Genomic DNA, 461,373 nt, shown 5'->3' on the forward strand with positions numbered 1-461,373 from the left:
CAGGCCCGCGCCGCCGGTCGTGTAGAGATCGGTCAAACGTGCCTGGGCGGATTCATTCCAGACGTTTCCGCCATCAGCGAAGAGAATCGCACTGACGGGTCCCCAGATATCGCGTTGAACTTCGACTGTAGCGAAGGCGGAGTAGTTGCCGCCGACGACGACGGATTGATCTTCTTCCGCGCGCGGTCCGATTTTGTTGCGGCCCCAGCCGCGAATGTTGGAAACTCCGCCGAGTTTCAAGCGCTCCTGAATGGGAGTCGTGGGGGAGTCGTATAACGTGCCCATGAACCCGACCTCACTGCGAAGGGCGAAGACTGTGAAGCGATTCGCAGGAATCAACACGCGGCCTGCGACGACAGCGCGCCACCAGCGATCCGGCAAATCCCAGAGCAGACCGGATTCAGCCAACGTCAGGCTGAGCACCTGTCCGCGGCGCGGGACAAGCGGATTGTCACGTGTGTCCCACCCGACGGCGAAGGTCTCGATGGAAATGGAGCTCACGTTGGTGACTGTTCCGGCAGAATCCACGCGCACTTCCTGGCGTCCGAATTCGTTGGCGACGGACAGGGCAACTTTGGGCAGCGGCGCTGCCGACAGGCGGGTGGTGGCGGAGGTGGTGCGAATGATCGTTCCGACATCGAACTCATATTCCCACGACGGGGTGATGGTGACGTCGGTGCTATTGAGCGGAGTGTGCGGCCAGAAGAGCGAGAAGCCGACTTTGCGATCAATTTTTTTCGTTTCGTTGAAGACGTCGCTGGCTTTGGTCTCCATTTTGAAACGACGGGCGCGGCCGAAGAAATTCAGATCGCTCAGTTCACCGGAGACGTGCACGCCTTCTTCGGTGTCGTAGCCGGAGCCTGTACGAACGATGTAGCGGTTGCCCTCTTCGGTGCGAATCAGGACGTCGAGAGTGTCGGACTCTTGTTCGAGATTGACATCGGCGCGCACCATGCGAAAGGTTTCGAGTCGCAGGAGTCGTTTGCGGGTTTCGTCGAGCCGCGTGGGGGAATACGGATCAAACTCGCGGTAGGCGAGTTCACGGCGGGCTGTGCCCTCGGCGACTTGTTTCAATCCAGTAATGTGTGTCTGGCCAAAGCGGCAGAAGGGTCCGGCGTTCAGATGGAAGATAACATCGGCGGAGTCGGCCGTGACGAGGAGCGTATCGAAGGTGACGTCAGCGCGGGCATGACCGATCAGGCGGAGTCGGTAGCGGAGCGTGTCAGCGGCGATATGCAGGTCGGTCTGCGACAGCCGTTTACCTTCGCGAATGGGCAGTTTCGCGGCCCAACGGGCTGAATCCACGCCAGCGGCTGAGCCTTGGGCGAGCTGCAAGCTCCAGTGGCGGAGGACGAGGGGGATGCCTTCTTCGATTTGCACGAGGGCGCGCAGTTCTTCTTTGCGCTCGTCGGGGAGAATTCTCCCGGTCACCCGCGCGGCGGGGAAGCCTTCACGCTGGTAGAAATTGCGGACGCGGAGCAGGTCGGCGGCGAAATCTTCGGCATAGAAGGTGGTGCGACTGCCGAGGGCAACGTAGCGACGCAGCCAGGTTGGCTTCTCGGTGGCCATGATGTCGAGCAGGTCGGCCCGGGCGAAGGCATGGATGCCGGGAAACTCGATGACGCGGATGGGCCAGCCGGTGTAGCGCTGCCACGCTTCGTAGTCATCGAGCGTGAACTGCGCCACGGCGGTGGTGGTCCACAGCAGCAGGGCGGCGAGGAGGTTGAATTTATAGAAAAGGCGGCGCATACAACCAAGAAATAAGGGGAAAAAGGAGCGGAAAAGCAACAGCGGGCAAGCGGGCGAAGATGGGGAGATCGGTGGAGAATGATGAACGATGAAGGATGGATGAGCGACGGAATGAACGCGGCCCGCTTGCGCGGGCCGGGAATCAGGTAGCGGTAGTGAAGCGCCGGAACCAGCGTCGCTGGGACCATCCTTTGAGGATTTGGGCGGCGACTTTGGGGGGATCGTCGCGCAATCCGTCGCGATTGGTTTCGAGCATCTCGGTGAGCCGGTCAATGCCCGTGAGCCCGGCGCGGAGCGCCTCGACGTCGGGCAGACCCTGGTTGGCTTGAGCGGCGGAGATTTGCACGCGGACGCGTTGTTCGACGGCATGCATGACGCGGTCGCACCAATGGAGGAAGTCCTGTTCGATGATCTGCTGCACGATTTTGTTGGCGCGGGCGAGTTGAGCGCGGCGGGCCGAGGCAATCTCTTCATTTTTGCCCATGAGCGATCCGACCAGTCCGGCGCGCTGGCCGCCGCCTTCGCTGAAGATGCGCTTGGCATCGAGCTCTTCTTCAATTTGGGCGCCGAGGCCGCTCTGACTCCAGCGCATTTCGATTTCTTTGAGGGAAATCGTGCGCAATTCGACACGCACCGCGAGGGCACCGAGCCCTTGCACGAATTCGGCCATGCGGTCGGTGAATAGTTCGGTGAGCCGCTTGGCCAGCGCGGGCACGGCCAGGGCCTGCAAGTAAGTGCTGGACTGCGGACCGGGTTGGCGTGGGTCTAGCAAAGCAGCCATCGCCGGGCCGGTCGTTTTCTTGCTGAAGAAATCGTCGAGCTCGTTGCGCAATCCACCGCTCCAATTGCGGCGGTATTCCCCAAGAGTCTGCCGGGTGATTTGCAGGCGGCGATTCTGCCGGTCAATTTCCAACGAATATTGCTGGCGCAGGCTGTCGAGCTGATCCACGAGCCTCGGCAAGACAAAGTGCCAGGTAGCGGCGTGCACGGCCTGGACCTCTTCATAGCTGATTTCGCGCAGAGTGCAGAGTTGACTGAAGAGCAGCGGGCGAACATCTTCGCGGACGATTTCGGTGGCGGCGAATTGCTTGACGATCATGCCGGGGCGTGTCATCCACGACTGGAAGGGCGGTGGCATTTCATCGCCGACGGCGACCAGGACATGCGCGCCGACGAGTGCTTCGAGGACCGCGGGCCAACCGGCGTGCAATGCGAGTGCTTCGGCGTCGGGCAGCCAGGCCAAGCGCCACGGGGACGCGCAGGCCACCTCGCGATGCAAGACCGTGACGCGGTCAGGCGGGAGCGGGCTGCTGAGCAAAGCGTGCAGAGCGGCGTCGGAGATTTCGCGTTCGGTGCTGCCGACGTGAATGCGCGTGACCTTTTCGTCGCCGGGTTCAATCCACCAGAGCAGGGGTGTTTCGCTGACGTCTTGAATTTCAGCGGGCAGCCCGACGCAGCGGGCCAGGTCGGTGACGAGCTGGCTGTCGCCACCGATGACGGTGAGGACCGGGGCTTCATCCACGACTTTGGCAAAGACCTCAAGCAGCGGCACGCGCAGACCGGTTTCGCGGCAAAGCGTTAGCAGTTCGAGCAGTTGCGGCGCGGCGATTCTACCGCTGTCCTGACCGGCCTGTTCGAAGAGCCGGGCCAGCAGCTGCGCGGCATGCCCCGCAGAATGTGAGAATTTATGATTCATCAATAGAAGTTAGAACTTCAGCAGCGACAGCAGATTTGTATTCAGGACAATCTGGAGCAGGACGCCGACTCCGACGAGCGTGGCGAGGAGCTTAAAGCTCTTGCGGTTCAGCTCTTGCTGCTGGTCGAGCTTCAGCGAGAGTTCGGCACGCGAGGCGATTTGGCGTTCGGCCTGTGTGCTTTCGATGAACTCGAACTTGGACTGGACGAGCTGCAAGACGTCGCGGCGAAAGGCGGGCAGGTCGTTGCGCTGCAGTTTTTCCAGTTCGGCGATGGTGGTATCGAGCATTTGGCTGAGTTCTGAGAGCTTTGTCTGCTCGGCGCCTTCGACGCGGCGCAGTTCGCCGCGCAAATCAATCAGGAAGCGTGTCAGTTCGTCGCGCGTCTCGCCGAGCGTCTTGCCGTGGGCGGCCAGTCCGCGTTCGTATTCGGATTGCGAGCGGCGCATGGCGTCAAGCATTTGTTCGTGCTTGTCGAGCGACTTATTGAGCAGCGGATAAAACTTCTTTTGGGCCTCGAACTCGGTCTTCATTTCCGAGGTCATGGTCACGAGATTCTGGGCGTCGCCGGCGAGGCCTTGCAGCGCGAGCTGATTGCTCTGGTTCATCGTTTCGAGGAACTTCGAGTAGCGTTCAATGGCCTGCGGGACGGTGCGGATCTGTTCGAGGAAGCGGTCGTACCCGCCGTCAATGACTTCCTTGAGGCGGGCGGCGTTGTCGTCGTAGTTGGCGCGGATGGATTCCTTGAGAATTTCCAGCGACTCTTGATTTCGCGAGCGCAGCGCCGACACTTCGGAGGCGACGACTTTGACGTGGGTTTCGATGGCGCGGGTGAAGCGCTCATTTTCTTCACTGCGGGACTGGAAGCTCGACAGTTTGTCGTCAATCAGCGAGGCGGTGCGGCTCACATCGGCGCTGAGCTCGCGGGATTGCGCTTCCTGTTGTTTGCTCTGCTCGCGAATGAAGGCGTCGTAGCGCGCGAGATCGGAGCGCAGCGTTTCGGTAATCGAGGCGAGCTGGTGCTCGACATCCTGTTTAAGGGTACCAAGATGCGCGGCGAACTCGGCGGCCATGCGCGCGGACAGCTCGTCGGTCTTCTGGGTGATTAACTCGAAGCGGCCGTCCCAGCGGCTGCGCAGCTCGGCCAGACCGGAGTCAATACGTTCGCGGGTGGTGCGTGCTTCGGCGTTGAGCTGTTCGGTGACTTTGCCGCTCTGGTCTTCCAGGCGGGTGATCAGTTGGCGGAGTTGTGAGTGCCGCTGCTCTTCGTTGTCGGAGAGTCCGTTGACGGATTGGCTGACGGCCTGGGCCTGATTATGCAGGTAGTCTTGCAGGCCATTGAGCTGTTGGACGATCTGCGCGGATGCGGAGAGCGTTCCTGTACGGATACCGTCAATCTGCTGCTTTTGCTCGTTGACATGGCGGCCGACGGCCTGCAGCGCTTGCGTGCGCTCTTTGCTCATGCGGTCGAGGCGGACGAGCAGCTCTTTGACGTTTTGTTGTTCGCGTTCGATGCGGTCGGTCTGCTTTTCGGTCATCTCGGAGAGATCGAGCGCGAAGTTGGCGAGACCTTTTTGGATTTCGGAGAGGTCGTTGACGTTTGACTTGCGAATGTCATCGAACTCGCGAAGCAGGCGGTTTTCGGTACCGGAGAGGGCGGCCGTGAATTCGCCGCTGTCGAAGGCGACGGGTACGCCGACGACGGGTTGTTCTTCGGACTGGACTCGGGGTCGTTCGCGCTCGACGCGCACCATGGCGTCCATCTGATCACGCAGACGGGCCAGCGCGCTGTCAAGTTCCGCCTGAACTTTGGGCGCGACCAAGCGGAGCGCCTCATCAATCGTCTTGTCGAGCTTGGCGATCCGTTCACTCTGATCGCGCGTGTTGTTGGACAGCAGTTCGCGCAGTTCGGCGGAATAGCGGGCCAGCTCTTCGGTCACGGTGGACTCGGTGCGGGCCAGCAATTGGCCGATCTCGTCGGTATTGGGTGCGTAGACTATCGGGGCGGCGGGTGCTTCAACGGCCGGGGCGGTAGCAACATAGGCCGGCTGGTCGCTGACGCGGGCCGACAGTTGGCTAATCTGCTGAATTTCCTGCTCGGCCTTGCGGCAGAGACCGTCGAGCCGGGAGGAGAAGGCCTGCAGGCGCTCCTCGATATCGCTGGAGAGGCGCTGGAGGGCTTCGCGGCTGGCAGACGACTGTTCGCCGACGATACCGGCCTCTGCACGGAGGGCCTGTTCCAATTCGCGCTGAGTGGCGGCGAGCTGCAGCAGGACTTCTTCGGCCCGGACGCGCATTTGCTCGGAGCCTTGGCGCATCTGGGTCTCGATTTCCTTGACCCCTTCGAGCATTCTGGTGCCAGCGGGTGCAAAAACCTCCTTGAGGCGGTCCACACCGCGGGCGATTTGTTGCAGGGACTCGCCGGACTGTTGTATATTGTCGAGCCCCTCGGAGAGCTTCCCGAGCTGCTCCCGGAAGGCAGGTATAAACTGTTGTTCTGTAAGCTCTTGGGTGAAAGATTCGAGGAATTGCCGTAGGGGTTCAACGAGTTCAGCACCGGGTGTAGGCTTGGCAGGGGTCATGCGAAACGCTCCTAAGTCACGAAAATGGTCAAAATCCGATTACTCCAGAGCAAGGTTGGTACCAACGGGGGAAGCGGAAATGCAACATTTCAACACAAGTGTCACTCCGTATAGACAGAGCCGCCGGGGCGGTTCGCTTGGCACCTGCATAGGTGCAGCAGTTCTGCAACTTGATGAGTATTTAGGCACAACATGTCAAAGAAAGCCAAACGCATTATCTGGATTGTCGTCGGGCTCCTCGTGGTGGGGGGTGGCGCGGTGGCTTACCAGCAACAGCAAGGCAAAGAGAAGCCGGCGGCGACGGTAACCGTCGAGACGGCGGCGCGTCGTCAATTAGTGGCGACCGTTTCAGCGGAAGGCCGGATAGATCCGGTGACCCAAGTGAAGTTATCAGCGGAAATTCCGGGCCGGATCACGAAGCTCGCGGTGAAAGAGGGCGATGTGGTGAAGCAGGGGGATTTTCTGGTCGAGCTTGACCCGGAGATGTATATCACGGCTCTCGACGCGACGAAATCTGCCTTGAAATCGGCCCAGGCGAGCAAGCTGAAAGCGGACTCGGACTATCGTCGCGTGTCTGAGCTTGTGTCGCGGGGGATGTCCTCGCAGGCCGATATGGACGCGATGCTGGCGCAGTCCCAGTTAGCGGAAGCGGATCTTGAGCGGGCTCAGGCCGAAGAGCGGCGGGCGCGCGAGAATATGGGCAAGACGCGGCTGTCGGCCCCGATGTCCGGCACGGTGTCGGCGTTGAACAAAGAGGTGGGCGAGCTGACGCTCGGGTCGCAGTTTCAAGAGGACGTGATTCTGATCGTAGCCGACTTAAGCAAAATGGAAGTGAAGGCGAACGTGGACGAGAACGACATCGTCAATGTCAGTCTTTACGATACGGCACGGATCGAGATAGACGCGTTTCCGGACACGACCTTTCGCGGGTTGGTGATGGAGATTGCGCAATCGGCGAGTAATGCATCGGGATCAGGTGATTTCGGGGCGGAAGTCTCGGCGACGAATTTTGAAGTCAGCGTTGTCTTGATAGACACCGTCCCGGGTGTGCGGCCGGGTATGTCTTCGACGGTGGACATTGAGACGGATTACCGTAACGACGCGCTGTCCGTTCCGATTCAATCGGTGGCGGTGCGCAAGAAGGGGGAAGGCGAGGCGGTGACGTTGACGCGAGAAGCCGAGGAGCTATCGTCGCGGCAGATCACGGAGCAGGTCAAGTCAGGCACGCTCGACACGGCCAAGATTGCCAAGAAGGATGAGCTGGAGACGGGCATCTTCCGCTATGTGAATGGCGAGGCGGTGTGGACGATGATCAAAGCCGGAATCGCCGCGGACCGTTACATGGAAGTTATGGACGGCGTGGCGGTGGGTGACTCGATTATTACGGGCCCGTACCGGGCGCTGGCGCGTGACTTGAAGGATAAGGACAAGGTCGCGCTGGAAGAAGAGAAGAAGAAGGACGGCGACGAGAAAGACAAGGACAAGGGTTAGCGCGCAGAGGAGCTGAACGCGTTACGCCGCCGCCGGGTGGTTGGCGACTTGGTCTTGGGTTGACGGAATGGACACGCAGTGCAGGAATGACAGAGAGAGTTTGCGAAATCAAATCGGTGTCATCACATATTATGACTTCTGAACGCCGCACGATGATTGACATTCAGAACATGAGCAAGGTGTACGACCTGGGGACGATTCAGGTTGAAGCGCTGCGCGGAGTGAATGTCAAGATACTCGAAAACGACTATGTAGCCATTATGGGGCCGTCGGGTTCGGGTAAATCCACGCTGATGAATCTGATTGGCTGTCTGGACACTCCGACGTCTGGCGAGTACTATCTTGCCGGAGAGCGGGTTGCCGGATTGGCGGATCGGCAATTGGCGGAGATTCGGAATCGTCGGATCGGTTTTGTGTTTCAAACCTTCAACCTCCTCCCTCGCGCGTCTGCGCTGCAAAACGTGGAACTCCCTCTCGTCTATGCAGGTGAATCCCCCTCGGAGCGGCGCAGGCGCGCGAAGGAGGCGTTGGAGGCTGTTGGTCTGGGCGACCGCATGAAACACAAGCCGAATGAGATGTCGGGCGGTCAGCGGCAGCGTGTGGCGATTGCGCGCGCGCTGGTGACGAATCCTGCGATCATATTGGCGGACGAACCGACGGGAAACCTCGATTCGAAGACCGGTGAAGAGATCATGCAGTTGCTGGAGAATATCTATGAGAACGGTAATACGATTATTCTGGTGACGCACGAAGAGGAAATTGCGCGGCACGCGCGCCGGATTGTGCGTTTACGTGACGGATTGATCGAGTCTGATCAGGCGATGCCGCGCGCGGCGTAATCCAATCATGCGATTTCTGATAGACGTCATTAACGGATTGCGGATAGCTTTCGGGGCGCTGCGCGCCAACAAGCTGCGCGCGAGTCTGACCACTTTGGGCATCGTCATCGGCGTGATGACGGTGATCATGATGGTCGTGATCGTTATGGGTCTTAACAAGGCGCTGCGGAGCCAACTTGAATTTTTGGGCGCGGAGACGGTCTATATTTCGCGCTGGGATTGGAACGGCAACGACTGGCGGGACATGATCAAGCGGCGCGACATGGAACTGCGGTACGTGGATGCGCTGCGCAAAGAGTCGCGGGAGATTGAAGCGATTTCGCCGTTCTACGACCAGCAGATGAACGTGTCGTTTCGCGGGGCGACGCTGTCGCGGGTGAATATTCAGGGGGTGTCGGAAGAGTTCTTTTTGACCAATCCCAAGGACCTGGCCGAGGGGCGGGTGTTCACCGGGCAGGAGGTCAGCCGGAACGCGAACGTGACGGTTATCGGTCAGGACGTCGCGGCGCAGTTGTTCCCGGATCAATCGGCGATCGGCAAAGAGCTTAAAATCGGCGCGTGGAATTTTGAAGTAATCGGCGTGACGACGAAGTACGGCAAGGTGTTCGGGCAGAGCTGGGATAATTTCTGCGTGATACCGTACGGCGTATTTGAGAAGCGCTTCGCGGGCCGCAATTTTGACGGTCTAACGATCGTTGCGAAGGGTCGCAGCGCGGATCGAATCGAGGATTTGCAGTGGGAAGTCACGGGTATCATGCGGCGGCTGCGGCATCTTGATCCGCGCGAAGTCAACGATTTCGGGTTGAACACGCAGTCGGCGATTCTGGATCAATTCAATCAGATGACCGCCGCGGTGTACGCGGGTGGAATTATCATCGGGCTGATCTCGCTGATAGTAGGTGGTATCGGGATCATGAATATCATGCTGGTTTCGGTAACGGAACGAACGTCGGAGATCGGTTTGCGCAAGGCCTTGGGGGCGAAGCGTTGGAATATCGCATGGCAATTCTTGACGGAATCGGCGGTGATCTGCGCGGTCGGCGGCATCGTGGGGGTAGGTTTGGCCGCGTTGGTGTCGCAGGCCCTGAACAACGTTCTGCCAACCTACATGCCGATGTGGATCGTCTTGGTGGGCGTGCTGTTTTCGGCGGTGGTGGGCATATTCTTCGGATTGTATCCAAGCGTAAAGGCGGCGTCATTGTCACCGATCGAAGCGCTGAGGGCGGATTAGCATGATGCGCAAGTTGGCACGATCGCTGGGGGCATTCTGGGAGTCGTTTCGCATGGCGCTGGAAGCAATGCGGGCGCATAAGCTGCGCGCGTTTTTGACTCTCATCGGCGTCGTGATCGGCGTGGCCACAATCATCTCGATGATGACGGTGCTCGGCGGGATGAAATACAAGATTGACGATGCGATGCTGAACTCGCTGGGTGCGAACGTGTTTCAGGTGCAGCGTTATGACGGTGACGGGGGGATTCACTTCGGTCCGCGGCGCCGGAAATGGCGGCCAAAGATCGAGGCTTCGTATGCCAAGGAGATCCGCGAGCGTTGTCCATCTGTGCGCTCGGTCGGCATTGAGTCGTGGAGCTTCGGGCGGCGCTTGACGCGGGGCGGTCTGGAGACAAACGGTGATCATTCTATTGCGGGCGGTTCGGTCGAATTCGGCACGAACAATTCGCGTTATACTGTGCTTGGTCGGCCTATATCGCAGCAGGACGTTTCGTCTGCGCGTCGCGTGATCGTGCTGGGTTTTGACGCGTACAAGAAGCTCTATGCGGGCGGTGATCCGCTGGGGACGTTTGTGCGTGTGGACGGTCAGAAGTTTGAAGTGATCGGCGTGTTTGAAGAGCGCGGCGAGATGTTTGGCGAATCGCAGGACCGTGAGAATTGGATACCGTTCTCGACGTTTGAGAGAATCTACGGGGACAAGTCCGTCAACCTGACGGTTCAGGCGTGGGATCCGTCCGCGTACCGCAAGTCGCAATACGAAGTCGTTGAGGCGATGCGGGTGCTGCGCGGATTGCGGCCAGGGGAAGAGAATAACTTCGCGATGTGGACGCCGGACCTGATGCAGAAGCAGTTCACAGAGCAGACGGCCTGGATCGGCGTGGCCACGTTCGGCATCTGCGGCATATCGCTGCTGGTCGCGGGCATCGGGATCATGAATATCATGCTTGTTTCGGTGACGGAGCGCACCCGCGAGATTGGTGTGCGCAAGGCGCTGGGCGGAACACGCGGTTCGATATTGCGGCAGTTCCTGATTGAAGCGACGACGCTTTCCCTCGTGGGCGGCGCGATCGGCATCATGTTGGGTTACGGCGTGGCGGTGCTGCTCAATACGCGCTGGGATTTTCCGGCGCCGGTTCCAGTCTGGGCGGTCATGCTCGCGACGATTTTCTGTACGGTGGTGGGAGTGGGGTTCGGAATGTGGCCGGCAATCAAGGCGTCGCGGCTCGATCCGATTGAAGCATTGCGCTACGAATAGAGTGTTATAATCACAGGTGTCATGATGCGCACTCCGTTTCTGCGGGGAAAGAAGGTTGTATTGGGGGCGATCGCTGACGGAGATGTTCCGACGATTGCCGGTTGGATCAACGATCCCGAAATCTACGTCAACTTACTGATCACCAAACCGAATCGCGAGCAGGATTCGCGGACGCGGCTCGAGGCTTTTTGCACGGCGGCGGATACGCAGATGTTCGCGATCTGCCTGCACGACGGCAAGCTGATCGGGGTTATGGGGCTGCATGAGATTGACTGGGTACACCGCAACGCCACATCGGGCGCGTTTATCGGCTCGGCGGAGCATCGCGGCCAAGGCTACGGTCTGGACGCGAAGATGCTCGTGTGCTATCACGCGTTCTGCACGCTGAATTTGCATAAACTCTATACCCATGCTTATGAATTCAATGCCGTGAGCCTGCGTTACAATGCGAAGTGCGGCTACCGTGAAGAGGGTCGGCGGCGTGAGCACTATTTTCGGGCGGGGCGTTATTGGGACGTGGTTGAGACGGGGCTTTTGCGGCCGGAGTGGCTGCCGTTGTGGGAAGCGTATCGCGCGGGCGACGCCTCGATTCGCGTGCCCGAACCGAAATTGGCGTGATGATTGGTGTCAACTGATTTGAGAATGGTCACATGTTTCGAAAACTCTGGAGCGCCCTCGCGGCGCTCGTGCTTATGATGGGCTTGGCCAACGCGAATCCCGCCGCGGATTTGCCGCTTGAGGAATTCTTCAAGACGTACAAAGTCGCCAGCATGTCGTTTTCACCGGATGAAACGAAGTTGGCGTTTGTGTCGGATAAGTACGGTCTGTTTCAGCCGTATACGATGCCGGTGCGGGGCGGGGCGTGGACGCCGCTGGTGACCACGGGCGATGCGATCATGGCCGTATTCTGGTGTCCGACGGACGCCGACAAGATCTTCTTTTCGATGGACAGCGGCGGCGATGAGAATTTCCGGCTGCATTTATACTCCGTGAAGAGCGGGACGTACGAAGCGGTGACGCCGGCGGGTGTGCGCGCCGACATGCTGGGCTGGTCGCACAATGGATACTATCTGTACTTCAGTACGAATGAGCGCGACAAGCACTACATGGACACGTACCGGCTTGACGTGCGGACCATGGCGCGTGAGCGCGTCTTTGAGAACAACTCGACGCTGGCGGTCGCGGGGATATCGCAAGACGACCGGACGTTCATCCTGTCGGAGTTCGTCAGCATAACGTCCTCGAATTTGTACGTGTACGACGTAGCCTCCGGCATCACGACACCGTTGACATCGCAGGAGGAGGGCGAGGCCAACTACGAGTTTGCGGATTTTTCGCCGGATGGCAAGCTGCTCTACATTCTCACGGATTCGGAGTCCGAGGTCATGCGGTTGGTGACGTATGACACGGAGAACGAGGAGTGGGACGTGGCGTACGAAGACGAGTGGGATGTGGTGAGCGCGTCGTTCAGTCATCAGAACAAGTTCTTTCTCGTGCGGGTAAACGAGGACGGCGTCTCGCGGGTGGAGATTGAGAATGTTGAGACGGGCGAGGAACTGGAATTGCCGCCCTTGCCGAACGCGGAAATCGTTCCCTTAGGTTTTTCGCGGAGTGAACGATACTTGCGTATCTGGGTGAGCGCGGACAATATTCCGGGCGACCAGTACATCTACGATCTGGAGACGTTCGAACTGATCAAGCTGACAAATCTGTTTGATCAGAGTCAGTTGAAGCCGGACATGCTGGTCAAGTCGGAGTTGGTGCGCTACGAGTCGTTTGACGGTACGGAGATTCCGGCGTGGGTTTATCGTCCGGCGCATTTAGGCTGGGGCAAGAAGGCGCCGGTGGTGATCGAGGTCCACGGCGGGCCGATGGCGCAGCAAAAGGCGGGCTATTCGCCGTGGATTCAGTTCTTGGTGAGCCGCGGGTTCATCGTGGCGGCGCCGAATGTGCGCGGTTCGACGGGTTATGGCAAGTCGTACTATCTGGCCGACGATCGGAAGTGGGGCGAGGATCCGCTGCAGGATGTGATCTATCTCAAGCACTTCCTGGCCGACGCCTATCCCGAAGCGGACACGTCGCGCACTGCGATTTGGGGCGGATCATACGGCGGTTACATGGTTTTGGCGGCGTTGACGTTTGCTCCGGAAGAATTTGCATTGGGGCTTGATTGGGTGGGGCCGTCGAGCCTGTTTACGCTATTGGAATCGGTGCCGCCGTACTGGGAGCCGTACAAGCAGTACTTTTACCGTGAGATCGGCAATCCGTCGGTGCCCGCAGACAGCGCGCGGATGTATCAGCAGTCGCCGCTGTATTTTGCGGACCGGATCGTGCGGCCATTGCTGATTGTGCAGGGGCGGAACGATCCGCGTGTGAAGGTAGCCGAGTCAGAGCAGATTGTCGCAGCGGCGCGCAAGAACGGTAAGCAGGTCGAGTACATGCTGTTTGAAGACGAAGGACACGGTCTGCGCAAGCGTGACAACAAGCTGAAGGCCTACAACGCGATGTATGATTTCATGCGCGCGAACTTGGGGATGAAGAAGACGGACTGACCTCCGTCACTGTCGGCCAATAGAAAACGCAAAAGCCCGCTCGCGAGAGTGGGCTTTCTAATTGGGTGCATGCTCGATTTAGCTATTTCAGCAGCAGCAGGCGTGCCACGCGCGATGCGTTGGCCGTTTCGAGGCGGGCGAAATAGAGTCCGCTTGGCAGCGACGATCCGTCGAAGTGAGTGTCATGCGATCCAGCTTCGCGAGTCTCGTTTAGCAAGACCCCGGTCTCCCGACCCAACAGATCGAATACCGTGATCTTCACATGTCCGCGGCTCGTGAGGGTGAAGCGGATTTGCGTCTGCGCGTTAAAGGGGTTGGGATAGGCGGCGAGCGTCAGTTCGCGCGGAAGTTCGAAACGGTTTTCGGCTTCATCGGTCGAGTCAATCAGCCACGGCACGAACGGGACTTCGCCCGTGATGGTATCGCCTTGTCCTTCAGGATTGTAGGCGGCATGATACGGTCCGCTGTTATGTCCCCAGTAGTTTTCGCGCGCATCCGCGGCGGCACTTAAGTCCACCGCGTAACCGCAGTTCTCCCATCGGTTGTTGATTAGGGTAAGCGGCGCCATTTGCCAAGACGGATTTCCAGCGTAGATGGAGGGTAAGGAGTTCAACGAGTCGTTGCGAAAGGTATTGTCGCGGATCCGCGAGATTGACGACCAGTCCGCCATTATATCATCGGCCGTGCTGATGCCCGAACAATTTGAGAATAAGTTCCCTTCGATTAGCGGTCCTGTTTCGATAGCATTGAGAGAAATATAGGCAATAGCCCCCAATGCCGAAGGAAGGTCGGCAAGGCCATGACATGACGCAAAGGTATTGCCGATGATCTCGACAGAATCTGCGGAGTTTGAGTATATCTCCAGAGCCGCATAACCGTAGATGCAACTAGAGAAGACATTGTTCTCAAATCGTATCGCGCTGTTTTCGGCCCGCACTGCCGAGCTGAAAGCCCGAGTCGTCACTGGACCAAAAGTGCATCCGCTCACGACGTGTGGACCACCTCCGAGGATAAGCAAGCTGATTCGGCTTGAAGACGAGAATTGGCAGGAGCGAAGCCGCGAGCGGTGTGCGTCCACAAGCGGCAGGTCGCCGCTTCCGCCGGAGAAGATGCAAAGTTCAGCATCCACAAAGTTCCCTGGGCGTCCACTAAGGCACCGTTGAAGGTTGTTCCGAAACGTGCAACGGTGAAGTTCAATATGAGCGCCTGTGTTTGCTTCCATTTGCCTAAGACCCTCAACAACAGAATCGACGCGGCTGCCCTGCATAATGATGCTGTCGGCCCAGCTCCGGATACCCCTGCCGCTAATGTTTCGAAAATCGACCTCTTCGATCCTCACCGAGGCATTCGGCGGAAGCAGCAGTGCAGCGGTCGTGTCGGCGTCGCTAACTTCAGTTGCGTCAATTTGCGTACGAGTCGTACCGGTACTGTCGTTCACAATACTGCCAATAATCCAGAAGCGCAATGCCGGCGCGATGAGAACTTCTTCATACACACCTGCCTGCAATAGCAACGTATCGTTTGCGGCAACTCGGTCCAAGCCCGCCTGAACGGTAGCAACATCTTCCGGGACGCGTATTATGTTCGCCGCGGTTTGGTGCGCGGCAAGTAAGACCAGTGTGAAACTTCCGAACCAGTGCCACCTCATGGACAACTTAGTCTGGCGTAGGAGAATGTTCCATAGGCCGTGCACTGATTACTACAACAGGCCGAAGGATCGCCGCTCAAACACGGTTCAAGTCCCACCTTAAGGATGAAGCTATCTACCGACAGGTATTGTGTGCTTGCAACAACGCAGCACACTTCCGATCCGCAAAGACCGCTTGTAGAAACGGTTTGAATCAGCGCTCCGTCTCCGGCATCGCAGAGTTTTACACAGGCAACACAATTGCTACAGTCGCCTGCGTTGCAAGTGGTCCACGCCTTGATGTAGTAGACTCCGGCGCAGTTAATGGAGAACTCATTTGACGATGTGTACCCGGTTGTTCCACCGCAGGCCGAAGTTTGTCCTGTGACACACGAGGCGTCAGAAACGGTAACGGCGATACTACATCCCGGATTATCCGTCTGCGCGAATAACGCGGCGCAGAACAGAAGGTGCGTGGCGAGCAGCAAGACACGTTTCATCATTGCAACTTCCACAAAGGAAAAATGGATAAGTTGGGCCGCGCCTTGTGCCCGGCCCGGTTGCTGATATTATATCAAAAAGAAAAGCACTTTGTCAAGAGCGAAATCACTTTCACGGGCCGGGTGTTGGTCGGTGCAGTGCATTGCGCGTCATTGAACTGCAACGGGCGGCATCACTGCCGCCCGTACGCGATCTGTCAGTCCAACTAGCAGTTCAAATTTTCAACCTGCGGTCGAGGAAGCTAAGGGTGGCGCGGAACGCTTCGGCGGTGGCCATGCCGCTATATGCAGCGCCGTTCGCAGGCTCGGCGAAACCGATGTCGCCGCGGATCAAGAGTGACTCGGCGCGGACGCCTTGTTGAATGAGTCGCTTGGCCATCATCTCCGCTTGCGGTGTGGGTACGTCGGCAGCGGGTGCGGCATGGAGGAGCAAGAGGGGCGCGGCAATGCGCATCAGCAGCGAATCGTTGGGCACGGACTGCGGATACCAGGCGACGGCCACCCGGAGGCCGGGGTCTGCCGCGACGGCTTCAACCGCCATTTCTCCGCCGAAGCCGATTCCGACCACCGCGATCTTATTGGCATTCACGGAGGAGTCGGCGATCAGAAACCGCCATCCGGCACCGACGGCGGCCAGTGCATCTTGCGGGTTCACGAGATTGGCGAAGTCGCGAGCCTGGGCGACGTCCGAAGTGCGGTCGCCGCGAAACATGTCCACGGCCAGCACGCGATAGCCGCGCAAGGCCAGCGAATCGGCCATGTCGCGCACGGTTTTGGTCAGGCCGAAGCGATCGTGCAGCAGTAAGACGGCAGGATACGGATTCTGATTGGCCGGGCCGGTGAAGTACGAGTTCGCGCGGTTGTTGAGGAACTGCTTCAGATAGTGCAGGCGAACCTCCCAAAGCCTGCCGGCAGCTTCAGTGGCGGTGAAAGCACGCACGCCCGTCACGGGAATGGTATTGATCAGGTGAATTTCGGTACCACTGCCTTTGGGCGTGAACTCGAAGCGGACCGACTCGACGCCGTGGTTACCGAAGCGGGAGTATTCGAGGACTTTGCCGGGTTCCATGACTCGCATGATGCCCTCCTCGATGTGGTCCACGTCGTACGCAACGCGCCACGTGAGCTCGGGGGCGCCGCCAAAACTGGCGGACTGAGCTTCATTCCACTGTAAAAAGAGCCAGTCCTCGCAGAGCGCGCGCCAGCACTGGAGGGGTGCCGCGGTGGTCTCGATGGTGCGGATGATCTGCTCGTCGGCACGGGCCGATGCGATGCTGAGCAACACGGCGGCAATCAGGAAACGAATCGTCATAGTGAAACCTCAGTTTGAACCGTTCAATATAGTCAGAATTGGGGGAATTCTCCAGCGGTTAGGATGGTCAGTTTGTGGCAGAATGATGCACGGGGATGCGGGTTTGTAAAATCTCAAATGACAGTTAGTTACTTGCAACTGGGGCAGGGAATTCGTAAGTTTACGGACTGTAAGCGGATGCATACATTGTTGGTAAGTTATTGTTTTCTTGGTCCCTTTGATTCAGAACGAGGAGTTTTGACAGATGAAACGACCCAGCACCGCCTCTTGGGAGAGGTACATCGCACTGCTGCTTGGCACGGTCGGATTGCTGTGGAGTACGGCGAGCTTCGCGGTAGACCCGCGCAACTGGGGTCCGCCGGGACAGCCCATCCGCCAGGGCCATCACATCGAGTGGCAGCGAGCGGCAATCCGCTCGGACAACGGCTATACGCTTGTTGTGTGGTCGGACACGCGCACGGGCGATCGTGATGTTTACGCGCAATTGATCGAGCCGGACGGTGATTTTGCACCGGGCTGGCCGGTTCAGGTAGTACACTATCCGTACCGTCAAGAGGATCCGGAGCCGATTCCCGTGGACGGTGGTTTCATCGTGACGTGGATTGACTTCCGCTTCGACAGTACGGGTGACGTGTTTGCACAGAAGCTGGACTATGCCGGCAATTTGCTTTGGAATCCGGTTGGCGCGATCGTGGATACGTTCGTGAGTACGGATCAGAATTCGATGGTGAACGAAACGACGCTGCGCGGAGCGCACGACGGTTCGGGCGGTGCGGTCATCGCCTGGGAGTCGAACTTGCGCGGCGACGTCGCGGATATCTACGCAATGCGGATCAACTCAAACGGGCAGCGCGCCTGGAACGAGGTCTTGGGCGTGACGGAGAGCGTCGGTGTCCAGACCGGCATCACGGCGGACACGGATGGCCAGGGCGGGCTAATCGTCGGTTGGAATGACAACCGCGACGGCGGCAATGTCTACGCGGCGAAAATCACGAACGCGGGGACGCTGCCGTGGGGTGGCGTGGGCGGCCGCGTGGTGTGTGATTTTACGGCCCGGCAGTTGGGCTTGAAACTTTGTCCGGATTTTACCACGGGCGGCGCGTTTTTCGCGTGGCAGGATGAGCGCAACGGCTCCTCGAATGATCTATATATCCAGCGCTTCAACGGCGCGGGCGCGGCGCAATGGGCCGAAGATGGTATTCCGCTGTGCACAGCGGCGGACGATCAGCGCGGTGTGCGCGTGACGCCGAGTTTTAACGGCGGCGTACAGGACGGTTGGCTGACATGTTGGCAGGATGTGCGAGTCAACGGTTCAGTGGAAGAAGTCTTTGCGCAAAAGCTGAATCTTTCCGGCGTGCCGCAGTGGACAGAGAATGGCGTGCGGATCTGCGGTGACGCGGCGGGCGGCGGTCTGGGCGCCACGCGCGACAACAGCCGTTTGACGTCGGATTTGCAGGGTGGCGGCTTGTACGTCTGGGACGACACGCGGCTTGATCCGGGTAACATATTGCAGTACGATACGTACATGGCGCACCTGAACGCAAGTGGATCGCATGTTTGCAATGAATGCGGCGTGGCGATCCGTACGGCTGAGAATCAGCAGCAGGAAGCTCTCTTGCGCATGAGCGGCGACGGCTCGGACGTGTTCGTGATTTACGCGGACTTCTATCGCGGATCGCGTACGTTAAGCGTGGCGCAGGCGAGCATCGCCAACTGTGCGATTGAGCGGACGCAAGAGGCGATTTTCGGTTTGGATGGCGACGCGACGAATCCGACGAACATCCACATGTTTTGGGGCAATGTAGCGTTCGTGTGGGAAGACAATCGCGGCGTGAACTTCGGCAAGCAGGTGTACTACCAGGTGCTGGACACGACGTACGCCCCGACGTTTGCGCATATTCCCGCTAATGGCGCGCCGATCGCTCCCGTGAGCGCGGGCGGTTCGCGGTTTGATCAGAGCCGTCCTTACGTCTGCACGGACGGCAACAACGGCTTCTACTGCTCGTTTGAGAACTTGACGGAAGGCGTGAAGCAGATCCGCATTCAGCAGGTGGGCTGGAACGGCCAGCTCCAATGCGACCTCGCGGGCACGGTGGTGTCGGCGGCGGCCGTGGATCAGCAGGATGCACAGGTTGCGCCGGATGGTCAAGGCGGCGTGTACGTGGTGTGGTCGGGTTTTGATCCGAGCTTCCAGTTGGACGTTTATGCGATGCGGATGGGCCCGAACTGCGAGGCGCTGTGGACGGAGCCGGTGCTGCTTTCGAGTAGTACGGAATTCGACGACGCTCTGCAGGGGATCGTGGCGGACGGAAACGGCTGCGTGGTAGCGGTTTGGCAGACGGGTGATTTCGGCAACTACAATCTGCGCGGCGCGAAGGTGTGCGGCGACGGATCGGTGGCGTGGTCGGGCGACGTGTCGGCCTCACCGCGTGAGCAGACGGAAGCCTCGATTGTGGCCGACGGTCAGGGCGGCGTGTACGTCGCGTGGTCCGATTCGCGCAACCAGTTGGATGAGAAAGACGTTTACGGTCAGCATTTCAACGCGGCGGGTGAGCCGCAGTGGACGAACAACGGTTCGTTAATTGTGAACCACGATCAGGATCAGAAGATACCGCGCATGGCGGTGGACAGTCAGGGGAACGTGTTCGTGATGTGGCAGGATTTCCGCAATGGCAACAATTTGGACCTCTACGGTCAGAAGCTCTCGTCTGCCGGAACTCGTCTTTGGACGCCGTTGTCCGGCAAGCCGTTCTGCACTCGCCCGGGTGACCAGGCCGACCAGCAGTTGCTGGTGGAGTGGAGCGACGGTTTGTATATGGCGTGGGAAGACGGGCGCGCCAATCCGTTCATGGACCTGTACGGCGTGCATATCAGCCCGCAGACTCAGGTCAGCGATGCGCATTGGGGCACGCTGTCGGAGACTGAGGGCACGGGCGGCGTGATCAACAACGAGTATCAGAATCAGACACAGCCAGCGTTGGCGCATGACTATCATGGCGGCACGGTGGCCGTGTGGGTGGATTGGCGTTCGTCGGGCAAGGAACCGCTGCAGAACATCTGGGGTAACTGGATCAACGATTACACGGTGAGCGTGCGCGAACTTCCGGCGCCGCTGCCGCGTGAATACATGCTGACGCAGAACTATCCCAACCCGTTCAATCCGACGACGGAGTTCCAGTTCACGGTTCCGGCGACGGAGGCGGTGAAGATTCGCGTATTCAACACGCTGGGTCAGGAAGTTCAGACGCTGATTGATGAAGTCATGCACGCGGGCACGTACGAGGTGCGGTTTGACGCTTCGGCGTTGTCCTCGGGCGTATACTTCTATCGGATGGAGACGCCGAGTTTCCAGACGGTAAAGACGATGCAATTGGTGAAGTGATTTGACAACGATTCCCCCGCCGGGCACGCCCGGCGGGGGAACTTTTGAGTTTGAGAAAAGTGAGGTTCCGCAACATGCGCAGCATCCTGAGTAGCATTTTGGTTTTGGTGTTCGCCGGCAGTTTGTGGGCGCAGGGTTTGGATACCTGCTATCACACGTTGGACGAGGTGCACGCTTTCATCTTCGACTTGGAGAATGATTTTCCGCAGTTCGTGCAAGTGGACTCGATCGGTCATTCGCGCGGGGAGATGTTGAATCATCAGTTTCCGGTTTATGCGGTAAAGATATCGGACAACGTGGCGACGTTTGAAGACGAGCCGGTAATGCTGATCGTAGCGCATATTCACGCCGAAGAGGTTGCGGGGCTGGAGGCGACGATAAAGCTGATGCAGAAAATGGTCACGAACCAGGAACCTTATCGAACTATTCGCAATCAATCACAGCTCTATGTGATTCCGACAATGAATCCGGACGGGCTGGAGGTGATCTCGCTCGGTTTGGACAACTACTGGCGCAAGAACGGGTATATACCACCGGAACTGCATCTGGACTCATGTGTGGTTGTGCAGGGCATGGGTGAGGATTCTTGTGGTGTCGACCTTAACCGCAATTTCGATATCAATTGGATCTACGGCGACACGTTGTTTGTGCGCGAGAATGTGGAACCGTTTGACTATTTCCGCGGGCCTGCTCCGTTTTCCGAACCCGAGTCGCGCGCCGTTCGAGATTTTGCGATGCAGATCAAACCGACGACATCCATCGTTTGGCACTCGTCCCGTTCGGGCAACGTTTCGGAACGCTGTATCGTGGCGTGGCAATGGGGTGTGGACGGCAATGCGAAGTTCGCGCCGGACTGCACCGCGATCGGCATCGTCAATCGCACGTATGTTTCTAAGACGATAAAGTACCCGGGAAATCAGCCATATCTTGAGGTTATCGGCGGGACTCGCAATGGGGCGCTTCACGATTGGTTCTACCGCAACCTCGGAACGATTCAGATTCTGACGGAGACGAGTCCGCGCATTGACATTCAGCCGACGTGCGATACGCTGGCGGAACCGCCTCATCTTCCGGGATTGGCGCAGACGCTGCTGCCTCCGATGGAGTGGCTGGCGCGGCGCATGATCAACTATCCGCACACGCAGAATGACATGCTGGAGCAGGGCGCGCCGGTGCGCATCTACACGAAGAACGCCGCGACGCAGGCGGCGATATCGGCGGAGTATCGGCTGCTGGACACTTGGACGGCCATTCTGAATCCGTGGTACACGAACGACGCGTGGGGTGCCGCGACGGTTCTGCCGCCGCCGGGACAGGCGACGATTTTGGCTCGCAAAGAAGGTTTCGTCAACGATACGACCGTTGTGACGGTCAGTCCGGGCGGCGAGACGGTCTTCACGGACTTGCTCTTGCAGCCGTTGCCGTGGTATGATTTGCAGATCAGCGCGGTGAACGAGAGTGGTCAGGTGACGCCGGCCACGGTGCTGGTGGACAACGGCTTTCCGTCGGTGTACGATGTGAACGGGACACTGCAATTGTCGAAGCCGCTGGGCGTGACACATGTGCAGGTGCAGCCGCAGTCGGCCAATCAGATTGCGCGCTGGTTTCAGTTCTATCACGACCACGACACGTCGTACACGTTCCACCTGCCTGCGGGAACCGTGCGGTTCAGCGAAGATTTCAGTCAGGGTACCGGCAATTGGACGGGTGCGGGCTATAACACCGGTTGGCGGCTGGCGCAGGATACGTCCTCGACGAACTACGGCAACTGCGTACACACGAACGGCGCGAGCTATCGCGAGAACTATCCCAACAATCTGAACGCGACGTTTGCGTACAACAATACGATTAACCTGACCAACGGTAACGCGTTTCACTTGCAGTTTGACATGCGCGGCCGACTCGACATGCCGGGGGACAGTTTCCTGGTGGAAGCATCATTCAACGGCAACGATTGGCAGACGGTCCGCGGGTTCAGCTATTTAGAGCAGCCGTGGCACCGCGTCTGGTGTGATTTGAGTCCGTGGTCGGGGTACAATGTGCATCTTCGCTTCCGCTTGAAGTCGGACGCGGTACTGGGCGATTTAGGAATTCACTTTGACAACATTGCGGTGTTGGGCGGCATTGATCTGGATGCGCCGCACCAGCCGCTGCCCTATCCGTGGGAGTACGACTTGGGTTTAGCTTACCCCAATCCGTTCAATCCGACGACGACGATCACGTACGAGACGCCGAGCGCGGGGGCGGTGCAGTTTACGATCCACAATGTCCTGGGGCAGATGGTTTGGTCGTCGGTGGAGTATCCGCAGGCGCCGGGCCACTACGAATTGCGCTGGAACGGGACGACGAATAGCGGGGCGCCGCTGAGTTCCGGGCAGTACTTTGTGCAGATGCGGGTGGGTGATCGTCAGGTCGGCTCGCAGAAGTTGATGTTTTTGAAGTAATTGTCATTGGGGCTTCGAGCCCCAATTGCTCATTTCACCTTTTAGAAATTACCATGCGACAACATCGCGATTTTCTTTCCGTCACCGATTTCAGCCGTGACGAGATCATTGAAACCATCGCTCTGGCCTGCGAGTTAAAAGAACGCCGGAGCCGCAACGAACACGTGCGGCCGCTGGCGGGGCAGGTTTGGGGATTGATTTTTCACAAGCCGAGCCTGCGGACGCGGATATCGTTTGAAGTGGGTATCCACGACCTGGGCGGCAGCGTGATCTATATCACGGATAAAGAGATTGAGCTTGGCAAGCGCGAGACGATCGCCGACGCGGCGCGCGTGCTGTCGCGCTATCTGGGCGGTATCATGATCCGTACGTTCAGCCATAAGGACGTTGAAGAGCTGGCGCAGTATGCCGATATTCCGGTGATCAATGGCTTGACGGACTATTCGCATCCATGTCAGATCATGGCCGATATTCAGACGATCTATGAGAAGCTGGGCCGTTACGATGATTTCAAGATCACGTATGTGGGCGACGGGAACAACATCACGAACAGCATCATCGAACTGGCGCAGCGGTTGAATTTTGAATTGGTGATCGGGACGGCGGACGATACGCTGCCGGACGTCGCGCTGATTGAAGCGACGAATAAGCTGGGCAATTCGGTGGTGAGGATCGAGCATGATCCGGCGCGGGCCGTGCAGGGGGCGCACGTGATCTACACGGATGTGTGGGCCTCGATGGGGCAAAAGGATCAGGCCGACGAAAAGGCGCGCAAATTGCGTCCGTTCCAGGTGAATGAGCAACTGGTGTCGCATGCCGACAAGAATTGCGTCGTTCTGCACTGTTTACCAGCCGAGCGGGGCAAGGAAATCACGGATGGCGTGATGGACGGTCCGCACAGTGTGGTGTTTGATCAGGCGGAGAATCGTCTGCACGCGCAGAAGGCCGTGATGACGATTCTGATGGAGAAGAAATAGTTCGCAATGGGCGCGGGGCACGTGCAGATACGTGCGGTCGCGCCAGAGTGAATCAGGCCCAAGTGCCGCGTTTGTTTGACCGCATTCCCCCCGGATGACGGGGCGACTGAGATAGCAAGGACAGATTATGAAAGCCCGTACTCTACTACTGCTGTGCGCCTTAGGACTGGTGATTGTGTCCACAGGCTGCTATACGAAACTTTACCGCCAGGGGATGGAGGACATGGGACCGTATTCGTCGAATTCGCTGTACAATCGCTATGACTCGACGGCGATTGACACGACATTGACGAAGCCGGAAATCGTGGACGTCTATCCGAATAACGGATACTACGACAATAACGGCTGGTCTTATTGGGGCCGTCCGCGCGGCTATACGCGCTGGGGTTTTGATTTTGACCGCTTTTCGCCGAACTACTACTGGTCGTACTACGGCTACTACGATTACTACTCTCGTCCGTGGTGGCAAGACTGGAATCGCAACCCGTGGTGGGGACCGAGCGTGCCGGGCGCGCCAGGTGAGCCGCCGTCACAGCGACCGGGCCGTCGCTCCAACGACGCAACCCCGCCGCCGGCGAATTTGGGCGGCTATGGTGGTGGCGGTGCGATCTATGCTCCGAATCCAACGCCGACGACGCCGGGCAATCCGCCGCCGCCGGAAGTGAAACAGCCGATTGGACCGGCGGTGAAGAATCCGCCCGCACCGACTCCGCCTGTGGAAGACAATACGCAGAAGCGCAACGGCCGTCGTCGCAAATAGCACGCGGACGGGTGGCAGGCAGACGGCAGAGCGCCGCCGGGCAAGATTCCGGACGGCTTGTGTGCGATTCCAATAACAGAGTTGCGAGTTTAGAAATACCATGAAGCGCATTTACATACTACTCCTCACGCTCGTGACGACGGCGGCCTTCGCTCAGGATGAAATTCCCGAGCGGCTGCTCTTGACGAGCGGTCAGCACCTCGGGACCGGCGCACGGGCGTTGGGCATGGGCGGCACCTACACGGGCGTCGCCGACGATTACGCGGCGATTTGGTGGAATCCGGCGGGTCTTGCGCAGATCAAGAGAATTGAAGTTCAGGGCACGTTGCTGCGCACGGGTTACAGCAACGACGCGAGCTACTTTGGCCGCGCGGTCGAAGGCTCGACTGATGCCATGCGGCTCAACAATATCGGCGTGGTCTTTCCTGTGCCGGTGTATCAGGGGGCACTCAGCTTCGCGTTCGGCTATTCACAAGTCGTGGATTTCGAGCGGCGGGCGCAGGTGTCCAGCGGTGCCTCGGGTCAAGCGTGGGACGATTTTGACGAACTCGAAAGCGGTCGGCTTGGCCAGTGGGCTTTTGCGACGGCAGTGGATGTTTCGCCTAATCTGTCCGTCGGCGCAGCGCTGAACTACTGGACGGGCTCGGATGACTACTCGCTGTTGGGTGACTATGTGGAAGCGGGCACTCCAATCTCGACTGAGCAGACGCTGTTCACGGAGCTGTCGGGCTGGAATTTCAACCTGGGCGGTATGTACCGTCCGGGCCAGATGGTGCGCATCGGCGCAGCGGCCTCGACACCGTTCTCGATGAAGCTGGAGGAAGATTGGAATTTCGACGGCGACAACGGCTACTATGACTATCGCATGACGTTTCCGTGGATTTGGCGGCTGGGCGCAAGCGTTGCTCCGGGACGTTGGATGGTCGCGGCGGATCTGGAATACCGGGATTGGAAGTCGCTGGAGTTTCGCGACAGCACGCCGTTCAGCGGTTTGACGCGCGCCGAGGCGAATCGTCAGATTCGTGATACATACAAGAGTACGACGCGGTTGTCATTAGGCGGGGAGTATCTGTTTCCGGCCTACGGTCTGCGTGGCCGCGCGGGCTACAGCATGGATCCGTCGAATTTCAAAGATGCGGGTAGCGACGCCGACAAGGGCGTGATCTCGCTGGGCATGGGCGTGCTGATTGACCGTTCAATGATGCTCGACGTGACGTGGCGTACGGCGTCGTACACGGAAAACGTGACCGACGGACTGACGGAAGATATCCGCAGTTCACAGGCCCTGTTCACGCTCAGTTATCGCATGTAACTTTGGGAGGTCGGCGCGGCATGATGGCTGTGTTCACGACGGTTCTGCTGCTCTGCACTGCGGCTTGGGCGACTCGACCGGAAGGAGTGCTCACGGGCCATCCGTGGGCCAAGGCTGCACAAGAGGCAATTGACGGCGAGCGCTTCGATGAAGCGCTCGTTTTGTTGCGGGTGGATTTGAAGACTCCACAGGATTTCATTTGGAATGACTATCTGCGCGGCCAGGCGATGATTGGTCTGGGTAAACTCGACTCGGCGGACGCACTGTTCGGCGCGGCACGCACGAAGTGTCTTGAGATTGCCGATGCGGCGGAGCGCGGGCGTTTGGAGTCGCGTGTCATGCGCAAGCAGGGATTGGCGCTGCGGGAACGGCTCGACTACGACGGATCTCGCAAACTGCACTTTGAAGCCCTGGATTTGGCGCAGCGCTACGGTTCACTGGAAGAAGAACACGACTGTCTAATCAGCATAGACGTGGACTGCTGGCACATGCAGGATTGGGCGGAGTCGGAACGCATTCTCCGGCAGAGTTTGGAGACAGCCGCGCAAATTACAGAGCCGATGGCGCGGACGCGGGCGCAGGCGACGAGTCAGAATAATCTGGCGGGAACGCTGGCCAAGCTGCACAACTTTGAGGAGGCGGTCGAGCGCGGCCAGACGGCGTTGACGCTGTGGGGTGAATGGGAAGCGATGACGGGTAATCACGGTGATTTTCGTGTGGGGTGGGCGCACTACGGTTTGGCGGATATTTACATCACGTGGGCCGGCACGATGCAAGACGCTCTGGAAGCCTCCAACAAACGCGGTATGGCGAAATACGAGCTTATGATTGCGCACGTTATCGGGCGCGACACAGGCCAGCCGCAGAAGATATTTGACGAGATTGACCGGCGCATGGTGGAGTGCCAATGACGGTGACGCTGGCGACGACGCCGGAATTGCGGGTGGTGCGCGACTACGCGGCGAACGATCAACTGCAGGGGTTTTACCTGCTTTCGCGAATTGAGACGCGGCCCAAGAAGAACGGCGAGCTGTTTCTTCTGGTCGAGCTGATGGACAGCACGGGCAAGCTTGACGGCAAGATGTGGGAGAATTTTGAGGACGCGGCGGCGGGGCTGCGGGCTGGCGACGCCGTGTTTGCGGACGGGCGGATAGATTTTTTCAACAAGCAGCAGAGCGTGACGCTGCACACACTGCGCAAGGCGAGCGAACAGGAAGTGCCTGACCGCCGGGCGTTTCTGCCGCACTCGGCGCTGTCGGCGACGCAGGCGAACGAGCGCTTAATGGGCTGGATCGAATCCGTGCAGGAGCCGCACCTGCGGGCGCTGCTCGATGCGATTTTTGACGACCCCACGCTGCGCCGACGATTCCTCGATGCGCCGGGCGGAAAGAGCTGGCATCACGCCACGGTAGGCGGCTTGGCGGAGCACACGCTTTCGATGGTGGCGCTGGCGGACGGGATTGCCGGGCACTATCCGCTCGTGCATCGCGATCTCTTGGTGACAGGCACGCTGCTGCATGATATCGGCAAGACGGCCGAGCTTTCGTGGGACCTGATGCTGGACTACACGAGCGAAGGGCGGCTGATCGGTCACATCACGCAAGGCGTGTTGTTAGTGGAGGACAAGCTGCGCGGCCTGGCCGAGTTCCCGGCGGAGATGCGGCGGCAATTGCTGCATTTGATTCTGTCCCATCAGGGTGACGGTGAAAAGGGCTCGCCTGTAAAGCCGATGACGCTCGAGGCGCTGGCTTTACACTATCTTGACGAGTTAGACAGCAGGCTGAACGCTTTTGGGCAGGTGCGCGCACGGACGCCCGAGGGGCAGGCTCTCTCGGACTATCAGCGGTTGATGGAGCGTTATTTCTATTTTAGATCTCCGGACGAACCTACGGACGAGGAGGGGCAATGAGTGACGCAGTGAAATCGTATTCCGAATGGGTGTCGCTGCCGCCGTTGAACGGCGGGGTATGGGTGGCCATGGTGACGGAGGTTTTGGATGGGGAAGGGATTCCGAATCTTGTGAAGACGGACCTTTCGAGCGGCGGTCTGGGCGTGGTGACCGGGACGGATACGCTGGGGAAGTCATGGCGGATTCAGGTGCCGCTGGAGTTCCTGGCCCGGGCGCTGGAGATTCACGAGTCAATTCTGGGCGGGGACAATGCGACGGAACCGGCGGAGGAGACCGACGATCCGGCCGAATAGGGTGTCTTGCGCATGCGACCGCGAGTTTGTATATTGGTTTGATTCCGCTAACATTTTACCGATAAGAACATGTCAGAAATAGCCAGTATTTACGCGCGCGAGGTGCTTGATTCTCGCGGCAATCCGACGGTAGAAGTAGAAGTCATGTTGGAAGACGGCGCATTCGGCCGGGCGATTGTGCCATCAGGCGCTTCGACGGGCGAGCATGAGGCGCTGGAGTTGCGCGACGGTGACGAGAACCGGTATCTGGGCAAAGGCGTGCTGGATGCGGTGGCGAACGTCAATGAGAAGATCGCTGAAGAGCTGATCGGCATGGACGCGGTCTACCAGCAGGAAGTGGACGCGGTAATGCTTGAGATGGACGGCACGGAGAACAAGAGCAAGTTGGGCGCGAACGCGATATTGGCCGTGAGCCTGGCGACGGCGCGGGCGGCGGCGGACTCCGTGAACCTGCCTCTGTACATGTATCTGGGCGGCGTGGGTGCGAAGATTCTGCCGGTGCCGTTCATGAACGTCATCAACGGCGGTGCGCACGCGGACAACCCGTTGGACTTTCAGGAATTCATGATCGTGCCGCGCGGCTTCGAGACGTTCAGCGAGTCGCTGCGCGCGGGAGTCGAGACGTTTCACCACCTGAAGAAGGTACTGAAGAAGAAGGGTCATTCAACGAACGTGGGCGACGAGGGCGGCTTCGCGCCGAACTTGCAGTCGCACCGTGAAGCGCTCGACGCGATATTGTCGGCGATAGAATCCGCAGGTTACAAGCCCGGCGAGCATATTTTCGTGGCCTTGGATTGCGCGGCTTCGGAGTTTCATGATCGTAAGACGGGCAAGTACAATCTTGCCTGCGAAGGCAAGCTGCTCGGCGCTCAGGAAATGACGGATTACTATTCGCAACTGTGCCGCGACTATCCGATCATCTCGATTGAAGACGGTCTGGGCGAAAGCGACTGGGACGGCTGGAAGCACCTGACGAAGACGCTGGGCAAGCAGGTTCAGCTCGTGGGCGACGATCTGTTTGTGACGCAAGTGGCGACACTGCAGAAGGGTATTCAGCAGGGCGTGGCCAACTCGATTCTGATCAAGCTCAATCAAGTGGGTTCGCTGTCGGAAACGTTGGACACGATTGATCTGGCGCGCCGCCATGCATACACGCAGATGGTTTCCCACCGTTCAGGCGAGAGCGAAGACACGACGATAGCGGATCTGGCCGTGGCGTGCGGCTGCGGGATGATCAAGACGGGCAGCGCATCGCGCACGGACCGGATGGCAAAATACAATCAACTTCTGCGCATTGAGGACGATCTCGGCGACGAGGCGTTGTTCTTCGGCGCAATGTGGAAGTAAACGATCATGGCCGATTGGCGCAAGATCGGGCGCGTTGGTCTTTACTCGGTAACGGGCGCGAGTCTGCTTGCGTTTGGGGTGTGGTACTACTTCGGCACGGGCGGAGTCCGGGACGCGAACGCGCTGCGGGCCACGTTTGCGCGGCAGCAATTGGTGCTTCAGCAGCGGGAATTGCAGAAGCATGAGCTGAACACCTATCTTACGGCGGTGCAGCGTGAAGACGAGGCGGCGCTGGAATTGGCGGCGCGGCGTTACGGGCTGGTTGGTGAGAACGAATTTCTGTGGAAGGTTGTGCCTGAGCCTGCCGACACCACATTGAAACCATAACGTAAACCGCCCGCTTGCCGCGGGCGGTTTTGGTTCACAATGACAACAATTACCAACGCACCGAAACCGAGCGCGGCCGCGCGCTTCAGACGGGCCTTCTTCACGGGGCTGCTTGTGCTTGCTCCGTTGTGGTTGACGGGTTACATTCTTCTGATCGTCGTGCGATTGCTGGGCGGCATGCTATCGCCGCTCGTGCAGCGGGTACTGGAAACGAGTTTGCAGCTCGATCCCGAGTCCGCGGCGGTGAAGTTCATTTCGGACCTCACGGCGTTTGTGGCGACTGTTCTGTTCATCGCGTTGATCGGCGTGATCGTCAACCGCGTGGTAGGCAAGCGGCTGTTTAAGGTGCTCGATCTTATGCTCAGCCGCGTGCCCGTTGTCCGCGAGATTTATGACGCAGTGCGCAAGTTCATTCAGGTGTTTTTCGGCGATAAGTCGAGCTTTCGCGGTGTGGTGGCCGTGCGCTACCCGAGCGATCAGTCATATGTGATCGGATTCGTGACGTCGGAGAGCAGTCTTGTGAATGGCGAGCGCATGCTGCACGTGTTTGTGCCGCTGGCTCCCGCGCCGACGCAGGGGATTCTGTTTATCCTGGCGGAGTCGAGCACGATCAGGCTCGATATGACCGTGGACGAAGCGATCAAGATGATCGTCTCGGGCGGTGCGATAACGCCGGAGCGGTTCGCGGTTTAGCACGATATGCATTCAGCAAGAACGCCCGGGCACTGCCGGGCGTTTTCTTTTTGGGAACCTCACGAAACACTGGAACCCGGCGATTGTCGCGGCGGTAAAAAGAGCGTCGCGTCACAAATAAGCAGGAGGTTTCATGAGGATTGGGGAAAAGCTGTTTGGGGTTGGCTTGACGGGAATTCTGTTGTTGTGGGGGTGCGCGGAAACACCGCGCCCGCCGATTGCGGAGAATCGGCCCATGAGCTTCGTTGATCGGCAGGGTGGCCAGGAGAGTGCAAGAAGAGACACAGTGAACAACCCGTTTCCGTACATGCGCATGGCGGACGGACAGATGACGCTGAACGACCGCTGTCCAGTGCGGCAGGTTCCGCTCAACTTACGGTTGCCCGCGGTGTACGTCAATGGGAGACCGGTGGGATTCTGTTGAACGCCGTGTCAGAAGGTCTTCGTTGGAGACCCTTCCGAGTACTTGACCGCTCTAAACATTTCGGTTGATTGTCCGGTGCGAACAGGCATACCGGCGCTTGTGGACGATTCGCACCGCATTTCAATCGGCTATGAGACATTCTTCGTATCGTCTGACGATGCGAAGCGGCGCTTCATGCAAGACGTGCCGAAATACTGCGGGGTGCTGACCGATCCGGTGACGAAGACGCGCTTCTATCCGGATGACGAATCGCCTCACCGATTCCATCGTGATCGCGAATACTATTTCCAATCGGATTCAACGGAGCAGGTGTTCGCGATGATGCCGATGGAGTATGAGGATCCGGCGTACAAAATGCTGCCGAAGAGCGATTCGACAGCGACCGTCCAAGGCTAAACAGAAACGCCCGGTGCAAGCCGGGCGTTTTCATATTCACTCCGCTGCGGTAGCGGGCGGCGGCGCATTGGACTCAATATAAAACTCGACCAACGCTTTGAGCAAACCGGCGATGACCGGGCCGACCAAGAATCCCCAGAAGCCGAAGACAGCGATACCTCCAAGCGTCGTCAAGAACACCACGAGCTCGTGCAATTGCGCAGCGCGGCCCACGAGATAGGGACGCATCAGATTGTCCACGTTGGCGATGACGATCCAACTCCACAGCAGCAGCCCGACGCCCCACCAAACCTTTCCCGCGATAATCAGGAACAATGCGGCGGGGATCATGATAATTTGCGCGCCGACGACCGGAATGACCGTCGAGAAGACCAGCAACACGGTCCAGAAAAACGGCGAGGGAATGCCGCAGAGCCACATGCCCAGACCGCCGAGAATGCCTTGCACAGTGCCGATAATGCCGAGCGCTTTTAGCGACGTGATCGAAGTGACAAAGAAGTTGTTAAACAGCTTGTCGGTCTCGTGATCGTCGAGCGGCAGGACGCGCTTGATCCAGTCAAAAAAGCGCGGGCCGTCAATGTAGCAGAAGAAAAGCGTGTAGAGCATGATGAAGACTTGCAGGATCGCGCTGGCGATTCCGCCGGCGGTCTTCTGCATGACTTCGACCATGTACTCAGCGGCCGTCCCCGAAAATTCCTCGAGCTTTATCAAGAGCAACGAAGGATCGAACTCATAGCCGAACAGACTGGGGTTCTCGCCGGACGTGAAGCGCGTGACGATGCGCTCGATGTTGGGTTTGAGATGTTCGAAGAACTGATAGCCCTGCTGAGTGAGGTTGACCGCGTCGTTAACCATCAGCGAGAGGATGGTGGCGACAGGTGCAACGACAACGATCAGCAGCGCCAGCACCGAGAGCACGGCGGCGACGTTGGCACGGCCCCGCGTGAGTTTCAGCAGGCGTTCGAAGAGGCCGCGCGACATGGCCCACAGGATGAAGCCGCCAATAACGCCGAGCAGGAGCGACGAGACGACATACACGAACACAGCCATTAGCGCGAGCATGGTGATCGTGATGAAGCGCTTGCGCACGATGGCGGCGTGTTGTGCGGCGGTAGGTTCGGTCATAGGTAGAGGGTTCGTGAGCAATTCGCCCCGTCTCTTTCGGAGACGGGGCGAAGTAGATCAAGCGGTGCGGCGATCAGCGGCCCATTTCATTCAGGCGCTGCTGGGCAACCTTGGCCTCTTCGCTATTGGGGAAGTCACGCACGAGCTGATTCCAGACGGTGCGGGCTTCCTGTACGCGCGAGAGTTGCCGATAGGCGAGTCCGAGTTTGAGCATGGCGGCGGGGGCCTTCCAGCCCATCGGGTCCATGTCAATCACGCGCGTGTATTCGGCGGCGGCCTCTTCGTAGCGCTTGCGCGCATAGAAGGTTTCAGCTAAACCATAGCGCGCATCATCGGCCAGTTCGGACCGCGGATTTTTCGACAGGAACGACAGAAAGCCGACTTCGGCCAGATCGTAATTGCCGAGACTCAGGTCCTGCATGGCCGCGTCGTAAACATCCACGCCCATGGCGGGTTCGGGTCCGGTTCCTGCGCCGTTGTTCCCGCCGCCGCGCAGGAACTCTTCAAGCGGCGCGAGCGAACGGTCGAGCCGCGTCAGAATTTCATCCAGCCGTGCGGCCAGCGTTTCGACACGCTCCTGCATTTCGGTCGAGCCGTATTCGGTGTTGGCGCGCAGGTCGCGGACATCGGCGGCGAGCAAGTCCACCTGGGACTTCACATCAAACTGCGAATGAGCGATGGAGTCTACGCGAATGCGCAGGTAGCGCGTGTCATCCTGAAAGCGGACGATCTCTTTGCGCGTGGCGCATCCGGTGAGCGCCAGCAACGAGGCCAGCGCAAGGCCTAACGTGAGGCGATATAACACGGTTGCTTCGCTTAGTTTGCGGCGATGCGGAATTCAGCGCGGCGATTGCGTGACCACGAGTTCTCAGCATGGCCGGGATCGGACGGGCGCTCTTCGCCGTAGCTAATGGTGCGAATGCGCGAGGACGCGATGCCTTCAGCTTCGAGGGCGCGCTGCGCGGCGCGGGCGCGACGTTCACCAAGCGCGAGGTTATACTCGTTGGTGCCGCGTTCGTCGCAATGACCTTCGATGGTGACGGTCCAGTTTTCCCATTTGCGGAGCAGGTCGGCGTTGTTGCGCACGGCTTCGCGGCCGTCGGCGCGCAATTCGGCCCTGTCGTAGTCGAAATAGACGATCTTGACCAGCGCGAGATCGCGTTCCATTTCGTTGAGCTGATCTTCAGTAGTGCCCGTACCGTCTTCCGTGCCGGTGATTTCGTCAATCTTCTTGCCGGTCTCTTCAGTGCGATCGGCTTCTTTGGGCATCTTTTTCTTGCAACCGGGCGCGACGGCCAGTACCAGTGCGAGCATCGTGAGCAGGGCCAACAGGCCGAGTTTCTGCGACTTCATGTTCTCTCCTGAGAGCGAAAAAGTTATGAGTAGATAGATTATGGTGATGAAAAAGGAACAGCGGGTCCCCATTGAGGCTGCGAAGCTTCCAGACCGAATGTGAGTTGGCGCGCGCCGCTGCCGTCCCAGTTCATGGTCCAGATTGAGGTGCGTCCGTCCTGGGACGCGGTGTAGACAATCTTCATGCCGTCACTCGACCACGAGCAGTCGAACTTGTTGCCGCCTTCGGTCAGGCGCCGTTCGCGTCCGCCGTTAGGGAGCACGGTGAAGATTTGAAACTTGGGATAAAGATCACTTTCGCGGCTGCACCAAGCGATGAGATCTCCGCGCGGGGACCAGCGGGCGGTTTCGTTGTAGACGCCGTCGTAGGTCAAGCGGCGCACATTGACGCCGTCGAAATCCATGATGTAGATTTGCGGCTGACCGGTGCGGTCGGAGGTGAAGACCAATTCACGTGACGTAGATGACCACGAGGGCGACGTATCGTCGCGGCCGCTGAAGGTCAATTGCGTTTTTTCCGATCCGTCCGGACGCACGCGATAGATTTCAAAATTCCCCGACTCGCTCGAACCGTAGGCCACCCATTGTCCGTCAGGAGAAACGCTGGGGGCGCTGTCAGTGCGCGGAGTCTGCACGAAAGGGCGGACCCGGTCGCCGGCCAGATCATAACGATAGATGTCAGCATCGCCGTTGCGGAACGACGTGAAGTAGAGCGATTTGCCGTCGGGCGACCACGTGGGCGACATGTTGAGCGTTTGATCGCGCGTGAGACTGCGTGCATTGGCGCCGTCCCAGTCCATGAGCCACAGGTCTTTGTTTTGTCCGGTCTTAACGACGAAGGCGATCTGGGAGGTGAAAGCGCCCTCTTCGCCGGTCAGCATGCGGGTAATCCACGCGGCGATTTCGTGGGCGGCGTCGCGCGCCTTATCGCCCTTGAAGGAGAACTCCGACTGATGCACGGGGTCGCGCAGCGGCGGTTGGTAGATCGCAATCGAGGCGCGGGCCTGGTCCCAACCCAGGGCGACGGAACCGCGAATGCGCGCGGCGGTCGAGCCGCTGAAGGTCATCAGCGTGTCGAACTTACTGCCAACGCGCTTGACCTCAATGGAAGTATCAGGCGGCAGGTCTTCGGGATCAATGAGATTGAAGTAACCCGAGTAGATCAGATCACCTTTGATCAGCTCGGAGAGCTGCGCGGGCAGTTCGCCGATAAAGGCCGCATCGCCGTCGGGGGTGAAGGGATGTACGACCAGATCGAGGCGGCCGACGGAAGCGGTTTCTGTGCGCAGCGTAATCTGACCGAACGCGGCAAAGGCCAAAGCCAAGAGCAGCAGGACGAAACTAAGAACGCGTACTCGGGTTGACGACAAACTCAAAATTGATTCCCAGTTGTCCCTGCTCATATTGCGCGGGCAGCGGCGGGAATTTTCCCGCAGCGCGCACGGCGCGCTCGGCTGCCTGATCAATCAGAAGATTATTGGAGGATTGCACCATGGTAATGGCGGAGACCGTGCCGTCCCGCAAGATCACGAAACCAATGGTGGCCATGATTTCTCCGCGCACGCCCGGCGGCGGACGGAAGTTGCGCTCGATTTTGGATTGAATGAGCGCGAGATAAAAATCGTAGTCGAAACCCGTCTGCTGGAGTTTCAGCGTGCCCGCCTCGCCCTTAAGTTCCTTGGGCACCGGTTCAGTCGAGCGCGGCTTCTTGTCCTTCGTCTCCTCGACCTTCTTCTCGGGCTTCTTCTCCTTCGTCTTTTTGGGCTTGGGAGATTCGAGCGGCTTTTGGGTCTCGGGGACCTTGAACTCGTCGGACGGTTTGACCTGCTGCACCGGAACGGGCTTGGGACGAATCAGCTTGACCTTGGTGACTTCCGGCAGCGGGCGCGGCACGTCGGTTTTTGCGTAGCCGACGACGATCATGACAATCACGAACAGCAGGTGCAGCGCCAAAGAGCCGATGAACGACTTACGCATGCGCGTGTTCCGCTATTGCCGGCGGCCCGTGCGCGACTGCATCGGATCGGCGATCAATCCGAGATCGGTCACGCCGACCTGCCGCAGCACGTCAATGACATGAAGCACTTTCTGATAGGGCACTTCCGCATCGGCTTGCAGGAAGACAGGTTCTTTGGAGCTGCCGTACGTTTGCTCGAAGGCCATATCAAAGCTCGAATCGTCCACTTTTGTCTGGTCAATCAGGATCGAGCCGTCTTTCTTAATGGTGACGGTGATACCTTCATCGCTGGTGGATTCGGCGGTGGAAGCCTGCGGCACGGCCACATCCACGGAATTCTTCAGCATCGGCGCGGCGACCATGAAGATGATCAGCAGAACGAGCGTGACGTCCACGAGCGCGGTGATGTTGATATCGGCCAGCGGCTGGTAGTTGACCTTCACCAGCTTGCGTTTGTGACCGCCGCGATGTTCCTGCGGAATGCTGCCTGCGCCGACGCCCATGGATCAGGCGACCGCCGGACGACCGGTGACCGCGTTGCGTTTGACGAGCTGACGATCCACGGCGAAGGCCAAGTCCTCCCCGAAGGCCTCGGCCTTTTCAGCCTCTTTGCGCAGCCAGTTGGAAAAGAAGTTATAGGCAATCAGCGCGGGAATGGCTACGAACAGGCCCAAAGCGGTGGCCACAAGGGCTTCCGCTATACCCGGCGCGACGACCGCTATAGAGGCGTTGCCCCAGATTCCGATGCGCTGGAAGGCCGAGATAATGCCCCAGACGGTACCCAAAAGTCCCAAAAACGGAGCGGCAGCGGAGCAGGTCGCGAGGAAGGGCAGGAAACGCTCGGCGCGATTCAGGAAATGCACAGCGGCGCGGGAATACTCGCGGATAACCAGTTCGCCGTCCAGATCGTCTGGCGTGCCGCGTTCAAACAGCTCGCGATGCGCGTACATATAGGCGCGGGCGGAAAATGACTGGCCGTAGCGGCGTGCATCGGAGAACAGCGAGCGTGGTTCAAACTGCTTCCAATTGTAGCCCGCAAAGCCTTTTGAATCATTGCGGACCCTCCACCACATGATGAACTTGTCGAGGATGACGGTCCACGACAGCAATGACATGACCAGCAGGATCATGAGAATGAATTTGGCGAACGGCGATGCCGCTGCCAGTAATTGCCAGATACTCTCAGTGCCCGTGGTCATAGTGCAACTCGTTGTTCATCCTGAAGCTAATTTCCTCTTGGGAGGCGGGCCCTGTTATGGCCTAATTCATAAATTACAAAGATATGAAAATCCGTGGGGATTGTCAAGAAACTCACTCTGTCGGGCCGTCTGTGCGGCGTTTCTGGGTCAGCACAACGGGACTGCAAGGTTCGCCAAAGGACAGTCCGCCGGCGACGGGTGTCAGGTGGGCAACGGCCATGAGATAGACCCAAATCGGCAGTTCGCGGCCATGAATCCATGGAATCATGACGGCCTGATTGCTGTACGGGGCCAGATCGAGACCGTTCAAGGCTTGGCGGTAGTCGGACTCGCGGACGATGCCGTCGCCGAGCAGATCTTCGAGGGGAAATCTGATAAGTTCCAAGATGCTTCGATTAGTTTTGGCGAATGAGGCTCAGATGGAACTCCTGCGGGGACAGGCGTTCAATGCGGATAATGTCACCGGGCGCGAGGGCGTGTTCGGTGGTGAAGCGCATCCAGCCGTGGAGTTTAGAGCGGTTGCGGAGCTGCATCTTTGCGCGGTCAATATCCGACTCTAATATGAACCCCAAGTCAGTTTGGAGTTTAACCGGTTGACCGGGGGAGCCGTCTGAATTAGAGACGGTTTCCAGCGGAAAAAGTTCCAAAAAATCGAACACATTCAGATAGCGTTCGAGAAACCAGAGGTTTTCCGACGTAACCTGAATGTCGTGTTGGGATTTGGGCGGCATGTGAAGAGACAGCAATCCCCTCCAAGCGGACTGGGAGGGGAAGCTACAGGCGATTTTACGGAATCAGGACGAGAAGCTCTGGCCGCAACCGCAGGAGCGCTTGGCATTGGGGTTCTTGAAGACGAAGCCCGAACCATTGAGACCGTCTTCGTAGTCAATCTCGGTGCCGTTGAGGTAGAGATAGCTCTTCATGTCGCAGACGAGCTTAATGCCGTCCTGCTCAAAGACCTGATCGTCTTCCGAGACCTGGTTGTCGAACCCGAGGACGTAGTTCATGCCGCTGCAGCCGCCGCCGCGCACGCCCATGCGCAAATTCCAGTCGCTCTTCTGCTCCGAATCCATGATGGTCTTGACCTTCGTGTGGGCCGTACCGGACAGTGTGATCATGTTGTGACTCCGAAAGGGGTAGTTTATGAAATTAGAAATGTGACGATTAGAATTCCATGTCACGCGACAGCCAGCGTGCCCTGCCGCAGCAGCTCTTCCTGCGTTTCGGCTTTGTAGCTCGATCTGACGAGCGGGCCGCTCTCAACGTGTTTGAGACCGAGCGCCTGGCCCTGCTCTTTGTAGGCCAGAAACTGCTCGGGATGAACGTACTCGATCACGGGCAGATGCCGGCGCGAGGGCTGCATGTACTGCCCGATGGTCAGCAGGTCACAGCCAACGTCGGCCAGATCGCGCATGACCTGTTTCACTTCGTGCGGCGATTCGCCCAAACCGACCATGATACCGGACTTGACGACCATGCCGTGACGCTTGGCGCGGGCCAGCGTGTCGAGCGAGCGCCAATACTTGGCCTGCGGGCGCACTTGCAAGTGCAGGCGGGCGACCGTTTCCATGTTGTGCGCGTACACGGCGGGCGCGGCTTCACAGACGGTCTTGACGCACTCAGGCTTGCCTTTGAAATCGGGGACGAGCACTTCCAGCCGTGTAGAGGGAGATAACTCCTTGCACTGGCGGATGGTTTCCGCGATGTGTCCGGCTCCGCAGTCGTCGAGCTCGTCGCGGTCCACGGACGTGATAACGATGTATTTCAGAGCGAATTCACGCAACGCTTCGGCGACGCGGCGCGGCTCGTGCGGATCGAGCGGCAGCGGCTTGCCGGTTTTGACATTGCAGAAGCCGCACGAGCGGGTGCAGACGTCGCCCATAATCATGATCGTGGCCGTGCCGCGCGACCAGCACTCGGCCATGTTCGGGCAGGCAGCCTCTTCGCACACGGTGAAGAGCTTTTGTCCGTGCAGCAAATCGCGCACGCCGTGAAACTGTTTGGTGTGGCCGATTTTGATCTTCAGCCACTCCGGCTTGCGCGGCGACGCGGGAGTCGTATCGGTCAGTATGGGTAAGGCTTGCATGTATGTCTATTCCGCCACGGCCTTCACGATATAGAATCTCTGTTCGTCAGTCGTGACGGCATTTGTATCAAAGAAAAATGTATCGGCTGTTACGCCCGCGAGGGTTGCGAATGCGCCTTGCGGGTCGGTGGTGTACCAGATCTGATAGGTCGCGGCTTCGACGGGATTCCAATCGAGGCGCGCGTCATTACCCGCAGTCGCGACCACGAGACCTTGCGGCGCGGGCGGATTCAAGCGAAACCATGCGCTGTAGGCGTCTCCGTGTCGTTGCGCGTGTCCACCCAGCCGTAATAGAAGCTGTTGCCATGTCGGAATGTCGCGCCGTTGTAGTCGCCCAGGAAATTGGTGACCGTGGGATTACTCTGCACGGTCGAGCGGAAAGCTGGGGGGCGAAAGTAACGCCGTCGGTGGATACGCTGGCATATGGCAGATAGAGACAGCCGTTGGGGTCGTCGCGGCGGTCCAGCCAGCCGACGCCGACATCGCCGCTTTCGGATGTACCGCAAGCCATTGCCACCACTGCCATGTACCGACCGGGCCGTCATCCACACGGGCCGCCGCGCTCCACGTTGTGCCACCGTCGGTCGAATGGGAAATCATCACGTCGGGATCGGTGCCGTTAAACGTCACCCAGCACACGTAGATCCAGCCATGACGCGGGCCCCGGTATTGTCGCAGGCGATCATCGGATAGGCAGGCGTGCGGAACGTGCCGCAGGGATTGGCCTGTCCCCAAAGGTCCCACATCTGCGAGACGGTGACATCGGTGCCCCGTGTTACCGCCATCGAGCGACTTGTCAAACTTGATGCGCGCCGTCCAGTAGTCAATGAACACGGCGTAAACTTCGCCATTCGGTCCAGTGGCCGGACAGGAAAATTGGCAGGCGTCTGATTCCGAGACCCGCACGGGCGTCGAATACGGCGGTTCGCCGCCGGTTGTGTGCGAAACGAAAATGGGCGATCCGCCCGCAGCTTGAAAGCGTGTCCACGTGACGTAGTGCGTATTCACAAAGGGCGATACGGGCGAAACATCGCAGCACGTGTAGGGCTTGTCTTCGAAATCCGCGCCGGGCTCGTCAATGTGCTCGGCAATCGGGAGCGGGCCGGACCACGTCTGACCGAAGTCATCGGAGGTCTGCGAGTACAGACCGCCGTCATCGGTCGTACGATCAAAGGAAATGTGAGTCGCATAGAGTCGTCCGTTGCGATCAATGGCCGCGACCGGATCGCCCGCGGCTTCGAAGACTCCGGCGGGTCCGCGCGTCACCAGCACGTCGCCAAAGGAAGAGCCGCCATCAGTACTCACATAGAATCCGCCCGAGGCGTCGCCATTGCGATAGTCGTTGGAACCGCCCATGACCACGCGCGGATCGAGTATCCAGGCGGCCATAGTAATCTCGTTTTGGCGGCGGCCGAACGTATCCTGATTCATGCGCGCGTTCGGGCCGGCATCATCAAGCGCATTCCACGGACTACGACTCAGTTCGGGGCCGAAGGAGACCACACTCGAGCGCGGCACAAACGGCCTCTCAGCGGCATACAAAGCAGTCACAAAGAACAATAGTACACTCAAGCGGAACATAGCACACCTCAGCATCAAAACACGGTCAATCGTACATCATCTATTCTCACCGCGGTTGCGAATGATAAGCCGCTCACGCAGCTTATCCAAGGGAAAGGCCGGGCCGGGATCAACCTTGCGGCCCGGAGAAATTTCTTCGTGGCCGACAATCGTTGTGATCGGATAGGTCTGTATCAACAGGTCGCACAGGTCGAAGACCGTGCTGATCTGTTTCTCGGTATAGCGGTGCCAGAAGCGCGGTGTTGTCTCGTTGCGGTGCACCGCCTCAATCACTTCCGAGACGGGATAGAGTCTGCCGAACCACGCCTGAAATTTTTCACCCGCTCGCACCAGAAGTCCGGCGTTCACGATCTCGATACCGATGGCGAACTTGTTTAGTCCTGTGCGCGATTTCCATTTGCTCGGCCCGGCGTGCCACGCGACGGTATCGAATGGGACCATTTGCACAATTTTGACGGCCGCACCATCTTCGGGATCGCGGCTGACGACCAGATGCGCGCTGGCCTTGCGCTCCGGGTTCAGGAAGCTATCCACCGCCGACGAGAGCGTCGGTCCGGCGGTGTAGTGAATGACAATCGTGTCCAGTCGCGCCGCAGCGAAGTTCGCGCCGTGGTTAGGCGAGAGTTTGTGGCTGCAATTTGCGCCAACGAGTTTGTGCTGCGTGATCTTCATGTGGTTTCAATGGTGCATTGCGTTACGGGCAAGCGCGGAGACGCCGCGGGGACGACTCAATTACAATTGCAGTCGTCCTTTTCCATGTCTTCGAGTTCACGCTGCTGCTGCTGCGACTCCCAGTCGGACGTGTCGCGCAGCACGTCCGCTCCGGTGCGCTCGCCGATCAAATCGCGGACTTTTTCGAGCAGCCAATGCGGCGTTGAAGCTGAGCCTGTAACCCCGATGGTGTCACCGTCGCGGAACCACGCGTAGTCCATGTCGTTTTCGTCCACGATAAGGTGGGCGCGGTCGTTCATGCGTTTACAGACGCCGTAGAGGGCCTTGGTGTTGGAACTCTTGGTGCCACCCACCATGACAATGACATCCACCTGCGTCGCGAACTCTTCGAGATCGCGGTCGCGGCCCACGACGAACCGGCAGAGCGTGTTCTCGACCTGCACTTCGACGTTGTGCGCGTACTCTTTGATCCAAGCGATGCGCTCTTCAAACCACTCTTTGGACACCGTGGTCTGCGCGAGAATGAATACTTTCCGATCGGGGTCAAGCTGCTTGCAGTCCTCGCGTTCATAGACGACGAACGCCTTGTTGTCGCAATGCCCCTTGATGCCAATGGTCTCGGGATGATAGGGTTTGCCGATGATGACGACCTGCTCGCCCGCTTCGTAGTGTTTGCGCGCAATGTTCTGCGAGCGCGTCACGACGGGGCAGGTGCCGTCAATCAGCTCGACGCCAAGCTCTTTGGCCTTCAAATACGTTTCGGGCGGCTCGCCATGCGCCCGGATCAGCACCTGGCGCGGCCCGCTCGGTTGCGCCATGCCGGTATGGTCAATCGAGGACAAGCCGCTTTTTTCGAGTCGCGCGATTTCCACTTCGTTGTGAATGATGTCGCCCAGCGACACCAGCGGCAAGCCCGTGTCACCCATGACTTTTTCGGCCATCTTGACGACGCGGCGCACGCCGCCGCAAAAGCCCGCACGCGGGTCCACGAGAACTTTCATGCTCATGAGATAACGGACTGTTGTTTCAGGCGCAGGGCCAGCGTGGGCGGAAGGTCGGCCTTCAGAAGGCCGGTGATGGCTTCGGAAATATGGCGGGGCGAGAGTCCGGCCAGTTCAAGCAATTGCGTGCGCGTGCCGTGTTCGATAAACGCGTCGGGCAGATGCAGCGCATGAAAAATCTGCTCGTGACCATTGGACTTCAGATACATGGCGACTTCGGTGCCGAGTCCGCCGTGGCCTGTGCCCTCTTCGAGCGTCAGCACGGCTTCGTGTGTGTCGAGCAATTGGGCCAGCAACATGTCGTCAAGCGGCTTGACGAAGCGCGCGTTGACCAGCGTGACGTTAAACTCCTCGGCGGCGATGACTTTGCGCGCGGCCTCGACCATCGTGCCGCAGGCGAGTACCGCAACGCGGCGGCCTTCGCGGAGAACCTCCCAACTTCCAACCTTGATCAGACCGGGATTTTCTTCCCAGTCGAGATGGTCGGGCGCCTTGTCGCGCGGATAGCGAATGCCGAATGGGCCATCGGGCCAATGCAGGCCGGTGTGAATCAGGTTGCGCAACTCTTGACCATCGCGGCGCGGCGACGACCATGCCGGGAATCGTGGTGAGATAGCCCAGGTCATAACAGCCGTGATGCGTAGGGCCGTCTTCGCCGACCAGACCTCCGCGATCCATACAGAACAGCACGGGCAGATGCTGCGTCGCACAGTCGTGCAGGATGTGATCGTAGGCGCGCTGTAAGAAGGTTGAATAGACGGCGACGACGGGTTTCATACCTTCGGCGGCCAGTCCCGCGGCGAAGGTAACGGCGTGTCCTTCGGCGATACCGACGTCGAAGAACTGTTCAGAGCACTCTTGCGCGAACTCAACTAAGCCAGTGCCTTCTTTCATGGCTGCGGTGATGACGCACACACGCTTGTCACGTTGCGCTTCCTGAATCATCGCTTTGCCGAAGATGTTCATGTAGGCTTCAGTTTCCGGCTCGTTCTTGGCGTCGATTTTCGGCTCGACTTTCGCGGGAGCCTTGACGGCATGCCATGTGACGGAATCGGCTTCGGCGACGTCGTAACCTTTGCCCTTTCGCGTAAGGAAGTGCACAATCGCGGGATGCTTGTGATGCGCCTTGATGTTCTTCAGAATCTCAACCATCTCGCGCACATTGTGGCCGTCGAACGGCCCGAAGTACTGAAAGCCGAATTCTTCAAAGAGCATACCGGGCGAAACGAGCGTCTTGAGCGAGGCTTCGAAGCGGCCAGCCATGCTCCGCATGGTGTCTTTGCCGACGGGCGACTTGCCCATCATCTCCCACAGCTCGTCTTTGATCTTGCCGAGCAGCGGATTGGTTTCCATCTTGGCCAGAAACTTCGGCACCGCGCCGACGTTGGGCGAAATGGACATGCGGTTGTCGTTCAGAATGATCGTGTAATCCCGGCCCGAGTGCCCGGCGTTGTTGAGCGCTTCGAAGGCCAAACCGCCGGTCATGCCGCCGTCGCCGATGACGGAGACGACACTGTGTTTTTCGCTTTTGAGATCACGCGCCACGGCCAAACCGTAGGCTGCGGAGAGCGCGGTCGAGGCGTGTCCTGCGCCGAAGATATCGTACTCGCTTTCGCTGCGTTTCAGAAAGCCCGAGAGTCCGCCCTTGCGGCGAATGGTGGGCAATTGATCGCGGCGGCCCGTAAGGATTTTGTGAATGTAACCCTGATGACCGACGTCCCAGACGATACGATCCTGCGGCGTCTGATAGACGTAGTGCAGTGCGGCGGTGAGTTCCACGACGCCGAGCGATGCGGCCAGATGGCCTCCGACGGCGTTGATCGTGTCCCACAGATAGCGGCGCAATTCGGCGCAGACCAGGTCGAGTTCATCGAGACTGAGTTTGCGCAGGTCTTCGGGAGAATCCACTTTAGCGAGCAGGGGATACTCTTCGCGCGAGATACTCATTAGCCGTTTACTCCAGCGGGTGTGTTCAGCGAAGCGCCGCCGCGCATATTGGAGGCGGTAGGCGTTCCCTGCTTGGGGCCGGTGTTGCCCCACTTACCTTTGAGCTGCATGGCGATCCAGCCAAGAAAGACGCCTTCGGCAATCAGATAAGCAAAGGCTTCCCACGGAATGCCCGGCGACGATCCTGCGCCGTAGCTATGCAGGCCGGACAGATAGAAGTTGACACCGTAGTAGGTCATCACGACGACCGGGAAGGCCGCGACGGAGACGAACGCGAGGCTCTTCCAGTTGAGCCAGCCTGCGCTGCGGCCGTGCAGGAAGGCGATATAGACGAACCACGTGATAAGCGCCCACGTCTCTTTGGGATCCCAGCCCCAGAAGCGGCCCCAGCTTGAATCGGCCCAGACTGCTCCAAGCAGAATGCCGAAGATCAACAGCACGCAGCCGACTTGAATGACGTGCAGATTCGCTCCGGCCATGCGCGCCAGCGGCGGGTTGATCTCGCCTTTGTTCTTGGCGGCACCGACCAACAGGATATGTCCGATGACCATGGCGATGGCAAAGCAGGCGTAGCTGGAGAGGACAATGATCACATGATAAACCAGCCAGTAGCTTTGCAGGGCGGGCACGAGCGGATTGATGCCGCGGTCGAGATTGGCGTAGTGCGCGAGCCAGAGGACGACGCCGCCCATAATCGAGCCGGCCATGCCGAAGATGCGGTCGCGCTTAACGAGTTCGTAGATGAAGGCGATAATGACGAGCGTCCAGCCAATGGCCAGCAGCGACTCATACATATTGGACCACGGCGCGCGGCCGCCGACCATCCAGCGCAGAATCATGCCGGCGGAATAGCCCGCCAGGCCCAGGAACATCGCGATGGCGCCGTAGCCGCGCCACGTTGCGAATTTCTGCTTATAGCTCAAGGCGAAGATCACCGCACCGAGCAGCAGGAGGACACGCGCCCAGAAGAACGGTTGCAGCGTGTTGTAGAGCAGCTCTTTGTCGAGCGTGCTGAAGATCGCCGGCTGCTGCGCGAGAATGCGATGCTGTGCTTCGATGAACAGGTCCACCGACGTGTTGAACATGTCGGGGCGGTTGTCAAGAATCGAGTGGTACATTCCGGCGAAGGACAGACCGAGCGTGGCCAGCTCTTCCGGCGTCTTGACGGCGTTCATGGAGTCGCGTTCGATGGCCGCCAGCGCTTCGGGCATCGAGGCCCACGTGGTGGTCGTTGCGTCGCCTGCAAGCGGCGGCGCATACAGCGGCAACTCATGGCTGAAGACCATGGAAAGCGTGTTGACGCGGTGCAGAATCTCATTGGCTTTGGACTGCGTGAACGAGGGCTTGTCGCCGGCCTTCTGCGCTTCCTGCGCTTCCATGACGATCTGCATCAGGCGCGGCTTGCCATGCAGCTCTGCGATCGAATAGAGACTGCCGTGGCCCGTGGGCAGGCCGAGTTCGCGGTGCAGATCACCCTTGGGCAGATAGATGATGGGCATTTCGGACCATCGGCTGCCATCTGACATCCACCGGAAATAGGTCTCGACGGGGTGTTGTCCTTCGTACTCGTCCTTGCCGACAATATCACCGACGAGTTCCCGCGCGAAGGTATCGAGGGGTTTCAACCGGCCGCCGTCCTGCACGATAATCTGTCCGGCGCGGCTCCAGTTAAAATCGTCTGCGGCCAAGGCAGCGGACAGGTTCAGAAGCAGCGCAGTGAGGATGATAGACAGAGTTTTCATGCGGAAACGTTCTCCTTTTCGTCGGACGATTGAGCCATGAGCTCGGCGGTCATTTCGGTGTTTTCGGCCAGCGGCATGCGATCGCCGCGCGGCACGGGCGGCCATTTACTTTTCAGCCACGGTTTGAGGAAAATGATGCCGACCATGGAGAGCACGAGCAGAATTCCCCCGGCGTACATGTAGGGGATGCCGGGATCGTAGGAGACGCCTAACACGGTGGCTTGCCGTCCGTCGGGGAGGTCAATCCAAGACGCCTGACTGATTTTGTAGCCTTTGTATGAGAGCGGGTGATTCAGAATCACGTCCCACTCGATGCGTTCGGGATTGCCGGGGTCGTCCACGATGACGTGCGATTTGAACAGCGAGGTCATGCCCGTTCCGGGGTACATGACCTGTTCAAACGAGACGCAATGCACGCCGAAGGGCAGCGTGCGCTCTTCGCCGATCATGGTGTCCCAGTTTTCCAGGTCGAGCTGTTCGAGCCCGAAGCGGTTTTCGGTGTCGCCTTCGAGGATGACCATCTGCCCCTGCATGCCAAAGCGATTGGTGATCATTGACGCGGTCATAATCAGCAGCAGCGACACGTGCGTCAGCAGCCAGGGGTACTGGTGCGGCGAATACGGAGCCCGGCGGAGCGTGCAGCCGATGAGATTGAGCGCGAGAATAACCGTGAGCAGGTCGAACCACCAGGTGCGGTAGATCAGGATGCGCGCGGCACCGTTGGAATAGACCGTTTCGATCCACGTGCCGTAACCCATGGCCACTGCGAAGATCAGCAGCAGCACAATGGTCAGTTTCACCGAGGAGAAGAACAGCCAAATCCGGTCGAGAATATTTGTCAAGCTAAATTCCTTGTTTGATGAACTCATCGTTCATCATTCAGCCTTCATCATTGAACAATGACGACTTCCTTCAGTCCGGGTACCTTTTCGAGGAGCGTGCGTTGGACGCCGCCTTCCATGGCGGACAGTGAGCCGCCGCAGCCCTGGCATCCGCCGCCCATGGAGACGGTGGCGATGCCCTCTTTCAGCGAGAGCAATTGCGCGTCGCCGCCTTCGGCCTGGAAGATGGGGCGGAACATGTCGAGCAGCTTCGTGACTTTCTGCGCGAGTTCAATGTCGAGGTCGGTCAGTGTTTCGGGCATTTCGAGAATCTCTCTGAGTATCTTTGTCAATTCCAAATTCGTGATGTGTTCAGCGTCAGCGCAACGGGTCCAGCGGCTACGCTGGGTGGTTAGTCGTACAGCTCGATTTTGACGTCCTTGCGGTCGTAACCCATTTCGGTGAGATGCTTACGGGCTTCGTCGAGCATGGCGCGCCAGCCGCACAGGTAAAACAGGGCGGGCCGCTGGTTGGCGAAGTGTTCCATGTAGTGCTTGTGTACGTGGCCGTGCGGGCCGTGCCAATCCGTTTGGCGCGACAGCACCGGGAAGAATTTCAAATCATGTTCGCGGGCCATGCGCTCGAAGTCGTCGCGGTAGAGAATATCCGCTTCGGAGCGGTTGCCGAAAAAGAGGCTCACCGGAACATTGATGATACCTTTGGCATAACCGTCAAGCAGCATCGAGCGAAACGGCGCGATGCCGACGCCGGTCGAGATGAAACACAGCTCTTTGTCGAGCACCGGCGGCAGAATGAAATGGCCAATCGCGTCGGCGCCTTTAAGAACCGATCCGGGCTTAACCTCTTCAAACAGATAGCGCGTGGCCAGTCCGTCGGGCACGCGGCCCACGCACAGTTGGAACTCGTTTGTCCCTTCGGGCGCGCTGGCGATAGAATAGCTGCGGCGCGTGATTTTCGAGGGAATCGGAAAGTCGAGTTGAATGAATTGTCCGGCCTTGAACGGATAGACATCGCGGCCCGGCACGCGCATGTTGAAGAGCTTGACGGTCGGCGTGGCGTCCATAACGCTCGTCACTTCGACTTCAAAAAAACTATACTTCGGCCCCTTGCGCGGCTCGACTTGAATGTTTTCGACTAAGGTGCTCATGCTCATTATTTCCGCCCGGTATTCCGGGGGGATTAAGGGGGTCAATCGTTACAGCGTATCCACCGTTACACGCGTCTTCTCGTTCACCACATTGCCCGTGTTGATGGTGGCGGCGCGTTCAAACAAAATCAGGTGTACTTCTTCGGCGGCGATCGGGCAATGCTCGACGCCGTGCGGAATCAGGATCATCTCGCCCGCGTTGACGGTCACATCGCCGTCGCGCAGTTTCATTAAAAGCGAGCCTTGCACGACGTAAAAGAGTTCATCCTCTTCGTCGTGATGATGCCAGACAAATTCGCCTTTCAGCTTAACGAACTTCACCGCGCATTCGTTGACCATCGCCGCGACGCGCGGATGCTCATAGTCGTCAATGCGGGAGAAGATGTCGGTGATGGAGATGACGGAAGGCATGCTACGCGCTCGCCACAAACCTAACCTTACCGCTCGGTCTTTGCGACACATCATACGCATCGGCTTCGCGCAACAGCGCGGGGATGAGTTCGTCTTCGGGCAGCGTGGCGATGACTTTGCCGTCCTTCATCAGGAGGCCTTTGCCTTTGCCGCCCACGACGGCGAGGTCAGCTTCGCGGGCTTCGCCGGGGCCGTTGACGACGCAGCCCATCACGGCGATATGCAGCGGCTTGTCAATCTTCGCGACGGCTTTTTCGACGCGGGCACACAGGTCGAGCAAATCCACTTCGCAGCGGCCACACGAGGGACAGGCGACGAGATTAACCCCCTTCGTGCGCAGGCCCAGGGCTTTCAGAATTTCCCATGCGACTTTAACCTCTTCGACCGGATCAGCGGTCAACGACACGCGCAGCGTTTCCCCAATGCCGTTCTGCAGCAGATAGCCGATACCGAGCGCCGACTTAATCGAGCCTGTGAACATCGGACCGGCTTCCGTCACACCCAGATGCAAGGGATAGTCGCTGCGCTCCCGGAAGAGGGTGTAGGCTTCGATCATGCGCGGCACATTCGACGCCTTAAGCGACACGGTCAGGTTCGTGAAGCCCTCGTCCTCAAGCCACGCGACATGCCGCAGTGCCGATTCAACCATTCCCTGCGGCGTCGGGCCGCTGTACTTATCAATCAGGTCTTTTTCGAGCGATCCGGAGTTGACGCCGACGCGCATGGCGATTCCGGCGTCAAGCGCGGCCTTGGTCACAACTTTAGCACGACCTTCGCCGCCCAAGTTGCCGGGGTTGATGCGGATCTTGTCCACGCCGGCGTCAATGGCTTTGAGCGCCAGCTTGTAATGGAAGTGAATGTCAGCCACCAGCGGCACGCGCATGTTGCGCTTGATCTCAAAGAGCGCGGCGGCGGCTTCGTCATCAGGCACAGCCACGCGAATGATCTCGCAGCCCGCTTCTTCGAGACGGTGAATCTGCTCGAGCGTGGCCTGTGCGTCGCGGGTATCGGTCAAGGTCATGGATTGGATGGCAACCGGATAATCGCCGCCAATCGTCACCGAACCGATTTTACATTCGCGGACGCGTTTATGCCGAAAGGACTGCGCGGTGAATTCGCCCAACACAGGCAAAGCCAGCCCATTGGCTGGTTTTTCGGTACACGTTCCCTTCAGCGGCAGCAGCTCCATCAGCATCCAATTCCTAATATGACGTTACTTGTCATCTTTCCAAACCCTTTAATCCGTCAATATACGCTCCCGGGGCCGAAATGTCAAACCGAACCCCCTACTCGACTCCTTGTTTTTTCAACGATTTGGGTTGTGGAAAGTTTCACAATTTCGGGGCGTTGGGGCCTCCTCTGCCACGATTTTTCAGGAGTCAGCAAGAAGGGATTGCAAGTTGGCAGATGATTTCGTAAACTAATAGGAATCAGAACTTAGGAGAATCCGTGCAAGTAGTCTGGTTAGGATTGATTCTAATTGGTGTGATCACCGCAATGTTCACCGGCAAGATGGCCGACGTGACGAAAGCGACAGTGGATGCGGCCAAGACCTCCGTGGAGCTGTGCATTGGACTGATCGGGATTATGGCTTTGTGGCTGGGTTTTATGAGGTTAGCCGAAGGGGCCGGGTTGGTGCAGGGGCTGGCCAAGTTGATGCGCCCAGTTATGAAACGGCTTTTCCCCGACGTGCCTCCTGACCATCCGGCGATGGGTTCCATGCTCTCGAACATTGCGGCAAACATGTTGGGTCTCGGCAACTCGGCCACGGCGCTTGGTCTGAAAGCGATGCAGGACCTCAAGAGCCTTAGCAAACTGGGGGACACTGCGACGAATGCCATGGCGACGTTTCTGGCCATGAACTCGGCGGCGATCACGCTGATTCCGGCAACCGTGATTGCCATGCGCGCATCGGCGGGTTCGCAGAATCCAACAGGGATCATCGGTCCCACGCTGATTGCCAGCGTGATCGCGCTCGTCGTCAGCATGGTAGCGGTGAAGCTGCTCGAGAAGCTCAAGCGCTTTCGCGTGGAGGAACCTAAGCCATGAGAGAGGCCTTTGTTGCCTTCGTGCAGGCGGCCTCGGACTGGGCCGTACCGGTGCTGTTTCTGGTGATTGCCGGCGCCGCGCTCTACAAAAAGGTGCGAGTGTATGAGGAATTCATCGAGGGGGCTAAAGAGGGGTTCAACGTCGGCGTGCGGATTATTCCGTACGTCGTGGCGATCCTCTGTGCGATCGCGATTTTTCGCGCGTCAGGAGCGCTCGACGCGACGGTGAATCTGTTAAGCGGCGTGCTTGAACCGCTGGCCATTCCGCCGGAGATCTTGCCAATGGCGATCATCCGGCCGATGTCGGGTTCCGGCGCGATGGGTGTGCTGTCGGAGGGGCTGAAAAGTTATGGCCCCGATTCGCTGATCGGCAACATGATGTCCGTCATGATGGGTTCAACCGAAACGACGTTTTACGTGTTGGCCGTCTATTTCGGCTCGATCTCTGTGCGCACGACGCGGCATACGCTCGCCGCGTGCCTGATCGGTGACGCGGCAGGAATTCTCGCGGCGATCTATGTAAGTCAGTGGTTCTTCAACTAAACGGGCATTTGCCATGCGTCAATTGATTCTACTTCTGTGTTGGGTCTCAGCGACGATGGCCGCTGAGACGGCACTTGCACCTTGGCGCGTGGCGCCAGTGATGCCGCTTCCGCCGGTTGCGTTTGGCGATTCGACGCAGAAGACAGGTGACCTCTTGGACGAGATTGCGTTGGATTGGGATAGCCTAAGCGTATGGAGCGACGCTGCGCGCGTGCAGAACGATCTGACGTTCAGCACGACTGCGGCGCGCGCCTGTGCGCTGGCGGGGACCTATCTGCGCGCCGATGCCTATGGCAAAGTGACCATTGAAGTCACGGGCACGCGGCCTCTGAAGCTGTTCGCGGACGGCCAACAGATCGCGCAAGCCGTCTCGGCGGATAGCGGCGAATTCAAGGCGAGTGCGGAGCTAACGCTCAACCGGATGCGTACTGCGATTGTGGTGGCCAGCGCGTCCCAGGCTTCGGACAGCGGCGCGTGGACATTTCAGGCCAAGCTCATCCAGGATTCCGCTTCGACGATAGTGATTGAGCAAGGCGGCGCTTTGCAGATTCGCCCAGCGAGCTTCACACTGGACGCACAGATTCATGATTTTCCGTCGCTGGTCATCTCGCCGAACGGCAAGTTGTTGGTCGTCAAACGGGCGGTGCGCGAAGGAGATCACTACGAACAGCGCGTGTGGCACGAAATCTATGAGCTTGACGGCCTCAAACTCGTGCACTCGACGAAGCTCGCGGGCGTTTCGGATGTCGCGTTTTCTCACGACAGCAAACGGCTTTACTACAAGCTCAGCACCGACGACGGACCCGAGCTCTGGGAACAGACGCTCGCCACCAAGGCGACTCGCCGCTTGTTAAAGGCCGTTGAGCGCATGGAGAAGTTTGCAGTGCTGCCCGACGGCGCGGGAGTGATTTATGCCGTATCGAAGGAGCAGCCGGAGAACACGTCGGGGTACGACCTATTCCGGGACTTGGGCGATCGTCCGACGGGCTACAACGACCGCCGCGAGCTGTTCTACGCGGATTTGCGCACGGGCCTGACACGGCCGTTAACCAAAGCCGGTGAGTTTGACCTGCATAAATGGTCGCTCTCCCCAAACGCCGAGCGGCTGCTGCTGATTCGCAATCTCCTGCGCCACGAGCGTCCCTTTGCGACGCAGGAGTTCTGGACCTATGAGCTGGCCGATGGGGCCCAGGTGCGATTGTCGAACCGGAGCTTGCTCAAGTACCCGCAGGACATCACGTGGCTGGACGACCTGACCGTCGCCTACGCCGCCGGATCGCATGACGCAGCGCCGGAAGACACGGTCTATCACAATGTCTCGCAGTTATGTCTCTATACGCTCGATTTGCGCACGGGTGAGACGCGCAATTTGACGGCGGACGCCCGCTTCTCGCTGAACGATGAAGGCGACCATTCGCGCATTCACTACAACCCGGCGGATCAGAGTTTTCTGCTGCATGTGAGTGACGGTGGCGAGCGACAGTTTGCTCGCGTGGCACGCGACGGCGCGCGGCTGACCTACCGTCCGCTGAAAATTCGCTGGAATTTTACAGACAATCCGGCGATGGCTGAGAACGGCACGCGCATCGCCTATCAGGCCTCGGATTACGACTCGCCGCGCGCCGTGTACGTCTATGACGTGGCCGCGCAGACGGAGCGGCTGCTGCTCGATCCCAATCGTGAACAGGTGCGGAATTGGGAATTCGGAACCATGGAGCCGTGGAATTTCACCAACCGGCTTGGAGAAGAGATTGAAGGCTGGATTTACAAGCCCGCGAATTTCTCAGCCGACCGGCCGTGGCCGACGATCGTTTATTACTACGCTGGCGTCTCGCCGCGCGATTTGCGGTTCTCATTTCAGTATCAGATGTGGTTAGCCAACGGGTACGTGGTGTACGTGCTGAATCCGGTCGGCTCGGCGGCATACGGGCAGAAGTTCGCCGACTATCACGCGGGCGATTGGGGCACCGAAGCGACGCAGGATGTGATCGAAGGGACTGAGAAGATCCTGGCCGCGCATCCGTGGATGGACAAGACCAAGGTGGGCTGCTACGGCGGAAGTTACGGCGGGTTTGTGACGCTCGATTTACTGACGAAGAGCAAGCTCTTCGCCTGCGCGGTTGACATGTACGGTATTTCGAATATTGCGAATTACTTCGGCGGCGGCGTGTGGGGCTACTGGTACAGCGACATTGCGGCGCCGGGACAATACCCATGGAACAACCGCGACCTGTATGTCAACAACTCGCCGATATTCAACGCTGACAAGATTACCACGCCGACGCTGATTTTGCACGGTGGTGCGGACACGAATGTGCCGTGGCTCGAGTCGGACCAGATGTTCGTGGCGCTGACGCTGCTCGACCGCGACGTTGTCTATGCGCGATTCAAAGATGAGACGCACAACATCAACAAGAAGTACGAGAATCTCATCTTGCATCGGCAGATGATGCTTGAGTGGTTCGACAAATATCTGAAGGGGCAGCCTGCAGCCTGGGAAGCACGGATGAAGGCGTGGGGCAAGTAGGGGACAGCCAGTTGCCGGGCCAGCGAGGTCGGGCCGAAAGCGGTCACGGATTTATGAGGCATTAGCACATCAAGCCGGGCAAAAGTCCGGCTTGATGCGTTAAAAGACTATTTTTATTTGTCATACAAGGATGCGGCCCGATGCAGCGGATTGAAATAGCGGGGCGTGTCGCTTGCAAGACCGGGCATGTTTCGTTACTTTAACATGAATTAGCCCGTCCGGCCATGCCGACGGATTCCGCATCCACCAGGAGCCTAATTGGAGGAGTTTGATGGCAAGTAAATCAGGACTGTTTCTTCGCGCGATCGCCTTACTTGCTTGCGTGTGCGCAGCCTTGGCGGCTGACGCACAGCTGGCGCCGGCATATTCGACGTACATGGGTTCGGGAGCCGTGCTGCAAGTGAGCAAGACCGGCCCGGAATTCACGTCTATCCGGTTTGACGGCAGCACGATGGAGCGCCAGACGGTAGTCAAGGACTACCAGGGCTACGACTTCATCGGTATTGACGGCGAGGCCGTTATCACGCAGGACGGGGCGCCGGCACTGCCGCATGTGACGCGGTTCTACCGGATTCCCGCGACCGGCGGCGTGGACCTTGTGGTTCGCTACAGCGATTATGAGCTGGTCGAGAACTACAACGCCCTGCCGTACAGCGAAGAAGGCCATGAATTCCGCCGTGACAATGCCGATCCTCTGATCTACGGGCGTGACGCATGGTTCCCGGAGCAGATTGCCGAAATGTCGGATCCTCAGATCTTGCGCGACTTTCGCGTGGTCACGGTGCGCATCAATCCGGTTCAGGTGAATCCGGTCACACGACAGGCGCGCATCTATCGTGACGTGCAGGTGGAGATCGTGCCGAACGATCAGCCGGGCGTCAACGAGATCCAGCGCGTGCGCCGTCCGTCGGGCTTGTGGGCTCCGGCCTATCAGCAGCTGATTGAGAATCTCGACGAATCAGCGTTGGATGATGCCACGACCACGCCGGGTACGTACATGATTTTCGCCAAGGACAACTCCACGGTCAATCCGTGGACGGACAGTTTGGCACTGTGGAAGAAGCGTTCGGGCCACGACGTGCTCGTCATGCGCCAAGCGAACTGGAGCAATACGCAGATCATCAACGAGATTCGCGACGCTTGGCTGGAAGCTCCCGACGACAGCCCGTTGGAATTCGTCTGTTTGATGGGCGATCCTCAGGCGAGCTTCGGCTTGCCGATTTCGGGCGGCAGCGATTACGATCACGCGTACGCGTTGGCGAACACCGGCGACGATATTGAAGACATCGGTGTGGGCCGCTTCTGCGCGTCCACGGGCCCGGAGCTGGCGACGATTTTTGCGAAGACGGTAGGCTATGAACGCTCGCCGCACATGGGCGATCCGACGTGGTATCGCAAGGCGTTCCTGTACGCGGGCATCGCCAACGAAATCGCCTCGAACTATACGACCTTCCAGTGGATCGGCGACATGATGCGCCGCAACACGGGTCTCGATTCGATCTACCTGTTGACGCACAACAGCTCATCGGTGAATCCTTCGGACATTACGACACAGTTGAACGCCGGCCGCGGCATCTTCCTCTGGCGCGGCAGTTGGGTGGGCGGCATGGGCAACGAAGTCGCGGGCCAGTGCAACAATGGCGCGCGCACGCCGATTACCCTGACCGTGACCTGCGGTACGGGCTCATTTGAGAGCGGCACCTCGGTATCGGAATCGTGGGTCCTGGCAGGTTCAGCGGCATCGCCGAAGGGCGGCGTGACGGGTCTCGGCATGGCGACCTTGGGAACGCACCCCCCGGAAAACCTCTGTGTCACAGGCGGCCTCGGCTACGCGATTGCCGTGACTCAGACGGAGCACATTTCGCATTGCGTGAATCAGGCCAAGGCCTGGCTCGTACCGACGTTTGGCGCGGGCTCCAGTTCGGCAACCAATTTTTCGCGCTGGTTCAACCTGATGGGCGATCCGGGTCTTTCGATCTGGACGGAAACACCGCAGCAGATTGACGTAACGCATCCGGGCTCGCTCAGCGTCGGCGCCCGTTCACTGACGGTGCACATTGAAGATGTCTTGTCGGGCACGGCGATCGAGAACGCGCTCGTCACGGCGTGGAAAGGCACGGAGTGCTACGTTCGGGGCCTGACTGACGCGAACGGTGACGTGACGCTGGCAGTAGACGTTCAGACAGCAGGTACGTTACTGCTGACCGCGAGCAAACGCAACATGATGCCGTATCTCGCGGATGTGCCGTGCGCGGCGGCCAGCGAATTTGTTTCAGTCTTGACCGTCGCGGTGGATGACGACAATGCCGGCGGCACGCAAGGCAACGGCGACGGAATTCCTAATCCGGGCGAGCTGGTGGACCTGGGTGTGGCTCTTCACAACTCCGGTACATCCACGACGGTCACAGGAATCAGCGCAACACTGACGACTCCTTCGCCTAAAGCGACAGTGATCACCGGGACGTCCAGCTACGGCAACTTGGCGCCGGGCGGGCAGGCCATGGGTGCCACACCGTTCCGGGTGCAATTGGACCACAGTTTACAGCAATTTGAAATCGTACCGTTACGGGTTGCCGTGACATCGTCGGGCACTCCGACGGTGAGCAGCTATGACCTGCAGATTCAGGCGGCGCGCACCGAATATGTTAGCCACGCCTTTAGTGGCGGCGCGTTTACCCCGGGCACTGTGCGTAACTTGACGGTTACGGTGCGCAATGCCGGTGTCGTTCCGTTGACAGGCGTTTCGGCGACTTTGACTTCGGGAAGTCCGTTCGTGGCCGCTGAAGTGGCGACGGTGAATTACCCCGACATCGCCGTAGGTGCGAACGGCGTGAATACGGCTACTCCGTTCAGTTTGAATGCTAACACGCTGACCTTCCCCGGGCATCAGGCGCGCATGATGCTGGTTCTGACCGGCAACGGCGGCTTCGCTGACACGACCTACTTCAACGTCGCGGTCGGCACGGCCTCGGCCAACGATCCCTGCGGACCGGATGGTTACGGCTACTACGCCTACGACAACACGGACCTGAACTACGAATTGCATCCGACCTACGAGTGGTTGGACATCAGCACGGGATTGGGCACGAATTTGAATCTTGCCGACCCGGGCGAGAAGACGCAGATTTCGCAGGTTTTCGGCACGGCGCGCGCCCTGCCGTTCACGTTCCGCTACTACGGTGTTGACTACGATACGCTGTCGGTGTTCTCCAACGGCGACTGTGCGTTTGGCGCGCAGGCGTGGGCCGACCATTTCCGTAACTACATGGTTCCGGCGCAGACATCGCCGCGCGCGATGCTGGCCCCGTATTGGGATGACCTGAAGACCAACGGCGCAGGTCAAGGCGTGTGGTGGTATCACGACCCGGTGGAAGATCGTGTGATCGTGCAATGGAAGGCCTCGGGCGGCGGCTTTGGCTACTCAGAAGCCAATCTGAATTTCCAAGTCATTCTGTACGGACAGACGGAAACCCCGACACTGGATGGCAACGGCCGCATTCTGTTCCAGTACAATGACGTGACGATGAACCTTAGTGGCACAGGCGGTGCTGAGATTTCTGGCTCGACGGTCGGCATTCAAGATGAATCGCAGTTGACCGGTTTACAGTTGGCCTACCGCAGCTCGACGTCACCTGGCTGCGCGAGCATCGTGGACGGTCGTGCGATCCTGATCACGACGGATGCCCGCGCCCTTTTCGGAACGATTATCGGTACGGTGAACGACGAAGAGACGGGCGCGCCGATGCCGGATGTGCGTGTTTCAGTGGACGGTTTCAACTACAGTGACCTGACCGACGCCACGGGACAGTTCACGCTGAACAACGTGCTGATCGGCACCTACACGGTGCGCGCGCATAAGGACGATTTCAACGACGCCACAGTGAGCGGCGTGCTGGTTGAATTGGACAGCACCGAGACGGTTGACTTCACGATGCTGCACCCGGAGTTTGCGCTGTCTGCCGAGGAGCTGGGCATTGCGGCGCCGGATCAGTCATCGGCGAGCTTTAACATCATCAACGACGGCAACGGTCCGCTGGACTATACGATTCGCAAGGCGTTCACCGTGGACGGGACAGAGATTGGCGATTGGGACAACATCCAGCGCTTCGAGCTCTCATCGCAAACGGGCGACTTCCAGATGCTGGGTTGCGAATTTGTCCGTGACCATTGGTACGTGACCGGCGCCAGCGGTCCGACGGGAACCAATTGGATCTATCGTTTTGATCGCGACGGCCAGTTCGTTCCGCCGGCGATCGCGCAGCCTTCGGTGTCGGCCTTTGGCTGGTACGATCTGGCCTATGACGGCGAATACCTGTACGGGTCAGAAGACGGCACGGGCACGATCGTCGGCATTGACATGAATGGTGTTGTACGCGAGTCAATCCCGAGCCCGCTGAATCCGACGCGCGCTCTGGCCTACGATCCGGATCTCGATCGCTTCTGGATTGCCGACTTCACGCAGAATCTGTATCAGATTGACCGTGACGGCAATATCTTTGCGCAAGTGGAGAACGAGGGCGCGGGCGAACTTGCGATCACCGGCATGTCCTGGTGGGCACAGGATCCCGAAGGTTACAAGCTCTACATCTTCAGTCGCGACGGTGGCACGAATCAGACCCAAGTTACCCGTATGCATCCGATCACGTATGACCGCGAACCGGTCGCCGTGCTGGAAGGCGCGGAGTTTACGGCGGGTGGCTGTGCGGTGACTGCCGATTGGAATAACATGCTGGTGACGTTCGGCGGCGTGCTGCAGAACAACACAGGCGACCGTTTAGGCGTCTATCAGATGAAGTTCCTCGAGGATTGGGCGAACGTGACGCCGTCGTCGGGTTCGGTGGCGGGCGGCGAGCAGCGCGATATCACGCTGGCCGTAGATATCGCCAATTTCCGTTCGGGCGAATACAACATCTCGCTGTACATCTACAACGATGTGCTCGATACGGAGATTGAACTGCCGGTGACCATAGATGTTGTCAGCGGAGTCGGCGAAGCGCCGGATGCGGGGCTGGTGCCTGTCGAATACGCGCTTGACCAGAACTATCCGAATCCGTTCAACCCGAGCACGCAGATTCAATACAGCTTGAAGGAACCCGGTCACACTCAGCTTGCGATTTACAATATCACAGGCCAGGAAGTGGCGCGGCTGGTGGATGGCCGTCAAGAAGCGGGCATCTACAACGTTACCTTTAGCGCGTCGGCGTTGCCGTCCGGGATGTACTTCTACCGCTTGCAAAGCGGCAGCTTCTCGCAGACGGCCAAGATGGTCCTGCTGAAGTAACCGCAACTGTCGCCGTCGGCGCTTGTCGCCGGGCGGTGGTCAGCAATGCACAAGACAGCGCGGGGCGAATCATCTGGTTCGCCCCGTTGCGTTTCTTGTACGGTTGCGGAAGTGCGGAAATCTGCGTATCATGGCGGCATGCGAATCGGATATGTACACAGCCGGGCGTTTCCGTCCGTGGATGCCAACGTGGTGCAGGTCGTGCAGATGTGCCGCGCATTCCGGGCGCTGGGTCATGCGGTGACGCTGTTTATCCCGCGGCACGCGGACTGCGCGACGGACGAACTTGCGCACCGCCGCGCGCGTGAGCTGTTCGGCGATGAGTTGGGATTTGACGTTGTGTTCGTTCCGCGCCGCAAGATATTGGGGCGCATGGAGGTACTCGGCAGCGTGCGGAGCACGCTGGACGCGCTGAAACAACGTCCACAGGATTTGATATACAGCCGCAATCCGTGGTCGGTGGCGTTTTTGCCGCGCACTGGCGTGCCGTTTATTTGGGAAGCGCATGAAGAGCATGTACATAAGAAATCCAAACTGCTCGGCGCTCTCCTGCGAGAGCTGATCGTGCGCACGTCAAGACGGCGCGAGCTGGTGAAGGTCGTGGCGATTTCCGAAGCGCTGACGGATGTGTGGGCTCGCTATGGTGTGCCGCGCGCGAAACTTCTGGCCGCGCATGACGGAGTGGACTTGCAACTCTTCGGGTCGCCGCCGCCGCAGGAGGCGGCGCGGCGCGCCTTAGGCATTGACGCGGACAAACGAGTGGTCGTCTACACGGGCGCGTTGAAAGACGATCGCGGGATTGACCTGATTCTGGAGAGTGCGCGGAGAATGCCGGATGTTGAGTACTACATCGTCGGCGGCAACGCGCCCGAAATTGAACACTGGCGCAATGCCATTGCCCGGTTGAAACTCGTGAACGCGCACCTGCCCGGACGCGTTGCGCATCAGGATGTGCCGCGCTGGCTGTCAGCGGCGGATGTGCTGCTAATGATGTGGACTTGGCGTGTGCCGACGATTCGCGTCTGTTCGCCGATGAAGCTGTTTGAGTATATGGCGGCGCAGCGCCTGATCGTCGGTCCGGCATTTCCGACGGTGCTGGAAGTCCTGGAAGACGGGCGCGATGCGATTTTGTTTGAGCCGGACGACGCCGACGCCATGGAGCATGCGCTGCGTGAAGGGTTGGCGCGCTGCCGGGAAACTGATTTGCCGTCGCGCGCGTACGAGAAGGTGGCGCGCGATTACACGTGGGAGGCACGCTGTCAGTTGATTCTGGACAGTATAGGGTCATAATTTATGGAACCGCGGGCACAAGTTACATTGCTCGAGCAATTGCGCCACATCACTTCTGAACAGTGGTTAATGGCGCTGGGCGCGTTGGCGGCCGGATGGGTGCTGAAACAGATCGTGATACTGGCGATTCGGCGGCTGATGAAGCTCGCGGAAAAGACTGACAACGATTTCGACGACATCCTGCTGGGTGCCGTGCGGCGTCCGGTCGGTTGGATGTGCTTTCTGCTTGGATTGTGGACGGCTCTGACGATTCTGCCGCTGCCGACCGAGCCGGTTGATCTGGATCGCTTCTTCTTCTCGTTCATGAAGTCCGCGACCATCTTCATCGGCTTCTGGCTGGTGGTGCGCATTGTCAGCGGTTTGATGAAGTCGTCGGAAACGAAGATGCGCGAGAGCAATCCGCAGTTGGCGGGGCTCTTGCCGTTGGGCCGCAAGACGATCGTGGTGGTAATGTGGATTGTGGCCACTCTGATTGCGCTGCAGAATGTCGGCTACTCGGTGACCTCGCTGCTGGCCGGTATCGGCATCGGCGGTGCGGCGCTGGCCTTCGCGGCGAAGGATACGCTGGCGAATTTCTTCGGTTCGATAGTCATCTTTGTGGACAAGCCGTTCGCCATCGGCGATTGGGTGAAGGTCGGCGAGATTGAAGGCGTGGTCGAGGAGGTCAGTCTGCGCGTGACCCGTGTGCGCACATTCGAGCGCAGTCTGATCACGATTCCCAATCAGGATTTGTCCACCAAGCCGATCGAGAATTTCTCGCGCATGGAGAAACGGCGCATAAAATTCGATATCGGTGTGCCGTACGAGACGCCCGTAGACAAGCTCGAAGCGGGAGTCGAGCGGATTCGGCGGTTAATCGCGGACGACGAAGGGCTGCATAACGATCCGCAGTACGTCTATTTTACGAAATTTGAATCGTCGAGCCTGACGATCTCCGTGTTATGTTTCACGATCAGCACCGAGCAAACCGACTTCATGGAGACGCGGCATCGGCTGCTGGTCGGTATCAAGCGCGAGTTCGAGCAGCTTGGCGTCAGCTTCGCGTTCCCAACGCAGCGCATGATCCTCGAGAGCGGAGCGGGTTTGCCGAACTGAGCTTTGAGTCTTCGAGAAATTACGCAAAGCGGGCCGCCTCAATGAGGCGGCCCGCTTTGCATGGTCAAGGCAGTAGCCGCGGCGGCTACTTCATCAGGACGACCTTCTGTACCGCGGCATTGGCGCCGCTCGTCAGACGGGCGAAGTAGACGCCGCTGGCAAGATTGGCGCCGTCGAAGCGGACGCTGTGCGTCCCGGCCTGCATGTCGCGGTCAATCAGCGTGGCCACTTCTCGTCCCAGCGTATCGAACACACGCAGCGTCGTCGCGCCGTTTCTGGCCAAGTCGAAACGCAGTTCGGTGGCCGGGTTAAACGGGTTCGGATAGGCCGCATGCAGCGCGAAGGCGGTGGGCAGCTCACGCGGGTCTTCGCTGCCCAAGAACGGGTCAGGCGGCGTCGTGGTGAAGCGAATGGCTCGCAAGGCGGCCAGCGGCGCCACAGACGGCAGGTAGGTGTTGGCGAACGTCAAGCCCAGTCCGCGCAGATGCTGTGCGTCCTGAATACCGACGGACGCATAGTTGTTGGTCTGGTCCGTATTGGCAATCTGCTTGTACAGCAACAGGACGGAGCCGTCGCCCGCCGCGGGATACTCAAGCACGCACTGGAACGCGCAGTAGTCGCGATTGGGCGTGCCGCCCGAGTTCAATCCGGCGCGATTCAGAGTGCGCCACTGCACGATGAACCGATTACCGTCTGTGCGTGTGAAGATTTCGTGCTGTGCGTTGTCATTCGGATAGATCGAGTCGGTGTTGGCGATCAGGTCGTCCCAGAAGGCGCAGATCATCGCGGGCGGCCCGATGGGCGACGGAATTTCCCAGTTGCGGAATTCCGGCAGCGTGGCCCGACCAAATGAAATCCAGCCATTGGAGCAGACATAGATCGAATCGTAGGCGGCGCCGTAGAAAGAGAAGTCCTGCGGCAACGGGACGCCGACGTAGCTGTCGTCGCGCACCAGATGCTGCGTCGCGCCGCTGCCGCCTGAATCGGGATCAAGCTCGGTCCAGGCGAACGACGGCGTCGCGGTAAAACCTCCGTCAATATCTTCGTACGCGTAGTAGCCGTATTCGTCCGGGCCCGTGGGCACGTTGGGCGTTACGGTGCCGACGGTGAAGACAAATTGTCTCCACGTGATCGGCGCGCCATTCACCGAGAAGACTACGCGCAATGCGATCTGCCGGCCCGGCGTGACGTTACCCGGGAGCGTCGCCGTGAATGACGACGCACTTACGACATCTTGACCGACGCCGACGTTCGTCCAATTCAGCGTATTGTCCGAGAAGCTGATCGCGTTGTCCCAACTATGTACGGTGGCGGTGACTTCCGATGCTCCCGCCAGACCGAGATTGCGAATGTCCATGAAGATATTGGCCGTCTCACCCGGTGAGAGTATGCCGTCGGCATCCTGCACTTCAATCGAGAGAATCTGCGGATCTACGGCGGCAACAGTGAAGCGCACATCGCGGATCAAACTGTTCTGACCGTCATTCAACGTCAGACGCAGCACCGGAACGGCGCCGCCCCACGCGTTATCATTGATCGTCGCACTGATCGCCGACGAAGTGCCGAGCTCGCCCGGAGCCAATGCCGGCAGCGTCGCATTCCCGTTGGTGATGGTCACATTGGTATCGAGCGCAACGGCGGAGATGCTCCACGTCGCGGCCTGCGAACCGACGTTGCGCACTCCAAAGGTCATCTGCACATTTTCGCCGGGATTGGGAAGGCCGTCATCGCCCGCGGTGAAGACAGGCTCAGCGACCATGGGATCAGCCGCGTCGGAAGGCCCGACCGCGACATCCGCCATTTCCATGAAGTAGGTATGCTTCCACACGGTCAACTGCGCCGTCGTGGTTCCGGTCAGATTCACGGGGACGGCGCAATTGCCGCTCGCATCCGTGACCGCCGTCCACGAGCGCTCGCCAGCTCCCGGGCGAATGCCGACGATGGCGCGCGGCACGGGCTGACCGGTGTTGCCGTCGGTAACATGCACATCAACCCACGTTTGGCCGCGGGAGAGGACCTGCGGCACTTGCACGTCAAGGTCGTGCGGCAGGCAGAAGTAGAGCGGAACCTCGGGGTCGCCGAGAATATTGAAGACGTGGAAGCCATAGAACTCAACCAGGCCGCCGGCCGGACGCTCGAGCGGATATTGACGATAGACTTCGAGCTTTCCGGCGAGTGCGAGGCCGCCTGTGCTGCGGTTGCCGTCAACGATCATACCTTCCGCCATCGCTGCGAGCATGGCGTTGTTGTGGCGCGTATTGGTGTGCAGGTCGCTGGCGCCTAAGAAGACGATCGCGCCGTCGGGGTCAGTGGCTGTGCCGAGACCGGTGATCCACGTCTCACCGAAGCACGGGCCGCTGGTGAAACCGAAGTTACCGCTGCCGCACACGATGCCCCATACAGCGGGGAATTTCGTGCCGACGTTTACGCCTGCTTCGATATCTGAATTGAACAGCACCGGGTATTGCCAGCCCGGCGATGCCGCCCAGCCGCGATACCAGACAGCGCAGACGCCCTGGTTAATATCGTCAATGATCTCTTCCGTGTACTCCAAGGGGTCGTCGGTGTTGTCGTGGTAGTAGAACGTATCGGCGTCGGTAATGCATCCGGCGTTCATGACATATTCCCGTGCCCAGTTCATGTTCCAAACGGGCGTGACTGGGAACAGACCGCCCTCGGCGTAGTTACCGGCAGTGCATGTAATGCTGCTGAACCAATCCAAGTTCTCGGTGTACGGATTCGTTTCGTAGATTGCGACCTTGCGGAAATAGGATACGTACTCCGCGGGCGACTGCCCCGAGATACGGCCATTCAACACGTCAGGAATATAGTCGTCGCCGTCCACTGCAAAGAAGTAACCGTCGCCGACGGACGGCAAGTCGCCGCCGATCTCCGGATTCGGTACGCGTTTGGTGGGTACTGAGAACGTGCCGCTCTCGTCACCGATAAACACGGCGTAAACGAGCGGAGCGAGGCTGGCGTCTTCGTATGTGGATTGGACGTAGTTGCGGATCGAATTCTCGCTCGAGTCGCCTTGCGCTGCGGCAATCTGCGCGAGGGTCGTCACCTGCAACTGAAAACCCTTGCGGCGTTTCAGATCGAGCCACGCGTTAAACTGCGCGTTTGCTTGCAGGTGCGTGTTGAAGAGCGGAGTTGAGATGATGACCAGATAACGGGCGGGAGCATCCAGCGATACCAGCGGATCCAGCGCATCGAGGTTATCCACCGTGCGACGCAGGATCGGTTCGAATGCCCAATGCACAGGCTGTGGATAGGCCACAGCGTTAACTCCGCCGGCGCCGCTCGTGGTGACCTCATATTCCACGCTCGTGACGATGCGGACGCCTTCCGGCGTGGCGGTCAGCGGTGCGATCGACACGCCGACTAAGCGCGTGCCATGCAGGATCACCGGTTCATCCAGTGTGACGATCTGCTCGATGGTCGTCGGCAGACCGGTGGCGTCAAGCGCGGTCTGGACAGTTTCGCCCAGAACAACGTTGACAACCCGGGCCGTCGGCGTACCTGTGGGCGCGATCATCAATAATGCGCCGCCGTACGGAAGTTCGAGGATATTTCGGGCAGCAACTGTCGCGTTGGTGACAGATGCGGCATCGAACTCCGCGAGCATCGCCGTACGGTTCAGCGATGCATGGAGGACGTGACTCTGAGCAATGTCAGCCGATGTGGCGGAACGCGCGGACGCGACGCAGCACAAACACAGCAGCAACACCCAAGTACGTGCCAAGCGTGTTCTCAACATGGGGGACCTCACCTTGTTGTGTATCTGAATTAAGTGCAATTCTTGCAAATGACGCATAGCTTGCGCAGGGCCGTGACTTGTAAGTCATTCCCACACAAGTGGTTGAGGGCAATTCGGAGAATGTATTGGCGAGAACCGTGCCGAATGCACGGCCTGCGGAAGCTACAGGATAAATCGGGACAAATCTTCGTCTTCGACGATGTCCTTCAGGCGGCCCTGCACGAACGTCTTCGTGATCTTGACATCTTTCTTGGTCAGCTCGGCGGCTTCAAAGAGAATGTCTTCAAGCAATGTCGTTAGAATCGTATGCAAGCGGCGCGCGCCAATGTCCTCTGTCCGTTCATTGACCTCTTTGGCCGTGCGCGCCAACTCACGCAACGCGTCGCGCGTGAATTCCAGCTTGACGCCTTCGGTGGCCAAGAGTGCTTGATACTGTTTGATCAACGCGTTGCGCGGCTCGGTGAGAATGCGCAGGAACTCCTCTTCACCCAAGCGCTCCATCTCGACGCGAATCGGGAAGCGGCCCTGTAACTCAGGAATCAGGTCGGATGGTTTGACATTGGAGAACGCTCCGGCAGCGATGAAGAGCACGTGGTCTGTTTTTACCGGACCGTATTTCGTGACGACGGTCGTGCCTTCAACCACGGGAAGTATATCGCGCTGCACGCCTGAACGTGAAACGTCGGGGCCGCCGCCTTCGCCGTCGGACGATGAGACGATTTTGTCAATCTCATCAAAGAACACAATGCCCAACTGTTCGGTGCGGCGCACGGCTTCGCGGATGACGCGATCCATGTCAATTTCGCGGTCGAATTCTTCTTCGAACAGCCGTTCACGCGCCTCGACCAACGTCACCTCGACGAGCTTGCGGCGCGATGCTCCTTCACCCATCGCCTCGGGCATATTGAAGCCCATCTCCTCGATTCCCTGCGCCGAAAAGATCTGCATCAGCGGCATCGAGGACTCGGTTATCTCGATTTCGACCATCTCTTCTTCGAGCTTGCCCGCGCGCAATTCGTCGCGCAATTCGTTGCGGCGCTTGAGCCACGCGTCCTGCCGTTCCTGCTTGACCTCGGTCGTCGGCGGATTGCTCTCGTCGTCATCCAATCCCGGCGGCGGCTGAATCAGGTCGAGCAGCTTTTCTTCGATCAGTGCGTCGAGCTTGACGTGTGCAATCTCCATGTATTCCGAGCGGACCCGCGACACGGCCAGATCGGTCAAGTCGCGCACCATGGATTCAACGTCGCGGCCCACATAGCCGACCTCGGTGTATTTCGAGGCTTCGACTTTGATGAACGGCGCCCCGGCGAGCATGGCCAAGCGGCGCGCGAGTTCAGTCTTTCCGACTCCCGTCGGACCGATCAGGATGATGTTGTTAGGATAGATCTCATCGCGGATTTCACCGACGACCTGCTGCCTGCGCCAGCGATTGCGGAGCGCGATTGCGACGGCCTTTTTGGCGGCGTCCTGTCCGATGATGTAGTTATCCAATTCGCCGACGATCTCGCGCGGCGACAGCGTGGGGACTTGTATATTATTAGTCTGTGCAGTCATGTAGAAAGGGAGGTGAAGCGAACGCTATTTCAGCTCTTCGATCGTCAGGTTTGCATTGGTGAAGATGCAGATTTCCGAGGCGATCAGGAGCGCGGCGCGCACGATTTCCGCGGCGGGCATCTCGGTGTGCTGATACAGTGCGCGGCCCGCCGAAAGCGCGAACGATCCACCGGAACCAAGCGCGATGATGTTGTCGTCAGGTTCGATGACTTCACCAAGACCGGAAATCAGGTACATCTTGTGCTTGTCCATCACGACCATGTCGGCTTCGAGGCGGCGCAGGTTGCGATCCATGCGCCACTCTTTGGCCATGTCCATTGCGGACAGTGTCAGATTGCCGTTATGCTGTTTGAGCTTGCCTTCGAAAATATCGAGCAGCGCGAGCGCATCGGCTGCCGCGCCCGCGTAGCCGACCAGCACCTGGTCTTCAAAGGCTTTGCGGACCTTGCGCCCTTTGCTCTTGATAATGGTGTCATCGAGCGTAAGCTGTCCGTCGCCGCCGATTGCCGCGAGACCATTGCGGCGCACCGCGAGTATTGTAGTTCCGTGATAGTTGCTCATGAGAGGGTTGTTAATGAAAAATTCCAGCGCGGTAGGCGATCACTCGGTGCCGGGTGGCGTGGTCGCGGCGGCGCGGAGCGCCTTTTCGCGGGCGATGAGATCCATCAGCGTACGCGAGAGTTCGGAGTTGTCAGGTTCCTGCCGGATACGGGTTTTGATCTGTTCGATTTCCTGGCGCACCGTCTCGACTTGTAGGGCTCGCAGGCAATCGCGCGCGGTTTGCCGGTCAATCTCGGCGCGGCGGTGCTCGTCGGCCTGCTCATCAGCGTCCGCAGCGGCGATGAAGTCACGCTCGGGCGGTTCCGGAAAGCTGTTGAGCAGCAAAATCACATCGGGATAGCGGCCCAGTTGATACTGATCGTAAAGAAACTGCAAGAGCTTGCGCAATCGCTCGTCGCGGATGTCGTTAGGCAGCCACTGCCCGAAGATTTCATCGCGGATTTCCGGCGACCGCATCAGCGCGATGGCCAGCAGCGTATCCACGCCTTTGGGTGGCCAAGTAGGGGCGGCCTGCGTCGTGCGTGCGGCTTGCGGCCGTTTCAATTGCCCAAGCTCGGCGAGCAAGCCCTCCATCGAGAGCCCGGTCTTTTGCGCGATCTGCTGCACAAAAGCCTCGCGCTCGATGACGGATGGAATCAGGGACGCGCTGGTGACCAGCGCCCGGGCAACCTGCGCCGTGCTGGCATTGGCCGCCCGGCCGCGTTCGACCGTAAAATCCACCAGCGACCGCGAGTCGTTGACGAGCGCCCAAACCGCCTCAGCGTCATGCGCGCGGACAAACGAATCCGGGTCTTCCTGACCGGGGACAAGCACGATTCGCGGCTGTGCGCCGCAACCCAGCAGGACGTCAGCGGCCCGGCGCGCGGCACTCAGGCCCGCGTCGTCACCGTCGTAGAGAATATACACATTTCCGCTAAAGCGCAGCAACAGCCGCGCTTGCTGCTCTGTCAGCGCCGTGCCCAGACTGGCACAGACGCAGCGAATCCCCGCCGCGGCCAGTGAAATTGCGTCCGTATAGCCTTCGACGAGGATCACGCGATCCTGCCTGCGGATCTCATTGCGCGCCTCCCACAGGCCGAACAGTTCGCGGCCCTTGGTGTAGGCGGCAGTCTCCGGGGAGTTAATATACTTCGCGGAGGGCTCGCCGGGTTCCGGCTCGCTCAGGCGGCGGCCGCCAAAGGCGATCACACGCCCGGCCAGATTGCGAATGGGAAACATCACGCGATCGCGAAATGCGTCGTAGGGCCGTCCGGCCTGCTGGCCGATTTTCAACAGCCCGGCTTTGACGAACACGTCGGCGGGCAGACTTGTTCCTTGCGCTCGGTTGGCCAACCCGTCCCAACCGTCAGGCGCGTAACCAATCATGTACGCGCGGATAATCTCATCGTCAAACCCGCGACCCAACAGGTAGCTCATGGCCTTCTTCGCGCCGTCGCTATTCTGATTGAGCAGGTTTGTGTGAAAGTAGTCGCGGGCAAGTTGATTGGCCTCGACAATCTGCTCACTCTCCGTCGGCCCGTCGCCGCTTTTGCGGGAAATCGTGGGCAATTCGATATGCGCGCGTTCGGCCAGCATCTTGGCGGCTTCGATGAACGACACGCGCTCGACCTCCATGACGAACCCGAACACGTTGCCGCCTCGCCCGCAGCCGAAGCACCGGAAGGTCCCTCGGCCCGGGTGGACGGAGAAGCTGGGTGTGTTTTCCTCGTGAAACGGGCAGAGGCCGAAGAAGTTCTGGCCGCGTCGTTTCAACGCAACGTATTCTCCCACAACTCCAACAATATCGTTGGCTAAACGCACCTCTTCGAGCTTGTCTTCCGGTATCATCTTGAAATCATAGAGGTTAGGCGCGTGGCATCCGAATTGCCTTAACTGGAGTTAAAGGGGAAAGGTGAAGGTGAGGTTTAAGATGCGATACGATGAAAAGCGGCCCAAGTGGCTGGAATTTGTGGAAACCGCCCCGGAAGACGAGGATTGGTTTCGGTTGATGGTGGAGAACCCGTGTAACGGGCAGATTTCGACTATCTCCACGAATATCATCAACATGGATCCCCCGGTTCGCGAGGAGAGGCCTGCAGCGCCTACGCCTCCTCCATTGCCGTAGGCGTGCAGGCACGCAGTCTCTGCACAGCCAATATAAGTGCTCCAAAAACAAAAAACCGCGCTTCGCACAGCGCGGTTTTCTCGTTTCCCGTGGGGCAGCCTACTTCAGCAGGAGCAGCTTGGCCGTGCTGAGTGGCCGGCTGGCCGAGCGCAATTGCGCGAAATAGAGACCGCTGGGTAAGTTGCGGAGATCAAGTGTGACGTCTTGCGAATGCGCCACAACTCCTTCGAAGGCAGTTTGCACGAGTCGGCCTGTAATGTCGTAAAGCATGATCATGTAGGAGCAGTGGACGGCAACGGTAATGTTTAGCGTCGTCGTGCCATTGAACGGATTGGGAAACGCGCTCAACAGATACTCGTCCGGCCCCAGCGGCGGCAGCTCCACCGCAACCTCGTTCGTGTCGCTGCTGTCCGGCGGAACCAGCAGCCACGGCGAGAAGAGAACATCGTCATCAACCGCCGCGCCGAGTCCGTTAGGATTCGAGGTGAGGTTGAACGGTCCCGTAGCGTCGCCCCACCAGTTTAGGCGCGCGTCCGTGAATTCGTCATCGCTCGCATGCTGGACTCCGAACGCCAGGCTATCAAAGGCATTGCGTCGAAGCAGGAGTATTTCGGGCGGTTCCACTCCAAGAACATACACGGCGCCGCAGGAATCCGGTCCGGCGTTTGCGAAAACGTTGTGTTCAATCATCGCCGCTCCGCGGTGAACTGACATCGCGTTGCCAAAATATCCGAGCGACGTGACATGTGTAAACACATTGTCTTCGTATGATCCGAGAAAGGCCGGGACATCGCCGTCGCACTTGATTCGAAGCGCAACGCCTTCCTGACAGTCGCCCGGCCCGATATGCTCAAAACGGTTCCCGATCACAAGCGGATGCCTGAAGCTCGGGTCCGTGACGGTCTCGCAATCCGCCTGATTGATCTCCAGCACCGCGTCGCCTATTTCAAAATCGTGAAACACGTTTCCGGCGATAACGGAACCGCTCCCTGCCCGGATAAGGATCGCCGGATCACACGCGCCGTAAAACGGCCCGAAGTCACAATCGAGAACTGTGATGCTGTCCTGCCCGGCCGATAGCAGCCACCCATTCAGTAAATTAGTGAAGGAACAACTCGCAAACGTCGAACCGCTCCATGCCGACACCATGATGTTTGTAACCGCTCCGTGGAAACGGCAGTTCGATGCCAAGACCCTTCCCGAATCTCCACGGGAGATGCAACGGCGCTGTGAGTTGAACATAACGACGCTGTCAAGTTCAACAACAACGCCGCGGCGGATGCAGGCATAAACCGAGTCAAACCGGCAATTTGAGAGGGCAAGTCTGAGCAATCCGTGCGAGTTATCAATGCCGCCGGGGTCATCAGTCTGTCTGTCCTCATGCATCGCTTCGCCATTGCGGAACCACAGGTTGCGCAGCTTCACACTGTCACCACCATGGATCTCCAGGCAGGCCAGTTCATTGGCGAGCGGCAGACTCGTCGGATCAATGACCACTCCGATTCCATTCGCCGAGTCCGGCGGCGCAGTTCCCGCCAGCGTCAACGATCTGTCCACAATGACCAGCGCTTCAGGATAGATGGCCGGTTCGATCAGAATCGTGTCGCCGCTCTGCGAGCTATCTATCGCGGTCTGGATGAACGTAAACTGCTCGGGAACCCGCAGTGTTCTCGCGTTGGCCGCAAACATGCAGCATAGAAGCGCCAGAGTAACGCGGGCGATCATGGTGCGCACGGACCGGGAGTTGGACCGACGCAGAGACAACCCCACGCCGAGCATCTTGACGGACACTCCTGGCAATTGGTGTCGTCGCACGGCGACTTACAAACCCACATGCGATAGTTGACGCCTGCTTCCAGGAACACTGAGCAAGTCTCATTGCAGTCCTGATTTGTGCAAATGGTCCGGCACGTAGCGAGAATCGTCCCCGACGGCACTTTCTCAATGATCACGCACGCCTCGCAATCGTGACATCCGGACGCGCAAACAACTTGCGCGCTCAAGGAGTAAGTGCCGCTGCAGGCCGCCGTAAACGCACTTGAAGCGCATTCGCCACTCGCCGTCGTGCAGTTTTCCCAGCTTCCGTAGCAAGTAGGATCTTCAACACAGATTTTTTGCGAGCACGCGAATGCTGCATTTCCGAGGCACAAAAAAACCGCAAGCAGCATGATTGCGGTGCAGGTGGAAGGTGCTGTTCTCATGGCAAGCCTCCTGAACGGGGTGAAACACGGCGACTTGGATGCACCCATGAGGAATGTAGCAACGGAAGCGGATATTGTCAAGGCCTGTCCGCAATAACAATATTGCTGTCCGGCAACGCTGCCGCGGACTATTCCGCCGGGGTGGAGAGCACGGGCTTGGGTTGAACCGAGAAGATCAGCGTGATCAGACTGCCGCTAAACGAGTCGAGAACGCTGTTGTATTGGCGGGCGGCGGAGTTGTACGCTGTGCGGGCGGCCTCCTCGGCAATTTCGTGCTTAAGATAATCGGCTTCCCACTCGCGGTAGTCATCGCCGTCGCGCAGTTGCGGAAAGCGCAGGGCCAGGCCGCGCAATTGTGCGAGCTTCGATCCAACTAATTCGTGCATGTGGGCGCGGGTTTCGACATCGTCCCCATCCGGCGTCTCGGCCCGCAGCACTTCAGCGACTTTGACAATCTGCCCGGCTTCCGGCGAGTATACCTCGGTCATCTCGGCGAGTTCAATCATCAGCGTGCGGCGCGGCGCCAACGCGGCCTCCCAATCGGCGAAGCTGGCCCGGGCGGCCCGATGGTGCACGGCGAGCTGCGAATAGCTGTCGTAAACGGAAAAAGCCAGCACGAAGCCGGCGACAAGCAACACCACGAATCCGATTGCCAGCATGCGCAGGAACTTCATCGGGTCAGCGGGTTAGGTTGCGAACAGAATTGGGAACAAGCGGCATGCGTTGTAACGGCGGTTGAAGTTTTCCGTATAATAGGGGACGATGGCCCAAGCGACCACATTTGACGAGATCTACAGGCGGCTCGCGCCCGAAATCTTCCGCTACGCGCTGGGCCTGACCCGCCAGCGCGCGGTCGCTGAAGATATCACGGCCGAGACGTTTGCCCGCGCCCTCACGACGCACGATCCGACGCGGCTCCCGACCGTGCGCGCCTTCCTGTTTACGATTGCGCATCGGCTGGTCATGGATCACTTTCGCCGACACAAGACGGAACCGCTGCCCGATCCGGATTTGGTCGGTGGCGCAGCAGAGTTCGACCGCGTCAGCGAGCAGCGCGACTTCCTGGACTTTGCACTGCGCTTTCTGGCGAATCTACCCGAGCCGGAGCGCGAAGCACTCCTGCTGCGCGCGGCGGAACTAAGCTATGCGGAAATTGCGGCGACTCTGCGGATCACCGAAGCCAACGCCAAAGTGCGCGTGCACCGCGCGCGCCTCAAACTGGCCCTTTGGCGGGCCGAACAACTCTAATCACACCTCCCACGGAGCACACCGATGCATGTACAGCTGACACGCGCGACGATTCTTGACCTCTTGCCAGGCTATTTATCCGGCGATGCCAGCGCGGAAACGCGGACGCTGGTCGAAGCGTTCGCGCACACCGATCCGCAGGTGGCAAAGATTCTTGCGGCAGGTCAGCAAGGGTTGACCGAATTGTCCGCGCAACCTGTGCCGCTCGGTCTTGAACAGCAGGCTCTGACGCATGCGCGCCGCCGGATTCGCTGGCAGGCCTGGCAGCTTGCTCTGGCCATCGTCTTGACCGTGGCCATCGGAATGCTGGGTTGGCTGGGGACGTTTCTGGCAGCGCTGTTTTGGGTGATTTACTACCGCAGCCGCGAGCGCCTCCACGAGCTGCTCTTTGGCCAGCGCTGAGCAGGCCATCGAGCATCCCTTCCGATCACTTCCTTCCCTGCATCCGATTCCAGCGCCCGCGCCAGCGAGCCTGGAATACCTCGCCGAAAACGACAGTGGCGCGGGCCATTTTCGTCTCCAGCCGTGCCATTCCAATCATAAATATCAACAACGGAACGAACAGCAGCAGCTCATTGGTCCGGGCTGGTGGGGCGCCGCGTGGATCGTAGAGCGCGGGCTGCAGCTTCAGATAACCCGGTACAGTGTACAGTGCCACGCGTTGTTCGAGGCCAATCGCCACTGAAAGTTCGGTGACGGCAAGGAAGTAGGCTGAACCGCGGTCTCCTTGCGCCAAATAGGGCAGCATGACCTGCTGCTGCATGCGCTTGCTCGCCTCCTCACTCAGCATCGCGCTGATCTCCGAACCGTACTCAATGCGCATCTTCTTTTCGGCCAAAGCGTCCACGATCAAAATAGTCCGGGCCTGCACGGCGGGCGATTCTGACCATTTGGCCAACAAGGTGCGGGCGATGTCATTCATCTCCATCCCGCCAAGATAGGGCAGGGTGAGCACCCGGATCCGGACGCCGGTCTTGCGCTCGAGTTCACCCGCGACCTGTGCGAGCTTGCGCTCATCGGCGGGTGCGATAGCCCGGGCGTAGTCGGTGATATACCCAATGGGCTCGGGAATGGCGGGATTCGCCTCGTCAGCGAGCGCGCTACCGGCCAGCAACAGGCTCAAGGCGATCTGCACGAGCCTGTGCAATATACCATTGCGAGCTTTCACTGTCAATGCCCCTTTCCCGTGAAAAACAATAACATAGCGTTCAGAATCCGGTCTGCGGGATAGAACGGTACAAATTCAATGACAACCGGCGGGACGGTTTCGGGCGGCTTGCATATTCGCAAGAATGTCAATAGATTGGAGCTTGCGTAACCCCCCCAGCCGGACACAGCCATGATTCGCGGGATCCTGTTCGATTTAGACAATACCCTGCTGGATTTCATGCGCATGAAGCGGGCGTCGGTGGACGCGGCGGTCACGGCGATGATAGACAGCGGGATGCCGATGCCGCACGATGAGGCGGTCCGGCTGGTCTATACCATCTACGATGAGGTCGGGATCGAGAATCAGGAGATTTTCGACCGCTTTTTGGTGCGCGCCTTCAAGACCGTGGATTACAAGTGGCTGGCGGCCGGGATAGTGGCCTACCGCCGGGCCCGCAACAACTACCTTGTGACCTATCCGCACGTGCGCTCGACGCTGGCGGAACTGCTGCGGCGGGGGCTGCGGCTGGCAGTGATTTCAGACGCACCGCGCCTCGGAGCCTGGCTGCGACTGGCTCAGCTTGACTTGCACCACATGTTTGACCCTGTTGTGACCTTTGATGACACCGGGCACCGCAAACCGTCGCCGGTGCCGTTTGAGCGGGCGCTGTCATTGATGGGTTTCTCGCCGAAAGAGGTGATCATGGTCGGCGATTGGCCTGAGCGTGACATGGTTGGCGCCAAGCAATTGGGGATCGTGACCGTCTTCGCGCGCTATGGTGACGTCAAGAACACGGTCGAGAGCGGTGCGGATTACGATATTGACGATATCAGCCAGCTTGTGCAGGTGCTGAACTTGATGGATGTTGACGAGGACCAAACCTCGCTGTTTTAAGCGCAAGCCCGGCCCCCTGCATGTCAAAAGCGCCTCCTGCTCCCATATTGCCGTCGCTGGGCATTGATCTCGTAGAAGTTGACCGCATCGCGGGACATCTCGATGATCCGGCCTTCCTCGAACGAATTTTCACCGATACCGAGCGTGACGAATGCTTGAGGCGCGCCAAGCCCGAAGAGTGCCTTGCGGCGCGTTGGGCGACCAAAGAGGCGGTGGCCAAGGCGTTGGGTACTGGGATCGGTGAGTATCTGGCGTTTCGGGATGTCGAGGTGATCACGGTCAAGGGCAAAGGTCCGCGCGTACGCATCCACGGCCCCTATGCCCAATACCCGATGCGCATCTCCGTTTCGCTGACGCATACGCGGACGACGGCCGCGGCGGTAGTGATGATTTTCCCCAGTGAAGAGACAGAGTCACAGAGTTGAATTTTCGATAGAACCTATTCTTTTGGCGGCACCGGTGGTCCCGGATGTCCCGCAGCCTTGAAAGGAGCAACAAGATGATCCGTTGGTTTTGTATTGCACTGCTACTCGCCACACTTTCGGTGGGCTATGCGAAGAGCGTGGTGAACATGGTCTCCACGGAGCGGCCGCAGCAAACGCTCGACACGCAGTGGGGTCCCGATCAGTTTGGCTATCGCGCCAAAGATGCCAACGAGCCGGACGGCCCGGACTTCGCTTGGATTGACATCACCGAGTCCGGTACGCTCGTGACGGGCCTTGAAGACGACAACACGGTCGGACCGTTCAACGCGGGCTGGGATTTCCGCTACTACTGGTATGATGTGTCGCAGTTTTGGATTGGTTCGAACGGCTACATCAAGTTCCAGTCGGTCGGCCAGCTTGCCCAGCCGTTCCCGACGTTCCCGAACACGGCGACTCCGAACGATGTCATCGGCGCCTACATTGGTGACTGGCTGTTTGACGACGGCGAGACCAGTGAGTGCTACTGGTGGACGAACAACGCGGACACGCTGATTGTGTCGTGGGTGGACGTCACCGCGTGGGTGCAGGGCGGCAGCTTGGGCAACCATGACTTCCAGATGATTCTTTCCGGCGCCGACTCTTCGATTACCTTGCAATACGGCGTCAGCACGACCGGCGACGTGTCGAACAACGACGTCGCGATTGGCATTGAGAATGTGACCGGTCAGTTGGGTATTTCGTGCTACGATGGCACCTACCCGCCTAACAACTACGCGATCAAGTTCTACTATCCTGACGTGATCACGTTCCAGGTCCACGACCTCGGCATGGCGGGTGTTCAGAACAGCCTGTCGGAGGGCGTGTTCCTGCTGACGGGTGACCCCCTGGACGGCTTCCTGCGCGTGGGGAACACCGGTAATCAGAATGAAACGGCGTTTACGGCCAACTATTCGGTTCGCCAGGTGAACAACACCTTGATTACGCAGGCGAACTACACGGGCACGCCGATCAATGCGGGGGCCACGCAGGATGCGACTTTCCCGGCGATTTGGACCCCTGCCAGCGACGGTCTGTTCCGGCTGGTGGGCACCGTTACGCTGACGGGCGACCTGTTTGCGGGCAACAATTCACTGCGCACGGAATTGCATGCGGTGACGCTGCCGGGCGAACTGTTGTACGATGACGGCACTGGTGAGCAGGATTGGAGCTGGGCCGGTGGCGAAGGCGGTATGGCCATGGAATTTGAGCCGCCGACCTATCCGTGCGAAGTCATTAGCGCGCGCGTCTGGGTGAACACCGCGGACGTGTTCGAATTGCAGATCATGGACGATGATGGTCAGGACGGCTCGCCGGGTACGGTGATCTGGAGTGAGCAGGTAACCGCGCCGACGGCGAACGCTTGGAATAGCGTCACGGTCCCGGCGGGTGATGTGATTGTTGAAGACGGCACGTTCTTCGTCGCTTGGGCCACGGCGGGCGGTTCGACCGCTTCGTTTGGTGTGGACACGACGTCTGCGCAGGGCATTTCGCGTCGTTCGTGGGAATCGGCCGGCGGCGGCTGGGCGGAGAATCGTCTGCTGAACACGGCGGACGTCATGCTGCGGGCCACGATTCGCGTCCCGGGCCAAGTGAACAACCCGCCGGAAATTCAGGCTGCGACGCCGCTGCCGGATACTCTGGATACGGTCTGCTTCAACTCGACGATTCCGTTCACTGTCTTGGCGGAAGACCCGGACGGTCAGACCCTGACCTATTCGTGGTTCCACAATGGCAACGCCGTGGGCACGAACAGCCCGACCTACTCGCACCGTTTCATTTCATTGAATTTGAATACGCTGAAGTGCCGCGTCTGCGACTTCGAGTTCTGTGACTCTGTCACGTGGACTCCGACCGTGCAGATCTGCTCGGCGCTGGGAGATGAACCAAACTTCATCCCGACAGACTATGTCATTGAAGCGTTCCCGAACCCGTTCAACCCCGTGGCAACGATTGACTTTGCGTTGCCGCAGACGAGCGATGTGCGCGTTGTGATTCACAATCTGGCGGGCCAGGAAGTTGCCGTTTTGCAGAACGGTCCGCTGAGCGCCGGTGTGCATCGTGTGCAGTGGAACGCGGCGAATATGGCCTCCGGTACGTACTTTGCAGTGCTTCGCACTCCGACAGCGGAGCGCCTGACGAAATTGCTGCTGCTGAAGTAACCCTGAGGTAGCCTTTGCGCCAGCCCGATAGTGGCACCAGCACGAGCTTCCCTTACCGTCTTGGCACGGTAAGTTGGAAGCTCGTGCTGTTTGTCGGGCTTTTTATTGCGCTGTATCTGCCGTTTGTTCTCCCGTTTCTACTCTATCCCCAGACTGAATACGTTGTCCTAGCCACAGCATCAGCACGGGTTACCATTGAGCTGATCGCCGCGACCTGCGTGATATTGGCAGCGATGGCGATGACGCGTTACGTGGACCGCATGCCGTTGCGTACCCTGGGGCTCGCGTGGCGGCGTTGCGCGGGATTTGTCTGCGGCGGAACCGTGCTGGGCGGCGGGCTGCTTCTGGCGGCGCTGGTGATACTTATCATCAGCGGATGTGTCAAACCCGGCCCGGGCCATGGTCCGTTCACACATGAATTCGTGTGGACGCTTGCGGCCATGCTGCTGAACACGATTGGTCAAGAGGTGCTCGTTCATGGCTATGTTCAGCAGGTTGTGCGGCGTGAGTTCGGGGCTGCCGCGGGCGTCATCGTAGCGGCCTTCGTGCTCGTATTGCTTCACTACACTCTGTTTCACACCGACGCGCTGCTCCTTCTCGTGAATCTGTTCATCGCCGGTCTAATCCTCGGCATGGCTTTCCTGTGGAGTCGTTCGTTGTGGCTGCCCATTGGGATTCACTTCGGCTGGAACTACGTGCAAGGCCCCGTGCTCGGTCTGCCTGTGACGACGATTGACCTGTGGCCGTCAGACCTTGTCGTGCTGAACGGTAATCCACTGCTCACCGGCGGCACCATGGGCATAGAGGGCGGCTTGGTCGCTTCAATCGTGCTCATCGCGGCCACCGCAGCATTCTACTACATTTTGCGGCGCAATCGTGCCGCGCAACTGGAATTGGAAGTCGTGATTCAGTGACCACCGCAACGATCCGGGCATATTACGACGGCCGCTGTGGGTTATGCCACAGGGCCGTTGTGTTTATGGTCCATCGTGATCGCATGGGCCGACTGTCCTTTAGTCCGATTCAAAGCGCACGCTATCAGCACTTTGCCCGCGAGCACGGCATCACGTTAACGCCGCGCAGCGTGCTCGTTTGGGATGAAGCCCGCAACCTGTTGCTGAGCGAGGCGGACGCCATACTTTTCTTACTGACCCAATGCGCCGGTCCGTGGCGGCAGTTGGCACTGCTGCTGACCCGACTGCCCCGGGGCCCGTTTAAACTCGGGTACCGGCTGATCGCCCGCTGGCGGCATCGCTGGTTTCGGCCTCCCCAAGACCTCATCCCCGTCCTTCCTCCGGACCTGGCTCCCCGGGTGCAATTGTAGCCCTCAGTTTGGACTTGAGAATCCCGCGTGGATTCCGTACATTCGGGAACATCCGTTTAATTCCCACCATGCAATCCCTCTTCACTCCCGACCAGATGCGCGCCTTTGATGGCCGCGCCATTTCGGAATTCGGAATCCCCGGTCCCGTGCTGATGGAAAACGCCGCGCTGCAAGCGTTGGCCGTCATCGAGCAGGAATACGGCGACGTGGAGCTGCTGTCGGTGGCCGTATTGTGCGGCCCGGGCAACAACGGCGGCGACGGCTTTGCGCTCGCCCGCCAACTGTTCCTGCGCGGCTGTGACGTGGATATCTGGCTGTTTTCCGACCCGCAAGCCCTGGCCGGTGATGCCAAGACGAACTACGAGATCGCCCGGAAGCTCGCGATATCCATACTCACGCCCGCAGGCGACGAAGACCTCGATTTTGGCGAGTATGACCTGATTGTGGACGCCCTGCTCGGAACAGGATTGACTCGCGCGCCGGAAGGCTTAATGGCAAGCGTGATCGAGCTGCTGAACGAGACGGATCTGGCGGTCATCGCTTTAGATATTCCCAGCGGCGTCGACGGCGGGACGGGCGCGACTTTAGGGCACGGTTTGGATGCGACGCACACCGTGACATTCCAATGCGGAAAACCGGGGCTATACCTCTATCCGGGGCGCAAGCACGCCGGGCAGGTCCACGTTGTACCGATTTCGCTGCCGCTGTCCGTAGACGACCTGCTGAAGGCCGATTACTATGTACCGGAGCACGAGGATGTCGCGTCGCTGTTTCCCAATCGTCCGCTCGATGCGCACAAAGGGAGCTTTGGTCGGCTGCTGGTTGTTGCCGGTTCGCGGGGATTGAGCGGCGCAGCCCGGCTCTGCGGTGCGGCGGCCTTGCGCAGCGGCGTGGGTCTAGTGACCATGGCGATACCGGAGAGCACACGCAGTGACGTGGCCCGGCAGCCCGAGTTGATGACGATTCCACTGCCGGAGACGGCTGGCGGGTGCCTGAGTGCGGCGGGCTGGAGCGCGTTGGAACCCTACTTGGCGTGGGCCGATGCCATCGCGGTCGGACCGGGTCTGGGCAAGGCGTCGGAAACCGTTGAACTGTTGGAAAAACTGCTTGCCACAACGAAACCGCTGGTCATAGATGCCGACGGCCTGAATTTGATCGCGGCGCATAAACTGCAAGCCCAGCTGCCACGCGGAACGGTCCTGACGCCACATCCGGGCGAACTGGAGCGGCTTGTTGGCCGCGGACTGCCGACCGATGCACAGCGCATCGCCGCCGCTCGCGAATTGGCGCAATCCCGGCAGGTGACGGTGTTGGTTAAAGGGGCGACCAGCGCGACCGTCACGCCGGACGGCAAAGTATATTTGAATGTCACGGGCAATCCGGGCCTGGCCTCGGGTGGTTCGGGGGATGTTTTGACGGGGATCATCGGGGCCTTACTCGCGCAAGGCGCGCCCGCGGGCGCGGCGGCGTGGGGCGGAGCCTATCTGCATGGACTGGCCGCAGACGTGGCGGCGGATGTGCTGGGGGAGGTGGCTATGCTGCCGTCAGATGTCATTACGTACTTGCCCTCGGCCATTGCGGAGCTTAACCCCAAGGCCGAATGAAGAACACGGTGAGCCTGGAGCAGCCTGAGCGACATTTCTGGGAGGCAGCGGCAGTAATTTGGACGGCGGTTGTGTTTAGCATGGCCATTACGCCGTTCCATAACGTCGAGTTGATCACCGAATCACTGTCGGACAAACTTCTGCACACATCGGCTTTCCTGGTAGGCAGCATCGTGTGGGCGGGCACCCTGGAGCGCAACGCGGGCCCTTGGCGATCCGTCGGTTTGGCCATTTCGGTCTGTCTGGTTCTTGGCGGCGTAATTGAGGCTTTGCAGAGCCAGACGGCGACGCGGCAAGCGGAAGCGGGCGATCTGGTGGCCGATGCCGTGGGTGTCGTGGTCGGGGCGCTTCTGTGGGGAATGCGGGTCTGGCTGCGCGAGCGCCGGGCCTCCTCTCATCCGGAGCCATCAGTGGGAAGTTTGTTGTAAAGGTTGAGCTTCGGGAGTGTGCTAAGAATTTTTCGCAATATGAATCAAACAAACCGGGAGTAGATTGTGGTCAATCGAGTGACACTGATCGGTCGCTTGGGGCGCGACCCGGAAATGCGTTATACGCCGAGTGGAGCGGCCGTGGCGCGCTTTTCCTTGGCAACGGATGAGAACCGCAAGGATCAGCAGGGTAATTGGCAGCAGGAGACGACTTGGCACAACATCGTTGTGTGGGGCCAGTCAGCCGAGCGTGCGTCTGAGACGTTGAAGAAGGGGACTCTGGTTTACATCGAGGGTCGGATCTCGGTTCGGAATTGGGAGGACAAGGAGGGTCAGAAGCGCACGTCGTTCGAGATCGTCGCATTTTCCTTCAGAAACTTGTCCCCGAAGCCGGGATCGGGTGAAAACTTCGGAGAAACAAGCCATTCGCATGCGGAACCGACCCAGGGACAGCCGCCGATGGACGAGGACCTTCCATTCTGATAGAATCAGGGACTTTTCTTTTTGGATGGTGCAATTCTCTTGACATCCGGTGGAGTTTTGACTAATATCGTTTGTCTACGGCGAGTCTGGCCGGAGGCGCGGAGCGTTATCCTTTAAAGACAGATTTGACAGGCAGTTGCGAATATCTAACGGGATAGCGCGACGGGTCAAATGGACCGGGGAAATGGGATGGGATGCCTCCGATTCGTGTGAATGCCCCAGAGGCCGTTGAAATCGGCCACTATACTTAGTAGGCTAAGCGCAAGGGGTATTCTGGACTGGATCAACCAACTTTAGGTTTTTGTTTAAGTTTCGTGGCGAAAGCTGCGGGACTTGATGAGTGAAATGGAAAGATGGGGACTTGCATATCGCAGTCCTCGAAGTTAAGGAGGAAAAGATGAAGAAAGTCATGCTTGTGATCGTGTGCTTGCTGTTTGCGGCGACGTCCTTCGCTCAGCAGTCCGATCCGTCGAACGACGTTGGTTACATCAAATTGGTGAACAACGGCGTTACCCCGGGCGTTGGCGTGTCGCTGGCGTTTGGTCTCCGTTCAAGTTCTGGAACGTGGTTTCCAACGTCCCGCAGTACGGCGTCGAGTCCACGCAGCCGTCCTCGATTATCGGGGCGCAGATCCAGCAGGGCCTGACGGCTACGGCCGCCGATAACATCGTCCGCCAGGACGGTGGTCAAATCGGTTTCCGTAACAACACGGGCAACTGGGCTGGCACGCTGCAGAGCACCTCGGCCATGGTCCCTGGCTCGGCGTACTACTACATCAACAAGACCGGTACGACTCGTAACCTGGTTTTGGCTGGTGATGTAGACAACACCGGTGGCTACGGTACGCGCACGGTTCCGGGTACCCCGTCAACGATCGGTTCGCTCGCCATTTCGTGGCGCGACTCGCGCGTTCTGTCGTTCCCGGTTAGCGCGACGCTTCCCGAAGTTGGCCCCGGCTTGATCGCCGCAGGCTTCAACGGTGGCGCGACGGCTTTGAGCTCAGACTTGGCGCTCGACCAGATCGCTGGTACGTCGGCTCGTTTGAATGCGACCAACACGACGTGGGCCGGTTTGGCTTCGGCGGGTCCGGGTCGTGCGTTCACGATTGTGAACCGTCCGCATGCCAACGGCAGCTGGGTCTACAACTTCCAAGTTGACGCCGCCGCTGCTATGAACGCTGGTGTTGCCGTTCCGTCGGCTCCGTCGGTCACCAAGGCTCCCAGCTCGAATGAATCTGTGAAGACCTCTTCGGTCAAGACCGGCACTGTCAAGACTACTGGCGCGACCAAGTAAGTTTGGATGAGCAAGAACTGACAACTGTTTGAAATACTTCTGTCAAGGAGAACGTAAATGAAGATCAAGATGCTGTTTGTCGCTCTCGCCCTGATGGCGATGGCGTCGGTTAGCTTCGGCCAGTTTAACGCCATTTTGTACACGACGGACACGTTCACGACGGGTTGCGAAGGTGGCGAGATGCTGCCGGACGGTAGCCCCGTGGTGTCGGTTTATTGGGATGCGAACAACAACGGCGCGGACGCGCCGACGTGATTGCCCTGACGCCGTGCAGTCGTTGTACGCGTTGAATGGCAACGACTATTTGGGTATTCCGGGCGCTTGGTACTCGGATCCCGCGTTCACGTACAATGCGTTCACGCCTGCCGTGAGCAAGTTCTACGTGGTGGTTGACGGTGCGCAAGCCCGTTACACGTCGCGCGTGCTCACGATTGGCAACGGTTTCAGCGAGCACGACCTGTCGGGTTCGTTCACCTGCACCGTGACCGCCGTCCCCTGCGACGAACCGACCAATGTGTTTATCAACACCGTTGGTGGCCGTAACTTCTTGGCCAATGGCCCGTACTACCAGTGTGTCCGCGCTTGCGCGAACACGACGGTCGAAATCTGCCTCGGTCCGTTGGCCGCTGACGAGTTCCCGCACGCCTTGGTGCTGCCGGGCTGCTTGAGCAATGGCTGCCAGATTGATTGCCCGCCCGCCCAGTTTGGTTACAGCCCGACCGGCTGGACCTACAACGCGGCGAACGGCACGTGGTGCAATATCGTTGTGGTTGCGACCGAAGGTTGCTTCTGCTTCTGCCTCGAGTTCATCGAAGGCGCTGTGGACGTGAGCCTGACGGCCGAAGCTGGCGACGCTTCTGTGAACGTGGCGTGGTCGGTGGCTGCGGAGAACAACATGGCTCGTTACGACGTTCAGCGTCGCGTGTTTGGTCATGAGTTTGAGACGATCGGTTCGGTCGTTGCGAACAACACGAACACCTCGTCGAGCTACACGTTTGTTGACGAAAGCGCCAACAACGGCACGATCTACGAGTACACGCTGAACCTGGTTGACCTGAACGGTACGGTCACCGCGCTCGGCACGATCGCTTCGGCCACCCCGTCGGTTGACGCGGCCGTTGTGACGGAATACGCTCTGCATCAGAACTACCCGAACCCGTTCAACCCCTCGACGAACCTCGTGTTCGACGTGGTGGCTGAGAACGTCGTGAACCTGACGGTTTACAACGCGATGGGCCAGGAAGTTGCTTCGTTGGTGAACGGCACGATGGCTGCTGGCCGTCACACCGTTTCCTTCGACGCCGCCAACCTGACGTCGGGTCTGTACTTCTACACGGTGAAGATCGGCAACGAGTTCACCGCCACGAAGAAGATGCTGTTGGTTAAGTAACCAGCGTAGACGCTGGACCCATTGCGTTAACGCGATGGCATAGCGTTTCCGGTTGGTTTCCTTGCAGCGGGCCGCCCATTCGGGCGGCCCGCTGTTTTTTTTGTCCCACCCGGGCCGGGGAGGCGCACTCCGCACCTCGGGGCGGGTATGAATCGGATTTCACACCCTACTGGCGGTTGCTTTTAAGCTATCTTGAGTGTATATTTTGGCTTAGGCGAAATCTGCGGGTTTTCGCGGTGCCGGGGTATGCCGGTGCCCGCTTGGCCCGATGAGCAGAATAGGACCTGGGTTGAACAGGAAAGGACACGAAGGACTATGAAGACGGGTCTCAAGGTAATGTCATTGTGCCTGCTGATGTTGCTGGGCGAGCAGGCTTTCGCGCAGTTCAATGCGATCTTGGCGCATGCGCTGCCGTCGACGCCGCTCACGACGACTTGCGGCGGCGGCACGCTGATCCCCGATGGTTGGCCGATCAAGATATTTATGGACATTGACTCCGGACGGTCCGGACTTGGACGATCCGCAGCCGACGGTCTGCACCGATCCGCCATTTTGCGCGACGCCGCCGGACGGCGTCAATTTCAATGAGTTTTACTTCAACGGGACGGTCTACCTGACCGGTGAGGGCGAGTTCTATTCGGACCCGGCCTTCACCTGCATCGGGACGATCCCCGGCACGGGTCGTTTCTATCTCCGCATCTACGAAGCGGACAACACGACGCTGCTGTGGACCAGCACTGTTTTCCAGGTATCCCCGGGCTATCAGGAAGTCCTGTTCCAGAATGACGACTGGACCTGTGGTCAGATCGGGCCGCAGTGCATCGTGGTGGACGAGACGGAGTAAGGGAACCCGGCGCCAAGAGTTGGCGTTTCAGGAATACGTGGCGCTCGGCCACGAGTATTTGCAAGCAACACACAACAGATAACCACACAAAACATGCGCAAGATGACGGCATTGTTGACCGCTTTGACCGCACTGGTCTTGACCTTCGGGTCGCTGCTGACGGGTTGTTCGTCGGCACCGGCTGAGGGCAAGCTGCAGGTCATGTTCAGCGGCAACATTAGGGGGCAATGTTGCCCTCTGGCTGAAAGCAGAAAAAAGGTGGAGTGGCCCGGTGGGCTGCTTTTGTACAACGCCATCAAGATCCTTCGGCCAATTGGCTGACGGTTGATGCCGGCAATTTCGTGGATCGCTCGGGCGCCAAAGGTGGTTGCTCGGAGAAGTGCCAGTTCCTCGTCAATAGCTATGCGGATCTCCATTACGACGTGCTGAACATTGCGCGTCAGGAGATTTCGATGGGCTACGAGACGCTCGTGGCATTGCGCGACACGGCCAAGACTTCGGATTATGTTTGCGCCAACCTGACCGACGCCAAGACGGGCAAGCTGATTTTTGATCCGTATGTGATCAAGGATTACGGCAACATGCGCGTGGCGGTCATGGGACTGCTGCGGGATGCGGATTTCCCGGCGACGACTTCGCTCGTTGACACGAACTTCATGCGCGTGACCTCGACGAAGGACGCCGCGAACAAATATCTCACGGAAGTCGCCCGTAAGGCTGACGCGGTGATTCTGCTGTGAATTGCCCACCGACGATATTGACACGCTGGTGAAGGCGCATCCGGACATCGACATGATAATCTCGACCGGCGCTTTGAAGTCGGGCGAGACGGCCACATTGGTGGGTAAGAAGACGCGTCTCTTGAGCCCCGGTTCGTCGGGCTACAATGGTCACTATGCGATGCTCGAGTTCAAGCCCGCCTGGGGCGACTCGGTGGCGCTGACCGATTTCAAAGACGCTCTGCTTGAGCAGTACGATATGCAAGGTGAATGGGCGCAGCGTCTGGCGGCCTTTGAGAGCAAGTCGGGCACCACGGTGCCGACGAAGCAAGGCGCTACCTTAACGCCCGGTCAGGCTCCCTCGACGAGTCCGTCGCAAGTTGCGCCCGGCAAGCAAGCGCAGCCCGGCCACGAAGGACACAATCACGGGTAAGTGTTTCACCCGTTCGAAAAAGAGCGGCGCTTGGCCGCTCTTTTCATTAGGTCGGAGTTGCACGACGTGATCACGAACCGGCACTGGTTGCGACAGGCCGCGCTGCTGCCTGGTTTGGTGCTCTGCCTGATCATGATTGCGGAGACGGGCTATACCCGTGGGCCGAAACATGCTGAGGGCAAACTGCAGGTGTTCTTCACAGGAAACATCCGCGGCAATGTCTCTCCGTGCGGCTGCCATATCAGCAAGGGCGGCGTTATTCGCTTGGCGAATTACGTGGAGAACAATCAGAGCGCGGATGGTAACCGGCTGCTGATTGACGCGGGCAACTTTGTCGAACGCGGGTTCAGCGGCTTAGGCTGTTCGGAGAAGTGCGCGCTGATGGTCGCAAGCTTTGCCACGCTTGGCTACGACGCGGTCAATATCGGCGGACAGGAGCTGGCGTTGGGCTATGCCACGCTGAAGGCTTTGGGCGATACGACCGTCGGCATCCGCTTCATTTCCGCGAACATCGTGGATGCTGCGACCGGCGGGTTGATGTTTGATCCGTATGTCATCATGGATTTCGGCAGCATGTCAGTCGGCGTGATCGGCCTGTTCAGCGACGCCGCGGTGGCTTCCGTGACTGGATTCGATACGAGCGTGATGCGCGTCACGAGCCTTCAGGCCGCGGCGGAGCAGTATCTCGCGGAGCTTGGGAGTAAGGTCAATAAGATCGTCGTCGTAGGCGAGCTTGCCGATAGTGAAGTGCGCCAGATCGTGGCGGCGTATCCGCAAGTAGACTTGGTTATCCTGAGCGGCTCGCAGCGTATGGCCGAAGTCATGCGCAAGATTGGCGGTGCGCGTGTGATGAGCGCCGGCGCATCGGGCTACAACGGCCATTACGTGAATATGGAGTATCATGCGGCATGGGGCGATTCATTCGCATTCCATGACTACATGGTTACATTGACGGAAGAATACGATTTTGCGGGAGAATTGAGTGAGAAACTCATCGCGCTTGGAGTGAAGAGTGTGCCGCCCATGCCCGAAGAGACTGAATAGCGAATTGGGGCGGCGGAGGCCGCTCGCAGTCTGAACTGCCTCACGTCAGGGAAACGATAGGCACGAAGTAGGGGAGCAATGCAGAAAGACGGAAGGATGCAATTGAATCACGATCGCGCCACTAAGGTCGTATTAGTCATGCTTGGGCTATTGGTCTGTTCCCAATTGCTGTGGGCGGCCAAGCATGCTGTCAGCAAGGACGCACAGGCTCGCGTGGTATACAGCGGGCAGTTCAAGGGTCAAGTAGAGCCCTGCGGGTGAGGCTCGCGTAAAGGCGGGTTGGCCCGGAGGGCTACCTTTTTGAACAAAGTACGTACGGACAGTGTGCCGACCATTCTGGTGGACGCGGGTAATTTCGCGACCGCGGATAATGACGCGGAAGCGTTGCCGCGCCGCGAATTGTTGACGAATTTCTTCAAGGATCAGCACTACGATGCGGTGACCTTGGGTGAGCAGGAGTTGACATCTCCGTTGACCACGTGGATCGAGGCCGGCGAGCATGGCCTGCCGGTCGTCGCGGCAAATCTCTATAAGGGCGCGCGTTCCAAAAAGCCTGTGTTCGAGCCTTATTGTTGGGTCGAGCGCAACGGCGTGCGCATGGCCGTGGTTGGCCTTGTGCCGGAGCGCGTGGTTGCAAAATCGCCGGACTCGCTTGAACTCCGAGTGACGTCGCCGTATGAACAGCAGAAGCTGATGCGCAAGTTGGAGAAGCGATCGGACTATCTGGCGATCATCGGTGATTTCCTCCCGGCCGAGGGCGAGGCTCTTGCTGCGGCGTATCCCTATGCGGATATTATCGTCTCATCGAATCCGGCGGCTTTCAAGACGATGCATTTCGGTATGGTGACCATGGCGGCATGCGGCGGCAAGGGCTACTACGGCGACTATATGCAGATGCCGGTCGTCCGCAGCGACACGACGGCGGTTAGCTCCGTGCGCGAGACGCTCGATTCCAAAGTGCCGGTAGACACAACTTATGAAGCGCAGATAGCGCGGGCGAATATCAAACCGCGCAAATAGCGGCGCGTGTTGCAAACGATCAACGGACAGATGTTGGCAAAGGGAAACAGAATGTTGCGATTTGCAGTGAGTTTAGTGCTATTGGGCCTCGTGGCTCAGGCAAGCGCGCGGGACATCATCAAGGGCCGTGAACTATACATTGATACGGAAGCCACCAACGAACGGGATGAGCATATGGGCAATCCGTTTTCGATGCTGGTGCTCATGTACAACGACGGTCCGACGATGAACAGCAAGGGCCAGCCGCATAGCCACGGCGTGCTGCTGGAGATGATCCAGGACGGTGGAAACGGGGTTCAGGACCCGCCGAATCCCGACGGAACGCCGGGCGGTGATGATTCGCTGGCCTATGGCAACTTCAACCGTTGCTTTCTGGTTGGCATCGAAGATCCGATTGACATGACCAAGAGTTCTGGCCTGTTTTACACCCAGAAGTACTTTATCCCCTATCAGGACGATCAGGTATATTATTTGCGTTTGTGGGAGGGCAGCGACCCCAAGAGTGCGCCGTTCTACCAGAATACGAATGAATATGTCTCGACGGTTGGTGATCAAGGCGGGGGCATGGTACGCCTGTCTTCGCGTGTCTATCAAGGGCCGGCGGAAGTCCGCTGGAAATTCGGCCCGTCGCAGACTCGTCCGAAAAAATAGCGCACCCCTTTTCGTCTACAAATTAACGCCCGAGTCCAGAGCGGCTTTCCGAGTCGCCCAGGCCTTGGGCGTTGTGCTGGTTGCCCTGCTGGGCTGGCAGTCCGCCCAGGCCGCATGGCTGCAAGTTGGCTGGGTGGATAGGGTTGGCGCTGCACCTCCGGCTGTGACCGTTCGCTCGGCCGAGCCGGATGCCCGGAACCATATCATGCTGCGGTCGGAGACGGGGCTGGAAGACCTGACCGGACTCGACTTGAAACCGGGGACGTCCCTTGAATTCCGCTGGCAACAGGACGGTGCGGAGCGGGCGCAAACCGTGATCTGGCCTGGCGGTGACTTCGTGCAGGTCCTGCTCACTCCGGGCGGGCAGAATGCCTCTGGCCCCGCGGCGAGCGCCGCATTCAGCGGAATTCAGATTGCCCCGAACCCCTTTAATCCCTTGACCACGGTCAGCTTGACGCTGCCGCAAGCCGACGGCCTGCGGCTGGAGCTGTTTGATGTGCTGGGGCGGCAGGTCACCGTGCTGGCCAACCGGCCACTGTCAGCCGGGACGCATCGGTTCGTGGTGGATGGTGCGGCGTGGGCCAGCGGGACGTACTTCCTGGCCTACCGATTGTCAAGCGGACCATCGGGGGTCCGCCGGCTGCTGTTACTTAAGTAGTCTTAACGGCGCAAAATCTTATTGCGGTTTCGGGCGAAGCTCCGTAGATTACGGAGCTGTTTTTGTTTCCGGCCGCGTGGGGGCGGCACCTCGCCGTCGGCCCCAGACCTACCTTTCCTATGCCCCTCCTTATCGGTATCGCCGGCGGCTCAGCCAGCGGCAAGACGACGTTGGCCCACGGCCTCGTGCATGAGCTTGGCCCCGAGCGGGTGCTTTGGCTCTTGCAGGACAGCTATTACCGCGAACTGGGCGGCCTGACGCTCGAGCAGCGGGCGCTGCACAACTTCGATCATCCGGACGCCTTCGAGACGCCGCTCTTGTGCCGTCATCTGGATGAGCTTCTGGCGGGCGGGGAAGTGGTTGTGCCGGAATATGACTACACGACGCATTTGCGCAAGCACACCGGCGTGCGCTGTCAGGCCCGGGAGTTTATCCTGCTCGACGGGATTCTGGTTTTGCATGAACCGGAGCTCCGCGCACGCATGGGTCTCAAGGTATACATGGACTCTGAGCCCAGAATCTGCCTGCAGCGCCGCATTGACCGCGACACGGTGTACCGCGCGCGCACGGAAGAAGAGGTCATCCGCCAGTTCACGACGCAGGTGGAACCGATGTACCGGCAATATGTCGAACCGTCGAAGCAGTATGCGGATATCGTGATCGCGGACGGTACCACGAAGGAAAAGGCAGTGCAAGACGTGCTGCGCAGATTGTCCCAATAGCACAGCGTTCGGCTATCACGTTTCGTGTTTCGGCTTTTCTCGGCCTGTCCGACAGTTCTCCCCGCGGTCTACTCGATGTGGACGAGGTCGCGGCGTTCCGCCGTAAGTAGAGAATTGTCAAATTTTCGTTGTTGGCTCGGTGCAGCCGGACGCCTTGCGTCTCTGTAGCGACGCTGATATGCTGACGCGCTTCGGGGATGTTGTGCCGCCACATGCAATATCCCTGACCTGATTCGCCAGATCGAGCAGTTGATCCCACCTGAGTAATGCACCATTTCCCTCACAATACCGGCTGGATTGAAGTGATTTGCGGACCGATGTTCTCGGGGAAGACCGAGGAGTTGATCCGCCGTTTGGTACGCGCGCAAATCGCCCGGCTGCGCGTCGAGATCTTCAAGCCGATGATTGATACGCGCTATGCCAAGGATGAAATTGTCAGTCATTCGCGGCTGACCATCGCGTCGCAATTGGTAACGTCGCCGTGGGAGATTTTTGAGCTGGCGCAGCAGGCGGAGGTGATCGGCATTGACGAAGCGCAATTTCTGGGACCCGAGATTGTCGAAGTGGCGCAGAAGCTCGCGGATTCGGGGAAGCGCGTAATCTGCGCGGGACTGGACACGGACTATCGCGGTCTGCCGTTTGATCCGATCCCGCAGCTTCTGGCCGTGGCCGAGTATATTGATAAGACGCTGGCGATTTGCGTGCGCTGCGGCAATCCCGCCAAGCACACGCAGCGAGTGGTGGCGTCACGTGAACTGGTTTTGGTCGGCGCGCAGGACGCCTATGAGCCGCGCTGCCGCAACTGTTTTGTCCCCCCCGACCCTGTGCACGACGAATCGGCGCAGGAGCAACTCCCCCTCTCCTCACCGCAAGGGTAGCCTTTGGAACGTCTTCAATCCCTCTTCGCGATTCCGATTCTGCTCGGGATTGCCTGGCTTCTCTCCTCCGATCGCAAGAACTTCCCGTGGCGTGTGGTGCTCTGGGGCACCGGACTGCAAATCGTCTTTGCCATTATCATATTATGGACACCGTGGGGCCGCGATCTGTTCAGTGCCTTGGGGGACGGCGTAACGAAATTCCTCGGGTATACGATGGAAGGATCGTCCTTCCTGTTTGGCAATATGGTCAAAGCGGAATATCAGCAGACGTTCGGTTTCCAATTCGCTTTCGCCATCCTGCCGACGATTATCTTCTTTGGCGCGTTCATGGGAATCATGTACCACTTCGGTATCGTGCAACGCGTCGTGAAAGGGTTGGCCTGGGTGATGACGCGCACGATGGGCACGTCAGGGGCAGAATCGCTGTCAGCGGCCGGGAATATTTTTCTGGGTCAGACTGAGGCGCCGCTCTTGGTACGTCCGTTCTTGATGTCAACGACGCGCAGCGAGTTGAATGCGATCATGGTCGGCGGCTTTGCGACGGTGGCCGGTGGCGTGATGGCAGGCTATATTCTATTGGGTGTCCCGGCCAAACATCTGCTTGCCGCGTCGGTAATGGCCGCCCCGGGTGCCTTGATTTTTGCCAAAATATTTCTGCCGGAGAAAGACAAGCCTTCGACAGCAGGCGCGCTGCATATGCCGGAGATGCCGAAGCAAGCCAATGTGATTGACGCGGCGGCCAGCGGCGCACGTGACGGCCTGGGTTTGGCGGTCAACGTGGGCGCGATGCTCTTGGCCTTCATCGCCCTGATCGCTGTGGTGAATGCGCTGTTGGGCCTGCTGGCAGGCTGGTTCGCGGGAATGGGCATAGCGTGGTTCCCTGATAATCTGCGTGAGATATTCTCGTATGTGCTTTGGCCGATCGGCTTCATTCTCGGCGTTCCGCTGGCGGAATGCAAGGACTTTGCCTACCTTGTCGGTACCAAGATCTCGATCAACGAGTTTGTCGCATATGTTGAGATGTCTAACTTGATGAAAGAGGGCGTGCTGTCGCCGCGCACGATCATGCTTGCGTCCTATGCACTATGCGGTTTCGCGAACTTCTCTTCAATCGGAATTCAGATCGGTGGCATCGGCAGTCTGGCCCCGGAGCGGCGAACCGACCTTGCGCAGTTGGGGTTGAAAGCGATGATTGCAGGGGCGATGGTAAGCCTTCAGACGGCAGCAATAGCGGGTGTGCTGACCACTGAGTAGAAAAGAAAAGTCCGCGCACAAGGCGCGGACTTTTTGTATCGGGAGTGGCGCAGCGGTTATGCGCTGGGTTTGTCTTTCTTTTTCTTTTCGGCGGCCGCGGCATCGGCGGCGGCGATGATCTCCTTGGCGCGTTCAATCGCGGCGTGAAAATCCGGAAGCAGATTTTCTGGTCCGAAGGTCTCGACCAAGCCGGCCTTCTCGAATGCGTCGTGCGGCTGCTTGTTTAGGCCGCTGATCAGCAGCGTCGTACCGCGCCGCTTGGAGACATTGAAAACGTCCACAATCGCCTGCATACCGGACGAGTCAATCACGGGCACCCGGCGCATGCGGATGATGCGGACCTTCGGCGGCTTGGAGACCACGATCATGGCTTCGCGGAACTTATAGACCGCACCGAAGAAGAACGGGCCATTTATCTCATAAACCTGGACGCCTTTGGGAATCGCGGCGCGGTCGAGCACATCAAGTTCATCGGCCGGCGTCGGCTCGCGCATCTCACCGGTGATCAGTTCAACTTCAGTAGCGCCGGACATGCGCTTCATGAACAAGAAGACGGCCATGACCATGCCCACCTCAATCGCCACGGTCAAATCGAGTACGACTGTCAGTGTGAGCGTGGTCAGCAAAATGGCGACGTCGCTCTTGGGACCCTTCAGCATGGCGACGAACGACCGCCATTCGAACATATTGTAGGCGACGACCACAAGGATCGCGGCCAGCGCGGAGAGTGGAATCAGTTTCGCCAATCCGCCAAACGCGACCATCAGCAGCAGCAGCGTAAAGGCATGCACGATGCCGGCCACCGGCGTGCGGCCGCCGTTGCGCACGTTGGTGGCGGTGCGGGCGATGGCGCCGGTCACGGGCAGGCCGCCGAAGATTGAGCTGCCAATATTGGCGATGCCCTGCGCGACGAGTTCCATATTCGAGCGATGCCTGCCGCCGATCATACCGTCCGCGACGACCGCGGAGAGGAGCGACTCAATGGCGACGAGCACGGCGATGGTAATGGCCGGTGAGACCAGATGACGAACCTGCGCGAAGGTCAAATCGGGCACTTGCGGCATCGGCAGCATGGACGGGATGTCACCGAAGCGCGAGCCGATGGTCTCGACAGGCAGCTTCAGAAAATACGCCGCGACCGTTGCGCCAACCAGCACGACGAGGGATCCCGGGATGAGCTTCCAGACTTTGTGCCAGACCAGAAGCACGAAGACGGACACCCCGCCAATGACGGCGGCATAGGGATTGACCGACGTGGTGGCCTTCGCGAGGAAGTAAATTTTCTCGAAGAAGTTCGCGGTCTGTCCTTCGAGCTTCAGCCCGAGGAAGTCGGCGACTTGCGAGACGAAGATGATCATCGCAATGCCGCTGGTGAATCCGGTTACAACCGGCAGCGGGATGAACTTGATGACGCTGCCGAGTTGGAATCTGCCGAAAACGATGAGCAGAATTCCCGCCAGGAATGTCGAGACGATTAGGCCGTCCAATCCATACTCGGCGATGATGCCGTAGACAATGACGACAAACGCGCCGGCTGGTCCGCCGATTTGGACGCGGCTGCCGCCCAAGAGCGAGATGAAGAAGCCTCCGATCACGCCCGCGAAGAGGCCGCGTTCCGGCGAAACACCTGAAGCGATCGCGAACGCAATACAGAGCGGCAGCGCCACGACGCCGACGATCACGCCGGCGATGAGGTCGCGGGTGAATAGTTCTCGATCGTAGGTTTCGAGAGTGGTAAACAGTTTGGGCTTGAACATGAGACTAAAAGATACGACTTCCCACCGGAGATTTCAAGGCGTGACCCGCATTGCGGCGCTGTTGTTGTGCATTGTCACACTACTGGCGCAGGGCTGTCGGCACTCCTCTCCGGATTCGATCCCCCCGTACCGCGAGACGATTGTGGCCAAAATGGATATTGAAGTCGAGGATGGAGATACATTTAAGTGGCGGGGGCAGTCCGTGCGCATGCTGGGCATAGACTGTGCCGAAACGGCCTCACCGCACCACAAAGGGGATCAGGAGCCTTGGGGCAGCCGGGCGGAAGATTACCTGCGGAGTCAGATTGCAGCGGCGCGCGAGCTGGCGGTTGTGCGAATTGAGCAGCCTGACCGGTACGGTCGCTGGCTGGCCTATCTCATTGCCGATGGCGAGAACGTGAACGCCAAGTTAATCTCCGAGGGTCTGGCCTATGAGACGATTTCCCATTACGGCAAGCAGGGCTTGGATCGCTATGCAGAAAGCTGTGTCGAGGCGGCGCGTACGGCACCCAAACCGCAATTTGAGCCGCCGCATGAGTTTCGCAAACGCAACCGCAACAATTAGCCATGTCCAATACGATGCACTTCGCTGATGTCGGCGAACTTGAGCAGATGAGTAAACTTATTCCGGGCCGGGCCGATGTGGCGATGATTCTTGGCTCGGGGTTGGGCGCATTTGCGGACTCGCTGACACATGCCAAAAGCATATCCACGACCGAAATTCCGGGCTATCCGAAATCCACCGTGGCAGGGCATGCTGGGAAAATCGTATGCGGCACCTTGGGCGGCGTGCGCGTGTTGGCGTTTCAAGGGCGGATTCACATGTATGAAGGCTATACACCCGCGCAAGTGGCGCTGCCGGTGCGGCTCGCGCATGCGGCGGGCGCCACGGTGCTGGTGGTGACAAATGCCTGCGGCGGTGCGAGCAAGCGGTTTGCGGCGGGTGATCTGATGCTGATAGATGACCACATCAATTTTCAGTTTCGCAATCCGCTGCGCGGTCCGCAAATCGCGGGTGAAGCGCGCTGGCCGGATATGAGCAATTGCTACGACGAAGAGTTGAAACAAATGGCCGAACGCACGGCATTGGAACTGGGCATTCGGCTTAAGCGTGGAACTCTTGCCGCGGTGCTGGGCCCGACATATGAAACACCGGCCGAGGTGGCCATGCTGCGCGGTTACGGCGCGGACGGAGTATGCATGTCCACAGTGCCCGAAGTGATTGCGGCCGCGGCGTTGGGGATGCGCGTGCTCGGCATTTCGTGCGTGACCAATGCCGCCGCCGGCGTGACAAGTGCGAAACTGAACCACGACGAAGTGCAGGCCGTCGCGGGTCGGGCGGCCGCTCAGTTGTGGTCTCTGGCCTCGGGAGTCATTGGGCAGATCAAATGATAAGTGATGAATCGCGGAGTCGTGCGGCCTCGTTGGTGAACAACGGCCCAATGGGCGAAGACCTCGATAACGGGCCGGGCGAGGTCTGCTGCTGACATGCTTCGCAATCGTGGGAGCGTTGCAACGGCAGTCACTTACTGATGAAACGACTTAACCTACATCTATCATGGCCGCACGTGTAATGCGAATCCAGTCGAAACGGTCGGCAAAGTGAAATTCAACATCTATCGTTCATCACTCATCATTCTCTTCATCGTCTGCGGCGCTGCCACGGGGCAGACGGCGTACTCGCCGGGAGATTGGCAAAGTTGGCGGGATTTTCGCGGGGCACGCGCCTTGGACGCCAATGCGCACGAGTTGTTCGTTGCGACGGCCGGCGGACTATTGGTCTATGATTTTGCGCGGGACCGGTGGGAAGACCCGGCGGTGATGGGATACGGTTCGTTTTCCGCGGTGCCCGTTGACGATGCATTGCTGCTGATCTACGACGATCAGAATAACGCGGTATGGGTCGCCACGCGCACGAAGCTGTTGAAGTGGAATCGCGGCATGGAGCGCTGGGAGATTGCGCGGGAAAACGAGTGGCCGCTGGGCGAACGGCCCGTGAACATCGGTCTATCCGGACAATCGCTCTATCTTGAGACGATTCCCGATCACATCTTCGAACGTCTGTATCTGCCCGGATCTCCGTTACCGGAACCGATCTGGCTACCGTATGTCAAGAGCTACGTCGGTCCGCGTCTGACCGGGAATCTGATGACGAACATGCGGCCGGATGACCATGACACGCCGATTCGCTGGCGCGGTTTGCGGTCGAAGTTACCGTTGCGCGACGAAGAATTTGGCGGCGCAGTGTTGGGGCAGCCGCCCGCGGGACTGCCGATGGTATTTGCGCCTGAGCCCTTCACCTGGCTCGCCGATGGAACATTGCTTGACGCTCACAACCGAACCTATCCGATGACGGATTGGCTGTTGGATCGTTGGGGAAACTTCTGGAGCACACAATGGGGAGCGGGAGTGATCAAGGTCCAGTTGCGCGGGTTGCGAGCCGAGCAAGTGGTTGTCGGACCGGCAGGTGATGACGTGCGCGCGCTGCTGCCGCTCGATAACGAGCTGTGGATGGGGGGAGCGAACGACGGTGACTTTCGCGGGATTTCGGTGATGATGGACTTCGGCGACTCGTGGCGCATCGTAGAAAAGCGGGACAACGCGCAGATTCGCTCGACCAACGTCAGTGATATTGTGTTCGCCGATGAGCGCGTTTGGGTCGCGACGACGGACGGGCTGTTAAGTTACACGCCGCGCAAGCGCGTCTGGAAGCGCTACGATGTGCAGGACAATCTCCCAGCGCAGCAGGTTACGGCGCTAACAGTCCACGGACAAGCGGTTTGGATTGGCACGCCCGACGGTCTGGCGCTGTTGAACACGCAGACCAATGCGATTGAGCGAGTGACGGGCAATGCCTTCAACCTTGCCGGAGTCACCGACCTGTTAGCGACGGATAGCGCGATCTGGGTCGGAACGGGCATGGGGCTCTATCGGGTGGATCCGGGCACGTACGAGATTTCGTCACCGGCGCTGGATCCCGGCCTGATCAATGGGCCAATCAACGGCCTCGCGCAATTCGGCGCGGCGCTCTGGCTGGTGACGCCGCAAGGGCTGATGCGGCGCACGGCGGATGGCCAAACGAAGTCCTGGCAGTCCGAAGTGTGGCTGCGAGCGGCCATTCCGACTTGCATCTCGGCCTCCGATCCGTATATTTGGATCGGGACGGACGGGGGTCTGTTTCGTTTTCAGCCGGAGCGGGAGGTCTGGGAACATTACACTCAGCGCGACGGACTGGTGGACAATAGAGTGCAGGTCGTCCGCGAAGATCGGGGCGACCTTTGGATTGGAACCGCAGGGGGGCTGACCCGGTACTATTACAGTAGGCCCGGTCTACCGCGCTAAGCAATCATCCGAAAGGGAGGCAGATTCGTGTTCGGACCTGTACGGGAAGGGATGTTCTATTATAGCCGCCGTGATTTCGAAGACGGCGTGGCGACTCGGGTGTGGTACCTGCAGGATGGCGTCAAGCGCGGTTGGCAATGCACACCGTGGCGCGACGGGCGGGCGACGGGTATGACCTATCCGTTAAGCCCCGATACATGGGATTATCTGTATAGTGAAGAGGAAATGACGGCGGGAGTGCCGCATGCGCAGGGTGAGACGACGCGCGCGCATTCCGGCTTCACGAAGTAAGGGACCGGGTAACGACTGGGGAATAGTCCGCGCCAAGATGAGTGGAATAGGATGCACAAACTGCTGGTTAGTCTATGCCTGGGCCTGTGGGCCTCGTGGGCGGTTGCGCTTGCGCCGTCGGATGGTGTGCGCATCAACGAAATCTATGTGGCCGGGCCGCCGTCCCGCAGTGAGCAGGATGGATTCATCGAATTTTACAACGCCGGTTCCGCGACCGCCTACTTAGACGGGGCGATGGTGCTGCAGGGGTTAGATACCTTCGCGCAGTTAGCCTTTCGATTTCCCGGAGAGCCCGGCGGCCAGACGATAGCAATGGCACCGGGTTCTTTTTTTGTGCTGGCGACGGACGCTTACAATCATGCGGGCCTTGATCCGGCGTCACCGAATTTGTCATATGCGAATGTCGAAACCGCGCTCCCGCAGGAGCCGTTTCCGCCGGACAACGCGTCGGTGGAAAACATGGTGGATGTCATGGGCATCGGTTTCGAGTGGTTCTTTGTCAGGCGCTGGGGGCAGGTGCTATTGACGACCGGGGAAACGTGGTGGGCTCGGCCTTGCCAGCCGGGCGAGGCGTGCGGCAATCTGGTCTGTCAGGTGCCGCTCGAGGAGATCGTGGATGGAATCGAGTATCTCTATGCGCTAAGCGGCGATAGCCTGCCGCGCTTGAACAACGCCATAGACGCGGGCATTATCCTTGGCATCGAGCCATGGACCGGGCAGAGTGCGGAACGTCTTACACCCGGGCAGGATAGTGACAATAGCACAGACGACTTTCGAGTCCTCGCATTGTCCACGCCGGGTTACCAGAACGCCTTGGCCGTTCCGCAGCACCCGGACCCGTTCGTGGACACTCCGCTGCTTCTAAAGGCTTGGCCTAATCCGTTCAATCCTGAGCTAAATGTCGGACTGGACGTTGCGGAACGAGTGGTCGGCCGCCTGGCTGTTTTCGATGTAACCGGGCGGGAAGTTGCAGTGTTGCATGAGGGATGGATGGAGTCCGGGCGCCGGGAATTCCGCTGGCGGGCATCGTTGGCGGCCAGCGGGAGCTATTGGGTTGTTTGGCAGGCGGCAGGAAATGCGAGCCATCCTCTTCAGGTGCAGTTAGTGAAGTAGAGGTGTGGATAAGTTCCATTCGCGCGAAATACAGCGAGCATCAATGTTTACAACATCCTCACGGCTATGCAATGAAATGCGTGGCCTTTCATCGGCAGGCCGGGAGGAAATTGTGCGGACTGCGCAAGAGCGGCAAAGTATTTGCTGATTAATCAACAATTGCTGGGCCGGATGCGTACGTTGCCGACTCCAAACGGCTGCGTGGCATCAGTTAGCGCCCTTGCAATTGCAGTCGGTGTTGGCTAAATTGCGGACGCAGAGTGTGGTTACGGCCCGATGGGCTGACAAGTGAGGAAATATGCAGAACAAATTCTCCCTGCGCGTTCAACAAGTGATTCAGTACTCCCGGGAGGAGGCCCTCCGTTTGGGCCATGACTTCATCGGCACGGAGCACCTGTTGCTGGGCATCATTCGGCTGGGCGACGGTCTGGCCGTCCAGATATTGCACAACCTTGGGTGTGATCTGGACGAGCTGCGCGAGTCGGTCGAGGAGATGGTGGACACGACGCGCGGTACCATGAAGATAGGCAACATTCCGTTTACCAAGCGCGCCGAGAAGGTGCTCAAGCTCTCGTATATCGAGGGTAAGAGCTACTCGTCGGACATTATTGGAACGGAGCATTTGCTGCTCGCGCTTTTGAAGGAAGAAGACTCCATGGCCGCGCAGGTGCTGCACGGCTTTAATGTGACATACGAAAACGTCAAGGGCGAACTCGACAACCTGTTGCGCGGCAGCGGCCAACAGGCTCCGCAGGCGCCGCAGGAAAAGACGAAGACGCCGAATCTTGATCATTTTTCGCGTGACCTGACTAAATTGGCTCGTGAGAATAAACTCGATCCGATTATCGGTCGTGACGGCGAGATTGAACGTGTCGCGCAGATATTGTCGCGGCGCAAGAAAAATAATCCGGTTTTGATCGGTGAACCGGGCGTCGGCAAAACGGCGATAGCCGAAGGCCTCGCCTTGCGCATCGTGCAGCAGCGTGTCTCGCCGATTCTGTTTGGCAAGCGCGTGGTGGCGCTCGATTTGGGTTCGATTGTCGCGGGCACAAAGTACCGCGGACAGTTCGAAGAGCGCATCAAGTCCATTATGCAGGAGATCGAGAAGAACCCGGAGATCGTGCTGTTCATAGACGAATTGCACACGATTGTCGGCGCGGGCAGCGCCTCGGGATCGCTTGATGCCTCGAACATGTTCAAACCGGCCTTGGCGCGCGGCGAGCTGCAGTGCATCGGTGCCACGACGCTGAACGAGTACCGCCAGTCCATCGAGAAGGACGGCGCGCTCGAACGCCGCTTCCAGAAGGTGATGGTGGATCCGCCATCAGTGGAGGATACGATCAGCATTCTGCTTGGTCTGCGTGAGAAATATGAAGAGCATCACGGCGTAAAGTTCACCGACGAAGCCGTCGAAACGGCGGTGCGTCTGTCGGATCGTTACATCACGGACAGATTCCTGCCGGATAAGGCGATTGACGTCATTGACGAGACCGGTTCGTCCGTGCGCATTTCCCATATCGTGATTCCCGACAAGATTCTTGAAATCGAGAAGCAGATTGACGGCGTCAAGCACGAGAAGGAAGAGCTTGTCAAGCGGCAGGAGTACGAAAAGGCCGCCATGCTGCGGGACAAGAAGATCAAGCTCGAGCAGATGCTGCGCGAGGAAAAAGAGCGTTGGGAGCGCAGTGAAGCGCGGCCGACGCTGGTCGTAACGCCCGAGGAGATTTCGGCGACGGTGTCGCGCATGACCGGCATCCCGGTGGCGCGCGTAGCCTCGGGTGAAGGTGAACGGCTGTTGAAGATTTCAGAGTCGCTCTCGAAGAAGATCGTCGGTCAGACGCAGGCGCTCGAGATTATCGCGCGCGCCTTGCGCCGCGCGCGTTCGGGTCTGAAGAGTCCCACGCGCCCGATCGGCAGCTTCCTGTTCCTCGGCACGCCGGGTATCGGCAAGACGGAATTGGCCCACGCGCTGGCGGAGTATCTGTTTAACGATCCTGAAGCGCTGATTCGCATTGACATGAGCGAATACAGTGAGAAGTTCAACGTCTCGCGACTGATCGGCGCGCCTCCGGGCTATGTCGGTTACGATGAAGGCGGTCAGTTGACGGAGAAGGTGCGTCGCAAACCGTATAGCGTGGTGCTGCTCGACGAAGTCGAGAAGGCGCATCCGGAGGTGTTCAACGTGCTCTTGCAAGTGCTGGATCACGGCGAGCTGACCGACGGCACGGGCCAGAAGGTGGACTTCAAGAACACGATTTTGATTCTGACCTCGAATCTCGGGACGCGTGAGGCGGCCAAGTCCATGGAATTTGGTTTTGGCGGGCACGGTTCCGGCGATCCGACCAAAGAATCGCACGACAAGTTGTCGGGCAAAATGATGGACGAAGTCAAACGGATGTTCCGTCCGGAGTTCTTGAACCGTCTGGATGAAATCGTCGTGTTCAACATGCTCGATCGTCCGGCGATTGAAGTAATTCTGACCAAATATATTGACGACATCAACCGTCGTCTTGAGGACCGTGTGCTCTCGATTCAATTGACGAGCAAGGCGCGCGACTACTTGGTTGAGAGGGGTTTCAAACCCGAGATCGGCGCGCGTCTGATGCGGCGCACGGTCGAGAAGTACGTCGAAGATCCACTCGCCGAAGAGATTCTGCGTGAACGATTCCATGAAGGGTCGACGATTCAAGTCACGCTGAAGGGCGACGAACTGGTCTTCCGCGAATTCAAAGAGAAGATCCCCGAAGGCGCCGAAGAGAACGAATAGGGCGAATTTCCCTCCACTCGATATGACAGGCGAACGGGGCGACCATTACAGTCGCCCCGTTGCTCCTCCAGCCCCGTATCATTCCCATGAACACATGAGCACACCTATGAACACATTGCGAACTCTCTCACTCTTGCTGATCCTCGTTTCAACGACGCAGGCGCAGATCACGAGTTTCCTAAGCGTCGCGGGCCGCGACGTGGTGAATGACCAGAACGAAGTCGTCAAATTGCGCGGTATCAACATGGACGGCTACTTCTGGGCATGGGACTGGGATCAAAACCTGCACAACGACTACGCCGACGCCTCCGACATTCGCTTTCTCGACTCGCTTGGCGCAAATGCCATCCGCCTGTGTCTGAACTACAATTATTTCGCGACGAATGACGGTTTTGACTACATTGACCGTTATCTCACGTGGTGCGACACAGTGGGAATCTACGTACTGCTCGACATGCACGTGGTGCCGCAGGGCAACGGTATCTTCACCAATCCCGCCGCGCAGCAGCAGTTGATTGACATCTGGCAGGGGATCGCCGAACGCTATGCGGCGCGCGAGGTCGTGCTGGGTTACGATCTGATGAATGAACCGTGGCCCGGTGATTCCGCCCTGTGGTACACCTATGCCAATCGGTTGATTGACAGCATTCGCGTGATAGATCCGGGGCATATCATCATGGTCGAAAACACGCTCGACGGCGAATTGTTCGAGGTGATCAACGAGCCGAATATTCTCTATTCATACCACGACTACTCGCCATTTGCCGTGACGCACGCCGCTGCCGATTGGGTAGGCGACACACCCATGCCGGCGGACTACGGCTATCCCGGCGATGTTTTGTCAGGCACGGAATGGCTGACCTATTCTGAGGATCAACCCTACTGGACGACCTCGCGCGCGACGTGGCAGCCGTGGGACAGCGGCAATCTGATTGTGCCCGCCGGCGCGGACTTCGCCTACGCCAAGCCGAATGTGTACGGCAATGTCGGTGACGTGTATTACGACGACATGACCGCGTCCAGGAACGGAGTGGCACACGCCGTATACAACGGCGGTGCGGAACAGGAATCGTCATCGCAGTCGGGTCAGCCGGCCGTCTGGTCGTTTTATACGAGCGGTTCGCACAGCGGAGCATGGTCCACGCTTGCACACAGCGGCTCGCGCAGTTTGCGCATCAGCGGCACTCAGGACGGCTGGGGCGTATGGGGACAGGGCGGCTGGGTGTTGACGACGCCGTTCCTGCGCGTGTCGGGTGGCGACACGCTGCGTGTGACAGGTTACATGCGCGCTCCGGGCATCAACGGCGGCGGCGCAAGTTTGGGATTCGATTATATGAGCGGCATCTTTGAGCACTACGATCGTCAGCATCTGCGTGACGACATCGAGCGCTATGTCAGTTGGTCGGCTGCGCACACTCTTCCGATCTGGTGCGGCGAATTCGGCTGTATGTCGGCGGCGCCGGATAGTTCGCAAGAGAACTTGGTACGCGACAAGATTGCGGTGATGAACGAAGCTGGGCTCGGCTGGGCGATGTGGAGCTACCGGGCGCCGCAACCGCCTTCGTTCACGTTGTTTTATGACGACTCGGTGGATGTGCCGCTCACGCGCGTCATTGCCGATGGATTTGCGGGCGCGACGTGGCCCAACGCGATTCAAGATTTGACCATTGCGCATGAAGGCGCGGATGTTCTGCTCGCGTGGAGCGCGCTGCCCGGCGCGGCATCCTATACGATCTACGCCTCACCGGTGTATTCCCTCGATTTGAATGCCTATACGATTATCGGCAACAGTGTCACCAGCGGTTTTCGTCATGTCAATGGACTGGGCCCGGCGATGCAATTCTATTTGGTGACGGCACACTACGAATAGGAAGATTTACGGTGATCGCAAAACGGGCGACTCGCGGGAGTTGCCCGTTTTTTATGCCACGGAGGAGGGCGTTCAGGGGGGGGGGGGGGGGGGGGGGGGGGGAGCCGCCTTTGATTTGGAGGCGATTGGAAAGCTGTCCGAGTCCCTTATGTCCGTTAGATTTCGGCACAGCCCGGCCCCACAGGAGCGGCAAAAAGGGTGGCAGGATATCTTAGACCTTGGCAACAGTTATTCCGCCCGAGTTACCGAAATAGGCGGGCCGGTGTGGGTTCGGCTGAATGGCCGTATCCTGTCGCCGACGGTCACGAATGGCCTGGTTAGATTGCCGAAATGTCTCTGAATTTACTGGAACCTTGCCGCCGAGCTTGAAGTAGAACAGAAAGCAACCCATCAGGCCAACTTGTTTTGACACAAGTGGTTAAAATTTGATAGTTTTCGTCAGAATTAGATCAGCTTTTCTGGTCTAGAGACTACTTTTCCCACAGGTTGCACATACCGGTAGAAACACCAGAGGACTTCCGACCATGACGCTACCCGCTTGCAACTTCGCCGGACAATTTGGACCCGCCGGCAAGGTATTGACCTGGCCCGGTGAGGCTGTCTTTTATCCCTTGACCATCGTGGCCGAGGCCAATCTGCCGACGCGGTTTGGCGACTTTCGCATTGTGGCCTTTTCGCCGATGCCGGATGGCAAAGAGCACATTGCCATGGTGCGCGGGGAGGTCCGTGGTGCGTCGGCGGTGCCAACGCGAGTCCACTCGGAGTGCCTGACGGGAGACGTCATGGGGTCGTTGCGCTGTGACTGCCGCGATCAGCTCGAGGCGGCCCTGGAATTCATGGCGACACAGGACCAGGGTATCGTCATCTACTTGCGGCAGGAGGGGCGCGGTATCGGGCTGGCCAACAAGCTGCGCGCTTACGTCCTGCAGGAGCAGGGTCTGGATACGGTGGACGCGAATCATGCTCTGGGTTTTGACGATGATGAGCGTGACTACCGCGTCGCGGCGGAAATGCTGCGTGCTCTGGGCGTTCAGAGTATTACACTGCTGTCGAACAACCCCAAGAAGATCGTCGGGTTGGAAGAAAACGGTATTGCGGTCGTCGCGCGGCGCCAGCATCAACAGCCCTCGAACAAACACAATCACCATTACCTGCAGACCAAGGCCCGCCGTTCGGGTCACTATCTCGAATTCTAATCTCGAGGGACTTTGGGGGAAACAGCGGCGGCCCGGCGGGGGGCCGCCGTTTGTGTTTTGCGGACGGGCGGGTCATTGGAATATGCTTTACAATCTCACCGGAAAGCGGTAGATTCTATGCACTCAATTTTTGACCCTTCGGCAGATTAGCATAACTACCTACATGGCTACTGAATTTGATCGCACCGAGCCGGCCCGGATCACGCCGGCATCCATTCTCGAGCGCACTCTGAGCAAACCATCGTCCGCCTGGACCGAGCATGATTTGGCGCAGGCCTTCATCACGCTGGACTTGCGGCAAGTGGCTTTGATGCACGTGGGCGGCGACGGCACGCTGAAGGCGCTGGACTTCGCGCCGCGCAGCCACGACCATTTCTTGAGTATCGTCCGTTACGGTGAGCGCGCCGACGGATCGAGTCTTTTTCCCGGAACCGGCATCGTCGCCGGAGCTTCTGATATTGTCCTGAAGCCGCGCGTCGAGACGGCGTTCGTGGATCCGTTCTCGTCGGAAGGAACGTTGGCCATCATGTGCGGTCATGCGACGCGCACCGGCGATCCCTTGCCGCAGTCCGCTGACACGGTCGTGCGCGGCGCGGCGGCCGCGGTGCGTCGGGCGTTGGGAATTGAACTCTGCGCGTTGGGCGAAGTCGAGTATTTCCTTGGTCACGCCGATCACGTTGCGGTGGAAGATACCGCCGAAGAGCGCGGGTACCATGCCATGGCGCCGTTTGTCTTTGGTCACGATTTGCGCCGGCGGGCGCTGGCGCTGCTGGCCGAAATGGGCGTCTCAGTGAAGTACGCTCACAGTGAAGTTGGGCTGGCTGCGGCGCACGAGGAAAGCGGCATGTCGTGGGAGCAGCATGAGATCGAGCTTGCGCTCGAACCGCTGGCGCGCGCCGCGGACAATGTGCTGTTGACACAATGGGTGCTGCGCAATCTTGCGCATGAACAGAATCTGCATTTGAGCTTTGACCCCGTGGTCAAGCGCGGCCACGCGGGCAGCGGCATGCACTTTCACATGGCCCTGCGCAAGGGCGACGAGTTCTTGAGTGTGCGGCAGGCCGACGGCGAGTTCCGGCCCGAAGCGCAAGCGCTGATGGCGGCCCTGCTTGAGCATGGTGCGGCGCTCATGGCCTATGGCAATCGCAAACCAAGTTCGTTTGTCCGACTGTTCCAGGGCAAGGAGTCGCCGACTGCGATTACCTGGGGCAGTTTCAACCGGAAGGCGCTCGTCAGACTGCCGATCACCACGCGCGACGAGGCCGGGCGGTCAGTCTCGACCGAGACGATTGAATTCCGGTTGCCGGATGGCTCGGCGCTGCCGCACCTGCTATTGGCGGGGGTGGCGCAGGTAATGACGGCGGCGGCCAGCTGGACGAACCGGCCGGAGATCGTCTCCCGGACGGCTGCCGATGCGCAAGTCAGTGGGGGAGCCAGCAAGCTGCCTCAGAACGGCGGTCAGGTCGCGGAGGCCCTTGAACGGGTTCGCCCGATCCTCGAGGCCGGAGGCATTTTCCCGGTGGCGATGATTGACGCTGATCTGTCTCGCTTGAGGATGCCAGAAATCTCTTAAAATACTCTTGACTCCCCATAGATTTCATGGTATATTGGCCTTAAGCCGTTAACCGCTGTCTGCGGTTGACTTTTGAAGCCTTGGATGCTGTTCTGGCCTTGTCGCGACGGATCGGTGCTGCCCCCCTCGTTTCGATAGTTGGTTTGCAGGCGTGAAAGGCTTCCCCGTGGCTGGGGAAAGTGTTAATTTTCAGTAGATTGAACGGGGCGGACGGAAGGGAAGCAGAACATGCCGAAGAGACTTTACGTGGGCAATCTGCCGTTTAGTGCGACTGAGGAGTCAATTCGTCAGGCGTTTTCGGCGCACGGCGAAGTCACCAATGTAGCCATGATCATGGACCGTGAGACGGGTCGTCCGCGCGGTTTTGGCTTCGTTGAAATGGACGATGCGGGTGCTGATGCGGCGATCGTGGCCTTGAACGGTACCAATTTTGGTGGCCGTACGCTACGGGTGAACGAAGCTCAACCGCGCCCCGAAGGTGGCGGAGGCGGTGGCGGTGGATTCCGTGAGCGTCGTCCGCGTCGCGGTGGCATGGGCGAGTAAAACCCGCCTTTGATCAAAAATTATGCTCTGACAGCCCGTACTCCGTGCGGGCTGTTCTCTATTTTGCACGAAGCAGAGATTTGCGCAACGATTCGACAATAATTCTCGGTGCGGGCCCGGCAGGTCTCGCCGCCGGGTACTACATAACGCTGGCGGGACAATCAGCCCTGTTGTTGGAAGCCGCTGCGGAGGCAGGCGGCTTTGCGCGCACGTTTACCGATGGCGAGTTTCGCTATGATAGCGGAGCGCACCGCTTCCACGACAAGGATGTCGGAATCACGGAAGACATGCGGGCGCTGATGGGGGCCGAACTCCTCGAAGTACATGCTCCGAGCCAGATATTCTGGGAAAATCGCTTTCTGAACTTCCCACTCTCGCCGGGTAATCTCGTGCGGCGCATGGGACCAGTCAATCTCACGCGAGCGACGGTGGACCTGGCCACGGCGCGTTTGAGCGCTCGGGCCACGACACCGGACAATTTCGCCCAGAACGCCTACCATCGTTACGGCAAGACCATCGCCGATGCATTTCTGATCGGCTATTCCGAGAAGCTGTGGGGAATCGAAGCCGCCCGGCTCATGCCGGAAGTTAGCGGCGGTCGGTTGAAAGGGCTGTCGGCGCGCACGATGCTCGTAGAACTTGTGCGTGGTCAGCGCGGCAAGACGCGGCATCTCGATGGTTCGTTTTTCTATCCGCGCGGCGGCTACGGTCGCATCGCCGACCGACTTGCAGAAGTGATTGGGCCGGAAAATATTCTCACGAATAGCCGCATCACGAAAATCCGGCACGACGGTCGGCGCATTACCGCAGTCGAGATCAATGGCCGGGAGAGTTTCACGCCCGAACGCGTCATCAGCACGCTGCCACCGGTGCAGATGCTGAAGCTGCTCGATCCGGCGCCGCCTGCGCCGCTGATCGAATTGGCCGGACAACTCAAGTTCCGCGACCTGCTGCTGATTGCATTGTTTCTCGATCGGCCGCGTGTGTCGGCCAATGCTTCGATTTACTTCCCGGCCCGTGATATTCCGTTCACGCGGCTTTACGAGCCCAAGAACCGCTCGCATGCGATGGCTCCGCCGGACCGGACATGCGTCGTGGTGGAGATACCCTGCTTCGCGGGCGATGAGCAATGGCAGCGCGATGATCAGGATTTGCGCGATCTCGTCGCGGCGCATCTGCATTTGGCGAATCTGATTTCTCCGCGCGACGTGCTCGGCGGGCGGATACACCGTCTGCGCGCCGCCTATCCGGTATTGGAAGTGGGCGTGGAGTCCATTGTCCGGGAGACGCAGACCTACCTGAACGGTCTGTGTAATCTGCACGTAGTCGGTCGAGCCGGACGATTTGAGTACACTCATGTCCACGATCTTCTGCGGCAGGGCAAAGAGCTGGCGCAGCGGATGCAGGCTTCAGTGAAAGCGGCCGGCATCGCATAACGTACTTCTAAGTTAATAGCAAAAGACCGCAGTCCTCATGGGCTGCGGTCTTTGTTTGTCGGACGGGCGACTCTCTGAACTAGTATCCGCGTAAGTTGCCGCCGCGGTTGCGCTCGATCTTGACGTCACGAAGTTGCGGCGATTTCAATCCGATGTGCAGATAATAGCCGGGGCTGTAGCCGATCGGCGACCAGCTCAAACTCGCCTCCCAGCAATGCAGGTCGCGCGTGAGTGTGACGCTGGCATTCTGCGCGATTCTGCGATCGAGATCGAAATAGTAACTCACTGATGCATCCCAGCGCGGAGTCAGCTTGGCGTCGAAATTCGCTCCCATGGTGGATGTCTTGGAATCAGCCACAAAGTCGCGGGCGTGGCGCACATTGAAACGCATCGTTAACGGCATGTCGAAGAACGTGTCGAATGCTTCGTCCTTCTTCTTCTTATCGGCTTGCGGCAGCGGCGGCATCTCGGGACGGCTGTCTCCGAGAATGTTATTCGGGTTGTATGGCAATCCTCCGGCGGCGGTCGTGTCAAACTCGGACAGTTCGCCGCCTCCGCCTCCGAAGTTCAGCAGATCAGCCACACGCTCCGCTCCGATCATGAAGTCCACTGAACCGCTGGCACGCTGTAAATCGAAGGGCGAGTACCACTGTGCGCCGTCGCGTTCCCAGAAGAATCGATCCACCCGGTGGCCGTTCTCCGTCTGGTAGAGCGAATGCGTAGTGGACACATCGAAGCCCATGCCTTGCAGCGGACCGATAATGCGGCCGGGAACGGCGGTGCGAAAGCTCGAAGAAATGTCGTTCCATTTCAAGGAATCCCGTTTGAAGTCAATACCCGTGCTGAAATTTGCACTTAGGAGATCAAACTTTTTCTCTTTACCGGCTTCCGCGTCGCCGGATTTCATTTGCACGAGATTGCCCAGACTGATACTCATCGCCTCGGAGAGACCGACGGGAGTGCCGCCGACCAAACCACTCTGCTCGCCGGTGCGAAAACGGTCATACGTATACTCACGGCCATCGGGCAGCCGCGTGGTTTCAAAGTAGCCCCACTCCTTGTCGGAAAAATCGGGCCGGTAACGGAAGCCCACGGTCGGTGTCATCACATGTCGAAACTGCGCGCGGATGCCCAGCGGCTCGCGCAGAAGTCCATAGAGTTTCGTTGAGGCGGAACTGCCGACGTCGAAAGTGGTGCGCGTGAAGAAACCGTACTCGTCCTCGCGGTCGTAAATCGAATCGGCGGGAACATAGTGCAGCGCGCGCCGCGTCCACACATGCCGCCAGTCGAGCGAAGGATTCAGATTGATGTAGCGGAGGAGTCGGGCCGTAGCGGCGAACGATCCGGCATGTGCCGCGCCGTCCCGTTGAATCGTGGACGTGCTGTCGTTTCCGAAAATGATCTGCGGATCGCGCGGTGCGCCGACGTAGCCCAGCGAATCGGGGCGGCGCGCCTCTTCACGGAATGTGAGCGGGTGCGCGAGGTCATTCGTGTAGCCGACGTTATAGCTCCACGTGAAGGCGCGGTACCACGGTTCGCGGACTTCTTTGGGCGCAACGGCGAAACGAATGCCGCGCGGCGCTTTCGGCGCGGGGAAGAGCCGTCCCTGTTTGTGCGTGAAGCGCACGGCAGGCAGCGTGGCGCTCCACGTCTCTTGCTTGATGTTCTGCGTGAAGCCCACGTTGACGCTGGAACTCCACGGCGAATTATTCCAGGACTTGGACAGCGTCGCATTCGAACGCACGGTTTGATTCAGCCGGTCATTCGTCGAGCCGAATTGCTCGGTGTAGCTCTGATCCGACACATAGGCGCCCGACGCCGTGATGCGGGTCAGCGGGTCAATCGTCTGATTGTGCGTGGCGGCGATTTGCCAGCGGCGGTTGCGCGCATTGTCGTGCCGCTGGGTGTCAAATTCGAAATCCACATTGCCATTCAACTGATAGCGCTTGGCATAACGGAATTTGGAGCGGCCGAGCATACCGTAGGTTTCGAAGTAGTCCACGCTGCCCAGCAGATCCATATACTCGGACATCGCCCAGTAGTAGCCGATGTTGCGGAGAAACCTCCCCTGAGCGGCTGACTCGCCGAATACCGGCGTGATGAATCCGCTTGTGCGGCCTTTCTGAATCGGAAAGACGCCGTATGGGAGCGCCAGCACCGGCACATCGGCGAAATACAGGTAGACCGGTCTGGCAAAAACCCGCTCTCCGACTTGAATCTTCAGCACGTCTGCGCCGAAATGAAAATGCGGCGTGTCGAGTTCGCACGTGGTGAACTCGCCGCGCCGCACAGTCAAGACGTCGTCGGAGATGCGTTTGAACTGCTTGCCGTAATAGGCGCCGTCCTGATAGACCGTGCGCCCGCCTTTGACGCGTCCGATCTTTGACTTGAGATTGTAGGCGATCTCGTCGCCGATAAATTCTTCGGAACCCTGTTTGAATTGTGGCTGCCCGACGGTAACAATCGTGTCTATGACAGTGTTTGTCGAGTCCGTGTAGAGCGTATCGAAGGTCGGCACGGCGATCATCGTCTGCTCGTCCCACGCCAATTGAATCTGCCCGGCGGTGAGCACCATATCCTTATACTCGATGCGCGCGTTACCGGACAATATCGTGGTGCGCGTCAGCAGATCGAAGTCAATCGCGTCGGCGCTGTAGGCTATAACCGTGTCCACGCCGTCGGCGCGGCGCGCAGTTGAATCAGGCGCGTTTTCCTGCGCATACAGCAGCGATGCAACGAGCACAAGCAGAAGCAGCAGCGGTCTCACGGTGATTAGCAGTCAGCCAGCTCCGCGGTGAAGCTCATGCGCCAGACGTCGCCGGGCGCAAGCCGCAGTTCCCACGAGAACATTAACGCAATGGACTGGAAGACGCGTTCGAAGCCGCCTTCGGACAGCGACACGCTCTCGACGGGGACGCGCCACAGTTTGGCCGCCACGCTGCTCTCGAGCTTGACGCGCACGCCTTCATGTTCGTCAGCCAATTGCACGAGCGTGACGCCGGGAGTTTCGGCGGATTCACGGAGCGGCCGTTTCACAACGTCGGTGCCGGGAATCGAGAAATGGTGCTGACCGGAGTTCGGAGCCATCAACGCAAAATTCCATTCGACGCCGAACGGTCCGAACAGCTCCTGGCCTGAGAGATTGCTTACTTCGTAGTCCACGGTCATCGTCGCACGGCTGGGCGTGACCCGCACCGTTTTGGCGATCCGGACGGGCAATGTGCCGAGCTTGCCGTCGCGCACGAGCTTTGCGCCGTCTGGAAACATCTCCGCCAATTCATATTCACCCTTCAGGAAATCGCCGTAGTCGTCGAGCGTTCCGGCGCGGAACTGTGCAATCGTGCTGTCGAAGCCGAAGAAGTGATCGAGCAGAGCGCGGCGCGGCCACTTGTCCACGGTGACCAAATTCTCCAAACCCTCTTCCTTCTTGAGGATCAGGTCGTGAATAGACTCGGCGGTATCGTGCTCCTCGTCCGGCTTGCTCACGGTGGCGCGGGCGACATCCATGTGGTAAGGCTCAACCTGCCGAGTCAGCGTGTTCAGCAGGTTATACCCTCGCGCACGAAGGTCCCATTCAAATATTGTACCGCCTTCGCATGGCGCGAGATAGACGTTCATCGCGGCGTTTTCAATCAACAGCTCACGGCGGCCGTCCGCGTCATGGTCCACGTGGTCAATGTCTACCCACTTGCGCCCGCGATGCAGGAGATTGTCGAGCGCGTATTCGCCCTGAATCAGTTCTTTCCACACGGCGTGCCGCAGGTGCGGCAAGTAAAGTCCGCCGAACACGCCATGCCAGTACGGGCAGTTGCACTGACCGCGCAGGACCGGTGTATGATACTGCGAATCGGTCTTGCGTGACGAGAGCGAGTGATACTTGCGCGACACGCGCAGCATCTTCTTCTGGAGATAATTTACTTCGTTATACTTGGCAAGGAAGCCGCGCCAGAAGCCGCCCTTGATGAACGGGCGGATTTTGGGCCAGTCCTCGCGTTCTTTGAGTTCGTGCACGAGACTTTCAAAGCGCCGGCGTGCCGCCGTCGGCAGCGTCCACTCGCCCATTTCGAAATACGAACCGGTCGGCAGATAGGTGCGGCCCTTCGGCGGGATGCGGTCTCGCGCCTCGGCCATGGTCAGAAGCTCGACGTCGTGCTCGTGCTCCATCAGCATCGAGAAGAAGCGCCGCAGCCATCCGTCTTCGTAGATCGGTTTGTACGTTCGCGGCCATAGTCCGAACTTTTCGCCGTCGTCACCCATCAGGTAGAGCGAATTGGGCCGCGCGTCGGCATGCGTCAGAATGTAGTCGAAGGTCGCTTCGGGTTCTTTGAATGGGATCGCGTAGCGGAGCGCCAGATGATTGGGAAACATGGCGAGCGGTCCGTTATGCGATTCCGTCATGAAGTACCCGTTCAGCTCTTCGGGCATGTGTCCGGCGGCCAAGAAGAGATCATCGTCCATCGAGATGTACTCGACGCCGGCCTCGACCAATAGCGCCGCGAATCCCGGCTCCCAGACGCGCTCGGGCAGCCACGCGCCGCGTGGGCGCGCGCCGAACCGGCGGCGGAGATAGTCGTTCATTCGCTGAAAGTGCTCGATGGCATCGTCGTGCGGAATCGCGGCGAGGACGGGTTCATAAAATGCGCCGCCGATCAATTCAATCTGTCCGCGGCTATGCAGCTCGCCGACAAGGTCAAGATATTCGGGCAGGTGAGATTCGCACCATTCAAGCAGGCAGCCGGACGTGTGCAGGCTCAGGCGAATGCGCGGAAATTCGAGCAGCGTCTTGAGAAACGGCTTGTAGCTCTTCTCGTACGCTTCGCGCATCACCCGGTCGAAATTGCCGATGGGCTGGTGATTGTGCAGTTCTAAACAGAGATAAACTTTGGACACGTGCAGGGGATGTTTGGCTATGGGTTAGGCGGACAAGTACTATTCGGGGTAGATGGTGACGGTGACATTTTGAATGATCTCGGCGCCGTCACGGTTTTCCATGGTGTCAATCAGAGCGTAGTTGAAATCGGCGAACGACTCGGCCGATGAGGAGTAGCCTGTGCACTCGACATGGTAGAAGATGCGCACGTCCTCCTCGATCTTCTCCCATACTTTGACGAAGTGATTGCTGTTGCGGCAACCGGTTTCGTGCGTGTCAAATTCACCTGAGTAGTTCCAAATGACGCGCGCGCATTCCGGCAGCTCGCGGTTGGGGAACTGGCCGTCGCGCACGGTGACGTTGAGAATCCAAACCGGGAACGTGTCTTCGGGCTCGTCCTTCTTGTCGCAGGCTGAAAACGTGAGGGACAGCGCGAGAGTGCACAGCAGCAGACGAAGCATGGAAGACCTCCAGACTTAGACAGACTGTTCGAACCAGAGTGCGGCGGCTCCGAGCATGCCGGCGTAGTAGCCGAGCTGTCCGGGCAGGATGTGCAGCTTTTCGGTATGCGGCGGCAGTGCACGCTGCCGCAAATGTGCTTCGAATCGTTCAAAGAAATAGGCGGCTTGATGCGTCGTGCCGCCGCCGATGACGATGGCCTCAGGATTCAGCACATGCAGCCAGCTTGCCGCGGCCTCGGCCAGTTGACGCGCCAGGATATCGTGAATCTCCTTGGCGCGTGGCTCGCCTTGCGCGGCCAGTTCGGTGATGCGGCGCGGCGTCGGGAATTCTCCGCTCTTATAGCGTTCGTCCACCAACCGGTCGAAAGCCGCGCGGCCGACATACGCCTCGACGACGCCATGACGATCTAAAACCGCCGGACCGTCGGGAGAAATAATCGTAAAGCCCATTTCACCCGCGGCTCCGCGCGCACCGCGATAGAGTTTGCCGTCAATGAACACGGCTCCACCCAGGCCGGTTCCGACGGCGCAGGCGACGAAGTGCTTGAAGTTGCGTGCGGCCCCCCAGCGATGCTCGCCGACGGCAAAGTTGTTGACGTCGTTATCCATAACGACGGGCAGGTTGATTGCGGCCGCAATGGCGTCGCGAATCGGTTCGCCGATCCAATCCTTGAAGTTGGGGGCCCACAACACCGTATGCATCGTTTCATCCACAACACCGGGAGCGCCGATGCCGGCTCCCAGTGGTGTCACGCCGTGCTTGTCACACAGGGCGCGCACCGTTTCGGCAAGTGCGGCGACCACCTCACGCAACTCGCGCGGCTTGGGTGTGGGCGTCGTTTCCTTGTCGAGCAGTTCACCGTCGGCGCTGACCAAGCCGACTTTCAGATTGGTGCCGCCGATATCAATACCGAGCGCAAGTTCGTTAGAGTTCATTCCGGAAGGCTGGCGTTTTCAAAACGCAATTTGAATACACTGGCAGGTTCTTCGATCAGGGTCACGCGGACGGGTCCATCTCCCGGTTCGAGCTTAAACTGCTGCGACAGCGCGCCGGTGGGAGTGGGCATGTAAATGGAACAGATAAACTCTCGGGTTAAGCCGTTCGCGGCGATCCACGCCTGCCTGTTGGCGAAATCGTAGTCTACATAGAGTTCACCGTTTCCGAACGGCACGCGTGCGCGGGTGCGGCCCCAGCCTTCCGGCAGCCGCGGATGAAATGTAATTTTGCCGCCGCGCCAATGCGGTTGAATACCGAGGTAGCTGTGTACGACAAACTCGACTTCCGCGCAGGCTGAGGCAACGGCGGGTGCGCCAAAATCCGACTCAAGCAACCGCCCGGGATGCTCTGGATTGAGCAGCGCGGCCTCGGCTCGTTCCCAGTGCGCCGACTCGCGCAATCGTATACTCCGGTCAAACTGATAGCGTGCGACGGCCAACTCAATCGGCCACGCTAAATCGGTCAGCTCGAACCACTTCTTATCTACCGTCTCGAACCAACCGACGCTGGCCCGGCTGACGATATGCAAGAGCGCCAGCGTATCCGGCGCGACAAAGGGCTCTTTGGGTACGCGCTGTCGCCGAGAATAGCCGTCGGGGTCGGGCTCTTCTCCGATATACTGCTCGGCAACCAGAGTCGTGTCTTTGAGGAACTCCTGCGTTTTGCGCCAGACTCTGACGCGCCGCTTCAATTCGTCTTGCGCGTCGTCGCGGGCCTCGTGCGCCTGTTTCGCGTAACGGTTCCGCACATCGGGATAGTCCGCCGCGAGATTCTCTTCTGCGAAAGTCCACAGGGTCGCCTCGCGGAAGCGCTCTTCGAGCGTGGTGCCCAATTCAATGGACCGCGAAGAAGCATCGAGCTGGGCCATGCCTTCGTAGAACAGCAGCTTGGCGGCGGTGAAAGCCGAGTCCGGCAGACAGCCCCACTTGAACAGAGTGCGATAGGCATTGAGCCCATAGGTGAGGAACTCGATGCGCGCCTGCTCGGCTTCGAGATCGGTTAGGTATCCCGGAGCAAAATCAGCGTGCACAAGCCACACTGCCTGTGTCCGATCGGCAGTTTCCTCGCGAGTGTACGGTTGCATAGACGGGCCGGGCGTCACCGGCGGTATCGAACTGATCAGCAGCGCGAGGGCTCGGTTGGCGTAGAACGACTCGGTGAGTATATCCAGTCCGCGATCCCGGCCATCATCTTTCGATTCGCTCCAATCGAGTGTCACTACCCGCTTGTCGGCGTCGTCAAAGCGAATCATGGCCGAGCGGAACGGTCCGTCGGCTGGCAACGGGGCAATTTCCCCTGCCGCCTCCACGTGCCATTGACCTTGCCAGGGGAGGTGGAGCGCCATGCCACGGCGTTCCGGCTGCCAGAATTCCTGCATCGCGGCCAGCCCACGCAGCTGCGCATCGCCCAGATCAACGGTCAGCTTCGCCTCGATCAGACTGGCCGCTTCCCCCTCCAGCCGGAAAGTCACGCGATGCCCGTCTTCAGAAAATTCAATGCGACTCGTGAGCCCAAGCGCGGCGTTGGAGACGCTTACGCTGCCGACCGACTGCACGCGCTGGCTAAACTGTAGCGGCTCCTGCGTTCCTGCAATGTACCAGGCCACTCGCACTTGGAGCGGATCAGGCGTTGTTAGGTTTAGCGGCAGGGGAGTGCCGGCCAGAGTCCTGACTGGGCCAACCTCCCAACCGCGAATGAGCAGCGGTAGGAATGACGAGTCCGGGATAGCGAATTCTAATGGCTGTTTTGCCTGCAAATACGGGTTGAGCGGCGCGAATTTTGGTTCACCGCAGCCGCCCAGCATCAATGCTCCCCAAACCAGTAGCAGTGCGTGCAGATGCTGTTTTTGCATAGATTTAAGAAGATACGAAAGCGGCCAATGAGGTGCAAGCGGCAAAACCCCTCGCCGGTGCCTCGCAAGTTGCCGGGCGGATGCTTATATTTTCGGGAGTTGGCGGAACCCTGCCCTCGGCGACTGGGTACAACGGGGACACTGCCGGATAGGGTAGTCCTCCCGGCCCACAGAATTAAGGAAAGCATGTCTAATACTCCTCCAAATCCTGAGAAGATTCGCGAAGAAGTCGGCGAATTCCTGCGCGAACGCTACGGGGACAACGTTGCGGTCGCCGATTACGATCTGGGCGCACCGCACGACGGGACGGAAAGCAAGTCCCACGGTCCGGGGCTCGACGGAATTGATTTCAAACTGCGCCCCACAGAACTCGAGGCCTATTTGAAGCAATATGTCGTGCATCAGAGCGACGCCGTGGAAATCCTGGCCACCAAGATCTGCACGCACTTTCATCGGCGCAAATGGGAAGCTGAGAATCCGTCGAGCGAGCCGTCCGTGGGGCGGATCAAGTCGAACATCTTGATGATCGGCCCAACAGGCGTTGGTAAGACCTATATCGTCAAACTGATCGCGGACAAGATCGGTGTGCCGTTTGTCAAGGGTGATGCGACGAAGTTCTCCGAGACCGGATACGTTGGCGGCGATGTGGATGATCTGGTACGGGATCTCGTGCGGGAAGCGGGCGGTGATATTTCGCTGGCCGAATACGGCATTATCTACATAGACGAAATTGACAAGATCGCGGGCTCCGGCAGCAGTTGGGGACCCGACGTGTCGCGCACGGGTGTGCAGCGCGCGCTGTTGAAACTGATGGAAGACACCGATGTTGACCTGCGGACTCCGCACGATTTGGCCAGCCAGATGGAAGCCGTGATGGAGACGCAGCGCCGCGGCAAGGCCGTGCGCAAGAAAGTTTCGACGCGCAACATGCTGTTCATCATGTCGGGCGCGTTCGCCGGGCTGCCGGATATCATCCGCAAGCGTTTGAGCAAAGGCACAATGGGCTTTGTGCGTTCGGAGGAGATTCCCGCGCAGGACGAGGAACTGTTCAAGCGCATCACGACGACGGACTTGATTCAATATGGTTTTGAATCAGAATTTGTGGGCCGCTTGCCAGTTGTGGCGCAGTTGACGGAGCTTGATGAGGGCGCGCTCTATGACGTCTTGCGCAATGCGCACTCGGCGGTGATTCAGGGTAAGAAGCGCGACTTCGCGGCCTACGGAATCGAACTCGATTTCACGGATGAGTCCCTGCGCGAAATTGCGCGCCGGGCGCACTCGCTGGGGATCGGAGCACGCGGCTTGACTTCGATTGTCGAGCGCGCGCTGATCAAGTTCGAAAAGCTGCTGCCCGCCTCAACCATTCGCAAGCTGACGGTGACAAATGACCTGCTGAACGATCCCGTGCGCGTGGCCGAAGACCTGCTGATCACTGACGCCATCAACACGTTCCAGCGCGGCTTCCTTGAGAAACACGGTTTGATTCTGGAGATCCCGGCGGCGTCGCAGCAGTGGATTCGTGAGCAGATGGATCGCGAGCCCGTGCAAATCGTCTATCGCCTCCAGCAGATGTTTACGAATTACGAATACGGCATGAAGCTCGCGGGCCGTCAGAGCCTTGAAGTGACTCCCGAAGTCTTGGCCAGCCCGGAGCAGTATCTCGACGCTATGATCAAGAAAGCCTACGCGGAGCGCGGCGAGAGCTAAAAGCAAATTACCAGTGGCGGAATGGCTTAACGCAGAAAGGGTGTCGTATGAAGCCGCTTCCAGCCTTGAACCTGAACTCGATTACGCCAGACATGCTTCAGCACTGGCCGCTCGAATACCTGCGGCATCTCCATTTGGAGATGGGACAGCAATGCAATGTGCGCTGTTCAATGTGCTACCAGACGAGTTTTTCACCCAAGGACAAACTGGATGATATCGTCTGGAAAGAGAAGTTGCTCGATGCCTATGCGGTGATAGAAAGTATCACGATGCAGGGGGGCGAGCCGACGGTGCTTCCCAATTGCCTGGAACTAGTGCGGATTATCACACGCGATTTTCCGCACGTCACATTGGACACGGTAACGAACGGCCTGATGTGGAATGGCGAGTGGGAAGATGCCTTTCTATCGCAAGGCAAGGTCCTCTGTCTGACAGATTTCGACCGCAGTTACGCCGTCCGCCACCGTGTCGCGCCCGTGCGTTCGTGGCAGGAAATGGCTCGCCCAACAGGTGCTTGCCCTGTCGGATTCGATGCCATGATCGTCGGTTATCGCGGTATCGTGCGCCCCTGCTGCAAGAGCTGGTATCCCTTTGGTGATCTTATGAAGAGTAGTCTGCGTGAAGTCTGGAGCAGCCGCGCCGCCGCACTATTCCGCGGTCGAATGTTGCGTAACGACTTTCGTGATTGTGCCACGTCGTGCGACTTGAACGCCAACCCGGTCAACGAGAAGAGATCGCTGGCCCGGCGCGGCTACTGGCTGCTGCGCCGCGAGCCGGACCTCGCCTTGGCAAAGGTAAAGCGCAAGTTTGGCCTGAGCAATGCCCAAGTTGATTTGCCGGTCCTGAACCGGTCTTCATAACCGAAGAATGAACGAACATCTTCCGCCCTTAGCCGAACGCATGCGACCGTCCAATCTGGGCGGATATGTCGGGCAAGAACACCTGCTCGGCCCCGATGCGTTGCTGACGCGGTTGATTGCGAGCGGTTCGATTCCCAGTCTAATCCTCTGGGGTGAACCGGGTACGGGCAAGACAACGCTGGCGCGGATTCTGGCCACAACGCTCGACTATATCTTTGTCCCAATCTCGGCCGTGGCGACCGGTGTTCCCGAGCTTCGGAAGCAGCTTGAGGCGGCCAGCCTGCGCCGCAAGGCCGGACAGCGGACCTTGCTGTTTGTGGATGAAATCCACCGTTGGTCAAAGTCTCAGCAGGACGCCTTGCTGCATGCGGTCGAGGACGGCACGGTGACGCTGCTGGGCGCGACGACGGAGAATCCCTCGTTTGAGGTCATTTCACCCCTGCTCTCGCGGGCGCGGGTGCTGCGGCTTGAGTCGTTAGGCGCCGACCAGCTTCGGGACCTCCTGCGACGGGCGTTGGCCACGGATTCCGAGCTGCTGAGTCAGCGGGTGACGGTTGCCGATGACGCCGTAGATGCCCTGTTGACCCTCTCGGGTGGCGATGCCCGGGCCCTCTATAATGCCCTCGAACTGGCCGCCCAGATTGCCCCTGTCCGGGATGGCGGCCGGGTAATTGACCGAGCGCTGGTCGAAACAGCGGTGCTGCGCCGACTTCCCCGCTATGACAAGGCCGGGGATCAGCACTACGACACAATCTCGGCCTTTATCAAGTCTGTCCGGGCCAGCGACCCGGATGCGGCGCTTTATTATCTGGCGCGGATGCTGGCGGCGGGCGAGGACCCGTTGTTTATCGCGCGAAGATTGATTATCTTAGCGAGCGAGGACATTGGGAATGCCAATCCTAACGGGTTGGTGCTGGCAGCCTCTTGCTATTCGGCGGTGCATGCCATTGGGATGCCCGAAGCGCGGATCGTCCTGTCCCAATGCACGACCTATCTCGCCTGTTCGCCGAAGTCCAATGCGGCCTACGTGGCGATTGACAAGGCGCTGGAAGTGGTGCGCGCGGAACAGGCGCCGGCGGCGGTGCCGATGCATCTGCGTAATCCGGTTACCGGACTCATGAAGCGGGAGGGCTACGGTCAAGGCTACGTTTACCCTCATGATCAACCCGGTCATTTTGTCGAGATTGAGAATTTGCCGGCGGAGCATCGCGGCACACAGTTTTACGAACCTTCGAATCAAGGGCGGGAAGCCGAGCTCGGAGACCGGCTGACGCGCTGGTGGTCGAAGCGGCGTAAGCCTTAGGGTACATGGACGCACACGAGATCCTCTCACAGTTTGAGTTTTATCAAAACGCCCACGACACGCTGCAAGCGGAGATTCTCTCGCATGCGCGGGTTGTGACGTTGGATGGCGGCACGGAGGTCTACCGGGAAGGCGAGGTCTGTGAGCGGGTGGCGTTTGTGGGGGATGGCAGCATTCGCGTCTTCAAACGGCACGACACGGGTCGGGAAATCACGCTCTACCATGTGCGGCAGTCTGAGAGCTGCATCCTGACGGCCTCGTGCGTACTGACGGGCAAACGCTATCCGGCGACGGCCATCGTTGAGTCGGAGCACGCCGTTGAAGCGGCCCTGTTGCCGCCCCAGCACTTTCATCGCTGGGTGCATGGCGAACCGGTGGTTCGGGACTACGTATTTGGGCTGATGAGCCAGCGCATCGCGGACATGATGGCGCTGATCGAAGAGATAACGTTTGGCAAGATGGACGAGCGCATTGCGCACTTTCTGCTCGACAAGTTCACGGGCGAAGGGACGTATCTGCGCAGTATCCACGTCACGCACGAGCAGATTGCCGATGAACTGGGCACGGCGCGTGAAGTGGTCAGCAGATTACTGAAAGAGTTTGAACGGGCGGGCGCGCTGGAGCTGGGCCGCGGGCGCGTGCGCATGGTGAACGAGCGGCTCTTGAGAGCGTTTGCGGGAGAGTTGTTGTAATGTTTCTGCATCCATGTAGACAACTCAAAGGAGAAGCCGATGGAACGGCTCAACATTCTCTCGCAGTTCGAGGTCTTCACTACCGCACCTCGTGACTTGCGGGAGGCCATGCTCGAGCACGGGCAAGTGATGCGGTTGGAGAGCGGAGCGCGGGTTTTTAACGAAGGGGACGCCTGTCAGGTGGTGCCCTTCATCGGGTCGGGCGGCGTGCGGGTGTTTAAGCACAATGGTGCCCGCCGCGAAGTCACCCTCTATCACGTCGGCGCCGGTCAAAGCTGCGTGATGACGATGTCGTGTACGGTGAACGGCTGTTCCTATCCCGCAAGTGCGGATGTCTTGCCGACGGGGCCGCTGGAATTTGTCGGTTACCCGCCGCAGCGAATGCTCGGTTGGATTGATAAATTCCCCGAGATGCGGTCGCACTATCAGCAGATGATGCATCAGCGGATGGTGCATCTGTTCGGATTGATCGAGGACCTGACGTTCACGCGGATGGATCGGCGCATTGCGTCGTTCCTGCTGCAGCGCTTTGCGGGCGGCGGCGTGTTCACACCGAGTCTGAATATCACTCACGAGCAGATTGCCGATGAATTGGGCTCGGCGCGCGAGGTGGTCAGTCGGCTGCTGAAGGAGTTTGAGCGGTCGGGCGCCGTGGAGCTGTCGCGGGGTCAGGTGCGGATGACCAACGAGAATATGCTGCGCATATACGCGGGCCAATCTCAATGAAATGTGATTTGGTCACGGTAAAATCGGTGGCGGCTGAGTACAATGTACTCAGCCGCTTTTGTATTTGGGTAAATCCACAGGAGGAACAGAAATGACGATGAACGTAGGCAGCGCGGACCGTGTGATCCGCATCGTAATCGGATTGGCCGTGATTGGCTGGGGCATTTGGGCGAAGAACTGGTGGGGCGCCCTGGGCGTTGTGCCGTTATTCACGGCGATGATCAATTGGTGCCCGCTTTACACGGTTTGCGGTGTGAAGACCACTTCGGCAAAATAATCGAGTCGGCGCGACTCGGTTGGGGCTGAGCAATCGGCCTCGCAATGCGGCCTCCGTCTCCCCCGGAGGCCGTTTTTTTACACACCGCTCACACCTTTTGCACAGGCCAACGCAAGAAATCCATGCTATACACGCAATATATGCACGCACATCACCACAAGAAAGAAAATCTTAGTGAATGTAATTAATCAATTTATGAAAATTCATGCACGTAGCACAACCTTTGCAAGGGTCCAGAATGTGTCTTGGTGGGCACAATCCCCGGGTCAACCGCTGCAGGAGGCTGACAATGACACGGTTTCTACACGTTCTGTTACTTTTGGCGCTGGTAAGCACCGCACTGGCCGCACCTCCCCCGACCAAACCGCTGACCGCGGTCAAACCGGTGGACGGCTCGGAACAGCCGCACTTTTCGAACATCCCCGATCCGACGCGCTATGGTCCACAGCGCGATGCGCTCGATGAACTGGTGGGCACGGCCTACGCCGGGGGAACAACCTGGTATGACTTCCAGCATAATGGAACGACGGGTAAGATGATTGATGTGGATGCCGAGGGCTTCGTCCACATCACCTGGACGAACGGCTTGAATTCGAGTTCATCGGAACGCCACGTTTACTACAACGTGTGGGATCCCGGCACGCAATCATTCACGATCAACAACGGTCAGGCAGATGGCTCCACTCGCGCGGGCTATGTTACTGGCGTTTCACTGGACAACGGCTTCTTCTTTCCGGGTTTCCACGAAGAGCTGACCACCGGCGGCACGGCGCATTCCGCCTCGTCTATTGACCTGATCGCCCGCGCGGGAGCATACACGGCTTTTGAACCCGGTTATCTCGAAGAGAATGGCGCGGAAATGGAGATCATCTGGCCGAAAATCGCCGAGGATCGCCACGGTAAACTTCACATGGTCTCAACGGAGAATCCGGCTTCCGGCGCGGCCGGTGATCCGCAGCGCATCTACTACTCGCGCGGTGAACCGCAGTTCGACGGCGATTTCGGATCAGAAATTGTCTGGGAGGGCGTTAACGGCACGACGGAGCTGCTGGAGCTCGATACCGTGATGGTCATTTCACCGGACGTTGCGTGCTCCGCATCAGCGACCGCGTGGTCATCGCGTGGTCGAAAAGCCGCGACGACTTGAACGACAATCCGACTCAGTACAATAACGATATCGTGTATATCGTGTCGGAAAACGGCGGCCAGACTTGGAGCGATGAAGTCAATATCACCAACTTCATTCCGCCCGATCTTGATTGCGCGTCAGGCGACACGCTGATCTGTGACATGGACACGTTCCGTACATACACCGACCTGTCGGTGATTCTGGATAACAACGACGACATTCATATTGCCTTCACGACGGTGCACTACTATTCGCTCGAAGGCACGATCTCGCGCTTTTCATCGCAGATCTGGCATTGGGGCAGCGACATGGGCTACATGACGCCGATCTTTGCGCACACCGCCGCCTATTTTGATACGAACTGGGCCACCGATCTGGGCGATTGGCAATACACGCTGCAGCGTCCTAATCTGGCGATTGACGACGAAACCGGCGAGGCTCTACTGCTGTTTCGTGCGCGCGGATTCGGCCAACTGGTCCGAAGGCGGCGTGCCCATGCAGGACATCTGGATCTCCAAGTCGTGGAACGACGGCGTAGCCTGGACGATGGCGCGCAACGTGACGAACACGAATACCGGCCAATTTATGCCGCCGGGCCAGAGCATGCACGAACGCGACGCCTCACTCGCGACCGAAGTCACCTCGAGCGGCGGCGTGAAGTTCTTGCACATGTTCTACGTTCTCGATCTGGATGCTGGCGGCGCGGTGGGCAACAACCCGACCGGCGTACCGACGTTGAATCCCGTGCATTATCAGCGGATTCCGGTTGATTCGATTCCGAACATGCCGCTCTGGCGCAACGACTGGCCGGTATTGCACGTGGATTCGACCGACATGCCGCCGCTCGTGACCACATCAGTTCCGACCGACGGCCCGGCGCTGCCGACGGCCTTTGCGCTCTACCAGAACTACCCGAACCCGTTTAATCCGGTGACCACGATTCAGTTCGACTTGTCACAGGCCAGTCGCGTCTCGCTGCGCGTCTTCAACGTCATCGGGCAAGAAGTCGCCATGCTGCTTGACAATGAGTCACTCAGTGCCGGGGTTCAGACCATCGAATTTGATGGTTCACAGTTGGGTTCAGGAGTCTATCTCTATCAGTTGGAGACTGCCGGATTGACGCAGACCCGCAAGATGGTTCTGCTCAAGTAACTCCCAAGCGGGAGCGGGTGCCCTTGGCAGAGGGTGTCCCAAGTGAGGCCCGTGCCGCGAGCCTCAAGTCAAAACGTGTACGGGCGCAAGCAGGTGTCGCTTCCGTACACGGATGCAGATCGGGCGAGGCTCGCGGTGGCCTCGCCCGTTTTTTTTTGAGGTAACTGCACGATCATAGTCCTATCTGGAGGGCGCCAAATTCCTTTCAGTAAGGAACAGTGCGTCGTCTACGACTCACAAACGTTGTGACACGGCAACACGATAACGATCAATTTATGATTATTAGTTAGAATGGAATTGAATAGCGCACCCGAACTCTGTCTCGTGCGGCCTGCACGTTGTCATTTATAAACATAAATTTATTAGATATTTGCGAGGGTCAGTTGTGTGACATTGACACATGAACACAAGCCTCCTCAAGTTTTCACTAAAATGGTGTATGTGGATGGTGTGGACAATCATGGCGAAGGCGACTTTTTCTATCTTGTTAGATGACCTTTAGATGTGAATATCCGATTTTGACACATTGTGAGAATGCCCGTATATTTTTGGCGCATGGGCAGGGATGGGTGGCAAGCGAACCAGAGGGACGACGAATGTTAGGTCTTATCAGTATGCTGCGCTCAGGTTTCGCGCGGCCGGTGCTGGGCACACCGGATCACGGGCGACAACTTCGCGGCACGCCGGACGCCGGAGCGACCGTCGCCGCAGATGGAATGAACGCCGCGTCGCCGTCTGCCGGAGCCATCGGCCAGGACGTGACCGCCGGCGATGCCGAGGAACCCGACGCACACACAGTGATCAACCAGGTCGCAGAGATGCAGCGCGAAATCAGTAGTCGCCCCATCCGCGAACTGGAACGACGTGCGGATCGGATGCTCGTGGGCGAAGGCAGCCATCGCGATGAACTCAGTCAGGTGTTGGCGCGGTTCGACGAATGGCGCAATGCGCTGCTGCCGTGGCTGATCCGCGAGCAGTATTTGCTGTTGCCCATTATCAAGCAAAGATGGCGGCGCACGCGGTGGCGACTCGGAGGAAGCGTATGTCGGTGAATACGCGGACATCGCGCGCAACGCCGCGGCGGACCACAACTTCCTACTGATGCTATCGGACGAACTCGACCGGGAGTTAGCCGTACTGAAGGGCAAGGAATCTTGCCCGCCGTCCATCGCTCGCTTTAGCTATGCATTCGGGAAATTTACGGAGTATCTGCGGGCCGAGTGCCACGTGGAAGACAACAAGCTGCTCCCACGTTTCATGGGCCATCAGACGGATCGGTAAGGCAAACTGAATCTCGAATAGCGCCGGATGACATCAGGTCATCCGGCGCTTTCGTTTGCGGCCAAGGGCACCTTTCGTATGTCACCTGTTCTTGACGCCTGATACCCACCGCGGATGCCACCGCCTCTCGAAGCGGGCGCGGGAAGATAATGTCCGGGCGTTGGGATTATAACTCAATATTTAATAATCTATTGAACAAGGCGTGTCGGTGCCATCCGAGGGCGACTAAAGGTTTCATTTTCAGGGATTTGTTCGTATAATTTAGGCTGGGAAGCTAACTTGGAGAACTCCCCTTGCGCGTCGTCACTCGTTGGACTTACTTTGCATTGCTGATATGTACATGTGCGTTGTGGGCCGATGTGCCCAAGCTGATTAGCTACCAGGGCGTTCTCACGGATGATCAGGGTCTGCCTGTGCATGACGGGACGCATGACATGTCGTTCGCGATCTATGCCGAGGCCACCGGCGGAACAGCCCTATGGTCGGTCAACCGTCCCGTCACAACGGTCAACGGAGTCTTTGAAATTCTGCTCGGGGAGAACGGTGCCCTTACGCTGCCCTTTGACCGGGATTACTGGCTTGAGACGGCGTCCACTGCGGGGACGTTTAGCCCGCGCGCCAGACTGGTCTCTTCGCCTTATAGTTTGCGCAGCGGCGATGTGGATGATTCCGTGGCCGTGCGCAGCCTGAACGGCCTCCAGGATCATATTGTGCTCGACGCTGGGCCGGGCCTGAGCTGGGTGCATGCGGGCGACACCTTACGTTTGACGGCACAACTCCCGCGACTGGCCACGGATCTGTCCGGTGCAACGACGGAACTGACGGCCGAATGGCAAAGTTACGAAGGTCTAAGCGCCGCCGTGCAATGTTCAGGGACGGGGATCGTGATCTGCGAATCCAGCATCTGGCTGCAAGTCTCGCACACGCAGGGTACGGCCGACCGTATCCAGCTCTGCCATGCGGAAACGCAGAACAGCGGCGGACCAAACGTCGGCTATTACAGCTTGCACAGCGTCCCCGCCGAGTTCCCGACGTATGTGAACAATGATGCCACGCACTATGTCAAGACGGTCTTTGAGATCGCGGCGGCGGGCGAGCATACATTCTACTTGAATGCGCGCGCGACGCAGGGCGTCGGCGGCGACCGCTTATGGTACGGCAACGTGACGGCCACGTTTTATCCTGCGCACATGTTGGACGGCATCCCGACACTTGACGGCGCGCTCGAAGGAACCGAGAAACCGTCTCGATGAAGTATTTTCTCGCATTGCTTCTGCTGACAACGCTCGCGCATGCGCAACCGGCGGCGCTGCCGCTGTCCGTCACGGCCAATGGCGCGTTGACCGCCGCCACGGCAACGGGCGCTGTTTTGCGCGCGACACTTGGTCAGGCCGTGGCGCGCTACGCCAGCGCGACCGGTCAGGTGCTGCATACAGGCTTTTGGGCGGCGGCTCCGCGGCTTCAGGCTTCGCCGATCGGCGCCGCGCCCCGCGAGTTGCCGCACGAGTTTGCCTTTCACCGGGCCTATCCCAATCCGTTCAATCCGTCCACGACGCTCGCCTTTGCACTGCCGCAGGCGGCGGACGTGCGCTTGGAGCTATACGATGTGACGGGGCGACTTGTGGCGCGCTTGCTTGATGCGCGCATCGGCGCGGGTGAACATCGCATCACATGGCCTGCGGCGCGCCAGGCCAGCGGCCTCTACTACGCGCGCCTGTTCGCCGGTGAATACGCTTCCACTCAACGTCTCCACCTGATCAAATAGATGAAAACTTCACACCTGCGCGGCTCGATTGTCCCCATCCCGACTCCGTTTCGTGACGGCAAAGTAGACGAATCGGCACTGCAGAATCTGATTAACTGGCAAATCGAAAACGGCGCGCACGGGATTTCCGTGACGGGCACGACGGGCGAACCGAGCTCTCTTACGAATGCCGAACGCATGCGCGTGCATCACGTCGCCCATGAAGTAATCGCCGGGCGCGTGCCCTTCATGCCCGGAACGGGCTCGAATAACTTCGCGGAGGGCGTGGAGTACTCCCGCAATGCCGAGAAGCTCGGCGCCTCTGCGCTGCTGCTGATAGCGCCGTACTACAATCGCCCGTCACAGGAAGGGCTGTACCGCTACTTCACGGGCATCGCCGCGCAAGTCGGCATTCCCGTGATTCTCTATAACATTCCCGGCCGCACGGCGGTGAATATCGAACCGGAGACGGTTGCGCGTGTCGTCGAGAAATGTCCCAATGTCGTCGGCGTGAAGGAATCGAACAAGGATTTCGAGCACATCAACCGGCTGTTGCACAAGATGGGACGGGACTTTCTGGTCTATTCGGGAATTGAATTGTTGTGCTTTCCGATCTTGGCCATCGGCGGCGCGGGCTTCTTGAGTGCGACGGCGAATTTGCTGCCGCGCGAGACGGCGAATGTGTACAATCTCGTGCAACAGGGCAAGTGGGAAGAAGCGCGCGAGCTGCACTACCACATGCTGCCGCTGAACGACGCGGTGTTCTTCGAGATCAATCCTGTCCCCATCAAGACCGGCCTGGGTTGGATGGGCAAGATTCAGTTTGAAGTGCGACTGCCGCTGTGCGAAATGAGCTCCGCCAATCAGGAGCGCTTGCGCGCCGTGATGCAGAAGTACAATTTGATCTAATCCGTTGTCGGCGGGCGGGTGAAGTGTTTATCCCCTCCAGAGCATGAACCTGCCCGCCGCGCGGAATAAACCACATTCTCCTGAAGAGAATCCGACGAAGCGCGGTTCCCCGTCGAAGCAAAGAAGAAAATACCTCACACCTCTTACCGAATACCTTTCGTGAAACTCGCACGCTGGGCCGCCAACGGCCAACTACATCAGGGAGTGTTCCGCAACGGCACTCTGCACTCGCAAGACGGTACGGAGCATGATCCCAACGCGGTCGTCTGGCTGCCGCCGAATGTGCCCAATAAAGTCATCGGCATCGCACTGAATTTCGCCGACCATGCCAAGGAGCTCAACCTCGCCAAGCCTGATCTCCCGGCAATCTTTTTGAAGCCGCAGTCGTCGCTCGTTGGGCACAAGGCCAATGTGCTGATGCCGCCCAAGAGCGAGTACATGCACTACGAAGTGGAACTCGTCGCGATCATCGGGCGTACGTGCCGCTTTGTCAAAGCCAAGGACGCGCTCGACTATGTGCAGGGTTACACGATTGGCAACGACGTGACGATTCGCGATCACATCGGGCCGTATTTCCGTCCACCGCTGATCGGGAAGGGCTGGGATACGTTCGGACCGATTGGGCCGTGGATTGTGACCGCCGATGAATTCGGCTCGCCGCACGAAGTCGAACTCAAGACCTACGTCAACAACGACCTGCGCCAGCACGGCACAACAAAAGATTTGATCTACTCGTTGGAAGAGATGATCGAATACTGTTCGATGATCATGACACTCGAAGCGGGCGATCAAATCTGGACCGGCACACCGGCCGGCCTGTCGCACGTCTATCCCGGCGACGTGATGCGCTTGGAAATCCAAGGTATCGGCGCCCTGGAAAATAAAGTAGTGCCGGGCAATCAGGTGCTCTCGCCGATTCTGGGCAAGTGATCCTTCTTTCAGCGAGCGGGTTTAGCGTAGAACTTCCCCGCCGGAAACTGATTCTGACTTAATACTTCTGACTCTTCTTCATGCATTCCATACTCCACTACATCAACAATCATTTCGTCCCGTCACATGGCGGCGAGACGATTGAGATATTGACTCCGCTCACGAATTCGGTGATTGGTCACTGCGCTTCCGGTCAGCCCGCCGACATTGACACGGCGGCCAAGGCCGCGCGTAACGCCTTCGACAGCGGCGTATGGTCCAAGATGAAGGTCAAGGATCGCGCGAAAAAAATCCGCACGATCGGCGATCTGATTTTGAAGCATGCGGCGACGGTCGCCGAATTGGAAATTGAAGACACCGGCATTCCGCGCGCGCAAATCACCAAGGGCGCGATTCCCCGCGCGCCGACAATTTCTATTTCTTCGCGGATCAGTTGGAAGCATTGCGCGGCGACGCGTACACGGTCAATGACGAGTGGCTGAACTATGTGATCTATCGGCCCGTCGGCGTGGCGGGTTTGATTACGCCGTGGAACACTCCCTTCATGCTCGAAACGTGGAAGGTCGCTCCGGCGTTGGCGAGTGGCTGCACTGTGGTGTTGAAGCCGGCGGAATGGTCGCCGTTGTCAGCGTCGCACTTGTGCAAAATCATGCAAGAGGCCGATCTCCCGCCGGGTGTGTTCAATTGCGTGCATGGCTACGGCGAGTCCGCCGGTGCGCCGTTGGTCGCGCATCCGATGGTCAATCTCATTTCGTTTACGGGCGAAACCACGACGGGCCAGATTATCATCAAGAACGGCGCGGACACGCTGAAACGCTATTCGATGGAGCTTGGCGGCAAATCTCCGAACATCGTGTTTGCCGACGTGGACATGGAGCGCGCCATTGACGGCGCGTTGTGGCAAGTCTATTCTCTCAACGGCGAACGCTGCACGGCGGCCTCGCGGCTCTTCTTGCAGGACAGCATCCACGACGAATTCGTCGAGAAGCTCGCCGCGCGCGTGCGGAATATCAAGGTCGGCGATCCGAACGACATGGCCACTGAGGTTGGTCCGCTGATTCATCGCGAGCATTGGGAGCGCGTGCGCGGCTTCATGGACGTCGCGCGTGCCGATGGTGCGACGGTGCTCGTCGGCGGCGATCACCCGCTCGCGCTGAGCGGCTCGGCGGTTGACAAGAGCCACGGTAACTACTTCGCGCCGACGCTGATTACCAACGCGACCAACGACATGCGCATCGCTCAGGAAGAGGTCTTTGGCCCGGTGCTGACCGTGATGAAGTTTCACGACGAACAGGACGCGGTGCGTCAGGCCAACGACATCAAGTACGGCCTCGCTGGCTACGTATGGACCAACGACATAGAACGCGCGCATCGCGTCGCGGCGGCGCTCGAGTGCGGCATGGTTTGGGTCAACGCGCAAAACGTCCGCGACCTCCGCCTGCCCTTCGGTGGCTCCAAATGGAGCGGCATCGGCCGCGAAGGCGGGGAGCTCTCCTTCAAGGAATTCTTCATGGAAGCCAAGTCCGTCCACGTCCCGCTGAAGGCCGCGCACGTGCCGCAGATGGGCTCTTCGAAATAACTCTGTTAAATATTCTATTATCGGTTATTATCGGCACAGGAGTACAACGATGCAAACATTCATCACGCGACTGGCCACGATAGTTTTGATTATAGCTGCGAGCATGCAGGTTGCGCAAGCCAAGCGCGTCTTGCTGCCGCCGCCGGATGGCTACAAGGGAGTTGAAGTTAACGGCATCAAACTGGTCGTCGGCCAGGTTTACGTGCCGGAGTTCGCCGACACGACGCGTCTCAAGGCGTTTGGCTTTCGCGCGTTCGAAGCCATGGGCAGCACACACAATTACAAAAAGGTCAAGGCCGTCTGGCCGCTCGACACCGACCTGCACGCGCTTCCCGAGTGGATCATCGGCCTGACCTACGAGAAGGCCCGCAATGTCGAAGAGATCCAGCGCGCCTACACCAATTCGCCCGGCGATCCGCAGCTCGGCGGCTTCAATGTTGAGAACTACGGGTCGTTCTTCTACAACAGCGGTTACTACAACAGCACGACGAACAACTACTACAGCCCGTCGGGTTCCTACAATCCGGGCTGGTGTTCGTGGGAGAACGATTTCAACCCGGAAGCCTACCGCTACCGCACGACGACGCGCACGAATCTGAAGCCGACGGAGATCGGCAGCTATCCCGACAACAAGTTTCTTAAGCGCAAATGCAGCTGCGGCGTGTGGGGATGCACGCGTCACTCCGGCGGCCGCTCATTCCGCTAAGCGCATTTTTCAAACCACTGTTCTTCACGCAATCCAGCACATAGACGGAGACCGACATGCCCGCTCGCACAGGCGCAGACTTTCTGAAACATCTTAAGAACAACCCGCCGGAGATCTACCATCGCGGCGAACGCATCGCCGACTTCACCACGCATCCCGAGTTCAAGGGACACGCGCAGAGTCTGGCCGATATCTACGACCTGCAATGGAAGAACCCCGACGTGATGCTGGTCAAGGACGAAGAGTCGGGCGAGCAAATCGGGCGCACCTACATGATTCCGCGTACGGCCGACGACATCCGCAAATTGTCGGAGTGCATGTTGACCATTGCCGGATTCACCTGCGGTATGATGGGGCGTTCGCCGGACTATCTCAATCGTGCCATGGCCTCGTATGCCGGCGGTTGGAAGTACCTGGCGGAACAGGACCCGCGCTTCGGGGAGAATGCAAAGACTCTGCACAGGCACCTGTCACGCCATGACCTGTGCATGACGCACACGCTGATCAATCCGCAGGCCAACCGCGCGGTATCGGTCGCGGCTCAAAAAGACCCGTACATGGGCGCGCGCATTAAAGAAGAGCGCGCCGACGGTTTTGTCATTCGCGGCGCGCGCATGTTGGCCACCGCGCCGGTGTCCGATGAAATCATGGTCTTCCCCTCGACGCTGTTGACGAGCAATCCCGAAGACGCGCCGTACGCTTTCGGCTTCTGTATTCCTTCCAACACGCCGGGCCTGAAGTTCCAGTGCCGCGAGACGGTGAGCTACAACCCCAACGGCTACGATCATCCGCTCGGCGCGCGCTTCGAGGAACAGGACGCCGTGGTGATCTTCGACGACGTGTTTGTTCCTTGGGAGAAGGTCCTGCTGTACAAGAACGTGGATGTCTGCAACAAGGCCTACGCCGCTTCCGGCGCGGTCGTGCACATGTCGCATCAGGTGCTCTGCAAGAACATCGCCAAGAGCGAGTTCCTGCTGGGCCTCGCCTCGCTGATGGTAGATTCGATCGGCATCGAGCAGTTCCAGCACGTTCATGAAAAGCTGGCCGACCTGTGGGTGACGCACGAGACCATGAAGGCCTTCCTGCGCGCCGCTGAAGCGGATTGCCACATGGACGAATACGGCGTGATGCGTCCCGCGTGGGGACCCGCTCGACGCCGCCCGCAATCTGTTCCCGCGCACCTATCCGCGCCTCGTGCAGATCATTCAGCAGCTTGGCGCCAGCGGCTTGGTCGCCATGCCGACACATGAAGATCTAAACGGCCCGCTCAAGGAAGAGATCAAGCAGTACTATCAGGGCGCGCGCGTAGACGCCTACGAGCGTATTCCCCTGTTCCGTTTGGCCTGGGATGCGTCGGTATCAGCATTCGGCACGCGACAGGCGCTCTACGAGTATTTCTTCTTCGGCGACCCCGTGCGCATGGCCGGAGCGTTGGTGAAGAATCACCCGCGTAAAGAGGCGATGGAAAAGTTCGCCACTTCTTGTCCAAGATGCGCGACGAGGCCGAAGGCGAAGCCGGCGCAAAGCGCTGAACCGCGGCATGACCGACTACCGCACTCCGCTCGATCCTCGTACCTATTTTGACACGATCGGTCTGTTCGCGACCGGCGTTTGCGTCATTAGTGCGCCCGGCGAAACGGGCCCGCACGGCATGACGGCCAACGCCGTCACGTCGTTGTCCCTCGATCCAATGCTCGTGATCTTCTGCGTGGCCAAGCGCGCGCAGATGGCGCCCCACTTGCAGCCCGGGTCGCGCTTCACAATTAACATGCTTCGCGATGAGCAGGTCGCGATCTCGAATCATTTTGCCGGGCGATCCAAAGAGGGTGAAGAGCCCTCTTTCCGCTTTGTGGAGTGGGAGGGAGGACCGCGCCTCGAGGGCGTGCTGGCCGCCATTGGCTGCTCCGTCGATCAGGCGCTCGACGGCGGCGACCATTACATTATCGTGGGCCGTGTGCTCGCCCTGCACCGCGGCATCGAACCGCTGCATCCGCTTCTCTATTTCAAGAGCCGCTACTACGATCTCTCGGGCAAACTCAATCAAGCCGCGCCGGATCGCGAAGACCTGGGCGGCGACGCGCAGCTTTTCCTCGACCCTTGGTCGGGGTAACCTGTTCGCAACTACGTCGGAGCATTCCGTTCCGGCTTTCTGACTTTTTGAATCCTACCTTCCAATTATTCCGAGGCCCGTTATCAGCACCGAAATCACCGTTCAGCCGCGCGTGCGTCAGCGCACTACGCCCGCCGCACCCGCGCCCCGGCAGATCAACAATGAGAACGATCTGCTGACCATTCTCAATCCGTACATCAAGCCCTCCATCGGTATCTCGCTGTGGCAATTGGCGAACACGCTGCTGCCCTTGCTCGCGACGTACTATCTGATGTATCTAAGCCTGAGCTACTCCTATTGGCTCACGCTGGGGCTTTCACTGTTGGCCGCGGGATTTACCGTGCGCCTGTTCATTATTCAGCATGACGGCGGCCACAACGCCTTTTTCCCGAGCCGCAAGTGGAACGACCGCGTCGGCTATCTATGCAGTCTCTTCACGATGGTGCCGTACTTTTATTGGAAGCGTCAGCACGCGATTCACCACTCGACCAACGGCAACCTCGATCATCGCGGCATCGGTGACATGGATGTGTTCACCGTGGATGAGTACCTGCAGCTCTCGAAGTTCGACCGCTTCCGCTATCGCTTGTACCGCAATCCGTTCGTCTTCCTGCTGATCGGCCCGTGGATTCTCCTGCTGTATATTAACCGCCATTGGTCCGACCCCGTGCAGTACAGCCAGCGCGACAAGCGCAACGTCGTGATCTCCAATCTCACGATGGTGCTGACGTTTGCCGGGTTAGGCTGGTGGATCGGCTGGCTTCCCGTGTTGAAAATCGCCGTGCCGGTGCTCTACATGGCCGGCGGCGCGGGCATCTGGCTGTTTTACATTCAGCATCAGTTTGAACACACGTATTGGAAGCCTGATCAGGAATGGAACTTCGTGCGCGCCGCGATGCAGGGCAGCTCGTTTTATCGTCTGCCCAAGGTCTTGCAGTGGTTCACGGGCAACATCGGCTATCACCACATTCACCACCTGACGCCCGGCATTCCGAACTACCGCCTTGAGAAAATTTACAACGAGAACCCCGAGTTCCACGACGTCTTCGAAGTCACGATCCCCTCGAGCCTCAAAACGATGTTCCTAAGCGTCTGGGACATCCAACAGCAGCGCCTGATCAGCTTCCGTGAGCTAAAGCAAAAGTACATCCACGCCCAGCCCGCATAAGGTCGCTGATACGCGGCGGTACCCGCCGCGGGTGCCCCTGTCCGACTTCTGACTTCCGACTTCATACTTAATACTTCATCCCTCATACTTTCCGCCATGACTCCCAACATCTTGCGCACTGCGCACGCCGAATTCCGTGTCACTGATTTGGACGCGGCCAAACTCTTCTATGTGGACGCGCTCGGCTTCACGCTGGTGCATCGCGATTCCGAGCGCCTCTATCTGGGCAATATCGAGGAGCGCGATCCCTATTCACTCGTCTTGCGTCGGTCCGATAAACCCGGTCTGGCGCATTTGGCCTTCAAGGTCGAGCGTGAGAGCGATCTCGATTCGCTGGCGTGGATTGCGGGCGAAGACGGCCTCGCGCACAAGTGGCTCGAGCCCGGCGCGAAGTTCGGCATGGGCCGCACGCTCGCGATGCAGGACCCGCACGGCATTCCGCTGCACTTTTTCTATTCGATGGAGCGCCGCGACTGGAGTTTGCAAAAGTACCACGAGCACCGTGGCGCGCGCATTCAGCGCATTGACCACTTTAATTGTCAGGTGCACGACGTGCGCCGCGCCTATGAGTGGTACACCAAGCGCTTGGGCTTTCATTGCAGCGAATACACCGCGGCCAACGACGAGCCGCGCATCCCGGGCGAATATTCCCCGAAGAATCACAGCTTCAGTTGGCGCTGTGTCGAGACGGATGATCTGTGGGCCACGTGGCTGCACCGCAAACCGAATGTGCATGACATCGCGATGATGAACGGCATCGGCCCGCGCCTGCATCACGTCGGCTTTTGGGCCTATGACCGGCTGTCGATTTTGGATGCCTGCGACGTGTTGGCCAGCATGGGCTTGGTGGATAGAATCGAGCGCGGCCCGGGCCGTCACGGCCTGTCGAATGCGTTCTTTCTCTATTTGCGCGACTTCGACAACAACCGCATCGAAATTTACACCGGCGATTATCTGCTCACCGATTGGGACGTCCCGCCCGTCCGCTGGAGCATCAACGACAAACGCCGCGCGACGTTCTGGGGCCACCTCCCCCCCAAGAGCTGGTTCGACGAAGCCAGCCTCGTAGAAGACATCAACACCAACGACCTAATCCAAACCGGCGACCCGAAGTATTTCGGCAGGCCGACGTTTGTGGTGTAGGGAGGAAGGGAAGTCGAAATCAATACCTCGTGTTAGAATGGCACTTTCTCCTCTCAGCGCAACGCACTTAGCGAATTGGCCCTAGTGCTAAGAGACTTCCTTCCCGGGTCCGGAAGACCCGAATGGGGTAAGGGTTACGTCTGTTTTAAGTCGATATCCGAGAAGCATGGGATTGCGAACTATTGGATGAAGACGAGTAAGCATCCAATGGTAACGACAATGCTTTCGAATACATACGAGTTTCATCGCGACAAATTCTGTGACTTGATACTTGAAATTGTTAATGAGGGAATTTCATATCGCAAGAGGAACAACAATCCTATTCTACGAAGAGAGATTGACTTGATCAATGCCCATTTGATAGACTTAGAGTTCAAAATCCCGGAATTATGGGATGAACGATTTCTCAATCTTCTTTCTGTTGATCAATCTGAACGAGCAAAAGAGACAATTATTCGAGAGAAATCGAAAGAAAAGATCGCAGAAACTCAGTCGAATCAGTATCGAGAAGAATTGCATCAACTTTACGCGTTGTTTATAGATCTTTGGCAGGACTCAAACCGACAATCCGCAGGAATCAAACTGCAGAACTTGTTGGATAGACTGTTTCAAATCAGTGGATTAATTCCTCGACCAGTATTTAGAGGACAGGTGAAGAGATTGACGGATCATTCGAAATGGACCATGAGACCTACTTAAGAGGCAAGTGGGAAAGAAATGAGCTGTCAGTGGCACCTTTGGGCATTTTCAGAACGAAGATTGAGGGTAAATCCAGTTTCACGCGTGGAGTCCTACTTGCTATTAATGGAGTGTCAGAAGAAGCCAAAATAGCAATTGTAAGGGGCAAGCAACCGGTTTTCTTTTGTTATGAATGGGCACGACCTGATAGCCATTCTGCAGGAACAGGTTAGCCTGTTAGATTTCTTGCGCCAAAGGCAACGCATTCTTGCCGAAGAAGGCACTATGTTTGTACCTTTTGGAGAGTTGTTTAAGGGTTCACGTTTACGTACTTGATTCGCGGGCGGCCCCGCTGCGGGTGCCCTTCTTTAAAGCTAAGACTAAAACAAATTGCACATTCGTTCAAAATTTCGTATATTAGCTCCGAATGGAGCAATCCGCCCCGCTTCCCCCCTCGCACCTCCCGTCACAAGCCAAAACACCAAGTCAAATAAAACCGACTACTTCCGTTCCGACCAATGTTAGCGCGTGAACGCAAACCATAGACTTAGCCTACACCCGCCCGCTTCCTTCACCCCCCCAATGCCCCAACTCCTAACCCTCCTCATCCTCTGCACCGCCGCTTGCGCGCAAGTGTGGTCGCCGCAGCCTTCCGGCACGACGAATACGTTGGCCTGCATGGCGTTTGTCAATGCGGATACCGGTTGGGCCTGCGGCTCGGTGGGCACCTTGATCTCCACACAAGATGGCGGCGATACATGGGCCCCGAGCAACGCGCTGGGCACGTTGGCCACCTTCTCAATGGATTTCGCCGATGAAAACCACGGCTGGATCGTCGGCAACAGCGGCACCATCATGCACACCAGCGACGGCGGCGCGAATTGGTCTCCGCAAACAAGCAACACCTCACAAATTCTCCTCGGCGTAGATTTCGCCGACGCCAATCACGGCTGGGCCGTAGGCCGCATCGGCGCCATCGTCCACACAAGCGACGGTGGTGCAACGTGGACTCCGCAAAGCAACGGCAACGGCGATCAAATTCAAAGCGCCTTCGCCCTCGACGCCAACACCTGCTACATCACCGGCGTCAATGGCAACATCTTCCGCACCGACGACGCGGGCACGACATAGGTGCAGCAAACCCGGGCATAGACCGCGCCATCTACAGCTCCTACTTCCTCAATGCCGACACCGGCTGGGCCTGCGGCGTGGCGGGCAACATCCTGCGCACCTACGACGGCGGCGCAAACTGGACGATCCACTCGAGCGGCGATACGCTGCTGATGTACTCCATCCGTTTCGCCGATGCACAGCACGGCATCTGCGTTGGTGATAGCGGCTGGGTCTTGCACACCGACGACGGCGGCGAGAATTGGAATCCCTATCCGCTCAACACCTGGTCGCGCCTGCGCTGCGTGCGCCTGAACAGCGCGCTGGAAGCGTGGATGTGCGCGACGACTGGCGAAATCTGGCGCTACACCGACAGCGGCCTCGAAGCTCCCACCGAGCTAACCATCACCGCACACGACGGCGATCTGCATCTGAATTGGCGTTCCAGCGGCGCACCGTTCTACCGCGTCATGACCGCTCAAAACGCCGAAGACGACTTCCTCACCATCGCCGTGCAAACAGCCGACACCTTCGCACTGATCACACCGGATAACTCACAAGCCTTCTATCACGTCGTCTCGAGCGCCACGCCGTAACAGTCCCCTTCCCTCCCCATGCATCCCACTCACGGTGAAATCCTGAAGAACCCCTACAAGGGGCCGATTCGTCCGCACATCCGCTCGGTTGAAGAGTACGCCAAGCTCTACGAGCGTTCGATTCGCGAACCCGAGCAGTTTTGGGCCGAGCAGGCGCAATCGCTCTACTGGTATCACCCGTGGACCAAGGTGCTTGAAGAGGAATTTGAGAACGGCGAGGTGACGTGGTTTCAGGGCGCGATGCTGAATGTCGCGTTTAACTGTCTCGACCGCCACCTCCCCGAAAAGGCCGACGACGTGGCGATCATCTGGGAAGCCGACGACCCGCACGAGAGCCGCTCGATCACCTACCGCGAATTGAAATGGGAAGCCGCGCGCTTAGACAACGTCCTGAAACGCGCCGGCGTGCGCAAAGGCGACCGGGTGATCATCTATCTGCCGATGATTCCCGAACTCGCGTATGCGATGCTCGCCTGTGCGCGCATCGGCGCGGTGCACTCCGTCGTGTTCGCGGGCTTCAGCTCGCACGCCTTGCGCGACCGGATACTCGATTCGCAAGCAACGGTGGTGATTACGGCCAACGAAGGCCGCCGCGGCGGCAAAGCGATTCCCTTGAAAGCGATCGTAGATGATGCGGTGGAAGGCATCGAGAGCGTCAACACGTCTTCGTCGCCGAGCGCACAGGCACCGAGGTGAAGATGAAGCCGGGCCGCGACATCTGGCTGCACGAAGCGCTCGCCGGTGAGCGCGGCACCTGCCCTTGCGAGTGGATGTCCGCCGAAGATCCGCTCTTCATTCTCTATACCTCCGGTTCGACCGGCAAACCGAAAGGCGTGATGCACACGCAGGGCGGCTATCTGCTCTACGCGAGTATGACGCACAAGATCGTCTTCGACTATCATCCCGGCGACGTCTATTGCTGCGTGGCCGACGTGGGTTGGGTCACCGGACACAGCTACGTCATCTATGGCCCGTTAGCCAACGGCGCGACGACGGTGATGTTCGAGAGCACACCGATGTACCCGAATCCGGGCCGCTATTGGGACATCGTCGAGCGCTATCGTGTCAACAGCTTCTACACCGCGCCGACCGCGATTCGCGCGCTGGTGCGCGAAGGCGACGAGTGGGTGAAGAAATATGACCGCTCGAGCCTGCGAATTTTGGGAACCGTCGGCGAGCCGATCAACCCCGAACCGTGGAAGTGGTACTTCAACGTCGTCGGCGAGGGCAAGTGTCCGGTGGTGGATACGTGGTGGCAAACGGAAACGGGCGGCATTATGATTACACCGCTGCCCGGCACGACCGATTTGAAACCCGGCTCCGCGACGCTGCCGTTCTTCGGCGTGGACCCGATGCTCGTGGATGAACACGGCAAAGAGATTCACGGCAACGGCGTCAGCGGCCACCTCTGCATTCGCCGTCCGTGGCCCGGCATGGCGCGCACGGTGTGGGGTGATCACAAGCGCTTCCGCCACACCTACTTCTCGCACTATCGCGGCCTGTATTTCACGGGCGACGGTGCGCGCCGCGACGAAGACGGTTACTATTGGATAACGGGCCGCGTGGACGATGTCATCAATGTCGCCGGGCATCGCTTGGGCACGGCGGAAATCGAGAGCGCGCTCGTGAGCAATCATCTCGTCAGCGAAGCCGCAGTCGTCGGTGTGCCGCACGAAATCAAAGGCACGGCGATCTTCGCTTTCGTCGTCCCGAGTGCGGAGGGCGAGCAGGTGTCGCACGCCGAGATGTTGGGCGCGTTGAAGGAACACGTGCGCCGCGAAATTTCCGCGATTGCGGTGCCTGAGCATGTGCTGGTCGCGCCGGGCTTGCCCAAGACGCGCTCCGGCAAAATCATGCGCCGCATCCTGCGCAAAATCGCCGAAGCAGAATACTCCGACATGGGCAACACGACCACCCTGACCGACCCCGCCGTCGTCGATCAGTTGATTGAAGCGCATAAGAAGTTGCTGAGTTAATATCCCCCGGCGCAACCTATCGGACGGGAGTTATGGAACGGTTGAACGGCATTGAAACAAGATCGCGAATCGTACCCGGAATTCAGGGAATCCTGAAGCTGGTGGGGTTCGCGATTTTGTTGTGTGTACAAGCAGCGGCATTTGGGCAATGGACGGAGCCGGTGTTGATGCGTCCCCCGATAAACGCGGAACCGCAGGGCAGTTTCTATTATTCGACTGTTTCAGCAGATGGGGAAGTGCTTTGCATGACGATTTTCCCCGGCCTATTCGGTGATGATGACGTTTACATATCGGAGCGAATTGACGATTCGACGTGGACGACACCGGTCAATGCCGGGCCGAATGTAAACAATAATCAGCGCAACTTGAGTCCATCCATTACCTCTGACCGGCAGCGGCTGTATTATGTGAAGTGGACGGGCTCGTCTTATGACCTCTTTGTCTCATATCGAACTGGTCCGGAATGGGATGATTGGACTGTCGGGGAAGCCTTGCCGGAGCCTGTGAATGTTCGACAGGAATTCACCGGGCAGATCAGCTTTGACGACTCGACGCTTGTGTTCACTTCGGATGGCCGACCGGGACCGCTATTTGGTCAAGAAGTCATGTGTACGAGCCGCTTGCAACCGGATAGCTCCTGGTCAGAGCCAATCATTATTGCGCCCCACCTGAATCAAATAAATGGATCAAGACATCCTTGCTTGACAGACTCAGGGCAGACTCTTGTCTATGGGATGTTTGGAGGCCCGTCAGTGCAACTGGATGTCTTCTACGCTGTGCGTAACGACACAGGTTTTGGGAATGCGATCCGTTGCGATACGACCATCAATACGGCCTTCTGGGATAGCAGCCCGAGTTGCCCAGCGGATGGTTCATACGTGATTTTCGATTCGCGAAGAAACTGGCCACAAGGTGCAGGCGCCGCCCAGCTCTTCATCGCCCGGCGTACCGGAACTCCGGTCACACGTCGCCCGCGAATTCCGCGAGAAGTGGCTCTTTCCGTCTATCCCAACCCGTTCAACTCCTCCACGCGCATATCGGTCATGCTGCCCGTGCACATTCAAACTGTCGATCTGAGCATCCACAACGTTCTCGGCCAAGAGATCATAAGAAGGGAACTAACCGCAACAAACGGCCAAGCGGAGATGACTTTCGATGGCGCGACCTTCACTACCGGCATCTACCTCATTTCCGCCACCGCCGGCGATCACCTCACAACTGCGAAAATTCTGCTGCTGAAGTAAGAAAAAAAGCAGCCTGACGCCGCTCTCGTGAAATCCCCCCTGACCACGCCTCGGCGTGGTCTGTTGCGTTTTGGCAACCTACTAAATCTACTTACCATATTGCGAAACCACTTGTACAGGTCTATATTAGCTTGACCCGTGCAGGAGAATGATGCAAAATCGTGAAGCCTCAGGAAAGGTGCCGCGCAATGTGGTTCATACTGTTGATTGTATTGTGGATAAGTTCGGCTTGGGCGCAAGCGCCGGGCGTGGATTGGTCGAGGCTCGACGTGCTCGGGAGCGATCTGGATGGCCAGGCCCTTGTGGAGGCGCCGGATGGTGGGATCGTCGTGGCAGGGTATACCAACGTGAGCCTTGACTACGATGTCTATCTGCTCAAGACCTTCTTCGACGGGACGACGGACTGGACCGTGGCGCTGCCGGATGCCACCGACGAACAAGCTACCGGGATAACCAACCGGACCGGCGGCGGCTATGCGGTGAGTGCCTTGCTGAGTGCGTTTGGTGGGCCGGCCGACTTTCGCCTCTATTTCATCAGCGCGACAGGCGCGCTCGAAAGCGGCTTCATTACTGGCGATGGCGACGATGAGGTGCCGTTCGACATTCTGCGTACGAGCGATGATGGCTTCTTATTGGTCGGTTACAAGGAGCGGGCGACCTCGGGCCGAGATGTGCATTTGGTGAAGTTCTCGGCGGCGGGTGCCGTGCTCTGGAGCAAAACCTACGGCGGCGCCGCCAGCGACGTGGCCTATGCAGCCGTTGAGACTCCGGACTTGGGATTCGCCATTGTGGCTGTCACGGAGTCGTTTGGCTTCGGCGGACGCGATGCCTGGCTGCTCCGCACCGATGCGAACGGCGACTCGTTGTGGAGCGCGTTCTTTCTAAGCGCCGACGACGAAGTGACGACTGGAATTGATATCACGTCCGACGGTGGATTCGTGCTCGGAGGCTTTCAGCAGACGACCGTGCCAGTGGATCAGAACATCCTGTTAATTCGCACGAACTCGGCGGGGGGGCTGGTCTGGCAGACGCTCTATGACAACGGCGGATTTGACGTCGCGACGGATGTGCTGGCCAGTGCGGATGGCGGGATAGTGCTGTGCGGCCGTTCGGACGGCGATGCCGCGAGTGAAGAAGCCTACGTCATGAAGGTGGACGAGATCGGCCAATTCTACTGGGAAATGAACCTCGGAACGACTTCAAACGATGCGGCGCTGGCCATGATCCAGACCGCGACGAGCGCCTACGCGCTGACCGGCTACTCGCCAGCACCCGATGCCGAAGTCACCCGGATGTTCACAGCCAAACTGCTGCCTGACGTAGGACTGGACGGACCGCTGCCAGTGGAGCTGCTCAGCTTCGGGGCGACTTCTCGCGCCAATGGTATCGCGCTCTCGTGGGCGACGGCCAGCGAAACGGCGGTTGAGCGCTTTGAACTATGGCGGGGGCAAGACAACACGTTCGAGCGGATTCACACGGTAGGGGCGCGGGGTAATTCGGCGGGCGGCGGGGAGTATGCGTTCGTGGATGAACAGGTGACGGCGCAGATCGAGTATTCGTACTTCCTGACGCTTGTGCATGTCAATGGCCAGCGGGAAGAGCTGCGTGAGCGGTTGGTCACGGCGACCTGGAGCGGGGCGGAGTTGCTGCCGCAGGATTTCGCGGTGCGCGCCTATCCGAATCCGTTCAATCCGGCGACGACGATTGAGTTCACGCTTCCGGAAGCGGGCGCAGTGGAGCTGAGCATCTGGGACAACAATGGCCGTCTGCTCGAGACTCTTACGCGCACTGCGGCGGCTGGCGTCGTGCGGTTCGACTGGGATGCCGCAGGCTTTGCTACCGGCAGCTATTTTGCCCGCGTTCGTGCGGCTGGCCTTAACAAGGTCGTGCCACTCGTGCTGGTGAGATAGGCCGCTGTCAGTTTAGATTTGGTGAATGCGGCGGCACTGGGAGGGCCGCCGCGTTCGTTTGGGACGCGGTGATTCTGAAAAACGGAGATATGAGGGTACGATGTCCGTTGGCCAATTCGCGCAAAAACCGGACATCATGCACGCTCTGCACGATTTTCCTGCGACGGTCAAAAATCTTAACGATTGATAAAATTAGATTAAGGCTTGGGAATTCGCGTGGCACATGCGTTGCCTTACAGGTTTCTTGAATGGGCTACAGTCCCCTTCGCCCGGGTCCCATGCCGGGTATGATCTGGAACGGAGGGTTATCCTGCGCGGCACCAAGGGATAATCCCCCCTCCCAAGTATGAGAGAGGCAGCCGTGGCCGCACGATGACCATCGTCATTGCGCGCGGTCTTCTTCCCAGTCTCCCTGCATCTTTGTGACGACGCACTTCTCCTTACCTTGCACCTGGAGTCGTGTGGCCCGGCCTTTCTCAATCTTGACATATCGTCTGTCTCTGAATAAGACACGGATTCAGTTACCGAGGGCTTTGGCACGGTTTCCTCTGCTCCTGCTTGCGGCCCCTGCACGGCTCACTTAGCTCCTGCTTCCCGGTTCTCGGTGACTGAATCCGTATCTTGTTCAACTTGAATCATCCTGCCTCGTCTGATTCAACAAAATTGTTAACACCGCCCTCGCAGCGGTGTTTTTTGTTGGAATCAGGTCAGTCAAATCAATTGAGAATAGTCAATTATAGTGAATGGAGGGAGTGTTTCGTGTAACGCTAAGGAGTTGACATTCCTGGGGCTGTTCGGTATATTAGAGGTTCGTAAGTCAGCTTAACGGGCCTTGTTCGAGGTGTAAGCCTCGCAGCAGGAGGTGGTTAAGCGCTACACCAAGCCTCATAAATAGCTTCCGGTAAGGGTCATGCCGGTCGCTCATGCATCTTCCCCTTCCACATTACGGTAGCCACCCGGGGTCGCCGTGATGCCACTCCAGCCTCTCAACAGACGCACAGCCGTAGGTTTGCTCGCATGCGAGGAACTCGCATCCCCTTAGTCAAAGGAATACTGCCTTGTACGACAAATTAACGCCGCCGGCAACCGGATCAAAGATCACGGTCGCCGAGGGCCGCTTGGTCGTCCCTAACGACCCCATCATCCCATTCATCGAAGGGGATGGCACCGGCCCGGATATCTGGCGCGCATCGCAGCGCGTGTTTGACGCCGCCGTCGAGAAAGCCTTTGGCGGCAAAAAGAAAGTTGTGTGGTTTGAAGTCTATGCCGGCGAGAAGTCGCTGACGGTTTACGGTGAGAACGTCTGGCTGCCCGAAGACACGCTGACGGCGATCAAAGAGTACATCGTCGCGATCAAGGGCCCGCTGACGACGCCGGTGGGGGGTGGAATTCGCTCGTTGAATGTGACGTTGCGGCAGGTATTGGACCTGTACGCGTGTGTCCGGCCCGTGCGCTGGTTTGAAGGCGTGCCGGCTCCGGTGAAAGAACCGGGCAAATTGAATGTGATTATTTTCCGCGAAAACACGGAAGACGTGTATGCGGGGATTGAATGGAAGTCGGGCTCGGCCGAAGCGGCGCGCATCATCGAGTTCATCAAGGGGCTCGGCAAGACGATTCGCCACGATTCAGGCATCGGCATCAAGCCGATTTCCAAATATGGCAGCGAGCGGATCATCCGCAAAGCGCTGCAATTCGCGATTGACAAGGGCCGCAAGCAGGTGACGATGGTGCACAAGGGCAACATCATGAAGTTCACCGAAGGCGCGTTCCGTGATTGGGGTTATGAATTGGCGGCGCGTGAATTCCCGGAGCACGTGATTTCGGAGAAGGACTTGTGGGACAAGCACGACGGCAAGCTGCCCGCGGGCAAGGTGCTGCTCAACGATCGCATTGCCGACTCGATGTTCCAGCAGCTGCTGTTGCGCCCCGATGAATACGATGTCCTTGCGACTCCGAACCTGAACGGCGACTATCTGAGCGACGCGTGCGCGGCGCAGGTGGGCGGTTTAGGATTGGCACCGGGCGGCAACATCAGCGATGCTTACGCGGTGTTTGAAGCCACGCACGGCACGGCGCCGAAGTATGCGGACAAAGATGTTATCAATCCGGGTTCAGTGATTCTGTCCGGTGTGATGATGTTTGAATATCTCGGTTGGGACAATGTCGCGAAGCTGATCGTCAAGGGCCTGGAAGGTGCGATTGCCAAGAAGCGCGTGACCTACGACCTGCACCGTCAAATGGAAGGTGCGACGAAGCTGAAGACTTCGGAATTCGCGACGGAAATTATCGCGAACATGTAGGGGCGGAAGGGGTTCGGCCCGCGTTAGACGGTTCACTTAGGAGGATGCTATGAAGCTGTTGCTTTGCCTCCTGATGGTCTCGGCGGTTTTCGCTCGGACGGGGAAGATCGCGGGGACGGTGGTGGATGAGAATGGGGAGGGGATTATTGGGGCGGCCGCGATGATTGTCGAGACGAAGCAGGGCGCTTCGGTGCGGAACCCAGACGGCAGTTTTGTCATTCTCGGCGTTGCTCCCGGATTGTACACATTACGGGTACTGTCAATTGGCTACAAACCGCAGACTTTCGTTGCGGTGCAGGTGAATGACGATGGCACAGCCGATGACATCTATGCAGTGCTGGAGTTTGCAAAGATCGAGACTTCAGGATGTTTCCCGTTTCGGCTGAGAGAGCATGTTCGCCTCGATGAGTGCAATCGCGTCCGTCGGTTAACTCGCAACGAGTTGCAACGTCTGCCAGGTTGGTAGGCGGATTCCGGCGGGGAGCCGCTGATGTCGGGCCGGAGGCCCGACCCAGGTTATGGCCCGCTCGGCGATTGAAAGTATTTTTTTCGGATTCCGCATGGGCGGAGTCCCCCAATTGCATAGACTTATCAAACCTCCCAAAAGTTGCATAACCTGCGTGTGCGGGGAACCAGCGAATGAGGATTTTCACATGAAGCGTTGTCTGACTACATTTTCATCCGTTATTACACTGCTGCTGCTGACATCGCTGGCGTGGGCCGGTACGGGCAAGATTTCCGGAACGATTCTCGACGCCAATGGCGACGCGATTATCGGCGCCGCCGTACAGGTTATGGAGACCAAGCAGGGTGCTTCGGTGCTGAACCCCGATGGCAGCTATGTGATTCTCGGTATTGCACCGGGCGTCTACACGGTGCGGGTTTCGAGTCTCGGTTACGGCACCAAAGAGATCCGTGAAGTCGAAGTCGGTTCGGATCGTACGGCGACCGTCAACGCGACGCTGCTCGACGAAGCGATTCAGATTGGCGAAGTCGAAATCACGACACAACGCAAGAAGACCGTGCAGCTTGACGTAGCTGGCAAGGAGAACCGCTTGACGGGTGCGGAGTTGCAGAACTTCGGCGGCGGTCAAGTGGCGACCATTATTGCCAAGCAGCCGGGCTTCAAGGTTGACCCGGACGGTGGTCTGCACGTTCGCGGCGGCCGCGATTCGGAAGCTCGCTACGAGGTAGACGGTATCTCCAAGAACGACGCGCTGTACAACAGCTCGAAGCGATTGATCAACACCAGCGCACTCAACGTTGAGGAAATCGAAATCCTCACCGGTGGCGACGCCTCGACGGGCGGCTACCAGTCGGCGCTGATTCGCGTGACGACTCCGGAAGGCAAGATGGACGCCTACAACGGCACCATCGAATATCGTTCCGACCGCGTGTTTGACAACTACAGCTTTGATCAGGACCAGTACGACTACGCCTTCAGCGGCCCGGTGCCGTTTGTTAAGGAGCTGTTCAATCTGAAAGAGAACAAGCTGTCGTTCTTCACGTCGGGTACAGCCAAGCTGTCGAACACTTACACTCCGTACGCGATCAATCGCGATGCGACGGACTACCTTGCTTTGGGTTTTGATATTCCCGAGCGTCAGTCCAACGACTTTTCGACGTTCTGGAAGCTAACCTATAAGCTCGACGCGGCGCGCAAACTCAATCTTTCGTATACGCGCGAGCATTCGCTGTGGGACATCTATCCCGACGGCGAAGCGGCGATCGTGGGCAACTATGGCTGGCAGTACAAGTACGACGTGGCCAACCGGCCCTATTCGCGCAACATCCGCGACTCGTACAATTTGCAGTACCAGCACAACGTGTCCCAGACGACGTTCTATGAATTGTCAGTCTCGCGGTTCAAGACGGCGACTAAAGTGCAGCCGCGCGGCAAGAATCCCGACGAGTTTACGCTCGATACGGAAGTTGAAGATGCGCGGATCGTCACGAGCGGCGGTTTTGGCGGCGGCGGCGGCGGAACCGATGTGAACAGCAACGGCATCCCCGACGGCTACCGCGACGCCAACGGCGACGGCCAGTACAACGGCGAGGGTGAAGGTTACGACGATAACAACGAGAACGGTCGTTGGGACCGTGGCGAAGACTGGGTGGACTTAAACGGCAACGGCGTGTTTGACCAGGCCGAGCCGTGGGTAGATCGCGCCAATTCTCAAGGTTTGAATAACCCCGGCGTATACGATTCCTGGGATCCGTTTGTGGACCAGAACGGCAACGGTCGCTGGGACGATGCCGAGCCGCAACTGGCCGAGCAGGATTGGAACGGCAACGGCACGTGGGACGGCGAGCGGTTCCAGGATGCGAACGGCAACGGTCGCTATGACGGTTTCGGCGAAGGCTATGACGACCGGAATACCGACGGCAAGATTGACAAGAAAACAAATTACGCGACTGAGGAAGACACCGGCGAAGGCCTGTTGGACGGCGATTTTGTGTATGACACAGGCGAGCCGTTTATTGACTCGCCGGACGAAGACGGTGTCTTCAACGGCGAATATGACGCGGGCGAAGTCTTCCTGGACCTGCCGACTGGCGCGACCATTGGTGGTCGCCTGACGCCGACGCGCAACGGTCGCTATGACGGCCCGAACAACCTGTTTGACGATTACGAGCTGTTTACGATTCCGGCCAGCCTGACCTACGGCATGGATCCGCGACTGCCAGTGGTCTATACATGGGCCAACCTGCTCGAGAACTTCCCGGCGGGCGAACCGGAATGGTTGAACCTCGGCTTTGACGAGAATCTCATGCCGATGTACTTTCATTACATTGATGGGCGTTCGACATGGATCAACCGGACCACGGCTGACATGGCGCAACCCATCTTTGATTTGCCGAATTTCCAGGCGGATGAAGGCGAGTCGTTTTCCGATTACAATCAAAACGGCGTTTGGGATCCTCAGCCGGACGATTTCCTGAATCCCGGTCAGTGGGACGAAACGGCGTTCTGGCAGGATCGTCGTTCGGTTGAATATTCGACGAAGTTTGACTTGACAAGTCAGGTGAACAAGTTTCACGAATTGAAATCCGGTCTGGAACTTCGGTACCGTGAGTTGGACATGCAGTCCATTCAGAATCCCGATCTGCCCTACGATAATCCCGACTTCCCGTTGCCAGACGGTTCGCCGTATCCGGATCGCGGCGGCACGCGTGACTTCTACGAGCATAAGCCGTGGGAAGGCGCCTTGTACTTCCAAGACAAGATGGAGTTTGAAGGTCTGATTGTGCGCGCCGGTATCCGGTCGGACTTCATTGTTCAGGGCGACGGCCTGTTGCAGCAGTTCCAGGATCAGGTTGACCGCGGTCAGCCCGGCGCCTTGCTGGCGGAGCGCGGCCGCTACGTGATTGCACCGCGTCTTGGTATCTCGCATCCGATTTCGTCAGCGTCGAAGCTGTACTTCAACTACGGTCACTACTATCAGACGCCGTCGTTCCAGTATTTCTATCGCAGCGCCACGGCCAACATTTCGCCGAACACCGAAATCGGCAACCCGAATCTCGAGTACGAGAAGACGGTGTCCTATGAAGTCGGCGTGAGCACGGAATTCGCGGAGAATTGGGTGATTGACGTGGCGGGCTACTACCGCGACGTCTACAATCAGATCGGTACCGTGGAAGAGCGGATTGGCCCGCTGATTTTGAATCGCTACTTCAATCTGGGCTATGCCCGCGCGCGCGGCTTCGAGTTCTCGATTGACAAGAAGTTCTCGAGCATGTGGGCGCTTACGGCGAATTACGACTTCTCGTTTGCGTTCGGCAAGGAGTCGGCGGCGGCGGACGGTCTGCTTGACCGTTTGAACGGCGTGCCGGAGAATCGCAACGAGCACCCGCTCAATTGGGATGAAACGCACCGCGTGTCCGCATTCTTGACGTTCATGGTGGCCAAGGACCAGAACCCCAAGCTAATGGGCTTGAAGCTCCCGTCGAATTGGCTTTCCACGGTGGAGTTTTCGTACGGGTCAGGCCTGCCGTATACGCCGTCGAACTACACGACCGGTTTACCGACGAACCTGATTCTGGCAAATTCTGCTCGCCAGCAGGCGACATCCACGACAGATATGCGTCTGGACAAGTTCTGGGAGCTGAGCCGTGGGCTGAAACTGGCGACGGGTGTTGAGATTTTCAATCTGTTTAATCGCAAGAATGTTCGCGAGATCTATTCTGAGACCGGTAACGCGACGGACTCGTCGCACGAGCTGAATCAGAATGAAGCGGACGATGGCAACCTGGGCAAGGACATAGACCACAATCCGCGCAACTACTTCCCGCCGCGGCAAGTGCTGCTGCATTTGAAGTTGGATTTTTAGTCGTCCTTGCGGTCCCGAAAGAAACGATTCTCTGGAGTAATACAACTCATGTTCGCAACTTTGCGCCGATTTGTTCCGGCTGCGTTGGCGGCCCTGCTTCTGGTTTGGGGCTGTTCGGATCCCGTGTCCAATCCGCAGGAAGCACCGTCACCCTATCGTGACGGTGAGCCGCTGATGTCACCGACGGCGGATTTGACGATCGGTCCGCGTTCTGACAAGCCGTGGATCATCACCGAGGATTTCGTCATTCCGGCCGGCGTTACCGTGACGATTCAACCCGGCACGGAAATCATGGTGGCCGGCCTCAACTGGATTGACGTGCAGGGTGTGGTCAATGCGGTTGGATCGCCGGAGGCGCCAATCATCTTCACGAGCGCCAATACGGCTCCTGATTTGGGCCAGTGGCGCGGCATCAAACTGCACAATCCCACCGACATCTCGCGGTTTGAATACTGTATCTTCACCTACGGCGCGTATTTCGAGACGGATACGCTTTCGGACCGCGGCCGGGATGCGCAGAACTACAAGGGCATGCTGGCGATCAATAACAGCAGCCCCGAGATTCGCCATTGCGTGATCACGCAGAATCAGAACAACGCTGTGTTTGTTACCAACGGGAGCAGCCGTCCCGTAATCGAATTTTGCGTGATGACTCGCAACGACGCTTCGGGCGTGCGCGCGGACTCCAGTGTTTTCCCGGAGAACTTGAGCATTTCGTATAACTGCATCGCGGATAACAGCGCGCCGGGTTTCATTCTGACGAATGACAATCCGGATACGTCGTTGGGCACGCGCCGGGTGTTCGGTGATCCGACGGAGATCAACATCAATTTGGACTCGTGCGACTCGCATTTCAACATCGATTTGGAGCCGCTGTTTGTGGATCCGCGTGAAGACGAATTCACGATTCTGGCCGACTATAACTTGCAGTCGTGCTCGCCGTGCGTAGACGCGGGGCCCGTGCAGGGTGCTAACGATCCGGACGGCACGCGGGCCGACATGGGCACGGTCTATTACCGCCAGGCGGCGGGTGAGTTGCGCGGCCGTTTGGAAACCGATTTGACCGGTGCGACCTACCGCATGTCGTGCGACGTGGTGATTCCCCCCGGCGTGACGGTGACGATGGCGCCGGGCACGAAGATTGAGGCGACCGGGCTGTTCCGTTTTGAAGTGTATGGAACGCTGCTGGCGCAAGGCACGGCGAGTGCTCCGGTGGAGCTGTGCCCGTGTTTAGTCGAAGGCGACGATATCATGAGCGGTATGGTTTTCTTTGAACGCGGGGACGCGCCGTCGTTGTTGCAGCACGTGGTGATTAACGACTATCAGGAAGTTGTCGTCAATAAGGCGGGAGTGCGTTTCGAGAACTGCACATTTGCGGGTGGTTTTCTGGGCGGTGTTGAGGTGGCGACGGGCACGATTAACGGCGACTCGGCGGTCGTGTTTGACCTTTGTACGTTCACCGAAGTCGGCGCGTACGGCGTCGGCTCATTCGCGTCCTCGGCGAAGATTCTTAATACGCGGATCAGCGGTTCGCGCGGTCGCGGCATTGAGATGAGCTTCGTTGAAGACGGCGTTGAGATCACCAATACGGTTGTGGAAGCCTGCTCGGCGACGGCCGTTTACATGACGAATTTCTCCCATCCGCGCATCGTGAACAACACGATCAACGAGTGCGGTTACTATGGGATTCACATGACGGACAACTCACGGCCGACGTTGTTGAACAACATCGTGACGCGTTGTGGTCGATTTGGATTGCTGGCTGAGTTTTCTTCGGCGCCGTTTATTGATTACAATGACGTTTGGAACAACGGCTTGCGCGATGCCTCGCCGGCGAACTACTCGCCGAGCACTCTGGACATGGGCAACGGCATCAGCGCCGATCCTGTCTTCACGGCGGGCTACCGGCTGGGCGCCGGTTCGCCGTGTGAAAACGCCGGGCACCCGGACGCGCAGTACAATGACGCGGACGGATCACGTAATGACATCGGTGCGTGGGGCGGCCCGCGTGGCGGGACGGTTGGTAACGGATTGCGCCGCCAGTTGCTGGCGCAGCGCTAATAGTATTCGCTAATTTGAACGCGACGGCACGGGCCGTCTGCCTGCCTTTTCTATCCTCGAGGTTCTCGCACATGCGCAGGAATACCTACACATTTTTCTGGTCGGCCCTGTTGATGCTGTGTCTTTGCGTGCCTGTATTGCTGGCCAAGAACGCGCCCTATTCGGGTGGCGATGTTCGCGGTCCAATTCGCGGCCGTTTGGACGTAGCCAATCCGCAGGATGAAAACCGCGTCCACAATGCCGGCAAGATGTGGATGAATGTCACGAACTACGGCTACTTTGGCAACGATGCGTCGTCCCAAAGTACGGCTCTTGAGGATCCGTGTCCGCCAAACAACTGGGCGCCGCAGTGCGAATTCCCGGGCGGTTCGGATCAGCAGTACCTGTTCCAGGGCGGCCTGTGGGTCGGCGCGCTGATTGAAGAGGAAGGGTTCTTTACGACGCGCGTGTCGGTGGGCACCGACGGCTGGCAGAATCCGTCCATTAACGAATTCCACGCTCCCGAAGCGCCGAACGGCGGCATTGAGGAGCGATCCATCCGTCCGGGCTTCACCAATTGTTTTGGTGAAATCGTGTACCATCCGAACGCGGTTTCCGATCAGGATTTCATCTGCTCGATGGCGGATACGCTGACCGACCGTCTGTTTGTGGAAGACGATCCGGTGGACGGTCCGCACAAACCGCTCGGTATCGAGATTCGACAGAAATCGTATTCATTCAGCCAGGCGTTCGCCGAAGATTTCATCATCATTGACTACGAAATCGAGAATATCGCGTCGAACTTCCTGAAGAATGTGTACGTCGGTCTCTATGTTGACGCCGACTGCGGCGTCGCGGGCGACAACAATGAGCACACCGACGACGTGTGCGGCTTCATCCGTGAAGTGGACGAAATCGGGGCGAATAGCGATACGACCAAAGTTCGCATTGACGTGGCGTGGATTGCCGATAACGACGGCTATCCGGATCAGACGTTTGGCGGCACATTCACTGTGCCTCATGTGACGGGCACGCGTGTCATTCGCGCGCCGAATCCACGTCTGTTCACGTCATTCAACTGGTATAATCCGAATTCGGATATCAATCTGGACTACGGCCCGACGTGGGAAGCGTACGCCAATCGCGACAGTATGGGAATGAGCTGGACGGCCACGTACGGCACGCCGGTCGGTGACGCGCACAAGTATCAGTTGATGGGCAACTGCGAATTTGACTTCTGGCAGACTTCCGTGGACGAATTGCGCGCGGGACTCGTACCGGCCGACACGAATTGCTACGGCGAAGGCCGTCCCCAAACTTGGTCGCAGTTGGGTACTGTGGATGATCAAACCGCACAGGACATCGCCGACGGTTACGACACGCGCTACCTGCTGTCTTGGGGTCCGCTGGGCATTTACGACTTCACGGACGGCGCGGGCAACCGCATCTACCGTTTGAATCCGGGCGAGAAGTTCAAGATGACGATCGCCTACGTGGCCGGTGAGTATTTCCACGATCCGAACAATCCGCAGATTTCGCCGAGCAATTTGGACACCGCGAAGTTCAACTTCGCCGATCTCAAGGACAACGCGCGCTGGGCCAAGGACGTTTACGACAACCGCATGTTTGATACGCCGATCTTCGACTGGGGTCTGGACGGCGACGTGGCTATCGTGGACGCTGACGGGTCGCAGGACGACGGTATTCTGGAAACCGGTGACGGCTGGTACGGTGAAGACGTCGGTAAGGACGGTCTGTTTGGCGTGATCCCCATCGGTCTGGACAGTATTCCGGTGACGTACTTCCATGGAGCCAACACCCTCGGATCACTGACGGCTGAGATCTTCGTGGGTTGGTACAAAGGCCCCGACGAAGGTGAACGCAACGGCCGGCGAGACACAGTGGACAACAATGCGATTCTGCAGACGCGCAGCCCGTTCCCCGTGGTGACCGAAGACGACATAGTTCCGCCTGACCTTGTTTACGCTTTCAACGCGTTCCACCCGCTGGAACTTGGGCCGTGGGACATGGGCTGGATGTCGGGCAATGGAATTGTGGATTTCGGCGACGGTATTCCCGATTTCACGGGACCACCTCCTCCTCCGATTCCGGCGCTGTTGGACTGTGTTCCGGGAACGAGCAATGCGGGTCAGCACAGCGGCGGTATCGTCCGCCATGCGCCTGACGGCGACTGCTACAAGGGCGGATTGGGCTATATGCTCAATGAAAACGAAGTGGTGATCCGCTGGTCGAAGAGTTCGTCCGAGAGCGAAACCTACCGCGATCCGTTCAGCCGTGAGCAGGACTTTGAAGGCTATCGCATTCACGTCGCCACGGTGAATCAGGAACAGGACTTTGAACTGGTGGCGCAGTTTGACCGCATTGACTTCGCCTATTTCGCGGATGGCACGGATTCCATGATGACCATCCCCGTGGATCAGGCGGGCCGTGATACGCTGCCGCCTGACACGACGATCTTGAACGTACATGGCAGGCTGAAAGCGGTGGGCCCGAACACGGGCTTTGCCGATGTAATGAGTGACTATGAGGGTGTGTACGAGTTCCGCGTACCGGCGCAGAAGTTGGCTCCGCGTTACTACGCTATCACCGCATTTGACTACGGTGATCCGAAATCCGGTCTGACGCCGTTGACGACACGCGCGACGGCCAATGCGGTGCTGTTGGCGCCGGCGGGCTCTGCAAAGCGTGAAGTCACCGTGGTGCCGAATCCGTACCGCGCCTATCAGGACTATACATCGGACTATCGCGGACAGTCGTGGGAAAACCAGAACGACGGAACGACGAATTTCTATCCGCAGGTGGACCGCCGCATCGAGTTCATGAACCTTCCCGAGCGCGCGTTGATCCGCATCTTCACGACGGCGGGCGATCTGGTGCAGGTGATTCCGCACAACGAGGACGGCGACCGCAGTTCGTGGGCCAGCCTGAATTCGGAGAAGTGGGACTTGAATTCCCGCAACAATCAGCAGGTGGTGGCTGGGCTGTACCTGTTTAGCGTCGAGGATCTGGAAGATCATTCGATCTCGACGGGCAAGTTTGTGATTATCCGTTAACCTTTAGATACGAATCGTGCTTCAGCGACGGAAGGAAGTGCTCATGAAGCGTTGGCGAAACCTCGGACTGCTCTTGGCCTTGATGCTGGCCCCCTCGATGGTGTGGGCTCAGGCGAAGGTCGGCACCGCCGGCGTACAATTTTTGAAGATTAGCCCGTCGTGCCGCGCCGTCGGCATGGGCGAGGCTTACGTCTCCGTGGCCACCGATGCCAGCGCCATTTGGCACAATCCCGGCGCGTTGGCTCGTTTGGACAAGCCGGAGGCAATTGTTAGCTGGATAGACTACATGGCAGGTTTGCAGTACGGCTATCTGGGAATGACGCATCCGATGGAGAAGTGGGACGGTACCTTCGCGGCTTCGGTCAGCTATCTGACGACCGACGAGATGAAGGAAACCACACCCGAGCGTCCCGACGGCACCGGCCGTACGTTTACGGCTGCCGATCTTGCCATCGGCGCCTCGTACAGCCAGATGCTGACGGACAAGTTCTCGGTCGGCGGCACGCTTAAGATTGTCAGCGAAATGCTGGCAGACGAATCCGCGACGGGTTGGGCGGCCGATCTGGGCACGTTCTACGACACGGGCTGGAAGAGCGTGCGGTTGGCGATGCTGACCTCGAATTTTGGTCCGGACATGAAATTTGTCGAAGAGGAATTTCCGCTGCCGATGAACTTCACGTTTGGCACCTCGATGTACGTCCTGAATAGCGGCGACCGCGAGTGGTGGAACGGTTCGGACTCGCTCGGCACGCACTCGCTTTTGGCGGCGCTGTCTTGGTCGCACCCGAATGACAACCTTGAGGTCTATAACCTCGGCTTGGAATACGGCTACATGAATACCGTGTTCCTGCGCGCCGGCAAGAAGATCAACGGTTGGAATCGCGCGTCGTGGGACGAGTATCGCGACGACATCAACGCTGGCGAAGACGCCAGCGGCAACAACCCGTTCTACGAGTTCCCGCTGTTCAGCCGCAACGGTACGTTTTTCGGCAACGGCGCGACGGTTGGCGCGGGCTTGAATCTGCCCAAGGCCGGTCTGACGATGGACTATGCCTTCACGGGCGTTTCATTTCTCGAGAACATTCACCGGTTCTCGCTTGGCTATCGCTTCAAGAAGAACCTGCTGTAATCTCCGGAGAGTGTCATGCAACGTATGAACGTTCTACTTTTGTGCGCCGGACTGCTGTTCAGTCTGATAGCGGGCTGTGATCGTTTCAAAGACGACACGCCGAACGCCAATCAGGCGCCGACGGCGCGCTTTGTCAATTTCCCGGAAGACAGCACGCAGTTTTCGTACGCTCCGCAGGTGCATTGGCAGGGCTACGATCCGGACGGCTTCGTCACGGGATTCGAATATTTTGATGACGCCAGTGCCGAAGGACTGGCGGCCTACCGCGCCGGTGACGCCGCGTTTCAAGAATACGTGGACGGGCTGCCCGATGCCGCGTGGCTGTTCACGGAGGCGGCCAGCGGCCAGATCTACCTGTTGACCGACATTGGCGAGATATCTGAACATGTCTTCATGGTGCGCGCGATTGACAACTTGGACGCGCGCTCGCAGGTCGCGGTACGCACCTTCTTCCGCACAAACCTGCCGCCGGATACGCCGAAGCTGCGCTGGTCCAATTCGACCAGCACGGACTACGAAGAGCATATCGCGATTCCCGACACGCAGATGGTCGGTGACACGCTGACCATTACTTACACGGGTGTGCGTCTGCTGTGGCAGGGCAGCGACCCGGACTCGCGTTCCACCAATATCATACCGCTTGAATTCAGCTACGCGCTCGTAAACGCGCTGGGCGACTCGATCGCCTTGCCGGTGCGCAATGACAGTAACCACGTGGTAGGCTACCGCGCGGGCTGGAGCAACTGGGGTGGCGAGACACAGATCGCGCTTTACGGTTTGGAAACAGGCGATTATACTTTCTATCTGCGGGTGCGCGACGACGGCTTCACGCAGTCAAACACGCCGGGCTCCGCCCAGTTTACCGTGGTCAAGCCGACTTTGGCCGGACAGTTGCTGATCGTGGACGAAAATCGCGCCCTGTCGGGCCCCGATCCGTCCCGCGGTGGCATTCATCCCGACACTTTGAAGCAATACTATGTTGGCTCGGACGGGCGCAGCGGCGTAATCGGTACGGCGGTAGACATCGCCAATCAGCTTGCTCCATTTGCCCAGCGTCCCGGTTTGCCTCCGATCCGCCCGTTTTCGATGGATAGCATCGTCTGGTTCGACAATCGCGCCGGCAATGTTCTGTCCTACGACTTCATCAGTCAGTTTGCGTCGGTGTGGGTAATCAACGACGACAATGTGCAGACCGAACGCAATCCGATTCAGGCCGCTACTTACAACAAAGTGCTCGCCGACTACATGGACATTGGCGGCAGTGTGCTGCTGACGGGCCGTCGAGCATTCAATAAGTCGAATGGTCTGGCTGCGGGCAACAGCGCGGTGAACTTGTACCTGCGGGACTACTTCAATGTCTTTGCCGTGCGCCCGAAGGCTGTTTTCAGCGCCAACGCGGTATCGTCCGGCGTGGATGATTTCGGCGGCGCGGTGGCCGGTGACCCGCAGTACCCGGACTTGAATCTGAACGAAGACATGATCGGCCGTCTGCGTTACCTCACGGATTCCGTGACATGCGCGCCGGAAATTGAATATTTCGGCCGTTCGAACGCCGGGCAGAGTTTTGACTTCTCTACAACGATTTACAACTATCGTTCGTGCACGAGTGATACAAATCTCTACCCGAGTGTTGTCGAGAACTACGATTGTCTCGTGGATTGTACGCTGACGACGCCGACCGAGGTGGCGCTGGTGCCGCAGGACGAGACGCTTCCGTTGTTGACGGCGATTTCGATTTACAATGTCACGCGTGATGCGTATGCGGACATCCGCGAAGTGCGCAACATCAGTGTGAACCTGCTTGTTCCTAAGTGGCGTATCTTCGCGTCCACGTCATCGGAAGACGGGCAGTGGACGACCGCGGACTCGCTTGCCGTGACCTACCGCTTCATCCCGCTGTCGGCGGATCACGATGAACCGATTGCGTTGAACTTCATCAAGTACGACGGTACCGTGGAGATTGAGTTCCGGGACGGTCAGTTCTTCTCGCGGATTCGGGCCACGCCACGTTTCCGCAGTGCGCTGTTCGCTTTCCCGCTGGCGTACATGAGCAACGAGCTGTATACGCATCCGATACTGGGTCCCGTGCCCGCCGTGAGTCTGGTTATTGCCAATGAGATTTTGTTCTTCAACCAGAATCTGGACATTGAGTTCAACTAAGATCGCGCGTTACTACACCTGAATTAGAAGGCCGCGGGAATTAAAGTGACCGCGGCCTTTTCACTCACTATGACCAGTTACATCATCTCCGCGCGCACGGCTCTTTTGCTGTGGACTATTCTGCTGCCGACAATCGCGATCCTGTTACCAACGGGCTATTGGACGATTGATGACAGTCTGAAATCCGTGGCGTCGCGTCGCGGCGAGGCGCCGTGGAGCAGCCCGATCGCCGACGGAGAATTACGGAGCAGGTTGACGGACCCGGCGGAATACGCGCCGATGGCTCCGCCCTTCGCCGAACGCATCGAGCACGGCTTCGCTCCCGGATTCACGCCCGGTGCGCGGCTGCTGGCCCGCGTCGAGACGCTCGGCGGGCGGCGTTCGCTGATGGTGCTCACGGCTGCGATTGCGGTTGTGGCGGGCTGGCTCCTGTACCGCGCCGGACTGAGCTGGGGCTTCCTGCTGTTGCCGCTCACATTCTATGGCCTGGTCCCGTGGGAACACGGACTGGCGTTAGTGTGCTCACTGCCGTTGCTGTTCCTGGCGTTTCTAAAGGACCGGGTGACAACTCTGCAGGGCATTTTGGCTGGTGGACTAATCGTATTGGCTGCCGCGCTGCGGCTCGAACACGGCCTGCTGCTGGCTGCCGCGTTGCTTGCGCTCCTGTTCGCCAGACGTTACGGCGATTTTCTCCGTGTTGTTGCCGGGGCCGTTGCGACAGGCCTGCTTGTGTTATTGGTTTGCGGCTATCCGGAACTCATGCGGACGTGGCAACTCAATCAGCAGGCGCCGGCGTCGCGCGGAACCCTGCTGGCGGCGTACGACACGATCCTGGCGCTGGGGACGTCGCCTGCGACATCTGCCGCGATGGTCGTCGCGCTCTTGATTTCACTGTGGCAATTGGCGCGAGTGAACAGCGTTCGCGTTTTGCGAATCATCGCGTGGGGCGGCGTCGCTTTGTATGGCGTATGGGTCGTGCGCGGGCTGTGGTCGCAGCCGTGGGCGTTGCTCTCCCTGATCAACATGGGCTCGCTGGCGTTCGCGCTGCCGTGGGTGCTTTGGCTGGTTGTTCAACCTTCAGTCTGGAAACAACAAGCGATGGCTTTCGCCACCGCTTTGTTCATTGTCGCGCTATTGATGCTGCCGCAGTCGCAGGGCGTTCATTGGGGGCCACGCCTGCTGCTGTTTGTGACGCCGTTGTTTCTGATCGCGCTCTACCGTGCGCACCTTCACACTCGAACCGCACTTACGGCTCTGCTACTCTTGTCGGCGGTGCAGTCTGTCAGCGGCGCGGTCATGGTCTACGCGCGATATACCGAGTCCACGCAGCACATTTCGCGGCTGGGAAAGCACACGGGGACGCCGCTGATCACCACAACGCGCGCACATGCGCTCGACTTAGCGCCGCTGTGGGACGACCACGAATTCTTTGTGGCTGGGACGCCGGACGACCTGCGCAGTCTGCTCGTAGAGTTCTATATGCAGCGGCGAGACAGTGCGTGGCTGCACCTGCCGATCGCGGACAGCCTATTCATGCGCACGTTCCCGGATAATCGCCCCGTCTGGCCGCATCGCATGACAATTGTCAACAGCGGCAATCTCTACATGACGCATTGGCGGCTCTACCAGCTTGTGATGAACCGCGCCGATCCGGACTGGGTTCCGCTCTTGGAAACTTCAGCCGGACGCGCGCTGCAAGCCGGTGACAACAAGCGCGCACTGTTTCTACAGGATGATATTGTGACTCTCGTGCCGGATCGAGCGTCGGCGCATTCAAACTTCGCCCTGTTGCTGGCGCGCATGGGCAAGACCCAGGAGGCGCAGACGGCAGTTCGGCGCGCGCTTGAGCTTGACTCTACTTTGGCTGAGGCGCTGGAATTGGCAAATCAGCTCGGGATTGGAAATCACCCATCTTCAGCTGTCGCGAAGGCAGATGATTAGGATCGAGCGCGAGCGCCTTGTCTAACTGCTCTTGTGCTTGGCGGTCCTGGCCCATGCGCCCGTAGGCAACGGCCAGATGGTAGTAGGCCGTGGCGGACGGCCACGCATTTACGCTATAGCTAAGCGGCGCAAGGGCGAGTTGATACTCGAGGGCGCGCAGGTGTTTCTTGCCCTCTTCGAGTTGCAGCCGCGCATAGTTTTCTCGTGCGTCACGCAGCTCCGCGTCGGATTGCATGGCGTGCTGATACGCGGCAAGTGCTGCCGCGCTATCACCGGATTGTTCAAGCGCGACGCCGTAGTTATTCCATCCGCGCGCAGATTGCGGATAGTCCGTTACCAGTGCCTGCAGGATCATGCGGGCCGTATCCGCCTGACCGAGCCGTTGCTCGACAACCGCAAGGTTGAGCATGGCCAGCTCCCGTGAGCCGGCATCCGTCTGTGCAGTCTGAAAACTGGTCCGCGCGGCGGAAAGATTGCCCAGCGCAAGATAGGCATTGCCCTCCATGTAATGTGCCGAGCCTTCATCCGGTTCACGCGCATGAAATGGATTGGTGACAACGATGCCGAATCCAAGCAGCGCGGCAAGCAGTGCAGTGCGCCGGGGTTTGGAATCAAGCGAGACGAACCCGGCACCCCCGACGCCCGCCAGAATGCACAGCCATGGCACGACGGGCATCCGGAATCGTGCCGCGATGAAGAACAGGATCACCGTCGCCGCGTAGGCCAGCACGAGCACCCAGAGCAAGCGGGCCTCGGACCGCCGGGCAGACCAAAGCGCCAATAGCGCAATCGGCAGCAAAAGCGCAAAATTCAGTTGAATCAACACCAAAAGGCCCGGGGTTTGCGCGGAGAAGTAGGTCAGGTGTTTGTTATTGGATGCCTCGAAATGGTTGAAAAACAAGAGCGCCTTTCGTACCATGAGTTGAAGGGCGTGGCCTGGTTCAGCAAGTTGAAAGGCCCGCCCCTTGTCATAGTAGAAATCTGACAAGGCACCGGGGGCAAGATACTCTCCGGTTTCACGATGGGCGATTGCTGCGGCTTGTTCCATGGTCCAGAAGCGATCCGCTCCGGGGAGAATTGCCGAGACCCCATCCGCCGCTGGGTTGTTCCCAATCCAGTAGTTGACGCCGCCTTGGGTCGCGATCATAACCGGCTCGCCGCCCATGATCCAGTTGGCCGCTGTGATCGGCGCGATGGTGAGCAGCAGGATAGCCAGACCCGCCATCGCCGTCCTCCAGACTCTCGCGCGGATGGGCCAGCAGGCCGCGAATAGGGCGACCGGTGCGACCATGAGATAATTGGGTCGCGTCAGTGCGGCCAAACCCCACACGACACCGAAAACTACCGCCGACCTGAACGTGCGCGTACGCCAGAGCTCCAGCGCACTCCCTGCCGCGAGCACGGACAGAAACAGTTCAAGGCTGGTCGAGAGAATCTCCCCGCTGAAAAATATCGCCATGCCGTTGACGGCGAGAAGTGCGGCGGCAAGGCGCGCTGCGACAGGGGAGAAGTGGCGAGCAACGGCGACATAGAGTGATACGACAGCGCCAAGCTGGAGCACAATGTTGCACAGCCGCGCCCAAACCAGATCATTGGTGACGAGTGCATAGACGGCACCCAGTAGCCAGGGGTAGAGCGGAGCCCGCCACAGCGGCCACGGCCCGAAGTCGCCGTCTGCCACGCGCTGCGCCGCCTGATGGTACCACAGGGGATCCACGGCAGGGGCCCAAAACGTCGGATTCTGCTGCGCATGCCAAAGGTGCCAGACGCGCAGCAATAACGCCGTTCCGGCGATCAGCCAGAACCACTTGTCCCGAAGAATTTCACGCATAGCTGGAATATAGTCAACTGATGACCCAGAATCCAATGCCTTGTCCGCATTTGAACCAGAAGGGGGTTCCAATGTCCCGCCTATTGTCGATCCTGCTGTTGTGTATCGCGGCGCTGAGTCCGGCGCTGGCGGCCGATCTTTCGCCGACGCTGCCGGAACTGCTGCGAGCCGCGCAACCGTCCGAGAAGATCGCGGTCATCGCGTTCTTGGACAATCGTCTGACGATGGAGGAGGTCTATCCCGAGGCGAGAGCTCTGCCGATGAGCCAGCGCCGCGACTACGTCGTCCGCGTGCTGAAAGAGCGATTCGCGCAGGTTAGCCCCGACGTGATGCGCTATTTGAAATTGGAAGAGAAAGCTGGCCGCGTGTCGCTGCTGCGCCCGCTGTGGGTGCTCAACGCGATTCGCCTGACAACGACGCGCGAAGTGATCGAGAAAATGTCGAGCGACTACGCGGTCGTGACCTATATCGTGCATGACCCGGCCTACGACAACACGCTCGACATCGGCTGGGGCGTATCGGAATCAGGCGCCGTGCAGGTGTGGAATCAATTCGGCGCCACAGGCGAAGGCGTTATCGTCGGCCACAAGGACTCGGGTGTCAACTTCGAGGGCTGTTCGCGCTTTGACAATCGTATCTGGTTCAATCCGGGCGAAGACCTGAACGGTAACGGCTCACTCGATGTCGGCGAAGAGAACGGCGTGGATGACGACGCCAATGGTTATGTGGACGATTTCTGGGGATGGAACTTCGACGACGACATCAACAACGTGCAGGACAACAACGGTCATGGCACGAGAACGGCTTCCGTGATTTCGTCAAATCCGCTGAACACGGTGGCCTGCGACACGGTCGCCATGGCACCGGGCGCGAAGCTGATGGTGCTCCTCGGCTATGTCACACAGGGCGCGACGTTTGAATCCAGCCAGTACGCCATCGAGAAGGGCGCCAACGTCGTCTCGGCCAGCCTGAGCTTTAAACAGAACGAGTGCACGAGCGCGACGATCCGCGAGTGCCCGAATCGCGTTGCCCACCGTTGGGTCGCCGAAATGGAGTTGGCTGCGGGAATTATTCACGCCAATTCGACGGGCAACGACGACATTCAGAATCCTCGTCCGCTCTCGACTTCGGCTCCCTCGGATTGCCCGCCTCCTGCGATGACTCCTTGGCATAGCCAGCAGGGCGGAGTAAGCTCGGTGGTGGCCGTCGCTGCGTACAACGCGAATGGTACATTTGGTGCATTTAGCGGTGTTGGTCCGGCGGCATGGTCGCGGGCAGATTTGTGCGTGCAGCCGCGCAGTCCGTGGTGTGGTGCGGATGGAACGCCCAGCATGTTTCCCGAGGATTTTAATGACTACCCGTACAGCAACGGCAATCATGGACTGTTGAAGCCCGATATCACATCGCCCTCGGATGTCAACGCCGTGTCGGCGAATTGCGGTTGTTCATTCATCAACGGCACTTCTGGCGCGACTCCGCACGTCGGCGGGGCCTTGGCGTTGATCTATTCGGCATTCCCGGGCATCACCCCGGAGGATGCGTACTTGACGCTCGTTTACGGTGCGCTCGACGCCGGGGATATCGGACCCGACACGACGTGGGGTTTTGGAAAGCTGCGAATTCACAACGCGATTGCCCAGTCCGATGATTCCCTTGGCTCCGTTGCGGGCAATGTATCGCATGACGGTCAGCCGTTAGCCAATGTGCGCATCCGCGTCGAAGGCGCGCAGACCGTGTATACGTCCGAGGGCGGCAACTACGAACTCTTCCTGCGCCCCGGAACGTATCTTGGTGCGTTTGAGAAATTCGGTTACCAGACCGTTCAGCGTCAGATCAACATTGCAGCGGGACAAGTGGATGACGGCAACTTGACATTGAACACAGGACAAGCGGCCAGCGTTATCGTGACGGTGCGGGACTTGAGTGGAAATCCGATCACAGGTGTGTTGGTGCGCCACCCGATCAGCGGCATGGAAGTTCTCACCAATGATCATGGCAGCGCCAGCTTCGCGGAAATCTACGATGGTATGAACGAGTTTGTAATCTCCGAGAACGACGAGCGCTATCAAGTTGTCACGATCTCGCACCAGTTGACGCCCGGTCCGAATAGCTTCGCCGCCGATCTGCCCTATTCGAGCTACATCGGTCCTACGGCACCGGATGTCTACGGCTATCGCGCCTACGACGATTTGGACGGCGTCGGTGTGGATTACGATTGGATGGAATTAGCTGACGGTCTCGGGGCGAATCTCGGGCTGTCCGGTGACGGATTTGTGGCGCGCACTCTGCCGTTCAATATGCAGTTTTACGGCGCGGCGACCTCGCAGATTCAGGTCAGTGCCAACGGCCATATCGAGATCGGTTCGACGGGCTCCAACGAGTGGAGTCGCTGGCCCATACCGCGCCCGGAGTCGCCCAACAACTACATCGCCGGCTTCTATCAGGACCTGCGGCCCGAAATGGGCGGCGGAGTCTGGTATTACGAAGATGACGAGAATCACCGTGTGATCGTTGAATGGAATGATGCGCCGGAGTACTTCAACACAGGCCGCGTGACCTTCCAAATTCACCTCTACGACCCGGCATTTGTCAGTGACACACGGGGCAATAGCCTGATCGAGATCCACTACGCCGACTATCAGGGTCGAGTTGAGAGCTCAATCGGTATCGAAAATGCTGACGGCACGGACGGTCTTCAATACGCCTTCCAGCTCTTTTATGCCGACGGCGCTGCGCCTGTTCGCGCGGGCCGCGCAATTCGCTTCACAACGGATAATCTGACTGACGTACCGGATGGTTCGGTTGTAACTCCCCGCGAGTACGCTTTGCTGCAGAACTATCCGAATCCGTTCAATGCGACGACGACGTTCCGGTACAGCGTGCCGCAGCAGAGCATTGTAGCCCTGCGGCTATACGACATTACGGGCCGTCTGGTGGCGACTCTTGCCCAAGGCGTGCGCGCCGCCGGGACGCACTCCCTGAACTACGATGCCAGCAACTTGGCGACGGGACTATATTTCGTGCGGCTGGAAGCCAACGGCAGCGTGGTCGGTACCAACAAGGTGCTGCTTCTGAAATAGGATTGCGGGTTCAGTCTATCGGGCCAACAGAAAGCCCGCTGCATCACGGTGCAGCGGGCTTTTGCTATGGCGAGGCCGTGCTCGCGGCGCGGCTTACTCGGTTACGAACGGACTCAGGCCGACATTTTCATGTGCAGTTGGTCCACGGCGGCGCGCAGTTGATCCAGCGCGAAGGGCTTTTCCAGCAACGCGTCCGGGCGCGGCATGGCCATGTTCAGGGCCGCCTTGTAATGCACCCAGCCGGTAATCAGAATCACCGGTGTGTTTGGTTCATTTGCCTTGATGTCGCGCAACAGCAGCAGGCCGTTGCGGTTGGGCATGTGAATGTCGGAGATCACGAGCGCGGGGTGGAACTCGGTGAAGGCGCTCCAACCGGCATCACCATCCTCGGCCTTAACCGGTGAAAAACCAAGTTCTTCGGCAAATTGTGCCAGCATTTCGAGCATTTGGGGGTCGTCGTCTACAACGAGGCAGGTCGGCATGTGCATAATTCTATTCGCAGTTTCTACGGTTTAAAATACGGAGCGGCTATGCGCAAACGATGTGCCCGGTGTTTAGGAATTGCTGGTAGGGGAGGGGCGGAGGAGAGGCGGGCGACTGGGGAACCGGGGGGAGGCAAGTCTGAGGCGGGCGGGGTCAGAGGTGTAACACAATTCTAACAAGGAGGTTGAAGCCTCGCCACATCGGTGTGGACATGTTGACAAGTTGAGTATTTTCATGCTTTTCTCGACGTTCCGGGCGGAAAGTTAGAAGCCTATTCGTGAAACTTTACACAAGGGTTTCTCGTTCATATGATATTGAGAATGGCGGGTTTGGCTGAAGCTAAACCCTTGCAAATTTAGGGAAATGACTTGCATTTCGGTTTAGATTGTTCTATATTTGCGCAAGTTCCGCAAAGGGAAACCAAGGAGACTAAGTACATGTATCTTCGCAAAACACTGTTTGTTGCCTTGCTGCTGGCGGTGGTTATACTGCCGGCGACGTCGCACGCCACGATTTCGCGTGTGATCGGTTTGGGTGGCGCTGAGTCCCACTACATTGTTAAGGACGCGTATAACTACAGCGTCTGGCCGCAGTTGGTGCGTCACTACGGTATGCAGTCGGGCGCTGAGTTCTATGCGGCCGGCACGAATGGCTACGACTTCCAGAAGGCGTATATCATTTATGATTTCGGCGATGGCAAGTCGGCGCTGAGCTTTGCTCTCGACAAGTTGAACAGCCGTAACTACGGCATGCTGGCCAACAACGAGTTGGCGGCACTGGACAACATCGAAGGCGGCTACAACAAGCTGAACGTCACCTACGGCCGTCCGATGGGTGATAACATGCTGATCGGTGCGGCGCTGCACTTCGCGGGCAAGTCGTACTCCGCCGACGAGAATGCCCCGGGCGGCAAAGTGGACAATTCCTACAGCGAAATCGGGCTGTTGCTCGGTTTGACTGCAATGGAAGACAAGTTGGACGTTTCGTTGGGCTTCCGCAGCGGCAGCTGGTCGCTCGAGAACGCCGGCGGCACGGTAGCTGAGGCCGACGGTGCCAGCGACATTATGCTGGCTGGCCGCTACTGGTACGAAGCCAACGAGAACTACAAGATCATCCCGAGCCTCGCGCTGAACATGCACACGGACAATGCCAAGGTTGGCACGGCTGCGCATGAGTACAGCTCGTCCATGTTCCGCCTGGGTGTTGGTAACAACTGGACGCCCAAGGAAGACATGTTGGCGATCGCCGAGTTCGGTCTGAAGAGCGTTGGCGAGACGATGAAGCCGGACGGCGGCGACGAAGCGACGGATTCCGAATCCTCGATCTTCTGGCGCCTCGGTATCGAGTCGGAAATCTTCTCGTGGATGAAGGCTCGTTTTGGTGCGCAGCGTGACTGGCTGGGCGCGACCGAAGAATCGGCCGCCGGCAAGCCGGAATATTCGACGAGCGTGACGAGCACGTACCTCGGCACGACGGTTCACTGGAATCGTTTCCAGGCCGACCTGGTGGTCCACCCGGACTTCCTCGGCTATGGTCCGAATTTCGTGTCGGGTTACCAGGGCATGCTGTTTACGCGTGCCTCGGTCAAGATCAACTTCGACAAGATCTAAGCACTTTTCGTCTGCAAGACGACGACGGGCCGACTCGCAAGAGTCGGCCCGTTTGTTTTTGCGCATGCTCTTTGCTCTATACCGGGTGATTAACCCGGAGGAGAAACCATGCGTCGCAAAATGCTTGCATTCTGCCTGCTGCCGTTGCTATTTTTCGTCAGTGCGTGCGAAGAAGAGGCCAAAGAGCCGACGGACGGCAACCCGACCATAAGCATCCTGACCCCGACCGGCAATGAACTAACCGGTGTGGTTACAATCGAAGTCTTCGGCCACGACGCGGATGGCGGTGGGCTCGACCGCATCGTGTTCTTCGTGGACGACGTTGCCCAGTACACGGATCCAGATCCCGGTGCTGGCAGTCCGTCGAGCGTTTGGCAATGGAACAGCTCACTTGTCAATGATGGCGACTATGACCTCAAGGTCGTGGGCTATGACAACGTGGGGCGTTCCGGTGAAACCGAACGCCGTTATGACGTCCGCAACGCGGATGAAGCCATGGGAGTCGTGCGCTCGAACGAATCGGGCACGATCAGCACGCGTCTCGGAGCCGGAATCCGTATTCCGCTCGGCGCCGTCCCGCTCGGCGAAGAGGGCGAGAACGCGACGATGGTGTTCTCCGTCGGCCGCGACACGTCGGCAACGGCGCAGCCGCCGGCCGGGGAGACACGTGTGTCGAACTACTATCGTTTTACGCCGGGCGGTTTTGTGTTTCGCTATCCGGTCGAAGTAATGATACCGCTTCTGGACGGCGTGGACGCGGCGGGCCGTGAGGTGACGCTTTACCGCATCAACCCCACGTCCGGGCAGCTTGAGAACTTCGCGGGTGCCTATGATGAAGCTTTTGGGACGATTGCCGCGCAGACCTATGAACTCTCCACCTGGTTTGCGGCGATGGCCGGGGACGAGGGAATTGACGCGGCGGGTTGGGGTTGTGTGCAGGTGAACGCGAACGGCGGCGGCTGGATGTCACTATGCGTGGAAAGCTATCTATTGGCGAATCCCGCTCACGATCAGCTTTTCATGCCGCAGCACGGACTAAACGTCGTGTACGGCAATGACGAATTTGGTTGGGATGAATCCGGGCGCTGGTTTCTGCCTCAGGGCAGTTACACGATCTGCATGCAGCGCCAGAACGAACAGGGTGAATGGCTGCGGCAGTCGCGCTCACTGGTGATAAGCCAGCCGGCCGGTCACCTGTGGGATGGCGGCACCAGTTGTGCGGCGGTAATTGATGGCTTTGTGACGAACGGTTCACTCCCGCAACCAGAAATCGGGGCGTGTCCGTGCGTGCCTGAGGCCTCGGTGCCCGTGGGAACCGGGGATATTCAGGTGACTTTGCAGTGGTTCAATGACCGCCCGATTGACCTTGATTTGTGGGTGTATGAACCGTCGGGAGAACGCTGCTATTTTGGACATTCGCTTACAGCGACGGGTGGCACGCTCGACCGCGACAATCTCTGCGGTAACTATCAGAACGGCACGCCGGAAAACATCTTCTGGCAAACGGCTCCGATCGGTGAGTACTCGATTTGGGTGGATTGGTGGTCAGACTGCGGCAACGGTATTCCCAATCAGCCGTTCAATGTCCGCCTCGTTAATCTTATCAACGTCGAGACGTTCGAGAGCGTGCTGGGGCGCGAGCAATCCGTCGAGGTCGCTCAGTTTCAGGTCACATCGAGCGGCCTGCGCATCGCACCTCCGGGAGCGCTCTTCCATGCAGCTCCGCCTCCACGTGTATCGAAAGCAGATCACGAGGCGATTCGCTAATAGAATCGCCCCACCGCAAGCACGGTGGGGCGATTGATTTTCCGGAATGGCGAAACCCCTGACCGGTGTCAAAGTCAGGGGTTTCTAATTGCCAGGTAAACTTGCGATCATGGGTCCCGCGTCAGATCGCGCACGCACCTGGTCAACATCGCGGTGTAGGCAACCGGGTCCGTGTTATCGTGCCGGTCTATACAATCAGACGCTGACCGTGTCAATTTGTTGCAGGGTTGCGCTGGAGAAAATGTGCCCAAGAACATTCGCGAGAGGCGCACCGGTCTGGGGACTTGAATTCTCCTGCGATGGCTGCTTGAGCCTGTTATGCCGCCCATCATAACAGGGATGTTGTGGAAGTACAACGAAGATATGCAGATGCATTGGGAGGCCGGGCGCTCACCTCGAAATCTTTCCAAACCCATGTTTTGAATTGACTTTAGGGTATTGTCACCCGTACATTGTGCGCAGATGATGGAAGCGGATTAGCCATCGTCTCAATCTCCCGAGGTGAGTGAACGTGATGAGCCCCGCATCGTGCCAGACATGGCCGATGCGGGGTTCCGCACAAAATGGGGTGATTGCAAAATGCAATAAAAAAAACCCTCCGCACGAAGAGGAGGGCTTACCAGTGGCGTCTCCCAGAATCGAACTGGGGACACACGGATTTTCAGTCCGTTGCTCTACCAGCTGAGCTAAGACGCCGCAAGGGAAACCGCAATGTAACGAACGGTCAGGGAATTGTCAAGTTGCGGTAGGTTTGGCGGGTGGAAGCGGTCGTGAAGTGAACTTACGTAGTGGGATTGGTGTCTACCATACTCACTATACTTATCACAAGATTCAGATTAACAAGGGTGTAGAAAATCGTAAGCGACCCCCAGTCAGAGCTTTAAGTTGTCATAAGTCATTGCACCGGGTGCCGCGTGGCGCTACCTTGTATTGACTGCAAGAAATAGCCATGTTTCCCGTGGAAGTTATTGTAAAACGGGAAGTTTTGGGTACGATTGGGCGAAGCCTAAGCCCACGCAGGAGAGGAATGTTGGCAGGCGAAAACGAGACGAGACATTTGGATATATAAGGATCGGAGGAGCATGTGATGAAATGGCGAATGATGTTCTTAATGCTTGTGCTGGCGCTGGCGTCAGTAACAAGTGCCGCGGAACGTCCTGCTCGCAGCCCGTTGGATGACTGCGATGTTGACGACCAGATTCGGCTGGTCAGCGGCAGCGAGTTGGAGCGAACCGGCGAATTGGATTCGGACGACGATTCCGGCAGTTGCGGCCGTCGACCAACGGACGATGCGACGTATGAACTGGACGTCATAAATCCAGGTTTGTACTCGTTCGACGTGGAATTCGAAGATTGGAACGGCGCGATGTACATCACGACGGAATGCTGCGGCGGCGATCAGCTGTTTCCGCGCGGCTTGACGTACGGCAACCTTGACCGAGTCAATTGCATGTGGCTGGACGAGGGCACGTATTACCTGACCATCGAAGGCCGGTATGGCTATCTCTTGTCGGTATACTCGTGCGACAATCCGTGCGACGACAACGCCCTGGAACCGGGGTTCACGTACAGCGAGGGTTATGTCACGTTCCTCGATCGCACGGACGCGAATTCAGATCATGAGCATTACGACGGTCCGTGGGAAATGGAGGGCGCGCCGTGCCAGCAGTCGAGCGCGAATCCGGACAATCAAATGGTCGGTTTCGGTTTTTACAACTGGTACAATCAGGACTATGGCTGGTCGCATTTGTTTGATCTTGAAGGCCTCGAGTGCCTCGATTACTCAATTGACTCGGCCTTCGTCGTAATCTGCGCGTACGAGAACGACAACTGCGAAGAATTCGGCGAACCGTCGCGTTACTACTCGGATTGCCAGTTTGACGCCGTGCTCTCGGAAGGTGATTTTCTGGGCGCGTTGAATCCAGATTTATATCCGGGAACCAACCTGTCCTATTCTTCGACGCGTCTCAGTGTGCCGGTGCAAGCGCTGGAAGACGGCGTCGTGGAGGTCTTTCTGGATATTGACGCCGGTTCGACTCAATGTGCGTGGGCGACCACGGTACTGAAATCCGAACTGTTGGTCTACATGAGCTGCCGTCAGATTCCGCCTGGACCTGAAGGCTACGACTTGGGCGACCTGCCGTTCCTTGACAACAATAACGAGCCATGCTACCCGACGGGTTCGGTGCAGCAGGGTGGTCCGGCCAACGCCGTGTTCGCGGCTGAAGATCAGGTGGCGTGGTTGGGCGAATGCGTCAATCACGAGCTTGTGCCAAACACCGTTGACGAGGACGGCTGCGACGATGGCGTGTATTTCATTCCGTCGGACCGTCCGGGCGGCGCATGGTACCCCGGTGATGAAGTGTGTGTGGAGATTATGGTCTCGACCGGTCCGGCATACAATCCGAACGTCCCGCTCTACTTGTGGGGCTGGAAAGACGGCAATCTGGACTGCGACTTTGATGACCTGCTTGAATCGCCCAACGGCGAAGGCTTCCAAAGCGAGTGTATCATCCCCGGCCATGCGGTGCCGCCGATGGGCCCGAATCAGTCGCAATTCGTCACGGTATGTTTCGGTGATCCCGGCGTCTTGAACATGGGCCACTATGACGGTCACCTGCGCTTCCGGTTGATAACGTGCGAACCGGGGAATCAGGATCCGGCGCGTGATGTGTGCGATTGCTTCACCGCGCAGACTTACATTGATGATGCGCTTGGCGAAACTGAGGACTTCATCATCACCGACCTGCAACTGCCGATCGAGCTGCAATCGTTTACGGCCAGCGGCGCCGAAGGTCGTGTAGTTCTGAGTTGGACAACCGCTACGGAACAGGCGAACGACGCGTTTGAAGTGCAGCGTTGGTTTGGCACTCGCTGGGAACGCGTGGGCCATCTGGTGCCGGGTGCGGGCAACAGCGCCAGCCAGAATAACTACATCTTCGCGGACAGCGACGTTGAAGTCGGGACAAGCTACCGCTATCGTCTCGTCACCATTGACGTCAACGGCAATCGCATGCCGGTCGGCGAGGTGGAGAGTCTGGTTGAGCCGATCAATACGACGGTCAATAGCTTTGCGTTGCACCAGAACTATCCGAATCCGTTTAACCCTGCGACACAGATCACTTACGATCTTGCCAAGGCGACGGATGTTAGCTTGACGGTCTTCGATCTGTTGGGCCGCGAGATCGCGACTCTGGTCAAGGGTCCGCAAGCCGCCGGCCGCTATGTCGTGGACTTTGACGCGGCGGGCCTTCCGAGCGGTATGTACTTCTACCGACTTGAGACGGCGCAGTTCACGGACATGAAGAAGATGGTGTTACTGAAATAAGGCAATCCGATCTGCCTGAACGAAGAACCCCCCGGCGCCTGCTCCGCGCCGGGGGGTTCGCTTTTTCTGTGCTGCGGAATCTGTCAGTTAGAGGCCTGCAAATGCGCGAGAATCTTGCCGCGAGTGCCGTCATTCAGATTCAGCTTCGCGCTGTACTTCTCGACATAGCCGATCCACTCCTCATCGGTGTGCGACTGCGGGTTGCGCAAGGCGTGGCACGAAGCACAGTTGGCGCGATAGAGACGCTCACCTTCGCTGAACTCCCGCGCGGGCCGCGGATGCTGTGCGGCGCAACCTCCCAGCAGCAGTCCGAGTGCAATGAGCAGCCGCAGGGGGCTCACAGGTCAATCCCTGTAATAAACCGGACGCGGGCGTCATCACTGTCTTCGGTAAGACCCGCTGCGACGCCGACGGTGATCCAGAATCCGCCGGAGGCATAGGAGACCGTGGGTCCCGCGTAGCTGGCTGTTTCGGTCTGGTCCTCTTCAAATTCCATGCGCGTTGTTGATTCGAGACCGGCGACGAATTTCGGGTGGAACTCCCAAGAGGTGCCAACGTCAAGGCCAAGCTCATGCTCTATGTCCGGCGCAAAGAAGTACTCCCAGACCGGATTGACGGCGAGATTCCAACGCTCTACCGACTTGGCGAGAATCAGTTTCGCTTCGATCTTGTTGGGCGCGGATGGCTCGGTCTTGCGATTGTATTCAAGATAGAGCAGCGGGTCCATGAAGTACTGGCCGACTTCGCCGAAGCGATAGCGCGAGCGCAATTGCCAGGCATCCCATTTCATGGAGCCGCCTTCGTTCTGAACGAAGATCTCGTATAAGGACGCATCCCAACGTGGCGTCAGGCCATGTTCGAGCTCGATGCGAAGCTCCGTCTGGTCAACTTCGCGCAGCTTGCTTGTTTGGTAGAGTTCCAGTTCGGTATTGCCTGCGGGCATGGTCTGATATTGGTAGGTCCAGACATAGTAGCGGCGGTCGGCCAAGGCGCTGGAGAAGTAGGCGAGCAAGACGACGATTGCCCAAAGAATGCGTGTCATGTGTGTGAACTCGATGAAAATGTAAGACAATTCTAACAAGATGTACATGAATTAACGACTTTTCACAATAAATGTCAAGTATGTCTAACAATAAGCGAGTTTGGTGACTATGTTGCACTCGCTGCGAACGTTTGTCTTTCGCGCACGAGAGTCGTAAATTGTGGTGCATCCACGTAGCAAGGAGGGAAACATGCGCGTGCTTACATTGTGGCTGATCCTGACCGCCCTTATTCTCTGGGGCTGCGAACGCGACAAGACGATAACCGGCGCGACTTCCGGCAGCGAGATCGTGACCTTTCCAGACAGCGCGCTGGAAAACGCTGTGCGGGCCGCGCTGCAGGAGCCGACCGCTCCGATCACGTTGGGCGATTTAGAGGGGATGACCGAATTCGAGGCAGCGGAATGGGGTATCACGGATTTGACCGGGCTTGAGAACATGCGGTCGTTACAGCGGCTGGTCCTGACCAGCAACTCGATTGACAGTATCCCGCAGGTGGCCGGGATTACGACGCTGCAAGAGATTGTGCTGGACTACAATGACGTAGACGATCTCGGGCCGCTGCAGAACCTGCCCAATCTGCGCATTGTGCGTGTTCGGGGGAACGGCGCCGGCAGTCTTACGCCGTTGTCCAACAGCGGCCATTTGACCCATCTTGACGCGGCGTTCAACGGCATCGAGGATACGGAGCCGCTGCGCAGTTGTCCGCAGTTGCAGGTGCTCGATCTCAGCGGCAATCCGATCCCGGACATCAGCTTTGTCGTGGATACGCGGCTCTTGCAGTCGCTGGCGATCACCGGCTGCCCGGTGACGGATCTGAGCCCCGTGACCTTTGCGCCAAATATTCACGATTTGATTATTGACGACACGGAGATACAGGATATTTCGCCGGTCAGCGCGCTTCGATTTCTGGTGCACTTTGACGCGTCGTACGACTCGTTGCTTTCTTTAGAGCCGTTGCGGTCGCTGACGGGGATCACGCAATTGATGCTGCGCGACTGCGGTCTGACATCCATCGAGCCGCTGTCGAACCTGACTTCGATCACGGTTCTGATGCTGCCGGGCAACAACATCACCGATATCTCGCCGCTGGACAATCTTGACGAGTTGGTCTGGCTGGACGTGGCCAATAACGCGATCACGTCCGTAGAAGCATTGAACGACGTGGCGACGCTGGACTACGTGTCGCTGTCGAACAATTTCATCGAGAGTGTGCGCGCTCTGGAGGCCAACCAGGGGTTGGTGGAATTCGATCAGATCTACCTGTACTCCAACCCGCTGTCGGACAGTTCCAAATTTGTGTGGATCCCGCGGCTGGTGGATCGCGGCGTAGACGTTTACTATCAGTAGCGAGACGACGACTCCGTGCGGCATTGGCTGATTACTACGACGCTGAACAACAATCTGCTGAAGGCTAAACTGCCGCCGCTATTGGCCGCTCTGCCGGACTTGGAGATTACGTTTGTCAGTGATCGTGTCGGTCCGCCGATGGAGCGCGTGCGCTGGGTCGTGCCGCCGCGCTGGTTGCACCGCCTGACCGGGCGGTTACTATCGCGCGAACTGGTCCTGTGGCGTGAAATTGGCCGGAGGCGCGTGGAGCGTGTCATGGTCTATAATGCCGTGCCGCACCTCCTTCTGGCATATTGGCCCGCGCGGTTTTTTGGAAAGAAGCTCGACGCGCACCTTATCGCGGGACGACTTGATCTCGATTTTGCGAGTCGTCCCGACGTCATGGTTAATCGTGTGGTCCGGCGGCTGAACAATCCGAAGTGGATCGAGGCGCTGGTGCGCGGGATTGCCTTTCGACACTGCTCGCGGCTGTTTGTTCCGGGCGTGCGGGCGCGCGATTTTCTGTTGGAAATGGGAGTGCCTGCGGAGCGGATTGTCGCGATTCACAGTGCCGTGGATCCGCAGGTCTATTGCCCGGACGGTCGGGAACGGGATATTGACGTGCTGGTCATTGCGAATTTACAAACGCGCAAGCGCCCTGAGCTGACGGTGCAGATTCTGGAGGGTGTGTTGGCGCGCAAACCGGATGCTAAGTTCGTCTGGATCGGCGACGGGCACATGCGCGACGAGGTGCGCGAGTGGGTGGCGGCATCTATGATTCGTGAGGCCGTGCAACTGGTTGGGCACACGGACGACGTGCTCGGCTATGACCGGCGCGCGAAGGTCTATCTGCTCAATTCGGTTTCCGAGGGGCTGTCGTGTGCTACAATGGAAGCGATGGCCGCGGGTGCGGTGCCGGTGACCAGCGATGCCGGGGACATGGCTGAAGTGGTGCGCTCGGGTCAGACGGGCGAGTTGATCATCGAGGGCGATCGGCCCGCGCCTTATGTCGAGGCGATTATGAGGCTGCTCGACGATGAAGCCCTGCGCTCAGGCTATGCCGAGGCGGGCCGAGAGCTGGTCATCCGCGAGCACAGCTTTGACGCTGTCACCCGCGCGTGGAGAGAATTGGAGAGTTGAGGAGAGGATTGGAGGAAAGCGTGATGTTCTGAGAAGAATGCGCGCGCATCCCAAAACACGGAATGTCAAACGGGGCGCCCCTTGCGGAGCGCCCCGTTTTTTCGTGCGGTTAGTTCGTGATTACTGGCAGTTGGCAATCACGACGAACTTCTTGTAGGTGGCAAAGCCCACCGGCAAGGTAATCTGCTCCAAGCCCGGGCCGGCCGTGATCGGCTGGCTGACTTCGAGCGTGTAGTCCGGATCGGTACCACCGTCCGGATTGTCATCGGCGTTCGGGCTGGTCGCGCTATAGACCAGGTAGGTGGCCGACTGCGGTGCTTCGAAGTTCAGCCACGCACCCGCGTTGCCCGGAGCATTGTAAACCGTCAGGTTGGTGATCGGGTTACACGGCGGCGGGCAAGCACTCAAGCACAGCGACATGCTGAACGTTTGAGCTTCCAGTACACCCGCAACGCTTCGCTGCGCAGCAATACTTCCTAGGTCACTGCTGCCCCAATAGAACGCGCAGTCTTCTGGTGTGCCGGTTGAAGTCGCCTGGATGCTTACCCAGCCACTAGTCAATGTGCAGCACTGCTCCGGTGGGAAGTTGTAGGTGTAGGCGAGCGCTTCATACGTGTCGTTGTAGATGAGGCCCGACGGATCGCCCGAAAGTTGAGCAGTAACGGTGCAAACCGGGTTCGACGAGATTCGCGGCACGCCGGCGCTGTCCGACCAGAATTCGATCAAGAAGGTCATCGGGTTCTCCGCACAGACCGTGAAGTCTCCAGGTATCAAGGAAAGACCCCAAACCGTCAGTCGATCCACGCCGGTTTCGCCCGGCGCGAGCGAATAACTTTGATAGTACTTCACGTCTACTTGGGCATCAGACGGCCCGAACGTCCAGCCGCCCGTCGGGAGAGTAACCGGCTGGCTGACAGCGGATCCGGCCGGGCACTCGTTGATGATGTCACACGGCTCGCAGCCGAGCGTCAGGGTGTACTTCGAGCCGCACGGCGCATTGGTCAGGCCCTGCTGCGGCGCAGTGATGATATAGTAGTTGCCAGCCGGAACACACGCGCTGACAGTGTGGGTGCTGCACTCGAAGGCCGAGCTAAACGAAATGGTCGTAGACGGGCAGTCCGTGGTGATCCACAGATTGTTCGGCAGTTCTCCCTGGGCCGTCGCGGTCAAGCGGGTCGGCTCGGTGAGCGTAATGCGGTACCAGTCAAGATCACGGAAGCCCGAATCGTTCCGGGTGTAGTAACCCCACGAACCGCACTTGGTGTCGCCGCAGGCGATCGTCTCAACCTGCACGGGGCTAACGTTACAACCATCATTTGTGCCGACAAAGCCCGGACCGCAATCGGCTTCGGCTTCGTTGTCACCGCACGTAATCGGGCACGGCTGGCAGCAGGTGACGGCGATATTGTACTGGCCGACGTCAGCGGCCGAGAAGCCGCTTACGAGCAAGAAGTAGGTGCCGGGTGTGAGATCAACGCAGCGAATAAACGACAAGCCGCCGACGGTGCCGCACAGGTCGTCGTCTTCGGCAGTGAAGGCCACGCAGCAGTTGTTGGCATCGAACAGGAACATGCGCTGGTCGTAGACTTCGGGACCGTCACAGCCCTTGAAGTTGTAGGAGCCGGCGGTGTTAATCGTGAGCTGCCACAATTCGCCCGGAATGCCGATGCCGCAGGGATCGCCGGCACCCACGGTCGAGCCGGTGATCAGCGGCGATGCGCCGGCGCACGATACGGTCGTGCTGAAGTCAGGGATGCAGGTCACGAGTTCGCAGCCAAGCGACATGTAGTACGGGGTTCCGCACGGAACGCCCGTCGTGAAGGCCGTCGAAACGTAGGCCCAGTAGGTACCAGCTTCGAGGCGGCCGGTCAGCACAAGCGTTGAGCACGGCGATTCCACCGCACTGCCGAGCACGACGAGGCTATCGCATTCAAAGCCCGCCGGGCCCGCCTGAATGATCGCGCCGAGCACGCAGAATTCAGCGGTAATGCTGAGCGTGACATCGGTGGTCTGAGTAATTGTGAACTGCCAGAAGTCGTCGTCGGAGTTGTTCACGCCGCCAACCGTAAACGTGCCGGAAGTCCCGCACACGGTCTGGCCGCAAGCGATGGAGCTGAAGTTCTCAGCCGCGGCGAAGCAGCCGCCATTCGTCACGTCTACGTACTCATTGGCACAGGCAGGCTCATTTTCCTGAATCGAGCCGCCCGGGCAGGTGATGTCGCAGGCGACTTCATTCGAGCATGTAATCGGCGTGCAGGCCGCATTGGATTCACCATAGACGGTGAAGTTATAGAAGCCGGTCGTACCACCCGTGAAGAACGTCGTGTGATCCGTCCAAGAGCAGCCGTTGAAGACCCATTGCTCACACAGCGGACGGGCCACATTGCTCCACAACACAGTCGGCCAGAGCGAACGGAACGCGCCGCCCGTGCCACCGTTGTCACCGGGGCCGGTCCAGCTCACGTATTCGATCGAAACGAAGAACGGCCCGTTGACGCAGCCCTGAACCGGAACAGTCAGGGTGCCCAATGCGCCCGCGGTATTCGTCGTCGTGTAGCTGACGAGCGCGGATGTTATAATCGCGTTGCCGGGATTCTGACACGAGTCGGTGCCACAATTGGAAGTGTTATAGACAACGACGCGATAGGTTGCCGTACCAGCACCACAGGGGCCAGTGCAGCCAAAGTCACCAAATGCAGCGGCATTGGCCACGACGAAGCGCACGGAGTCAATTCGGTACGGGAAGTCGGGCGAACCCGCGCACGAGGGAGCGGGATTGATCCAACCGGAGAAGGCGAAGCCCTCCGCAGCGTTGAGGAAGCCCGAGAAATTGTTCGAACCGTTGGCGATCGTGCAGATAATGTCGAGCGAGTTGTTGTCATCGCGCGGCTCATCAATCGGCATGTTCGGCAGCAGATCCGACGTGGTGTTCACAGAAACGGGGCGATGCTCCGCGATAAACTCCGACATGGTCTGACCCTCCGGGCGCACGTATTTGCGGCCCGCAAAGGGATTGTAATCAGCCTTGGTCTTGGTTGCTGCAACGCCGTCGGTCGCTAAACCGGTGGCTTGGACGCCATTGACGACGGCTGGTTTCGACAGGGCATTGTTCGCGGTCGTCTGCTTCGCGGTTGAAAACGCGAAAGTCACGACGCACGCGCAAACGACTACGGCTGTCCATATCAATTTGTTTTTAATCATATTACGCTCTCTCCTCGATCATGTTTTGGGCTTGGTCACGGCCCGGGGTTCTTGTGAACGGTTCAATACCGCTTGATGAGACTCGTTGTTCACGCATCATAGGGGAAATATACGATTCGCTCAGATATTTCTCAGCAAATATGACCACAATGCGAAGTTTTCTGCGCAGCCAGTTTTCGCCAAGCAAAATGTCCAAGTTCATTGAAAATTGAACTTGGACACAAATGAGCTGCGAAGGGTGCGTCGCACATATTCTGCGGCTTAAAACATGCCTCTCAGCTATGTCCTGAAACCGTAAGAATTGGGGAAAAGCGGCGTCGTGATGGGTGTGAATCTGTGACGAATCATGCAGAACATGGATAGTCACTTCGGCTATGCCGCTACCGGACGACTGCTACTTCATCGTCCGCCAAATTCTGAGAATCTCAAGCGGCAGGTCGCGTCGGGCTCGTTGGAAGTCGTGGGCGTTCGCTCCTGGCAGGACTCCAGCGGCGGCTCCCTTGTGGCCATCACCGATATTGAGCTGCCGCACGATCTCGCTCATGTCTTTGCGGTGCTCGCGCTGCTGCATGGTCAAGGCCAGCGATAGGCCAACCGCAATATCATTGGTCTTGCGGCCCTGTTTAAACACCGGCTTCAGCTCAACGTAACCCAAGGCGTGCGGATCCACGAGACCAATTAATTTCTTGTCAATGCGGGCGGGTTGACTGAACGAGGTCATGTCGACCACATAGAGCTCGCCGTCAGCATCCTCCGGGAGGCGCAAACGGTACTTCTCGATATTATCGAGCATCCGCTGTTCCGTGACGCCGTACTGGGCGGCCCGTTCGATGATCAAAGGCTGATCAGCCACCTCTTCAATGGGAAGGTCACGAAGATCGAAGACCAGCGACCGTAAGAAATCCGCGTGTTCGAAACGCGACGCCGACGAGCATTTGATGGCGCGGTCAATTCGGTTGGCCGGCGTATCCGCGCGCCAATCGTCCAGAGTGGGAAAGCCGAAGCTGTCAATTACATCAGCGTCGGCGGCCAAGCGGACGAAGTCGGCGGGGATATCTTCGCCTTTCTCGGCGAAGTAATCGAAGATCACGCGCACGCATGAGGGCGCTTCGGCAAACCGGCCGGGGATCGTTGCGGGATCAATATTGCGCAGGCGCAATTCATCGAGATTACCGGCATGGTGATCAAACCACATGCCGCACACCAGCGGGTATGGCAGGTCGCAAACGATGTCCGCGAGGGTAATAGGAATCTCGGCTTTGGCAATGGTAATCGGTCCGGCAAAACGAACGTCGGACAGATCAAAGCCCCACGACAGCAACGCAGCACCGGCGATGCCGTCAAAGTCATCGTGTGTCACAATCGAGGTCAAATCCATGCGCAGGGCGTTCGGTTTGGTTCGTTCAAATATGGATGGTCATGCGAGCGTCCACGACGATGCTCTCCTGCCCGACGGGGAAGGCCAGCAACGGGTTGACGTCGAGTTCAATAATGTCAGGGAAATCGAGCGCAAGCTGTGAAAGTCTGAATAGCAGATCACGCATACGGTCGAAATCTATAGACTGCTCGCCGCGCACGCCAGCCAGAATCGGATAGCCGCGCAGGGCCGTGATCATACTGTCCACGTCCGATTCGGTGAGCGGGGCAAGCCGGAAACTGACGTCTTTCAGGACCTCAACGTAGATGCCGCCCATTCCAAACATGATGAGCGGGCCGAAGTTCGGGTCAGCGTGGATACCGAGCACGATTTCGCGTCCGCCCTGAATCATGGGTTCGAGCGTGACGCCCCACGCACGCGGCGGATTGGGCAGCGCGGTGAGCGCATCGGCGATATCGTCCCAAGCCGCTTCGAGATCGGCCTGCGTACGCAAATTGAGTTTGACGCCGCGCACATCGGACTTGTGGGTAATACCCTCGGCGGCGATCTTCATGACGAGCGGGAACCCCACAGACTTGGACGCTTTCGCCAGATGATCGCGTTTGTCCACGAGCTGGATATTCAGAACGGGGAACTGATAGGCGCGCAGGATCGCATTCACTTCGGCCGGCAGGAGCTGCTTGCGGTGCTGCGCCCGGGCGTCGTCAATCGTCTTGCGCACGCTGGCGCGGTCCACATCGTCAAACGACTTTGTCGTGCCATGCTGTCGTTGCTGAACCTGCTGGTACTTTACCATCGCGGCCAGCGACTGCACCGCCGATTCCGGGAAGATGTAGACGGGCAGACCGGCATTGCGCAGAATCGGCGTGCCGGACATGTCTCCGTCGCGGGTCATGAAACACACGAGCACGGGTTTATGCAGGTGCTTGTTGCGTTCATAGGCGCGCACTATCGCGCTGGCGACATCGCGCGAATCCGAGGTGATCGGCAACACGAAGATGACGATCATCGCATCGGTATTGGGATCGTTGAGCAGGATGTCACCGACGGCTTCGAAGTGGGTAGCCCCGGCGCTGGCGACCATGTCCACCGGATTGCGGGCGCTGGCGAGATCGGCCAGAACCGCCTTCAGGCGCGCGGTGGTCTCGGGCGAAAATTCGGTCATGGTCAGGCCTTCGCCTTCAACGGCATCGGTTGCCAAGATGGCAGGGCCGCCGCCGTTCGACATGATGGCCACCCGTGATCCCTTGGGCAGCGGCTGCGCGGCGAAGGCTTGCGCATAGTCAAACAGCTTCTCCACGGTGTCCACACGCAGAACGCCGGCGGACTCGAAAATCGCGTTAACCGCGACATCAGAGGCGGCGAGGCTGGCCGTATGCGAGCTGGCGGCGCGAGCGCCGGCGCGTGTGCGGCCCGACTTCACTGCGATAAGCGGCTTGGTCCGGGTCATTTCGCGGGCCACTTTCATGAATCGCGCGGCATTACCAAAGCTCTCGATGTAGAGTAGGGCAAGTTTGGTGCGTTCATCGGCATTCCAGTAGGCGAGTACGTCGTCCACGGAAACGTCGGTTCGGTTGCCCAAGCTGACGAATGACGACAGCCCTAACTGCATGCCTGCGGCGCGTTCGAGAATGGCCACGCCCAGCGCGCCGCTCTGTGACAGGAAGCCGATGTCGCCGGGTACGGGCATCGGCCCGGCAAAGGTGGCGTCCATGCGCACGGCCGGATCGGTATTGATGATTCCCATGCAATTCGGCCCGACCATGCGAATCCCATAGCTCTTGACACGTTCGAAGAGTTGGCGCTCAAGCGCGGCGCCATCGTCGCCGGTCTCGGCGAACCCGGCGGTAATCATCACGATAGACTGAATCCCCTTGCGTCCGCAGTCATCCACGGCTTGCAGGACGAGTTTCTTGGGTACGCAGATCACCGCTAAGTCCACCGGGTCGGGGATTTCGAGGACGCTGCGATAGGCCCGCATGGAGTGCACAAACTTGGCGGACGGATTGACAGGATAGACGATGCCGTTAAAGCCGAAATCAAGGATTTTGCGGAGCATATCGCGGCCAATGGTGCCGGGTTGACGGCTGGCCCCGAGCACGGCGATGGAGGACGGGTTAAAGACGCGTTGGACGTCGGCGAGATTGAGAGGGCTGTTGGTGTTCACAAATAGGAAATTAAGTGTAGGAATGGCACTGGAAGCCCCAATTTAGCCTACTCTGACCACTCTTGCAACTTGTATCCCGGGTGTACCGGGCGCGCGGAAGCTGACAGAACGGGTCGAATTCGGAGGCGGTGCGGCGCGGCGGTTGACAACGGAGCTTATGCACCCTATATTGCTGCAATGCACATATTGGTCAGCGCGACGACATTGCCCGGGGCCAAGCGTGCGGAAGGAGTGACACTATGCGAAAAATCTATTGTCTGGCAATTGTGACGGCTCTGCTGTGCACTGCGGCCCTCGGTACGGCACAGGTTCGTGACCACCGGTGGACGTTGGACGAGGCATCCACGTCGCTGACACTTGAGCGCACGGACTCCGGGCTGCTGCTGCGTTGGGCACCTGCCGAGGGTCTTCACTACTGGGCTGTTCTGCACAGCGCGTCCATGACCTTTGACATTGTGGATACCTTGGCCATTACTCCGGACACGTTCTATTTTCACCGGGATGTTGAAGGCCTGAATGCCCTGGGTTTCTTTGTTGTGGATCCCATTGATTTTCCGCTTCCGGTTGACACTGTGATAAATATCGTCTCCTTTGAAGACGAGCCGGAACTCGAGAGCGTCGCGGGCGAAGATGCTGAAGGGTGGAGCGCGGAAATTGTGGCCGACGACTATTTCGGCGCGTCCGGCCACAGTTTGCGGATGTCCGGCAATACGTGGAAGCGCGTTGAGATTGCACCGCAACTTGTGGATTCGCAGACCGTATGGGCGGTAGCGGCCAAACTGACGACGCGCGGCGAGGTGCATGCCGTGGGCGTCGCGGATTCCGCGAACGTGCTGTACTACATCTTATGGGGCAAGGAAGCGCCGCAGTCGCTCTATTGGAACACAACCTACGAAGGTTGGTTTGCCGACGAAGAGTGGCAGGATGTTCTGCTTCCGGTCGGCGAAGATTGGGTCGGACGGTTCGGCTATGCACCGCGCATTACTGAAGTGCGTTTTGTCAACGATAACGATACGGTCGCTGTGGACGGGGTGGTGCTATACGACGAAGTGCGCGACGTAACGGAGTCGCAGCCGCTGGCTCCGACGGCGGAGTTTGAGTGGTTTTTGCTTCCCGAAAGCGATCCCGACAGTATTCATGTTCTATTCCATGCCCGGGCCTACGATCTTGATAGTCCCTACATGACCTATCATTGGGATTTCGGCGACGGGCAGACAGAGTCCATTCCGAATCCCGAGCACCACTATGCTGCACACGCGCGCTATCCGGTTAGTCTTACGGTGACCGGATCGGATGAGCGTACGCCGTGGTGCGTGCATGCCTTGGCAGATAGCCCGGTGACGGTCAGCGGCGGCGTGTGGTTTACATTTGGCGGCGACGTGATCATGGGCCGGGGCTACGAGAACGACGGCGGTATCATTGACACATGGGGTGTGGACACGCTCTATGAACCGACGGCGCGCTGGCTGACTGAGGCCGACCTCACGAGTGTGAATCTGGAGTGCCCGCTGACGACGGCGACGACGGCGCACCCGACGAAAGGCATCGTGTTCAGGTCGCACCCGGATCGCGTGGCGGGATTAGTGAATGCCGGCGTTGATTTCGTCACTCTGGCGAATAATCACGCGTTCGATTATCTGATTGACGGCATGCTGGAAACAATGTACGTTCTGGACACGGCGGGAGTTGTGCATAACGGCGCCGGGATGAATGACGAGTTGGCCCGGCGTGTTGAAATTTTGACGAGCAACGGGCTGTCGTTTGCGATGCTGAGCATGTCGGATCGCACCGGATCGTACAACAACGTGCAGCCGTTCCTCGATGCGAGCCGCTCGCGGCCTGGTTTTGCGATGTGGAATCGTTCAGCGATTGAAATGACGGTGCCGCCGGCGACGCAGCTCGCGGATTTTGTGGTGGTCAATACCCATTCGGGAAGCGAGTATTCACTGGCGCCGATACTGTCGCAGCAAAGCGAGCAGGATCCGGACGGTGACGAAGACATGCTTTTTGAACTTATTCCTGATACGCTTGAGCGGCAGATGCGCTACTATGCGATCGAGCAGGGCGCGGAACTTGTGATCGCTCATCATCCGCATATCATCCAGGGGTTTGAGGTCTATCAGGGCAAGCTCATTGCGCACAGCCTGGGGAATTTCATCTTTGACTTGACATACGCTGAGACGATGCCGAGTCTGCTCGTTCGAACTCACTTCAATCCGGCATTAGGTATTGATACCGCGGTGGTTCATCCCGTGTACATCAATCACTGGATTCCACAGCCGGCGCGCGGCGAATTGGCGCGCTGCATTTTGGACTACGAGACGGAGATGTCGCGACGGCTCGGGACGTGGCTGCTGCGTTCACCTGGTGCGGACAGTGCGTTTGTGGTATTTGACACGACGGGATGGCTGCGCAGCATCGCGGTAGAAACGGACACTCTTACGTTCACGCAAGAAGGTTCCTACTGGGTGAGTTCACCGCGGCGGTTGACGATTGAAGGATATCTGCGACTCGCCGAACTGGCCGCCGGCGCGGGCTACGAGATTCGCTTTGGCCGGGAACGGCTATACTTCGGGAACATGGAAGATGAGGGTGCCAACGACTGGCAATTGAACAGCGCGGATGAAGGTTACGCAACCGACATCGCATATGGCGGTGTTCGCAGCATTCGCCTTCGGCGGACAGCGGGCAATCCGCAGAACGTCGTCGCAAACAACGAGTACCGGTTGCCGCTGCCGGGCGGTTTCAGCTATTCTCTGCTTGGCTGGCAACGCACGGAGAATTCGGGCAACGCGTCGTTGCAGGCGCAGTATTTCGGTGGCCGATCCGGCGGTACGGCCTTGGGTCAGGCGGACATCGGCGCGCCGCTAAATGGAACGCAGCCGTGGCAGAGTCGCAGTGCGCAGTTGAATGTTCCGGGTGGAACGAACTTCATCACGATCCGTTTCAGTCAGTATGCTCCGGCCAGCGGAACCGGGTACGCGTGGTTTGATGATGTTTCGCTGGTCCAATGGGACGGATGGATGCCGCTCCCCGCTCAGGCCGCTTTTCCGAACGACTATCGTTTTGTGCAAGTGCGCCGCTCGAGCGCATCAGGGCCTGTGGAACTTAGCACCACACTACAGTGGATTGAAGTTGGGCAGTAGGGTTGCGTGGTCGCGGAGCGCCGCTTCGAGCATCGCGTCGGCCGGCGCTGATGGGTGCGCCGGGCCGTGCTCGATTTAGCAGAATAGCCATTGTTTTAGCATCTGGCCCCTTTTTGGGATTGTGACCAAGGCTGCAATCGTTCATCGAATACCACTTGGAACAGATTTTCGAACCTGCTTGGGGCGTGGTGGCGAGACAACAGTTGGCATCAAGACAAGGACTTCCCGCAACAATCGAGGATTAGGTGGACACTGCGCCCTCCCGGAGCACACGGTGCGTGGGAGGGCGATGCGCAACACACGGCATTACGGAACGGCCGCAGCCATGCGGCACGGTTTCTCTTGGAGACGTGGCGCGAGCTTGGTATCACGTGCGATCAATCTGGACACGAGTCCAATTCACGGCGAGACCACATGGGAATGCTTGCGAGTGTCGCGGGTTGGAGCGGAATGTCGAAGATCGCTTCTCGACCTGCTTCATGAACACAAAACGAAAGTCACGTGGGCGTTGGTCTTTTGGCCGAGTGCGGCCCGGCGGTTTCCGCACATTGTGAGGGCAATTGCGTCGGCAGGACATGAAGTTGCCAGCCACGGTGAAGACCATCGGCTCGTCTATGACCTAACACCTGCCGAGTTTCAGTCCTCTGTCAGCGATTTACGTTCGCGGGGGGGGGCTTTTGTATTTACAGAGACCTCATCCGGTCGTCTGAGCGGGCATCGTGCCCTCATGCTTCGGTGCAGCCGCTCCGATTCGTTCGACGATCGTGGCAGACCCTCATTTCCTTGCAACCGGAATGCGGCTACGAGTACGATGCCAGTATTACCTTCCGTTTGAACGCGGGCGATATGGCGTCGCACGCTGGTTGCACAAGGTTGAACCTGCATATCCTGGCGTCTGGGCGATCCCGGGCGCACAACCCAACCGGCTGGGGGCGGGCACCCGCAGTTCTTAACCGCTCGGTGCGACTTTCATCGTGGCCCGATCGCGAGAGGCGCGATAGCTCCAGACTTTACGCGGAACTGGGGTTCCGGCCAGGGCGATAGGCCGACTGGAGCAACGCGGACCGGGCCTACTTCTTCTAGCATCCTTGGGAGATTCCGATCTGGAACAGCCTTGCGCATCGCCAGAAGCTGACCAAGCAAACGAGGTTCCTTCACTTCCATCACCTCAAGGACATGCCTGGGCGCGTACGGCGACTGTTGTCTGACTTTGAATTTACGACGTATGCAAATCTGATGACTGAACGTCCCATTGAATGAGCCAACGGGTCTTGCGTTGAGCTTCTCGACCGGAGGGGCGAGCGGGCACAGGCAAAGCACTTGGTGAGGCTGGCTTAAGGGGCCCGTTTGCGTCGTCGCGAGGCGTTTTGCGGGCAGTTGAATGATGAGCGGCGAACTTGTATATTACGTGCGGCACGACTGGTCGGGTCGGGGGGCGGGAGCGGCTGGCTTGTGCTCCCGGACGCCGGGCAATAGTGCCGTGGCGCTGAGACTGAGACCGGGGGAATCACGAACTTGAGAGGCAGCTATGAAGAACCCGATTACGCCGCGGGCCGAACAGAATCTGGAAGCTCAGATTCGCGTGGCCTCACGGCTCAAGGAAAGCGCCGCTGACGAGCGCCATTCGCCGGCGCCGTTTATTACCTTATCACGGCAATTTGGTTGCGAGGCCGTGGCGCTGGCCGAGGCGGTTGCGGCTCAGCTCGATGCCGGAGGCCAATTGGAGTCCGGCTCGTGGCAGGTTTACAGCCGCAAGCTGATCGAGGCGATGGCCGATCAGGAGTACTCTTACGAGCACTTGATGTCGGCGTTAGGCTCCAAGTCGCGGGGCGCGATTGAAGAATTCATGTCCACGCTGTTCGGTCAAATCTCCGACCTGAAGCTGATGCACAAATTGGTGCGCACGATCCGGGCGACGGCAACGCTGGGCCGATGCATCATCGTCGGTCGTGGGGCGGCGGTGATAACCCGCGATATGCCGGGCGGTATTCATGTGCGCCTTGTGGCATCCGAAGCGTACCGTCTCCGCGGATTGATTGAACGGCACGGCTGGACCGAGGCGGCCGCGCGTGAAGCTCTGCTGCAACAGGATCGTGAACGCGCGCATTTCTACGAGAAGTACTTACAGCGTGACTCGAGCGATCCCGAACTCTATGACCTTGTTCTCAACGCCGGGAGCTTGACGCAGGCACAGATGGCGGATCAGATCGTGACGTTATACCGCGCCCGGCGGCTCGCGCAATCGGCGTGAGTGCGAAACCGCCCGTGTCCGAAAATCGCCGATTCCCTGCCGAATTGCCTTACTCCCAACCTGACTTCAGACTGTTTCCCGCATTGCCCAACTTGAGGAATACTGCATGGCCGTAGATGTCTCCCCGCCCTCGACGCAGACCGCACAGATCCATGACCCCGCCGTGAGCGAACTGACGTTTCGCGCGGTGGCATCAGGTCTGGTCGTCGGCTCGCTGATCGGCGCCTCGAACGTGTGTATTGGATTGAAGATCGGTTGGACGTTTGGCGCGTCCATCACCGCCGCCGTTATATCGTTTGCGATATTCAAAGCGATGGGTGGATTGTTGTCGCGGCCTTATGGTGCTCGCGAGAACTTGATCACGGCAACTGCCGGCAGCGCTGCCGGGACGATGGCCTCGGCGGGCGGTTTCGTCGCCTGTATCCCGGCGCTCGAGTTGTATGTGCGCGAGACGACTGGTCCGGGGCACGACTTAACCTACGTGCAGCTTGTGCTGTGGGCCATCTCCATTGCGTTTCTCGGCGTGTTTTTCGCTGTGCCCCTGCGCAAGCAGATGATCGTCAAAGAGAAGCTGCGCTATCCTTCGGGTACGGCTGCGGCCGAGACAATCAGAGCGATGTACTCGTCCGGCGCGGAAGCGATGAAGAAGGCCAAGCTGTTATTTTATGCTGCGGCGATTGCTGCGGTGATCAAGATGCTGTTCAGCATCAAACCGCTTGGCCTGCATCACTTCAGTGACTTTTCACTGGACGATATTGGTTTGGAGACTGTCGGCATTCTCGGCGTCTCGCTGGCATCATTGCGGATGGGAGTAAGTCTGTCACCGATGATGTTGGGAGCAGGCGTTCTGATCGGGTCGAAAGTCGGCTGGTCGCTGTTTGCCGGCGCAATTCTCGCGTGGGGCATTGGCGCGCCGATACTGATCGATCAAGGAATTGTCACGGCAGCCAACCCCAACGGAGTCTATATTGCCGCTTTCCGCTGGCTGTTATGGCCGGGTGTGGCGCTCATGGTGGCGGCGGGCTTCTCCAGCCTGGCACTGCAATACAAGACGATCGCAAATACCTTCGGCTCCTTCAAACGACTCATGCAGGGCCGCAAGGCCGAGGTGCAGGATACAGAGGAGGAAGAAGACGCTCCGGATCCGTTCCCGATCAAGTGGTGGGCCGTTGGTATGGTGGCGGCCACGGCGCTGACTACGGTATTCGCGCAGCTTTATTTCGGAATTCCGGTGTGGATGGGTATTATAGCGGTATTCTTGTCGTTCCTGATTGCCAGTATTTCCGTGCGGGCGACGGGTGAAACGGACATTAATCCGGTTGGCGCGATGGGCAAGATCACACAGGTCGTCTATGCCGTGGTGGACCCCGGCCAAATACCGACGAACCTTATGGCCGCCGGTATCACGGCGGCGGGCGCCAGCCAGTCGGGTGACCTGATGCACGACTTGAAAGCCGGCTACATGTTGAAGGTCTCGATTCGGCGTCAGGTGATCGCCCAGTTGATCGGCGTGGTGGTCGGTGTGTTCACGGCGGCTGGCGTGTATCGCCTGTTGACCGCGGCCTACACCATTCCCGGCGATGACTTCACAGGTCCGGCCGTGATGGCGTGGCATGCGATGGCCAAACTGTTGGCCGATGGCATTGACTCGCTTCCCCCGCACGCGATGACGGCTGCCGCAATCGGCGCGATCATCGGTTTTGCGATGCCGTTTGTGGCCAAAATCAAGGGTGTGGGTAAGTGGCTGCCGTCGCCGATCGCGCTTGGTATCGCGTTCATGGTTACGCCGTACTCGTCACTCTCGATGTGGCTGGGCGCTGTAGTGACGGCTTACTATACGAAGAAGAATCCCGAGGCGGTGGATCGTTATGGCGCCTCCCTTGCGTCGGGTCTGATTGCAGGCGAAGGCTTGATGATGGTCGTGGTCGCCGTGCTGCTAATTCTTGGCGCGACCTGGATCAGCTAACCGACCGACAACAGGTGGTGGACGGAATCCGCGTGCATAACGGCAGCTCGGGGCAACGATTGAGGTGGTCATGCTGATTCGCAATCTGCAGGCGGCTCATACCGATGTGACCGGCGGACGACTGTGTATTCGCACCGACGGCGCACGGATTTCGGAGATCGCCGTTGACCTCTTGCCGCTGCCGGGCGACGAGGTCGTGGACGGCTCGCACTTGATTGCGGTGCCGGGTTTCGTGAATTCGCATCACCATTTTTTTCAGGCGTTGACTCGTTGCGTGCCTGCGGCGCAGCAGTTGCGGCTGTTCGATTGGCTGCGTTTTCACTATCCGCTGTGGGGGAATTTTGACGCGGAGATGTTCCGCGCGGCGTACCGGCTGGCAATGGCGGAGCTGCTGCTGTCGGGCTGTACGACGTCGTGCGATCATCACTATCTATTCCCCGGTGCGGTGGCGGCGGATTTGACCCGGCTTGAAGTCGAGTGCGCGCGCGAATTGGGACTGCGTTTCACGCTGCTGCGCGGCAGCATGACGCTGGGCCACGCCCGCGGCGGTTTGACGCCGGATAGTCTGATTGAAAACGATGCAGACGTTTTGCGCGATTGCGAGCGCACGGTCGGCGCGTTCCATGATGCCCGGCCCTTCTCGATGACTCAGGTCCATTTAGCGCCGTGCACACCGTTCAACGTTACGCCGGAACTTATGCGCGACACGGCGGTGCTGGCGCGTGAACTGGGCGTCCGCCTGCACACGCATCTCGCGGAAACCGCTGATGAAACTGACTACTGTGTGGCGCGTTATGGCAAACGGCCGCTCGCGTTGATGGAAGAATGGAATTGGGTCGGGCCTGACGTGTGGTATGCGCACGGCATTCACTTTAACGATAATGAGATCGCGCAGTTGGCCGCGACGCACACGGGCGTTGCGCATTGTGCCAGTTCAAATTGCCGTCTTGCTTCAGGCCGAATGCGATTACGCAAACTCCTGCAGGCCGGCGTCCCGATTGGCCTGGCGGTGGACGGCTGTGCATCGAACGACAGCTCGAATATGCTCGCCGAGTTGCGCATGGCGATGCTGGTGCATCGTACGCCCGATGATCTGGAATTCTTCACCGCGCGCCGCGTGATTGACTTGGCGACGAGTGGATCCGCAGCGCTGTTGGGTCGCTCCGATATTGGTCAACTGCGCGTTGGGATGGCGGCGGACATCGTGTTGTTTGACGGCGCGGATCTGGCCTATGCGGGTGCCGCTGATCCGGTGGCGGCGCTGTTGTTCTGCGCGCCGACCCGACCGCATACGGTAATTGTAAACGGCAAGGTCGTCGTCCATAACCGCGAACTGCTAACGGCCGATGAACGCGAGATAGCCAGCAGCGCCCGCGAACAGGCGCGGCGACTGTTGTCCAAGGCGAACTGATTGGCCAGCAGATAGAAGCCAAGAGCCCCCGGCATCACGCCGGGGGCTCTTGGTTGTTGGAAATTCACCGCACGTCTTAATCGAGCAGCTTTGCGCCGTAGCGGGGCTGCGTCGAGAACGAAGCGGGATACTCGAGTTCGGCGAGATAGCGATCGCCCGAGCGCTTCAGGCGCGGGAACAGCAGGCCACGACCGAGCGGGAATGACTCCATGCGCTTTTCGATATCATCACGCAGCGGATCGGTGAAGCAATACGTTTCGCGCAGTTTGACCGCGCCCGCCTTGTCGCCGGCAGCCTTGGTGTTGCCGATGATGCCGAGCAGTTCGGCCACGAGTTCATCAATGCGGGCCAGTCGCAGGCGGAATTTCGTCTTCCCGTCTTCCATGACTTCTTCCACGCCGCCATTCTGCGTGAAGTAGTGCCACATCAAATTGCGCGCTTTGACGTGCGCCTGCTCCGGAATGAACCGCAGGCCGCCGACCATGCTAATAACCATGCCGTAGTGTCCGGCGGCGGCGACCTTTTCCGAGAACAATCCTTCACGCGCCATTTGCGGCATGGCCCACATTCCGAACAGCTCGGCGCGGGCCTCTTCGAGCGGCGAATACTCGGCTTCGAGCAGTTCACGCGCTTCCTTGCCGGCGTGCTGCGGCGCCATGGCACCGGTCGTATGCCCCAGTTCATGCAGCGCCGAGTGAATCTGCGTCGCTTCAAACATCAAGTCGCCGTATTCCGCGAACACGTCTTTGGGCAGGAATTCGCGCGCGATCATCTCACCCGACAGCGAATAGACGGCGCGTCCCGTGTTGCGATAGACCAGATTGACCGACCCAACGTGGTCAATCACCCATTGATCGTTTGGCAGGGATTGCGCAATGACTGTCATTGGGCTGCTGACATAGCCGCCGCCCCAGTTCAAAACATCCACAAAGCGCAGGTGCGGCAGCTTGTCCGGATCAATCTTCATTTTGCGATGCGTCCACGGCGCCGTGGCCTCGAGATGCGGCAGACGGTCCACGAGCGCCTTAAGTGTGCCCTGCGCTTCGGAATTTTCGAGCAATACCGCGCCTGCCGCCTCACCGCGTGCGTTCTTCCAATTGTCAAGATAAACTTCCAGAGCGCTCGACAAGATCAAGTCCACGGGCGAGCCGCTCTTGATCCACATAAAATCCGCGATGCGCCGTCCTTCAGCGGTACCGTGACGCAGCTCTTCAATCTTACTATCCAGATAAAGTCGCAGTCCGGTGTGCGTCGTCAGGTCACGGGCTTTGACAAGATGCTCGATCACCGGCTCGAGCGTCGCGTGGTACTTCTCTTCATTCAGGCGCAACGTTAGCTTGCCGTTGTTGCGGTGCACGCTTGAGTTGACGACATTGGCCTGATCACCCAACGCGGTCCACTCCTCTTCGGTCATGTCTTGCGGATAGAAATTTGCCTTGTCCGGCAGGGCGAGGCCATCGTAGAGATAGGTCATGGCGACGGCCAAGTCGGCCTCGAGGGATTTGTCTCCCGTCTTGCGTACGAGGTCGGTCAGTTCGGCGCGCGGCACGCTCAATAGGTGATTCTTGCGCGGCAGCAGGCTGAACGGGCCATTCTGTAAATTGAGGATCGTCAGGTAGTGGCCAATGGCCTCGCGCTGCTCGGATGTGGCGGCGCTCTGCACGGCGGTCAACAGCCTTTCAATCGTCGCTGTATGCGGGCTGGACTGATTGCGATAGACAGGATTGAGCATGTCCACGGCATCGGCGAGATGACCGAGCACCTGGATATCACTGTCACTCAGCCCGGCCAGCGGAAATTCAACTCGGGCAACGGCTGCACGGCGCGGATTCTCACCGGCCTGCTGATAAGGAACGAAAGTAACTTGAGATTGTGGGTTGTCCATGACGGACTCCGGAGGAATAGGATGAGGGGCGGCTCGCGCGGGCCGAATCCGCGTAATAGTGTAGCGAACGTCATTCAAGATAGGCATTTTTACCAAGCTGTCAAGCTGTGTACGGGAGCGTTGGGGTTGGGTGCGCACTGGCAGACATTGGCCTCTTGGCTGCTGGAGATTGAGGGCACGCTCTGGGGAGCCGGTTTGGCAATTAGAAGATTAACATGCATTTCGTTTTGACCCAAAAGGCGACAATCTCTGTCTGATTCGTGTGAGCGGCGCGTTCCGACTGTCGAATTTCGCTTGCGAAATCATTGAGAATAATGTAGATTGATTTACTTGGCTCAAAACGGCAGCCGTTGCACCGGACCCCGCTTCCGGCCAGTGATGCCGTTAAACCGTTGGCTTGCCTAAGCTGACGGCGTGTGCGGTCCCGCCCCGAACCCGCCTCTATTTTTTCAGAACTCCTCCGAATTCTTCCGCATAGCCCGAGGTGACTCATGTCCGATGAAGTCCAAAACAAGACCGTAGAAGAACGCGATCGCGATTGGTACGAGAATGTCTATCAACGTGATGTGCCGCAGTTAACGGCCCGCGCCGTGATATCTGGTATGCTGTTTGGCGGCATTATGTCGCTCTCAAATCTGTATGTCGGTTTGAAATCCGGCTGGGGATTGGGTGTGGACATTGTAGCGGTCATATTGATTTTCTCGATCTTCAAGGGTCTGAAGAGTGCGGGACTCGTGCGCAAAGAGTTCGGCATGATGGAAAACACGATCATGATGACAGTGGCCGTGGCCGCGAGTTGGATTTCATCGGCGGGCCTCGTGTCGGCGGTACCGGCGCTTTCCATGTTGACCGGCTACGAGTTCGTATGGTGGCAACTGGCTATTTTGATCGGCGGTATTCTCTACCTCGGTCTGTTTATGGCAATTCCGCTGAAGCGGCAGATGATTCAAGTGGACAATCTGCGCTTTCCCGGCAACATCCCGACCGGTGAGACGCTGAAAGCGATGTACTCAAAGGGCACCGAGGCCGTGAGCAAGGCGAAAGCACTGGGCCTCGCGGGTGTATCGGGAATGCTGATCGCCGGTTTGCGCGACGGTCTTGAATGGATTCCGGCGCAATTGGCGATTCCGGCATCCATCGCGCGTGTCGGCATGGGTAAATTGACATTAACGTTTGAGCCGAGTCTGATATTCATTGGCATCGGCGCGTTGTTTGGCATCAAGATCGGCTTGAGCATGCTGTTTGGGTTAGTGCTGAACTATGGCGTGCTTGCACCCAATCTGATCAACGACAAGATCATCAAGCACAATCCGCCGCAGATCACCGCAGCGGCGCTGATCGCCGCGCCTGTGACGATTCAGGCTGGCGAGAGTATCGCTCTGACCCTTGAAGAGGCCAATGTCAGCCCCGAGCTGTCGGCGGGCGCGGACACGAAGCATCTACGCTACACATGGTATCAGGCCAAGTCCTATACCACCAATGAGCAAATCATCGCCGATTTGAACGCTATGCAGCTTGGTAACGGTCAACCGAATCCGCTGTACGGGGTGGTGAGCGTCCGCGACACGCTGAGCAAGGCTAATGGCCCGGAGTCGCGCGCGCTGTTCTTTGAAGCGTCGAAAGCGGTTTTCTGGGAAGCGAAGTTGACGTTGGACAAAGAGCAGTCATCGCCCAAGATTGTCGCGGCACTGGGATTCGAACCGGGCCAATTCCGCCAGCAGAATGTCGGTGGTTTTCGCAACATCAGCGCGTGGTCGTTGTGGCCGGGCGCGACAATATTGGTCGTCGGCGGCCTGCTTGCTCTGGCCTTCCAGTGGCGTACGCTGGGCCGGACGTTCGGGAGTATTTTCAGCAGCTTCGGCAAGCGCAAAGACAGCGAGAAGTCAGGCGTGCTCGATGACATCGAGATTCCGCTCAAGTGGTTTGCGCCGGGCTTCATCATTACCGGAATTCTCTGCGTCGTGACTTTGACGACGATGTTCGGCAGCTTCGGCGTGGCGTGGTATATGGGCGTGATTGCCGTATTGCTCACATTCATCCTCGCGGCGGTGGCGTCGCGCGCCGGCGCGGAAGTCGGCATCAACCCGATCGGCGCGCTGGGCAAGGTTACGCAGTTGACGTTTGGTGTGATCTCGGCAGGCAACGTGACCTCGAACCTCATGACAGCGGGGATCACGGCCGGGGCGGCGGCAAGCTGCAGCGACACGATTGGAAATCTCAAGGTCGGCCACATGGTCGGCGCGAACCCGCGCAAGCAATTTATCGCGCAGTTGTTCGGCGTATTGGCGGGCGCGTTGCTGGCCGTTCCGGCGTACTTCATTCTCGTGCCCGATGTGAGCGTGTTGGGTGGCGACAAGTTCCCGGCGCCGTCGGCCCTGGTTTGGATGGGTGTGGCCAAGGTCCTGGCGCAAGGCCTAAGCACGCTGCCGCAGAGTGCGGTGATTGCGATGGGTGTGGCCTTTGTGATGGCCGTCGTCATAATCGTCGCCGAGAAGATGTTCCCCAAGATCAAGCCCTACACGCCGAATCCGACCGCGCTGGGTATTGCGATGACGATTCCGGCTTACACGAGCTTTGCGATGTTTCTGGGAGCGTTAATCGCTTATTTCATGGAGAAGCGCGCACCCAAAGCCAATGATATGTATACGATTCCGGTGGCTTCCGGTTTGATCGGCGGCGAGAGTATCATGGGCGTGTTGATCGCGGCGCTGATTGCCTTTGGCATCTTGTAGCATGTGCGGCGGGCAACCTTTGAACTTCCACCAAAACGAGCGCTGACATGGCCGATGAACTGCCTCTGAAAAAAATGACGCCCGAAGAGCTCGAGCGTGAGTGGTACGAGAACGTGTACCGCGGCGATGACATGCCGCAGTTGACGTGGCGCTCGGTGGTGATGGGCTCGATTCTCGGCGCGTTCCTGTCGCTGCAGAATTTATATGTTGGATTGAAGACCGGCTGGGGCCTCGGCGTGGCGATCACGTCGTGCATCTTGAGTTACACGATTTGGAAGTCGTTGCGCAAGGCGTTTCCGCGCTGGGTCACGACGGACATGTCTATTCTTGAGAATAACGCGATGCAGTCTACGGCATCGTCGGCGGGCTACTCAACCGGCGGCACGATTGTGTCGGCGATCAGCGCCTATCTGCTGGTCAACGGCGTGCATATCAGCTACGGACTACTCTCGGCGTGGGTGTTTTTCCTCGCCGTGCTGGGAGTAACGATGGCCATCCCGATGAAACGGCAGATGATCAATATCGAACGGCTGCGCTTTCCATCTGGTGTGGCGGCTGCTGAGACGCTTAAGAGTCTGCACGGCGTCGGGCATGACGGCGGCGAGTCAAAGACCGCGAAGCTACTCTTCAGCTTCGGCGGCGCCGGCATCGCTATTGCCGCCGTTCGGGATTGGTTCGGCTGGCTACCCGCGCTCTACAATACATTCGGTTCTCGATGGGCGATGTACACCGTGCAATGCGACGCGAGCATGATTCTGGTCGGCGCGGGTGCGCTAATGGGCATGCGAGTCTGTGTGAGCCTCTTGCTCGGCGGCGTGCTGAATTGGTGCATACTCGCGCCGATGATGATGGAAGACCGGGTTATCGGCCATCCGCTCCCGTACGTGCGTTCGACCGCCGATATGCAATTCCCGCTGACGATTCCTGCCGGCAATGCGCTGGGTCTGGAAATTGTCAAGGCCACGGACGGATATTTACTTGAAGATGGCGCAGAAACGACTCGCCTGATCTATTCGTGGCCGCAACAGACGACGTACGCGAACTTGAGCCAGTTCGCGGCCGCGTTGAACGGGCCGCGTATGGCGGATGGCTCGGCCAATCCCTTCTATGGCAAGGTGCGTGTCATGGAGCCGGAAGACGCATATTTGCGCAAGCGCCTTGAACTGCGCGTTGACAGCGCGATGACGGATGCGATCTACGTGGAGACGACGCTGTCACTCATGGACACCGTCACCGGTGCTACGGCCGCGGGAGCAATTCTGGCCCTCGAAGCCGGTTCAAGCAACACGCAGTCACCAGGCGGTTTCCGTAATATCGTGTCATGGAGCCTGTGGGGAGGTGCGGCGTGCATGGTCACGAGCGGCCTGCTGGCCTTCATTTTTGAGTGGCGCACGGCGTTACGCGCCTTCTCCGGTTTGCGGAGTATTTTCCGCCGTAAGGAGAAAAGCAAAACCGACGATCCGATGGAGCACATCGAAGTGCCGGGAACATGGTTTGCGGGCGGCATGATCATCGGGACGATCGGCATCGTAACTTTGGCGGCGCTGTACTTCAATATTCCGGTTTGGATGTCGCTGTTGGCCGTTGTGCTGTCGTTCTTCCTGGCGCTGGTGGCCTGCCGTGCTTGCGGTGAAACTGACACGACACCGGTCGGCGCGATGGGCAAGATCACGCAGTTGACATTCGGTGCAATTGCTCCGCGGCAGATGAATACGAATCTGATGTCCGCCTGTATCACCGCCGGCGTGGCCGACTCGGCCTCGGACTTGTTGACCGACCTGAAGAGCGGCTACGTTCTCGGGGCCAATGCGCGCAAGCAGTTTCTGGCGCAGTTTGCGGGCATCTTCATCGGCACGGCGGTCACGGTCCCGGCGTTCTTTCTGGTCGTGCCTGACGTTTCAATATTGGGTTCGACGCAATTCCCCGCGCCAGCCGCGCAGGTGTGGGCCTCAGTAGCGCGGCTGTTGTCGAACGGTTTTGAATCCCTGCATCCGACCGCGCGCGCCGCACTCATTATCGGCGGAATTGTCGGACTGTTGATTCCGATGGCAGAACGGCTCTTTCCGAAGTGGCAGAAGTGGATACCTTCGGCGATGGGGTTGGGATTAGCGTTCGTCCTGCCATTTTACAATGCTCTCTCGATGTTTGTCGGCGGCGTGATTGGGCTGCTGTATTCCAAATGGCGCCCCGCGAACGCGGACCAGTTTGTCGTCGCGTCGGCATCCGGCATTATCGCCGGAGAGAGTCTCATGGGCATCTTCATCACACTGATGGGTGCGTTGGGCTGGCTGTAGCCGACGCGCGATCACGAATGGCAAAAGCCCCGCGAGGAATCGTGGGGCTTTTTGGTTCTGGACTGAGTTCACTCCTCTCGACACGAAAACGCGCCGGTAATAAGACGATTCATGTCTTATTCTAAGCCTCTGTGAACTCGGGAATCGTCGTTATGTAATTCTGTCACAATGCGTCTGACTCCTCTTTTTTATCGCGAAAAGTTTCACAATATTATCTATTGCTGGCAGGTGAGCGGATTTTGCGGCCCGGTTGGGCGGCCCGCCGCCTCGAAGAAAATCAAATCATGTTGAAAGTGGAGCGGAGGATACCGTGAAGCGCAAATACAAAATCGCCTGGTTGCCGGGCGACGGTGTGGGCATCGAAGTGTTGGAAGCGACGCGCATCGTTTTGGACCGTCTCGATTTTAACGCCGAATACATCGACGGCGATATCGGCTGGGAATTCTGGTGCCGGGAAGGCGACGCGCTTCCGCAACGCACAATGGATCTGCTGAACAACGTGGATGCCGCGATGTTCGGCGCGATCACCTCGAAGCCTGTCAAATTGGCCGAACAGGAACTCGTTCCGACGCTGCGCGGCAAGGGGCTGATCTATCGTTCGCCGATCGTGCGCATGCGCCAGGCCTTTGATCTCTATGTTTGTTTGCGTCCGTGCAAGTCGTATCCGGGCAATCCGCTGAATTTCAAGGAGAATATTGATCTCGTCGTTTTCCGCGAGAACACGGAAGACCTTTATGCCGGTGTGGAGTTCTCGCCTGTTCCTGACGAGTTGCGCGCGACTCTGAGCAAGCTCTCCAAGCCGTTCGCCGCCTTCAATCAGTATCAGGGGGACGAGTTCGCCATCTCCTGCAAGGTGAACACGAAGAAGGGCTCGACGCGCATCGTCCGCGCCGCATTTGAATTTGCACGCAAGATGGGCCGTAAGAAAGTTACCATCGTGCACAAGGCCAACGTTGTGCGCGCTGTGGACGGTCTGTTTCTCGACTGTGCCCGCGAAGTCGCCGCCGACTTCCCGGAGATCACATTTGACGAGGCCAATGTGGATGCCATCATGATGTGGCTGCTCAAGAATCCGTTCAACTACGATGTACTTGTCGCGCCGAATCTTTACGGCGACATCGTCAGCGACTTGTGCGCACAGCTTGTGGGCGGTTTAGGCTTCGGCTGTTCGGGCAATATCGGCGATAAGCTTGGCGTCTTCGAACCGACGCACGGCTCCGCGCCGAAGTACGCCGGCCAATACAAAGTGAATCCAATCGCCACGATACTCTCGGCCAAGCAGATGCTCGAGTGGTTGGGTGAACTGGAATCGGCGAAACTGGTGGAAGCGGCAACTGCGGCCGTGATCAAAGAGGGCAAAGTGCGCACCTACGACATGGGCGGCTCGAACACGACGCTCGAAATGGGTCAAGCCATTGCTGATAAGCTGCCCGCGCTGGTGACCGCCTGACATGCAGCCGTATCTGCTTCATGAAGTCGGCCTGCGGGACGGTCTGCAAATGGAAAAGCAGGTCGTACCGCTGGCCGTCAAGATAAGATGGGCCGAGCAGTTGATCGCCGCCGGCTCAGATATGCTACAGCTCGGTTCGTTTGTGCATCCGGAAAAGGTGCCGCAGATGGCGGACACGGATGCTCTGTTCCGCTATTTCACTCAGGAGCAACCTGCGCCGTCGCATGTTGTGCTGTCGGGCCTCGTTCTAAACGAGAAAGGCCTTGACCGCGGATTGGCCTGCGGCGTGCAGATGTTCTGTCTCGGCGTTTCGGCCAGCGATACGCACAGCAAGAAGAACACGGGCATGGGCACGGACGAAGCGACTGACCGCATTATCGCGGCGGCGTCGGCCGCCAAGGCGGCGGGCAAGCGCGTTCAAGTGTCGGTGCAATCGGCGTTCGGCTGCGGTTTCGAGGGTGCGATCCCTGTCGAACGCGTGCTGAACATTGTCTCGCGCTATTTTGACGCGGGGCTTAACGCCGTCTCACTTGCCGACACGTCGGGCCATGCGCTGCCCGAACAGGTCGAAACGCTGTTCACCCGCGTGCTCAAGATGAATCCGCAGGCGGAGTGCGCTTGTCACCTGCACAACACTTACGGATTGGGATTAGCCAACTGTCGCGCCGCCATGAATTCCGGCGTGCGTGTTTTCGAATCGGCCATTGGGGGACTCGGCGGCTGCCCGTTCACGAAAGTTGCCGGCGGCAACGTTTGCACCGAAGATCTTGTGCACTACTGGCAGCGCGCCGGTTTGCGGCCGGAGCTTAAGCTCGCGGAGTTTATCGCCGTGGCGCGTGACGTCGCCGGTCATTTTGAACGAGAGTTACCGGGCATGGTGTATAAATCCGGGCCCGTGAATTACGCACTTCCACATTGACGGGAATCATGCTATGAAACTACTGGAAGGCATTCAAGTTCTCGATTTGACCAACGTGCTCTCCGGGCCTTTCGCGACGTTGCATCTGGCGCTGGCAGGCGCGGATGTCATCAAGATTGAGAATCCTAAGGACGGGGATTTAGCGCGCAAGCTCGGATGCGTGCCGAAGTACAATCAGATGTTGATGGGTACGAGCTTTCTGGCACAAAATGCCAACAAGCGCTCCCTGACCCTGAATCTCAAGATGGCCGCGGCGAAGCAGATCTTCAAGGAATTGGTGATTACTTCTGATATCGTAGTCGAGAACTTCCGACCCGACGTAATGGGGCGCCTTGGTCTCTCCTATCAAACGCTTAGCGAGATTAATCCACGCCTCATCTATTGTGCCATCTCCGGCTTCGGTCAAACCGGACCCGACGCGCTGAAACCTGCATATGATCAGATCATTCAGGGTCTTTCGGGTGAAATGGCGATCAACGGCGACGAGCGCCTGAACCCGCTGCGCACTGGTTTCCCGATTTGCGACACAGTTGGCGGCCTGAACGCGGCATTTGCCATTATGGGCGCGCTTTATCATCGCGAACGCACGGGCGATGGGCAGTTCATTGACGTGGCGCTGCTGGATTCGATCATGCCGCTGATGGGCTGGGTCGTGGCCAACTGGATGATCGGCGGGCAGCATCCGGTCATGATGGGCAACGAAAACTTTACTGCCGCGCCGTCGGGAGTGTTTCGCGCGAAAGATGGCTTCATGAACATTGCGGCCAACAAGCAGGAGCAGTGGGAAGCGCTGGCCGACGTGCTCGGTGTTGCGGAATTGAAAACGGATCCGCGCTTTCAAGAGCGTGACAACCGCAAGAAGAACCGTGCCGAGCTGACGCCGCTGCTCGAAGCGAAATTGACGGAGCGAGAAGGGGCGTTCTGGGTCGAAGCGCTCAACAAGAAGGACGTGCCTGCCGGATTAATCTTGCCGCTGGAACAGGCGCTCGATCAACCGCAGGTGAAGCACCGTGATACGTTTTCGAAGGTGCACGTGGACGGTATCGGCGACATGGAGCTGTTCAACATGACGGCGAAGTTCTCGAAGACACCGGGCACTGCCGACCAGCCGCCGCCGAAACTCGGCGAGCATACCGATACGATTCTACGCGACTTGGGCTATTCCGATGAACGCATCGCCCAACTTCGCGCTGACCAAGCCATATAATGCGAGGAGCGGCTTTATGCCCATGACCTTGTCTGAAAAAATACTCGCCCGCGCTTCAGGCCTCAATTCGGTCAGCGCGGGTGACGTGGTTGAACCGCACGTCAGTCTGGCGATGTCGCATGAGAATGCCGCGCTGGTACTGCACCAATTCAAAGAGATATACAACGGCCTCACGCTTCCGGCGCGCGTGTGGGACCCCAGCCGCATTGCGATCATCTTTGATCATCGCATTCCGGCCGAGAGCTCGAAAACCGCGACTAATCACAAGCGAGTGCGTGACTTCATCGCCGATCAGGGGATTACAAAGTTTCACGACATTCGCGGCGACCAAGGCGGCATCTGTCATCAGATATTGCCGGAGTCGGGCTACGTTCATCCCGGCGCGGTCGTGGTCGGCACTGACAGCCACACGACGACGCACGGTGCATTGGGCGCCTTCGCGTTCGGCATCGGCGCGACGGAAATGGCCAGCGTGTGGGCGCTGGGCGTCGCGTTGAATATCGAAGTGCCGAAGACAATTAAAGTCGAGATATCCGGCAAGCTGTCGCCGTTCGTTTCGGCCAAGGATATTATCCTCTACTTGATCGGCCTGATCAAAGCGGACGGCGCGAACTACCGCGCGTTGGAGTTCCACGGCTCGACGATTCGAGCGATGAGCACATCGTCGCGCCTCGTGTTGTGCAATATGGCGGTTGAAGCCGGCGCGACGGTGGGAATGGTCCCGCCGGATGCCGAAACTGAGCGCTATCTAAACAAAGAGGCGCATGTGTCCGTGCCGTTGTGGCTCGAAGGCCCGGACGCCGACGCCGTCTACGAACGCGTCGTGACGATTGACGCCGATAAACTTGCTCCGCAAGTTGCCTGTCCGCACACCGTGGATAATGTTAAGCCAGTGACGGACATCGTCGGCCGCAAGGTGGATCAGATCGTTATCGGTTCGTGCACAAACGGACGTCTCGACGACTTGGCCGCTGCCGCCCGCGTGTTGAAATCGCGCAAGATTCAGGCGCACACGCGAATGCTGGTCTTCCCGGCGTCGTGGAAGATTTATAAGGAAGCGATGGAACTGGGCTATCTGAAAGACCTCGCCGATTCAGGCGCAGTCATTATGAACCCGGGCTGCGGCTGCTGCCTGGGCGTGCATCAGGGTGCGTTGGGCGACGGCGAAGTGGGATTGTCCACGACGAATCGCAACTTTAAGGGGCGCATGGGCAACCCGAACGCCGAAGTTTTTCTCTGTTCACCGGAAGTCGCGGCGGCCAGTGCGCTGCGCGGCGTCATTAGCGATCCCCGGGAGGTCTGATCATGTCTAAAGTAATCTACGTGTTCGAAGACGACATCTCGACTGACCACATCTATCCGGGCCGGTTCATGGCCACCGTGCTGCCGTCGGAAACGCCGCTGCACTGTTTCGCGGACATGACCGAGCTGAATAGCGCCTTGAAAGCGAAGCAATATCCTGAAGGGAGTTTTCTCGTTGCAGGTTCCAACTTTGGCTGCGGCAGTTCGCGAGAACAAGCGGCGTCCACGCTGAAAGGACATGGTCTGGTCATTGTGGCCCGCAGCTTCGCCCGCATCTTCTTGCAGAATGCCGTCAATCTTGGACTGCCGCTGGTGCACTGTCCACAGATTGAAGCCAGCACCGGCGATGAATTGGAACTGAAAGAAGATGTTCTTGTCAACAAAACCACAGGCCGCACATTTGAGATCGTGCCGTTGCCCAAACTGCGGCAGGCGATCATGGACAGCGGCGGTTTAATCGCATATACACGCAAGCTGCTCGTTGATCGGCAGGCGTAATCGCGGTCTCGGGGCCGCCCAAAGCAAAAGCCCGTGGGTTCACACCCACGGGCTTTTCAATGCGTTGTCCTTGGTCTTGCTTAGTGCTCGAGCATACTCTCAACGTCTTGTCCGTGCTCTTGCCACTCGGATACGCCTTCACCCAACACGGCCGCAGTGAAGCCCTTGCGGCGCAAGAGGCTCACAGCCATGTTAGAGATCAGGCAATACGGTGTGCGGCAATACGCGACGATTTGTTGGTCACGCGGCAGGCGGTCAAGGTGCAACTCAAGCTGGTCCAGCGGTATCGAAATCGCTCGCGGCAGGTGGGCCGCTGCATATTCGTCCGCCGGGCGCACGTCGAGTAGAATCACCTTACCCGCGCGCACCATGTCAGCGAGCTGGTCGCGATCCACCTTTTCGAGAGCTTGCGGATTTTCATGCAGCTTCTGGAGCGCACGATCCACCTCGGCCAAATGCGTTTCGGCGACTTGCCGGAGCATGCGCAAAAGGTCATACACCAACTCGCTCGTCAGGCGATAGATAATATAGGTGCCATCCCGGCTCGATTGGACGAGTCCGGCGCCCCGCAGGATTTGCAGATGCTGCGAAGTGTTGGCCGGGCTCATGCCTGTGTTGTCCGCGAGAGTGTCCACGCTTTTCGGGCATTGGTGCAACAATTCGAGGATTTCGAGGCGTTTATGGCTGGCGAGAGCTTTGCCGATCCGGGCAAACTCGCGATTCAAGTGGTCACGAAATTGATATGCAGTGTCCATAACAGCATCCGAGGATTCAAGGAACTACTGAAAGGAGCACTCGAAATCCTATAAAGTCAAGCCCCTGCGCACTTTCTTGCTAAACAAAGGCGCACAATAGCGTCGTGTGTGACTTTGCTACAAACAAAACCTCTATCCAAAAAAAATATGGATAATTCGCGGCGAGCTTGCAGACTGTAAGGACGTGCAACATGGGCTTCTCCCGAGATTGCCTTCATGTGACAATGTTCCATTAGGAGCGTTGGACGCGAGAGTGAATTTGAGTGCAGTTGTCATATTATAAGCCATTGGTCTAAACGAGTTGCGGGACGGTTTCCCATGGTCATGGGCCAAACAGCCGGTTTGGTCAGGAGCGGCGGGGGAGAGGAGTGGTTGCGGGCGCTTTTTTGCATGCGTATATTATCCACTGTTACTAATCGTTCAACATTGCGCAAGGCCGCTGGCCGGATTGGCTGCGGACCGAGCGCGGAGCGGAGATAGAATGTCTGGAACCACCACCCCGCGTGTCGAGATCGTGCCGCACCTTTGCAAATCGTGCCAGCGATGCGTGGACGTTTGCAAGCCGGCCGTGCTCGAAACGAACCTGGAGCGGGCTTTCAACGAGCTTGGCTACCAGTGGGTCGTCTATTCGGGCGACGGCTGCACCGGCTGCGGCGCCTGTTTCTACGCCTGCCCCGAACCGGGCGCGGTCATCGTTTACAAGAAGGACTCGGCGGCGTAGCCGCCCAAGGACACGCATGGAATTAATTAAGGCAAATGAAGCCGTGGTGAAGGCCGCCATTCTGGCGGGCTGCACTCAATACTACGGCTATCCGATTACGCCGGCATCGGAAGTGGCGATGGCGGCGGCCAAGTATCTTCCGCACGTCGGCGGCACGTTTCTCCAGGCTGAATCGGAAGTCGCGGCCATCAATATGGTCTATGGGGCAGCAGGCGCGGGCGCACGAGTGATGACAGCGTCGTCAGGGCCGGGCATTTCGCTGAAACAGGAAGGCGTCTCGTATTTGGCGGCGGCGGAATTGCCGTGCGTCATCATTGACGTTATGCGTGCGGGGCCCGGATTGGGCAATATCTGGCCGGAGCAGGGCGACTGGAATCAGGTAGTGCACGGCGGAGGGCACGGCAACTACAAGTGTCTCGTGTTTCTTCCGAATTGCGCGCAGGAGATGGCGGACTTGACGATGCTGGCGTTTGAATTAGCGGACAAGTATCGCATGCCGGCCTATATCCTGACCGACGCCTATATTGGACAGATGATGGAACCGGTGGTCTTCCCTGAAACGCGCTCGCAAGCACCGCATAAGGATTATGTCCTGTATGCCGACAAGGGCTCGCGTGAGCATCTGGTTTCCTCGATCTTCATGAGCACCGAAGGCCTCGAAGAGCATAACCGCCATTTGCAGCGCAAGTATGCGGAGATCGAGACCAGCGAGGTACGCTATCAGGAAATTCACGTAGACGACGCAGACTTGGTTCTCATGGGTTACGGGTTTGTTTCCCGGCTTCTGAAGTCGGTTGTAGATGGACTACGCGAAGAGGGCCACAAGGTAGGCCTGCTGCGCCCGATCACGGCCTTTCCGTTTTGCAGTGTTCGGCTCGAGGAGCTGATCAAGCAGGGCAAAGAGCTATTCATTTGCGAAATGTCCAATGGTCAGATGTTCCGCGACGTGCAATGGTCGGTGGGCAGGGATGCGCCGCTGTATTTTTATAATCGAATGGGTGGCATGGTGCCCTCGGTGGATGAACTGACGGAAGCCGTCCGTCGCTATTTGAAGTAGGAGCCAACATGTCCGGCAACGTATTAGAGAAACCGCATGCCTTCTACGAGCATTTCGACCGCAAGGGTGGCCCGAAGGACACGACTCACTACTGTCCCGGCTGCGGCCACGGCAACGTGCATAAATTGATCGCCGAGACGATTGACGACATGGGACTGGCGGATCGCGCCGTGTTTGTGTCGCCGGTCGGCTGCTCGGTGTTCGCATACTATTATTTTGACACCGGCAATATTCAGGCGGCGCACGGCCGTGCGCCAGCTGTGGGCACGGGCGTCAGCCGTACGCGGCCGCATTCAATCGTGATATCGTATCAGGGCGACGGTGACCTGGCCTCGATCGGCACGGCCGAGATTATTCACGCGGCCAACCGCGGCGAAGCGATGACGGTGTTCTTCATTAACAACGCGATCTACGGTATGACCGGCGGACAGATGGCGGCCACGAGTTTGATGGGCCAAAAGACCACGACGTCGCCCTACGGCCGTGCTTCAGAAAATGAAGGCTTCCCGATTCATATGGCCGAGATGATCGCCACACTCGACGCCCCCGTGTTCGTGGCGCGCTGCCACTTGGCGGACCTGAAGGGGATCATGAACACGCGTAAATGCGTGCGCAAGGCAATTCAGGCCCAGGTGGACGGCAAAGGCTTCACCTTTGTGGAAATTCTGTCACCTTGCCCGACGGGTTGGAAGATGGACACGCATGCAGCCTGCGACTACATCGTGCGTGAGATGCTGCCGGTTTATCCGGAGAAAGTTATCAAAGATGAAATCGCGGCCCGGACGCCGTTCCATCGCGAACTCCGTGAATATTCTGACGCTGAAGTGGTTGAGACGCTCGAACTGGGCCAATTGGGCGAACCCTTTCCGTTAGACAAGAAATTCGTTGATAATTTCAAGACCATTGGTTTCAAATTTGCGGGATTTGGCGGGCAAGGCGTGCTGACGGCGGGAGCGGTTCTTGCGGCATTGGGCATGCAGGAGCATTTGCAAGTCTCGTGGATTCCGTCATACGGTCCGGAGATGCGCGGCGGTACGGCAAATTGCTCCGTCGTGATGTCGAAGGACCCGATCGGTTCGCCGCTCGTAGTGCGGCCCGACGTTTTAGCGGTTATGAACGATCCGTCGCTCGACGCCTTCGAAGATGTCGTTAAGCCCGGTGGTGTGATGATTGTGAATTCATCAATCATCGCGCGCAAAACGAAACGTGCCGATGTGCAGGTGCTTTACATTCCGCTGACGACCATTGCCGATGAGATGGGCCTGAAGGCCGCCGCCAACATGGTGTTGTTGGGCGCCTACCTTGAATACAGCAAACTGATGCCGCTTGAGCATCTGAAAAAAATAGTTCCCAAAGGGATCAAGCGCAAAGCCCTTGGCGAACAGAACATAGTAGCCGTTGAAGCCGGAGCACGCTGGGTGCGCGAAAACGCCGACGCCCTTAAAACCTTCCCGAGCTTCACAACGGCTTAGTTGCCCCCATCAGGGACATCAACGCAACGGGCCACCCCACGGGGTGGCCCTTCTATTTTGGCTTCGTGTCGCTCATCGACTTCCGGCGGCGGAATCTCGGCCGGTGCCCTTGACCTCCTCTCGCTTCTGCTTGGTCTCGCCTCTTATTTTTTGCTATCTCGACACTAAAATAAGAAAAAACAATAGACAAAAGAGTGACTGACTGGTCGGTTTACCCTTGACTGACTGGTCGGTTTACTTTATATTGGGAACAAGTTGACTGACCAGTCAGTTTGGAAATCACCATGACTACCCACGAACTCAAGGACCAGCGCGTCCTCCAGATCCTCGAAGCCGCGACCGAGCTGTTTGCCAAGCACGGCTTTGACCGTACCTCCGTAGATGAAATTGCCAAGAAAGCGGGCCTGTCGAAAGGTGCGATCTACTGGTATTTTCCATCAAAGGAGAAGATTCTCGTTGCCCTGGCCGAGCAATACGAAGCCAGCGATCAACAAGCCGTGGTCTCGATGGCCAGCGAGAATCAATTGGGCGGCAAAGCCCTTTGGATGGCCCACCGCCACCTGTTTGAATCGCGCGCGCAAAATCCGTTCACAGACCAGCTGCTGCACGAACTGATCAGCATGTCCGTAAAGTACCCCGAGATCGGCGAGGCGCTTGACCGGAATCATCAGCGCTGGTGTGAAGTTATCGTAGAACTTCTCGAAGGCGGTGTTGAGCGCGGAGATTTCAAGCCCTTTGACACGCGGATGCTGTCTGAAGCGATTGCCATGCTCTATCGCGGCAGCTGCACCATGAAATACGACGACCCGCATCGCGCCGTGGAAGTCATCGAATATGCGACGAAGCTCTTCTACAATGCGGTTACCCTCACAGCCGCCGAAGACATCAACAAAACCAAAGAGGCTGTAGCGTGAAAACTCTGTCGCTGATTATCCTGTTGGCCCTGCCGACGTTATTTGCCAGCGCCCTGACTCTGGATGAAGCAATCGCGCTCGCCAAGCAACGCTCGCTGGCCCAGCAACCGCCGCGCATCGAGCAACAGCGTACTCGCGGCCAGCTTTTCGAAGCGTGGTCGAACGCACTGCCGCAGATTGAAGGCAATATCGGTTATCAACGCGCGCTGCGCAAGGGGAAGATCTTCTTCCCGAATCCGGACACGGGGGAACTGACGCCCTTTGAATTGGACCAGAACAATGCGGTGCAGGCCGGTGTTACTCTGAACCAACCACTCTTGACATTCGGACGGGTGTCGGCCGGTGTGCGCGGCGCCGACGCCGCCATGAAAGCCACGCAGCACGCCGTCGTGCAGCAAGACCGGCAGACCGAGTTGGACGTGATGCAGCGCTTCTGGACGGTGTTAATGCTGCGCGATGTCGTAGCGGCGCGAGAACTTAGTCTGACCGTCAGTGACAGCTCGCTTCTGCGTGCACAACGTATGCGTGACGTCGGCCTGATGAGCGACTATGACGTCCTGCGCGTCCGCGTGCAAGCACAGAACCAGCGACCGCTGCTCGATCGTGCCCGCAGCGACCTGCAAATCGCCGAACTTGGATTGAAAGAATATCTTGGCGTGCCGCTGGACACGACGGTGACCGTGGACGGGACGTTGGCGACGTTTGCAGTCACGGCCGATCTGGCACCGGAAGCCGCGGACTTTGGTGCGCGGGAAGACCTGTCCTCACTGCGGGAATACGCGCATGCTCGTCAGCACGTCTACACGATCTACAGCAATGCGCGCTGGCCGGTGCTGGGCGGGCAACTGCGTTACGCGTGGCAGTGGCAAGACAATGATTGGGAAATGAATCCGCGCAATGAGAACTCCGCGTGGTACGCCGGGCTGTCACTGAATGTCCCGATCTGGTCGAGCGGTGCGATCAGCGGGAAGGCCATGCAAGCCCGGGCGGATTGGAATCACGCGCAATGGACATTAGCGCAGGCCGAACGCGGCGCACGCCTTCAGCTCGAATCGGCGCGCAACGATTTTACGACCGCAACGGCAAACGAAGAAGCGGCGACGTTGGCGGTGGAATTGGCGGAACAGGCACGCCGCATTGCTCAGACAAAATTTGGTCAAGGTCAGATTACAACGCTGGAGCTTGACGCCGCGCAACTCGATGAACTGACGGCGCGTGTCTCCCTGGCCGACGCCACCTACCGCCGCCTGCTGGCCAGTGCACAACTGCGCATAGCGCAAGGCCGCGCACCCTATACGAACTGACTTCCTGAGGATATGCACGATGAGTAAGACACGCATTATCACACTATCGGCGGCGGTGCTGATTGTCACGGCACTGTTTGCCAACAACGCCATTCAAAGCAACGCCGAGCCAACGCAGGATGCGTATAAGCGCATCGTGCCGGTCAGCGGTTTTGTTCTCGCCCCCGCGCCGTTTGTTCAGATGATCATGGAAACCGGCACTCTAACGGGTCGGCGCGAGTCCGTGCTCTCGGCCGAGGTCGGAGGACAAGTCGAGCGGATTCTGGTTGACGTCGGCGACAACGTACGTGCCGGTCAGCCGCTCTTGCAGCTCGATGACCGCATTCTCGAATTAGAGTCCGAACGCGCCTTGGTAGCGTTAGAGAAAGCGCGATTGGATTTTGACCGCGTTGAGAAGCTCGAACACGAAGGCAGTATCTCGCAATCGGATTACGAAGGCGCGCGCCTGAATTTGAAAGGCGCTGAAGTGCAATACGAATTCGCCAAGAAGACGTATGAAGATGCGACAGTACGCGCACCGTTTGCCGGAACGATTGCCCGCAAGATGACTGAAATCGGTCAGATGGTGGATCGCGGTCAACCCGTTCTGTACATTGTGGACAATGAACAGCTAAAACTCGAACTGGCGGTTGACGAGTCCCGCATCGCTTCCATTCAGGTCGGCGCGCCTGTGGTGATCTTTGTCGAAGCATTGAACGACTCATTTCCTGCCGAGGTCAGCGCTGTTGGAGCGCGGGCCACAAACGGATCGCGCACGTTCCCGGTTGAAGTGAAGCTCGCCGCGGCAGATGGCATAAAAGCCGGCATGTTTGCACGAGCGTTCGTGTTCGCCGGCGTGGACTCGACCAGCCTGCTCGTTCCGCGTGCGGCGACCCTCCCGGATGTTGGCCGCACAGTGGTATTTCTGGCCCGCGGTGACAAAGCCGAGAAGCGCGCCGTGACGGTTCTGGGAATGAGTGGCGATCAAGTTGCCGTGGACGGCGTCGCAGCCGGTGATACGGTGATTGTCACGGGCAATCAGTTGCTGTCGCAGGGCTCGCATCTCGCGCTCAGCTTGAAATAGGACCGCTGACATGACACTTACACAATTAGCAATCAAACGACCGAGTGCGGTAGCGATGTTCTTCCTGGCCATCGCCGTGCTTGGAATCATGCTGTATAATCGGCTGCCGGTTGACCTGTTGCCGACGATGAATTGGCCCATGGTCACGGTGGTCACCGCTTGGCCGGGCGCGGGACCGAAGGAAGTGGAGACGATGGTCTCCCGTCCGATTGAGGATGCCGTTGTTTCGCTGAACAAGCTTAAGCACATTCGGTCGGTCAATCGCGAGCACGCTTCGATTGTGATGCTTGAATTCGACATGTCCGCGAATGCCGACGTGGTCCTGCAAGAAACACAACGTGTCATCACGACGGTGCGGGCCCAGCTACCGGACGACGCGGAGGAGCCGCAACTCTATAAGGCCGATGTCGGCGCGATGCCGATCTTGCGCCTTGCCGTATCCAGCAAGCTGTCCGAACCGGATCTTTTCACGTTTGTTGACGAGCACGTTCGTCCGCGTTTGGAACAGGTGGACGGAGTGGGGCAGGTTGTCGTCACAGGCGCCGCCGAACGCGAAATTCAAATCTCGATTGACCCCGAGCGACTCGCCACACACGGTTTGTCGCTGGCGCAGCTCAACGGGGTGCTGGCCGCCGATAATCTCGATGTTCCAGCGGGCAAGGTCTATTCGGCCTCGCAGGATTACACCGTTCGCCTCAACGGGAAGTACGCGACGCTTGACGAAATCGCTCTGACACGAGTGCCACTCGCTGACGGTTCGGCCATCTATCTCCGCGACGTCGCGACGATCACGGACACGATAAAGTCCAATCGCTCCCTGACGCGCTTGAACGAGGTCAGCGCTCTGGGTATTCAGATCGTCAAGCAGTCACAAGCCAATAGCGTCCGCACGTCGGAGCGTGTGCGCAGCGTGCTGGCGAAAGTTGAGGCCGAGTATGGCGATCTCGCGAATATCGAGGTCGCTCAGGACATCACAATCTTCAATCGCAACTCGATCAACGAAGTCCAGCGCAACATCGCTGAGGCTCTGGTAACGGTCGCGTTAGTGCTGCTTGTCTTTCTCCACTCGATGCGCAATTCGTTGATTGTGCTGGTTGCGATTCCACTCTCAATCGTCTCCACGTTCATCTCGATGAAGCTCTTCGGCATGTCCGTCAACCTGATGACGATGATGTCGTTGGGCATGGTCATCGGCGTCCTGGTGGACGACTCGATTGTGGTCCTTGAGAATATCCACCGCTGGCTCAAAAAAGGCGCCGATCCGGTTACAGCCGCAATTAGCGGCCGAAACGAGATTGGCCTGGCCGCGGTGTCCATTACATTAGTGGACGTCGTGACATTCCTCCCCGTCGCGTTTGTCGAGGGACTCGTCGGAAACATCTTCCGAGAGTTCTCCCTTGTCTTTGTCACGGCCCTGCTTATGTCCCTGCTCGTGTCATTCACGATCACACCGCTGTTAGCAAGTCGCTTGAATACCGCGGAGAACATCCACGGTGAAAAGTGGATGCGCGGATTCGCGCGTCGCTTTGAAGCATGGTTCACGTCCTTGGAACAGAGCTACCGCAGCGTGCTGCGCTGGTCTATAGGACATCGCGGGATTGTCATTGCCATAGCGACGGTCATGATGATTGGATCCGTTGCGCTGATTCCCATGGGCTTCATCGGCAGCGACTTCGTGCCGCCGATGGACCGAGGCGAATTCGCGGTGGCCACCAAGATGCCGCTCGGGACGACGCTGGCAGAGAATAGCGCGGTTATGGGACGCATCGAGAACTACCTCATGTCGCATCCGGAAGTGAAACAAATCCTCACAACGGCCGGAATGCAAGAGACTGAGTGGGGCATCAATGAGAACGCGCGCCTGGGCAGCATTCAAGTCCAACTCAAAGGCCGCGATGAACGCGCGCAGCCTACAACTGCGACGCAAGCTGAGATCGCACAGTACTGCAAGGACATTCCGGGTCTTGAAATTCGCATCAGCGACATTGGACTCTTTGGAACGGCGAATGCCGCGCCGATTCAGTACGAAGTGCGTGGGCAGAACCTCGATAGCGTGCAGGTTGCCGCTGATTACGCGATGTCCGTATTGCGCAATATCCCCGGTGCCCGCGACGTAGAGACAAGCTATGAACTCGGATCACCTGAATTGCAGATCATTGTGGACCGAGGGCGCGCCGCCGCGGCGATGTTGACGCCCGGCCAGGTTGCCCAGTCACTGCGCAGCGCGGTGAACGGTGATGTGATCTCACGTTTCAGCACGGGCGAGCTGGAAGTGGACATTCGCTCGGTGTTGACGCCGGAATTCCGCACTGACCCCACGATGATCAGCGAAATCGAGATTCAGAACGCGGCGGGTCAGATGGTCAGACTTGGCGAAGTCGCGCGCATTGAGCGTATGAGCGGTCCGTCCTCGATCACGCGCAAGGACCGCGAGCGTCTCGTAACAGTCTCCGCCAACGTAGTGGGGCGGTCGCTCGGCGAGGTGCAAGGCGACTTTGATATAGAAATGGAAAAGTACACGCCGCCGCAGGGCGTCGGCTTCTTCGCCTATGGTGACGTGGAAAACATGCGGACGATGATGACTGACATGTTGCAGGCGATCATGCTGTCAATTCTGTTCGTTTATATGGTGTTGGTCGTGCTCTACGAGAGTTACATCTACCCCTTTGTGGTGATGTTCTCCGTGCCCGTAGCGATTGTCGGCGCCCTGGTCGGTTTGGCGGTGACGGGCTACACGCTCTCGATGTTCTCGATGATCGGATTGCTGATCCTGATGGGACTTGTCACCAAGAACGGCATTCTGATTGTGGACTATACGAATCAAATGCGCGCCCGCGGTATGTCAGTGGCGGACGCCTTGCTCGAAGCCGGTCCGCGCCGTTTGCGGCCGATTCTGATGACGACGATGACGATGGTATTGGGCATGCTGCCCCTCGCGTTGGCACTTGGCGAGGGGTCGGAAATGCGCGCGGGTATGGGCGTCGTGATCATCGGCGGGCTATTGTCCTCGCTTCTACTCACTCTTGTCTTGGTGCCCGTTATGTACACGCTGCTCGATCGCCTGAGCAAGAAAGACTGGTCAGCCGAATCCGCGATAGCGAAAACGGACTCAGTTCCGGCTCTGGGCTGACGACCTCTCAAATTACATCGGTTGATTTAAACAAAGGGTCTGCGCGAGCAGACCCTTTGTGCATGTCGTGCGTCTTGGATTAATTTCCCGGGCCGACACGGCCGCGTCCCCAAATCCGCATCGTGCCGTTGAGAGGCGCAGTGTAGGGAACTTCAACTTGCACCGCGAAGGGATAGTCGGGTACGCCGCCGTCAACATAGGGATGCTGCCCTCCGTAGATGCCGATGTCCGCGCGTGACCCGTCAAGGTCAAATGGTGATGCGGGATTGGCCGCATTGATCAATAGCGAACCCGATGCCAGATGATAATCGGAGGCGCGGGCGTCGGAGTAGTTGAGGTTTACAAATGCCGCTGCCGTTGCGGCGATGTGAGTCGCGCCAGGTGGCGCAACGTTGGTGTGAGCGCAGTAACTGAAGCTCATCGAGCCGGTGTATGTATTTACATAGCCCGGCTCGGAGAAAATCACACAGTTTTCGGCAACGCCTGCAATTGCGCCGGAAACCGGCGTCAGGTTTGAATTTTCCGTTGTGAAGATACAGTGGCTAACGGTGCAGCTCGAACCGGTCGTGACCGGGTACGAGTGTATGCCGCGCTCGAAGTTCGCAAGCACCGACGATGTCACGATGATGTTGCAATTTGAACGGTAGAGTATACCGGGTTTGTTGCTCGAGTCGCCACTTCCCGAACTCCAAAGCACGCACTGTACGACGTCGGCTGAGGCCTGCTCGCCAAGCGAGATGGCGGCGGTGTACCCAGCCGTAGTGTTGTAGTTCTCGATGAAACAACGCCACACGAAGATGCGCGAGGCACCGCTGCGAATGCGCAGTACGGAGGTCAGCGAGTCAGTCGAACCGTTTGCGAAGCTCGCGCGAATCCACAGGCTCCGCAATTCCGTGCTGTCCGCCGTACCCATGACCTCCACTGCGCCGTTGACCAACACTCCTTCGCCGATTCCGGCACCGGTACCAGCGCCGATAATCACGAGCTTGCGATCAACGGTGAAGCCGTTGTAACCGCCGCTCATAACAAGAATGGTGTCATTCGCGGCGGCAGCGCTGATTGCTGTGGAAATTTGCGTATAAAGCTGAGTACCGTTGCTCGCTACCTTAAGCACGGCCGCCTGCGTCCATCCAGCGCAGATTGCGAGCGCAAGAACAATGAGTAGTTTCTTCATGTAAGTACCTATTGTGAAATGTTCTGGTCAGAGGTTATGGCCGCGTCGCACGGCTCGGGTGCAGTCTCAAGCGCCACGACGTAGTAGAGCCGCTTCGGTTGCGTCGGTGCCAGCAGTAGTGACGTGTCCGGCGGCAGGACGGTGATGTAGCTGGAGAAGGGTCCGGTTTCGAGTGAGTCGTAATGCACGTGGTAGCTCAAGGCCTCGGGGTATTTGGTCCACATCAGTAAGACCTGCGCATCGCCGACAACACCTTGCGTCGTGGCAAGCAGATGAGACGTGACCACTGTGACCGAGTCCGTCAGCGCATCGTGCCAGCGGTCGCCGGCATCGCGAACACGCATGCCAATGACATGCTGCCCAAGCGTGAGGTCGGCGGCGACATAGCGGCGCATCGTTTCCTCGCCTTCGTCGAACACGCCATCTTCGGCGAGCAATTCGCAGCCGTTGCCGATACCCGGATCGCTATCAACATAAAATTCGCCGGCCGAAATGCGGTTCATGCCACCGTTGATCGGCAAACCGATACGCAACGGGCGTTCAGTCGTGAAAGACCAGACCCCGCCGCCGCGGAAACGCAGGTAGAGTGAGTGTTTGCCTTGACCTGTGGCCGCGACTTGAACGGTGGAATCATAAGCGATAACATCGGCGCCGCTGGCAATGTCAACCGGAATGCCATTGCCTTGACCAGGATCGCTGTCGAAATAGACTTCCGCACCGTCAATCAACGCGCTGCCGATTCGAATCGTGCTGGTCGCCGGAGCGGACCACGTTCCTCCGCTGTAGCAGCGCAGGTTGAACGTGTGAAAGCCGCGCGTCAAGGGTGGAACATCCCAATCTGTTAGATCGACCATTCCGAGAGGCGAGATACTCACCGGTATCGCGCTGCCGATTCCCGGATCGTTGTCAAAGTACGCCTCCGCAGCGCTCATCTGCGTTCCAATGCCTACTCGAATGACGCGCCGGGTCGGCTCGCCCCAGCGGCCATCGTCACGCCGAACACGTACATTCAGAACATGTGGACCAACGTCAAGCCCGGCCGTGCTGACATCGCCGTCGAGCGCTATCACATCGTTCGCGACGACGGCGATCGGCGTGCCGTTGCCTTGTCCCGGATCAGCGTCGAAGAAGTACTCCGCCGCCGTGATCGAGTGTGATTGTGCCACAGCGATACAGACCCCGGCCAGGAAGACCACAACAATGCTAAGAACCTTCATCTGCACCTCACCTTCTGAGCGTTTTGCTCATCGTTTTCATTGCTTCGTAAATAATATATGCGGTCGTTCAGGTCTTGCAAGATGCACGATAGGCTTGACGTAACTAAGTCACAATAGTGATGGCGCAGGGTGCCCCGCGTTTACTATCTATCGGATACAATGCATGCTCGGTCAGATGAATTGCATGCCTCTTGACTCAGCAAAGTTGATTGGCGCATAACGCAGAACGGGCGAACCAAACTGGTCCGCCCGCTTCCATTCAGATTCAATGAAATACTTCTAACTACTCATTCTTACTCAGCCCCAACGCGTTCAGAATTCGATAGACTGTTTTTCTGTCTACGCCGGCGCGCAAGGCTACGCGGCTGATGTTGCCTTTCTCTTCCGTCATCAATTGCGTGAAATACTGCGCCTGAAAGTGGTCTACCAACCTATTGCGGGCGGCCTCGTAAGTTTCATTTGCGTGCACGACGATCTGCGGTTTGTCGGACCGCGTGATGTGTGAAGGTAAGTCATCCTCGCGAATGGCCGCGCGTTCGGCCAATGATACTGCGCGCTCCACAACGTTGCGCAATTCGCGTACGTTGCCCGGCCACGCATAGTGCTGCAGTCGTTCCAGCGCACGCGGTGCAAATCCCTCAATCTGTCGGCCGTAACTTGTGGCAATTTCTTTCAAGAAATGCTGAGCGAGCGCGGGGATGTCGTCCGGCCGGTTGCGCAGAGGCGGAATGGTCAGCGTGACCACGGCGACGCGAAAGTATAAGTCTTCCCGAAGCTGTTTCTGGGTGACGGCCTCTTGCGGATCACGGTTCGTCGCCGATACAATCCGCACGTCGAGTGGCAGTTCACGGTTGCCTCCGACTCGGCGCACGCTGCGCTCTTGAATAACGCGCAAGAGCTTGGCCTGCATGCCCGGATCCATCTCGGTGATTTCATCGAAGAAGAATGTGCCGCCGTAGGCCTCTTCGAGTAGACCCTTGCGCATCGTCGAGGCGCCCGTGAACGCGCCCTTCTCATGGCCGAAAAGCTCACTCTCGATCAAGTTGGCTGGCAGCGCGCTGCAATTGACGGCGAGGAATGGTCCGCCGCTACGGCGGCTGGAGTTGTGGAGCGCGCGGGCCAGGACCTCCTTGCCCGTGCCCGATTCGCCTTGAATCAAGACGCTGGCATCGGTGTCCGCGACTCGCGCGGCCATACGCATGAGTTCGCGCATCGCCGGATCCACGGCTACGACGCCGGACAAGAGCTTCTGCTGCGCGAGTTCGTGCCGCAGCCGCTGATTCTCCATCATCAAGGCGCGTTCCTTCAAGGCCCGGGCCACGACGTGCGTGAACTGATCCTTGGCAAACGGCTTGACAATGTAGTCCGTCGCGCCTTCCTTCATGGCTTGCACGGCCGTTTCGACGGTGGCGTAGGCCGTCATCATCACGACGGGCAGATTGCCGTGCGCATGCTTAACGTGCTGGAGAATTTCCATGCCGTCGCGATGCGGAATCATCAAGTCCGTGACGAGCAAGTCCGGATCGTATTCGGCTAATGTTCGTTCCAGATCGCGTCCGTCGCTCAGCGTGCGCACGTCGAAGCCTTCACGCGTCAGCATCATTCGGCAATTGTCCAGCAGGTCAGGTTCGTCATCAATGACGAGAATACGCGCCGTGTTGTTCATGCTCGGTGTGTCTGCTCGTTCGGGAGTGTTACGATGAACGTGGTGCCTTCGCCCGGCGTGCTCTCGACATGAATTGAGCCGCCGTGTTCTTCAATGATTCGATAGGTTATCGAGAGTCCAAGTCCGGTGCCTACGCCGACGTCCTTCGTTGTGAAAAAGGGGTCGAAGATCTTCTGAAGATTGCGCGGTTCGATGCCGCTTCCGCTGTCCGTGACTCGCACGACGACGTTGTCACCGCTGCGCGTCGTTCGCAGCGAGATGGTGCCGCCCTTGGGCGTTGCATCCATCGCGTTCAGCACAAGATTGATGAAGACCTGCTCAAGTTCCGTGCTTTCGCCGCGCACAAGCGGCAGCCCCGCTTCCGCCTCCGCGACCAGCATGAGCCCGCGCTTTTCTGCCTCCTTGCGCACCAACAGAACCACGCCATTTAGCAATTGATCGAGGTGCAGCGGCGAACGCGTTCCGGACGACTTCCGCGCAAAAGACAGCAGTTTGCTGACAATTTTCGAGATGCGGTCGGTCTGCTTGTGCATCATGGAGAGGTGCGCCTCCATGTCCTCCACTTGGCGGCGGTCCCGCACGTCATCGAGCAGCAGTTCGAGACGGTTCTTAATGATCCCGACAGGATTATTGATTTCGTGCGCCACCCCGGCCGCGAGCTGTCCGGTGGCGGACATCTTTTCCATCTGGACCAGCCCGGCCTGGGCGTCGCGCAGCTCTTGCGTGCGCTGCTCCACAATCAGCTCCAGATTTTCATTCTGCTTTTGAATTTGCGCCGCGAGCGCCATGCGTTCCTGATTTTCCGCGAGAATCTGCTTGTCGGCTCGCACCGCAATAACCCATACGACGAAGAACAGGACGAGGCCCGTTAGCAGCGTGCTGATTAGAATCATTAGCCGCAGGTCTTCGACTCGACCGTATGTTCCTGCGACATTCATCAGGATCTCAAAGACGAAGCGCGTGGAGCCGCCGTCGGCTGTTCTGAAATTCACCGGAACGTAGGCCACCAGATGGTCCGTTTGCCCCGTCGCCATGGGCATGTGGGCTGCAGTTTGTTCTGTGACAAGATAGGAACTGGTGCGGCCCGCCAAGGCTGATAACAGGTTGGAATTCGTTGGATCGCTATGTCCTTCGCGCAGCGAGTCGGTCGAGAATACGATCTTGTGCTGCTTGTCGTAGATACTAATGCGTTCGATATCGAACCCGCTGACAAACGTCTGCACAATGCCCGTGAGTTCACGGTGCGCCAACGGATGGTCAAAGGGAAAGGTCTCGAAGGTCATTTCCCAAGGTTCGAGATAGAACTTGTCAATCGAGCGCGCGAGGTGATTAACTGCTGCAACGCCGTACTGCTCCGCGACCGAAATCAGGTTGGCCCGGCCCAGCCGATAGGCCGCGACGCCGCCTAAACCCACGATCAGGAGATCGAGGAGCAGGAAGTTCAGCGCGAAGTAGCGCGTCAGGCGTGGGCGGGAGCGGTTCACCGTTTGGAGTCTGTAAGTTACTGCAAAAATTCAGCTAACGAATCACAGGCACACTGTGGCATGAATGTCACAAATCGAAGATGTTAATTTACAGGGACTTGTCGTGAAATGGGGTATGCTCGCCTCAATCCCGGGGAGAGGAAGAGATACGAAATGCTATAGCGCGGTCGTGGTGTTCTTGATTGTAAGAATTTATTTTAATTAGCATTTATGGTTCGAGAATCGTCAAAATCTCCGTGCTGGCACAGGCCTTGCCTTAGTCAAAGCGGGGACCGCAAGGACAGCATAGTTTCCAGTTCATTCGCCAGCGCCTTGCGGTCCCCCTCTCCCGCTCGCTCCTTCAGCGGTGGCAGCTCTAACAGGATTTTCCGGCGCGCCCCGCGACCATAATAAGCAACCTTTTCATAGAAAGCCACACGGAACCCCGGCCATGACAGCACGACACCTTTGCACAATCGCCCTGGCACTCCTACTCTCAACGGGACCTGCGTGGGCATTCCTACACGACGTTTCGATCCAGAGTTTCGCCTTTAACCCGCAGTCGCTGACTGTTCAGCCGGGCGATTCGGTTCGTTTTACGAATCTCGACTCTGCGCCGCACACCGTGACCTCTACCGGCGGCATATTTGACAGCGGCATGCTGACGACCAACATGACGTTTGTGGCGACATTCCCGACCGCCGGAAGTTATGGTTATGTGTGCCTCTTCCACTCCAACATGTCCGGCGTCATAAATGTTGGCTCGTCCGGCGGTGGCGACACGAGTTGGGTCGAGCAGACCAGCCCGACCTCGTTGCCTTTGATGGATGTTCGTTTCATCGATGCTCAGCACGGTTGGATTGCTGGTGAGCAAGGGATGCTCCGGACCACGAACGGCGGCGAAACGTGGACCTTGACGTCAACGCCGGAGGATCTTGAAGCCGTCTATTTTATCAACGCCAATGAGGGCTGGGCCTGCGGCAATGACGGCTACCTGATTCACACGACCAACGGCGGCCAATCCTGGTCACCGCAGACTAGTGGCGCTGGCGACAAGTTGCGCGACATCTGGTTCGCCGATGCGCAGAACGGCTGGGCGGTGGGCAAAGACGGCATTTTCATTCGCACGATAAACGGCGGTCAGACGTGGACGCCGCAGGTTAGCCCGGCCACGGACGACTTGCGCGGCATCCACATGATCACGGCAACGTACGGGTGGGTCGTTGGCTCGGACGGACTGATACTCTTCACCGACGATGGCAACAACTGGGATATTCAGCTCAGTGTCCCCGGCGGCGAAGAAGATGAGTTTGAGTCCATCTATGCGCATGACGCCAACCACGCCTGGGCGGTTGGCGGCCAGGGCCGAATCTACTACACGGTTAACGGTGGCCAGGATTGGATGCAGCAGACCAGCGGCACAACGGTCGCAATTCAGGATGTGCACTTTTCCAGCCTTGAAAACGGTTGGGCCTGCGGCGCGGGCGGCTACTTGTCCAATGCCATGGAATCGGGCACGATGTGGCACACGCAGACGCCGCCCGAGGTTCTGACCTTTAATTCGGTGTTCTTTGTGAGTGATTCGCTGGGCTTTCTGGTGTCGGGCGACGGCCGGATTTTCCGCCGGGAAATCACCGGTGGCGTGAGCGCCAGCCCGGAGCACCACCATCATCAGTCTGTCGAGTTCGAACTGCTGAACAATTATCCGAATCCGTTCAATCCTGCCACCACGATAGAATTTAATCTGTCTGCCGCAGGCTTGACAACCTTGACAATTTTTGACATACTGGGTCAGCAGATTGCTCAGCCTGTCCATGGGCAACTGGCAGCCGGGAGCCATCGAGTCGAATTCGTGGCGTCCGGAATGCCCAGCGGCGCGTACTTCTACCAGTTATCGGCCGCGGGCCGCACTGAGACGCGCAAAATGCTGCTGTTGAAATAAGCTAATGTCCAGACTATTCACCGGAGAGCGCCGCATGCGAACCACATTTCTTCTTCTCGTTGCCGCGGCCCATATCTGTCTGGCGGGCGACATGTTCACCATCGTGCAGGGCAGTTCGGCCAACTTAGTGAAGTTCATCAGTAATGCGCCGCTGGAACAGGTGATCGGGCACACGTCCATGGCAACGGGCTATGTGACGCTGCCGGACGGCGCACAGGCCGGGCAGGGTGAAGTTCATGTGGATCTGTCGTCGTTGGACACCGGACTGAGCCTGCGCAACAAGCACATGCGCGAAAATCATCTTGAGACGGACAAGTATCCCGAAGCAGTGTTTCAACTGACGACTCTGACTGTGCCAGCGGGCCAACTTAAAGACGGTGAACGCACGGCGGTGCAGGTCACGGGTACGTTATCGCTGCACGGCCAGAGCAAGCTCATCTCGCCTGTCACCTGGATGACCCGGCAAGCCGATGAACTGACCATCGAATCCGACTTCACGATTACGCTCTCTGAATTCAATATAACGCGCCCCGAGTTCCTTGTCCTCAAGTTATCGGATGAGCAGCAAATCAGCGTGAAACTGGTTGGCCGCAAGTCGAGCTGAACAAGACGATTTTCCTCTGCGGTGCGGGCTGACCGCAAAAAAAGCCCTTGGGATGGTCACCCAAGGGCTTTCTTGTAACTGGCTGTTGGTAATTAGTGCGCGTGTTGCGGAGTAGGATCGCCTGTGACCTGGGCGTCGGCATCGGCCAGCGCCTGATCAGGATCATGCACGGGCGAGAAGCGCGCCAGCAGTGAATAGACAACGGGTACGAGCACGAGTGTCAGGAATGTCGAGAACAGCATGCCGCCGACGACGGCGATACCGAGCGGACGGCGCGCCTCGGCGCCTGCACCGAGCCCGATGGCGATCGGCAGAATACCGAAGACGGTCGCGAAGGACGTCATGAGAATCGGACGCAGTCGAATAACTGACGCTTCAATCACAGCCTGTTGGATCGCCTGACCGCGGGCGCGTAATTGGTTGGCGAATTCGACGATCAGAATGGCGTTCTTGGTCACCAGACCAATCAGCATGATCAGTCCGATTTGCGAGTAGATATTGAGCGACTGGCCGAACACGAACAGTGACACGAGCGCGCCAAACACCGCCAGCGGTACCGACAGCAGAATCGTGAATGGGTGAATGAAGCTCTCGAACTGCGCGGCCAGCACGAGGAAGATAAACACCAGCGCCAGGACAAAGAAGAAGTAAAGTCCGGTGGAGGACTCTTGATACTCCAGCGACTGCCCGGCATATTCCCGGCGAATAGACGGCGGCAAATTGCCGGTCGCGACGCGGTCCAAATCGTCCAACGCCTGACCCAGCGACACAAACGGAATCAGGTTCGCCGTCAGCGTGGCCGAGCGCAAGCGGTTGTAGTGATTGAGCTCTTTCGGTCCAGCGGTTTCCGAAACAGCGACGAGATTGGCCAGTTGCACAAGACCGTTCTGCCCGCGGACATAGATCCCTTCGATCACATCGGGCGTCGCGCGTTCGGCGGCCTGCACCTGCATGATGACGTCATACTGCTTCGATCCGCGTTTGAAATCGCTGATGACGCGGCCGCCCAAAAGCGCTTGCAGCGTCGAGCCGATTTCGCTGGTGGAGACGCCGAGCTCGGCGGCACGTTCACGATCAATGGCGATGCTTAGTTCAGGCTTGTCGAGCTTCAGATCCGTGTTAACATTGTACAAGTAGCCGAGCTTATTGGCCTGGGCGACCATGACGTTCATGGCCTGGCTCAACTCTTCGTAGCTTTCGGCCTGCAGCACGTATTCGATTGGGCTCGAAGAGAACTGGCCGAGGCTTGGCGGATTGATGACGAACGCCAGCACGCCGGGAATCGAGAACAACTGCGGAAAGAGTTCGCCGACGATTGCCTGTTGTGACTTGTCGCGGCCGTCCGCCGATCCGATGTTGAGGAACATGAAGCTATCGGTCACCCGCCCCGGCCCTTGGAAGCCGAGTCCCGTGGCGGTGAAGAGGCCTTTGCGTTCAGGCAGCGGTAAGAGGATGCTTTCAATCGTGCGTACGTGTCGGTCGGTGTAAGCGAGGGTCGAGCCTTCCGGTGCCAGCACGATGCCGAAACCGATGCCGCGGTCTTCCGTCGGCACGAGCTCGCTGGGCATGAACTTGAAAATCGCACCGCTGATGAGCACGAGCAGTACCGATGTTATCACCGTCGCCAGACGGTGCCGCAGCGCGAACTTGAGTATGCGTTCGTAGGTGTTGTTCAGCCAGACAAAAAAGGAGTCGAAACTGCGGGCCGCCCAGCTCTGACCGGTGCCGTGAATCGGTCGCAGGATGCGCGAACTGAACATCGGCGTCAGCGTGAGTGCCACAAAGCCGGAGATTGCCACGGCAATCGCTACCGTGAATCCGAACTCGCGGAACAGGCGACCGACCGATCCCGTTAGAAACGCGACCGGAACGAACACGGCCACCAATGCAATCGTCGTGGCAATCACGGCGAAGGCAATTTCCCGCGTACCGTCAAAGGCCGCTCGCAAACGGGATTTGCCCATTTCCATATGCCTGAATATATTCTCGAGGACGACGATTGCGTCGTCCACCACCAATCCGATGGCCAGCACCAGCGCCAGCAGCGTTAAGATATTGATGGTAAAACCGAGAAAGTAGATCACGACGAACGTGCCGACGATGGAGACGGGAATCGCCAGAGTGGGAATGAGTGTAGCGCGCATGCTCTTCATGAACGCCAGCACGACCAGGATCACGAGACACATAGCGATAATGATGGTCTCAGTGACTTCGGTTATGGACTCCGTAATGAACTGCGACGAGTCATAAGCGATGTCAATTCTCATCCCCGCCGGCAGCGCGGCCACCAGCGCCGGAAGCTGTTCGCGAACGGCCCGGGCGACGTCAATCGTCGAGGCTTTGGACTGTTTGACGATACCGAGTCCGACCGCGGGCTTGCCGTTATAGCGCGCCACGGTGCGCTCGTCTTGAGCGCCGATTTCGACGGTGGCGACATCGCCTAACCGTACCACACCGTCCTGGTTTTGCGCAACGATGAGCGCGGCAAACTGCTCCGGCGTGTTGACTTCTCCACGCGTACGCACGGAGAATTCACGCTCGCTGCCTTCGATGCGTCCGCCGGGTATCTCCGCATTTTCGCGTGCAATAGCGGCCTCGACGTCGCTCGGAGTCAAGCCCCGGGCGGCCAGCCGCTGCGGGTCAAGCCACACGCGCATGGCGTAGCGCCGTTCACCGCCGATGATGATAGACCCGACGCCCGGCAGGCGCTGTAAGCGATCTTTGAGAATGCGATCCGCGGCCTCCGTAAGCTGCAAACCGTCATGTACGTCGCTGGACAGACCGAGCCAGACAATCGGCTGCGCATTGGCGTCAATCTTCTCGACGACGGGATCTTCCACGTCGCGCGGCAACAGACCACGGCTACGGGCGACGCGCTCGCGCACGTCATTGGCCGCCTCTTCAACCTCGCGCGACAGTTCGAATTCAATCGTGATGACGGAACCCTCTTCGCGGCTGGCTGATTTCAGCGTCTTGACGCCCGACAGGGTCGCGAATTGTTCTTCGAGAATATCGGTAATCTCAGTTTCGACCACGCTGGCGCTCGCGCCGCGGTAGAGCGTCACCACCGAGACCACCGGCGGGTCTATGTCCGGATATTCGCGCACGGGCAACCGCAGAAACGCGATCACGCCGAACAGCACGATTGAAAGACTCATCACCGACGCGAAAACGGGTCGGCGAATCGAGAGATCACTTAGTTTCATTGAGCGCTCCCGCTGTCGCTCGGCGCGGCCTGCTGCTGTGCGGCCGTGGAATCGAGGCTCGACACCGGCATGACTTTCGCGCCGTCAAAGATCTTCTGCTGTCCGGCACGCACCACGGTTTGTCCCGCTTCCAGTCCACTGACGATTTCGACATACTGCCGCGAACGGCTGCCCAACCGCAGCGCCACGCGTGCGACGGTGGAGTCCGGCTTCACGGTGTAGACGTACGGCTGGTTCTGGTCAAGGAAGATGGCCTCGCTGGCAATGGTCAGCGCGGCAGGCCGCTCTTGAAGTGTAATGGCAACGTTCGCCGACATGCCCGGACGGTACTTGAGTTCAGGATTGTCAATCCGCGCCACAATCCCGACATTGCGCGTCAACGCGTCAATCTGTGGTTCAACCGCCATGACGGTTCCGCTGACCTCTTCGCCCGCGAAGGCTGTCGTGCGAATCGTCACGTTGGATCCGACTCGCAAATCGTTCAGGTAGCGTTCGGGGATGGCAAAGCTAACGCGCAGCTTTTCGACGCTGGCAATATCCACAATGGGAGTGCCGGGCTGCACGTACGCTCCGGGGCTCACGCGGCGTGCGCCGGCCATGCCGCCAAACGGAGCGCTGATGCGTGTCTTTTCGAGCTGTGCCTGGGCAAACGCAACATTCGCTTCCGCGACGCGCAATGCGGCCTCGGCGTCGTCCAGGTCCTGTGTCGGCACGGCGCCCTGGTCAACGAGGGGTTTCACGCGATTGAATGACGACTGCGCCTGATCGCGTACTGCGCTGGCTCTGTCCAGGGCGGCCTGCAATTCACGATCGTCGAGTTTTGCCAGAAGTTCGCCGTTGCGCACGGTACCCCCTTCAGCAAATGGAATCCGCGTCACCGTCCCAGGGATTTCCGCGACCACGGTCACGGCCTGGTCGGCCGATATCGTGCCGATAGTCTCAAAGCGATCTTCAACCGCCTGCATTTTGGGTTGCGTGACCTCCACGGGTGTGGGAGGCATTTGAAAGCCGCCGCCCCATCCGCCGCCCATGCAGCCCAGCACGAAGGCGCAACTGGCGATAGAGGCAAGTTTCGCAAGTCGTAATCTAACCATGTACATTTCCTATCTCGAATAAATGACGCAATGGGGTGGGAGAACGAGTTTGCATCAGGTTGTGCAAACGGGCCTAAGGCTGTGTGAGAATTGGAGCAACTACTCCACTTTGCACAGATGTTCCAATATAGCGAGATTGGGCCAGATAATCAACGTGTGACAAAGCTACTTATTGCCCACGATCCCCGGTCTTCGCTGGCATAAAACACCCAATCTTAGTATTTTACAAAGTTTGCCATGATTAGAGGATTGAGATTGAATTTTCATAGACTTAGCCTTGTCTTCTTGTACTTCCTGACGATCGTCGCCGCACTTTACCTGACCGCGGAGGGTTGGGACTACTACTGGTTACCGCTAACGGAACGTGCGCGGCACGATCAGCATGAGGTCTTGAAACCCTCCGGGTTCATCAGCCACGGCGCGGGAATCGTCGGCAGCGCGTTGATGCTGATCCTGTTGCTCTATTCGCTGCGCAAGCGTTGGCGTCCCATGCAACGCGGCTGGGGTGACATTCGCTACTGGTTGAACTACCACATTTGGATGGGCGTTACCGGACCCGTTCTGGTGCTGTATCACACGACATTCAAGTTCGGCGGTATCGTGGCGGTATCGTTTTGGTCTATGATGGCTGTGGCCCTGAGCGGCGTTCTGGGACGTTACCTGTATGTGCAGATACCGCGCAGTTTGAGCGGCGAGGAGCTGTCGTCGGGCGAACTACTGCAAATGGAATCCGAGTTACGGGATAAGTTGTCCTCGGAGGCGCATGGGAACGCGCATGCTCTGAAAATTCTCGAGGCCTTCGTTGCCGAGACCGCAGCAGCCGAGGGCGGCGTTCTCTCATGGATCAGTCGGGACATTGGAGCCACTCTGCGCTACTCCGGACTGCGCCGGGCATTGGTGCAGGAGGCCGGGCTCGGCGCGGCCGATGCCAAGCGCCTGGTGGCCTTGGCCCGCAAACGCGCCGTGCTGGAGCGCCGCGTGGCTTTCTTAGGCACTGCCCGCAGGCTGCTGCACCATTGGCACATCTTCCACAAGCCCTTCGCGATCATCATGATCGTGATCATGGTTGTCCACGTAGCCGTTGCCACGTGGCTCGGCTACACTTGGATATTCTAAGATGAGCCTCGAAACGATCATTTACGTTGTCACGGGCATATTGGTGCTCGGATTACCGGCGCTATATGTTTGGAACGAACGGCGCGGCACGGCGAAAGCCAAGCGCGCACTGGAATCGGCTACCATTGCCGGACTCGACCAGCCCGCGTCGTTGCATCCGGTGATTGACCCCGACTCATGCATCGGCTCGGGTTCGTGTACGAAGGCCTGTCCTGAGCAAGGGATTCTCCAATTGATCAATGGCAAGGCGGCATTGGTCAATCCGGCGCGCTGCATCGGCCACGGTGAATGTCAACGCGCCTGCCCGGTGGATGCCATCACTCTGGTCTTCGGTACGGAGCAGCGTGGTGTGGACATCCCCAATTTGCGTGGGAATTTTGAATCCAACGTGCCCGGAATCTTCATTGCCGGCGAGTTAGGCGGCATGGGGCTCATCCGCAACGCCGTCTCACAGGGCCGACAGGCGGTTGAAGCCGTGGCCCTGCAAGTCAAACATGACAAGTCCGGCGAAGCGCTCGATCTCTTGATTGTCGGCGCCGGCCCGGCTGGCATTTCGGCTTCTCTGCAGGCCAAGAAGGAAGGGTTGCGGTTTATCACGGTAGATCAGGAAGACCTTGGCGGAACGATCTTCACTTATCCGCGGCAGAAGCTGGTTATGCTTCAGCCGATGGACTTGCCGCTGCATGGTCCGGTCCGGCTGCGCGAGGTCGAAAAAGAGCCGCTGTTGGAACTGCTGATGGAGGTCGTGACCAAGCATGAACTGGACATTCGCTCAGGCGAGCGTGTGACAGAAATCAAACGTGACAACGACGGGTATCACGTCACCACGACCGCTGGGCAATATGTCACGCGCAAAGTTCTGCTGGCAATCGGTCGCCGTGGAACGCCCCGCAAGATCGGCTGCCCGGGTGAAAAGTGCGAGAAGGTTACCTATCGTCTGCTCGATCCTGAAAAATATCATCACAAGAAGATCCTCGTGGTCGGTGGCGGTGACAGCGCCATTGAGGCGGCCGTCGCCCTCTCGACTCAACCCGGCAACACGGTTCACCTGTCTTATCGCGGCGACCAGATTTTCCGCATCAAAGAAGGCAACCGCCAGCGCCTGGACCAAGCAGTTGAATCCGGGAAGATAACCATGCTGCTCAATTCAAACGTCACCTCCATCGAACCTGCGGCGGTGCACATAGACCAGGCGGGAACGAAGATCACGATAGACAACGATCAGGTGTTCGTGTTGATCGGCGGCGTACTGCCGACCGAGTTCTTGTAGAGCGTTGGTATTGAATTTGAACGCAAGTTTGGCACGAAATAGTACGACATGAACGCCTCACCACCAAAATCCAAATCCGCGCTGCTGGCCTTCGCTGTCGCCTTAATGCTCGTTCCCGCGGCCATGTTGTGGGTCTATATGGGGCCCGAACCGCGCGGCGAAGAGACGTTTGAGACCATGGAGCGCGACGCCCCTGTCGGCAAGTCGCGCATCGAACAGATGGAAGAGATGTGGCAGGCGGCGCCGGGTCATGGGCCAGTTGCCCTTGAACTCGGCCATCTGCATCTTGCGGAAGGACATTTTGATAAAGCGCTCGAATATTACCGCGAGTTTCAGAAGAACGACACGACCGCCGACGGTTGGCTTGTGCAGTTAGATATCAGCCGGGCATTGATGGGCTTGGGCCGCACCGCTGACGCCATCGTCGAATTGGAGGGCATGCTGCGCGATCACCCCGGGCACGCCGGCGCACTTTACAATCTGGGAGCCATCGAGGCCAACCGTGGTCATTTTGATCAGGCACGCGCACACTGGCGCGAACTCATTGAACGCCATCCGGACGACACACTGGCGGTATTCGCGCGCACTGCGCTGCCTAAACTGAATTAGTATGCGTTTCGTACTTCTCATCATGCTGTGCTGCGCGTCTTCGATTTTCGCGCAACTATCGCCCGGCGACCTGTCGCAATTTCACGCCAAACTTGAAGGCCTGAACAATTGCACACAGTGCCACGAAGAGGGCGATGAAGTCACGGCCGCCAAATGTCTGAAGTGCCATAGCGCAATTGGCCAGCGCATCGACGCCGATCGCGGTTTTCACGCCAGCGCGGAGGTCAAGGCGCAGCGCTGCGCCAAGTGTCACGGTGAACACTTTGGCCGCGAGTTTGAACTGGTCTATTGGAAAGACGGCAAAGAGAAACTTGATCACTCCCGGACCGGTTGGCCGCTCGCGGGCGCGCATGCCAAACAGCAGTGCGCAGCGTGCCACGGCAAACTTGACGCGTTCGGCTCATCGGCCGCGTTCGATTCCACGACCAATCGCCAACGCACGTATTTAGGACTTTCCCGGGACTGCGCAAGCTGTCATGCCGATGAACACGGCGAACAGTTGGCCAACGACTGTGCGACCTGCCATACCGAAGAAAGTTGGACTCCGGCGGCCAAATTCGTACACGACAAGTCGGCCTATCCGTTGACAGGCAAACACGCTTCGGTGGAGTGCGTCAAGTGTCACCGCAGTGAGCTCGCGCCGTTTACGAGTACCACAGGTCAACTTGTGGACAAGCTGCGGCCCACCGAGCGCACGCTCTACAAGCCGCTCGACTTCAGCAGTTGCAAGTCCTGCCACAAAGACGTTCACGAAGGCAAATTCGGTCCGAACTGCTCCGCGTGTCATACAACCGAAAGCCTGGCCGTCGCGCAGATGGCCAAGGATTTTGACCATACCAAGACAGACTTCCCGCTGACAGGCAAGCACACAGCGGTGCAATGCGCGAAGTGTCACACGTCGGGCCGTATGACCGAACCTGTGGCGCATGCCAAGTGCTCGGATTGCCATAAGGATCAACATCGCGGGCAGTTTGCCGCCCGGGCTGACGCCGGTGCCTGCGAGAGCTGTCATACGGTCGAGAGTTTCATTCCGGCGCGCTACGGCATGACCGAACACGGCCAAAGCAAATTCCCGCTCTCGGGTAGCCACCTTGCCGTTCCCTGCATCGCCTGCCACGCGCCCAAACTAAAGGATGCTCGCGGCGAGTACGCACAATTCACTTTCGCCGACCAGAGCTGCAAGGGCTGTCACGCCGATGTGCACCGCGGTCAGTTGGACAAGTATATGCAGCAAGGGAGCTGCGAGTTCTGCCACAACGTCGAAAGTTGGCACAAGGTCGCTTTCGATCACAAGACAACGGGCTTTCCGCTCGTGGGCAAGCACGACCAGACGGAGTGCATGAGCTGCCACGTGCGTGAAAACCTTGGCGCCGAAGGTGCTCCGCTACGCATGGCGCCGCTGGCGCGGGAGTGCGAGCTTTGTCATAAGGACCCGCATCGCGGCCAATTTGTCACCGACACCGCCGCTGAAGTGAAGATTCGTTGCAGCCGCTGCCACACTCCGGATGCCTGGAAGCAGCTGCTGTTTGACCATTCGCGCGACGCACGCTGGGCGCTCGACGGCGCTCATCAGAAAGTTGCCTGCAACTCCTGCCACAAACCGCAGACCGATGCGGACGGACAGTTCGTTACTTATCGGCCGCTGGCCTTCGCATGCAGCGATTGCCACGGCGGAACAGCTCCCTCCAAGCCATGAGATACTTGCCAGCCTCCTCTGCGCGTCCGCTTCTGATTTATTTACTCCTGCTGGCGGGAATTGGATCGGTACGCGCCGATTTTCAATCTCCGCACGGACCAATTGCATTTGACTGCAAAGTCTGTCACACGACGGACCAATGGACGAAGATCAAGGTTGATTCCGGTTTTGCGCACGACTCGATGACGGAATTCCCGCTTGTCGGACGGCACAAGGCAGCGGCCTGCATCAGTTGTCATGCGACGCTTGTGTTCGCTGAAGCCGGTGGCCAGTGCGCATCCTGTCATACGGACGTTCACCGGGGACAGTTCACTACGGACTGTTCGCAATGTCACACGCCGCATCAATGGAACGACGATGCTAAGTTCCGGCAGGCGCACCAAACGACACGCTTTCCGCTGGTAGGCGTGCACGCGACATTAGATTGCCAGAGCTGCCACGGCACGGGACAATATGTGAATCTGACCGCCGACTGCATCGGGTGTCACAGCGAGCAGTTTGCCGCGACCACCGAGCCCAATCACCCCACGGCGGGCTTTTCGACGAACTGCACGGAGTGCCATGACGTAACGTCTGCGCGTTGGGCAAATCCCAAGTTTGCTCATCCGGCTTCCTTCCCGCTGGCCGGTGGGCACGCATTGAATAACTGTCAGGCTTGTCATGCGCAGGGCTTCGCCAATACGAGTGCGGCCTGCGTGTCGTGTCACGAATCGGATTACACAACCGCCCAGAATCCGTCACATGAGGCCGGAGCATTTCCGCCGACGTGCGAACAATGCCATAGCACGATCAATTGGCGGCCCGCAACGTTTGCGAATCACCATCAGACGGCCTTCCCGCTGACGGGCGCGCATGTGCTGACGGATTGCGCTCAGTGCCACGTTGGCGGTCAGTATACAGGGACGACCACGGCCTGTTTGGGCTGCCATGAAGCCGACTACACGGGTGCGCAGAATCCGACGCACGAAGCCGGAGCATTTGCGGGCACCTGCGAGAATTGTCACGTGACGGACGGATGGAGGCCCGCCACGTTCACAGTGCACGACTTGACGGCCTTTGCGCTGACCGGCGCGCATGTCACGACGGATTGCGCCCAATGCCACGTCGGCGGACAATATACGGGTACGCCGACAGAGTGCTGGTCGTGCCACGAACAGGATTATGTTGGCGTAACGGATCCGAACCACGTGGCCGGGGAATTCCCGCACAACTGCGTAACCTGTCACAGCACAGACAATTGGACGGAGGCCACGCTGGATCACAATCAGACGGCCTTTCCGCTGACTGGCGCCCATGTGGCGACCGACTGCGCTCAGTGTCACATCGGCGGGCAATACACGGGCACGCCGACGGACTGCTGGTCGTGCCACGCGGCGGACTTCACGGAGGCGGAGGGCCACGTTCAAAATGGCTATCCACACGACTGTGCGTCGTGTCACACGACAGCGCAATGGGAAGGCGCGACCTTTGACCATGACAACAGCAGCTTCCCGCTCACGGGTGCGCACATTCAGACGACGTGCACCCAGTGCCACAGCAGCGGGATCTACGACGGCTTGCCTACTGATTGCTGGTCCTGCCATCAGAATGACTATGAGGGTGTGCAGGATCACGTCGCCAACAGCTTCCCGCATGACTGTGCGGTCTGCCATTCGACTGCGGGATGGGAAGGCGCGAGTTTCGACCACAACAATAGCGATTTCCCGCTGACTGGTGCGCATGTGCAGGCCAATTGCAGCGAATGCCACAGCGGCGGCATCTACAATGGTTTGCCGACGGATTGCTGGTCGTGCCATGAGGCCGACTACACAGGTGCGGACGACCACGTCGAGAACAACTTCCCGCATGATTGTGCGATCTGTCACAACACGGCCACTTGGGATGACGCTACATTTAACCACAACAATAGCGATTTTCCGTTAACTGGTGCTCATATTCAGGCCAATTGCAGCGAATGCCACAGCGGCGGCATCTACAATGGTTTGCCGACGGATTGCTGGTCGTGCCATGAGGCCGACTACACAGGTGCGGACGATCACGTGGAGAACAACTTTCCGCATGATTGTGCGATCTGTCACAACACGGCCACTTGGGATGACGCTACATTTAACCACAACAATAGCGATTTCCCGCTGACTGGTGCGCATGTGCAGGCCAATTGCAACGAGTGCCACAGCGGCGGCATCTATGACGGCCTTCCATCCGATTGCTGGTCTTGCCACCAGGAAGACTACAATGACGCGGACGACCATGTATCGGAGAACTACCCGCACGACTGCGCGCTGTGCCACAACACAACGGACTGGGACGAAGACGCGTTCAATCACGGCACGACGGATTTTCCGTTGACCGGAGCCCACGTCGGCGTTGCTTGCCTGAATTGCCACGTTGGCGGCCAGTTTGAGAATACGCCGACGGATTGCTGGTTCTGCCATCAGATTGACTTTAACGGTGCATCGCCTGACCACAACGCCGGCTACCCGCAGGAATGCCTCGATTGTCACACGACTTCGAATTGGAACTCGACGTTTAATCACGATCAGCAGCATTTCCCCATCTACTCCGGGCGTCACGACAACGCGTGGAACCAGTGCAACGAGTGCCACACGACGAACGGCAACTTCGGCACATTTAGTTGTATTGATTGCCACGAACACAGCGATCAAAACGATGTGGACGACGAGCACGAGGACGAGGACGTTAACGGCTACACGTATACTCCAACCTCATGCTACGCCTGCCACCCGGACGGCAATGAAGGACCAAATTTGCGGCGCACAAATTCTAAGACGGTCAAGCCCGGTGCGACGGAGGTGCAAAAGTGAGAGCTCTGTATTTGTGCCTTGCGCTGGCCTGTTGCGGAACGACTTGGGCGGCCGACGTGCTGTCGGTCGTGCGTTATGTAGCGTCGGGTAATGTCTATCTCGATCAAGGTCGTTCTGCGGGCGTCGCGGTCGGTGATAGTGTGGTTGTCCGTCGCGGTGACGCCGAACTGGCGCGGTTGGCCATCAGCTTTGTGGCGGACGCATCTTCATCAGCCATTTGGACCGGCGCACCGGACGCCATTCACGTCGGTGACACGGCCGTCGTGCGCGTGCAGGATATCGTGCAGCCAGCTGTCGGCGAGACGCCTGCGGTGACCACCGCGCCGTATGACACGCTGATTCGTAGGTCATTTAATGAGCGCGGTCCGCGGGACAATCAACTAACAGGCCGGATTGGCATCAGCTATGTCGTACAGGATGACCGAGAACCGGTGAACTACGACTATAGCGAACCGTCGCTGTCCCTGCGAGCGGGGCTCAGCCGCATTCAAGGTGGCGATTTCGCGGCGCGAGTCAATCTCCGCCTGCGTCGCACAGAGCGGGGCAACGACGCGCTGAGTTCGTCATCGCACCGCATCTATGAAGCCCTGTTGGCCTATGAGCCCACTGATAAACCCCTTTCAGCCGGCGTAGGACGGTTTACTCTGCGCGACACACGCGGCATGGGCTATCTGGACGGCGTGTACGTGCAGCGCAAGGCCGGCAACGACTGGCGCGTCGGTGCGTTGGGAGGCATCGAACCGGACTTGCAAAACACCCGCATTCAATCCGATGTCACCAAGGCCGGGCTGTACGCTGCGCATACCCGGCCCATTGGCGAGTCCAGCGAACTCGCGGCAACGGCATCGGTCATCGGGCGCTATCGGGACGGCGAAGTCAGCCGCGAGTTCTTTTATCAGCAGGTCAACCTGAATATCGGCTCGAAGCTGTGGCTGTTTGAGAGCACGGAGTTGAATCTCAATCGCGATTGGCTGCAGGACGCCGAGGGATCAACAATCAAGTTGGCGTCGCTCTTGGTTGATGCGCGGTACCGCGTCTCGCGGCGCATGAACATCGCGCTGGGTTATGACAACCGGACAAACTACTACACCGCTGAAACGCGCAATCTGCCGGACAGTCTGTTCGCCTCTGCGCTGCACCAGGGATTCCGCGCGTCAATCGAGGCCCGCTTTGCGGTGTCCTATTTCGCGGAGGCCGGAGTCGGTGTGCGCGATGGCGACAGTGAATCTGCCCAAGCAACGAGTGGCTGGGCCCGACTGGGCAGCACCGATCTGGCGAAGAGCGGTGTGCAGGCCGCGCTGCGCGTGCGGTGGTTCGAGTCATTCTATTCGACGGGTCTACAGCCGGCCTTGCAGCTATCGCGCGACGTGATTCAGTGGCTGAATGCGGGTGTTGAGGTCGGCCAGAACGATTTCGAATTGGCCCAGACTAGCGAACAAGTTACCCAACAGTGGATCGCCTTCATGCTCGATGCCGACCTTGCCCGGCGCTACTCCGCGCGCACCGAGCTCGAACTTGGTTCTGGCGAGGGCCGCGAGGCAACCCTATTCACAGTAGGATTGGGCTACCGGTTCTAAGTCGAAACATTTGAAAACGGGCGGCTGGACCGCCCGATTTGCTGTATGCGTCATTCTGGCGCAGCATTTGTAACAGTTCGTAATATTGCCCCTGTTTTGCGCATCTCCTGCACACTGCGCACCTCGTTTTCAACCTCTTGCGGGTCTTCCGTGTCGAACTATTAAGAACTCGACATTGACTGCACTTCATCCCCCTGATCGTTAACCCCATGCCCTCGGAACTCAAGAATATCATTAAAATATTTAAAGTTATGTTGGTTGGCTGGATAGGGCTGTCATGCTCTGCTCCGCACGATAACCCACTTGACCCAGCCTCTCCTAACTTCCAGACTCCTCCGGATTCGACGGTTGAACGGCCCGCGCCGACATTTTCCAGCCGTGTGCGCAGCGTGCACACCGGCCGCGTGACAACGGACACCTATCGAGTGTCGGTTGAGCTTTGGCCGGACTCCGTAATCAACATTGACACCGTCTTCTGCCGCTACCGCGAGCAGCCACCCACCGGGATGCGCTTCTCAACAGCCACCGGCCGCTGGACCGCGTCCCTGACCTCGTCATTCCTGGGCGACGACGACCTCGAATCGGTGGTCGGGCAGCCGTTCTATTTCATTGTTGAACAGTCTGGCGACACGACATGGGAAGTTGGCCCCCGCTATCTGTTCCGCGTGATCCAGGAAACACCGCTGACCGGTGATCCCGATTCAAATCTGGTCGTTCAGCCGTTCCCCGTGTTGACATGGCCTTCCTTCAGCGGTTCCTACCCTTATTTTTACCAGGTAATCGTCGAGCACAAACTCGACTTCGGCATTGTCGAGTCATTTTGGATATCTGACACTCTGCTGTCCAGCGTAACTCAAATTCAAGTGGCGGACTCGCTGCCGGACGACAATGATTGGTACTGGATTTTGGCCGTCTACGATGAGTTCTGCAATACGTCGTATTCACTCGAGACACATTTTCAGGTGGTGTGGGAGGACTCGCTATGAGCACCGGTCTACTGACGCCCGAACAGGTTTTGCAAGCGGGACAGAAGCTGCTCGAACTCCGTCCGCTCGCAGAAGTCTTCGAGACCGTACTGGAAGCAGCGGCGACGGCGATGCACGCCGAGACGGCCATGATTATCCTGAACGATGAGAATGCGCTGTCGCTCGCCGCAGGTCGCTACAAGAATGGCGGCACGCGCGGGCTGGATGACGTTTCGCAGTCACTGGTGCGGGATGTGATCGCGGCCAACACGCCGATCTTAACCGAAAGCGCGGTGGAAGATCCGCGCTTCTCGGGAAAATCTTCGATTATCTTGCAGCACATTCAGTCGGCGGCTATTGTCCCGTTGTCGGGCCGCAATGCCGTTGAGGGCGCGTTGTATTTGGACAGCCGTTCGGACCGCGACCTTTTTCGCCGTGAGAATCTCGGTCCGCTGAGCACGTTGGCCGCGTTCGCGACCTTGGCCATCGAAAATGCGCGTCGCTACGACCGGGCGCGCAGTGAGATAGCGGCGCTGAAATCCGGTGACGCCAAGCGGCTCCTGATTGGTGACAGCCAGGCCATGCGTGAACTCTATCGCATGGTGTCGCGCGTGGCGCAGAGCGATTTGCCCGTGATTATCACAGGTGAATCCGGCACCGGGAAAGAGCTTGTGGCGCGCGAAATCCACCGCAACTCCGAACGCAACTCCAAACCGTTTCTGGCGCTGTATTGCGGCAATGTTTCCGCCGAGCTGTTCGAAAGCGAACTGTTCGGTCACAAACGGGGCAGCTTCACGGGTGCGGTATATGACAAGCAGGGCTTAGTGGAAGCGGCCGAGGGCGGCACGCTGTTTCTGGATGAAGTCGCCGACATCCCCGTGGCCATTCAAGCAAAGCTCTTGCGTTATTTACAGGAATCCGAGTACCGCCGCGTCGGAGACACGGAGACACGCAAGGCCAACGTGCGCGTCGTGACGGCTACGAATAAGGACTTGCAAGAGGAAATTCGCGCAGGACGTTTTCGCGAGGACCTCTACTATCGTTTGTACATTCTGCCCATCACGACTCCGCCGCTGCGTGATCGTTTGACGGATTTGCCGATGCTGATTCATCACTTTCTGCGCAAAGTCGGGAATCGCATCAGCGGCATATCTCCTGACGCGCTGCGGCGTCTGCAAGCCTATGCATGGCCCGGCAACGTGCGTGAATTGGAGAACACGATTGTGCGCGCGGCGGTGATTGCGCTGGGTGACCGCATCGAAGCCGATGATATCTCACCGCACATTCAATCGCACAGCGGCAGTCTGGGCGAGGATTGGAGCTGGAAGGCGGCGGAAAAGAACCACATACTAAAAGTCTTGCAGCTTTGCGGCGGCAACCGCTCGAAGGCCGCCAAGCTGTTGGGCATCTCGCGCCGCTATCTGCATTACAAGTTGAAGGAGTGGGACGAGCAGCCCGTGCTATGAAGCCACTCGCGCAGCGCCTGACCCACCGCACGCTTATTTCGCACGGCGATATGTCGGCAGCCTATCGCGCTCGCGATACGGCTCTGGATCGTGACGTATTTCTTAAACTTCTGCATCCGCACATGGCGGCGGAACCGGACCTGCGCGCTCGTTTTGAGCGTGAAGCGAGGGCTGCGGCGCGTCTTGATCATCCGCAGCTTGTCCGGATCTATGAAGTCGGAGAAGACCCCGACGAAGGACCGTTCATGCTGCTCGAGTGGGTGGAGGGGATGACGCTGCGGGCGGCGATCGCCCGCGAAGGCACGCTCGGCGTTGCGGAAGTCCGTCGGCTTGGTGAATCCATGCTCAGTGCATTGGCCGAGCTACATGATGCAGGTATCTTGCACCGCGACGTGAAACCGGACAACATTTTGAGGCGCAACGATGGCGCGTTCAAGCTGACCGACTTCAGTTTAGCGCTGCTCGCCGACGCTCCAAAGCTGACGCATCATCAGGCGGTCGTGGGCACGCCGGCCTATCTGGCACCGGAACTGGCCCGCGGCAAGGCGCCGTCGCAGCAAACTGACCTATTTGCTTTGGGTGTTGCGCTGTTTGAAGCCGCCACGGGCAGCAATCCGTTCAGCGCCGATTCGCTATTGGAGTCGTTGCGGCGCGTTCGCGAAGTCGAGCCCGATTGGGCGGCGTTGAATGCAGTAGGTGACGCAAACCTGACGATGCTTGTCCGGGTATGCTTGGAAAAGGAACCCAACGATCGGCCCGCCTCGGCGCGCGCCGCTCTGGAAGCGTTCTCCGGCCAGGCGCCGATGCGGACCTTGTCACGCCGTTCGCGCCGACCCTTGGCCCTATCCATAGCGGTTCTGGTGGCCATCGTCAGTGTGGCGATCCTCTTCTGGCCGCATAGTGGCCGACAATTGAATACGTCCTCACTCGTGCCGGCGATGCCGCAGGATTCGAATCCTGTCAGCGCATCGATGGACTCGGCGGGGCTCAGACCGCAACAAGACACGACGGCTATTGTCGAGCAGCCCGTGGAGCCGGTGAAACCCCGTCCGCAAGTTGCCGACACGGTCGTGCGCAAGGTTGTTGCCGCGGTGGACACGGTCGAGTGGATGCTCGACACAACACCGTGGGCGCATGTTAGTCTTGGTGGCGTAGAAATCGGGACGACGCCGCTCTCCAATCCCTTGCGCATCTCCGCTGGGTTACACACGATCGTTTTGCGCAATCCGGCCTATCCGCCGATACAAGTTGCTCTTGATGCGCGTGCGAACGGTCGCCAGACGATCAAACTTCCGGAGTACGTCGAGCACGTCGCGCTGGAAGTCGAACCATGGGGCGAGGTCTATTTGGACAATGAGCTGCTGGGCACCACGCCGCTGCCAACGCTGCTGCGCGTGCTGCCGGGCGAACACCGGCTGCGCGTGACTCATCCCAATTTTCCGCCCGTAAGCAAACAGTGGCGCGCGACGGCGGGCGACACGCTGCGCTACGCAGTGAATATGTCCAATTCTGAATTTGTCGTGGCCCGGGAGGTGCCGTGATTCGCGCGATTCTACTCATCCTTTTCTTAGCGCTTACGGCGCAGGCGAACGTCCTCAGTGAGGCGGATTCGCTTTTTCACGCGGGGGACTACGACCGGGTAGAGTTGCTGGCGCTGCGCGCGGAGCAGTCGAATGACCTGCCCGACAGCGAGCGTGTCGCCCTGGAATTGCTCGGCGGCTACTCGCTGATAATGCTGGGGCGCGAGGACGATGCACGAGTGCATTTCACGCACGCGTTGGAGCTCGATTCTACATTGACCCTGGACCCCGTCGTCGTCAGCCCGAAGTTTCGAGTCGTTTTCGACGAGCTGAAGCGCGATTGGCTGGCTTCACGCGCCACCGAAGTCTCACCAGACGATCCAACCAGGAAAGTCACCGACCAAGGTACGCGGATCGAGAGCGTCAGGCGGTCCGCGACGCGCCCGGCTCGACTGTCCGCAGTACGATTGAATTTCCTGTGTCCCGGGGCCGGGTTCGTCCGTGAGGGAAGGGTGGCGCGAGGACTGCTTCACGCGGGGGTAACCGTAGTCCTGACAGGACTTTGGCTCAGCGAGATTAGCCAGAATAACTCCTCCCGTGAAGACTACTTGGCTGCCGCAACGACCGCCGAGGCCGAGCGACTTTATGATGACTACAATGCCCATCACCGCCAAATGTGGACATTTGGTCTGGCGGCTGCTGGAGCCTACGCATTGTCTCAGCTCGATCTTGCTTTGTGGCGCGGCCCGGCAACCCTGACGGCCGGACCATCCGGGCATGGGCTCAAACTGGCCCTGGCTTTTTGAGCGCCTGCGCACGGCATTCACATGTCTGTGATTTGAACGCGCAGTATCACGGGCCTTTGGACTCAAAGAATTAATAGAAACATAGCTTTAGAATACTGGAACGGGTATTGCCCTATATGCCAACAACGCATAAGAGTTGTTAACCTGTTTCACACCTCGGTAAATGGAGAGTAAAATGAAGAAAATCCTTGCTTTGGTCCTGCTGGCCCTGTTCGGCATTTCCGCAGCTTGGGCGCAGACCGGCAGCCTTACGGTTACCGTACTGTCTGGCCCGGATTCGGCTCAGGTGCCCGTCGAAGGCGCTTGGGTGAACGCAATTGGTCATGGCCAAGGCCACGGCCGTCCGCATTTTGATGGATTCACGGATGCCGCCGGTCAGATCACCTTTGCTGATATTCCGGCGATGGAGTATCACGTAGATGCGGGTATCCCGCCGATGCCGCCGGTGCAGGCGGAAGTGGATGTCGTGGATGGCGAGACCGCCACGCTGACTATGGTTCTCCCGACGTTTGAGCCGACTCCGCACATCATGGTTATGCCGATGGGCGACCTGCATTTTGGCCCGGTTGGCTTGGGCACGACGTTTACCCGTGTCGTGCACGTCCGCAATATCGGTACGGCCGATCTCGTAGTTTCGGCAACGGTTGCCGGTGATGCCTTTGGCTTGGCGTCAGAAGCCGAGTTCACGTTGATTCCGGACCCCATGGGTTCGGAAGGCGAAGTTCTCGTGACCTTCTCGCCGACGGTGGCGGGCCCCTACGAAGGTCTGTTGACGTTGACCTCGAACGATCCCGAGCACAGCACGATTGAGATCGAATTGGATGGTCTTGGCGCGGAAGTCATTACCGGCGGCTTGGCCGTGACGGTAGTTGTTACGGACTCGCTGGGCAACACGACGCCGGTGGACAGCGCCCGCGTTCGCGTCTCCTTCATTCGCGACCACGGCGGTCCGCGTCCGCATCACCAGCGCGGCCTGACCGATGTCAATGGCGAAGTGGCGTTTGAAAATCTGACGGTGGGCACGTACAATGTGAACGCTTCGCGTCGCGGCATCGGTTTCGCCAGCGAAGTGGTTGAAATTCTCGAAGACCAGACGACGTTTGTGACGCTGACGCTTGTGGCCGCTGATTCCAGCGAACACGGCGAGCACGGCGGTCATGGCGGCGGCCACCATTTCGAAATTGTCGAGCTGGCCGGCACGGTTAGCGTGACAAGCCCGGACAGCGCCGATCCCGCGCGCGTGTTATACGCCTTGGATGTGGATGCTGACGGCGTGGTGGACTATCGCTTGAACTTTGGCCCGCCGGACTATCAGCCGGAAGGATTGACCCGCCCGGTGGACGGCGAAGAGGTGACGATTGTCGGCGCGCTCATGTCGCACGGTGACATTCCGATGGTGCATGTTCACCTTCTGAATGGCTTAGTGTGGTGGGATCCGCGGCACGGTCGCGACGGTGAGCACGGCGGCGACGGCGGTGGCCGCGCTGACGGCTTCGGTTGCGATAGCTACGTGACGTGGAGCGAAGTTTCTGGCGTGGTCATGGACGTGGACGTCTATGGTTCGACCTTCTACGCGCTGGACCACAACAATGACGGTACTGCCGACTACGTGGTGGACTTTGGCGACAACGTTGATATGGACGATCCGATTCTGCCGACGATCGGCCGCACGATAACGGTTGTGGGTGGCATGCTGTCCTGCACGCCGCAGGGCATGGATGCCGAGTGGGTGATTGTGTACGAAGTGGACGGCGCGTATTATCGCATGCCGGGCGATACCGACGGCCTCGATCCGTTGCTGTCCGTTGAGCGCGAGCCGAACGCCCTGCCGGTTTCCCACCTCGTCGCGATGAACTACCCGAACCCGTTCAACCCGACGACGACGATTCAGTTCTCCACGCCGGGAACCGGCATGGTGACCTTGACGGTGTTTGATGTTCTGGGCCGCAACGTGGCCACGTTGATCAACGAGAGCCTCTCGGCAGGCACCTATTCGGCGAATTTTGACGCCGCCGCCCTGCCGTCCGGTATGTACATGTACCGCTTGACGATGAACAACGAGCAGATCGTCAATAAGATGCTGCTTCTGAAGTAAGTTCCGAGTCTCCTCAGGCCAAGTCCCCGTTCGGCATACGTGCCGGGCGGGGGCTTGTGTTTTTTGGGGGGGGAGGCAACAAGGTCGGCCACGCCCGTGCAAGACGATGGAAGTTTTTGTATACTACTTGCTTCTGGCTGGCACGCCCAGTTCATCTGATTCATGTGCATATTTTACAGTAGGATAAATTTCGCAAAAATGACACCCTGGACTCGCACGACCCGCATTGATGCTTTGCATCGCCTCATTCAGCAGCGTATTCTGGTGCTGGACGGTGCGATGGGCACGCTCATTCAACAGCAACGGCTCACTGAGGCCGACTATCGAGGCGCGCGCTTCAGCGATTGGTCGTGCGACCAGAAGGGCAACAATGATCTGTTGGTCCTCACGCAGCCGGAGCTGATCCAACGTTTGCATGGACTGTATTTCGCGGCGGATGCGGACATAGTCTCGACCAACACTTTTACAGCCAACGCGCCCTCGCTGGCAGATTACAAGATGGAAGAGTTCGCGGAGGAGATCAACCGCGCGGCGGCGTCCATCGCGCGGGCGGCGGCCGATGAGTACGAACGGCTTGATCCCAGCCGACCGCGTTTCATCGCGGGCAGCCTCGGCCCAACGAACAAGACGCTCTCGCTGTCACCGAACGTCAACGATCCCGGCTACCGCGATCTGAGTTTTGATCAGATGGTGGCGATCTACATGGATAGCGCCCGCGGACTGTTGACCGGCGGCGCGGATTTGATCTTGATCGAGACCTCGTTCGATACTCTGAACGCCAAGGCCGCGATTTTCGCGGTGGAAAACGTGTTTGACGAATGCGGCGTCAAGCTGCCGTTGCTGATCTCAGGGACGATCACGGACGCGTCGGGCCGCACGCTTTCGGGGCAAACGACGGAAGCCTTCTACAACAGCATCGCGCACGCCAAGCCCTTCGCCGTTGGTTTGAATTGTGCGTTGGGCGCGCAGACGCTTCTGCCGTATCTGCAGGACCTGGCGCGGGTGGCCGAGTGCTACGTGAGCTTGCATCCGAATGCAGGTCTGCCCAACGAATTCGGCGAATACGATGACACGCCCGAACATATGGCGCGCGTCTTAGGCAGTTTTGCGCAGGCCGGCCTGCTGAATATCGCGGGCGGATGTTGCGGGACGCAGCCTGATCACATTCGGGCCATTGCACCGGCCGTTAAGGCGCACGCACCGCGCCGCGCCGTGCGTGTGCCGTCACGTCTGCGCGTATCCGGGCTTGAACCGTTGACCATCGGCGAGGAAAGCGGATTCGTGAACATCGGTGAGCGCACCAATGTAACCGGTTCGGCGCGCTTTGCCAAGCTGATTCTCGCGGGCGACTACGAGACGGCGATTGAAGTGGCGCGGCAGCAGGTCGAGAGTGGCGCGCAGATGATAGACATCAACATGGACGAAGGTCTGCTCGACAGCGAAGCGGCCATGACGCGCTTTCTCACGCTCATCGCCACCGAGCCTTCAATCGCCCGTGTGCCATTTGTGATTGACTCGTCGAAGTGGACCGTAATTGAAGCCGGATTGAAGTGCATACAAGGCAAGCCGGTCGTCAATTCGATCAGCATGAAAGAAGGCGAAGCCGAGTTCATCCGGCAGGCGCGACTCTGCCAGCGCTACGGCGCGGCGGTGATTGTGATGGCCTTTGACGAAGCGGGACAGGCCGACACGGTCGAGCGCCGCGTCGCCATCTGTGAACGCGCCTACAAGATTTTGACGGAGCAAGTCGGTTTCGCGCCGCAGGACATCATTTTCGATCCGAATATCTTCGCCATCGCCACGGGTATCGAAGAGCACAACAACTACGCCGTGGACTATTTTGAAGCGGCGCGCCGGATCAAAGCAAAGTTACCGGAAGTACGCATCAGCGGCGGACTAAGCAACGTGTCGTTCTCATTTCGCGGCAACAATCCCGTGCGCGAGGCGATTCACTCTGTATTCCTCTATCACGCGATTCATGCCGGGATGGACATGGCAATCGTCAACGCGGGCGCGCTGCCGATCTATGACGACATTGAGCCTGCGCTGCTCGAACGCGTGGAAGATGTTGTGCTGAATCGCCGTGCGGATGCGACGGAGCGTATGCTCGATATTGCGGCGTCCGTCAAAGGCAAGGTCAAAGACAAGACGGCGGAACTTGCATGGCGCAAGTACTCGGTGCAGGAACGTCTGACGCACGCGCTGGTTGAGGGAATTGATGACTTCATTGTCGAGGACACGGAGGAAGCGCGGCAGCAATTCCCCGAACCGATCGAAGTTATCGAAGGACCGCTGATGGCGGGCATGAATCGCGTCGGCGATCTGTTCGGCGCAGGCAAGATGTTTCTGCCGCAGGTGGTCAAGAGCGCGCGCGTGATGAAGAAGGCCGTCGCGCATTTGATCCCCTATATCGAGGCCGCCAAACAAGCGGGCGAGTCCAGTTCGAAGGGACGTATCCTTTTGGCGACCGTGAAAGGCGACGTGCACGACATTGGCAAGAACATCGTGGGCGTGGTCTTGCAGTGCAACGGGTTTGAAGTCATAGACCTCGGTGTGATGGTGCCGTGCGCGAAGATACTTGACGCGGCCGAAGCGGAAGGCGTTGACCTGATTGGTTTGAGCGGCTTAATTACGCCGTCGCTCGAAGAAATGTGTTTCGTGGCCTCGGAAATGCAGCGCCGCAACATGCGCACACCGCTCTTGATCGGCGGCGCCACGACCTCGCGGGTGCATACCGCGGTGAAGATCAGTCCACAATACGAAGGGCCGACGGTGCACGTCCTCGACGCTTCACGCGCGGTGGGTGTGGCGACAAGTCTGATCAGCAAACAGTTGCGCGCCGAATTCACACGCGATGTCGCGGCGGACTACGCCAAGGTGCGTGAATTGCGCGCGCAAGGCGCAGGCCGGCAACCGTTGGCGACGCTGGCTGAGGCGCGGGCCAATCGGGCGCGGATCGAGTACACCGCTCCGCCGCGACCGAAGGCGCTGGGCGTGACGACGCTCCGCAACTATCCGTTGGCGAAGTTAGTCGAGCGTATTGACTGGACGCCCTTCTTCCAGGCCTGGGAATTGGCAGGACGCTACCCTGCAATTCTTGACGACGCGGTGGTCGGACCGAGCGCGCGCACGCTGTTCACGGATGCTCAGACGATGCTCAATCACTTGTTGAGCGACGGCCGTTTGCAGGCGCACGCCGTCTTCGGGCTGTTTCCCGCAAACGCCGTCGCAGATTCGGTGGAGCTTTACGGCGACGACACCCGGACGAGCGTGCTCAAGACATTCCATATGCTGCGGCAGCAGATGAAGAAAGATGCGGCATCACCGAATCTCTCGTTGGCCGACTTTGTCGCGCCAAAGGAAACCGGGATTCGGGATTATTTGGGGGTTTTTGCCGTGACCGCCGGTGGTGACATGGACGCCATTGTGAGAGAATACGAAGCTCAGCACGATGACTATCGCGCGATTCTGGTTAAGGCTCTGGCCGATCGCTTGGCCGAAGCATTCGCCGAGCATCTGCATGAGCGGGTGCGCCGGGAATACTGGGGCTACGCGCCGGACGAGACGCTCTCGAATGATGACTTGATCAAAGAGAATTACCAAGGCATCCGGCCCGCGCCCGGCTATCCGGCCTGCCCCGAGCATTCGGAGAAGCGCGTGCTTTTCGATCTGTTGTGCGCCGAAGAGAATGTGGGGATGACTCTGACGGAGCATTTCGCGATGTTGCCGGCTTCGTCCGTGTCGGGGTTCTATTTTTGGCATCCGCAGTCGAAGTATTTCGGCATTGGCCGCGTTGGTGACGATCAGGTGGAAGACTATGCGGTGCGCAAAGGGATCACGTTTGAAGCGGCTAAACGGCTGCTCTCGGCCAATCAAGACTAACCATGATTGATCTGCGTTCTGATACGATAACTAAGCCGACGGCGACGATGCGGCAAGCGATGGCGTCCGCCGAAGTCGGAGATGACCAATTTGGTGAAGACCCGACCGTCAATCTGTTGCAGGATCGTGTCGCGAGATTGCTCGGCAAGGAGCAGTCGCTCTTTTTCCCGACGGGGGTGATGGCGAATCAGTGCGCTCTGCGTACGCTAACGCGGCCGGGCGATCATATTGTCACGAGCCGCGAACCGCACATCATATTCCATGAGACCGGCGCATCGGCAGCGAATTCCGGTGTTCAGTTTACCGAAGTCGGCGCGGGCGGCACGTTCACCTGCGAGGAGTTTGTCGCCGCTTATAACGCGCCCGGCCACATTGTGCACCCGCCGACCACCGTAGTTGCCGTGGAGAACACACACAATCGTGCCGGAGGCGTCGTTTTTCCGCAAGCGGAGGCCGTGCGAATTGGCGACGCTGCCCGTGAACGCGGTGTCTCTTCCTACTGCGACGGCGCGCGCCTGTGGAATGCCGCGTTGGCCACGCAGCGCTCGTTTGCCGAATTGGCGGCGCCGTATGATTTGGTGAGCGTGGCGTTTTCCAAAGGCCTGGGATGCCCTGCAGGGTCTATGCTGGCAGGCAGTAGTGCTTTGATTACGCGGGCCACACGTTACCGGCGGATGCTTGGCGGCGCGATGCGGCAATCCGGAATTCTCGCCGCGGCCTGCCTGTTCGCGCTGGACTATCACGTGGAGCAGTTGCACAATGATCATCTCAATGCGCGCAGGATCGCCGAGATACTGGTGCAATCGCCGTTCGTGAGGCTGAATCTGGAGAGTGTGCAGACCAATATCATCATCTTCGATCTGACTCCCGATGCCCCTACCGCTGCGACATTAGTCGGGCTGGCGGCGGCGGCGGGTGTGGCGTTCTTCGATTTCGGTCCGCGCACGGTCCGTCTGGTGACGCATCGAGACGTTAGTACCGCGGAGTGCGAAGAGGCCGCGCGGCGCATCGTTAAGCTGTTGGCCGCATAGCGTTCCCGCATGTTGGCGCGCAACCCGCGACTCTTGTGGTGGATCCCGACGGCGACCTATGCGGTATCGTACGTCTATCTGGCGGTGTTCCACCAGCGCTGGTGGCTATGGGACACGGTGGTGCACGAAGGCGGCACGTTGACGCTGTGGGAGACGACGCTCTACGCCTCGCACTTTCTCGGGCATATTCCTTCTTTAGTGATCATCGCCGTGCTTCTGGCGGGGTGGTTTCGCGTGTTGGCAGGAGCACCTCTTGCCACGGGTGTAAACCGTCGCTGGCTTAGCGCGGCGTTCGTGTTTGTGGGAATCTGCTTTGCCGGGAGCGTGTGGCATTTCGGTTGGAACGAGACGATTGACTATCTGTTCTGGCGCAAACAGAGCGTCGTGCGCAACGAAACCGGCGGTTCTTTCCTGCTGCACCTGCCGAGTACGCTGTCGCTGGTCATATTGATACCGCTATACGTTGCCGTGCTCCTGCGCGTTTGCGGCCGCGCGGTGCAGTGGCGGTCGCGGCCCTTACTTGTCGTGCTCGGTGCGCTGATGACCAGCGTCGTCTTCGCGGGCTTGGTGAGCGGGTCGTTTTCAGATATTCGGCACGCGCTGACGGACCCGCGCTATCTGGCGCACAGTGTCCGGGAGTTGGCGACCTTTCCCCTGACTTTTTTCCCGCTGCCCATCGCTCTCTGGATCGCAGGGCAGGAGCGGAGGACAGGTTGGTCGCCTTCGGCGCGAGTTCCGTTGATCTTGCTGGCTCTGCTGGCGGTGCCGCTCTTGGCCTATCAGGTGTGGCTTCCGCTGACGGTCGGTGTGGGCGAGCTGGCGCAGCAGCCCGGTTTTAGCTCGGGGCCGTTGCCGATTCCCTATCTGCTGGCGGCGCACTATTTCGAACATTTATTGGATACAATATTTTACATAATAATCTGTAATGCGATACTGAGCGGCAGAGGCATGAAGAGGTGAGGTAACCTCGGGGGATAAGTTGACAAAATTCCCCTCATTTGCGGATAAATCGTAACATACCTCGATTCAGCCCGCTCGTAAATTCGTAGGAAAGTGACAGATACACACTATTTCTGCTTGACTGTGCCCGATTGCTTACCGATATTGGTAGTGGACTCGGGATTAGCGCTATTCGGCCTCATCCTCGATCAAAGAGTGTGAGACGATGCCGCGTCCGCATCCCATTTTCGTCTGACCGATTGTGTTTGCGGTCCACGTAAGATCCCGATTCCGTCCTGCCAGTTCAGCGGATTCGGGATTTCGCTTTTTTCTGGCGCCTTTTCCGATTCGGCCACTGGCCCCTTTAAATGAACAAGTTCAGTTGGATAGTTAAGGAATTTTTTGCGGCCTGCTGGGAAACGATTAAGCTTCCCTTCTGGCTGTTTGGTGTTGGCTGGAAGCGCTTAATCGGTTTCGGTCCACGCCGAATCGGTCTAGTGCTGTTCGCCTCGTCAATCGTCATCGTGTTTTCGCTGCTGTTCTTTGTCAAGGTCACCTCGCAGCCTTCGTTTTGCCGATCCTGCCATGTGATGGAGCCGTATTTTGCGGCCTGGGAAACGTCCACGCACCACAATGTGACGTGTACGGAGTGCCACATTCCGCCGGGACTCGAAGGCACCGTGCACTCGAAGTTCTTAGCTCTCTCCATGGTGGCTAACTACTTCACGGGCGTCTACAAACGCTCGAAGCCGTGGGCGGAAATCGAAGACGCGAATTGCCTGCGCCAGGGCTGCCATGATACCCGCCTATTGCAGAGCACCGAGGACTTTCGCGGCGTGAAATTTGACCACAAGCCGCACCTTGAGCAGATTCGCCGCGGGAAGCAGCTCCGTTGCACGTCATGTCACTCGAATATCGTGCAAGGCGAGCATATCACCGTGAACGAGTCAACTTGTTTCACGTGCCATTTTAAGCCCGACTCTGTCGGCGCTCCGACAGCCTTGTCCGGGTGCACCAAGTGCCACAACCCGCCGACTGGAACGATGGCTGCGGACACGAGCTTTGATCATACGCAGATGCTCGCGCGCCATGTAGACTGCCAGAGCTGTCATGCCAGCGAAGTTGTCGGCGACGGTTTCGTCCCGCGTGAACGCTGCAATTCGTGCCACTCGGAACTGCAGCACATCGAGCGCTACGACGATCACGAATTCGTGCATCAGAAACACGTCACGGACCGTAAGGTCGAATGCACGGCCTGTCACATCCAGATTCGCCACGGCAAAGAGGCGGTGGCATTCGCGGGCGAGCAGCGGCGTTGCAGTGAGTGTCATGGTGGTCCGGACGATGCCGTCGAGCGCGTGTGGCGGGGTGACCTGCCGGGGCTGCCGCTGGCGCCGTCGACAATGGCGCGCGCCGGTATGGACTGCGAATCCTGCCATGTCGGCGAGATTCACGCGATGACGCGCGGCGGCCAACGAAGCGAGCCTGTCTGCACGCCCTGCCACGATGCCAACTATGACAAGTTGTGGGCGCGCTGGGACGAACCGCTGAATCGGCGCGTGAAGGAGTTGAAGGGTCGCCTCGGTGGTTTGGAACCGAGCTTGCGCGACACCATGCTGCGCGCCTTGGACATCTATGAAGCGGGCAATCCGCTGCACAATCCCGCGCTGATCGAGCATCTCGCGGCGCGCATTTCGGGACAGCCCGCGGGTTCGGGGACGAGCTGCTCGTCCTGCCACCCAGCCGCCGGCGACGCAGTCGTGCAGCGATCTGGTCAGACGTTTGACCACCGCAAACATACGGCGGCCATCAAGTGCGAAGAGTGCCACGCGACGGGCAGCGACCGCCACGGGCAAATCGTGATGCCGGATGCGAAGTGCAATTCCTGTCACCATCAGCCGTTGGCCAGCGGCAAGCCGAAGTGTGAATCGTGCCACACCACGCAGGCGGCGGTGTTCAATGGAAACATTCCGGTGTTTGCCGGGGCCACGCCGTCTTTCAAGAAGGAGTTGGACTTCGCCTGCACCGATTGTCATGAGACCAGTGGAGCACTCGTGACGCGCGAAGTGACGCCGTTATGCATTGGCTGTCATGATGAGACCTTTGCGGATACGTTGCGCGGCTGGCAGACCGGCGCGCGCGACCTGAACCAAGCTATACATGCCGCTCAGTCCCACTATCGAGTGGATAGCGAGCGGTATAGACAATATCAACAGTTGGCCGATTGGCTGTCACGAGATGGCAGCGGATCGGCGCATAATCCTCAACTTTATAAGCGGTGGTTTGAATCCATCGGAGCTGCCCAATGAACTCCAAAAAGTCTAAGCGAACTACCGCGAAAGGAGACCCCATGACGACTGTAAGTGCGCGGGTGCTAAAGAGTACTCGAGCGGATGGGGTAATGACGCCGCGAGCGAATCAAGATTCGCCGCAGGGGTTGCTCACCCTCTCCGAGGCCGCAGAACTGCTGGGACGTGTTCACCGCACAACGATCATGCGCTGGGTGCGGGAAGACCGCCTGAAATGCGTGCGTTTGTCACGCAAGGTCATTTTATTCGAACGGGACGAAATCAACCGCTTTATTCGCGAGCATCGTGCGGCCGGTCAATAAGCAATGAGGTAGGCAAATTGCCACTCATGACCGGCTAAAATCGGCCATCATTTGATTGAATAACACCCGAATTCCAAGGGGTACGGCCGGCGGAAAAGGGGCTTTCAGGCAAGAACTTACTTGAGTGAGCCTCCTTATCCACATTCTTAGAATACGAGTGGGTTAGTCCGGTTAACTGAATAATCGGCACTTGAGCCCATTTGCGGCCTGCCCACCGGGTCACGATAATCATAAGTGACCTTGCTCTTGGAACGAAAATTGTGTACTATGCGTGCGGAGACTCGTGATAAGCACGAGTGGACGCATTCGGGCACAACATGATTAACCGAACTACACGACATTACTGTTCGCATCACTCGCCGCTTCTTACGGCGAATGCCGAATGCTGCTTCGAATCTGACAAGTATTATCCACAATACATAACCCCCTGACGCACGTGCGGCAGGGGGTCTGTTTTTTCCGGCCGAACGCCGGAGCAACCATTAACGGGAAGAGGACCCGATAAGGGATGCAGAAGATGAAAAGAAACACATTACACCCAGCGTTGTTTATTATTGCCGGCTTGCTGGTGGCCGGCCTGGCCTTCATCGGTTGTGAAGGAGATCAAGGACCGGCGGGTCCATCCGGTACGAATCCGGACATGCCGCCGATCATCACGGTTGTTGTCGCGGCACCGGACTCCGTGGGTACGGGCGAAAGCACGACGTTGTTCGTGAGTGCCTATGACCCCAATGGCGATGCCATGACCTACGCGTGGACGGCCACGGCGGGCACGTTGAGCACGCCGACAGCGCCGGTCACGAACTACACGCCGCCGAGTGGTATTGGCCTGTACGAAATCAGCGTCACTGTGACTGACAATGACGGCAGCGTCAGCGGGATTGTGCGAGTCGGCGTGAACACTTATGTTCCGTCGGTGACGCCGAGCTTCCTGGGTGACAACGCCAACCGTTGCAGCCATTGCCATGAGGCCAAGGTCAGCGGCTGGGAGGGCACGCATCACGCTGAAGCCTATCAGTCACTGGTCGCATCGAGTTCCGAGAACAATCCGTACTGTTTGCAGTGCCACACCACCGGTTGGGATGACATCGTGGCCTTTGACGGCTCGATCATCACGCCGGGCGTGGACAACGCAGGCTACGACGACTATCCGAATCCGAATCTGCGCAACGTGACCTGTGAAGCCTGCCACGGACCGATGGGGCCGGACTTCTCGTCGCACGAGCCGGACATCGAATTGGTCGTCACGGGTGAGACGTGCAACCGCTGCCACTCGCAATATGAAGAGTATCAGCCGTCTGCCCACGGTACGGCCATCGAACGCGCGGGTGGCATTGAAGAATTCAACACCGAGTTCAACCGCTCGACCTGTAACTTCTGCCACACGTCTGAAGGCTTCATCAAGAAGTGGGACGCCGACTGGGCGGATCGCGAAGTGCCGGCTGAAGCGTATCAAGTGTCGTGCGCGACCTGCCACGACGTGCATTCCTATGACGCCGACAACAATCCGGCCTACCTGCGCGGTTTGGCCGAATTCCCGATTGTCTACGCGGGCCCGGACCATCCGGACACGCTGTGGGTGCCCAATGAAGAACTGGGCCTGTTGAGCTTCGGTAAGGGCGCGTTGTGTGCGCAGTGCCACCATGCCCGCCGTGACGTCAACAACATCAATGGCCAGATCAACAACGGTACGCCGCGCCCCGGTCCGCACGGCAGTCCGCAGGCCGACATGTTGATCGGTTACGGCTCGTACGAAATTCCGGGCTATACCTATGAACGTGAATCCGTGCACCAGCCGGATGTCGTGATCGGCGAAGCGTCGCTGGAAGACATGTGCGTGACATGTCACGTCCACACCATTCCGGGCGACACGCCTGGTCATGACTACCACGGCCATAGCTTCGCGCCGGTCGTTGAAGCCTGCAACCAGTGCCATGCTACTGCGGACGGTTTTGACTATCGCGGCCGCCGCACGGAAATTCAGAATCAGATGAACGAGCTCATGGCGCTGTTGCCGAACAACGGCACGCAGCCGTACATGGACACGCTCCATACGACTCGCGCGCAGCGCGAAGCGGGGTATGCGTGGTTCTTTGTCTTGAACGAAGGCTCGATGGGCGTACACAACTACACCTACGCGCATTCGCTGTTGACGAACGCGATCGAATACGTGTCGCCGGGCGGCCCGGGTTACACCGATCCGTCGGACGCGATTCTGGCCAAGAAGTAGTATCATACTTCGATAGACCCCGCATGCGGCGGCAGGCAGCGACCTGCCGCCGCATTGCCACACTTGTAACTAACGGTACACATGCGACGAAAACAGTTGCAGGCAGGACTTCTCCTGTCACTCATGCTGAGCACAATTGTGCTGTGGCCCATCGAGTCCGCCCACGCGGCGGCCGTAACCGGGCGCTTCGGACTTTGGTCCTACTTGCGCGATGATTCCGTTGATCACGTGCAGGTGGTGCCGCTGCTCAGCCTCAACGTCCACCGTTTCGGCGGCGGTGCGTGGAACTTTGAAAGCACCTGGCGCGGCTTCGCCGATTTTCAGAACGGCGACGATAACGGCACCGCCGCAGTTCGGGTCAGCCGTGCCCTACTGATTTGGAAACCGGATGCTTCTCCGTGGGAGGTTCGCGCGGGGCAGCAGTGGCTGAACGAAGGCATTGGCCGCGGCAATCTGCTCGGTCTGTGGAGTAGCTATGCCTTCAGCCGCAAGACCGATTTGCGCATCTACGGCGGCGCACGGCCGCAAACGTCCTTGAGTTTGGACGAGCGCAATCCTGAAGGCGGTTTCACGGCCGGCATGAATCTTCGCGCGCGGTTTGGGCCGCGGCAGTTGGGCTTCTCGTATTCGTATGTCAGCAAGGACGGCGATGTTCTGTACAGCGGCGCTGGAATTGACTTCCATTGCCGCCGGGTCGAGAACGTCACGCTGCGCGCGCGGCTCCACATGAATCTCGAACAGTCGTCTATCGAAACGGCGCAGTTTGCGGCCTACTGGGACGCGACGAAACGGTTACAGATTTCTCTGGACGCGCGTTCGCAAACCCCGCGCGTCTTCGAAGATTCGTTCTTTGCGATGTTTCTCGAAGAAGCCAAAACGACCTCGGCGCGCGGCGGTGCGCAGTACACGCTGTACAGGCGCATCTACGCGACCGGTATGGGCTACGTCGTGATGAAGGAAGGCGACATGCTCTACAAGACGCGTCTCGGTCTGGGCGATGAATACGGCGAGGTCGGTTACACCCACTGGCTGTCGGCCGGAGAAGGTGACATGGACGGCTTCTACGGGTTCAGCCGCCGCAGCTTCGCGAATTTCGAAGCACACGCGGGATTCGATTACTCACGCGGCTCCAACAGCGAAGTTCGCCCCAACACCGAAGCGCAGGTCATCTACGGCGGGCTGAGCTGGTCGCCGCAGCGCATGTTCAGTTTAGGTTGCCGGGTCGAGCATTTGAAGAATCAGTATCACAGTGAAGACTGGCGCGCGCTGCTCTCACTTTCGACGAGCTTCCGTACGAAGCTGGGAGGTGAGCAATGATGCGAGTCGTGATTATCTTACTGTGCGCGGCAACGAGCCTGTTCGCGGGCGATTATCCGCTCGTTGGCTCCGGCGGCGCGCTGCCCACCGCTTTCCGGCATAGTGCGCACGCCGATATGGAGTGCGCGGTCTGCCACGTTGGCGTCAAGGAAAGCGTGGCAGGAACGGACAATCTGTTGCCGAAGTGGAGCGTGTGCAGTGATTGCCACGCCGCAGACGACGTTGCCAACAAGGGCGTGGCGCTTGGCGAACCGATGGACGGCTTCGTCTTCAAAGCCATTACCGATTACAGCGCGATCTTTCGTCACAAACGGCATCTCGACATGGCCAAGCTGGAATGCAGCGCCTGCCATACGAACCTTGACGAACAGGTCAATCACTTCCCGCGCATGGCCGATTGCATGAAGTGTCACAGCGCGCGCGCGGTGGCGATGGAATGCAACACCTGTCACCTGCCGAAGGAAAATCTGAAACCCGCCGATCACAACGTGCTCTGGGTGCAGCGTCATGGCGGTGCGAGCAGCGAGGCTAACGCCAATTGCGCGATGTGCCATGCCTCGGGCAGCGCACTGGATTGCCAAGGTTGCCATCAGGGCGATGCGGTGGTTAATCCGCATCCGCGCAACTACCTGAACAGTCACGGACAGGACGCTCACTTGAGTGACATGCGCTGCGGCACGTGCCACGAGCAGCGCAGCTTCTGTCTCGATTGCCATCGTGACTTGAATGTGCTGCCAACTGATCACTTCCGACCGGGATTCGTCACGCCGAACGGCGGCACGCACGGCGAATCGGCGGAGTTTGATTTGGAAAGCTGCATGTCCTGCCACGACACTCCGAATTCCGAACCAACGTGCGCGAGGTGCCATGCGAAGTAAACCACTCACATTCGCGTTCATTGCGATAGCCGTCGTGGCCGTCGCCTTTGTCTCCTGCTCAGAAGATCGTGTGACCTCGGATTACGATTCACATCCAACCGGCTGGATGGACCCCTATAGCTCCGAATGGCATGGTCAAGCGGCAATCTCCAGTTCAGGAGAAAGTTGTTTGGGTTGCCATGCGCTTAGCGGCTCTGCCCAAGGCTTCGACAACGGCCCGGAGCAGGAAGAAACTGTCCCGACGGTTGGAACAGCTTGTTACGACTGCCATGCTTACCCGCATGTCGAGGGCTTTGGAGAGTCGCATCCGCAGCGTTTCACAAACACGGAAAACTGGGCGGCGATCAGCTCATGCCAATCCTGCCACGGCGTGGACTTCACCGGTGGACGCACCGGTGCCAGCTGCAATGAGTGCCACACGCAGCAGGGCGGACCCGCGGCTTGCAACACATGCCACGGCATGCCGCCCACGACGACTCGACCGCTCGGCAGCGAAAATCCCGGTGCACACTCAGCGCATGCCCGCTATGCCTGCACGGAATGTCATCATCGCGTCGCCGGATTGGATCACATTGACACATTACCCGCCGATATTGGCTATGCCGATGCCCGCATCGCAACGGCCAATGGTTACCCGGTGTCTTATGACAACAGCAATTGTGCGACGTGGTGCCACTCGAATCTGCATCAAGGTGCGCCGATGGTTTCCGTGCAATGGAAGACCGGTCAGACGTTGAACGCTTGCCGTTCATGCCATCAGGTACCGCCGCAGTCGCCGTTCCATCCGACTGACAACCAGTGCCATCATTGTCACCCGAATGTGGACCCGAGTTCCAACTACAATGATGCGAACTTCATCCGCTTCGTGCCGGGCGACACGCTGCACGTTAATGGCACGGTGAACGCGATATTCCCGTAGTACTCTAACGCGATCTCGCCATCCGCCGTTTGAGAACAGCGCGGCCCGGTACATTTAGTACCGGGCCGCTTGCTTTTAGTCGAAGTGCGGACGATTAGAAGAACATCGAATATACAATGAACACGAGTACGATCAAGCCCGTCAAGAACGCCGTCCAGCCCCACGTCAACAACGCAAGTTTGTGCCAGCGCTTCATCGGCGGAATGACATGGTCGTCCAGACTGCCGTGGCTCGTAAGATGCTCGACTTCGCGTTGGCGTTCGCGTTCCAACTCTTCGGTAGACTCACGGCCCGTGAAGATAACGTCGTCGAGCGGGAATTTCGCGGGTCGCAGGTGTCCGTTGAAGAAGTGCACGGTGAAGATGAAGGCCGTCGCGAGCAGCGCCTCCTCGCTGTGGACGATATGCGCGAGATTGATCATCCAGCCGGGCAGAAGCTGCGTGAAGAATTCAGGGTACCAGAGAATGAAACCGCTCGAACCGATAATCACCACGCCCCAGAACACCGCGAAGTAGTCGAACTTCTCCCAATACGTGAATTTGCCAAATTTGGGTTTGGGTCCCAATCCGAGGAAGTACTTGAAGTGGGCCCACATGTCTTTGGCGTCCTGCGGGTTGGGCGTCATCGAGCCTTCGCCGTAGAACAGCCCCTTTTTACGCTGAACGAGAAACGCATAGAGCAGCGACAGAACATGCAGCACGAAGGTCGCGATCATTATGATGGCGCCGACCCGGTGAATGACCGCCATGGTCCGCAATTCAATGACATTGCTCGTGATCCAATAGGCGGCGGAGCTATGCGAGAATTTCAGCGGCAGTCCGGTCATCGCCTGCAGCAGGAAGCTCGAGGCAAGCGTAATATGCAGAGTGCGCTGCCACGGATCAAAGCGTCGTACCCATTTGCGCACCGCTTCGGGACTGCGTTTCGGTCGCCCCGCGGCAATTTCTCGGATGAACCACAGCACCGTGTGCAGGCCGAAGAAGCCGAACACAAAGAACAGCAGCGAGGTCATGAACTTCTCAGCCACAGTGACATTGCGTTGCGGCGCCGTCGCGCCCTCCGACCCGCCGTGCGGGTCATAGTGCGACAGGAACTGCACGAAGTTCTCGTTAGCATCCTTGTGACAGCGCGCACAGGTCTGAACGATTTTTTCCCGGCTGACTTTCGATTCAGGATCATCCTGCGACCGGATGTCATGGTTGCCGTGACAGTTGACGCAAGTCGCGAACTCGTCGCCTTGATAGCCCAGATTGTACGCCTGACCGTGGTAGGTACGTTCATATGACCGCACCACCTCGGGATTCAACTGGAATTTGAGGGCGAACTCGCGATTGCCATGGCACTTGCTGCACATGTCAATGATGTGCCGCGGCAGCATGTCGTCGCTGACCTTTTTGATGTCCTTTTCGCCGTGGCAGGTGATGCAGGTAGGCGCCTCAGTGTGTCCCTTCGCATGCGCCATGCCATGCTCCGAACGCATGTACTCTTGATACTCTCTTGAGTGGCAGTTTTCGCACTGCATGCGCAAATTCGAACGCGGCTCCTGCCCCTCGACCTTACGGTTGAAGTGATAGACGTGGCACTGCGTGCAGTTCGCCACGCCGCCCGCTTCAGTTTCGGTCATGACTTTGCCGTGCGCGAGAAACTCTTTGGCATGCCGTTCGTCGCTGTGACAGCGGTTGCACGTAGCCGGTAGTTCCTCACGGAAGATGCCGCCCGAAGCGTGAACCATTTGCGTCTGGTGTCCGGTATGACAGGCCACGCATGTCATCAGGCGGGCGTCCACGCTGTCCTTGCGATGCAATGACTCTTCGTAACCTTTGTGGCACGTCGCGCACAAGGCGTCGAGCCGATCCACGGACGTATGCGAAGCGGGATCCGCGGGCGACAATATATCGTGCTCGCCGTGGCAAGAAACGCAATTCGGCGCGTTTACATCGCCCGCTTGTATCTTATGATAGTGCTGACTCGCCACATAATTTTGCGACTCCTTCTTGTGGCAATCCATGCAGCCGCGAATACTGTACTGATGCCATTGGGCAGTCGTCATGCTATCGCGCTTCGACTTGAAGTGCGGGTCGTGGCAGGATGTGCAGCTCATCTCAGCGTTGGCAGCCTTGCCGTTGCGCGAGTGCACACTCTTGTCGAACGCGGCGAGCTCGTTGCGGTGGCAGATGCCGCAGACGCGCCGCGAATCGGCATGTTCACGGATGCTATGCGACCCGTGGCAGTCCGAGCATTCGGGCACGCCGCGGAACCCCATGTCATTCAGTTTGTTGAAGAAACCCGCCATGAACATCTTCATGGCCTCTTCGTGGCAGCCGCCGCAATTCACATGGCGGGGCCGCTCATGCGGGAAATCCACGCCTTTGAGATCGGTGTGGCAGTCAATGCAATCCAGGCCCTCATGCACAGACCCCTTTAAACTGTCGCTCGTCACGGTGACCGATTTGGGCCCCGTCAGAGTTTCCATCGTCATCGCGGGATCGCTGTGGCAGTCCATGCAATCGTTGTTTGATTGCGAGTACAAAGGAGTGGCCGCGCACAGCAGCGCGACAATGGACGAGAGCAGGAAGGTGATTGCTTTATTCATCGAACCGGCGTCTTAGTGTTTGTCTTTGTCAGGTTGGGAGGGCGAATCGTCGTCCGTCACCTCGTCGGTGTTCACGATCTTGTCATACCAGCGGCGGTGGCGATGCTTGACCAAGTCCAGCGAGATCTTACCGGTCAGCCAGGTCCAGCTCATGGGATACTCTTCAGGGTGGAAGATCACGAAGAAGAAGTGCCACACTACGATGGCTAACGTAGCCAGCCACGCTTCGTAAAGGTGAATCGTCTGGCACACGGGCACCGCCCACGCGGGAAGAATCGGCGACAATTGGGCCGGGAACCACAGCACAAATCCGGTCGCGATCATCAGAATGGTACCCCAAATCAGCGCCCAGTACTCAGCTTTCTGCGAATAGTCATACCGATCAAACTTGGCGGGTTCATCGCTCTTGTTTAGATGATAAGCCAAATTGTCGCGCAGTTCCGTTACGTCGTGCTTGGCGGGCAACATGGCCGACCATTCTTCGCGGCCGCGGCGCGTGCGGAAAAGGTACCAGATATGGTAAACAGAGCAGATGATGAGTCCGATGGCCATAACGCGGTGCGTCACGCTGCGGAAACCTTCGGTGAAGCCAACCATCGAGAGCATCTTGACCCACCATGCGTCCGGGAATTTCAATGCAAAGCCTGTCACCGCCAGCAGAATGAAGGTAATCGAGAGAATCATGTGCTGGATGATCTGATGGCGGTCAAACCGCGTCACCTTTTTGCCCGCGGTCTGATGTTCGCGCGCTTTGATCATATGGTAGTTCAGGATCAGCAGGTTGTGCACGACCATGCCACCGATCACGGCGAAAATCATGATCCAATAGATGCGCGCGATCCACCACTGCGCACCGCCTTCAATCGGCTGTAGTGCCTTGTGCGTGTAGGATTGCGAAAAGTTCGCATCTGCCTTAGGATGACATTCGGCACATGTGCGCGTGACATTCGCCGGGTGAATGCTCGACAAACTATCGGCGGCCGTCCGAACGGCGTGTGCTCCATGACAGTCAGTGCACGAGGGCGTGTTCTTGGACTTAGCTTTCGTAGCTAAACCGTGGTAGCTGTCGGTGTAAGTCGAGACGACATCCGGAGCCAAGCCATACTTGCGAATGATGTCAGGATTCTCGTGGCACTTGCCGCACGTTTCCAGAGCGATCTTGTCGTGGCTGACCTTGCTGCGCGGATCCTTCGGCGATATCAGCAGGTGCTCACCGTGACATCCTGTGCAGGTCGGGCTGTCATCCACGCCGCTCTGCAGGGCGCGATAGTGGATGGAAACGCGATACTGCTCCTGCTCGCTCGAGTGGCAGCGACCGCACGTCTTGTCAATGTTGATATGCGCAATTGTGGATTCCGGATTGTTGCTGCCGCGAATCGCATGTCCGCCGTGACAATCAATGCAAACCGGCACGTCAGGATTGCCTTCCTTGAGCAGTTTACCGTGCGTGCTTTCGAGGAAGTTCTCAAACGAGCGCGGCAGACGCACTTCCGGGTCGAGACCGATACCCACCTGGCTGTGACATTTTGCGCAGGTTTCAACTTGCCGGGACCGGTGCATCGGTGACGCCGGATCGGAGATGCGCCGGATATTGTGCGCGCCGTGGCAGCTTTCGCAGCGTGGAGCGCGCGGCGATCCGCTTTCGAGCGCGTAGGCATGCAGGCTCAGGTTGTAGCGCGCGACCGATTCGGCGTGGCAAGCGCCGCATGTGGCTTCGGCAGGCGATTCGTTTGTAACACGCAGCGTCGTGTCCGACGGTGCGCGACTGCGATGCTCACCGTGGCACTCGAAACAATGGGACAGGTTGCGCCCTTCCCTGAATTGCGCGTGCACCGACTGCTTGAATTCCTCGGCCACGGCTTGGTGGCAACTCAAACATGCGTCCTCAAGTTTGTCGGACTGGCGCTTTTCTGAATGCACGGAGTGCGCCGTATGGCAGTCAGTACACGACGGCAGTCCTTCTTTGCCTGCTTTGTGCAGCTGTCCATGAATACCGACATCGTAACTCGCATAAGAGGCGGTACGTCCGCCTTCCGGAGCGTGCATGCGGTTATGGCAAGTCGCGCACGTCTGATCTATCTTCGCTTTGGCAGTCTTGGTGCCCACGTCTCCGGCGCCCGAGATATTGTGCGTGCCGTGACAGGCTGCGCACTTCAGAACGCCCTCATGTCCGCCCGCGGCGACCTGTGCGGCCGGTTCCTTGTGACAGCCGGCACAGTTCACGGCGGCGAGTCGCTCAGGGTGCGGCCAGTCATCGAAATTCTTCAGGTCAGCGTGGCATTCCACGCACGCAAGTTTGGAGTGCTTGGAGTGCTTGAGCGAATCGTCGGTCACGGTCAACGAGGTGACCGAGCCGTCGGCGTTGGTCCGCGTCAAGGTGCCATCGGAGTGGCACTCGATGCAAGTTGCGTTATCAGGCGCGGCTTGCAACGGCAGCGCCAGGCAGAACAGCAGTAGGAGGGACAGAAGGGCGTTCATGTGCTTATTTTAGCTTCTTGCCGGGCAAGGCCGCTGGGAATGCGGTGTCCTCGTCGTGGCAACTGTTGCAGGTAGGTGCGACGGCGTAGTTGCCGCCCACGTGGCATTCCGCGCAATCGGTATCGGCGTGAGTTTCACTCAATGCCAGTCCGGTATGCTCGTGTTTGAAGGTCTTCGGATCCCACGGCTTGTGACACGTCGAGCATTCGCCCGAGGCGGGCTTGGTGAAATGCGTGGGACTGCCGTGGCAGCGGCGACAGCTAAGGCGCTCGTGATAACTCTTTAGCGGCCAGCCCGTGCGGCTGTGTGAGAAGGCCTGCGCTTCTTGCTTAAGGTGGCATTGATCGCAGCTCATCTCCGCATGGCAGGTGTTGCAGATCGAATGCAGCGCCTCTTCGCTATGGCGAATCTCCGCCGTCTTCTGCTCTTTGGCGTGACAGACGGCGCAGCCTTCAGCGTGATGGCACGACGCGCAGCTGACACCGTATTTTTCAGTATGATTGCGATGGAACAGCGTCACGACGGTACCGCCGCCGTAAGTAGAGTTCCACACTTTCTTCTCCGGTTCAACCAGTCCGGCGAGCTTGCTCCCCGGAGATTGCGACATGCGGGACATCGTCGGCTCCTGCCCCTTCTTAACATGGCAGATTTCGCAGGCGGTGTCATGGCTCCAATCCTGGTGACAGCCAAGACATTGACGGTGATAAGCGCCCTTCAAACTCGGCTGTTCCAGATTCTCATCAGCCGCATCTGCCGGATGGCAGTTCTTGCATGCGGTGATGCCGCCCACTTCTTGGAAGTGGTGGCAATCCTGACAGCCGCGGTCCATGGCCGTCATCCCGGCGTGCAGCCGGTGGGCAAAGTGAACCGGCTCGTATTCGCTTTCGATCTCATTGATCACGATCTCATCCGGGCCCATGCCGAGCTCTTTCTGAGTCGTTCGCGGGCGCGGGCAGCCGCGCAGACAGGGATCTTTTTCGGTCGGTGTGCTGCATGCGTGGCATTCGCCGCAGCCGTTCGCGGGACCGGCCTGTTTGGCTTCGGTCGGCGGCAGCATGGTCCAGAGCAGGACAAGTATCAGTACTAAGTAGGTCTTCATAATCGGAACCGAGGAGACAAGCGCGTCAGCGACGGCGGGGGCGCTTGTTCAAGGCCTTCCAAAACGGAATGAAGGAGAGCAGGCCAATGATGGCGGTGAGATACTCGCCGGCCTGCGTCACCACGGTGAATTCGTGTAATGAATGCATAGTTGGCTCGCGGGTTAGTGTTCGTCCGCGGCATAATCCGGGTGCGCGACCAGAATCGGCATCCGGTTGACGATAAACTTAAAGATCAGCACGCCGATCGTGATAATCATCACGGTGACGGTGATCTCTTTCCAATGCGGCACGTAGCGTTCGGTCAAGGTGTAGTTCAGGCAAATGACCGAGACGTTCAAGCGGTTCAGGATCAGCCCAAGCACCGTCCAGACTGCGGCGATGCGGGCGTAAAAGGCATTCATGCGCCGCACGGCCAATAGGAACAGAAAGGCGGGTGCCAGAATGAAGCCCAGCACTTCAACCAACCACCAGGCGCCGTAACCCGAGAACAGGAGCGACCATTGGTGCTCGTGCGCGATGCCGATGATCTTCAGCCAGAAGTACATGTACAGCACCATGGCGCCGCCCTTGGCCAGGCCCAGCGTGAGGTTGTTCAAGTCATGGTGGCTGAAGTGTTTTGTCTGGTTCTTGAAGTAGCGATGCGACAAAGTGGACTCGAAGATGATCATGCCGATACCGCCGGCAACCGCTGAGATCAGGAAGAATACCGGCAGATACATGCTGTACCACAGCGGGTGCAGCCGTCCGGGCATAATCAAGAACAGTGCGCCGAGCGACGATTGGTGTAAGGTGGACAGAACGACGGCCATGACGGTCGCACCGAGCGTCAACTTGACGGCGACTTCGCGCAGTTGCCGGGCTCCGAGCCATTCGAGTAACGGTGGCCAGAACTCGATGAACTGGCAGAACAGGTACAGCGCGACGCACCAGCCGACTTCAAACATCACGGAACTCGTGCCAAACGACCACACCATCGGATAGGGAAGCCGCCACGGACGTCCTAAATCGTACATCAGACCGAACACGACCAATGCGTAGCCCAGAAAGCCCGTAAGAATCGCGGGCCTGACCAGCGGACGGTACTCTTTCATGCCGAAGATGTGTGTGATCGTGCCGATGATAAACCCACCGGCCGCCAGCGCAACGCCGCACAGGACATCAATACCGATCCAAATACCCCATGGGTTTGCGTCCGTCAAGTTCGAAATCGCGCCCATGCCTTGCGTGAAACGCTGAAACGTAACAGGAATACCGACGGCCAGAATCAGGGCCGCAATCGCGTGGCCCGGCGTCAACAGACTTTGGAAATACTCCTTCGGCGTGCGCCCCAGGAATATCTTGTCCCGGACAAAGTCGCGGGCGGGCGCATCGGGAGTTAAGGGAGTTGGGACGGCCATTACGCGTGCCCCTTTCCGTTCTTCGCGGTGTCCTTCGCCTGATCTTTGGCCAACTGCTCTTTGCGTTGGGTGAACAGGTAGACCGACAGGAAGAACGTCGGCCAGATCGCCATGACAAGCGGCGCGGCGGACAGATAGTTGCGCGTCAGTTCGGGATACGGACGGGTACCGAGATCGGTGCGGAAACCGATCTGTTCAAACGGAACGCTTGACAAGTACATCCAACTCGTTCCGCCGACTTCATGCTCTCCGTAAATGTGATCTACATACTTGTCCGGGTGCCGCGCGATTTTTTGCCGCGCGACCTTGACGAGATCGTCGCGCTTGCCAAAGGTCATCACTTCGCGGGGACACGCTTCTACGCACGCGGGCGGCTTGTTCTGTCCGAGCCGCGTCTCTAAACAAAAAGTGCACTTTCTCACTCGCGGAGACAGTGCACGGTCATATTCATACGTTGGGATGTCGAACGGACAGGCCACCATGCAGTAGCGGCAGCCGATGCAGACGCTGGCATCGTACTGCACGGCGCCGGCATCCGACTTGGTGAAGGCCCCGACCAGACAGGCGGAAGCGCAGGCTGGTTCGTCGCAGTGCATGCACTGCTTTTTTGCGTAAATCGGGCTGTCCGGCGAATGCCCCGGAAAGCGATTGACGACGGTAAACTGGTTCGGGTGGGTGCGGCGGCGTTCATCGAAGACCGACGCGTCTTCCGGCGGCTTGTCGAGCGCCGGTAGATCATTTTCTTTGGCGCAGGCCAATTCGCAGCGGCGGCAGTTATGTCCGATGCAAAGCGTCGTGTCCACCAGCACTCCGAACCGCTCGGGGTTGCCTTCAAACTCCTCGACGCTGGCCAAGGCGGTCGCCGGCGCGGTTGCCGCTGCGAGGCGGGTCCCTGCGACTCCGGCTAATTTGAGAAAGTCTCTGCGGGTGATATTCATAGTCGTTTCCCGATAAGACAGCGCGGGAGCGCGGCGGTGTGATAAGAATCACACATGCCGTCGCGCTCCCGCGCCAAAATGTCCTGTCAACGGGAGAAGGCGGCGGCTAATTGGTCTTCGCCGTGCTGTCGGCCTTTTCCGGAATTTTGTGAACGATCTTCGCCAGGGCTTCATCATACTTGAAGCCCTTAAAGGTCGGTGATTTTTCGTTATGGCACTTGGTACACGTGGCTTCATTCGGGACAATCATGCCGGCCGCGAGGGAGGCCTCGTGCGACTCCATGACTTTCTTGGACTTGTATTCCGAGCCCGGACCGTGGCACACTTCGCATCCCACGGCGCCGAGGTCTTCTGCGCCTACGAGGCTGGTGTCCGCGCCGAAACCGCTGGCCGTGCCATGACCGGTCGTATGGCAGGCGAGGCATTCCGGATTCTTGTCTTCCCCTTTAGCCTTCAGGCTTTCCATGGACTTGGCATGCTTGGTTTCGAGCCATGTTTCATAGATGCTGCCATTCTTCTCACCCTTATGGCACATCTTGCACTTGCCCGATCCAACGTAGGCGGGGGTCTTGGCGGCGTCTTGCGCAATGGCCCAGTTGGCAACAGCCATCAGGCAGCACAGGGCGATAGCAAAGCGAATGAACTTCATGATTTTAGTCCTTTTGATCCGACGATAGTTGACGAAACGAATGTTTGAACTCTTTTCGTGCATAAATATAGCGATAATAGACTCTCATTTCAACCATAACGTAAAGCTATCCCTTTGCAAATATGACAATTAAAGTAAACTTCTGGTCGAACACCGCAAAGCTATTCACTTGTTAAAGAACAACAAAGCACCGGGTCAGGCATGATCGGTGCCGTTCCCCCGAGCATTGGCTCGGTCCTGTTAAGTGATAGGGTCACATAAGCGCAACCTCTGGGAGAGGAACGGGGCCGCAGGTAGTCCTGCGGCCCCGTTTTAGGGTCGAAAATCCGACCGCTTATTTCAGCAGCAGCATCTTCTTCTGAAGCGTTGTAGCGCCCACCGTCAGACGGTAGAAATACAGACCGCTGGGCAGCGCCTCAGCCCGGAACAGCACCGAGTGCCGTCCCGACTGCATCGCGCCATTGACCAGGGTCGAAACGCGCTGGCCCACGGCATTGAAGACCTCAAGCGAGACATGGCTGTCGTCCACGAGGTCAAACGAAATGCTCGTTTCGGGGTTGAACGGATTCGGGTAGTTCTGCCCCAGCGACAGCTCGGTCACGATCGCGGCACCCGCCTCGGGCGCGGCTTCGCGCTGGCCGATGATCTCGCGTTCGCCGGTCAGGCTGACCGCCGCCAGTTCGTAGTGGTACAGGCGACCATTGGCCAGGCCACGATCCACGAAGCTGTAGGTCGCGCCCGCTGCATTGTTGGTCGCGGCGACCGTTCCGGCGAGCAGGCCGTCCCGCAGCACTTCGAAGTGGTCATTGCTGGTTTCCGAAGCGGTGCTCCAGTCAAGCTGGACTTCACCATCTCGGCCCGTGGCGGTGAAACCGTTGAGCTCGGCGGGCAGGTAGCGGTCAAAGCACACGCAGACGCAGCCTTCCGAGGCCGGGATAATCACGTTGTGCCAGCAGCTATCACCCCACAGCGTCCAACCGGTATTGCTGAACAGGAATTCGGCGGGCGTGCACTCTTCCGTACAGTCATCCGTCATACATCCTGAAGTGATGGTCAAGATCGGGTAGCGACCCTGCGTCAGCCCGGCACCGCATACGAATACGTGGACGGGGTGGTCCAGGCACAGGTACGTGCACATGCAGGCCGGCGGCAGACGAAGATCGTCTTCGTAGATGTAGATTTCGTTGTCACCATCGCACGGCTGACAATCCGGCACGTCAATAACGACCTGCAGGAAGTTCGGCGGGCAGTCAGCGCTCGACAGGTTGAAGTCAAGGATGATCTGGCCTCCATCACCGTCCGGCGTCACAGTCAGATTGAACTGCGTGTTCACGCTTGCGCTCGGCACCAAGTCACCGAGGGCGACCGGGTTGGCCGAATTCAGAACCACGGCGCCCGCGTCACCGCCAATGTTCGACAACGTCAGCGTGGCATTGGCGCATGTGGCCGTGCCGTTATTCTGGGTCGTCACTGTGACGTTAAACGTCGGGGTCGTGATGCCGCCGCCGTTCGGATCGCAACGCAGGTCCGCGCCGTTCGAGGACAACCGCAAGTCACCTTGGCCGCAATTGGCCACGATCTGGTTCAGCGCGCCGCCGGCACCGGAGCCATCCGGCGCGATGACGGTGAACGTGCCACCCGTGGTCGAAGCATAGTCTTCCAGCACCGGCTGGATCAGGCCGAACGGTTCGGCACCAGCCAGCGGACGCCAGACCGAACAGATACGGACACCCAGGCCCAACGCGTCGAGCGCCCGGTCGTGCGCGTTGACCACATCGCTGCCGTCATGCGCATCGTCACAGCCACCGTTTGAGGCGTCGGTAATCAGCACGATGATCTTTGAAGCAGCCGGACGGAAGGCCACATTGAAGTCGCCCAGGGCCACGCACAGGCCGTTACCGGTAAGCACTTCACGCAGCGCTTCGTCGGATGCTTCCGGGTACGCGGCGCCGCCAAAGGATGTGAGGCTGGAAATCGTCGCCTGCACACCCGCGAGATCGTTCGTCAACGTGTGCAGCACGCTGACTTCATCAGAGAAGGTCAGCAGGCCCAAACGCAAGTCATTGCCGGACGCGATATTGGCGACGGCGATAATGTTGGGCAGTTCAGCCACGATGTTGTCAATGGCGCCATACATCGAACCGGTAACGTCCACCGCCAGCACGAGGTCAATCGGACCGCAGTCGCCGATAGACGGGCACGGCTGATCGCACGTTGCGCCTTCAGTCCATTCGCCGTTCAGGGCGTAGCGGCAGAAGCTCGAACTCACGCCGCTTTCGCAAGCGGGTTCGCCATCATCAAAATAGCAGCAGCGTCCCAACTGACACGGATCGGTCTCGCAATTCAGACCTTCGTCGAACGTACCGCCGATGGCGATGCACTCCTCGAACGACGAGGTTCCGCAGCCCGGGCCACCCGCTTCGTTAGTGTAGCAGCAGCGGCCGAGACCGGCGCACTGGGTGACGGACAAGCTGCCAACGCCGCAGCCTTCAAAGGCCTCAAGCGAAACCCATACGGTTCCCGCTTCGAGGTAAACGCATTCGCAAAGCGAATTGAAGTCGCCGCCGCCATCATCGTCAAAACAAATATCACGGCTGCAGCAGGTTGACCCGATGAACAGGAACGGATCGAATTCCGTGCTGCCATAGAAGAACGACCAATATCCCGCAGTCGGGATTTCGACGGCCACGATCACCTCAGGGGTGATGCGCACGCCGCAATCGTTACCGGCTTCACACGTGTTGGCCGTCACCGTTCCCGGCGCGACCAGATTCAAATCGGCCTCGCACGGGGGGGCACAGTCAAAGATCGAAAGGTTGTAGTTTCCCGAGTCTGCATTGAAGCCGTCCACAACGATCAGAACTTCCTGACCTTCCGTCAGCTCGATGCAGGTCAGAACGGACGCGAAGTTGTTGCCGGGGCAACGGCGGTTCGGCGCCGGGTCATCGTTGCCGCAAATGTAGTCCGTCGGGAATACCGGCGCCGTCGGGCAGGTGAAATTCCACAGCGAAATTTCGGTATCGTAGTCGCTGCCGCAGAGCGAGAACGTATAGCTGCTCGTGCGTGGTGCGGTCCACTTATAAGTTACATCATTGGCATCGCCGCTGCCATTGAAGTACGTGCCCTGGTAGCAGGGCGGCGTAGCGCCGGCAATGAACGGAAAGTCATTGTGGGCTGCCTCAGTCGAGCCAAAGTCCACGTTGGCTCCCAAAACGGAGCCGAGATCAAAAGCGTCTGCGCAATTCTCGCCACCCTGGTCCAGCGATTCACCATTCGGGAACTCGCGGCCAACAAGCTGGCTCTGCAAAGTAGCATACTCGGTCAACAGCGCTTGCGGTACGTTGCCTGTCAGCTTGGCGGCGGCGATCTGATCCGCCAGTGCGTCCGCACGCTGCTGCATTTCAAAGGTCGCCTGCACGTTCATAACGGCGCGACCGACGGCTTCCTGATTGGGCACCTGCTTGGCTTGCGCCACGGCGACCAGAACGAGGAACAGACAACAAATTGTCCAAATTCTCTTCATCTTGCACTCCATTGTTTCTTACGTACCAATGCTTAACCAAAAAATACGAAGTAAACACAAACATTGATGAAGACGGGTGGGTCAGCACATGAGGAAAGTTGTTTTTCTGAAACAGGGAGCGTGCCTACTAAGCATAGTAAGCGTAGTCACCGTCGTCCCACTCCGACACAACGCGATTTTGGAGCGGGTAGTCCTAAAAGGAAAAATATAGCGACTTAGACAAGATTGCCGCAATGTGCGCTGGGACCTTGCTTCTTCGCCGGTCAAGTTGTACCTTTCTCGGGCAAACGTTGATCAAACCGAGACTCCTCCATGGCATTCAAATCAGTAATTGGTATCTTGCTTTTCAGTTGGGCTTCACTGGCGCAGGCGGCGACGACTCGTGACGATTTGAAAGTCGCCCTGTCCGAACACCTGACCACGCAATACGGAAGCGTCGCGCACAGCCCGCTGCGGACCGGGATCCTCTTGGACCTTGTGGCGCCGCTTGTCGAGTTAGAACAATTCGACGGGACGTCGGCTGCGGCGGTCTCTTCGTTCGCGGAGTACGTGCAGGCCGCGCATGAATTGCGCCGGGCCGCGCTAACGTCGTCGGTGATTCCTGCTCACGAATACCTGCGCGAAATCCGGCAGCAGGCGCAGCGGACGGATGCGCATCCGCTCTCGCTCCTGCTCTTTGACTATCAGCGTGTGCGCAGCGACGCAGAGCAGGACGACGTTCTGCAATTCGACGGCGCACGCGTCACGGCGATCGAGCCATCCGCGCTGCAGACCGGACGCACGGCCGTCTTAGGACTGCTTCACGATTGGACCTATCACGGCGCGGACGTGGCGTTCTCGTTGGCGGACGTCTATACGAATCTCGGTGATGTGAGCGCAATCGAGGTTGATTGCGGCGATGGCGCAGGTTTTCGACTGCTGCCGAAGTCCGGCGTTGTGCGCGCCCACTACAGCGAAACCGGCGACAAGATCATAACCGTGCGCGCACAGTTCCGTTCAGGGCTCGCGCTCTTTGGCCGCGCGCGTTTTGAGGTGCGCCATCTCGATGCGCCGCCGCCCTCTGAAACGTGGACACTGACGGCCAGCCACAGCACAGGCGGTCCGGCCGCTACGGGCGAAGCGTACATTCTGTATGGCGCAGGTCACACGATGGTCGAGCGTCCGGTGGTGCTCGTCGAGGGCCTCGATCTTGATAACAGCCTCAATTGGAATGAACTCTATGACCTGATGAATCAGGAATTGCTGATTGAGACGCTTCTGGCCACGGGTTATGATGCCGTGGTGTTGAACTACACGAACTCGACGATAGCCATTCAGGACAACGGCTTTCTGGTGCAAGAGCTGATCGAAGAGTTGAACTCAGCGACAGGCGCGGTCCATCCGTTGATTATCGCCGGGACCAGTCTGGGCGGCTTGACGTCGCGCTACGCCTTGACCTACATGGAGCATTATGGTTTGCCCCACAACGTCGGCACCTTTATTTCCGTGGATTCACCGCAGAATGGAGCGAATATTCCGGTCGGTGTGCAGTTCTGGGCGGACTTCTTCGCGGACGAAGCTGCGGAAGCGGCGGCGGCGCGCGATGCGTTACTCAATCCAGCGCCGCGCCAATTGCTCCTCTATCACTTGAGCTCGTCGGCCGGAGGTGTCGCCAACCCCGATCCGATGTTTGCCGCCTTTCAGAATGAGCTTGCCGCGCTGGGCGACTATCCGACACAGCCACGCCTCGTATCCGTCATCAACGGCAGCAGCACGCAGCAGAATAGCGGCTTTCTGCCCGGCGCGCAGATCATCCGCTGGGTGTATGACAGCTTCTTAGTAGATATTCGCTGCAATGTGTGGGCCGTGAGCAACACCGTGAACACGCGCGTACTGCAGGGTGAGATCAATGTCATTTGGCCGCTGCCGGACACGTTCCGCAATGTGTTTATTCAGCCCTGTCTGCCGTGGGACAATGCGCCTGGCGGCTTGACGGCGACGATGGCGGAGCTTGCCGCCGTGCCGGCGCCTTATGGCGATATCGAAGCCCTCTATCCGTCGCACTGTTTCATCCCATCGGTAAGCGCGCTCGACCTCGCGGTGAACGATCCGTTCTTCAATATTGCCGGTGCGGGCAACCTCTATGAGTTGACGCCGTTTGACAGCGTCTATTTCCCGATCGCCAATCAGGATCATGTGCAAATCACGCCGGAGAATGCCGCGTGGTTCATGTCCGAGATTATCGGTCCGCTTGCGCCGCCGGAACTGACGATATCGGTCGAGGCCGACAGCATTCGCCTGCGCTGGAGCCCGGTCTTTGCAGCGACGTCGTACGAGGTGCAATCGTCTCTCGACGGCGTCGACTGGCCGACGGCAGTCGCGACAAATGCGAATGAGTGGGCAGCGGCGACCACCGACTCGACACGTTACTATCAGGTTATTGCCGTGCGCAACTGACCGTCCGTGGATTTCGTTCGAAATACAAAGCCCCGACCATTTGGCCGGGGCTTTTTGCATCGTGCGGGATGACGAACCTACGGGCGGGCGATCCGCTCGCCGTTCTGCGCGAGCCAATGCGCAAAAGTCTGCAATTCGGGATTCAGCGTCCGCGAGAATTCCAGGCTGCGCGCGCCGACAAACTGGTCTTGAAAATCGTGCTTGAACTGGAACATGTTGCCCAGATCATCTGCGCCGGGGAAACCCAGCCCCCGATAGACATCGAATGGCACCGCGAAGTACGGGATCTCCTGGCCGAACAGCTTGCTGAACTCGGCGGCATACTGCACACCGGTCGGGTGATCGCCGGCGATGCCGACAGTCGTGCCGATCAATTCGGGGCGCTTGAAGACGCCGTATGCGCACTTGCCGATATCCTCCGCCGCGATTCCCGGCAACTTCTTGTCACCCATCGGAAGCATGAGCGCGAGATTGCCATCTTGTCCCTTCTGCGGGCCCATCCCGAAGTAGATGAAGTTCTCGAAATAGAAGCTGGTCTGCAGGTTCGTCGTGGGCACGCCGATCTCTGCGAAATACGGGTCAGCTTCGCCCTTGCAGTCCAAATGTGGAACCTTATACGCGCCGTGCAGCGTCGGCATGCGCGTATCGTCCAGCGCCATGAACTTGCGTGTATCTTCCAGCGTGGACCAGACAACATGCTTCACTCCCGCGAATTTCGCCGCATCGGCAATCGCCTTGGCCTGCGACGTTTCGAGCACGGGATTAAAGTGCTCCCAGAAGAACGTCACACCAAAGACGCCGTACGCTCCGCTGAACGCGGCTTTCATGCTTTCGACATCATCCACGTCACCCTTGACGACTTCGGCGCCCAGCGCCGCTAATGCCCGGGCTTTCTCGGAATTCGGATCGCGGGTCAGCGCCCGGGCTTTGAACTCACCGGACTTATCCGCGCAGATAGCCCGGACCAGTCCGCCGCCTTGTGCACCTGTAGCGCCCAAGACCGCAATAATTTTCGGTTCAGCCATAGATTTCCCCTTTTGGAAATTTCGTGAAAAACGGTGATTCTAAAACAACAACGGCCCCATGTTCGAAACACAGGGCCGTATACAGGCAAGACAACAAGCGTTATGAAGCCAACAAAGAATCCACGCGAGCCTGCAGCGCATGCTTGGGCAGGGCACCGACCTGCCGATCCACCATCTCGCCATTCTTGAAGAACAGGAGCGTCGGGATCGAACTGATGTGGAATTGACGGCTGATATTGGGGGAATTGTCCACGTCCACCTTGGCGAAGGCGACGCGACCGGAATAGTGATTGGCCAACTCCTCGACGATCGGTGCGATCATCCGACAGGGGCCGCACCAATCGGCATAACAATCAACGACCAACAACGTATTCGTCTTCACGGTATCCGCGAAAGACTGGTCGGTCATCTTGAGCACTGCAGTCGCAGCAGCGTTCGACATATTCAGACTCCAGTAATGGTATGGCTTACGGCAGAAGCCCTATCAGGCCTTCAACAGGCTCTGAATCTTCTGCTCAAAGAATTCTTTCGGACGGTAACCAACGACGGTTTCGGCGATTTCGCCATTCTTGCCGATAATAAAGCATGTCGGGATCGAACGCGGCTGACCGAACTGCTTCGCGGCCTCTTCACTAAAGATACCGTTGGGATAGTTGATCTTCATCTGGTCGGCGAAGGCCTTGACCTTCGGTGCGCCTTCGCGGCCGAACGCCAATCCGACGATTTCGACCTGTCCCTTGTACTGTTCATACAGGTCAACGAAATGCGGAATACCCTTGCGGCACGGACCGCACCACGTATCCCAGATGTCCACAATGACGACCTTACCGTAGAACTGGCGAGCATCCACGAGTTCACCGTCCGTCGTCTTGTAGGTGAAGCTGAGCTTTTTGGCATCTTCGACCTTGACGGCCGTCTGCTTGTCTCCGGCCTGGCCGCATCCTACGGACGCGAGCATGAGCGTGGCAAGTGCAACAGTGAGAAATGACTTCATGGCAACTTTCGAGTTTATGCTGGAAATGAATCTGATCATCCGGCCGCTCCCGCATGGTAAGGGGTGAACGAGACTGCCTTGGAATTGGTTCCAAGTCCACAAATATAAGGAATTTTCGACGCAGAAACAAGCCTCGTGCGGCTCGGGGAACTGGCTTGTTGACCCCTGAAATTCTTGGAGTTGAGTAGCGATCAGGCCGGCGCAAGGTGGCGCCCCACGGCCGGGGCTATCAGTCGGAGGCTGTCCATCAGCCCGCTCAATTGCAGCGGGTACAGCGACTGGTAGCCATCGGACAACGCGTGATCCGGGTCCGGATGCATCTCCACCATCAGTCCGTCGGCGCCGACGGCAACGGCCGCGCGTCCCAACGGCGCGACCATTTTGCGATGGCCGGTACCATGCGATGGATCCACAATGATCGGCAGATGCGACATCTCTTTGACGGCGGGTACAATATTCAAATCAAGCGTATTGCGCGCGAAATCCGAGAAGCCGCGAATACCGCGCTCGCACAGCACAAGATTGTAATTGCCGACAGAGAGGATGTACTCGGCAGCATTGAGCAACTCGTCGAGCGACGCCGCCGGACCGCGTTTCAGCAGGATGGGCTTGCCCGATCGCGCCACGGCTTCCAGCAGCGTGTAGTTCTGCATGTTGCGCGCACCGACCTGCAGCATGTCTATATGCGGAAGGGCCATCCCGCACGACTCGAGATCCACTACTTCCGATACGACGGGCAAACCGAACTCGCGTCCGGCCGCTTGAATCCATTCTAACGCCTGTTTGCCCAATCCGCGAAATGCATAGGGCGACGTACGCGGCTTGAACGCTCCGCCGCGCAGCATCTGAGCCCCGGCCTGCTTGGCGAGTTCAGCGGACTTGAAGATTTGTTCGCGTGATTCAACGGAGCACGGCCCGGCCATGACGGTCAGTTCGCGGCCTCCGACTCGCACATTGCCGATCTGCACGACGGTGTCGTCCGGTTTGGTTTCGCGCGACACGAGTTTGAAGGACTTGGTTACGCGCACCGCCTGCACGACGCCCGGCAATTCTTCAAACAGCGCCGGGCTGAGCGGCCCCGAGTTACCCGTGACGCCAATGGCAGTCCGCGACTCTCCCGGAATGGCATGCGCGCGCAATCCCAGCGACTCAATCAACTCGACGACGCCGCGAATCTGGGCGGATGTCGCCTCACGGTTCATGATAATCAGCACTTGCGGTTCTCCTGAAGCACCGGCGCGTCGTCAAGCGCCGCGCGTAGTTCGCTGACAAAGGCGCGCACGAAGCCGCACGCCGCTTCCAATGTATTCACGCGACCGATGCCGTCCAACAGCGCGCTGCCGACAATCACGCCATCGGCGACCGCCGCCATGCGCTGTGCGGCTGTCGCGTTAGCCACGCCGAACCCCGCCAGATACGGTGTCGCCAAACTGGTCCGCAATCCGGCCAAATAGTCGTAGGCACGTTCACTCACAGTTGCGCGCGCGCCGGTCACACCCGCGATAGAGACGGCGTAAATGAACGGCGCGTTCAGACGGTCTGTCGCCGCGATACGTTCGGCGGAGGAAGTCGGCGCCACGAACGGTATACGGGGCACGCCGCAGTTCTGCGCACTGCGTTCGAACATCGCAAAGGCTGCACTGTGTACGGGCCATTCAGGCAGGATCAAACCGCACAGCCCGGCGTCGCGCGCGCGATTGAGAAAGTTCGGCACAGTCACGCTATTCAGATAGCCCATAAACAACGTCGGACCAAGTTCCGCGACTTCTCGTGCCGTGGTGAAGTAGCTACCGGACGTCACGCCGCGCTCGAGGGAGTGTTGCGAGGCCGCTTGAATCGTCGGTCCGTCGGCCAAGGGATCCGAAAATGGCATCCCCAATTCGAGCAGGTCCGCGCCAGCCGCAAACGCTGCCTGAGCCAGAGGCGCTGTCCACTCACGCTCAGGAAAGCCGCAGGTCAAGTAGATCGCCAGGAGCTTACGTCCATCGCGTGTCGCGGCCCGAGTGAAGGCATGCAGATCAAACTTGTGCGGCATAGGTACTCATATCTTTATCTCCGCGCCCCGACAGGCATACGATCACGGTGCCGCGGCATCCGTCGTCACGTAATCGCGGCAAATGCGCCAGCGCATGCGCGGACTCCAATGCCGGAATGATCCCCTCCAATTGCGCCAACTCGCGCGCCGCTGCCAACGCCTCCGCATCACTCACTCGCGCATACTCCACTCGCCCGCTGTCATAGAGGTGGCTATGCTCAGGGCCGATGCCGGGATAATCGAGCCCTGCCGAGATTGAATGCGCTTCAAGAATCTGCCCGCTCTCATCCTGGAGCACATAGCTGCGAGAGCCGTGCAGCACGCCGGGCAATCCGCGCGTTAGCGCCGCCGCGTGCTGTATCGAGTCATCGCCTGCGCCGCCTGCCTCGATACCAATTAGCCGCACCGCTTCATCAATAAACGGATAGAACAGCCCGATCGCATTGCTGCCGCCGCCGACACATGCCAATAGCACATCGGCCTTCAGATCGGCGGCGCTTAGCTGCCGTTTCACCTCTTCGCCGATGACTTTTTGAAATTCGCGCACCATGAGCGGATACGGGTGCGGCCCAACGACACTGCCGATCAGGTAAAATGTGTCATGCACATTGGTCACCCAATCGCGGATGGCCTCGCTCGTTGCGTCTTTCAAGGTCTGCGTCCCGGCGCCGACAGCGCGCACTTCCGCGCCGAGCAGTTTCATCCGGGCAACGTTGGGGGCTTGACGCTCCATATCCTTGGCACCCATGTACACCATGCACTGCAATCCAAAGCGTGCGCACACGGTCGCGGTGGCGACGCCATGCTGTCCCGCGCCGGTCTCCGCGATGATCCGCGTCTTACCCAACCGTCGCGCGAGCAGTGCCTGGCCAAGCGCATTATTCAGTTTGTGCGCACCTGTGTGCAGCAGGTCTTCGCGTTTTAAATAGACGGAGAATCCGTAGCGCGCGCTCAGGCGCTCGGCTGGATAAAGCGGCGTCGGCCGCCCGCCGAAGTCGCGCAAATGCCGCGCGAGTTCGTCCCAAAACGAATTGTCAGTACGAATCTCCGCGAACGCTTGCTCCAGCTCTTGACACGGAGCCACGAGCGTCTCCGGCACGAATTGGCCGCCGTATTCGCCGAAGAATCCATGGAGGTCAGGGAAAGAGTAGCTCATTCGTTGACCAACGACCTGACGGCGTGATTAAAGGCAATCATCTTGATGGGGTCTTTCTTGCGAGGCTCGAGCTCAATGCCGCGGGCAACGTCCACACCGTAGGGCTGAACCGCTCGAATCCGCGTCTGCACATTGTCCGGCGTCAGCCCGCCTGCCAGAATGAGCGGAGTCTCGGCCGCTTGCAGCAAATCATTGCGTTCGTAATCGGCATCGTCAATCAGCCACGCATCAGCCTCGGTATGCGCATGGAACATCCCGATTTGCTGACGGCCCCGCACGGCTTTGATGTACACATAGTCGAACGATTCCGCGAATTCGGGCCGTTCATCGCCGTGGAATTGCAGCACGTCCGGTTCGACAATGGCAAGGCATTCCTGCACATAGTCCGAACTCGGATTTTGAAACACCAGCACGAGCTGCGACGACCCGCGCGGGACCGCGGCGAGCTTGGCCAATTCACGGCGCGAAACACCGCGCGGCGAATCAGGAACACACACCAAACCGACGGCGTCAACACCCAGGGCCACGGCCAGAGACAGATCAGTGGGATCGCAGAAGCCGCAGAATTTCAGCCAGACTCTCATAGAAAAAACTCCGTCAGCGCCCGACCGGGATCGGGAGCTTTCATGAATGCTGTGCCGATGAGCACGGCGTTCGCGCCGCGTTCGCGCATCTCTTCAAGATCGCGCAGCGTGCGCAGACCGCTTTCAGCGACCTTAATCTCGCCGTCCGGGATCAATGTAAACAGGTCGCGGCTTCGCTGTAGGTCAATTTCCAAGGTCATCAAGTCTCGATGGTTCACGCCCCACGCCACGCCGCGAAGGCCCTCGGTCTTTTGGAGATCATCTTCATCGTGCAATTCAAGCAGCACGCCGAGTCCGAGCGCATCTGCGCAGGCGCAGAGTTCCGACAACTGTTCGCGCGACAACATCTTCGCGATCAGCAATAGCGCGTCCGCACCCGCGGCACGCGTGGCCGTAACATCGTACTCATCCCACAAGAAATCCTTGCGCAGAACCGGCAAATCACTGGCGGCTTTCGCTAGGCGGACATCGCCGAGCTTGCCGTCAAAGGCGTTGACTTCCGTGAGAACCGACAGGGCCCGCGCTCCGGCGCGGGTGTAAGCTGCCGCAATCTCACCCACATCGCGGCCGGATCGCAATTCCCCTTCACTCGGTGAACGGAATTTGATCTCGGCAATTACGGCCACGGCATGATCCAGTCGCAGCGCGGCCCGGAAATCGCGTGGGGCTTCCTGTTCCAGTGCCAGTTCTCGCAACTCCGCGAGGGGCCGCTTCGTATCGCGCGTCTCCAGTCGCCGCTTCAAAATGTGCAGCAGGACACTCATGCCGCGGCTGCCTTATCCAAAAAGCGCAGGAATGTCCCGTCGTGAATGCTTGCCCGTGCCATCAACGCTCCCTCGCGAAAGTCGGCGGCGCGTTGGGAGAGCACCAGCGCAGGCGCGCAGTTGGCAATAATCCACTCGGACAACTCCGGCTCGTTCCCCTGTGCCACGGAGCGCAACCGGGCCGCATTGGCCGTTGTATCGCCGCCGCGCACCGCGTGATGCGATGTCGGGCCGAGCCCCCACTCACTCGCCTGCCACACGCCCTCCGTAATCTCGCCATTGTAATACTGACAATAGCGGGTTGTGCCCAGCGGCGTAACTTCATCGAGTCCGCCGTCACCGTGCACGGTGATGACAAATTCTGATCCGGCCTGGGCTAAAGTTTCCGCTACAGGCCGGAGCCAACGAGCGTGGTATACGCCAATCAGTTGCCGTTTCACTCCCGCCGGATTTGCCAACGGTCCAAGCAAGTTGAACAGCGTTCGCACTCCGAGTGCCTTGCGCACCGGCGCGACGTGTTTCATGGCCGGATGAAAATGCGGCGCGAACAGAAACGCAAACCCGCACGCGCGCAGACATCGTTCCGCATCCGGCGGGTTCAACGAGAGCGGAATACCGAGCTGCTCAAGAACATCCGCACTGCCGCAGCGCGATGATACGGCGCGATTGCCGTGCTTGGGGACAACGGCTCCGCAGGCCGCAGCGAGCAATGCGGCGGCCGTCGAGACGTTGAAACTGTGGCTTCCGTCGCCGCCCGTTCCGCACAAGTCAACTGCTCGCGGGTCCCCGAGCGGCACCTTGGTCATGTGCCGACGCAGCGTGTCCAGGAATCCGGTTAGTTCCGCAACCGTTTCGCCACGGGCGTGCAGCGCACACAGTAGACCGGCGACCTCGATCGGGTTGGCCTGGTCGCACAGCAACAGTTCGCAGCATTGCCCGGCGTCTGTTTGGCTCAGCCTGTCACCGTGCACGACGCGCTTAAGAAAGTGGCCTATCATCCCGCCGTTGTGGCCAGCGCCACGAAGTTGGCCAATAGCCGATCGCCCTCCGGAGTCAAAATGGACTCCGGATGAAACTGCACGCCTTCAACTGGTAACGTGCGATGCCTAAGCCCCATGATTTCACCTTGCTGCGTCCGTGCGGTGACTTCCAGAGCAGTTGGCAAGCCCTCTTGCGCTACGATCAGTGAATGATAGCGCCCCGCTTCAAACGGATCGGATAGACCGCGATAGAGTGTACGCCCATCGTGAAAAACACGTGTTGCTTTGCCATGCACGAGTTCCGGAGCCGCCACGACCTTTCCTCCGAAATGGAGTCCGATCATCTGGTGGCCAAGGCACACTCCCAGGATCGGCAGTTTGCCCAGCGCGGCGGCCAAGATGTCGGGCATATTCCCGGCATCTTCAGGCCGTCCCGGACCAGGCGAGAGGATCAACGCAGTGGGATTCAACGCCAAGAGCTCGGCCGCAGTGATCGCATCGTTGCGGGCGACTTCCACACGCACACCGAGTTTACCGATGGCCTGCACCAGGTTATAGGTAAAGGAGTCGTAGTTGTCGAGGACAAAGATCATAACACTTCCAATGCGGCCAAGGCGCGTTCGATGGCAGCGGCCTTGTGTTCTGTTTCCAGCCGTTCCGTTTCGGCCACACTATCGGCGACGATCCCGGCGCCGGCCTGATACGAGAGAATACCATCGCGCAGCACCGCAGTCCGCAGCATGATGCAGAATTCCGCGTCACCCTGCCGACTCAGGAAGCCCGCTGCGCCCGAGTAGAACTCACGCGGCACGGGTTCGTTGGCCAGGATGATCTCCAGCGCCCGCACCTTTGGCGCACCGCTTACGGTGCCAGCGGGAAACGACGCAGCCAATGCGTCTGCCGCTGTGCATCCTTCCCGCAGTTTGCCCCGCGCATCGCTGACCAGATGCATGACATGGCTGAAGCGGTGAATGGTCGCCAATTCTTGGACGCGTACCGATCCGAATTCGCAAGCGCGCCCCAGATCGTTGCGTGCCAGATCCACGAGCATCATGTGTTCGGCGCGCTCCTTTGGGTCGGCCCGTAATTCACGTTCAAGTCGTGCATCATCGGCGTCGGTCTCGCCGCGGGGCCGTGTTCCGGCGATTGGGTTGATGCGCACCTCGCCCTGACTCACTCCAACCTGTAATTCCGGCGACGCGCCAATGAACGTTCCGACGGGCGTCTCATGATAGAACATGAACGGTGACGGATTAACACGCCGCAGCGCACGATAGAGCTGAAAAGCATCGCCCTCCGCTGCGCGGGAGAATCGTTGGGACAGCACGCCTTGGAAAATGTCACCCGCCGCGATATGCCGTTTAAGAGTGTCTACTGATCGGCGAAAGTCAGCCGGATCAAAACTGCTCTCCCGCGCTCCGGTGCGAAAGGGCACGGTTGTAGCGGGGACGGGCCCGGCCAGAATGCCCGCCCACTCACGCAGCACGTCGTCGTTACCTTGCGCATCCCGGTCAACGAGCCGCACTTCATGTCGCAAGTGATCGAAGATAACAAAATGACGATAGTCTCCCAGCCAGGCCACTGGTGCCTTTCCGCGCTTGGCCGGATCCAGCCGTTCGAGCTCGTGTATCCAGTCAAAGCCAATCACTCCGACCAGTCCGCCGCCGAACGGTAGTTGAGCTGGGACTCGGTCTCCTTCGCGGCATTCAAACGCGGCCAGTAACTCCTTGAGTGTTCCCTGGGTTACCATGCCTTTGATATTCGAAACCGCCCGACCCGGTTCGGGGCAGTGCACCTGTCCGCCGGGATCCAACCCGAGCAGGGAGTAGCGCCCGAAGCGCTCGCCGCCCGTCGCGCTTTCCATCAGAAACGGAGCGCGCCCGTGCGCCCGCAGCTTCAGGAAGGCCGCGACTGGAGTCAGCAAGTCAGAAGGAAGGGATAGGATTTTCATCGGCTAAGAAACAAAAAGACCACGCAAGCTTGGTGCGTGGTCAGCGAGGATTCGGACTTTCCGGTCCGTTCAGACAATGCTCCCCACCACGCTGTCCAACGGCCAGCGCCAAACCCATGTCATGGAGGTGGAGTGAAGTTGTTGCGGGGTGCGATTGCGCATAATTCCCAATATAAGAGCAGAGGCGGCGAAAGTCAAGCACTCGACGCCGAAAACGTGAGTCCGGTGCCTCGCCTCCTCACATTCGGGGGCATACTCGCCCGGATCCGGCCGCGCGGGTCATCAGGCAAATTAAGGCTCTATTTGCGTTTAGGTTATCCATGTTGACCCGCCCGCCAAGTCACACCCTTTACTCTCAGGAAAATGAAAGAGTTGGTGGCAATTGGTTGACTTCTGACATGCTACGAAATATATTAGCTATACTGCAACCGCATCAACTTGTCAACATGAAAGGTCACGGAGCAGTTCCATGAAAAATCTTAAGTATTTGTTTTTCTGTTTAGCCCTGGTAGCACTCAGCGCGGGTAGCGCTCAGGCTGCGATCGGTTGGGCGGGTCAAATTTGGCCGAACAGCGGTCTGACTTACCTGCCGAACCAGAACATCGGCGTCTACGTTCAGGTGTGGAAGGGTGGTTGCACCGATCCCGCCGGTCCCTGCGCGGACATTGCCGGAACGTTGTTTTACAAGCGTGCCAGCGAAGGCGCGTACTCGTCCGTGCCGCTGGCGTTCAATACGCAAATCGGTGCCAACGATGAATGGTGGGGTGAGATTCCGGCTCTGGCCCTGAATGGTGGCGAGCAGGAGTATTTCTATGTCGAACTGACCGACCTCAGCGACGGTTCGATTTATGTTGGTGCGCAGGATCAGGCTGGCAACAACCCGCCGTTCGTTCTGAACATTCAGCCGGGCCTGTCGCGCGACGTGGCCGTGACGTTCCGTGTAGACATGAATTGTGTTAATCCGGCCCTGTTCGCGGGCGGCATGTTCTTCACCGGCGACTTCTTTGGTTGGGGCATGTGCAACCCCGGTGGTGCGATGACGGACGCGGATAACGATGGCATCTGGGAAGGCACGTTGACATTCCCGGGCGGTTACAATGCTTTCATCCAGTACAAGTTCCAGCGCAACGACGGCACGACCTGTAATTGGGAATGCGGCGGCAACCACACGGCGACGATTGACGACAGCCAGCCGACTCAGACGCTTGATGTCATTCAGTACTGCTGTGAATCATGGGGTCCGCAAGAGATCAGCACGGCCGGTTCCTATTGCGTCAGCCTCTGCTGCTGCTCGAACGAACTGTGGGTGCGTTTGAACACGACGTACAATCCGCCGATCATCAGCGGCTTCTCGTATGTTCCGGGCTGCGTGGATTGCGGTGGCGAGTGCACACCGGGCAGCGGCGACGTGACGTATGAAGTGCGTCAGGGCGGCGACGGTAACTGGTACATGGTGCTGTGCCTCGCTCCGGAAGCGGGCTTGCAGATTCCTCCGGGTGAAGACGTCTATGCGGGCTGCTTCTGCATCACGATTGACGGAATTTTGCCGGTCGAGATGGCCGCGTTTGACGCCGTGGGCATGGTGAATGCGGTGCGCGTGGATTGGACGACTGCTACCGAGCAGGCGACCAGCCATTTCATCATCGAACGTTCGACCGACCAAGCGAATTGGACGGGCATCGCTCAGGTGGCGGCGCGTGGCGAGAGCTCCTCGGAGACTCGTTACAGCTACACCGACACCGCTGTCGAAACCGGCGTGACCTATAGCTACCGCTTGACGGTGGTGGACGTGAACGGTTCGCGGACGACGCATGCGCAGATCGCCAGCGCTTCGCCGATCGGTGAGGGCGTGGTGACGGAGTTTGCGCTGGCGCAGAACTTCCCGAACCCCTTCAACCCCGAAACCAACATCAGCTACACGCTGGCTGAAGTTTCCAAGGTGACCTTGAAGGTCTTCACCGTGACGGGCGCCGAAGTGGCGACGTTGGTGAATGGCACGCAGGAAGCCGGTAGCTTCAATGTCACGTTCAACGCGGCCTCGCTGCCGTCGGGCGTGTACTTCTACCGTCTCGAAGCGGGCAGCTTCACGGCCACGCACAAGATGTTGCTGTTGAAGTAACCAGCGTGGACGCTGGACCCGGTTGCCGCTAGCGCGTGACGCTTGGCGAAATCGGACAGACATTAAGCGGGCCGCTCGAAAGAGCGGCCCGCTTGCATTAGAGGCCACGCCGGTCAGAGAAGATGCCCCTCCGCTGGCTTCTCAACTTTCTAAGTGCTATTTTCTGTAATCCCAACCGGAGGCCACGAAAATGCAAACGCGAATTCTATCTGTATTCAATCTTCTGAAGCGGGTGGGGTTCGCGGTTTTGTTGTTGGGTGAGTTCGCAATGACTTGTACCGACGTTAAGGCAAACTGGAGGACAGAACAATGTTAAGACTTATCATTTCCTTAGTTATGGCTTGCGCAGTCCATGCCCAAGAGGTCATCTGGGTAAGGAACGGCGAAACAGCGGATGCGCACTTCGGTCAATGTATTTACCCGCTCGGGGATCAGAACGAAGATGGCTATGCAGATTGGATGGTTTTTCAGCTTCTTCCCGCGGCGGCACCCGGTGCGGGTGCCCCAAAACGTTGATTGCCCGCTTTTGTCATTCTTTGTAAGAGTCACCTCGAACGCCTCTTCGGAATAGGAGTTCCTGCCGCGAGTACCCCTAACGCACGCAGATAGTACGACAAAAAGCCCCGAACCAAAAGGTCCGGGGCTTTGTAATTCAGGTTGTTCGAGTTGCGGGGGGATTGCCATCCACGCACCGAGCGAAGACTAAATTACCTCAAGACAAACGTCAACGCGCCATTCTTCAAAATTCTGTACAGCGTCAGCGCGATCTCGCGGTTGGTTTGCACTTCGAAGTGATCGACGCCGCGAAAACCCTCCAGCCAGAAATGGAGCTTCTGGCGGAACGGCACTTCGATCTTGACGGGCGTTCCCTCCGGAGTCGAGTGCACGAGCAGCCGCGGCCCATTGTACCATTTGATCTCAAACGCCACAGGAATCTCGCGCTGCAACAGCGTCGGATCCATGTCCATGGCGTCGCTGACGATCTTCAATAGCGTATCCGGGAAACGTGGTTCGTACTCCATCAAGCGCAGCGATTCGACCGAGAAGAGCAGCGTAGAATCCGGCTGGAAGTCTGCGATCACATCGCGCACGGGCAGCTTGGCCGTGTTGGAGTCTTCCTGCATCGTCCAGACTATCGCATTGCCCAACTTGAGCGTCATCGCGTTGGATTTCGCGTCGAGCACCAGATACGGCTTGTTGAGCTTGATCAGCTCGTTCTGCGCGGTGAGCAACTTCCATTCGCGTGACAACGAATCGGCCGCGGTATCACCGCCGTCCAGCGCGGTGCATTGCGAAAGCGCAAAGACAGCGAGGAATAGTGCGGACTTAGAGGACATAGACTCCGGTGCCGATGGGCACCTTCTCATAAAAGAACTTTAAATCATCCGAGCCTAAACGCACACAGCCGTGACTGACGGACATCCCGAGCAAACGTTCATACAGTGTGCCGTGAATGAAGTAGCCATCGCCGAATCCCATCGCATAATCACCCATCACGTTGGGATCAAGCCGGTCGGCATTGCTTGTCGGCACGGCTTCACCCTCTTCAATGAAGGCCCAGTCAGGCTTGCGCCACCACGGTTCAACAATTTTGTTCTTGATCGCGAACACACCGCTCGGCGTGTGGAAAACCCACTTCTTCCCGGACTTCGGGTCGGTCAACTCACCGCCGGAACCGGTCGAGCACACGGCCTTGTAGAAGACAGAGTCAGCGCTACGGTAATAGGCGTGATTCGTTTGCGAATCAATCACGATGTACTTGCCCTTGGGGATCGTCTTCTCGATCTCCTTGCGCAAGCGCTTCACGTCTTTGGCCAGGTCCTTCTCGCCGGGCTTGATGCTCAACACGGAGTCAAAGTGCGCCAGCGTTTCCGGCGGCGCAATCGTGACTGGCTTCTCGGCCAGAGCGAAGACTCCGCCGACCATCAGTCCGGCCAATACGATGAGTACAATCAGCGCGATTTTCACGGTGTCCCCTCGAGTTTGCGGACAATCGTAACGGGAGTGCCTACACTCGCGTACTTCATGAGTTCGAGCATGTCGCGGTCGGCCAGCGCCACACAGCCGTCGGTCCAATTCTTGTTTTGACCGCCGTGACCATGAATTTCGATCAACTTGCCAATGCCGGCGCGCTTGGAGACTCGTCCGCTCCGCTTGTTTGCGGCGAACCGCTTCTTGTCGTCGTCATTCGGGTAGTTCAACAGGAGCGCCTTGTAATAGCGGCTCGAGTGCTTGACTTCCGTGACACGATACGTGCCTTCCGGCGTGGCTCCATCTCCGGCGAACATCTTCTGGTAGGCTGCGTTGAAGCCCAGGTCGCAGCGATACGTCTTGAGCTTCTTGCCGTTATCGTATAGGTGCAGTTCGTGCTCTTCTTTGTCAACAATAATCGCGACTCTGCCGGTCTGGCGGCTGTCGGCCAGCGTGCTGGCCACCCAGCGCTTGGCGGCGCGAATCCGGTCAAGTTCATCGGCGTCCTGATGATTGATCACGTCGCGCAGCGCGGTCAACTGCTCGCGGCACTCCTGTGCGGAATTCAGTGCGCCGTCAATGTCCTCTTGCTTGAGCAGGCTCATCGCCGTAACCTGACTCATCTGCGCCATCGTGAACAGCTTCTCGGCCCGGTAAAGCGTCAGCTTGTCGTCCAGCGATTGCCGCCACTCCATCAGGTCGGCGGCCAGATCGGTCAATTCGGTTTCAGCATGGAGCAGCGCGGTTTCCCGGCGGACGCGCGCGGAGTCCTCGGCCGAGCGGAGTAGGGTACCGGCGAAGGCGATGATCGAGTCGGCGGAATCATAGTTGCGCATGACCGACAAGCGACCCTGCTGATAGGCCATCTCTTCGCGCGCTTTCTGAACCGCGACTTCGGCCGCCTCAAGCTCTTCTTTAGCATATTTATTAGCGAATCCGCTGCGGGCGTTGCCGAGGGCGGATTCGATGCGGACCATGTCCACCAGCGGCGGTATGTCGCACCCCTGCCAGAAGATAGTGAGGAGAAGGGGGACGATCAGGAGCCAGCGACGTTTCATGCGATGCGGGTTACGAATGTTGCAATTTCTTTAAGTTTAGAGCATACAGGGAGCCGCACACTGGTTGCGGCTCCCTGTATATTACTCGATAGACCGGCCGCAGGTTGCGGCAGGGGGAAGTTACTTCTTCTTGCCCTTGGCCATTTCGGAAGCGCGCGTGATCTCGTTCATGATGTTCTGCACGCGCTGCTGGACGGTCTGCATCTTGGTGCGGGCCGACAGATACTTAGCCTGATTGAACTCGGCAACCGCGGCGTCATAAGCGGCGCGGGCGGCCGACAGGTCGCTCTTGATGAGCTCGATGTCAGCTTTGTTGCCCTTGCCAACCGGGGCCTTCATGAGGGCGGTGTCCGCGGCGGCAATGGCAGCGGTCAGGGTCGCCTGCATGGCAGTCAGTTCATTCTTCAGACGTTCCTTTTCGGCGGCCGCAGCAGTCGCAGCGCCATTCGCCATTTCCGTAGCCTTCAACAACTGGGCCTTAGCGGCGTCGTAGTTGCGGAAAAGAGCGAACTTGCCGTCCTGCTCCTTGATGGCGGCCATCGCGGCATTCAACGTGTCACGAGCGGCGCCAAACGCCTGCGTAGCATACTGCTCGGCTTCAGCGGTCTTGGCAGAGGTCAAGGCAGCGCTGGCGGCATCGGCTTCGGCCTTGGGCGGTTCGGCGCAGCCCGCCAGGAACAGCAGCGGGGCGATCCACAGAACAGCAAACAAAGTCTTCTTCATGGTGTCCTTCCTAAACCCGGTGGAGTGGATTGACACGGAGTCGTTGCGGCCGGGTAACCTTGGCGGCCCGTGGGCGACAGCTCAACACTGTTCACCAACTATCTCAAGATAACAAAATTTCGTATTCAAAGCATCACCTTTTGGCAGGAATTGCCAGCAAATGATGGCTAAACATCATACATGCCTCTTCCGCGAAGTCCGGCAGTTCGGCTTCCGGGAGCATCGAAGCACGTTTTCGAATCAACAATGAGGCCACGCCGTGCACCGCTCCCCACAATCCAAGCGCAGCGGCCTCGGTTCGAGTACCTCGCATCATGCCCATTTCCTGACACTCCGCGACGGTTTTGGCGAGCATCCGAAAGGCTCGGCGACCGTAGCGCCATTCCGCAGTCTTCAGAATCTTAGGCAGAGGCGTAAACAGCATGAACATCAGATCGTAGTACTCAGGCTCTTTCAAGGCGAAGCTCAAATATCCTTGCAACAAGGAGCTTAGGCGTTGAACCGGGTCCTTAATCTTGGCTCGATCCCGCTGCCATTCAAAGAGCTTTCGGAAGCCCTCGTTGTGCAGATCAAACAAGATCGCATCTTTATCCTTAAAATACAAGTATATCGTCGCGGGGCTATACTCGATTTTGTCGGCGATCTTGCGAATCGAGACATTTTGAAAGCCATCTTCCGCGAACAGCTCCTTGGCTGCTTCGAGGATGCTCGAACGCATCTCTATTTTTTCGCGGAGTTTACGATCAGTGATCGTCACGGCGTGGCTTCCTGAACAGTGTTTAGTAACGGGACGAAGTATACATAATTAACAAGTTATTGTCAAGATTTATGTTAATCGGCAACAGACGAGCAACTAAAGACTTAGTTATGTACCTTGTATATTATGGAGCAAAGTTACGCCTCTACCCGCAGTCAGTTGGACCCCGGATTTGCCCGAAAACCGCTTTTTCGAATAATTGTATCGTTGTTCTTAGTTGTCGCTGTCTTGCTATCCGGGATGGCTAAAGTGGATGTGGCGGAGCTTGGCGGCGGCCTCACTCTTTCCGTGGTGGACGAAGCGGGCATCGAAGTTGGGTCGCTTGAAACCCGGACACTTGGTGTGGACGGTTCCCTGAAACTCGGTTACAAGTCCGGCCGCCCGGAAACCTACGGTTCTGAATTCCAATGGTGGCAACTGGCGGAGCGGGATGACCGCCCAGGCTATCCCCGCATAGATCCGCAAAGCGGAGGGTCGGGGTTGCCGGGGGCGCGTGGCGAAGATGAAGATCCGGCCTATTACTCCGCTGTAGACTATAAGAATCCGGAATTGGCAGCGCGGATATTTGAAGGTGGAGCTTATTGGCTGCTGGACAGACCATCGCATGACAGCGGGTTTCATTTTGAGTCCTGGCTGGTCCACCGAACGGGTCCCAAGTCCGCGCACCCTCTCCTCGGGATATCGTGGGGGATCACGGTTCGGGCGGGCGAGGTAGTCGGCCGCCACCATCCGCAACCGATTTTGGGTCGCTCCCGGTTTGACTGGGCCGAGTCTCTGCGCATCAGCGGTTTCGGGACCGGTTGGAGCATCGCAATGGCGCACCGACCTCAGTTGCCGTAAGCTCTGCGCGCTACGTGCGATCGCACGACATGAGCGACACCGGAGCCCGAGCGCCGATCTTCGGCAACGGTCCCGCACCCGACGCTAACGCCTTTCACAGATACGAATCAGAGGAGACCAGATGAAGCTGCTTGCCGCGATCGGATTAATCGGCCTGATCACAATCAGCGCCCGCGCCGAACTGACCAGTCACCCGGTCACGGGCTACACGGTGACACAGAGCGTGACCGTGCCGGGTTCCGCCGAACAGACATATGATGCGTTGACGGGCGAAATCTCGGGGTGGTGGGACCATCACTTCAGCGAGAAACCGAAAAGCCTCCGCATCGAAGCGTGGCCGGGCGGAAAGTTCGTTGAGGAATTTGACGACCAGGGGAACGGTGCATTACATGCGACGGTTATCCTGGCGCAGCGTCCGAAATTGCTGCGCATGGATGGTCCGTTGGGATTGACGGGTCGGGCCTTGGATTGCGTAACCACGTATGAACTGACCTCCTTAGGAGACAGCACGACCGTAAAGGTCACCGTTCAACTCGATGGCCAAATTGACAGTGAATGGGCCAACGCTGTGGACGGTGTCTGGCATCATTTCTTGGTCGAGGCATTCAAACCGTTCGTGGAAAAGCAATCGAAGTGAGAAGGTGATTCGCTGTGCCGGAGCAAGTTTGCACGGCGCGCAAACAGCGGGAGCAGACGCGCCACCCGGAGTCGGGATTTGGCGAAGCGCAGCGCGGCCTGAACCCACAAATGAAAAGCCGAGGCAATCACCTCGGCTTTCTTATCTTCGCCGCGAACGCGCGGGGATAAAGGGGGCAGATGCCGGCTACTTCAGCAGCAGCATCTTATTGGTGAAGAGCTGACCAGCCGTTTCGAGCTGTGTGAAGTACACTCCGCTTGCTAACTTCGACCCGTCAAAGCGCAGTTTATGCTGTCCCCGTTCGATCTCACGGTTCAGCAGCTCTGCCACCTCGCGGCCCTGCACATCGAACACGCGCACTCGCGCGACACCCTTTTGGGCCACTGAAAAAGAAATGGTGGTCTCGGGATTGAACGGATTGGGATAGTTCTGATGCAGGACTGCCGCGTCGGGCAGTTCAGGCCGCGCGGGGGGCGCGTCAACCGTCTGTGTCGTCCAGAAAATCACTTGGCCGCTGGTGACATAATATGGTTCGGTGTGGCCGTTCGAGTTGTAGTTGCAATCGGCGCACGTCTGCCCGGGAACGCATTCAGGATTGCTCGGACGGCACAGATTCTCGAAATTCTCGACCGTGGGCCAGACATCAATGGTCTGTCCCGGCGTGACCTCGATAAACGGCACATCCCACGGATAAACGCGGTCGCCCGGACACCATCCGGCGCGGTTGAATTGCCACGTGCCGCCCTGCGGGCTGCACGGATTCGTCGCGCAGTCATTGCGCCACAGCAGGTGTTCATAGTGATCAAGGCCGATCCAGACGCCGTGGTTCTTCTGCGAGAATTCGGCGGCATTGTGGGTGTTTCCCTGCCCGTGGCCGGTCGTCCAGATCCGCACCGTCGCAAACTCCGCCTGCGGCGGCACGGGAACAAACGACATGTCGAGGTGGTCGTCCACGGGATTGGACGGATCGCCGTAGACGAGGTACCCGATATCCCAGAGCTTTTCCACGGCTATCGGCGTCAGCGGCAATGGATTCTCGATGAAATAGAATGTACAAGTCACCAGCCATCCCTGATTTCCGCCGACCCAAGTGTCCACCATGCTGTGCAGCGTGACCTCGCCGCGGAGGATGGACTGATATTCCAGCATATCAAACCGCCAGTCGCAATGTCCGGGGCGGCCGCTGCCGGTAATATCGTAGGGTGTGACCACTCGCGCGATTTCGAGTTCTTCGTGGGTGCTGTCCGTCAGCGGGCGCTGGACCCACAGCCGGGCTGTCCGATCCCACGGATCGCAATCGCCGCCGGGAGGACCCGGGCAGTCTAGGCGATATACCATATACACTTCGGAGTACTGGACCTGCCAGTCCGGGAAGGTAAACGTCTCAATATTGTCGCGTTCGCCAGCCCCAAAATTATGGAGCTCTTGGGCAAAGGTGATGACGACGGTAGTGTCGCCGGGATCGGCTGCGACGGGGCTAATCAGCCCGACGGCCAGCAAGAGGAGTAGAATCAAAGGCATAAACATCTCCGTACAGGTATCCTGCAATGTAGGCAAAGGGAATCAGCAAAACAACTCCTGAAGGGGGATTTTGATGAGGACTGAAGAACCGTTGCGTCTCGTCCGGCGAGTTCGTAAATTGTGGTTTACCAACTCGAATCAAGAGGAGCAAGAAGAATGAAGACAATGGGAGCATTGTTCCTGGCTTTGGCGCTGGCGCTGCCAGCCTGGGCGACCTACCCGCTCGGGGTCGGGGTACATGGAGGATTTGATTTTCCGGTGATCCAGCAAGATGTGGGCGAAGGCCCGGTGTTTGGAGTGTCGGTGCGCGGCAATATCGTTGGCCCGTTGCATGGCCAGTTGATTTTCCGCAGCACGTCGCAGGCGGATGTGGAAGAAGATATCGATTTTCCGGGTGAGCCGACGCTCACAATTCCCGGCGGGACGCTGACCGGTTTTGGATTGAACCTGCTGGTGGCCAAGAAGGACCCGGCACCGGTTTGGCCGTACCTGATGCTGGGTGTGTCGAGCAACAGCTTGGCACCGGGCGCGAGCTATAAGGAAGACGAGTCGTTGACGGGTATGAGTGGCGGTTTTGGTCTGGGCTTCAACCTCTACCAGCGCAAGGTCTACTTGGACTTCAACACGGCGCTGTTGGTCATGCCGTTCCATGACGATAAGGCCTCACGCAAGAACTGGCAGACGCTGCTGGGCGTGCAGTATTTCATCCCGATCAAGGGCAAGTCTAACTAAGCGCGGGTAAGGAGAACACCATGAAGAAAACAATACTTATTCTGGCCGCGCTGCTTATGATGATCGTGAGCGGCTGTGGCTTGACATCGGGAACAGCGTTCGTTTCGCAGGAAGTGGACGGCACGATTACCACGAATACCGGTGACGGCATGCGTGGCGGCGGCGGCGCCTTGGATTCGCAAATGGAAGGCGTGCTTGTAGACTTGACCGACAACAGTGATTGGTCAGACTTCACTATTGAAGGTGTGGAAGACGGTTGCATCAGCGTAACCGCCCAGAACCATCTGGCCACGCCGGTTTCGGGCGAGATTTGGATTGTGCTGGATACGGATTTTGATCCGGCGGGCGATCCTAACGCCGTGCGCAACAATGCGACTGCCTTCAAGGTTTTTGAAGGGCTCGCGTTAGCTGGCAGCGAGACCAAGCTGTTCACATGCGCCGAAACGATTGAGATGCTGCAAAACACGGATCTCTTGGTAGAGGCAGTTCGCGACGGTCGCTTCCAGGCTTTCGGCCTTGGCAATGAAGATGCCTACCATTTCACCCTGACCGGTGTGGTGTTCGGCTTCCACATTACAGGCAGCATTTAAGACTCGCCATCGCGATGGATTTGCGCCCGCCGAGACCCCTCGGCGGGCGCTTCTTTTCGTGGGAACTTGGGGGTGAGATTCGCGAGTTGTGGATTGTGGGTAGCTAAGAGGCTGTTAATACAGGCCGACCGAGGAGCGTGGACTCTTCGGATATTTGCCACGACTTTCGTTGTAAGCCGTTGAATTGTAATGGATTTGGGGTGAAAGACCCGGCTTGACAATCGGAGCGGTAGTGCTTATCTTATTGGATTCTATTCTTCCCGACGCATGTCTGCTCCGAACCCAATCCCCGAACTAAACGAGCGCGAGCGCCTGATCCTGCGGGCGATTGTGCAGCACTTCATCCTCACGGCCAATCCTGTGGGGTCGCGGCACATTGCCCGGAAGTTTGGGATTAACCTCTCGCCGGCAACGATCCGCAATGTAATGGCCGATCTCGAAGATATGGGGCTGTTGAGCCATCCGCATACGTCGGCAGGACGGATGCCGTCAGACCTGGGCTATCGGTTGTATGTGAATGACCTAATGGACCTCGGCGAACTGCCAAGCATGCAGCGCGAGCAGATCGAGCGCGAATTGGAGTCTGTTCCGGCAGAGCTCGAAAATGTCCTTGATGCGACGACACGGGTGCTGGCGTCGGCTTCGCAGCTTCTGGGCATCGTGGTGATCCCTGAGCTACAGCAGGCCGTTCTGAAGCAAATCGAGTTGGCGCGCCTGGCCGAGCGGCGCGTGCTGGTGATCATATCGCTTGCAGGCGGGCCGATGAAGTCCATCATGCTCGAACTTGAACAAGAGATGACCGAGCTCTCCGTGCGTGAAGTCAGCGGCGCATTGAATCGTCGTTTGGCGGGGCTGACGCTGGGGCAGATTCGTGATCAAATTGCCGAGCGCATTCAGAACTTGAACGAAACGCCGCAGAGTCTGATTCGGTTGTTTGTAGAGTCGGCGGACGACCTGTTCAACTTCACTCCGGGAGTGGATCACGTTAAGATCGGCGGGCGGGCGCAGGTGATCACTCAGCCAGAGTTCTCCACTCCGGGATCCATGCGCGGGATTATCGAGTTGGTTGAAGACAAGGACATCATAATCCACCTCCTCCAAAACGCCGAATCGAAAGCACCGTTCACGATCACGATTGGCCGCGAGAATGCAGACAGCCGCGCGAAGGATCTGTCGGTCATTGCGGCGGATTACCAGACGGGTTCAAGCGGCGGGCGGCTGGGCGTGATCGGACCGACGCGCATGGACTATCCGCGGCTGGCCAGACTGTTGGAATACACGGCGCACGTCGTGTCGAAACGATTGTCGTAGATTAACTGAGCATAGATGAACGAGAACGAGAAATTGAACACTGAGACACTGGCGGCGGAGCAGTCTGCCGCAGGGCCGTCACCCTCTGATCTGGAAATCGCTCAAGCGGAGGCCGCGCAGTGGCGGGACAAGTACGTGCGGACGCTGGCCGAGTTTGACAATTTTCGCAAGCGCTCGCGGGCGGAGCTGGAAAATGTACGCGAGAGTGTCAGCGAAGGCATGCTGCTTAATTTACTGGCCGTGTTTGACGACATGCAGCGGATGCTGGAAACACCGGCCGCTGATGAAGGCGCTTCGCGGCGCGCGATGGAGTTGATTCACCAGAAGTTTAAGAACTTTCTCGATTCGCGCGGCATCGCTCGGCTTGACTGCCGCGGCAAGGAGTTCAATCCGGAGCATCATGATGCGATCTTGATGCAGCCGCGCGCGGGCTTCCCGGCGGGTGTGGTACTGGAGGAAGTGACGCCGGGTTACAAACTCGGCGAGCGCGTCATTCGCCATGCGCAAGTCATAGTATCAAGTGAAGCGGAATCTGAAGCGGATGCTGATTCAACGGGGGCGGAACAGGCGTAAATGGCGAAGCGAGACTATTACGAAGTGCTGGCGGTGAATCGCGGCGCGAGTCAGGACGAGGTCAAGAAGGCGTATCGCAAGTTAGCGATGCAGTACCATCCGGATCGCAACAAGGGTGACGCAGCGGCGGAGGAGAAGTTCAAAGAGGTGGGCGAGGCCTACGCAGTGTTGTCGGATCCGCAGAAGCGCGCGCAGTATGATCGTTTCGGCCACGTCGCTCCGGGCGCGGGTATGGGCGGCGGAGGGCCGCGGCCCGGTCAGGGTGGATTTGAGTTTGATCTCTCGGACGCGCTTCGCCAGTTCATGGAGGGCGGCATGTTCGGCGACCTGTTTGGTCAGCAGCGCGGACGCGGCGGCTCCACCCGCGTGCGCGGCAACGACATGCAGATGAAACTCGGGCTGACGCTTGAGGAGATTTCCGAAGGCGTGCGCAAGACGATCAAGGTCAAGCGCCTGCGGCCATGCACGACGTGCAAGGGAACGGGCTCGGCGGCGGGCAGTCAGCCGCAGGAATGTCCGACGTGTCGGGGCCAAGGTCAGGTGCGACAGGTATCACGCACGATTCTGGGTCAGTTTGTCAATATCCAAACGTGCCCGCAGTGCCACGGTGACGGCAAGATTGTCTCGAATCCGTGCAAGACGTGCGACGGTGAAGGCCGCACGCGCGTCGAAGATACGATCCATGTGGACATTCCGGCGGGTGTGGCGAGCGGGCAATACGTCACGTTGCGTGGCGAAGGTCACGGCGGGCCGCGCAATGGCCCGGCCGGGGATATTATTGTGCTCATCGAAGAAAAGGAGCACGAGTATTTTGAGCGCGACGGCGACAACATCATCTATCGTTTGAGTGTTTCGATTCCGCAGCTCCTGCTGGGAGCGAGCGTCGAAGTGCCGACTCTATCGGGTAAGGCGCAGTTGAAGATTGAACCGGGCATGACGCCCGGTAAATTGCTGCGGATGCGCGGCAAGGGTCTGCCGTCGCTGAATGGCTACGGTCGCGGCGATCAACTTGTGGAAATAGATTTGGTCGTTCCGAAGAAGCTGTCGTCCGCCGAGCGTGAGATGGTGGAGAAGCTCGCCAAGAGCGACAACTTCAAGGTTTTGACGGATGAGAAGGGCTTCTTCGAGCGTGTCAAGGAAGCGCTGGGCTCATGATCTGGCGCTTTGATTTCAGTCGCCGCGCGTTGGCCTGGCTGCTGGGATTGAGCTTTGTGGCGGGTACCGTGCTTGAACTTCGCGAACAGTGGACCGGGCGCGCGCTAACCAACGGCAGCCGGGTCGTATCGTTGGGTGTTGATCCGCGGCTGGCGCGGGCGGCCGACTCACTGTTTCAAATTCGCGCGGCGGAATTGGCGCAGCCGATTAATGTGAATACGGCGAGTGCGAGTGAACTTGAACGCCTGCCGGGGATCGGGCCGGTGCTGGCCGAACGCATCATTGAAGAGCGTTTGACTCATGGGCCGTTTAGGACGGCGGATGATCTTGATCGCGTATCAGGCATCGGGCCGAAGAAACTTGCGGCATTGCGTGATCGCGTGATCGTTGAGTAGGGATGGCAAGTCCGCTTAACGGGCGGAATAGCGATAAGGAGAGCAATATGGCGGTGCGGATGTCCTCGGGCCTTCGCCGTGGCCGCAGCCACGTCGAGATGCGGCCCACGTCGGCGCGCACACTCGAAGCGGTCTTTGACATTTTGCAGGCGGAGATACCGGAAACGCGTGTGCTCGACTTATATGCGGGTATCGGTTCCTACGGCGTGTTGGCACTGAAGCGCGGGGCGGATGTGGCCGTGTTTGTGGACAAATCACGGGAAGCGGAGAAGCGCATCAAGCGCGCGCTGCAACAGTACCATTTGGAAGACCGTTCGGTCGTGCATTGTGAAGACGTCCACCATTTTCTGCATAATGCGCCGCGGTTTACTGATCCTTTTAATATCATCTTCGCCGATCCACCGTACGAGAAGGTCGTTATCTCCGAAATGCTTGAAATACTGCTCGACTCCAAGTTGCTTGCTCCGCAGGGATTGATCGTGTTTGAGCATTCCAAGCGGCAGGCGCCGCCGGATGTGGTGGGGTTAAAGCTGCGCAAGTCGCGAGTGTTCGGCGACACGACGGTCAGCATCTGGGACGCAGTTTGAGCGCCGCGCTGACGCACCGCGTCGCGGCCGCGGCTTACGTCTTTCGCGGTGACCGCATGCTGCTGTTGCGTCGCGTGTCTCCGCCGCAGACGTTCGCTCCGCCGGGTGGCAGGCTGGAGGTCGGTGAGGATCCTCTGGAAGGTGTTCTGCGTGAAGTGCACGAAGAGACGGGCCTCAAGCCGAACGTCATCGGCGTCGCGCAGACGTGGTTCGGCAGGATCGCAGACGGCGCGGAACCGCTGTTGTGCATCAACTATTTGGCGATCTGCACGCATGGAGAGCCGCGGCTCAGCGACGAGCATAGTGAGTTCTGCTGGGCCACGCGGGCGCAGGTAAGGTCCGGCGACGTGCGCACGCAAGATGAGCACGGGCACGGCTATCGGGCCGAAAGTTTGCTTGAGGCATTTGACCGGTACGAGGCGTGGAAGACGATCGCACGGCATTGATGCAAGCGATGTTTTCGGCTCTGCGCGCAGGCCGCGACCTCGATCACGCCGGCATCCGGTACAGCCGCGACGAGATGCACGACCTGCTGTGTGCGTGGATTCCGGCAGAAATTATCGTCATGCGTGCCTGCGCGGCGGGCCCGTCGGTAGTGATCGCCGCGCCGCACGTCAGTTTTGACAACTGGACACAGTACTTCGCAAATCGTGTGGCCGCGGATTTGAAGTGCGGTGAAGTGATCGCGCGAAACTTCCGCGACGACGACGGCGGCGTGATGCCGATTTCCATCGGTCGCCATATTCACGTTAATCGCCCGACGGAGTCCACGCGAAAGGGCGGGGCCGAACGTCAGACGGATCGAGCGCGGCAGGTCTTTGAACAGTACCGCGTGGCATTGGGTCGCGCGGGCCGCGCCTTACCGCTCGATTTGCTAATTGAGTTGCACGGCCATCGCCAGCACACGCGGATGGAAGTCGCGACGTATGGCCTAACACTAGACGAGGCGCGGCGCTGCCGCGACGCTTACGAGAAGTTGCGCGAGGCAACGCCCGGTTTGCCCGATATTGCGATTGAACCTCTTGATGTATTGCAATTCACGGCGCGCCAGGCGAAAGAACTTGGTTCATTGCGCGAGGAGAATTGCCGTCGCGCGCTGCACATAGAGATCCCGCGCACTTGCCGAGAAGATGAACGGGCGCGCTCCGCATTTCGCCCATTGTTGGCCGACTGGCTGTCGTTCTGCGTGACTGAACTTGCGCCGCAATCATAACTCGCCGGACCTAAAACGATGACTCATGCGGTGACGCTATCAGTGCTGTCGGCGGGCGTGAGCAATGCGCCGTCACTGTGGTGGTCGTTGCCGTTCGCTCTCATACTGATTCAGATTGCGGTTTGGCCGCTGGTCAAACCCAAGTTTTGGGAGAACTTCTATCCGTGGCTCACGCTTCCGCTCGGCGCGGTCGTTGTGCTGTATTATTGGTTAGGTCGGGATGCCCTGCCGCAATTGGCGCACGTCGGACATGAGTATTTCTCATTTATTGCGCTGATCGGGTCTTTGTATGTAGTTTCGGGCGGTCTGCTTGTGGCGATGACGGGGCGCTTGACTCCGCATCAGAATGTCGCGCTGCTGGCCGTCGGTGCGGTACTTGCGAACTTCGTGGGAACGACAGGCGCTTCGATGATCCTGATTCGGCCTTTTATGCGCGGCAACGCGTGGCGGTTTCAGAAATTTCATGTCGCGTTCTTTATCTTCATCGTCTCCAATTGCGGCGGTGCGCTGACGCCAATTGGCGATCCTCCGTTGTTCCTTGGCTATTTGCGCGGCGTGCCGTTCTTCTGGGTATTCGCCGTGATGTGGTACAAGTGGGCGCTGGCGATTGGCATGCTCCTGCTGTTCTTCTATGTCATGGATAGGCGAGAATACGCCTCGCATTCATTGCGCGAACAGGAGGCCGCCGAACTTGAAGACCGGTTCCGCGTGCGCGGATTAATCAATCTTCCGTTATTGGCGATCATCATAGGCGCGTGTTTCATTCCGCGTCCGTTGTTCGCGCGAGAGGCGCTCATGATCGCGGCGGCGGCAGGTTCATTTTGGCTGACGCCCGCGCATATTCACGAGCGCAACAGATTCAATTGGCATCCGGTTAAGGAAGTTGCGTTGCTGTTCGCTGCAATCTTCGCGGCAATGCTGCCGGCGCTTGATTGGCTCACACACAATGCTCAGTCGCTGGGGATTCAGAGCACGACGCAGTTCTTCTGGCTGACCGGCGGCCTGTCCGCCGTACTCGACAACGCGCCGACCTATTTGAATTTTCTGACGACGGGCATGGGGCTTCATGGGCTTGATGTGAATGCGTCCGGGGATGTTGCGCGATTCGCGGTGGAGCATCCGGACTTGCTCCGGACAATTTCGGTAGCGGCGGTTTTCTTCGGTGCGCTGACCTATATTGGAAACGGGCCGAATTTCATGGTGAAAGCCATCACGGAACACGAACACTTGCCAACGCCGACGTTCGTCGAATACGTGGTGCGCTACGCATTACCGTTCCTGTTCCCGGTGTTCATCGTAACATGGCTGTTTGTGCGATGAGGACGGTTCTGCTAACGATGCTGATCGCTTTGGCGACCGGCTGCGATCTATTCGACGCGCGCGATCCCGAAGCGCCGGACGGCGCGCGCGGGAGTTGGGATGTGCCGCGCTTGCCTGACGAAGTCTTGACGAATTTGTCACTGGCGCTGTTCGAGCGCAATGCCGCGAATTACATGCGGTCGTTTGCCGCCGACAGTTTTCAGTTTATCGCGGATCCGGTGGTCGTGCAGCAGCAGCCCGACTTGGCGGCGTGGGATTACGGCCGCGAGCAGACGTTCATCAACAGTCTCTTCGGCGAAGGCGTGCTGCCGCGCGACAGCGCGGTTTTTGCGGTCTTCTCGGCAATCGAAACGACGTTGCTTGGCGACACGGCGCATGTCACGGCCCGCTATGAACTCACCGCGCAAGTTGCCGTGGCCGGTGCGCCCGGCCCGATGGCCGGCGAGGGGCAGTTCTCGCTGATAATTGGCGATCAGGGTTATTGGGAGATATATTCGTGGAGCGATCGTCGTACCGAAGAGTTGGCGTCGTGGAGCGATCTCAAAGCGCTCTTGCAATCGCGCTGATATTCGCGGCGAGCCTGTTCTTGTCGTGCGCGAATCCGTTTGCCCCGGCACTGCGGGGCGACGCCGGTTCGATCTGGTCGGACGCGCAGACGGTGAGTGGTCTGCTCGACAACTTCGTGACGGCCTACGAATTGAAGGACTCGCTGCGCTACGCTGAGCTGCTCGACGAGACCTTCCAATTTTCGTTTTATGACTTGGACCTCCAGCGGCAGGACGGCTGGCTGCGGGAAACAGATTTGCGCTCGACGGCGCGGCTGTTTCGCGCCTATGACCAGATATCGCTGCGTTGGGGCGGGATTCCACCGGAAGTATTATCCTTAGCGACGCCCGACAGTTTGATTGAATTCCGGGCGCAATATCAATTAGTATTGGACAATTTGTCGCCGCTGCTGGGTTTTGCCCGCTTCACGGTGTACAAGCCTGCCGAAGATCGTTTTCATATCTTGTTTTGGCAGGACGATTTTTAGACAGAAAGAAGGCACTCGTGCTGGCATCCAGGGTTTCTCGCCTGACGATTTCACAGACTCTGGCTATTGTGGAAAAAGTACGCGAACTGCAAAAGCAGGGCGTGAAAGTTTATGACATGTCCGTGGGTGAGCCAGATCACCCCTCTCCGAATGATGTGAAGGAGGCCGGCAAAGCGGCCATAGACGCGGACTTTACGCGCTACACCGCGGCTGCCGGAATCATGGAATTGCGCGAAGCGATTGTGGAAAAGCTGAAGCGCGACAACGGCCTGACCTATACGCCGAAGCAGATCGTCGTCGGCAACGGCGCGAAGCACGTTTTGGCAAGTTCACTGTTGGCCTTGGTTGAGCCCGGCGACGAGGTGATCGTGCCAGAGCCGTGCTGGCTGTCTTATCCTGAATTGGTTTGGTTGGCGGGCGGTGAGGTCATCTTCGCGCCGACACGCGTGGAAGACGGCTTTCATCTGCGCGCCGACGTACTCGAACGCCTCCTTTCGCCGCGCACAAAGGTGGTGATGCTGAATAGTCCCTGCAACCCGACGGGCGCTGTGATGTCACGAGCCGACATGGACGCGATCGCCGATGTTTTGAAGCGGCACCGTGCCTACGTGATTTCGGACGAGATTTACGAGTACCTGCGTTTTGACGGGCGCGAGCACGTGAGCTTGGCCGAGTACCCGTGGCTAACGGATCGTACGGTGGTGGTCAACGGGGTGTCAAAGAGCTATTCGATGACGGGATGGCGCATTGGCTACGGCGCGGCACCGCTGGATATCGCGGATGCGATCCTGCGCATTCAGAGCCAGATGACGTCGTCGGCCTGTTCGGTGTCGCAGAAAGCGGCCACGGCGGGCATTAAGAGTGGAATCAGTTTCCCGCTCAAGATGACCGCTGATTTCGCGCGGCGCCGTGATATTTGCTATGAAGGACTGAAGAGTATTCCGGGCGTGAAGTTGAGCGAACCGGAAGGCGCATTCTACGCGTTTCCGCAGATTCCGGCGATGCTGACGGGTTCGATAGACGGCAAACCCATCAAGGACTCGACGGGATTTGTGCTGCATCTGCTCGACAAGTATCAAGTCGCCGCCGTACCGGGCGCCGCGTTTCGAGCGCCGGATTGCATCCGTCTCTCGTTTGCCTCCGGCGACGATGTTATTCGCGAGGCTGTGAAGCGTGTTGCCGCGGCCGTAGCTGAAATTAAATAATCGAACACGAATAATGCCCACCTACGACTACCGCTGCACGAACGGTCACGAGTTTGAAGAATTCCAGAGCATGGTCGCGCCCCCGCTGGACGTGTGCCCGGTTTGCGGCGCGCCAGCGGAACGCATGATCTCCGGCGGCAGCGGACTGATCTTTAAGGGTTCGGGCTTCTATATCACCGATTACGTCAAGAAGACCGGCAAAGACGGGAGCGCCAGCTCTCCGGCCGTGACAGGATCGGCCTCTTCGTCTGCGTCAGCTTCGTCTTCTTCTTCAAGCTCGCCGGACGCGTCGTCATCGTCTTCGTCGGGTGCGTCCTCGTCCTCGGGAACGGATTCCAAGCCATGATGCTGTTCGACCGTTACGGCAAACTCAAGAAGCAGGCTCCCGGCACGGTCGTGCATTCCGGGTCGAAGCAGCTCCTGCCGTTGCTCAGCGGGACGTTGCGCAAGGAAGATCTGCCTGAACTGGTTGTCGAGCCGTCGAACGGGTCCGAGTTGCAGACGGTACTGCGTTTCGCTTCCGAAAAAGAAATGCGGGTCGCGGTTTCATCGGGACAATCGCCGACAACCGTGCGTGACTTGGAAGGCGCGATGCTGATTCTGACGCACCGGTTGACCGGGCCGTCGCAGTGGGCTTCGGATGGCGCGGGTTTGATCGTCCATTCCGCGACGCCGCTTGAACACGTTGCCGTTGAACTTGCGCAGCGCGGCATGACATGGCCACCGCTCTTTCCGTTGGAGCCGGGTGAAACGATGGGCACGTTGTTCGCGCGGGCACTGGAAGGCATGCGCTGCCATCGCAGCGGTGGTGTGTTATCGAATATCCGCCGGGTGGAGTGGGTTGGCTATGACGGTGAACGGTACGCGACCGGACCCGGTGTGTTGGGCGACGGCGTGGACGTGGCTCCCCTCTTGTTTGGCGCGGGCGCGCGCTGCGGAATCCTCACTCGTTTTGAATTGGCGTTGGAACCCGTGCCGGAGTCACGCACGATGCTCCTGTGCGAGTGTGCGTCGGTAGATGAACTGAGTCAATTGCAGCGTGGTTGGCGCTATGCCGCACCGCTGCCGAGCGCTTTGCCGTTTTGGACATCCATCGCCACCAATGCCTTGCGCCAAGGGAACGATAATTTGGTGTCCGAGCAAGCGCATTCGCTGTTGGCCTGCGAGTGGAACGGCGCTATCGACGTCGAATTATCAGACGACCAGCCGATCAGACGCGTCGAAGGGAACACTGATGTGGAGCAGTTATGGCAGAATCTATTTCGATTGCCGCGAACTCTGGCGCGACTCTTTCCGCATCGCAGTCAAGGCCGCTATCGGCTGCCCGCCGAAGCGCTCTGTGACTTTGACGAGCGCGTGCAGGAACTCGCCCGCGACCGCAGCGTGAGTGCGGCGGTGTGGGGAACGCTGGATGCCGGGACTGTGAATGTGTGGGTATTGCATCCGGACTCCGAAGCACGCACGGCTCGCCGGGCCGCGGAACTGCTGGATCGTCTGGCTGAGGACGCGCTTAACCTCAACGGCTGTCCGGTGGAAGTAGCGCATGGGATGTTCGACCTCTCGCTCTATCGCAATGGTCTGACCCAAACCTGTGAGCTCGCGCTGATCAACAAGTGTGATCCCGCCGGTCGGTATAAGCCCTTGCGCACGAACAGCCTCGCGTAGTCACGCGGCAGGCCAATACAACAAACAGGAAGCCCGGCCACTCTCATGGCCGGGCTTCGTATATCTGACTTACAGGGTTCGCCTATGCGCCGGCGAGCTTCTTAAGCGCGCCCGTCGTGATTGATTTCGGCCGTTGAATTGGTTCACCCCACGCGCGGCTCATGACGAGCTGCGAGCAGATGCCGATACCGCGCGAGACGCCGAACAGCACGGTGTAGTAACGCGGCTGCGTGATGCCATAATGATAGAGCAGCGTACCAGAGATCGAATCTACGTTCGGCCACGGATCCTTGATCTTCTGAATCGTCTTGAGAATATCCGGCACGACATTGAAGACCTGCTCGGCCAGCTTGAAGACGGGTGCATTCGGGCATTCCTTCTTGCCGAAATCGAGGAAGGCCGTGAAGCGTGGATCCACGACACGCAGGACGGCGTGACCGTAGCCCGGAATCACGCGGCCGGAAGAGAGCGTCTCCGTGGCGAACTCGTGCAATTGCACGTCGCTCGGGTTACCGCCGAACTTCTTCAGCACACCAAGCAGCCACTCGAGCACCTCTTGATTGGCCAAACCGTGCAGCGGACCAGCCAAACCGTTCAGTCCGGCACTGACAGCGTAGTACGGATCGGACAACGCCGAACCAACGCAATGCGCCGTGTGCGCGGAAACGTTACCGCTCTCGTGGTCGGTGTGCAACGTCATATAGAGTCGCATCAAGCGGGCGAAGCCGCCGTCCTTGTCCTCAATTCCCAGCATGTAGGCGTAGTTGGCACCCCAGTCAAGCCCGGCCTTGGGTGCGATCCGCGCACCGAGATCGTAGCGCCAGCGATAGACGCCGGCGGCAATTTCCGGCAGGCGGGCCACGAGCGTCAAGCTGTCTTCCAGCGTGGCGCGCCAGTACTCGTCTTTGCCCATACCTTCATCATAGCGGCGGCGGAACACTGATTCGCGCTCCATGGCCAGTACCAACTGATTGAACACAGCCATCGGGTGGCTGTCTTTGGGCATGGCATCAAGCACATGCCAGATGTAGTCCGGCACGCCCTGACGCTGGGTCAGGTCGGCCTGGAAGTCTTTGAGTTCGGCTGCGGTCGGCAATTCGCCGGTTAGCAACAGCCAATACACCTCTTCGGGCAGCTTATCCACGAGTGCCAGAATCGGCGTACCGCGAATAATCAAACCTTGATCCGCGGGAACTTCCGATGTGTCGCAGAGCAGGGACTTAATACCGCGCTGGCCACCAAGGAGCGCGCCGACACTGACACTGTCAATAACAGCTTCGCCGTGGGACTTCGCCAGCGACTTGATAGATTCCTGATAAGCCGGAATGGTTTTGGATAGTTTGTCGAGCAGCAGTGACATAGCTGTGCGCCTTGCTAATCGTTTGTTTTATTTGGTACTGTTTAGAGCCATATTATCGGGAAAAGCGTACACAAAAGCAACAACCTGCCGCGTACGGAGCCTGACATAAGGTGTGGTTTTCGATTAGTTTAATGTTCAGTCATGGCCGGCAATCGGCGAGGCGTGCGGTTTTCGTGAGAGGGCACCCCGTGCCCAACCTCGCCCAACAGGCAGCAGAATAATTAAATTTAAACAATTTAATAATTTAAGTTAACAGCAATCCCTTGCGATACGGTCAGCCCTGTGCCGGGTTCATTGCGGTTTAGACCGGAGTTCCGTAATTTATTAGATTAAGCCCAACTATGTCCACGCTCCTCCTAATTCTAACCGCTGTCTCGCTGGTGGTCGTCGTCGTGCTTGCACTGCAGGTGGCGAAGCTGTCACGTGGTGTTTCGGCAGATCGGGAGCGCGAAGCCGGTTTGGACACTCGGTTGGCGGTGCTGCATGAGGCCGTTGAGCGTACAAGAGCAGAGAGCACCAAACTGCTCGCGGACGAACTTCGGGAGACGCGCCGGGATTTGACTTCAGAGCAGGAGAAAGCGCGCGGCGAGTCTCGCGACACGCTCGAGCTATTCCGGCGGACGCTTGAGAGCTTGCGGGTTTCCCTGGCGGAGGATCAAAGCAAGGGCCGCACGGAATCGCGGCAGACACTGGAGCAGACGGTGCGTCAATTGACGGACCAGTTTCAGAAGCTCCAGCAAGCCAATGACCAGCGCCTGGCCGAGATTCAGAAGCGAGTGGACGAGAAACTGTCCGAGACGATCACGCGGAACGACACCCTGTTCAAGGGCGTGACGGACCGCCTGATCGAGCTGCACGCCACAAACGAAAAAATTCAGCGCTTTTCTCAAGAACTGGAAGAGCTCCAGAATGTTCTGAAAGCTCCGAAGCTGCGTGGTGAGCTGGGCGAAATCGAAATGGAGCGGATGCTGCGGGACTGCTTGCACCCAGATCAATTCGAAACTCAATACACTTTGGGCGCGGGCCGCGTGGATGCCGTAATATTTAATCCGCAGGGCAAGTTGCCGGTGGACAGCAAGTTTCCGCTCGAGGCCTTCAACCGGATCCGTTTAGCGACAAATGAAGCCGAAATGGAAGGCGCGCGCAAGGAGTTTGCGCGGCATGTGAAGAAGCACATTGACGACATCGCCAACAAGTATATCCTGCCGCCGGAGACGCTGCAATTCGCGGTGATGTATGTTCCCGCGGAAGGCGTCTATTACGAACTGCTATCGAATCCCGAATTGATGGAGCACGCGCGGAATCGCGGCGTGTTCCCCACGTCGCCGACGTCGTTTTGGGCCTTATTGCAGGTCACCGTCATCGGATTCAAGGGGATGAAGATTTCCGAAGGCGCGCGGCGCATTGCGGGTTTGCTCAAGGGGTTGGGGGATGATCTTGGCAAAGTGCGGACGAGCTTTGACAAAGCCGCCAATCAAGTCAAGTTCGCTCACGACAACATGACGGCGGCGAATCGCGATTTGGAGCGTTTTGACAACAAGCTCAAGACAATCCACGGCGAAGGTGATGCCGAGGGAATTGCTCCGGGCGAAATGCCGCAACTGCCGTCGGGCGAAAGGACTTTATGGGAACCGTAAGGCGAACCCGACCGATTCCTGACCCGCATCAGTACGAGCTCTTTGGCAAGGCCGTGGAAGTCCTCGCAACGACGGCCTCAGCGGCTGGAACGCCGCCGCCTGTTCAAAGCGGGCGGCGCGGCCCGCGGCATAACCCGCGCGGGCTTGTTTACGATCTGCAACAGTGCTTTGATATCATTAATGACGTGATGTTCAAGCACGAACTGCGTCCGCCGGTCATTCGGTGGAGCCGCAACCGTTGGCGCTATACACTCGGCCTGTGCGATATTCAGCGGCGCGTGATCACGATGAATTCCGCGCTCGACGATGCACGCATTCCTGAGATGGTGGTCGCGGGAGTGATGCATCACGAGATGCTGCATCTGTATTTTGGCATCACCGAAGGACCGAAAGGTGGACGGCGCTTTCACACGCCTGAGTTTCGCGCGGCGGAACGTCTGTTTCCGGCGTATACTGCGGTCGAAGAGTGGCTGCGAGATCATTGGCCGCTGCGTGGTCGTCCCGCGCGCAAGCCGCGACCGGTGACCAGCGGTTTCTTAGCCTACCTGGCGATGATGCACGGGTCAGCGCCTACGGCGTAGGCGATTCGTAGATCGCGGAGTTGCGATCCACGCTCCACTCGTCACCGGGCACGCCATTCAGCGTAAACGACGCGAACAGCGTAACGGACCGGTCGAGCGACAAGGTCACGGAGCAGTACTTTGCCAGCGACAGGTTGAGTGCCTTTTCGACATCAGCGGACGTCAGTTCCGGCCCGTCTATCTGGGCATGGAAGTGAAGCGACAGAATTCGCCGAGGGTGAGTTTCGGCGCGCGTGGCCTCGACCTCCATGTCGAACCTCGTAAACGATTTGCGGCTCTTGCCCAGAATATGAACGACATCCATGCTGACGCACCCGCCTGCGGCGATGGCCAGCATTTCGATTGGCGATGTGGCCGCATTTCCGCCCCCCGAAACCGGGCCGGCGTCCAGCGGGAGCCAATGGTTGGAATCGGCTTTGGCAAGGAAGGCCATCTGACCAGTGTGCCGCAGCAGAGCTTTCACGGGAACCTCCATTAGACATAACGTGTATCATAAGGTGTCAAAAATCATTGGGATTCGCAACCGCATGTTGAGACTTGCACCACTAGTATTCGCAATAATTGCTTGGAGTTGTGCCTCGCCCGGCTGGGCTCAAGAGGACGACGGCGGCCCTGTCTCGCCAGGCGTGCCGGTTCGTGCCTTGTGGAGTACCTCGGCGATCGCGGCTGGCGGATCATCAGAATTGGGACTTCTTTTTGCGGTCCCCGCGAGACATCATATTACGGACGTTGAGTTTGGTCTGTTCTTTGTCGCGGTTGCGGACACGCTGGGTCTGGATTTTGGCGAGCCGGTCTTTCCGAAAGGCGAGCCCTTTGAGGATGAGCGTTGCTACCGTGGCGATGTGCTGGTCAGGGTTCCCGTCACGGCGGCCGCGGACGCGACGGTCGGGACGTTCAGCATTCCGGTGAACATCGGTTACCAGATGTGTCAGGAGTTTGGCGAGGGCGTCTGTTTCCTGCCGGAAACCAAGACGGTGACGGCGAAGACGGACGTGCTGGTCGCAGGCAGTGAAGTTGTGGCGGCCAACGACCGAGTGTTCTTCGGCGGCGGCGAGACTGCTGTTGAGGAACCCAAGGGCATCGAAGCGCGGCTGATGGCGGCGCTGGCCAAGGGCTCGTGGACGGCATTTCTGGTCGCTTTTATTGGTGGTATTCTGGCCAGTTTCACGCCCTGTGTCTACCCGGTTATTCCGATTACGATCGGCTACATCGGCGGCGCCAGTTCGGGCAAGCCGCTGCGCGGCCTATGGCTCTCGTTTATCTTCTCGCTGGGCATTGCCATCGTGTACAGTTCGCTCGGTTTGTTTGCGGCCGCGACGGGCACATTGTTTGGATCAATCTCCGGTTCTCCATTCGTCAATATTGTCATCGCGCTGGTCTTTGCTCTGATGGGGATTAGCATGCTCGGCGCGTTTGATATTGCGTTGCCGTCCGCGTTACAAACCAGTCTTGTCGGAGGTTCGACACGCAAGGGGCTGTTCGGTCCGTTGCTGCTCGGCATGGCGTCGGGCCTAATCATGGCTCCCTGCGTCGGACCTGTGATTGTCGCGCTGCTGGCCTGGGTTGCGCAATCGGGGGACCTATTCTACGGTTGGGCTCTGCTGTTCACCTTTTCTTTGGGATTGGGACTGCTATTCCTGTTGATCGGCACGTTTGCCGGCGCAATTCAAGCTTTGCCGCGTGCCGGTTCGTGGATGGAAATGGTAAAGAAGAGCTTTGGTTGGATTCTGCTGGCGGGTGCGCTTTATATGCTTCGCCTCACGCTGCCGCCGATGATTTATCTCGGTTCATGGGCCGCGCTGTTGATCACCTTCTCGGTTTTCACGGGAGCGTTTGACGCGTTGACTGATGAAGCCACCGCCAAACAACGATTGGGCAAGGCGTTTACACTGATGGTTTTTGTGTTGGGTGGAATCCTTCTGTTCAAGGCGGTCAATCCTAACGGCGGAACCGCGGCCACGGCCGAGCTGAGCGAGCTCGAGTGGAGAGTGAACGAGGAAGAACAGGCTTTGGCCGAGGCCGAGGCGAGTGGCAAGCCCGTGCTGATTGACGTTTATGCGGACTGGTGCGTGGCCTGTGTGGAACTTGACGAAAAGACATGGGTTGTTCCGTCGGTACAGGAGCGGGTGGATGAGTTTGTGCGCTTGAAGCTCGACTTCACCAAGGAGACACCGTGGGTGACGGAGATGAAGAAGAAGTACAGAATCACCGGCATGCCGACGGTGATTCTGCGGAATGATGGCCAGGAAGTGACGCGCTTCACGGGATTCAAACCGGCCGATGATTTTATTGCCTTGCTGGATCAATACAACTTGTAACGATAACGCCGACTCAAAGGAGCGAACGTGGCGGAATTGCTGACGGTTACTGACTCGAATTTTGAAGAGAAGATTTTACGCGCGGACCGTTTGGCCGTGCTGGATTTCGGCGCGGAGTGGTGTGCGCCGTGCAAGAAGGTGCATGCGATGCTGAAGGAGCTTGCGTCCGATTGGACGGACCGGGCCGTAATCGGCGAGATTGATATCGCCGCCAACCCTGAAGTGCCGCGCAAGTACGGCGTGCTGAATATTCCGCAGGTGCTCTTTTTCAAGAACGGGCAGCTTGTCGAAACGGTTACGGGCGTGCTGCCCAAGGCGAAGCTCGAAGAGAAGTTTCGCAATCACGCGCAATAGGCGCAATTCCATTCAAACTGAACAGGGCCGCTCATTCGAGCGGCCCTGTTGCGTCTGCATACTGGTCTGAAGTTATTTCTTTTTCGCCGCGGTCTTCTTCGGGGCGGCGGGCACGGCGGATTTCTTGGCGGCAGCTTTTGCGACCGGCTTTTCCGCCGGGGCTGTATTGGCGACGTTGTCAACGGCTCCGCTCAGTTCGGCAATTTCGCTCTTGAGCGTCGCGATCTTCTTTTCCAGCCGGTCATGCAGTTTGTCCACTTCGCGATTCATGGCATCGGTGTGCCCGGCCTTGAGCAGCGCGCCGAGTTTCCATTTCCCGGACGACGCCTGCATCTCCTTCTCAGCCATCAAGAGCTTCAGCTTGAGGGCGCGCAATTTCTTCTCGACGGACTCATCCATCGCAATTCTCCGGTAGTTTAGGTGCTACTCGATCGTAAAATAATGTAAGGGCCGCGCGGCGGGAACGGCGGGCGCAATGTCGAAGGCGCGGGCAATTCGCGATTGTGCTGAGGAGGCCTCAACTGAGCGGCTCCACTGCAACGTTGCCAGCACTTCGCCGCGTGTGACCTTGTCCCCGCGATGCTTCGCAAATAGCACTCCCGCGCTCGGGTCAACGGCATCGGCGGCCGATTTGCGTCCTGCTCCCAATTCAACGAGCGCCAATCCGACTTCACGCGGGTGAACTTCGTTGATGAAGCCGTCTTGCTCGGCGCGGATCTCGAATAAGTTCTTGCAGGGATTCGCCTGTTCCCATTCGCGCCAGATCGCGGGATCTGCTCCCTGTGCTTCGGCGATGCGCCGAAAGCGGTCGTAGCCGCGTCCGGTCTCCAGGACTCGCGTGAACGCGGTCATGCCGGCGGCATGCGACGCCGACAAGCCACCCAGCCAGAGCATCGCGCCGCCGAGTAGTGTGCAGAGTTCGAGCAGGCGGCGTTCGCCGCGTCCGGTGCGCAAGACATCGAGGCACTCGCTCACTTCCAGCGCATTTCCGGCGGTCGCGCCGAGCGGCTGGTGCATGTCCGTTCCGAAGACGACCGTACGGACGCCGTATTCGCGCGACCAATTCACGATGCGTTGGCCTAATTCCCGCGCTTCCGAATCTGATCGCAGAAAACCACCCGGCCCGAGCTTGACGTCCATTGCCAACGCGTCCGTGCCTTCGGCGATTTTTTTCGACAAGATGCTCGCGGCAATGAGCGGTGGAATCGCGACGGTTGCAGTGACGTCGCGAAGTGCATAGAGCCGTTTATCGGCGGGCACAAGCTCCGACGTCTGCGCTCCGAATGCACAGCCATGTTCACGCAAAACTCGGGCGAATTCGTCCCGGGCCAACGTTACTCGCAGGCCGCGGATGCTCTCCAGCTTGTCCAGAGTACCGCCCGTGTGCCCGAGGGCGCGGCCGGAGATCATTGGGACGCATAGACCCGCTTCGGCAACGACCGGCGCGATGATCAGTGAAGTTTTATCACCGACACCGCCCGTGGAGTGCTTATCCACTTTCGGCGCGGGGATGTCGGCAAACGACCAGCGCTCGCCCGAACGAATCATGGCATCGAGAAACCGCAGCCCTTCGCGTTCCGAAAAACCCTGGAAGTAACCTGCCATCAGCAGCGCGGACATCTGGTAGTCCGGCACTTCGCCTACGGCGAACTGGCGGATAAGGCTGTCAATCTCTGCATCAGTCAGTTCACCGCCCGCCTGCTTGCGCGCTATAAGCTCAACGACCTGCACAGATTTTCCTACCGTGCGGGCAAGACTGCGCCGTCGGGAATGATCGCGTCCTTTTCGACGATCACGATGCCGTCGCGTACCGCATACCCTTCACCGTCATGGTCGGGTACGTTGACGGGCGGATCAATTTTCACTCCGTAACCGATTCGCGCATTTTTGTCAATGATGGCTTTGCGGATCAGCGTATCGCCGCCGATCCCCACGTCTGGTCGGCCTACTTCGCGATTGAATGCCAGCGAATCCACCGTTTCATAATAGTCCGCGCCGCAGACGACGGAATCAATGATCTTCACGCCGGCCTTCGTGATCGAACGGGTGCCGACGATGGAGTGTTCAATAGCGCCATGTTCAATCCGGCTGCCCGCGCAAATCAGGGCGCGCTTCATGAAGACTTCGCGCATACTTGCGCCCGGCAGAAAGCGTGGACGGGTGAACAGGCGTTGGTTCGCGTCGTATAGACCAAAGGCCGGTTGCGGATCGGTCAGCGCGAGATTCGCGTTGTAGTACGAATCAATGGTTCCGATGTCCTCCCAATAGCCGCTGAACGGGTAGGCGAACACGCGATGCGAGTGAATCGCCGACGGAATCACGTGTTTGCCGAAGTCCGACCCGGATTCCGGCGCGAGCAGATTCTCCATGGCCTCCCAACTCATCACATATACGCCCATTGAGGCCATCACGACCGGACCATCCATATCGAAGTCGGCGGAGCGGAACATCTCGCCAGACAGCTCCCAACCCTTGATCTCATCGAGGGATTGCGGTTTTTCGCGGAATTCAACGATGCGGCCTTCGGCGTTCACCTGCATGATGCCAAAGCGATTGGCGTCCGCGAGCCGCACGGGATATGTGGCGATGGTAATGTCGGCGCGCGAGCGTCGGTGCAGCGCGATCATTCCGCGGTAGTCCATCCAGTATATGTGATCGCCTGAGAGAATCAAGACATCATCCGGTTCGGATGGTTTGACATGCCGCAAGTTTTTGCGCACGGCATCGGCGGTTCCCTGCAGCCAGTCACTCGTATCGAGCGTCTGCTCGGCGGCCAGTACCGTCACGAAGCCGTTACGAAACGCGTCGAAGGCGTAGGTCATGGACACATGCCGATTGAGCGACGCGGAATTGAATTGTGTTACGACGTAAATCCGGCTCAAATCGGAGTACAGGCAGTTGGAGACCGGAATATCAATGAGTCGGTACATGCCGCCGAACGGCACGGCGGGTTTGGAGCGCGGCTTGGTCAGCGGATAGAGTCGCGTGCCGCGTCCGCCGCCCAGAATGATCGCTGCTACTTTGTCCATTGGGGAGAGTGGGTATGGTTATCAGTAATGCAGAAAACTCACAACTTCAGCGGCCAGCCGCTCGGCTTCCGCGGCCGACTGCGCCTCGGCAAACACGCGCACGACGGGTTCAGTATTCGAAGCCCGCGCCTGAATCCACGCTTTGCCCGTGCGCCATTTCAGGCCATCAAGCCGTTCGGGTTGTCCGAACAATTCCACGCTTTCGAGTGATTCAAGCGCCTCGCGCTGCTCGACCAACGTGGCAAACTCGACCTTTTTCTTGACGAGATGGTATTGCGGCATGGCGTCGAAGAACTGCGCGGACGATTGTGCGGATTCGAGCAGCGCCTGGAGTACGAGCGCGGCGCCGACCGCTGTATCGCGGGAAGCATGAATCATCGGCAGCATGACGCCTCCGTTGCCTTCGCCGCCGAAGGCTGCCCGGACCTCGTGCATGCGCAGTGCCACGTGCGCCTCGCCGACTTTCGTTTCGAAATACTCGCGACCGAACATCCCGGCGATATCGCGCAGGGCCAGGCTGGTCGAACAATTGGCCACGACCGGGCCGGGCACATGCGGCAACACAGCCAACGCCGCCGCACAAAGCGTCAACTCTTCACCGGCAGGTTTGCCATCGGAACGAATCAGCGCCAGGCGATCCGCATCGGGATCGAGCACCAGTCCAATATCCACACCTGCCGCGAACATGGCGGCGCACACGTCACCCAGATTCTCGGCAATCGGTTCGGGATTGCGCGGGAATACCCCGGATGGTTCTGCATGGAACGGAACGACTTCACAGCCCAGATGTTCCAGCAGACGGGTCAACAATTCGCCGCCCGCGCCGCACACCGCGTCCAGTCCGACGCGGAATCTACGCGCCTGCAAATCTGCGACGCCGAGGAACGGCAATCCAAGCACGGCGTTGAGATGCCGTTCAATCGCCAGTTCGTCGCGCTCATACTGACCGACATGATAGGCGTCCACGTCAAACGCATCTTCGGACTCAACGGCCGCGCGTAGAGCTTTGCCGCGTGCCTCGTCAATAAACAGGCCGTCCGCGCCGTAGAATTTCAGAGCGTTCCACTGTGCCGGATTGTGACTGGCTGTGATTGCAATCCCGCCGCGGGCGCGATGCTGTTCGACCGCCAGCGCTACGGTCGGCGTGGGAACAACACCCACGTCAATGATACTAGCGCCAGCCGAAGCCAAGCCGGAAATCGTCGCGGCGCGCATCATCGTTTTGCTGATGCGGCTGTCGCCGCCGACAACGACGGGGCCCGATGCACAGGATTTCCCGAACGCCTGGGCCCAGCGCAGACAGACATTCGCGGTCATCGAATCGCCGACAATGCCGCGCACGCCAGAAATTGAGATCATCAGCGGTGTGTCGCTCACCAACGCCCCGGCCATTCGCGCCCGATGAATTCCGCGATCGCTTCCAGGAATTTCTGGTCGCTCGCGTCGAAGTCCTTGACGTTCTTACCGTCAATGTCAATCTCACCGATGACCAGGCCATCCGCATAAATCGGCACGACGATTTCGGAGCGTGTCGAAACAAAACACGACAGGTAGCGCGGGTCGCTGTGAACGTCATCCACGATAATCGTCTGGTCTTCGCGCACCGCCGCGCCGCAAATGCCTTGTGCGATGGGGATGCGCGTATGCTCTGTCGGCTCATCACCCGTCCACGGTCCCAACACGAGATGGTCGCCGTCCACCCAATACAATCCAATCCAATCGTACTGGGGATGCGCCGTGCGCAACGCTTCGCACAACGCCTGACAGCGCGCGCGAAAATCGCCCAGCGGCAAACGTGAAGTGATGGACGTAGGTGAAAGTGAGATCATGTCCTAATCGTGTGATTGGCACCAGTTCAGAAACTCCGCCGCGCTCCACGTTGAAGGGCACAGCGCCGGCGGCAGCGGACCTTTCGCAGCCAGTTCGAGTCCATAAGTGATTTCATCCAAGCCGTTGGCCGCATGCGCGTCGGGGTTCAGCGGAATCGGCACGCCCAACTCAATCGCCCGTCCCAACCACCGCCAATCAAGGTCGAGCCGGTGCGGGCTCGAGTTCAATTCGACGGCCTTGCCATGTTCGGCGGCGCAGCGCAGCACCGCCTCATGGTCAATCGGATAACCTTCGCGTTTCAGCAGCAGCCGTCCGGTCGGATGCCCCAGCATGTCAACATGGGGATTGCGCAACGCGCCGCACAGCCGCTCCGTGGCCGCTTCCATGGTCATTTGAAAACCGGAGTGAATCGAGGCCACGACGAAGTCGAAACGTGACAGCAACAGATCGTCAAAGTCCATTCGCCCGTCGGGAAGGATGTCGCATTCGGTGCCTTTGAGAATCCGGAAGGGCGCCAATTCGCTGTTGAGCTCGTCAATCTCGTCCCATTGCTGGTGCACGCGGTCGGGCGATAACCCGCGCGCGTAGGCCGCGACTTGCGAGTGGTCGCAAATTCCCAAGAACTCATAGCCGCGCGTCATCATGGCCTCTGCCATCTGCCGCAGCGTGTGCTGACCATCCGAATAGGTCGTATGCACGTGCAAAATGCCGCGCAGGTCGCTTCGCAGCACCGGCAACGGATAGTCACCGTCGGCGCTCGAGCGCAAAACCAAGCCTGATTCGCGCAGCGGCGGCGGCACGAACGCTAAACCGAGTGCCGCGTAAACTTCTGCTTCCGTCGCCGCGTTGATGATCTCACCGCGCTGACGCAAGGCCGCCACATGTTCCTTCGAACCGGTGGCGAGCACGAGTCGCGTGCCAAGCTCCTGCGGCCCACATACGGACAGTTCCACTTGCATGCCGGCGCGTTCGCGGCCTTGCCAGATATCGCCGTCGCGATTCTCCCACGTGATCCCCTCGATCCGTGCCAAAACTTCTTTGACCGCGGCATGCGCCTCGCGTTCCGCGCAGACGATGCAATCCAAGTCGCCACTCGTCTCGCAATTGCGCCGCAGACTTCCGCAGAAATAGACAAACTCCACGCCGGGAATCAGCATGATGTCGTCGCGCAAAGTGTCCGCGGCCGTATGCGCGTGGTGGCGCAGCCGCCGTTCGCCGATCGTCTTCAAGAATTCAAGGCTGGCGCGAAATTTGTCGAGCGTCTTGCCCCCGAATCCGGAGACCTTGGCCAATCGGCCTTCGTGGATAGCGCGCTCCAACGCCATAAGTGAATCCACGCCAGCATCGCGCCACAGAGTGCGCGCTTTTTTCGGCCCAAGGCCATCCACTCGCATCAAGTCGAGCACGCCCGCCGGTACGCGATGCCGAACAGATTCCAAATCCGCGAACGTCCCGCCGTAGGCTGCTTCCCGTATCGCCAGCGCGACCGCCGGACCGATGCCGCGCACCATGGCCAAACGATCGCCGATGAGCAGCTCCTCTAACGAGGCCCCGACGCTCTCGAGTTGCCGCGCGGCGTTGGCGAACGCCTTGGCGCGAAACTCATCCTCATCCAGCAGCCCGAGCAGCGTGGCGTACTCTTCGAGCAGTGTGATAACGTCGCCGCGTGTCACGCCTGCTTGTCGAGAAGTTCCATGAACTTGTGCATGAAGGCGGGCAGGTCGTCAGGCTTACGCGCCGTCACCAGATGGCGGTCGGCGACGACTTCCTGATCCACCCATTTCGCGCCGGCGTTCACCATGTCATCGCGAATCGCCGAATAGCTTGTCACTGTTCGTCCGCGCAAGACACCGGCCGACACGAGCACCCAGCCGCCGTGACAGATGCAGGCGATGGGTTTCTTGGCGCGATCCATGTCGCGCACGAGCGCCAGCACGCTGTCGAACATGCGTAACTTATCCGGCGCCCAGCCTCCGGGAATAATAAGCCCGTCAAATTGAGTGGCTTTCACCTTGTCGGCCGTCTTATCCACTTTGACCGGATAGCCATACTTGCCTACATACTCCGGCGCGGATCCGGTGCCGACGATGACGACTTTCGCGCCTGCTTCGCGCAGACGCATGACGGGATACCAGACTTCAAGGTCCTGGTAGTGATGTTCGACGAATACCGCGATCTTCTTGCCAGCGAGGTTCATAGGTTAACCCGTAACTTTGCGTCTAAGGCGTTCAGCGCGGCGCATGAAGGCCGGCGCGTCCATCAAGATAACTCCGGCAATCACCAGCAGACCGCCGAACACGAGCGGCCAACCGATCACTTCGCCGACAAAATAGGCCGAGAGCGTCGTCGCGACAACTGGTTGCGGCGTCGTTAGAATGGCGACCTGCGCCGGTTCAACGCGAGTTAATATGCTGTACCACACGACGTAGGCGACAATCGTCAGCATCAACCCCGAGTAGAACGCGCCGCTCCAGCCAATCCACGTGATGCGAGAATAGTCCTGAATCATGGCATGGTGAATCAGAAAAGGCAGGCTGATCACGGTACCCACAATCAGCAACAGGCAAGTCATGGGCAGCGCGCCGTACTTCACGACCAGCGGCTTGCCCAGAACTGTGTATGTTGCCCATGCCAACACGGCGGTGAAGATCAACAGGTCGCCCAGAAACATCTGCGAGTGAAAATCCACCGGACCGCCGCGGGAGACGACCAGGGCAAGTCCGGCCAGCGCTACGATAATGGCGACGACTTTGTGCGGCAGGATTTTTTCGTAGCCCAGCGCTGCCGACAGGAATAACGCGAAGACAGCCGTGGTGCCGTAGAGCAGCGCCGCGTGCGACGGCATCGTGAGGCTCATGCCGTAAAGATAGATCAACTGATTGACCGGTACGGCCACCAGTGCCAGCAGGATCACGCGCGGCCAGTCGCGGCGTTCGATCTTGGGCCATGCGCGCGCAATCAGTGCGACCGCTGTCAAGCCGAACAAGCCGATCGTCAGCCGCCAGAACCCGAAGGCAATGGGATGGAATTCGCGCAGCGCGAGCTTGTTAAACACATAGCCGCCGCCGGTAATCGTAATGTGCGTCACCATCAGGCCCAGCAGCGACAGCCGCTGTGACCACGCGGACTTACTGGGCGAAGAGTTCAAGCACGTCCGCCGTCTGACTGAGGTCTTCGCGCACGACGTCGGCACCCACAGCAGCCAGCATATCGGTCGTGTACTTTCCGCCGGTGGCGACGCCCAGCGTGCGCATCCCGAGCACTCGTGCTCCCCGGACATCGTACTCGGTATCGCCGATGACCCATGTTTCATTTGCGCGAAACGGCTCGCGGAAGTGGGCGCATGCGGCATCGAGCGCGTCCTGCAGAATCGCGTGGCGCTCCAAGTGCAGGTCGCCGAACCCGCCAACGGGGAAATAGTCGTTGAGGCCGAAGTGTCCGATCTTGGCACGCGCTCCGGCTTCCATGTTGCCGGTGCCGAGGGCCAAGGCGAAGTCGTTCGGCCGTTGCCGCAGTTCGGCGAGCAGTTCGCGCACGCCGGGATGCACGCGCGCACGGACGCTGGCACGAATGGAGGCGGGCAGTTCGGCCAGGTAGAGCGGCTTAAACACGTCGTAACTTGCGCGCCAGTCCCCGGTCAGCCCGGTATTCTCAAAGCACTCGCGAAAGATCAGCGGATCGGTCCGACCGTGCATGGACAGACCTTCGGTAATCGGGTCTCGTCCAAAAATCTTGTGGAAGGCCTTGGCGTAGGCTCGAAACGTTGCGCCGTCCATGCTGGCCAAGGTGCCGTCAATGTCGAAAATTAAGAGCTTCATAGGCATATGCTATGTAATGTAAGGCAAATCAGCCGGATAATCAAGGATTTTCGGTCGTGCGATTGCTTCTCACGACACGAGCGACTATCTTAAGATCGTCGGCCCGCTGTCGGGCCGATTCGTTTGGTGTCGTCGAGTATTGCCGCGTGCGAGTCCCGGAAAACCTCTGCGCGGTTCATTCAGCCTGAATAAGGAAAACCGGATATGCGCCTGCTTCTTGCATGCCTCTTGGCCCACTCGGTGTGGGCTGCCGACACGTATGTCAACGGCCAACTGCATCGCGATTTCGATCGCGAGGCCTTCACGTCCACAGTCGAGATCTGGAGTGGCGACAAGTTGGGTTCGAGCTTCCTTTTTGCGGATTTTGACTTTGCCGCGACCGGGCAGACACAGTCGTATTTTGAAGTATCGCGGCATTTTAGGATTGCCCGGACGCAATGGGGACACTTCAACGTGACCGTGCAATACAACGATGGTGTCACGCCTGCGGATGGCTTTGGTTCCAAGACAATTCCGCGGACCCTGTTAGGCGGCGTCGCTTTGACCGAGTTGAAGTTGGGCGCCACGCTCCTCGAAGTGCAGGCCTTGTTGCGACAAGAATTTGCGGCGGATCTCGGCTGGCAACTAACCGCCGTTTGGTTCACTCCCATAAAACGGACGCCGTTTGAGTTCCTGGGCTACGTGGACTGGAACAGCAATGAATATGGCGACCAGCCAGTGTCCATTCAAGCGGAACCGCAGTTTCAGTACCGTTGGAAGCAGGTCGCGGTGGGGGCAGAATGTGAAATTTCGAGGAATTTTGCGGGAGCCTACACCGAGGCGGACGGGTATGAGACTGGCAAATGGTATGTGCACCCAACCGTCTTTATTCGCTACGATTTGTAGATATTCTGGTCTGCCTCTGCCTCGCCCTCTCGCCTGTTGCGGGGATTTTGTGATTAAGTCTATAATAATATTGACTTAAAGTTTAATCGAGAGTGGTCGGTCGGCTTGACAAGTCACGGGAGGTTTGTATATTAAGAGTCTACGCTGGATATGCGGATGGGCGGCGGCTGGGAGGTCACAGAACCCCGGACGGTGCGGCCACGGCAACTGGCGGAGCATGGGCTCATAGCTCAACGGTTAGAGCAGCGGACTCATAATCCGTCGGTTCCAGGTTCGAATCCTGGTGGGCCCACCACGCGGCGACCACCGGTACCAGCAAAAGCAAACGGAGTTCCTTGTCTTGCGCACCACGCTGTCGGCGGCACTCATTGCGGTTACCGTTCTCAACGTGGGCAGGGAAATGCATTCTAAGGGTGTGCGGACCGTCTTTCGCGCACCTTTTTTCGTTTAGGGCAATAACAGAAGCAGGCAGAGAAGAGTGATCATTCAAGACACCACGCCGGAGCAGATCCGCAAAGCGCTGAAGGCGCTGACGGAGATTCAGGAAATTGACTTAGAATTGGCGGAAATAGCCGAAGAGCGCGGAGGGCTGCCGGAGCAGGTCGAGGCGCTGACCGCGCAGATTGCGCAGTACGAGACATTTATTGTGCAGAAAGACCAGGAGCGGGAGCAGGCGGAGCGTGTCACCGGTGAATCCGGGCACAAGTTGGCGGTGGCGCGTGAGAAGCTGGCCAAGTATCAGGAGCAGCTTTACGCAGTGACCACGACGCGCGAATACGACGCCATCACGACGGAACAGGACTCGGCCAAGCGCGAGATCGCGGAGTACGAGCAGTTGATCTCGACCAATACAAACCGCGCCGTGGAATTAGCACAGTTGGTAGAGACGCGGCAGGCTGAGCTTGAGCAGCTGCGGAAGGACAAGGTTTCCCGCGAGCAGGAGCTCGAGCGTAAGCTGCGCGAAACGGAAGGGGCCGAGGCCGATCTTACGCAGCGCCGGGCCACGTGGGCCAAAGATCTCAATCCGCGGCTGCTGGCGCACTACGAGCGTATTCGGGATGCCAAGGACGGCCGCGGCATCGCAGTGTTGGTTGGCGAGGCGTGCGGCGGCTGTTACGCCCTGATTCCGCCGCAGACGCAGGTCGTGATTCGCCAGTCGCGCGACATCTACGCGTGCGAGGCCTGCGGCCGATTTATCGCCCCCGATTCCGAAATCAACTGATTGGAACTTCACGCGCACATTGACGGCGGTGCTCGCGGCAACCCGGGACCGGCGGCGATTGGGGTGGTTATTCACGATGACCAAGGGAATCTCCTGTATGAGGAGGGTACCTACATCGGCCACGGCACGAATAATGAAGCCGAGTATCGAGCGCTGATTCGCCTGCTCGAAGTGTGCGCGACGGATCCTGTGATCAAGGAGAGTGGTGCCACGGTTCTGCGCGTTGCCTGCGACAGTCTCTTAATTGTCAATCAGGTACTGGGTGAATGGAAGATCAAGGAGCCGCGCCTGCAGGAATTGAACAACGAAGTTCAACACAATAAGCGCGCCCTGAACGGCCTGTCCCCGCGCATCCGCCACGTTCGCCGCGAGGAGAACAAAGACGCGGACAAACTGGTTAATCGGGCCTTGGATGAAGCAGAGAAATCGCGAGCGCAGGCATGATAAAATTTCTCCTTTTCGTGCTGCTCCTGGCCGGGCTCAGCTACGGCGCGTACTGGTACTTCTTTAAGGCCGATCAGCGGCTTTTGGATCAGGCGCGGGAAGCGGTCAGCAAGGGGGACTATACCTCGGCGCTCAATGACATTGAGCAATTGGTCTCGAAGCATCCGCAGTCGGACAAGCTGACGCGCGCGGAGGAGCTGCGGCAGGAAGCCGGCAAGAAGCTGCGCGATCAGATCAACATTCAGATTGACAAGCTGATTGCGCAAGACAAGGTTGACAGCGCCAAGGTTCTGGTCAAGACGGTCCGCGAGAAGCTGGGGTACCTGGCCGACAATCTGCGCTACGCGGGCGACATGGACATGAAGATCGCCGTCGCCAACGCCGAGACAGCCTTTCAGGAGGCGGAGACGCGCGCCAATGCCGGCGATCATGCCGCAGCCAAGCAGCTCTTGATGAGTATTGTTGAGCGCCACGGTCAGACCGAGTTCGGTCGGCGCGCCGCCGACTGGCTGAAAAACTACCGCATTCGCTATCAGTTGCGCATTGACGGGGTCAATGCGCCCGACGGAGTGAAGTTTGATCCTGTGATCATTAATTCCCGCGCCGCCGCTCCGGACTTTTACGTGGTCGCCGAATTGAATGGGGCGCGGCTGTTCATGACAGACATCGTCAAGGACAGCGCCGTGCCGCGCTGGACGCGCGGTCAAGAAGTCGTCTTGCACGAAGCGGACGTTCTAACGTTCAAGATATATGACGACGACGGGCTGCGCGGCAACGAACTCGTGGCGACGACGCAGAGTCGCCCGGGTGACATGAACGGCAAGATGACGGTCAGTTCGAAGTATGGTCCGGTTGAACTGATGGCCCGGTTGGAAAACGGGCCTGCGGTTCGATAGGATTCTCAATTTGCAGGTTCGCCGGGTGATCGCGCGTGACGCAAGAATCGCGAGGAAAGTCCGAACTTCATAGAGCAGAGCGCCGGCTAACGGCCGGGTGTGGTGACGCAACGGAAAGTGCCACAGAAAATATACCGCCGAAGAAAAGTCAAAAGTCGGAAATCAGAAGTCGGATACTTATTCTGGCTTTGACTTCTGACTTCATACTTCTGAATTTTCTTCGGTAAGGGTGAAAAGGTGCGGTAAGAGCGCACCGCGCATCCAGTAATGGGTGTGGCAGGGAAAACCCCGCTCGAAGCAAGGCCAAGTATGCCGGGAGTCTCCGCTGCTCGCGGAGCATAAGTCCCGGCGGGTAGGCCGCCCGAGGTGATGAGTAATCATCATCCCAGATAGATGATCACTGCCCGCAAGGGTACAGAATTCGGCTTATAGGCGAACCCCAAAAAAATCACAAGTCAGAAGTTAGAAGTCGAATCTGCACATTGACTTCAGACTTCTGGCTTCGATCAGTTCCCCCCAAACAAGTTTTTTGTTTTATTATGACATACAGGAACAACCATGCAACCCAGATGGGAAATGGTGGAAAGTCGGCCACATGAGGAGATCGAACGCCTAAGCCGACAAGCCCACGTCCCCTACACTATCGCGCGAATTCTATTGAATCGCGGGATGGACACTCCCGACGCGATCGAGCGGTTCTTTAACCCCTCGCCGGCGCAGCTTCACGACCCGTTCCTGCTGCCCGGTATGAGCAAGGCGGTGGACCGAATCATTGAGGCCTTGCAGAACCGCGAACGTATCGCGATTTATGGCGACTACGATGTGGACGGCATTACCTCGGTCTCGATGCTGTATCTGTTTCTACGCGATCTGGGCGGTGAAGTCATCGCCTATATCCCCGACCGGCAGAACGAAGGCTATGGTATTTCGCAAGCCGGGCTCGACGAAGTCAAGAAGCAGGGCGCTCAACTCGTCATCTCGGTGGATTGCGGCATCACCTCCGTTGCGGAGGCGCATTACGCGCGGTCATTGGGCCTTGAGCTGATCATCTGCGACCATCACGAACCGGCGGACGAACTACCGGAAGCGCTGGCGGTGCTCGATCCGAAGTGCAAGGACTCGACCTATCCGTTCACGGAATTGGCCGGAGTCGGCGTCACGTTTAAACTCGCGCAGGGCATCACCAAGACGCTTGGACTCGAAAGCGATTTCGCGTTCAAATATCTTGATCTTGTGGCGCTCGGCACCTCGGCGGACATCGTGCCGCTTGTGGACGAGAATCGCGTTTTGGTGAAAGAAGGTCTGGAGAAGCTCAATGCAGCACCGGAAGTCGGCTTGGCGAGCCTGATCGAATCGGCCGGTGTGCGCGGTGGAAAGATTGACGTCGGCCAGATTGTGTTCAATATTGCGCCACGCATCAATGCCGTGGGGCGCATGGGCAGCGCGATGCGCGCAGTGCAGCTATTGACGACGCGTGACCAGAATCAGGCCCGCGAAGTGGCGCAAGTTCTCGAACAGGAGAACCGTCGCCGCAAGGAAATTGACAACGACACGCTGGCGCAGGCGCTCGAAGAGATTCGCTACACGATGAACCCGCAGCAGCGCTGTTCGATCGTGCTGTCCCGTGAGGGCTGGCATTCGGGAGTGATCGGCATCGTCGCATCGCGCTTGATCGAGAAGTTTTACCGTCCGACCGTGATGATTTCGGTCGAAAACGGCATGGGCAAAGGCTCGGCGCGTTCAGTGTCGAATTTTGACATTTATGCGGCGCTGAAAGCCTGTTCCGATCTGCTCGAGCAGTTCGGTGGTCACAAGTACGCCGCCGGGCTGACGATCCCGGCTGAGAATATTCCCGCGTTCAAGGAACGCTTCGAGCAGGCCTGCAAAGACCTGATGACCGAGGAGGACCTGATTCGCAAGGTTCGCATCGAGAGCGAAATTGCGCTTGACGAAATCACCCCGGAAGTGGTGCTGGCGCTCAAGAAATTCGAGCCGTTCGGTCCGCACAACACGCGGCCGACGTTTGTCTCCCGCGATCTCGGCACGGCATATCCGCCGCGCATCGTTGGACAGAACCACCTGAAGCTCGTTGCTTTGCAGCACGGGACTCAGTTTGAGGCCATTGGCTTCAATCTGGGTGACCGGATTGACCGCTTCATGAATGGCCGCCGTCAGTACGAGATGGTGTACGTGATTGAAGAAAACGAATATCAGAACCGTAAGACCACGCAACTGCGCATCAAGGACATTCGATGAGCACACGCCGGGTAAAAATATTGTTTATGCTCGTCCTGGCGGCGGGCGTGATGGGTATGGGCCGCAAGGAGGCCAAGGACCAGAATGCTCCCGCCGCGCCGGCGAGCGGCGTGACGGGCCGTGTGGAAATCTGGAGCGGCAATCACATGCCGATGGTGGATAAGGGCGCGACGGACGGAAAAAACGTGCTGCCGGGCGCAAGCCTGCGCGTGCGTCTTTACGAGCCGGTCCGCGGCTTGACCGGAGCGAGTGCCGATACGATTCCAGTACCGCTGGTGGCCGAAACCACAACTGACGCGGACGGCCGTTTCACGATCCCTTGTCGTGAAGGCAAGTACAGCCTGTTTGTCGAAGACAGCACGGGCTGGTATGCCAATGGATGGGACGGCGACGGTGTGCAAGGCGCTGTTGTCGTTGAACCGATGAAGATGACTGAAGTGATTCTTAAGAACACGCGTAAGGCGACGTTTTGATGAATCTTCGCATCGGCACTTTGGTTCTGGCGCTGATGCTGATCGCACAGCCTGGCATAGCGCAGTATTCGCGCCCCGCTGCGCCGTCCGAATCCGACAGCACCACGGCGGACTCACTGCGGGATAGCACGGCGCAGGCGCTGCCCACGCCGAGTGTCAACGCTCCTGGTCCGAAAATCGAGCTGATGCAGCAGGCCATGCGCTGGGTGCGGCGATTGCTTTATCGCGGCTACCTTGACAACTCTACATCCGGAACGAGCGCGACCTACGCGTTGACCGAATGGACCGAAGCTGCGGGGCCGCAAGGCCCGGTGATTGCCCACGTCACGATTATCTACCTCGGCGCGGTGTCGTGGATGGGCAAGCCCGCTGAGTGGTTTCAGGCAACGTACAAGAGTTTTGAGAACGAACGACCGACGGTAGATTTTGATCTGGTCATGGCGGCGAGTAACGACAAAGTCGGCGAAGCCTATCGCGCATTATGGCGGGTAGACAAAGACGAGTTGGCGTCGGCGCTGTTTAATGATACCAAAGGCATGTTTGATTTTGATCGTGAAGACCAGCCGGTGGCCGGCGAGCAAACGGTGTTGAAGCTCTTCGCGGGCGAATTTCCGGTGACCAAGTACATTGGTTCAGGCGGAGACGGCGCAAAGGTCGTCGCGTATCGGTCGTCCGATGTTCCGCCGCTGAATCTTGTGCGCTTGGGTTACGGGAATCATAGCTTGAATCTTCGCGATCGCGGTTACGATATTGAACCCAGACTCCAGGTCCCGCTTCCCACTTCACGTTAGAAAGGAAGCATCCCATGAAGGCAATGTTGTTGGCCACCTTGGCCCTGTGCGCGAATCTGTTCGCCGCGGATTTTGTGAAGAAAGGCGGCGACTACGTCTATCGCGACACGCTCGTCTTCGACGAGTCCTCTGTGAATCTCACGTCGGTCGCTTGCGAGTCGATCAACGGTGAAACGAAGATCACCGGATCGGACCGCAACTCTGTCCATGTGACGGTTTACGTCGAAATCAAGTGCGACGACCTGGAAGAAGGTCAGAAGTACCTAAAGAGCTTCCGTCCGGTGGTGGCCCGTGAGGACGCCAGGCTGCGCATCTACGGTGAATACCCGGATGGCAGTTGGAGCTGGAATGAGATCAGCGCCAACATGGATTTTGTGATTGAGGCGCCGGCTGGTCTGAACCTCGATGCATCATCGGCCAATGGCGAGATCGTCTGCGTCGGCATGACAGGTGCGGCGGACCTCGAATGCGCCAATGGAGAAATTAGCTTCCTGTCGGAGACCGGCACAACCGGCTCGATCTCGGCTTCGTGCGCCAATGGGGAAATAGATGTGGATGTCGCGAAGTTGAATGGTAGCTCTTCGTTCGAGTGCGCCAACGGCGAAATTGATGTGGTCGTGCATCAACTGCTGGCGGCCAATATTGACGCTTCGACTGCTAACGGCGAAATCACCATCGCCCTGCCGGAGAACTCCAGCATGAGAATCGTCGCAAGATCACTGGTGAACGGCTCGATCGAGTCTGATTGGGCTGGCGTTCACGACAAAGGACTGATTGGCGACAATTACGAGTTGGTCGTTAATGACGGCAAGTACAAGATTGACTGCAGCTCCGCCAACGGTGAAATCACCATCCGTAAGTCAAACCTCGCGAACTAAGCACATTCTGTGAAGCGGCTCCCGACAAACGTACGACTTTCTGATCCCGGCTTCGCTGAAAATGCGGCCGCCATGCGCGCGTTGGTTGATGACCTGCGCGGCAAGTTAAACGCACTGCAACCCGCGGGCGGACCCAAAGCGCACATCGAACGCCACGTTGCCCGCGGGAAACTGCCCGTGCAGGAGCGTTTGCAGCGTCTGTTTGATCCGGGGACGCCGTTTCTCGAATTGAATCCGCTGGCAGCCAACGGGATGTATGACGACGAAGCCCCCGGGGCGGGTGTCGTAACAGGTATCGGCGTGGTACATGGCCGTGAAGTCCTGGTGGTCGCCAATGACGCGACCGTCAAGGGCGGCACGTACTTTCCGATGACGATCAAGAAGCATCTGCGCGCTCAGGAAGTTGCTCTGCAGAATCACTTGCCGTGCCTCTATCTTGTGGATTCCGGCGGCATCTTCCTGCCTGAGCAGGCGGGTACGTTTGCCGATCGTGATCATTTCGGCCGTATCTTCTACAATCAGGCCAATCTGAGCGCGAAGCGTATTCCGCAGGTCGCCGTAGTGATGGGTTCGTGTACGGCCGGCGGAGCTTACGTGCCCGCGATGTGTGATGAGACGATTATCGTCAAAGGCACGGGCACGATTTTCATCGGCGGTCCGCCGCTGGTGAAAGCCGCGACCGGCGTGGACGTATCGGCGGAAGAGTTAGGCGGCGGCGATGTGCATACGCGCATCTCTGGCGTCGCGGATCACTTTGCGGAAAACGACGGGCACGCAATCGAAATCGCGCGTTCGGTCGTTGAGTCCATCGGACCGCGTCCGAAGTTTGAATTTGATTGTGAAACGCCTGAAGATCCGTACTACGATCCCGCTGAGATGCTCGGCTGCGTGCCGGTGGATGTGCGTAAGCCGTTCGACATGCGCGAAGTAATTGCGCGCATCGCGGACGGGTCGCGGTTTCAAGAGTTCAAAGCGCGCTACGGCACAACGCTGGTTTGCGGCTTTGCGCGGATTCACGGCTATCTGGTTGGCATCGTCGGGAATAACGGCGTCCTGTTCGGCGAGTCCGCCAAGAAGGGTGCGCATTTCATTGAACTCTGCTGCCTGCGCAAGATTCCTCTGGTGTTCCTGCAGAATATCACAGGCTTCATCGTCGGCAAGGAATACGAGCACGGAGCGATCGCTTCAGATGGCGCCAAGATGGTGCACGCTGTGGCGGTGGCGAATGTGCCAAAGTTCACCGTGGTCATCGGCTCGTCCGCAGGCGCAGGCAACTACGCGATGTGCGGTCGTGGGTACAGTCCGCGCATTTTGTGGATGTGGCCGCACTCACGTATCACGGTCATGGGACCGCAGCAAGCGGCCGATGTTTTGGTTCAGGTGAAGCGCGAGCAGTTGGAGGCGAAAGGCCAGAAGCTGTCCGAGGAGGACGCCGAGGCGATTCGTCGGCCCGTGCTCGAACAATACGAGCGCGAAGGAAATCCCTACTATTCGACGGCGCGGCTGTGGGACGACGGGATTCTCGATCCGCTGTCGACGCGCGATGCGCTGGCCTTGGGCATTGCGATGTCGGCGAACGCTCCGGTGCCCGACTATCAGCCGGGCATCTATCGGATGTGATGCTTGGAGATCACTCTCTATGAAGAGACTCAGGAAATTCCGTTACGGGGACCGTTGACGTTTCTGTCCGCGGCCGCCTTCTTCGTGATTCCGCTGTTCACGACGATGCCGCTGGCGCTGATTCTGCTGATGTTCGCGCTCGGAATCGGGATGAGCTATTTGATACGGTCATTCATGCGCATGCACACGCGTGTGACACAGATCACGCTGAGTTTTGGACCGACGATTTGGACCAAGCGCTATCCGTTAGCCGAAATTGAAGTCATCGGCCCCTGCGATATCCCGTTTTGGGCGGGCGTGGGTATTCATGGTTGGCGCAACAAAGTATACTACAACATGCGGTTTGGACAGGGATTGGAAATCAAGCACGGACAAATGCATTTTGTGATTGGCACGGCCCGCGCGGCCGAGTTGCAGGCTGCGCTGCGCGACGCACAGCGGAGCGTGCTCCCGTGAACTTTTTGCGTATTGAACGCGATGGCGCGGTGACTCGGCTGGTTCTGGCACGCGTGGAAACACGCAATGCGTTTAACGCGGCAATGATCTCTGAACTGACGCATGCGTTACGCACTCTCAGCGCCGAACCGGAATTGCGTATCCTCGTGCTGGCGGCGGATGGACCGACGTTTTGCGCCGGCGCCGACGCCAACTGGATGCGCGAGCAGAAGAGCGTATCAGAGGCCGAGAACTTGGCCGATGCCGAAAAGCTGTTTGATCTCTTTCGTTCGGTGTACGAATTCCCGCACCCGGTGATTGCGCGTGTGCAGGGCGGCGCCTACGGTGGCGGCGCCGGCTTGATCTGCTGTTCCGACATCGTTGTGATGAGCGAGGACGCGCAGACGGGCTTCACTGAAGTACGGCTCGGGATCGTTCCCGCGACAATTTCCGCGTTTGTCTTGCGCAAGTTAGGCGAGGGCCGCGCTCGCGAGCTATTCCTTACCGGTCGCCGGATCGGCGCAGCGGACTGCCTGCGCCTGGGTTTGGCGAATGAAGTTGTTCCTGCGACTGAATTGGATAATGCCGTTGCCCGTTGGATCAATGAGCTGATCCTGTCTGGCCCGACTGCCCAGACGATGACCAAGGAGTTACTGCGCGAAGTACCGCTGTTCTCGCTCGATCAGGCGCGCACGTTCACGACGCAGCGCATTGCCCGCCAGCGCGTCAGCGCTGAAGGGCAGGAGGGACTCTCGGCGCTCCTTGAGAAACGACCACCCTCGTGGAGTAAGGCGTGAAGATTAAGTCGTTGTTGATTGCCAATCGCGGTGAAATCGCGGTGCGTGTGATGCGCACGGCGCGCGCGTTGGGCATTCGCACGATTGCGGTCTACAGCGACGCCGACCGTGACGCTCTGCATGTCGAAACGGCGGACGAGGCCGTGTTCATCGGCGCGTCGCCCGCCGCCGAGAGCTATTTGAATGTTGAGAAGATTATTGCCGCGGCGCGCGAGCATGGCGCCGACGCTATTCACCCGGGCTATGGTTTTCTGTCGGAGAATCCGCGGTTCTCAAATGCCGTGCGACTTGCCGGCCTAATCTTCGTCGGACCGCCGCATGATGCCATGGGACTGCTGGGCGACAAAATTGCCTCGCGCGAATTGGCCATGAAGCACAACGTGCCCGTGACTCCCGGAGCGTTGTTGCCGCAGGCGACGGCAGCGCAGGCGACCGAAGCTGCGGCCAAGATCGGCTACCCCGTGCTGATCAAAGCGGCGGCGGGTGGCGGGGGTAAGGGCATGCGGATTGTACGCAGCGAGTCCGAGGTATCGGCTTCACTCGATGCGGCGCGCCGCGAAGCGCTCTCGGCATTTGGCGACGATGCGGTCTATCTCGAAAAGTATATAGAAAATCCGCGCCACATCGAGTTTCAGGTCTTCTGCGATGACCATGGCAACGCGGTCCACTTGGGCGAACGCGAGTGCTCGATTCAGCGGCGGCATCAGAAGATCATCGAGGAAAGCCCAAGCCTTGCCCTGGCACCAGAGCTGCGGCAGCGCATGGGTGAAGCGGCGCTCCGTATCGTCACGGCGGCGGGCTATCGCAACGCGGGCACGGTGGAGTTTTTGCTAGACAGTGATCAGTTCTATTTCCTCGAAGTCAATGCGCGTCTGCAAGTCGAGCATCCGGTCACTGAAATGGTCACCGGTGAGGACCTTGTCGCCTGGCAATTGACCGTTGCGGCGGGCGAGCCGCTGCCGAAAAAGCAGAACGAAATCCAGTGGCGCGGACACGCGATCGAGTGCCGCGTCTATGCCGAAGATCCATCCACCGGATTTCTGCCCTCGACCGGTACCATCTATCGCTTGACTGAACCGCACGCACCGGGGCTCAGGATTGACTCAGGCATTCGTGACGGTTTTGAAGTTCCGCTTTATTACGATCCGATCCTAAGCAAAGTCATTTGCTGGGCGGACAATCGCGAAGCCGCGCGCGTGCGCATGCTTGACGCGTTGCGGCAATATGTGATTCTTGGCGTGCGCACGCCGCTGAACTATATTCAGGACGTGCTATCCCATCCTGAATTCATTCGCGCAAACATGTCCACGCATTTTCTTGCTCAGCATTTCGCCGACTGGCGCGACCGCTTGCCGACAGGAGAGGCTCTTGCTGCGCTCCTCACCGCCGCCTCAGAAGCCAAGGTCATGGCCGCATTGGACAGTCCCGTAGGCAAAGTGGAATCGCACTCTCCGTGGCAATCGCTTGGCAGTTGGCGTATCGCTGGAGCAGGCGCGTGATTCGCACTTTCCGGACTCACGAGCAAAACCTCGGTGCGACGGTGCGTCACCTGAGCCCGACGCAAGTCGAGGTCGAGCACGGCGAGACCACGCACGTGCTGGCCTACGAACGCATGGGCCGCCTGCTGATCTTTGACGGCGAACGCCGCCGCTATTTCACGCGTGCCGTGCGCGACAAGGATCGCATCTATGTCTGGCTTGACGGCCGCATGTATGAATTAGTCGAACTGGAAGACGTGCATGCCGCGGCTGATTTGGACCGCAACCGCGACGATATCCGCGCGCCGATGCCGGGTACCGTTATTAAGTTGAATGTCACCGCCGGAGATTCCGTGGCTGCCGACCAAGTCGTGGCGGTTCTCGAAGCCATGAAAATGGAACACAATCTGCGCGCCCCGCGCGCCGGTGTCGTGGCGAAACTCGACGTGAAGGTCGGTCAAACCGTCACCGCCGACTCAGTCTTGGTCCATTTGGAGCCGCAGTGAGTGACATTCTGAATCCGCGCTGTGTCTATGTCGGTATTCGCGACGTCTCGACATCGCTGGATCGCCTGCGCGACATGGGCTTGGGCGTGGAGGTGATTTTCAACACGACGGCCGACCTCTGGCCGAAAGTGAAGTGGGATGTTCTGTTGGGTTTGGCGGATGACCTAAGTGAAATGCAAATTCCGGTCGCCTGCCACGGTCCATTCTACAATCTGAATATTGCGGCCAAAGACGAGCACATCGCGGACTACTCGTATCAAGTGCTTGCGGCCGGTATCGAGGGCGCACGCGTGCTGGGGTCGCCGCTGATGGTGTTTCACACAGGTTATCTGCCGCAGTTGCCACCAGCGCAGCGGGAGAAGTGGCTCGATACCTTTTGCAACAAACTTCACCATTTGTTGGAAGTCGCCGCCGACAATCGCATCGTGCTGGCGATGGAAAACACCTACGAGCCCGACACCACGCTGTTCGAAGACGTGTTCGCGCGCATCCAGCATCCGTTTCTGGGGATGTGCCTTGATACCGGGCATGCATCGTGCTTTGGGAAAGTGCCGCCGGTGCAATGGGTCGAACGATTTTGCGAACAGATTGTGCACTTGCATTTCAGTGACAACGACGGCGTGTCCGACCTGCATTGGGGATTGGGCAAGGGCGTCGTGAGTCTATCTTCATTGCTGGGCCCGCTGCTTGCGCGCGGCGCCCGTCCTTCCGTGACTTTTGAAGTTTCTTTGGACGATGCCGCAGCATCAAACGAATACCTGAATCGCGTGCTGGCCGCCGCGCTTCCCACCGGACATGAGTAGCCCTGACAAGAAACCTGAAAAGCGCACCCCCAAGCTCGACCTCGAGAAGCTCGAGCGCATGCTGCGCGACGCCGATATTTCTCCCGAAGAATATCAGGCCCTGAAAGACGAACTACGCCGCAACCGCCGCCGCAACGAGGGCGCAGGCGATAATCCGCTCGATAATTTGTACGACGAATCCTAACCCAAGTAGTAACTCCGATGAGCCTGGGCGACCGCTTACCACTGACTGAAGAGCAAAAAATGCTGCGCGATATGGTGCGCGATTTTGCTCAATCCAAGATCAAACCGATTGCCGCCGAAATTGATGAAACCGAGCGCTTCCCCGAAGAAATTTTCGCGGAGATGGGCGAACTCGGATTGATGGGCATCCCTTATCCCGACGAGTACGGCGGTGCGGGTATGGATACTGTGTCCTACGCGTTGGCCGTTGCCGAGATTGCGCGCGTGTGCGGCTCGACGGCGTTAGGATTGGCCGCGCATATTTCCCTCGGCTGTGGACCGATCTACCTGTTTGGCACCGAAGCGCAGAAGAAGAAGTATCTGCCCGATCTGTGCGCGGGCAAGCATATGGGCGGCTTTGGTCTGACCGAACCGCAGGCCGGCAGCGACGCCGGGGCCACGCAGACGACCTGCATGGACATGGGTGACCACTACCTGCTTAACGGCACGAAGATTTACTGCACGAACGGTTCGTACTCCAAGACCTACGTCGTCAGTGCGCTGACCGAAAAAGACAAAGGCACGCGCGGTATTAGCTGTTTCATCGTCGAACGCGATTGGGACGGTTTCGCGGTCGGCAAGAAAGAACGTAAGCTCGGCGTGCGCGGCTCTGATACCGTGGTTTTGCACTTCAATGACGTCAAGGTTCCCAAAGATAATTTATTGGGCAAGCCCGGTGAGGGCTTCAAGCAGATGCTGATCACGCTCGATGGCGGTCGTATCTCCATCGGCGCAATGGCTTTGGGTTTGGCGGAAGGTGCGTATCTTGAAACACTGAAATATGTCACAGGCCGCAAGGCTTTTGACCAGCGCATCGCCGATTTTCAGGCGACTCAATTCAAACTGGCCGACATGCTCGTCAACATTGAAGCCGCTCGCCATCTTATCTTCGACGCGGCGCGCCGCAAGGATGACGGCGAGGACTTCTCGCGGGAATCGGCAATGGCCAAGCTCTTTGCCAGTGAAATGGCGGCGCGGGTAACGTCGCAGGCGATTCAGTTGCACGGCGGCTACGGTTACGTGCGTGAGTATCCGGTCGAGCGCATGTTCCGCGACAATAAGCTAACGGAAATCGGCGAAGGCACGTCTGAAATTCAACGCCTCGTGATCGCGCGTTCGCTCTTGAAGGAGTGGGACGCCGCGGCGTAAGCCGGTTATGCAGCTCCAGTTGGGTTTACTGCGTCTTGACGTGCTCGATGACGGGCTGTTTGAACTGCGCCCCGAGACATTCGTCAAGGTCACCAAGGGCCGCAATGCGGAGCTTCTGGACCGGAGCAAGTATCGTCCGCGCATCAAAGTCGGTTTCAACAGCCTGCTGGTGCGTGGGGAAGGCAAGACGGTTCTGATTGATCCCGGTACGGGAGACAAAGAACGGTTGGCAGAACGCCGCAACTACAATCTTGATTGGCCGCGTAAGGTCCTGCCCCGGCTCAAAGAGCTTGGCGTGCGTCGCGAACAGATTGATCTCGTCGTTCTGACGCATTTGCATTGGGATCATGCCGGGGCCTGCACAACCGTTGGCCACAGTGGACAACTCGTTCCGACGTTTCCTCAAGCGCGCGTGATTGTGCACGAGCGCGAATTGATCGGCGCGAGAGCGGCGCTGGGCACGGGCGACGATGGCTATTGCGCCGATGACTTTGAACCACTGGCCGCGGTCAACGCGCTTGAACTGGTCACGACCGACGACGCCCGTATTCTGCCGTGGCTTTCGTGCCATTGGAGCGGCGGACATTCGCCCGGTCACATGGTGATCCAGATCGGCTACCCCGAGCAGGCTAAGCTGCTGTACCTCAGTGACGTGTTGCCGACGACGGCGCAGCTACCGCTCGATAGCGGCATGTCCTACGACCAGAACCCGTCTGAGTTGGAAGCCGCCAAACAGAAATTTCTCGCTCGCGCCGCCGCTGACCACAGCCTCATTCTGCTGGTGCACGCTCCACGCAACAAGCTGGGCTATCTGCATCACAGCGCGAGCGACGGCTACCGTTTTGAACACCGCACGCTTGACCAATTGGCTAATTTGTAATTCAATATCACATTCGGAAAATCACTTCCTAATCCCCTCATGAATCCGCACACTCCAGTCATCACGTCCGGTGCCCGCACCGCCATCGCCTCGTTCATGGGATCATTCGCGGGTATTCCCGCCCCGGCGCTCGCCGCGCATGTTTTGAAAGCCAATCTTGAGCGCTCAAACCTCGACCCCAAAGAGGTGGATGAAGTCATCTTGGGCCAAGTTCTGCAAGGCGGCGTTGGTCAGGCTCCCGCCCGTCAAGCTGCGATTTTCGCGGGAATTCCTCACACGACGTCCGCCTGGACGGTGAACAAGGTCTGCTCGTCGGGTTTGCGCGCGGTAATGTCCGCGGCGCAGACGATTACACTGGGTGATGCGAAGGTGATGCTCGCCGGCGGAATGGAGAATATGTCACTTGCACCGTATCTGCTGGATCGTGCCCGCGCTGGTCTGCGGTTGGGGCACGGGACGGTCAATGACATGATGATCACCGACGGTTTGTGGGATCCGTACGGCAACGTGCATATGGGTTCATGCGCTGAGATGTGCGCGCGTGAACACAAGATTTCACGTGAAGCCCAGGATGAGTTTTCCGCTGAATCCTACCGCCGCGCCATCGCTGCGCAAAAGGACGGCAAGTTCAAGAACGAGATTGTGCCGGTGATCATCAAGGACCGCAAGGGCGAAATCGCCATTGACCTCGACGATGAACCCGGCAAAGTGAATTTCGAGAAGATGGGAAGCCTGAAGCCCGCGTTCGAGAAGGACGGCACGATTACGGCGGCCAACGCTTCAAAGCTCGATGACGGCGCTTCCGCAGTGGCCATGATGTCCTATGAAGAGTCGCAACGCCGTGGCATAAAGCCACTGGCGCGCATCGCCGGTTACGCCACCCACAGTCAACAGCCCGAGTGGTTCACGACGGCTCCTGCCGGCGCGGTGCAAAAACTTCTGCGCCGCCTGGATTGGAAGGTCTCAGATGTAGACCTTTTTGAATTGAACGAAGCGTTTGCGGTCGTCGGTATTTATAATACCAAGGAACTCGGAGTCAGTCCGGACAAAGTGAACGTCTGGGGCGGAGCCGTGGCTCTGGGTCATCCGATTGGATCGTCGGGCTGTCGCATTCTCGTTACGCTGATTCATGCGCTGCGTGATCGCGGCGGCAAGCGCGGTGTGGTCGGTATTTGCAACGGCGGCGGTGAAGCCACCGCAATGGCCGTGGAACTGTTTTAAACTCTAAAACCACGTTATATACTATGAGCATCAAGATTGTAGCCGTCATTGGCGGCGGCACGATGGGCAACGGTATCGCCCATGTTTGCGCCCAAAAGGGCTGCACCGTTCACTTGATCGAGACGCAGCAGAACTACCTCGATCGGGCGTTGGGCACGATCGACAAGAACCTCGCGCGCCAGGTGACCAAAGGCGCGCTATCGGAAGCGGACAAAGCTGCCACGCTGGGCCGCATTCACGGATCGCTGAGTATTGACGACGTCAAGGATGCCGACATTATCATCGAAGCCATCGTTGAAAATGAAACGGTAAAGAAGGACTTGTTCGCCAAAATTGACGCTATCGCCAAGCCGAGCGCCATACTCTCGTCGAACACTTCGACGATTTCGATTACGCAGATCGCAGCCGCGACCAAGCGGGCCAATAAGTTTATCGGCATGCACTTCATGAATCCGGTGCCGATGATGCAGTTAGTCGAGGTCATTCGTGGTCTGGCCACCGATGACGCGACGCACGCCGCGGTCGTGGAGTTCTCGCAGGCATTGGGCAAGACGCCGATCACAGTCAATGACTTCCCGGGCTTCGTGTCAAACCGCATTCTAATGCCGATGATCAACGAAGCCGTCTATTGTTTGATGGAAGGCGTCGGCGAAGCGGAGGCCATTGATGGAGTGATGAAGCTCGGCATGAATCACCCGATGGGCCCGCTGGCGCTGGCCGATCTGATCGGTTTGGATGTTTGCCTTGCGATCATGGAAGTCTTGCACCGTGACCTCGGTGATTCTAAGTATCGCTCCTGCCCGCTGCTGAAGAAATATGTGGCCGCGGGTTTCCTGGGCCGCAAATCGGGACGTGGATTCTATAACTATGCTAACTGAGGATTGCCGACGATGATTGTTACGACGACGCAAAATGTTGACGGACGGAAGGTGGAAGCCTACCTTGGTGTGGTAACCGGCGAAGCTATTGTCGGCGCGAATATCTTCAAAGACCTGTTCGCAGGCATCCGCGACATCGTGGGCGGTCGGAGCGCGGCCTACGAAGACGAGCTGCGCAAGGCTCGCGAGATCGCGCTCGAAGAATTGACGGAAAACGCGAAGCAGCTCGGCGCCAACGCCGTTCTGGCCGTGGACCTCGACTATGAAGTGATCGGTTCAGGCGGTTCGATGCTGATGGTCAGCGCTTCCGGCACCGCGGTTAGACTGTCGGCGTAGCCGAGTTTCTATTTACAAATTCTAATTCCAATTTCGTATTACCATGGATCATCTCCTCACCGAACAGCAGCTTGAAGTAAAGAAGGTCATTCGCGAATTCGCCGAAGCGGAGATTCGCCCGACGGTCGCCCACCGCGACGATAAGAGCGAATATCCCGCCGCCATTGCCAAGAAGATCGGCGAACTCGGCTTCATGGGTGTGAATACTCCCGAATCGCTGGGCGGCGCGGGCATGGACACGGTGACCTATGCCATCGTGATCGAAGAACTCTCGCGCGTGGACCCCGCGGTCGGCGTGATCGTGTCGGTGAACAATTCGCTCGTCTGCTACCCGCTGCAGAAATTCGGCACGCCCGATCAGCACGCGCGTTTCCTGAAGCCGCTCGCCGAAGGCCAGCGCCTGGGAGCTTTTTGTTTGACCGAACCGGGCGCAGGCTCGGACGCATCGGGACTGACGATGTCCGCCGTCAAGGACGGGAACGACTATATTCTGACCGGCGAGAAGGCGTTTATCACAAACGGATTGATGGCGGACACATACATCGTGATGGCGCGCACCGACAAGGCGCAGAAGGCCAAAGGCATTTCGGCGTTTATTGTCGAGGGTGACGCGCCGGGCTTCCGCCGCGGCGCCAACGAGAAGAAGATGGGCATCCGATCGTCGGACTGCTGCATGATCATTCTCGATGAATGCCGTGTTCCGGCGGCCAACCTGATTGGCAAGGAAGGCGATGGCTTCAAGGTGGCCATGACGGCGCTCGACAGCGGCCGCATCGGGATCGCGGCGCAGGCCATCGGTCTGGCGCAGGGCGCGCTCGAAGAGGCGGTCAAGTATTCCAAGATTCGCGAACAATTCGGCCATCCGATCGCGGACTTTCAGGCGATTCAATTCAAGCTCGCCGACATGGAAATGCTGACCGAAGCCGCCCGGCTCTTGAACTTCAGCGCCGCGCGCAAGAAAGACATGGGACTCAAGTTTACGCACGAAGCCGCGATGGCCAAGCTCTATGCATCCGATATCGTCATGAAAGTGACAATGGAAGCGGTGCAGGTGCATGGCGGCAATGGCTTCTTGAAGGATTTCCCGGTAGAACGCATGCTCAGGGATGCGAAGGTGACCGAAATCTACGAAGGCACCTCTGAAATACAACGCACTATTATCGCTCGAACTCTTTTGAGTAACTAACTATGGAAACTGTCCTAAAACAGGAGCCGCGGGTGGCTAAGTCGCGCTTTGACGAAACGCTGAAGATCTGGATGAGCGGCAAGCTCATCAAGTGGGAAGACGCTACCACGCACGTTGCCACGCACGCGTTGCACTACGGTTCCGCGGTCTTTGAGGGCATTCGCGCCTATAAGACCGATCGCGGCACCACGATCTGGGGATTGAAGCAGCACATTCGCCGACTCTTTGACTCGGCCAAGATATACCGCATGCCCGTGCCTTTCACCCCGGAGCAGATTGAGCTCGCCTGCGCCGAGGTCGTCATTTCCAACGGCATGGACGAGGCCTATCTGCGCCCGCTCTTCTACCGCGGCTACCACTCACTCGGCGTCCATCCCCGCGATTGCCCGACCGAATGTGTGATCATCCCGCTGCGCTGGGGCAAATACCTCGGCCCGGAAGCGCTGGAATTAGGCGTGGACGTTATGGTCTCGTCATGGACCCGCATTGCGCCTAATACTCTACCTGCGCTGGCGAAATCCGCGGCCAATTATGCCAATTCGCACCTCACGGTAGTGGACGCTACGAACTTCGGGTTCACGGAAGGCATCGCGCTTGATGCTTCCGGTTACGTCTCCGAAGGCTCGGGTGAAAACGTCTTTGTGATTCGCGATGGTAAGATGGTCACGCCGCCACTTGGTGCCTCGGTTCTCCCCGGTATCACGCGTTCCTGCGTGCTGCAATTGGCTCAGGAGCTTGAAATTCCCGTTGTGGAAGGGCTGATACCGCGCGAAATGCTCTATATCGCGGACGAGGTTTTCTTCTGCGGTACTGCTGCTGAAATCACGCCGGTCCGGTCGGTTGACAAAGTCACGGTCGGCGAAGGCAAGGCCGGTCCGCACACCCGTCGTTTGCAGAAGGCGTTCTTTGATCTAATCGAAGGCCGCCGTGACGACAAACTCGGTCTCCACTATTGGCTCTAAACTTAGATAGGTCCGCCGATGCGTAGCCGCCGATCCGCCCGTGAGTGGGCTCTGCGTGTGCTCTATGCCACGCGCATGACCGGCTACGACGTCGAGCGCTGTTTCAACGACGTGCTAAAGGATGCGAAAGAGGATCAGAATCTGGTCTTCTGCCGCAAGCTTTGCGATTCCGTTGCGGCCGCGAGCGACGACCGGATTGACACCTCAATCCGAACTGCGGTGCAGAAATGGGACCTTGCGCGACTGGCGATAATTGACTTGATCATCCTGCGTATGGCGGTCGCCGAATTCTTGTATTTCGATGATATACCGTACAAAGTGACAATAAACGAAGCGATCGAACTGGCCAAAGAGTATTCGACCAGCCAGAGCGGACGGTTCGTCAACGGTATTTTGGACGCGATTTGCGCTGAATTGAAGAAGAACAACCCCCGCCGCGAAAAGCTCGAAACGGTTGAACCTCGATGAAGATAGGCGTCATCAGCGACATTCACGGGAACCTCCCGGCCCTCGAAGCCGTTCTGGAAGATTGTGAACAGCGCGGGCTAAGCACGATCGTCTGCCTCGGTGACTCCGTGGGCTATGGCGCCAATCCCAATGAATGCTGCGACCTCGTGCGGACTCGGTGCACGGCCTGCGTGATGGGAAATCACGATTCGGCCCTGTGCGGCGTCACGCCGCTGCAATTTTTCAATGCCTACGCCCGCGCGGCCATTGACTGGTCGCTGGCCATGGTAGATGACCCGAACAAACAGTGGCTGCGGGACCTGCCGTTGACGCATGCCATCGAAGATGCGCTGTTTGTTCACGCCACGCCTAAGGATCCCGGTGCGTGGAACTACATTCATAATCCAGATGAGGCCGCGATGCATTTCGCCGTGATGGCGCCGAGCCGTACAGCCTTCATCGGACACTCGCATATTCCGGCGCACTTCACCGGTTCCGAGAACCGCCGAATCATCAATGTCGGCGCGGTCGGCCAGCCGCGGGACCGCAATCCGCACGCGGGCTACGTCGTATACGATACGGAAACGCGCAACTTCCAATGGTGTCGTGTCAACTACGATATTCAGCGGGCGGCCCAGGCGATTCGCGATGCCGGACTACCGGAGTTCTTGGCCTCCCGGCTATTCATCGGGATGTAACAACTCACGATATGGTGGGCGGCCCGCAAGCCGCCCATGCTGTGATATTCACTGGCCGAACCGGAACGGCATTCATCCGGAATCAGACCATTTTCCCCAACATGCTCGACTTTATTCTCACAAAGATATTCGGTTCCAAACATCAACGGGCCGCCAAAAAAGTGCTGCCGCTCGTGATCGAGATCAACAAGCTCGAACAGGAGTATCAGGCGCTCACGGCAGAGCAGTTGCGGGCCAAGACGGATGAATTCCGCGCGCGGCTAACTGACGGCGAAACCGTGGATGATCTCATGGTCGAGGCCTTCGCAGCGGTCAAGAACGCCTGCCGCCGATTGGTCGGACACGAGTATCTTGTGCGTGAACAGCGCATGACCTGGAACATGGTCCCCTATGACGTGCAGGTCATCGGCGGTATCGCTCTCCATCAAGGGAAGATCGCGGAAATGGCCACGGGCGAAGGCAAGACGCTCGTGGCGACCTTTCCCCTCTACCTGAACTCATTGCCCGGGAAGGGCGTGCACTTGGTCACGGTCAATGACTACTTGGCCCAGCGCGACTCAGAGTGGATGAGCCCGGTCTTCGAGATGCTCGGCCTGAGCGTCGGCGTGATCACGTCCGACATGTCGCCGCCGCGCCGTCGTCAGGAATACGCCAAAGACATCACCTACGGTACCAATAACGAATTCGGCTTTGATTACCTGCGCGACAACATGGCCATGCACATGGATTACGTCGTGCAGCGCGGTCACCACTTCGCCATCGTAGATGAGGTGGACAGTGTTCTGATTGACGAAGCGCGGACGCCGCTCATTATCTCCGGCCCGGTCGAACACTCGACGCAGCGCTTTGAGGAAATGAAGCCGTCGGTCGAGCAAATGGTCAGATTGCAGGGGCAATTGATCATCAAGCTCGCCGATGAAATCGAAGCCATGCTGAAAGAGGCCAAGCCCGACGAGTATGAGATCGGCAAGAAGTTGCTGATGTGCCAGCGCGGCTATCCCAAACACAAGCGGACGCTCAGACTGTTTCAGGAACCGTCGAACACGCAGCTTCGCCAGCGCGTCGAGAACGAATACATGCGCGACAAGAAGATGCACAAGCTCGACGAAGAGCTGTACTTCTCGATTGACGAGAAGTCGCATCAAGCGGATCTTTCCGAGATGGGCCGTCAACAGCTCACGCGCTATTTCGGCGGCGACAAGGACCTGTTTCTCTTGCCGGACTTGGCCGACGAGTTTGCCAAGCTCGACACGGACGAGTCGCTGACTCCGGAAAATCGTGCCGAGACCAAGGCAAAGTTGCAGGAAGTCTACGCCCATCGCGCCGAACGCGTTCAGAACGTCGCCCAGCTCCTCAAGGCGTACACGATCTACGAGAAGGACGTCGAGTACGTGCTGCAGGACGGCAAGGTGCAGATCGTGGACGAGTTCACAGGCCGCATTTTGTCGGGCCGCCGCTACTCGGACGGCCTGCATCAGGCCATCGAGGCCAAGGAGGGCGTGAAAGTCGAGCGCGAGACGCAGACCATCGCCACGATCACCCTGCAGAACTACTTCCGCCTATACGGGAAATTGGCCGGCATGACCGGTACGGCTGAGACGGAAGAGTCGGAATTCTATTCGATCTATAAGCTCGAAGTGATGGTCATTCCGACGCATCAGGCTGTCCGGCGCTTGGACGATGACGATCTGATCTATCGCACGAAGCGCGAAAAGTACAACGCCATCGTGGACCGCATCGCCGAACTGCATGAACACCGCCAACCGGTGCTTGTCGGTACGACCTCGGTCGAGGTGTCCGAAGTCATTGCCCGAATGCTGAAGGGGCGCCGTATTCCGCACAACGTGCTGAATGCCAAGCAGCATCAGAAGGAAGCTGAAGTCGTGGCCAATGCCGGCCAGCTCGGCGCGGTGACGATTGCCACTAACATGGCCGGTCGCGGCACGGATATCAAGCTTGGTCAGGGCGTCGTGCAATGGAAGGGCGGCGCGGGCGACAAGGCCAAAGCCGAGGGCGGTCTCTTCATTCTGGGAACGGAACGCCATGAGTCGCGCCGTATTGACCGTCAGTTGCGCGGCCGCGCCGGTCGCCAGGGCGATCCGGGAACGAGCCAGTTTTACGTTTCTCTTGAAGACGACTTGATGCGCCTGTTCGGTTCCGACCGCATGGCGGCGGTAATGGACAAGCTCGGTTTGAAAGAGGGCGAAGTTATCTCGGCCGGAATGATCACCCGTTCCATCGGTCGTGCGCAGCAGCGCGTCGAGGCCTACAACTTTGGCATTCGTAAGCACCTGCTTGAATACGATGACGTGATGAACCAGCAGCGTTCGGTTGTCTACTCGCGCCGCAATATTGCCCTTCGGGGCGAAGACCCGCAGCCTCTTGTGAACGAGATGCTCGGTGACTTCGTGGACTATCTCTTTGAGAAGCACGGAGAAGGTGAAAACATCGCTCGCGAGGCTTTCACCGAAGAGGTGATGCGCACGTTCTTGGTTGACCTGTCACATGATGAGGCGTTCTTCCATGCGAAGCCGTCTGACCAGACGGTTATCATGAACGAGCGGATTGAAGAGGCGCGTTTGCGCCGTATCGAGCTTCTGGGCGAGGATCTGTTTCGTGACTTGCAGAGGCAAGCTATCCTCCGGGTGATGGACGTGAAGTGGAAAGACCACCTCTACGCGATGGATGGCCTCAAGGAAGGCGTGGGTCTGCGTGCTTATGGCCAGAAGGATCCGCTCATCGAATACAAGAAAGAGGGTTTTTCGCTCTTTCAGAAGATGTTGGACGAAGTCAACGCGGACGCGCTGCGCATCATGTTCAGCTACCGCTTGCAGGTGAATCCCGCACCGGCGCAGGCCGCCCCGCAGCCGACGGTAACCCGCACACCCGCTATGACTTACTCGCACGCCAGTGCGTCCGGCCTGGCCTACTCGGCGGCGGTTCGTCCGAATGCCGAGGGAGGAGCCCCACCGCCCGCAGGTCCGGATGCCGCTGGCAAAAAGGAACCCGTCCGGGTGGGCGAACGCGTGGGTAGAAATGACCCATGCCCGTGCGGGAGCGGGAAGAAGTACAAGAAATGCCACGGCACAGCCGAAGAAGTTTCCGATTGAGAACCCTTGCCTTTGGCGCTTTTTTTCGCTAAAATGCAGGCGCGTCCGGTATGAATTGCTTAAGACCATTGTTGCCCGCAAGTTAGGCGGCAGGCAACCTCGCCCGTGGAACTCGTCCCCCTGACCCGGGGTAAAAGGAAGGCCACTGCATGGACCAACGGATAGTCGAGATAATTTTGTATGTAATTGGCGAGATTGAATCCCGCCGTGTAAATTTGGATGAGATTGACGGCATTTCCGAGGACCTGATCAAGCAGGGTTTTTCGCGACGTGAGGTCACGACGGCCTTTTCGGTCTTTAATCAGCGTGGCATGGGGGCTCGGGACCGCTCGCAGATTATCGAACCGGCGAATCCCAACGCCTTTCGTGTGCTGCACGACATGGAATCGCAATTCATCAGCCGCGAAGCGTTAGGCCACGTGTTGCAATTGCTGCGATTGGGCGTGTTGTCGCATGCCGATGTCGAGGAGCTGATTGAACGTTGTGTCATGATGGGTTCACCGGCCGCCGAGATGTCCGAGATGAAAATGATGGTGGCCACACATTTGTTTGAAAAAGAGCTGTTGCCCAGCGAGAGCATGATGCCTGCGGCATCGGCTCGTCTTCTGCCGGAGCTGATTCACTGAGCAGTTTCGTTCGGAACACGGTACGGAATCTTACCCATTTTCATGTTTTTAGCCGCTTCACAACGGCTGTAATCCCTTTCGCTAACTTAAAGCTTTGAGCCCGCGCTTAAAGCTTTTGCTTTCTAACAGGCATGCCCAAAAAGACGACCAAAAAGACCGCTCGCGCCAAGTCTGCGCCGAAAAAGAAGTCCGCTCCGGCCAAGAAAACGGCCGCGAAGACGACGACGGCCAAGACTGCGGCCAGCAAGAAGAGCGCGGCCAAGACGCCGGCCAAGAGCGCTGCTAAAAGCGCTGCGCGGCGCAGCACACGCGGCGGCGCGGACTTCGATTCCGTGTCCAGCGTTGGCCGGAAGTTTGTCATCGTCGAATCGCCCGCCAAGGCGCGCACGCTGTCAGGCTATCTTGGCCGTGAATTCGCAGTAGCGGCGTCGGTGGGTCATGTTCGCGACCTGCCTGAGAAGAAGCTGGGTGTGGATCTCAAAAAGAACTTTGCGCCCGAGTACGTGACGATAGTGGGCAAAGAAGACGTCATCGCGATGCTGCGCCGGAATGCGCGCGATGCGAGCGAAGTGTTCATCGCCACCGACCCTGACCGCGAGGGCGAAGCCATCGCTTTCCATATCGCGCATGAGATCGGCGCTGAGCATCATCACAAGGTGCATCGCGTGCTCTTCAACGAAATCACGCGGGACGCCGTGAAACGCGCGCTCGCGATGCCCGGTGCCATTGACGACACCAAGGTGGACGCGCAGCAGGCGCGGCGTGTGCTTGACCGTTTGGTGGGCTATTTAGTTTCACCGCTGCTTCAGAAAATTGTTGCACGTGGAACGTCCGCAGGCCGTGTCCAATCGGTCGCGCTCCGCTTGATTTGCGAGCGCGAAGAGGAGATTCGCGCCTTCACGCCGCAGGAATATTGGACCATCGCGGCGCTGCTGTCCGCCAATAAGCAGGAGAGCTTTGAAGCCAAGCTCTCCAAGATCGCAGGCAAGAAGGCGGAAATTGGCGACGAGAAGACGGCCAAGAGCATTGTAAAGGACTGCGCGGGGAAAGAGTTCCAACTCGCGGACCTTAAGAGCCGTCCTTCGAAATCTTCACCAGCCGCGCCCTATACGACCTCGACTTTGCAGCAGGATGCGGCGCGCCGCTTAGGTTTTTCGAACGATCGGACGATGTCCGCTGCGCAACAGCTCTATGAAGGCATTGAGCTTGGCAAGGACGGCTCCGTCGGTCTAATCACCTATATGCGTACCGACTCCGTTCGTGTCGCGCCTGAAGCGCTGGGGACGTTACGAGAATTTATCGGTGAACGATACGGCGAAGAGTACTTGCCCAAGACTGCGCGGTTCTACAAGACGAAGAACTCAGCGCAGGACGCGCACGAGGCGATTCGCCCGACCGATGTAACTCGCGATCCCGGTTCGGTCAGGAAGCATCTCAAGCCGGAGCAGTTCAAGCTCTATGAATTGATCTGGAAGCGCTATGTCGCCTCGCAGACGGAGGATGCGCGCTTTGAGGTCACGACGGCGACGCTCACAGTGGGAGATTACGAGTTTCGTGCGGGTGGCCGCCGTTTGTTGTTTCCCGGGCACTTGCAAATCCTGGCCGAAGTTGCCGACGACTCGCCGCGCGATGCCCGCGAACAGCTTGAGTCTGATTTGACCAATGAGCTGCCGGAGCTGAAGGTCGGGAAAAAGTACTCGGCCCAAAATGTCACGCCCACCCAGCACTTCACTGAGCCGCCCCCGCGCTACAATGCCGGTTCGCTTGTCAAGACGCTCGACGAATTGGGCATCGGGCGACCGAGTACCTATGCGCAGATCATCTCTGTGCTGGTCAAGCGCAAGTATATCACGGACGAGCAGCGCCGCTTTCAGCCGACCGATCTTGGCGAGGCTGTAAACAAAGTGCTGGTTGAGCAATTCCCGGATATCTTTAACGTGTCCTTCACGGCGCAGATGGAAGAAGAGCTTGACTCGATAGAAAACGACAAGGTTGCTTGGCAGAAGGTCGTGAAGGACTTCTATACGCCGTTTGCCGTTGACCTCGCGCGAGTCAACGAGAATCGTCAGGAGCTTAAGAAGGCGATCCAAGAGACGATTGAGAAGCCGTGCCCCGATTGCGGCGGCGATCTGGTGATCAAGTGGGGCCGTGCCGGCAAGTTTATCGCCTGCACAAATTACCCTGAGTGCCGCTACACCGAACCGCTCGAAGCTGAAAAGGTGCCGGACTTCCCGGCCACGGACTGCCCGAAATGCGGCAAGCCGATGGCTCCGAAGAAGAGCCGCTACGGTTGGTTTTTGGGCTGCACGGGCTACCCGGAATGCAAGACGATTCAACCGATGCCCGATCCCAATGCGATTGACTGTCCGCGGGAGGGCTGCGGCGGCAAGGTCAGCGTGCGTCGTTCTAAGCGCGGCAAGGTCTTCTACGGCTGCTCGAATTACCCCAATTGCGACTTCGTGAGCTGGAACAAACCGGTGGCCGAAAAGTGCCCTGAGTGCGGCAACAGCTACATGGAGGAGAAGAACCTTAAGGCCGGTTCCATCCGCCAATGCCCGAAGTGCAAACACAAAATCGAGATCACCCCGGCGGCCAAGCCATAGCGCTCGCGGCTTTAGCTGCGGACTACTTGGACGCCTTGCGTGTGCGGCGCCGTTCTGTGCATACTCAGGCGGCCTACCGGCGCGATTTGATGCAGGCGCTCGACCGATTGCATCTTCAAATCGGACGGGAGCTATCTGTTTCGGATTGGCGCTATGAGTCGCTGCGGGATGTCATGTACGCGTGGGCGGAGCAGGACCTGACCGCAAGCAGCCTGCAACGCAAACGCGCGGTGTTGAGCGATTTCTCGAAGTTCCTCCGAGGCCTTGGGCTGTTAGAGGGCAATCCGATAGCGCTGATAGATCCTCCTCGCGTCAAGAAACCGTTGCCGCACGTCTTTACGGAACGAACGCTGGCAGATGTGTTAGACAGCCTCGGGAGCGGTTGGCCGGTCGTTCGCGATCGTGCGCTGCTGGAAGTCCTGTACGGCGGTGGATTGCGCATCTCCGAGGCGTTGGCGTTGGATATTGACCACCTCGACCTGCCCCTGGGGACGGTACGGGTGCTGGGAAAAGGCAACAAGGAGCGCGTGGTGCCGCTCTCGAAAGCGGCAGTGTCGGCGCTGCAAGACTACCTATCGGCTCGTGGTGAGACCTTTCCGTCGCACCCGGCCGAACCGATGTGGCTTTCGGACCGAGGCAAGCCCTTGACCCGTTTTCGGGCTGCGCGAATCGTGAAACAGCGGTTGGGGGCCTGGATGGGCGAGGCCAGTCCGCATAAACTTCGCCATAGCTTTGCGACGCATTTGTTGGCGCGCGGTGCGGATCTGCGCGCGGTACAAGAATTGCTTGGTCATGCATCTGTGAGCACAACTGAGCGCTATACGCATGTCACCGCTCAGCGCTTGCGCGACGCCTATCAGCAGGCTCACCCGCACGCTGGGGAGCCACCACTTGAAACCCCGGCGGAATCGCAACCGCCGCAAAGGACGGAGTCATGAGAACCCAGATCACCGCAGTACACTTCAATGCCACGGATTCCTTGCAAGAGTTTGCCGAAAATGAAGCCCAGCGTCTGCTCAAGTTCGCGGACGACATTCTGCACTGCGAAATCGAGTTCAGTTTCAACAAACAGGAGAAGAAAGCGCACGTTCATATCAGCCTCGACGGCGTGGTGTTGAACGCTTCGGCGATCACCGAAGATTTTCGCAAGTCCACCGTGCTGGCCGTGGACAAACTTGAAGGCCAGGTCAAGAAGCACAAGGACAAGCTCCAAACCCGGTATTAGACCGGACCGATTATGATAGAGCGACTGGCCGTAAGCGCCTTTTATCAAGAGAATCAGTCGCGACTGAGTCTCAAGCTGCGCAATAGTCCGCGCGGCTTGACGCGCGAGATATCGCAAAAGGAACTGCACCGTCCCGGCCTGGCGCTGGCCGGGTTCCTCGAACTGTTTACGTATGACCGGGTGCAAGTGCTCGGGAATACGGAAATGAAGTACCTGGCCAGCTTGTCAGACCATGAACGTCGGCAATCGCTGGCCAGGCTCTTCAATTTTGAAATCCCCTGTCTGATCGTTACGAACGACAATCCGCTTCCGCTCGAATTGATGCAGGCGGCGGATGCGTCGGCGGTGGCGATTTTCACGACGCCGCTGACGACGACGGAACTGACACATCTGCTGTCGGACTATCTCGACCACAAGTTTGCGCCCTCCACGACGATTCACGCTTCGCTCGTGGACGTCTACGGCACTGGTCTGCTGTTCACGGGCCGCAGTGGAATTGGCAAGTCCGAAGTCTCGCTCGACTTGGTTGAGCGCGGGCACCGGCTCGTCGCGGACGACATGGTGACGTTGACGCGCACCGCCGAGAATGTGATGATGGGAACGGGCCGCGAATATCTGCGCCACTACATGGAGATCCGCGGTATCGGGATCATTGACGTGGGCCGCATGTTTGGCGTGCGCGCGATTCGTCAGCAGAAGCGCGTCGAGACAGAAGTGGAACTTGTGGATTGGCGCGCCGACGCTGACTACGAACGGATCGGGCTGGACGAGCAGTACAAGGAATATCTTGGCGTGAAGATACCGCACGTGATACTGCCCATCTTCCCCGGGAAGAATATTACGGTCATCGCCGAAGCCATCGCGCTGAACTTGCACCTAAAGATATACGGATTTCATCCCGCCAAAGAATTCAGCCGCGCACTCTCGCAAGTTATGGAAAACAAGACCGTCCTGCAATCCTATCTCGAGAAAGATTTCGAGTAGGAGCGGTCATGATCCGCGTAATAATTGTCACTCATGGTTCGTTAGGCCAGTCGCTGTACGAGGCCGCAGCTTCGGTTTTGGGACCGCAAAGCGGCGTGACGGTGCTCTCGAACTCAGGATTGTCTCTGGATCAGATTCAGTCCGGCGTGCGCGAAAATCTGTCCGGCGAACCCACGCTGATCCTCGTTGATCTGTGCGGCGGTTCACCGTTCATGGCGTGCTGCGCGCTGACCGACGACACGGCGAACACCGCCATGGTGTCCGGCGTGAATCTTCCCATGCTGCTCTCCTTCTTCACTAAACGCGAAAAACTCTCCCTCACTGAGCTGGCGCAGACCGTCGAACGTGACGGCGTGCGCGGCGTTCAGGTTCGCTTGCCCGCATGATATCTCTCCCGTGGAAGAACAAGAAGAACGAATTCCCCATCGTTCGGGTTGACGATCGTTTGCTGCATGGCCAGGTCGTCGTCGGTTGGGTCGCCGCGCTGGCACTCGACCGGCTGATCGTGGCCAACGACCGGCTGATCTCGGACAAAGCGCTATGCGCAGCGCTGCGCGCCGGAGTGTCCGCGGATATTCGCGTGGACATTCTTGATCTCGACGGCGCCGTCGCGGGGTTGAGTTCGGGCGACTTTGCGTCGTCAAAATCCATGCTGGTGCTTGAAAGCCCCGGTGACGTTCTCAAGCTGATTCACAAAGGCGTGACTTTGAAGACCGTGCACATCGGCGGCCTGCACTTCCGTGAGGGCAGTGATGAGCTGCTGCCTTACGTCTATCTGTCCAATTGGGATCGCATGGCGCTCGATGAAATGGTCGAGCGCGGCGTGCGTGTCTCATGTCAGGACCTCCCCGCAACCACACCAGTCGTTTACCGCGGCTAACCAAATGAAGCTTGAATTGAAGGTCGGCATTGCCGTGCTGATGTCTATTGCCATAATTATTGGCGGCATCATGTGGGGCAAGGGCTACCGCCTTAACGCGAAGCGCTACGAAATTTCCGTACTCTTTACGAACACCGGCGGATTGGAGGTGGGCGCAAACGTGCTGGCTAACGGCGTGGTCAAGGGCCGCGTGAAGCACATTGACTTTCAGCAGGGTTATGTGCGTGTGACCGCCAAACTCGACGACGACGTGATCCTGTTCACCGATTATCTGGCCACCATCGAATCGCCCACGGTGATGGCTGGTCAGGTGCTCAGTTTGTATACGGGCACATCGCTGCAACGGCTGACGAATTACGTTGACCTGAAAGGCTCTGATCCGCAGGGCATGGCCGCGGTCATGATCAAACTGCAGGATTTCACGGGCCGCATTGAAGTGACGCTGAACCGTCTCGATTCCGTCTTGCTTGACGCGCATGCGATCATGGGTGACACGGCCAATCAGGCGAATCTATCGCGGCTCATGAGCGGCGCGGCCGGCGTCGCCGAACAGAGCAATGAGCTTTTGCGCGACAACCGACAGGCGCTCGAGGCCTCTTTGCGCGATCTGCGAGCGGCCATGGCCGCCGCGCGTGAGCTGGCCGAGTCATTGAACGGACGGTCGGATGGCACGATGGCGCGCGTGGATAGCGCCTTGTCCGAGCTGACCGGCGTAGCAGGCGAAGTGCGAACGCTCGTTTCCAACCTGAATTCCGATCAGAGTTCGATAGGGTTGTTGATGAACGATGATGAGTTCTATCGCAAACTCAACGCGACGCTCACGGAAGTGGACTCGCTGTCGTACCATCTGCGCACGGTGGGCCTGCGCCACAAGATTGTCCTGTTCTAACGAGAGTAGCGATGCTTGAGCTGACCGCCAAACAACGATTGTTAGCCGTCGCGCGCGGAGACCAGCCGGCGGACATCCTGTTGCGCAACGTGCGCGTGGTAAACACGATTTCGCACGAGATCGAGGACGTGAGCGTCGCGATTTTCGAGGGCCGCATCGCCGGACTTGGCGATTACTCGGCGCACGAGACGATTGATTTGGGTGGTCGCTTCTTGGCGCCCGCGCTGCTCGATGGTCATATTCACATCGAGTCCACGCTCCTCACTCCGCCTGAGTTCGCGCGTGCGGTGGTGCCATTGGGTACGGGCGGTGTGTTTTGTGATCCGCACGAGATCGCCAATGTTCTCGGCGGAGCCGGGATTCAGTTCATGCTCGACAGCTCTGAAGGCCTGCCGCTGAACGTCTGGGTGATGATCCCGTCGTGCGTGCCCGCGACGCACATGGAAACGGCAGGCGCAGCGATGCAGGCGTCCGATATGGCGCCCTTTCTGGCGCATCCGCGGGTGCGAGGGATCGCCGAAGTGATGAATTTCCCCGGTGTGGTATTGGGCTTCGAAGACGTATTGAAAAAGGTGGAGCTTGGCGCGGGACGACCGGTTGACGGGCATGCGCCGGGCGTGCGCGGCAAGTGGTTGAACGCTTACGCCGCCGCCGGGATCGGGACGGATCACGAAAGCACTCAGCTTGAAGAAGCGCATGAGAAGCTGCGGCGCGGCATGGCCGTCTTCATTCGCGAAGGCTCGACGGCCAAGAACATGCAGGCGCTGCTTCCGCTGGTGCGTCCGGAGACCGCGCACATGTTTGCGTTTGTCTCCGATGACCGGCACGCTGATGAATTGCTGCTTGAGGGCCACTTGAATGCCACGTTGCGCAAGGCGGTCAGCTTAGGACTCGATCCAATCATGGCCGTGGCGATGGCCAGCACGAACACCGCCCGCATCTTTGACGTCCGCAACACCGGCGCGATTACGCCCGGTCGGTACGCCGATCTTGTGTTGTTTGAAGACTTGCGGCAGTTTCGTCCGTTACGTGTCTGGCATCGCGGTCAGGAAGTCGCCCGCGAGGGCGAACTGCTCGCCAGTATTGCCCGTTATGACTCCAAGCGCGCGACCGGCACGGTGCACGTGCCCTCGCTGTCCCACGCTTCGTTCGCCGTTCCCGGCACGGCTGCCGTGCACGTGATTGACCTTATTCCCGATCAGATTGTCACACGGCGGTCCACGGCGCAGCTCCCCGTGGTGAACGCAGAATTGCAGGCCGATGTAACGCAGGATATCGCCAAGCTGGTCGTGATCGAACGTCACGGTCGCGGCGGCGCGATTGGCAAGGGCTTCGCGCGCGGATTCGGATTGCAGAGCGGCGCCTTGGCGTCAACGGTTGCGCATGATTCGCACAATCTAATTTGCGCGGGGATGAGCGATGACGACATGCTCTTGGCCGCGCGCACGTTGGCGGAATTGGGCGGTGGCTGGGTTGTAGTCAACCGTGGACAGATTCTGGCGCAACTGGCATTGCCGGTCGCCGGACTAATGTCCACCCAGAGCGCGGCCGAGATCACACCGGCCCTGGAAGCGCTGCATCATGCGGCTCGCGAACTCGGGTGCAAACTTTCGTCGCCATTTATGGCGCTTTCTTTCTTGGCCTTGCCGGTCATTCCGAGTTTAAAATTAACCGACATGGGTCTTGTGGATGTCGACGCCTTTGAACTCACCGGGCTCTTTGCCTGACCTCGCCAGCGCTATACGCGCCGAGATCGCGTCGCGTCTCACGCGACTGGCCCGTTCGCTGGCTGATACGCCGGCCGAGGAGTCAGCGGACGGAGACGTCACCCGCAGTCTGACGGACTTTCTGGCGACGTGGAAGGGATCGGCGACATTGCCGCTGGCCGACTCCGGCGCGGAGCATCGGTTGTTGCGCCGACTTTTTCCAGCCGGTCTCACGGCGCTGGATGCCTACCGCGAGTTACCGGATTCACCTGAAGTTCTGTTGGACCAAGCGCTGCAGCAGTCCGGCATCATTGGCAATTCTCCCGAGTTGCGCGACATCATGTCACGAGCGCTGTTGCTGGCCGCCACTCCTGCGCGGGTTCTGATTTCTGGCGAGACCGGCACTGGCAAAGACGTTATTGCGCGGTTCATTCACGAGCACTCGGCTCGGCGCGCCAAACCTTACGTTGTCGTTAACTGCGGCGCCCTCACGCCGCAATTGACTTTGGCTGAGCTTTTCGGACACGAGCCCCATTCGTTCACAGGGGCTGCCCCGCGCGGACGGAAGGGCAAGGTCGAGGCCGCCCACGGTGGTACGCTGTTTTTGGATGAAGTTGCCGATCTCTCGGAGGTCGGACAATCGGCGCTGCTCCGGCTGCTCGATCAAGGGGAGATCCAGCGCATCGGATCCGCGCAGACGCAATCGGTTGACGTGCGCATCATCAGCGCCACTCATCGCAACCTGATGGAGATGGTCGAGCGCGGCGCATTTCGTGAGGACTTATACTATCGGTTGGTCGTCGTGGAGCTGTCCGCGCCGCCGTTACGTCGGCGCGGAGAGGACGTGCTGCTATTGGCGGCGCATTTCATGAATCAACTTCGCCTGCAATACGGCCGGGCATGGCCGCGCGGCTTCACGTCGGCGGCGCGCAGCACGTTGCTCAATTTCCCGTGGAAAGGCAACGTACGCCAGCTCAAGCACGCGATCGAGCATGCCTTCATTCATGCGCAGGATGAATTGCTGGACGAAGCTCACTTCCCGATGCTCAAGAAGGTGGCCAGTCCTGCGCCGATTGCCGCTCCGCTCAACGTCGAACTGCTGAGCACGGATGTTGCCAACGTACTCGGCCGACCTTCACAGCATATCGTTAGTTACCTCCAATTGGCACCGGGCCACTGGTTCACGACTGTCAATGCGGCGAGTCGGCTCGAAAGCTCGGAAGCCACAGTCCGGACGCGGCTGCGTGCGCTGGCCGATGCCGGAGTTTTAGAGCGCCATGGCGACCGTCGTGGCCGCCGCTATCGGGTGGCACCTCAGTACATTCTTGATTTTGCGCCTAAAAACTCTGATATTAATAGCTTAGGCGAGCCGGATTGAGCTGCTGAGGCGCTGTCAGAACAGGTTTCAGGGCTCCGGGAGGAGCCCTTATTTAATTTTTTACAAAGGTTTAGATTTTGACGCGTCTGGAGCCCCGGACATTTCGCGGAACACGCGACTTCCTGCCATCCGAGCTTATCCCTCGTAGGCGGATTGTGCGCGTCATCGAAGATGCCTACCGGCGCTACGGTTTTCAGCCGTTGGAGACGCCGGCGATTGAGTATTTGGAGATTCTTACCGGGAAATCCGAAGAGAATGACAAGCTCATCTATGAGATTCGTCGCGCCCGGGGGGATGCCGAGGATACCGCCGAGAGCGCCATTGCGCTGCGCTACGACCTGACGGTGCCGCTGGCGCGAGTCGTTGCGCAGTACGCCGAATTGCCGCGACCGTTCAAACGCTATCAGATCCAACCGGTCTGGCGTGCCGACCGTCCGCAGCCGCGGCAGGGCCGCTATCGCGAGTTTGTGCAATGCGACGCGGACATTCTGGGCACAGCGTCGCCGTTGGCGGATGCCGAGATCCTCGCGCTCACGCATGAAGTGCTGCGCGACTTGGGTTTCGGGGATTTTCGGATTCGACTCTCTTCGCGAAAGTTTCTTGCCGGTCTTGCCGCCGTAATCACCGGTGATGAAGCGCACTTCACGGCCTTCTGCCGCTGCTTGGATAAGCTCGACAAGATCGGTTGGGACGGCGTCGAAGAAGAATTTCGCAAGAACGGTATTCCGGCCGCCGATGCGCGGACGCGGGTCACGGAACTTATGGCTGCGGGTGGGACTGCGCCGGATTTTCCAGCAGCGCGCCGACTCGTCGCGGCCAACGACGCAGCGCAAACAGGCTTGTTGGAGGTCGAAACGGTTTTCCACGCGGCCTGTGAACTTGGCGTCGCCGCGGGGCGGCTGTCATTCGATGCTACACTGGCCCGTGGCTTGGACTACTACACGGGTCCGATCTTTGAAACGGTTTTGCCCGCGCTGCCGCATCTTGGATCGCTGACCGGCGGCGGTCGTTATGACGGATTGGTGGCGACATTCTCGAAAGACAGCGTGCCCGCGACGGGAACGACAATCGGACTTGATCGTATTCAAACCGCGTTGACTCAGCTTGAACGCTTCACGCCGGAGCCTTCGGAAACTCAGGTGCTCGTGGCGCGATTCGATGACGCGGGTGTAAATGCAAATCTCGAGATTGCCGCCGAATTGCGCCGCACCGGACTGCGAGTCGAAATCTGGTATGACCAGGATCGGATGAAGAAGCAGTTTGCCTACGCCGATCAGCAGCGCATCCCGTTTGTCGTCGTCTGCGGTCCTGACGAGCGCGCGCGCGGCGAGGTTTCGTTGAAGAACCTGCGGTCGCAGCAGCAGGTGACGATGGCGCGTGCGGAACTTATTGGCGCGATACAGTCCGCGCTTTCCGGCCTGTAACACTCAGTGAAACTGCCGTCGCCGCTCGTACGTGGGACGCTCCTGCGCCGCTACAAGCGCTTCTTTGCGGATGTCTTGCTGGACGACGGGCGCGAAATCACAGCAGTCACGCCGAACACGGGCAGCATGAAAGGCGTGTGCATCGTCGGTGCGCCCGTCATGGTCAGTTATTCGGATTCGCCCACGCGCAAAATACCCTATACTTGGGAGCTGGTGGAGATCGCGGGCCGCTGGGTTGGCATCAACACTCATCTGCCCAATGGGCTAGTTGCCGAAGCGTTGACGAACCGCGCGATTCCCGAATTGGAACACTTCGGCAAATTCCGCCGTGAAGTCAAACTCCCCGGCGGATCGCGACTCGACTTCGCCTTGGGAGAAGACGAAGCGTTTGTCGAAGTCAAGAATGTGTCGCTGGTCGAGAACGGCGTGGCGCTGTTCCCTGACAGCGTTACCGAACGCGGCACTCGGCACCTCCACGAATTGATGGAACTGCAAGCGCACGGCAAACAGGGCTACATGCTCTACGTCGTACAGCACCACCAGGCCGTGAGTTTCACCCCGGCCGACGAGATTGATCCCGTCTATGGCACGACGGTCCGCGACGCGCATATGGCCGGTATCATATTGCTTGCCTACTCAGCCAAAGTTACCACCTCTGATATTATTCTGACACATTCACTGCCGATCGAATTGTAACCGTGCACGAACTGGTCACCCTGCAAGATAATCTGCGCGATCCCGCGCGCGCACCGATGCCTTCCACCGACGGCGCCGGACCGCGCGTGTACATTCGCACGTACGGTTGCCAGATGAATGTGTCCGATTCACAGACGATTGAGAGCATGCTCGCCGACGCGGGCTATCAGTTCACGGATTCCGCTGACGAGGCGGACGTTGTGCTGGTCAATACGTGTATGATTCGCGAGAGCGCCGAAGTGCGGGCCCTCGGTCAACTTGCCAATCTTTCCGCGCTCAAGAAATCGAATCCGGCTCGCGTCATTGGCATTCTCGGCTGCGTGGCGCAGGCCAAGCGGACGGAGATTCTCGAATCGCATCCCTACGTGGACATGGTTGTCGGGCCCGACGCCTATCGCCGTTTACCGATTCTTCTTGAAGAGCGTTTCATCTCTCCGCCCGGTAGCCCGGGATTGCTGGAGACGACGCTGCTGCGCGAGGAGCTCTACGACGACGTAATGCCGCGGCATCATGGCGGCGTAACCGCGTTCGTGACGATTATCCGCGGCTGCGACAAGTTTTGCAGCTTCTGCGTTGTACCGCGCACGCGCGGTCGTGAACGCAGTCGGCCGCTGCCCAGCGTCTTGCGCGAAGTCGAGCATTTGGTCTCGCAAGGCGTGCGCGATGTGATGCTGCTCGGTCAAAACGTAGATTCTTATCGCTGGCAAGGGCGCGACTTTGCCGATTGCCTTGCTGCCGTCGCCGAACTGCCCGGCGTCGCGCGCGTGCGCTACATGACCTCGCATCCGTCCGACATCTCTGAGAAGCTTTTGCGAACGATGGGCGAGCATCCCAGGATTTGCCCGTACCTGCATCTGCCCGTACAAGCAGGCAACAACCGCATACTTGAAGCAATGAATCGCCCGTACACCCGCGAGCACTATCTCGGTATTATCGAACGGGCGCGCAAGTATGTTCCCGGTATCGCGCTCTCGACCGACGTCATCGTCGGTTTTCCGACGGAAACCGAGGCCGAGTTCGAAGACACGTTTTCGCTGATGAACGAAGTCCGCTACGATACGGCGTTCATGTTCAAGTATTCAGAACGTCCGCTGACCAAGGCCTCGCGCCTCGAGGATGACATCCCCGAAGAGGTAAAAGTGGCACGGCTTGAACGGCTGATTGCGCTGCAGCAGCAGATTGCCCGCGAGTGCAACGAGGCGCAAGTCGGCAAGCTCAGCGAGATTCTGATTGAGGGCACTGCACCCAAAGATGCGGCCATGTGGTCGGGCCGCACTCCCGATTTTCGACCGGTTGTCGTGCCGATGAACGGCGAAGCGATCGGCGATATCGTGTCCGTGAAGTTGGACTCGTTAGTCGGCTTCACCTTCCACGCATCGCGACTTTCCTGACTCTCTCATCCTGCCTGGAGCCAATCCATGTGGATATTACGCTGGCTATTCTTACTGGTGGTCATCTTTTTTCTGGTCGGTTTTCTGTCGCAGAATGCCGAGCCGAAGGTGGCTGTCCAGATTATCACGTGGCAATCGCCTGAACTGCCGCTGTCGTTCATGCTCTTTCTGGCCGCGCTGGTTGGTTACATCGTGAGTTTACTGGTCGCGGTAATCAACCAATTGCGCTTGCGCAGCGAGCTTTCGACGCAAAAACGCCGCGTGCAGTCGCTGCAGCACGAACTCGATCGTCTGCGCAACTTCGCACTGGAAGATGAAGGCACCGAGACGGGAGTGACGCCGTCATGAGTTTCTTTGAATTTCTCTTCCTGCTGATCGTCGTTCTGGGCGGTGTGGGCGCCGCCTCGTACTTTCGCGACTGGAAGGTGCGTCGCAATGTCACGCCGGTGACGCCGTACGCGGAAGGATTGCGGGCCATGCTCGACGGTGACTCGCCGCGCGCCATTCAGAAATTGCGCGAAACGGTGACCGCCGACACGAACAACATAGACGCCTATTTGCGCTTGGGCACGCTTTACGCCGAGAACGGCGATATGGCGCGCGCGACGAAAATCCATCGCGCCCTGACTCTGCGCGGCGATCTGGTGGACCGGCAGAAACTGGACATCTACCGCGCATTGACCGAAGACTATCTGAAAGCGGGCGACACGGCGCGCGCGCTTGAAGCGGTGAATCAGATGCTCGGCATTGCCAAGAAAGATCCGTGGGCCTTGCAGCATCGGAGTGACCTGTTGGCGATGCAAGGACAGTGGCAGGCGGCCTACGAGTCCGCTGAAAAATTGAACGGCCATAGTACGACGTCCACGTCGCGCCGTCTGGCGGTGCTCAAGACGCTTGAAGGATCTCGTATCTGCCAGACAGGCAAGGAACGCGACGGCCGCATTCAGTTCCGGCAGGCCATTAAGCACGATGCCACGCTGGTCGCGCCCTACCTGTTCTGGGGCGATTCATATGTTCGCGAGGATCGGATCGAAGACGCCGTGAAAATTTGGCGGCGGTTGATAGACGTCAACCCCGCGCAGAGCTACGTGGCTTTTGAGCGGCTGGAATCTCATCTATTTGATTTGGGTCGTTTCTCTGAGATTGAGCAGATCTATCGCGGAGTGATCAGCAGCTATCCGCAGAACGTGCATGCCTACGCGGCTCTCTCGCGCTTCTTGCGCAAGAAAGGCGATGCGGGCGGCGCGATCACCACGCTGCGTGACGGTTTGGAACACAATCAGGAGAGCCTCTGGCTGCGCCGCCGCCTGATCAGGTTGTACCACGATGTGCATGACGTGGACGGAGTTTTGAACATGTCGCGCGATGTTCTGACGCGCGTGATGAAGGAGAGCTACGAATATACGTGCTCGAGTTGCGGCAACGTTTCGCGTGAACCGATCTGGCATTGCCCGAAGTGCAATAAGGTGGATTCGTATAATGTTTAAGTGGGCGCTGCTGCTCTTGTGTTTGTTGGCGGTGGCGTCAGCGCAGACCGTACGCAAATCTCCTGTGGACTTGCTCAAAGAGGGCCGACTGCTCGAAGCCCAGCGCATCCTCGAACAGAGCGACGCGCCGGAACGCTATTATCTGCTTATGGACGCTCTGCGCGAACCCAACGCGATTGAAGCGTGTTTCCTGTATCGGGAGATTTCAGCGCGATTCCCGGGCACGGACTGCGATGAGTTCGCTCAGGAGCGGCTCCTGCAAGCCGCGCAAATGGGAATTGACATCAGTGCGCTTGTTGTCGAGGCCACGCCCGAGTCCAAGCCTGGCGAGTGGCCGGCCGAGTCGCGCTACGAAGTTGAACGTCCTTACACTCCTCCGACTGATACGCAACGCGTCACGTCGTCGCCCGAGTTAAGCAGCACGACGCTGGACTATGGCACGGCTGCGCCGGTTGCGCCGGACAGCGGCGTTGTCGCGGCCTCGTTTACGCCGGATAAGCCGTTGACAGAATCAGACGCGGAGCCTCGACCGAAAGTTGTACCGCTCGACGACCCGCGCCGCCCACACGATGTGGTCGGTGGTCAGCCCGAGGGTTGGTACATACAGGTTGGCGCATTTAGCAATCATGCCAACGCGGACAAGATCGCCGCGCGCCTGCGCAGCGACGGTTTCAGCGTGTTTTTCAAACCCAAGGATCACCTGATGCAGGTGCGCGTCGGCGCCTATCCGACCAAAGAAGAGGCGCGCGCGATCGGCGATAAGATTCACGACAAGTACAGAGTGCCGGCTGTTTTGGTGACGGTGCCCTAAGCGCGGCCCGTTGCCCGTATCGCCTGCGCCGTTCCGTTTGGGGCGGCGCTTCCTGCCTAAAACAACTTCCCCGATGTCCACACCTTTGCTCAAACAGTACACTGAAATCAAGTCCCAATACCCGGACGTGATTCTGTTTTACCGGATGGGCGATTTCTACGAGCTGTTTTACGAAGATGCAAAGGTCGCGGCGGACGTGCTTGGCATCACGCTGACCAAACGCAACAGCGGCAAAGAGGGCGACGTTCCGTTGGCGGGCTTTCCGCATCATCAGTTGGAGACCTACTTGAGTCGTATGACGCGCGCGGGTTATCGCGTGGCCGTCTGCGACCAGTTGGAGGATCCAAAACTTGCAAAGGGGATTGTCAAACGGGGCGTGACGGAAGTCGTCAGCGCGGGCACGACATTCTCGACTTCACAGCTTGACGATCAGCGCAACAACTATTTGGCGGCGGTCTGTTTCGACGACGAGCATTGCGGACTGGCCTACGCCGATGTGACGGCGCAGGAATTTTTCACGGGTGTGCTGCCGAAGTCGGAACTGAGCGCGAGGCTGATCGCGCTCGAACCCGCCGAAGTAATTGTTGCTGCAGAAGACGAGGCGATCTTGCGGGAGCTGCTCATTGCCCTGCCGGGCTGCGCGGTATCGCCCGTGGCCCGCTGGCAATTTGCCGCCGATGGAGCGGACCGCGCGCTGCGTACGCATCTGAACGTCGCCAATCTCAAGGGATATGGTCTGGGCGACATGCAGGCCGCGGTGCAGGCCGCCGGTGCGTTGCTGCATTACCTGCGCTCGCAACAGAAGGATGCACAGGCCCTGCTGCCTGACCTGCGCGTCTTCACTGCCGGCCGTGAATTGGTGCTCGATCCTTCGACGCGCCGCAATCTCGAGCTAGTGGATTCGCCAAGCGGCCGCCGCGAAGCGACTCTGCTGCATGCGATTGACCGCACGCGAACCGCCGCCGGTGGGCGCTTGTTGCGCCGTTGGCTCCTTGCTCCGCTCACCGACATTGCCGAGATCGAACGCCGCCTGGATTGCGTTGAGGCGCTCGCGGCCGATGCCAACTCTGCGCTTACGTTGTCGGAGAAATTGCGCGAAACTTCCGATCTGCAGCGGCTGCTATCGCGCTTGACGACGCGCCGCGCCTCGCCGCGTGACGCGGTGGCTATCCGCCAAACTCTTGTGCAATTGCCGATTTTGCAGCGCACGCTGGCCCGGCATGAACAGAGTCCGCTCGCGCGCATCACCGCCGAACTCACGGAGCCTGTCGCGGTAAGCGGTTTGATTGCTACGATACTGGTAGATGATCCCCCTGTCACGTTGGGCGACGGTTCGGCGATTCGCGCAGGATTCTCGGCTGAACTCGACGACCTGCGTACAATCGGCACGCGCGCCCGCACTTGGATGCAGGAGCATCAGGCGCAGGAGCGCAATCGCACCGGCATTCCGTCGCTCAAGATCGGCTACAATCGCGTGTTTGGCTACTATATCGAGATTACCAACGCGCACAAAGAACGCATTCCGGCCGACTACATTCGCAAGCAGACGCTGACAGGAGCGGAGCGTTATGTAACGCCCGATCTGAAGGTGTGGGAAGAGCGTATCCTGCATGCTGACGAAAAGGCGGCGCGGCTCGAAGAAGAAATCTGGGAATCGCTGCGCACCGAGCTGTTGAGTCATGGCCCCGATTTGACGCGCATCGCACGGGCCCTCGCCGAGTTGGATGTGTATGTCGCGTTGGCATTGTTGGCGCGCGAGCAGCGCTACGTGCGGCCCATCATCAACGATAGCACGCGGCTCCTGATCGAACAAGGGCGGCATCCCGTGGTCGAGCGCCTCGTTTCGCAGGGGACGGGATTCATCGCGAACGATCTCGAGCTTGACACGCAGGCACGCCAGATCATGATCCTGACGGGTCCGAACATGTCGGGCAAGTCCACCTATCTGCGCCAGGCCGCGCTGATCGTGCTGCTCGCGCAAATGGGTTCATTCGTTCCGGCGGCGCGCGCCGAGGTCGGCATCGTGGATCGCGTCTTCACGCGGATTGGTGCCGGCGATAACCTTGCCGGTGGCGAGTCCACGTTTCTCGTTGAAATGGGCGAGGTGGCGAATATCCTGCGCCACGCCTCGCCGCGCTCGTTGCTCATTCTCGATGAAGTGGGTCGTGGTACCTCGACCTACGACGGTCTGTCCCTCGCTTGGGCCATCACGGAACATCTTCACGAGTCACCGCCTGTTGCGGCCAAGACGCTGTTTGCCACGCATTATCACGAACTCAATCGAATGGCGGCACAGTACCCGCGCATCTTTAACGCCCGCGTTGACGTTGAAGAGTGGGGCGACCGCGTTGTTTTTCTGCATCGGATTTCCTCTGGTGAAACTGACCGATCGTATGGAATTGAAGTCGCACGCTTGGCGGGACTACCTCAGGCGGTTGTCCAGCGTGCGCGAGAACTGCTTCCCAGTTGGGAAGATACCCCGAAATCCCTGCCCGATCCCCCCCCTTCCGACCCCCCTCGAATCCAGCTAACTCTTTTTGAATCCGATACTCAGCGTGTGGCAGATGCCCTCCAAGACCTCAATTTGGATGACTTAAGCCCTCGGGAAGCACTTGCTAAATTGTACGAAATCAAGACATTGGCCCTTGGCGACCGGAGTGCGAAGTTATTCCAAAAGCCTTGACTCTCCGTTAGTTTATCCTTATTTTTACTGTATATAGGCATAAGGTAGGAGACCGCCCGAGCGCATAACGCGCACCGCCCCCTTGATCGCTGCTTTGTACATTACCATCTAAACAGCTCAACAACTAACTTGAGCAAGTACAATTTGGTAACTCACATCTGATGGTGGAATTGCGAAGAATGGAGCAGTGCATGCGAACGGTGCGATGCATCGGACTGGTCATGGCCGTAGCGTTGTGCGCACAAGTTGCGACAGCGCAATGGGTTATTGGTAGATATGCCGGTGAGTTTCTCGACTTGGGTGCCGGAGCACGAGCCTTGGCGATGGGTGGAGCCTCAACCGCTTCCCCCGTTATCGCAACAGCAGGCTATTACAATCCTGCGGCATTAGCCGGAATGGCGGGCCGTTCGATTGAATTCATGCATGCATCGCAATTCGATAATCTGTTTACCTACGATTTCTTGTCCTACGCGACTCCGATGCAGCGCGGGATGTCCGGCGCGGTTACGGTGCTCTATGCGCGAGTCGGTGATATTCCACTGACGAAGTTAGCCGACCCGAGTCAGCCGCTCTCCGACGCGAATCGCGTCGAAGTTGACGGCGAAACCGGTGATCACGAATGGGCGGTCATGGCTTCCGGCGGTCGCCAGTTGAACGCTTCGTGGGATGTCGGAGCGACGGCCAAGATTCTCAGCAAGTCCGTGGCAGGTGAAACGGCGGTCGGACTGGGCTTTGATCTCGGTGTCCAGCGAGCCGTAGGGCGGCGGTCAGAAATCGGGGCCGCAGTGCGCGATGTCACCACCAGTACTATGGCGTGGTCCACAGGCCGTACCGAGTCCATTTTACCAACAGTCAGTCTTGGCGGGCGCTGGTCAGCACCGCTGCGGGCGATGAATGCCGATATTACGTTGGCGGCTGATGCCGTCGCGCGATTCGAGACCCGCGGCGAGGCCGAGGTTATCGCCGCCGGCCCGGTCTCGATTGAACCCCGGCTTGGCGCCGAGTACTTGATTGCACGGACGGTAGCTTTGCGGGCCGGCTTGAAAGGCGAGCGCTTCACTGCGGGAGCCGGACTCTTGTTTGGGAGTTTGAATGTCCACGCGGCCTTGGAAGACCACGCGGACCTTGGTCTGACCAATCGCGTCTCCGTCGGAGTCGCATTCTAAATTGCATTTCACTTACTGTGCCCAGATACATACATGATCTATTCGATGACCGGCTTCGGGCGGGGTGAAGCGACGGAAGAGGGGACCTCTGTTTCGGCGGAACTGCGGACGCTGAACAATCGCTACTTTGACTTCAGTTTGCGCGCGCCCAGATCACTGGTGAACTTCGAATCCGAGTTGCGGGAGGCCTGCCGCAAGGGTGTTGAGCGCGGGAAGATCACGTTGTCGTTGACCGAAAGCCGCGCCGGTTCGACGGCGGCGGCGCGGATTGACTTTGAGGCAGCCCGCCGAGTCGCCGTTCAGTTACAGGACCTTTGCACGGAATTGCGCATCACTGAGTCGGTGCATCTCGATCACCTGCTGCATTTCCCCGAAGTTGTGACGCCGATTGATCCGCCGGAAATTTCCGAACGCCTCTTGCGGTTGGCGCTAGCGGCAACGCAAGGCGCGATAGACAATTTGCGGCAGATGCGGCTCGAAGAAGGTCAGATGCTGACTCGCGATATGCATGCCCGTCTCGACCTGATCGCCACCGCGACGGAAGAAGTCAAGCGTGCCCAGGAAGGGTTGCCGACTCGCGCGCTGGAAAAGCTCAAAGACCGGATACAGCGTCTGGTCCCGACAGAGAGCTACGATCAAAGCCGCCTCGAGATGGAATTGGCGCTGTTGGCCGATCGCCTGGACATCACCGAAGAGTGCGTTCGACTGAACGGACACATTGCGGCCTTTCGCAAAAGCCTTAACCAGCCCGACGGGCCGGTGGGCAAAAAGCTCGGCTTTCTGTTGCAAGAGATGAATCGGGAGGCGAATACGATTGCCTCAAAGACGTCGAGCCTTGAGATTTCTCATTTAACCGTCAGCATCCGCGAAGAGATCGAGCGGCTGCGAGAGCAGGTGCAGAATCTTGAGTGATCGCGGCCGGTTGATCGTTTTTGCGGCTCCGGCTGGTGGCGGGAAGACGACGGTCATCAAGGCCGTGCGGGCGCTTCATCCCGAATGGAGTTTTTCGTGCAGCGCGACGACGCGTGAACCGCGTCCCGGCGAAGTGGACGGACTGGATTACTATTTTTTGTCTCGAGAGGAATTTCTTCGCCGGGTGGCGGCGGGTGAATTCATCGAACACGAAGTTGTGCACGGGAATCTGTACGGCACATTGCGCTCGTATATAGAACGGGCCCTGGTTCACAAACAGACGATGGTTCTCGATCTGGATGTGAAAGGCGCGGCCAATATTAAGCGCTACTATCCCGAAGCACTGACGATTTTTATCAAGCCGCCGTCGCTCTCCGTTCTGCATGAACGGCTGACACGGCGCGGCACGGAGAGCACGGAAGTTATCGCGCGTCGGCTGGCGCGCGCCGAAATGGAAATGGCGCAGGCGGATTCATTCGACTGTGTCGTGATCAACCAAGAGATTGAACAGGCTGTTGCGGACACGCTGCGCTGTATTGAGCACGGCCGTCCACTGACAGCATAACCCATCGCCGCGGAATCCCTGACAGTCGGGGGGACATTCCGCACAACATGACAAGGAAACCATGCCTTATACCCCAGAATTCCATCCCGAGTCGTTTGTCGGCAAGGCCGAGAATGTGTACGAAGCCGTCCTGGTGATCGCGCGCCGCGCTCGTCAGGTTGGCGAATTGCAGAAGCGCCGGATTGATCGGCACCTCGGTCAGACCGAAGTGCTCGAGCAGGCGGCGGCTCGCGCTCGCGCCGAAAGCGGCGACGACTCGGTGGAGATTGAAGAGATTGAGCGCGAGAAATTGCACTTCACGAAACCTGTGGTGATTTCGTTGCAGGAAATGGTGGACGGCAAGATCGAGAAAAAGTATGAAGAATAATCGTCGCCCCGAGCGCGAACCGCGCGCGGCGGGCGAATTGAGTGGACGGCGCATTCTTCTCGGTGTTACGGGCGGTATCGCGGCTTACAAGGCCGTCGAGCTGGCCCGGCTGCTGATGCAGTCCGGCGCCAAGGTACAGGTGATTATGACGGCGGCGGCGACGAAGTTTGTCGTGCCGCTGACGTTTGAGACGGTGACGGGGCGCAGTGTGTTTGTGGAGATGTTTCCCGATCACGGGAAAGAATCGCCGTGGCATACTGAACTGTCGTCATGGGCCGAATTGATCGTCGTCGCGCCGGCGACCGCGGATCACATTGGCCGGATTGCCTGCGGCTTGGGAGATGATCTGTTGACTACGACGCTGCTGGCGTATGAACGCCGCCGCGTGATCTGCCCTTCGATGAACCCGCGCATGTGGGCCAATCCGGCGGTGCAGGAGAATCTCAATACGCTGCGTCGCCGCGGCTTTCGTGTGATTAATCCCGAAGAGGGCGAAATGGCGCGTCCGGGTGAAGACCCGGGTCTGGGCCGCCTGGCCGAACCGGAGACGATTTACGCCGAACTGCGTCATCTGCTCAGCGCGCCGCAGGATTTGCGCGGAGTGCGCGTGCTGGTGACGGCCGGTCGCACCGAAGAGAGTTGGGATCCCGTGCGCGTGCTGACCAATCGCGCCTCGGGCCGCATGGGTTTTGCCTTGGCCGAAGAAGCGCGCGAGCGCGGTGCTGAAGTGAGTCTTGTCGCCGGACCGACTGATGTCACGCCGCCGACCGGCGTGCGCTTGACTCGCATTACTACTGCGCGGCAGATGGCGGAAGCGGTCAAACGCGATTTTCACCAATGCAACATTTTGTTGATGTCCGCCGCGGTCAGCGACTACACCTTCGAGAACACCGCGCAGAATAAGATCAAGAAGGGCGACCCAGACCCCGAGATCCACTTGGTGCCGACGGAAGATATTTTGCGCGGCATCTCGCAGAACAAGGGCAGTCGCGTGATCGTCGGCTTCGCGCTCGAGACCGAGAACGTGTTGGACAACGCCTTGCGCAAGCTGCGCGAGAAGCATCTTGACATCGTCGTCGCCAACAATCCGCTCGCCAAGGGCAGCGGGTTCCAGGTTGAGACGAATCAGGTCTTCATCATCCACCGTTCCGGCAATGTGCAGGACCTGCCGTTGCAATCGAAGCGCGAAATCGCGCGCGAGATTCTCAACGCGGTCATGGAAATCTATCGCAATCCGCTGCCCGAACCGGATGTCGAGCCGGAACTCGATCTGGATATTGAGCCGGAACTGGATGATGAGATCATCGAAGACACGCACGGTCTCGTGCGCTTCGAAGGCTTGGATCTCGAAGACGCTGCGGACGAACGACAGAAGTCGCAGCCGAAATCCGGCAAGGGTCAGGGCAAGCAGAAGCCGAAAGAGCAGCACAAGCAGCCAAAGCCACAGCCCAAAGCTCAGGCCAAGCCGCAGCCGCCGCAACAGCAGAAGCCCCAGCAGCCTACCAAGCCGCAACCGCAGCAGCAACCGAAACCGCAGCCCAGGCCTCAATCGAAACCTGAGCCGGTCGAACTGAAGAACGGGCATACGCCGCCCGCGCCCGTCGTAACACCGCCGCAGGTTCAACCTGCGACGCCACCGACCGCCGCGCAAATTGCCGCCGGTCAGGCCGCGAAGAAGAAATCGCGTCGTGGTGGTCGTCGTGAACGCCTGCGTCGTGAACGTCAAGCTCAGCGAGCGGCCAATCAGTCGGGCATGCCGTTCGTCAACGACGCGCCCGTTGTGACACACGCCGCTCCCGTCGAGGCCGTGGCCAAGCCGCAGGGTGCGATGGCCGAGCAGCAGCCCGCTAAGGCCGCCAAGAAATCGCGCGGTCGGGACAAACCTAAGGCCGAGCCGAAGCCCGTAGAATCCGTTGCCGCCGCTCCGGTTGTCGAGAAGCCCGAAGCGCCGAAAAAGGCCGCCAAGAAAAAAGCTGAAAAGACTCCGGCGGAAGCCAAGGCCGCGAAGCCGAAAGCTCCCAAGAAAGCCGTGAAGAAGTCGGCGAAGAAACCCACCGAAACCGAACCGGTGGCATGAGTAAGGCGCGCGCCGTCAAGAATTATCTCGACACGCTCGCGCTATTCGAAGATGAACTCTATCTACCGACCGTAGCCGCGCCGGCAGCCGCGCCATCGGTCGCAGCGACTTCCCGATCACTACGTGTATTGACCGGCGCCGTGCAACCGCTGCCCGCAAGTCTGGCCGAGTTCGAAACGCAGATCTGTGATTGCACGAAATGCGCGCTGGGGCATTCCCGCACGAAATTTGTCTACGGCGACGGCGATCCGCAGGCCCGTATCGTGTTTGTTGGCGAAGCCCCCGGCCACGATGAAGACATGTCCGGTATTCCGTTCATCGGTCGCGCGGGTCAACTGCTCAATGAAATGCTGGCCGCTGTCGGACTTGACCGTAAACAGGTTTACATCTGCAACACGCTCAAATGCCGTCCGCCGAACAATCGCGATCCGCTGCCCGAAGAAAAGGCCGAATGCCGTCCCTATCTGCGTACGCAGCTATCGCTCATCAGTCCCGAGATCATCGTCTGTTTGGGAAAGCACGCCGCTAACGAATTACTCGGCAGCGACGATGCGATGAAGAACCTGCGGGGCCGCGTCATTCCGTGGGAAGGGATGCGGCTGTTGGTCACCTATCATCCGGCGTATTACCTGCGCAACATGAGTCAGAAAGTGTACGGCGACGAGGACTTTAAGCTGCTGCGCAAGCTGTACGACGAATTGAATTGACCGGATCACGGCTGCCGCCGCGCGAAGGTCATTCTGAATCACATGACGGTTTTCTCTGACTCCGGATTCGGATTTGGAGTTTTGAATTTGGAGTATTCTATTGGCTCAACCCGCCTACTCAGAGCGCTCGCAACAGCCGGATATGGCCGGTGTGCGGGTACCGCCGCAGTCGCCCGAGATGGAGCGGGCGTTGTTAGGCGCGCTGCTGTCGGATGGCGGGGCGTTCGTGCGGATTGCGCACCTGCTCGAACCGGCGTCGTTCTATAAGCCGAACAACCGCACGCTGTTTCAGGCGATGGCGGATCTTGATCTGCGGCGCGAGCCGATTGATCTGATCACGATCACCGATGAACTGCGGCGCGTTGGCAAGCTCGAAGAGGTCGGCGGCGTACCATTCTTGAGTGAGATGGCCGCCGAAGTACCGACGTCGGCCAATATTGAGCACTATGCGGCCGTCGTGCATGAGAAGGCGCTTCTGCGCAACATCATCTCGATGAGCGCCAAGTCAGTCAGTTCGGCCAGCGACCCCTCGGCGCGTGCCGACGCGGTCTTTGAACAGGTGCAGCGCGAGCTTGTGGATCTTATCGGCAGACGGCGCGGCGGGAATATCCTGACCTCGCTTGAAGCCGTCAAGACGACCTTCGAGCATATCGAGCACATGAAGTCGCGCGAAGGTCATGTCCACGGCATCACCTCGGGGTTTGATCGCCTCGACGACTACACCACAGGCTTTAATCCGGGCGAGTTGATCATCGTGGCGGCGCGGCCCTCGATGGGCAAGACGGCCTTGGCGATGAACATTGCTACCGGTGCCGCTCAGCACGGCGGCGCCTCGGTTGCGATCTTCTCGCTTGAAATGGACGTCCGGCAGTTAGTGCTGCGTATGCTTGCGGGCGAAGCGCACATCGGCTTGCAGCGGGTTCGCACGGGCCGCATGACCAAAGACGAATACGCCCGGCTCTCGAATGCGGCGGGACGGCTCGCCGACATGAATTTGTTCTTTGACGATCAGCCCGGCTTGGAAATCGGCGAATTGCGCGCGCGGGCACGGCAGCTCTATATCGAACACAAGATCAATCTAATCGTGATTGACTACTTGCAGCTCATTACGCCGCCTAAAATGGTGGACAATCAGCAGCAGTGGATCGCCTATGTGTCGGCGTCGCTCAAGAACCTGGCCAAGGAACTGAAGATTCCAATCATTGTGCTCTCGCAGTTGTCTCGCGCGACCGAGTCTCGCGGCGGCGAGCGCAAACCGCTGCTGTCCGACTTGCGCGATTCCGGAGCGATTGAGCAGGATGCGGACGTCGTGATGTTTGTCTATCGTCCCGAGTATTACAAGGATTTGTGGAAAGGGAAGAAGGACCCGCAGTACGAGATCGGTAGCCAATCCTATCCGATTGAAGGTCTGGCGGAGATCATCGTAGCCAAGAATCGTAACGGCCCGACCGGTTCACTCGCGTTGACGTTTATCAAGGAATATACGATGTTCGCCCCGCTTGAAGGCCACGCGCGAAGTCTGCCGCCGGCCGGTGGCGAAGAACATACTGATTATGGCGACAATACTCTGTCGCCCGTGGATGATTCTCCGTTTTAGACAACATAGGAATTCGCTCGCACACGCATGGGAAGCCCCGCGCCGAAACTCGATGTTCCGGAGGCCGCGCCAAGTACGCTGGCACCGTTAGCCGGTCCCCAGTACGAGGGGATCGAGCCCGAGTTTGTGCGTTCGCTCGATGCCATTCGCATCGCGCTGTTGCAGACCTTCCCCAACGCGGATTTCGGATTTGTCGAACGCGCCTTTCACTTCGCCTACGACGCGCATAAGAATCAGCGCCGCCTATCCGGCGAAGCCTACATTACGCATCTGCTGTCCGTCGCCGAAATTCTGGCCGAACTGCACATGCGCGAAGACGTCATCGCCGCCGGACTCCTGCACGACGTCGTGGAAGATACCGAGACGACCATCGAGCAAGTGCGCGCCAAGTTTGGCGAAGGCGTTGCCAAGATGGTGGACGGCGTCACCAAGATTCCGCAGCTCAAGTACGAGTCCAAGGAGAAGCAGCAGGCCGAGAATCTGCACAAGATGCTGCTGTCGATGGTCAATGACTTACGCGTCATTCTGATCAAGTTCGCCGACCGCCTGCACAACATGCGCACTATCGGTCACATGACGCGGCAGCAGCAGGAACGCATCGCGCTCGAAACAATGGATGTGTACGCGCCGCTGGCGCATCGCCTGGGCGTCTATCAGATAAAGTGGGAGTTGGAAGACCTGGCCTTCAAGGTGCTCGAACCGCGCGCCTATCATGAATTGGCCGAGAAGGTCTCGCTGAAGCGCAATGAGCGCGAGCGCATCATCAAGCGCGAATGTGCGCGTATCCAGTCGGAGTTGCAGAAGGCCGCCGTCAAGGGAATGGTGACGGGCCGCCCGAAGCACCTCTATTCGATTCACAATAAGATTAAGACGCGCGGCTATCCGTTCGAGGAGATTCTCGACCTGCTGGCCATCCGCATTATCGTTTCGAAGATGGAAGAGTGCTACTATGCGCTGGGCATCGTGCACTCGCTCTATACGCCGATTCAGGACAAGTTTACTGACTACATCGCGACGCCCAAGTCAAACATGTACCAGTCGCTGCACACCAAGGTGTTCGGTCCTGACGGCCGCAAAATCGAAGTGCAGATTCGCACCGAAGAGATGCACAGCCGCGCGGAGTTCGGCATCGCTGCGCACTGGCGCTATAAAGAGGGCGATCAGAGCCGCAAGGAGCTTGACCGGCAGATCGAATGGCTGCGCAGTCTGTTGGCAAATCAGGCCGAATCGGGCAACTCGCGCGAGTATCTTGAAGACCTCAAGATCAATCTGTTTGAGGGCGAAATCTTCGTCTTCACTCCGCGCGGCAAACTGTTGACCTTGCCCGTCGGTTCGACTCCCGTGGATTTCGCGTTCGCCGTGCACACCGATGTCGGCCTGCATGCGATGGCGGTGAAAATCAACGGTCACATTGCGCCGCTGAAGGCGGTGTTGAAATCGGGCGACCTGGTCGAAGTGATCGTGTCTCCGAACCAGCGCCCCAATCCTGATTGGCTGCAGTTTGTCAAAACCAGCCGCGCGCGCAACAAGATCAAGAAGTGGCTGAAAGAGCAGCACTTTGAAGAGTCGCAGCGCTTGGGCCGGGAAATGCTTTCGCGTGAACTGACGCGCCTGCGCCACAAAAAAACCGACAAAGAGCTTGTGGAGATCGCGCAGCTCTTCGGTCATAACCTTGAGAGTTTCCTGGCGGCCATCGGTTCGGGCGACCTGACGCTTGAAAACGTGGTGCGCAAGCTGGCTCCCGATCCCGGTCCGACCAACCCCGTCGCGAATGTGCTGTCTAAGGTCATTCAGCGCGTCAAGGGTTCGGATAGCGGAATTCGCATTCACGGCATGGATCAGGTCGCGGTCAGCTTCGGCATATGCTGCCAGCCGCTTCCGGGCGATCAGATCACCGGGTTCATCAGTTCAGGCCGCGGCGTGGTCGTACACCGCGTGGACTGCAAGAATATTCCCTTCCTGATGCGCCACCCTGAGCGCAATATGCAAGTGGAGTGGGACGCGGACCGCGAGGCCAAGTTTAACGTGCGCGTTAAGCTCGTGGCTGAAGATCGCCAACAGCTTTTGGGTGACGTCACCGTCGGCCTGGCCAAGGAGGACGTCAACATGCTCTACATTGAAATGAAGCGCGAAGATCAGTTTGCCACGGGGCGGCTGGTCCTTGAGGTCAAGTCGCTGCTGCATCTGCAGCGCGTCCTCAAACGTATCCGCGCGATTCCCGGCGTGCTTCATGTGGAGCGTCTCGACGAAGAGACCTCGGCGCAGCAGCCGATGTAGCGGCAACAGGTTTAATGACAATAAAGTGCAGTTACTATATTCGCAGAGGAACAGCAAAGGAGGCTGAATGCGAACTTACATCAAGAAAGATGTGGTAGAGCGAGTCGCCGTGCTTAGCAATGAGCGGCCGGACACGGTGGCCAAAGTGGTCAATGACACCTTTACGGTGCTCAGGCAGATCATGGCGGGCGACGAAGCGGAGTTGCGCATTGAAATCCGTGACTTCGGTGTGTTCGAAGTGAAGAAGACGAAACCGAAGCCGAAGGCCCGTAATCCCAAGACCAATGAGATTATCTACGTGGCGGCGCGGCGCAAGACGCATTTCAAGCCGGGCAAGTTGCTCAAGGAATCGTTGAAGACTCCTTTGGATCAGATTCCGCCGAACGAGCGCTGATGAAGTCGCGTGTCCTCGGTCTGGACTGGGGCACGCGCCGCATCGGAGTGGCGATTTCCGACGAGGAGCGGCGCTTCGCGGTGGGACTGGCGATCTGGCCGGCAGATGAGTCGGACTATCTTCCGTTGTTGCAGGCTACGCTGCGCACGGAAGATGTTGCGCTCATTGTCGTCGGCTTGCCCTTGACGCTTTCCGGTGCCGAAGGTCCGGCTGCGCAAGCGGCTCGGCGTTTTGCCGACTCGGTCGCTACGCTTGGCGTTCCGGTTACAATGGTTGACGAGCGCTTCACCTCGTATCAAGCCAGCCGGGCGCTGACGCAAGTGGGCATCAATCAGAAAAAACAACGCGGGAAACTCGACATGGCGGCAGCGGTTTTGCTGCTGCAGTCGTTTTTGGATGAACAGGTCAGCTCCGGCAGGAGGGAGTAGGACGGCTATGGCGGACAAAATCAGGGTCGGTATTGTCGGCGCGGGCGGTGTTAGCCAGCTCTTTCACATTCCGCTGCTCAAGAAGAATGCGCAGGCCGAGTTGGTAGCCATCGCCGACACGGACTATGCCAAGGCCGCGGCGCTGGCGGAGAAAGAGAAGATCCCCAAGTTCTTCCGAGATGCCGAGCGCATTTTCGATGATCCCGACATTGACGCGGTGCATATCAACACGCCTACGAATTCGCATCTGGCCTTGACTTTGGCCGCGCTTGCTGCGGGGAAGCATGTGCTGGTGGAAAAACCGATGGCCCGCAAGTCTGAAGAAGCGCAGCGAATGGTGCAGGCCGCCAAGAAAGCCAACCGGCATCTGATGGTCGGCATGAATCTGCGCTTTCGTCCGGACGTCATGCTTCTGCACGAGTGGGTGCAGGGCGGAGAACTTGGCGCAATCCGCGTCGTGCGTGCGTCATGGCTCAAGCGCAAAGAGACCTGGTCACGCAGTCCGTGGCTGCATGAGTCGCGTATATCCGGCGGTGGTGTGTTGATGGATCTGGGGTTGCAGTTGCTCGACGTTTGCTGGTGGGTATTGGGCAAGCCGAAGATCAAACGCGTCTCGGCCAACCTGTCCAAGGATCGCCTCAACCTGCGCGTGGAAGACACCTTCTCGAGCTACGTCACGTTCCAGGGCGGCGCGTCGCTGCTGCTGAATTCCACATGGGCCTACATGAGCGATGACTCGGCAGCCCTAACCGTGTTCAGCGGTAACAAAGGCATCGCCGAGTTAAATCCCCTAAAAATCACCAAAGAGATTCACGGCAGCCTGGTTAACGTCACGCCCGCCGGACCGCAGCTCAGGACGACAACGGTTTACAATAAGTCCTTCGAGTACGAGATCGAGCACTTCTATAACGTCGTCTCCGGCAAGGGAAAATTGATGTCCACGGCGGAAGAGTCCGCCTACATTCTCGAAGCGGTGGAAGCGGCCTATCGTTCAGCCAGTGAAGGCCGCGAAGTGTTAGTCGGCGCGGACGATTAAGATCATGCGTCGCTGGGGGTTCTTGCTTGCCGCAGTTATCGGTGCGCTCGCGTTTCCTCCAGTTTCGCTTTGGCCGTTAGCTTACGTCGCGCTGATACCGTTCCTGTGGGCGGCGACCGATCCCGCGCGTGATCGAGTGTTTGGTCCCGCCTGGCGAGCGGGACTCTTGTTCTATGGTGGGGTGCTCTATTGGGTTGGCCTGAATTCCGGTGCGCCGTGGTGGGCATCGGCCATTGCGGGTCTCGCCTTGATCGCGGTGCTCGCGACGACATGGGGGATGACAGCGTGGGTCGTGCAGCGCACTGCGCGCGCGATCAATTTCCGGGCCGCGGCGCTGATATTTGTCGCCGCGTATCAAGCCATTGACATCTTCTGGGGCACGGGCGAAATGAGCTTCCCGTGGGCAACGTGGGCCCTGCCGTTGACCGCCTCAGTCCCGGCTCTGCAGCTCGCGGAAGTGGTAGATGCCCAGGGGTTGTCGTTCCTCGTTCTAATCGTCAACGCGTTGCTCTTTCTGGCGTGGCAGACCCGGCGCAGACCCTACGCTCTAATCGGCGCTGCTCTGATCGTGCTACCGTTGCTCTGGGGCGCATGGCGGTCAACGCAATTTGATGGCGGCGCACGCACGCTTGAAGTAGCCGCTGTGCAAGCCAACATACCCGCCGAGCTAAAGTGGGACATGAGTTCCGCTGAGATTCTCGACCGGCACGTAGCGTTAAGCGACAGCATTGCCCGGATCAGCACTCTGGATTTCCTCTGCTGGCCCGAGACTGCCGTGCCCATGCCGATTCGTTTTCGCCAGTGGGCCGCCGACAGTCTGCGCATGTTAAGCGAGCGGACCAACAGTGTTATCCTGACGGGCGGCACAGACTACGACGTTCTGGCCGACGGCGAACAGGTCCCCTACAACGCCGCCTTTGTGGTGCGCCCGGATACCCACGGCTTCCAGCGGAGCTCCAAGATCCACCTTGTGCCGTTCGGCGAGCGAATTCCCGGGCAAAACTGGTTTCCGTTTCTCGGCAATCTCCATCTTGGCCAGGCCGAGTTCAAACCCGGCGATTCCGTCGTTGTGTTCTCCGGCGGCGTGATTCCTCCGTTTACCTGCCTAATCTGCTTTGAAGTCGTCTATCCCGACATCGCCGCCGATGCCGTGCTGAACGGCGCACAGTTCTTTGGCCACGTCACCAATGACGGATGGTACGGCCACTCCAGTGGTCCCTACCAGCATCTGGCGCTTGCGCGTTTGCGTGCGGTCGCCATGCGCCGGGCCGTCGTGCGTTCTGCCAACACCGGCATCAGCGCCATTATTCTGCCCAGCGGGCGCTATGCGGATCGGCTCGGCTACGACCGCACCGGTGTCGTATCTGGCGCAATACCTATGCGGACGGACATCACCGTGGCGGCGCGGCTGGCGACCTTCTGGCCGACGTTCTACTACGGCATTCTCGCGCTTGTTATCGCAGCGTTGTGGATGCACGTGCAACGCTATGGAGCGCCCGAGTCGTCATGAAATACGCGCTCTGGCTGCTGCTTTGGGCAGCTCAAGCATGCGCAGTCGAGTGGGATGCGCTATGGGTGCAGCCTGGAGTGGCGCGCGACCTGGCCTTGGGATCGGCCACCGGAGCCCTCTTTGGTTCTTATTCGACGGCCAGCCAGAATCCCGCGGCCTATATCGCTTTCCCGCCAGCTCAGCGCACGGCGTTCGGTGCGATACTCATTGGAAACGGAGTCGTTTCACAGGACGACTATCGTCAGAATGACATGTCGCGACGCTCGACACTGAGCCGTTTCGGTGATTTCCCGAGCTTTTTCATACGCTCATTGTCCTTCAAACATCGCTGGCTTTCCGCGAGTGTCATACCGGCTGAACCGGTCATGCGCCGTGAGGATCCGGGCCGATTGACCTCCTCATCGCCAGTCCATGCTTTGGCGGAATATCAGTCGAGTGTAATGACACAACTGCTGCTGCATCCACGGGTGCAAGTCGGCGGGCGGGTTGACTTCTACTCGCGGGACTTCAAGGGTGACGGCGAAGGCTTCAGCTACGGAGTGATCTTGAAACCTCACGGCGTTCAAGTGGGTTTACACTATCAGCGGTTCCCCGTCTCTGGACCGCGCTGGTTGCATCCTCTGGATCGCCGGGTAGACCAGGGAACGACCGCCTCGCTGGCCTTGCAACGTCAGAACTACAGCGTCGCTGTACAGGTCACAAACCTGAGTCGCTCGGATGAGCTCGGCTTTCTGGAGCCTCGGGCAGGCGCCGAATGGCGGCCCGCCCGCGCCATCGCGCTCCGCGCCGGCGGCAGCCTCTTCACCCGCAGCCATGGTGCCGTCGCGACGTTCGGGGTTGGCCTGCTTGACGCGAACTGGTTTCGCGCCCGCAACGATCGGCTGCCGTTCCCGGAGGACATTCTCTCCATTGGTGTTGCGCTGTTGTATAATGACGGTCATCTCAATGCGGGACATACAGCGGTAACACTCGCGTGGCGACTTTGATTCGCGCCGCCGTCCTCGGCATTTTGGCGGCGGGCTCCGTTTGCCGGGCACAAGGCTCCGGCGCCGATTCGCTCTTGAACGACACTCTGTTCGCCGTGGCGGATACGCTGGCCGCGGATAGCAGCGCATCAAACGCGGCATCCTGGCTGCTGCCGTTGTCCGTGATTGCGGCGGCAGGCGCGCTGTTCGTCCTGCTGTTTACCACGCGCAGCAAATAGCCCATCGAATTCATCGCAGACTCGCACATCGGAACTACTCTTCGTATGCTCAAGCACACGCTACTCATATTTTTGTTCATGCTCGTCGTGGGCTGCGCTTCGCAGACGCGTTTCGTGTCGGATGACGGCGCGGACGTGGATTGGCAGCGCGCCCGCGGCCTGTTCGAACGCGAGCGCTACTATCGTGCGGCGCAGCTGCTGCGCGACATCACGCTGAACTACTCGGGTTCGAATTTCATTGATTCGGCCTATTTCTATCTTGGCCGTGCGGAGTTTGAACAGGGCAACTACCTCGTCGCGTCAGATGATTTTCGGCGCATGGTGCAGACCTTCCCATCGAGTCCGCTGACCGGCCACGCAGCCTTTTACGAATCGCGTTGCCAGTTTGAAATGGCGCCTGATTTCCGTCTTGACCAGACCTACACCGAGCAGGCCTTCGACGGCTTCCAGCGCTTTCTCGAGGACTATCCGCAGAGCGAGTATGCCGACAGCGCGTACACGTATATGGCCAAGTGCCGCGACAAGCTGGCGCGCAAAGTCTTCGCGGCTCTGAAGCTCTACGTGAAGATCGAGGAGTGGGCCTCCGCGGTGATCTATTCCGACGCGATATTAGCCGACTATTACGATACGAGCTTTGCAGACGAAGCCGCCTATGAGAAGCTGCATTCTCTTTTGAAGCTCGATGAGTATGAGAAGGCTCAAGCCGCCGCAACCGACTACCGCCGCCGATTCCCCAACGGAGTCTATTTGGACAAGGTCGCCGCACTTGAGCTGGAAATCAAAGCTGCCCCTGTGCAGGCCGCTACGCCCTGATGCAGTTAGGTTTGTTCGGCGGGACCTTCGATCCGGTTCATTACGGACACTTGCGAACAGTAGAGGCCGCGCGCGTGGAACTGGGTCTTCCGGAAGTTTGGATGCTGCCCAATCCGCATCCCCCGCACAAGCTGCATTTGCCGATGACTCCGTATGCGCACCGCAAGGAGATGTTGCGGCTTGCACTGCTTGAGTTCCCGGCTTTGAAACTGTCGGACACGGAGGAACGCGCCTTTGGACCAGCCTATACGACTGATACGATCCGCCACGTCGTTGCCGATTTGCCGCCCGGACCGCATGACCTGTGGCTGATTGTCGGCGCTGATTCCTTGGTCGAACTGCCGAAATGGCGCAATCCGGAAGAGCTGTTTGAGCATGCGCGCGTGGCCGTATTACGGCGGCCAGGCGTGGACCTCTCCTTGGCGCCGCCTGAATATGTGCACCGGGTTCGGCTGCTCGCCACGCCGTTGGTCCCGATATCCGCGACGGAAATCCGGGCCGCCCTCCGTTCTGGCGCACCCACAGAAGCCTGGTTGCCGGAAGCCGTCCGCAACTATATCGCGCTGCACCGACTCTATCTATAGAGAAGCACAGGACTGAGCCCAAAAGGCTTTCTTTTTTTCGGCAAAATCGCTATTTTGGTGAGTGGGCCGTTTGGCCCTTCTTTTTTCCCTGAAAACGACAGGTGGAAATAGTCCCGGAACTTGTTGAAATGTTTGTAGATACCCAAAACTGGAGGCATCCCATGCGTTGGACCCAATGGATCCTGCTCCTCTGCCTGACTACCACCTTGTCCGCCATGGCCTCGGACAATGTGATGCTCATGTCACCCGAGGGGTTTGTAGCCCGCCCCACACCCGGCGGCAGCCTTGATGATCCCCAGCCGGATTCGTTGTTTTACGACGACGGTACCCCGGCGATTCTAAACACTGGTACGAACTACTGGTGCCGTGTGCGTTTTACGCCGCTGGTGGATTTCAACATCATCAGCGTTTACCATTACATCATTGACGGCGCCGGCAACGCGCCGTGCTCGCTGTTCGTGTTCAATTCGACTCCGGCTCCCGGCGGCGAAGACGCGGTGGCCGTGCGCCCCGGTCCGCAGCCTGCCAACGGTTGGATTGATGTCAACTTCAACGATACCGTGACGGTGCTGGCCAATCAGGACTTCTGGATCGTGTTCGGTCCGGTCCCCGGTGGCGGCCAGAGCGACGGCAACTGGAACTCGATCGCTGACGGCGGTTCGACCAGTGGCCGCAGCCAGCTTTCAACACAGGGCAAGTTTGGCACGTACAACAACTTCCCGTATGACTGGATTCTGCGTATTGGCGGCACGTTTGCGAACACCTTCGTGGACCTCTCGGCTGGCGATCTCGTGAACGAAATCAACAGCGGTGATCCCAGCTTCAACTTCATGCCTGGCCAGGACGTGACGTTTACGCAAGACGTGACCAACGTTGGTACCGGCGCGGCTGGTCCGTACGTGTATGAATTCCAGGTTACCGGCCCGCAGGGGACTGTCGTTTACACCGACGAGACGGTTGGCACGGGTCTGGCCGATGGCGCCAGCGATCAAATCACGACCAGCACTCCGTTCACTCCGACCGCGGAAGGCGAGTATGTTGCTCGTGGTATTTTTCTTTCGGATGAAGACGGATCGGCCGAGAACGACACGTCCTATCTGCGCTTCTTTGTCGGCGGCAACGACCGCTGGTATCGCTATGATGACGACGAAGATCCGGACAGCTATTTGAATTTCAGCGTTGGCTCGGGTTGGGGCCTCAAGTTCATTCCCGCCGAATATCCCGCTGAACTCTCGCAGATTCGCCTGAATGTAAACGGCGCGGCCACCGGTACGATCAAGGTATGGGTGCATCCGGCGGACGAAATCGCCGTGGCTCCGGAAGATCGTTCGATTACGACTGCCCTCGTGGCGGGCTGGAATACAGTTGCGGTGAACCCCGGGCTGACGATTTTCGAAGGTCAGGCCTTGACGATTGGCTATCTGTTCGCAACGGGCGCTCCGATGGGCTTTGACCTCACTCCGCCGAACGCGGCGGGTATCACGGCCATGGGCCCGATTGCCGTTCAGTTAAATAACAACGGCACAGACATCACCGAAGACGACGGCGGCAACATCTGTATTCAGGCTTACTTTGAAGTCTCGACTGCCGTCCCGCCGTTCCCGGTGATTGATACCGACCGCGACACGATTAATTTCGGTGCGGTCAGTCCCGCTTGGCCGGGCGTCTCGCAGACTCTGACGGTCTACAACAATGGTGGTGTGGATCCGCTCAACGTGACGAACATCACGGTGACGCCGAACAACGCCGCGCCGGCCTATCAGATTTCGCCGACGAGCTTCACAGTTGCCGCAGGCGGCAGCCGCGAAGTGACCGTCACCTTTGATCCGCCAGTTCAGCGCACCTGGAACGGCATTCTGACTATCGCGAGCAACGCGGAAAACAACCCCGCATTTACAGTCCTGCTGCGCGGTATCGCCGACACGAATGCGTCTGTTGCCCGGGAAATCAATTTGCCCGTGCCCAACGAATTCAGCCTGCGCCAGAACTACCCGAACCCGTTCAACCCGCAGACGGACATTCAGTTCTCGCTGCCGGTGAACGCCGACGTTCGCCTGACGGTGGTGAATATGCTGGGTCAGGAAGTTGCCGTGCTGGTCAACGAGACCATGTCGGCCGGCGTGTATACGGCGTCGTTTAACGGTGCCAACCTGCCCTCTGGTCTATACTTCTATCGCCTCGATGCGGGGGACTATACGTCTGTCCGCAAGATGATGTTGATGAAGTAAATTTCGCAACAAGAAATGGCCCCCGAAGTCTAATACTTCGGGGGCCATTTTGTCTTAGCCCCCTTGGGTCGCCGGCGGCGGACGCTTTCGCGGTTCGCCGGGCCGGATCACGGCCGACCACCTCTCACCAGCTTTCCTCAATCCCTCTGTTGTCTTGTAAGGATCCTGCATGAAACTGTCCCTCACATTTCTGCTCGCACTTGCGGCGAGTCTGAACACGGTTTTCGCCGAGGATGCACCGGGCTACTTCCGTTGGCCGACTGCCTACGGTAATCAGGTCGCGTTCACGGCTGACAATGATCTTTGGATCGCACCTCTGGCCGGTGGACCGGCCCGCCGTCTCACATCGGCTGCCGGTGTGGAGAATTTTGCCATGTTCTCGCCGGACGGCAAGTGGATCGCGTTCAGCGGTAACTACGACGGCAACGTTGACGTGTACGTTATCTCGCCGGACGGCGGTCAACCACGCCGACTGACCTATCATCCGGCGGCGGACATGGTCGCGGCATGGACGAACGACGGCCGGATTGCCTACCGCAATTTCGCCGACAACGGCTATGGTGGTTGGCAGATGTTCCTCGTGGGCACGGATGGAGGCTGGCCCGAGAAGATGAGCGTGCCTGAGATTGCCCACATCACTTTTGAACCGGGCGGCGATCGCATCGCCTATACCCGTTTCTCGTTAGGTGGTCGCACGTGGAAGCGCTACAAGGGCGGCTGGGCGGAAGACATCTACGTCGGCAGCACCAAGGCGCTCGACTACAAGAAGGTGACGACTTGGGAAGGTAACGATGCCACGCCGATGTGGTACGGCAATAAGATCTACTACATTCGCAACGAAGATGATCGCGACAACCTGTGGCGCATGAATCCGGACGGCACGGGACTGGAGCGATTGACGGAGCATCGTGATTACGACGCGCGCTGGCCGAGTCTGGCCGATGGCAAGATTGCCTACTCGGTTGGTGCGGACATATTTGTCTACGATATCTCGGCAGGTCAGACCCGCAAAGTTGCGGTGACCATGCCCGCCGAGCTCCTGCAGACTCGTGATCGTTTCGTGTCGCCGGACGACTATACGAGCGACTACGGTCTGTCGCCGGATGGCAAGCGGCTGGTATTGGGCGCGCGCGGCGAACTGTTTACCGCTTCGACTGAACGCCGTGGCGTCGTTCTGCAAAATACGGACTCGCCGGGCGAACGCGAACGGTCGCCGGTGTACAGCAAGGACGGCAAGGAAATCTATGCCTGGACGGACAAGGAGGGCGACCAAACGCTGTGGGCCTATCCTGCCGATGGCAAAGGCGCTCCCCGCAAGGTGGCTCCGGGACCCTCGACGTACAATTTCCAGATTGAGCTCTCACCTGACGGAGAGTGGGCGGTCTGCGGCAATAAAGACCGCAAGCTGTCGCTGATCAATCTTAAGACGGGCTCAACGTCGGTGATTGACACGTCGGACTGGGAGATCTATAGCTACGAGTGGTCGCCCGATTCACGCTATGTCGCCTACTCGGTCATTCTGCCGAACAAGTTCGGCGGTGTCAAAATCTATGACACGAAAGACAAGTCCGTGCATCTGGTCACGGACCCGATGTTCGACAGTGATTCGCCTACTTGGGATCCCGACGGTAAGTGGTTGTTCTTCACGTCGCGCCGCAATCACAACGCCTTCTACGGTGAGAACGAGTATAGTTTCATCACCTTGAACACCGGCCAGCTCTTCGCGCTGGCGCTGGCCAAGGACACCAAGAGCCCCTATCTCGAAGTGGATAACACCATCGAGTCCGGCGACAAAAAGGACGATGAGAAGAAGGACGACGAAGACGACGACGGCGACAAGAAAGACAAGAAGGATAAGAAGGGCAAGAAGGACGACAAGGATGACGACAAGAAGGTCGAAGTCAAGATTGACTGGGACGGTCTGATCAATCGCATCGTTCTGTTGCCTGCCGATGCGGGCCGTTACGGCGGTTTAGGCGCGGTCGAAGGCAAGCTCTATTATATCGCTTGGGATGCTCGCGGCTGGAAAGATGACGCCGACGAGGACGACCCGACTGTGGCGCTGCACTGCTACGACATCGAGAAGAAGAAAGACCATACGGTCGTGGATGGCGCGCGCGGTTATGGCTTCTCTCATGATCGGAAGAAGATCGTTGTGCGCACCAAGAATGACTACGTGATCCTCGATGCGGGCGACACGAAAGAACCCGAGGCTGATAAGGACGACAAGGACAAAGGTCTGAAGCTCGACGAGTGGACCTGCGACATAGACCCGCGCGCCGAATGGAAGCAAATCTACTGGCAGGCCTGGCGCGATCAGCGCGACTTCTTCTACGATGCCAACATGCATGGCGTTGACTGGAAGAAAGAGGGCGAGCGTTATGCGAAACTCGTTGATCGTATCACCACCCGTCATGAGTTGAACGACGTTCTCGGTCAGCTCTTCGGCGAACTGAGTGCCGGCCACGCCTATATTTTTGGCGGCGACCTTGAACGCAGCAAGAACGTCGGCGTCGGCCTCTTGGGCGTTGATGTAGCGCGTGAGAGCAACGGCTACTACAAGATCGATCGCGTGCTTGCTCCCGATCCGTGGGACAAAGGCCGAACCAGCCCGTTGTCTGCCGTCGGCCTGAATGTCAAGCCCGGCGAGTATCTCGTCGCCATTGATCGCAAGCCTGTCAATTCAGTCGCGAACTACCTCGAATTACTGACCAACAAATCCGGCAAGCTGGTCATGGTCTCGATCAACGACAAGCCGTCGCTGGACGGCGCCCGCGAGTTTGTGGTGCGCACGATGTCCGATGAAGGCGAATTGCGTTACTGGGATTGGGTGCAGAGCCGCATGGCCTATGTTAAGGAACACGGCGGCGATGATATTGCCTACCTGCATCTATCCGACATGAGCCCTCCGGGGATGGAACAGTTCATGCGCGAATACTACCCGCAGGTGTATGGCGGCAAGAAGGCCTTTATCTTCGACGTGCGTAACAACGGCGGCGGCAATATCGCGCGCTGGATTCTCGCCCAGTTGGATCGCGAAATCTGGTCGTGGGGCATTTCACGCGGCGGTCAGCGTGACCACGATCCGTGGGCGGCCTTCCAAGGGCACAAGATCGCAATTTGCGACGAGCAGACCGGATCGGATGGTGAAACGTTCTCAGAGGGGTGGAAGCGTCTGCAGCTTGGTCCGCTCGTGGGCCAGCGCACCTGGGGTGGCTGGGTCGGTATCCGCGGCGGCAAGGGTTTCGTGGACGGCGGCGGCGCGACACAGCCCGAGTTCACCGGTTGGGGTGCCGACAGCAAGTGGTTGATCGAAGGCCCCGGTGTTGATCCGACCGATCCGGTGGAGCAGAACGTCAAGAACCTGATCGGCGGCAAGGACGACCAGTTGGACTATGCCATTAAATGGTGCCGGGACATGATCAAGAAGGATCCGCGCAACGATGCGCCGATGCCTCCGTTCCCGGTCAAGCGTGCTACCGGCCCGATGAAGTAGGCCGATCGCGTTTCTTTTCACAAAGGGGCGACTCCATCCGGAGTCGCCCCTTTGTTATGAGTATTGAGTTAGGGCGATGTGAGGACATGCCTCTCGTCGTTATCCTCGGTTTCTCGCAAACAATTGATATTTAGCGAGGCATTGCGGCATTATGGACCCAGTGTTACGGTGACTTTCTTACATAGCTTAGGCAGATTTCTTGTCAATACCGAGCATAACGGGTAAATTGTTTAAGATTCGTGACATTTAAGGAATGAGGGTCCCGGCTATGAACACACGCTATCTTCTTGGATGGCTCCTGCTGCTGACACTGCCCCTGCTGGCCCTGGCAGACCAGCAGAAGCTCAGCGGCAAATCGCCTCGCAGCAAAGACGACGTCGCTACGGAACTGCGTCGTTTGGAAAACGATATCTGGCAGCTTTCGCTAAGTTGTGCGGGTCAGACTGCCGTCGAACCGTTGCAGGCGCAGTATGCCGCTCTGCAATCGGAGTATCAGTCGCGTGAACAAGCTGGACGCGATCCACTAGATCAAGGCGGCGATGTGTGCGCCGGTGCGACGATCATCCCCTCGATTCCCTATACGGATGCCGGTACCACGACGGGCTACGCGGACAACTATCCGACGCCGTGTTATTCCGGTGGGAGTTCGCCTGATGTCGTCTATCGCTTCACTCCCTTGATGGACATGACGCTCGACGTATCGCTCTGTGGTTCAGCGTACAATACGGTGCTGAGTATCTGGCTCGGTTGTCCGGGTTCCGACGAGCCCGTGATGCTATGCTGCAACGACGATTCGCCGGATTGTGCTCCGCAAAGCTGCTGCTCAGGTTTTCACTTCACCCGCAATGTAACCTACTTCATCATCGTAGATGGCGCTGCCGGTGAATCCGGCAACTACCAGCTTGTGATGGATTATTCGGTCATGCCGTCCTGTTTTGTCGGATTAGGCTGCACCGAATGTCCGCCGGGGAGTAACTACGAAAACGAATCGTGCCCGGCGACCTTTCCCGACCCGAACGCCGGCCCGGCCTGTTTCGCCAGCGGTTGCGAGAACATTCACTGCGGCGACACGTGGTGCGGCAAAGCCACGCACACGAACACGTGGCTGGACAAGGACGCCTACTGCTTCTCACTCTCGCAGCGCGATAGCATTCACTTCTGCGTCGTCGCCGAGTTTGATGTAACGGTCGTTCTCTACGAATTCTTCCCTGGTTGAATTATGCCCACTGCCCAGACCGGTGGTCTGGCCTGTGATACGGTTTGCATTGACGCCTGTCTCGAACCCGGCAACTACTACTTCCTGATCGAACCCTCCGGTCCTGCGGGCAGTGTCAACTGCGCCAACGGTGATTATGTCGCTTCGCTGCAATGCCAGCCGTGCATCGCCTGTCCGGTCTGTGATCCGGCAGGTCTTCAGGAAGGCGAGCCTTGCCCGAACTATCCAGATACCTACAACAGTGGCTGCACGGCGGCCGGAGAATTTGCCACGCCCATACAATGCGGAGTGGATGTCTGCGGCACGAGTTGGGCGCATCCGCTCAACCCCTCCTATAATGTCCAGGATGTAGACGTCTATGAGCTCGTCCTTACGCAATTCGACAGCGTCGTGTGGCGTGTTTTTGCCAACGTCCCCGCACAGATATTTATCACCGAGCCGTTGCCCGGTTGCGGCGGGGAAATCATGTGGGCCGCGAGTCCGTACAAGCAGAAATGTGACACGCTGATCGCCAGCGCGTGCCTGCCGCCGGGGCGGTATTGGCTGAAAGTAACTCCCTATTCGCTGCCCAACTACTGCGAACCGTACACCGCGCGCGTGGACTGCTATCCATGTTCACCGGGCTGTGTGCAATGTCCTCTGTCCGGCAATGCCCGGCCTGAAGGTGAGCCATGCCCCAATTGGAACGACCAGTATAACGCCGGCTGTTTTTCTACTCCGCCGTCGGCAGTTCATGTGCAGTGCAGCGACACGATTTGCGGATCCTCCATTTTCGTGGACATCCCCGACCGTGATTTTTACGAGCTGAATATCACCACGCGTGACACGGTGACGTGGTGTGTGACGGCGGACTTCGCGGTAGCCGCCGCGATAACGACGCCGAACGCGAACTGTTCGGCGATGATCGTGCATGCACAGGGTAACGCACCCGCCTGCGTGCCGCTTTGTCTGTCGGTTTGCTTGGACCCGGGCACCTACTGGCTCAGCGTGCGACCGGTGACACCCGCCGATTTCCCGTATCCGCAAAGCTGCAAGCCCTATGTTGCTTCGGTGCATTGCGCACCCTGTCCGACCGGGCAGACGTGCACGTATGCCAATCTCGATTTTGATCCGTCCAATAACGCCTGTTCCTTCAACAACATTCAGGTTAGCTGTAACGACACGCTGTGTGGCGTGATCATACCCGGCGCGGCTCCTGATAACGACTGGTATACATTTGAAGTGCCCGCGGGCACGCCGTGTGTGCAAATTGTGGCAAATGTCCTCGGGGATGATACGCCCGGCTTTTTCCCGTTTGGCCAAGGCCTGGACCCGGCGATTGCCATCTACCAAGCCGACTGCACGACGTTACTTGGACAGGATAACAACGGCGGCGTCGGCAACGATGCGCAGTTGACGACGACCTGTTTGCCGCCCGGCTGGTATCACATCCGGATCGGTGGTGTGCAAGGAACCACGGGCCCGTACATCCTGACACTGACCTGTCTGCACTGCGCCTGTCCGCCGCCCTGCCCCTACCAGCGCCGGGATTTCGAACCTGCGAACAACAGTTGCGCAACCGCACCGGCGGAGTTCGTTTGCGGCGACACGCTGTGCGGCGACATTCCGCTTGGGCCGTCCGTGGATGAAGATTGGTACATGTTCTGGGTCTTCGGTCCGCAATGTCAACGCCTGACGCTTGATGTGTTCGCCAATGGCACGCCCGGGTATTTCGGCTATTTGGCCGGGCTGAATCCGGTGGTTGAACTGTGGGATGCCACTTGCAGCACGCAGCTTGCCCTTGACGACAATTCCGGTGTGAGTAATGACGCGAAGCTCATCACAGCGTGCTTGACGCCGGGATTGTACTATGTGCGCGTGGCGGGCGTCGCCGGAACGACCGGACCGTATATTCTGGCGGCGGATTGCCAATTCTGCTCGTGCAGCAATCAGTGTCCGTTTCCGGATCTCGATTTTGATCCGGGCAACGATGTCTGTAACCCGTTCGTGACACTCTCTTGCACGGACACCATCTGCGGCGACTTGCTACCGAGCAATAACGGCTTGCCGCCCGATCCTGCGGATTGGTATCAGGTGTTTGTACCGGCGGGCTCGTGCATGTCATTGGCAGTAGACGTTTTCGCCAACAGCACGCCGGCGTACACTCCGTTCGGCGGCGGTCTGGATCCTGCTGTGTGGTTATACGGTTCTGACTGTGTGACGATGCTCGAGTTCGATTTCGATTCCGGCATCGGCAGCGACAGCCGGTTGGTCTCAGGCTGCTTGGCGCCGGGTACCTACAACTTGCTGGTCAATAGCCCGTCCGGTTCCTCCGGGCCGTATGTGCTGGCCATCAACTGCACACAATGTACCTGCCCCTGTTCACTCGATTGTCCCGTCGGCATTCCGAGCGAAGGAGAGCCGTGCCCGAATCTGTTCAGTTCGTTCAACGAAGGCTGTTTGACCAATCCGCCGCTGTTTTCACCGATGACCTGCAACTCCACTTGGTGCGGAGAGTCATGGGCGATGGGCGGCCTGCGCGACACCAATTGGTACGAGCTCAATCTCGCGGTATCACGGCGTATCAAGTGGAGCGTCTCGGCTGAGTTCCCGTTTGAGATGGCCATCTATAAGCCGAATCCGAATTGCAGCAGTTTGCAGACAATTCGCTACGCGACTGCCGGACCGTGTGAGTCAAGGCAGGTGATCGCAAAGTGCCTCGCTCCCGGAACGTACTACTTCTACGTGGCGCCGACTGTTTACAATGGGGTGCCATGCGGTTCGGACTATCGGTCGCGTGTGCAGTGCGGCAAGTGCTTCCTCGATCACGTGGTGATCCACCTCGAAGCGGCGAGCATCAAACTCAATTGGGAACCCGATGACACCAACCCGGTGTTTGTCGTGCATCGCGGCACGTCGCCCGATTTCGAACCCAATGAGCAGACGATCATCGGTTCAACGCAGGAGAACTTCTTCGAAGACACGGATGTCATCTCCACCGGCCAATTCAAGTATTTCTATGTCGTGACAATGGAGTCGCCCGATGTGCAAGAACCATAGACCCTAGTAGGTGGGGCACAAGAAGCAGCGGGACGATCGTGTGATCGTCCCGCTGCTTTTTTCTTGAATACTTGCATGCTACAGTCTGTGACAAACTTGCATTGCCTGCGCGATGCGAGGAGCGCCAATTGTAACAAAAATTTGATGATTGTGGTCGAGCATGCTCAATCAGCCGACATTGTTCGAGATTGCTCGCTTGGCTAATCCTTGAAACCGTTGTACCTTAGTCATCTGGGAGAGACTGTTCGCAAATCTGTAAACTGCTTTCACAGGAGGTACTTGAGAAGATACTCCGCAGCCTGTTGTTGCTTGCCCTCGCCGGATTGCTAATTGTTGGCTGTCCGAAGGACGAAGATGACCCGCCCGATCAGACGACGCCTGAAGACAACGCCAGCGGTTCCGTAACCTCGTCAACGTCCGGCACGATTGAGACAGAACTGGGCGCTCAATTGGTCGTCCCGGTCGGCGCGGTTCCGCCGCGTGACAATGGCGATCCCGGAACGATGGTCTTTTCGATTGAACGCAACAACGACATTACCGTGACCGTTCCGGACGGCGAGGCCCGGGTTTCCGACATTTATCAATTCGGTCCCGAGGGCTTCACGTTTGCCCGCCCGGTCGAAGTGGCTGTGCCTGTGCCCGGCGAAGATGACCCGGGTGATGTCAGTCTGTGGCGGCGCAATCCGACCACGGGACAGCCTGAGTTTTTTGCATCCGCGTTTGATCCCGAAACGCGCACAGTCCGCGCACAAACCTACCAGCTTTCACCGTGGTTCATCACGTCGCGTCCCGTCCAGGATGATGCATCAGGCTGCCTGCACGTGACTAACACGGCATTGAGCTGGCTGTACGTTTGCGTCGAGACTGTGACACTCGAATATCCTGCCCAAACGGACTGGATTCCCGAGGCCGGCCAAGGTGTGCTGTATGCGCCATCCGGCACGATCGGTTGGACGCATTCGGGTAACTGGTATCTGCCGCAGGGAGCGTACACATTTTGTATGCAGCGCGAGAGCTCGACCGAACCCGGGACGTACTACAACACGATTTCGGATGTCGTGACGATCGGCAGTGCTTGGCACTACAACGATCCGCGGTGTGTGGAATTCTCCGTTGGCGACTTCGGCTCGCCTGCGCCGGGACGCTGTGCTTGCGTGCCGAACGCTTCGACGTCCGTGGGTACCGGCGACATTCAAGTGACGCTCACATGGTACAACGAGCTGTCGCTCGATCTCGACCTTTGGGTCCAGGACCCAAGCGAGGAGTGGTGCTACTATGGTAACGGCCAGGCACCGGGCACGACCACGTCCGGTGGCCAGCTCGACCGTGATAATCTTTGCGGCAATTACACGAACGGCCGTCCCGAAAATATCTACTGGACGCAAACTCCGCCGGCCGGTGAGTACGTTGTCGCGGTGGATTGGTTCAGCAGTTGCGGCAATGAAATCGCCAATCAGCCGATCACCGTGCGCACGGTGGTGGCCGGCGTAACCCGGAGTTTCAACGCGACGATTGCCTCGGGTGAAGACATGAAGGAGATTACGCGCTTCTCCATCAGCGGTTCGACGGTTAATTTCCTCCCGCCGAAGCCGTGGGTGGTGCATTCAGTCGCCAAACCTGCCAAGGAATAGTCAGTTTCTCGTAACCTGGGTCCCGGTCCGCAGTCATCTGCGCACAACAGAAAACCCCCGGCAAATGCCGGGGGTTTTCGCAAAGGTCAGCGAAGGCGACCTGGGGAAAAACCGCCTTCGCTGCGAACGACGCTGCTTTTTGTGGAATGGTAAGTCTCGCGCCAACGCCTCACCATTCAGCAGCTTCGATTATCTCTGATTCTCTTGAATTACAATCCTCGTGCCATAGCATCCTGAAGTGCTAAACACATTAAACAATAAGGTTGCAAAAGAAATTGGCGACCTGATGGTCGCCAATTGTGTGAGCCACATCTCCCAATGGGAGGGGGACCTCCCATTTAGGGGTCACTTGTAATCTTCCTTGCGCAAGTCATACTGCTTCATCTTGTCGAAGATCGTCCTGCGGTCGAGCCCGGCGTGGTCTGCGGTCTTGCTAACGCTGCCGGCAAATCTCGCGAGAAGTCCCGCCAGATATTGTTTCTCAATACGCTCGGTCTCTTCCCGCAAAAGGTCCTTCAGCGGCTTGTCGAGGAACAACGGGGTGGAAGAACGTGGCGCCGGCATCTCCGTTAGGGCGAGGGACTTTATTTCATCGCCTTCACACAGCACGGCCGCGCGTTCAATCGTATTCTGCAGCTCGCGCACGTTACCCGGCCAAGCGTGTTCAAGCAGCGTTCTCCACGCCGTCGGGGAAAACGTGAGCGGTGATCGCTTCAGGCGCTGCGTGGCCTCGGCGAGAAAGTGCAATGCCAACATTTCAAGGTCTTCGCGCCGTGCCCGCAGCGGCGGCAGCGTGACCGGTACGACATTCAAACGGTAGTACAGGTCTTCACGGAATTTCCCGTCCTTCACGCGATCCGCCAGATTGTGATTCGTGGCGGTGATCAGCCGCACATCCACCTGAATCGTCTGCGACCCCCCCACACGCTCGAAACGCTTCTCTTGCACAACTTCCAACAGCTTCGTCTGCAATTCCGGAGTGAGTTCACCAATCTCATCAAGAAACAGCGTGCCGCCGTGCGCCAGTTCAAAACGGCCCATGCGGCGCTCGACTGCGCCGGTAAACGCGCCCTTCTCATGGCCGAAGAGCTCGCTTTCCAGCAGCGTGGGCGTGAGAGCGGCGCAATTCACGCTGATGAACGGCCTGTTCGCGCGCGCGGAATGCGCATGAATCACCTGCGCAAGCATCCCCTTACCCGTGCCGGTTTCACCCAAAATCAGCACGGTGACGTCGCTTGCTGCTACCTTATTGGCGAGCGTGAATACAGCCTCCATCGCGCGGCTGCGCCCCAACATACCGCCAAGCCCTTTGGTCTGTGAGAATTGCTCTTGCAGGAGCACCAATTCGCGCCGGACTCGCTCATATTCCACCGCTCGCATCATCCGCAAGCGCAGCTCGTCGGCGTTAAACGGTTTCGTCACGTAGTCTATGGCGCCGGCTTTCATCGCCGCCACGGCCGAGTCAATTGAACCGTGGCCGGTCACCATCACGATGGGAACATTCGGATCAATTTCGCGCAGCTTCGGCAGGAGTTCCAAGCCGCTCATCCCCTGCATCATCAAATCGCACAGCACCGCGTCGAAACGCACTTCGGCGAATCGCGCCAGCGCAGCTTCGCCGGAGGCGGAGGTCTCGATCACGCAGAACGCATCTTCCAGCAGTTTTGCGGTGGACTTACGGAATGCGAGGTCGTCATCAATCAGTAGCACCCGGGTAGTACTCATACGGCGGCGCTTTCTTCACTGGCGATATGCGCGGGCTTCAGCGGCAGCTTCACGCTGAACGTGGAGCCCATTCCCTGCTGCGAACGGACGTCAATGAGTCCACCGTGCAGGCGGACAATCCGATAGCATACGAACAGGCCCAATCCGACTCCGGCTACCGCGGACTTCGTGGTGAAGAACGCGTCGAATATCTTTTCGCGCGTGGCCTCGTCCATGCCGAATCCGGTGTCCGATACGTCGAGCGTGACATGCTCATCATCACCGTGTGTTGCCACGGTCAATGTGCCGCCTGCGGGCATCGCGTCCGCCGCATTAAGAATCAGGTTGAGGAGGACCTGCTTCATCTGATCGGAGTCACACCACAACTCGGGCAGGTCGGGGGCAAACTCTCGGCGCAGCGTGATGCCTTTGCTGTCAAGCTGAGGAGCCGAGACGCGCATTACGGCATCGGCAACCTGATTCAAATTGTTCGGCCGGAACTCTTCTTTCGCCGGGCGATGAAAGTCCAGTAACTGCCGCGTGAGCTTGGCCATGCGACCGACTTCGTCGCGAATCAGTTCAACATACTCCTGTGCCTCGCCCTGCGCGCCATGCTTCCGCAGAACTTCGACACAGTTTTGGATATTGCAAATCGGATTGTTCAACTCGTGCGAGAGCTGCGCCGAGAGCTTGCCGACCGTGCTGAGTTTTTCGGATTGCACGAGCTGGTGCTGCGCCGTTCGGAGGTCGCGCATCTGCTCCGCAAGTTTACCGTTAAGCTGCTCGAGCTCGGACTGCCGTTCACGCAGCTTCGCACGCATGGCGCCAAAGCGCCGACTAAGGCTGGCTAATTCGTCGCGACCGGCCTGCACGAGCGGCACATCCGGGTCGCCGAGTTCAAGCGCGGACGCGGCGCGATTCAGAGTCTGAACGCGTTGCACGAGGCTAGCCACTGCAATCGCGGCCAACAGAGTGAGCACGAGCAGCAGTGAGACGGCGAGAAAACCGACGCTGCGGTTGACCGAGCCCAGCATCGCCAACTCCGGTTCCAGATTACGCAGCAGAAGCACGCAAAGGTCCGGCGAAGGACCGCCCGGCAGCCCTTCGCACATGACAAGCATGTCTTGATCCGCCAGCTTCAACCCGATCGGTTTCACGGCGGCGGTCATGTCCCACGGCAGCGAGGCGGTCAACGGCTGAATGTAACTTGAATCAACACTCACAAACAGGAACCGGTCTCCGGTGAAGACGGCCATGCGGCTGCGGGTGATTTCGGACAATCCCCACAGCCAGCGTGTATCCAGACGTTTCCCGACAAAAACTCGCTTACCGGTCATGCCGGGGAAGTCCGCGGACGCGATCTGATAGAGATACATGTCGTCGTACTGAAAACGCAGTCCGGCGAGTTTGAACAGATCGCGCTGCGCGGACAGGTCCGGATTTCCGCGCACAACGCTGGTCAACACATTTCCTGCGGAGTCCTCAATTTGCAGCAGGTCGAGCATCGCCAGATCGAGATAGCGGCGCGCCCGGTCCGCAGCGCTGTCCGGCGCGGTCTGCGTGTCGAACATGGCCAGGTAATCGGCCTGATTGACGGCGACGGCATGCAAGAAGTCCTGTTGTTGATCGAGTAGCTGCCGCAGCACGCGTTGGCTCGTCATCAATTCATCGCCGACGGTACGCACAACGCTCCCGGTCACGACGCGCTGGAAGACGAACAGGCTCCCGGCGGTCAAGATGGCGCCGGTCACGAGCGTCCACAGCATGGTTCTGAGCAGCAGCGGGGATTTCAGCATAGGGGTCCTCCAGCAAAACAAAGCGGGCCAACAAGGGTCGGCCCGCCATGAACAAAGTCGTTCACTTGCACGGAAACTGTCGGCGTAAGGTCAGCGCACTTCTTTGTGCAGCGTCATCTTCCGCAGAAACGGATTATACTTCATCAGCTCCATGCGCTCCGGCGTATTCTTGCGGTTCTTCATGGTGCTGTAACGGCTCGGGGTCAAGCCCTTACCACGCGCCTCGGTGCATTCGAGGGTGACGATAATGCGTCCTTCTTTCGTCTTCTTGGCCATGATGACTCTCCTTACGCCTGGTGGGTATGCGAGTGAATCGCTGCCATCAACTCAAGCTGCTTGCGCCAATCGGCAGGCAGACCGTTCTTGGTCAGGGTTTTGAGACCGCGCGCGGATACTCGCACGCGCACCCACTGACCTGTAGCTTCATCGAAGAAGCGTTTGGAACGCAGATTCGGGTACTGCCACTTGCGCGCCTTGTTGTTGGCGTGGCTGACGGTATTCGCTTTGTGGCGACCGCGGCCTGTGACGGGACAAACTCGGGACATGACTTATTCTCGTTCAGTTGGAAACGTGGGGGAAAGGGCCTACATCACTTCGGCTTCTTGCACGAACGGCAACAGGGCCAGGTGACGGGCGCGCTTGATGGCGAGCGTCATGAGGCGTTGCTGCTGGCGATCCAATCGGGTCAAACGGCGCGGCAAGATCCGGCCATTGGCGGCGATGAAGCGCTGCAAGAGCTTGATGTCTTTGTAGTCAATGAACTTAATCCCATGCTCTTCGAGATAGGACGGCTTTCGCACCATTCCGGCGCGAATACGGGCCGCACTATTACCGCGGCGGGGACGTGAAGACTGGTAGGCCATAACAGGGTTGAAAAATTGGGGTTAAGCCGATTCGGCACAAGCCTCAAAATATAATGGACGCCACTGGCATTGTCAAGTCGCTTTTGGCCTTTTTCGAGCCTTTGGGAGGCACAGGAAGGTGAACGGAGTGTACCACAGGCCTTGAACATTAGGACAAATATTAGTATCTTTGAGAGGCCCTGATTGCGTCTAACATCGGCAGGGGAGGTTTGCTCATGCGTACAGCAAGCTCCAATACTTACTATCTGTTACAGCAACCGGGGCGCGAAGGGCTGGAAATCGCTCACTTTAGGCACTCCTCACGGCTATCTCATTGTTTTCGCTCAAAAACCGAATGAAATTGTTGAAAAGTGTGGAATTGTGATGTGGAAAACTTTTTGAAAATGAATGTTTCGACCCTTGACTGGCCGCCCCTTCGCGCCTATATTACGGCCCCAACAGCGCATGACCCAAGATATTGTGGTTCGGTTCGTCAGAATGTATAGATGCAGTAGTTCGACGCGGATGAAGAGGCATGAATCAGGTGCTTACGTGGCGCGGCGCAGGGACGGGAGAGTTGGAATTAGCGTAAACGATCTGGAAGGAGCCTCCGTTGCAATTTGCCCGCAGATATACTCGTGAGGGGCAGGACATCTATGCCGATCTGCGATTCGTCCCCTGGACATCAAAGCTGACCTCGCCGGACGGGCGGGTCTTGTTCGAAGCCAAGGACATCTACGCGCCCGAGAGCTGGTCGCAGGTGGCCGTGGATGTGCTCGCGCAGAAATACCTGCGTAAGGCGGGCGTACCCATGGCAACCCGGCCGATTTGGGAAGAGGGTGTCCCCGAGTGGCTGCTCCGGCACGAGCCGGACTTAGCCATATTGGACAAGATGCCCGAGTCGGCCCGGTTTGCAGGAGAGCGTGACTCGAAGCAGGTCTTCCGCCGGCTGGCAGGCTGCTGGACGTATTGGGGCTGGAAGTCCGGTTACTTTGACGATGAGCATTCGGCCCGCGTCTTTTTCGACGAGCTTCAGTTTATGCTGGCGGCTCAAGTCTGTGCGCCCAATAGTCCTCAGTGGTTCAACACCGGGCTCTATTGGGCGTATTCTATTGAAGGCCGGGCACAGGGCCACTATTTTGTGAACCCAAAAACGGGGCAGCTCGAACGCTCACGCAATGCCTATGAGCGGCCCCAGCCGCACGCATGCTTCATTCAGTCGGTTGAGGATGACCTTGTGAATGAGGGCGGCATCATGGACCTGTGGGTCCGTGAAGCGCGTCTGTTCAAGTACGGCTCGGGCACCGGGACCAATTTCTCCAAGGTGCGCGGCGAAGACGAGCACCTTTCCGGCGGTGGGGTTTCCAGCGGTCTGATGAGCTTTCTGAAGATCGGCGACCGCGCGGCAGGAGCCATCAAGTCGGGCGGCACGACGCGGCGCGCGGCGAAAATGGTTTGTCTTGACGCCGACCACCCGGATGTCGAAGAGTTTATTCAGTGGAAGGTCGTCGAGGAGCAGAAGGTCGCCGCGCTTGTAGCGGGTTCGAAGGTGTGCGAGGCGCGTCTGAACGAAATTCTCAAGGCGGCGCACGACACCAGCGTCGCTCTGGATTCCCGCCTCAACCCCAAGCATAACGCCGCGCTCCGCTCGGCCATTACGCGCGCGCGCCGCGACTTCATTCCGGATCCGTACATCCATCGTACGCTGCAATTCGCCGCGCAGGGCTATACGGCCATGCGGATTGACACCTACGACACGGATTGGAACAATGCGGCCTATCAGACGGTGTCAGGTCAGAATTCGAACAACTCGATCCGCCTGAACAACAAGTTCATGCGCGCCGTAGAGCGTGATGAGAAATGGGATTTGACCGCGCGCATTGACGGCCGCGTGATGCGCACGTTACGCGCCCGCGACTTGTGGAACGAGATCGCGGAAGCTGCGTGGGCTTCGGCTGATCCCGGTGTTCAGTATGATACGACGATCAACGAGTGGAACACCTGCCCGGCGGACGGTCGAATTGACGCGTCGAATCCGTGCAGCGAATACATGTTCCTCGACGATACGGCCTGCAATCTCGCCAGTCTGAACCTGCTGAAGTTCCTCAATCCGTCAGAGCGGACATTTGACGTAGCGCTGTACCGTCACGCTATTCGTGTGTGGACGACGGTGTTGGACATTTCGGTTGAAATGGCGCAGTTCCCGTCGCAGAGCATTGCCCAGCGGTCGTATGAATATCGCACGCTCGGCCTAGGCTATGCGAATTTGGGCACGGTGGCGATGGTGCTCGGCATGGCCTATGACAGCCCCGAGGCGCGGGCGTGGTGCTCGGCACTAACGGCGGTGTTGACGGGCGAATCGTACCGCACCTCGGCTGAAATGGCCGCGGGTCTTGGCGCCTTCCCGGCGTACCAACGCAATCACGACGCCATGTTGCGCGTGATTCGCAACCACAGGCGCGCCGCTTACGGCGGCACGCTCGATGGCTATGAAAATCTCACGGTCATGCCCGTGCCGCTCGACGTGGCGCACTGTCCGGAATACCTGGCCGACGCGGCCCGCGATGTTTGGGACGAAGCGCTGGCGCTCGGTGTCCAGAACGGCTACCGCAATGCACAATCCACGGTGATCGCGCCGACGGGAACGATCGGTCTGGTAATGGATTGCGATACGACCGGCATTGAACCGGATTTTGCGCTGGTCAAATATAAGAAACTCGCTGGCGGCGGTTACTTCCGTATCATCAACAGCAGCGTGCCGCTGGCGCTCGAAAATCTCGGGTATCCTGAGGCGCAGATTCGCCAGATAACTCATTACGTTTCCGGCACGAGCACGCTCGATGGCTCGCCGCATGTCAATCGCGACACATTGCGCGCCAAGGGTTTGCCCGATGATGCGCTCGATCGCGTCGAAGCGCAGCTCAAAGGCGCTTTCAGCATCACGTTCGCCATCACGCCGTGGGTTATTGGCGCCGACATCGTGCGCGACCGTCTGAAGATCACCGAATCTGACATGCGCGCGGCTAACGGCGATCTGTTGACGGCGCTTGGTTTCACCAAAGAGCAGATTCGTCAGGCCAACGATCATATCTGCGGTCGCATGACGATTGAGGGCGCGCCGCACCTGAAGCCCGAGCATCTACCCGTCTTTGATTGCGCGAACCAATGCGGCGCGTACGGTCAGCGCTACATTCAGCCATTGGCGCATTTGAAGATGATGGCCGCGGCGCAGCCGTTCATCAGCGGCGCGATCTCCAAAACGATCAACTTGCCGCGTCACGCCTCGGTTGAGAATATCAAGGACGCCTACTATCAGAGTTGGCGCTTGATGCTGAAGGCGGTGGCGCTTTACCGTGACGGATCCAAGCTATCGCAGCCGCTAAACTCCACGGCCGATGATTTTGGCATCGCGGGGCTGGGCCTTGAGGAACCGGAGCATGTTACGGACACGATCAGTGACGCGGTCGAGAAGATTATCTATGAAACGCGCCGCCGCAGGCTGCCCGACCGTCGTTACGGCTACACACAGAAGGCCCGCATCGGCGGTCACAAGATCTATCTGCGCACGGGTGAATATGAAGACGGCACGCTGGGCGAGATATTCCTCGACATGCACAAGGAAGGCGCGTCCTTCCGCAGCTTGATGAATTGTTTCGCGATTGCCGTCAGCCTAGGCTTGCAGCACGGCGTGCCGCTGGATGAATACGTGGACGCTTTTGTGTTCACGCGTTTTGATCCGAATGGTCCGGTCGGCGGCAACGATCACATCAAGTACGCGACGTCGGTCATTGACTACGTGTTCCGCGAACTCGCCATCAGCTATCTCGAACGCCACGACCTGGCGCATGTCGTGGATGCTCACACCGAAACGACGCGCAGTGATGCCATCAACGGCGGCAAGCACGCGCCGGAAGAGGCCGCCGTCATAACGATTGCCCACGACACCATTGAGGAGAAGGCCGATCGTGAAGAAGATCCCAGCACGCCGTCCCAAGCATCTGGTGCTCATTCTGCAGTTGCGGAAGTTGTGGCAACGCAAACGTACGGAGGACATGGCGTCCCCGTCGAAACGAACGGCCACAGCACGAACGGACACCTGAACGGCGGCGGCAAAGCCAAGCTGATTGAGATTGCCCGAATTCAAGGCTACGAAGGCGACGCGTGCAGCGAATGCGGCAGCTTCACGATGGTACGCAACGGCACGTGCCTGAAGTGCGCCACCTGCGGCAGTACGAGCGGATGCAGCTAAGCGAATTGTCCGCGTTCGCGCGGTTCAAATGAGATGCAACGGTGCAAAAGAGCGGGCGGCCCTATCGGGTCGCCCGCTCTTTTCTCGTCGGTACTGTTAGCGGCTTAGATTTCAGCCGTCGCCGCCTTCAAATCGGAATCGGTTACTTCGGCCACCTGCTTGTAGTGGCGCCCCTTCAGCTTGAAGAAATCATGCACGTCTTCAAGGATCAAATACAACGCAGGGATGATGATCAACACAATGAACGTCGTGGCGAATTCTCCGAAGGCCAGACTGATTGCCATCGGAATCAGGAACTTGGCCTGCACGGACGGATCCGACATGAGCGGCAGCAATCCAAAAAACGTCGTGAAGAATGTCAACAAAATGGGCCGGAAGCGGCGGATGCCGGCTTGCACCACGGCCTCGCGAATAGGCACTCCCTGGTCGCGGAGCTGATTCATGCAATCAATCAAAACCAAGGCGCCGTTCACCACCACGCCGGCCAGTGCTACGAGGCCGAACATGGACATCAGGCTCAAATTGTAGCCGTAGATCATGTGGCCCACCACCGCGCCGACAAAGCCAAACGGAATCACGCTCATCACGATCAGCGGCTGCGTGAAGCTCTTGAAAGGGATCGCCAACAGTCCGTAAATCAGAAACAATGCGAACAGAAATCCCGTACCCAAGCTGCCCAGCGACTCACGCCGATCACGACTCTCGCCTTCCAAGTCCACGTTCAAGCCGGGATAGTCCGCGCGCAATTGCGCCAGCAGGCCGTTTTGCAAATCTGCGACAATCTCATCCGGGTTAGCTTCGGCTTCATTGACGTTAGCGGAGACCTGCACGACGCGTTTGCGATCCGTGCGCGTGATTTCACTGTAGCCCACGCCGTCCTGCACGGTCGCGGCCGCGGTAAACGGCACTTCGCCGCCATTGCGAGTGCGCACGTGCAAATGCTCGACATCCGATAGTGAACGCCTGTCTTCATCGGGATAGCGCACCATGACTTTGACTTCGTTGCGCCCGCGCTGGAATCTGAGCGCTTCCGCTCCGAAGAACGCCGAACGAACTTGCTGGGCCATGTCCCGCTCTGTGATACCGAGCGTGCGCGCTTCGGGATTGAGCGTAAGCTGCAGCTCGCGCTTGCCTTCCGCGTGCGAGTCTGAAATGTCCGAGACGCCCTGATAGCCGGATAGCGCCGCTTTGACCCGCTCGGTCGCGGCCAGCAGCATCGTGAAGTCGTCGTGCGAAAGCTGCAAGCCGATATCCGATCCCGAGCGAATCAATTCTGATTGAAAAGTCATTCGATCAACGCCGGGCAGATCGCCCACTCGCTGTCGCCAGGCATCGGCGAATTCCGTTGAAACGATATTGCGCTGATCGGGTCCATTGAACAGCATCCGCACCTGCGCCAAATGCCCGCCGTCTACGTCCACGGAACCGCGCGGGCCGCCCTCAAACGTCTGAAAACCGTTCGCCACGAAAACGTGCCGCAGATTGCTCAGGGTATCCGTGCGCTTGGCGTCGAATTCGCGCACCAACTCAAGCCCCCGCTGCTCTACAATCCTCGTAACCGACTCGGTCTGTTCGATCGGCGAGCCCGGCGGCAGCGCGATGTTCACGATGATTTCATCAGCGTCAATTTCCGGCAAAAAAACGAACTTGATGAGACCGCCGCCGACCACACCGAACAAGACGAACATCACAGCCGTGGCCGCCGCAATCGCGGTGTAGCGGTGTTCAGTCGCCGCGCGCAGCAGACGCTGATAGTACTTGCGGCTGAAGGCTTCCACCCAATCGTCAAAGTGGTGCCGCACGCCTTCGATTCGCTGCCAGATTCGCGCATTGCTTGAGCTAAGTCCACCGCATAAGTGCGCGGGCAGGATGAAATACGAATCGAGCAGCGAGAACAGCAGGACGGCGATCATGATGATTGGAATGACGGCCATGAATTTGCCGATAGCACCGGACACAAACAGCATGGGCATGAATGCCGCCACCGTTGTCAGAATCGAGAATGTCAATGGCGTCGCCAGTTCAATGGTGCTGTCAACCGCGGCGCGGTAGAGCGATTTGCCCATTTCGCGGTGCACGTGAACATTCTCGCCAATGACAATTGCGTCGTCAAGCACAAGACCAAGCGCCAGAATAAATGCGAACAGCGAAAGCATGTTGATGCTGACGTCAAAGAGCGGCAGAATCAGAAGCGCACCGAGAAACGACACCGGGATGCCCATGGCAACCCAAAATGCCAGGCGGACTTCGAGGAACAAGCCGATGATAATTAGCAGAAGTACCAAACCCTGCCAGCCGTTGTTGATGAGCAGGCTGAGCCGCTGGTCCAAGATGATGGACCAATCCTGCCAGATGTCCGCCTTTACGGACGTCGGCAGGGTCAACTTGTGTTCATCGAGATACGTGCGAACCGCCTGCGAAACTTCTTTCGGGGTTTGATTTCCGACCCGGTAGACCTTGATCATCACGGCGCGTTTGCCGTCGAACGTCGCCACCTTATCGAGATCTTCAAAACCGTCTTTAACGGTGGCGATATCACCGAGCTTCACGACGCTGCCGTCATTCCGCGTTTGCACGGTGATGTTCTCGTATTCGCCGCCGTGATACCGTTTTTCTTTGGTGCGCAGCAGGATTTCGCCGCCTTCCGTCTTCACGGAGCCGCCGGCCAAGTCCAAGGACGCTTGCCGCACCGTCGCGGCGACGTCTGTCAGTGTGAGATTCAAACTGCGCAAGGTCGCTTCGGGAATCTCAATCGAAATTTCATACGGGCGAGTCGCCGCAAGTTCGACCTGCGTGACATTGGGCAACGCGAGCAGGTCGTCCTGTATGCGTTCAGCATGGGCGCGAAGAGCCACGTCGCTCGCGTCACCGTAAACGACCAATGAGATGGCTTCCCGGCGATTGGTCACTTTCGAGATGACGGGCTCTTCGGCTTCTTCCGGGAAAGTCTGGATTCGGTCAACCTCGGACTTGATGTTGTTGAGCACGTCATCAATATCCGCGCCTTCGATCAGCTCGGCCGAGACCACACCGCGCCCTTCGGACGCCGTGCCATTAATTCGCTTGATATTCTCAAGCCCTCCGATCGCTTGCTCGATCGGGCGCACGATGCCATCTTCGACTTCGAGCGGTCCCGCACCGGGGTAACGTACCGCCACTGTGACCAGGTCAAGCTGAATCTCCGGAAAGACTTCTTGGTTCACTTGCCCGGCCATCAGGAATCCGCCGACGATGATGACGAGCATCAGGATGTTGGCGGCGACGTGATTTCCGGCGAACCACTTAATGGATCCGTTCACTATCGGAGTGCCTCCGTGAGTCGCAGTTTGAGTCCATCCGCCGCGCCGTTGATGCCGCTCAGGACGATGCGTTCGCCGGACTTCACCTCAGACCCGACGAACACGCTGTCAGGTGAATGAAATACAGCGGTAACTTCGCGCAGTTCCAGCGTACTGTCGGCGCGTGCGATCCAAACGATGTTGTTGCTGCGCAGCGCGAAAAGTGGCATTGGCGTCACGTTCGGCACTCTTCGGCCGCTAATCTCGACTGACACAAAGCTGCCCACGGCAAGCTCCGGCCCGCCATCGGATCGCGCGGCATAGGGGTCGTCAACCCGCACAACCACACGCGCGAGTCTGCCGATGCTGTCTATCACTCCCAGTGTCCGATCCACGGTTCCCTGCCAATGATACCATTGGCCGCCGGCATTAAGCGAAACCTGAGCGGAAGAATTGCCTTCTTCCAGCCACAGCAGTTCATCCACGGGTATGCCGACTTCAATTTCCGCCGAACCGGTCGAGAAGAGAGTCGCTATCGGCTGGCTCGGTGTGACCGTCTGCCCGATGTCAGCCATTTCGCGCTTCACCCGGCCGTCAAACGGTGCCCGTACGCGGGTACGCTCGAGTGCCAGATCCGCTTGCCGCAGAGCCGCGAGTGCCGAAGCGTGATTGGCTTCAGCCTGCTTAAGCTGCGGTTCACGCAGCACCAGCGACTCCGGCGTGCCGTTGGTTTGTGCGCCACTCTCTTGCATGCGTTCCCACTCTTTGCGGGCGATGTCGGCCTGTGCGCGTTCAACCGCCAATTGATACTCGGATTGCGCGACCCGCGCGCGCGCCTGTTCGACCGCCAGCTCATAGTCAATCGCCTCGATCCGGCATAGGATGTCGCCGCGGTGGAAGACGCCGCCGCTTTCGAAATTGTCCGCGACCCAATCAATGCGTCCCGCGACCTGCGGAGCCAAGGCGATCTCTTGCCGCGCACGCACGGTCCCCGTACCGGAGATGACCGCGTGATGAGTGTCGGCGAGTGCCGTCATCGTTTCAACCAGAACGCCCGGAAAAACAGTGGCCGCTTGCACAGGCTTCCGGCGGCTGGCGATTAACCCGAACATGATCACCAATCCGACAAGCAGAATGAGACCGGGTATGAGAATTCGTTTCATAATGTATAGTTCAGGCTTAGTGGATTTCTGAATGAAGCCGCGGCGCGGGCTTGCGTGTCTTACACGCGTCGTCGGTCCATGCGCCGCCCAGCGCCGTAGCGAGATCAATGCGGTTAGTGATCAATTCTCGCCGCGCCGAAATGAGCGTGCTTTGGGCCTGGAAATACCCATTCTGGGCGACCAGCACTTGCAGATACGTGATGATGCCTTGCCGGTACTGATCTTCGGCGACGCGCAGTGAATTGCCAGCGGCGGCGGTCTGTGTCTCTAACTGTTGGATGCGTTCGCGCGCCTTGTTCCCGCGAATGAGCGCGTCTTCGACTTCCCGAAATGCATTGAGGGCGACCTGTTTGTAGCCTGCCGCTGCTTCATAGAATCCGGCCTCGGCGCGCTGCGCTTCACTGACCAGTCGTCCGCCCTGAAATATTGGCGCTGTTAGCCCGGCAACGAGATTCCACAAGAGATTCTCGGGATCGAGTGCGTCTTCCAACTGCTTGTTCACGTTGCCATACGTTCCGACCAATGTGAAACTCGGTAGCAACGCGGCATTGGCGGAGCTCCAGCGTGCATCGCTGGAGAGTAACCGCGCCCGGGCCGCGCGAATATCCGGCCGGCGTTCGAGCAGTTCAGACGGCAATCCTACGGGAATCGCAATGATCTGCGGGGGCAGAACGCGTAAATCTCCGGCGATGTTTGTCTGCGGATAGCGGCCAACTAAGATGGACAAGAGGTGTTCCGTCGCCGCCAAATTGGCTTCGACAGCGGCCCGTTGACCCCGAGCTTGTGCGAGGTTCGCCTCGGCCTGATAGACATCGAGCGAAGTCACGACGCCAAGCATATAGCGGCTGCGCACCAGTTCGTAGGCACTCTGGTTTGAGACGATGGTCTGTTCCACTAATCGCTGCTGTTCGCGGAGATCGGCGATCTGGTAGTATGTTCGCGCGACTTGCGCGGTCAAGGTGAGGATCGCTGTACGGGCGTCATTTTCTGACGCCAAGAGATCGCCGAGGGCTGCCCGGCGGCGCGCCGAGAGCTTGCCCCACAGATCCACTTCGTATTGAGCGCTGACACTGACATCATAGTAGTCGAGCGTGATTTTTCCCAATCCTCCGAAAGCACGCTCGCCGTCCTGATACGATCCGCTCGCGGTGACCGCGGGTAAAAGTGTGGCCCGAGCCGTACGCGATTGAGCCCGGAATTGCTGCAGCCGCGCGAGCGCTGCTTCGAGATTCGGATTATTGTCAATGGCCTCATTCATCAGCTGATCCAACGTCGGATCACCAAAATCCTTCCACCACGCCTCCGCGCGCACGTCTTCACGTGCTCCGCTGTGGACATAAGCCGCAGGCACATCGGTCAGCTTCGGCGTATGATGACGCTGTACATAGCCGCAACCGGCAAGCATCGCCAATGCGCATATGAATAAGATAACTCTACTCCGCATGGGTCTCCTTCGCCTTCGGTGTATCGTTCCGTGCCGCCGGGCATCCGAGAAAGTCGTTTTCCGCATAGTGTGCCACGACATCGCGCATCAGTTCACTCGCGACCTTAATTCGCTCGTGACCAAAACGCTCCTCTAATTCGAGCGAGTAGCTACTCGCCATCACCTGTAACGACTCGGCCGCCGATTGGCCGCGCTCCGTCAGGACGAGAATTTTCACTCGGCGATCTTCAGGATGGGCCGTGCGTTCCACGAAGCCCAATTCTTCGAGCTTATCAATGTGGCGCAGGATGGACGGGTGCGAATGCTCGATGTGGCGCGTCAGGTCGGCCAACGTGTTATGCCCCATACTCATCTTGAGGAGAATCACGCCTTCCGCCCAGTTGATGCCCAGCACAGCCGCCCGTTCCGAGAAAACGGTACGAAATATATGGGCGGCCCGGTTGCACCATGCGGGGAACATATTGTCTACCACGAACTTCAAGAATGACCTCTTGAACTTAGTTCACTAAATTTATGTAACTTCCTACAATATACATTTGCACTTAAATAGATGCAAAGGGGACCAACGGAAGGTAAATAATTGATATTTAATTACAAAGACGAAAACAGGCGCACTTCGCGAGGCATTTGCATAGAATCGCACGCAGCAGAATCGGCCTCCAAGTGGTTGCTTTTAGCATCTGGTTTTTGTTCATTTAAGGTCTATGAAACGACTCAACTTAGCTCTGCTTATCCGCCCGCTTTTGCAAGCATCAGCGGTCGCGGCCATGGCGTTGTGGTCCGGCTGTGCTTCGACGATTCCCGCCAGTTCACCCGAAGCTCCGACGCCGGTCACGGCTCCATTGGACACAAGTTTCGTGCGGGCGACATCCGCAGTGTTCGACTCGGGCATGGTTGTCTGTGCGCACCAGCTGGCGGCCGCGGCTGGCCGCAAGGTCCTTGCGGACGGCGGCAATGCTATGGATGCAGCATTGGCCGCGTTGGCAATGCTCAACGTCGTAGAATCCCACGCCAGTGGACTTGGCGGCGGCGGTTTCGCGCTGTATTATGATGCCGCATCCGATTCGGCGTATCTGCTCGACTATCGGGAGCGCGCCCCGGCACGAGTGGAACGTGCGCAGTACTTTGATCCGCTCGACACATTGAAACTTGTCCAGCGCACGGGCGCGACCGCCGTGCTCACGCCCGGCGCACCGGCCGGTTGGCAAGAGTTGCACAGGCGATTCGGAACGCGCACGATGCCGTCGCTAATGGCTGATGCGATTGCCGTCGCTGATACGGGCTACGACATATCGGAGAAGCAGGCGGCAATCATCTTCGACTTCAACGAGACTGTTGCAGGTGATTCGCAAATCGCGGCGATCTTCTTGGACAATGGACTGCCTCCGCCCGCAGGATTCCGCGTCAAGCAACCCAAGCTGGCTCGCACGCTGGAGTTTCTGGCACGTACGCGACTTGAAAACCTCTACTTCCCGCCTTATTCTTCCCAGATTGCGGCAGCAGTTCGCACTCGCGGAGGGTTCCTATCCGAGTATGACCTCAACGGCTACCGGCCGGTGCAACGCGCACCGCTGCGAGCGACTTATCACGACTACGAAATTATCACGTCGGCGCCTCCGGCCAGCGGCGGCATTGTGCTGCTCGAGACGTTGAAGATTTTGGAAGGCTATGACATAAAGAGCATGGGGCTCCTGTCGCCCGAGTATATTCATACCGTCGCAACTGCGATTCGTCAGGCACGTACGGACGCCGCAGCGTGGGTCGGCGATCCCGATTTCGTTCACGTACCGACGGGAGTCATGATCTCGCCGAGTTATCTGGCGCAAGTGCGGGACTCCCTGCCAAGCGACACGGTGCCCCCGCGGCTGACTCCGCTGGATTCCATTCGCGCGTTTGGACCGGGGAACACAACACATCTGGTCGTCGCGGACAAATACGGTAACCTGGCATCCATCACGCAGTCCATTAACTACTTCTTTGGGGCCGGCGTTATGGTGCCTGAGCTGGGCATCATGCTCAACAACCATATGGCTGACTTCGGCAACGATACGACCAGCGTGAATGGCATAGTTGGTGGTCATCGCCCCGTGTCCAGCATGGCGCCGACCATCGTGTTGAAGGACGGTCAGCCCGTCCTCGTTTTCGGCACACCTGGCGGCCCACGTATTCCTGCGGCCCTTGTGGAAGTTCTGCTGGCGGTACTCGAATTCGACGTGCCGCTGAATGAAGCGCTCGACTTACCGCGCTTCTTCCCGGCCGGGGTCAATCTGGTGCATGAAAGCCGCCTGCCTCAATCTACGCTTGACGCCTTGGCCGCGCGCGGATGGAAACCCTATGCGGACGCGCCGATCAGCAACTATTTCGGGGGAGTTCAGGCGATTCACTTCCCCGGCGGCTCGCGCATGACCGGGTCGTCGGATCCGCGCCGCGACGGAGCTGCGGCTGGGCACTAATGCGAATGCTGTTGGCCACACTAATCGTTAGTGCCGTTCTGTGGACGACTCTACTGGCGAACGACGGGGTAGGGGAGAAGATGTTGGCCGCAGCACAGCGCATGCAGCGGGCGTCGCGCGAGATTTATCTCTACAAGTCCCGGCTCGGCCTGATCAATGTCGAGGGCGACTTTAACCGCACGGGTCTTGTCGGCGAAGAGTACACTCCGCTTACGACCACCGTGGGCTATCTGGCCGCGAAGCGCACCGTCACCAATCCGGAATTTGCGGCTTATCTGGTCAAACTTTTGTCCGGGCAAGGCTTGACTGAGCGCGACACGATTTTAGTCACCATGACCGGATCACTACCGGGGTTGAATCTTGCGCTATTGTGTGCTTTGGAAGAATTGCATGTTCCTGCGTTTCGCGCGGTTAGCCTCGGTGCATCCAGTTTCGGCGCGAATCAGCTTGACATGACTTGGATTGACATGGAAGATATTCTCGTGCGCGAGGGCTTTCTTACGCGGCGCAGCGATCTGGCCACACTCGGCGGCACGGGCGACATCGGCCAGGATTTGAGTGCCGAAACGCGCGAGGAGTTGCGGCGCAAGTGTGCGCGTCTCGGCTATCCGCTTCTTGAAAGCGGCAACCGTCGAGCGCAATACGAGGAGCGTCTGGCGTTGTTTGGCGATCCGCGCGGATATGAGCTGTTGATCAATGTCGGCGGCAATCATCTGATGCTTGGCACCGGACCCGAAGGCCGCGAATTGCCCGGCGGGTTCATTCATCCGGACAGCGCCGATTGGCGCTCGGCCGTGTCTTCATCGGCGGGCGGAATGGTCTTCGATTTTCTGCACGACGGCGTGCCGGTGCTGAATCTGCTCCATGTCGAGGAGCTTGCGGCCCAAGCAAAATTGCCCATGGACCCGAGCCCGTTGCCGCGCCTGGGCACTGCTGAATTCTATGATCAGGAGCGGCCGTGAGCGAAGGGTTGGTGCTCGGCGTGATGATCGCGGCGCTGCTCGTCGGCATTTTCACGCTGCGACTCCCGACCGGCCTTGCGCTATTGGCCTCGGCCGTGTGCGGTAGTCTCGCGTCCGGCAACGGAGCGGGTGTGCGCTTTCTGATCGAGGGGACGATGCTCTATTTGGACCCGATCTTGATCGTGGTCTCGTCGCTCTTTTTCATGACCGTGTTTGAGCGTTCGGGCGCCCTTAGCACGCTCAATGTCTGGATCATCCGCACATTCCGCGGCCAGCCGGCGCTTGTTGTATCGCTGCTGATGCTGCTGGTAATGTTCCCCGGCATGTTCACCGGGCTGACGGCGCCATGTGTGTTGACGACAGGGGCGATGGTTGCTCCGGTCCTAATGGCCGCGGGCGCGCCGCCCGCCGTGGCCGGAGCGTTCATTGCGGTGGGCGCGTTCTTTGGCATGGTCGCTCCGCCTGTAAATATCTGCGCAATGTTGATCGGTGCAGGCGTGGATATGCCCTACATCGGGTTCGATTTACCGCTGCTGCTCATGACGTTCCCGTTGGCGCTGCTTTCCGCCCACTTGCTTGTTGGGAAGTACTTTCGCACGTTTGACGCGGCGCGCGCACTGGCCGTGCTGCCGCCATCGCGCGGACAGGCGCACGGTTTGAAGCTGTTCCTGCCGCTGGTTGTCCTGGTTACGCTGCTGCTGGGCGAAAAATACGCTCCAGAAATGTTCCCCTATCTCGGTATTCCGCTGGTCTTCACACTCAGTGCAGCCGTAGGTTTTTTCACAGGCGACAGAGTATCCCTTGCTGATTCGTCGGCATGGACGGTGTCGCAATCATTGACAATTCTCGCCCTTCTGGCGGGAATCGGCGCGTTTATCGAAGTGTTGACGCTGTCCGGTGCGCGCGGCTGGATTGTCATTCATCTGCTCTCGCTTCCGCACTGGCAGCTCTACGTCGGCATGGCGATCTTGATACCGCTGTTCGGCGGCGTCAGCGCTTATGGTGCCAGCGTCGTGCTGGGCGTGCCGGTCCTGCTTGCGTTGCTTGACCGTAACAACATCCTCGTGGCCGCCGCCCTCTCGATGATCGCTTCTGTTGGAGATTTTATGCCGCCCACGCGGCTGGCGGTCATCCTCGCGGGTCCCGTTGTCGGCGAGTCAAACACCAATCGGATACTGAAACATACGATTATTCCAGCCGTTCTTGCGACAGGACTGGGATTGGCAATCATCTATTTCGCGAACGTTCTCGCTCCTTATCTGGTGTTCATCTGAGATGCTTTTCTGGATCTACTGGCTGCTGGCGCTGGCGCTGCTGGGACTGGTCGGCGTGAATTTATGGCGTGAGCGTGACTGGCGCAAACAATTCGCGGCGGCGATCGTGTTGGTGCCGCTTATCATGCGCGTGCTCCTGATCAAATGAAGCTGCGCTTACTGGCACTCTTTCTGATCGCAGGGGTGACGTTGCTGTGCGCGGTCGCGGGCCGGGAATTTCGGCAAGCACGTTTGGATGAAGAACTTTTTCCATCGTCCGCGTTCACGAAGCGCCTTCAGCTTTCAGACTTTCATTCGGTGTTGCTCGGCACACGTGGCGATACCGAGATACTGGACTTTGTGGGAGCCGATTCGGGCGGGACGGTTCTCATTCTCGGCGGCACGCATTGCGACGAACCCGCGAGCTATCTTGCCGCATATCTGCTGGTCGAGAATTTGCAGATTGAACGCGGGCGGGTCTTGGTGATTCCGCGGGCCAACCGTTCAGCGATTTCGCACACGACTCCCGGTGAAGCCCATCCCGCGCAGTTTGCGATTCAGACAGCGTCCGGCCCGCGTACGTTCCGCATGGGCAGCCGCTACACGAATCCGCTTGATCAGTGGCCCGACCCGGAAGTTTATGTGCATAAGCCTTCGGGTCAGGAACTCTCGGGTGCGGATAGCCGTAATCTAAACCGGTGCTATCCCGGTCGTGCAAATGGCCGCTTCACGGAGCAGATCGCCTTTGCCATCAGCGAACTTGTCCGTCGTGAACACGTAGACCTCGTCATTGACCTGCACGAAGCGTCGCTCGAATATCCGGTAATCAATGCGATAGTTGCGCATGAACGGGCCATGGACTGCGCCGCCAATGCGGTGCTTGAGTTACAGATGGAAGGTCTCGATTTCGCCTTGGAGCCTTCGCCGTCGTCGTTCCACGGCCTGTCACATCGCGAACTGGGCGACCATACCGCAACGCATGCCACTCTGATGGAATCGGCAAACGCGATTCAAGGGCGCTTACGCGGTCGCACGAATGCCGATCTGCTCGTGACGGGCCGCGACCCTATGTACGAACGCGCAGCCGCGATAAACATGACTCGCGTTCCCTATGATTCAGAGGGCATTCCCCTCGAAGTGCGCGTGGGCCGACACCTTGCTGGCTGCGCCAAGCTGATCAGCAGCTTCACACAACTCAACCCTGATCGCGCCCTGTCGGTGGTGGGTATGCCAAGTTATGCTGAATTGCAAGAACACGGGCTGGGCTACTACCTTGATCATTCTGCCAAACCATAGATCGTGAGACGACCATGCTAAAGAAATTTCTACCCGTGCTCCTGCTGCTGGCCGTCTGTCTTGCGCAAGCCGCGGAGTTCAAGGCCCCTGTGCTGCTCACGTCAGGCGGTCAAAGCGCGGACTTGCAGTTGGTGAAGACGCTGCTAACCCGCGAGAACATCGCGTTTAATGTGAAACCGCTCGCGACGGCCGCCGACTTGGAGCAGGTCGGCAGTGTGATCATTGTGCTGGGCGGGTCGAGCAAAGGTCTGGGAGCCGCCAAGGTGAGCGCCGAAGAGGAGTCCGCGCGCATGACGGCGCTGCTTGGGGCCGCGCAGGAGCGCAAGGTGCCGGTACTTGCCATTCACGTCGGTGGCAAAAACCGCCGCGGCGCGTTGTCCGATGAGTTCAATCGTTTGGGCGCCCGTGGCGCCGACGAGTTGATCGTAGTCGCAGGGGGTGACGACGACGGGCTCTTCAAGGGCGTGGCCGCCGAGCGTTCAATTCCGTTTGAAATCGCGCCGAAAATTTCCGATGTCGGCGCACTGTTGCGCGCGCGTTTCACATCTGTGGAGCCGCCCAAAGAGTGAAGCGCGCATGGATGGCCGCCCTACTGTGCGGGGCGGCGCTGTTGTATGCCGAGCCGCGTCCTGCAAACTACTGTCTGGACTTAGACGGCAAGACCGCCGGTGCGAAGCTGGAGAATGCCGGCGCGCTGTTCGCGTTGAATGGCGCGACGCGATATACGTTTGAGGCATGGGTGCGGCCTCGCACGCAAGGCGGCGGTGGTCGCGGCCGGATTCTCGATCAAGAGAAATCCAGTCTTACCTTTTACTTGTCTGATGAAGGCCGCATCGGCTTTCGGCCCAATCGCGACGTCGGCTGGCAATTATCCGAAGTGAATTCGGTCCGCTACTGGACCTGGCAACACGTGGCGGTGACCGCGGACGGGAAGCTCCTGCGGTTCTTCGTCAACGGTAAATTGGTGACGGCCGTGCCTGTCAATACGATATTGAGTGTCAACCGTCGCCCGATCTCGATCGGCAACGGCCTAGGCGATGATGACACACCGCGCGGCTTCGATGGATGGTTGGACGACGTGCGGGTCAGTGATGTCTGCCGGTGGACGAAGGAATTCACGCCGCCTCAACGCGGTCGCTATTCTCCGCCGACCTCCGCGACCGTGTTGTACCTACCGTTTGACGAAGGCCCAGCCTACGATCTCGCGCTGGACTATTCGACCTCGAATGCCGAATTGCGTATCTCGCCGCCGCTGACACGCGTCAAAGCGCCGTAGATAATCGGAATGCACGACATGAAGAAGCCCGCCGCGATCCAGTCGCGGCGGGCTTCTCGTTTCAAACATTTCGGCGCGTGGCCGCGCGGATGCTACTTCATCAGCAGCATTTTCCGTGTAAGCACTTCAGAACCCATTTGCAGGCGGTAGAAATACATGCCTGTAGCCATGGACTCCGCATTCCAGTCGGCGCGGTAGCTGCCCGCGGTCATCTTCCCGTTGACAAGCGTCGCGACGCGCTGTCCCATCAGATTGAAGATCGCCAAATCCACTTCACCGTCACGGGGCAGGGAGTACTCAATGACCGTGCTCGGGTTGAACGGGTTCGGGTAGTTTTGCGCGAGGGCGAACTCACGCGGGACAATGGGCTGTTCGTCACTCGGGAGCACGATTTCAAGCGTATCGGTGAAACCGCAGCCCGTGCCGAAGTCACCCGACGTGGACGAGTCATGCATGACGATCATGCACGATGTGCTCTGCACCGCAGGCTTGTCGCAGGTCAATTCGGTAATCAACAGCAGGTCGGGATCCGTCACTTCGCACATGCGCGTCACGAATTGGCCGCCGCACCACAGATCAAAATAGAGTCGAGCGCCGCAGCGCACGCCTTGCGGCGGGCTGGTGAAGAACATCGTGATCTGATCGGATGTTTGCGTGTAACCCGGCGTAGCGAAGTGCCGGAGGAACGTGCGTCCGACGCCGATGGCATGATCGGACTGCTGCGCTCCGTTGATCGCGACCACGCCGACTTCCACGCTGCCGTCGGCGCACACCGCGAATTCTGCATCACGGGCGTCGGCCGGACGCGGCACGGCGAATGTCCAATCGTCAGTCGAATTCACGCGATAAAACACCCCGAATCCGGTCAGTCCTTCACCGCTGTGATCCCATGTCACCGACACGGCGGTGCAGTATTGATCATCCGAGACCTGAACATTGGTCGGAGCACTTGGTGCGACGCCGGTCGGGCAGGCCGTGTTAGAGCAGTCAAAATTCTCGATCGTCAAGTTGATGAACTGTGGCCCGGTGGTCACGCGAAATGTATCCGACGTCCAGCAACAATTTGCGCCGCTGATTTTCAGATAGTATACAGGCTGATCAGGAGCAGCGGGCATGGTTCCGATCTGCCACGCGGGATCGGCAAAGAAGTTACCTTCCATACCGCAAAAATCCATGCCGTTAAACGGTTGGCAACTGTAGCTCGCCTCGCCCGGCAGGGTTCCCACCGGAACAAGGTCGTCCGTGGCATCGGGCCCGTTCAGATTCTCGTCCCAGAAAATGCACCAAGCGTCAACATTATCCGCGAACGGTGTACGCGAACCTACATCACAACCACAGCCCAACACGGGCTCTAAGCCGCAGTAATTCCAAATCACGGTCGCATCTTGAGCCACACCAATTTGCGCGCAGCACGTCAGGAGCAGTCCAAGAGTCAGTAAACGTAGTGCTTTCATTGATTGACACCTCCAGAGGATGGTATTTGTATACAGTTTGAGTCGAATGTCATGCCTCTCACACCTGCCAAAATTCTCACGTGAGACAGCTGCTGATACGAACTCCCACCAGATTGCAAACGCAGAAAAAACAGGTCATTAAATCGCGTTATGCAGATGGGTCAGAGCAGTACACCCTGAATATACATGATATGGAAATTTACATATAAAAGCATCTCCCGCATGAAAAAGGCCCGGCGCATTGCCGGGCCTTCATCTGTGAGGAATGTGTTAGCCTACGGTGTCGCGGAAGAAACGACGACATAGAACTTCGTCGCGTCCGCGGGAATAGCACCGACATCGGTAAACGTTGTGCTTGCCGTCGAACCTTCGAGCGTCGTAAACGGGCCTTCCGTGACCAGCGACGAGTACACTCGGTAGTACGGCGCACCCGAACCCGACCACGTCAGCACGGCGTCATTGCCATCCGCAAAGATCACCAGATTGGTCGGGGCGGGAATCGCCTGACCAAGCAGTCGGATCATGCGCTGGCCGCCTTGCGCGTTAGGCACCAGGTCGTTCTCGCTATACCACTGCAAGTCACAGCCGTCGTAGAAATAGCTATTCGTGCTGGCAGTGTTATCGTCGCGTCCGAATGCCTCATACTTACCCAAGTCCGGGTTGTCCACGGCGACGTAAAATGGTCCGCCGAGAATCAGGGGCGCTCCAAGCGCATCCAACGTTGTGACCGTCGCCCACGCCACTTGACCAGCAGCCAATCCGCCAACGACGTTCCCGACTGAACCGCTTTGCTCCGCGAAGACGACCGTGCTCGGCAAACCACCGGCACCGTCGGCAAGCAAGACGCGACCGGTAAACGGCGAGTGCGCTGAATCCGGATTGAATTTGGCTACGGCCACTTGGAAGCCGCACAACACGAACGGATAGGCCGGGGGTGTGTACTTCACCGCCCACGCGAAGGGGGTCTCGTTGGCCCAGTTATAGCCCTCGGCAGAACCATCGTCAAAGATAATAGCGGCCGGACAGTCTTCAACGTCAAATGTAAACGTATCGGTATTGACTGTGCTATTGCCGTCCGTCGCGCGAATGAAGTAGTCGTAGGCGCCTTCGGCCACCACGAGTGCAGCAGCATATTCGCTGGGATTGCCCGTAAACGGCATCGCGGTCGAACTGAACGCTCCGGCGCCGCTTACGCGATGGAACAATGTTGTGGTAATCGGGCCTCCGTCGTCCGTGACCTTGGCTGTAAATGTCGCCGATCCCGGTTCGACGTCCCCGTGTTCATCGTGTACGATTACCGGCGCGTTATTCACAATCGTAATGGTGAAATTCGCGTTGGATATATCAGTGGCCACGGGCTCATTCACGGAAGTCAAGCGCACGCGCGCCGTCGTCGTTGCCGGCGAACCGAATACGATGCTGGCGCCCACGTTCGGGTGTGCGCCGAATGACTCCCACACACCGCCGGGATAGTTGCGATTCAATTCGATCAGGACATTGCCGGTAACGCCGTTGCTGCTCCACGTCAGTGAATTCGCCGCAGCGCCATTCCACGACTCGCCGCCGTTGGGTTGAACCACAGTAATTGAGGGAACGAAAATCGTGAAGTCCACATCAGACACGTCCGTTGCAGAGGGCGAGTTGATGCTCGTGACGCGGACGCGATTGGTCGCGGACCCGGGACCCGTCACGGTCCAGCTATGCGTGCCGTCGTTTGCCGTATTGGCCACGATGGACTCCCAAGCACCGCCCGGGTAGCTGCGATTGAGTTCGATATTCACATTGCCAGTCACAAGGCTCGATGTCCACGTAATGCTCTGCGCCGTACCGGCCGTCCACGTCAGAGCCGTGTTCGGCTGGGTGACGTTGATGGTTGGCACCGCACCCGGCGACAATGTGAAGCTCAGACTATAGACCTGAATGGCATTGACCGTGCCTTCGTATACCCGAATGTAGAACGTACCCGCGGACGGCAGCGGAGTGTTGGCGATGGTCTCAGCTATCCCGGCGGCATTGCCGCTTGCCTCCGCCAGAACCGTCGTGCCGTCGGTGCCATACAGCCGGACCGCGAGATTGACATCGTCCGCTGTGTTCAGATTGCCGCCGCTGCACGTGCAGGCCGACGTCTGGGCACACTGCGGGAACGACTGACCGGTCGGCGTCATCGTTACGGTAACCTGCTTGCCGGCAGGGACCGTAAACGCATAGTAGTCAGTATCGGTATTGTCGTCAATCGACATGTTGCTCAGCGACGTTGTGCCGTCGGCGGGGCTGCCGAAGGACGTCGCCGTCGCGGGTGTATCGTTTGTTTCAGCCGAATCACCATACTGCCGCTGAACACCGCGAATATCGTCATGCTGCGGGCCGTCGTAGTCCGTGCAGATGTATGGTTCCATTAGGAACAGGCAGTCATCCGGGCACACGTGGCTCAAGCCGAAGCCGTGACCGGCCTCGTGCGCTGTCACGTTACGGAAGAAGCGATAGTCCTGCGTACCACTGCCCCAATTCTCGGCGTTGTCAATGACCATGTCGCCGGTATTCGGAAAGTAATTGTAGGCCAGCACTCCGCTCGATCCGTCGAAGCCGATCGATGAAATTCGAATGTCGCCGCGCACACCGACAACACCCGGAGAGCTAAACAGCGCGGCGCCGTCGTCATTGGCTTCTTCGACATATGTGATCCCGGACAGTGCTTGCCAACGGTCGAATACTTGGCGGAACTTCGCCTTGCCATTCGCGACGCTGCCGAAGTTCTGCGTCAACTCGGCGTGAATGCTGTTTGGCTGATTGCCGAAGTCGGCATCGGGCACGGTGATACCGTCCGGCACGAAGCTGTACGTCAAGATGGTCGGCTCGCCTTGCGCGCCGCCCGTGCCGTAAGCAGTGGACGTCCAGCGTGAATTTGAAATGTACAATGCCGGGTTGTTCCAACCAGCGTAGATCCGATCCATAAGCTGCACGATGTCAGCTTCACTGGTGCCCGGATCAAAACAGTACATCTTGGGAGCCAGGCCGTTCTGCCAGCTCGGTTTCTGGAACAAGTCGGTGACCGCATCCCACGGCGACACTTCGGGAAGTGTGGGTGCGTTAGTGTGGTTACAATACGGGCAGGTCTCGTCGGCCAGTCCCTGCTCCACGGCCAGCAAACAAAACAGCGCGGCACACGCGATGCGTAGCGCTAAATTCATCCAATGCTTGTACATCCCTGGACCCATTTGTTTCATCGTGACGTTTAAATATGTCTGCCCTAAGAGCAGGTTTGCCCCAGACCTATAAAATAGGATGAAAAGACCCGAAATGCAATAATTATCCGGCATTTGGGATTTTCACCGCAGGAAAACTGGCCGATAGTAGATTTCCGGCAAAGTACCTGCCAATTGGCTTGCTTTCGGGTCAGACAGTGTTTATCTTAAAATCTTGTAACGGTCGCGGTTGTCAACCGTATAATACAAGCAATCAACAACTTAACGAGGTACCCGCCATGCGCCCGCTCCACGCCCTTCCTCTCGCGTTGCTTCTCGCAGGCTTGATCGTCGCGCTCGCTCCGGCTCCGGTAGGCTCGCCTCCAACCGCAGTGCTGGACCTCTCTGCGACGTGCGGTGCACCGGCCATGCCTCGCGCCCCGATGGCCGTCTGCTTTGCCGAAGGCACCGACCCTGACTATATGGCGGAATGGACCCAGCGCCTCCTCGACCGCGTGAGCAGCCTCGACTACAACCTGGGCGGCCGTTGGACGAATACGGCCCATGGCGCGACCGGTTCTCAGGGCGACGGGGTTACCATAACGTACAGTTTCGTTCCGGATGGTGTGAATGTCGAGGGCCAACAGAGCGAACTGTACGCCCGCATGAATGAACTGTTTGCAGATGAAGATGCGTGGCAAGGGCTGTTCGCTCAGGTCTTCGCCCGCTGGGGCGAGGTGACGGGCAATACGTATGTTCTGTCCACGGATGACGGTGCGGCGTGGGGGCCCAATAGCCCCGGCGCTATCGGAGCGCGCGGTGACGTACGCATTGCCATGACGCCGATTGACGGCGGCAGCGGCGTCCTTGCCTATAACTACTTTCCGAATCGCGGAGATATGGTCATAGACGCAGACGAGAATTGGAACAGCGGGGCGAACAACTACCGCTTCCTGCGCAACGTGCTCGCGCACGAACATGGTCACGGTTTGGGCTTGGAACATGTTTGTCCGATTAATACCACCAAACTTCTCGAACCGACTTACACACCAGCCTTTGACGGCCCGCAGCACGACGACATTTTGGCCGGGCAGCGCGGCTATGGCGACCCCTACGAGCCCAACGATGAAATCGCGTCGCCGTATAACATTGGCTTCGTGGACGGCGTACGGGTGGTGGAGCTCGCCAGCCTCGACGACAACACGGACATTGACTGGTGGCAATTTTCGGTGACGGCAGGCCGTTCACTGACTTTACGCATCGAGCCGGACGGGCGCACGTATCTTGAGGGCGAGCAGAATGGCGACGGCAGTTGCGAAGCTGGCACCAACTACAACACGGCGGACAACCAGAATCTCAATATCACGCTTTACAACGGCGTCACGAATATCGAACTGACGCCCGTCCCGGACAACGGGGTCGGGAACCCTGACGAATTATTCCGCTACGACGTGCCGGCCAATGTGACGAATTTGAAGATTCAGGTGAATGGCGCGGTCAACAACGAAATACAGCTCTATCGCCTGAGCATTGAATCTGTGGATCCTGCGACACCCTATACGTTAGGTTGTCCGTTGGCGATTGACACGACTCTGCTCGGCGTCCCGGCCATGGGTGCATTGGTGTTGGTGAATCCTCCACAGGCCGATGAGTTGACGGTCTCTTCTATCACAGTGGACGGCCCGTTTAGCGTGAACCCGACTGGACCGCTCACGCTTGCGCCGTCGGGTGAATTGACCGTGCAGGTTACGTTCGACGGCCAGGAGTTGGGTCTGCACACCGGCACACTCACGATTCAGCATAATGGTCCGGGTGCCGCTCTGGTTTGCGAAGTGAAGGCAGTGGCCATCACGTCCGAACTGGTCTTCTTCACAGGCACCAGCGTCGCGTTCGGCGACGTGCCCATTAACACGACGGACAGCACACTGGTCGGCCTGCGTTCGGACGGCAACGTCGCTTTGATCATCCAGTCTATCACAACGGCCGCGCCGTTCGGCATTGACTTCCACGGCCCGTACACGCTGCGCCCGGGTCCCCTGCTGCGCCTCTATCCGCGTGTGCATCCGACGCAACTGGGCGAAGTCAATGGCATGCTCGTGATTTCGCACTCGGCGCCGAGCTCGCCGGACACCGTGTTTCTCACCGCTACCGGAACTCCGAATCTGGCGACGCCGGACAACGGAGCGCTGCCGCAGAGTTTCGCGCTTCACCAGAACTACCCGAATCCCTTCAACCCTGCGACGACCATCGCCTTTGATCTGCCGCAGGCCGCGCATGTCAAACTGCGGGTGTACAATACACAGGGCCAGCTCGTGCGCGAACTGCTGCACGGAGAGTCCGTTGCGCCCGGCCGCCACGCGGTCACGCTTGACGCTACGGGTATAGCCACAGGAGTCTACATCTACCGCATCGAAGCCGACGGTTTCCAGGCCGATCGCAAGATGCTGTTGCTGAAGTAGCAGGAAGGCCGATTAGCCCGTGAGCGCATCGTTACGACACAAAGTTTCGTCCAAGCTCTGCATGGTGCAGAACTTGGGCGTCAATGGCACGCTATTCGGCGGCAACATGATGGGATGGGTGGATGAAGCCGCGGCGATTTTCGCGCACGAGTACACCGGTGAACGATACATGGTGACGTTGAAATTCGGCGAGTTTGAGTTTCATCACCCTGTGCGTGAAGGTGACATCATCCACTTCTATTGTATTAATCCGAAGATCGGCCGCACGAGTTGTTCCTTCGAAATTGAAGCGATTACGACACACGGCACGACGGTTGTCAAGACCAGCGCCGTGTTCGTCTGCGTGGACCAGCATGGCCGACCCAAGCCGATTGACAAGCGTCCGAATTGACATCCTACCGACCGCGCCACCATTCTCAACACTCCTCACTCCATGAACAAGTCTCTCTCTCGTTCCGACAGTCAGCCTGCCTACAATGGAACGCCGCGCAACGGCGCTGGTGCGCCGCTGCAGCCGACCGAACTCTTCGGCATCAACGTGTTCTCATTGGCGGTGATGCGGCAAGTTCTGCCCAAACCCGTGTACAAGCACTTGCTGGCGATTCAGGATGGCGGGGCGGAACTTGATCCTGCCACCGCCGATGTCGTCGCTGCGGCGATGAAAGATTGGGCCATGGCCCGTGGGGCCACGCACTACTCGCATTGGTTTCATCCGCTGCACGGACTGACGGCCGAGAAGCATCAGTCATTCTTGATTCCGACGCAAGACGGCGGGGTCATTACGGAGTTCACGGGCGGCAACCTGCTTCAAGGTGAGCCTGACGCGTCGAGTTTTCCATCCGGCGGCACGCGCTCTACCTTTGAAGCGCGCGGTTATACTGGTTGGGATCCGACCAGCCCTGCTTTTCTGATGGAAGGCCGTTTTGGCAAGACGCTGTATATTCCCAGCGTCTTCTTGGGTTTTAACGGTCACGCGCTCGACAAGAAGGCCCCGCTGCTGCGCTCGATTGATGCGCTAAGCAAATCCGCGATTCGCGTGCTGAAACTTTTCGGTCACGACGCCGCACAGGTGATCACGACAGTCGGCTGTGAGCAGGAGTATTTCCTCGTGGATCGCGCGCTATACGTGCAGCGCCCCGACCTGATGATCTGCGGTCGCAGCCTGTACGGCGCCCGGCCGCCCAAGGGCCAGGAGATGGAGGATCACTATTTCGGTTCGATTCCCGAACGCGTGCTGGCTTTCATGGAAGACCTCGAAACCGAGCTCTATAAGCTCGGTATTCCAGTGACGACGCGGCATAACGAGGTCGCCCCCTGCCAATTCGAGATCGCGCCGGTCTTTGAGCGCGCCAACATCGCCACCGACCACAATATGCTGATGATGTCAGTCATGCGTCGGGTGGCGGCACACCACGGTTTCGCCTGCCTCCTGCACGAGAAACCATTTGCGGGTATTAATGGCTCCGGTAAGCACAACAACTGGTCCATGGCCGACGACAAAGGGACAAATCTGCTCGAGCCCGGTTCCACACCGCACGACAATGCGCAGTTTTTGGTGTTCCTGACGGCCGTAGTGCGCGCGCTGCACTTGCACGGTGACCTGATGCGCGCTTCGATTGCTACGCCGGCCAACGATCATCGCCTAGGCGCCAATGAAGCGCCGCCTGCGATCATCAGCGTCTATCTCGGCGATACGTTGATGGAAATCGCCGAGGCGATCATCGGCGGCAAAAAGATCGAGAAGAAGGCGATTTCGCATCTTGACATCGGCGTCTCGGCGCTGCCCAAGCTGCCGATGCACGATTCCGACCGAAACCGCACGTCACCGTTCGCTTTCACGGCCAACAAGTTCGAGTTTCGGGCCGTCGGCAGCGGGCAGAACATCGCGCGGCCCAACATGGTCATCAACACCATCGTCGCTGAGTCGCTGCATTACATGGCCGACGAGATCACGGCCGCCCTGCATGCGGAGAAGGACTTCAACAAGGCTGTGCACAGCGTCGTACAGCGAGTGCTCACCGAGCATCAGGGCGTGCTGTTCGGTGGAGACAACTATTCGGCGGAATGGCACAAGGAAGCCGAGAAGCGGGGCCTGCCCAACCTGCGCACGGCAGTGGATGCCATCCCGATGTTCGTGACGGCGAAGTCCATCGAACTGTTTTCGCGTTTGGGTGTGCTGACCGAAGCGGAATTGCACAGCCGCTATCACATCAAACTCGACACCTACCTGAAGATGATCAGTATCGAGGCGGGCTTGATGTCGTCCATGGGGGCCACGCAGATACTCCCGGCCGCAATTGAGTACCAGCGCCGCCTCGCGGCTTCAATTGACGAAACTGAAGAAGTGTTGTCGTCCGCCTCTTTGACAGGGCAGCGTTCTCTGCTTGAGCTGCTCGCGCAAGCGATCGAGAGATTCATCAAGCGGTTGGAAACGCTCGATGAGATCCGCGCCGAGGCGCCCGAGTCGGACGATCATTTATTGGTTTCGAAGTACTACCGCGACAAAGTGATTCCTGCGATGCAGGACCTTCGAGCCGCTGGCGATGAGCTGGAAGTGATTGTGGACGCGAAGCTGTGGCCCATGCCGAAGTATCGCGAACTCCTGCATATCAGTTAGCCGGTTTAAGACATTATGTTCAAGGAGAGCCGGGGCCTGCCTCGGCTCTCTGTTATTTTACAAATTCAGTCATATTAAGGGGATTGGCATGCGAGCAATACGCAACTAATGTTTTGAATAATGTGGAATTATGAGTATAAAAATTGGCCTTGTGACAAACTTACGGAACGGGAATCGGGCATTAAATACTTTATAAAAAATGTTTTAAGGTATTGACAACCCGGTGTATCCGTTGTATTATAGTTTGGGTCCTGTCCGCCGTGCGCTGCTTCCATGGCTCGATTTCCAAAGCGAGTTGCTGGGCTTCTCACGGCGTTTTTCGTGAGTTCCTGTCGAAACACTGATAATCCATTCACGCGAGTCGGGTGCATGTCACCCGGAGGTGGTCAATGGTCAAATGGAAAAAAATAGTTTGTACGCTCCTGTGCTTTCTGGCGTGTGCCGGGTCGCTATGGGCGCAAGGTGTTGGTAAGCTCTCGGGCACGATAACGGATGCCGCGACGGGCAGCGGCATTCCTGCCGCCAACATCATGATCGAAGGCACCGCGCGCGGCACGGCATCGGACGTGGACGGCGAGTTCTTCATCTTGAACTTGCCGATCGGTGAGTACACGGTGCGCGTAACGACCATCGGCTTCGAGACGCAAGTCATTGCCGGGGTCGTCATTGCGTCGGAGCAGACAACCGAGTTATCGGTAAAATTGTCTGAGTCCGTTTTGGAAGGGAAGGAAGTGATTGTGATCGCGGAGCGTGACGTGATCAAGCGTGACGTGGCCAACACAGTGCGCTCGGTTGACTCGCGGGAAATCGGTGAATTGCCGGTCACCCAATTCTCTGATGCGCTGGCCCGCCAGGCGGGCGTTGTTGGCAGCGGTACGAACCTGCACATCCGCGGCGGTCGCCGGGACGAAATTTTGTTTCTCGTGGACGGCCTTGCCGTTCGCGATCCGCAATTTCAGCGCCGCTACATGCAGGTGCCCAAGTCGGCCATCGGCGAAATGCAGGTGTTGACCGCCGGTTTTAGCGCGGAATACGGCGAAGCGCAATCCGCAGTGGTCAACTTGGTAACCCGCGACGGCGAGCCAAAGTACTCCGGACACATCGAGCATGTGTTGGATGTTGACGGCTTCGGCGGCGGTACATTTTCGACCGACGACCTCTTGCAGGAATCCAATCTCGATGTGCCCGTGGATGAGCTCAAGTCGCTGCCTCACCAGCAAGCGGATCGCAAACAGGGCTATCAGGACTACGACTATACGGAAGTTTCACTGTCCGGACCGGAGCCGATCACCGATCGGCTTTTGCCGCGTTTGGGCGTTGAGGTGCCGGGTCGTCTCTCGATGTTCGCGTCCGGCACGTTCTGGAGCCGCAACGCCAATGAATTTGGCACGCTGGTCGGCGGCGACACGTGGTTCAAACCGCAGGTGTTCGACTGGTTCGGCGCCGACGTGCGTAAGGGTGAAGCCTATAATAATACCAATGTCAAGTTGACATGGAATTCAGAGAAGAGCTACAAGCTCAGCGCGGGCTGGGTGAATAATCAGGAGCGCGTGAATCCTTATTGGTTCCGCCTCTCAGAGCGTTTCCCGTATGACTTCCCGCTGGCCGAGCAGACTCTGGGCATGCACGCGCTGGCCTCGACGCAAGGCTACGCAACGAATGCCAAGGAGTATGACCAGTGGACGCTGCAAGACTTGAATGGTGACGGCGTGGTGGACGACGCGGATCGTCGGTTGGCGGACGATGACGGTGACGGCCGCATGGATGAGGAAGCCCTGAACTGGGCGGACGATGACGGCGATGGCCGCATTGATGAAGACCTGCAATCCTACACCTACAACCCCGCCAATCACATTCGCGCGGACATCATCCGCGACCAACAGCTTTATGCCACGCTGAATCACACCTTGAGCGCCAAGACCTTCTACACGCTGCGGCTCGGCCTCTATGACGCGCAGCGGACGCTGGCCGGCGGCGGCAACGCGGCCAACGAGTACGGACTCGCCTCTGAGCCGTATACAGATATGCCCGAGGCCGACGGATTGCCGAACGGACGTTATGATATTGGCGAACCGTTTACCGATCAGGACGGCGACGGCATGTGGGATTACAACAATCCCGGCAACGCCTATCCCAGCGTGAACGGTTTCCACATCGCGGGCGACGGCCTTGCCGGCAATTCGCAACAGCTTGTTCCAGACTGGGCGAATTTTGATTCCAAGACCTACACATTCAAGTGGGACATGACCTCGCAGGTTCATCCACGCCATCAGGCGAAACTGGGCCTCGAATACAACTACTACAACGTTGCCGCGGAAGATCGCCCCTATCCCACGATTGACAACGGCGGCCTCGGCATCTACACCGACGTATACCGCTACTACCCGTCCGCCGGTGCGCTCTATTTGCAGGACAAGATGGAGTATCGTGACATCATCATCAATGCCGGCCTGCGTTTCGACTACTGGCGCATCGGCGGCGAGACGATTCGCGCGTCCAAGGCCGACGATCCGCTGACGGCCAACTACATTGACTATGATACGCCGAGCGAGAACGGCGATATGTATGTTTCGCCTCGTCTCGGGATCGCGTACAGCGTGACCGACCGTGACGTTTTTCACTTCAACTACGGCTATTTCTATCAGCGCGGCCGGCAGGATTACTACTTCACCGGAGTGAATCAGTTGCAGACGGGCGGCACGCCGGTTGTGGGCAACCCGACGCTAGAACCTTCTAAGACCATTGCGTACGAATTAGGCGTGCGGCACCAGTTCAGCGGCGATTTCCTGCTCGACGTTTCGACCTACTACAAGGACATCAAGAATTGGATTCAGACGGCGTCTCAGAACGAGCTGTTTTTCAATTTGGGTATTCCGTTGTCCAGCCGCCAGAATGCCGCCATCTACTACAACGCGGATTACGCCTCGGTGCGCGGCTTTGAGTTCAATATCACCAAAGACTACGGCTCGTATCTATCCGGCCGTCTAACGTATACACTGGCGTGGGCGAGCGGCAAGAACTCTTATGACATCGGTTCGGACGTGACGCGCTCGAACTACGTTGTCCCGGCGGGCGAAACGCCGCTGGCCTGGGACCGCCGTCACCAGATCGTGTTTAACCTGGGAACGAATTACCCGCTGAAGGGCAAGCCCTTCACGCAGGAGTGGCTGCGCACGGGTTGGACGCTCAATCTGTTGACGCAAGTGCTGTCCGGCCTGCCCTACACACCGACTCAGGTGAACGGCAGCAATGTCGAAGGTCAGGAGTTTGCCGATAACTCTCCGTGGACGTACACGACGGACGTGAATGTCAGTCGCCACTTCCGCATGGGCCAACTCGACTGGCAGGCGCTGTTTGAAGTGCGCAATCTCTTCAATACGGCCAATATCCTCGGCTGGGATCGCAACCAGGCGACTCTTGACACCTATTATGACGGTCAACCCGGCTATAACAACGACAACACCAGTCCGAATTACGGGATCAACCCGCAGTCGGGTCCGAATCCGGATGCGTGGGACAGCCCGCGGCAGGTGCGCGTTGGTCTGGCGGTTAACTTCTAATCCGGAGCACCGCCCATGAAAATTTACACACGAATTCCCCTTTTTCTGCTTGTCGCGCTGCTTGTTTTGCAGCCGGCGGCGGAGGCGCGCCACGCTACCGCGCCGCGTGGCCCCGTGCGCACTCTGAACGATGCCGATCCGAGCGCGCGGCCTGATGTGATTGGACATGACATCGGCAATGTGCGCTTTACCATCGCCAACTATGGTGAGGCGGGCAACCCGAACAACTTGCCCGGATTTGCGGGCATGGAATTTCCGATCAATAGCGGCAACGACTTTTTGTTTTCGGCCGGCGTCTGGATTGGCGCGATCGCCGGTGGCAATCGGCTCGTGTCCACGGCCACCGACGGCGACAATGGAACCGGCGAGTTCTACCCCAAGAACATTCTTGCCGTTCCCTTTGCCAATACCACGACAGAACCTGATTGGTACCTGACATCAAAGACTCTCACGAGTTTTGGCGACCGTTTTATGGTTTACGGCGCCAAGGACATTGACGATGACGGAGACTGGGATGGTACGGCGGATGACTTCGACGGTAACGGTCGCGCATCCAAGAACTACGACGGCGGCCGCGGTCTCATCGGCTTCGACGACGACGACGACGGTTCGATTGACGAAGAAATCGTCAACAATCAGGATGACGACGGCGATACCGAGATTGACGAAGATACTGACGGCAGCGGCGACAGCAACTTTGATGGTAACTGCAACTACGATCCCGAACCGCACATTGACGAAGATCCGGCGGGGGACATGGCCCGCGACTTCGTGGACAACGATGCGGACGGTCAAGTGGACGCAGAAGATGCGGATAACGACGGCGACTGTTGTCCGGGCTTCTTCGACGATGACGGCGACGGGGCCGACGACGAAGACGGCAACGCACGCGGTGTTCAAGAATACTACGCGGTGTTTACGGACGATATTCAGGACGATTTCGTGTCCAGTCCGGACGTAGACGGCCACACGCCGTTGGGCATCGTGGTGACGCAGCGCACGTACGCGTTCCCCGAGGCTTACGCCGGTGACTTCATTCTGTTGGATTACCGCATACGCAATGTCAGCCCGCTGCCGCTGCGCAATGTGTTTATCGCCATGTTTGCCGACCCGGACATCGCAGCTCAGGGAGAGCCCAGCGACGCCGCGTCGTTAGACGACTTCAACTACTACGATCCCGATCGGCTGATGGCCGTGCAGTTTGACGACTATGAAGACGATGACGGCTCGGGCCCGGGCGTTTTCGCAATGCGGGTGGTCAAATCTCCCGTGGCTCTCGATCAGCTTCGCGTTACGTTCCGTAACTTCGACCGTGGTTCGGGCGGTGACCCGGTAACCAATGCCGACAAGTACGACATGATGGCATCCGGCGATATCAACCCGCTGAGCCCGGAGGCCGGCGACTGGCGCATGCTGATCTCCTTCGGCGCGGAGGCCAGCGACGGCTTCACGATTCGCCCCGGCGAGACGCTGCCGATCACAGTGGCCTATATTGCGGGCGATGACACTGCGGACATCGGCGTCAATGCTGAATGGGCGTTGGCGATGTATCTGAATGACTTCCAGGGACCGTCGTCACCAGATGCCCCGGAATACACGGTGGATGTTTACGAGGACCGTGTTCGTCTGCGCTGGAGTCCCAACGCCGAACTATCGGTGGACGCCATCACGGGCGACTCCGATTTCGAAGGTTATCGTGTGGAGCGACGCACCGGTCAGCTTGATTGGCAGCGGCTGGTGGAGTATGACGTAATTGACACGCTTCCCGGCGAGTTCGAGTGGCAGAACTTCAACTATGGCATGCCGCCCGATACGATTCACTACGAAGATGGCTCGTTTGAGTACGTCTATTGGGACACCGGTCTGATTCCGGGCCAATCGTACGAGTACATCGTACGGGCTTTTGACAAGGGTGTGTTTGGCGCGGGCGTGCTGGAGTCAGGTCGGACGGGCAATTCGCGTTCGGTTACGATCGCTGCGCAGGCGGGAGGGCTCGGCGGCGGGCCGCTGTCCGGTGTGTATGCCTATCCCAATCCATATAAGGGTGGCCACGCCGGTGAAGGTATCCCCAATGAAACGCCCGGCGGTTTGGAATTTGTGCGCAAGCTCTACTTCCGCGGGCTGCCGACCAATACTGATCCCGGCAAGTGCGTCTTACGCATCTTCTCGCTCGGCGGCGACTATCTCGCGGCGCTGGACCACTACAACGGCACGGAGCAGGCGGAGTGGAACATGCGTACGCGCAATGATCAGGAGATTGTAAGCGGTATCTACTATTTCACGGTAGAATACGGCGGCGATCTGTTCATGGACAAATTTGTCGTCATCAAGTAATCCCAAGGAGTTCAAGATGACGAAAACACTATCAATACTGTTGCTCGCGGCCGGTGCCGTTCTGCTCTTCTCATGTGCGGATCCGCGTACACCCGCGGCTCTCGCGCCCGAGTTGTCACACACGGAGACCATTGTGCTCTGGGAGCAAGCCGTTTCGAACAATGCGACGATCAGTGCGGACTTCACGGTTCGCGCACCGCTCGCGGACATCAATCAGCCGGGCGTGGACGAACCGGCCCGCCTGACCGTGGCGGCGTATATTGTTCCCGATGCCGATGTCTACTGGTATGAATCGATCGTCGGCGATTCTATTCCCGCGTGGACAAACGCCTTCATCCGCTACCTCGTCGCAATCGAACGCTACCAAGGCGTGTTGGACTCGGTGGCCGGTGTCCGCGCGTTATGCGATACCGTTCCGGCCTCGTGTCCACCGGATACGAGCGGATTGATACCGGCAGAACAGTCTGCAGGGCTGGCTTTGGCACCCTATCAGGATTCGCTCGCCGTGGGCGTTGCGGACACAACGCGCTTGGGTGCGACGCGTGATTCTCTCGGTATCGTTCTGGACAACCGTTTCGTGTTGGCCCTCTGGATGGACGGTGACACGACAACGGTTTACCCCGACGCGCTGCTGGACGGAGCAGGCCGCCTGAGCGGTCAAGGTTTTTATCTTGCCGCGACCAATTCTGAGACCAACATGAAGGGCCGCGGATTTGAGTTGGACATGGCTCAATTTGAAGCCGCCGACCTCAGAAATCCAGGCCGACCGATTGAATTCAATTGGACGACCTGTTTCATTGGTTCGACACGTCCCTGTTTGTCAGAAGGGACTCACACGCTGCACGCGCGCGCCAGCGGCGTGTCGCGCATCACCGCAGCCGTGGTCTTGGTTTACGCGGAGGAACGGCCATGATCCGTATTCTAATCTGTATTGTGTTGGCGTTTGCCGCATCGTCGGCATTTGCGTTGGAAAAAGTCGGGACGACTTCGATGCAGCTGCTTAAGCTGCCGATCGGTGTCCGCGGAATCGGTATGGGCAACGCACTCGTCTCTGCTGCGGAAGGGGCGGAAGCTGTGTGGTGGAACCCGGGCGCCCTGACGACAGCGAATAAGAACCAAGTGCAGGTGGCTCAAATCAATCTTCCCGCCGACATCCAGTGTAATTCGCTGGCCTATGCGCGGCAGTGGGGCGACTACGGTGCCATGTCTGTCCACCTGATTAATCTGTTCACGAACGACATGCCTGTGCGAACGTTGGCGGCGCCGGAAGGCACGGGCGAGTACTTCAACGCCTCCGACTTTGTGCTGGGCGCCTCCTATGCTCGCAAACTAACCGATAAGTTCTCGCTCGGCGGGCATCTTCGTTACCTGCGCAGCCAGTTGGAAGAGCAGAAGTACAACGGCCTGAGCGTTGACCTTGGCACGGTCTATCAGACCGGTCTGCGTTCGCTGAAACTGGGAATGGCCATTCAGAATCTCGGCCCCGAAGTGAAGTACAACGGCAAGTTTCTCGACTACCGCGAGGCCGCCATCAACGACGAAGAACCGGGTCTTGAAGAGTACGAGGGCGCGAGCCTGCCGACGATGTTCCGGCTGGGAGTCTCCTTTGACTGTTTTCAGATGTTCAAGATTGAGACCTGTCCCAATCACTCGGCGCTCTTCGCGGTTGAGATGGATCACCCGAACGACAACAAAGAGCGCTTGAATTTTGGCGGCGAGTACGGATTCCAGAATACGCTCTACCTGCGCGCCGGAGGCAAGTTTGGCTATGACGAAGAGAGCTTTGCCGCCGGAATCGGTCTGAAATTCGACGTGATGAGCGAATACGGTTTGAACTTCGACTATGCCTACTCGCATTGGAACCGTCTGACCGACGCAGGCGACGGATTTATGGACCAACCGCACCGCTTTGCGGTCGCATTCACCTGGTGAGGGCTGACCAATGAAAAAACTCATCCTCACAACTCTGTTGGCGACCTATGCCGCTCTCCTGATCGGCGGCTGTGAAGTCGGTGATCCCGGCTCGGCGCTTGGCAATCGCGCACCCACCACGGCAATCACGTCCGCGCCGCGCAACGGGGGTACGACAAACCACTTTCTGTCGCTCTACTGGTCGGGCAACGATAGCGACGGCGAGATCGCGGGCTTCCGCATGTACATTGATGGCCAGTTAGTGGCATTCACAACGCGCACCGATAGCGCCATCTCGTTTGCCTCGCCTTCAACCGGCGAACTCGTGTCGCACACATTCAAGATTCAAGCGGTGGACGACGACGGCGAGGCCGATCCCAATCCGCCGGAAGTGCAGTTCTTCACGACCAACACGGCGCCGAGCTGCATCTGGAGCGCGGACAACACCGTTGGACCGAATGCTAACGTGGGTCAGGGTTTCCGGCTGATTGTCGAAGGACAGGATGGCAACCGTTCGGGCCTGTGGTTTGCAATCAGCGTGGACGACACGGAGAGTTGGACTCCATGGTACGCCGATTCTGTCTTTCTGTTCTGTGATCTTTCCCTCGGCGGATTCCCGTCGGACCACATTCCCCTGACGAATGCCGGCTTGACGTTCGGACAGCATACGTTTTACGCGCGCTGCCGTGACTCCGGCTTCGCGATTTCGCCGATGATCTCGCGCACGGTCACGGTGCAGCCGAATCGCATTCCGGCCATGGACGACGTGATCACGCGGTACAACTCCGGTTCGGCGTCCGACAGCCTCTATCCGGATGGCTCGATCTACCACAAAGTGAACGCCGAAATGGTGGTGGCTTTCACGGCGACGGCACAACCCTATCGCGGGCTCATCCATTCCTATCGCTATCGGACAAGCGGAGGCGATTGGAACGATTGGATGGCGATTCCTGAACTGGTCATGCCCGACCTGCCGGTCGGATCGTATGATTTCGCGTTTCAGGCGCGTGACATGGCGGGCGTCCTGTCCGATACCGCAACCTATTCACTGCGGCTGATCGAGCAATCTCTGACCGATTCCGTACTGGTGATTGACGAATCCCGCAACGGCGGTGGCGGCCCCGGGGCGCCTTCCGATGCGCAGGTGGACGAATTCTATGCGGCGATGGTGGCCGGATACAATGTCCGCAATCTGGACATGACCGAGCGCGGTAATGCACTGGTGTCGCCGAATGATGTCAAGGATATTGGGTTGATTCTTTGGCATGCTGATGATCGTTCCGAGTATTTGCTCGACGACAACCGCCGCATTCTCTCCGAGTACATGCAGCGCGGCGGCCGTGTTATTTTCAGTGGATGGGACATCTTGAGCGCGTTGACTACGACCGCCGGGGAGCAATACGGCGACTCGGACTTTGAGTACCGCTTCATGCGCGCTTTCTCATCGGCGCGTGATCCGAATGCCAATCCGAACGCGGTGCAGGAAGTCAGCGGTTTCACGGGCGAGAACGGCTTCCCCTCAGTTCAGATAGACCCTGTCAAAGTGCTTCCATCGTGGGAGGGTTCGATCACGCGTGCCTGGTCGTTTGAACCACGCGGCGAGTGTACGATCATTGGCCGGGCCACGACGCTAAGTTCCGACTACTTCCAGAATGGCGCGGTGGTGGGCTACTATTATGACCTGAGCTTCCGTGTCGCCATGTTCGGCGTGCCGCTCTATTTCTGCCAGCAGCAGCAGGTCGAGGCCCTGTTTGAAGTGTTGATGCCGCGCATGCTCACCGGTTTGTGATCTTCCCAAGACGAGAGGGACCACAACAAACAACGAACCCGCCAAGTGCTTGGCGGGTTCTTGTTTTTCGAGTCTGTCCGGCAGTCTACGGGCGCCGTACCATAATCGGCAGTAAGGTCAGCACGCTGATAGCTAACCCGATAAAGATCGGCTCGACGCCGAGCCAATAGTCACCATTCCCTGTGAAAAGGTTCGAGACTCGCCAAATCAACGCGGCCAAACCGGAAGCGATCATGGAAAACACGACGGGTCGTTCGCGCAATTGCCGCCTGCCGAACCACGCCCACAGCGCGGGAAAGAGCAGGGCCGGTGCGGTAATCGAACCAATGGCATGCCACAGCGAGACCACCGACTCCGAGAACCACGCCAAACTCAGGGCGCACACCAGGCCGATCGCCGCGCCGAGTTTCACCCAGCGCAGTTCTTCAGCCTCGCCCGTTGCGCGGCCGCGCATGACCACGTCGCGGCCCAGCGCCGCTCCAGCGATGAAGACGTAGCTGTCAATTGTCGAAGCCACCGTCGCGACCATCGCGGCAAGGAAAAGTCCAAAGGCTCCCGCAGGGAGGACCTGCCGAGCAAGTTCTGGAAACGCAAACACGGGAGATTGAATTTCCCCCAGAATCGCGCGGGCATATAACCCCGTCGCCGTGGTCATGAAGTCAAAGATCGCCCAAAACACAATGGCGATGAGAATGCCCGGCAAGACAAGCTTCTCGGACCTCGCGGCGTATGAGCGTTCATAGAACAACGGCTCCACCAGCGTGGTGGACGCGATAACGTACCAGACAAGTACCGCACCGATCGCCTGTCCACCGGTCGGCGACAGGAGCTGCGGCTCAACATGCGCGCGAATGAACTCCAAGCCGCCGAACTCACGGTAGAGCATGGACACCATCAAGGCAAATCCGGCATACATCAACGCGAATTGCAGGAGATGTCCTTGCACCACACCGCGCAAACCGGTCGGAAAGAGAAACAGCGTGGAGACCGCGGCGCCAACAATCAGCGACGCGTGATAAGGCCAGCCGAACATCCATTCGATGAGTTTACCCAGCATCAGCAAGTACGCCGCAGGCATGGCCGTCAGGAATATGATGGCGCCGCAGGCCCGCGCCGCTCCGGTCCCGTAGGCCTGCTGGAAGCGGTCGGGCAGCGACATCAGCTGCGCTGCCCGTGCGCGCTTGGCGAGCACCAGTGCAAATATCAGCGCGTAGAGATAGTAGGGTATGCCAAAGACGAACCAGTTGGATAACCCGTACAGGTAGGAGTACTCGCTGACGCCGAGAATCCCTCCGTACCACGACGAAACCAGGGACATCACGAATGCGGGCAGCGACAGATTCCGCCCCGCCATCAAGTAGTCATTGAGTTTTCCGGCGGGCCGCCAAGCACCGACGGCAAACACCGCTCCGACTGACAGGACGACGACGGTCAAATCAACCCAACTGGCTTCAAGCAAACCGCCCATCGGCTATAGTTCGACGGCCAGCGTCGTGTAGATTGCCCGCGGCGCCCCGACGATGTAGGTGGATCCGTAGCCGACCGTCTCGTGCTCTTTATCGAACAGATTGCTGATCCGCAAGCGCAACTCGGCCAGCGGGATATTCCCGGGCAGGTTGTGCAGACGGTATCCCAAGTCGAGATGCGCCAGCGTGTAGGCCGGTATCGCGGTGTCCTTGTTCTCGCTGTTATCCGTAAACTGCTTGCCTACGAACCGGCCTCCGACTCCGCTGAAGAAATTACCGTGATCGAAGTCGGCCTGGATGTTGGCAAGGTAGCTCGGGTCCTGCCCGATGCGGTTACCGTCACGCTGGGTTGGTTGGAACGTATTCCAGTCCACCTCGGAGTACGATACGAATGCGTGATCCGTCAGTGCCAAATTCCCCGAGCACTTGAAACCGGGCAAAGGCGCGATTCCGCCGACGATCTCCACCCCCTGGTGCAGCACTTCGTCCGCATTGGCCGAAAGCAGATTCCCCAGGTCGTCGAGCTGACCATTGTCCGTCACGATGGCGTCCGTAAGCTGCATCCGGTAGTAGTTCACGCCAATATGCGCCGAACGCCACTGGGCGATTGCGCCGATTTCCACGTTGAAAAGCTTCTCGTCATCGAGCATCTGCCCAATATACTCGCCACCCGCCGCGCCGTGTGCGAACCGATCCGGCGCAACGACTGGAGATGAATAGTAGTCCTGGGCGTTATACAAGTCCCGGAACGCCGGCTCCCTCTGCGCCCAGGACAAATTGCCGTATAACGCGGTCAGCGGTGTGCCTGCCGACGCTTCGAGCAGCCGATAATTCAGTCCGATGCGCGGCGACACGGCGCTGAAGCTCTGCTCAAGCGTCACGCCGAACAACCGGTCATCGAGCATTGTGTAACGCTGCGACTTGACCTGCAAATCCGCCATTAGCCGCAGCGGCCTGGCCAATTGAATCAGATTGTGCACGTAGCCGGCATACACCTGCTTCCCGACGCGATAGTCGTAGTAGTGCTGGTCCGGCTCTGCGTCCGCGGGCAGGGCATTGGCCCACTGCACCGTGCCTTCGTGCCGTGCTTTGTGCAGGCGCAGCTCCGCGCCGACAACGGTCTGGCCGTAGCGGTGTGACCACGTGACACGGGGCACCCAACCGCCGTCAAGCTCCGCGATATTCCGCCGCTGCAGCAAATCAGTCGTGAGTTCGCCCGGCGCCAGGTCAAAGAAGTATTGACTCAAGTCTTGTTCAGTCCGGTACTGGTCGTAGTATCCGTCGCCGCGAAAGATGTAGAGGGAGTTGTCCGCGATGACATGGTCGCGCACGCGCCACGAATCGTGAAGCTCGTAATGCGGCTGGAAAAAGTTGTCAATCTCGCCCGCGAATGTGAACGGGTTGAACCGGCGATCGCTGTCCCGATCTCCGGTCACCGATCCGTCGAGGTATTCTTTCGATATCCCCTCGTAGGCCAAATGCGTGCGCTCCGGTCCACCGTAGAAGATCATGCGCGTCGTGTGCCGACTCGAGAAGCGCGTGGCCGCCAGATAATAGCTCCACATTTTCGCCCACGAGCCGAAGCGGTAGCCATCGGTTTCCATACGCGTCAGACGCCCTGCGAATCCAAGACGCTCTCCAACCCGCCCGGACGAGAATTGCACGCTCGCCCGTCGCGTATTCCACGATCCGTACATTCCTTCGGCGCGCAGCCGCGGCCGATCCCCCTGCCCCGGCGTCGTCGTCACAAGATTAATCGAACCGCCGAGCGCCGCCGCGCCGTAAAGGGAGTTGCCCACGCCGCGCTGGGCTTGGATGTCTTGCACGTCCTCGGCAAAGTCCGGCAGGTCAATCCAGAACACCTCGTGCGACTCCGCGTCATTCAACGGAATGCCGTTCAGATAGACTCCCACCCGATTCTGGCTGAAACCGCGCATGCGCAAATATGAGTAACCGAAGCCGTTCCCGCCGTCGGAGTACGTATTTACGTTCGGCAACTGTGTAAGCAATAGTGGCAGGTCCTGAGCATGATTCGTGCGGTCGAGCTGAGTGCTATTCACGTTCGAGAACGTCACGGGATAGTCGGAATTCACCCGCGAAGTCGTCACGGTAACATCGTCCAACCGGTATTTCGGGGCGTCTTGAAAAGCCCCTGCGCCGTCAGGTCCTTGCCCAAAGGGCTTTAGCTCCACGTTGTATTCAGTCTGTTCGGCATCGGCCAGGACCAGCACCGCAGCCAGCGGCGCATAACCCGGCTTGGATATTCTGACGACAATGCTCGCCGCCGCATAACTCTCGGTATGATAGCGCCCGAAGCGGTCACTCACAGCGGCTGTGTCCAAGTCTACCTCAATCAATGCGCCTTCAATTGCCCGTCCGGTCGCCCAATCGCTGACGATCCCGGTGAGCGCGGATTGTGCCCACAACGAGCCCGCCCAAACCAAACTTACCAGCAAAATCTTCATCACAGTGTCTCCAAGAAAACAAAAAGCCGCAGCTCGTTCAATAGAACGGCCACGGCCTATCACCAAAGAAGAGGGCGCATAAGTGAGCGGCTCTTCATTCGACCGCGCCGTTTCCTTCGCCGGCATTATCCGGATCAGGTTCGGAGGGACTCTCTCAGGCCGCTTGCGGATTGCTCCGTTCGACCACCCCTACGGCTGCATGGGCAAGATACGCAACCTACCCGAATCAGTCAAGCACGGGGTCAGGTGAACCGAATATGCCTCTCGCGGGAAGTTTCACAAAGTAAATCTCAATGTACTGTGACAAAGGCACTTGACTCATGAAAGGATTCAAGTTATATTTAATGCGACTTGATTAGTCATATTTAGGAAAATCCACATGTTAATTTCGCTGCAAGCCGATTATGCCCTCCGACTCCTGATGTTTGTCGCTCGTGGACACTCCGAGGGCAAGACGTTCGTCACGCGGGACATCGCTGAACAACAGCACATCCCACGCGTTTTTCTGACGAAAATCGTCGCTTATCTGTCTGCGGAGGGCCTGCTCGAGACCCATCGCGGCAAGGGAGGCGGCATTGCCTTGGCGCGGAAGCCGGAAGAAATCAATATGTTGGAGATAATTGAGGCGTTTGAAGGCAGTCTGGCCTTCAACGAGTGTACGACTGACCCGCATTCTTGCGTGCGGTCGCAAGAGTGCACGATTCGCCACGTCTGGCGCGAGGCAGAAGACAATTTGCGTGGGTTCTTCCGGACTCGGTCCCTGCAGGATCTCTTGGATATCGAGAAGACCCAGTACTTCACCCAGATCCAGTCCATTTTCCAGACTTCGGACAATGGTGCCACAGGCGACCATCCGAAGCCAATTCCAGCAGTCTCTTAGACCGTTGAACGTTGCCTGGCTGTTGCGGGCCGCCGCGCCAACTGCGGCTTCATCGGATTAGATCATTTGACCATTACTTAGCGGAGCGTTTGTGAAGCAGCTCGAAATTCGTGACCTGTTCGTCGCCGTCGAAGGCAAGGAGATTCTGAAGGGCCTGAACCTGACCGTTCCGGTCGGTGAGGTGCATGCGATCATGGGACCCAACGGCAGTGGCAAGTCCACTTTGTCCGCCGCGATCATGGGCCATCCGAAATACGAAGTCACCGGTGGCGACATTATCTGGGGCGGCGAGAGCCTGTTGGAGCTGGAACCCGATGTTCGCGCCAAGCAGGGTCTGTTTCTGGCGTTTCAATATCCGCAGGAGATTTACGGCGTGTCCGTGAACAACTTTCTGCGTTTGGCGATGACTGAACGCTTTGGCCAGACGCCGAGCTTCAAGGAATTCGATGCTGAAATCAAGAAGTGGCTCGAATTGCTCGAAATTCGTCCCGAGTTCACCAAGCGCTTCCTGAATGAAGGATTTTCCGGCGGCGAAAAGAAGCGCAATGAGATCTTGCAGATGGGGATGCTTAAGCCCGAGATGGCAATCATGGACGAGACCGATTCCGGTCTCGATATTGATGCGCTCAAGATCGTCTCCAATGGCGTGAATACGCTGCGCGGTCCGAATTTCGGTGCACTGGTGATCACGCACTATCAGCGCCTGCTGAACTATATCGTGCCCGACTATGTACACATTCTCGTGGATGGTCGGATTGTCAAGTCCGGCGACAAGTCGTTGGCCCTGACGCTTGAAGAGCAGGGCTACGACTGGATCAAGGACGAAGTCGCGGCCTAACGACTCGTGTCCGATCAGGTCGCACAGCTTCTGGCGCGCGTGCGCTCCGAGTTGCAGCTCAGTGTCCAGTTGACTTCTGCGGGCAAGATCGAACTGGACGCTTCCGGTTTCAGTTTGCCCAAGTGGCCGAAGAAGCTCGACCCGCAGCGTTGCGTCGTAATAGACACAACGGCGGCCGCCGACGGCTATGCCTGGCCGACTCCCCGCTTTGAAATTCTCATCGCCAACCTCGATTCAATCGGGTTGGCGGTCGTGCAGGTCGGCGATCCGTCATCCGAGAAATTGCAGCGCGCGCAGCAGCATTTTGTCAGGCTGGCTCCACCCGAACGCGCCGCAGTGATTCAGCACGCACAACTCTGGATTGGCCACGATACCCTCTGGCGCACCGTCGCCGCCGCAGTTGACAAACCGCAAGTCGTGATCGCTTTGAATAAGATTGTACCGGTGTGGAAAAACACGTTTGTGGTTGACTCGGCCGGCCACGCGCCTGAAAGCGCGGCACTGGGTCCGGTGTCGGTAACCTCTGTCGCCACGGCCGTGCGCGACGCACTCAAGCAACTCGGAGTCCCCGCGCAATTGTGACCCCGCTCGGTCCGCGCTACGGCTCGCCGCTGATTCAGGCGCGCTATTCCTGCCAAGCCTGGTGGCACGACGCGCGGCATCCTCAAGAGCCGATCGTCGTCACGCATTGCGGCAAGCTCGGTGATTTCATCGCCACATTGCCCATCGCGAGTTGGCTCTTTAGAACGCGTCGCCGCAAGATTCACTTCGCTCTCGCGCGCAGCTTCGCGCCGTTCGCGCAGATCGAATCGCTGCTGCTCTTGCAGGACATGACGCACGCGGTCACGCTGTTGGATTTCCCGGTCGTTGATTGGGAGAAGGGTGGCGAACCCTATATCCACGACCCGAACCGCTTTGGCATCGCGACATCCGAGTATTACAATTTTGGTTTTCGACGTACGCCGCGCCGCTTCGTTCCGGAATATGTGGCAGAAGAGCACGGCGTCGGTTACGATTCCGAATTTCGATTGAAGCTCGGCGATTTCCCCGGTACTGCCGAAGTGCTGGTCAGCGACGAGCACATGCTCGTCGAAGTGCCGCACGCTAAACCGCTCGATCTGACGCAGGACATTCTCGCCAATGCCCGGCGCATGGCGGGTGCGCGCGAAGCGCACGTGAGTCAGTCCGGGCTGTTTCATATTTTAGACTGGGCGGGCATAACGCCGACGCGCGTCTACATCTATCCGCACTCCGTCAATATCCACCTCTTTAGCCGCCGCCTGTCCGAGTTCGAGATTGTCAATGTGCAGCGCGACGTGCGGCCGCGCAAGTAAATGCCGAGTTACATAATTCACAGCGGATGGTGGTGCGACGAGACCGGGCGGCACATCGGCGCGCAATATAACGAGTCCGACGACCGCATCCGCACGCCTCGCTTCTTCGACGTCTGGTACGATTGCGTGACGCGGTTCGCCAATCCGCTGCAGATTTTCGTGGCGGACTCGGCCAGTCCGCTCAAGCCGGACTTGACCGGCAAGCACGTCGAGTGGGTGAATCTACAGCAGAATTTTCAGCACGGCATGATCTGCGTGGGGCAATACGGCGGCTGGACGCGCGCCTTTGCGCTCGGCGCAATGCATGCGTATTTAAACGACGCCGACTACTCTGTTTTTCTCGAGCAGGATTGCCTGATCGTCGGTGAGAGCATCATTGAGCGCGCCATCGCCAGCATGGGCCGTGCGCGAATTTCCTATGGTGCTACCAGTCCGGTGCGCATCGAACAGAGCTTCGTTATCATCCGCCGTGACTATATCCTCAAATTCCTCGGCGATTTTCTGGGGATGAAGCAGAGCGACCGTGATCTATTTACCGAAGTCAAGTTTCAGCGTTTGCAGAAACGCGCGCGCGTCCTGCGCGCTCTCGGGCTGTCTGCTCCGGGTTTTGCGCCGCTGCCGATGGGATTTGGCCGCAATCGGCCCTTGGACGTAACGGTTGCACAGTTTTACGCACAACAGTGGTCCCGAGCGGAACTGGAAGCGCTGCAAGCGCGTGTCAAGTTTGAGTCATTGTCCCGTTTGCTGAGCGCATAGCGCGCCGACTTCTTTTTTGTAATTTCTCTACTGGAGATAGTCTATGCCCGTGTCGAAGGAATTCTCTCTCGACCTCGACAATTACGATCGCTATGGATTTTCCGTACGCGAGGCGAATTTGATCAAGTTCCCCAAGGGCTTGTCGCGTCAGGTCGTGGATGAAATTTCCGCGCAAAAACAAGAACCTGACTGGATGCGCGATTTGCGCTTGAAGGGTTTCGAGTATTTCAATCGCAAGCCGTTGCCGATGTGGGGGCCGGACCTGACCACGATTGATTGGAACGATATCCACTACTATATCAAGCCGACCGACAAAGTCGCGCATGATTGGGATGCCGTGCCCGCCGAAATTCGCGAGACCTATGACAAGCTCGGCATCCCCGAAGCGGAAAAGAAGTTCCTCGCGGGCGTCGGCGCGCAATACGAAAGTGAAGTCGTCTACCACTCCCTGCAAGAGCAGTGGCAGAAACTCGGCGTTGTCTTCCTCGATACTGACTCCGGCCTGCGCGAGTACCCGGATCTGTTCAAGGAATATTTCGCGCGTTGTATCCCCGCCGGCGACAACAAACTCGCCGCGCTGAATACGGCGGTTTGGTCGGGCGGTAGTTTCATCTATGTGCCCAAGGGTGTGAAGGTGACGATTCCTCTGCAGGCGTACTTCCGCATCAACGCGCAGAACGCCGGGCAGTTCGAGCGCACGTTGATCATCGCTGACGAAGGTTCGCAGGTTCACTATGTCGAGGGCTGTACCGCACCGGTTTATTCAAGCGACTCGCTGCATTCGGCGGTCGTGGAAATTTACGTCAAGCCGCACGCCAAAGTGCGTTACACTACGATTCAGAATTGGTCGAAGAACGTCTATAATCTCGTGACTAAGCGCGCCATCGCCGAAGAAGGCGCGACGATGGAGTGGGTGGACTGCAACATCGGCTCGAAAGTCACGATGAAGTATCCGTCAGTCTATCTGACCGGACGCGGCGCCAAGGCGGACATTTTGTCGGTGGCGTACGCTGGTCAAGGCATGCATACCGAAGCTGGCGCCAAGGTCTACCATCAGGCCCCGGACACGACGTCGGTGATCCTGTCGAAGTCCATTTCTCGCGGCGGCGGCCGCACGAGCTATCGCGGTTTGGTGGATGTCGCCGAAGGCGCGAAGAACAGCAAGAGCAGCGTCAGTTGCGACGCGCTGTTGCTGGATGATCACAGCCGCAGCGACACGTATCCGTACATGAATATTAAAGAGGACCGCGTGGAACTCGGTCACGAGGCCACCGTGTCGAAAATCGGCGATGAGCAGGTTTTCTATCTCCAAAGCCGCGGCATATCCGAGGAAGAAGCCATGACCATGATCGTGCGCGGCTTCATCGAACCCGTAGTCAAGGAGCTGCCGATGGAATACGCGCTCGAAATGAATCGTCTGATCCAATTGCAAATGGAGGGTTCCGTTGGCTGAGACCCTCGCGACCAACTTGCCGATGAGCTATTTAGAGAAGATATCGAGTGGTCCGTCGCTCCTGCATTCGGACGACCGCGCCTCCGACTTAGGCGTCGCCCGCGCCGCGGCGCTGCCCGCGGCGGATGTGGAAGAGTGGCGTAAGAACAAGGCGTCCGCGTTCCCGTGGTCGTTGGTGGAATCGGCCGACGAACACACGCGCCTCGATGTTTCGGTTACGGTGCGCAATGGTTTGACTCCTGACGCCTTGACCGCAACGGCGCAGGACCGCGAGATGTTCGCGCCGCTGCTCGCCATTGAGCCGGACAATTTTGATGGGAAGTTCCTGCACTATCATCGCGCGCTTACGCCGCAGCCCGTTTGCCTGCGCATTCCGGCTAAGAGCGAGCGCGTCGTGCTTGATCTGACTCATCGTCATCATGGCCCGGGCCTGGCTGCGCCGACCACTTTGATCATCGTCGAGCGTGGTGCCGAAGCTGTGGTCTACGACCGTTGGTTTAGCGACCAGGAAACTGCGTGGATTGGCCGGACGGAGATCATTGTCCGTCAAGGCGCGCGCCTGCACTTCGTCCAGGACGAGAACGTGCCTCGCACAAGTTCCATCTATCGTACGGGCCGGATTACCGTGGAGCGCGACGGCTACGTCAACTGGTGCACCTTTACAACCGGCGCTGCATGGCATCTGTCAAAACTGCGTTTTGATCTGGTCGGAATCAATACTGAAGCGCATCTGAGCGGCCTGTTTGCGGGCGACGAAACGGAGTTTGCGGAGCACCGCACGCATCAGCACCACAACACGCCCAACGGCTTCTCGAACCTGTTGTTCAAGACCATGCTCGCCGGGCAGGCGCATTCGATCTATCAGGGGATCATCACGGTGCCGCAGCATGCGCAAAAGACGGACGCGTATCAAACCTGCCGCAATCTGATGCTCGATCCGGGTACGCACGCCGACGCAATTCCCAAGCTGGAGATCATTGCCGACGACGTGAAGTGCTCGCATGGCGCCAGTATCGGCACGCTCAACAAGGATCAGATGTTCTACCTGCAGGCGCGTGGTTTGACGCGGCGTCAGGCCATGACGGCCGTTGCCATGGGTTTTGCCGAAGAGGTCATTCAGACCGTGCCTGAGGTTTTTGAAGATGTCCGGCAGAGTTGGCGTGAGCGAGTCGCGCTGGCTGTGGGACGCGCGTCCGGAGAGTAACGAAGATGACAACGCCCCGCGCAAAACTGCACGGGGCGTCGCCATTTGCTGCGGGTTCAATAGTGCCCGCTAAATATTGTTCAGTTGCTGCGGGCCAGTCTGCGCCCGATGATGTAGCGCGAAAAATGCAGCACCTTGCATTCGATCCAGCCGTTGTCAGGATTCACCCAAGTGTCGAGTTCCTCAAACCCGCCCGTTGCGGGATTGTAGAAATAGTAGGCTGCATCCGCGGCATACGTGTCAGCGGGCCAGTCAATGACGGTTGAATCCAACCAGACGCCTACTGAATCCGCAAAGACCATTCCGCTCGGACCGTACTCGAGTTGCGAGTAAGTGGCATCCTTGACAACGATATCACATTCGAGTGCCGGATGTGAACCCAAGCAGCCGGGATAAACGAACAATCCCACCATATCTTCGATCTCCACGTGTGTGGTGTCCTCGTTCGTAACCCACAGCGCGGCTTGGAAGTTGGCGGCCGCTGCACGAGCCCGGCCCGAGTCGCTCCACATAAAGAATTCCGATCCACCGCCGGGTCCTGCAGCGAGCATATCAGATGTCGGCTCGGCTGGAAAGGTCTGCGGATCAGCATCATTCTCGTCACAGCCGTTGGTCCAAATCATGGCCAATAGCCCAACCAATACAATAAGCCGGTTCATAGGCACCATCTTTCTTTGTGATCCTCTACTCGTCACCGAGAATGGCAAACAATGGGCCATAATTAGTCACATCAAGTCGGGTAAGCTAAAGTATGAGTTTGGAAACACAACTCGTTAAGATCTGTTCGATATCCGATCTGCCGCGCAATAGCGCCAAAGGTTTTCAAGTGGGTGAACTCGCGCTGGCCTTGTTCAACGTCGATGGTCACGTATACGCCACGTCGGATATCTGTTCTCATGAAGACGAATACCTTTCGGACGGCTGGATGGAAGGCGATTGCATCGAGTGTCCGCGCCACGGCGCGCGTTTCAGTTTGAAAACTGGCGCGGCATTGTCGCTGCCCGCGACCAAGGCGATTGACACGTTTGCCGTCGAACGCAAAGGCGAGGACATCTTCGTCGCGATACCGTTAAAATTTCTGCAGCAGCAGGGAGCCTGAGCATGTTGCTCGGTCGTGACGTCCGCAAGGACTTTCCCATTCTGAATATTAAGGTAAACGGCAAACCGCTGGTCTATCTGGACAGCGCCGCCAGTTCGCAGAAGCCGTTCGCGGTACTCGAATCGTACTGCAAATTCTGCGAGTCGCGCTATGCCAACGTGCATCGCGGGATTCACACATTGGGTGAAGCCGCTACCGGCGACTATGAAGAGGCGCGCCGCGCCGTCGCCGAGTTTATCAAGGCGCCGGCGCTCGAAGGCGTGATCTTCACCCGTGGAACGACCGAGTCCATCAATCTTGTTGCAACTTCGTACGGTAAGAAGTTCATTAAGCACGGTCAGGCGATTGTGCTGACCCCGATGGAGCACCACGCGAACCTTGTCCCGTGGCAATTGGCGGCGCATGCCGTCGGCGCGGAACTTCGCTTCATTCCGATCAAGAGTGACGGCACGCTCGACATGATTGAAGCGCGCAAGTTGATTGACGCGAAGGCCGCCTTGCTCGCTGTAACGCACGTGTCCAATGTCCTTGGCACAATCAATCCCGTCGGTGAATTGGTTGAACTGGCGCACAAGGTCGGTGCTAAGGTGTTAATAGACGGTGCTCAGTCCGTGCCGCACATGGCCGTCAGCCTGCGCGAGCTGAATCCGGATTTTTTCGCGTTCTCCGGTCACAAGATGCTCGGCCCGACGGGCGTCGGCGTACTCTATGGCCGTCCCGAGATTCTTAATGACATGGACCCGTTCCTGACCGGCGGCGAGATGATCCGCGAGGTCTTTCTCGATCATGCGACCTGGAACGACCTGCCCTACAAATTTGAAGCGGGCACGCCCGCGATCTCCGAGACCATCGGCCTAAGTTCCGCGATCCGCTATCTGACCGCGATTGGCATGGACAAGATTGAACAGCATGATCAGCAACTGACCATGCACGCGCTGGAGAAGCTCTTAGCGGAGCCGGGGGTCGAGGTCTACGGACCGCGTACCCACCGCGGCGCTGTGGTATCATTCAATGTCCCCGGCGTGCACCCGCACGACCTCGCGGCCTTGCTGGATCGTGAAGGCGTGGCCATCCGCGCCGGGCATCACTGCTGCCAGCCGCTGATGCGTTGGCTCGATGTCAGCGCCACTGCCCGCGCCAGCATGTATCTCTACAACACCACATCCGATATTGACGCCCTCGTCGAAGCCATTCGTACAGCCCGCGCGGTATTGGCATGAGCGAACTCTACAGCGAAATCCTGCTCGACCACTACCGCCTGCCGCGCAACAAAGGCGCGATGGCCGATGAAACGCTGAAAGTAGAGGGCAAGAACCCGCTCTGCGGCGACGAACTGACGCTCCATCTTCATGTTGACGACGGTGTTATCAGCGGTCTGACGTTTGAAGGCACGGGGTGCGCGATTTCCATGGCCAGCGCCTCGATGTTGACGGAAGACCTCAAAGGGCGCAACGTTGCCGATGTGCAACGCCGGATAGAGCAGTTTCGCCAGTTCATCCGCGACGGCCGAGAGCCGGAGGGGGAGCCGCTCGAAGATTTGGCGGCGCTTTCGGGGGTAGCACAACTGCCTGTTCGGGTAAAATGTGCTACCTTGCCGTGGACGACCATGGAAGAGGCGCTCAAAGAGCTCGCTGCCAGATAGGCATAGACTGTTGAAAAAGGCCCCGTTTCGGGGCCTTTTGTCGTTATTCTTCGTCCGCGATGGTCAGCTAACACTTGCGGGAAGCCATAGAGAACGCTATATTGCGCTGGTTCCGGATGGCCTGAATTTTGCGCAACCGTTGGGTTCACCAACTCTGGAATGGTTATGCACAGTCAGCTTTCGGACCTTCGTCGCATTTGCCTATGGGGTCTGGACCCCGTGGCCGCTTCAATCGGCCTTGCCATTCGCCGCTCGGGTTTTCGCGGCACAATTTATGGCGTGGATGACACGAACGCCGTAAAACGGGCATGGACTCACGGATGCATCAATGACGGCGGCGCCAACTCACAGGTCGGGATCAAGAACGCCGATCTGGTCATTCTCTCTCGCTATTGCACCAACCCACGGGATCGGCTGGCCGAGGCCTTGGACTCCGCGCAGCCGGACTGCATATTGCTCGAAACATCCGCTGTCAAAGGGCATGAGACAGTAGTTTTTGAATCGTCAACGCGCAACGACGTCCACTACATCGGCTTTCACATGGTGCAGGACGATCCGGCGCTGACCGTCGCGTGTAATCCGTCACCCTTCTTTTTTGAGTCCAAGGCGATCATTCTGACGCCGCGCATTCGGGCGGACTATCCGGCGTATAAGATTTTGGCAGGAGCCTTTGAGAATTCCGGTGCGACTGTCATCGCCATGAGCCCGCAGGCCTTCCATGAACGAGTTGCGCTGATGGATTTTGTGCCGGACCTGCTGGACTTCGTCGAGCTTGAAGTGGCCCTCATGTCGAACCGGGATGACAAGATCACGCCCGAATACCTTGGAATCCGCCTGAAAGAGCGCCTGGATCGTCTTGCCGACCTGCATCAATCGTCGTGGCATGACGCCATCGTCGGCACCCGCGATGCAGTGGATCAGCAACTCGCCGTTGTTGAGCAGGCAATTCAGTCTATTCGGGAAAATTTACGGGCGGGATCGTTGCGCAATCGCGTGGCCTCGTTGCTGGTGCAGGCCGAGTACTTGCAGGGGCAAGGAAGCCCGGCGGGCGATCTCGAATTAGTCGTCGTTACCGGCGGCGACCCGAAGACGATGGAACGAATTTCCAAAGCGCTCGCCGAAGCGCACGTGAATATTGAAAAGATCGAGCAGCTGCGCGGCGAGACGAACGGCGCCTATAAGCTGATTATGCCGGATGTTGAAGCCTGTTCGCGCGCCGCCTCCGCGTTAAAGGCTGCCGGTATTGGTACTGAACAGCTCGTTTGATTCGGAGACTGGTTTCTGGAACAGCACACTTCCTCACCCGCCGCGGATGCCGTTGAACTGACGTTGCCCGATCCGCTTGAGCTTCTGCAAACGGATTTTCGCAAGATCGCGTTGCTGGGCGTTGGGCTCATCGGCGGCTCGATAGGCCTGAAGCTGAAAGCGATGGACTACGCGGGAACGATCGTAGGCTACGACCGCAGTGAAGTGCTTGAAGAAGCGCTAATGCGCGGCGCGATTGACCAGGGTGCGGGCGATATTGCGGAAGCAATTGCCGGCGCCGATCTGATCGTCATGGCTATGGCCGCAGATGAAGTTGGCAAGATGCTGCCGACGATTCTGCGCACTGCCGCGCCGCATGCCGTGGTGACGGATACGGCCGGCGCGAAGAGTCAGGTCCTCGCAGCCGCCCGCGCTGTAACGGACGCCAAGGCGGTCTTTATCGGCGGTCACCCGCTGGCTGGCAGCCTGCGGCAGGGTATCTCGAATGCCCATCCCGAGCTGTTTGCGAGCGCGTACTGGATTCTCACGCCGGACGAGCAAGTTCCTAACGAGAACCTGACGGCACTGAAGTGGTGGATCCGCATGCTGGGCGCCCACCCGATCATTATCAACGCGGATATCCACGATCGCATCATCGCATCAACGACGCACATGCCGCTCGTGTTTGCGCTTGCGCTGACAGATTGGCTGGCCACTCAGAGCCGCGACTTGAGTTTGGTGCAGAAGCTCGCGACCGGGCATTTCCAATCCATGACGGCGATGTCGTCGCTGCCCCTGCAAGCGTGGGAGTCAGTACTGGCGGCCAATCGCGATCAAACTCTCGCCGCATTGGCCAGTTTTCGCGCGCACTTCGATGAAATTGAGGCGTTGTTCAAATCGGGCAAGCTCGACGAGGTGTGGCAGCGCGCCTATTCCTTCCAGCGAAAATTGGCGCGTGAACGTCCGGGTGACTGGGATTCACAGTCCGAACTCACGGTGATCGTGTCGGACAAACCGGGCAGTCTCGCGAACGTGGCGGGACTCTTGGCGGAGCACGGCATTAACATCCGCGACATCGGCGTGCTGCATAGCCGGGAGCGGCAGGGTGGACTCTTGCGGGTGTCGCTCGAGTCACTCACCGACGCTCGCAACGCGATACAAATTTTGCAGATTCACGGCTACACAGCGATGCGCCGCGACTAATTTACGAGAAGTCTTTCAACAGAAACGGTAGGCCCAAGGCCTACCGTTTTTCGTTGATTGTCGTTGGTAGCGCCGCGCTTAGTCGTTGGCCACAGTCGCCTCAAGTTCGAGATTGGTAAGCCGCGTAACCAGCTCGTCAAGCTCAAACGGTTTGCCGAGCAACTCATTCGGCCCGTCGGGCAACTCGTCACTCAATGTGTCCGAGAGTCCAACGCAGGGCACGGCGCCATAGCGGGCGCGAACGGTTTCCAGCCAGTCACCCGGCGCATCAAAGTCGCCAAGGTCGAGCATAATGAACTCTGGCCGTGTGTCGGCGCGCACGAGCCACAGCATCGCGTCGTCAAGATTCGTGAATACCTCGCATGGGTGGCCAAGACGTTCAAGCATACGTCGCGCGACGTCGCGCACGGTTGGGTTGGTGACCACAAGCATCCCCGGCCCGAGTGGAATGCTGACTTGCACCGGTGCTTCGGGAGCCCGCAGAATCTGCTCGTTCAACTGCTCGGCCACGTTTTCAGCATAGTCCGCTAAATCATGTATGCTCTGGGCAGTAAGTTCAGGCGCGCGGGCCACGACGACCAGCAGAGTCGGTTCGCCCTCAATCTTGATCAAGTCATGCTGGAACGAGCATACCAGGCATTCGCCATCGCCGCGTTGTATCTGCACAGTCGCTCGCAACTGCTCTTCGTCCCACGGCCATTCGGCAAAAGTCTCGATGTTCTTGCCGACCAGCCCGGGGTGAATCGCGCCGAACAAGTCGGAGGCTGCAATATTTGATTCTTGGATCATGTGAGTGCGCGGATCAACCAGCAAGATCGCTTCGTCGGCGATAGCGCACAGCGTATTGAAATTCTCCTGCGCCTGATGCAAAGCGATTTGCAGGCTTTGCGCGTCCGACTTCTTCATGCCGTAGAGCAGCATGCCGTTCGCGGTCGGCACGGGATAGAAATCATGGACCCGCGATCCGAACAAGCTCTCAAAGCGCTGCGCGCGCTCCGGATCCACAATGGCGGCTACCTGCGCCGCTTCGAGGCCCGGCAACACTTCATGCAGATACGGAGCTTCAGTCAATCGTGAGCTGATGTCGAGCGCGGCTCGATTGCATTCGGTGACCCGGCCAGCCTGGTCAACCAGCAGAATTGGCTGCGGATTCAACTCGTCGAGCACGGACACGACCGGTTGCAAGCCTGTGCGCTCGCCTGCGTCCACCGGCCGGTTCTCGATAAACTCGAGTGCCACGGCGCCTGGTCCTGGCGTACCGCCTGACAGCCGAGTGGCTACAATTTCTCCGTCAAAGTAATGCCGATCATTCAGGCACAGCAGCCAACTGCCTCCCGTGAAGTCCGGACCCGCCGCTACCACAAGGAACTCTTTCAGCGGTCCCCGGAAACTCGAACCAATCACCGACACGTTTTCATCGGGTTGCCCACTCTTGGGCAGATGCAGCAGCCCGCGGGCGGCGGAGTTCACGCGTAGCAGCTTGCCGGCTGGATCCACCACGGCCAACGGTGTGCGAACGGCCTGAAAGATTTGCCGAAACGTGACAGTCTCCGGTTGTGCCTTTGGCTTCCTCAGACTCGACTGTAACAGGGGTCACTTGCGTCGAGGGCTCGGGAGCCGGTTTGCGGCGAGGCCGCAAAGCCAGCACGAGAAATGCCGTTCCAGCCGTCAGCAGGACCAACGCTCCCACGGAACTTCCTGCTCCGGTTGGGGCATTGATTTCGGATACCAGCAACAGGGCTTGCATGCCGGGTACGTGGATTTTGCAAAAGGCCAACGGCAACCCATTGTCCATGGAGATCAGGCCATTCGCCTGCGACAGCAAGATGGTCCAAGTTCCGGCGCCTATCGGTGGCTCCGACTGGTAGGTCGAGGCCAGAAACGTCTCTTTCGGACCATTCATAAGCGCCCACTGGGCGGGAGGATCAGTCGGCACGGCAAATAGCGATTGGGGATCCACCAGCGCCAGCAAACGACCGGGTTCCGGATTCTGGTCGTCCGCAGGCGGAGCGTATTGCATGGCCAGGAAACGTCCCGGGCCAGTCGGCCGCCCGCTCAACATGATGTCGGGTGCTTCGGGCTGTTGGAAGTTAACCAGAGCATCAGCCAAACCGGACGTATCCCCGAAAACGGCATGCGGTTCACCGGTTGACCGCAAAAGTGCCCAACCGCGCGGTCGAGGTGCATCCGGGGGCCAACTGTCCAGAATCCCGGACAGCTTGTTTTCCACACGCCACCCAGCCCATTCGGCGGGGTGTTCGACCATGGTGGTCACGTCGTGACGCAGCAACTGGTCGCGGAACGCCGAGCGTACGGACAGCAACTGCGTTTCCCATGACCCGGCCAAATTGCGCAGTCGAGCCAGTTCGAGCTGTTGAAAATCGCCCTCGGCCGATTGCAAATGGCCCATCGAGAGCAGGGCTCCACCGAGGAGGCCGGTCATTCCGATGGCAATTCCGATGATTTTGACGAATGGACGCATGCGTGACAACCTGTTGCAAACCGTTGAGAGTATGTAATCAGTCCATGACCGAGCAAATACCTTGCCTTGTGCGACTATCTTGACACTCTCCGGCGAAATCGCTAACTTGTGATTTTACAGAGCGTGGGAATGCTGCAACCGGCCTATCGGGCAGGCCGAAACCGTGCAAGCCGCGATGATGGAAATGAGAAACGCAAGGAGGTGGACTATGGGAGGTGGCCTGGCGGTCATCTGGGGTCTATTGTGTTGCGTGGTCACGATGAGTTGGGCGACGGCACCGGATGTCGTGACAAGCCGCACGTATGATGAACGCGGAGAGTTTACAGCGATAACACTTGTGTCGGCCGACACGCTGAGCGGCACGTACCTGACTGGCATCGGATTGCAGTCGTTGTACCAAGGCTATGTTGTCAAGATTGATTCGGTCGGCGCACCGCAATGGACGCGCCAGTGGGGCAATACGAACTATATGTTCGATTGCCTATGGGATCAGGATGGTGGTAAATTAATCGGCTACACGTCGGAGAACAGCACGCTGGATTATAAGGTCATCCTGTATAATGCGGCTGGTTCCCTGCAAGACAGTTGGGACTTTGGCGCCAACACTCGTGCTGATCGCGGCTATTCCGCGGCGCGCTACGACAGCGCGCGACTCTTGATCGTAGGCTCTGTGACGCCGGGTGATTCGAGCGCGAGCGATGGCAACCTTGTGCATCTTGATCCGGCAGGCGCGATTGAATGGTCCCGAACATATCACTCCAGCGCCGTCCTGCGCCGGGTAGAGCGGGTTGATGATCAAATTTGGCTCTACGGCACGGCGGATAGCGTTGCCGGTCGCCATCGAGATTTTTGGATGGCGCGCACGGACACGCTGGGTGTATTGCTCGCCGCGCATCGCTTCGGCGGAACTCGCGGAGACGAACTATATGACGCGCAGCGCATGAACGCTGACCTGACGATTCTTGTCGGAGCCACGCACCCGGCGAACGACACGGCTCAGACTGACATCTGGATCTTGGCAACCAATGACTCCGGAGATAGTCTCTGGTCAAGGCGCTTCGGCGGTACTGAGAATGATGCCGCGCTGTGCGTGCAGTCTGTAGCGGACCGTGACACAGGCTTCATCGTGGGCGGCTACTGGTCGGAACAACTGCTGGGTACGCACAACGCGTTCTTGCTGAAGATTGATCAAGATTTTGACAGCATCTGGGCCATTGTTCCTGTGGACACGTCCGTGGCGACGGAGTTCCGCGATGTCGAGGTGGACGAAGACTATCACTATCACGCGGCAGGCCTGTCCAGCTCCGGTATTCCCCACGGCTTCTATGTCCAGACAGGGGTAGACCCGGCTGCTCCGGTGCAGCACGACCCCGAACCGTTTTCGCTCATCACGCCTGCGAGCGGGGGTCTAATCCTAACCGATACCATTCGTTTTCGTTGGGAGGCCGCGACCGATCCTGATCCCGGTGATCAGATTGCCTACGCCTTGCTACTTGATACAGACACGCTGTTTGACAATCCGACTAACCCCGCGCCGATTGGTCCGATCTTCCCGAGTACCTATCTGCTGACTCGCACCGACGATATCTTCGACCGCTATTGGCGTGTTGTTGCGCAGGACCAGCACGGAAACCTGCGCACCTGCTCGGACCGGCACTGGCACGTCCGCAAGATACGCCCCGATTCAACGCAGCGCTTTAACCTGCTCGATCCCCCTAACGGCGGCGCGATTCCCAACCCGTTCGCCGAGTTCGCCTGGGAACGCGCGCTCGATCCTGACAGCGCCGATGAACAGGTGCTGTATAACTTGTTCTTCCAGGTCGGCGATTCCATTTCGTTGATTGACACGATCTATTCGACCAGAGTCACCGTGGATTTCACCGACCATTCGTTTATTCACCAGAGCGACACGGTGTCGTGGTGGGTTGTCGCCGACAGTGACTATCCGATGATGCAGCGTGCTTCGAATCAGACGTGGACCTTCATCAACTGGAATACATCGAGCCCCGTGCGGCCCGATCTGCCGTTGGCTTTCGCGCTGGAGCCGGCCTATCCGAATCCTTTTAATGCATCGGTCACTCTGCGCTACACAATCGCGCAAGCCGGTGCGGTCCGTTTGGATGTCTTTGATGTTACCGGCCGTCTGGTGACGACGCTTGTGAACGAACAGGCGACACCCGGTGCGCACAACGTGCAGTGGCAGGCCGGGAATGCGTCGTCCGGACTATATTTCGCCAGACTCGTTCAGGGCGGCAATGTTGCCGCGCAGAAGCTCCTCTTGCTCAAATGATGTTTGCATAGTTTCGCCAAGCAGAAAACGGTGTCTATGGTCTCGCGACTCTTGATTTGCATCCTGATATTGCTGTTGGGCGGACGCGCCCTCGCGCAGTCATTCACGTCGCACGTGCTGATGCGGGACATCGGCGGCGCCTGGGACGTGAACACCCGTGACTACGATGGCGATGGCGACTTTGATGTGCTGGCGTCCACGTGGATTCCCGGCGGAGTATTCTACGGTGAGCATCGTCCCGGCGACACTCTGGCAACTGTGGAAGCCTATGTAGCCAGCAGCAGCGGCCGTGATCTGGCCAGCGGGGATTTCGACGGCGATGGAGATGTGGATGGCGTGTTTGCCTCATACGGCGAAGACCGTTACATCTTTCTGCGCAATGAGCCGGCGCAAGTCCCGAGCGAGCGATTCGATGCATTTATCATGGCGGAAATGGCCAGCGGGCCGAATGCCTTGGTGAGCGCGGATGTTTCTGGCGATGGTGTTGTGGATCTGGTCGCCACCGAGCTGCGTTCGAGTACGAATCAAATCAGGATTTTCCAACAAATAGCCGGATCCTTAGAAGAAGTTTGGCTGAGTTCATTGCCGCACGATCCGCTGGCGGTGACCGTCGCCGATTTGAATGGTGACGGCACCCTTGAGATACTGATCGCCACAGCGACGGACGGCGGCTTGTATGTCATGCGCCGCAATGCGAATGGCGGCTACGCGATCACGCAGGACATCCCCAATTTCTATCTGGCGGCGATTACGGCCGGAGACTTAGACAACGACGGCGCGGTTGACATTATCTGCGGTGACTTCGAAAGTGACGTTTTCAGGCGCTGGGAATGGAACGGAACCGGTTGGACCTTGTACACCTTGCCCGGTTCGCTGAACAATCCGCGCGCCGTAGCCATGGCGGATTTTAACTCCGACGGCCTAGTGGATTTTGCGGGCACTGGCGAAGGGCAAAATGGCGGCAGCGGTGGGTTGGCGTGGTGGCGGCAAACAGCGAGCGGCGCGTTTGTGTATCAATCGCTCTCGAACCAGTCGGGCTTCGTCGGCCTTGACGTAGTGGATTTCGATCGCGACGGAGACGGTGACTTAATCGTCGCCAATCGCGAGATTGAGCAGGTCTTGTTCTATGAGAATCTGATGGGTTCACCGACGCGTATCATTGGCCACGTAACGGCGGAACGCGGCGGCGAACCGATAGCAAATGCGCGTGTGACGGCCGTGGAAACCGGTGTTTCGACGTTGACGGATCCGCTCGGCTACTATGCCCTCGGCATGATCGAAGGCACATTTACGCTGCGCATCGAGCATGCTTGCTGGGCCACTACCGACATTCCCGGCGTGCAGACGGTTCGGGATGACACGACATACGTGGACGAGCAATTGCGCCGCGCGGTAATTGATTTGCCAGTTACGTCGCTGAATCTGTTCATTCAGAATGAGCAGGTTTCGACGTATGAATATTCTATCGGTAATACAGGTGATGCGGATTTGCGCATCGCGGCGTCAATCACAGGCTTTGCGCCGCAGGCGCCGTGGGCCAGTGTCGTGCCGGGCGAATTGACGATTGCGCCGGGCCAAAGCGGATCGTTGACCGTCACGCTGACTCCCGACACGACGAACGAAGCGAATTACGAGTTTTTGGGCGAACTGGTGCTGCGCACAAATTCCTGCCCCGATACGGTTGTCGATGTCGCACTCGTGATCATAGTCCTCGACGCTCCAGAGCGTGGTGCCGACCTGTTGCCGATGACGACCGGCCTGTTACCGGCCTATCCTAATCCGTTTAACCCGGTGGTGACCATACCCGTGGCGATCGCGGACGGTGGGCACTATGCCGTGCGGGTCTACGATATTCTGGGTCGTGAGGTCGCGCAATTATTCGACGGGCCTCTGCTGCCGGGACGCTTTGCCTTCACTTGGCAGGCGAGTGGACATGCGTCGGGACGATACACGGCTGTCTTGACGAACGACGGAAACTCGCGGTGGGAAACGCCGCTAACGATGATCAAGTAAACTTTCGATAGAGGTGCAGTGATGAGTGCAACGGGGACCTTTGCCACAAAAGTCGGATTGGCCGAAATGCTCAAGGGCGGCGTAATCATGGACGTGACCAACGCCGAGCAGGCGCGCATCGCCGAGCAGGCGGGCGCGTGCGCGGTGATGGCGCTTGAGCGAGTTCCGGCCGACATACGCAGGGACGGCGGTGTAGCCCGCATGTCTGATGTCGCGGTGATACGCGAGATTCAGGAAACTGTATCTATTCCCGTCATGGCCAAGTGCCGTATTGGTCACTTCGTCGAAGCGCAGGTATTGGAAGCGCTCGAAATTGACTTCATTGACGAGAGCGAAGTCTTGACGCCGGCTGACGAGCAGTTTCACGTGGACAAACACAAGTTCAAAGCCCCGTTCGTTTGCGGCTGCCGTAATCTCGGCGAGGCGTTGCGCCGAATCGCGGAAGGCGCGGCGATGATTCGCACCAAGGGCGAAGCGGGTACCGGCAACATCGTTGAAGCCGTTCGCCACATGCGGTCAGTGATGAGTGAGATTCGGAAGGTGTCGCAGATGGCTGACGAAGAGCTGGTCAATTTCGGCAAAGAAATCGGAGCGCCGCTCGATCTTCTCAAACAGACGCGAGAACTCAAGAAACTGCCGGTTCCGAATTTCGCCGCCGGCGGAATCGCCACACCCGCGGACGCAGCGCTTATGATGCAACTCGGCGCCGAGGCCGTGTTCGTAGGCTCGGGAATTTTCAAGAGTGATGATCCCGCCGCGCGTGCCGAAGCAATTGTGTTGGCAACCACACATTTCAGAGATCCGTCAGTTTTGGTGAAGGTCTCGACGGGTCTGCGCGGCGCGATGAGTGGCATGGACGTGCGCTCGCTGCCGGAATCGGAATTGTTGTCTACGCGCGGTTGGTAGCGAATATCGTCATGGCGCGGGTGGGAGTATTGGCACTGCAGGGGGATTTCCCCATGCATGAGCAGCGGCTGCGTGCGCTTGGCTGTGACGTCGTGCAGGTGCGCTTGCCGCAGGAACTCGAGGGATTGGAAGGACTGATCTGGCCCGGCGGCGAAAGTACGACGATGACGCGCGTGATGGATGTCGAACTGCGCGAAGCCCTTACGAGCTTCTGCACAACTAAGCCCACATGGGGCACCTGCGCGGGCATGATCATGCTGTCCCACACCGACCCTGATACGCGCGTGCGCACCTTAGGCATTGCGGACGTTCATGTCAATCGCAATGGTTGGGGGCGGCAAGTTCACTCGTTTGAAGCCGTACTGGAAGTCGCACCGGAGTTGGCCGAGGCGCGCCGGGCCGTTGGTCTGTTTATTCGGGCGCCGCGCATCACACGGATCGGTGAAGACGTGCGTGTGCTGGCGACCTACCACGGCGAGCCTGTGGCGGTATCGCAAGGCAAAATCCTCTTGACAACTTTCCATCCGGAGCTGACTGATGACGACCGTTTTCATCGGCTCTTGATATCCTGGATACTGAAATCAGAATCTAATCGCATCTTAAGCACGGGAGACCGCACGTGACCTCTCGCTTCGTTCGGCGCGCCGCCTTTGGCGCGCTTGCACTCATTAGTTTGGCGGCTGCCGTCGGTTGCGACGACCGCAACGATCCTGATACGCCGTCCACCGTCTATCATTTAAAGAAGACGATTGCGACTCCCGGCGTGGCACAGAATGTTGATGTCAAGGGAGATCTGCTGGCCGTTGCGGCGTCTTCGGCGGGCACATATGTGTATAATGTTTCCGATACCGAAAATCCGGCGCAAATTTTCCATTTCGTTCCGGCAGGCGAACTCTATACCGAGTTCGTGAGCCTTGACGCCGTCAATGGATTTGTCCTTTCGATGTGTGCGCCTTCGCTTGCACCGGGTGACAAGTACCCGATTCACAGACTTGCGGACAGTACACGCATTGGCGGCGCGGCGTTCACGAGCGGGACGCGCGAGGTGATGATTGCCGCGGAACCATCTCATTTTGTTGCCTGGAAGTTGGAGCAGGCCGCGCGCGGCGTGGTCTATAGTCAATACTGTTTCCTGCCGGACTCCAACGAGTGGCGTCCGGATTACTGCGACGATTTTTACATTGACTACAACGCGGCTTTCGGGCTGCCCCGCGGCTTCGACATTCGTGACAGCCTCTTCGCGATTGCTCAGGACAACTACGAGATCCGGGTTCACAACTACCTCACGGGAGACGTCGAAGCGCTTGTTCAGACGCCGGGCGATCCTTACGACTGCGCGTGGTACGGAGACTATGTTCTCGTCGCCGATAACTATGCGTTGACCGTGATTGATGTCGCGGATTTTTCCGCTGCATCGGTGGTACGAACATATGGAATTTCGGGCGCTGACCGCTTACAAAAAATCGTCGTAGACGGCCATTATGCGATTCTGCTCGATGACTCCGACGGGCTCTATATCGTCGACGTGTCGGATCCGTTGCACCCTGTTCTTGAGCAGTCCATCAGTTTGCCCGAGGTGTCCAGCGTCTCGGCATCAAACGGCGTGCTGGTCGCTTCCGATGAACAATTGGGCGTCTTGATTTACCGTCGTTAACGGCGGGCCGATTCCGTGAAGTAAAAAAGCCCCGCGGCAGAAACCGCGGGGCTTTTCATTTCTATGAGAGACCATCAACCGGCCTTGATGGAGGTCAGGATTGCATCCCATAAGTCGTTTCGGCCTTCATGCGTCGTGCTCGAATAAGGAATGACGGCCGTGCCGCCCAACGACAGGGCCGGTCCGCGCAGCGCCAGCAACGCCTGATCGCGTTCCTGACGATTGAGCTTGTCAATCTTGGTGGCGACGACCAGAAAGCGGCGGCGATACGTGTTTAACGCTTCGATCATTTGCATGTCAAGCTCAGTCAATCCGCGCCGTGCGTCGGCAATCTGTACGACCAGATGCAGGCGAATTGAATCCGCCAGATAGTCCTCCAAAAAGCCAGCCCATTCTTCTTGCAGCGTGCGCGAAACCTTGGCATACCCGTAACCCGGCAAATCAACGAAATGGCAGAAACGATCGCCGATGCGGTAGTAATTCAGCAACCTGGTCTTGCCCGGGGTCGCCGACGTGAGCGCGAGCCCCTTGTGGTTGAGCAGTGAATTTATCAGCGACGACTTCCCCACATTGGAGCGTCCCACGAACGCGACTTCCGGCAGCGGTGGCTTTGGCGCCTGTTTCAAGTCCGTGCAAGACTTCAGAAACTCAGCTTTAGGTATGACAAGAGTCTTGGCCACGTTTAGTGCGAAGCGGAGTCGCGCGGCGCCGATGCCGCGGCCACTCGCGCCGCCTTCTTAGTGGGAAAGAGCTCGCGCCACACGTCCGCTACATTTTCAGCATACGTGATATGCATGTCCTTGCGCAGCGCGCTGTCGAGTTCCAGCCAGTCCGGTTTGTTGTCGGCCGGTATGATGAGCTTGCGAATGCCAGCGCGCTTGGCCGCCATAGTCTTCTCCGCCAATCCGCCGATCGGCAGAACGTGACCGCGCAGCGTGATTTCGCCCGTCATGGCAATTTCAGGTGACACGGGCAGCGATGTAAGAGCGGACAGCAGTGCCGTGGCAAGGGTGATGCCGGCGGACGGTCCATCCTTTGGAGTTGCCGCCTCAGGAATGTGGAAGTGAATGTCGAGTTTCGCGACAAAGTCCGGCTGGACTCCCCATTCGCCGCCGTACGCTCGCAAGAAGGACACGGCGGCATGCGCAGATTCCTTCATCACGTCGCCCAGTCGCCCTGTGAGCTGCACGGCCCCTTTGCCCTTCATCACGCTGGCTTGAATATTGAGAATTTCGCCGCCCTGTGCGGTCCAGGCAAGCCCAACGGCCGTGCCGATTCGGTCGCCCCTTTCGATCTGATTCTCTTTATAGGGCGGTACGCCGAGCAGTTTGTCGAGCGACTTGGGCTGCACGTTGACCGTTTCTCCCGACGAACCAAAATTCTCTTTGGCAACCTTTCGGCATATTCGCGCCATGGTACGCTCTAACTCGCGCACGCCGGATTCACGAGTGTACGCTGAGATGATCTTGTCGAGGGCCGTCGGCGTGATCGCCAATTCACTTTCGCGCAGACCATGTTCGCGCATCTGTTTCGGCAGCAGGAATTCGCGCGCGATATGCTGCTTCTCATGATGCAGATAGCCGTGGAGGTCAATGATCTCCATGCGGTCCTGAAGCGGGAGCGGTATGTCGTGCTTGATATTCGCTGTTGTAATGAACAAAATTTGCGACAGGTCAAAGTCCACTTCAAGATAGTGGTCCGAGAACGTCGAATTCTGCTCGGGATCGAGCACTTCCAGCAGGGCCGACGACGGGTCACCACGGAAGTCGGACGACATCTTGTCTATTTCGTCAAGCAGGAACACAGGATTCATCGAGCCCGCGCGTTTCATGCCCTGAATGATGCGGCCCGGCATGGAACCGATATAGGTACGCCTGTGCCCGCGAATTTCGGCTTCATCGCGTACGCCGCCGAGAGAAATGCGCACGAAATTCCGCCCCATTGCCCGCGCGATTGACCGTCCCAAAGATGTTTTGCCCACGCCCGGAGGACCGACAAGACAAAGGATCGGCCCGCGAATCTTCTCAACTCGCGCGAGCACGGCAAGATACTCAAGGATACGTTCCTTAGGCTTGCGCAATCCAAAGTGATCCTGGTCCAATATGCGCTGCGCCTCTTCGAGATCAAGACGGTCCGTCGTCGTCGTGCCCCACGGCAGCGCGAACAGCCAGTCGAGGTAGTTCTTGATCACCGTCGCCTCAGGCGACATCATCGGCATGCCCTTGAGCTTCTCCATTTCCTCTTCGGCGCGCTGTCGCACCTCTTTGGGCATGCGTTGCTTGCGCAGCTTCTTGCGATAGGCAATGACGTCCGAAAAATCCTCTTCGCCTTCTTCGCCGAGTTCCTTCTTGATGATGCGCATCTGCTCTTGCAGGAAGAAGTTGCGCTGCGTGCGCGAGATCTTTTCCCGCACCTGGCCCTCGATATTGCGCTCGATCTTCAAAATCTCAATCTCTTCATCCAGCGTCCGATTGATAAACTGGAATTGATCGGGAATATAGGCCTGTTCGAGTACTTCCTGTTTGCGCACGGCCTGCAGCGGGAGGTGGGCAATGATGAAATCCGCGACTGAGACCGGATCGTTCAGATTGTTCAACGTCAGCAGAATTTCATCCGGTAGCTGCCGATTCAAACTCACATAGTCGCGAAAGGCGCGCAGCGCCACTTTCATATGGGCGCGCGCTTCGTGGCCCTCTCCGCCGCGCAGCTTGAGCGGCTCGCAGTGTGCATAAAGGCAATCGCTCTCCGGCGCCCATTCCGAGATGTTGGCGCGGCTCACGCCTTCCACAAGAACTTTGACGAGGCCATTGGGAAGTTTGAGCGTTTGCAGAACATTTGCGACGACGCCAACGTCGAACAGGTCCCGCGGCGCAATATCCTCGGTCCCCGGGTCGCGCTGGGTCACGAGCAGAATCCGCCGCTCATTGAGCATAGCTTTCTCAATAGCGACCAGCGTTGCGGCGCGGCCGATCAAGAGAGGAAAGATCATCGAGGGGAAAACCACTACGTCGCGCAGGGGCAACACAGGCAGCAGTTCGGAAGACTGGGGTTCGGTAGCTTCGAAGGACATGTAAAATCGTGGGATATTGTGGGAAACAAAACAAACCGGCTGCCGCGGGGCGGACAGCCGGTGGGAAGATACGGATTTTTTCTTAGAATTTCTACTATCGCGGCTCAGATTTCGCGCCGCAACCGTTTGACCGGAATGCTCAGTTGTTCGCGGTATTTCTGAACCGTGCGGCGGGCGATCGGGAAGCCTTCGTCGGCCAGCATCTCGGCAATCGCCTGGTCGCTCAGCGGATCGCTCTTGTCTTCAGCCTCGATGATCTCCTGCAAGCGCGACTTAATGACCTTCGTGGAGATCTCTTCGCCGTCGCTCGTCTCCATGCGTTCGCTGAAGAAGTACTTTAACTCGAACACGCCCCATTCTGTCTGCACGTACTTGCCGTTGGTCACGCGCGAGATTGTTGAGATGTCCATGCTGATATCTTCGGCGATATCCTGCAGAATCATTGGCCTCAAAAACTCGCGGCCCTTCATGAAGAAGTCCTTCTGCCGTTCGACAATCGCGCGCATTGTGCGCAGGATCGTGGCGCGGCGCTGGTGAATCGCGTTGATAAACCAGCGGGCGCTCTCCAGCTTGCGAGCGACGAATTCCTTGACCTTCTTGTCGGTGTTACCCGACAGAAACATCTCTTTGTAGGCGGTGTTCACATGGAAGTTCGGCGTATTACCGTCGTTCAGGTAAACAGCGAATTCGCCCTCGTCGTCCACACGGGCCACGACCAGATCGGGGATAACGTAATTCTGCTTTTCGTCGAAATAGCCTTCGCCGGGCTTCGGATTCAATCGGCGAATCTCTTCGTACGCATTCTTCACTTCGTCCAGCACCACGCCGAGTTTCCGCGCCACGACTTCAAAGCGCTTGTTCATGAAGTCTTCATAGGCCTCGGTGAGCATGCGCTTGGCGGTGCGGTATTTCTGCGGGTCATCTTTTTGTCGCAGTTGAATCAACAGGCATTCGCGCAAGTCGCGGGCGCCAATCCCCGGCGGATCGAGCTCCTGCACGATGACCAGCACATGATTGGCTACCGCCACCGGAACATTGAGTTCGCGGGCGATCTCTTCAATCGGATAGCTCAGAAATCCGTCGCGATTGATTGATCCAATGATATATTGCCCCACGCGGAACTCTTCGTCGTCGAGTCGCTGAAGGCGCATCTGATCTTCCAGGTATTCGGCCAGCGACTGCACAAACGGCCGCGGCAATTCTGTCAATTCCTCGCCCGACTCCGTGAAGCGTGACGCTTTATAAACGGAATGCTCGTCGTCGCTCAGGAAACTGTCCCAGTCCACCTCATCTTCGTTCCGACTCTCCGGCTGCTCAGGTTCATCGCGGGCTACTCGGGCGGCCGCTTCATATTCAGCGGACTCGCCCGAATCGTCGAGGGACGCGGCCGAGGCCTCGGTCTCAACCTCGGTCATAGACTTATCCACAACCGCTTCGTCTTCGGCGATCTCCTCGAGGAACGGATTCTCTTGCAACTCGGCACGGACGCGCAATTCCAGCTCCAGCATTGGGAGCTGAATCAGCTCGCTGCGCAGGATTTGCTGCGGTTGGAGATACTGCTGGAGTTCGGGTTTAAGGACTTGTCTCAGTTCCATCGAATACCCTCATGGTGCAGTCGGGCAGGAGGTGACGCGGGGAGAATGGGTAGTTTAGGACCCAGAGCGCGGACCGTGGCAGATAGCCTGCTTGGAGCAAGGCCTGTGCCATAAACAAACTGCACGCGAATTAAGCACATTTTCTAACATTTTCCAGGCGAGGTCACTGCATCACGATCTTAATAAACAATTACTTAAATTTTACTCATTCGGCACTCACACCAGTTTGGGTCCGGTGCGTTCAGCGGCCGTAGGCAACTTTGTCGCAAGGCAGGTGTTATAGCAAGAGTTAGAGGCGGAAAGAATCGCCGAGGTAGATCCGGCGGGCTTCTTCCGAGTTGGCCAGGAACTCTGAGGTGCCTTCCATCAACAGCTTGCCGCTATAAATCAGGTAGGCCCGGTCCGTAATCGCCAGAGTTTCCCGGACGTTATGATCAGTTATCAACACGCCGATGCCGCGATCTTTGAGAGACCTTACAATTGCCTGAATGTCCGCCACGGCAATAGGGTCAATCCCGGCAAACGGCTCATCGAGGAGCATGAATTTGGGTCGTGTGACGAGCGACCGGGCGATTTCGACGCGGCGCCGTTCGCCGCCGGAGAGTTGAAAGCCCTTGTTGTCCACAACGTGTTCAAGTCGGAACTCGGCCAACAACTCGTCTGCGCGCAGTTTACGCTCAGCCCGCGAAATCGGCAAGAGCTCTAAGATCGCCATCAAGTTTTCGCGAACAGTGAGTTTGCGAAAGACCGATGGTTCCTGCGACAAATAGCCCATGCCCAAGCGTGCTCGGCGGTACATGGGCCAGTCGGTGACCTCGGTTTCGCCGAGATAGACATGCCCGGCCTTCGGGCGAATCATTCCCGTGACCATGTAGAACGTCGTTGTCTTGCCGGCGCCATTCGGACCGAGGAGACCGACGATTTCACCCGTGCGCACATGCACGGTGACACCGTCAACGACCTTGCGTTTCCCGTAGAATTTCACCAAATCCTCACCGCGCAACGTCGTCTCTACGACCGTCGGCGGACTTGCCGCAAGTGGAGTCAGGGTCTCGTTCACGCAATCTGCTCCGGTCTGCGGCGCGTCATCCAGTAGCCGACACCAACCAGCAGCAAGACGAGGAAGTGTGACGCCGTGGCGACATTGACGGCCAGACCTTCGCGTTTGGCGACGTACTCATAGACCACGGTGTGCGCCCCGGCCGCGACATACGTGCCGCGTGCAAATCCGTTTACGAGATAGATATCGGTCGGCTGCCCGTCAATCGTGGCCCGCCACTCCGGCGCATAGTAAGCATCGGCCAGCACAAGAAGGCCGGCCTGCGCATTATCCGTAGAAATTTCGACGCGGTGCGCTTCATGTTTGGTCACGCGCGCCGTGGCTTGTGCCGTATTCCCGATCGCCCCCGGCAGCCCCTTGTCCAGCACCGTCAATTTCGTAAACGGGAATCCGGGGCGCCGCATCGTTTCAAATGCCTGCGTCCGGTCGGCGACGACCATAACCGAGTCCGCGAAGTACGCGCGCTCTTTGGCAATCGGCAGGCGGTAGCACGCCATTTTCGCGGAACCATCTTCGTAGGCGAGTTGCAAACCGACATCCGGAGGCAACAATCCCTCGGTAAGGATGTACTTGCAATTAAGCGAGGCCAGCAACTCGAAGTTCAGTGGAAAATTCCGGTTCGTGCCATTGTAGAACAGATTGTCGGACATGTCCTGCCAGCTCCGCAGCTTAGCACCATGATAGCCACCCAATGATTCCACGCCCCACGCGGCCCAACGATTGTCCTGGTTGAGTCGTCCGACCGGGAATACTCGGAAGACGTCTTTCTTCGCCTCATCTTGCAGCGCCGACACAACGCGATTCGGGGCCAAGCCGGTGAGCTGTTGGGTCGCCGTCTGTGGCTCAAAGAACTGATGTGCGAACACGCCAAGGTCCACGGCCGTGAGGAGCAGGAGCGCACCAACCAACACGGGCTTTGTGAGCTTCTTCATGAGGAAGAACAGCATCGCCGCGAGACCCAGCGCCAGCATAAACAGTCGTGTTGTAAGGTCCGTGGCGAACATGTCGGCGCGCATATTGGTCAGCTGCGTAATCTGTCCCGGCTGGTAACGCTGCGCTTCGCCCACCTTGGACAAGCTCGCCAGGCTCTTGGCCAGGCTTTCGCCACCGACCAGAGAAATCACAAGCAGGACGCCCGCGCCGATAAGGGCATAACGAAACGCCTTGATCCACTTCTCATTCTCCTGATGCTCTTCGAGTTTGCGGTAGCCGAAGGCCGCCAGCAGCGCACCGCAGAAAATGACCAGCAGAAGGATAAGCGACGGGGTGCGGAACTTGTTGAAGAAGGGAAAGTAGTTAAAGAAAACCGAATAGAACGACTCAAAGTGCTTGCCGAACGACAGCAGAATTGAGAAGAGCGACAGCGCGACAAGACCCCATACGAACCGCGACTTCGCTCCGATCAGAGCGATGATGGCAAGCGCCAGGGGAATGATCCCGAAATAAAAGCTCGATGAAGTGAACATCATGTCACCCCAATACGTAGGCGATTTCAGGCCATACCATGACGGGAAGACAAACGTGATCAGCTCCGCCGGATGCATGCTCCATGCAGTAGCATCGGCGAGCGAGTAGCCGCTTTGCGTCGCTGCGCCGATCGCCGGACCCACGCCGCGAATCGAGTATTCGACGTACTCGAGCAGCGGGAAGTACCACAGCGACCCGACGCCGATTGCCAACACGACTCCGGCGAACAGTTGCCCGCCGGCCAGAGCGACATTGGTCATGCCGCCGCTCCGCAGTTCGTGAATGGCCCATGTAATGAACAAGATGCCGACGGACACGCCCGTGTAAAACAGCACTTGCGTATGTCCGCCATGCTGAATCTGCCAGCCGAAGACCATCGCGAACAGCGCCAAGTCGAGCAGCCGCCGCCGTTCGTAGAGCTGCCACGCCAGGTACAGCAGGATTGGAATGTAGATGAATGTGGCGAGCTTGCCGCCGTGCGATGCGGTGACCAACGAAATGAAATACGGATTCCATGCCAAAACGAGTCCGCACAATACAGCCAGCGGCACGGCGAATCCCAACCGCCGAATCACAAAGTAGACAAACAACCCGGCGTAGAGCATCAAGGCCACAAGCCACTTTTCGCCGCGCGTCGGACCCGAGTAGTTTCCGAGCAGCAGCACGTAGTTGGTGAACATGTCGGCATACCAGCGGGGGTTGGCCCAACGGTAGGCCAGCGCATACGGTGCCTCGACATATTCGTAGTTTGAATACGCTCCTGCCGCGAAGGACGGGAAACCGCCGAAGACGTCCGGGCACCACAGCGGGTATTGGCCGTTTTCAGCTTCACGTATCGCGAAGGTATTCCACGCCACGGCCGCTTCCGTGTCGTCGCCTGCCGAAAAGACCTTGTTGCTCAGCACAACTTGATGAAACAGGCCGATCACGAGCACGTACAGCGCCAGTACGCCCAGCACATCGGGCAGCCAATGCGGCAACGGCTT

The 461,373-nt window shown here is 58.6% G+C and carries 372 protein-coding genes, 2 tRNA genes, 1 other RNA gene, 3 pseudogenes and 1 riboswitch (2 of these 379 running past the window's edge); of the genes and pseudogenes, 263 read left to right on the plus strand and 115 right to left on the minus strand.

The features are described from left to right. From IPH10_04775 to IPH10_04785, 3 genes are all read right to left on the minus strand, one after another. Positions 1-1,749 carry the 5' portion of a BamA/TamA family outer membrane protein gene (locus tag IPH10_04775; GenBank protein MBK6910231.1) on the minus strand. 114 nt of this gene lie to the left of the window's left edge, so only the first 1,749 of its 1,863 coding nucleotides appear in the window; the start codon lies at positions 1,747-1,749; the stop codon falls past the left edge of the window. A 142-nt stretch (positions 1,750-1,891) separates the two neighbouring features. After that, positions 1,892-3,445 (minus strand): hypothetical protein, encoded by a 1,554-nt coding sequence (locus tag IPH10_04780; protein MBK6910232.1) that lies wholly within the window; start codon positions 3,443-3,445, stop codon positions 1,892-1,894. Positions 3,446-3,454: 9 nt separating this feature from the next. Then, a complete protein-coding gene (locus IPH10_04785; protein ID MBK6910233.1) occupies positions 3,455-6,025 on the minus strand; it encodes a hypothetical protein in 2,571 nt (856 codons plus the stop codon). 192 nt (positions 6,026-6,217) lie between these two features. Here IPH10_04785 and IPH10_04790 point away from each other — a divergent pair, with 192 nt between their 5' ends. The 6 genes from IPH10_04790 to IPH10_04815 all read left to right on the plus strand — a co-directional run bounded on the left by IPH10_04790 (position 6,218) and on the right by IPH10_04815 (position 13,393). Beyond that, positions 6,218-7,516: an efflux RND transporter periplasmic adaptor subunit gene (locus IPH10_04790; GenBank protein ID MBK6910234.1), complete on the plus strand. Its 1,299-nt coding sequence runs from the start codon at positions 6,218-6,220 to the stop codon at positions 7,514-7,516. A gap of 152 nt (positions 7,517-7,668) precedes the next feature. Next, positions 7,669-8,355, plus strand: a complete 687-nt coding sequence (locus IPH10_04795) for an ABC transporter ATP-binding protein (GenBank protein ID MBK6910235.1) — start codon at positions 7,669-7,671, stop codon at positions 8,353-8,355. Positions 8,356-8,362: 7 nt separating this feature from the next. Then, positions 8,363-9,586, plus strand: a complete 1,224-nt coding sequence (locus IPH10_04800; protein MBK6910236.1) for an ABC transporter permease — start codon at positions 8,363-8,365, stop codon at positions 9,584-9,586. Between the two features lies 1 nt (position 9,587). Further along, entirely contained in the window at positions 9,588-10,841 is a 1,254-nt protein-coding gene (locus IPH10_04805) for an ABC transporter permease (protein MBK6910237.1), read from the plus strand. 24 nt (positions 10,842-10,865) lie between these two features. Next, positions 10,866-11,459, plus strand: coding sequence for a GNAT family N-acetyltransferase (locus tag IPH10_04810; GenBank protein ID MBK6910238.1), 594 nt, complete (start codon positions 10,866-10,868; stop codon positions 11,457-11,459). A gap of 32 nt (positions 11,460-11,491) precedes the next feature. Beyond that, on the plus strand, positions 11,492-13,393 hold the full coding sequence (locus tag IPH10_04815) for a S9 family peptidase (GenBank protein ID MBK6910239.1): 1,902 nt from the start codon (positions 11,492-11,494) through the stop codon (positions 13,391-13,393). Between the two features lie 82 nt (positions 13,394-13,475). On the opposite strand, the gene IPH10_04820 is transcribed toward IPH10_04815, so the two are convergent. From IPH10_04820 to IPH10_04830, 3 genes are all read right to left on the minus strand, one after another. Further along, the gene (locus IPH10_04820) at positions 13,476-14,522 is read right to left on the minus strand and encodes a T9SS type A sorting domain-containing protein (GenBank protein MBK6910240.1); all 1,047 of its coding nucleotides are present in this window, start codon (positions 14,520-14,522) and stop codon (positions 13,476-13,478) included. A 515-nt stretch (positions 14,523-15,037) separates the two neighbouring features. Then, a complete protein-coding gene (locus tag IPH10_04825; protein MBK6910241.1) occupies positions 15,038-15,523 on the minus strand; it encodes a hypothetical protein in 486 nt (161 codons plus the stop codon). A 211-nt stretch (positions 15,524-15,734) separates the two neighbouring features. Continuing rightward, entirely contained in the window at positions 15,735-16,832 is a 1,098-nt protein-coding gene (locus IPH10_04830) for a dienelactone hydrolase family protein (protein ID MBK6910242.1), read from the minus strand. Positions 16,833-17,076: 244 nt separating this feature from the next. Between IPH10_04830 and IPH10_04835 the strand changes: the two genes are divergently transcribed. The 13 genes from IPH10_04835 (at position 17,077) to IPH10_04895 (ending at position 31,096) form a co-directional block, all read left to right on the plus strand. Then, positions 17,077-20,214 (plus strand): T9SS type A sorting domain-containing protein, encoded by a 3,138-nt coding sequence (locus IPH10_04835; GenBank protein ID MBK6910243.1) that lies wholly within the window; start codon positions 17,077-17,079, stop codon positions 20,212-20,214. A 74-nt stretch (positions 20,215-20,288) separates the two neighbouring features. Next, the gene (locus IPH10_04840) at positions 20,289-22,658 is read left to right on the plus strand and encodes a T9SS type A sorting domain-containing protein (GenBank protein ID MBK6910244.1); all 2,370 of its coding nucleotides are present in this window, start codon (positions 20,289-20,291) and stop codon (positions 22,656-22,658) included. A 53-nt stretch (positions 22,659-22,711) separates the two neighbouring features. Beyond that, positions 22,712-23,635 (plus strand): ornithine carbamoyltransferase, encoded by a 924-nt coding sequence (argF, locus tag IPH10_04845; GenBank protein ID MBK6910245.1) that lies wholly within the window; start codon positions 22,712-22,714, stop codon positions 23,633-23,635. Between the two features lie 127 nt (positions 23,636-23,762). Further along, positions 23,763-24,395, plus strand: coding sequence for a hypothetical protein (locus tag IPH10_04850; GenBank protein ID MBK6910246.1), 633 nt, complete (start codon positions 23,763-23,765; stop codon positions 24,393-24,395). A 100-nt stretch (positions 24,396-24,495) separates the two neighbouring features. Then, complete coding sequence (locus tag IPH10_04855; protein MBK6910247.1) at positions 24,496-25,707, plus strand: outer membrane protein transport protein; 1,212 nt, start codon at positions 24,496-24,498, stop codon at positions 25,705-25,707. Between the two features lie 20 nt (positions 25,708-25,727). After that, the gene (locus IPH10_04860) at positions 25,728-26,618 is read left to right on the plus strand and encodes a tetratricopeptide repeat protein (protein MBK6910248.1); all 891 of its coding nucleotides are present in this window, start codon (positions 25,728-25,730) and stop codon (positions 26,616-26,618) included. Then, positions 26,615-27,616 (plus strand): HD domain-containing protein, encoded by a 1,002-nt coding sequence (locus IPH10_04865; GenBank protein ID MBK6910249.1) that lies wholly within the window; start codon positions 26,615-26,617, stop codon positions 27,614-27,616. The genes IPH10_04860 and IPH10_04865 overlap by 4 nt, the downstream gene beginning before the upstream one ends. After that, a complete protein-coding gene (locus tag IPH10_04870) occupies positions 27,613-27,909 on the plus strand; it encodes a hypothetical protein (GenBank protein ID MBK6910250.1) in 297 nt (98 codons plus the stop codon). Before IPH10_04865 ends, IPH10_04870 begins: the two co-directional genes overlap by 4 nt. Before the next feature lie 69 nt (positions 27,910-27,978). Then, positions 27,979-29,256 (plus strand): phosphopyruvate hydratase, encoded by a 1,278-nt coding sequence (eno, locus tag IPH10_04875; GenBank protein ID MBK6910251.1) that lies wholly within the window; start codon positions 27,979-27,981, stop codon positions 29,254-29,256. Between the two features lie 6 nt (positions 29,257-29,262). Beyond that, positions 29,263-29,583: a hypothetical protein gene (locus IPH10_04880; protein ID MBK6910252.1), complete on the plus strand. Its 321-nt coding sequence runs from the start codon at positions 29,263-29,265 to the stop codon at positions 29,581-29,583. Between the two features lie 39 nt (positions 29,584-29,622). Next, positions 29,623-30,276 (plus strand): DUF502 domain-containing protein, encoded by a 654-nt coding sequence (locus tag IPH10_04885; GenBank protein MBK6910253.1) that lies wholly within the window; start codon positions 29,623-29,625, stop codon positions 30,274-30,276. Positions 30,277-30,409: 133 nt separating this feature from the next. After that, positions 30,410-30,700: a hypothetical protein gene (locus IPH10_04890; GenBank protein MBK6910254.1), complete on the plus strand. Its 291-nt coding sequence runs from the start codon at positions 30,410-30,412 to the stop codon at positions 30,698-30,700. A gap of 42 nt (positions 30,701-30,742) precedes the next feature. Continuing rightward, complete coding sequence (locus IPH10_04895) at positions 30,743-31,096, plus strand: hypothetical protein (protein ID MBK6910255.1); 354 nt, start codon at positions 30,743-30,745, stop codon at positions 31,094-31,096. A gap of 36 nt (positions 31,097-31,132) precedes the next feature. Here the strand turns inward: IPH10_04895 and IPH10_04900 are convergent, their stop codons facing one another. The 24 genes from IPH10_04900 to ispG all read right to left on the minus strand — a co-directional run bounded on the left by IPH10_04900 (position 31,133) and on the right by ispG (position 49,348). Further along, positions 31,133-32,221 (minus strand): AI-2E family transporter, encoded by a 1,089-nt coding sequence (locus IPH10_04900; GenBank protein MBK6910256.1) that lies wholly within the window; start codon positions 32,219-32,221, stop codon positions 31,133-31,135. Between the two features lie 73 nt (positions 32,222-32,294). Continuing rightward, positions 32,295-33,026 (minus strand): tol-pal system protein YbgF, encoded by a 732-nt coding sequence (gene ybgF / locus IPH10_04905; GenBank protein MBK6910257.1) that lies wholly within the window; start codon positions 33,024-33,026, stop codon positions 32,295-32,297. A gap of 11 nt (positions 33,027-33,037) precedes the next feature. Next, positions 33,038-33,574: a peptidoglycan-associated lipoprotein Pal gene (gene pal / locus IPH10_04910; GenBank protein MBK6910258.1), complete on the minus strand. Its 537-nt coding sequence runs from the start codon at positions 33,572-33,574 to the stop codon at positions 33,038-33,040. Between the two features lie 38 nt (positions 33,575-33,612). Continuing rightward, positions 33,613-34,944, minus strand: coding sequence for a PD40 domain-containing protein (locus IPH10_04915; GenBank protein ID MBK6910259.1), 1,332 nt, complete (start codon positions 34,942-34,944; stop codon positions 33,613-33,615). Next, on the minus strand, positions 34,916-35,551 hold the full coding sequence (locus IPH10_04920) for a TonB family protein (protein ID MBK6910260.1): 636 nt from the start codon (positions 35,549-35,551) through the stop codon (positions 34,916-34,918). The genes IPH10_04915 and IPH10_04920 overlap by 29 nt, the downstream gene beginning before the upstream one ends. A 12-nt stretch (positions 35,552-35,563) precedes the next feature. Beyond that, positions 35,564-36,034 carry a biopolymer transporter ExbD gene (locus IPH10_04925; protein ID MBK6910261.1) on the minus strand — a complete coding sequence of 157 codons (471 nt, stop codon included), beginning with the start codon at positions 36,032-36,034 and terminating at the stop codon, positions 35,564-35,566. A 3-nt stretch (positions 36,035-36,037) separates the two neighbouring features. Continuing rightward, positions 36,038-36,730, minus strand: a complete 693-nt coding sequence (locus IPH10_04930; GenBank protein MBK6910262.1) for a MotA/TolQ/ExbB proton channel family protein — start codon at positions 36,728-36,730, stop codon at positions 36,038-36,040. A 112-nt stretch (positions 36,731-36,842) separates the two neighbouring features. After that, positions 36,843-37,115: a DUF2480 family protein gene (locus tag IPH10_04935; protein MBK6910263.1), complete on the minus strand. Its 273-nt coding sequence runs from the start codon at positions 37,113-37,115 to the stop codon at positions 36,843-36,845. 10 nt (positions 37,116-37,125) lie between these two features. Continuing rightward, a complete protein-coding gene (locus IPH10_04940; protein MBK6910264.1) occupies positions 37,126-37,461 on the minus strand; it encodes a hypothetical protein in 336 nt (111 codons plus the stop codon). Positions 37,462-37,524: 63 nt separating this feature from the next. Further along, positions 37,525-37,848, minus strand: a complete 324-nt coding sequence (gene erpA / locus IPH10_04945; GenBank protein ID MBK6910265.1) for an iron-sulfur cluster insertion protein ErpA — start codon at positions 37,846-37,848, stop codon at positions 37,525-37,527. A 59-nt stretch (positions 37,849-37,907) separates the two neighbouring features. Beyond that, on the minus strand, positions 37,908-38,816 hold the full coding sequence (lipA, locus tag IPH10_04950; protein MBK6910266.1) for a lipoyl synthase: 909 nt from the start codon (positions 38,814-38,816) through the stop codon (positions 37,908-37,910). Between the two features lie 6 nt (positions 38,817-38,822). After that, positions 38,823-39,050: a hypothetical protein gene (locus tag IPH10_04955; GenBank protein MBK6910267.1), complete on the minus strand. Its 228-nt coding sequence runs from the start codon at positions 39,048-39,050 to the stop codon at positions 38,823-38,825. Then, the gene (locus IPH10_04960; protein ID MBK6910268.1) at positions 39,047-39,184 is read right to left on the minus strand and encodes a hypothetical protein; all 138 of its coding nucleotides are present in this window, start codon (positions 39,182-39,184) and stop codon (positions 39,047-39,049) included. The genes IPH10_04955 and IPH10_04960 overlap by 4 nt, the downstream gene beginning before the upstream one ends. Further along, positions 39,174-40,397, minus strand: coding sequence for an exo-alpha-sialidase (locus IPH10_04965; protein MBK6910269.1), 1,224 nt, complete (start codon positions 40,395-40,397; stop codon positions 39,174-39,176). The genes IPH10_04960 and IPH10_04965 overlap by 11 nt, the downstream gene beginning before the upstream one ends. Positions 40,398-40,433: 36 nt before the next feature. Beyond that, on the minus strand, positions 40,434-41,069 hold the full coding sequence (locus IPH10_04970) for an N-acetylmuramoyl-L-alanine amidase (protein ID MBK6910270.1): 636 nt from the start codon (positions 41,067-41,069) through the stop codon (positions 40,434-40,436). 56 nt (positions 41,070-41,125) lie between these two features. Next, entirely contained in the window at positions 41,126-42,076 is a 951-nt protein-coding gene (locus IPH10_04975; protein ID MBK6910271.1) for a 4-hydroxy-3-methylbut-2-enyl diphosphate reductase, read from the minus strand. Further along, positions 42,073-42,456, minus strand: coding sequence for a hypothetical protein (locus IPH10_04980; protein ID MBK6910272.1), 384 nt, complete (start codon positions 42,454-42,456; stop codon positions 42,073-42,075). Before IPH10_04980 ends, IPH10_04975 begins: the two co-directional genes overlap by 4 nt. After that, on the minus strand, positions 42,413-44,017 hold the full coding sequence (locus IPH10_04985; GenBank protein ID MBK6910273.1) for a 1-deoxy-D-xylulose-5-phosphate synthase: 1,605 nt from the start codon (positions 44,015-44,017) through the stop codon (positions 42,413-42,415). Before IPH10_04985 ends, IPH10_04980 begins: the two co-directional genes overlap by 44 nt. Then, entirely contained in the window at positions 44,017-45,759 is a 1,743-nt protein-coding gene (gene ccsA / locus IPH10_04990) for a cytochrome c biogenesis protein CcsA (GenBank protein ID MBK6910274.1), read from the minus strand. The genes IPH10_04985 and ccsA overlap by 1 nt, the downstream gene beginning before the upstream one ends. Further along, positions 45,756-46,601, minus strand: a complete 846-nt coding sequence (locus IPH10_04995) for a cytochrome c biogenesis protein ResB (protein MBK6910275.1) — start codon at positions 46,599-46,601, stop codon at positions 45,756-45,758. The genes ccsA and IPH10_04995 overlap by 4 nt, the downstream gene beginning before the upstream one ends. 47 nt (positions 46,602-46,648) lie before the next feature. Next, positions 46,649-46,903 (minus strand): NifU family protein, encoded by a 255-nt coding sequence (locus IPH10_05000; GenBank protein MBK6910276.1) that lies wholly within the window; start codon positions 46,901-46,903, stop codon positions 46,649-46,651. 89 nt (positions 46,904-46,992) lie between these two features. Next, positions 46,993-47,748 carry an oxidoreductase gene (locus tag IPH10_05005; protein MBK6910277.1) on the minus strand — a complete coding sequence of 252 codons (756 nt, stop codon included), beginning with the start codon at positions 47,746-47,748 and terminating at the stop codon, positions 46,993-46,995. Positions 47,749-47,796: 48 nt separating this feature from the next. Continuing rightward, on the minus strand, positions 47,797-48,159 hold the full coding sequence (locus IPH10_05010) for a cupin domain-containing protein (protein ID MBK6910278.1): 363 nt from the start codon (positions 48,157-48,159) through the stop codon (positions 47,797-47,799). A gap of 1 nt (position 48,160) precedes the next feature. Continuing rightward, positions 48,161-49,348 carry a flavodoxin-dependent (E)-4-hydroxy-3-methylbut-2-enyl-diphosphate synthase gene (gene ispG / locus IPH10_05015; protein ID MBK6910279.1) on the minus strand — a complete coding sequence of 396 codons (1,188 nt, stop codon included), beginning with the start codon at positions 49,346-49,348 and terminating at the stop codon, positions 48,161-48,163. A 308-nt stretch (positions 49,349-49,656) separates the two neighbouring features. Between ispG and IPH10_05020 the strand changes: the two genes are divergently transcribed. The 6 genes from IPH10_05020 to IPH10_05045 all read left to right on the plus strand — a co-directional run bounded on the left by IPH10_05020 (position 49,657) and on the right by IPH10_05045 (position 60,943). After that, positions 49,657-50,208, plus strand: coding sequence for a nucleoside recognition protein (locus IPH10_05020; protein MBK6910280.1), 552 nt, complete (start codon positions 49,657-49,659; stop codon positions 50,206-50,208). Continuing rightward, positions 50,205-50,750: a spore maturation protein gene (locus IPH10_05025; GenBank protein MBK6910281.1), complete on the plus strand. Its 546-nt coding sequence runs from the start codon at positions 50,205-50,207 to the stop codon at positions 50,748-50,750. Before IPH10_05020 ends, IPH10_05025 begins: the two co-directional genes overlap by 4 nt. 13 nt (positions 50,751-50,763) lie before the next feature. Next, positions 50,764-53,277 (plus strand): S9 family peptidase, encoded by a 2,514-nt coding sequence (locus IPH10_05030; protein MBK6910282.1) that lies wholly within the window; start codon positions 50,764-50,766, stop codon positions 53,275-53,277. Between the two features lie 271 nt (positions 53,278-53,548). Continuing rightward, on the plus strand, positions 53,549-58,558 hold the full coding sequence (locus IPH10_05035) for a carboxypeptidase regulatory-like domain-containing protein (protein ID MBK6910283.1): 5,010 nt from the start codon (positions 53,549-53,551) through the stop codon (positions 58,556-58,558). A gap of 138 nt (positions 58,559-58,696) precedes the next feature. Continuing rightward, entirely contained in the window at positions 58,697-59,848 is a 1,152-nt protein-coding gene (locus tag IPH10_05040; protein MBK6910284.1) for a glycosyltransferase family 4 protein, read from the plus strand. 3 nt (positions 59,849-59,851) lie between these two features. Next, positions 59,852-60,943, plus strand: coding sequence for a mechanosensitive ion channel family protein (locus IPH10_05045; GenBank protein MBK6910285.1), 1,092 nt, complete (start codon positions 59,852-59,854; stop codon positions 60,941-60,943). Between the two features lie 85 nt (positions 60,944-61,028). Here IPH10_05045 and IPH10_05050 read toward each other — a convergent pair whose 3' ends face one another. The 6 genes from IPH10_05050 to IPH10_05075 all read right to left on the minus strand — a co-directional run bounded on the left by IPH10_05050 (position 61,029) and on the right by IPH10_05075 (position 71,797). After that, the gene (locus IPH10_05050) at positions 61,029-64,703 is read right to left on the minus strand and encodes a T9SS type A sorting domain-containing protein (protein ID MBK6910286.1); all 3,675 of its coding nucleotides are present in this window, start codon (positions 64,701-64,703) and stop codon (positions 61,029-61,031) included. 162 nt (positions 64,704-64,865) lie between these two features. Beyond that, entirely contained in the window at positions 64,866-66,257 is a 1,392-nt protein-coding gene (gene hslU / locus IPH10_05055; protein MBK6910287.1) for an ATP-dependent protease ATPase subunit HslU, read from the minus strand. Positions 66,258-66,281: 24 nt separating this feature from the next. Beyond that, a complete protein-coding gene (gene hslV, locus IPH10_05060) occupies positions 66,282-66,818 on the minus strand; it encodes an ATP-dependent protease subunit HslV (protein ID MBK6910288.1) in 537 nt (178 codons plus the stop codon). 39 nt (positions 66,819-66,857) lie between these two features. After that, on the minus strand, positions 66,858-68,645 hold the full coding sequence (locus IPH10_05065; GenBank protein ID MBK6910289.1) for a DNA primase: 1,788 nt from the start codon (positions 68,643-68,645) through the stop codon (positions 66,858-66,860). 376 nt (positions 68,646-69,021) lie between these two features. Then, positions 69,022-70,647, minus strand: a complete 1,626-nt coding sequence (locus IPH10_05070; GenBank protein ID MBK6910290.1) for a T9SS type A sorting domain-containing protein — start codon at positions 70,645-70,647, stop codon at positions 69,022-69,024. Positions 70,648-71,251: 604 nt separating this feature from the next. Next, positions 71,252-71,797, minus strand: a complete 546-nt coding sequence (locus tag IPH10_05075) for a LemA family protein (protein ID MBK6910291.1) — start codon at positions 71,795-71,797, stop codon at positions 71,252-71,254. 88 nt (positions 71,798-71,885) lie between these two features. Here IPH10_05075 and IPH10_05080 point away from each other — a divergent pair, with 88 nt between their 5' ends. After that, entirely contained in the window at positions 71,886-72,371 is a 486-nt protein-coding gene (locus IPH10_05080) for an RNA polymerase sigma factor (GenBank protein MBK6910292.1), read from the plus strand. A gap of 24 nt (positions 72,372-72,395) precedes the next feature. Further along, a complete protein-coding gene (locus IPH10_05085) occupies positions 72,396-72,773 on the plus strand; it encodes a hypothetical protein (protein MBK6910293.1) in 378 nt (125 codons plus the stop codon). Between the two features lie 25 nt (positions 72,774-72,798). Here IPH10_05085 and IPH10_05090 read toward each other — a convergent pair whose 3' ends face one another. Next, positions 72,799-73,539, minus strand: a complete 741-nt coding sequence (locus IPH10_05090; GenBank protein ID MBK6910294.1) for a TPM domain-containing protein — start codon at positions 73,537-73,539, stop codon at positions 72,799-72,801. Between the two features lie 171 nt (positions 73,540-73,710). On the opposite strand from IPH10_05090, the gene IPH10_05095 reads away from it, so the two are divergent. The 23 genes from IPH10_05095 to IPH10_05205 all read left to right on the plus strand — a co-directional run bounded on the left by IPH10_05095 (position 73,711) and on the right by IPH10_05205 (position 91,783). After that, positions 73,711-74,415, plus strand: coding sequence for an HAD-IA family hydrolase (locus IPH10_05095; protein ID MBK6910295.1), 705 nt, complete (start codon positions 73,711-73,713; stop codon positions 74,413-74,415). Between the two features lie 20 nt (positions 74,416-74,435). Further along, on the plus strand, positions 74,436-74,840 hold the full coding sequence (acpS, locus tag IPH10_05100; GenBank protein ID MBK6910296.1) for a holo-ACP synthase: 405 nt from the start codon (positions 74,436-74,438) through the stop codon (positions 74,838-74,840). A 74-nt stretch (positions 74,841-74,914) separates the two neighbouring features. After that, positions 74,915-77,038, plus strand: coding sequence for a T9SS type A sorting domain-containing protein (locus IPH10_05105; protein MBK6910297.1), 2,124 nt, complete (start codon positions 74,915-74,917; stop codon positions 77,036-77,038). 14 nt (positions 77,039-77,052) lie between these two features. Continuing rightward, positions 77,053-77,952 carry a CPBP family intramembrane metalloprotease gene (locus IPH10_05110; protein MBK6910298.1) on the plus strand — a complete coding sequence of 300 codons (900 nt, stop codon included), beginning with the start codon at positions 77,053-77,055 and terminating at the stop codon, positions 77,950-77,952. Between the two features lie 59 nt (positions 77,953-78,011). Then, positions 78,012-78,362, plus strand: coding sequence for a DUF393 domain-containing protein (locus tag IPH10_05115; protein MBK6910299.1), 351 nt, complete (start codon positions 78,012-78,014; stop codon positions 78,360-78,362). Positions 78,363-78,430: 68 nt separating this feature from the next. Then, positions 78,431-79,966: an NAD(P)H-hydrate dehydratase gene (locus tag IPH10_05120; GenBank protein ID MBK6910300.1), complete on the plus strand. Its 1,536-nt coding sequence runs from the start codon at positions 78,431-78,433 to the stop codon at positions 79,964-79,966. 8 nt (positions 79,967-79,974) lie between these two features. Continuing rightward, positions 79,975-80,394: a VanZ family protein gene (vanZ, locus tag IPH10_05125; GenBank protein ID MBK6910301.1), complete on the plus strand. Its 420-nt coding sequence runs from the start codon at positions 79,975-79,977 to the stop codon at positions 80,392-80,394. Between the two features lie 66 nt (positions 80,395-80,460). After that, a complete protein-coding gene (locus IPH10_05130; protein MBK6910302.1) occupies positions 80,461-80,877 on the plus strand; it encodes a single-stranded DNA-binding protein in 417 nt (138 codons plus the stop codon). 564 nt (positions 80,878-81,441) lie between these two features. Further along, entirely contained in the window at positions 81,442-82,170 is a 729-nt protein-coding gene (locus IPH10_05135) for a hypothetical protein (protein MBK6910303.1), read from the plus strand. Positions 82,171-82,227: 57 nt separating this feature from the next. After that, on the plus strand, positions 82,228-82,425 hold the full coding sequence (locus tag IPH10_05140) for a hypothetical protein (protein MBK6910304.1): 198 nt from the start codon (positions 82,228-82,230) through the stop codon (positions 82,423-82,425). Continuing rightward, a complete protein-coding gene (locus tag IPH10_05145) occupies positions 82,391-83,560 on the plus strand; it encodes a T9SS type A sorting domain-containing protein (GenBank protein MBK6910305.1) in 1,170 nt (389 codons plus the stop codon). The genes IPH10_05140 and IPH10_05145 overlap by 35 nt, the downstream gene beginning before the upstream one ends. Positions 83,561-83,875: 315 nt before the next feature. Further along, positions 83,876-84,148 (plus strand): hypothetical protein, encoded by a 273-nt coding sequence (locus tag IPH10_05150; GenBank protein ID MBK6910306.1) that lies wholly within the window; start codon positions 83,876-83,878, stop codon positions 84,146-84,148. Next, the gene (locus tag IPH10_05155) at positions 84,072-84,404 is read left to right on the plus strand and encodes a hypothetical protein (protein MBK6910307.1); all 333 of its coding nucleotides are present in this window, start codon (positions 84,072-84,074) and stop codon (positions 84,402-84,404) included. Before IPH10_05150 ends, IPH10_05155 begins: the two co-directional genes overlap by 77 nt. Before the next feature lie 93 nt (positions 84,405-84,497). Further along, positions 84,498-84,725, plus strand: a complete 228-nt coding sequence (locus IPH10_05160; GenBank protein MBK6910308.1) for a hypothetical protein — start codon at positions 84,498-84,500, stop codon at positions 84,723-84,725. 20 nt (positions 84,726-84,745) lie between these two features. Next, the gene (locus IPH10_05165) at positions 84,746-85,144 is read left to right on the plus strand and encodes a hypothetical protein (GenBank protein MBK6910309.1); all 399 of its coding nucleotides are present in this window, start codon (positions 84,746-84,748) and stop codon (positions 85,142-85,144) included. Between the two features lies 1 nt (position 85,145). Next, complete coding sequence (locus IPH10_05170) at positions 85,146-85,556, plus strand: hypothetical protein (protein ID MBK6910310.1); 411 nt, start codon at positions 85,146-85,148, stop codon at positions 85,554-85,556. Positions 85,557-85,586: 30 nt separating this feature from the next. Continuing rightward, a complete protein-coding gene (locus IPH10_05175; GenBank protein MBK6910311.1) occupies positions 85,587-86,600 on the plus strand; it encodes a hypothetical protein in 1,014 nt (337 codons plus the stop codon). A 300-nt stretch (positions 86,601-86,900) separates the two neighbouring features. Then, positions 86,901-87,620: a hypothetical protein gene (locus tag IPH10_05180; protein ID MBK6910312.1), complete on the plus strand. Its 720-nt coding sequence runs from the start codon at positions 86,901-86,903 to the stop codon at positions 87,618-87,620. A gap of 51 nt (positions 87,621-87,671) precedes the next feature. Then, entirely contained in the window at positions 87,672-88,271 is a 600-nt protein-coding gene (locus tag IPH10_05185; protein MBK6910313.1) for a hypothetical protein, read from the plus strand. A 64-nt stretch (positions 88,272-88,335) separates the two neighbouring features. Further along, positions 88,336-88,929: a T9SS type A sorting domain-containing protein gene (locus IPH10_05190; GenBank protein MBK6910314.1), complete on the plus strand. Its 594-nt coding sequence runs from the start codon at positions 88,336-88,338 to the stop codon at positions 88,927-88,929. Positions 88,930-89,048: 119 nt separating this feature from the next. Further along, positions 89,049-89,651 carry a uridine kinase gene (udk, locus tag IPH10_05195; protein ID MBK6910315.1) on the plus strand — a complete coding sequence of 201 codons (603 nt, stop codon included), beginning with the start codon at positions 89,049-89,051 and terminating at the stop codon, positions 89,649-89,651. A 266-nt stretch (positions 89,652-89,917) separates the two neighbouring features. After that, positions 89,918-90,529 (plus strand): thymidine kinase, encoded by a 612-nt coding sequence (locus tag IPH10_05200; GenBank protein ID MBK6910316.1) that lies wholly within the window; start codon positions 89,918-89,920, stop codon positions 90,527-90,529. A 3-nt stretch (positions 90,530-90,532) separates the two neighbouring features. Further along, positions 90,533-91,783: a NupC/NupG family nucleoside CNT transporter gene (locus IPH10_05205; GenBank protein MBK6910317.1), complete on the plus strand. Its 1,251-nt coding sequence runs from the start codon at positions 90,533-90,535 to the stop codon at positions 91,781-91,783. Positions 91,784-91,839: 56 nt separating this feature from the next. Here IPH10_05205 and IPH10_05210 read toward each other — a convergent pair whose 3' ends face one another. Beyond that, on the minus strand, positions 91,840-93,540 hold the full coding sequence (locus IPH10_05210) for a SulP family inorganic anion transporter (GenBank protein ID MBK6910318.1): 1,701 nt from the start codon (positions 93,538-93,540) through the stop codon (positions 91,840-91,842). Between the two features lie 40 nt (positions 93,541-93,580). Between IPH10_05210 and IPH10_05215 the strand changes: the two genes are divergently transcribed. The 11 genes from IPH10_05215 (at position 93,581) to IPH10_05265 (ending at position 107,671) form a co-directional block, all read left to right on the plus strand. Then, positions 93,581-94,105, plus strand: coding sequence for a thermonuclease family protein (locus IPH10_05215; GenBank protein MBK6910319.1), 525 nt, complete (start codon positions 93,581-93,583; stop codon positions 94,103-94,105). A gap of 2 nt (positions 94,106-94,107) precedes the next feature. Continuing rightward, complete coding sequence (locus tag IPH10_05220; protein MBK6910320.1) at positions 94,108-94,932, plus strand: purine-nucleoside phosphorylase; 825 nt, start codon at positions 94,108-94,110, stop codon at positions 94,930-94,932. 210 nt (positions 94,933-95,142) lie between these two features. After that, complete coding sequence (locus IPH10_05225; GenBank protein MBK6910321.1) at positions 95,143-96,882, plus strand: hypothetical protein; 1,740 nt, start codon at positions 95,143-95,145, stop codon at positions 96,880-96,882. A 27-nt stretch (positions 96,883-96,909) separates the two neighbouring features. Then, positions 96,910-97,173, plus strand: a complete 264-nt coding sequence (locus IPH10_05230) for a hypothetical protein (GenBank protein ID MBK6910322.1) — start codon at positions 96,910-96,912, stop codon at positions 97,171-97,173. A gap of 51 nt (positions 97,174-97,224) precedes the next feature. Next, entirely contained in the window at positions 97,225-98,286 is a 1,062-nt protein-coding gene (locus IPH10_05235; GenBank protein MBK6910323.1) for a hypothetical protein, read from the plus strand. A gap of 298 nt (positions 98,287-98,584) precedes the next feature. After that, positions 98,585-101,053: an ATP-dependent Clp protease ATP-binding subunit gene (locus tag IPH10_05240; protein ID MBK6910324.1), complete on the plus strand. Its 2,469-nt coding sequence runs from the start codon at positions 98,585-98,587 to the stop codon at positions 101,051-101,053. 106 nt (positions 101,054-101,159) lie between these two features. Then, on the plus strand, positions 101,160-102,923 hold the full coding sequence (locus IPH10_05245; protein ID MBK6910325.1) for a cellulase family glycosylhydrolase: 1,764 nt from the start codon (positions 101,160-101,162) through the stop codon (positions 102,921-102,923). 524 nt (positions 102,924-103,447) lie between these two features. Further along, positions 103,448-104,119 carry a GTP cyclohydrolase II gene (gene ribA / locus IPH10_05250; protein MBK6910326.1) on the plus strand — a complete coding sequence of 224 codons (672 nt, stop codon included), beginning with the start codon at positions 103,448-103,450 and terminating at the stop codon, positions 104,117-104,119. Between the two features lie 163 nt (positions 104,120-104,282). Continuing rightward, positions 104,283-105,692, plus strand: coding sequence for a hypothetical protein (locus IPH10_05255; GenBank protein MBK6910327.1), 1,410 nt, complete (start codon positions 104,283-104,285; stop codon positions 105,690-105,692). Positions 105,693-105,920: 228 nt separating this feature from the next. Continuing rightward, a complete protein-coding gene (locus tag IPH10_05260; GenBank protein MBK6910328.1) occupies positions 105,921-106,235 on the plus strand; it encodes an RNA-binding protein in 315 nt (104 codons plus the stop codon). Between the two features lie 80 nt (positions 106,236-106,315). Continuing rightward, on the plus strand, positions 106,316-107,671 hold the full coding sequence (locus IPH10_05265; protein MBK6910329.1) for an FAD-dependent oxidoreductase: 1,356 nt from the start codon (positions 106,316-106,318) through the stop codon (positions 107,669-107,671). Positions 107,672-107,750: 79 nt separating this feature from the next. Here IPH10_05265 and IPH10_05270 read toward each other — a convergent pair whose 3' ends face one another. From IPH10_05270 to IPH10_05290, 5 genes are read right to left on the minus strand one after another with little or no spacing between them, the layout of a single operon-like run. Then, positions 107,751-110,438 (minus strand): LPS-assembly protein LptD, encoded by a 2,688-nt coding sequence (locus IPH10_05270; protein MBK6910330.1) that lies wholly within the window; start codon positions 110,436-110,438, stop codon positions 107,751-107,753. A 5-nt stretch (positions 110,439-110,443) separates the two neighbouring features. After that, positions 110,444-112,561 carry a DUF1926 domain-containing protein gene (locus tag IPH10_05275; GenBank protein MBK6910331.1) on the minus strand — a complete coding sequence of 706 codons (2,118 nt, stop codon included), beginning with the start codon at positions 112,559-112,561 and terminating at the stop codon, positions 110,444-110,446. Between the two features lie 39 nt (positions 112,562-112,600). Next, positions 112,601-113,002 carry a hypothetical protein gene (locus IPH10_05280; protein ID MBK6910332.1) on the minus strand — a complete coding sequence of 134 codons (402 nt, stop codon included), beginning with the start codon at positions 113,000-113,002 and terminating at the stop codon, positions 112,601-112,603. Positions 113,003-113,017: 15 nt separating this feature from the next. Next, positions 113,018-113,938 (minus strand): ROK family protein, encoded by a 921-nt coding sequence (locus IPH10_05285; GenBank protein ID MBK6910333.1) that lies wholly within the window; start codon positions 113,936-113,938, stop codon positions 113,018-113,020. Beyond that, positions 113,935-115,851, minus strand: a complete 1,917-nt coding sequence (locus IPH10_05290) for a hypothetical protein (GenBank protein ID MBK6910334.1) — start codon at positions 115,849-115,851, stop codon at positions 113,935-113,937. Before IPH10_05290 ends, IPH10_05285 begins: the two co-directional genes overlap by 4 nt. A 186-nt stretch (positions 115,852-116,037) precedes the next feature. Here IPH10_05290 and IPH10_05295 point away from each other — a divergent pair, with 186 nt between their 5' ends. The 34 genes and pseudogenes from IPH10_05295 to IPH10_05460 all read left to right on the plus strand — a co-directional run bounded on the left by IPH10_05295 (position 116,038) and on the right by IPH10_05460 (position 159,756). Beyond that, a complete protein-coding gene (locus IPH10_05295) occupies positions 116,038-117,558 on the plus strand; it encodes an AAA family ATPase (protein MBK6910335.1) in 1,521 nt (506 codons plus the stop codon). Between the two features lie 47 nt (positions 117,559-117,605). Continuing rightward, complete coding sequence (locus IPH10_05300) at positions 117,606-118,418, plus strand: radical SAM/SPASM domain-containing protein (protein ID MBK6910336.1); 813 nt, start codon at positions 117,606-117,608, stop codon at positions 118,416-118,418. 7 nt (positions 118,419-118,425) lie between these two features. After that, positions 118,426-119,721 (plus strand): replication-associated recombination protein A, encoded by a 1,296-nt coding sequence (locus IPH10_05305; protein MBK6910337.1) that lies wholly within the window; start codon positions 118,426-118,428, stop codon positions 119,719-119,721. Positions 119,722-119,726: 5 nt separating this feature from the next. Continuing rightward, entirely contained in the window at positions 119,727-120,413 is a 687-nt protein-coding gene (locus tag IPH10_05310; protein ID MBK6910338.1) for a Crp/Fnr family transcriptional regulator, read from the plus strand. A 39-nt stretch (positions 120,414-120,452) separates the two neighbouring features. Then, entirely contained in the window at positions 120,453-121,139 is a 687-nt protein-coding gene (locus IPH10_05315; protein MBK6910339.1) for a Crp/Fnr family transcriptional regulator, read from the plus strand. Between the two features lie 91 nt (positions 121,140-121,230). After that, positions 121,231-121,416 (plus strand): DUF2892 domain-containing protein, encoded by a 186-nt coding sequence (locus IPH10_05320; protein ID MBK6910340.1) that lies wholly within the window; start codon positions 121,231-121,233, stop codon positions 121,414-121,416. 289 nt (positions 121,417-121,705) lie between these two features. Then, complete coding sequence (locus IPH10_05325) at positions 121,706-122,563, plus strand: hypothetical protein (GenBank protein MBK6910341.1); 858 nt, start codon at positions 121,706-121,708, stop codon at positions 122,561-122,563. Continuing rightward, a complete protein-coding gene (locus IPH10_05330) occupies positions 122,506-123,315 on the plus strand; it encodes an exo-alpha-sialidase (GenBank protein ID MBK6910342.1) in 810 nt (269 codons plus the stop codon). The genes IPH10_05325 and IPH10_05330 overlap by 58 nt, the downstream gene beginning before the upstream one ends. Beyond that, a complete protein-coding gene (locus IPH10_05335) occupies positions 123,215-123,697 on the plus strand; it encodes a T9SS type A sorting domain-containing protein (protein ID MBK6910343.1) in 483 nt (160 codons plus the stop codon). The genes IPH10_05330 and IPH10_05335 overlap by 101 nt, the downstream gene beginning before the upstream one ends. 596 nt (positions 123,698-124,293) lie before the next feature. After that, positions 124,294-124,749 carry a hypothetical protein gene (locus IPH10_05340; GenBank protein ID MBK6910344.1) on the plus strand — a complete coding sequence of 152 codons (456 nt, stop codon included), beginning with the start codon at positions 124,294-124,296 and terminating at the stop codon, positions 124,747-124,749. Positions 124,750-124,798: 49 nt separating this feature from the next. Further along, positions 124,799-124,978, plus strand: a complete 180-nt coding sequence (locus IPH10_05345; GenBank protein ID MBK6910345.1) for a hypothetical protein — start codon at positions 124,799-124,801, stop codon at positions 124,976-124,978. A gap of 359 nt (positions 124,979-125,337) precedes the next feature. After that, the gene (locus IPH10_05350) at positions 125,338-126,231 is read left to right on the plus strand and encodes a hypothetical protein (GenBank protein ID MBK6910346.1); all 894 of its coding nucleotides are present in this window, start codon (positions 125,338-125,340) and stop codon (positions 126,229-126,231) included. Then, a complete protein-coding gene (locus IPH10_05355; protein ID MBK6910347.1) occupies positions 126,228-126,743 on the plus strand; it encodes a T9SS type A sorting domain-containing protein in 516 nt (171 codons plus the stop codon). The genes IPH10_05350 and IPH10_05355 overlap by 4 nt, the downstream gene beginning before the upstream one ends. Beyond that, a complete protein-coding gene (locus IPH10_05360) occupies positions 126,744-127,631 on the plus strand; it encodes a 4-hydroxy-tetrahydrodipicolinate synthase (GenBank protein MBK6910348.1) in 888 nt (295 codons plus the stop codon). Positions 127,632-127,790: 159 nt separating this feature from the next. Further along, entirely contained in the window at positions 127,791-128,561 is a 771-nt protein-coding gene (locus tag IPH10_05365; protein MBK6910349.1) for a fumarylacetoacetate hydrolase family protein, read from the plus strand. Between the two features lie 80 nt (positions 128,562-128,641). Continuing rightward, a pseudogene (hpaE, locus tag IPH10_05370) lies at positions 128,642-130,140 on the plus strand (5-carboxymethyl-2-hydroxymuconate semialdehyde dehydrogenase). A gap of 49 nt (positions 130,141-130,189) precedes the next feature. Continuing rightward, positions 130,190-130,846 carry a hypothetical protein gene (locus tag IPH10_05375; protein ID MBK6910350.1) on the plus strand — a complete coding sequence of 219 codons (657 nt, stop codon included), beginning with the start codon at positions 130,190-130,192 and terminating at the stop codon, positions 130,844-130,846. 56 nt (positions 130,847-130,902) lie between these two features. Beyond that, a pseudogene (gene hpaB / locus IPH10_05380) lies at positions 130,903-132,430 on the plus strand (4-hydroxyphenylacetate 3-monooxygenase, oxygenase component). Further along, positions 132,387-132,956: a flavin reductase family protein gene (locus IPH10_05385; GenBank protein MBK6910351.1), complete on the plus strand. Its 570-nt coding sequence runs from the start codon at positions 132,387-132,389 to the stop codon at positions 132,954-132,956. Before hpaB ends, IPH10_05385 begins: the two are co-directional and overlap by 44 nt. Before the next feature lie 112 nt (positions 132,957-133,068). Next, positions 133,069-134,124, plus strand: a complete 1,056-nt coding sequence (locus IPH10_05390; protein ID MBK6910352.1) for a fatty acid desaturase — start codon at positions 133,069-133,071, stop codon at positions 134,122-134,124. Positions 134,125-134,220: 96 nt separating this feature from the next. Continuing rightward, positions 134,221-135,267, plus strand: a complete 1,047-nt coding sequence (hpaD, locus tag IPH10_05395; GenBank protein MBK6910353.1) for a 3,4-dihydroxyphenylacetate 2,3-dioxygenase — start codon at positions 134,221-134,223, stop codon at positions 135,265-135,267. A 1,260-nt stretch (positions 135,268-136,527) separates the two neighbouring features. After that, positions 136,528-137,076, plus strand: a complete 549-nt coding sequence (locus IPH10_05400; protein MBK6910354.1) for a hypothetical protein — start codon at positions 136,528-136,530, stop codon at positions 137,074-137,076. Between the two features lie 77 nt (positions 137,077-137,153). Next, on the plus strand, positions 137,154-137,651 hold the full coding sequence (locus IPH10_05405) for a hypothetical protein (GenBank protein MBK6910355.1): 498 nt from the start codon (positions 137,154-137,156) through the stop codon (positions 137,649-137,651). 18 nt (positions 137,652-137,669) lie between these two features. Further along, positions 137,670-139,627: pseudogene (gene acs, locus IPH10_05410) on the plus strand (acetate--CoA ligase). Between the two features lie 752 nt (positions 139,628-140,379). Further along, entirely contained in the window at positions 140,380-140,871 is a 492-nt protein-coding gene (locus IPH10_05415) for a T9SS type A sorting domain-containing protein (GenBank protein ID MBK6910356.1), read from the plus strand. A 188-nt stretch (positions 140,872-141,059) separates the two neighbouring features. Continuing rightward, positions 141,060-142,781: a T9SS type A sorting domain-containing protein gene (locus tag IPH10_05420; protein MBK6910357.1), complete on the plus strand. Its 1,722-nt coding sequence runs from the start codon at positions 141,060-141,062 to the stop codon at positions 142,779-142,781. 1,058 nt (positions 142,782-143,839) lie between these two features. After that, complete coding sequence (gene icd / locus IPH10_05425) at positions 143,840-145,081, plus strand: isocitrate dehydrogenase (NADP(+)) (GenBank protein ID MBK6910358.1); 1,242 nt, start codon at positions 143,840-143,842, stop codon at positions 145,079-145,081. Positions 145,082-145,130: 49 nt separating this feature from the next. After that, positions 145,131-145,547 (plus strand): carboxypeptidase regulatory-like domain-containing protein, encoded by a 417-nt coding sequence (locus tag IPH10_05430; GenBank protein MBK6910359.1) that lies wholly within the window; start codon positions 145,131-145,133, stop codon positions 145,545-145,547. 187 nt (positions 145,548-145,734) lie between these two features. After that, a complete protein-coding gene (locus tag IPH10_05435; GenBank protein ID MBK6910360.1) occupies positions 145,735-149,412 on the plus strand; it encodes a TonB-dependent receptor in 3,678 nt (1,225 codons plus the stop codon). A gap of 48 nt (positions 149,413-149,460) precedes the next feature. Then, positions 149,461-151,473, plus strand: a complete 2,013-nt coding sequence (locus IPH10_05440) for a right-handed parallel beta-helix repeat-containing protein (GenBank protein MBK6910361.1) — start codon at positions 149,461-149,463, stop codon at positions 151,471-151,473. Between the two features lie 71 nt (positions 151,474-151,544). Then, complete coding sequence (locus tag IPH10_05445; GenBank protein ID MBK6910362.1) at positions 151,545-154,526, plus strand: hypothetical protein; 2,982 nt, start codon at positions 151,545-151,547, stop codon at positions 154,524-154,526. 43 nt (positions 154,527-154,569) lie between these two features. Continuing rightward, positions 154,570-155,655: a PorV/PorQ family protein gene (locus IPH10_05450; protein MBK6910363.1), complete on the plus strand. Its 1,086-nt coding sequence runs from the start codon at positions 154,570-154,572 to the stop codon at positions 155,653-155,655. A 15-nt stretch (positions 155,656-155,670) separates the two neighbouring features. After that, on the plus strand, positions 155,671-157,815 hold the full coding sequence (locus tag IPH10_05455; GenBank protein MBK6910364.1) for a hypothetical protein: 2,145 nt from the start codon (positions 155,671-155,673) through the stop codon (positions 157,813-157,815). 69 nt (positions 157,816-157,884) lie between these two features. Next, positions 157,885-159,756: a hypothetical protein gene (locus IPH10_05460; GenBank protein MBK6910365.1), complete on the plus strand. Its 1,872-nt coding sequence runs from the start codon at positions 157,885-157,887 to the stop codon at positions 159,754-159,756. Here the strand turns inward: IPH10_05460 and IPH10_05465 are convergent. Further along, positions 159,671-161,587, minus strand: coding sequence for a tetratricopeptide repeat protein (locus IPH10_05465; protein ID MBK6910366.1), 1,917 nt, complete (start codon positions 161,585-161,587; stop codon positions 159,671-159,673). The genes IPH10_05460 and IPH10_05465 overlap by 86 nt on opposite strands. 71 nt (positions 161,588-161,658) lie before the next feature. Here IPH10_05465 and IPH10_05470 point away from each other — a divergent pair, with 71 nt between their 5' ends. Beyond that, entirely contained in the window at positions 161,659-164,667 is a 3,009-nt protein-coding gene (locus IPH10_05470) for a S8 family serine peptidase (GenBank protein ID MBK6910367.1), read from the plus strand. 113 nt (positions 164,668-164,780) lie between these two features. Here the strand turns inward: IPH10_05470 and IPH10_05475 are convergent, their stop codons facing one another. Then, on the minus strand, positions 164,781-165,113 hold the full coding sequence (locus tag IPH10_05475) for a response regulator (protein MBK6910368.1): 333 nt from the start codon (positions 165,111-165,113) through the stop codon (positions 164,781-164,783). Between the two features lie 474 nt (positions 165,114-165,587). Here IPH10_05475 and IPH10_05480 point away from each other — a divergent pair, with 474 nt between their 5' ends. Further along, positions 165,588-166,760 (plus strand): hypothetical protein, encoded by a 1,173-nt coding sequence (locus IPH10_05480; protein ID MBK6910369.1) that lies wholly within the window; start codon positions 165,588-165,590, stop codon positions 166,758-166,760. 108 nt (positions 166,761-166,868) lie between these two features. Beyond that, entirely contained in the window at positions 166,869-168,527 is a 1,659-nt protein-coding gene (locus tag IPH10_05485) for a hypothetical protein (GenBank protein MBK6910370.1), read from the plus strand. A 623-nt stretch (positions 168,528-169,150) separates the two neighbouring features. On the opposite strand, the gene IPH10_05490 is transcribed toward IPH10_05485, so the two are convergent. Continuing rightward, positions 169,151-169,223, minus strand: a tRNA-Phe gene (locus IPH10_05490). A gap of 391 nt (positions 169,224-169,614) precedes the next feature. On the opposite strand from IPH10_05490, the gene IPH10_05495 reads away from it, so the two are divergent. Continuing rightward, positions 169,615-171,855, plus strand: a complete 2,241-nt coding sequence (locus IPH10_05495; protein ID MBK6910371.1) for a T9SS type A sorting domain-containing protein — start codon at positions 169,615-169,617, stop codon at positions 171,853-171,855. Between the two features lie 83 nt (positions 171,856-171,938). Here IPH10_05495 and IPH10_05500 read toward each other — a convergent pair whose 3' ends face one another. Together IPH10_05500 and IPH10_05505 are read right to left on the minus strand one after the other, a co-directional pair. Then, on the minus strand, positions 171,939-172,196 hold the full coding sequence (locus tag IPH10_05500) for a hypothetical protein (GenBank protein ID MBK6910372.1): 258 nt from the start codon (positions 172,194-172,196) through the stop codon (positions 171,939-171,941). Next, positions 172,193-172,897 carry a hypothetical protein gene (locus tag IPH10_05505; GenBank protein MBK6910373.1) on the minus strand — a complete coding sequence of 235 codons (705 nt, stop codon included), beginning with the start codon at positions 172,895-172,897 and terminating at the stop codon, positions 172,193-172,195. Before IPH10_05505 ends, IPH10_05500 begins: the two co-directional genes overlap by 4 nt. 190 nt (positions 172,898-173,087) lie before the next feature. Here IPH10_05505 and IPH10_05510 point away from each other — a divergent pair, with 190 nt between their 5' ends. After that, positions 173,088-174,245, plus strand: a complete 1,158-nt coding sequence (locus IPH10_05510) for a leucine-rich repeat domain-containing protein (GenBank protein MBK6910374.1) — start codon at positions 173,088-173,090, stop codon at positions 174,243-174,245. Between the two features lie 15 nt (positions 174,246-174,260). Next, on the plus strand, positions 174,261-175,364 hold the full coding sequence (locus IPH10_05515; GenBank protein ID MBK6910375.1) for a glycosyltransferase family 4 protein: 1,104 nt from the start codon (positions 174,261-174,263) through the stop codon (positions 175,362-175,364). Positions 175,365-175,484: 120 nt separating this feature from the next. Here the strand turns inward: IPH10_05515 and IPH10_05520 are convergent, their stop codons facing one another. The 3 genes from IPH10_05520 to IPH10_05530 all read right to left on the minus strand — a co-directional run bounded on the left by IPH10_05520 (position 175,485) and on the right by IPH10_05530 (position 182,110). Further along, positions 175,485-178,565: a hypothetical protein gene (locus tag IPH10_05520; protein MBK6910376.1), complete on the minus strand. Its 3,081-nt coding sequence runs from the start codon at positions 178,563-178,565 to the stop codon at positions 175,485-175,487. A gap of 394 nt (positions 178,566-178,959) precedes the next feature. Continuing rightward, a complete protein-coding gene (locus IPH10_05525; GenBank protein MBK6910377.1) occupies positions 178,960-179,943 on the minus strand; it encodes a hypothetical protein in 984 nt (327 codons plus the stop codon). 25 nt (positions 179,944-179,968) lie between these two features. Then, positions 179,969-182,110, minus strand: a complete 2,142-nt coding sequence (locus IPH10_05530; protein ID MBK6910378.1) for an acetate--CoA ligase family protein — start codon at positions 182,108-182,110, stop codon at positions 179,969-179,971. 239 nt (positions 182,111-182,349) lie between these two features. On the opposite strand from IPH10_05530, the gene IPH10_05535 reads away from it, so the two are divergent. The 5 genes from IPH10_05535 to IPH10_05555 all read left to right on the plus strand — a co-directional run bounded on the left by IPH10_05535 (position 182,350) and on the right by IPH10_05555 (position 190,884). After that, entirely contained in the window at positions 182,350-185,256 is a 2,907-nt protein-coding gene (locus IPH10_05535) for a CapA family protein (protein ID MBK6910379.1), read from the plus strand. 289 nt (positions 185,257-185,545) lie between these two features. After that, positions 185,546-186,091, plus strand: a complete 546-nt coding sequence (locus IPH10_05540; protein MBK6910380.1) for a polysaccharide deacetylase family protein — start codon at positions 185,546-185,548, stop codon at positions 186,089-186,091. 693 nt (positions 186,092-186,784) lie between these two features. Continuing rightward, entirely contained in the window at positions 186,785-187,507 is a 723-nt protein-coding gene (locus tag IPH10_05545) for a cytidylate kinase-like family protein (protein MBK6910381.1), read from the plus strand. Positions 187,508-187,613: 106 nt separating this feature from the next. Then, the gene (locus IPH10_05550; GenBank protein ID MBK6910382.1) at positions 187,614-189,473 is read left to right on the plus strand and encodes an OPT/YSL family transporter; all 1,860 of its coding nucleotides are present in this window, start codon (positions 187,614-187,616) and stop codon (positions 189,471-189,473) included. Between the two features lie 70 nt (positions 189,474-189,543). Beyond that, a complete protein-coding gene (locus IPH10_05555) occupies positions 189,544-190,884 on the plus strand; it encodes an 8-oxoguanine deaminase (GenBank protein MBK6910383.1) in 1,341 nt (446 codons plus the stop codon). Positions 190,885-190,960: 76 nt separating this feature from the next. On the opposite strand, the gene IPH10_05560 is transcribed toward IPH10_05555, so the two are convergent. Beyond that, on the minus strand, positions 190,961-192,769 hold the full coding sequence (locus IPH10_05560; GenBank protein MBK6910384.1) for a hypothetical protein: 1,809 nt from the start codon (positions 192,767-192,769) through the stop codon (positions 190,961-190,963). 491 nt (positions 192,770-193,260) lie between these two features. Here IPH10_05560 and IPH10_05565 point away from each other — a divergent pair, with 491 nt between their 5' ends. The 7 genes from IPH10_05565 (at position 193,261) to IPH10_05595 (ending at position 203,171) form a co-directional block, all read left to right on the plus strand. Continuing rightward, positions 193,261-195,501, plus strand: coding sequence for an OPT/YSL family transporter (locus IPH10_05565; GenBank protein ID MBK6910385.1), 2,241 nt, complete (start codon positions 193,261-193,263; stop codon positions 195,499-195,501). 47 nt (positions 195,502-195,548) lie between these two features. Beyond that, entirely contained in the window at positions 195,549-197,795 is a 2,247-nt protein-coding gene (locus tag IPH10_05570; protein ID MBK6910386.1) for an OPT/YSL family transporter, read from the plus strand. Between the two features lie 310 nt (positions 197,796-198,105). Beyond that, positions 198,106-199,245, plus strand: a complete 1,140-nt coding sequence (locus tag IPH10_05575) for an isocitrate/isopropylmalate dehydrogenase family protein (GenBank protein ID MBK6910387.1) — start codon at positions 198,106-198,108, stop codon at positions 199,243-199,245. Position 199,246: 1 nt separating this feature from the next. After that, positions 199,247-200,164: a hydroxymethylglutaryl-CoA lyase gene (locus IPH10_05580; protein ID MBK6910388.1), complete on the plus strand. Its 918-nt coding sequence runs from the start codon at positions 199,247-199,249 to the stop codon at positions 200,162-200,164. A gap of 13 nt (positions 200,165-200,177) precedes the next feature. Further along, the gene (locus tag IPH10_05585) at positions 200,178-201,371 is read left to right on the plus strand and encodes a CoA transferase (GenBank protein MBK6910389.1); all 1,194 of its coding nucleotides are present in this window, start codon (positions 200,178-200,180) and stop codon (positions 201,369-201,371) included. 16 nt (positions 201,372-201,387) lie between these two features. Beyond that, positions 201,388-202,674 carry a 3-isopropylmalate dehydratase large subunit gene (locus IPH10_05590; GenBank protein ID MBK6910390.1) on the plus strand — a complete coding sequence of 429 codons (1,287 nt, stop codon included), beginning with the start codon at positions 201,388-201,390 and terminating at the stop codon, positions 202,672-202,674. 2 nt (positions 202,675-202,676) lie between these two features. Next, positions 202,677-203,171: a 3-isopropylmalate dehydratase gene (locus tag IPH10_05595; GenBank protein MBK6910391.1), complete on the plus strand. Its 495-nt coding sequence runs from the start codon at positions 202,677-202,679 to the stop codon at positions 203,169-203,171. An 80-nt stretch (positions 203,172-203,251) separates the two neighbouring features. On the opposite strand, the gene IPH10_05600 is transcribed toward IPH10_05595, so the two are convergent. After that, complete coding sequence (locus IPH10_05600) at positions 203,252-203,926, minus strand: metalloregulator ArsR/SmtB family transcription factor (GenBank protein MBK6910392.1); 675 nt, start codon at positions 203,924-203,926, stop codon at positions 203,252-203,254. 481 nt (positions 203,927-204,407) lie between these two features. Between IPH10_05600 and IPH10_05605 the strand changes: the two genes are divergently transcribed. The 7 genes from IPH10_05605 (at position 204,408) to IPH10_05635 (ending at position 213,587) form a co-directional block, all read left to right on the plus strand. Continuing rightward, positions 204,408-204,647 carry a 4Fe-4S dicluster domain-containing protein gene (locus tag IPH10_05605; GenBank protein MBK6910393.1) on the plus strand — a complete coding sequence of 80 codons (240 nt, stop codon included), beginning with the start codon at positions 204,408-204,410 and terminating at the stop codon, positions 204,645-204,647. Positions 204,648-204,663: 16 nt separating this feature from the next. Beyond that, on the plus strand, positions 204,664-205,704 hold the full coding sequence (gene vorB / locus IPH10_05610) for a 3-methyl-2-oxobutanoate dehydrogenase subunit VorB (GenBank protein ID MBK6910394.1): 1,041 nt from the start codon (positions 204,664-204,666) through the stop codon (positions 205,702-205,704). Between the two features lie 8 nt (positions 205,705-205,712). Then, a complete protein-coding gene (locus tag IPH10_05615) occupies positions 205,713-207,176 on the plus strand; it encodes a 2-oxoacid:acceptor oxidoreductase family protein (protein MBK6910395.1) in 1,464 nt (487 codons plus the stop codon). Between the two features lie 284 nt (positions 207,177-207,460). After that, the gene (locus IPH10_05620; protein MBK6910396.1) at positions 207,461-208,090 is read left to right on the plus strand and encodes a TetR/AcrR family transcriptional regulator; all 630 of its coding nucleotides are present in this window, start codon (positions 207,461-207,463) and stop codon (positions 208,088-208,090) included. Further along, complete coding sequence (locus tag IPH10_05625; GenBank protein MBK6910397.1) at positions 208,087-209,394, plus strand: TolC family protein; 1,308 nt, start codon at positions 208,087-208,089, stop codon at positions 209,392-209,394. Before IPH10_05620 ends, IPH10_05625 begins: the two co-directional genes overlap by 4 nt. 19 nt (positions 209,395-209,413) lie before the next feature. Beyond that, positions 209,414-210,457, plus strand: a complete 1,044-nt coding sequence (locus IPH10_05630) for an efflux RND transporter periplasmic adaptor subunit (GenBank protein MBK6910398.1) — start codon at positions 209,414-209,416, stop codon at positions 210,455-210,457. A 10-nt stretch (positions 210,458-210,467) separates the two neighbouring features. After that, on the plus strand, positions 210,468-213,587 hold the full coding sequence (locus tag IPH10_05635; protein ID MBK6910399.1) for an efflux RND transporter permease subunit: 3,120 nt from the start codon (positions 210,468-210,470) through the stop codon (positions 213,585-213,587). A 79-nt stretch (positions 213,588-213,666) separates the two neighbouring features. Here IPH10_05635 and IPH10_05640 read toward each other — a convergent pair whose 3' ends face one another. The 4 genes from IPH10_05640 to IPH10_05655 form a co-directional block, all read right to left on the minus strand. Beyond that, complete coding sequence (locus IPH10_05640) at positions 213,667-214,761, minus strand: hypothetical protein (protein ID MBK6910400.1); 1,095 nt, start codon at positions 214,759-214,761, stop codon at positions 213,667-213,669. 8 nt (positions 214,762-214,769) lie between these two features. Beyond that, on the minus strand, positions 214,770-215,978 hold the full coding sequence (locus IPH10_05645; protein MBK6910401.1) for a hypothetical protein: 1,209 nt from the start codon (positions 215,976-215,978) through the stop codon (positions 214,770-214,772). 283 nt (positions 215,979-216,261) lie between these two features. Next, positions 216,262-217,644 (minus strand): sigma-54-dependent Fis family transcriptional regulator, encoded by a 1,383-nt coding sequence (locus IPH10_05650; protein MBK6910402.1) that lies wholly within the window; start codon positions 217,642-217,644, stop codon positions 216,262-216,264. Beyond that, a complete protein-coding gene (locus IPH10_05655; protein MBK6910403.1) occupies positions 217,641-219,128 on the minus strand; it encodes a hypothetical protein in 1,488 nt (495 codons plus the stop codon). Before IPH10_05655 ends, IPH10_05650 begins: the two co-directional genes overlap by 4 nt. 430 nt (positions 219,129-219,558) lie before the next feature. On the opposite strand from IPH10_05655, the gene IPH10_05660 reads away from it, so the two are divergent. Then, positions 219,559-221,049: a T9SS type A sorting domain-containing protein gene (locus tag IPH10_05660; protein ID MBK6910404.1), complete on the plus strand. Its 1,491-nt coding sequence runs from the start codon at positions 219,559-219,561 to the stop codon at positions 221,047-221,049. Between the two features lie 34 nt (positions 221,050-221,083). After that, positions 221,084-221,653: a YceI family protein gene (locus tag IPH10_05665; protein ID MBK6910405.1), complete on the plus strand. Its 570-nt coding sequence runs from the start codon at positions 221,084-221,086 to the stop codon at positions 221,651-221,653. A 92-nt stretch (positions 221,654-221,745) separates the two neighbouring features. On the opposite strand, the gene IPH10_05670 is transcribed toward IPH10_05665, so the two are convergent. Beyond that, positions 221,746-224,859: an efflux RND transporter permease subunit gene (locus IPH10_05670; GenBank protein MBK6910406.1), complete on the minus strand. Its 3,114-nt coding sequence runs from the start codon at positions 224,857-224,859 to the stop codon at positions 221,746-221,748. Beyond that, positions 224,856-225,953 (minus strand): efflux RND transporter periplasmic adaptor subunit, encoded by a 1,098-nt coding sequence (locus IPH10_05675; protein MBK6910407.1) that lies wholly within the window; start codon positions 225,951-225,953, stop codon positions 224,856-224,858. The genes IPH10_05670 and IPH10_05675 overlap by 4 nt, the downstream gene beginning before the upstream one ends. A gap of 255 nt (positions 225,954-226,208) precedes the next feature. Between IPH10_05675 and IPH10_05680 the strand changes: the two genes are divergently transcribed. The 20 genes from IPH10_05680 to IPH10_05775 all read left to right on the plus strand — a co-directional run bounded on the left by IPH10_05680 (position 226,209) and on the right by IPH10_05775 (position 255,705). Continuing rightward, positions 226,209-227,069 carry a hypothetical protein gene (locus IPH10_05680; protein MBK6910408.1) on the plus strand — a complete coding sequence of 287 codons (861 nt, stop codon included), beginning with the start codon at positions 226,209-226,211 and terminating at the stop codon, positions 227,067-227,069. Position 227,070: 1 nt separating this feature from the next. Continuing rightward, the gene (locus IPH10_05685; protein MBK6910409.1) at positions 227,071-228,339 is read left to right on the plus strand and encodes an NAD(P)-binding domain-containing protein; all 1,269 of its coding nucleotides are present in this window, start codon (positions 227,071-227,073) and stop codon (positions 228,337-228,339) included. Between the two features lie 48 nt (positions 228,340-228,387). Next, complete coding sequence (locus IPH10_05690; protein ID MBK6910410.1) at positions 228,388-228,948, plus strand: tetratricopeptide repeat protein; 561 nt, start codon at positions 228,388-228,390, stop codon at positions 228,946-228,948. Position 228,949: 1 nt separating this feature from the next. Further along, entirely contained in the window at positions 228,950-230,644 is a 1,695-nt protein-coding gene (locus IPH10_05695) for a cytochrome c3 family protein (protein MBK6910411.1), read from the plus strand. Further along, a complete protein-coding gene (locus IPH10_05700; GenBank protein ID MBK6910412.1) occupies positions 230,641-233,469 on the plus strand; it encodes a hypothetical protein in 2,829 nt (942 codons plus the stop codon). The genes IPH10_05695 and IPH10_05700 overlap by 4 nt, the downstream gene beginning before the upstream one ends. Beyond that, complete coding sequence (locus IPH10_05705) at positions 233,466-235,046, plus strand: hypothetical protein (protein MBK6910413.1); 1,581 nt, start codon at positions 233,466-233,468, stop codon at positions 235,044-235,046. The genes IPH10_05700 and IPH10_05705 overlap by 4 nt, the downstream gene beginning before the upstream one ends. A gap of 251 nt (positions 235,047-235,297) precedes the next feature. Beyond that, positions 235,298-236,032 (plus strand): hypothetical protein, encoded by a 735-nt coding sequence (locus IPH10_05710; GenBank protein ID MBK6910414.1) that lies wholly within the window; start codon positions 235,298-235,300, stop codon positions 236,030-236,032. Further along, the gene (locus IPH10_05715) at positions 236,029-237,477 is read left to right on the plus strand and encodes a sigma-54-dependent Fis family transcriptional regulator (GenBank protein MBK6910415.1); all 1,449 of its coding nucleotides are present in this window, start codon (positions 236,029-236,031) and stop codon (positions 237,475-237,477) included. The genes IPH10_05710 and IPH10_05715 overlap by 4 nt, the downstream gene beginning before the upstream one ends. Continuing rightward, entirely contained in the window at positions 237,474-239,018 is a 1,545-nt protein-coding gene (locus IPH10_05720; GenBank protein MBK6910416.1) for a protein kinase, read from the plus strand. The genes IPH10_05715 and IPH10_05720 overlap by 4 nt, the downstream gene beginning before the upstream one ends. After that, a complete protein-coding gene (locus IPH10_05725) occupies positions 239,015-239,803 on the plus strand; it encodes a hypothetical protein (GenBank protein MBK6910417.1) in 789 nt (262 codons plus the stop codon). Before IPH10_05720 ends, IPH10_05725 begins: the two co-directional genes overlap by 4 nt. A gap of 175 nt (positions 239,804-239,978) precedes the next feature. Beyond that, a complete protein-coding gene (locus tag IPH10_05730) occupies positions 239,979-241,898 on the plus strand; it encodes a T9SS type A sorting domain-containing protein (GenBank protein MBK6910418.1) in 1,920 nt (639 codons plus the stop codon). Positions 241,899-242,096: 198 nt separating this feature from the next. Then, the gene (gene metH, locus IPH10_05735; GenBank protein ID MBK6910419.1) at positions 242,097-245,780 is read left to right on the plus strand and encodes a methionine synthase; all 3,684 of its coding nucleotides are present in this window, start codon (positions 242,097-242,099) and stop codon (positions 245,778-245,780) included. A gap of 2 nt (positions 245,781-245,782) precedes the next feature. Then, positions 245,783-246,811, plus strand: coding sequence for a threonine aldolase family protein (locus IPH10_05740; GenBank protein MBK6910420.1), 1,029 nt, complete (start codon positions 245,783-245,785; stop codon positions 246,809-246,811). A 9-nt stretch (positions 246,812-246,820) separates the two neighbouring features. Next, positions 246,821-247,771 carry a hypothetical protein gene (locus IPH10_05745; GenBank protein ID MBK6910421.1) on the plus strand — a complete coding sequence of 317 codons (951 nt, stop codon included), beginning with the start codon at positions 246,821-246,823 and terminating at the stop codon, positions 247,769-247,771. 347 nt (positions 247,772-248,118) lie between these two features. Further along, positions 248,119-250,059 (plus strand): NapC/NirT family cytochrome c, encoded by a 1,941-nt coding sequence (locus IPH10_05750; protein MBK6910422.1) that lies wholly within the window; start codon positions 248,119-248,121, stop codon positions 250,057-250,059. A gap of 41 nt (positions 250,060-250,100) precedes the next feature. Then, positions 250,101-250,361, plus strand: a complete 261-nt coding sequence (locus IPH10_05755; GenBank protein ID MBK6910423.1) for a helix-turn-helix domain-containing protein — start codon at positions 250,101-250,103, stop codon at positions 250,359-250,361. A gap of 517 nt (positions 250,362-250,878) precedes the next feature. Next, entirely contained in the window at positions 250,879-252,591 is a 1,713-nt protein-coding gene (locus IPH10_05760; GenBank protein MBK6910424.1) for a hypothetical protein, read from the plus strand. 123 nt (positions 252,592-252,714) lie between these two features. Further along, on the plus strand, positions 252,715-253,908 hold the full coding sequence (locus IPH10_05765; protein ID MBK6910425.1) for a hypothetical protein: 1,194 nt from the start codon (positions 252,715-252,717) through the stop codon (positions 253,906-253,908). Beyond that, positions 253,905-254,786, plus strand: a complete 882-nt coding sequence (locus IPH10_05770; protein ID MBK6910426.1) for a hypothetical protein — start codon at positions 253,905-253,907, stop codon at positions 254,784-254,786. Before IPH10_05765 ends, IPH10_05770 begins: the two co-directional genes overlap by 4 nt. Next, positions 254,776-255,705: a hypothetical protein gene (locus tag IPH10_05775; protein ID MBK6910427.1), complete on the plus strand. Its 930-nt coding sequence runs from the start codon at positions 254,776-254,778 to the stop codon at positions 255,703-255,705. Before IPH10_05770 ends, IPH10_05775 begins: the two co-directional genes overlap by 11 nt. Before the next feature lie 94 nt (positions 255,706-255,799). On the opposite strand, the gene IPH10_05780 is transcribed toward IPH10_05775, so the two are convergent. From IPH10_05780 to IPH10_05810, 7 genes are all read right to left on the minus strand, one after another. Continuing rightward, positions 255,800-258,298, minus strand: a complete 2,499-nt coding sequence (locus IPH10_05780; protein MBK6910428.1) for a cytochrome c3 family protein — start codon at positions 258,296-258,298, stop codon at positions 255,800-255,802. A gap of 12 nt (positions 258,299-258,310) precedes the next feature. Beyond that, positions 258,311-260,776, minus strand: coding sequence for a cytochrome b/b6 domain-containing protein (locus tag IPH10_05785; protein MBK6910429.1), 2,466 nt, complete (start codon positions 260,774-260,776; stop codon positions 258,311-258,313). 4 nt (positions 260,777-260,780) lie between these two features. Beyond that, positions 260,781-261,875: a hypothetical protein gene (locus IPH10_05790; protein MBK6910430.1), complete on the minus strand. Its 1,095-nt coding sequence runs from the start codon at positions 261,873-261,875 to the stop codon at positions 260,781-260,783. Between the two features lie 162 nt (positions 261,876-262,037). Further along, positions 262,038-263,273: a polysulfide reductase NrfD gene (gene nrfD / locus IPH10_05795; GenBank protein ID MBK6910431.1), complete on the minus strand. Its 1,236-nt coding sequence runs from the start codon at positions 263,271-263,273 to the stop codon at positions 262,038-262,040. Next, positions 263,273-264,211, minus strand: a complete 939-nt coding sequence (locus IPH10_05800; GenBank protein ID MBK6910432.1) for a 4Fe-4S dicluster domain-containing protein — start codon at positions 264,209-264,211, stop codon at positions 263,273-263,275. The genes nrfD and IPH10_05800 overlap by 1 nt, the downstream gene beginning before the upstream one ends. 106 nt (positions 264,212-264,317) lie before the next feature. After that, a complete protein-coding gene (locus IPH10_05805; GenBank protein MBK6910433.1) occupies positions 264,318-264,860 on the minus strand; it encodes a cytochrome C554 in 543 nt (180 codons plus the stop codon). Between the two features lie 334 nt (positions 264,861-265,194). Next, the gene (locus IPH10_05810; GenBank protein ID MBK6910434.1) at positions 265,195-268,383 is read right to left on the minus strand and encodes a T9SS type A sorting domain-containing protein; all 3,189 of its coding nucleotides are present in this window, start codon (positions 268,381-268,383) and stop codon (positions 265,195-265,197) included. Positions 268,384-268,695: 312 nt separating this feature from the next. Between IPH10_05810 and IPH10_05815 the strand changes: the two genes are divergently transcribed. Further along, positions 268,696-270,819: a hypothetical protein gene (locus tag IPH10_05815; protein MBK6910435.1), complete on the plus strand. Its 2,124-nt coding sequence runs from the start codon at positions 268,696-268,698 to the stop codon at positions 270,817-270,819. Positions 270,820-270,896: 77 nt separating this feature from the next. Here IPH10_05815 and IPH10_05820 read toward each other — a convergent pair whose 3' ends face one another. From IPH10_05820 to IPH10_05870, 11 genes are all read right to left on the minus strand, one after another. After that, positions 270,897-271,844, minus strand: a complete 948-nt coding sequence (locus IPH10_05820) for an NmrA/HSCARG family protein (protein MBK6910436.1) — start codon at positions 271,842-271,844, stop codon at positions 270,897-270,899. Positions 271,845-271,944: 100 nt separating this feature from the next. Next, positions 271,945-272,286, minus strand: a complete 342-nt coding sequence (gene trxA / locus IPH10_05825; protein MBK6910437.1) for a thioredoxin — start codon at positions 272,284-272,286, stop codon at positions 271,945-271,947. A 42-nt stretch (positions 272,287-272,328) separates the two neighbouring features. Beyond that, on the minus strand, positions 272,329-272,838 hold the full coding sequence (locus tag IPH10_05830; protein MBK6910438.1) for a TlpA family protein disulfide reductase: 510 nt from the start codon (positions 272,836-272,838) through the stop codon (positions 272,329-272,331). Between the two features lie 191 nt (positions 272,839-273,029). Then, positions 273,030-274,052 carry a 3-deoxy-7-phosphoheptulonate synthase gene (aroF, locus tag IPH10_05835; GenBank protein MBK6910439.1) on the minus strand — a complete coding sequence of 341 codons (1,023 nt, stop codon included), beginning with the start codon at positions 274,050-274,052 and terminating at the stop codon, positions 273,030-273,032. After that, positions 274,046-274,873 (minus strand): tryptophan synthase subunit alpha, encoded by an 828-nt coding sequence (gene trpA, locus IPH10_05840; protein ID MBK6910440.1) that lies wholly within the window; start codon positions 274,871-274,873, stop codon positions 274,046-274,048. The genes aroF and trpA overlap by 7 nt, the downstream gene beginning before the upstream one ends. Then, on the minus strand, positions 274,857-276,029 hold the full coding sequence (gene trpB / locus IPH10_05845; GenBank protein MBK6910441.1) for a tryptophan synthase subunit beta: 1,173 nt from the start codon (positions 276,027-276,029) through the stop codon (positions 274,857-274,859). Before trpB ends, trpA begins: the two co-directional genes overlap by 17 nt. After that, on the minus strand, positions 276,026-276,613 hold the full coding sequence (locus IPH10_05850) for a phosphoribosylanthranilate isomerase (GenBank protein MBK6910442.1): 588 nt from the start codon (positions 276,611-276,613) through the stop codon (positions 276,026-276,028). The genes trpB and IPH10_05850 overlap by 4 nt, the downstream gene beginning before the upstream one ends. Further along, a complete protein-coding gene (locus IPH10_05855; GenBank protein MBK6910443.1) occupies positions 276,610-277,377 on the minus strand; it encodes an indole-3-glycerol-phosphate synthase in 768 nt (255 codons plus the stop codon). Before IPH10_05855 ends, IPH10_05850 begins: the two co-directional genes overlap by 4 nt. Continuing rightward, positions 277,374-278,348 carry an anthranilate phosphoribosyltransferase gene (trpD, locus tag IPH10_05860; GenBank protein ID MBK6910444.1) on the minus strand — a complete coding sequence of 325 codons (975 nt, stop codon included), beginning with the start codon at positions 278,346-278,348 and terminating at the stop codon, positions 277,374-277,376. Before trpD ends, IPH10_05855 begins: the two co-directional genes overlap by 4 nt. A 23-nt stretch (positions 278,349-278,371) precedes the next feature. Next, positions 278,372-278,950, minus strand: coding sequence for an aminodeoxychorismate/anthranilate synthase component II (locus tag IPH10_05865; protein MBK6910445.1), 579 nt, complete (start codon positions 278,948-278,950; stop codon positions 278,372-278,374). Further along, positions 278,947-280,308 (minus strand): anthranilate synthase component I family protein, encoded by a 1,362-nt coding sequence (locus IPH10_05870; GenBank protein ID MBK6910446.1) that lies wholly within the window; start codon positions 280,306-280,308, stop codon positions 278,947-278,949. Before IPH10_05870 ends, IPH10_05865 begins: the two co-directional genes overlap by 4 nt. Before the next feature lie 469 nt (positions 280,309-280,777). Here IPH10_05870 and IPH10_05875 point away from each other — a divergent pair, with 469 nt between their 5' ends. Next, positions 280,778-282,427, plus strand: a complete 1,650-nt coding sequence (locus IPH10_05875; GenBank protein MBK6910447.1) for a T9SS type A sorting domain-containing protein — start codon at positions 280,778-280,780, stop codon at positions 282,425-282,427. A 707-nt stretch (positions 282,428-283,134) separates the two neighbouring features. Here IPH10_05875 and IPH10_05880 read toward each other — a convergent pair. The 5 genes from IPH10_05880 to IPH10_05900 form a co-directional block, all read right to left on the minus strand. Then, positions 283,135-283,764, minus strand: coding sequence for a hypothetical protein (locus IPH10_05880; protein MBK6910448.1), 630 nt, complete (start codon positions 283,762-283,764; stop codon positions 283,135-283,137). Next, positions 283,754-284,395 (minus strand): L,D-transpeptidase, encoded by a 642-nt coding sequence (locus tag IPH10_05885; GenBank protein MBK6910449.1) that lies wholly within the window; start codon positions 284,393-284,395, stop codon positions 283,754-283,756. The genes IPH10_05880 and IPH10_05885 overlap by 11 nt, the downstream gene beginning before the upstream one ends. Continuing rightward, on the minus strand, positions 284,392-285,456 hold the full coding sequence (locus IPH10_05890; GenBank protein MBK6910450.1) for a L,D-transpeptidase: 1,065 nt from the start codon (positions 285,454-285,456) through the stop codon (positions 284,392-284,394). The genes IPH10_05885 and IPH10_05890 overlap by 4 nt, the downstream gene beginning before the upstream one ends. A gap of 120 nt (positions 285,457-285,576) precedes the next feature. Further along, a complete protein-coding gene (locus tag IPH10_05895) occupies positions 285,577-286,179 on the minus strand; it encodes a hypothetical protein (protein MBK6910451.1) in 603 nt (200 codons plus the stop codon). A 133-nt stretch (positions 286,180-286,312) separates the two neighbouring features. Further along, positions 286,313-286,936 carry a TetR/AcrR family transcriptional regulator gene (locus IPH10_05900; protein MBK6910452.1) on the minus strand — a complete coding sequence of 208 codons (624 nt, stop codon included), beginning with the start codon at positions 286,934-286,936 and terminating at the stop codon, positions 286,313-286,315. Positions 286,937-287,176: 240 nt separating this feature from the next. Here IPH10_05900 and IPH10_05905 point away from each other — a divergent pair, with 240 nt between their 5' ends. Then, the gene (locus IPH10_05905; protein ID MBK6910453.1) at positions 287,177-287,776 is read left to right on the plus strand and encodes a hypothetical protein; all 600 of its coding nucleotides are present in this window, start codon (positions 287,177-287,179) and stop codon (positions 287,774-287,776) included. 121 nt (positions 287,777-287,897) lie between these two features. Further along, on the plus strand, positions 287,898-288,413 hold the full coding sequence (locus IPH10_05910) for an SRPBCC domain-containing protein (GenBank protein ID MBK6910454.1): 516 nt from the start codon (positions 287,898-287,900) through the stop codon (positions 288,411-288,413). Positions 288,414-288,599: 186 nt separating this feature from the next. On the opposite strand, the gene IPH10_05915 is transcribed toward IPH10_05910, so the two are convergent. Beyond that, positions 288,600-289,934, minus strand: coding sequence for a T9SS type A sorting domain-containing protein (locus tag IPH10_05915; protein MBK6910455.1), 1,335 nt, complete (start codon positions 289,932-289,934; stop codon positions 288,600-288,602). 156 nt (positions 289,935-290,090) lie between these two features. On the opposite strand from IPH10_05915, the gene IPH10_05920 reads away from it, so the two are divergent. From IPH10_05920 to IPH10_05990, 15 genes are all read left to right on the plus strand, one after another. After that, a complete protein-coding gene (locus IPH10_05920) occupies positions 290,091-290,666 on the plus strand; it encodes a hypothetical protein (protein MBK6910456.1) in 576 nt (191 codons plus the stop codon). Between the two features lie 20 nt (positions 290,667-290,686). Then, positions 290,687-291,256 carry a hypothetical protein gene (locus IPH10_05925; GenBank protein MBK6910457.1) on the plus strand — a complete coding sequence of 190 codons (570 nt, stop codon included), beginning with the start codon at positions 290,687-290,689 and terminating at the stop codon, positions 291,254-291,256. 267 nt (positions 291,257-291,523) lie between these two features. Next, positions 291,524-292,567 carry a heat-inducible transcription repressor HrcA gene (hrcA, locus tag IPH10_05930; GenBank protein MBK6910458.1) on the plus strand — a complete coding sequence of 348 codons (1,044 nt, stop codon included), beginning with the start codon at positions 291,524-291,526 and terminating at the stop codon, positions 292,565-292,567. 15 nt (positions 292,568-292,582) lie between these two features. Next, positions 292,583-293,140, plus strand: coding sequence for a nucleotide exchange factor GrpE (locus tag IPH10_05935; protein ID MBK6910459.1), 558 nt, complete (start codon positions 292,583-292,585; stop codon positions 293,138-293,140). Continuing rightward, positions 293,141-294,295 carry a molecular chaperone DnaJ gene (gene dnaJ, locus IPH10_05940; protein ID MBK6910460.1) on the plus strand — a complete coding sequence of 385 codons (1,155 nt, stop codon included), beginning with the start codon at positions 293,141-293,143 and terminating at the stop codon, positions 294,293-294,295. Further along, positions 294,292-294,690, plus strand: a complete 399-nt coding sequence (locus IPH10_05945; protein MBK6910461.1) for a helix-hairpin-helix domain-containing protein — start codon at positions 294,292-294,294, stop codon at positions 294,688-294,690. Before dnaJ ends, IPH10_05945 begins: the two co-directional genes overlap by 4 nt. A 2-nt stretch (positions 294,691-294,692) precedes the next feature. Next, positions 294,693-295,277, plus strand: coding sequence for an RsmD family RNA methyltransferase (locus tag IPH10_05950; GenBank protein MBK6910462.1), 585 nt, complete (start codon positions 294,693-294,695; stop codon positions 295,275-295,277). Between the two features lie 56 nt (positions 295,278-295,333). Continuing rightward, positions 295,334-295,723 carry an NUDIX hydrolase gene (locus IPH10_05955; protein ID MBK6910463.1) on the plus strand — a complete coding sequence of 130 codons (390 nt, stop codon included), beginning with the start codon at positions 295,334-295,336 and terminating at the stop codon, positions 295,721-295,723. Beyond that, the gene (locus tag IPH10_05960) at positions 295,699-296,490 is read left to right on the plus strand and encodes a hypothetical protein (protein ID MBK6910464.1); all 792 of its coding nucleotides are present in this window, start codon (positions 295,699-295,701) and stop codon (positions 296,488-296,490) included. The genes IPH10_05955 and IPH10_05960 overlap by 25 nt, the downstream gene beginning before the upstream one ends. Positions 296,491-296,508: 18 nt before the next feature. Then, on the plus strand, positions 296,509-297,810 hold the full coding sequence (locus IPH10_05965) for a sodium:proton antiporter (GenBank protein ID MBK6910465.1): 1,302 nt from the start codon (positions 296,509-296,511) through the stop codon (positions 297,808-297,810). A 17-nt stretch (positions 297,811-297,827) separates the two neighbouring features. Next, positions 297,828-298,376, plus strand: a complete 549-nt coding sequence (locus IPH10_05970) for a hypothetical protein (protein ID MBK6910466.1) — start codon at positions 297,828-297,830, stop codon at positions 298,374-298,376. Then, entirely contained in the window at positions 298,340-298,843 is a 504-nt protein-coding gene (locus IPH10_05975; GenBank protein MBK6910467.1) for a hypothetical protein, read from the plus strand. Before IPH10_05970 ends, IPH10_05975 begins: the two co-directional genes overlap by 37 nt. A 17-nt stretch (positions 298,844-298,860) precedes the next feature. Next, on the plus strand, positions 298,861-300,048 hold the full coding sequence (locus IPH10_05980) for a pyridoxal phosphate-dependent aminotransferase (protein MBK6910468.1): 1,188 nt from the start codon (positions 298,861-298,863) through the stop codon (positions 300,046-300,048). Positions 300,049-300,061: 13 nt separating this feature from the next. After that, positions 300,062-300,394 (plus strand): zinc ribbon domain-containing protein, encoded by a 333-nt coding sequence (locus tag IPH10_05985; GenBank protein MBK6910469.1) that lies wholly within the window; start codon positions 300,062-300,064, stop codon positions 300,392-300,394. Beyond that, complete coding sequence (locus IPH10_05990) at positions 300,391-301,713, plus strand: FAD-binding oxidoreductase (GenBank protein ID MBK6910470.1); 1,323 nt, start codon at positions 300,391-300,393, stop codon at positions 301,711-301,713. Before IPH10_05985 ends, IPH10_05990 begins: the two co-directional genes overlap by 4 nt. 82 nt (positions 301,714-301,795) lie before the next feature. On the opposite strand, the gene IPH10_05995 is transcribed toward IPH10_05990, so the two are convergent. Further along, on the minus strand, positions 301,796-303,073 hold the full coding sequence (locus IPH10_05995) for a citrate (Si)-synthase (GenBank protein MBK6910471.1): 1,278 nt from the start codon (positions 303,071-303,073) through the stop codon (positions 301,796-301,798). Positions 303,074-303,414: 341 nt separating this feature from the next. On the opposite strand from IPH10_05995, the gene rmuC reads away from it, so the two are divergent. Both rmuC and IPH10_06005 read left to right on the plus strand, forming a co-directional pair. Continuing rightward, positions 303,415-304,710 carry a DNA recombination protein RmuC gene (rmuC, locus tag IPH10_06000; GenBank protein ID MBK6910472.1) on the plus strand — a complete coding sequence of 432 codons (1,296 nt, stop codon included), beginning with the start codon at positions 303,415-303,417 and terminating at the stop codon, positions 304,708-304,710. Continuing rightward, a complete protein-coding gene (locus tag IPH10_06005; GenBank protein ID MBK6910473.1) occupies positions 304,698-305,291 on the plus strand; it encodes a SprT-like domain-containing protein in 594 nt (197 codons plus the stop codon). Before rmuC ends, IPH10_06005 begins: the two co-directional genes overlap by 13 nt. On the opposite strand, the gene IPH10_06010 is transcribed toward IPH10_06005, so the two are convergent. Further along, on the minus strand, positions 305,281-305,754 hold the full coding sequence (locus IPH10_06010) for an OsmC family protein (protein ID MBK6910474.1): 474 nt from the start codon (positions 305,752-305,754) through the stop codon (positions 305,281-305,283). The two genes, IPH10_06005 and IPH10_06010, sit on opposite strands and share 11 nt — an antisense overlap. Positions 305,755-305,974: 220 nt before the next feature. Between IPH10_06010 and IPH10_06015 the strand changes: the two genes are divergently transcribed. Both IPH10_06015 and IPH10_06020 read left to right on the plus strand, forming a co-directional pair. Continuing rightward, positions 305,975-307,609: a thioredoxin family protein gene (locus tag IPH10_06015; protein MBK6910475.1), complete on the plus strand. Its 1,635-nt coding sequence runs from the start codon at positions 305,975-305,977 to the stop codon at positions 307,607-307,609. A 27-nt stretch (positions 307,610-307,636) separates the two neighbouring features. After that, positions 307,637-307,963 carry a thioredoxin fold domain-containing protein gene (locus IPH10_06020; protein ID MBK6910476.1) on the plus strand — a complete coding sequence of 109 codons (327 nt, stop codon included), beginning with the start codon at positions 307,637-307,639 and terminating at the stop codon, positions 307,961-307,963. A gap of 72 nt (positions 307,964-308,035) precedes the next feature. Here IPH10_06020 and IPH10_06025 read toward each other — a convergent pair whose 3' ends face one another. From IPH10_06025 to IPH10_06065, 9 genes are read right to left on the minus strand one after another with little or no spacing between them, the layout of a single operon-like run. After that, positions 308,036-308,362, minus strand: coding sequence for a hypothetical protein (locus IPH10_06025; GenBank protein ID MBK6910477.1), 327 nt, complete (start codon positions 308,360-308,362; stop codon positions 308,036-308,038). Between the two features lie 24 nt (positions 308,363-308,386). Then, a complete protein-coding gene (locus IPH10_06030) occupies positions 308,387-309,694 on the minus strand; it encodes a thymidine phosphorylase (GenBank protein MBK6910478.1) in 1,308 nt (435 codons plus the stop codon). A gap of 8 nt (positions 309,695-309,702) precedes the next feature. Beyond that, complete coding sequence (locus tag IPH10_06035) at positions 309,703-310,992, minus strand: glucose-1-phosphate adenylyltransferase (GenBank protein MBK6910479.1); 1,290 nt, start codon at positions 310,990-310,992, stop codon at positions 309,703-309,705. Between the two features lie 21 nt (positions 310,993-311,013). Beyond that, the gene (locus IPH10_06040) at positions 311,014-312,384 is read right to left on the minus strand and encodes a phosphoglucosamine mutase (protein ID MBK6910480.1); all 1,371 of its coding nucleotides are present in this window, start codon (positions 312,382-312,384) and stop codon (positions 311,014-311,016) included. After that, complete coding sequence (locus IPH10_06045) at positions 312,366-312,821, minus strand: GAF domain-containing protein (GenBank protein ID MBK6910481.1); 456 nt, start codon at positions 312,819-312,821, stop codon at positions 312,366-312,368. The genes IPH10_06040 and IPH10_06045 overlap by 19 nt, the downstream gene beginning before the upstream one ends. Positions 312,822-312,824: 3 nt before the next feature. Further along, positions 312,825-314,495, minus strand: a complete 1,671-nt coding sequence (locus IPH10_06050; GenBank protein MBK6910482.1) for a DNA polymerase/3'-5' exonuclease PolX — start codon at positions 314,493-314,495, stop codon at positions 312,825-312,827. Continuing rightward, positions 314,492-315,019 carry a type 1 glutamine amidotransferase gene (locus IPH10_06055; GenBank protein ID MBK6910483.1) on the minus strand — a complete coding sequence of 176 codons (528 nt, stop codon included), beginning with the start codon at positions 315,017-315,019 and terminating at the stop codon, positions 314,492-314,494. The genes IPH10_06050 and IPH10_06055 overlap by 4 nt, the downstream gene beginning before the upstream one ends. Before the next feature lie 3 nt (positions 315,020-315,022). After that, complete coding sequence (locus IPH10_06060) at positions 315,023-315,970, minus strand: DMT family transporter (GenBank protein MBK6910484.1); 948 nt, start codon at positions 315,968-315,970, stop codon at positions 315,023-315,025. Further along, the gene (locus IPH10_06065; GenBank protein MBK6910485.1) at positions 315,951-316,640 is read right to left on the minus strand and encodes an HAD family hydrolase; all 690 of its coding nucleotides are present in this window, start codon (positions 316,638-316,640) and stop codon (positions 315,951-315,953) included. Before IPH10_06065 ends, IPH10_06060 begins: the two co-directional genes overlap by 20 nt. A 204-nt stretch (positions 316,641-316,844) precedes the next feature. On the opposite strand from IPH10_06065, the gene IPH10_06070 reads away from it, so the two are divergent. From IPH10_06070 to IPH10_06390, 65 genes are all read left to right on the plus strand, one after another. After that, positions 316,845-317,525, plus strand: coding sequence for a DUF5020 family protein (locus IPH10_06070; protein ID MBK6910486.1), 681 nt, complete (start codon positions 316,845-316,847; stop codon positions 317,523-317,525). Between the two features lie 219 nt (positions 317,526-317,744). After that, positions 317,745-317,820, plus strand: a tRNA-Ile gene (locus tag IPH10_06075). 183 nt (positions 317,821-318,003) lie between these two features. After that, on the plus strand, positions 318,004-318,747 hold the full coding sequence (locus IPH10_06080) for a hypothetical protein (protein ID MBK6910487.1): 744 nt from the start codon (positions 318,004-318,006) through the stop codon (positions 318,745-318,747). Next, on the plus strand, positions 318,748-319,191 hold the full coding sequence (locus IPH10_06085; protein ID MBK6910488.1) for a ribonuclease HI family protein: 444 nt from the start codon (positions 318,748-318,750) through the stop codon (positions 319,189-319,191). It abuts the gene before it with no gap. After that, entirely contained in the window at positions 319,188-320,087 is a 900-nt protein-coding gene (locus IPH10_06090) for a hypothetical protein (GenBank protein MBK6910489.1), read from the plus strand. The genes IPH10_06085 and IPH10_06090 overlap by 4 nt, the downstream gene beginning before the upstream one ends. Positions 320,088-320,100: 13 nt before the next feature. Next, positions 320,101-320,532, plus strand: an RNA gene (rnpB, locus tag IPH10_06095) — RNase P RNA component class A. 113 nt (positions 320,533-320,645) lie between these two features. Further along, positions 320,646-322,343: a single-stranded-DNA-specific exonuclease RecJ gene (gene recJ / locus IPH10_06100; protein ID MBK6910490.1), complete on the plus strand. Its 1,698-nt coding sequence runs from the start codon at positions 320,646-320,648 to the stop codon at positions 322,341-322,343. After that, positions 322,340-322,816 (plus strand): hypothetical protein, encoded by a 477-nt coding sequence (locus tag IPH10_06105; protein ID MBK6910491.1) that lies wholly within the window; start codon positions 322,340-322,342, stop codon positions 322,814-322,816. The genes recJ and IPH10_06105 overlap by 4 nt, the downstream gene beginning before the upstream one ends. Continuing rightward, entirely contained in the window at positions 322,816-323,607 is a 792-nt protein-coding gene (locus tag IPH10_06110) for a hypothetical protein (GenBank protein ID MBK6910492.1), read from the plus strand. Before IPH10_06105 ends, IPH10_06110 begins: the two co-directional genes overlap by 1 nt. A gap of 14 nt (positions 323,608-323,621) precedes the next feature. After that, positions 323,622-324,485: a DUF4097 family beta strand repeat protein gene (locus IPH10_06115; GenBank protein MBK6910493.1), complete on the plus strand. Its 864-nt coding sequence runs from the start codon at positions 323,622-323,624 to the stop codon at positions 324,483-324,485. A gap of 72 nt (positions 324,486-324,557) precedes the next feature. Next, a complete protein-coding gene (locus tag IPH10_06120) occupies positions 324,558-326,105 on the plus strand; it encodes a methylcrotonoyl-CoA carboxylase (GenBank protein MBK6910494.1) in 1,548 nt (515 codons plus the stop codon). A 3-nt stretch (positions 326,106-326,108) separates the two neighbouring features. Next, a complete protein-coding gene (locus tag IPH10_06125) occupies positions 326,109-326,561 on the plus strand; it encodes a hypothetical protein (protein MBK6910495.1) in 453 nt (150 codons plus the stop codon). Further along, positions 326,558-327,337, plus strand: a complete 780-nt coding sequence (locus tag IPH10_06130) for an enoyl-CoA hydratase/isomerase family protein (protein MBK6910496.1) — start codon at positions 326,558-326,560, stop codon at positions 327,335-327,337. Before IPH10_06125 ends, IPH10_06130 begins: the two co-directional genes overlap by 4 nt. Positions 327,338-327,339: 2 nt before the next feature. Further along, the gene (locus IPH10_06135; protein MBK6910497.1) at positions 327,340-328,836 is read left to right on the plus strand and encodes an acetyl-CoA carboxylase biotin carboxylase subunit; all 1,497 of its coding nucleotides are present in this window, start codon (positions 327,340-327,342) and stop codon (positions 328,834-328,836) included. Continuing rightward, positions 328,833-329,321, plus strand: a complete 489-nt coding sequence (locus tag IPH10_06140; protein MBK6910498.1) for an acetyl-CoA carboxylase biotin carboxyl carrier protein subunit — start codon at positions 328,833-328,835, stop codon at positions 329,319-329,321. Before IPH10_06135 ends, IPH10_06140 begins: the two co-directional genes overlap by 4 nt. Beyond that, positions 329,318-330,124 (plus strand): sugar phosphate isomerase/epimerase, encoded by an 807-nt coding sequence (locus IPH10_06145; GenBank protein ID MBK6910499.1) that lies wholly within the window; start codon positions 329,318-329,320, stop codon positions 330,122-330,124. Before IPH10_06140 ends, IPH10_06145 begins: the two co-directional genes overlap by 4 nt. Continuing rightward, positions 330,117-330,308, plus strand: coding sequence for a hypothetical protein (locus IPH10_06150; GenBank protein MBK6910500.1), 192 nt, complete (start codon positions 330,117-330,119; stop codon positions 330,306-330,308). The genes IPH10_06145 and IPH10_06150 overlap by 8 nt, the downstream gene beginning before the upstream one ends. A 17-nt stretch (positions 330,309-330,325) precedes the next feature. Continuing rightward, complete coding sequence (locus IPH10_06155) at positions 330,326-331,495, plus strand: acyl-CoA dehydrogenase (protein MBK6910501.1); 1,170 nt, start codon at positions 330,326-330,328, stop codon at positions 331,493-331,495. A 7-nt stretch (positions 331,496-331,502) separates the two neighbouring features. Next, the gene (locus IPH10_06160) at positions 331,503-332,375 is read left to right on the plus strand and encodes an MBL fold metallo-hydrolase (protein MBK6910502.1); all 873 of its coding nucleotides are present in this window, start codon (positions 331,503-331,505) and stop codon (positions 332,373-332,375) included. 39 nt (positions 332,376-332,414) lie between these two features. Continuing rightward, complete coding sequence (locus tag IPH10_06165) at positions 332,415-333,596, plus strand: thiolase family protein (GenBank protein ID MBK6910503.1); 1,182 nt, start codon at positions 332,415-332,417, stop codon at positions 333,594-333,596. 23 nt (positions 333,597-333,619) lie between these two features. After that, a complete protein-coding gene (locus IPH10_06170) occupies positions 333,620-334,474 on the plus strand; it encodes a 3-hydroxybutyryl-CoA dehydrogenase (protein ID MBK6910504.1) in 855 nt (284 codons plus the stop codon). 12 nt (positions 334,475-334,486) lie between these two features. Beyond that, positions 334,487-334,810, plus strand: coding sequence for a heavy metal-binding domain-containing protein (locus IPH10_06175; GenBank protein MBK6910505.1), 324 nt, complete (start codon positions 334,487-334,489; stop codon positions 334,808-334,810). Between the two features lie 43 nt (positions 334,811-334,853). Beyond that, complete coding sequence (locus tag IPH10_06180; GenBank protein MBK6910506.1) at positions 334,854-335,996, plus strand: acyl-CoA dehydrogenase family protein; 1,143 nt, start codon at positions 334,854-334,856, stop codon at positions 335,994-335,996. Positions 335,997-335,998: 2 nt separating this feature from the next. Next, positions 335,999-336,958 carry a branched-chain amino acid transaminase gene (locus IPH10_06185; protein ID MBK6910507.1) on the plus strand — a complete coding sequence of 320 codons (960 nt, stop codon included), beginning with the start codon at positions 335,999-336,001 and terminating at the stop codon, positions 336,956-336,958. A gap of 18 nt (positions 336,959-336,976) precedes the next feature. Further along, the gene (gene nusB / locus IPH10_06190; GenBank protein MBK6910508.1) at positions 336,977-337,426 is read left to right on the plus strand and encodes a transcription antitermination factor NusB; all 450 of its coding nucleotides are present in this window, start codon (positions 336,977-336,979) and stop codon (positions 337,424-337,426) included. Continuing rightward, complete coding sequence (locus tag IPH10_06195) at positions 337,423-338,103, plus strand: metallophosphoesterase family protein (protein ID MBK6910509.1); 681 nt, start codon at positions 337,423-337,425, stop codon at positions 338,101-338,103. The genes nusB and IPH10_06195 overlap by 4 nt, the downstream gene beginning before the upstream one ends. A 101-nt stretch (positions 338,104-338,204) precedes the next feature. Further along, positions 338,205-341,213, plus strand: a complete 3,009-nt coding sequence (gene secA / locus IPH10_06200; protein MBK6910510.1) for a preprotein translocase subunit SecA — start codon at positions 338,205-338,207, stop codon at positions 341,211-341,213. 149 nt (positions 341,214-341,362) lie between these two features. Next, on the plus strand, positions 341,363-341,839 hold the full coding sequence (locus tag IPH10_06205) for a DUF494 family protein (protein MBK6910511.1): 477 nt from the start codon (positions 341,363-341,365) through the stop codon (positions 341,837-341,839). 131 nt (positions 341,840-341,970) lie between these two features. Beyond that, a complete protein-coding gene (gene topA / locus IPH10_06210; protein ID MBK6910512.1) occupies positions 341,971-344,442 on the plus strand; it encodes a type I DNA topoisomerase in 2,472 nt (823 codons plus the stop codon). Next, complete coding sequence (locus IPH10_06215) at positions 344,391-345,380, plus strand: tyrosine-type recombinase/integrase (GenBank protein MBK6910513.1); 990 nt, start codon at positions 344,391-344,393, stop codon at positions 345,378-345,380. Before topA ends, IPH10_06215 begins: the two co-directional genes overlap by 52 nt. Next, positions 345,377-345,667, plus strand: coding sequence for a ribosome-associated translation inhibitor RaiA (raiA, locus tag IPH10_06220; protein MBK6910514.1), 291 nt, complete (start codon positions 345,377-345,379; stop codon positions 345,665-345,667). Before IPH10_06215 ends, raiA begins: the two co-directional genes overlap by 4 nt. 12 nt (positions 345,668-345,679) lie before the next feature. Beyond that, positions 345,680-346,651, plus strand: a complete 972-nt coding sequence (hprK, locus tag IPH10_06225) for an HPr(Ser) kinase/phosphatase (protein ID MBK6910515.1) — start codon at positions 345,680-345,682, stop codon at positions 346,649-346,651. An 8-nt stretch (positions 346,652-346,659) separates the two neighbouring features. Then, a complete protein-coding gene (locus IPH10_06230; protein ID MBK6910516.1) occupies positions 346,660-347,037 on the plus strand; it encodes a hypothetical protein in 378 nt (125 codons plus the stop codon). Beyond that, positions 347,034-347,531, plus strand: coding sequence for a PTS sugar transporter subunit IIB (locus IPH10_06235; protein ID MBK6910517.1), 498 nt, complete (start codon positions 347,034-347,036; stop codon positions 347,529-347,531). The genes IPH10_06230 and IPH10_06235 overlap by 4 nt, the downstream gene beginning before the upstream one ends. Before the next feature lie 4 nt (positions 347,532-347,535). Next, positions 347,536-348,420, plus strand: coding sequence for an MCE family protein (locus IPH10_06240; protein MBK6910518.1), 885 nt, complete (start codon positions 347,536-347,538; stop codon positions 348,418-348,420). Between the two features lie 11 nt (positions 348,421-348,431). After that, positions 348,432-350,147 (plus strand): adenine deaminase, encoded by a 1,716-nt coding sequence (ade, locus tag IPH10_06245; protein MBK6910519.1) that lies wholly within the window; start codon positions 348,432-348,434, stop codon positions 350,145-350,147. Further along, a complete protein-coding gene (locus IPH10_06250) occupies positions 350,122-351,504 on the plus strand; it encodes a sigma 54-interacting transcriptional regulator (protein MBK6910520.1) in 1,383 nt (460 codons plus the stop codon). Before ade ends, IPH10_06250 begins: the two co-directional genes overlap by 26 nt. 77 nt (positions 351,505-351,581) lie before the next feature. Further along, positions 351,582-352,928, plus strand: coding sequence for a histidine--tRNA ligase (hisS, locus tag IPH10_06255; GenBank protein ID MBK6910521.1), 1,347 nt, complete (start codon positions 351,582-351,584; stop codon positions 352,926-352,928). A 6-nt stretch (positions 352,929-352,934) separates the two neighbouring features. Next, complete coding sequence (gene sfsA, locus IPH10_06260) at positions 352,935-353,624, plus strand: DNA/RNA nuclease SfsA (protein ID MBK6910522.1); 690 nt, start codon at positions 352,935-352,937, stop codon at positions 353,622-353,624. Between the two features lie 2 nt (positions 353,625-353,626). Beyond that, positions 353,627-355,015 carry a tRNA (N6-isopentenyl adenosine(37)-C2)-methylthiotransferase MiaB gene (miaB, locus tag IPH10_06265; protein MBK6910523.1) on the plus strand — a complete coding sequence of 463 codons (1,389 nt, stop codon included), beginning with the start codon at positions 353,627-353,629 and terminating at the stop codon, positions 355,013-355,015. Between the two features lie 27 nt (positions 355,016-355,042). Beyond that, on the plus strand, positions 355,043-355,363 hold the full coding sequence (locus tag IPH10_06270) for a LapA family protein (protein MBK6910524.1): 321 nt from the start codon (positions 355,043-355,045) through the stop codon (positions 355,361-355,363). Continuing rightward, entirely contained in the window at positions 355,360-356,502 is a 1,143-nt protein-coding gene (locus IPH10_06275) for a hypothetical protein (protein ID MBK6910525.1), read from the plus strand. The genes IPH10_06270 and IPH10_06275 overlap by 4 nt, the downstream gene beginning before the upstream one ends. Beyond that, the gene (locus IPH10_06280) at positions 356,495-357,313 is read left to right on the plus strand and encodes an SPOR domain-containing protein (protein ID MBK6910526.1); all 819 of its coding nucleotides are present in this window, start codon (positions 356,495-356,497) and stop codon (positions 357,311-357,313) included. The genes IPH10_06275 and IPH10_06280 overlap by 8 nt, the downstream gene beginning before the upstream one ends. Positions 357,314-357,386: 73 nt before the next feature. Then, positions 357,387-359,996 (plus strand): DNA mismatch repair protein MutS, encoded by a 2,610-nt coding sequence (gene mutS, locus IPH10_06285; protein ID MBK6910527.1) that lies wholly within the window; start codon positions 357,387-357,389, stop codon positions 359,994-359,996. A gap of 191 nt (positions 359,997-360,187) precedes the next feature. After that, positions 360,188-361,162, plus strand: a complete 975-nt coding sequence (locus IPH10_06290; protein MBK6910528.1) for a hypothetical protein — start codon at positions 360,188-360,190, stop codon at positions 361,160-361,162. 33 nt (positions 361,163-361,195) lie between these two features. After that, entirely contained in the window at positions 361,196-362,074 is an 879-nt protein-coding gene (locus tag IPH10_06295) for a YicC family protein (GenBank protein ID MBK6910529.1), read from the plus strand. After that, on the plus strand, positions 362,067-362,639 hold the full coding sequence (gene gmk, locus IPH10_06300) for a guanylate kinase (protein ID MBK6910530.1): 573 nt from the start codon (positions 362,067-362,069) through the stop codon (positions 362,637-362,639). The genes IPH10_06295 and gmk overlap by 8 nt, the downstream gene beginning before the upstream one ends. A 61-nt stretch (positions 362,640-362,700) precedes the next feature. Then, a complete protein-coding gene (locus tag IPH10_06305) occupies positions 362,701-363,006 on the plus strand; it encodes a DNA-directed RNA polymerase subunit omega (protein MBK6910531.1) in 306 nt (101 codons plus the stop codon). Continuing rightward, complete coding sequence (coaBC, locus tag IPH10_06310; protein MBK6910532.1) at positions 362,996-365,083, plus strand: bifunctional phosphopantothenoylcysteine decarboxylase/phosphopantothenate--cysteine ligase CoaBC; 2,088 nt, start codon at positions 362,996-362,998, stop codon at positions 365,081-365,083. The genes IPH10_06305 and coaBC overlap by 11 nt, the downstream gene beginning before the upstream one ends. Next, on the plus strand, positions 365,080-365,790 hold the full coding sequence (locus tag IPH10_06315) for a uracil-DNA glycosylase (protein MBK6910533.1): 711 nt from the start codon (positions 365,080-365,082) through the stop codon (positions 365,788-365,790). Before coaBC ends, IPH10_06315 begins: the two co-directional genes overlap by 4 nt. 100 nt (positions 365,791-365,890) lie before the next feature. Next, positions 365,891-367,387 (plus strand): replicative DNA helicase, encoded by a 1,497-nt coding sequence (gene dnaB, locus IPH10_06320; protein MBK6910534.1) that lies wholly within the window; start codon positions 365,891-365,893, stop codon positions 367,385-367,387. 27 nt (positions 367,388-367,414) lie between these two features. Beyond that, the gene (locus IPH10_06325; protein ID MBK6910535.1) at positions 367,415-369,664 is read left to right on the plus strand and encodes a bifunctional (p)ppGpp synthetase/guanosine-3',5'-bis(diphosphate) 3'-pyrophosphohydrolase; all 2,250 of its coding nucleotides are present in this window, start codon (positions 367,415-367,417) and stop codon (positions 369,662-369,664) included. 67 nt (positions 369,665-369,731) lie between these two features. After that, on the plus strand, positions 369,732-370,058 hold the full coding sequence (locus IPH10_06330; GenBank protein MBK6910536.1) for an integration host factor subunit beta: 327 nt from the start codon (positions 369,732-369,734) through the stop codon (positions 370,056-370,058). Next, positions 370,058-370,486 (plus strand): Holliday junction resolvase RuvX, encoded by a 429-nt coding sequence (ruvX, locus tag IPH10_06335; protein ID MBK6910537.1) that lies wholly within the window; start codon positions 370,058-370,060, stop codon positions 370,484-370,486. Before IPH10_06330 ends, ruvX begins: the two co-directional genes overlap by 1 nt. A gap of 7 nt (positions 370,487-370,493) precedes the next feature. After that, positions 370,494-371,522 (plus strand): Gfo/Idh/MocA family oxidoreductase, encoded by a 1,029-nt coding sequence (locus IPH10_06340; GenBank protein ID MBK6910538.1) that lies wholly within the window; start codon positions 370,494-370,496, stop codon positions 371,520-371,522. Positions 371,523-371,526: 4 nt separating this feature from the next. Then, positions 371,527-373,032 carry an apolipoprotein N-acyltransferase gene (lnt, locus tag IPH10_06345; protein MBK6910539.1) on the plus strand — a complete coding sequence of 502 codons (1,506 nt, stop codon included), beginning with the start codon at positions 371,527-371,529 and terminating at the stop codon, positions 373,030-373,032. Beyond that, a complete protein-coding gene (locus IPH10_06350; protein MBK6910540.1) occupies positions 373,029-374,018 on the plus strand; it encodes a hypothetical protein in 990 nt (329 codons plus the stop codon). Before lnt ends, IPH10_06350 begins: the two co-directional genes overlap by 4 nt. Continuing rightward, on the plus strand, positions 374,006-374,236 hold the full coding sequence (locus IPH10_06355) for a hypothetical protein (protein MBK6910541.1): 231 nt from the start codon (positions 374,006-374,008) through the stop codon (positions 374,234-374,236). The genes IPH10_06350 and IPH10_06355 overlap by 13 nt, the downstream gene beginning before the upstream one ends. 45 nt (positions 374,237-374,281) lie before the next feature. Next, on the plus strand, positions 374,282-375,049 hold the full coding sequence (gene bamD, locus IPH10_06360) for an outer membrane protein assembly factor BamD (GenBank protein MBK6910542.1): 768 nt from the start codon (positions 374,282-374,284) through the stop codon (positions 375,047-375,049). A 50-nt stretch (positions 375,050-375,099) separates the two neighbouring features. Next, positions 375,100-375,633: a nicotinate (nicotinamide) nucleotide adenylyltransferase gene (nadD, locus tag IPH10_06365; protein MBK6910543.1), complete on the plus strand. Its 534-nt coding sequence runs from the start codon at positions 375,100-375,102 to the stop codon at positions 375,631-375,633. 161 nt (positions 375,634-375,794) lie between these two features. Further along, positions 375,795-377,861, plus strand: coding sequence for a choice-of-anchor D domain-containing protein (locus tag IPH10_06370; GenBank protein ID MBK6910544.1), 2,067 nt, complete (start codon positions 375,795-375,797; stop codon positions 377,859-377,861). 169 nt (positions 377,862-378,030) lie between these two features. Beyond that, positions 378,031-381,357 (plus strand): PDZ domain-containing protein, encoded by a 3,327-nt coding sequence (locus tag IPH10_06375; protein MBK6910545.1) that lies wholly within the window; start codon positions 378,031-378,033, stop codon positions 381,355-381,357. 268 nt (positions 381,358-381,625) lie between these two features. Continuing rightward, entirely contained in the window at positions 381,626-382,573 is a 948-nt protein-coding gene (locus tag IPH10_06380) for a hypothetical protein (protein ID MBK6910546.1), read from the plus strand. 3 nt (positions 382,574-382,576) lie between these two features. Then, the gene (locus IPH10_06385) at positions 382,577-385,612 is read left to right on the plus strand and encodes a hypothetical protein (protein MBK6910547.1); all 3,036 of its coding nucleotides are present in this window, start codon (positions 382,577-382,579) and stop codon (positions 385,610-385,612) included. Positions 385,613-385,917: 305 nt separating this feature from the next. Next, positions 385,918-387,243: a hypothetical protein gene (locus IPH10_06390; GenBank protein ID MBK6910548.1), complete on the plus strand. Its 1,326-nt coding sequence runs from the start codon at positions 385,918-385,920 to the stop codon at positions 387,241-387,243. 345 nt (positions 387,244-387,588) lie between these two features. Here IPH10_06390 and IPH10_06395 read toward each other — a convergent pair whose 3' ends face one another. The 5 genes from IPH10_06395 to IPH10_06415 form a co-directional block, all read right to left on the minus strand. Beyond that, on the minus strand, positions 387,589-388,968 hold the full coding sequence (locus IPH10_06395; GenBank protein ID MBK6910549.1) for a sigma-54-dependent Fis family transcriptional regulator: 1,380 nt from the start codon (positions 388,966-388,968) through the stop codon (positions 387,589-387,591). Continuing rightward, positions 388,965-390,743, minus strand: a complete 1,779-nt coding sequence (locus IPH10_06400; GenBank protein MBK6910550.1) for a HAMP domain-containing protein — start codon at positions 390,741-390,743, stop codon at positions 388,965-388,967. Before IPH10_06400 ends, IPH10_06395 begins: the two co-directional genes overlap by 4 nt. 90 nt (positions 390,744-390,833) lie before the next feature. Continuing rightward, a complete protein-coding gene (rpmG, locus tag IPH10_06405; GenBank protein ID MBK6910551.1) occupies positions 390,834-391,019 on the minus strand; it encodes a 50S ribosomal protein L33 in 186 nt (61 codons plus the stop codon). 11 nt (positions 391,020-391,030) lie between these two features. Further along, on the minus strand, positions 391,031-391,288 hold the full coding sequence (gene rpmB, locus IPH10_06410; protein ID MBK6910552.1) for a 50S ribosomal protein L28: 258 nt from the start codon (positions 391,286-391,288) through the stop codon (positions 391,031-391,033). A 39-nt stretch (positions 391,289-391,327) separates the two neighbouring features. Beyond that, positions 391,328-391,546, minus strand: coding sequence for a 30S ribosomal protein S18 (locus IPH10_06415; protein MBK6910553.1), 219 nt, complete (start codon positions 391,544-391,546; stop codon positions 391,328-391,330). A 652-nt stretch (positions 391,547-392,198) separates the two neighbouring features. On the opposite strand from IPH10_06415, the gene IPH10_06420 reads away from it, so the two are divergent. Further along, the gene (locus IPH10_06420; protein MBK6910554.1) at positions 392,199-395,834 is read left to right on the plus strand and encodes a vitamin B12-dependent ribonucleotide reductase; all 3,636 of its coding nucleotides are present in this window, start codon (positions 392,199-392,201) and stop codon (positions 395,832-395,834) included. Positions 395,835-395,938: 104 nt separating this feature from the next. Here the strand turns inward: IPH10_06420 and IPH10_06425 are convergent, their stop codons facing one another. Genes IPH10_06425 through IPH10_06440 form a run of 4 tightly spaced genes read right to left on the minus strand, consistent with a single transcriptional unit; the run spans position 395,939 to position 402,200 of the window. Further along, on the minus strand, positions 395,939-399,133 hold the full coding sequence (locus IPH10_06425; protein ID MBK6910555.1) for an efflux RND transporter permease subunit: 3,195 nt from the start codon (positions 399,131-399,133) through the stop codon (positions 395,939-395,941). After that, complete coding sequence (locus tag IPH10_06430; protein ID MBK6910556.1) at positions 399,133-400,275, minus strand: efflux RND transporter periplasmic adaptor subunit; 1,143 nt, start codon at positions 400,273-400,275, stop codon at positions 399,133-399,135. Before IPH10_06430 ends, IPH10_06425 begins: the two co-directional genes overlap by 1 nt. 16 nt (positions 400,276-400,291) lie before the next feature. Next, positions 400,292-401,680 (minus strand): efflux transporter outer membrane subunit, encoded by a 1,389-nt coding sequence (locus tag IPH10_06435; GenBank protein MBK6910557.1) that lies wholly within the window; start codon positions 401,678-401,680, stop codon positions 400,292-400,294. Positions 401,681-401,708: 28 nt separating this feature from the next. Then, positions 401,709-402,200, minus strand: coding sequence for a MarR family transcriptional regulator (locus IPH10_06440; protein MBK6910558.1), 492 nt, complete (start codon positions 402,198-402,200; stop codon positions 401,709-401,711). A 286-nt stretch (positions 402,201-402,486) separates the two neighbouring features. Between IPH10_06440 and ggt the strand changes: the two genes are divergently transcribed. From ggt to IPH10_06475, 7 genes are read left to right on the plus strand one after another with little or no spacing between them, the layout of a single operon-like run. Continuing rightward, positions 402,487-404,172 (plus strand): gamma-glutamyltransferase, encoded by a 1,686-nt coding sequence (gene ggt / locus IPH10_06445; GenBank protein ID MBK6910559.1) that lies wholly within the window; start codon positions 402,487-402,489, stop codon positions 404,170-404,172. Continuing rightward, on the plus strand, positions 404,172-405,134 hold the full coding sequence (gene pgsW / locus IPH10_06450) for a poly-gamma-glutamate system protein (GenBank protein ID MBK6910560.1): 963 nt from the start codon (positions 404,172-404,174) through the stop codon (positions 405,132-405,134). Before ggt ends, pgsW begins: the two co-directional genes overlap by 1 nt. After that, on the plus strand, positions 405,131-406,408 hold the full coding sequence (locus IPH10_06455; protein ID MBK6910561.1) for a TRAP transporter large permease: 1,278 nt from the start codon (positions 405,131-405,133) through the stop codon (positions 406,406-406,408). Before pgsW ends, IPH10_06455 begins: the two co-directional genes overlap by 4 nt. Position 406,409: 1 nt before the next feature. Further along, complete coding sequence (locus IPH10_06460) at positions 406,410-406,556, plus strand: hypothetical protein (protein ID MBK6910562.1); 147 nt, start codon at positions 406,410-406,412, stop codon at positions 406,554-406,556. Continuing rightward, positions 406,553-407,683 carry a succinylglutamate desuccinylase/aspartoacylase family protein gene (locus IPH10_06465; GenBank protein ID MBK6910563.1) on the plus strand — a complete coding sequence of 377 codons (1,131 nt, stop codon included), beginning with the start codon at positions 406,553-406,555 and terminating at the stop codon, positions 407,681-407,683. Before IPH10_06460 ends, IPH10_06465 begins: the two co-directional genes overlap by 4 nt. A 14-nt stretch (positions 407,684-407,697) precedes the next feature. Further along, positions 407,698-408,252, plus strand: a complete 555-nt coding sequence (locus IPH10_06470; protein ID MBK6910564.1) for a hypothetical protein — start codon at positions 407,698-407,700, stop codon at positions 408,250-408,252. Next, complete coding sequence (locus tag IPH10_06475; protein MBK6910565.1) at positions 408,249-408,959, plus strand: LamG domain-containing protein; 711 nt, start codon at positions 408,249-408,251, stop codon at positions 408,957-408,959. Before IPH10_06470 ends, IPH10_06475 begins: the two co-directional genes overlap by 4 nt. Positions 408,960-409,051: 92 nt before the next feature. On the opposite strand, the gene IPH10_06480 is transcribed toward IPH10_06475, so the two are convergent. Further along, positions 409,052-410,413, minus strand: coding sequence for a T9SS type A sorting domain-containing protein (locus IPH10_06480; protein MBK6910566.1), 1,362 nt, complete (start codon positions 410,411-410,413; stop codon positions 409,052-409,054). A 275-nt stretch (positions 410,414-410,688) separates the two neighbouring features. Next, entirely contained in the window at positions 410,689-413,601 is a 2,913-nt protein-coding gene (locus IPH10_06485; protein MBK6910567.1) for a matrixin family metalloprotease, read from the minus strand. Positions 413,602-413,894: 293 nt separating this feature from the next. On the opposite strand from IPH10_06485, the gene IPH10_06490 reads away from it, so the two are divergent. The 8 genes from IPH10_06490 (at position 413,895) to IPH10_06525 (ending at position 428,265) form a co-directional block, all read left to right on the plus strand. Next, positions 413,895-416,054, plus strand: coding sequence for a choice-of-anchor D domain-containing protein (locus IPH10_06490; protein MBK6910568.1), 2,160 nt, complete (start codon positions 413,895-413,897; stop codon positions 416,052-416,054). Positions 416,055-416,073: 19 nt separating this feature from the next. Next, on the plus strand, positions 416,074-416,445 hold the full coding sequence (locus IPH10_06495) for an acyl-CoA thioesterase (GenBank protein ID MBK6910569.1): 372 nt from the start codon (positions 416,074-416,076) through the stop codon (positions 416,443-416,445). Between the two features lie 42 nt (positions 416,446-416,487). After that, positions 416,488-418,671 (plus strand): glutamine synthetase III, encoded by a 2,184-nt coding sequence (locus tag IPH10_06500; GenBank protein MBK6910570.1) that lies wholly within the window; start codon positions 416,488-416,490, stop codon positions 418,669-418,671. Positions 418,672-419,060: 389 nt separating this feature from the next. Further along, positions 419,061-422,231, plus strand: coding sequence for a TonB-dependent receptor (locus IPH10_06505; GenBank protein MBK6910571.1), 3,171 nt, complete (start codon positions 419,061-419,063; stop codon positions 422,229-422,231). Positions 422,232-422,246: 15 nt separating this feature from the next. Further along, a complete protein-coding gene (locus IPH10_06510; protein ID MBK6910572.1) occupies positions 422,247-424,565 on the plus strand; it encodes a hypothetical protein in 2,319 nt (772 codons plus the stop codon). Positions 424,566-424,581: 16 nt separating this feature from the next. Then, positions 424,582-425,478: a hypothetical protein gene (locus tag IPH10_06515; GenBank protein MBK6910573.1), complete on the plus strand. Its 897-nt coding sequence runs from the start codon at positions 424,582-424,584 to the stop codon at positions 425,476-425,478. Then, positions 425,475-426,497 (plus strand): PorV/PorQ family protein, encoded by a 1,023-nt coding sequence (locus IPH10_06520; GenBank protein MBK6910574.1) that lies wholly within the window; start codon positions 425,475-425,477, stop codon positions 426,495-426,497. The genes IPH10_06515 and IPH10_06520 overlap by 4 nt, the downstream gene beginning before the upstream one ends. Before the next feature lie 10 nt (positions 426,498-426,507). After that, the gene (locus tag IPH10_06525; GenBank protein MBK6910575.1) at positions 426,508-428,265 is read left to right on the plus strand and encodes a hypothetical protein; all 1,758 of its coding nucleotides are present in this window, start codon (positions 426,508-426,510) and stop codon (positions 428,263-428,265) included. 85 nt (positions 428,266-428,350) lie between these two features. Here IPH10_06525 and IPH10_06530 read toward each other — a convergent pair whose 3' ends face one another. Together IPH10_06530 and IPH10_06535 are read right to left on the minus strand one after the other, a co-directional pair. Next, on the minus strand, positions 428,351-429,733 hold the full coding sequence (locus IPH10_06530; GenBank protein MBK6910576.1) for a sodium:solute symporter family protein: 1,383 nt from the start codon (positions 429,731-429,733) through the stop codon (positions 428,351-428,353). Positions 429,734-429,736: 3 nt separating this feature from the next. Then, positions 429,737-432,196: a TonB-dependent receptor gene (locus IPH10_06535; protein ID MBK6910577.1), complete on the minus strand. Its 2,460-nt coding sequence runs from the start codon at positions 432,194-432,196 to the stop codon at positions 429,737-429,739. A 94-nt stretch (positions 432,197-432,290) separates the two neighbouring features. Further along, positions 432,291-432,397: riboswitch (TPP riboswitch) on the minus strand. Positions 432,398-432,575: 178 nt separating this feature from the next. Between IPH10_06535 and IPH10_06540 the strand changes: the two genes are divergently transcribed. The 7 genes from IPH10_06540 to IPH10_06570 all read left to right on the plus strand — a co-directional run bounded on the left by IPH10_06540 (position 432,576) and on the right by IPH10_06570 (position 438,661). Beyond that, a complete protein-coding gene (locus IPH10_06540) occupies positions 432,576-433,076 on the plus strand; it encodes an Rrf2 family transcriptional regulator (protein ID MBK6910578.1) in 501 nt (166 codons plus the stop codon). A gap of 91 nt (positions 433,077-433,167) precedes the next feature. Further along, the gene (sufC, locus tag IPH10_06545) at positions 433,168-433,914 is read left to right on the plus strand and encodes a Fe-S cluster assembly ATPase SufC (GenBank protein MBK6910579.1); all 747 of its coding nucleotides are present in this window, start codon (positions 433,168-433,170) and stop codon (positions 433,912-433,914) included. A 6-nt stretch (positions 433,915-433,920) separates the two neighbouring features. Then, positions 433,921-434,496, plus strand: coding sequence for a hypothetical protein (locus IPH10_06550; GenBank protein ID MBK6910580.1), 576 nt, complete (start codon positions 433,921-433,923; stop codon positions 434,494-434,496). Beyond that, entirely contained in the window at positions 434,493-435,248 is a 756-nt protein-coding gene (locus IPH10_06555; protein MBK6910581.1) for a hypothetical protein, read from the plus strand. The genes IPH10_06550 and IPH10_06555 overlap by 4 nt, the downstream gene beginning before the upstream one ends. Beyond that, positions 435,249-436,004 carry a hypothetical protein gene (locus IPH10_06560; GenBank protein MBK6910582.1) on the plus strand — a complete coding sequence of 252 codons (756 nt, stop codon included), beginning with the start codon at positions 435,249-435,251 and terminating at the stop codon, positions 436,002-436,004. A 43-nt stretch (positions 436,005-436,047) separates the two neighbouring features. Then, positions 436,048-437,457, plus strand: coding sequence for a Fe-S cluster assembly protein SufB (gene sufB / locus IPH10_06565; protein MBK6910583.1), 1,410 nt, complete (start codon positions 436,048-436,050; stop codon positions 437,455-437,457). Continuing rightward, entirely contained in the window at positions 437,450-438,661 is a 1,212-nt protein-coding gene (locus IPH10_06570) for a SufD family Fe-S cluster assembly protein (protein MBK6910584.1), read from the plus strand. The genes sufB and IPH10_06570 overlap by 8 nt, the downstream gene beginning before the upstream one ends. An 80-nt stretch (positions 438,662-438,741) precedes the next feature. Here the strand turns inward: IPH10_06570 and IPH10_06575 are convergent, their stop codons facing one another. Further along, positions 438,742-439,290, minus strand: coding sequence for a hypothetical protein (locus IPH10_06575; GenBank protein ID MBK6910585.1), 549 nt, complete (start codon positions 439,288-439,290; stop codon positions 438,742-438,744). A 122-nt stretch (positions 439,291-439,412) separates the two neighbouring features. Between IPH10_06575 and IPH10_06580 the strand changes: the two genes are divergently transcribed. The 5 genes from IPH10_06580 (at position 439,413) to IPH10_06600 (ending at position 443,850) form a co-directional block, all read left to right on the plus strand. Then, positions 439,413-439,760, plus strand: a complete 348-nt coding sequence (locus IPH10_06580; GenBank protein ID MBK6910586.1) for a non-heme iron oxygenase ferredoxin subunit — start codon at positions 439,413-439,415, stop codon at positions 439,758-439,760. Between the two features lie 5 nt (positions 439,761-439,765). Beyond that, positions 439,766-440,980, plus strand: coding sequence for a cysteine desulfurase (locus IPH10_06585; GenBank protein MBK6910587.1), 1,215 nt, complete (start codon positions 439,766-439,768; stop codon positions 440,978-440,980). Beyond that, positions 440,977-441,402 (plus strand): SUF system NifU family Fe-S cluster assembly protein, encoded by a 426-nt coding sequence (locus IPH10_06590; GenBank protein ID MBK6910588.1) that lies wholly within the window; start codon positions 440,977-440,979, stop codon positions 441,400-441,402. Before IPH10_06585 ends, IPH10_06590 begins: the two co-directional genes overlap by 4 nt. A 165-nt stretch (positions 441,403-441,567) precedes the next feature. Then, positions 441,568-442,668 carry a prephenate dehydrogenase/arogenate dehydrogenase family protein gene (locus IPH10_06595; GenBank protein MBK6910589.1) on the plus strand — a complete coding sequence of 367 codons (1,101 nt, stop codon included), beginning with the start codon at positions 441,568-441,570 and terminating at the stop codon, positions 442,666-442,668. Between the two features lie 63 nt (positions 442,669-442,731). Further along, positions 442,732-443,850: a prephenate dehydrogenase/arogenate dehydrogenase family protein gene (locus tag IPH10_06600; GenBank protein MBK6910590.1), complete on the plus strand. Its 1,119-nt coding sequence runs from the start codon at positions 442,732-442,734 to the stop codon at positions 443,848-443,850. Positions 443,851-443,928: 78 nt separating this feature from the next. Here the strand turns inward: IPH10_06600 and IPH10_06605 are convergent, their stop codons facing one another. Beyond that, complete coding sequence (locus IPH10_06605) at positions 443,929-445,350, minus strand: PAS domain-containing protein (GenBank protein MBK6910591.1); 1,422 nt, start codon at positions 445,348-445,350, stop codon at positions 443,929-443,931. Next, on the minus strand, positions 445,265-446,332 hold the full coding sequence (locus IPH10_06610; protein MBK6910592.1) for a hypothetical protein: 1,068 nt from the start codon (positions 446,330-446,332) through the stop codon (positions 445,265-445,267). Before IPH10_06610 ends, IPH10_06605 begins: the two co-directional genes overlap by 86 nt. A gap of 208 nt (positions 446,333-446,540) precedes the next feature. Between IPH10_06610 and IPH10_06615 the strand changes: the two genes are divergently transcribed. The 5 genes from IPH10_06615 to IPH10_06635 are packed head-to-tail and all read left to right on the plus strand — an operon-like array spanning position 446,541 to position 453,195. After that, positions 446,541-448,622 carry a T9SS type A sorting domain-containing protein gene (locus IPH10_06615; protein ID MBK6910593.1) on the plus strand — a complete coding sequence of 694 codons (2,082 nt, stop codon included), beginning with the start codon at positions 446,541-446,543 and terminating at the stop codon, positions 448,620-448,622. Between the two features lie 36 nt (positions 448,623-448,658). Next, positions 448,659-450,635: a VCBS repeat-containing protein gene (locus IPH10_06620; GenBank protein ID MBK6910594.1), complete on the plus strand. Its 1,977-nt coding sequence runs from the start codon at positions 448,659-448,661 to the stop codon at positions 450,633-450,635. A gap of 21 nt (positions 450,636-450,656) precedes the next feature. Further along, the gene (gene pdxS / locus IPH10_06625; protein ID MBK6910595.1) at positions 450,657-451,541 is read left to right on the plus strand and encodes a pyridoxal 5'-phosphate synthase lyase subunit PdxS; all 885 of its coding nucleotides are present in this window, start codon (positions 450,657-450,659) and stop codon (positions 451,539-451,541) included. 11 nt (positions 451,542-451,552) lie between these two features. Continuing rightward, positions 451,553-452,164: a pyridoxal 5'-phosphate synthase glutaminase subunit PdxT gene (gene pdxT, locus IPH10_06630; GenBank protein MBK6910596.1), complete on the plus strand. Its 612-nt coding sequence runs from the start codon at positions 451,553-451,555 to the stop codon at positions 452,162-452,164. Next, the gene (locus tag IPH10_06635) at positions 452,161-453,195 is read left to right on the plus strand and encodes a hypothetical protein (GenBank protein ID MBK6910597.1); all 1,035 of its coding nucleotides are present in this window, start codon (positions 452,161-452,163) and stop codon (positions 453,193-453,195) included. Before pdxT ends, IPH10_06635 begins: the two co-directional genes overlap by 4 nt. Positions 453,196-453,269: 74 nt before the next feature. On the opposite strand, the gene IPH10_06640 is transcribed toward IPH10_06635, so the two are convergent. The 5 genes from IPH10_06640 to IPH10_06660 all read right to left on the minus strand — a co-directional run. Continuing rightward, a complete protein-coding gene (locus IPH10_06640) occupies positions 453,270-453,875 on the minus strand; it encodes a YihA family ribosome biogenesis GTP-binding protein (GenBank protein MBK6910598.1) in 606 nt (201 codons plus the stop codon). Positions 453,876-453,877: 2 nt separating this feature from the next. Next, positions 453,878-456,265, minus strand: a complete 2,388-nt coding sequence (gene lon, locus IPH10_06645; protein MBK6910599.1) for an endopeptidase La — start codon at positions 456,263-456,265, stop codon at positions 453,878-453,880. A gap of 104 nt (positions 456,266-456,369) precedes the next feature. Next, entirely contained in the window at positions 456,370-457,860 is a 1,491-nt protein-coding gene (gene rpoN, locus IPH10_06650) for an RNA polymerase factor sigma-54 (GenBank protein ID MBK6910600.1), read from the minus strand. Positions 457,861-458,149: 289 nt separating this feature from the next. Next, the gene (lptB, locus tag IPH10_06655; protein MBK6910601.1) at positions 458,150-458,908 is read right to left on the minus strand and encodes an LPS export ABC transporter ATP-binding protein; all 759 of its coding nucleotides are present in this window, start codon (positions 458,906-458,908) and stop codon (positions 458,150-458,152) included. An 8-nt stretch (positions 458,909-458,916) separates the two neighbouring features. Beyond that, positions 458,917-461,373, minus strand: the 3' portion of a protein-coding gene (locus IPH10_06660; GenBank protein ID MBK6910602.1) for a hypothetical protein. Its footprint extends 54 nt past the window's final position; the window shows 2,457 of its 2,511 coding nt (coding positions 55-2,511); its start codon lies off the right edge, out of view; its stop codon occupies positions 458,917-458,919.

The sequence above is a fragment of the bacterium genome, assembly GCA_016702305.1.
Classification (GTDB): Bacteria; Electryoneota; RPQS01; order RPQS01; family RPQS01; genus JABWCQ01.

What these genes read in the sequence shown, in the direction of transcription:
- IPH10_05085 (MBK6910293.1), top strand. Translation starts at nt 72,396, where the DNA reads ATGCATGTACAGCTGACACGCGCGACGATTCTTGACCTCTTGCCAGGC.
- IPH10_04900 (MBK6910256.1), bottom strand. Translation starts at nt 32,221, where the DNA reads ATGACCGAACCTACCGCCGCACAACACGCCGCCATCGTGCGCAAGCGC.
- IPH10_05360 (MBK6910348.1), top strand. Translation starts at nt 126,744, where the DNA reads ATGAAAACTTCACACCTGCGCGGCTCGATTGTCCCCATCCCGACTCCG.
- IPH10_06325 (MBK6910535.1), top strand. Translation starts at nt 367,415, where the DNA reads ATGGGAAGCCCCGCGCCGAAACTCGATGTTCCGGAGGCCGCGCCAAGT.
- IPH10_06175 (MBK6910505.1), top strand. Translation starts at nt 334,487, where the DNA reads ATGATTGTTACGACGACGCAAAATGTTGACGGACGGAAGGTGGAAGCC.
- IPH10_05240 (MBK6910324.1), top strand. Translation starts at nt 98,585, where the DNA reads ATGCAGAACAAATTCTCCCTGCGCGTTCAACAAGTGATTCAGTACTCC.
- IPH10_06205 (MBK6910511.1), top strand. Translation starts at nt 341,363, where the DNA reads ATGGACCAACGGATAGTCGAGATAATTTTGTATGTAATTGGCGAGATT.
- IPH10_05570 (MBK6910386.1), top strand. Translation starts at nt 195,549, where the DNA reads ATGGCCGATGAACTGCCTCTGAAAAAAATGACGCCCGAAGAGCTCGAG.
- IPH10_04940 (MBK6910264.1), bottom strand. Translation starts at nt 37,461, where the DNA reads ATGCCGCCCAAATCCCAACACGACATTCAGGTTACGTCGGAAAACCTC.
- metH (MBK6910419.1), top strand. Translation starts at nt 242,097, where the DNA reads ATGACACCCTGGACTCGCACGACCCGCATTGATGCTTTGCATCGCCTC.
- IPH10_05950 (MBK6910462.1), top strand. Translation starts at nt 294,693, where the DNA reads ATGGCAAGTCCGCTTAACGGGCGGAATAGCGATAAGGAGAGCAATATG.
- IPH10_04980 (MBK6910272.1), bottom strand. Translation starts at nt 42,456, where the DNA reads ATGGTCGAGGCCGCGCGCAAAGTCATCGCCGCCGAGGAGTTTAACGTC.
- IPH10_05615 (MBK6910395.1), top strand. Translation starts at nt 205,713, where the DNA reads ATGTCCGGCAACGTATTAGAGAAACCGCATGCCTTCTACGAGCATTTC.
- IPH10_05605 (MBK6910393.1), top strand. Translation starts at nt 204,408, where the DNA reads ATGTCTGGAACCACCACCCCGCGTGTCGAGATCGTGCCGCACCTTTGC.
- IPH10_05855 (MBK6910443.1), bottom strand. Translation starts at nt 277,377, where the DNA reads ATGAGTGTCCTGCTGCACATTTTGAAGCGGCGACTGGAGACGCGCGAT.
- IPH10_05285 (MBK6910333.1), bottom strand. Translation starts at nt 113,938, where the DNA reads ATGAACTCTAACGAACTTGCGCTCGGTATTGATATCGGCGGCACCAAT.
- IPH10_06275 (MBK6910525.1), top strand. Translation starts at nt 355,360, where the DNA reads ATGAGTTTCTTTGAATTTCTCTTCCTGCTGATCGTCGTTCTGGGCGGT.
- IPH10_05105 (MBK6910297.1), top strand. Translation starts at nt 74,915, where the DNA reads ATGATCCGTTGGTTTTGTATTGCACTGCTACTCGCCACACTTTCGGTG.
- IPH10_05700 (MBK6910412.1), top strand. Translation starts at nt 230,641, where the DNA reads ATGAGATACTTGCCAGCCTCCTCTGCGCGTCCGCTTCTGATTTATTTA.
- IPH10_05640 (MBK6910400.1), bottom strand. Translation starts at nt 214,761, where the DNA reads ATGAAGAAACTACTCATTGTTCTTGCGCTCGCAATCTGCGCTGGATGG.
- ruvX (MBK6910537.1), top strand. Translation starts at nt 370,058, where the DNA reads ATGAAGTCGCGTGTCCTCGGTCTGGACTGGGGCACGCGCCGCATCGGA.
- IPH10_05290 (MBK6910334.1), bottom strand. Translation starts at nt 115,851, where the DNA reads ATGCAAAAACAGCATCTGCACGCACTGCTACTGGTTTGGGGAGCATTG.
- IPH10_04810 (MBK6910238.1), top strand. Translation starts at nt 10,866, where the DNA reads ATGCGCACTCCGTTTCTGCGGGGAAAGAAGGTTGTATTGGGGGCGATC.
- IPH10_05875 (MBK6910447.1), top strand. Translation starts at nt 280,778, where the DNA reads ATGAAAAATCTTAAGTATTTGTTTTTCTGTTTAGCCCTGGTAGCACTC.
- IPH10_05695 (MBK6910411.1), top strand. Translation starts at nt 228,950, where the DNA reads ATGCGTTTCGTACTTCTCATCATGCTGTGCTGCGCGTCTTCGATTTTC.
- IPH10_05475 (MBK6910368.1), bottom strand. Translation starts at nt 165,113, where the DNA reads ATGCTCGAAATGCTGGCACAATTTGCCGAAGAACTTGGTTTTTCACCG.
- IPH10_04970 (MBK6910270.1), bottom strand. Translation starts at nt 41,069, where the DNA reads ATGAAGATCACGCAGCACAAACTCGTTGGCGCAAATTGCAGCCACAAA.
- IPH10_05345 (MBK6910345.1), top strand. Translation starts at nt 124,799, where the DNA reads ATGCTATCGGACGAACTCGACCGGGAGTTAGCCGTACTGAAGGGCAAG.
- IPH10_05955 (MBK6910463.1), top strand. Translation starts at nt 295,334, where the DNA reads ATGCTGCTGTTGCGTCGCGTGTCTCCGCCGCAGACGTTCGCTCCGCCG.
- IPH10_05920 (MBK6910456.1), top strand. Translation starts at nt 290,091, where the DNA reads ATGAAGACAATGGGAGCATTGTTCCTGGCTTTGGCGCTGGCGCTGCCA.
- IPH10_05280 (MBK6910332.1), bottom strand. Translation starts at nt 113,002, where the DNA reads ATGCTTCGTCTGCTGCTGTGCACTCTCGCGCTGTCCCTCACGTTTTCA.
- IPH10_05720 (MBK6910416.1), top strand. Translation starts at nt 237,474, where the DNA reads ATGAAGCCACTCGCGCAGCGCCTGACCCACCGCACGCTTATTTCGCAC.
- IPH10_05630 (MBK6910398.1), top strand. Translation starts at nt 209,414, where the DNA reads ATGAGTAAGACACGCATTATCACACTATCGGCGGCGGTGCTGATTGTC.
- IPH10_05620 (MBK6910396.1), top strand. Translation starts at nt 207,461, where the DNA reads ATGACTACCCACGAACTCAAGGACCAGCGCGTCCTCCAGATCCTCGAA.
- IPH10_04840 (MBK6910244.1), top strand. Translation starts at nt 20,289, where the DNA reads ATGCGCAGCATCCTGAGTAGCATTTTGGTTTTGGTGTTCGCCGGCAGT.
- IPH10_06430 (MBK6910556.1), bottom strand. Translation starts at nt 400,275, where the DNA reads ATGAAACGAATTCTCATACCCGGTCTCATTCTGCTTGTCGGATTGGTG.
- IPH10_06115 (MBK6910493.1), top strand. Translation starts at nt 323,622, where the DNA reads ATGAAGGCAATGTTGTTGGCCACCTTGGCCCTGTGCGCGAATCTGTTC.
- IPH10_05375 (MBK6910350.1), top strand. Translation starts at nt 130,190, where the DNA reads ATGCAAACATTCATCACGCGACTGGCCACGATAGTTTTGATTATAGCT.
- IPH10_06295 (MBK6910529.1), top strand. Translation starts at nt 361,196, where the DNA reads ATGATCTATTCGATGACCGGCTTCGGGCGGGGTGAAGCGACGGAAGAG.
- IPH10_05260 (MBK6910328.1), top strand. Translation starts at nt 105,921, where the DNA reads ATGCCGAAGAGACTTTACGTGGGCAATCTGCCGTTTAGTGCGACTGAG.
- udk (MBK6910315.1), top strand. Translation starts at nt 89,049, where the DNA reads ATGCCCCTCCTTATCGGTATCGCCGGCGGCTCAGCCAGCGGCAAGACG.
- IPH10_06305 (MBK6910531.1), top strand. Translation starts at nt 362,701, where the DNA reads ATGCCTTATACCCCAGAATTCCATCCCGAGTCGTTTGTCGGCAAGGCC.
- IPH10_05320 (MBK6910340.1), top strand. Translation starts at nt 121,231, where the DNA reads ATGACGATGAACGTAGGCAGCGCGGACCGTGTGATCCGCATCGTAATC.
- IPH10_05420 (MBK6910357.1), top strand. Translation starts at nt 141,060, where the DNA reads ATGTGGTTCATACTGTTGATTGTATTGTGGATAAGTTCGGCTTGGGCG.
- IPH10_06615 (MBK6910593.1), top strand. Translation starts at nt 446,541, where the DNA reads ATGGGAGGTGGCCTGGCGGTCATCTGGGGTCTATTGTGTTGCGTGGTC.
- IPH10_05160 (MBK6910308.1), top strand. Translation starts at nt 84,498, where the DNA reads ATGCGCAAGATGACGGCATTGTTGACCGCTTTGACCGCACTGGTCTTG.
- vorB (MBK6910394.1), top strand. Translation starts at nt 204,664, where the DNA reads ATGGAATTAATTAAGGCAAATGAAGCCGTGGTGAAGGCCGCCATTCTG.
- IPH10_04850 (MBK6910246.1), top strand. Translation starts at nt 23,763, where the DNA reads ATGAAAGCCCGTACTCTACTACTGCTGTGCGCCTTAGGACTGGTGATT.
- IPH10_06530 (MBK6910576.1), bottom strand. Translation starts at nt 429,733, where the DNA reads ATGGGCGGTTTGCTTGAAGCCAGTTGGGTTGATTTGACCGTCGTCGTC.
- IPH10_06385 (MBK6910547.1), top strand. Translation starts at nt 382,577, where the DNA reads ATGCCCACTGCCCAGACCGGTGGTCTGGCCTGTGATACGGTTTGCATT.
- IPH10_05025 (MBK6910281.1), top strand. Translation starts at nt 50,205, where the DNA reads ATGAGAGAGGCCTTTGTTGCCTTCGTGCAGGCGGCCTCGGACTGGGCC.
- IPH10_05140 (MBK6910304.1), top strand. Translation starts at nt 82,228, where the DNA reads ATGAAGATCAAGATGCTGTTTGTCGCTCTCGCCCTGATGGCGATGGCG.
- hrcA (MBK6910458.1), top strand. Translation starts at nt 291,524, where the DNA reads ATGTCTGCTCCGAACCCAATCCCCGAACTAAACGAGCGCGAGCGCCTG.
- IPH10_05535 (MBK6910379.1), top strand. Translation starts at nt 182,350, where the DNA reads ATGCGAAAAATCTATTGTCTGGCAATTGTGACGGCTCTGCTGTGCACT.
- IPH10_06230 (MBK6910516.1), top strand. Translation starts at nt 346,660, where the DNA reads ATGATCCGCGTAATAATTGTCACTCATGGTTCGTTAGGCCAGTCGCTG.
- IPH10_06270 (MBK6910524.1), top strand. Translation starts at nt 355,043, where the DNA reads ATGTGGATATTACGCTGGCTATTCTTACTGGTGGTCATCTTTTTTCTG.
- acpS (MBK6910296.1), top strand. Translation starts at nt 74,436, where the DNA reads ATGTCAAAAGCGCCTCCTGCTCCCATATTGCCGTCGCTGGGCATTGAT.
- IPH10_06105 (MBK6910491.1), top strand. Translation starts at nt 322,340, where the DNA reads ATGAGCACACGCCGGGTAAAAATATTGTTTATGCTCGTCCTGGCGGCG.
- IPH10_05765 (MBK6910425.1), top strand. Translation starts at nt 252,715, where the DNA reads ATGCTGAGCACAATTGTGCTGTGGCCCATCGAGTCCGCCCACGCGGCG.
- IPH10_05990 (MBK6910470.1), top strand. Translation starts at nt 300,391, where the DNA reads ATGATGCTGTTCGACCGTTACGGCAAACTCAAGAAGCAGGCTCCCGGC.
- IPH10_05585 (MBK6910389.1), top strand. Translation starts at nt 200,178, where the DNA reads ATGAAACTACTGGAAGGCATTCAAGTTCTCGATTTGACCAACGTGCTC.
- lnt (MBK6910539.1), top strand. Translation starts at nt 371,527, where the DNA reads ATGCGTCGCTGGGGGTTCTTGCTTGCCGCAGTTATCGGTGCGCTCGCG.
- IPH10_05440 (MBK6910361.1), top strand. Translation starts at nt 149,461, where the DNA reads ATGTTCGCAACTTTGCGCCGATTTGTTCCGGCTGCGTTGGCGGCCCTG.
- IPH10_05235 (MBK6910323.1), top strand. Translation starts at nt 97,225, where the DNA reads ATGCACAAACTGCTGGTTAGTCTATGCCTGGGCCTGTGGGCCTCGTGG.
- IPH10_05645 (MBK6910401.1), bottom strand. Translation starts at nt 215,978, where the DNA reads ATGAAGGTTCTTAGCATTGTTGTGGTCTTCCTGGCCGGGGTCTGTATC.
- IPH10_06370 (MBK6910544.1), top strand. Translation starts at nt 375,795, where the DNA reads ATGCGTTGGACCCAATGGATCCTGCTCCTCTGCCTGACTACCACCTTG.
- IPH10_06560 (MBK6910582.1), top strand. Translation starts at nt 435,249, where the DNA reads ATGCCGAGTTACATAATTCACAGCGGATGGTGGTGCGACGAGACCGGG.
- IPH10_05445 (MBK6910362.1), top strand. Translation starts at nt 151,545, where the DNA reads ATGCGCAGGAATACCTACACATTTTTCTGGTCGGCCCTGTTGATGCTG.
- IPH10_05065 (MBK6910289.1), bottom strand. Translation starts at nt 68,645, where the DNA reads ATGATACCGGAAGACAAGCTCGAAGAGGTGCGTTTAGCCAACGATATT.
- IPH10_05635 (MBK6910399.1), top strand. Translation starts at nt 210,468, where the DNA reads ATGACACTTACACAATTAGCAATCAAACGACCGAGTGCGGTAGCGATG.
- IPH10_04870 (MBK6910250.1), top strand. Translation starts at nt 27,613, where the DNA reads ATGAGTGACGCAGTGAAATCGTATTCCGAATGGGTGTCGCTGCCGCCG.
- IPH10_05715 (MBK6910415.1), top strand. Translation starts at nt 236,029, where the DNA reads ATGAGCACCGGTCTACTGACGCCCGAACAGGTTTTGCAAGCGGGACAG.
- IPH10_05970 (MBK6910466.1), top strand. Translation starts at nt 297,828, where the DNA reads ATGCTGATCGCTTTGGCGACCGGCTGCGATCTATTCGACGCGCGCGAT.
- IPH10_05995 (MBK6910471.1), bottom strand. Translation starts at nt 303,073, where the DNA reads ATGTCACTGCTGCTCGACAAACTATCCAAAACCATTCCGGCTTATCAG.
- IPH10_06170 (MBK6910504.1), top strand. Translation starts at nt 333,620, where the DNA reads ATGAGCATCAAGATTGTAGCCGTCATTGGCGGCGGCACGATGGGCAAC.
- IPH10_05880 (MBK6910448.1), bottom strand. Translation starts at nt 283,764, where the DNA reads ATGTCCTCTAAGTCCGCACTATTCCTCGCTGTCTTTGCGCTTTCGCAA.
- hslV (MBK6910288.1), bottom strand. Translation starts at nt 66,818, where the DNA reads ATGAGCAACTATCACGGAACTACAATACTCGCGGTGCGCCGCAATGGT.
- ribA (MBK6910326.1), top strand. Translation starts at nt 103,448, where the DNA reads ATGACGCTACCCGCTTGCAACTTCGCCGGACAATTTGGACCCGCCGGC.
- IPH10_05745 (MBK6910421.1), top strand. Translation starts at nt 246,821, where the DNA reads ATGTTGGCGCGCAACCCGCGACTCTTGTGGTGGATCCCGACGGCGACC.
- IPH10_05295 (MBK6910335.1), top strand. Translation starts at nt 116,038, where the DNA reads ATGTCTAATACTCCTCCAAATCCTGAGAAGATTCGCGAAGAAGTCGGC.
- IPH10_06045 (MBK6910481.1), bottom strand. Translation starts at nt 312,821, where the DNA reads ATGATCTCACTTTCACCTACGTCCATCACTTCACGTTTGCCGCTGGGC.
- IPH10_06180 (MBK6910506.1), top strand. Translation starts at nt 334,854, where the DNA reads ATGGATCATCTCCTCACCGAACAGCAGCTTGAAGTAAAGAAGGTCATT.
- IPH10_05480 (MBK6910369.1), top strand. Translation starts at nt 165,588, where the DNA reads ATGTATCTTCGCAAAACACTGTTTGTTGCCTTGCTGCTGGCGGTGGTT.
- IPH10_06525 (MBK6910575.1), top strand. Translation starts at nt 426,508, where the DNA reads ATGAAAAAACTCATCCTCACAACTCTGTTGGCGACCTATGCCGCTCTC.
- IPH10_06510 (MBK6910572.1), top strand. Translation starts at nt 422,247, where the DNA reads ATGAAAATTTACACACGAATTCCCCTTTTTCTGCTTGTCGCGCTGCTT.
- IPH10_05000 (MBK6910276.1), bottom strand. Translation starts at nt 46,903, where the DNA reads ATGCCCGAAACACTGACCGACCTCGACATTGAACTCGCGCAGAAAGTC.
- rpmB (MBK6910552.1), bottom strand. Translation starts at nt 391,288, where the DNA reads ATGTCCCGAGTTTGTCCCGTCACAGGCCGCGGTCGCCACAAAGCGAAT.
- IPH10_06395 (MBK6910549.1), bottom strand. Translation starts at nt 388,968, where the DNA reads ATGAGTACTACCCGGGTGCTACTGATTGATGACGACCTCGCATTCCGT.
- IPH10_06110 (MBK6910492.1), top strand. Translation starts at nt 322,816, where the DNA reads ATGAATCTTCGCATCGGCACTTTGGTTCTGGCGCTGATGCTGATCGCA.
- IPH10_05145 (MBK6910305.1), top strand. Translation starts at nt 82,391, where the DNA reads ATGCGAACAACAACGGCGCGGACGCGCCGACGTGATTGCCCTGACGCC.
- IPH10_04780 (MBK6910232.1), bottom strand. Translation starts at nt 3,445, where the DNA reads ATGAATCATAAATTCTCACATTCTGCGGGGCATGCCGCGCAGCTGCTG.
- IPH10_05760 (MBK6910424.1), top strand. Translation starts at nt 250,879, where the DNA reads ATGAAAAGAAACACATTACACCCAGCGTTGTTTATTATTGCCGGCTTG.
- IPH10_05040 (MBK6910284.1), top strand. Translation starts at nt 58,697, where the DNA reads ATGCGAATCGGATATGTACACAGCCGGGCGTTTCCGTCCGTGGATGCC.
- IPH10_05710 (MBK6910414.1), top strand. Translation starts at nt 235,298, where the DNA reads ATGTTGGTTGGCTGGATAGGGCTGTCATGCTCTGCTCCGCACGATAAC.
- IPH10_05520 (MBK6910376.1), bottom strand. Translation starts at nt 178,565, where the DNA reads ATGATTAAAAACAAATTGATATGGACAGCCGTAGTCGTTTGCGCGTGC.
- IPH10_04865 (MBK6910249.1), top strand. Translation starts at nt 26,615, where the DNA reads ATGACGGTGACGCTGGCGACGACGCCGGAATTGCGGGTGGTGCGCGAC.
- IPH10_04890 (MBK6910254.1), top strand. Translation starts at nt 30,410, where the DNA reads ATGAGGATTGGGGAAAAGCTGTTTGGGGTTGGCTTGACGGGAATTCTG.
- IPH10_06280 (MBK6910526.1), top strand. Translation starts at nt 356,495, where the DNA reads ATGTTTAAGTGGGCGCTGCTGCTCTTGTGTTTGTTGGCGGTGGCGTCA.
- IPH10_04830 (MBK6910242.1), bottom strand. Translation starts at nt 16,832, where the DNA reads ATGACGATTCGTTTCCTGATTGCCGCCGTGTTGCTCAGCATCGCATCG.
- IPH10_06375 (MBK6910545.1), top strand. Translation starts at nt 378,031, where the DNA reads ATGAAACTGTCCCTCACATTTCTGCTCGCACTTGCGGCGAGTCTGAAC.
- IPH10_05870 (MBK6910446.1), bottom strand. Translation starts at nt 280,308, where the DNA reads ATGAAAATCCTATCCCTTCCTTCTGACTTGCTGACTCCAGTCGCGGCC.
- IPH10_05675 (MBK6910407.1), bottom strand. Translation starts at nt 225,953, where the DNA reads ATGGTTAGATTACGACTTGCGAAACTTGCCTCTATCGCCAGTTGCGCC.
- IPH10_05200 (MBK6910316.1), top strand. Translation starts at nt 89,918, where the DNA reads ATGCACCATTTCCCTCACAATACCGGCTGGATTGAAGTGATTTGCGGA.
- IPH10_06590 (MBK6910588.1), top strand. Translation starts at nt 440,977, where the DNA reads ATGAGCGAACTCTACAGCGAAATCCTGCTCGACCACTACCGCCTGCCG.
- IPH10_06580 (MBK6910586.1), top strand. Translation starts at nt 439,413, where the DNA reads ATGAGTTTGGAAACACAACTCGTTAAGATCTGTTCGATATCCGATCTG.
- bamD (MBK6910542.1), top strand. Translation starts at nt 374,282, where the DNA reads ATGCTCAAGCACACGCTACTCATATTTTTGTTCATGCTCGTCGTGGGC.
- IPH10_05550 (MBK6910382.1), top strand. Translation starts at nt 187,614, where the DNA reads ATGGCCGTAGATGTCTCCCCGCCCTCGACGCAGACCGCACAGATCCAT.
- IPH10_05945 (MBK6910461.1), top strand. Translation starts at nt 294,292, where the DNA reads ATGATCTGGCGCTTTGATTTCAGTCGCCGCGCGTTGGCCTGGCTGCTG.
- IPH10_05485 (MBK6910370.1), top strand. Translation starts at nt 166,869, where the DNA reads ATGCGTCGCAAAATGCTTGCATTCTGCCTGCTGCCGTTGCTATTTTTC.
- IPH10_05650 (MBK6910402.1), bottom strand. Translation starts at nt 217,644, where the DNA reads ATGAACAACACGGCGCGTATTCTCGTCATTGATGACGAACCTGACCTG.
- IPH10_05035 (MBK6910283.1), top strand. Translation starts at nt 53,549, where the DNA reads ATGGCAAGTAAATCAGGACTGTTTCTTCGCGCGATCGCCTTACTTGCT.
- IPH10_05775 (MBK6910427.1), top strand. Translation starts at nt 254,776, where the DNA reads ATGCGAAGTAAACCACTCACATTCGCGTTCATTGCGATAGCCGTCGTG.
- hslU (MBK6910287.1), bottom strand. Translation starts at nt 66,257, where the DNA reads ATGACTGCACAGACTAATAATATACAAGTCCCCACGCTGTCGCCGCGC.
- IPH10_05790 (MBK6910430.1), bottom strand. Translation starts at nt 261,875, where the DNA reads ATGAAGACCTACTTAGTACTGATACTTGTCCTGCTCTGGACCATGCTG.
- trpA (MBK6910440.1), bottom strand. Translation starts at nt 274,873, where the DNA reads ATGCCGCACAAGTTTGATCTGCATGCCTTCACTCGGGCCGCGACACGC.
- IPH10_05355 (MBK6910347.1), top strand. Translation starts at nt 126,228, where the DNA reads ATGAAGTATTTTCTCGCATTGCTTCTGCTGACAACGCTCGCGCATGCG.
- IPH10_05780 (MBK6910428.1), bottom strand. Translation starts at nt 258,298, where the DNA reads ATGAATAAAGCAATCACCTTCCTGCTCTCGTCCATTGTCGCGCTGCTG.
- IPH10_04800 (MBK6910236.1), top strand. Translation starts at nt 8,363, where the DNA reads ATGCGATTTCTGATAGACGTCATTAACGGATTGCGGATAGCTTTCGGG.
- IPH10_05545 (MBK6910381.1), top strand. Translation starts at nt 186,785, where the DNA reads ATGAAGAACCCGATTACGCCGCGGGCCGAACAGAATCTGGAAGCTCAG.
- erpA (MBK6910265.1), bottom strand. Translation starts at nt 37,848, where the DNA reads ATGATCACACTGTCCGGTACGGCCCACACGAAGGTCAAGACCATCATG.
- IPH10_05315 (MBK6910339.1), top strand. Translation starts at nt 120,453, where the DNA reads ATGGAACGGCTCAACATTCTCTCGCAGTTCGAGGTCTTCACTACCGCA.
- IPH10_05310 (MBK6910338.1), top strand. Translation starts at nt 119,727, where the DNA reads ATGGACGCACACGAGATCCTCTCACAGTTTGAGTTTTATCAAAACGCC.
- IPH10_06005 (MBK6910473.1), top strand. Translation starts at nt 304,698, where the DNA reads ATGGGAACCGTAAGGCGAACCCGACCGATTCCTGACCCGCATCAGTAC.
- IPH10_05785 (MBK6910429.1), bottom strand. Translation starts at nt 260,776, where the DNA reads ATGAACGCCCTTCTGTCCCTCCTACTGCTGTTCTGCCTGGCGCTGCCG.
- hpaD (MBK6910353.1), top strand. Translation starts at nt 134,221, where the DNA reads ATGACTCCCAACATCTTGCGCACTGCGCACGCCGAATTCCGTGTCACT.
- IPH10_06620 (MBK6910594.1), top strand. Translation starts at nt 448,659, where the DNA reads ATGGTCTCGCGACTCTTGATTTGCATCCTGATATTGCTGTTGGGCGGA.
- IPH10_05730 (MBK6910418.1), top strand. Translation starts at nt 239,979, where the DNA reads ATGAAGAAAATCCTTGCTTTGGTCCTGCTGGCCCTGTTCGGCATTTCC.
- IPH10_06470 (MBK6910564.1), top strand. Translation starts at nt 407,698, where the DNA reads ATGCTAAAGAAATTTCTACCCGTGCTCCTGCTGCTGGCCGTCTGTCTT.
- IPH10_04785 (MBK6910233.1), bottom strand. Translation starts at nt 6,025, where the DNA reads ATGACCCCTGCCAAGCCTACACCCGGTGCTGAACTCGTTGAACCCCTA.
- IPH10_06150 (MBK6910500.1), top strand. Translation starts at nt 330,117, where the DNA reads ATGAGTAGCCCTGACAAGAAACCTGAAAAGCGCACCCCCAAGCTCGAC.
- IPH10_06165 (MBK6910503.1), top strand. Translation starts at nt 332,415, where the DNA reads ATGAATCCGCACACTCCAGTCATCACGTCCGGTGCCCGCACCGCCATC.
- IPH10_06195 (MBK6910509.1), top strand. Translation starts at nt 337,423, where the DNA reads ATGAAGATAGGCGTCATCAGCGACATTCACGGGAACCTCCCGGCCCTC.
- IPH10_05755 (MBK6910423.1), top strand. Translation starts at nt 250,101, where the DNA reads ATGACGACTGTAAGTGCGCGGGTGCTAAAGAGTACTCGAGCGGATGGG.
- IPH10_05450 (MBK6910363.1), top strand. Translation starts at nt 154,570, where the DNA reads ATGAAGCGTTGGCGAAACCTCGGACTGCTCTTGGCCTTGATGCTGGCC.
- ispG (MBK6910279.1), bottom strand. Translation starts at nt 49,348, where the DNA reads ATGGAGCTGCTGCCGCTGAAGGGAACGTGTACCGAAAAACCAGCCAAT.
- IPH10_05865 (MBK6910445.1), bottom strand. Translation starts at nt 278,950, where the DNA reads ATGATCTTTGTCCTCGACAACTACGACTCCTTTACCTATAACCTGGTG.
- nrfD (MBK6910431.1), bottom strand. Translation starts at nt 263,273, where the DNA reads ATGGCCGTCCCAACTCCCTTAACTCCCGATGCGCCCGCCCGCGACTTT.
- IPH10_05400 (MBK6910354.1), top strand. Translation starts at nt 136,528, where the DNA reads ATGCCCCAACTCCTAACCCTCCTCATCCTCTGCACCGCCGCTTGCGCG.
- IPH10_06055 (MBK6910483.1), bottom strand. Translation starts at nt 315,019, where the DNA reads ATGAACCTCGCTGGCAAGAAGATCGCGGTATTCGTCGAACATCACTAC.
- IPH10_06040 (MBK6910480.1), bottom strand. Translation starts at nt 312,384, where the DNA reads ATGGCCGGGGCGTTGGTGAGCGACACACCGCTGATGATCTCAATTTCT.
- IPH10_05245 (MBK6910325.1), top strand. Translation starts at nt 101,160, where the DNA reads ATGAACACATTGCGAACTCTCTCACTCTTGCTGATCCTCGTTTCAACG.
- IPH10_05805 (MBK6910433.1), bottom strand. Translation starts at nt 264,860, where the DNA reads ATGAAGTTCATTCGCTTTGCTATCGCCCTGTGCTGCCTGATGGCTGTT.
- rmuC (MBK6910472.1), top strand. Translation starts at nt 303,415, where the DNA reads ATGTCCACGCTCCTCCTAATTCTAACCGCTGTCTCGCTGGTGGTCGTC.
- IPH10_06400 (MBK6910550.1), bottom strand. Translation starts at nt 390,743, where the DNA reads ATGCTGAAATCCCCGCTGCTGCTCAGAACCATGCTGTGGACGCTCGTG.
- topA (MBK6910512.1), top strand. Translation starts at nt 341,971, where the DNA reads ATGCCCAAAAAGACGACCAAAAAGACCGCTCGCGCCAAGTCTGCGCCG.
- IPH10_06435 (MBK6910557.1), bottom strand. Translation starts at nt 401,680, where the DNA reads ATGCTTGCCGGTTGCGGCTATGTACAGCGTCATCATACGCCGAAGCTG.
- IPH10_06505 (MBK6910571.1), top strand. Translation starts at nt 419,061, where the DNA reads ATGGTCAAATGGAAAAAAATAGTTTGTACGCTCCTGTGCTTTCTGGCG.
- IPH10_05690 (MBK6910410.1), top strand. Translation starts at nt 228,388, where the DNA reads ATGAACGCCTCACCACCAAAATCCAAATCCGCGCTGCTGGCCTTCGCT.
- IPH10_05580 (MBK6910388.1), top strand. Translation starts at nt 199,247, where the DNA reads ATGCAGCCGTATCTGCTTCATGAAGTCGGCCTGCGGGACGGTCTGCAA.
- IPH10_06500 (MBK6910570.1), top strand. Translation starts at nt 416,488, where the DNA reads ATGAACAAGTCTCTCTCTCGTTCCGACAGTCAGCCTGCCTACAATGGA.
- IPH10_05890 (MBK6910450.1), bottom strand. Translation starts at nt 285,456, where the DNA reads ATGAAACGTCGCTGGCTCCTGATCGTCCCCCTTCTCCTCACTATCTTC.
- IPH10_05045 (MBK6910285.1), top strand. Translation starts at nt 59,852, where the DNA reads ATGGAACCGCGGGCACAAGTTACATTGCTCGAGCAATTGCGCCACATC.
- IPH10_05185 (MBK6910313.1), top strand. Translation starts at nt 87,672, where the DNA reads ATGTTGCGATTTGCAGTGAGTTTAGTGCTATTGGGCCTCGTGGCTCAG.
- IPH10_05770 (MBK6910426.1), top strand. Translation starts at nt 253,905, where the DNA reads ATGATGCGAGTCGTGATTATCTTACTGTGCGCGGCAACGAGCCTGTTC.
- IPH10_05150 (MBK6910306.1), top strand. Translation starts at nt 83,876, where the DNA reads ATGAAGACGGGTCTCAAGGTAATGTCATTGTGCCTGCTGATGTTGCTG.
- IPH10_05540 (MBK6910380.1), top strand. Translation starts at nt 185,546, where the DNA reads ATGCGCAACACACGGCATTACGGAACGGCCGCAGCCATGCGGCACGGT.
- IPH10_04920 (MBK6910260.1), bottom strand. Translation starts at nt 35,551, where the DNA reads ATGCGTAAGTCGTTCATCGGCTCTTTGGCGCTGCACCTGCTGTTCGTG.
- IPH10_05080 (MBK6910292.1), top strand. Translation starts at nt 71,886, where the DNA reads ATGGCCCAAGCGACCACATTTGACGAGATCTACAGGCGGCTCGCGCCC.
- IPH10_06215 (MBK6910513.1), top strand. Translation starts at nt 344,391, where the DNA reads ATGCCCGAAGTGCAAACACAAAATCGAGATCACCCCGGCGGCCAAGCC.
- IPH10_06520 (MBK6910574.1), top strand. Translation starts at nt 425,475, where the DNA reads ATGATCCGTATTCTAATCTGTATTGTGTTGGCGTTTGCCGCATCGTCG.
- IPH10_05340 (MBK6910344.1), top strand. Translation starts at nt 124,294, where the DNA reads ATGTTAGGTCTTATCAGTATGCTGCGCTCAGGTTTCGCGCGGCCGGTG.
- IPH10_04825 (MBK6910241.1), bottom strand. Translation starts at nt 15,523, where the DNA reads ATGATGAAACGTGTCTTGCTGCTCGCCACGCACCTTCTGTTCTGCGCC.
- IPH10_04930 (MBK6910262.1), bottom strand. Translation starts at nt 36,730, where the DNA reads ATGACCACGGGCACTGAGAGTATCTGGCAATTACTGGCAGCGGCATCG.
- IPH10_05555 (MBK6910383.1), top strand. Translation starts at nt 189,544, where the DNA reads ATGCTGATTCGCAATCTGCAGGCGGCTCATACCGATGTGACCGGCGGA.
- IPH10_05830 (MBK6910438.1), bottom strand. Translation starts at nt 272,838, where the DNA reads ATGAAGTCATTTCTCACTGTTGCACTTGCCACGCTCATGCTCGCGTCC.
- IPH10_05660 (MBK6910404.1), top strand. Translation starts at nt 219,559, where the DNA reads ATGACAGCACGACACCTTTGCACAATCGCCCTGGCACTCCTACTCTCA.
- IPH10_04790 (MBK6910234.1), top strand. Translation starts at nt 6,218, where the DNA reads ATGTCAAAGAAAGCCAAACGCATTATCTGGATTGTCGTCGGGCTCCTC.
- IPH10_04985 (MBK6910273.1), bottom strand. Translation starts at nt 44,017, where the DNA reads ATGAGTATCTCGCGCGAAGAGTATCCCCTGCTCGCTAAAGTGGATTCT.
- IPH10_05220 (MBK6910320.1), top strand. Translation starts at nt 94,108, where the DNA reads ATGTCCAATACGATGCACTTCGCTGATGTCGGCGAACTTGAGCAGATG.
- IPH10_06515 (MBK6910573.1), top strand. Translation starts at nt 424,582, where the DNA reads ATGACGAAAACACTATCAATACTGTTGCTCGCGGCCGGTGCCGTTCTG.
- trxA (MBK6910437.1), bottom strand. Translation starts at nt 272,286, where the DNA reads ATGTCGAACGCTGCTGCGACTGCAGTGCTCAAGATGACCGACCAGTCT.
- IPH10_05335 (MBK6910343.1), top strand. Translation starts at nt 123,215, where the DNA reads ATGTTCTACGTTCTCGATCTGGATGCTGGCGGCGCGGTGGGCAACAAC.
- IPH10_05305 (MBK6910337.1), top strand. Translation starts at nt 118,426, where the DNA reads ATGAACGAACATCTTCCGCCCTTAGCCGAACGCATGCGACCGTCCAAT.
- IPH10_05750 (MBK6910422.1), top strand. Translation starts at nt 248,119, where the DNA reads ATGAACAAGTTCAGTTGGATAGTTAAGGAATTTTTTGCGGCCTGCTGG.
- rpmG (MBK6910551.1), bottom strand. Translation starts at nt 391,019, where the DNA reads ATGGCCAAGAAGACGAAAGAAGGACGCATTATCGTCACCCTCGAATGC.
- lipA (MBK6910266.1), bottom strand. Translation starts at nt 38,816, where the DNA reads ATGCAAGCCTTACCCATACTGACCGATACGACTCCCGCGTCGCCGCGC.
- IPH10_05600 (MBK6910392.1), bottom strand. Translation starts at nt 203,926, where the DNA reads ATGGACACTGCATATCAATTTCGTGACCACTTGAATCGCGAGTTTGCC.
- IPH10_04925 (MBK6910261.1), bottom strand. Translation starts at nt 36,034, where the DNA reads ATGGGCGTCGGCGCAGGCAGCATTCCGCAGGAACATCGCGGCGGTCAC.
- pdxT (MBK6910596.1), top strand. Translation starts at nt 451,553, where the DNA reads ATGGCGCGGGTGGGAGTATTGGCACTGCAGGGGGATTTCCCCATGCAT.
- raiA (MBK6910514.1), top strand. Translation starts at nt 345,377, where the DNA reads ATGAGAACCCAGATCACCGCAGTACACTTCAATGCCACGGATTCCTTG.
- IPH10_05300 (MBK6910336.1), top strand. Translation starts at nt 117,606, where the DNA reads ATGAAGCCGCTTCCAGCCTTGAACCTGAACTCGATTACGCCAGACATG.
- IPH10_04885 (MBK6910253.1), top strand. Translation starts at nt 29,623, where the DNA reads ATGACAACAATTACCAACGCACCGAAACCGAGCGCGGCCGCGCGCTTC.
- ccsA (MBK6910274.1), bottom strand. Translation starts at nt 45,759, where the DNA reads ATGAAAACTCTGTCTATCATCCTCACTGCGCTGCTTCTGAACCTGTCC.
- IPH10_05595 (MBK6910391.1), top strand. Translation starts at nt 202,677, where the DNA reads ATGTCTAAAGTAATCTACGTGTTCGAAGACGACATCTCGACTGACCAC.
- argF (MBK6910245.1), top strand. Translation starts at nt 22,712, where the DNA reads ATGCGACAACATCGCGATTTTCTTTCCGTCACCGATTTCAGCCGTGAC.
- IPH10_04815 (MBK6910239.1), top strand. Translation starts at nt 11,492, where the DNA reads ATGTTTCGAAAACTCTGGAGCGCCCTCGCGGCGCTCGTGCTTATGATG.
- IPH10_06065 (MBK6910485.1), bottom strand. Translation starts at nt 316,640, where the DNA reads ATGAAGCTCTTAATTTTCGACATTGACGGCACCTTGGCCAGCATGGAC.
- IPH10_05915 (MBK6910455.1), bottom strand. Translation starts at nt 289,934, where the DNA reads ATGCCTTTGATTCTACTCCTCTTGCTGGCCGTCGGGCTGATTAGCCCC.
- IPH10_04795 (MBK6910235.1), top strand. Translation starts at nt 7,669, where the DNA reads ATGATTGACATTCAGAACATGAGCAAGGTGTACGACCTGGGGACGATT.
- IPH10_05670 (MBK6910406.1), bottom strand. Translation starts at nt 224,859, where the DNA reads ATGAAACTAAGTGATCTCTCGATTCGCCGACCCGTTTTCGCGTCGGTG.
- IPH10_04975 (MBK6910271.1), bottom strand. Translation starts at nt 42,076, where the DNA reads ATGAGCATGAAAGTTCTCGTGGACCCGCGTGCGGGCTTTTGCGGCGGC.
- IPH10_05325 (MBK6910341.1), top strand. Translation starts at nt 121,706, where the DNA reads ATGACACGGTTTCTACACGTTCTGTTACTTTTGGCGCTGGTAAGCACC.
- IPH10_06025 (MBK6910477.1), bottom strand. Translation starts at nt 308,362, where the DNA reads ATGGATGAGTCCGTCGAGAAGAAATTGCGCGCCCTCAAGCTGAAGCTC.
- IPH10_05985 (MBK6910469.1), top strand. Translation starts at nt 300,062, where the DNA reads ATGCCCACCTACGACTACCGCTGCACGAACGGTCACGAGTTTGAAGAA.
- IPH10_06155 (MBK6910501.1), top strand. Translation starts at nt 330,326, where the DNA reads ATGAGCCTGGGCGACCGCTTACCACTGACTGAAGAGCAAAAAATGCTG.
- eno (MBK6910251.1), top strand. Translation starts at nt 27,979, where the DNA reads ATGTCAGAAATAGCCAGTATTTACGCGCGCGAGGTGCTTGATTCTCGC.
- IPH10_05590 (MBK6910390.1), top strand. Translation starts at nt 201,388, where the DNA reads ATGCCCATGACCTTGTCTGAAAAAATACTCGCCCGCGCTTCAGGCCTC.
- IPH10_05010 (MBK6910278.1), bottom strand. Translation starts at nt 48,159, where the DNA reads ATGCCTTCCGTCATCTCCATCACCGACATCTTCTCCCGCATTGACGAC.
- IPH10_05460 (MBK6910365.1), top strand. Translation starts at nt 157,885, where the DNA reads ATGACCAGTTACATCATCTCCGCGCGCACGGCTCTTTTGCTGTGGACT.
- IPH10_06350 (MBK6910540.1), top strand. Translation starts at nt 373,029, where the DNA reads ATGAAATACGCGCTCTGGCTGCTGCTTTGGGCAGCTCAAGCATGCGCA.
- IPH10_04855 (MBK6910247.1), top strand. Translation starts at nt 24,496, where the DNA reads ATGAAGCGCATTTACATACTACTCCTCACGCTCGTGACGACGGCGGCC.
- IPH10_06240 (MBK6910518.1), top strand. Translation starts at nt 347,536, where the DNA reads ATGAAGCTTGAATTGAAGGTCGGCATTGCCGTGCTGATGTCTATTGCC.
- IPH10_06610 (MBK6910592.1), bottom strand. Translation starts at nt 446,332, where the DNA reads ATGCGTCCATTCGTCAAAATCATCGGAATTGCCATCGGAATGACCGGC.
- mutS (MBK6910527.1), top strand. Translation starts at nt 357,387, where the DNA reads ATGTCCACACCTTTGCTCAAACAGTACACTGAAATCAAGTCCCAATAC.
- IPH10_06330 (MBK6910536.1), top strand. Translation starts at nt 369,732, where the DNA reads ATGCGAACTTACATCAAGAAAGATGTGGTAGAGCGAGTCGCCGTGCTT.
- pgsW (MBK6910560.1), top strand. Translation starts at nt 404,172, where the DNA reads ATGCGAATGCTGTTGGCCACACTAATCGTTAGTGCCGTTCTGTGGACG.
- IPH10_05435 (MBK6910360.1), top strand. Translation starts at nt 145,735, where the DNA reads ATGAAGCGTTGTCTGACTACATTTTCATCCGTTATTACACTGCTGCTG.
- IPH10_05495 (MBK6910371.1), top strand. Translation starts at nt 169,615, where the DNA reads ATGAAATGGCGAATGATGTTCTTAATGCTTGTGCTGGCGCTGGCGTCA.
- IPH10_05095 (MBK6910295.1), top strand. Translation starts at nt 73,711, where the DNA reads ATGATTCGCGGGATCCTGTTCGATTTAGACAATACCCTGCTGGATTTC.
- IPH10_06465 (MBK6910563.1), top strand. Translation starts at nt 406,553, where the DNA reads ATGAAGCTGCGCTTACTGGCACTCTTTCTGATCGCAGGGGTGACGTTG.
- IPH10_06340 (MBK6910538.1), top strand. Translation starts at nt 370,494, where the DNA reads ATGGCGGACAAAATCAGGGTCGGTATTGTCGGCGCGGGCGGTGTTAGC.
- IPH10_05925 (MBK6910457.1), top strand. Translation starts at nt 290,687, where the DNA reads ATGAAGAAAACAATACTTATTCTGGCCGCGCTGCTTATGATGATCGTG.
- IPH10_04880 (MBK6910252.1), top strand. Translation starts at nt 29,263, where the DNA reads ATGGCCGATTGGCGCAAGATCGGGCGCGTTGGTCTTTACTCGGTAACG.
- pdxS (MBK6910595.1), top strand. Translation starts at nt 450,657, where the DNA reads ATGAGTGCAACGGGGACCTTTGCCACAAAAGTCGGATTGGCCGAAATG.
- IPH10_04835 (MBK6910243.1), top strand. Translation starts at nt 17,077, where the DNA reads ATGAAACGACCCAGCACCGCCTCTTGGGAGAGGTACATCGCACTGCTG.
- IPH10_05470 (MBK6910367.1), top strand. Translation starts at nt 161,659, where the DNA reads ATGTCCCGCCTATTGTCGATCCTGCTGTTGTGTATCGCGGCGCTGAGT.
- pal (MBK6910258.1), bottom strand. Translation starts at nt 33,574, where the DNA reads ATGAAGTCGCAGAAACTCGGCCTGTTGGCCCTGCTCACGATGCTCGCA.
- IPH10_06290 (MBK6910528.1), top strand. Translation starts at nt 360,188, where the DNA reads ATGCGAACGGTGCGATGCATCGGACTGGTCATGGCCGTAGCGTTGTGC.
- ggt (MBK6910559.1), top strand. Translation starts at nt 402,487, where the DNA reads ATGGCGTTGTGGTCCGGCTGTGCTTCGACGATTCCCGCCAGTTCACCC.
- IPH10_05385 (MBK6910351.1), top strand. Translation starts at nt 132,387, where the DNA reads ATGACCGACTACCGCACTCCGCTCGATCCTCGTACCTATTTTGACACG.
- IPH10_05030 (MBK6910282.1), top strand. Translation starts at nt 50,764, where the DNA reads ATGCGTCAATTGATTCTACTTCTGTGTTGGGTCTCAGCGACGATGGCC.
- IPH10_05020 (MBK6910280.1), top strand. Translation starts at nt 49,657, where the DNA reads ATGTTCACCGGCAAGATGGCCGACGTGACGAAAGCGACAGTGGATGCG.
- IPH10_06315 (MBK6910533.1), top strand. Translation starts at nt 365,080, where the DNA reads ATGAGTAAGGCGCGCGCCGTCAAGAATTATCTCGACACGCTCGCGCTA.
- IPH10_05800 (MBK6910432.1), bottom strand. Translation starts at nt 264,211, where the DNA reads ATGAATATCACCCGCAGAGACTTTCTCAAATTAGCCGGAGTCGCAGGG.
- IPH10_05565 (MBK6910385.1), top strand. Translation starts at nt 193,261, where the DNA reads ATGTCCGATGAAGTCCAAAACAAGACCGTAGAAGAACGCGATCGCGAT.
- IPH10_05910 (MBK6910454.1), top strand. Translation starts at nt 287,898, where the DNA reads ATGAAGCTGCTTGCCGCGATCGGATTAATCGGCCTGATCACAATCAGC.
- IPH10_06595 (MBK6910589.1), top strand. Translation starts at nt 441,568, where the DNA reads ATGCACAGTCAGCTTTCGGACCTTCGTCGCATTTGCCTATGGGGTCTG.
- IPH10_06485 (MBK6910567.1), bottom strand. Translation starts at nt 413,601, where the DNA reads ATGAATTTAGCGCTACGCATCGCGTGTGCCGCGCTGTTTTGTTTGCTG.
- IPH10_05815 (MBK6910435.1), top strand. Translation starts at nt 268,696, where the DNA reads ATGGCATTCAAATCAGTAATTGGTATCTTGCTTTTCAGTTGGGCTTCA.
- IPH10_05965 (MBK6910465.1), top strand. Translation starts at nt 296,509, where the DNA reads ATGACTCATGCGGTGACGCTATCAGTGCTGTCGGCGGGCGTGAGCAAT.
- IPH10_05740 (MBK6910420.1), top strand. Translation starts at nt 245,783, where the DNA reads ATGATTGATCTGCGTTCTGATACGATAACTAAGCCGACGGCGACGATG.
- IPH10_05685 (MBK6910409.1), top strand. Translation starts at nt 227,071, where the DNA reads ATGAGCCTCGAAACGATCATTTACGTTGTCACGGGCATATTGGTGCTC.
- IPH10_06185 (MBK6910507.1), top strand. Translation starts at nt 335,999, where the DNA reads ATGGAAACTGTCCTAAAACAGGAGCCGCGGGTGGCTAAGTCGCGCTTT.
- IPH10_05935 (MBK6910459.1), top strand. Translation starts at nt 292,583, where the DNA reads ATGAACGAGAACGAGAAATTGAACACTGAGACACTGGCGGCGGAGCAG.
- trpB (MBK6910441.1), bottom strand. Translation starts at nt 276,029, where the DNA reads ATGAGCTACTCTTTCCCTGACCTCCATGGATTCTTCGGCGAATACGGC.
- IPH10_04805 (MBK6910237.1), top strand. Translation starts at nt 9,588, where the DNA reads ATGATGCGCAAGTTGGCACGATCGCTGGGGGCATTCTGGGAGTCGTTT.
- IPH10_05810 (MBK6910434.1), bottom strand. Translation starts at nt 268,383, where the DNA reads ATGAAGAGAATTTGGACAATTTGTTGTCTGTTCCTCGTTCTGGTCGCC.
- coaBC (MBK6910532.1), top strand. Translation starts at nt 362,996, where the DNA reads ATGAAGAATAATCGTCGCCCCGAGCGCGAACCGCGCGCGGCGGGCGAA.
- IPH10_05255 (MBK6910327.1), top strand. Translation starts at nt 104,283, where the DNA reads ATGGCTACTGAATTTGATCGCACCGAGCCGGCCCGGATCACGCCGGCA.
- IPH10_06460 (MBK6910562.1), top strand. Translation starts at nt 406,410, where the DNA reads ATGCTTTTCTGGATCTACTGGCTGCTGGCGCTGGCGCTGCTGGGACTG.
- IPH10_06120 (MBK6910494.1), top strand. Translation starts at nt 324,558, where the DNA reads ATGCGCGCGTTGGTTGATGACCTGCGCGGCAAGTTAAACGCACTGCAA.
- ade (MBK6910519.1), top strand. Translation starts at nt 348,432, where the DNA reads ATGCTTGAGCTGACCGCCAAACAACGATTGTTAGCCGTCGCGCGCGGA.
- IPH10_05820 (MBK6910436.1), bottom strand. Translation starts at nt 271,844, where the DNA reads ATGGCTGAACCGAAAATTATTGCGGTCTTGGGCGCTACAGGTGCACAA.
- dnaJ (MBK6910460.1), top strand. Translation starts at nt 293,141, where the DNA reads ATGGCGAAGCGAGACTATTACGAAGTGCTGGCGGTGAATCGCGGCGCG.
- IPH10_05505 (MBK6910373.1), bottom strand. Translation starts at nt 172,897, where the DNA reads ATGACACGCATTCTTTGGGCAATCGTCGTCTTGCTCGCCTACTTCTCC.
- IPH10_05850 (MBK6910442.1), bottom strand. Translation starts at nt 276,613, where the DNA reads ATGAGAGTCTGGCTGAAATTCTGCGGCTTCTGCGATCCCACTGATCTG.
- IPH10_05050 (MBK6910286.1), bottom strand. Translation starts at nt 64,703, where the DNA reads ATGTTGAGAACACGCTTGGCACGTACTTGGGTGTTGCTGCTGTGTTTG.
- IPH10_05430 (MBK6910359.1), top strand. Translation starts at nt 145,131, where the DNA reads ATGAAGCTGTTGCTTTGCCTCCTGATGGTCTCGGCGGTTTTCGCTCGG.
- IPH10_04965 (MBK6910269.1), bottom strand. Translation starts at nt 40,397, where the DNA reads ATGTTCCGCTTGAGTGTACTATTGTTCTTTGTGACTGCTTTGTATGCC.
- IPH10_05120 (MBK6910300.1), top strand. Translation starts at nt 78,431, where the DNA reads ATGCAATCCCTCTTCACTCCCGACCAGATGCGCGCCTTTGATGGCCGC.
- IPH10_05510 (MBK6910374.1), top strand. Translation starts at nt 173,088, where the DNA reads ATGCGCGTGCTTACATTGTGGCTGATCCTGACCGCCCTTATTCTCTGG.
- IPH10_05070 (MBK6910290.1), bottom strand. Translation starts at nt 70,647, where the DNA reads ATGATCGCCCGCGTTACTCTGGCGCTTCTATGCTGCATGTTTGCGGCC.
- recJ (MBK6910490.1), top strand. Translation starts at nt 320,646, where the DNA reads ATGCAACCCAGATGGGAAATGGTGGAAAGTCGGCCACATGAGGAGATC.
- sufB (MBK6910583.1), top strand. Translation starts at nt 436,048, where the DNA reads ATGCCCGTGTCGAAGGAATTCTCTCTCGACCTCGACAATTACGATCGC.
- IPH10_06380 (MBK6910546.1), top strand. Translation starts at nt 381,626, where the DNA reads ATGAACACACGCTATCTTCTTGGATGGCTCCTGCTGCTGACACTGCCC.
- IPH10_05455 (MBK6910364.1), top strand. Translation starts at nt 155,671, where the DNA reads ATGCAACGTATGAACGTTCTACTTTTGTGCGCCGGACTGCTGTTCAGT.
- IPH10_06540 (MBK6910578.1), top strand. Translation starts at nt 432,576, where the DNA reads ATGTTAATTTCGCTGCAAGCCGATTATGCCCTCCGACTCCTGATGTTT.
- secA (MBK6910510.1), top strand. Translation starts at nt 338,205, where the DNA reads ATGCTCGACTTTATTCTCACAAAGATATTCGGTTCCAAACATCAACGG.
- hprK (MBK6910515.1), top strand. Translation starts at nt 345,680, where the DNA reads ATGATAGAGCGACTGGCCGTAAGCGCCTTTTATCAAGAGAATCAGTCG.
- IPH10_06070 (MBK6910486.1), top strand. Translation starts at nt 316,845, where the DNA reads ATGCGCCTGCTTCTTGCATGCCTCTTGGCCCACTCGGTGTGGGCTGCC.
- nusB (MBK6910508.1), top strand. Translation starts at nt 336,977, where the DNA reads ATGCGTAGCCGCCGATCCGCCCGTGAGTGGGCTCTGCGTGTGCTCTAT.
- IPH10_05905 (MBK6910453.1), top strand. Translation starts at nt 287,177, where the DNA reads ATGGCTAAAGTGGATGTGGCGGAGCTTGGCGGCGGCCTCACTCTTTCC.
- IPH10_05665 (MBK6910405.1), top strand. Translation starts at nt 221,084, where the DNA reads ATGCGAACCACATTTCTTCTTCTCGTTGCCGCGGCCCATATCTGTCTG.
- IPH10_06480 (MBK6910566.1), bottom strand. Translation starts at nt 410,413, where the DNA reads ATGAAAGCACTACGTTTACTGACTCTTGGACTGCTCCTGACGTGCTGC.
- IPH10_06235 (MBK6910517.1), top strand. Translation starts at nt 347,034, where the DNA reads ATGATATCTCTCCCGTGGAAGAACAAGAAGAACGAATTCCCCATCGTT.
- IPH10_05465 (MBK6910366.1), bottom strand. Translation starts at nt 161,587, where the DNA reads ATGCGTGAAATTCTTCGGGACAAGTGGTTCTGGCTGATCGCCGGAACG.
- IPH10_05525 (MBK6910377.1), bottom strand. Translation starts at nt 179,943, where the DNA reads ATGGATTTGACCTCGATTGTGACACACGATGACTTTGACGGCATCGCC.
- IPH10_04860 (MBK6910248.1), top strand. Translation starts at nt 25,728, where the DNA reads ATGATGGCTGTGTTCACGACGGTTCTGCTGCTCTGCACTGCGGCTTGG.
- IPH10_05005 (MBK6910277.1), bottom strand. Translation starts at nt 47,748, where the DNA reads ATGAGCACCTTAGTCGAAAACATTCAAGTCGAGCCGCGCAAGGGGCCG.
- rpoN (MBK6910600.1), bottom strand. Translation starts at nt 457,860, where the DNA reads ATGGAACTGAGACAAGTCCTTAAACCCGAACTCCAGCAGTATCTCCAA.
- IPH10_06160 (MBK6910502.1), top strand. Translation starts at nt 331,503, where the DNA reads ATGCAGCTCCAGTTGGGTTTACTGCGTCTTGACGTGCTCGATGACGGG.
- IPH10_05560 (MBK6910384.1), bottom strand. Translation starts at nt 192,769, where the DNA reads ATGGACAACCCACAATCTCAAGTTACTTTCGTTCCTTATCAGCAGGCC.
- IPH10_05895 (MBK6910451.1), bottom strand. Translation starts at nt 286,179, where the DNA reads ATGAAGAAGACTTTGTTTGCTGTTCTGTGGATCGCCCCGCTGCTGTTC.
- IPH10_06490 (MBK6910568.1), top strand. Translation starts at nt 413,895, where the DNA reads ATGCGCCCGCTCCACGCCCTTCCTCTCGCGTTGCTTCTCGCAGGCTTG.
- IPH10_05210 (MBK6910318.1), bottom strand. Translation starts at nt 93,540, where the DNA reads ATGTTCAAGCCCAAACTGTTTACCACTCTCGAAACCTACGATCGAGAA.
- IPH10_06035 (MBK6910479.1), bottom strand. Translation starts at nt 310,992, where the DNA reads ATGGACAAAGTAGCAGCGATCATTCTGGGCGGCGGACGCGGCACGCGA.
- IPH10_06415 (MBK6910553.1), bottom strand. Translation starts at nt 391,546, where the DNA reads ATGGTGCGAAAGCCGTCCTATCTCGAAGAGCATGGGATTAAGTTCATT.
- IPH10_05075 (MBK6910291.1), bottom strand. Translation starts at nt 71,797, where the DNA reads ATGAAGTTCCTGCGCATGCTGGCAATCGGATTCGTGGTGTTGCTTGTC.
- IPH10_06090 (MBK6910489.1), top strand. Translation starts at nt 319,188, where the DNA reads ATGATAAAATTTCTCCTTTTCGTGCTGCTCCTGGCCGGGCTCAGCTAC.
- IPH10_06535 (MBK6910577.1), bottom strand. Translation starts at nt 432,196, where the DNA reads ATGAAGATTTTGCTGGTAAGTTTGGTTTGGGCGGGCTCGTTGTGGGCA.
- lon (MBK6910599.1), bottom strand. Translation starts at nt 456,265, where the DNA reads ATGTCCTTCGAAGCTACCGAACCCCAGTCTTCCGAACTGCTGCCTGTG.